The 461,373-nt window shown below is 49.7% G+C and carries 436 protein-coding genes, 1 other RNA gene, 1 pseudogene, 1 riboswitch and 1 other annotated feature (2 of these 440 only partly in view); of the genes and pseudogenes, 360 read left to right on the forward strand and 78 right to left on the reverse strand.

The features are described 5' to 3' along the window. The 3 genes in view from BM200_RS21915 to BM200_RS21925 are tightly spaced (at most 30 nt apart) and all read left to right on the forward strand, a layout consistent with a single transcriptional unit that may run on beyond the window. Nucleotides 1-1,353, forward strand: the 3' portion of a protein-coding gene (locus BM200_RS21915; RefSeq protein WP_091188790.1) for an RsmB/NOP family class I SAM-dependent RNA methyltransferase. 258 nt of this gene lie to the left of the window's left edge; the window shows 1,353 of its 1,611 coding nt (coding positions 259-1,611); its start codon lies off the left edge, out of view; its stop codon occupies nt 1,351-1,353. A gap of 1 nt (nt 1,354) precedes the next feature. Continuing rightward, nucleotides 1,355-2,104: a pseudouridine synthase gene (locus BM200_RS21920; protein ID WP_091188791.1), complete on the forward strand. Its 750-nt coding sequence runs from the start codon at nt 1,355-1,357 to the stop codon at nt 2,102-2,104. Between the two features lie 30 nt (nt 2,105-2,134). After that, nucleotides 2,135-2,932 (forward strand): Cof-type HAD-IIB family hydrolase, encoded by a 798-nt coding sequence (locus BM200_RS21925; RefSeq protein ID WP_175532967.1) that lies wholly within the window; start codon nt 2,135-2,137, stop codon nt 2,930-2,932. Nucleotides 2,933-3,014: 82 nt separating this feature from the next. Here the strand turns inward: BM200_RS21925 and BM200_RS21930 are convergent, their stop codons facing one another. The 3 genes from BM200_RS21930 to BM200_RS21940 all read right to left on the reverse strand — a co-directional run bounded on the left by BM200_RS21930 (nt 3,015) and on the right by BM200_RS21940 (nt 6,476). After that, nucleotides 3,015-3,110, reverse strand: a complete 96-nt coding sequence (locus BM200_RS21930) for a dihydroorotate dehydrogenase (RefSeq protein ID WP_091188792.1) — start codon at nt 3,108-3,110, stop codon at nt 3,015-3,017. A gap of 207 nt (nt 3,111-3,317) precedes the next feature. Next, entirely contained in the window at nt 3,318-4,715 is a 1,398-nt protein-coding gene (locus tag BM200_RS21935) for an RsmF rRNA methyltransferase first C-terminal domain-containing protein (protein ID WP_091188793.1), read from the reverse strand. Between the two features lie 21 nt (nt 4,716-4,736). Further along, entirely contained in the window at nt 4,737-6,476 is a 1,740-nt protein-coding gene (locus BM200_RS21940; RefSeq protein ID WP_091188794.1) for a DEAD/DEAH box helicase, read from the reverse strand. Nucleotides 6,477-6,617: 141 nt separating this feature from the next. On the opposite strand from BM200_RS21940, the gene BM200_RS21945 reads away from it, so the two are divergent. Genes BM200_RS21945 through BM200_RS21960 form a run of 4 tightly spaced genes read left to right on the forward strand, consistent with a single transcriptional unit; the run spans nt 6,618 to nt 8,593 of the window. Further along, the gene (locus BM200_RS21945; RefSeq protein WP_091188795.1) at nt 6,618-6,818 is read left to right on the forward strand and encodes a YwbE family protein; all 201 of its coding nucleotides are present in this window, start codon (nt 6,618-6,620) and stop codon (nt 6,816-6,818) included. Between the two features lie 15 nt (nt 6,819-6,833). Further along, nucleotides 6,834-7,136 (forward strand): hypothetical protein, encoded by a 303-nt coding sequence (locus BM200_RS21950; RefSeq protein WP_091188796.1) that lies wholly within the window; start codon nt 6,834-6,836, stop codon nt 7,134-7,136. Nucleotides 7,137-7,156: 20 nt separating this feature from the next. Beyond that, the gene (locus BM200_RS21955) at nt 7,157-7,915 is read left to right on the forward strand and encodes a GNAT family N-acetyltransferase (RefSeq protein WP_091188797.1); all 759 of its coding nucleotides are present in this window, start codon (nt 7,157-7,159) and stop codon (nt 7,913-7,915) included. A 21-nt stretch (nt 7,916-7,936) separates the two neighbouring features. Then, on the forward strand, nt 7,937-8,593 hold the full coding sequence (locus BM200_RS21960) for a LysE family translocator (protein WP_091188798.1): 657 nt from the start codon (nt 7,937-7,939) through the stop codon (nt 8,591-8,593). A 53-nt stretch (nt 8,594-8,646) separates the two neighbouring features. Here the strand turns inward: BM200_RS21960 and lplA are convergent, their stop codons facing one another. Both lplA and BM200_RS21970 read right to left on the reverse strand, forming a co-directional pair. Further along, entirely contained in the window at nt 8,647-9,636 is a 990-nt protein-coding gene (gene lplA / locus BM200_RS21965) for a lipoate--protein ligase (protein WP_091188799.1), read from the reverse strand. 87 nt (nt 9,637-9,723) lie between these two features. Further along, on the reverse strand, nt 9,724-10,938 hold the full coding sequence (locus tag BM200_RS21970) for a nitrate/nitrite transporter (RefSeq protein WP_091188800.1): 1,215 nt from the start codon (nt 10,936-10,938) through the stop codon (nt 9,724-9,726). A 442-nt stretch (nt 10,939-11,380) separates the two neighbouring features. Between BM200_RS21970 and BM200_RS21975 the strand changes: the two genes are divergently transcribed. The 5 genes from BM200_RS21975 to mobB are packed head-to-tail and all read left to right on the forward strand — an operon-like array spanning nt 11,381 to nt 18,054. Beyond that, complete coding sequence (locus BM200_RS21975) at nt 11,381-12,685, forward strand: molybdopterin molybdotransferase MoeA (RefSeq protein WP_091188801.1); 1,305 nt, start codon at nt 11,381-11,383, stop codon at nt 12,683-12,685. Next, the gene (gene nirB / locus BM200_RS21980) at nt 12,685-14,739 is read left to right on the forward strand and encodes a nitrite reductase large subunit NirB (RefSeq protein WP_091188802.1); all 2,055 of its coding nucleotides are present in this window, start codon (nt 12,685-12,687) and stop codon (nt 14,737-14,739) included. The genes BM200_RS21975 and nirB overlap by 1 nt, the downstream gene beginning before the upstream one ends. Further along, nucleotides 14,724-16,886 (forward strand): assimilatory nitrate reductase catalytic subunit NasC, encoded by a 2,163-nt coding sequence (nasC, locus tag BM200_RS21985; protein WP_091188803.1) that lies wholly within the window; start codon nt 14,724-14,726, stop codon nt 16,884-16,886. Before nirB ends, nasC begins: the two co-directional genes overlap by 16 nt. Next, nucleotides 16,883-17,539 (forward strand): molybdenum cofactor guanylyltransferase, encoded by a 657-nt coding sequence (gene mobA, locus BM200_RS21990; RefSeq protein WP_091188804.1) that lies wholly within the window; start codon nt 16,883-16,885, stop codon nt 17,537-17,539. Before nasC ends, mobA begins: the two co-directional genes overlap by 4 nt. 2 nt (nt 17,540-17,541) lie before the next feature. Then, a complete protein-coding gene (mobB, locus tag BM200_RS21995) occupies nt 17,542-18,054 on the forward strand; it encodes a molybdopterin-guanine dinucleotide biosynthesis protein B (RefSeq protein ID WP_091188805.1) in 513 nt (170 codons plus the stop codon). A gap of 85 nt (nt 18,055-18,139) precedes the next feature. Here the strand turns inward: mobB and BM200_RS22000 are convergent, their stop codons facing one another. Then, nucleotides 18,140-20,068 (reverse strand): sensor histidine kinase, encoded by a 1,929-nt coding sequence (locus tag BM200_RS22000; RefSeq protein WP_091188806.1) that lies wholly within the window; start codon nt 20,066-20,068, stop codon nt 18,140-18,142. 43 nt (nt 20,069-20,111) lie between these two features. Between BM200_RS22000 and BM200_RS22005 the strand changes: the two genes are divergently transcribed. Beyond that, nucleotides 20,112-20,723 carry an alpha/beta fold hydrolase gene (locus tag BM200_RS22005; protein ID WP_139230824.1) on the forward strand — a complete coding sequence of 204 codons (612 nt, stop codon included), beginning with the start codon at nt 20,112-20,114 and terminating at the stop codon, nt 20,721-20,723. A 91-nt stretch (nt 20,724-20,814) separates the two neighbouring features. After that, nucleotides 20,815-22,227, forward strand: coding sequence for an arsenic transporter (locus BM200_RS22010; protein ID WP_091188808.1), 1,413 nt, complete (start codon nt 20,815-20,817; stop codon nt 22,225-22,227). A 115-nt stretch (nt 22,228-22,342) separates the two neighbouring features. Here the strand turns inward: BM200_RS22010 and BM200_RS22015 are convergent, their stop codons facing one another. Beyond that, complete coding sequence (locus tag BM200_RS22015; protein ID WP_091188809.1) at nt 22,343-22,798, reverse strand: RNA helicase; 456 nt, start codon at nt 22,796-22,798, stop codon at nt 22,343-22,345. A 133-nt stretch (nt 22,799-22,931) separates the two neighbouring features. On the opposite strand from BM200_RS22015, the gene BM200_RS22020 reads away from it, so the two are divergent. The 4 genes from BM200_RS22020 to leuS all read left to right on the forward strand — a co-directional run bounded on the left by BM200_RS22020 (nt 22,932) and on the right by leuS (nt 27,776). After that, the gene (locus BM200_RS22020; protein ID WP_091188810.1) at nt 22,932-23,258 is read left to right on the forward strand and encodes an aminotransferase yhxA; all 327 of its coding nucleotides are present in this window, start codon (nt 22,932-22,934) and stop codon (nt 23,256-23,258) included. A 2-nt stretch (nt 23,259-23,260) separates the two neighbouring features. Continuing rightward, nucleotides 23,261-24,505, forward strand: a complete 1,245-nt coding sequence (locus tag BM200_RS22025; RefSeq protein ID WP_091188811.1) for a glutathionylspermidine synthase family protein — start codon at nt 23,261-23,263, stop codon at nt 24,503-24,505. A 13-nt stretch (nt 24,506-24,518) separates the two neighbouring features. Further along, nucleotides 24,519-24,962 (forward strand): DUF350 domain-containing protein, encoded by a 444-nt coding sequence (locus BM200_RS22030; RefSeq protein WP_091188812.1) that lies wholly within the window; start codon nt 24,519-24,521, stop codon nt 24,960-24,962. 59 nt (nt 24,963-25,021) lie between these two features. Beyond that, nucleotides 25,022-25,238 (forward strand) — a binding site (T-box leader). A gap of 105 nt (nt 25,239-25,343) precedes the next feature. Next, nucleotides 25,344-27,776, forward strand: a complete 2,433-nt coding sequence (gene leuS / locus BM200_RS22035; protein WP_091188813.1) for a leucine--tRNA ligase — start codon at nt 25,344-25,346, stop codon at nt 27,774-27,776. A 46-nt stretch (nt 27,777-27,822) separates the two neighbouring features. Here the strand turns inward: leuS and comER are convergent, their stop codons facing one another. After that, nucleotides 27,823-28,662 (reverse strand): late competence protein ComER, encoded by an 840-nt coding sequence (gene comER / locus BM200_RS22040; RefSeq protein WP_091188814.1) that lies wholly within the window; start codon nt 28,660-28,662, stop codon nt 27,823-27,825. Nucleotides 28,663-28,770: 108 nt separating this feature from the next. Here comER and BM200_RS22045 point away from each other — a divergent pair, with 108 nt between their 5' ends. The 7 genes from BM200_RS22045 (at nt 28,771) to holA (ending at nt 37,162) form a co-directional block, all read left to right on the forward strand. Beyond that, nucleotides 28,771-29,241 (forward strand): ComEA family DNA-binding protein, encoded by a 471-nt coding sequence (locus BM200_RS22045; RefSeq protein ID WP_245773123.1) that lies wholly within the window; start codon nt 28,771-28,773, stop codon nt 29,239-29,241. 153 nt (nt 29,242-29,394) lie between these two features. Continuing rightward, complete coding sequence (locus BM200_RS22050; RefSeq protein ID WP_091188816.1) at nt 29,395-30,696, forward strand: homocysteine synthase; 1,302 nt, start codon at nt 29,395-29,397, stop codon at nt 30,694-30,696. Between the two features lie 141 nt (nt 30,697-30,837). Continuing rightward, entirely contained in the window at nt 30,838-31,368 is a 531-nt protein-coding gene (locus BM200_RS22055) for a deoxycytidylate deaminase (protein WP_091188817.1), read from the forward strand. 94 nt (nt 31,369-31,462) lie between these two features. Then, complete coding sequence (locus tag BM200_RS22060) at nt 31,463-34,045, forward strand: ComEC/Rec2 family competence protein (RefSeq protein WP_175532969.1); 2,583 nt, start codon at nt 31,463-31,465, stop codon at nt 34,043-34,045. 227 nt (nt 34,046-34,272) lie between these two features. Then, on the forward strand, nt 34,273-34,821 hold the full coding sequence (locus BM200_RS22065; RefSeq protein ID WP_091188819.1) for an RNA polymerase sigma factor: 549 nt from the start codon (nt 34,273-34,275) through the stop codon (nt 34,819-34,821). Next, complete coding sequence (locus BM200_RS22070; protein WP_091188820.1) at nt 34,818-35,867, forward strand: anti-sigma factor family protein; 1,050 nt, start codon at nt 34,818-34,820, stop codon at nt 35,865-35,867. The genes BM200_RS22065 and BM200_RS22070 overlap by 4 nt, the downstream gene beginning before the upstream one ends. A gap of 251 nt (nt 35,868-36,118) precedes the next feature. Then, complete coding sequence (holA, locus tag BM200_RS22075) at nt 36,119-37,162, forward strand: DNA polymerase III subunit delta (protein ID WP_091188821.1); 1,044 nt, start codon at nt 36,119-36,121, stop codon at nt 37,160-37,162. 81 nt (nt 37,163-37,243) lie between these two features. Here the strand turns inward: holA and rpsT are convergent, their stop codons facing one another. After that, nucleotides 37,244-37,516, reverse strand: a complete 273-nt coding sequence (gene rpsT, locus BM200_RS22080) for a 30S ribosomal protein S20 (RefSeq protein WP_091188822.1) — start codon at nt 37,514-37,516, stop codon at nt 37,244-37,246. A 216-nt stretch (nt 37,517-37,732) separates the two neighbouring features. Here rpsT and gpr point away from each other — a divergent pair, with 216 nt between their 5' ends. The 17 genes from gpr to BM200_RS22165 all read left to right on the forward strand — a co-directional run bounded on the left by gpr (nt 37,733) and on the right by BM200_RS22165 (nt 54,876). Beyond that, nucleotides 37,733-38,740: a GPR endopeptidase gene (gene gpr, locus BM200_RS22085; RefSeq protein WP_091188823.1), complete on the forward strand. Its 1,008-nt coding sequence runs from the start codon at nt 37,733-37,735 to the stop codon at nt 38,738-38,740. Nucleotides 38,741-38,915: 175 nt separating this feature from the next. Further along, the gene (gene spoIIP, locus BM200_RS22090) at nt 38,916-40,163 is read left to right on the forward strand and encodes a stage II sporulation protein P (protein WP_091188824.1); all 1,248 of its coding nucleotides are present in this window, start codon (nt 38,916-38,918) and stop codon (nt 40,161-40,163) included. Nucleotides 40,164-40,226: 63 nt separating this feature from the next. Next, nucleotides 40,227-40,658 carry a hypothetical protein gene (locus BM200_RS22095; protein WP_091188825.1) on the forward strand — a complete coding sequence of 144 codons (432 nt, stop codon included), beginning with the start codon at nt 40,227-40,229 and terminating at the stop codon, nt 40,656-40,658. 99 nt (nt 40,659-40,757) lie between these two features. Then, nucleotides 40,758-42,575, forward strand: coding sequence for a translation elongation factor 4 (gene lepA / locus BM200_RS22100; RefSeq protein ID WP_091188826.1), 1,818 nt, complete (start codon nt 40,758-40,760; stop codon nt 42,573-42,575). A 268-nt stretch (nt 42,576-42,843) separates the two neighbouring features. Beyond that, a complete protein-coding gene (hemW, locus tag BM200_RS22105; protein WP_091188827.1) occupies nt 42,844-44,022 on the forward strand; it encodes a radical SAM family heme chaperone HemW in 1,179 nt (392 codons plus the stop codon). Nucleotides 44,023-44,110: 88 nt separating this feature from the next. Continuing rightward, nucleotides 44,111-44,590, forward strand: a complete 480-nt coding sequence (locus BM200_RS22110) for an N-acetyltransferase (RefSeq protein ID WP_091188828.1) — start codon at nt 44,111-44,113, stop codon at nt 44,588-44,590. A gap of 182 nt (nt 44,591-44,772) precedes the next feature. Next, nucleotides 44,773-45,798, forward strand: a complete 1,026-nt coding sequence (gene hrcA, locus BM200_RS22115; RefSeq protein ID WP_091188829.1) for a heat-inducible transcriptional repressor HrcA — start codon at nt 44,773-44,775, stop codon at nt 45,796-45,798. A 371-nt stretch (nt 45,799-46,169) separates the two neighbouring features. Then, entirely contained in the window at nt 46,170-46,703 is a 534-nt protein-coding gene (grpE, locus tag BM200_RS22120) for a nucleotide exchange factor GrpE (protein WP_091188830.1), read from the forward strand. An 87-nt stretch (nt 46,704-46,790) separates the two neighbouring features. After that, the gene (dnaK, locus tag BM200_RS22125) at nt 46,791-48,635 is read left to right on the forward strand and encodes a molecular chaperone DnaK (protein WP_091188831.1); all 1,845 of its coding nucleotides are present in this window, start codon (nt 46,791-46,793) and stop codon (nt 48,633-48,635) included. Nucleotides 48,636-48,739: 104 nt separating this feature from the next. Beyond that, the gene (gene dnaJ / locus BM200_RS22130) at nt 48,740-49,879 is read left to right on the forward strand and encodes a molecular chaperone DnaJ (protein WP_091188832.1); all 1,140 of its coding nucleotides are present in this window, start codon (nt 48,740-48,742) and stop codon (nt 49,877-49,879) included. A gap of 97 nt (nt 49,880-49,976) precedes the next feature. Then, the gene (locus BM200_RS22135; RefSeq protein WP_091188833.1) at nt 49,977-50,156 is read left to right on the forward strand and encodes a YfhD family protein; all 180 of its coding nucleotides are present in this window, start codon (nt 49,977-49,979) and stop codon (nt 50,154-50,156) included. Further along, complete coding sequence (locus BM200_RS22140; RefSeq protein WP_091188834.1) at nt 50,156-50,374, forward strand: hypothetical protein; 219 nt, start codon at nt 50,156-50,158, stop codon at nt 50,372-50,374. Before BM200_RS22135 ends, BM200_RS22140 begins: the two co-directional genes overlap by 1 nt. A gap of 95 nt (nt 50,375-50,469) precedes the next feature. After that, the gene (gene prmA, locus BM200_RS22145) at nt 50,470-51,471 is read left to right on the forward strand and encodes a 50S ribosomal protein L11 methyltransferase (protein ID WP_091188835.1); all 1,002 of its coding nucleotides are present in this window, start codon (nt 50,470-50,472) and stop codon (nt 51,469-51,471) included. Next, nucleotides 51,468-52,139, forward strand: a complete 672-nt coding sequence (locus BM200_RS22150) for a site-2 protease family protein (protein WP_091188836.1) — start codon at nt 51,468-51,470, stop codon at nt 52,137-52,139. Before prmA ends, BM200_RS22150 begins: the two co-directional genes overlap by 4 nt. Nucleotides 52,140-52,201: 62 nt before the next feature. Continuing rightward, the gene (locus BM200_RS22155) at nt 52,202-52,981 is read left to right on the forward strand and encodes an RsmE family RNA methyltransferase (protein WP_091188837.1); all 780 of its coding nucleotides are present in this window, start codon (nt 52,202-52,204) and stop codon (nt 52,979-52,981) included. A gap of 7 nt (nt 52,982-52,988) precedes the next feature. Then, a complete protein-coding gene (gene mtaB, locus BM200_RS22160) occupies nt 52,989-54,335 on the forward strand; it encodes a tRNA (N(6)-L-threonylcarbamoyladenosine(37)-C(2))-methylthiotransferase MtaB (protein WP_091188838.1) in 1,347 nt (448 codons plus the stop codon). A gap of 109 nt (nt 54,336-54,444) precedes the next feature. Continuing rightward, entirely contained in the window at nt 54,445-54,876 is a 432-nt protein-coding gene (locus BM200_RS22165; RefSeq protein WP_091188839.1) for an NUDIX hydrolase, read from the forward strand. On the opposite strand, the gene BM200_RS22170 is transcribed toward BM200_RS22165, so the two are convergent. Beyond that, entirely contained in the window at nt 54,873-55,841 is a 969-nt protein-coding gene (locus BM200_RS22170; protein WP_091188840.1) for a Na/Pi cotransporter family protein, read from the reverse strand. The two genes, BM200_RS22165 and BM200_RS22170, sit on opposite strands and share 4 nt — an antisense overlap. Before the next feature lie 94 nt (nt 55,842-55,935). Between BM200_RS22170 and BM200_RS22175 the strand changes: the two genes are divergently transcribed. The 31 genes from BM200_RS22175 (at nt 55,936) to rnpB (ending at nt 89,819) form a co-directional block, all read left to right on the forward strand. Continuing rightward, nucleotides 55,936-57,303: a class I SAM-dependent rRNA methyltransferase gene (locus tag BM200_RS22175; protein ID WP_091188841.1), complete on the forward strand. Its 1,368-nt coding sequence runs from the start codon at nt 55,936-55,938 to the stop codon at nt 57,301-57,303. Nucleotides 57,304-57,691: 388 nt separating this feature from the next. Continuing rightward, nucleotides 57,692-61,219: a helicase-exonuclease AddAB subunit AddB gene (gene addB, locus BM200_RS22180; RefSeq protein WP_091188842.1), complete on the forward strand. Its 3,528-nt coding sequence runs from the start codon at nt 57,692-57,694 to the stop codon at nt 61,217-61,219. Continuing rightward, nucleotides 61,206-65,033 carry a helicase-exonuclease AddAB subunit AddA gene (gene addA, locus BM200_RS22185; RefSeq protein ID WP_091188843.1) on the forward strand — a complete coding sequence of 1,276 codons (3,828 nt, stop codon included), beginning with the start codon at nt 61,206-61,208 and terminating at the stop codon, nt 65,031-65,033. The genes addB and addA overlap by 14 nt, the downstream gene beginning before the upstream one ends. A 128-nt stretch (nt 65,034-65,161) precedes the next feature. Then, nucleotides 65,162-65,752 (forward strand): hypothetical protein, encoded by a 591-nt coding sequence (locus BM200_RS22190; protein ID WP_091188844.1) that lies wholly within the window; start codon nt 65,162-65,164, stop codon nt 65,750-65,752. Between the two features lie 62 nt (nt 65,753-65,814). After that, nucleotides 65,815-66,222 (forward strand): hypothetical protein, encoded by a 408-nt coding sequence (locus BM200_RS30490; protein WP_245773124.1) that lies wholly within the window; start codon nt 65,815-65,817, stop codon nt 66,220-66,222. Nucleotides 66,223-66,344: 122 nt separating this feature from the next. Next, nucleotides 66,345-66,698, forward strand: a complete 354-nt coding sequence (locus BM200_RS22200) for a histidine triad nucleotide-binding protein (RefSeq protein ID WP_091188845.1) — start codon at nt 66,345-66,347, stop codon at nt 66,696-66,698. Nucleotides 66,699-66,791: 93 nt separating this feature from the next. After that, on the forward strand, nt 66,792-66,965 hold the full coding sequence (rpsU, locus tag BM200_RS22205; protein WP_005547957.1) for a 30S ribosomal protein S21: 174 nt from the start codon (nt 66,792-66,794) through the stop codon (nt 66,963-66,965). 15 nt (nt 66,966-66,980) lie between these two features. Beyond that, nucleotides 66,981-67,424 carry a GatB/YqeY domain-containing protein gene (locus BM200_RS22210; protein ID WP_091188846.1) on the forward strand — a complete coding sequence of 148 codons (444 nt, stop codon included), beginning with the start codon at nt 66,981-66,983 and terminating at the stop codon, nt 67,422-67,424. Between the two features lie 199 nt (nt 67,425-67,623). Continuing rightward, nucleotides 67,624-69,000 (forward strand): NfeD family protein, encoded by a 1,377-nt coding sequence (locus BM200_RS22215; protein WP_091188847.1) that lies wholly within the window; start codon nt 67,624-67,626, stop codon nt 68,998-69,000. Nucleotides 69,001-69,036: 36 nt separating this feature from the next. Continuing rightward, complete coding sequence (gene floA / locus BM200_RS22220; RefSeq protein WP_091188848.1) at nt 69,037-70,020, forward strand: flotillin-like protein FloA; 984 nt, start codon at nt 69,037-69,039, stop codon at nt 70,018-70,020. A 35-nt stretch (nt 70,021-70,055) separates the two neighbouring features. Continuing rightward, nucleotides 70,056-70,592 (forward strand): hypothetical protein, encoded by a 537-nt coding sequence (locus tag BM200_RS22225; protein ID WP_091188849.1) that lies wholly within the window; start codon nt 70,056-70,058, stop codon nt 70,590-70,592. Between the two features lie 162 nt (nt 70,593-70,754). Beyond that, on the forward strand, nt 70,755-71,042 hold the full coding sequence (gene yqfC / locus BM200_RS22230) for a sporulation protein YqfC (protein ID WP_091188850.1): 288 nt from the start codon (nt 70,755-70,757) through the stop codon (nt 71,040-71,042). A gap of 2 nt (nt 71,043-71,044) precedes the next feature. Continuing rightward, nucleotides 71,045-72,238 (forward strand): sporulation protein YqfD, encoded by a 1,194-nt coding sequence (gene yqfD / locus BM200_RS22235; RefSeq protein WP_091188851.1) that lies wholly within the window; start codon nt 71,045-71,047, stop codon nt 72,236-72,238. Continuing rightward, the gene (locus BM200_RS22240; protein ID WP_091188852.1) at nt 72,235-73,215 is read left to right on the forward strand and encodes a PhoH family protein; all 981 of its coding nucleotides are present in this window, start codon (nt 72,235-72,237) and stop codon (nt 73,213-73,215) included. Before yqfD ends, BM200_RS22240 begins: the two co-directional genes overlap by 4 nt. Before the next feature lie 17 nt (nt 73,216-73,232). Beyond that, nucleotides 73,233-75,473: an HD family phosphohydrolase gene (locus BM200_RS22245; RefSeq protein ID WP_091188853.1), complete on the forward strand. Its 2,241-nt coding sequence runs from the start codon at nt 73,233-73,235 to the stop codon at nt 75,471-75,473. 5 nt (nt 75,474-75,478) lie between these two features. After that, nucleotides 75,479-75,976, forward strand: coding sequence for an rRNA maturation RNase YbeY (ybeY, locus tag BM200_RS22250; RefSeq protein ID WP_091188854.1), 498 nt, complete (start codon nt 75,479-75,481; stop codon nt 75,974-75,976). Further along, nucleotides 75,976-76,338, forward strand: coding sequence for a diacylglycerol kinase family protein (locus tag BM200_RS22255; RefSeq protein WP_091188855.1), 363 nt, complete (start codon nt 75,976-75,978; stop codon nt 76,336-76,338). The genes ybeY and BM200_RS22255 overlap by 1 nt, the downstream gene beginning before the upstream one ends. A gap of 24 nt (nt 76,339-76,362) precedes the next feature. Continuing rightward, nucleotides 76,363-76,794, forward strand: a complete 432-nt coding sequence (gene cdd, locus BM200_RS22260; RefSeq protein WP_091188856.1) for a cytidine deaminase — start codon at nt 76,363-76,365, stop codon at nt 76,792-76,794. A gap of 8 nt (nt 76,795-76,802) precedes the next feature. Next, nucleotides 76,803-77,702: a GTPase Era gene (gene era / locus BM200_RS22265; RefSeq protein WP_091188857.1), complete on the forward strand. Its 900-nt coding sequence runs from the start codon at nt 76,803-76,805 to the stop codon at nt 77,700-77,702. Nucleotides 77,703-77,801: 99 nt separating this feature from the next. After that, a complete protein-coding gene (locus BM200_RS22270) occupies nt 77,802-77,963 on the forward strand; it encodes a YqzL family protein (RefSeq protein ID WP_091188858.1) in 162 nt (53 codons plus the stop codon). A 48-nt stretch (nt 77,964-78,011) separates the two neighbouring features. Beyond that, the gene (gene recO, locus BM200_RS22275) at nt 78,012-78,761 is read left to right on the forward strand and encodes a DNA repair protein RecO (protein WP_091188859.1); all 750 of its coding nucleotides are present in this window, start codon (nt 78,012-78,014) and stop codon (nt 78,759-78,761) included. Nucleotides 78,762-79,113: 352 nt separating this feature from the next. Next, entirely contained in the window at nt 79,114-80,001 is an 888-nt protein-coding gene (gene glyQ / locus BM200_RS22280) for a glycine--tRNA ligase subunit alpha (RefSeq protein WP_091188860.1), read from the forward strand. Further along, nucleotides 79,994-82,075: a glycine--tRNA ligase subunit beta gene (glyS, locus tag BM200_RS22285; protein WP_091188861.1), complete on the forward strand. Its 2,082-nt coding sequence runs from the start codon at nt 79,994-79,996 to the stop codon at nt 82,073-82,075. Before glyQ ends, glyS begins: the two co-directional genes overlap by 8 nt. A gap of 48 nt (nt 82,076-82,123) precedes the next feature. Then, nucleotides 82,124-82,936: a pyruvate, water dikinase regulatory protein gene (locus BM200_RS22290; protein ID WP_091188862.1), complete on the forward strand. Its 813-nt coding sequence runs from the start codon at nt 82,124-82,126 to the stop codon at nt 82,934-82,936. Nucleotides 82,937-83,022: 86 nt separating this feature from the next. Beyond that, entirely contained in the window at nt 83,023-83,493 is a 471-nt protein-coding gene (locus tag BM200_RS22295; RefSeq protein ID WP_091188863.1) for a YaiI/YqxD family protein, read from the forward strand. 41 nt (nt 83,494-83,534) lie between these two features. Then, a complete protein-coding gene (gene dnaG / locus BM200_RS22300) occupies nt 83,535-85,373 on the forward strand; it encodes a DNA primase (protein ID WP_091188864.1) in 1,839 nt (612 codons plus the stop codon). 31 nt (nt 85,374-85,404) lie between these two features. Next, a complete protein-coding gene (gene rpoD / locus BM200_RS22305; protein ID WP_091188865.1) occupies nt 85,405-86,535 on the forward strand; it encodes an RNA polymerase sigma factor RpoD in 1,131 nt (376 codons plus the stop codon). 97 nt (nt 86,536-86,632) lie between these two features. After that, entirely contained in the window at nt 86,633-87,472 is an 840-nt protein-coding gene (locus BM200_RS22310) for a hypothetical protein (RefSeq protein WP_091188866.1), read from the forward strand. Beyond that, nucleotides 87,472-88,260 (forward strand): tRNA (adenine(22)-N(1))-methyltransferase, encoded by a 789-nt coding sequence (locus tag BM200_RS22315; protein ID WP_091188867.1) that lies wholly within the window; start codon nt 87,472-87,474, stop codon nt 88,258-88,260. The genes BM200_RS22310 and BM200_RS22315 overlap by 1 nt, the downstream gene beginning before the upstream one ends. After that, nucleotides 88,227-89,348 carry a Nif3-like dinuclear metal center hexameric protein gene (locus BM200_RS22320; protein ID WP_091188868.1) on the forward strand — a complete coding sequence of 374 codons (1,122 nt, stop codon included), beginning with the start codon at nt 88,227-88,229 and terminating at the stop codon, nt 89,346-89,348. Before BM200_RS22315 ends, BM200_RS22320 begins: the two co-directional genes overlap by 34 nt. 64 nt (nt 89,349-89,412) lie before the next feature. Further along, an RNA gene (rnpB, locus tag BM200_RS22325) (RNase P RNA component class A) lies at nt 89,413-89,819 on the forward strand. A 799-nt stretch (nt 89,820-90,618) separates the two neighbouring features. Here rnpB and BM200_RS22330 read toward each other — a convergent pair. After that, a complete protein-coding gene (locus tag BM200_RS22330; protein ID WP_091188869.1) occupies nt 90,619-92,481 on the reverse strand; it encodes a S8 family peptidase in 1,863 nt (620 codons plus the stop codon). Nucleotides 92,482-92,670: 189 nt separating this feature from the next. Here BM200_RS22330 and BM200_RS22335 point away from each other — a divergent pair, with 189 nt between their 5' ends. From BM200_RS22335 to BM200_RS22355, 5 genes are all read left to right on the forward strand, one after another. After that, complete coding sequence (locus BM200_RS22335) at nt 92,671-93,171, forward strand: YpuI family protein (protein ID WP_091188870.1); 501 nt, start codon at nt 92,671-92,673, stop codon at nt 93,169-93,171. Between the two features lie 55 nt (nt 93,172-93,226). Then, entirely contained in the window at nt 93,227-93,433 is a 207-nt protein-coding gene (locus tag BM200_RS22340) for a DUF1540 domain-containing protein (RefSeq protein WP_091188871.1), read from the forward strand. 6 nt (nt 93,434-93,439) lie between these two features. Further along, nucleotides 93,440-93,886 carry a hypothetical protein gene (locus tag BM200_RS22345; protein WP_091188872.1) on the forward strand — a complete coding sequence of 149 codons (447 nt, stop codon included), beginning with the start codon at nt 93,440-93,442 and terminating at the stop codon, nt 93,884-93,886. 181 nt (nt 93,887-94,067) lie between these two features. Continuing rightward, a complete protein-coding gene (locus tag BM200_RS22350) occupies nt 94,068-94,862 on the forward strand; it encodes an ABC transporter ATP-binding protein (RefSeq protein WP_091188873.1) in 795 nt (264 codons plus the stop codon). Then, entirely contained in the window at nt 94,847-97,108 is a 2,262-nt protein-coding gene (locus BM200_RS22355) for an alpha/beta hydrolase family protein (protein WP_091188874.1), read from the forward strand. Before BM200_RS22350 ends, BM200_RS22355 begins: the two co-directional genes overlap by 16 nt. A gap of 28 nt (nt 97,109-97,136) precedes the next feature. Here BM200_RS22355 and BM200_RS22360 read toward each other — a convergent pair whose 3' ends face one another. Then, nucleotides 97,137-97,838 (reverse strand): queuosine precursor transporter, encoded by a 702-nt coding sequence (locus BM200_RS22360; protein ID WP_091188875.1) that lies wholly within the window; start codon nt 97,836-97,838, stop codon nt 97,137-97,139. 296 nt (nt 97,839-98,134) lie between these two features. On the opposite strand from BM200_RS22360, the gene helD reads away from it, so the two are divergent. Then, entirely contained in the window at nt 98,135-100,459 is a 2,325-nt protein-coding gene (helD, locus tag BM200_RS22365) for an RNA polymerase recycling motor HelD (protein ID WP_091188876.1), read from the forward strand. A gap of 8 nt (nt 100,460-100,467) precedes the next feature. Here helD and BM200_RS22370 read toward each other — a convergent pair whose 3' ends face one another. Then, nucleotides 100,468-101,046 (reverse strand): helix-turn-helix domain-containing protein, encoded by a 579-nt coding sequence (locus BM200_RS22370; RefSeq protein WP_175532971.1) that lies wholly within the window; start codon nt 101,044-101,046, stop codon nt 100,468-100,470. Between the two features lie 662 nt (nt 101,047-101,708). Between BM200_RS22370 and glgB the strand changes: the two genes are divergently transcribed. The 5 genes from glgB to BM200_RS22400 are packed head-to-tail and all read left to right on the forward strand — an operon-like array spanning nt 101,709 to nt 109,359. Further along, nucleotides 101,709-103,616, forward strand: coding sequence for a 1,4-alpha-glucan branching protein GlgB (gene glgB, locus BM200_RS22380; RefSeq protein WP_091188879.1), 1,908 nt, complete (start codon nt 101,709-101,711; stop codon nt 103,614-103,616). 15 nt (nt 103,617-103,631) lie between these two features. Next, nucleotides 103,632-104,801: a glucose-1-phosphate adenylyltransferase gene (locus BM200_RS22385; protein ID WP_091188880.1), complete on the forward strand. Its 1,170-nt coding sequence runs from the start codon at nt 103,632-103,634 to the stop codon at nt 104,799-104,801. Further along, nucleotides 104,798-105,910, forward strand: coding sequence for a glucose-1-phosphate adenylyltransferase subunit GlgD (glgD, locus tag BM200_RS22390; RefSeq protein ID WP_091188881.1), 1,113 nt, complete (start codon nt 104,798-104,800; stop codon nt 105,908-105,910). The genes BM200_RS22385 and glgD overlap by 4 nt, the downstream gene beginning before the upstream one ends. A gap of 39 nt (nt 105,911-105,949) precedes the next feature. Next, the gene (glgA, locus tag BM200_RS22395; protein ID WP_091188882.1) at nt 105,950-107,413 is read left to right on the forward strand and encodes a glycogen synthase GlgA; all 1,464 of its coding nucleotides are present in this window, start codon (nt 105,950-105,952) and stop codon (nt 107,411-107,413) included. Next, nucleotides 107,395-109,359, forward strand: coding sequence for a glycoside hydrolase family 15 protein (locus tag BM200_RS22400; protein WP_091188883.1), 1,965 nt, complete (start codon nt 107,395-107,397; stop codon nt 109,357-109,359). The genes glgA and BM200_RS22400 overlap by 19 nt, the downstream gene beginning before the upstream one ends. A 183-nt stretch (nt 109,360-109,542) precedes the next feature. On the opposite strand, the gene BM200_RS29775 is transcribed toward BM200_RS22400, so the two are convergent. The 6 genes from BM200_RS29775 to BM200_RS22425 form a co-directional block, all read right to left on the reverse strand. Beyond that, nucleotides 109,543-109,674: a sporulation protein YjcZ gene (locus tag BM200_RS29775; RefSeq protein WP_139230825.1), complete on the reverse strand. Its 132-nt coding sequence runs from the start codon at nt 109,672-109,674 to the stop codon at nt 109,543-109,545. Between the two features lie 120 nt (nt 109,675-109,794). Further along, a complete protein-coding gene (locus BM200_RS22405) occupies nt 109,795-110,208 on the reverse strand; it encodes a spore germination protein GerPE (protein ID WP_091188884.1) in 414 nt (137 codons plus the stop codon). 11 nt (nt 110,209-110,219) lie between these two features. Then, complete coding sequence (locus BM200_RS22410; protein ID WP_091188885.1) at nt 110,220-110,441, reverse strand: hypothetical protein; 222 nt, start codon at nt 110,439-110,441, stop codon at nt 110,220-110,222. Nucleotides 110,442-110,457: 16 nt separating this feature from the next. After that, nucleotides 110,458-111,135: a spore germination protein GerPC gene (gene gerPC, locus BM200_RS22415; protein WP_091188886.1), complete on the reverse strand. Its 678-nt coding sequence runs from the start codon at nt 111,133-111,135 to the stop codon at nt 110,458-110,460. Between the two features lie 15 nt (nt 111,136-111,150). Further along, nucleotides 111,151-111,354, reverse strand: a complete 204-nt coding sequence (locus tag BM200_RS22420; RefSeq protein WP_091188887.1) for a spore germination protein GerPB — start codon at nt 111,352-111,354, stop codon at nt 111,151-111,153. 3 nt (nt 111,355-111,357) lie between these two features. Beyond that, nucleotides 111,358-111,588 (reverse strand): spore germination protein, encoded by a 231-nt coding sequence (locus BM200_RS22425; protein WP_015843867.1) that lies wholly within the window; start codon nt 111,586-111,588, stop codon nt 111,358-111,360. A gap of 159 nt (nt 111,589-111,747) precedes the next feature. Here BM200_RS22425 and BM200_RS22430 point away from each other — a divergent pair, with 159 nt between their 5' ends. From BM200_RS22430 to mntR, 11 genes are all read left to right on the forward strand, one after another. Next, the gene (locus BM200_RS22430) at nt 111,748-112,197 is read left to right on the forward strand and encodes an Hsp20/alpha crystallin family protein (protein WP_091188888.1); all 450 of its coding nucleotides are present in this window, start codon (nt 111,748-111,750) and stop codon (nt 112,195-112,197) included. 111 nt (nt 112,198-112,308) lie between these two features. Continuing rightward, the gene (locus tag BM200_RS22435; RefSeq protein ID WP_091188889.1) at nt 112,309-112,509 is read left to right on the forward strand and encodes a hypothetical protein; all 201 of its coding nucleotides are present in this window, start codon (nt 112,309-112,311) and stop codon (nt 112,507-112,509) included. A gap of 35 nt (nt 112,510-112,544) precedes the next feature. Then, entirely contained in the window at nt 112,545-112,769 is a 225-nt protein-coding gene (locus BM200_RS22440; RefSeq protein WP_091188890.1) for a hypothetical protein, read from the forward strand. A 93-nt stretch (nt 112,770-112,862) separates the two neighbouring features. Further along, the gene (locus BM200_RS22445; protein WP_091188891.1) at nt 112,863-113,300 is read left to right on the forward strand and encodes a Fur family transcriptional regulator; all 438 of its coding nucleotides are present in this window, start codon (nt 112,863-112,865) and stop codon (nt 113,298-113,300) included. Further along, a complete protein-coding gene (gene yidD / locus BM200_RS22450) occupies nt 113,300-113,572 on the forward strand; it encodes a membrane protein insertion efficiency factor YidD (RefSeq protein ID WP_091188892.1) in 273 nt (90 codons plus the stop codon). Before BM200_RS22445 ends, yidD begins: the two co-directional genes overlap by 1 nt. A 374-nt stretch (nt 113,573-113,946) precedes the next feature. Then, nucleotides 113,947-115,941, forward strand: coding sequence for a methionine--tRNA ligase (gene metG / locus BM200_RS22455; protein WP_091188893.1), 1,995 nt, complete (start codon nt 113,947-113,949; stop codon nt 115,939-115,941). 254 nt (nt 115,942-116,195) lie between these two features. After that, on the forward strand, nt 116,196-117,176 hold the full coding sequence (locus BM200_RS22460; RefSeq protein ID WP_091188894.1) for a metal ABC transporter solute-binding protein, Zn/Mn family: 981 nt from the start codon (nt 116,196-116,198) through the stop codon (nt 117,174-117,176). 31 nt (nt 117,177-117,207) lie between these two features. After that, nucleotides 117,208-118,008 carry a metal ABC transporter ATP-binding protein gene (locus tag BM200_RS22465; protein WP_091188895.1) on the forward strand — a complete coding sequence of 267 codons (801 nt, stop codon included), beginning with the start codon at nt 117,208-117,210 and terminating at the stop codon, nt 118,006-118,008. Then, nucleotides 117,992-118,801, forward strand: a complete 810-nt coding sequence (locus BM200_RS22470) for a metal ABC transporter permease (protein ID WP_091188896.1) — start codon at nt 117,992-117,994, stop codon at nt 118,799-118,801. The genes BM200_RS22465 and BM200_RS22470 overlap by 17 nt, the downstream gene beginning before the upstream one ends. Before the next feature lie 21 nt (nt 118,802-118,822). Then, a complete protein-coding gene (locus BM200_RS22475) occupies nt 118,823-119,539 on the forward strand; it encodes a cytochrome c biogenesis CcdA family protein (RefSeq protein WP_091188897.1) in 717 nt (238 codons plus the stop codon). A 108-nt stretch (nt 119,540-119,647) separates the two neighbouring features. Continuing rightward, nucleotides 119,648-120,070: a transcriptional regulator MntR gene (mntR, locus tag BM200_RS22480; protein WP_091188898.1), complete on the forward strand. Its 423-nt coding sequence runs from the start codon at nt 119,648-119,650 to the stop codon at nt 120,068-120,070. A gap of 333 nt (nt 120,071-120,403) precedes the next feature. Here mntR and BM200_RS22485 read toward each other — a convergent pair whose 3' ends face one another. Further along, complete coding sequence (locus BM200_RS22485) at nt 120,404-120,994, reverse strand: uracil-DNA glycosylase family protein (protein ID WP_091188899.1); 591 nt, start codon at nt 120,992-120,994, stop codon at nt 120,404-120,406. A gap of 296 nt (nt 120,995-121,290) precedes the next feature. Here BM200_RS22485 and BM200_RS22490 point away from each other — a divergent pair, with 296 nt between their 5' ends. Continuing rightward, a complete protein-coding gene (locus tag BM200_RS22490) occupies nt 121,291-122,220 on the forward strand; it encodes a patatin-like phospholipase family protein (protein ID WP_091188900.1) in 930 nt (309 codons plus the stop codon). Here BM200_RS22490 and BM200_RS22495 read toward each other — a convergent pair. Next, nucleotides 122,214-122,510 (reverse strand): hypothetical protein, encoded by a 297-nt coding sequence (locus tag BM200_RS22495; RefSeq protein WP_091188901.1) that lies wholly within the window; start codon nt 122,508-122,510, stop codon nt 122,214-122,216. The genes BM200_RS22490 and BM200_RS22495 overlap by 7 nt on opposite strands. 30 nt (nt 122,511-122,540) lie before the next feature. Continuing rightward, complete coding sequence (locus BM200_RS22500) at nt 122,541-123,500, reverse strand: DUF1385 domain-containing protein (protein WP_175532972.1); 960 nt, start codon at nt 123,498-123,500, stop codon at nt 122,541-122,543. A gap of 170 nt (nt 123,501-123,670) precedes the next feature. Here BM200_RS22500 and BM200_RS22505 point away from each other — a divergent pair, with 170 nt between their 5' ends. The 5 genes from BM200_RS22505 (at nt 123,671) to BM200_RS22525 (ending at nt 127,948) form a co-directional block, all read left to right on the forward strand. Continuing rightward, the gene (locus BM200_RS22505) at nt 123,671-124,222 is read left to right on the forward strand and encodes a YqhR family membrane protein (protein ID WP_091188902.1); all 552 of its coding nucleotides are present in this window, start codon (nt 123,671-123,673) and stop codon (nt 124,220-124,222) included. Nucleotides 124,223-124,317: 95 nt separating this feature from the next. Further along, nucleotides 124,318-124,764, forward strand: a complete 447-nt coding sequence (gene aroQ / locus BM200_RS22510) for a type II 3-dehydroquinate dehydratase (RefSeq protein WP_091188903.1) — start codon at nt 124,318-124,320, stop codon at nt 124,762-124,764. 14 nt (nt 124,765-124,778) lie between these two features. Continuing rightward, complete coding sequence (locus tag BM200_RS22515; protein WP_091188904.1) at nt 124,779-125,852, forward strand: M24 family metallopeptidase; 1,074 nt, start codon at nt 124,779-124,781, stop codon at nt 125,850-125,852. A 36-nt stretch (nt 125,853-125,888) separates the two neighbouring features. Continuing rightward, on the forward strand, nt 125,889-126,449 hold the full coding sequence (gene efp / locus BM200_RS22520; protein WP_091188905.1) for an elongation factor P: 561 nt from the start codon (nt 125,889-125,891) through the stop codon (nt 126,447-126,449). Between the two features lie 245 nt (nt 126,450-126,694). Further along, nucleotides 126,695-127,948 (forward strand): aspartate kinase, encoded by a 1,254-nt coding sequence (locus BM200_RS22525; RefSeq protein WP_091188906.1) that lies wholly within the window; start codon nt 126,695-126,697, stop codon nt 127,946-127,948. Nucleotides 127,949-128,037: 89 nt separating this feature from the next. On the opposite strand, the gene BM200_RS22530 is transcribed toward BM200_RS22525, so the two are convergent. The 3 genes from BM200_RS22530 to comA all read right to left on the reverse strand — a co-directional run bounded on the left by BM200_RS22530 (nt 128,038) and on the right by comA (nt 130,145). Further along, nucleotides 128,038-128,496, reverse strand: coding sequence for a DUF441 domain-containing protein (locus BM200_RS22530; protein ID WP_091189287.1), 459 nt, complete (start codon nt 128,494-128,496; stop codon nt 128,038-128,040). Between the two features lie 73 nt (nt 128,497-128,569). Further along, the gene (locus BM200_RS22535; RefSeq protein WP_091188907.1) at nt 128,570-129,289 is read right to left on the reverse strand and encodes a 2-phosphosulfolactate phosphatase; all 720 of its coding nucleotides are present in this window, start codon (nt 129,287-129,289) and stop codon (nt 128,570-128,572) included. A gap of 28 nt (nt 129,290-129,317) precedes the next feature. Then, nucleotides 129,318-130,145, reverse strand: a complete 828-nt coding sequence (gene comA, locus BM200_RS22540) for a phosphosulfolactate synthase (protein WP_091188908.1) — start codon at nt 130,143-130,145, stop codon at nt 129,318-129,320. A 199-nt stretch (nt 130,146-130,344) separates the two neighbouring features. Here comA and BM200_RS22545 point away from each other — a divergent pair, with 199 nt between their 5' ends. The 26 genes from BM200_RS22545 to spo0A all read left to right on the forward strand — a co-directional run bounded on the left by BM200_RS22545 (nt 130,345) and on the right by spo0A (nt 152,287). Beyond that, a complete protein-coding gene (locus tag BM200_RS22545; protein ID WP_091188909.1) occupies nt 130,345-130,611 on the forward strand; it encodes a YqhV family protein in 267 nt (88 codons plus the stop codon). A gap of 92 nt (nt 130,612-130,703) precedes the next feature. Beyond that, complete coding sequence (spoIIIAA, locus tag BM200_RS22550) at nt 130,704-131,756, forward strand: stage III sporulation protein AA (protein ID WP_091188910.1); 1,053 nt, start codon at nt 130,704-130,706, stop codon at nt 131,754-131,756. Then, nucleotides 131,753-132,271 (forward strand): stage III sporulation protein SpoIIIAB, encoded by a 519-nt coding sequence (spoIIIAB, locus tag BM200_RS22555; RefSeq protein WP_091188911.1) that lies wholly within the window; start codon nt 131,753-131,755, stop codon nt 132,269-132,271. The genes spoIIIAA and spoIIIAB overlap by 4 nt, the downstream gene beginning before the upstream one ends. Before the next feature lie 15 nt (nt 132,272-132,286). Next, nucleotides 132,287-132,490, forward strand: coding sequence for a stage III sporulation protein AC (gene spoIIIAC / locus BM200_RS22560; protein ID WP_015843896.1), 204 nt, complete (start codon nt 132,287-132,289; stop codon nt 132,488-132,490). Between the two features lie 34 nt (nt 132,491-132,524). Further along, a complete protein-coding gene (spoIIIAD, locus tag BM200_RS22565; RefSeq protein WP_091188912.1) occupies nt 132,525-132,920 on the forward strand; it encodes a stage III sporulation protein AD in 396 nt (131 codons plus the stop codon). Nucleotides 132,921-132,924: 4 nt separating this feature from the next. Further along, the gene (gene spoIIIAE, locus BM200_RS22570) at nt 132,925-134,163 is read left to right on the forward strand and encodes a stage III sporulation protein AE (protein ID WP_091188913.1); all 1,239 of its coding nucleotides are present in this window, start codon (nt 132,925-132,927) and stop codon (nt 134,161-134,163) included. Nucleotides 134,164-134,194: 31 nt separating this feature from the next. Continuing rightward, nucleotides 134,195-134,920: a stage III sporulation protein AF gene (gene spoIIIAF, locus BM200_RS22575; protein WP_091188914.1), complete on the forward strand. Its 726-nt coding sequence runs from the start codon at nt 134,195-134,197 to the stop codon at nt 134,918-134,920. Nucleotides 134,921-134,942: 22 nt separating this feature from the next. Next, nucleotides 134,943-135,575: a stage III sporulation protein AG gene (spoIIIAG, locus tag BM200_RS22580; protein WP_091188915.1), complete on the forward strand. Its 633-nt coding sequence runs from the start codon at nt 134,943-134,945 to the stop codon at nt 135,573-135,575. 25 nt (nt 135,576-135,600) lie between these two features. Further along, on the forward strand, nt 135,601-136,221 hold the full coding sequence (locus BM200_RS22585; protein ID WP_091188916.1) for a SpoIIIAH-like family protein: 621 nt from the start codon (nt 135,601-135,603) through the stop codon (nt 136,219-136,221). Between the two features lie 242 nt (nt 136,222-136,463). Beyond that, nucleotides 136,464-136,958, forward strand: coding sequence for an acetyl-CoA carboxylase biotin carboxyl carrier protein (accB, locus tag BM200_RS22590; RefSeq protein WP_091188917.1), 495 nt, complete (start codon nt 136,464-136,466; stop codon nt 136,956-136,958). Nucleotides 136,959-137,005: 47 nt separating this feature from the next. Next, nucleotides 137,006-138,370, forward strand: a complete 1,365-nt coding sequence (gene accC, locus BM200_RS22595; RefSeq protein ID WP_091188918.1) for an acetyl-CoA carboxylase biotin carboxylase subunit — start codon at nt 137,006-137,008, stop codon at nt 138,368-138,370. Between the two features lie 131 nt (nt 138,371-138,501). Next, nucleotides 138,502-138,909, forward strand: coding sequence for an Asp23/Gls24 family envelope stress response protein (locus BM200_RS22600; protein ID WP_091188919.1), 408 nt, complete (start codon nt 138,502-138,504; stop codon nt 138,907-138,909). Nucleotides 138,910-139,009: 100 nt separating this feature from the next. Next, nucleotides 139,010-139,567: an alkaline shock response membrane anchor protein AmaP gene (gene amaP / locus BM200_RS22605; RefSeq protein ID WP_091188920.1), complete on the forward strand. Its 558-nt coding sequence runs from the start codon at nt 139,010-139,012 to the stop codon at nt 139,565-139,567. A 14-nt stretch (nt 139,568-139,581) separates the two neighbouring features. After that, nucleotides 139,582-139,809, forward strand: coding sequence for a DUF2273 domain-containing protein (locus tag BM200_RS22610; protein WP_425434600.1), 228 nt, complete (start codon nt 139,582-139,584; stop codon nt 139,807-139,809). A gap of 234 nt (nt 139,810-140,043) precedes the next feature. Continuing rightward, complete coding sequence (gene nusB / locus BM200_RS22615; protein ID WP_091188922.1) at nt 140,044-140,505, forward strand: transcription antitermination factor NusB; 462 nt, start codon at nt 140,044-140,046, stop codon at nt 140,503-140,505. 42 nt (nt 140,506-140,547) lie between these two features. After that, nucleotides 140,548-141,408 carry a bifunctional methylenetetrahydrofolate dehydrogenase/methenyltetrahydrofolate cyclohydrolase FolD gene (gene folD, locus BM200_RS22620; RefSeq protein ID WP_091188923.1) on the forward strand — a complete coding sequence of 287 codons (861 nt, stop codon included), beginning with the start codon at nt 140,548-140,550 and terminating at the stop codon, nt 141,406-141,408. 10 nt (nt 141,409-141,418) lie between these two features. Next, nucleotides 141,419-142,792: an exodeoxyribonuclease VII large subunit gene (gene xseA / locus BM200_RS22625; protein WP_091188924.1), complete on the forward strand. Its 1,374-nt coding sequence runs from the start codon at nt 141,419-141,421 to the stop codon at nt 142,790-142,792. Then, nucleotides 142,767-143,027 carry an exodeoxyribonuclease VII small subunit gene (gene xseB, locus BM200_RS22630; protein WP_091188925.1) on the forward strand — a complete coding sequence of 87 codons (261 nt, stop codon included), beginning with the start codon at nt 142,767-142,769 and terminating at the stop codon, nt 143,025-143,027. Before xseA ends, xseB begins: the two co-directional genes overlap by 26 nt. Before the next feature lie 2 nt (nt 143,028-143,029). Beyond that, nucleotides 143,030-143,938: a polyprenyl synthetase family protein gene (locus tag BM200_RS22635; RefSeq protein WP_091188926.1), complete on the forward strand. Its 909-nt coding sequence runs from the start codon at nt 143,030-143,032 to the stop codon at nt 143,936-143,938. Nucleotides 143,939-144,067: 129 nt separating this feature from the next. Continuing rightward, nucleotides 144,068-145,963: a 1-deoxy-D-xylulose-5-phosphate synthase gene (gene dxs / locus BM200_RS22640; RefSeq protein ID WP_091188927.1), complete on the forward strand. Its 1,896-nt coding sequence runs from the start codon at nt 144,068-144,070 to the stop codon at nt 145,961-145,963. Between the two features lie 12 nt (nt 145,964-145,975). Further along, the gene (locus BM200_RS22645; RefSeq protein ID WP_091188928.1) at nt 145,976-146,812 is read left to right on the forward strand and encodes a TlyA family RNA methyltransferase; all 837 of its coding nucleotides are present in this window, start codon (nt 145,976-145,978) and stop codon (nt 146,810-146,812) included. 284 nt (nt 146,813-147,096) lie between these two features. Next, the gene (locus BM200_RS22650; RefSeq protein WP_091188929.1) at nt 147,097-147,555 is read left to right on the forward strand and encodes a hypothetical protein; all 459 of its coding nucleotides are present in this window, start codon (nt 147,097-147,099) and stop codon (nt 147,553-147,555) included. A gap of 20 nt (nt 147,556-147,575) precedes the next feature. Next, the gene (ahrC, locus tag BM200_RS22655) at nt 147,576-148,028 is read left to right on the forward strand and encodes a transcriptional regulator AhrC/ArgR (protein WP_091188930.1); all 453 of its coding nucleotides are present in this window, start codon (nt 147,576-147,578) and stop codon (nt 148,026-148,028) included. A 23-nt stretch (nt 148,029-148,051) separates the two neighbouring features. Continuing rightward, nucleotides 148,052-149,761, forward strand: a complete 1,710-nt coding sequence (recN, locus tag BM200_RS22660; protein WP_091188931.1) for a DNA repair protein RecN — start codon at nt 148,052-148,054, stop codon at nt 149,759-149,761. Nucleotides 149,762-149,884: 123 nt separating this feature from the next. Beyond that, on the forward strand, nt 149,885-151,210 hold the full coding sequence (spoIVB, locus tag BM200_RS22665; RefSeq protein WP_175533004.1) for a SpoIVB peptidase: 1,326 nt from the start codon (nt 149,885-149,887) through the stop codon (nt 151,208-151,210). A gap of 261 nt (nt 151,211-151,471) precedes the next feature. Beyond that, nucleotides 151,472-152,287: a sporulation transcription factor Spo0A gene (spo0A, locus tag BM200_RS22670; protein WP_091188933.1), complete on the forward strand. Its 816-nt coding sequence runs from the start codon at nt 151,472-151,474 to the stop codon at nt 152,285-152,287. Nucleotides 152,288-152,401: 114 nt separating this feature from the next. Here the strand turns inward: spo0A and BM200_RS22675 are convergent, their stop codons facing one another. Continuing rightward, a complete protein-coding gene (locus BM200_RS22675) occupies nt 152,402-152,695 on the reverse strand; it encodes a DUF2627 domain-containing protein (protein WP_091188934.1) in 294 nt (97 codons plus the stop codon). A gap of 154 nt (nt 152,696-152,849) precedes the next feature. Between BM200_RS22675 and lpdA the strand changes: the two genes are divergently transcribed. The 6 genes from lpdA to BM200_RS22705 all read left to right on the forward strand — a co-directional run bounded on the left by lpdA (nt 152,850) and on the right by BM200_RS22705 (nt 159,742). Beyond that, nucleotides 152,850-154,277, forward strand: coding sequence for a dihydrolipoyl dehydrogenase (lpdA, locus tag BM200_RS22680; protein ID WP_091188935.1), 1,428 nt, complete (start codon nt 152,850-152,852; stop codon nt 154,275-154,277). 93 nt (nt 154,278-154,370) lie between these two features. After that, nucleotides 154,371-155,384: a thiamine pyrophosphate-dependent dehydrogenase E1 component subunit alpha gene (locus tag BM200_RS22685; RefSeq protein ID WP_091188936.1), complete on the forward strand. Its 1,014-nt coding sequence runs from the start codon at nt 154,371-154,373 to the stop codon at nt 155,382-155,384. A 1-nt stretch (nt 155,385) separates the two neighbouring features. Continuing rightward, nucleotides 155,386-156,369 carry an alpha-ketoacid dehydrogenase subunit beta gene (locus BM200_RS22690; protein WP_091188937.1) on the forward strand — a complete coding sequence of 328 codons (984 nt, stop codon included), beginning with the start codon at nt 155,386-155,388 and terminating at the stop codon, nt 156,367-156,369. A gap of 37 nt (nt 156,370-156,406) precedes the next feature. Next, nucleotides 156,407-157,720, forward strand: a complete 1,314-nt coding sequence (locus BM200_RS22695) for a dihydrolipoamide acetyltransferase family protein (RefSeq protein WP_091188938.1) — start codon at nt 156,407-156,409, stop codon at nt 157,718-157,720. An 18-nt stretch (nt 157,721-157,738) separates the two neighbouring features. Continuing rightward, the gene (lipB, locus tag BM200_RS22700; protein ID WP_175532973.1) at nt 157,739-158,446 is read left to right on the forward strand and encodes a lipoyl(octanoyl) transferase LipB; all 708 of its coding nucleotides are present in this window, start codon (nt 157,739-157,741) and stop codon (nt 158,444-158,446) included. A 168-nt stretch (nt 158,447-158,614) separates the two neighbouring features. Continuing rightward, nucleotides 158,615-159,742 (forward strand): M20/M25/M40 family metallo-hydrolase, encoded by a 1,128-nt coding sequence (locus tag BM200_RS22705; RefSeq protein WP_091188939.1) that lies wholly within the window; start codon nt 158,615-158,617, stop codon nt 159,740-159,742. 55 nt (nt 159,743-159,797) lie between these two features. On the opposite strand, the gene mciZ is transcribed toward BM200_RS22705, so the two are convergent. Beyond that, a complete protein-coding gene (mciZ, locus tag BM200_RS29780; RefSeq protein ID WP_139230826.1) occupies nt 159,798-159,932 on the reverse strand; it encodes a Z-ring formation inhibitor MciZ in 135 nt (44 codons plus the stop codon). A gap of 98 nt (nt 159,933-160,030) precedes the next feature. Between mciZ and BM200_RS22710 the strand changes: the two genes are divergently transcribed. The 3 genes from BM200_RS22710 (at nt 160,031) to fur (ending at nt 161,869) form a co-directional block, all read left to right on the forward strand. Continuing rightward, nucleotides 160,031-160,588, forward strand: a complete 558-nt coding sequence (locus BM200_RS22710) for an NUDIX domain-containing protein (RefSeq protein WP_091188940.1) — start codon at nt 160,031-160,033, stop codon at nt 160,586-160,588. A gap of 85 nt (nt 160,589-160,673) precedes the next feature. Next, on the forward strand, nt 160,674-161,318 hold the full coding sequence (gene spoIIM / locus BM200_RS22715; protein WP_091188941.1) for a stage II sporulation protein M: 645 nt from the start codon (nt 160,674-160,676) through the stop codon (nt 161,316-161,318). A gap of 92 nt (nt 161,319-161,410) precedes the next feature. After that, a complete protein-coding gene (fur, locus tag BM200_RS22720; RefSeq protein WP_015843928.1) occupies nt 161,411-161,869 on the forward strand; it encodes a ferric iron uptake transcriptional regulator in 459 nt (152 codons plus the stop codon). 67 nt (nt 161,870-161,936) lie between these two features. On the opposite strand, the gene BM200_RS22725 is transcribed toward fur, so the two are convergent. Next, on the reverse strand, nt 161,937-163,076 hold the full coding sequence (locus BM200_RS22725; RefSeq protein ID WP_175532974.1) for a S8 family peptidase: 1,140 nt from the start codon (nt 163,074-163,076) through the stop codon (nt 161,937-161,939). A gap of 228 nt (nt 163,077-163,304) precedes the next feature. Here BM200_RS22725 and ald point away from each other — a divergent pair, with 228 nt between their 5' ends. From ald to sigF, 11 genes are all read left to right on the forward strand, one after another. After that, nucleotides 163,305-164,447, forward strand: coding sequence for an alanine dehydrogenase (gene ald / locus BM200_RS22730; RefSeq protein ID WP_091188943.1), 1,143 nt, complete (start codon nt 163,305-163,307; stop codon nt 164,445-164,447). Between the two features lie 100 nt (nt 164,448-164,547). Beyond that, entirely contained in the window at nt 164,548-164,781 is a 234-nt protein-coding gene (locus BM200_RS22735) for a YqzK family protein (RefSeq protein ID WP_091188944.1), read from the forward strand. Nucleotides 164,782-164,922: 141 nt separating this feature from the next. Then, nucleotides 164,923-165,813, forward strand: coding sequence for a site-specific tyrosine recombinase XerD (gene xerD / locus BM200_RS22740; RefSeq protein WP_091188945.1), 891 nt, complete (start codon nt 164,923-164,925; stop codon nt 165,811-165,813). Nucleotides 165,814-165,851: 38 nt separating this feature from the next. Next, on the forward strand, nt 165,852-167,036 hold the full coding sequence (deoB, locus tag BM200_RS22745) for a phosphopentomutase (protein WP_091188946.1): 1,185 nt from the start codon (nt 165,852-165,854) through the stop codon (nt 167,034-167,036). 25 nt (nt 167,037-167,061) lie between these two features. Continuing rightward, complete coding sequence (locus tag BM200_RS22750; RefSeq protein ID WP_091188947.1) at nt 167,062-167,892, forward strand: purine-nucleoside phosphorylase; 831 nt, start codon at nt 167,062-167,064, stop codon at nt 167,890-167,892. A gap of 109 nt (nt 167,893-168,001) precedes the next feature. After that, nucleotides 168,002-168,166, forward strand: coding sequence for an aspartyl-phosphate phosphatase Spo0E family protein (locus tag BM200_RS22755; RefSeq protein WP_091188948.1), 165 nt, complete (start codon nt 168,002-168,004; stop codon nt 168,164-168,166). Nucleotides 168,167-168,194: 28 nt separating this feature from the next. Further along, entirely contained in the window at nt 168,195-169,526 is a 1,332-nt protein-coding gene (locus BM200_RS22760) for a pyrimidine-nucleoside phosphorylase (RefSeq protein ID WP_091188949.1), read from the forward strand. Between the two features lie 186 nt (nt 169,527-169,712). Next, nucleotides 169,713-170,927, forward strand: a complete 1,215-nt coding sequence (locus BM200_RS22765; RefSeq protein ID WP_091188950.1) for a D-alanyl-D-alanine carboxypeptidase family protein — start codon at nt 169,713-169,715, stop codon at nt 170,925-170,927. Between the two features lie 124 nt (nt 170,928-171,051). Then, a complete protein-coding gene (gene spoIIAA, locus BM200_RS22770; protein ID WP_091188951.1) occupies nt 171,052-171,405 on the forward strand; it encodes an anti-sigma F factor antagonist in 354 nt (117 codons plus the stop codon). Further along, nucleotides 171,405-171,848, forward strand: coding sequence for an anti-sigma F factor (spoIIAB, locus tag BM200_RS22775; protein WP_091188952.1), 444 nt, complete (start codon nt 171,405-171,407; stop codon nt 171,846-171,848). The genes spoIIAA and spoIIAB overlap by 1 nt, the downstream gene beginning before the upstream one ends. 19 nt (nt 171,849-171,867) lie before the next feature. Beyond that, entirely contained in the window at nt 171,868-172,623 is a 756-nt protein-coding gene (gene sigF / locus BM200_RS22780) for an RNA polymerase sporulation sigma factor SigF (RefSeq protein ID WP_091188953.1), read from the forward strand. 140 nt (nt 172,624-172,763) lie between these two features. Here sigF and BM200_RS22785 read toward each other — a convergent pair whose 3' ends face one another. Together BM200_RS22785 and BM200_RS22790 are read right to left on the reverse strand one after the other, a co-directional pair. After that, nucleotides 172,764-173,270: a P-loop NTPase family protein gene (locus BM200_RS22785; RefSeq protein WP_091188954.1), complete on the reverse strand. Its 507-nt coding sequence runs from the start codon at nt 173,268-173,270 to the stop codon at nt 172,764-172,766. 8 nt (nt 173,271-173,278) lie between these two features. Next, the gene (locus BM200_RS22790; protein ID WP_091188955.1) at nt 173,279-173,791 is read right to left on the reverse strand and encodes a DNA topology modulation protein; all 513 of its coding nucleotides are present in this window, start codon (nt 173,789-173,791) and stop codon (nt 173,279-173,281) included. 185 nt (nt 173,792-173,976) lie between these two features. Between BM200_RS22790 and BM200_RS22795 the strand changes: the two genes are divergently transcribed. From BM200_RS22795 to BM200_RS22915, 25 genes are all read left to right on the forward strand, one after another. After that, the gene (locus tag BM200_RS22795) at nt 173,977-174,627 is read left to right on the forward strand and encodes a stage V sporulation protein AA (protein WP_091188956.1); all 651 of its coding nucleotides are present in this window, start codon (nt 173,977-173,979) and stop codon (nt 174,625-174,627) included. Further along, on the forward strand, nt 174,620-175,048 hold the full coding sequence (locus BM200_RS22800; protein ID WP_091188957.1) for a stage V sporulation protein AB: 429 nt from the start codon (nt 174,620-174,622) through the stop codon (nt 175,046-175,048). The genes BM200_RS22795 and BM200_RS22800 overlap by 8 nt, the downstream gene beginning before the upstream one ends. Before the next feature lie 30 nt (nt 175,049-175,078). Beyond that, a complete protein-coding gene (locus BM200_RS22805) occupies nt 175,079-176,713 on the forward strand; it encodes a spore germination protein (RefSeq protein ID WP_091188958.1) in 1,635 nt (544 codons plus the stop codon). A 137-nt stretch (nt 176,714-176,850) separates the two neighbouring features. Continuing rightward, entirely contained in the window at nt 176,851-178,179 is a 1,329-nt protein-coding gene (gene lysA / locus BM200_RS22810) for a diaminopimelate decarboxylase (RefSeq protein WP_091188959.1), read from the forward strand. Between the two features lie 53 nt (nt 178,180-178,232). Continuing rightward, entirely contained in the window at nt 178,233-178,664 is a 432-nt protein-coding gene (locus tag BM200_RS22815) for a peptidylprolyl isomerase (protein ID WP_091188960.1), read from the forward strand. Nucleotides 178,665-178,695: 31 nt separating this feature from the next. After that, a riboswitch (FMN riboswitch) is annotated at nt 178,696-178,904 on the forward strand. Nucleotides 178,905-179,151: 247 nt separating this feature from the next. Next, nucleotides 179,152-180,258 (forward strand): bifunctional diaminohydroxyphosphoribosylaminopyrimidine deaminase/5-amino-6-(5-phosphoribosylamino)uracil reductase RibD, encoded by a 1,107-nt coding sequence (gene ribD / locus BM200_RS22820; RefSeq protein ID WP_091188961.1) that lies wholly within the window; start codon nt 179,152-179,154, stop codon nt 180,256-180,258. A 15-nt stretch (nt 180,259-180,273) separates the two neighbouring features. After that, nucleotides 180,274-180,945 carry a riboflavin synthase gene (gene ribE, locus BM200_RS22825; RefSeq protein ID WP_091188962.1) on the forward strand — a complete coding sequence of 224 codons (672 nt, stop codon included), beginning with the start codon at nt 180,274-180,276 and terminating at the stop codon, nt 180,943-180,945. A gap of 35 nt (nt 180,946-180,980) precedes the next feature. Then, nucleotides 180,981-182,150, forward strand: coding sequence for a bifunctional 3,4-dihydroxy-2-butanone-4-phosphate synthase/GTP cyclohydrolase II (locus tag BM200_RS22830; RefSeq protein WP_091188963.1), 1,170 nt, complete (start codon nt 180,981-180,983; stop codon nt 182,148-182,150). 45 nt (nt 182,151-182,195) lie between these two features. Beyond that, entirely contained in the window at nt 182,196-182,666 is a 471-nt protein-coding gene (gene ribH, locus BM200_RS22835; protein WP_091188964.1) for a 6,7-dimethyl-8-ribityllumazine synthase, read from the forward strand. Nucleotides 182,667-182,742: 76 nt separating this feature from the next. After that, a complete protein-coding gene (locus BM200_RS22840; protein WP_091188965.1) occupies nt 182,743-183,522 on the forward strand; it encodes a segregation and condensation protein A in 780 nt (259 codons plus the stop codon). Next, entirely contained in the window at nt 183,491-184,114 is a 624-nt protein-coding gene (gene scpB / locus BM200_RS22845) for an SMC-Scp complex subunit ScpB (protein WP_091188966.1), read from the forward strand. Before BM200_RS22840 ends, scpB begins: the two co-directional genes overlap by 32 nt. Before the next feature lie 222 nt (nt 184,115-184,336). Next, nucleotides 184,337-185,332: a methionine ABC transporter ATP-binding protein gene (locus BM200_RS22850; protein ID WP_091189289.1), complete on the forward strand. Its 996-nt coding sequence runs from the start codon at nt 184,337-184,339 to the stop codon at nt 185,330-185,332. Then, nucleotides 185,329-186,006, forward strand: a complete 678-nt coding sequence (locus BM200_RS22855; protein ID WP_175532975.1) for a methionine ABC transporter permease — start codon at nt 185,329-185,331, stop codon at nt 186,004-186,006. Before BM200_RS22850 ends, BM200_RS22855 begins: the two co-directional genes overlap by 4 nt. Nucleotides 186,007-186,051: 45 nt before the next feature. Next, nucleotides 186,052-186,897: a MetQ/NlpA family ABC transporter substrate-binding protein gene (locus tag BM200_RS22860; RefSeq protein WP_091188967.1), complete on the forward strand. Its 846-nt coding sequence runs from the start codon at nt 186,052-186,054 to the stop codon at nt 186,895-186,897. A 195-nt stretch (nt 186,898-187,092) separates the two neighbouring features. Next, entirely contained in the window at nt 187,093-187,782 is a 690-nt protein-coding gene (locus BM200_RS22865) for a DUF2953 domain-containing protein (protein ID WP_175532976.1), read from the forward strand. A 119-nt stretch (nt 187,783-187,901) separates the two neighbouring features. Then, complete coding sequence (ytfJ, locus tag BM200_RS22870; protein WP_091188969.1) at nt 187,902-188,369, forward strand: GerW family sporulation protein; 468 nt, start codon at nt 187,902-187,904, stop codon at nt 188,367-188,369. A gap of 166 nt (nt 188,370-188,535) precedes the next feature. Next, nucleotides 188,536-189,660 (forward strand): D-alanyl-D-alanine carboxypeptidase family protein, encoded by a 1,125-nt coding sequence (locus BM200_RS22875; protein WP_425434616.1) that lies wholly within the window; start codon nt 188,536-188,538, stop codon nt 189,658-189,660. A gap of 90 nt (nt 189,661-189,750) precedes the next feature. Continuing rightward, on the forward strand, nt 189,751-190,437 hold the full coding sequence (locus BM200_RS22880) for a nucleoside recognition domain-containing protein (protein WP_091188971.1): 687 nt from the start codon (nt 189,751-189,753) through the stop codon (nt 190,435-190,437). Then, the gene (locus BM200_RS22885; RefSeq protein ID WP_091188972.1) at nt 190,430-190,963 is read left to right on the forward strand and encodes a spore maturation protein; all 534 of its coding nucleotides are present in this window, start codon (nt 190,430-190,432) and stop codon (nt 190,961-190,963) included. The genes BM200_RS22880 and BM200_RS22885 overlap by 8 nt, the downstream gene beginning before the upstream one ends. A 55-nt stretch (nt 190,964-191,018) precedes the next feature. After that, nucleotides 191,019-191,762, forward strand: coding sequence for a pseudouridine synthase (locus tag BM200_RS22890; protein WP_091189291.1), 744 nt, complete (start codon nt 191,019-191,021; stop codon nt 191,760-191,762). A 91-nt stretch (nt 191,763-191,853) separates the two neighbouring features. Further along, nucleotides 191,854-192,381 carry a redoxin domain-containing protein gene (locus BM200_RS22895; RefSeq protein ID WP_091188973.1) on the forward strand — a complete coding sequence of 176 codons (528 nt, stop codon included), beginning with the start codon at nt 191,854-191,856 and terminating at the stop codon, nt 192,379-192,381. A 30-nt stretch (nt 192,382-192,411) separates the two neighbouring features. Further along, entirely contained in the window at nt 192,412-194,079 is a 1,668-nt protein-coding gene (resB, locus tag BM200_RS22900; RefSeq protein WP_091188974.1) for a cytochrome c biogenesis protein ResB, read from the forward strand. Next, entirely contained in the window at nt 194,076-195,335 is a 1,260-nt protein-coding gene (gene ccsA / locus BM200_RS22905; protein WP_091188975.1) for a cytochrome c biogenesis protein CcsA, read from the forward strand. Before resB ends, ccsA begins: the two co-directional genes overlap by 4 nt. 38 nt (nt 195,336-195,373) lie before the next feature. Beyond that, nucleotides 195,374-196,090: a response regulator transcription factor gene (locus BM200_RS22910; RefSeq protein WP_015843966.1), complete on the forward strand. Its 717-nt coding sequence runs from the start codon at nt 195,374-195,376 to the stop codon at nt 196,088-196,090. Further along, nucleotides 196,090-197,550, forward strand: a complete 1,461-nt coding sequence (locus BM200_RS22915) for a HAMP domain-containing sensor histidine kinase (RefSeq protein WP_091188976.1) — start codon at nt 196,090-196,092, stop codon at nt 197,548-197,550. The genes BM200_RS22910 and BM200_RS22915 overlap by 1 nt, the downstream gene beginning before the upstream one ends. 402 nt (nt 197,551-197,952) lie before the next feature. Here BM200_RS22915 and splB read toward each other — a convergent pair whose 3' ends face one another. Beyond that, nucleotides 197,953-199,017, reverse strand: a complete 1,065-nt coding sequence (gene splB, locus BM200_RS22920; RefSeq protein ID WP_091188977.1) for a spore photoproduct lyase — start codon at nt 199,015-199,017, stop codon at nt 197,953-197,955. A 213-nt stretch (nt 199,018-199,230) separates the two neighbouring features. Between splB and BM200_RS22925 the strand changes: the two genes are divergently transcribed. Continuing rightward, a complete protein-coding gene (locus BM200_RS22925) occupies nt 199,231-199,794 on the forward strand; it encodes a hypothetical protein (protein WP_091188978.1) in 564 nt (187 codons plus the stop codon). 41 nt (nt 199,795-199,835) lie between these two features. Here BM200_RS22925 and serA read toward each other — a convergent pair whose 3' ends face one another. Beyond that, nucleotides 199,836-201,428 carry a phosphoglycerate dehydrogenase gene (serA, locus tag BM200_RS22930; RefSeq protein ID WP_091188979.1) on the reverse strand — a complete coding sequence of 531 codons (1,593 nt, stop codon included), beginning with the start codon at nt 201,426-201,428 and terminating at the stop codon, nt 199,836-199,838. A 390-nt stretch (nt 201,429-201,818) separates the two neighbouring features. Here serA and BM200_RS22935 point away from each other — a divergent pair, with 390 nt between their 5' ends. After that, entirely contained in the window at nt 201,819-202,145 is a 327-nt protein-coding gene (locus BM200_RS22935; protein ID WP_091188980.1) for a rhodanese-like domain-containing protein, read from the forward strand. Between the two features lie 8 nt (nt 202,146-202,153). Here BM200_RS22935 and BM200_RS22940 read toward each other — a convergent pair whose 3' ends face one another. After that, nucleotides 202,154-203,059: a hypothetical protein gene (locus BM200_RS22940; protein WP_091188981.1), complete on the reverse strand. Its 906-nt coding sequence runs from the start codon at nt 203,057-203,059 to the stop codon at nt 202,154-202,156. A gap of 106 nt (nt 203,060-203,165) precedes the next feature. Here BM200_RS22940 and BM200_RS22945 point away from each other — a divergent pair, with 106 nt between their 5' ends. Next, the gene (locus tag BM200_RS22945) at nt 203,166-203,768 is read left to right on the forward strand and encodes a CPBP family intramembrane glutamic endopeptidase (protein ID WP_091188982.1); all 603 of its coding nucleotides are present in this window, start codon (nt 203,166-203,168) and stop codon (nt 203,766-203,768) included. Beyond that, on the forward strand, nt 203,765-203,998 hold the full coding sequence (locus BM200_RS22950) for a hypothetical protein (RefSeq protein ID WP_139230827.1): 234 nt from the start codon (nt 203,765-203,767) through the stop codon (nt 203,996-203,998). The genes BM200_RS22945 and BM200_RS22950 overlap by 4 nt, the downstream gene beginning before the upstream one ends. On the opposite strand, the gene BM200_RS22955 is transcribed toward BM200_RS22950, so the two are convergent. Then, nucleotides 203,988-204,839: a polysaccharide deacetylase family protein gene (locus tag BM200_RS22955; RefSeq protein ID WP_091188984.1), complete on the reverse strand. Its 852-nt coding sequence runs from the start codon at nt 204,837-204,839 to the stop codon at nt 203,988-203,990. The genes BM200_RS22950 and BM200_RS22955 overlap by 11 nt on opposite strands. 120 nt (nt 204,840-204,959) lie before the next feature. On the opposite strand from BM200_RS22955, the gene BM200_RS22960 reads away from it, so the two are divergent. The 60 genes from BM200_RS22960 to BM200_RS23245 all read left to right on the forward strand — a co-directional run bounded on the left by BM200_RS22960 (nt 204,960) and on the right by BM200_RS23245 (nt 255,429). Next, the gene (locus tag BM200_RS22960; protein ID WP_139230828.1) at nt 204,960-205,325 is read left to right on the forward strand and encodes a hypothetical protein; all 366 of its coding nucleotides are present in this window, start codon (nt 204,960-204,962) and stop codon (nt 205,323-205,325) included. A gap of 199 nt (nt 205,326-205,524) precedes the next feature. Continuing rightward, nucleotides 205,525-206,139 carry a genetic competence negative regulator gene (locus tag BM200_RS22965; protein ID WP_091188986.1) on the forward strand — a complete coding sequence of 205 codons (615 nt, stop codon included), beginning with the start codon at nt 205,525-205,527 and terminating at the stop codon, nt 206,137-206,139. Nucleotides 206,140-206,278: 139 nt separating this feature from the next. Further along, complete coding sequence (locus BM200_RS22970) at nt 206,279-207,529, forward strand: Glu/Leu/Phe/Val family dehydrogenase (RefSeq protein WP_091188987.1); 1,251 nt, start codon at nt 206,279-206,281, stop codon at nt 207,527-207,529. A gap of 48 nt (nt 207,530-207,577) precedes the next feature. Then, nucleotides 207,578-208,276: a glutamic-type intramembrane protease PrsW gene (gene prsW, locus BM200_RS22975; protein ID WP_091188988.1), complete on the forward strand. Its 699-nt coding sequence runs from the start codon at nt 207,578-207,580 to the stop codon at nt 208,274-208,276. Nucleotides 208,277-208,328: 52 nt separating this feature from the next. Next, complete coding sequence (locus BM200_RS30105; RefSeq protein ID WP_175532978.1) at nt 208,329-208,484, forward strand: hypothetical protein; 156 nt, start codon at nt 208,329-208,331, stop codon at nt 208,482-208,484. A 73-nt stretch (nt 208,485-208,557) separates the two neighbouring features. Continuing rightward, entirely contained in the window at nt 208,558-209,916 is a 1,359-nt protein-coding gene (gene ypeB, locus BM200_RS22980; protein WP_091188989.1) for a germination protein YpeB, read from the forward strand. A 60-nt stretch (nt 209,917-209,976) separates the two neighbouring features. Then, on the forward strand, nt 209,977-210,630 hold the full coding sequence (locus BM200_RS22985; RefSeq protein WP_091188990.1) for a flagellar brake protein: 654 nt from the start codon (nt 209,977-209,979) through the stop codon (nt 210,628-210,630). Nucleotides 210,631-210,696: 66 nt separating this feature from the next. Further along, nucleotides 210,697-210,879, forward strand: coding sequence for a hypothetical protein (locus tag BM200_RS22990; protein WP_139230829.1), 183 nt, complete (start codon nt 210,697-210,699; stop codon nt 210,877-210,879). A 404-nt stretch (nt 210,880-211,283) separates the two neighbouring features. Continuing rightward, on the forward strand, nt 211,284-211,985 hold the full coding sequence (gene cmk, locus BM200_RS22995) for a (d)CMP kinase (RefSeq protein ID WP_091188992.1): 702 nt from the start codon (nt 211,284-211,286) through the stop codon (nt 211,983-211,985). Nucleotides 211,986-211,989: 4 nt separating this feature from the next. After that, nucleotides 211,990-212,565: a lysophospholipid acyltransferase family protein gene (locus BM200_RS23000; protein WP_091188993.1), complete on the forward strand. Its 576-nt coding sequence runs from the start codon at nt 211,990-211,992 to the stop codon at nt 212,563-212,565. Between the two features lie 79 nt (nt 212,566-212,644). Next, nucleotides 212,645-213,883, forward strand: coding sequence for a 30S ribosomal protein S1 (rpsA, locus tag BM200_RS23005; RefSeq protein ID WP_091188994.1), 1,239 nt, complete (start codon nt 212,645-212,647; stop codon nt 213,881-213,883). A 133-nt stretch (nt 213,884-214,016) separates the two neighbouring features. Next, nucleotides 214,017-214,664 (forward strand): YphA family membrane protein, encoded by a 648-nt coding sequence (locus BM200_RS23010; RefSeq protein WP_091188995.1) that lies wholly within the window; start codon nt 214,017-214,019, stop codon nt 214,662-214,664. Beyond that, nucleotides 214,661-215,575, forward strand: coding sequence for a YIEGIA family protein (locus BM200_RS23015; RefSeq protein ID WP_091188996.1), 915 nt, complete (start codon nt 214,661-214,663; stop codon nt 215,573-215,575). The genes BM200_RS23010 and BM200_RS23015 overlap by 4 nt, the downstream gene beginning before the upstream one ends. Beyond that, on the forward strand, nt 215,568-215,747 hold the full coding sequence (locus BM200_RS23020; RefSeq protein WP_091188997.1) for a capping complex subunit for YIEGIA: 180 nt from the start codon (nt 215,568-215,570) through the stop codon (nt 215,745-215,747). Before BM200_RS23015 ends, BM200_RS23020 begins: the two co-directional genes overlap by 8 nt. Before the next feature lie 80 nt (nt 215,748-215,827). Continuing rightward, entirely contained in the window at nt 215,828-217,150 is a 1,323-nt protein-coding gene (der, locus tag BM200_RS23025; RefSeq protein ID WP_091188998.1) for a ribosome biogenesis GTPase Der, read from the forward strand. Between the two features lie 12 nt (nt 217,151-217,162). Further along, complete coding sequence (gene plsY / locus BM200_RS23030) at nt 217,163-217,771, forward strand: glycerol-3-phosphate 1-O-acyltransferase PlsY (RefSeq protein WP_091188999.1); 609 nt, start codon at nt 217,163-217,165, stop codon at nt 217,769-217,771. Between the two features lie 8 nt (nt 217,772-217,779). Further along, nucleotides 217,780-218,814 carry an NAD(P)H-dependent glycerol-3-phosphate dehydrogenase gene (locus BM200_RS23035; protein ID WP_091189292.1) on the forward strand — a complete coding sequence of 345 codons (1,035 nt, stop codon included), beginning with the start codon at nt 217,780-217,782 and terminating at the stop codon, nt 218,812-218,814. Between the two features lie 96 nt (nt 218,815-218,910). Then, nucleotides 218,911-219,183: a stage VI sporulation protein F gene (locus tag BM200_RS23040; RefSeq protein WP_175532979.1), complete on the forward strand. Its 273-nt coding sequence runs from the start codon at nt 218,911-218,913 to the stop codon at nt 219,181-219,183. Nucleotides 219,184-219,308: 125 nt separating this feature from the next. Further along, the gene (locus BM200_RS23045) at nt 219,309-219,488 is read left to right on the forward strand and encodes a DUF2768 family protein (RefSeq protein ID WP_091189001.1); all 180 of its coding nucleotides are present in this window, start codon (nt 219,309-219,311) and stop codon (nt 219,486-219,488) included. A gap of 46 nt (nt 219,489-219,534) precedes the next feature. Next, the gene (locus BM200_RS23050) at nt 219,535-219,831 is read left to right on the forward strand and encodes a 2Fe-2S iron-sulfur cluster-binding protein (protein WP_091189002.1); all 297 of its coding nucleotides are present in this window, start codon (nt 219,535-219,537) and stop codon (nt 219,829-219,831) included. A gap of 19 nt (nt 219,832-219,850) precedes the next feature. Beyond that, complete coding sequence (locus BM200_RS23055; protein ID WP_139230831.1) at nt 219,851-220,468, forward strand: nucleotidyltransferase family protein; 618 nt, start codon at nt 219,851-219,853, stop codon at nt 220,466-220,468. After that, nucleotides 220,465-220,812 (forward strand): 2Fe-2S iron-sulfur cluster-binding protein, encoded by a 348-nt coding sequence (locus BM200_RS23060; RefSeq protein ID WP_091189004.1) that lies wholly within the window; start codon nt 220,465-220,467, stop codon nt 220,810-220,812. Before BM200_RS23055 ends, BM200_RS23060 begins: the two co-directional genes overlap by 4 nt. A gap of 21 nt (nt 220,813-220,833) precedes the next feature. Further along, a complete protein-coding gene (locus BM200_RS23065) occupies nt 220,834-221,598 on the forward strand; it encodes a hypothetical protein (RefSeq protein ID WP_091189005.1) in 765 nt (254 codons plus the stop codon). A gap of 280 nt (nt 221,599-221,878) precedes the next feature. Continuing rightward, entirely contained in the window at nt 221,879-223,357 is a 1,479-nt protein-coding gene (gene spoIVA / locus BM200_RS23070; RefSeq protein ID WP_091189006.1) for a stage IV sporulation protein A, read from the forward strand. A 301-nt stretch (nt 223,358-223,658) separates the two neighbouring features. Next, nucleotides 223,659-224,786 carry a sugar ABC transporter substrate-binding protein gene (locus tag BM200_RS23075; RefSeq protein ID WP_091189007.1) on the forward strand — a complete coding sequence of 376 codons (1,128 nt, stop codon included), beginning with the start codon at nt 223,659-223,661 and terminating at the stop codon, nt 224,784-224,786. Between the two features lie 56 nt (nt 224,787-224,842). Continuing rightward, entirely contained in the window at nt 224,843-226,357 is a 1,515-nt protein-coding gene (locus BM200_RS23080; RefSeq protein ID WP_091189008.1) for a sugar ABC transporter ATP-binding protein, read from the forward strand. Further along, nucleotides 226,354-227,343: an ABC transporter permease gene (locus BM200_RS23085; RefSeq protein WP_091189009.1), complete on the forward strand. Its 990-nt coding sequence runs from the start codon at nt 226,354-226,356 to the stop codon at nt 227,341-227,343. Before BM200_RS23080 ends, BM200_RS23085 begins: the two co-directional genes overlap by 4 nt. A gap of 164 nt (nt 227,344-227,507) precedes the next feature. Then, complete coding sequence (locus BM200_RS23090) at nt 227,508-227,783, forward strand: HU family DNA-binding protein (RefSeq protein WP_127494178.1); 276 nt, start codon at nt 227,508-227,510, stop codon at nt 227,781-227,783. A gap of 309 nt (nt 227,784-228,092) precedes the next feature. Continuing rightward, the gene (mtrB, locus tag BM200_RS23095; RefSeq protein WP_091189011.1) at nt 228,093-228,314 is read left to right on the forward strand and encodes a trp RNA-binding attenuation protein MtrB; all 222 of its coding nucleotides are present in this window, start codon (nt 228,093-228,095) and stop codon (nt 228,312-228,314) included. A gap of 133 nt (nt 228,315-228,447) precedes the next feature. Beyond that, entirely contained in the window at nt 228,448-229,005 is a 558-nt protein-coding gene (locus tag BM200_RS23100) for a hypothetical protein (RefSeq protein ID WP_091189012.1), read from the forward strand. Nucleotides 229,006-229,127: 122 nt separating this feature from the next. Then, complete coding sequence (locus tag BM200_RS23105) at nt 229,128-229,979, forward strand: heptaprenyl diphosphate synthase component 1 (protein ID WP_091189013.1); 852 nt, start codon at nt 229,128-229,130, stop codon at nt 229,977-229,979. 20 nt (nt 229,980-229,999) lie between these two features. Next, nucleotides 230,000-230,740 (forward strand): demethylmenaquinone methyltransferase, encoded by a 741-nt coding sequence (locus BM200_RS23110; RefSeq protein ID WP_091189014.1) that lies wholly within the window; start codon nt 230,000-230,002, stop codon nt 230,738-230,740. Continuing rightward, on the forward strand, nt 230,737-231,612 hold the full coding sequence (locus tag BM200_RS23115; RefSeq protein WP_091189015.1) for a UbiA-like polyprenyltransferase: 876 nt from the start codon (nt 230,737-230,739) through the stop codon (nt 231,610-231,612). Before BM200_RS23110 ends, BM200_RS23115 begins: the two co-directional genes overlap by 4 nt. Next, a complete protein-coding gene (locus BM200_RS23120) occupies nt 231,606-232,250 on the forward strand; it encodes a UbiX family flavin prenyltransferase (protein WP_091189016.1) in 645 nt (214 codons plus the stop codon). The genes BM200_RS23115 and BM200_RS23120 overlap by 7 nt, the downstream gene beginning before the upstream one ends. Then, a complete protein-coding gene (locus tag BM200_RS23125; RefSeq protein WP_091189017.1) occupies nt 232,231-233,091 on the forward strand; it encodes a menaquinone biosynthesis protein in 861 nt (286 codons plus the stop codon). Before BM200_RS23120 ends, BM200_RS23125 begins: the two co-directional genes overlap by 20 nt. Nucleotides 233,092-233,095: 4 nt before the next feature. Then, a complete protein-coding gene (locus BM200_RS23130; RefSeq protein WP_091189018.1) occupies nt 233,096-234,070 on the forward strand; it encodes a polyprenyl synthetase family protein in 975 nt (324 codons plus the stop codon). A gap of 123 nt (nt 234,071-234,193) precedes the next feature. After that, nucleotides 234,194-234,637, forward strand: a complete 444-nt coding sequence (ndk, locus tag BM200_RS23135; RefSeq protein WP_091189019.1) for a nucleoside-diphosphate kinase — start codon at nt 234,194-234,196, stop codon at nt 234,635-234,637. 35 nt (nt 234,638-234,672) lie between these two features. Beyond that, nucleotides 234,673-235,455 carry a CheR family methyltransferase gene (locus tag BM200_RS23140; protein ID WP_091189020.1) on the forward strand — a complete coding sequence of 261 codons (783 nt, stop codon included), beginning with the start codon at nt 234,673-234,675 and terminating at the stop codon, nt 235,453-235,455. Between the two features lie 66 nt (nt 235,456-235,521). Then, nucleotides 235,522-235,683 (forward strand): hypothetical protein, encoded by a 162-nt coding sequence (locus BM200_RS30110; RefSeq protein WP_175532980.1) that lies wholly within the window; start codon nt 235,522-235,524, stop codon nt 235,681-235,683. 182 nt (nt 235,684-235,865) lie between these two features. Then, nucleotides 235,866-236,960, forward strand: coding sequence for a 3-dehydroquinate synthase (aroB, locus tag BM200_RS23145; RefSeq protein WP_091189021.1), 1,095 nt, complete (start codon nt 235,866-235,868; stop codon nt 236,958-236,960). A gap of 5 nt (nt 236,961-236,965) precedes the next feature. Continuing rightward, nucleotides 236,966-237,334: a chorismate mutase gene (gene aroH, locus BM200_RS23150; protein ID WP_091189022.1), complete on the forward strand. Its 369-nt coding sequence runs from the start codon at nt 236,966-236,968 to the stop codon at nt 237,332-237,334. Nucleotides 237,335-237,742: 408 nt separating this feature from the next. Then, the gene (gene trpE / locus BM200_RS23155) at nt 237,743-239,305 is read left to right on the forward strand and encodes an anthranilate synthase component I (RefSeq protein ID WP_091189023.1); all 1,563 of its coding nucleotides are present in this window, start codon (nt 237,743-237,745) and stop codon (nt 239,303-239,305) included. A gap of 1 nt (nt 239,306) precedes the next feature. Then, nucleotides 239,307-240,359, forward strand: coding sequence for an anthranilate phosphoribosyltransferase (trpD, locus tag BM200_RS23160; protein ID WP_091189024.1), 1,053 nt, complete (start codon nt 239,307-239,309; stop codon nt 240,357-240,359). Then, a complete protein-coding gene (gene trpC, locus BM200_RS23165; RefSeq protein ID WP_091189025.1) occupies nt 240,349-241,146 on the forward strand; it encodes an indole-3-glycerol phosphate synthase TrpC in 798 nt (265 codons plus the stop codon). The genes trpD and trpC overlap by 11 nt, the downstream gene beginning before the upstream one ends. Beyond that, complete coding sequence (locus BM200_RS23170) at nt 241,143-241,805, forward strand: phosphoribosylanthranilate isomerase (RefSeq protein WP_091189026.1); 663 nt, start codon at nt 241,143-241,145, stop codon at nt 241,803-241,805. The genes trpC and BM200_RS23170 overlap by 4 nt, the downstream gene beginning before the upstream one ends. After that, on the forward strand, nt 241,802-242,998 hold the full coding sequence (gene trpB, locus BM200_RS23175; protein ID WP_091189027.1) for a tryptophan synthase subunit beta: 1,197 nt from the start codon (nt 241,802-241,804) through the stop codon (nt 242,996-242,998). Before BM200_RS23170 ends, trpB begins: the two co-directional genes overlap by 4 nt. Continuing rightward, entirely contained in the window at nt 242,995-243,801 is an 807-nt protein-coding gene (gene trpA / locus BM200_RS23180; protein WP_091189028.1) for a tryptophan synthase subunit alpha, read from the forward strand. The genes trpB and trpA overlap by 4 nt, the downstream gene beginning before the upstream one ends. A 143-nt stretch (nt 243,802-243,944) precedes the next feature. Further along, nucleotides 243,945-245,042 (forward strand): histidinol-phosphate transaminase, encoded by a 1,098-nt coding sequence (hisC, locus tag BM200_RS23185; RefSeq protein ID WP_091189029.1) that lies wholly within the window; start codon nt 243,945-243,947, stop codon nt 245,040-245,042. Between the two features lie 4 nt (nt 245,043-245,046). Further along, the gene (locus tag BM200_RS23190) at nt 245,047-246,138 is read left to right on the forward strand and encodes a prephenate dehydrogenase (RefSeq protein ID WP_091189030.1); all 1,092 of its coding nucleotides are present in this window, start codon (nt 245,047-245,049) and stop codon (nt 246,136-246,138) included. Nucleotides 246,139-246,695: 557 nt separating this feature from the next. Next, on the forward strand, nt 246,696-247,292 hold the full coding sequence (locus tag BM200_RS23195) for an RNA polymerase sigma factor (protein ID WP_091189031.1): 597 nt from the start codon (nt 246,696-246,698) through the stop codon (nt 247,290-247,292). Further along, nucleotides 247,289-247,891 carry an anti-sigma factor gene (locus tag BM200_RS23200; protein ID WP_091189032.1) on the forward strand — a complete coding sequence of 201 codons (603 nt, stop codon included), beginning with the start codon at nt 247,289-247,291 and terminating at the stop codon, nt 247,889-247,891. The genes BM200_RS23195 and BM200_RS23200 overlap by 4 nt, the downstream gene beginning before the upstream one ends. A gap of 130 nt (nt 247,892-248,021) precedes the next feature. After that, nucleotides 248,022-248,618, forward strand: a complete 597-nt coding sequence (locus BM200_RS23205) for a histidine phosphatase family protein (protein WP_091189033.1) — start codon at nt 248,022-248,024, stop codon at nt 248,616-248,618. A 579-nt stretch (nt 248,619-249,197) separates the two neighbouring features. Then, nucleotides 249,198-250,382, forward strand: coding sequence for a hypothetical protein (locus BM200_RS23210; RefSeq protein WP_091189034.1), 1,185 nt, complete (start codon nt 249,198-249,200; stop codon nt 250,380-250,382). Nucleotides 250,383-250,597: 215 nt separating this feature from the next. After that, nucleotides 250,598-250,780 carry an IDEAL domain-containing protein gene (locus BM200_RS23215; RefSeq protein ID WP_015844028.1) on the forward strand — a complete coding sequence of 61 codons (183 nt, stop codon included), beginning with the start codon at nt 250,598-250,600 and terminating at the stop codon, nt 250,778-250,780. Nucleotides 250,781-250,931: 151 nt separating this feature from the next. After that, a complete protein-coding gene (locus BM200_RS23220; RefSeq protein ID WP_091189035.1) occupies nt 250,932-251,351 on the forward strand; it encodes a DUF2487 family protein in 420 nt (139 codons plus the stop codon). A gap of 265 nt (nt 251,352-251,616) precedes the next feature. Then, nucleotides 251,617-252,147 (forward strand): Rieske (2Fe-2S) protein, encoded by a 531-nt coding sequence (locus BM200_RS23225; protein WP_091189036.1) that lies wholly within the window; start codon nt 251,617-251,619, stop codon nt 252,145-252,147. Nucleotides 252,148-252,161: 14 nt separating this feature from the next. Then, nucleotides 252,162-252,833, forward strand: a complete 672-nt coding sequence (gene qcrB / locus BM200_RS23230; protein WP_015844031.1) for a menaquinol-cytochrome c reductase cytochrome b subunit — start codon at nt 252,162-252,164, stop codon at nt 252,831-252,833. A gap of 18 nt (nt 252,834-252,851) precedes the next feature. Next, nucleotides 252,852-253,727 carry a menaquinol-cytochrome c reductase cytochrome b/c subunit gene (locus tag BM200_RS23235; protein ID WP_091189037.1) on the forward strand — a complete coding sequence of 292 codons (876 nt, stop codon included), beginning with the start codon at nt 252,852-252,854 and terminating at the stop codon, nt 253,725-253,727. Nucleotides 253,728-253,817: 90 nt separating this feature from the next. After that, nucleotides 253,818-254,450, forward strand: coding sequence for a DUF1405 domain-containing protein (locus BM200_RS23240; RefSeq protein WP_091189293.1), 633 nt, complete (start codon nt 253,818-253,820; stop codon nt 254,448-254,450). A 115-nt stretch (nt 254,451-254,565) separates the two neighbouring features. Then, nucleotides 254,566-255,429, forward strand: coding sequence for a sporulation protein YpjB (locus BM200_RS23245; protein WP_175532981.1), 864 nt, complete (start codon nt 254,566-254,568; stop codon nt 255,427-255,429). 1 nt (nt 255,430) lies between these two features. Here BM200_RS23245 and BM200_RS23250 read toward each other — a convergent pair whose 3' ends face one another. Continuing rightward, entirely contained in the window at nt 255,431-256,297 is an 867-nt protein-coding gene (locus BM200_RS23250) for a YitT family protein (RefSeq protein ID WP_091189039.1), read from the reverse strand. A 145-nt stretch (nt 256,298-256,442) separates the two neighbouring features. Here BM200_RS23250 and BM200_RS23255 point away from each other — a divergent pair, with 145 nt between their 5' ends. From BM200_RS23255 to BM200_RS23365, 23 genes are all read left to right on the forward strand, one after another. Further along, complete coding sequence (locus BM200_RS23255; protein WP_091189040.1) at nt 256,443-256,778, forward strand: nucleotide pyrophosphohydrolase; 336 nt, start codon at nt 256,443-256,445, stop codon at nt 256,776-256,778. 54 nt (nt 256,779-256,832) lie between these two features. Beyond that, a complete protein-coding gene (locus BM200_RS23260) occupies nt 256,833-257,375 on the forward strand; it encodes a tetratricopeptide repeat protein (RefSeq protein WP_175532982.1) in 543 nt (180 codons plus the stop codon). Nucleotides 257,376-257,423: 48 nt separating this feature from the next. Next, the gene (dapB, locus tag BM200_RS23265) at nt 257,424-258,182 is read left to right on the forward strand and encodes a 4-hydroxy-tetrahydrodipicolinate reductase (protein ID WP_425434618.1); all 759 of its coding nucleotides are present in this window, start codon (nt 257,424-257,426) and stop codon (nt 258,180-258,182) included. A 34-nt stretch (nt 258,183-258,216) separates the two neighbouring features. Beyond that, nucleotides 258,217-258,642: a methylglyoxal synthase gene (mgsA, locus tag BM200_RS23270; protein ID WP_091189042.1), complete on the forward strand. Its 426-nt coding sequence runs from the start codon at nt 258,217-258,219 to the stop codon at nt 258,640-258,642. Then, nucleotides 258,639-259,337, forward strand: coding sequence for a bacillithiol biosynthesis deacetylase BshB1 (gene bshB1, locus BM200_RS23275; protein WP_091189043.1), 699 nt, complete (start codon nt 258,639-258,641; stop codon nt 259,335-259,337). The genes mgsA and bshB1 overlap by 4 nt, the downstream gene beginning before the upstream one ends. 90 nt (nt 259,338-259,427) lie before the next feature. Continuing rightward, nucleotides 259,428-260,591, forward strand: a complete 1,164-nt coding sequence (gene bshA, locus BM200_RS23280) for an N-acetyl-alpha-D-glucosaminyl L-malate synthase BshA (protein ID WP_091189044.1) — start codon at nt 259,428-259,430, stop codon at nt 260,589-260,591. 23 nt (nt 260,592-260,614) lie between these two features. Beyond that, nucleotides 260,615-261,901, forward strand: a complete 1,287-nt coding sequence (locus BM200_RS23285; protein WP_091189045.1) for a CCA tRNA nucleotidyltransferase — start codon at nt 260,615-260,617, stop codon at nt 261,899-261,901. After that, entirely contained in the window at nt 261,901-262,881 is a 981-nt protein-coding gene (locus BM200_RS23290; RefSeq protein ID WP_091189295.1) for a biotin--[acetyl-CoA-carboxylase] ligase, read from the forward strand. Before BM200_RS23285 ends, BM200_RS23290 begins: the two co-directional genes overlap by 1 nt. A 246-nt stretch (nt 262,882-263,127) precedes the next feature. After that, on the forward strand, nt 263,128-264,048 hold the full coding sequence (panB, locus tag BM200_RS23295; protein WP_091189046.1) for a 3-methyl-2-oxobutanoate hydroxymethyltransferase: 921 nt from the start codon (nt 263,128-263,130) through the stop codon (nt 264,046-264,048). Further along, the gene (panC, locus tag BM200_RS23300; RefSeq protein WP_091189047.1) at nt 264,023-264,907 is read left to right on the forward strand and encodes a pantoate--beta-alanine ligase; all 885 of its coding nucleotides are present in this window, start codon (nt 264,023-264,025) and stop codon (nt 264,905-264,907) included. The genes panB and panC overlap by 26 nt, the downstream gene beginning before the upstream one ends. Nucleotides 264,908-264,909: 2 nt before the next feature. Then, on the forward strand, nt 264,910-265,293 hold the full coding sequence (gene panD / locus BM200_RS23305) for an aspartate 1-decarboxylase (protein ID WP_091189048.1): 384 nt from the start codon (nt 264,910-264,912) through the stop codon (nt 265,291-265,293). 109 nt (nt 265,294-265,402) lie between these two features. Beyond that, a complete protein-coding gene (locus BM200_RS23310; RefSeq protein ID WP_091189049.1) occupies nt 265,403-266,227 on the forward strand; it encodes a hypothetical protein in 825 nt (274 codons plus the stop codon). Between the two features lie 15 nt (nt 266,228-266,242). Beyond that, the gene (gene dinG / locus BM200_RS23315) at nt 266,243-269,104 is read left to right on the forward strand and encodes an ATP-dependent DNA helicase DinG (RefSeq protein WP_091189050.1); all 2,862 of its coding nucleotides are present in this window, start codon (nt 266,243-266,245) and stop codon (nt 269,102-269,104) included. Then, the gene (locus BM200_RS23320; RefSeq protein ID WP_091189051.1) at nt 269,101-269,760 is read left to right on the forward strand and encodes a redox-sensing transcriptional repressor Rex; all 660 of its coding nucleotides are present in this window, start codon (nt 269,101-269,103) and stop codon (nt 269,758-269,760) included. Before dinG ends, BM200_RS23320 begins: the two co-directional genes overlap by 4 nt. Continuing rightward, nucleotides 269,729-271,042, forward strand: a complete 1,314-nt coding sequence (locus BM200_RS23325; protein ID WP_091189052.1) for an amidohydrolase — start codon at nt 269,729-269,731, stop codon at nt 271,040-271,042. The genes BM200_RS23320 and BM200_RS23325 overlap by 32 nt, the downstream gene beginning before the upstream one ends. After that, nucleotides 271,042-271,575, forward strand: coding sequence for a cell wall elongation regulator TseB-like domain-containing protein (locus BM200_RS23330; protein WP_091189053.1), 534 nt, complete (start codon nt 271,042-271,044; stop codon nt 271,573-271,575). The genes BM200_RS23325 and BM200_RS23330 overlap by 1 nt, the downstream gene beginning before the upstream one ends. 124 nt (nt 271,576-271,699) lie before the next feature. Next, entirely contained in the window at nt 271,700-272,239 is a 540-nt protein-coding gene (locus BM200_RS23335) for a hypothetical protein (RefSeq protein WP_091189054.1), read from the forward strand. Next, entirely contained in the window at nt 272,232-273,728 is a 1,497-nt protein-coding gene (locus tag BM200_RS23340) for an AAA family ATPase (RefSeq protein WP_091189055.1), read from the forward strand. The genes BM200_RS23335 and BM200_RS23340 overlap by 8 nt, the downstream gene beginning before the upstream one ends. A gap of 199 nt (nt 273,729-273,927) precedes the next feature. Beyond that, complete coding sequence (locus BM200_RS23345; protein ID WP_091189056.1) at nt 273,928-274,800, forward strand: 3-hydroxyacyl-CoA dehydrogenase family protein; 873 nt, start codon at nt 273,928-273,930, stop codon at nt 274,798-274,800. Continuing rightward, on the forward strand, nt 274,801-276,009 hold the full coding sequence (locus BM200_RS23350; protein WP_091189057.1) for an acetate/propionate family kinase: 1,209 nt from the start codon (nt 274,801-274,803) through the stop codon (nt 276,007-276,009). A 75-nt stretch (nt 276,010-276,084) separates the two neighbouring features. Beyond that, complete coding sequence (locus tag BM200_RS23355; protein WP_091189058.1) at nt 276,085-276,765, forward strand: DnaD domain-containing protein; 681 nt, start codon at nt 276,085-276,087, stop codon at nt 276,763-276,765. Between the two features lie 159 nt (nt 276,766-276,924). Further along, a complete protein-coding gene (locus tag BM200_RS23360) occupies nt 276,925-278,106 on the forward strand; it encodes a DUF4062 domain-containing protein (protein ID WP_091189059.1) in 1,182 nt (393 codons plus the stop codon). Beyond that, nucleotides 278,103-278,381, forward strand: a complete 279-nt coding sequence (locus BM200_RS23365; RefSeq protein ID WP_091189060.1) for a hypothetical protein — start codon at nt 278,103-278,105, stop codon at nt 278,379-278,381. Before BM200_RS23360 ends, BM200_RS23365 begins: the two co-directional genes overlap by 4 nt. Before the next feature lie 101 nt (nt 278,382-278,482). Here BM200_RS23365 and BM200_RS23370 read toward each other — a convergent pair whose 3' ends face one another. After that, nucleotides 278,483-279,346 (reverse strand): AraC family transcriptional regulator, encoded by an 864-nt coding sequence (locus BM200_RS23370; RefSeq protein WP_091189061.1) that lies wholly within the window; start codon nt 279,344-279,346, stop codon nt 278,483-278,485. 140 nt (nt 279,347-279,486) lie between these two features. Here BM200_RS23370 and BM200_RS23375 point away from each other — a divergent pair, with 140 nt between their 5' ends. From BM200_RS23375 to pyrE, 3 genes are all read left to right on the forward strand, one after another. Then, a complete protein-coding gene (locus BM200_RS23375; protein ID WP_091189062.1) occupies nt 279,487-281,469 on the forward strand; it encodes a glycoside hydrolase family 127 protein in 1,983 nt (660 codons plus the stop codon). 117 nt (nt 281,470-281,586) lie between these two features. Continuing rightward, nucleotides 281,587-282,387 (forward strand): TIGR00266 family protein, encoded by an 801-nt coding sequence (locus BM200_RS23380; protein WP_281248427.1) that lies wholly within the window; start codon nt 281,587-281,589, stop codon nt 282,385-282,387. A gap of 319 nt (nt 282,388-282,706) precedes the next feature. After that, nucleotides 282,707-283,243 (forward strand): orotate phosphoribosyltransferase, encoded by a 537-nt coding sequence (pyrE, locus tag BM200_RS23385; protein ID WP_091189063.1) that lies wholly within the window; start codon nt 282,707-282,709, stop codon nt 283,241-283,243. A gap of 53 nt (nt 283,244-283,296) precedes the next feature. Here the strand turns inward: pyrE and mtnB are convergent, their stop codons facing one another. From mtnB to BM200_RS23425, 8 genes are all read right to left on the reverse strand, one after another. Further along, nucleotides 283,297-283,947, reverse strand: a complete 651-nt coding sequence (gene mtnB, locus BM200_RS23390; protein ID WP_091189064.1) for a methylthioribulose 1-phosphate dehydratase — start codon at nt 283,945-283,947, stop codon at nt 283,297-283,299. A gap of 1 nt (nt 283,948) precedes the next feature. Continuing rightward, a complete protein-coding gene (locus BM200_RS23395) occupies nt 283,949-284,617 on the reverse strand; it encodes a 2-hydroxy-3-keto-5-methylthiopentenyl-1-phosphate phosphatase (RefSeq protein WP_091189065.1) in 669 nt (222 codons plus the stop codon). Next, entirely contained in the window at nt 284,614-285,834 is a 1,221-nt protein-coding gene (locus BM200_RS23400) for a 2,3-diketo-5-methylthiopentyl-1-phosphate enolase (protein WP_091189066.1), read from the reverse strand. The genes BM200_RS23395 and BM200_RS23400 overlap by 4 nt, the downstream gene beginning before the upstream one ends. After that, nucleotides 285,834-286,715 (reverse strand): pyrroline-5-carboxylate reductase, encoded by an 882-nt coding sequence (proC, locus tag BM200_RS23405; protein ID WP_091189067.1) that lies wholly within the window; start codon nt 286,713-286,715, stop codon nt 285,834-285,836. Before proC ends, BM200_RS23400 begins: the two co-directional genes overlap by 1 nt. Before the next feature lie 31 nt (nt 286,716-286,746). Then, nucleotides 286,747-287,997: a glutamate-5-semialdehyde dehydrogenase gene (locus tag BM200_RS23410; protein WP_091189068.1), complete on the reverse strand. Its 1,251-nt coding sequence runs from the start codon at nt 287,995-287,997 to the stop codon at nt 286,747-286,749. 20 nt (nt 287,998-288,017) lie between these two features. After that, a complete protein-coding gene (gene proB, locus BM200_RS23415; RefSeq protein WP_091189297.1) occupies nt 288,018-289,124 on the reverse strand; it encodes a glutamate 5-kinase in 1,107 nt (368 codons plus the stop codon). Nucleotides 289,125-289,494: 370 nt separating this feature from the next. Continuing rightward, on the reverse strand, nt 289,495-290,685 hold the full coding sequence (locus BM200_RS23420) for a pyridoxal phosphate-dependent aminotransferase (RefSeq protein WP_091189069.1): 1,191 nt from the start codon (nt 290,683-290,685) through the stop codon (nt 289,495-289,497). A gap of 218 nt (nt 290,686-290,903) precedes the next feature. Further along, nucleotides 290,904-291,353: a hypothetical protein gene (locus tag BM200_RS23425; RefSeq protein ID WP_091189070.1), complete on the reverse strand. Its 450-nt coding sequence runs from the start codon at nt 291,351-291,353 to the stop codon at nt 290,904-290,906. 171 nt (nt 291,354-291,524) lie between these two features. Between BM200_RS23425 and BM200_RS23430 the strand changes: the two genes are divergently transcribed. Beyond that, a complete protein-coding gene (locus tag BM200_RS23430; protein ID WP_091189071.1) occupies nt 291,525-292,319 on the forward strand; it encodes a carbon-nitrogen family hydrolase in 795 nt (264 codons plus the stop codon). Between the two features lie 6 nt (nt 292,320-292,325). Here BM200_RS23430 and BM200_RS23435 read toward each other — a convergent pair whose 3' ends face one another. Beyond that, a complete protein-coding gene (locus BM200_RS23435; RefSeq protein WP_091189072.1) occupies nt 292,326-293,219 on the reverse strand; it encodes a LysR family transcriptional regulator in 894 nt (297 codons plus the stop codon). 169 nt (nt 293,220-293,388) lie between these two features. On the opposite strand from BM200_RS23435, the gene leuC reads away from it, so the two are divergent. The 9 genes from leuC to BM200_RS23485 all read left to right on the forward strand — a co-directional run bounded on the left by leuC (nt 293,389) and on the right by BM200_RS23485 (nt 307,987). Next, on the forward strand, nt 293,389-294,804 hold the full coding sequence (gene leuC, locus BM200_RS23440) for a 3-isopropylmalate dehydratase large subunit (RefSeq protein ID WP_175532983.1): 1,416 nt from the start codon (nt 293,389-293,391) through the stop codon (nt 294,802-294,804). A 30-nt stretch (nt 294,805-294,834) separates the two neighbouring features. Further along, a complete protein-coding gene (gene leuD, locus BM200_RS23445) occupies nt 294,835-295,434 on the forward strand; it encodes a 3-isopropylmalate dehydratase small subunit (RefSeq protein WP_091189074.1) in 600 nt (199 codons plus the stop codon). Nucleotides 295,435-295,596: 162 nt separating this feature from the next. Further along, nucleotides 295,597-297,018, forward strand: a complete 1,422-nt coding sequence (locus BM200_RS23450) for an N-acetylmuramoyl-L-alanine amidase family protein (RefSeq protein WP_091189075.1) — start codon at nt 295,597-295,599, stop codon at nt 297,016-297,018. An 87-nt stretch (nt 297,019-297,105) separates the two neighbouring features. After that, on the forward strand, nt 297,106-297,708 hold the full coding sequence (locus BM200_RS23455; RefSeq protein WP_175532984.1) for a GerMN domain-containing protein: 603 nt from the start codon (nt 297,106-297,108) through the stop codon (nt 297,706-297,708). A 24-nt stretch (nt 297,709-297,732) separates the two neighbouring features. After that, on the forward strand, nt 297,733-300,219 hold the full coding sequence (locus BM200_RS23460; RefSeq protein ID WP_091189077.1) for an S-layer homology domain-containing protein: 2,487 nt from the start codon (nt 297,733-297,735) through the stop codon (nt 300,217-300,219). A 175-nt stretch (nt 300,220-300,394) separates the two neighbouring features. Further along, entirely contained in the window at nt 300,395-301,096 is a 702-nt protein-coding gene (gene nth, locus BM200_RS23465; RefSeq protein ID WP_091189078.1) for an endonuclease III, read from the forward strand. A 5-nt stretch (nt 301,097-301,101) separates the two neighbouring features. Beyond that, nucleotides 301,102-301,371: an NAD/NADP transhydrogenase alpha subunit gene (locus tag BM200_RS23470; RefSeq protein WP_091189079.1), complete on the forward strand. Its 270-nt coding sequence runs from the start codon at nt 301,102-301,104 to the stop codon at nt 301,369-301,371. Between the two features lie 3 nt (nt 301,372-301,374). Beyond that, nucleotides 301,375-305,049, forward strand: coding sequence for a dynamin family protein (locus BM200_RS23475; protein ID WP_091189080.1), 3,675 nt, complete (start codon nt 301,375-301,377; stop codon nt 305,047-305,049). 370 nt (nt 305,050-305,419) lie between these two features. Beyond that, on the forward strand, nt 305,420-307,987 hold the full coding sequence (locus tag BM200_RS23485; protein ID WP_091189082.1) for a rhamnogalacturonan lyase: 2,568 nt from the start codon (nt 305,420-305,422) through the stop codon (nt 307,985-307,987). Between the two features lie 34 nt (nt 307,988-308,021). Here BM200_RS23485 and BM200_RS23490 read toward each other — a convergent pair whose 3' ends face one another. Next, complete coding sequence (locus BM200_RS23490; RefSeq protein WP_091189083.1) at nt 308,022-308,525, reverse strand: hypothetical protein; 504 nt, start codon at nt 308,523-308,525, stop codon at nt 308,022-308,024. Nucleotides 308,526-308,809: 284 nt separating this feature from the next. Between BM200_RS23490 and BM200_RS23495 the strand changes: the two genes are divergently transcribed. Continuing rightward, nucleotides 308,810-309,808 carry a quinone oxidoreductase family protein gene (locus tag BM200_RS23495; protein WP_245773125.1) on the forward strand — a complete coding sequence of 333 codons (999 nt, stop codon included), beginning with the start codon at nt 308,810-308,812 and terminating at the stop codon, nt 309,806-309,808. Between the two features lie 13 nt (nt 309,809-309,821). On the opposite strand, the gene BM200_RS23500 is transcribed toward BM200_RS23495, so the two are convergent. Continuing rightward, nucleotides 309,822-310,649, reverse strand: a complete 828-nt coding sequence (locus tag BM200_RS23500; RefSeq protein WP_175532985.1) for a helix-turn-helix transcriptional regulator — start codon at nt 310,647-310,649, stop codon at nt 309,822-309,824. Between the two features lie 487 nt (nt 310,650-311,136). Between BM200_RS23500 and BM200_RS23505 the strand changes: the two genes are divergently transcribed. The 5 genes from BM200_RS23505 to gyrA all read left to right on the forward strand — a co-directional run bounded on the left by BM200_RS23505 (nt 311,137) and on the right by gyrA (nt 320,847). After that, entirely contained in the window at nt 311,137-312,921 is a 1,785-nt protein-coding gene (locus BM200_RS23505; RefSeq protein ID WP_091189086.1) for an ABC transporter ATP-binding protein, read from the forward strand. Continuing rightward, on the forward strand, nt 312,918-314,765 hold the full coding sequence (locus BM200_RS23510; protein WP_091189087.1) for an ABC transporter ATP-binding protein: 1,848 nt from the start codon (nt 312,918-312,920) through the stop codon (nt 314,763-314,765). Before BM200_RS23505 ends, BM200_RS23510 begins: the two co-directional genes overlap by 4 nt. Nucleotides 314,766-314,880: 115 nt before the next feature. Then, nucleotides 314,881-316,059 (forward strand): formate-dependent phosphoribosylglycinamide formyltransferase, encoded by a 1,179-nt coding sequence (gene purT / locus BM200_RS23515; protein WP_091189088.1) that lies wholly within the window; start codon nt 314,881-314,883, stop codon nt 316,057-316,059. Nucleotides 316,060-316,411: 352 nt separating this feature from the next. Then, nucleotides 316,412-318,382 carry a DNA topoisomerase IV subunit B gene (parE, locus tag BM200_RS23520; protein ID WP_091189089.1) on the forward strand — a complete coding sequence of 657 codons (1,971 nt, stop codon included), beginning with the start codon at nt 316,412-316,414 and terminating at the stop codon, nt 318,380-318,382. Nucleotides 318,383-318,393: 11 nt separating this feature from the next. Beyond that, nucleotides 318,394-320,847: a DNA gyrase subunit A gene (gene gyrA / locus BM200_RS23525; protein ID WP_091189090.1), complete on the forward strand. Its 2,454-nt coding sequence runs from the start codon at nt 318,394-318,396 to the stop codon at nt 320,845-320,847. On the opposite strand, the gene BM200_RS30115 is transcribed toward gyrA, so the two are convergent. Further along, on the reverse strand, nt 320,838-321,005 hold the full coding sequence (locus tag BM200_RS30115; protein WP_217649583.1) for a hypothetical protein: 168 nt from the start codon (nt 321,003-321,005) through the stop codon (nt 320,838-320,840). The genes gyrA and BM200_RS30115 overlap by 10 nt on opposite strands. A gap of 196 nt (nt 321,006-321,201) precedes the next feature. Between BM200_RS30115 and BM200_RS23530 the strand changes: the two genes are divergently transcribed. Continuing rightward, nucleotides 321,202-321,606, forward strand: coding sequence for a MarR family winged helix-turn-helix transcriptional regulator (locus BM200_RS23530; RefSeq protein WP_091189091.1), 405 nt, complete (start codon nt 321,202-321,204; stop codon nt 321,604-321,606). Between the two features lie 24 nt (nt 321,607-321,630). On the opposite strand, the gene BM200_RS23535 is transcribed toward BM200_RS23530, so the two are convergent. From BM200_RS23535 to BM200_RS23545, 3 genes are all read right to left on the reverse strand, one after another. After that, nucleotides 321,631-322,908 (reverse strand): CapA family protein, encoded by a 1,278-nt coding sequence (locus BM200_RS23535; protein ID WP_091189092.1) that lies wholly within the window; start codon nt 322,906-322,908, stop codon nt 321,631-321,633. Nucleotides 322,909-322,988: 80 nt separating this feature from the next. Then, the gene (locus tag BM200_RS23540) at nt 322,989-323,723 is read right to left on the reverse strand and encodes an RluA family pseudouridine synthase (protein ID WP_091189093.1); all 735 of its coding nucleotides are present in this window, start codon (nt 323,721-323,723) and stop codon (nt 322,989-322,991) included. After that, the gene (locus BM200_RS23545) at nt 323,723-324,589 is read right to left on the reverse strand and encodes a class I SAM-dependent methyltransferase (protein ID WP_091189094.1); all 867 of its coding nucleotides are present in this window, start codon (nt 324,587-324,589) and stop codon (nt 323,723-323,725) included. Before BM200_RS23545 ends, BM200_RS23540 begins: the two co-directional genes overlap by 1 nt. Nucleotides 324,590-324,795: 206 nt before the next feature. On the opposite strand from BM200_RS23545, the gene BM200_RS23550 reads away from it, so the two are divergent. Beyond that, complete coding sequence (locus tag BM200_RS23550; RefSeq protein ID WP_091189095.1) at nt 324,796-325,431, forward strand: phosphatase PAP2 family protein; 636 nt, start codon at nt 324,796-324,798, stop codon at nt 325,429-325,431. Nucleotides 325,432-325,450: 19 nt separating this feature from the next. Here BM200_RS23550 and BM200_RS23555 read toward each other — a convergent pair whose 3' ends face one another. The 4 genes from BM200_RS23555 to BM200_RS23580 all read right to left on the reverse strand — a co-directional run bounded on the left by BM200_RS23555 (nt 325,451) and on the right by BM200_RS23580 (nt 329,506). Further along, complete coding sequence (locus tag BM200_RS23555; protein WP_091189096.1) at nt 325,451-325,777, reverse strand: helix-turn-helix transcriptional regulator; 327 nt, start codon at nt 325,775-325,777, stop codon at nt 325,451-325,453. Between the two features lie 380 nt (nt 325,778-326,157). After that, nucleotides 326,158-327,258, reverse strand: a complete 1,101-nt coding sequence (locus BM200_RS23565; RefSeq protein ID WP_091189098.1) for a winged helix DNA-binding domain-containing protein — start codon at nt 327,256-327,258, stop codon at nt 326,158-326,160. 550 nt (nt 327,259-327,808) lie between these two features. Beyond that, nucleotides 327,809-329,044, reverse strand: a complete 1,236-nt coding sequence (locus tag BM200_RS23575; protein WP_091189100.1) for an MFS transporter — start codon at nt 329,042-329,044, stop codon at nt 327,809-327,811. Nucleotides 329,045-329,053: 9 nt separating this feature from the next. Next, nucleotides 329,054-329,506: a MarR family winged helix-turn-helix transcriptional regulator gene (locus BM200_RS23580; protein WP_091189101.1), complete on the reverse strand. Its 453-nt coding sequence runs from the start codon at nt 329,504-329,506 to the stop codon at nt 329,054-329,056. A 135-nt stretch (nt 329,507-329,641) separates the two neighbouring features. Between BM200_RS23580 and pdaA the strand changes: the two genes are divergently transcribed. After that, nucleotides 329,642-330,436: a delta-lactam-biosynthetic de-N-acetylase gene (gene pdaA / locus BM200_RS23585; RefSeq protein WP_091189102.1), complete on the forward strand. Its 795-nt coding sequence runs from the start codon at nt 329,642-329,644 to the stop codon at nt 330,434-330,436. Here pdaA and BM200_RS23590 read toward each other — a convergent pair whose 3' ends face one another. After that, nucleotides 330,437-331,531: a branched-chain amino acid aminotransferase gene (locus BM200_RS23590; protein ID WP_091189103.1), complete on the reverse strand. Its 1,095-nt coding sequence runs from the start codon at nt 331,529-331,531 to the stop codon at nt 330,437-330,439. Between the two features lie 116 nt (nt 331,532-331,647). Here BM200_RS23590 and BM200_RS23595 point away from each other — a divergent pair, with 116 nt between their 5' ends. Continuing rightward, on the forward strand, nt 331,648-332,535 hold the full coding sequence (locus tag BM200_RS23595) for a LysR family transcriptional regulator (protein WP_091189104.1): 888 nt from the start codon (nt 331,648-331,650) through the stop codon (nt 332,533-332,535). A 36-nt stretch (nt 332,536-332,571) separates the two neighbouring features. On the opposite strand, the gene greA is transcribed toward BM200_RS23595, so the two are convergent. Continuing rightward, complete coding sequence (gene greA, locus BM200_RS23600; RefSeq protein ID WP_091189105.1) at nt 332,572-333,048, reverse strand: transcription elongation factor GreA; 477 nt, start codon at nt 333,046-333,048, stop codon at nt 332,572-332,574. Between the two features lie 257 nt (nt 333,049-333,305). Between greA and BM200_RS23605 the strand changes: the two genes are divergently transcribed. Together BM200_RS23605 and BM200_RS23610 are read left to right on the forward strand one after the other, a co-directional pair. Beyond that, nucleotides 333,306-335,318: a methyl-accepting chemotaxis protein gene (locus BM200_RS23605; protein WP_091189106.1), complete on the forward strand. Its 2,013-nt coding sequence runs from the start codon at nt 333,306-333,308 to the stop codon at nt 335,316-335,318. A gap of 88 nt (nt 335,319-335,406) precedes the next feature. Further along, nucleotides 335,407-335,829, forward strand: coding sequence for a VOC family protein (locus tag BM200_RS23610; protein WP_091189107.1), 423 nt, complete (start codon nt 335,407-335,409; stop codon nt 335,827-335,829). A gap of 59 nt (nt 335,830-335,888) precedes the next feature. Here BM200_RS23610 and BM200_RS23615 read toward each other — a convergent pair. Beyond that, nucleotides 335,889-336,354 (reverse strand): annotated as a pseudogene (locus tag BM200_RS23615) (GNAT family N-acetyltransferase). An 88-nt stretch (nt 336,355-336,442) separates the two neighbouring features. Here BM200_RS23615 and BM200_RS23620 point away from each other — a divergent pair. Then, nucleotides 336,443-337,558, forward strand: a complete 1,116-nt coding sequence (locus tag BM200_RS23620) for a DNA alkylation repair protein (RefSeq protein ID WP_091189108.1) — start codon at nt 336,443-336,445, stop codon at nt 337,556-337,558. A 25-nt stretch (nt 337,559-337,583) separates the two neighbouring features. Here the strand turns inward: BM200_RS23620 and BM200_RS23625 are convergent, their stop codons facing one another. Together BM200_RS23625 and BM200_RS23630 are read right to left on the reverse strand one after the other, a co-directional pair. Then, nucleotides 337,584-338,087, reverse strand: a complete 504-nt coding sequence (locus BM200_RS23625; protein ID WP_091189109.1) for a GNAT family N-acetyltransferase — start codon at nt 338,085-338,087, stop codon at nt 337,584-337,586. A 25-nt stretch (nt 338,088-338,112) separates the two neighbouring features. Then, nucleotides 338,113-338,544, reverse strand: coding sequence for a VOC family protein (locus BM200_RS23630; protein WP_091189110.1), 432 nt, complete (start codon nt 338,542-338,544; stop codon nt 338,113-338,115). 202 nt (nt 338,545-338,746) lie between these two features. On the opposite strand from BM200_RS23630, the gene BM200_RS23635 reads away from it, so the two are divergent. The 5 genes from BM200_RS23635 (at nt 338,747) to BM200_RS23655 (ending at nt 346,601) form a co-directional block, all read left to right on the forward strand. Then, the gene (locus BM200_RS23635; RefSeq protein WP_425434601.1) at nt 338,747-341,077 is read left to right on the forward strand and encodes a collagen-like protein; all 2,331 of its coding nucleotides are present in this window, start codon (nt 338,747-338,749) and stop codon (nt 341,075-341,077) included. A 151-nt stretch (nt 341,078-341,228) separates the two neighbouring features. After that, a complete protein-coding gene (locus tag BM200_RS23640; RefSeq protein ID WP_091189111.1) occupies nt 341,229-342,494 on the forward strand; it encodes a class I SAM-dependent methyltransferase in 1,266 nt (421 codons plus the stop codon). A gap of 2 nt (nt 342,495-342,496) precedes the next feature. Beyond that, nucleotides 342,497-345,088 (forward strand): metallophosphoesterase, encoded by a 2,592-nt coding sequence (locus BM200_RS23645; protein ID WP_091189112.1) that lies wholly within the window; start codon nt 342,497-342,499, stop codon nt 345,086-345,088. 118 nt (nt 345,089-345,206) lie between these two features. After that, nucleotides 345,207-345,848, forward strand: coding sequence for a hypothetical protein (locus BM200_RS23650; RefSeq protein ID WP_091189113.1), 642 nt, complete (start codon nt 345,207-345,209; stop codon nt 345,846-345,848). Nucleotides 345,849-345,923: 75 nt separating this feature from the next. Continuing rightward, nucleotides 345,924-346,601 carry an HAD family hydrolase gene (locus BM200_RS23655; protein ID WP_091189114.1) on the forward strand — a complete coding sequence of 226 codons (678 nt, stop codon included), beginning with the start codon at nt 345,924-345,926 and terminating at the stop codon, nt 346,599-346,601. A 23-nt stretch (nt 346,602-346,624) separates the two neighbouring features. On the opposite strand, the gene BM200_RS23660 is transcribed toward BM200_RS23655, so the two are convergent. The 3 genes from BM200_RS23660 to BM200_RS23670 form a co-directional block, all read right to left on the reverse strand. Then, nucleotides 346,625-347,236, reverse strand: coding sequence for a hypothetical protein (locus BM200_RS23660; RefSeq protein ID WP_091189115.1), 612 nt, complete (start codon nt 347,234-347,236; stop codon nt 346,625-346,627). A 14-nt stretch (nt 347,237-347,250) separates the two neighbouring features. Then, nucleotides 347,251-348,048 (reverse strand): DUF6199 family natural product biosynthesis protein, encoded by a 798-nt coding sequence (locus BM200_RS23665; RefSeq protein WP_091189116.1) that lies wholly within the window; start codon nt 348,046-348,048, stop codon nt 347,251-347,253. Between the two features lie 126 nt (nt 348,049-348,174). Beyond that, nucleotides 348,175-351,642 (reverse strand): glycoside hydrolase family 2 TIM barrel-domain containing protein, encoded by a 3,468-nt coding sequence (locus BM200_RS23670; RefSeq protein WP_091189117.1) that lies wholly within the window; start codon nt 351,640-351,642, stop codon nt 348,175-348,177. A 226-nt stretch (nt 351,643-351,868) separates the two neighbouring features. Between BM200_RS23670 and BM200_RS29785 the strand changes: the two genes are divergently transcribed. Together BM200_RS29785 and BM200_RS23675 are read left to right on the forward strand one after the other, a co-directional pair. Further along, entirely contained in the window at nt 351,869-352,069 is a 201-nt protein-coding gene (locus BM200_RS29785; protein WP_139230832.1) for a hypothetical protein, read from the forward strand. A gap of 123 nt (nt 352,070-352,192) precedes the next feature. Next, nucleotides 352,193-353,068, forward strand: a complete 876-nt coding sequence (locus tag BM200_RS23675; RefSeq protein WP_091189118.1) for an AraC family transcriptional regulator — start codon at nt 352,193-352,195, stop codon at nt 353,066-353,068. Between the two features lie 52 nt (nt 353,069-353,120). Here the strand turns inward: BM200_RS23675 and BM200_RS23680 are convergent, their stop codons facing one another. Then, entirely contained in the window at nt 353,121-353,708 is a 588-nt protein-coding gene (locus tag BM200_RS23680; protein ID WP_091189119.1) for a YjgB family protein, read from the reverse strand. Between the two features lie 330 nt (nt 353,709-354,038). On the opposite strand from BM200_RS23680, the gene BM200_RS23685 reads away from it, so the two are divergent. The 7 genes from BM200_RS23685 to BM200_RS23715 all read left to right on the forward strand — a co-directional run bounded on the left by BM200_RS23685 (nt 354,039) and on the right by BM200_RS23715 (nt 362,175). Further along, entirely contained in the window at nt 354,039-355,526 is a 1,488-nt protein-coding gene (locus tag BM200_RS23685; protein WP_091189120.1) for a PTS mannitol transporter subunit IIBC, read from the forward strand. An 85-nt stretch (nt 355,527-355,611) separates the two neighbouring features. Continuing rightward, nucleotides 355,612-357,693 carry a BglG family transcription antiterminator gene (locus BM200_RS23690; protein WP_091189121.1) on the forward strand — a complete coding sequence of 694 codons (2,082 nt, stop codon included), beginning with the start codon at nt 355,612-355,614 and terminating at the stop codon, nt 357,691-357,693. Further along, complete coding sequence (locus BM200_RS23695) at nt 357,690-358,124, forward strand: PTS mannitol transporter subunit IIA (RefSeq protein ID WP_091189122.1); 435 nt, start codon at nt 357,690-357,692, stop codon at nt 358,122-358,124. The genes BM200_RS23690 and BM200_RS23695 overlap by 4 nt, the downstream gene beginning before the upstream one ends. Then, nucleotides 358,124-359,275 carry a mannitol-1-phosphate 5-dehydrogenase gene (locus tag BM200_RS23700; protein ID WP_091189123.1) on the forward strand — a complete coding sequence of 384 codons (1,152 nt, stop codon included), beginning with the start codon at nt 358,124-358,126 and terminating at the stop codon, nt 359,273-359,275. Before BM200_RS23695 ends, BM200_RS23700 begins: the two co-directional genes overlap by 1 nt. A gap of 34 nt (nt 359,276-359,309) precedes the next feature. Then, nucleotides 359,310-361,028, forward strand: coding sequence for a phosphoenolpyruvate--protein phosphotransferase (gene ptsP, locus BM200_RS23705; protein WP_091189124.1), 1,719 nt, complete (start codon nt 359,310-359,312; stop codon nt 361,026-361,028). Then, the gene (locus BM200_RS23710) at nt 361,028-361,291 is read left to right on the forward strand and encodes an HPr family phosphocarrier protein (protein ID WP_091189125.1); all 264 of its coding nucleotides are present in this window, start codon (nt 361,028-361,030) and stop codon (nt 361,289-361,291) included. Before ptsP ends, BM200_RS23710 begins: the two co-directional genes overlap by 1 nt. 113 nt (nt 361,292-361,404) lie before the next feature. After that, complete coding sequence (locus tag BM200_RS23715) at nt 361,405-362,175, forward strand: alpha/beta hydrolase (RefSeq protein WP_091189126.1); 771 nt, start codon at nt 361,405-361,407, stop codon at nt 362,173-362,175. A 71-nt stretch (nt 362,176-362,246) separates the two neighbouring features. On the opposite strand, the gene BM200_RS23720 is transcribed toward BM200_RS23715, so the two are convergent. Continuing rightward, nucleotides 362,247-363,953 (reverse strand): RICIN domain-containing protein, encoded by a 1,707-nt coding sequence (locus BM200_RS23720; protein ID WP_091189127.1) that lies wholly within the window; start codon nt 363,951-363,953, stop codon nt 362,247-362,249. 199 nt (nt 363,954-364,152) lie between these two features. Continuing rightward, complete coding sequence (locus BM200_RS23725) at nt 364,153-366,426, reverse strand: glycoside hydrolase family 127 protein (protein ID WP_091189128.1); 2,274 nt, start codon at nt 366,424-366,426, stop codon at nt 364,153-364,155. A gap of 171 nt (nt 366,427-366,597) precedes the next feature. Here BM200_RS23725 and BM200_RS23730 point away from each other — a divergent pair, with 171 nt between their 5' ends. From BM200_RS23730 to BM200_RS23790, 13 genes are all read left to right on the forward strand, one after another. Next, the gene (locus BM200_RS23730; RefSeq protein WP_091189129.1) at nt 366,598-367,443 is read left to right on the forward strand and encodes an AraC family transcriptional regulator; all 846 of its coding nucleotides are present in this window, start codon (nt 366,598-366,600) and stop codon (nt 367,441-367,443) included. 166 nt (nt 367,444-367,609) lie between these two features. Continuing rightward, nucleotides 367,610-368,653, forward strand: coding sequence for an alpha/beta hydrolase (locus BM200_RS23735; protein ID WP_091189130.1), 1,044 nt, complete (start codon nt 367,610-367,612; stop codon nt 368,651-368,653). A gap of 215 nt (nt 368,654-368,868) precedes the next feature. Then, nucleotides 368,869-370,428 carry a response regulator transcription factor gene (locus BM200_RS23740; protein WP_091189131.1) on the forward strand — a complete coding sequence of 520 codons (1,560 nt, stop codon included), beginning with the start codon at nt 368,869-368,871 and terminating at the stop codon, nt 370,426-370,428. A gap of 5 nt (nt 370,429-370,433) precedes the next feature. After that, nucleotides 370,434-372,230: a sensor histidine kinase gene (locus BM200_RS23745; RefSeq protein ID WP_091189132.1), complete on the forward strand. Its 1,797-nt coding sequence runs from the start codon at nt 370,434-370,436 to the stop codon at nt 372,228-372,230. Next, entirely contained in the window at nt 372,231-373,793 is a 1,563-nt protein-coding gene (locus tag BM200_RS23750) for a response regulator (RefSeq protein WP_245773127.1), read from the forward strand. A 102-nt stretch (nt 373,794-373,895) separates the two neighbouring features. Next, complete coding sequence (locus tag BM200_RS23755; RefSeq protein WP_175532987.1) at nt 373,896-375,596, forward strand: ABC transporter substrate-binding protein; 1,701 nt, start codon at nt 373,896-373,898, stop codon at nt 375,594-375,596. Between the two features lie 112 nt (nt 375,597-375,708). Then, nucleotides 375,709-376,656 (forward strand): ABC transporter permease, encoded by a 948-nt coding sequence (locus BM200_RS23760; RefSeq protein WP_245773140.1) that lies wholly within the window; start codon nt 375,709-375,711, stop codon nt 376,654-376,656. 16 nt (nt 376,657-376,672) lie between these two features. After that, nucleotides 376,673-377,578, forward strand: coding sequence for a carbohydrate ABC transporter permease (locus BM200_RS23765; protein ID WP_091189134.1), 906 nt, complete (start codon nt 376,673-376,675; stop codon nt 377,576-377,578). A 267-nt stretch (nt 377,579-377,845) separates the two neighbouring features. Continuing rightward, nucleotides 377,846-379,498 carry an extracellular solute-binding protein gene (locus BM200_RS23770; RefSeq protein WP_091189301.1) on the forward strand — a complete coding sequence of 551 codons (1,653 nt, stop codon included), beginning with the start codon at nt 377,846-377,848 and terminating at the stop codon, nt 379,496-379,498. Nucleotide 379,499: 1 nt separating this feature from the next. Then, on the forward strand, nt 379,500-381,248 hold the full coding sequence (locus tag BM200_RS23775; RefSeq protein WP_091189135.1) for a sensor histidine kinase: 1,749 nt from the start codon (nt 379,500-379,502) through the stop codon (nt 381,246-381,248). Beyond that, nucleotides 381,241-382,884 carry a response regulator transcription factor gene (locus BM200_RS23780; protein WP_091189136.1) on the forward strand — a complete coding sequence of 548 codons (1,644 nt, stop codon included), beginning with the start codon at nt 381,241-381,243 and terminating at the stop codon, nt 382,882-382,884. The genes BM200_RS23775 and BM200_RS23780 overlap by 8 nt, the downstream gene beginning before the upstream one ends. Nucleotides 382,885-382,940: 56 nt before the next feature. After that, nucleotides 382,941-384,371 (forward strand): glycoside hydrolase family 43 protein, encoded by a 1,431-nt coding sequence (locus BM200_RS23785; protein ID WP_245773129.1) that lies wholly within the window; start codon nt 382,941-382,943, stop codon nt 384,369-384,371. Between the two features lie 74 nt (nt 384,372-384,445). Continuing rightward, complete coding sequence (locus BM200_RS23790) at nt 384,446-385,258, forward strand: AraC family transcriptional regulator (RefSeq protein ID WP_175532988.1); 813 nt, start codon at nt 384,446-384,448, stop codon at nt 385,256-385,258. Here BM200_RS23790 and BM200_RS23795 read toward each other — a convergent pair. Both BM200_RS23795 and BM200_RS23800 read right to left on the reverse strand, forming a co-directional pair. Next, nucleotides 385,255-385,455, reverse strand: a complete 201-nt coding sequence (locus tag BM200_RS23795) for a hypothetical protein (protein WP_091189138.1) — start codon at nt 385,453-385,455, stop codon at nt 385,255-385,257. The genes BM200_RS23790 and BM200_RS23795 overlap by 4 nt on opposite strands. Next, nucleotides 385,456-386,616: a glycoside hydrolase family 27 protein gene (locus BM200_RS23800; protein WP_091189139.1), complete on the reverse strand. Its 1,161-nt coding sequence runs from the start codon at nt 386,614-386,616 to the stop codon at nt 385,456-385,458. A 289-nt stretch (nt 386,617-386,905) separates the two neighbouring features. On the opposite strand from BM200_RS23800, the gene BM200_RS23805 reads away from it, so the two are divergent. The 9 genes from BM200_RS23805 (at nt 386,906) to BM200_RS23845 (ending at nt 400,673) form a co-directional block, all read left to right on the forward strand. Then, nucleotides 386,906-389,098 carry an ABC transporter ATP-binding protein gene (locus BM200_RS23805; RefSeq protein ID WP_091189140.1) on the forward strand — a complete coding sequence of 731 codons (2,193 nt, stop codon included), beginning with the start codon at nt 386,906-386,908 and terminating at the stop codon, nt 389,096-389,098. After that, nucleotides 389,098-389,595: a DUF1854 domain-containing protein gene (locus BM200_RS23810; RefSeq protein WP_091189141.1), complete on the forward strand. Its 498-nt coding sequence runs from the start codon at nt 389,098-389,100 to the stop codon at nt 389,593-389,595. The genes BM200_RS23805 and BM200_RS23810 overlap by 1 nt, the downstream gene beginning before the upstream one ends. 34 nt (nt 389,596-389,629) lie before the next feature. Beyond that, on the forward strand, nt 389,630-391,141 hold the full coding sequence (locus BM200_RS23815) for a glycoside hydrolase family 43 protein (protein ID WP_091189142.1): 1,512 nt from the start codon (nt 389,630-389,632) through the stop codon (nt 391,139-391,141). A gap of 40 nt (nt 391,142-391,181) precedes the next feature. Next, a complete protein-coding gene (locus BM200_RS23820) occupies nt 391,182-392,186 on the forward strand; it encodes an endo-1,4-beta-xylanase (protein WP_091189143.1) in 1,005 nt (334 codons plus the stop codon). A 186-nt stretch (nt 392,187-392,372) separates the two neighbouring features. Next, complete coding sequence (locus BM200_RS23825; protein ID WP_175532989.1) at nt 392,373-393,110, forward strand: ABC transporter ATP-binding protein; 738 nt, start codon at nt 392,373-392,375, stop codon at nt 393,108-393,110. Further along, complete coding sequence (locus BM200_RS23830; protein ID WP_245773130.1) at nt 393,064-394,125, forward strand: efflux RND transporter periplasmic adaptor subunit; 1,062 nt, start codon at nt 393,064-393,066, stop codon at nt 394,123-394,125. The genes BM200_RS23825 and BM200_RS23830 overlap by 47 nt, the downstream gene beginning before the upstream one ends. Before the next feature lie 46 nt (nt 394,126-394,171). After that, nucleotides 394,172-397,042: an ABC transporter permease gene (locus BM200_RS23835; protein ID WP_091189145.1), complete on the forward strand. Its 2,871-nt coding sequence runs from the start codon at nt 394,172-394,174 to the stop codon at nt 397,040-397,042. 3 nt (nt 397,043-397,045) lie between these two features. After that, complete coding sequence (locus BM200_RS23840) at nt 397,046-397,933, forward strand: ABC transporter ATP-binding protein (protein ID WP_091189146.1); 888 nt, start codon at nt 397,046-397,048, stop codon at nt 397,931-397,933. A 61-nt stretch (nt 397,934-397,994) separates the two neighbouring features. Continuing rightward, entirely contained in the window at nt 397,995-400,673 is a 2,679-nt protein-coding gene (locus BM200_RS23845; RefSeq protein ID WP_091189147.1) for an endo-1,4-beta-xylanase, read from the forward strand. Between the two features lie 179 nt (nt 400,674-400,852). Here BM200_RS23845 and BM200_RS23850 read toward each other — a convergent pair whose 3' ends face one another. Continuing rightward, nucleotides 400,853-401,608 carry a response regulator transcription factor gene (locus BM200_RS23850; RefSeq protein ID WP_091189148.1) on the reverse strand — a complete coding sequence of 252 codons (756 nt, stop codon included), beginning with the start codon at nt 401,606-401,608 and terminating at the stop codon, nt 400,853-400,855. Between the two features lie 260 nt (nt 401,609-401,868). Here BM200_RS23850 and BM200_RS23855 point away from each other — a divergent pair, with 260 nt between their 5' ends. From BM200_RS23855 to BM200_RS23915, 13 genes are all read left to right on the forward strand, one after another. Further along, entirely contained in the window at nt 401,869-403,272 is a 1,404-nt protein-coding gene (locus tag BM200_RS23855) for an extracellular solute-binding protein (RefSeq protein ID WP_175532990.1), read from the forward strand. Between the two features lie 92 nt (nt 403,273-403,364). Continuing rightward, the gene (locus BM200_RS23860; protein WP_175532991.1) at nt 403,365-406,259 is read left to right on the forward strand and encodes an extracellular solute-binding protein; all 2,895 of its coding nucleotides are present in this window, start codon (nt 403,365-403,367) and stop codon (nt 406,257-406,259) included. 17 nt (nt 406,260-406,276) lie between these two features. Continuing rightward, nucleotides 406,277-407,251 carry a carbohydrate ABC transporter permease gene (locus BM200_RS23865; protein ID WP_245773131.1) on the forward strand — a complete coding sequence of 325 codons (975 nt, stop codon included), beginning with the start codon at nt 406,277-406,279 and terminating at the stop codon, nt 407,249-407,251. A gap of 2 nt (nt 407,252-407,253) precedes the next feature. Next, nucleotides 407,254-408,126, forward strand: coding sequence for a carbohydrate ABC transporter permease (locus BM200_RS23870; protein ID WP_091189150.1), 873 nt, complete (start codon nt 407,254-407,256; stop codon nt 408,124-408,126). A 17-nt stretch (nt 408,127-408,143) separates the two neighbouring features. Then, nucleotides 408,144-409,607, forward strand: coding sequence for a hypothetical protein (locus BM200_RS23875; protein WP_091189151.1), 1,464 nt, complete (start codon nt 408,144-408,146; stop codon nt 409,605-409,607). Beyond that, nucleotides 409,579-410,214: a YIP1 family protein gene (locus BM200_RS23880; RefSeq protein ID WP_091189152.1), complete on the forward strand. Its 636-nt coding sequence runs from the start codon at nt 409,579-409,581 to the stop codon at nt 410,212-410,214. Before BM200_RS23875 ends, BM200_RS23880 begins: the two co-directional genes overlap by 29 nt. A gap of 203 nt (nt 410,215-410,417) precedes the next feature. Further along, complete coding sequence (locus tag BM200_RS23885) at nt 410,418-412,970, forward strand: DUF5696 domain-containing protein (RefSeq protein ID WP_091189153.1); 2,553 nt, start codon at nt 410,418-410,420, stop codon at nt 412,968-412,970. Beyond that, nucleotides 412,967-413,881 carry a carbohydrate ABC transporter permease gene (locus BM200_RS23890; protein WP_091189154.1) on the forward strand — a complete coding sequence of 305 codons (915 nt, stop codon included), beginning with the start codon at nt 412,967-412,969 and terminating at the stop codon, nt 413,879-413,881. The genes BM200_RS23885 and BM200_RS23890 overlap by 4 nt, the downstream gene beginning before the upstream one ends. Nucleotides 413,882-413,891: 10 nt before the next feature. Further along, nucleotides 413,892-414,842, forward strand: a complete 951-nt coding sequence (locus BM200_RS23895) for a carbohydrate ABC transporter permease (protein WP_425434619.1) — start codon at nt 413,892-413,894, stop codon at nt 414,840-414,842. 186 nt (nt 414,843-415,028) lie between these two features. Beyond that, on the forward strand, nt 415,029-416,291 hold the full coding sequence (locus BM200_RS23900) for a glycoside hydrolase family 10 protein (protein ID WP_175532992.1): 1,263 nt from the start codon (nt 415,029-415,031) through the stop codon (nt 416,289-416,291). Nucleotides 416,292-416,397: 106 nt separating this feature from the next. Next, a complete protein-coding gene (locus BM200_RS23905) occupies nt 416,398-417,618 on the forward strand; it encodes an SGNH/GDSL hydrolase family protein (protein WP_091189155.1) in 1,221 nt (406 codons plus the stop codon). Nucleotides 417,619-417,865: 247 nt separating this feature from the next. Continuing rightward, entirely contained in the window at nt 417,866-418,549 is a 684-nt protein-coding gene (locus BM200_RS23910) for a hypothetical protein (protein WP_091189156.1), read from the forward strand. A 165-nt stretch (nt 418,550-418,714) separates the two neighbouring features. Further along, a complete protein-coding gene (locus BM200_RS23915; protein WP_139230833.1) occupies nt 418,715-419,824 on the forward strand; it encodes a TolB family protein in 1,110 nt (369 codons plus the stop codon). A gap of 95 nt (nt 419,825-419,919) precedes the next feature. On the opposite strand, the gene BM200_RS23920 is transcribed toward BM200_RS23915, so the two are convergent. The 4 genes from BM200_RS23920 to BM200_RS23935 form a co-directional block, all read right to left on the reverse strand. Next, a complete protein-coding gene (locus tag BM200_RS23920) occupies nt 419,920-421,392 on the reverse strand; it encodes a sensor histidine kinase (RefSeq protein WP_091189158.1) in 1,473 nt (490 codons plus the stop codon). Then, nucleotides 421,382-422,080 carry a response regulator transcription factor gene (locus BM200_RS23925; protein ID WP_091189159.1) on the reverse strand — a complete coding sequence of 233 codons (699 nt, stop codon included), beginning with the start codon at nt 422,078-422,080 and terminating at the stop codon, nt 421,382-421,384. Before BM200_RS23925 ends, BM200_RS23920 begins: the two co-directional genes overlap by 11 nt. 135 nt (nt 422,081-422,215) lie before the next feature. Further along, a complete protein-coding gene (locus tag BM200_RS23930) occupies nt 422,216-422,959 on the reverse strand; it encodes an MBL fold metallo-hydrolase (protein WP_091189160.1) in 744 nt (247 codons plus the stop codon). A 288-nt stretch (nt 422,960-423,247) separates the two neighbouring features. Next, entirely contained in the window at nt 423,248-424,066 is an 819-nt protein-coding gene (locus BM200_RS23935) for an alpha/beta hydrolase (RefSeq protein ID WP_091189161.1), read from the reverse strand. Nucleotides 424,067-424,322: 256 nt separating this feature from the next. Between BM200_RS23935 and BM200_RS23940 the strand changes: the two genes are divergently transcribed. The 8 genes from BM200_RS23940 (at nt 424,323) to BM200_RS23980 (ending at nt 435,234) form a co-directional block, all read left to right on the forward strand. Next, the gene (locus BM200_RS23940) at nt 424,323-424,892 is read left to right on the forward strand and encodes a Crp/Fnr family transcriptional regulator (RefSeq protein WP_245773132.1); all 570 of its coding nucleotides are present in this window, start codon (nt 424,323-424,325) and stop codon (nt 424,890-424,892) included. A gap of 259 nt (nt 424,893-425,151) precedes the next feature. Further along, nucleotides 425,152-426,135 carry an ABC transporter permease gene (locus BM200_RS23945; protein WP_091189162.1) on the forward strand — a complete coding sequence of 328 codons (984 nt, stop codon included), beginning with the start codon at nt 425,152-425,154 and terminating at the stop codon, nt 426,133-426,135. A gap of 15 nt (nt 426,136-426,150) precedes the next feature. Then, nucleotides 426,151-427,032: a carbohydrate ABC transporter permease gene (locus tag BM200_RS23950; protein WP_091189163.1), complete on the forward strand. Its 882-nt coding sequence runs from the start codon at nt 426,151-426,153 to the stop codon at nt 427,030-427,032. 63 nt (nt 427,033-427,095) lie between these two features. Next, nucleotides 427,096-428,682, forward strand: a complete 1,587-nt coding sequence (locus tag BM200_RS23955; protein WP_091189164.1) for an extracellular solute-binding protein — start codon at nt 427,096-427,098, stop codon at nt 428,680-428,682. Between the two features lie 63 nt (nt 428,683-428,745). Continuing rightward, nucleotides 428,746-430,548: a beta-L-arabinofuranosidase domain-containing protein gene (locus BM200_RS23960; protein WP_091189165.1), complete on the forward strand. Its 1,803-nt coding sequence runs from the start codon at nt 428,746-428,748 to the stop codon at nt 430,546-430,548. 120 nt (nt 430,549-430,668) lie between these two features. Beyond that, the gene (locus tag BM200_RS23965; RefSeq protein ID WP_245773141.1) at nt 430,669-432,441 is read left to right on the forward strand and encodes a cache domain-containing sensor histidine kinase; all 1,773 of its coding nucleotides are present in this window, start codon (nt 430,669-430,671) and stop codon (nt 432,439-432,441) included. After that, on the forward strand, nt 432,389-433,132 hold the full coding sequence (locus BM200_RS23970) for a response regulator transcription factor (protein ID WP_091189167.1): 744 nt from the start codon (nt 432,389-432,391) through the stop codon (nt 433,130-433,132). The genes BM200_RS23965 and BM200_RS23970 overlap by 53 nt, the downstream gene beginning before the upstream one ends. 545 nt (nt 433,133-433,677) lie before the next feature. Further along, nucleotides 433,678-435,234 (forward strand): AbfB domain-containing protein, encoded by a 1,557-nt coding sequence (locus BM200_RS23980; RefSeq protein WP_139230834.1) that lies wholly within the window; start codon nt 433,678-433,680, stop codon nt 435,232-435,234. Nucleotides 435,235-435,299: 65 nt separating this feature from the next. On the opposite strand, the gene BM200_RS23985 is transcribed toward BM200_RS23980, so the two are convergent. Next, nucleotides 435,300-437,231 carry a glycosyl hydrolase family 18 protein gene (locus BM200_RS23985; protein WP_091189170.1) on the reverse strand — a complete coding sequence of 644 codons (1,932 nt, stop codon included), beginning with the start codon at nt 437,229-437,231 and terminating at the stop codon, nt 435,300-435,302. A 191-nt stretch (nt 437,232-437,422) separates the two neighbouring features. Between BM200_RS23985 and BM200_RS23990 the strand changes: the two genes are divergently transcribed. The 5 genes from BM200_RS23990 to icmF all read left to right on the forward strand — a co-directional run bounded on the left by BM200_RS23990 (nt 437,423) and on the right by icmF (nt 444,362). After that, entirely contained in the window at nt 437,423-438,127 is a 705-nt protein-coding gene (locus tag BM200_RS23990) for a methyltransferase domain-containing protein (RefSeq protein WP_091189171.1), read from the forward strand. Further along, nucleotides 438,120-439,307 carry an NAD(P)/FAD-dependent oxidoreductase gene (locus BM200_RS23995; protein ID WP_091189172.1) on the forward strand — a complete coding sequence of 396 codons (1,188 nt, stop codon included), beginning with the start codon at nt 438,120-438,122 and terminating at the stop codon, nt 439,305-439,307. Before BM200_RS23990 ends, BM200_RS23995 begins: the two co-directional genes overlap by 8 nt. After that, entirely contained in the window at nt 439,280-439,756 is a 477-nt protein-coding gene (locus BM200_RS24000) for an SRPBCC family protein (protein ID WP_091189173.1), read from the forward strand. Before BM200_RS23995 ends, BM200_RS24000 begins: the two co-directional genes overlap by 28 nt. A gap of 1 nt (nt 439,757) precedes the next feature. After that, on the forward strand, nt 439,758-440,990 hold the full coding sequence (locus BM200_RS24005) for a beta-ketoacyl-[acyl-carrier-protein] synthase family protein (RefSeq protein ID WP_091189174.1): 1,233 nt from the start codon (nt 439,758-439,760) through the stop codon (nt 440,988-440,990). A gap of 141 nt (nt 440,991-441,131) precedes the next feature. Beyond that, nucleotides 441,132-444,362, forward strand: coding sequence for a fused isobutyryl-CoA mutase/GTPase IcmF (icmF, locus tag BM200_RS24010; RefSeq protein WP_091189175.1), 3,231 nt, complete (start codon nt 441,132-441,134; stop codon nt 444,360-444,362). Nucleotides 444,363-444,450: 88 nt separating this feature from the next. On the opposite strand, the gene BM200_RS24015 is transcribed toward icmF, so the two are convergent. After that, a complete protein-coding gene (locus BM200_RS24015; RefSeq protein ID WP_091189176.1) occupies nt 444,451-444,735 on the reverse strand; it encodes a YxcD family protein in 285 nt (94 codons plus the stop codon). Then, nucleotides 444,735-445,160, reverse strand: a complete 426-nt coding sequence (locus tag BM200_RS24020; protein ID WP_091189177.1) for a hypothetical protein — start codon at nt 445,158-445,160, stop codon at nt 444,735-444,737. Before BM200_RS24020 ends, BM200_RS24015 begins: the two co-directional genes overlap by 1 nt. A gap of 138 nt (nt 445,161-445,298) precedes the next feature. Between BM200_RS24020 and BM200_RS24025 the strand changes: the two genes are divergently transcribed. After that, nucleotides 445,299-445,832, forward strand: coding sequence for a DUF309 domain-containing protein (locus BM200_RS24025; protein ID WP_175532993.1), 534 nt, complete (start codon nt 445,299-445,301; stop codon nt 445,830-445,832). 28 nt (nt 445,833-445,860) lie between these two features. Here the strand turns inward: BM200_RS24025 and BM200_RS24030 are convergent, their stop codons facing one another. Next, on the reverse strand, nt 445,861-446,430 hold the full coding sequence (locus BM200_RS24030; protein ID WP_091189179.1) for a beta-class carbonic anhydrase: 570 nt from the start codon (nt 446,428-446,430) through the stop codon (nt 445,861-445,863). Between the two features lie 109 nt (nt 446,431-446,539). Further along, complete coding sequence (locus tag BM200_RS24035) at nt 446,540-446,860, reverse strand: iron-sulfur cluster biosynthesis family protein (protein ID WP_091189180.1); 321 nt, start codon at nt 446,858-446,860, stop codon at nt 446,540-446,542. 133 nt (nt 446,861-446,993) lie between these two features. Here BM200_RS24035 and BM200_RS24040 point away from each other — a divergent pair, with 133 nt between their 5' ends. From BM200_RS24040 to hfq, 12 genes are all read left to right on the forward strand, one after another. Then, entirely contained in the window at nt 446,994-448,505 is a 1,512-nt protein-coding gene (locus BM200_RS24040) for a carboxypeptidase M32 (protein WP_091189181.1), read from the forward strand. 197 nt (nt 448,506-448,702) lie between these two features. Continuing rightward, nucleotides 448,703-449,713 carry an ABC transporter substrate-binding protein gene (locus BM200_RS24045; RefSeq protein WP_091189182.1) on the forward strand — a complete coding sequence of 337 codons (1,011 nt, stop codon included), beginning with the start codon at nt 448,703-448,705 and terminating at the stop codon, nt 449,711-449,713. Nucleotides 449,714-449,726: 13 nt separating this feature from the next. Further along, entirely contained in the window at nt 449,727-450,521 is a 795-nt protein-coding gene (locus BM200_RS24050) for an ABC transporter ATP-binding protein (protein ID WP_091189183.1), read from the forward strand. Continuing rightward, nucleotides 450,514-451,374 carry an ABC transporter permease gene (locus tag BM200_RS24055; RefSeq protein ID WP_091189184.1) on the forward strand — a complete coding sequence of 287 codons (861 nt, stop codon included), beginning with the start codon at nt 450,514-450,516 and terminating at the stop codon, nt 451,372-451,374. Before BM200_RS24050 ends, BM200_RS24055 begins: the two co-directional genes overlap by 8 nt. A 38-nt stretch (nt 451,375-451,412) precedes the next feature. After that, nucleotides 451,413-452,381 (forward strand): aromatic acid exporter family protein, encoded by a 969-nt coding sequence (locus BM200_RS24060; protein WP_091189185.1) that lies wholly within the window; start codon nt 451,413-451,415, stop codon nt 452,379-452,381. 107 nt (nt 452,382-452,488) lie between these two features. Further along, complete coding sequence (locus BM200_RS24065; RefSeq protein ID WP_091189186.1) at nt 452,489-453,046, forward strand: outer spore coat protein CotE; 558 nt, start codon at nt 452,489-452,491, stop codon at nt 453,044-453,046. Between the two features lie 150 nt (nt 453,047-453,196). After that, nucleotides 453,197-454,402 carry a putative amidoligase domain-containing protein gene (locus BM200_RS24070; protein ID WP_091189187.1) on the forward strand — a complete coding sequence of 402 codons (1,206 nt, stop codon included), beginning with the start codon at nt 453,197-453,199 and terminating at the stop codon, nt 454,400-454,402. Nucleotides 454,403-454,777: 375 nt separating this feature from the next. Beyond that, nucleotides 454,778-457,465 (forward strand): DNA mismatch repair protein MutS, encoded by a 2,688-nt coding sequence (mutS, locus tag BM200_RS24075; protein WP_091189188.1) that lies wholly within the window; start codon nt 454,778-454,780, stop codon nt 457,463-457,465. Nucleotides 457,466-457,498: 33 nt separating this feature from the next. Further along, on the forward strand, nt 457,499-459,529 hold the full coding sequence (gene mutL, locus BM200_RS24080; protein WP_091189189.1) for a DNA mismatch repair endonuclease MutL: 2,031 nt from the start codon (nt 457,499-457,501) through the stop codon (nt 459,527-459,529). Further along, on the forward strand, nt 459,526-460,317 hold the full coding sequence (locus BM200_RS24085) for a class I SAM-dependent methyltransferase (RefSeq protein WP_091189190.1): 792 nt from the start codon (nt 459,526-459,528) through the stop codon (nt 460,315-460,317). The genes mutL and BM200_RS24085 overlap by 4 nt, the downstream gene beginning before the upstream one ends. Next, complete coding sequence (gene miaA, locus BM200_RS24090) at nt 460,298-461,305, forward strand: tRNA (adenosine(37)-N6)-dimethylallyltransferase MiaA (RefSeq protein ID WP_091189191.1); 1,008 nt, start codon at nt 460,298-460,300, stop codon at nt 461,303-461,305. The genes BM200_RS24085 and miaA overlap by 20 nt, the downstream gene beginning before the upstream one ends. Continuing rightward, on the forward strand, nt 461,302-461,373 hold the 5' portion of the coding sequence (gene hfq, locus BM200_RS24095; RefSeq protein ID WP_015844208.1) for an RNA chaperone Hfq. It continues 171 nt past the right edge of the window; 72 of the gene's 243 nt are visible here — the first part of the coding sequence; its start codon is at nt 461,302-461,304; its stop codon lies beyond the right edge, outside the window. Before miaA ends, hfq begins: the two co-directional genes overlap by 4 nt.

Raw genomic sequence — 461,373 nt, forward strand, 5'->3', positions numbered from 1 at the left:
TATTATATACAAGAGCCTAGCGCGATGGCTCCGGTTGAGCTGCTCGATGTCCGTCCAGGCCATCGTGTGCTGGATTTATGTGCTGCGCCGGGCGGCAAGTCGACCCAGATTGCAGCCAAGCTGCAGGGCATCGGCGTGCTGGTGAGCAATGATAACGCCAGAGAACGGACGAAGGCGCTTGCCAAAAACATTGAGCTCGCAGGTGTACGCAACGCTGTTGTGCTGAACGAAGAACCATCGGCGCTTGCACCGGTGTTCCGCGAATGGTTCGACCGGATCCTTGTGGATGCGCCATGTTCGGGTGAGGGCATGTTCCGCAAGGATGAATCGATGATTGCGGAATGGGAAAAGCATTCCATTGAACGCTGTTCCGCGATGCAGCGGCATATTTTACGTGATGCGGCAGCTATGCTCGCTCCAGGCGGCATACTTGTGTATTCGACTTGTACCTTCTCGCCGGAAGAGAATGAAGTGCAAATGGCAGAACTGCTTGCCGAGTATCCGGACTTCAAAGTACTGCCGGTACCTCATCCATACGGCTGGAAGCCGGGGCGTCCCGACTGGGCCGGAGAAGCGGGTCAAGAGCTTTCTGCGGAGCAATCGGCGTCCCTTGGCGGCACGGTAAGACTGTGGCCGCATCATATTGAGGGAGAAGGGCATTATGCAGCCGTACTGACCCGGACAGGCTCTGCTTCCGTTGAAGAGCTGACTATTATTGAAGCGGCAGTCACGACAGATGAGGAGAACGGTAGAAAAAAGAAAGTAAAGGGCAATGCCGGTGCAACTTTGCGGGCAGCCGAGAAGCGGGGTCCTCGCGGAGGCAAAGACAGCGGGAAGCTGAATAAAGCTGCGGATGCAGGCCGGCATTCCGGAAGAGGGCAAGCGGAGACCAGTGATCCGGCCGAGCTGTGGAACGCTTTTGCAGAGCGTGAGCTGTCGCAAGCTTTCGCTTGTACGGGCCAGGTTCAATGCTTTGGTTCGCGTGTTTATTTGCAGCCGGACTCGCTGCCATCATTAGACGGTTTGCGAGTCGTGCGAGCGGGCTGGTATGTGGGCGAAGCAGGGCGGAATAAATTTGAACCTTCGCAGGCGCTGGCCATGGGACTTAGGCAATCGGAAGCTGTGCGCTCGCTGAACTTTGGGTCTGAGGATCCGAATGTCATCCGTTATTTGAAGGGTGAAACGATATTCGTTCATGAAGACCAGATTAGATTTGGTCATGAAGAAGACGCAGCAAAGCCTTTGAAAGGATATGTTCTGGTATGTACGGACGGTTATCCGATCGGGTGGGGCAAATATTCGGGGGACGGCATGCTGAAGAATGAGCTGCCGGCCGGCTGGAGGTGGATGTAAGTTGGGCAAAAAAATGCGGCTGGATAAACTGCTCTCGCATACAGGGTATGGTACCCGCAGCGAAATCAAGAAATTGGTGAAACAGGGTAAAGTAACGGTAGCCGGTAAAGTGGCGAAGGACAGCGGACTCCTGGTTGATCCCGAGCTGGATGAGGTGGCTTTCGACGGAGAGCGGGTCTTGTACCGGGAAGTCATTTATTTGATGATGAACAAGCCTCCGGGCGTTATCTCTGCCACCGAAGACCGTCGTGAACGGACGGTTATAGATTTGCTTGAACCTGAGGATCAGCTGATGGAACCTTTCCCTGTCGGAAGATTGGACAAGGATACGGTAGGTCTCTTGCTCTTAACCAATGACGGACAGCTCGCGCATGAGCTGCTGTCACCGCGCAAGCATGTGCCTAAGACCTATGAAGCGGTTGTGCAAGGCGATGTCGGCGAAGAGGATCAGGAGTTGTTCAAGGCCGGCGTTACCCTGGATGACGGTTATGTAACGATGCCTGCTCATTTAAAGATATTGAAAAAGGATAGCGGCGAGGGTGGCGTAAATTCGTTCATATCGCTTACGATAATGGAAGGGAAGTTCCATCAGGTCAAAAGAATGTTCGAAGCGGTTGGCAAAAAGGTCGTATACCTGAAGAGGGTATCGATGGGGCCGCTTGAGCTGGATGCCGATTTGGAGGAAGGAACCTACCGCGAATTAACGGATGAGGAAGTTGCGCTTTTGCGCGCTCACCGGAATGCGGAATAGACAAATAGAAGATAGGATAGGAGTGGGGAAATGGCATTGCAGTATGATCTGATTGCACTTGATGTAGATGGCACGTTGCTCACGGATGATCATCAATTGACAAGCAAGACACGCGAGGCCGTGCGGGAAGCGGCGGATCGCGGAGCGGGCATTGTATTGTGTACGGGCCGCGCTCCTGTCAGCGTGTTCCCCGTTCTGGAGGAGTTAGGGTTAAGCGGTACGATTATTACGCATAACGGCGGGGCAACCGTTGACTCGGATACGAGAAAAATCATTCATCAATATGAGATTGCACCGCAGCAGCTTGAGCCGTTTGTTGCTTATTGCCGGACGAATGGAGTTCATTTTGATGTCAATACAGCCTTTGAAATGATGGTTGAATCGCTTACGCCTGAGCTGACCGATATGTACAGCAAGTTCCATGCCGCTCCTTCTATCTTGGGGCGCGGAGCGACAATACCGGAAGGTCTTGTGAAGTTTACGGTATTTGGCGACAAGGAATTGATGGACCATGTGCAGGAGGATTGGGAGAAATGGCCGCCGTCGCTCCTCACAATTCGCAGCGGAGATTTCTTTATCGATGTGCATCACCCGGAAGCAAGCAAGGGCAGAGCGCTGCAGCAGTTTGCGCTCAGCCAGGGCATTGACCGGAACCGGATACTGGCTATCGGCAATTACTTTAACGATATCTCAATGCTGGAATTCGCCGGATGCGGAATAGCAATGGGCAATTCACCTGATGGCGTAAAAGAAGCAGCCGATGTTGTTGGACGTTCGAACGCCGAGGATGGCGTTGCGCATGCCTTGCGTGAGTTTGCGTGGAGCTGATTAATCATGAAGAAGGGGCAGCCCCCTTGGTCATTAAGACCTTACGGGCTGCCCCTTCTTTATTGGCTTCAGTGCCTAGTCCTTAGAACCAGACTCCTCTAACGATGATTACCAGAAGAATGAAAAGGACAAGGATGAAACCTACCGTATTGACGCCGCCTCCATATACGCCAGACATGCTAATTCCTCCTTGTAGTTGTATTCCGCTGGAAGGCTGGTGCCACTCGAGTACATTCGCCCTCTGTTCGGTATACAGTATTGTATGTGGTTTCACCCGATTCGAATGGACGCTTATCACGGTTCATTCAGAATTGGGTATTCACCCGGGGGAGGAAAGCTTGATGGAAGCGGCTATCAGCAGGATACCTGACATTCGCCTTTTACATTAGTTGAACCGCCGAAGTCCTTTCGGCAGATGGTTCTTTAATTGGCCGCCGCTTGCTTTGGCCCAGCCGAGCGGAAGTCCGTCAACGGCAACGAGACCCCAGCTCATGGCATTACCTGTTACGGGCAATGTCTCACCGCGCAGATAGGCGGCGATTTCCGGCGACTCAGGCTCGTAGCTCTGCACCCATGCAGCATAATCTGAATGAACAGAGAGAGCAAGCGCATGAGCAGGCTCCAGCCGGTTCTTGCGGATATCGCCGAGATGCAGGCCGGGCCGCGCGACTTTGAGGCCGTCGATGTCCGCTGCGCCAAAGCTGCCGCCTGCTTGATGCGGAAGCCAATAGAGAGCATCGCCGAAGCGGAGCGGTTCTCCAGGACCTAACGTGAAGCCGGGCAAAGCCTGCTCCGCGAAGCTGTTAAACAACGCAAGCTCGGCTGCGAGCGGCTTCACACGTCCGGCCGCACGCTTGTCCCGGTCACGCCGTTTTTCTTTGCTGCTGCCAGAGACCGCGAGTTGTTCCTCAGCTCCAACTTCGGCGGTTTTGCGCAGGCGGGCTACAAAATGCCCTTCTCCGCGAACCTGATGGGGCCACAGCCGTTCCATTTGTTCGACCTGGAAAGAGGGATGTTTGGCCACAAAATGCTCGATCGTGTCCTCATTCTCCGCACGGTTAAAGGTACAGGTCGAATAGACAAGAACACCGCCCGGCTTCAGCATAATAGCAGCATGGTCCAGAATCTCGGAAGAGCGCTCGGAACAATAGGTGACATGCGCCTCAGACCATTCGGATACGGCATCTTCATCCTTGCGAAACATTCCTTCACCGGAGCAAGGGGAGTCCAGCATAATCCGGTCAAAAAAGGCAGGAAACTTTCTCGACAGCTCATGAGGAGCAGCGTTGGTCACAACGGCGTTGCGGATGCCCAGCCGCTCAACGTTTTCGCTAAGGATTTTTGCTCTTGCCGGGTGAATTTCATTGGCAATCAGTAATCCTTCGCCATTCATGCTGCCGGCGATTTGGGTCGTCTTGCCGCCGGGCGCCGCGGCGAAATCAAGAACGGTCTCGCCTGGCTGAGCGTCCAGCAGCTCCGCCGCAGACATGGCCGACGGCTCCTGGATATAATAAAGACCGGCTGTATGATAAGGATGCTTGCCCGGTCTAGCTGCTTCATCGTAATAGTAGCCTGTCTTGCACCAAGGCACGGGCTCCAAATGAAACGGCTGCTCGAGAGCAGCCGCTTGGTTCCCGATCGGTTGTCGACATTTCAAAGGATTAAACCTAAGCCCGTAAACTCGGGCATCGTTGTAACTGTCAAGAAACCGCTCGGCTTCTTCCCTTCCGAGAAGAGCCTGCATTTGCCGGACATAAGCTTCCGGCAGCTGCACGTTCTTCAATGTACCGCAACTCCTTTATTCTTATCTGTTGCTTCCGCGGCGTCCGCCCGGATTGCCGCCGCGCGATCCGCTGCCGCCGCCGCTGCGTGAACCGCCGTTGCTGCTTCCGTGCGAACTTCTTCCGCCACGAGGGGCGCTGCTGCCCGAGCTGCGCGAATCTTTGCCGCTGCTTGGACGTCCTTCCCATCTGCCGCCGCTGCTTGATGCTGCCGAGCGGGTATTGCCGCGCGGAGCGCCTTGGCTCTGGGCACGTTCACCGCGACCGCCGCCTGCAGCGCCGCGTGTATTGCCGCGCGAGGCATTACCTTGCGCACGATCGCCTCTGCCGCTGCGACTAGCGCCGCCGCCGCGTGCATCTCTGCCGCCGCGACCGGCCTCGCGCTCTTCTCCGCCGCCTGCTTCCCACGGATTGCCTTCCGAGCTGCCGCTCACAGCCGCACGTTCCGGCTTGCCGCGACCGCCTGCTTGAGGACGATTGCCGCCGCGCTCATTACGATCGCCGCGGCCGCTTCTGCCGGCTTGTGCCGGCTTGCCATCGCGGCCTCCTCTGCCGCGGCCGCCGCCGCGCTCCGGCTTGCCGCCTTTATCATAGCTCCGGCCTTCGCTTGATGATGTACGCGGATTGCTGCTCTTTACGATGGTTCCGTCAGCTTCCACGGTACGGCGCTCAAGCGATGCGTTGATGCTGCGCTCGATATGGGCAATTGATCCGCGGTCATATGGCGATGCTATGGTAATGGCAATACCCCGTTGACCTGCACGGCCTGTCCGGCCAATCCGGTGAATATAGATCTCGGAATCGGTAGGGACATCATAGTTGAAGACATGGGTTACGCCTTCTACGTCGAGGCCGCGTGCCGCAACGTCTGTTGCAACGAGGATCTGCAGCTTCGCATCGCGGAAACGCTTCATGACCTGCTCGCGTTTGGCTTGCGTCAGATCGCCGTGCAGTTCATCCGATTCGAAGCCAAGGTCCTGAAGGGCTTCATTCAGCTTCTTCGCGCGAACCTTTGTCCGGCAGAAAATAACGGCCAAATACGGACGCTGGGTTTCGATCAGGGTGATTAACGCCTTCTGACGTCCGCGGTCCGTCGTTTCCACTACAATTTGCTTGATATTGTCGAGGGTCACGTTGGCGCTTTGGATTTTAATATCAACAGGCACCTTCATATAGTTCTCGGCAAGGCGTTTAATCTGTTCCGGCATCGTTGCCGAGAAGAGCATCGTTTGGCGGGCGCGAGGCGTCTGATCCACGATGCTTTGAACTTCGGGCAGGAAGCCCATATGCAGCATTTGATCCGCTTCGTCGAGAACCAGCATCTTCAGCTTGCCGAGGCTGATCGTCTCGCGTCTCATATGGTCGATCAAACGGCCTGGTGTTGCGACTACAATATGCGGGGCATTATTGAGCTTTCGGATTTGCGCATCTACGTCTTGTCCGCCATATGCGGCTAGTACTTTGGCGCCTACGGCTGCAGCAAGCTTCTTCAGCTCGCTTGTGATCTGGATAGCCAGCTCGCGCGTCGGAGTCAGGATGAGTGCTTGAACCTGCTCTTTATTCACATCAATGCGCTGCAGAATCGGCAGGGTGAAGGCGATGGTTTTACCTGTACCTGTCTGAGCCTGGGCAATAACGTCTTGTCCGGCCATAAGGACGGGAATCGTTTTCTTTTGTACGGGAGTAGGACTTGTTATGCCGCTCGTCTGGAGAATGTCCGTTAACTCCGGGATAATGCCCATGGATATAAATTCGTTTGACATTTGTGAAATTTCCTCATTTCATCGATCTTGTTTAACGTTTAGTATAACAGTTGTGCCTTAGAAGTGCATCTTTCACCTACATATGCTATGCTGGGCGTCATAAGCTATTAAGCATACATGCAAACAAAGGAATGATCAACAATGGGTAATGGTACGGAGCGTGCCTCGGTTAAGCCCGGGCTGGAAGTCGATATTGTATTGAAGCAGGATCAGCGGACAGGGAAGCTGACGCGTGGGATTGTAAAGGATTTACTTACCAATTCACCTACTCACCCGCATGGCATCAAGGTACGTCTGACGGACGGCCAGGTGGGAAGAGTCAAGCATATATATCCTAAGTAAGGAGAGAAAAGCGCGATGGCATTCGGTATTTCCAGGTCTGAAATGAAGGCATGGAAGGAATCGGTCGCCCGAGGAGAAATTGCGTTTCTGACGCATTATTGGGTAGACCCGCGTTTTCCGGAGATGAAGACGGTGACCAAGGTAGGCTGCTCCGATCTTGGCAAGCTGGCTGAGTGGTGCCGGGATAACGGACTTAATCCGAAATATATCCATAGACGGGATGAGTATCCTCATTTTGATCTTCTTGGACCTAAGCAGCGTGAGATTTTGCGCCGGGAGAACATGCATTCACAGCTTGAGAGGTTTCGTCTTTTATAAAGGAAGGAGGGCTGCTCTGCATGCAGCAAGTTCTACATTGGCATCAACAAATAGAAGAGTTAAGTCTCAACGCGTGGCCGTCGCTTCAAACGGTTGTTTATGACGGCTGGCTGCTCCGGTTCGCGGAAGGTTATACGAAGCGTTCGAATTGCGTGATGCCGCTGTATGAAAGTCATGGGGTCGTAAGCGAGAAGATTCGTTACTGCGAGGAGCTGTATGCGAAGCGCGGTTTGGATTCGATTTTCAAAATCACGCCATTTGCAAGTCCTGCCCATCTGGATTCCGCGTTAGACGAGCTGGGCTACCGGATCGTTGATCCCGTCTATGTGAAGACGGCAGCACTTGCAGATCTTCCAGAGCCTTCGGCACATATCGCATACCAACTCGATGAACAGTTGAATGAGCGCTGGCTTGATGAATTTACGCAGATGATGCCGCTTTCCGGCATGCAACGGGAAACAACGATCAAGATGCTGACCGGTTCGCCTCTAAGGCAGTGCTTTGTAACGATATACGAGGATGGGGCGCCTGCTGCCTGCGGGATTGGAGTTATAGAGCATGGCTATATCGGGTTGTACGATATTGTTACATCCGAGAGGTTCCGCAATAGAGGGCTAGGCTATCAGATGCTGCTTCATATTTTTCGCTGGGGCGTTCGGAATGGGGCGAATCAGGCTTACTTATTAGTTGTTCAAGAGAATAAACCGGCTAACCGGTTATATGACAAATTTGGTTTTGAGACGCAATACGAGTATTGGTATCGGGTAAAATCCAGCTAGCAGGATGAGTGAACGCGCATTATGGCATTATGGGTTGCATTTATACAAGGCTTTTTATTCTCATTATCTTTATGCTTGGATCTGGGTATGGTGAATGTTTCCATTATTAAAACCGGGGTTGAGCGCGGCTTCAAGCCATCCTTTATGATCGGCTTTGGTTCATGCTTTGGTGATTTGACTTACCTTGCGCTTGCGCTGATCGGGTTTAGCTTTATATTGGAAATCACGGTGGTACGGTGGATTCTATGGATTGCGGGTACCGCGGTGCTGCTCTTGTTGGCTTATAAAATGGCAAAGGAGTCGCTTCATCCCAAGATGATCGACTGGAATGCGAGAGAGGGCAGCGGGGCAGTCAAGCAAAAGAGCAGGCTCGCCGATTTCCTGTTTGGACTCGGAGCGGCCTTGTCGTCACCTACGGTTATGCTCTGGTTTGTTGCTTCGGCGGGGCCAATTGTAGCCGAGGTGCATGGCGACAGCCGGTACACGATTGCGGTCTTTATAGCTGGCTTCTTCACGGCAGGCTTATTATGGTCGCTTGGCATGGCCTTCCTCAGCGGACGGGCCGGCAAAGCGCTTGGAGCGAAATTCGTGAGAGTGATCTCGCTGCTTTCGGCACTTCTGTTTGTTTATTTTGCCATAAGAGTATTCTGGTCAGGGCTGCAGGATGTACTTGGGTAAAAAAAGTCGGCTGCGTTTATCTGAGATAAACGCAGCCGACTTTTCTATTCCGTCTACAACATCAAAGAGAGCAGCTGTTCCTTCGTCACAGGGCCGAAGTAAAAATTCACGTCGATCTCATCGAGCAGGCTGCCGAGCGATTCTGCATCATACCGGGTGCCGATCAGCCTCGAGGTAACCTCGCCGGTTTCCCCTCTGCCAAAGAAGTCTCCGAAGATCGCGGCATCCACGATCTTTCCTTCTTCGACCTGCAAGCGAACATCGTAAGTACCTGCGCCTTCAATACGTTTCGTTTGACGCATGTTGAAAGCAGGAGAACGGCCGTAATTCCAGTCCCAGCTGCGGTAACGCTCGTCAGCCAGCTTCCGGACGTTCGCCCAATCTTGCTCGGTCAGCTCATACACCCGTATTTCCGGCTCGCCTTCGAAGATCGAATCAAGCAGGTATTGCCTTAACTCCTGAATCGTCATCGGCTCCTTCAGGAACTCGGTAATATTCGCGACACGGCTTCGGATTGATTTAGTCGCTTTCGAGACATACTTCTCTGCATTCACCTTTAGCGCAGAGACGACATTCTCGATCTCCGAATCAAATAGAAGAGTGCCGTGGCTGAACATTTTCCCCTTTGTCGCAAACTGGGCGTTGCCGGAAATTTTCCGTTCACCGACCTGAAGGTCGTTGCGTCCCGACAGCTCAGCATCGACGCCAAGCTTGCGCAGCGCACGCACAACCGGCTCGGTAAATTTCTTGAAGTTGTGGAACGACTTCCCGTCATCTTTCATAATGAAGCTGAAGCTGAGGTTCCCGAGATCATGATAGACCGCTCCGCCTCCCGACAGCCTGCGCACAACATGGATGCCGTTCTCTTTCACGTACTCCGCATTAATTTCTTCGACCGTATTCTGATTCTTCCCGATAATGATGGAAGGCTCATTAATGTAGAACAACAAATATTCGTCTTCCGGCAGTGACCGTAAAATATATTCCTCCAACGCCAGATTGAGCGTCGGGTCCGTGATATTGTTATTGTCTATAAACCGCATGCGTAACTCTCCTCTGCCATATTTCATTTCTCCCCACATTATAACCCTCACGGCAAGATTTTTCATGTGAGAGGAACAAAATAATCGCTACATGCTGCGCGCTTTGCCTCCGTCACCAATCCAGGTTTTCTTCCAGTCCATTTGGGCAAAGGCCAGCATAACGACGCTGAGCACCGCAATTCCGCATAAAATAAGGAAGCCCGGAGTGTAGGAGCCGGTCGACTGATACAGATTGCCAAGAATGAGCGGAAGCGCGTACCCGCCGATGCCGCCTGCAGCACCAACGATGCCGGTCACGAGGCCAATCTCATCGCCGAAACGCTGGGGAACAAGCTGGAACACGGAGCCGTTGCCCGCGCCAAGGCACATCATTCCGACAAATAACATGCAAATTACGAGTGTCAGCGGCGGAAGGCTTGAAATAGAGGCGAGCATAACCGCAGCTCCGGTATACAGAATCATCAACACTTTGATGCCGCCAATTTTATCGGACAAATAACCGCCTATCGGTCGGAAGAAGCTGCCCGCGATCACGCACAATGTTGTAAAGTCGGCTGCTTTGACAGCGGATAATCCATATTGGGTATTAAAGAAGATCGTCAGATAGTTGGAGAGGCCAACAAAACCGCCGAAGGTAACGCTGTACATAATGCAGAACAGCCAAGTATCACGCTGCTTTAACACCTTTGCATAGTGGGAGAACTTTTTTGGAGCCGGTTGGTTCGGGCTGTCTTTCGCAAAGATCGTAAAGACGACGAAGGCAATAGCGATCGGAATGAGTGCAAGACCAAAAACGACCTCCCAGCTGCCGTAATGCTGGGCGATGCGGTTCGCGAACAACGTCGAGAAGACGGTGCCGCTGTTGCCTGCTCCCGCAATCCCCATTGCAAGTCCTTGATATTGTGGCGGATACCAGCGGCTTGCGAGCGGCAATGCAGCGGCAAAGGATGCGCCGGCAACGCCAAGCAAAATGGCGACGATATGAAGATCGCCAAGGGAATCGACGAATTTCCAGCCCCATATGAGCGGAATCATCGTGAGCAGCATGCCAAGCTGTCCGGTTCTCTTAGGTCCGATATAGTCGGTGAGGAAGCCAAACACGAGGCGAAGAATGGAACCGCCAAGTATCGGGAGGGCAACAAGGTTCGCTTTTTCAACTGCCGTCATTTCATAATCTCCCATAATAACGACGCTAAGCGGGCCAATAAGCACCCAGATCATGAAGCTGATATCAAAATACATAAATGCACTAAATAATGAAGGCTTGTGGCCGCTCTTCCAAAAAGACGTAGGGTTACTCATATCCAATTCCCTCCAATTATTTATTTACCTTATAGCAGACGCGCGTTCCGGGGCGAGAGCCTGCTTTCAGTCATCTCTAGAAAAATAAAAAAAGGTCGCAAGCTGCCCTTGTGGACAGATAGCGGCCTCTTTGCCGAAGGCGGTACAACATTGTACCCACCGGATCGTACGGTCACATCATTGTGAACCCAATTCGAATTATAGGGGAATTGTCAATTGCATGTCAATAAACTTAACACCAAATTTCAAAAGTTCCGTAAAATGATTTCAAAACCCGCTTTTTTGCGTCACTTATATTGACATGTAAACAAACTTCTATTATGCTCAAAACAAAAGATCAGCACAACGATGTGCTGTCAACCTTGGCAACGAAGCCCGATTCCCTGTTTGATAGGGAGCGGGCTTTTTATGTTCATTTTGAGCGGTGGGGAGGAAGAGCCTGATGACTACCTTGCAGAAGCAGCAGCTTGTTGTATCCGTAGAAGAAGCAATCCGTCATTTGTGTGAGGGAATGTCCCCTGCTCAAACGGAGAAGCTCCCTTTGGAGGATTGTGTAGGCAGAGTACTGGCGGAAGATTTTTTCACACCGTTTCCGATGCCTCCATTTCGGCGGGCGGCCATGGACGGTTATGCCGTCCGCTCATTAACTACGCTTGGTGCTGGACCGGGCAGTGAGGTCATGCTTAGAGTGATTGCGGAGATCAAGGCCGGCTCATCCCTGGAGTGGGTAGAGGAGTGTACCGGACGCCGATCGATAGATGATATGGATGCCGTACGAATATTTACAGGAGCACCTGTGCCGCATCGCTACGATACCGTTGTTATGCAGGAGGTTGTTACGCCAATTAAAGGCGAAGACGGCAAGCCTCTATGGATTGGGATAGACCGGCCGCATCCAAGCGGCAGACATATCGCGGAAGCAGGAGAGGACCTTGGTCCAGGCAAGCTGATCCTTGTGAAAGGAACAACGATCGGGGCTAAGGAAATGGCCGTTCTTGCCTCCTATGGGTTAGGTGAAGCGGTAGTCTATGCGAAGCCCAAGGTAGTCGTGTTGCCTGTTGGCGACGAGCTTCTGGAGCCCGGTGCACCGCTGTCCGCGAACCGGATTTATGATGCTAATGGTCTTGTCGTAACGGCATTTCTTAAACAGCTAGGCGTTGATGTCATCCGCCGGAAGCCTGTTCCGGATCATCCCGCCATCTTAACTAAGGAGATCCGGCTTGCAGCTGAGCAAGCTGACGTTGTGATAACGACCGGCGGCATTTCAGTCGGCGATCATGATTATGTAGAGAGGTCTGCTGCGAATGCCGGTTTTGAACCGCTGTTTACGAAGGTGCTCATGAGACCCGGAACACCAACCTCTGCTTTCAAGAAAGGGGATTGCCTGCTGTTTGGGTTGTCCGGCAACCCGTCTGCCTGTTATTCCGGTCTTGAATTGCTTGTGAAACCAACCATGCAATGGTTGAAGGGGATTAAGAATTACCGTATTCAATGGCTGAAGGGGAAGCTCGAGGACTCGGTCGGCAAGCCTTGCCCCTATCCGAGATATATCCGCTCAATCGCGACGATGGAGCTTGGGGTGTGGCGGATTTCCCCGCTGCCAAATGATAAATCCGGCAATATTGCGGCGTTTGCAGAGGCAAATGCGATTGCCGTTATCCCGCCTGGCGGCAGAGGCGCGGTGAAAGGTGAAATGATCTCCTTTCTATTACTAACGCATATGGCAAACGGAGGATTAACGTTGTGATGAAAAGGAAACTTGCGGTAATCGGCAATGGAATGGCAGGCGTGAGATGCGTAGAGGAGATATACCGGTTATCGCCCGATGCCTTCGAGATCACGATTATTGGGGATGAGCCCCATCCGAATTACAATCGGATCATGCTGTCGAAAGTCCTTCAGGGAGATACCTCGATTACGGATATAACCATTAATGAATTCAGCTGGTACAAGGAACGGGGAATCCGGCTGCTGCTTGGCGAGAAGGCTGTACGAATAGATGCGGGCAGCAAGAAGATTTTCCTCGAATCCGGTATGACCATTCCTTATGATGAGCTGATATTGGCGACCGGGTCTTCCGCTTTTACCCCTTCGATCCCGGGTATTCACAAGTCTGGGGTGACTGCCTTTCGCAATATCAAAGATTGCGAGACGATGATTGAAGCTTCGGAATCCTACCGGAGAGCGGCCGTGATCGGCGGCGGTCTTCTTGGGCTGGAGGCTGCGCGAGGGCTTCTTAACCTCGGTATGGAGGTACATGTCGTTCATAACGCTTCCTATTTGATGAACAGGCAACTGGACACCATGTCGGCCGATATGCTGAAGCGGGAGCTTATGAAGCAGGGTATGCGGTTCTGGATGGAGAAACGGACGGAGAAAATTATCGGACGCAAACGGGCGGAGGGTCTGCAGTTCAGCGATGGTACGAAGCTTGTGGCGGATCTGATTGTGCTTGCCGTGGGCATCAGTCCCAATATCGCGATAGCTGCGCACAGCGGGATTGTGACGAACCGGGCTATTGTCGTTGATGACTATATGCGGACCAGCGTGCCTCATATCTATGCGGTGGGAGAATGCGCGGAGCATGACGAAACGGTGTATGGACTGGTAGCCCCTCTTTATGAACAGGGAAAGGTTCTCGCGCGTGTGCTGACAGGAGCGGACACAGCTCCTTATAAAGGCTCAATTCCCTATTCGATGCTAAAGGTGTCTGGCGTGGACGTATTTTCGGCAGGGGATATTCAAGGTGATGTTGAGGTAGCTCTGCAGCAATATAACGGGCTCCATGGCACTTATAAGAAAGTAACAGTCAGGGGCGGCCGGATTGCCGGCGCTGTTCTGTACGGAGATAGCTCGGAAGGGATGAAGCTGCTTGATTATTTGAAAAAGAAAACGCCTGCCGAGGTACTCTTGGAGCAAGCGGTGGGCCCGGGTACCGGCGGTGCCGACGCGGCTGTTATCGCGATGGCTGATCACGAAACCGTATGCTCCTGCAACGGCGTGAGCAAGGGAGCAATCGTGAAGGCAATCGCCGAGGATAATCTGCAGTCCGTTGAGCAAATACGGGATAAAACAAAAGCCTCCGGATCCTGCGGCGGCTGCAAACAGCTGGTTGGGGCGGTGCTTGCCTGCGCGCTGGCCGGAGCAATCGGAGCCGCCAAGAAGGTTACGCCAATCTGCGGCTGCACGCCGCTCGGCCATGAGGAAGTCAAAGAAGCGATTATCAAGCGCGTCTATACGGATTCTGCTCAGGTCAGGGAAGAGCTTGGCTGGAGCAAGGCTGACGGCTGTTTCGTTTGCCGGGCGGCTATTCCTTATTACATGGGGATGGTTGACGAAGGGAATCGGGATGGGGCCGATCATGAAGATTATGAAGATCGGATACTAGGAAACGTCAGGGAGGTATTCTTTAATACCAAGGATATTCAGCTGCCGTACCCCGTACGAACGGAAATGTCAGAGAACTATCTGCAGCCTTCGGATGTATTGGTACGGGATTTTGGCCTTGCCGCTGTGCCCGCAGGCTGGGAGGTTTACGTAGGCGGACATGCGGAGCACCCGGTCAAGCAAGCGCAGCTGCTTGCCGTTGAGGCGGAAGAGGATATGGCTTTGCAGCTTGCCGCCGCTTGCGTCCAGTGGTACCGGGAATCCGCCTATTACGGCGAACGCCCGTGGAAATGGCTGGAGCGGATTGGACTTCAGCCTCTCCGGGAAAAGCTGCTTGACAGAGAGAATCAGGAGGAGCTGCTAAACCGGTGGCAGGCAGCTGAAAGGACGGAGATGGCATGGAGCGGCAAATAGATACAATGACTTTCTCGGTAGAGCAAGCGAAACAGGTAATGGAGACGCAATGTCCTTTCTGCAGTGTCCAATGCAAGATGGAGGTCGTGGAGGACCGGTCTGGAAGGCGTCCGACCTATCAGGTAACAGCCATTCCTAACAAAGCTTCCGAAGGGCGGCTGTGCGTGAAGGGGATGAATGCCTATCAGCATGCCGTCAGCAAGGAAAGAGTGCTTCATCCGATGATGCGTAAAAACGGCAGCCTGACACGCGTAACCTGGGAAGAAGCGCTGGAAGCGATCAGCAGCCGCTTCAATGAGCTTCAATCTGAGCATGGCGTCCACGCGGTTGGTCTTTACGGCGGCGGATCCCTGACGAATGAATCTGCCTACTTGCTTGGCAAATTCGCAAGAGTTGCTTTGCGAACGAAATATATCGACTATAACGGCAGATTTTGTATGTCGGCGGCGGCATCCGCCGGTGTAAAGACATTCGGAATTGACCGGGGTCTGACGAATACGATGTCGGATATTCCGCTTGCCGAGTGCATTATACTGGCCGGAACCAATATCGCGGAATGCCAGCCAACGCTGATGCCGTATTTCACGAGAGCGAAGGACAACGGGGCTATTATTATTGTTATTGATCCAAGAGTATCCGCCACGGCGTCCATTGCCGATATCCATCTGCAGGTGAAGCCGGGAATGGACGCGGCACTGGCTAACGGATTGCTGAAGGTTATTCTGGAAGAGAAGTTGACGGATGAGAGCTTTATCAAGAACAGGACAAAAGGCTTCTCTGCGGTAAAAGAGCATGTGGAGTCACTTGATCTGGAAGAGATAGCGGACATGACCGGTGTGAGTATCGATCTAATCCGGAAGGCTGCAATCAGCTTCGGCAAGGCCCGTACGGGGATGATCTTTACAGCACGGGGGGTCGAGCAGCATGCGGACGGCCATATGGCCGTGAGGAACTTTCTCAACATGGTGCTCGCAACAGGTAAAATCGGCAAGGAAGGCTGCGGCTATGGCGCGGTTACTGGACAGGGCAACGGGCAGGGCGGACGTGAGCACGGGCAAAAGGCTGACCAGCTGCCGGGTTACCGCCTGATCGAAAACCCGGATGACCGCGCTTATATTGCCGGTGTATGGGGAATTGATCCGGAGGATCTGCCGGGGAAAGGCGTATCCGCCTATGAAATGATGGAGTTAGTCCATAGCGGCGACATTAAAGGGTTGTTCGTTATGGGCTCAAATCCGATCGTTTCGAACCCGAATGCAACTTTGGTAGAAGAAGCCATGGAACGGGTGGAATTTCTGGTTGTGGCGGATATGTTCCTGTCGGAGACCGCGAAGCTTGCCGATATCGTGCTGCCGGTCAGCAGCTATCTCGAGAATGAAGGGACGATGACCAACCTGGAAGGCCGGGTGCTGCTGCGTCCGGCAGGGCGGCCTGCCCCCGGAGAAGCGCGTCATGACTGGCAGATCTTATGCGATCTGGCATACTGGCTTGGCAAGGAAAAGTATTTCACCTTCCATCAGTCCGAGGACATCTTTAATGAGCTGCGGATAGCCAGCCGCGGCGGCATTGCCGATTATTATGGCATTACGTATGACAGGCTCCGCAAGGAAGAGGGCATTTATTGGCCTTGTCCTTCCGTGGATCATCCGGGTACGCCACGCTTGTTTGGTGAAAGCTTTGCCCATCAGGACGGGCTGGCCATATTCCAGACGGTGGACAGTCAATCGCCGGCTGAACAGCCGACGGAGGATTACCCGCTGTATTTGACGAACGGCCGCATGCTTTCCCACTATCTAACGGGGGTGCAGACAAGAAGAAGCCCCGTTCTGGCAGCCCGCGAGGTAGAGAATATACTCGAGATTCATCCGCTGACGGCGCAAAAGCACCGGCTGGAGGATGGAGTGCTGGCCAGCGTGCAGTCAACCCGGGGAACCGTAGTGGTCCGTACGAAGGTCACCTCCGATATCCGTGAAGATACGTTGTTTATCCCGATGCACTGGGGTGATGCCCAGAACGTTAACCGGGTTACGAATGCGCTGCTCGATCCGAATTGCCGGATGCCGGACTTCAAGACAAGCGCGGTACGGGTTCAGCCGCTCTCTGAGTATTTGCAGGAGCAACGAGAGAAGGAGCTGATCAAGGAGTGAATGAAGCTGCCTTGGCAACGGATGCGGGAGGACGAAAGAAGATCGATCAGCTTGGCGGTGTCATACTGGCCGGAGGGCAAAGCAGGCGGATGGGCGGGATGATGAAGGCGCTTCTGCCGATCGGCGAGCAATTTATGATTGAACGTATACGTGATAAAATGCGCCTGCTCTGCGGCAGCGTGACTGCGATTGTAGCTTCCGAGGAACAGGCTAAGCTTCTCTCCCGCTTGAAGCTGCCTTCCTTGCTTGATACGTCGCCCGGGCAGGGACCGCTGGCCGCTCTTCATACCGCACTCGAATACAGCCGTGATTCCGCCCTATGGGTGTCTGCCTGTGATATGCCTTTTGTATCCGAGGCGGCAGCCGCCTGCCTGATCGATCGGATGGAGGCAAGCGGCAGCATGGCGGCTGTTCCTGAAATTAACGGACAGCTCCATCCGCTGCAGGCGGTTTACCGCGGAGGATGTCTGGAGCAGGCAGAGCGGTGCTTGCAGGACGGTGACTACAGTATGAAGGGATTTCTGAAGCGGATTACCTATGTCCGGGTTACGGAAGAGACGTTTCGTACATTTGGCATTGCGCTTAGCTTTGTGGATAATATCAATACGCCAGAGCAATACCAGGAAGCGTTGCGGATTGGAAAGGGGGTGTAGATTTGGCAGCAGCCGTATATCAGATTACGGGTTACAAGAATACGGGCAAAACAACGCTGATGTGCCGCCTGATCGATTACTTGGTGTCCCGGGGCGTCCCGGTTGCGACGATCAAGCATGACGGCCATCAATTCGAAGCCGAGCCTGCGCATGTCGATACAGCACGCCACCGTTCCTCCGGCGCCGTATGGTCGGCAATCACTTCCTCGGAACGGACAGCAATCGTAAAGGAGAGGCCTTCTACGCTTCATGAGCTGATTGCGGAAGCGCCAGCGGGTGCTTTTGTCCTCGTTGAAGGCTTCAAGTCAGAGGCTTTCCCGAAGCTTGTGATCGTGAGACGATTGGAAGATGAACGGCTGCTTGGCGAATTGGAAGGCATTACCGTAGTAGCCGTCTGGCCCGGTTATACGTTGCAGGAATACGCCATTCCGGACGGGGCAATTCAATTAGAGATAGATGATGTGCAAGGGATAGGAGATTATATAGAACAGAGACGGATAGAGAAGGAGTCCTAGATAGGGACTTCTTCTTTTTTTTCACAACTCACTCGCGCTTGGCCTGATGGATAATAAAATAAGAAGAGTGCCGCGTTTAATCGGATTAAACGGACACTCTGTCAGTTTGTGGGTGATTGATAGCAGGAAGCCGGATGACGGCTTCGGTCCCGACCCCTTTTGTACTGCTGAAGCGGAGCGTGCCTTCCATTGTCTCGATGATGCGGAAGGTGACCATCAGGCCAAGACCGGTTCCCTTGGATTTGTTGGAGAAGTAAGGCTCTCCAAGCTTGTCCAGCTTTTCGGCATCAATGCCTTCGCCATTATCGATGATCCGGATTATAACATGATTTTCTGCTTTATTCGCATAAATGGACACGGTGCCATCAACGCTTGATATCGCTTCAAGGCTGTTCTTGATCATATTAATAACGGCCTGCTTGAATTTCTCGGCGCTGCCAAGCACGTACAGGTCAGACTCCACGATGACTTCCAGCCTCGTGCTTTGCATGGCGGCAAGAGGAGAGATGATGTCCTGAATCTGACTCAGCTCTTCGGAGATATTTAATTCCTTGATGTCATCCAGGTGCGGCTTGGCGAACGTCAGGAACTCCGTAATGATACTGGATGCACGGTCCAGCTCCTGCACGGCCAGATTTAGAAACTGGCGGTCTTTATTAACTGCTTTCTCCCCGACCAGCTGAATGAATCCCCTTGTCACTTGCAAGGGGTTGCGAACCTCATGAGCAATTGAGGCTGCCAGATGGCTGATCAGCTCCATTTTCTCCGCCCGTTGAATTTCCCGGTTAAACATCTCCAGCTCCCGCGAATACTTGACCAGCTGGTCATGGTTGCGTGAGAACTGTCTCCCCATAACGGCAATCAAAGACAGCAGGAAGACAAGCAGTCCCCATTTCCAGTAGATGAGATGATAGGTCTCGTCCTTAAAGTACATGATAATTTCCGTAATAAAGACGCTGCAGAAGACGGAATACCCAACAGAGATGGAGATCGCGTCGCGATTCCCTCTCCACGCATAGCCAATTGCATGCACGATCAGAATGACGAATTGAATGGCAGCAATAACCGTAAGCGGCACTACTTGAAGAAGGCTCAGGCTGATGGCAGGAATGATCGTTTTGCCAAGGGCCCACAACACGATAACAATGACCGTGACCGGAATAAGTGCGATCCTGAATTTCCGAATGATGCCATTGATTCCCGGGCCAAGCGTCTGCTCGAAAAAGACGGCAAGTGCAGGTGTAAGCAAAAACAGCGCCAAATCGAATAAATCCAGAAACGGCTTCCCATACGCATAAAAATGATGGTAGAGTGCCGGAGAATACGCAAGGATAATCTCGCCGAGGCAAAGAATGATCAGGCATAAAGACAACCAGAGTACAATCTGCTCGCGTTTCAGAAAAAATAAACAGGTCAGCATAATTAATGCAATAAACATGAATGAACCGCCGAAGACCAGCTCGATTAAGCCATATCTCTCATATTCAGGCAGTAATTGATCATAGTCGCCTATTATCATTTCGGGATCCAACAATTGTCGTTCATCAGACAAGTACAACAGTATGGTCAAATGACTGCCGCTTGCAGCCTCCGTCAGAGGAAGGAGCATATAGTTCACATCGTAGGGATACGATCTCTTCATCGTATACATCGGATTATTCTGCTGCTCGAGCGATACGCTGACAGCCGTGCCATACACGCGTTTCAACCAGATTCCCGGCGAATCCCAGTCCAGAGAAGGAAGGGTTACCCGCAGCAGCAGCGCATCGGCGTCAGCATCTCGCTTAGACATGGGATGAGCTTGGTTGGCATGCTGCCATTTGTCTGGAGCAGCATCCGCGATCCATGCCGGATCGAAGGGCTCGTTTGGCTTCGACAACCATTGATAATCCCATTCCTTCATGATGGAAGCGTTTTGTTTCGGCGCTTCTTTTAACGAGGCATGTTGAATCTGATAGACCGAGCATATGATCAGTAGTATGATGCCTGTTAGGAGAAGGATTGTTGATCTCATTACCGTCACCTTCAGTCGAGATTTCTGTCATCTTTTACCATACTTGCTAATTCGACAAAAAGCAATATCTTCCAACAAAGTAGATATCCTCTGGTGTATTCTCTTATCGTTCCGCGGCAGAGGGAAGAGCGATACGCCTAAAGCCGGTTATGATCTGGAGGATCATATTTCCGACTTGGAAGCTGTTGTGCAACACGCAGAGGTGAAAGCTTTTCACCTGTTTGCCTACTCGCGAGGGGTATCCTATGCTTTGGGGTATGCCCAGCAGTCGATAGGGGCTGTACGATCGATCATGGTAGGTGATTACCCTGCCGAGCATCGAACTATGCCGGAGGGGTGGGCAGATGATTATATTCATAACTATTTGATTCCTTACGACCGTAGCGTCAATATTCGGACTGCAGCGGTGCGGGGAATTCAGCGGGAGTCGACTCAGATTCCTTTAGACCGCCCGCTTGAGCTGCCGATTCTGGTGGCCAGAGGACTGCTGGAAGGCTCATTAATCTCGGATACCGATTTAGCCCGGTACAAGCAGATGAGCCCAAGCGTCATTGTGAAGGAATATCCGAGATCCGGGCATGCTCTTAAAGGCGAAGATAAAGCACGGTTTTTTAGAGATCTGATTCAATTTGCGGATGAACAGGACGATCTTTAACTACTCGTTTTTATTGCTGTCATGGCGATGGAGAAGCTGTTATAGTAGGGATGATGTATTTATCGAAATGAAATAAAGTGGGGAAACACAAGTGGCATTGATAGCAGTCATTATTTTTTTTGTTACGTTAACTTTTGTTATTTGGCAGCCCAAAGGACTTGGTATCGGATGGTCGGCTGCCGGAGGTGCCATCCTGGCCTTGCTCTTTGGCGTCGTCAGTTTTGGCGATGTAGGAACAGTTACGGGGATAGTCTGGAATGCGACAATCGCTTTTATCGCTATCATCTTGAACTCGCTTATTCTTGATGCGATTGGTTTCTTTGAATGGGCAGCTCTTCATATGGCCCGGCTCGCCAAAGGAAACGGGAAACGGATGTTTATTTACGTTGTTGTGCTTGGCGCTGCTGTATCGGCCTTTTTCGCCAATGACGGAGCTGCATTAATCCTGACGCCAATTGTGCTTGCGATGGTAAGGGCCCTCAAGTTTGATTACAAAATGATCCTGCCGTTTATTATGGCCGGCGGTTTTATCTCGGACACGACGTCGCTGCCGCTTATCGTGAGCAATCTGGTGAATATCGTTTCAGCCGATTACTTTGGCATTGGTTTTGTGGAATATGCCAGCCGTATGGTTATTCCTAATCTGTTTGCTCTTGGCGCAAGCTTGCTTGTGTTGTATCTGTTCTACCGGAAAAGCATTCCGGCCAACTATGACGTGCGTGAGTTGAAAGAACCAAAGGAAGCGATTAAAGATCATCGGTTATTCCGTTTATCCTGGATTCTGCTGACGATTCTGCTTCTCGCTTATCTGGCCAGCGAATTTATTCAAGTGCCGGTATCCATTATTACGGGGGCTGTGTCCTTGGTCTTCCTGATTTACGCACGGCGTAGTCCGGCGATTCAAACAAAGCGGGTCATGAAGGAAGCGCCATGGACGGTCGTTGTTTTCTCCATTGGCATGTATGTGGTTGTATACGGTCTGCGGAATGCCGGATTAACAGATGCGCTTGGAGAAGTGATTCAAGTGATTGCCGACCAAGGCTTGTTTGTATCTACCATCGGGATGGGGCTCCTGTCCGCGATCTTATCATCGGTTATGAATAATATGCCTACCGTTATGATTGACGCTCTGGCGATTAAAGGTACGGCAACAGCAGGGGCAATACGGGAATCGCTGGTGTATGCGAATGTGATTGGCTGCAATTTGGGTCCAAAGCTGACGCCCATCGGTTCGCTGGCCACCTTGTTGTGGCTTCATGTTCTTGCTAAAAAAGACGTGAAGATATCATGGGGTTCGTATATGAAGGCCGGCTTCGTGCTAACCGTGCCAACCTTATTTATTACGCTGGCAGGGCTGTATGTTTGGCTCAAAGTGATTCATTCGTTTAGCATATACGCGGGCTTTGGTTTCGTGGGATTGATCCTGGCGGGAGCTATCGGTCTTAATGTCATTCTTAGATTGAAATCCGGCAAAAAACAAAAAGCAGAAAAGCAGCTTGCATAGGGATGATATTCAAAACCGTATCAAGCAGATTGTAGATAAAGCCGCCGAAAGGCGGCTTTTTTGCTGTTTTCATAAGAAAGGGAAGGGGACTTGCCAACCCCATCCCACGCTAATTCTATTCCTCCGGTTCATTCATCCCTCGGACATAAATAACATAACAGCCCCGGTCCTCGTCAATCTCGGTTGATGTAGTAAACATGGGACCATAGCCTGGAATGTCCGCAATATCCTTTAGCAAGTAACGGATAACATCGTAATGATTCGTGCAGTGGATCTCTGTCAGCTTGCGTCCGCGCTCGTTAGGCTTTCTGAATTCAATATAAATGCCTCGTCCGCGGTAGTTGGCTTCGTCCCCGTAGTTCTCGTTTGGTCCGAGCCTTTTCACGATCAGCATTTCTTCATTTTCCTGCATCTCATTGGAAGTTAATTCGTATTGAATGCCGTTAGCGATTAGATAAGTGCATAACTGCCGGGCGTACATTTCATCGACACCCACATTCGCGGCCTGATACTCCATAAGCGGCTCATATTGATTAAGTCCATTATCGATAAAATAAGTTAATCTCTTCATCCGGTTCACTCCGTAATCAAAATGGTTTTACTATCATAACATCATTTTATGGAAACATTAACTTTTCTTCCTGCATCTCTCTCAAATGTGATATAACTTTATAGGAACTATGAAGCTTGGAGGATACTAGTCTATGAATTTAACTCAAAAAGCAATGCTGGGCGTCTCTGCCGTTGCTATGGCTACTGCGCTGACGGGATGCGGTCAGTCGACTGCTTACCCCCGCACAGCACCGCCAACGGACACCCAATGTAACGACTGGGAATGGGACAAATCGGATGGGGTATACCGCTGTGATGATTCCAGCTCTTCTTACTATCGTCACTATTATTACGGCAACAGCTATTACTCAACCCGCTCTGCTCTGCAGAAAAGCAGCTCTTATTCCACTTATAAAACCAGCATCTCCAGCAAAACGAGCTCCGGCTTCGGCAAAGGCAGCTCCATTAGCGGAGGATAGCCGTGGGCGATTACTCTAAGACCAGAGAAGCCTTCTACTCCCAGATCGAAGGGTATTGGGCGGATTTATATGGTGAAGAATATTCCCTTTATGATCTTTTCATGATTACGAAAGAAGAGGTTCACAAGATTCGCGAATCGACGAACCGGATTGGCCATATTTTCTACAAGACAGCCTTTCTGCTTCGGACCGTGGATGACGAGACACTATTAGCTCTTGGATTCCCTCGAGAAACCCTTCCTTACATAAGGGTCAAAAGCTTATCGGTTGAAAGCGTCATCGCCAGATTGGATCTGATTGGAACGGGACAGACATACAAGTGTATGGAGATTAACTCGGATACGCCAACCTTTATAAAGGAGCTCCATCATGTTAATGGTTTAGTCTGCGAAGCATTTAACCAGCACAATCCCAATGCCGGTTTTGAGGAGCAGCTTGCTCTAGCTGTAGAAAAAGCGGTTATCGAAAGTCTGGAATACCTCGGAGACCATCTCGATGCTCCACACGTTGTGTTTACAGCGCACGGTGATAACGTGGAGGACGCGAATACGGCCGCTTATCTAAGAAGTCTTCTGCCGTTCCCGTCGAGCTTTGTTCCGCTCGATCAGCTTCAAATTATTCGTCATGAAGGATTGTTTGACGAAGAAGGCCGTCAAATTCACGTCCTTTACCGTCAAACCTTTCCGGTTGAGAACTTCATAGAGGATGAAGATGAAAAGGGGAATCCGATCGGACTATGGCTCTTGGAGCTTATCGAGCAGAAGAAGCTGGCGGTTGTGAATCCGCCTTCGGCGTTTCTTCTCCAGTCCAAGGCGGTCCAGGCGATCATCTGGGCGCTGCATGAAGAGGGGAGTCCCTATTTCACTGAAGAAGAGCATCAGTGGATCGAGGAGCATTTTCTCCCGACCTATCTGGAACCGGACCGCTTCCATGAAAGCCGCACGAAATACGTGATGAAGCCTGCCTTTGGGCGCGAGGGAGATACGGTGAAGATTTTCGAAGGCAACGGTACTCTTGCGGCGGAGGACAGTCATAATTCCTATGCCCATTACCTTCCGGTCTACCAGCAGTACGTGGAGCTTCCCACAGCCGGATTTCAGACGGAAAAGGGAGAACGCCAAGGCTCGTATATGTTTGGAAGCTTCCTGATCGGGGGAAAAGCCGGAGCCATCGGCATAAGGATCGGAAGCCCGATAACGGATAATTTATCTTATTTTTTGCCGGTAGGCATAACTAAATCAGTATAGGGAGCTAATTGTAATGGACAATAATTTATATGTGGATTTTCTTGTTTATTCCTTAGTAGGCTTTGCAATTATGATTGTAGGTCTGCTCTTGTTTGAAATGACAACCAAGAATAAGGAATTCGCTCTTATCTTTAAAGGAAATGTTGCGGCGGCGTTATCTCTTGGCGGCAGGCTGGCAGGTCTGGCAATCGTTGTGCGCGCGGCGGCAGAAAATTCGGTATCGCTCTCCGACATGCTGCTGTGGGGTGTAATCGGTATTGTCGCGCTCGTTATTCTCTACTATGTAACAGAGCTGATCACCTATCTGTTCGGCAAGGCCGTTAAAGTGAATGTAACGATCTTCAAGGCGATTGAGCAAAACAATATCGCGGTCGGTATTCTCATTCTGCTTATTTCGTGCAGCGTTGGCATGATCATCGCCGGATGCCTCACTTATGAACCGGATTTGATTGGTTAGCAATCTTGACACGAGACTGACTTAATATTATAATCGGGGCTAACCATGTTTTTCTATACTTAATGGCGTTGAAGAGGAGCAGTAATGTCGCGGGGCAAGGCTTAGAGAGCCGGCGGTTGGTGCAAGCCGGACCTGCAGCGATATGAATCTCGCCTTGGAGCTTTGCGTGAGAAACGCGAACGTTTAGCCTGCGTTAAAGGCAACGAGTGAGCGGAAGGCAAAGCATGCCGGCCGTTAACTAGGGTGGTACCACGGGAATAATCTCTCGTCCCTAGCGATAATACGCTGGGGGCGGGAGTTTTTTTATGTCTGATGATGCGTTGTAACGGACGGTACAGCAAGGAAGCCGCAGCTTCGCACACATTTTAGGAGGATATGATCATGAGTCAGGAATTTCACGGTTACAACCCGCTTGCGGTAGAACCGAAATGGCAGAAATATTGGGACGAGAACAAAACTTTTGCAACGACGGAAGACCCGGGCAAGAAGAAGTTCTATGCCCTTGATATGTTCCCTTACCCATCCGGCGCAGGCTTGCACGTAGGCCATCCGGAAGGCTATACGGCTACGGATATCGTATCCCGTTACAAACGGATGCGCGGCTATAACGTTCTTCATCCAATGGGCTGGGACGCATTTGGTTTGCCGGCAGAGCAATACGCCCTGCAAACCGGGCGCCATCCGCGTGAGATTACGGTAGAAAATATTAACAACTTCCGCCGCCAGATCAAATCGCTTGGCTTCTCGTATGACTGGGACCGGGAGTTCAGCACAACGGATCCGGATTATTACAAGTGGACCCAATGGATCTTTATCCAATTGTATAACAAAGGCCTCGCTTATGTAGCAGAGGTTCCGGTTAACTGGTGTCCGGCTCTCGGAACGGTATTGGCTAACGAAGAAGTTATCGACGGCCTCAGCGAACGCGGCGGTCATCCGGTAATCCGTAAGCCGATGCGTCAATGGATGCTGAAAATTACGGAATATGCGGAACGCTTGCTTGAGGATCTGGAGGAGCTGGACTGGTCGGAAAGCATTAAAGACATGCAGCGCAACTGGATCGGCAAATCGACAGGCGCAGAAGTGACTTTCGCGATTGATGGCCATGATGCTTCGCTTGTTGTATTCACCACACGTCCGGATACGCTGTTTGGCGCAACTTACTGCGTCCTGGCTCCTGAACATGAGCTTGTTGCTCAAATTACAACCGCTGATCAGGCTGCCGCAGTTGAAGCGTATAAGGAAGCAGCAGCGCGTAAGAGCGACCTGGAGCGTACCGACCTTGCGAAGGACAAATCAGGCGTATTTACAGGTGCTTATGCGATCAACCCGGTTAACGGCGTGAAGACGCCAATCTGGATCGCCGATTATGTTCTTGCCGGTTACGGCACAGGCGCAATTATGGCGGTTCCGGGTCATGATACGCGTGACTGGGAGTTTGCAAAGCAATTTGATCTGCCAATCCTTGAAGTTGTTCAAGGCGGCGATGTGACGAAGGAAGCTTATGCAGGCGACGGACCTCACGTAAACTCCGACTTCCTGAACGGTCTGAACAATGAAGACGGCATTAAAGCGATGATTGAACATCTGGAAGCTTCGGGCAAAGGTCATGGCAAAGTGACTTATCGCTTGCGTGACTGGTTGTTCAGCCGTCAGCGTTACTGGGGAGAGCCCATTCCGATTCTTCATCTGGAAGACGGCACGATGAAGCCGGTGCCTGTTGATCAGCTGCCGCTTGTGCTGCCTGATGTGGAGGCGATCAAGCCGTCCGGTACTGGCGAGTCACCGCTCGCAAACGTAACGGATTGGGTGAACACGGTTGATCCGGAAACAGGCATGAAAGCGCGCCGCGAGACAAACACGATGCCGCAATGGGCAGGAAGCTGCTGGTACTACCTGCGCTTCATCGATCCGAAGAACGAGAACGAAATCTGTTCGCCGGAGAAGCAAAAGGAATGGCTGCCTGTAGACCTGTATATCGGCGGAGCGGAGCATGCGGTGCTTCACTTGCTGTACGCCCGTTTCTGGCATAAAGTACTCTACGATCTGGGCGTGGTGCACACGAAAGAACCGTTCCACAAGCTTGTTAACCAAGGCATGATTTTGGGTACCAACAACGAGAAAATGTCCAAATCGCGCGGCAACGTGATTAACCCGGATGATATTGTGAATGAATTTGGTGCGGATACGCTCCGTATGTACGAAATGTTCATGGGTCCTCTGGAAGCAACGAAGCCGTGGAACACAAACGGCGTAGAAGGCACTTACCGCTTCCTGAGCCGCGTTTGGCGCCTGTTCGTCAGCGAAGACGGCAGCGTAACGCCGAAAATCGCGGACGGTGAAACAACAAAAGCATTCAAGCAAACGTGGCACCGTACGATCAAGAAAGTGACGGACGACTTCGAGAATCTGCGCTTTAATACAGCGATCAGCCAATTGATGATCTTCGTCAACGAAGCATACAAGACAGATGTTCTGCCGCTTGAAGCGATGAAGAACTTCCTGCAAATGCTGTCCCCGCTCGCTCCGCATATTACGGAAGAGCTGTGGGAGAAGCTTGGCGGTACCGGGACGATCACTTACGCGGCTTGGCCAACGTATGAAGAAGCTTGGACGGTAGATGACGAAGTTGAGATCGTTGTTCAAGTTAACGGCAAAATTATCGAGCGTGCATCCATTGCCGCAGATACGGAAGAAGCAGAGATGGAACGTCTCGCAAAAGACATGGATAAAGTGAAAGAACTGATAGAAGGCAAAACGATCCGCAAAGTGGTCGTTGTTAAGGGCAAGCTCGTTAACATTGTAGCGAACTAAATAGCAGACAAAAGAAGAGGTGAGCGGTCCAGCAGCACGAATTGTGCTACTGTCCGTTCACCTCTTCGCCGTAGAAATCGGCTGTTATCTTGGCAACGTCCTCGTCGAACTTTTTGTGCGTCGTCCGGATCAGCCGGTTGAAGGTGCCGTCAAGCTCGCGGTTCAGCAGCTGCAGCGCTTGTGCGGTAATGCCTCCGGGAACAGCTACCCTGCGCTGGATATCTTCCGGAGATAATCCGCCTTCGGTCAAGAGCAGTCCCGTACCAAGCAGCATCTCGCTTGCTACTCTTACGGCATCCTCGCGCGCGATACCTGTCTCGCATACGGCGGCATCAACAAACTGCCCGATCAGGTAAGCGAAAAAAGCGGGTCCGCAGCTGGACAGATCGGATACGATCCGGGTGTACGGTTCCTCGATCGGAAGCGGTTCACTAATGTAGGCAAGCAGATCTTCAATAATCCCCTGATCCTCTGTGGAAATCCGGGAGCCGTAAATACATAAGGTGGCTCCGCTCCAGACGAGGTTCGTTACGCTTGGGATCACTTTGGCAATCTTGCACGGCACCAGCTCCTCAAGATGTTCAATCAGTACCGGACTTGTAATGGATATAAGAAGCTGCTCTGGCCGCAGGACCGGCTTCAGCTCATCGATCACTTTCTTATATTCATGCGGTTTGACGCATAAGAACAGGATATCGGCGACGCTAGCGGTGCTTGCATTCGAACGCTCGGCTCTCATTCCGGGATATCGCTCAGCAAGCGCTTGTGCTTTTGTATAAGTCCGGTTGCTGATAACGATATGACACGGGTCGAGTGCTCCCGATGCGACGAATGCTTCGACCAGCAGGCTTCCCATCGCGCCCGTCCCAATGAATCCGACATTCATGCTCAGCCCTCCCAACAGTTTTGCTCTTTTAACCTATTCCGCAAGACTTGCCACATATGACATCAAAATGCTAAAAATCCCCTTTTTTAGATGAAAGGAGTGTTGAGTATGGCCCGTCTCCTGTATGGACGTCGAACAAATACGAATGGAAGCAGGCGGATCGTTCCTTTATTTCTTATTGCAGCAGCGGCAGTTTTGCTAATAACCGCACTAGCGCAACCGAAGGAGAAAGCGCCGGATGATTGGGTACAGCTGAATCGGGAGGTAAGCAGTGCTTTGCAGGTGCAGGAAGCAGCGGCAGAGCAGGCGGCGGCGGTGCCGGAAGAGGCTGAAGCAGCAAAGCCTGAGCATACCGCTAAGACAGAGGCGGCAACCCCGGCAGGGAAGCTTGATGTAAACCGTGCAACCGCTGAACAGCTGGATACGCTGAAAGGAATCGGGCCGGCCAAAGCGCAGGCTATAATTGCCGACCGCGAGCAGAACGGTCTTTTTCAATCGGTCGATGATCTATTGAGGGTGAAGGGGATCGGCAGCAAATTGCTGGCAGGTATAAAAGATAGCATTGTCGCAATGCCTTGATTATGAGAAAATGGGACTAGGTGCAGGGAAGTATTCCCAGCCTATTTGACCATATTCAGGCAATGAGCCCGATTGAATTGGACAACCAAACCGAGCCGCTTGCTTTGAATGGGTTGAAGCATGTCCATCCCATAATCCAAGGAGTTGCTGCACATGACAAATCAAGATCAAAACAAGCGATCGCTCGACACGCTGGCTGTTCACGGGGGCCAGGAGATTGACCCGACTACTTTTGCCAGGGCCGTGCCGATTTACCAGACGACCTCTTATGGTTTCCGGGATACCGACCACGCGGCAAACCTGTTCTCGCTGCAGGAATTTGGCAATATTTATACCCGATTGATGAATCCGACTACAGATGTATTCGAGAAGCGTGTAGCTGAGCTTGAAGGAGCTCCTGCCGCACTTGCTGTTGCGTCCGGACAAGCTGCCATTACATATTCTATTATGAATATTGCCGGCGCAGGAGACGAGATTGTATCCGCGACCAGCCTTTACGGCGGTACGTACAATCTGTTCTCGACAACTCTGCCGAAGCTTGGCATTCAGGTGAAATTTGTTGATCCGTCGAATCCAGACAATTTCCGCGGCGCGATTACAGAACGTACAAAAGCGCTTTTTGCGGAGACGGTAGGCAATCCGAAGGGCGATGTGCTTGATATTGAAGCGGTAGCGGCGATTGCTCACGAGCATGGGATTCCTCTCATCGTTGACAATACTTTCCCAAGTCCATATTTGCTCCGCCCGATTGAGCATGGAGCGGATATCGTCGTCCATTCCGCTACGAAATTTATAGGCGGTCATGGCACATCGATCGGTGGTGTTATTGTAGACGGCGGCCGATTCGACTGGAAAGCAAGCGGCAAGTTCGAGGGCCTCACAACACCGGATCCAAGCTATCATGGCGTTGTCTATACGGATGCTGTTGGTCCAATTGCTTATATTATTAAAGCAAGAGTACAATTATTGCGTGACATGGGTGCTGCGTTGTCGCCGTTTAACTCATTCCTGCTCCTGCAAGGGCTTGAAACCTTGCATTTGCGAATGGAGCGTCATAGCTCGAATGCCCTGAAGGTCGCTCAATTCCTCGAGACGCATGAAGCGGTGGAATGGGTCAGCTATCCGGGCCTCGAGAGCCATCCTTCCTATACACTCGCTCAGAAATATTTGCCGGACGGCCAAGGCGCGATTCTGACCTTTGGCATTAAAGGCGGAGTGGAAGCGGGCAAGAAAGTGATTAATTCCGTGAAGCTGTTCTCCCATCTGGCGAATGTTGGTGATTCGAAGTCGCTGATTATCCATCCGGCAAGCACGACGCATCAGCAGCTGTCGCCAGAAGAACAGGATGCGGCAGGCGTCACATCCGGCTTGATCAGGCTGTCGATCGGCACAGAAGGCATTAAAGATATTTTGGCCGATCTGGATCAAGCGCTTCGCGGCAGTCAATCGAACTAATCCATCAATTCTTACCAATAGAAATTTGCAAGCTTTAATGACAATTGATCACAACTAGAAAGAGGCAGACCCGGCGAGTGTCCCATAGCGGAGGCGTTCGCCGGGAGCTGTCCGGGCAAAAGGAAAAAGGAGCTGGAAGTTATGTCAGAAGCACATGATGCCTCGCGCAAAGACTGGGATACGTATTTTATGGATATTGCCTACATGGTGTCGACGCGTTCGCGCTGTCCCCGCCGCCATGTCGGGTCGGTGCTCGTACAGGGCAAGAAGCTGCTCGGCACCGCTTATAATGGAGCTCCGATGGGCGTGCAGGACTGCTCGGAGGCAGGCTGCATGATTGCAGAAGAATGGGAAACGAAGCTTGGCGATGACGGGAAAGAGCAGATGGTTAAGAAGCAGCGCTGCATCCGTACCATTCACGCAGAACAAAATCTGCTATTGTTTACGGACCGTGCTGACCGGGAAGGTTCTACCGTATATGTGACCGATCAGCCATGCTGGACCTGTGCCAATATGCTGGCGAACAGCGGCGTGAAGGAAATTGTGTTCCACCGCGGCTATCCCAAGGATAGTGACAAAGTAAGCTTGCTCATGAGTCAGAAGGGCATTGTGTTCCGTTCGCTCACCGATTATGAGCCGCCGCCGCAGGCGAGCATGAAGGTTACGTCTTAAACTGAATAAGCGAATGGGGAAGAACCTCTGCATGCATCTGTTTTGATGCGTCCGGAGGTTCTTTTTTTTGTGTTAGGGGATGGAGGGGAGTGCCGTGAATAGACGGCCTTTAGTTTGGTTTGCCGTGTTTTGGATAGCCGGCTGCAGTGTTGCAGCAGAACTTAGCCATTGGGGCGTTGCTCTAGCGGTTTGTGCAGCAACGATTATGCTGCTTGGGCTTGTGCTGCTCGGCAAGTCGACCCGGCGGCTTGCTGCCGTCTGCTTAATCGGCTTCACGCTAGCGGCAGGCGAGCGGATGTGGGCGGATGCCCGTAATGTGACGGCGCTCACCGGGCTGGATCTGCCGGACGCTTCCTACGAAGTGGAAGTGACCGGCACGATGATATCCGCGGTCCTGGTCGACGGTGACCGCGCCACGTTCCGCGTGACGGCCGATACCGTCCGCATTAGTGGTGAAGCTGCGCCGCGCGAGGTCCGCGAGCGGCTGCTTGTGCAGGTGCGGCTTGCTGAGCAGCCGCACCAGAAGATTGCCGCCGCGTGGCACCGCGGCGACAAAGTGCACCTTACCGGCGAGCTGACGCTGCCGGCTGGCGCATCCAATAGCGGAGGCTTTGATTACCGCCGCTATCTTTACAGCAGCCAGCATATCCACTGGCTGCTCAAGGTCACGGGCATCGGCGCCGTCCATGCGGCGCCGGGCCCGGGCTGGACCGCGGCCGCTATGCTCGGCCGCGTGGATGCCGCGCGCGACTGGCTTGGCGCGCGGGTGGATCAATTGTACCCGGCCGATCAGTCCGGGTACATGAAAGGGCTGGTCCTCGGCATCCGCGAGGACCTGGACCCGGAGCAGTTCCAGCAGTTTTCACGGCTGGGACTGACTCATATTTTGGCCATATCCGGTTTGCATGTGGCCGTATTTATTTATGCGCTCGGTGCGGTGTTGCGGCTGCTCCGCATGACGCGGGAGCGAATGCTCGTTGCCCTGATGTTTGCCGTTCCCTTTTATGTACTACTCTCCGGTTCATCGCCTTCTGTCGTCCGGGCAGGTCTGATGACGATGCTTGCGCTGCTGGCTGCCCGGATGGACAAGCTGAAGGATGGCCTGCATCTGCTTGCTGCCGCAGCAGCTGCGATGCTGATTTGGAATCCCTATTTCGTTCAGGATGTAGGCTTCCAATTGTCCTTTGCGGTAACAGCCGGACTTATCATGTTTGTGCAGCCGGTCAGGCGGGCGATGCCGGATTGGCCGAGAGGAAAAGCGCTGCTGGATTTGCTTGCGGTGACCGTTGTTGCACAGGTGGTTTCTTTTCCGCTGACCATCTATTACTTTAATCAATTTCACCTGCTGTCGATACCGGCGAACCTTGTTCTTGTCCCGTTTATCAGCTTTATTGTGATGCCGATAGGAGCGGTTGCTCTTCTCATTGGCATGTTATGGCCGTTTGGCGGTCAATTGCTTGCGGCGGTCAGCGTTTATGCGAATGACTGGACCTTTCTCCTCGTCAGCAAGCTGGGTGAAGTTGATGCGCTTCGTACCATCTGGGCTACACCACCCCTTTGGTGGATTGTCGCCTGGTATTTGTCGCTGGCTGTTTTCTGCCGGATGCTTCCTGCAGCTCCTGTTGCGGTACAGGCGGATTTGGATGAGACTCAGCCTCTACAAGGCGGAGTCGAGCCGGATACAGCACCGATATGGGAGCTGCAGGAGGAAAGAAAGCTGCCGGTATGGAGGATACGCAGAACAGGATTGATCTTCGCGCTTCTTGCAGGATCAGGCTTGTTGCTGTATGCCTATTTCCCCGATGTATGGAATCGTACGGCTGATGTTGATGTGCTTGACGTCGGCCAGGGAGATTCCATCTATATCCGAACCCCGGAAGGGAAAAGGATCCTGGTGGATGGAGGAGGAACGCTGAGCTTCCGGAAAGCGGGGGAAGAGTGGAGGAAGCGGAGTGATCCTTTTGAGGTTGGCGGCAAGGTTGTTGTTCCATTATTAATGAAGCGAGGCGTTCATGCCCTTGATTTGCTTGTTATCTCTCACTTGGACAGCGACCATATCCGGGGATTACAAGCGGTTCTGGAAACGATCCCTGTGAAGGCCATTGTTTGGAACGGAAGCTTGAAGCCAGACGAGGATGCAGAGGCGATCCTTCGCACAGCGGTTCAGAAGGGGATACCTCTGTACCGTGCCGAGCTCGGGAAACAGTGGAAGGTAGACAGGAATACGGAGTTAACCGTATTGTGGCCGCCGCCGGCAGCCGGCAGGGAAATTCCTAGGGTAGACGAGCAGAATGATGACAGTGTAGTCTTATATATGAGGATTTACTCATCTGCGTTTTTGTTATCCGGAGATATTAGCAGCGTAGCAGAATCTTCCATTCTATCGCGTTTGCAGGACATAGGTGCTGCACCACTCTCTGTCAATCCGATTGATGTGCTGAAGGTAGCGCATCACGGGAGTAAATATTCGACCTCCGAGGAATGGCTTCGCTTCTGGAGACCGCTTCAGGCGGCGATTTCAGTAGGAGCCACCAATACTTACGGGCATCCGCATCCGGATGTGCTGAAGCGGCTTGAGGCGGCATCCGCGGCTGCATTTCGTACCGATCGGGACGGGGAGATCCGGTACAAAGTGAAACGAACTGGAATATATGAACAAACGATCAGGAAGAATTAGGAAAGCGTTGTCGAAAGTGCCGATTTTCCTATTCTTTTATCCCGCCAATATGCATCTTTAAACCTAACTCACTAGGAACTACCTATATACGGGGTTCCATTTTTTTGTTATCCTTTAGGTTGGAGTTTTCTACTTATTCAATTAAAAAATTAGAGTATTTTCATTTAGGTATGCAACATTTTATGCAACGGACTCGTCAGAGAGGTTGCAAGAGAGGGGGATCCTTCGTGGTAGAGCCTGGCCTTATTAGAGCCGCTCAGTCAGGAGATCGGGATGCTTTAATTACTCTGTTGCGAGAGATTGAAACCCACGTTTACCGGACAGCCTATTATATATTGAATAACGAACAGGATGCGATGGATGCGGCGCAGGAAGCGTTGATCCGCATATATACCAAAATCGGCTCCTACGAAGAGAAGGCCCAGTTCAAAACGTGGATTCAACGGATTGTAACAAATATTTGTATAGATAAGTTTAGAAGAAGCAAGCCAACCGTATCGATAGACGAGCATGAGATGGTATTCCGGGAGAAACAAAATGTCGAGGACGAGGTCCTGTCGGCCTACGCGGTTCAAGACATTCGCAATGCCATAGACAAGTTGCCGGAACATCACCGGGCAGTAGTTGTGCTTAGGTATTTGCAGGATTTCTCTTATAACGAAATCGCTGATTCGCTTGATCTGCCATTAAATACGGTTAAATCTTACTTATTCCGAGCCAGGCAGCAGCTTCAAACTTTACTACATGATTATCAGAAAGGTGGTGTCCGGGGATGACTTGTCAAGAGGTGATCGAATACATGAATCGGCAGCTAGACGATGATCTGGGTGAACATGAATATGAGATCTTGATCAAGCATACGAGACATTGTCCGGACTGTGCAGCAATGTTTGAGCGGCTGAAAAAGCTGTCCGAGGAGCTTGGGAATTTACCTCATGTCATGCCAAAGTACAGTCTGGTAGATGCTATTTTACCTCAGCTTGAACAGATTGTTCCTTTCCGGCAGCCAGAGGCGGCATCGGTGGAGATATCGCCGGTGACTCCGCAAACGGCTCGGCGTGCCAAGGAACGGCATCAGCTGCGCTTCCGGGCGATTACAGGGATTATTGCAGCCAGTGTGGCAGCGGGTTTATTCCTTGTATCTTATAATGCCGGATTATTCCCGTCTTCGGGCAGCTTTGGAGATGCCAATAAGGCAGAGTCGTCAACAGTGGCTTCGGCTGATATGGCTGACACGCAAATGTCAATGAAAGAAGTTCATCCATTTGCGGCAAATAGCAGCAACAAAGCCGAAGTAGGTACGGAATCGGTAGATCCGGATAGTTCTGGAGCGACAAATCGGTCGACTAACGATGATTACCATGTTACAACGGAAGAGGATTTGGGTATTTCCAAATCGGATGCCGGCGGTATGTCTTCGAATGCCGGTAGTTCTGGTGGAGTAACTAATGAACCTGCCGCTGGCGACAAGGAAACCGGGTCGTCAACAGATGAAGCTCCGTCCATCAGCGAGCCTAACCAAGGCAATGGTAATAATGGCAGTGAGCCAAACCAGGGTATTGCACCAGTCCCTACGCCGCTTCAAGCATCGTCTCCGGACGGTAGCTTTACGGCCAAAGCTTCAAACTTTGTCATTTATGTTTATGATACTGGTGATACTGCAGCTCTATTCGAGTCTGAGCGCAAGAACGGGAAAATCACTACTCTGGTATGGTCGGAGGACAGCAAACAGCTGACTTACGAAATTCAGCTGGAGTCCGGCGGCATGGAGCGTTATGTCATTGATATGGAGACATTGACCGAGTCGAAGGCGGCTCATTAATTCAAGATATTGTTACCGCGATATTCGCACACTTTTCAGTTCATCTGCGTAAGATATAAATGAAAAGTAAGCGTGAGCCTTGATCAAAAGTATGACCATCCGCAGGGCGGTACCATGGACCTGCCTGCTGATGTTTATATAGATGTTCAGGGACAAAGGGATGAGGCCTAAGAAGCCCATCCCTTTGTTGCTGTTGAGCGGAAGCCGAATTCTAAGCGGTTCATATGGGGAGATACGGTGAGGGGTGCAGTATGGAAGCGAAAGAGGCGCTAAAGGAAATTAAAGCGGGGAAATTTCGTCCCGCCTATGTGATATACGGCAAAGACCGATACCGAATCGGGCAATTTACGGATACATTGACCGAAGCGATGTTTACGCCTGACGAGCGTGAGCTTGGCGTCGTCAAATTCGATACATCAGAGACGCTAATTGAGGAAGCGGCGCTGGAAGCGGAGACGCTGCCGTTTTTTGTTGAGCGTAAGCTTGTTATTGTGCGTGATTCGGTTGTGTTTGCAGCCGGCGGCAAGGAAGGCGGCAAGCTGGACCATAAGACGGACCGTCTGCAGCAATATTTGGACATACCTTCAGAGACGACGGTGCTGCTGTTTATTGTGAATGCGGAAAAGCTGGATGAGCGCCGTAAGCTTGTGAAGATGCTGAAGGACCGTGATGCTTTGATCGCCTTTCAGGAGCTTGATGCCTCTGAACTGAGACGCTGGGTAGTCAAACGGGCGGAGGAACAGAAGCGGACGATGAATGCCGATGCTGCTGACCTGCTGCTTGTGCGGACCGGGGCGAATATGCAGCAGCTGGCTATTGAGGTGGACAAGCTATGTCTGCATGCCGGAGAAGGCGGCGTCATTGGTGTGGAAGAGACGGAGCTGTTAACGGCTTCTACCGTGGAAGAGGATGTATTTGCGTTGGTCGATGCGATAGCAAGCCTGCAGGTGGAGCGTTCGCTTAAGCTGTACCGGGCATTGCTTGTTAGACGGGAAGAGCCGATCAAGATTGCTGCTTTAATTGCCCGTCAGCTGCGGATTATGCTGCAGATCAAGGAGCTTGAGCAGAACCGTTATTCGCCACAGCAAATGGCAGGACAGATTGGCCTGCATCCGTATGCGGTTAAGCTTGCCGCGGAGAAAAGCCAGAAGTTTAAGGTTGCCCGTCTTGGGGCTTTGCTTAACGATATCGCGGATTTGGATTATAAAATGAAAACAGGCGCAATTGACAAGACGCTTGGTTTGGAATTGTTCCTTCTGTCGCTTGGTGTACAGCGGAGTCAAAGCGCCAAATAGAAATGCAGCGGTTCTATCATTTATTTTTGATAAATCAAAAACGGCTTCGCAAATGCGAAGCCGTTAATTTGTTTGCGGTTATTAAGCTTGAGCCGAAAGGGCGTTCAGCTTTTTAGCAAGACGAGATTTTTTGCGGGAAGCCGCATTTTTATGAATCAGGCCTTTAGTAACCGCTTTGTCCAATTTTTTCGTTGCAGAGATCAGAGCCGCTTTAGCAGCGTCTACATCAGTGCCAGCGATAGCTTGGTCAGCAGATTTAACAGCCGTACGAAGCGCGGATTTTTGGGAAGCGTTCAAAGCGCGGCGTTTTTCGCTCGTTTTAACGCGTTTAATTGCGGATTTAATGTTTGGCATCGAGTTTCACCTCCTACAAAGTTTGCGTAAGCAAACAAAAAGCGTACGCTATAAGTCTAGGTAACACAACTTAAAATATATTACCATGTGCAGGTCCGAAAAGCAATAGCGAGCCGGTTCTGCCATTTTTGCTCATGCTCTCCAAAGTATGAAATCGTCTCCCTTGCAAACAATAAGCTGGAGAAAATGGCATGGCTTCGAAGGGAGAATGGATAGATGACTGAACTTGATATGCAGCAATATAATGTCCGCACGGATCTGGCGCTTGAAGCGAAAGAGATGGCGGAGCAGCTTGGCGGGGGCGGCCCGATACCAGGCATACATTCCGAAACATCCGAGGATAATGGGATCACTATCACCCATCTTCATGTGCAGGACGAGCAGGGCTCGCGTGCAATCGGCAAAGTTATCGGACGTTACGTTACCATTGAAGTGCCTGCCCTGCGCAACCAGGATACGGAGCTTCAGAACCGTGTAGCCACACAATTTGCCAAGCACTTCGAGACGTTCCTCGAGCGGATCGGGGTAGGCCAAACGGCAAAAGTGCTTATTGTTGGCCTTGGCAACTGGAATGTGACGCCGGATGCACTGGGGCCGCTTGTTGTGGAGAACGTGATGGTGACTCGCCACTTCTTCGAGCTGATGCCGGATCAGGTTGCTCCGGGCTACCGCGCGGTGAGTGCGGTTGCGCCGGGAGTACTCGGGATAACCGGAATCGAGTCGAGTGAGATTGTGCAGGGCATCGCGGAAAAAACAAAGCCTGACGTTATTATCGCGATTGATGCTTTAGCGTCAAAGTCACTTGACCGGGTAAATACGACCATACAAATTGCAGATATCGGTATTCATCCCGGTTCAGGTATCGGCAACAAGCGAAAAGGGCTGACGCAAGAAATTCTAGGCATCCCCGTAATCGCGATTGGCGTTCCAACGGTTGTTTATGCTTCTACAATCGTTAACCATACGATTGAACTGATGAGAAGCCATATGGAGGCAAACAACGGCAACAATGATCAGATCTTTGGTCTGATGAACCAGATGGGCGAGGCTGAACGACTTCAGCTTGTGAAGGAGGCCCTTAACCCCGTTGGCCATGATCTGCTTGTCACTCCTAAGGAAATAGACGAGTTTATTGAAGACATCGCCAACATCATTGCAAGCGGCTTGAATGCTTCCCTCCATGATGCCGTCAATTCCGACAATGTCGCGGCTTACACGCATTAAAATGATATTAGCTCCCGTGGCGGTTAACTTCGGGAGCTTGTTTTGCGTAAGCTCTATTCTATTAATCTATTAAATACATTTTAAATCTATTAATTCATTTCCGGTTCTATTAAAGCTTCTTGTCTCATAGATTAATAGCAGATGAGCAACGAAGAAGCGGGAGGTAGAACTTGAAATGAAAAGAACGATTATGTTGTTTGATCTGACACGTGGGAGCAAACGTCTTCGCCAGCTGCTTGTTACAGGGAAAACTTTCGCGCTGTTGTCGATAAGCTCTATGTTGTTTTTTGTAGCAATTGGTATTGCCGGGATGGCGCACCAGCATTCGTTGTCTGCCCCGGTATCTTCCATGACAGGTTTTGCGGCATCCGTTTCAAGCGGGTTCTTTGGGGATATGCTAGAAATGGAAATGCCTCAATTTCATAGCAGCAAAACAGGCGAGGAATTGTCCGGCACACAGATCAGCAGCTTTCTCTTCCGGTTAATGACGAACGTGAATCCGGGAGATCCAAGAAGCCTGATCGCAGGAGAAATTCCAGGCATGGGCGCGGATTCATCCTTTCTAATTGCCGGCGGAGTCGGGACGGAGCCGAATGTATGGCCGCAAGATAACATTCCGATTCCGGGAGATACAGGAGCAAGCAATGGCGATGACCATGGTCCGAGCGGAACAGACGTAGACAATGAGCCGGCAGATACGCCTGAACCGCCAACGCAAACCCCAGACCCGGCTCCTACGCCAACATCAACACCAGACCATGCAGGAATACCTACTACAGGCAAGGACAAAGTCGTCTTTATCTATCATTCCCACAGCCGGGAATCCTGGTATCCGGAGATTGCGGACAAAGATGGGGATGCCAATTCGGCGACAAAAAATATTACGCTGGTAGGTGAAAGGCTGGCCGAAAAGCTTGAGGATCTTGGCGTAGGCACAACGCATTCGGATACGGACTATCCGACGACGGTGCCGGGTTATGATTGGAACTACTCTTACAAATACTCGAAGAAAACCGTTCAGGAAGCGATCGCAAGCAACAAGAAGCTGAAATTCTTCTTTGATATTCACCGTGACTCCCAGAAACGTAAATATACAACCGTAGATATTAATGGTAAAAGCTACGCCCAGGTATACTTTATAATCGGACACAAGAATCCGGAATGGAAAAAGAACGCTGAATTTGCGACAAAGATCCACGATGCGCTGGAGAAACAATACCCTGGCATTTCTAGGGGGATATTAGGAAAGACCACCGCTACGGGCAACGGGGAATACAATCAATCGCTTGCCGATGACAGTGTGTTAATCGAAATTGGCGGCATTGAAAATACGCTCACCGAAAGCTACCGGACAGCGGATGTGCTGGCCAAAATTATCGCGGATATTTACTGGGATGCAGAGAGAGTGTCTGCTTCAAAATAATTGAACATGACTTGGGTTAAGGCTGCTGCGGCAGCCTACCCTGTCGGAAGGGGCGCAAGAGAGATGAAGGGTGCATTAAAGTGGGTGCTGCTTGGCGGAGTGCTTGTCTTTATTATTTTGTATGGGGTGGAAATGTCCTCGGCTGGTATTGAGCGGATTTATGGACCGATTGAAAGTAACGGCTCTTCTGCGATTATGCCGGGCGAGGATAAATACAATTTGGCGGCGACAGATGAGGAATCGTCGGCAAGTCTGGAAGGTACCGGGTTGTCGAGTGCGGCAGAACGGAAGATTGCTGACCTGGAGAAGGAATTGAAGGAAGTTCGGAAAATCGCCGAGCAGTCCGCGCGCCATGAACGGCTGCCGGGCATCTCGTCTGATTCCGACGAACCTGCGGTAAATAAGGTTGCGGACGGAACAGCCGGCCTCCTGCAGTCAGTCTCAAGCGGCGGAATCCGGTTTATCGCCTCCTTATTTAATTCGGTAACCGGCTGAGCGGCTCTGCATCATTGTCTTATGCGCATTGCTGGTATAACATATAGCTGATATAATGGAAAGAATGATTAGCTATATTGGATTGTGTGGGGGTTAGGCATGACAGACGTTCGTGACCGGCAAAAGAAAATTAGGAATTTCTCGATTATTGCACATATTGACCACGGGAAGTCGACGCTCGCTGACCGTATTCTTGAATTTACCGGAGCGTTATCTTCTCGTGAAATGCAGGATCAGGTTCTCGATCAGATGGATCTGGAGCGGGAGCGCGGCATCACCATTAAACTGCAGGCTGTACGGCTTACATACAAAGCTGATGACGGCGAAGAGTATTTGCTTAACCTGATTGATACTCCGGGACATGTCGATTTCACGTACGAAGTATCCCGCAGTATGGCGGCGTGTGAAGGGGCATTGCTGGTCGTAGACGCTGCACAGGGCATTGAAGCACAAACGCTTGCGAACGTTTACCTGGCGCTCGACAACAACCTGGAGATTCTTCCGGTTATTAATAAAATCGACCTGCCAAGCGCAGAGCCGGAACGTGTGAAGCAAGAGATCGAAGATGTTATCGGTCTTGATGCAAGCGATGCCGTTCTGGCTTCGGCAAAAGCAGGCATCGGCATTAAAGAGATTTTGGAGCAAGTGGTGCTGAAGGTACCGGCTCCCACAGGAAATCCGGATGAGCCTCTTAAAGCGCTTATTTTCGACTCGCATTACGACCCGTACAAAGGCGTTATCGTATATGTGCGCGTAATCGACGGCAGCATTCAAGCCGGCAAGAAAATCCGCTTTATGGCAACGGGCGCTGAATTTGAGGTTATCGAGGTTGGCGCGTTCAAACCGCGGATGGGTATCGTGGACGAGCTTGCTGTTGGTGATGTAGGATTCGTTGTTGCAGGTATCAAGAACGTAAAAGATACACGTGTCGGTGATACCGTAACAGAAGCGAAACGTCCGGCACCGGAAGCATTGCCAGGTTATCGGAAAATCAATCCGATGGTGTTCTGCGGTCTGTATCCGATTGAAACGCAGGATTACAATGATCTGCGCGAAGCATTGGAAAAGCTGGAGCTTAACGACGCATCGCTGCGTTACGAGCCGGAGACATCAACGGCACTGGGCTTTGGCTTCCGATGCGGATTCCTTGGTCTCCTGCATATGGAGATCATTCAGGAACGGATCGAGCGCGAGTTCAATATTCCGCTGATTACAACAGCGCCAAGCGTAATTTATCGCGTAACGCTGACGAATGGTACTGTGCTTGAGATTGATAACCCGTCCAATTATCCGGAAGCAGGCAAACTCGACTTTGTAGAAGAGCCTTATGTTAAAGCGGCCATCATCGTACCTAATGATTTCGTAGGTGCAATTATGGAGCTTTGCCAGGGGAAACGCGGCGAGTTCGTCAACATGGAGTACCTGGATACGAACCGCGTTACGCTTACGTATGAGATTCCGCTGTCGGAGATTGTATACGACTTCTTTGACCAGTTGAAATCGAGCACCAAAGGTTACGCATCGTTTGACTATGAGTTGTCAGGATACCGCAGATCAAATCTTGTGAAGATGGATATTATGCTGAACAACGAGCAAGTCGATGCCTTGTCCGTTATCGTTCACCGCGACCGTGCTTACCATCGCGGCCGGATTATCTGTCAGAAGATGAAGGAGCTTATTCCGCGTCAAATGTTCGAGGTGCCGGTTCAGGCTTCGATCGGTACAAAAGTAATCGCCCGCGAGACGGTTAAAGCCATGCGTAAAAACGTTCTTGCCAAATGTTATGGCGGTGACATCAGCCGTAAACGGAAACTTCTCGACAAGCAGAAGGAAGGCAAGAAGCGAATGAAGCAGGTCGGCAGCGTAGAAGTTCCTCAAGAGGCCTTCATGGCGGTGCTGAAAATCGACGAGGACTAAGAGGGAGCCGCTCCTTAGTCACTGTCGCGTAACCGTGAGTTGGGCAGGTGGGGACAGGGTATCTCGTTACAGCCGCTGTTGCTGATTTTTTCTTGAACAAGGTGTAATGGTTGAAAAAATGCAGCAAAGGCGGGCGCTTTGCTCTTCCACGAGATACCCTTTACCCCATCGCCGTAACTCACGGACAACGAAGACAGGACTAAGGAGCTTGCTCTCCTTAGTCCTGTCGATTTTTTATTAGGGGAGTAAGAAAGAAGGTAGTGATGAAATGATTAATTATGCGCCTAAGGCGCTTTATATCCATATCCCGTTTTGCACGAACAAATGTCATTATTGCGATTTTACTTCGTATGTATTAAAGGGACAGCCAGTTGATGAATATCTCGATGCGCTTGAGAGAGAGATGGCATTAACGGTTGCTCAAATACCGCCGGAGAGAATCGATACGGTATTCGTAGGAGGAGGTACTCCGACCGTACTGACACCACCGCAGATGGAGCGTTTTCTCGCTTCCGTGAAGAAATATTTCCCTCTCGCGGATGATGTGGAATTCACGATGGAGGCCAATCCCGGCACAACGGATCCGGAGAAGCTTGCTGCAATGTTCGCCGGGGGCGTGAACCGGATCAGCTTTGGCGTACAGTCGTTTGACAACGGCTTGCTGGAGAGGATCGGACGCATTCATAATGTAGACGACGTGTACCGGAGTCTTGAGAATGCCCGTGCTGCCGGGTTTACGAATCTGTCGATTGACCTGATGTTTGGCTTGCCAAAGCAGACGGTGGAGATGCTGGAGGACAGTGTGAACAAGGCGCTGGCTCTAGATCTGCCGCATTATTCCCTCTATAGCCTGAAGGTTGAGGAGAATACGCTTTTCCATAAGCTGTATCAGCGCGATGAACTGCCTCTTCCTCCGGAGGATGAAGAGTTTAATATGTATACCTTGCTCATGGACCGTTTGAAGCAAGCGGGGCGTGCTCATTATGAGATCAGCAATTTCGCGCGACCAGGCTATGAAAGCAGACATAACTCGACTTATTGGCGCAACGAGCCCTATTACGGACTTGGAGCGGGAGCACACGGTTATGCACGCGGGCTTCGTCATGTGAATGTGAAAGGCGTTCAGCCTTACATTGATTATACGAAGACCAAGCTGCCGCGTCTGGAGGAGAACGTTGTCCCAGAATATGAGGCAATGGAAGATTTCATGATGGTAGGGCTCAGGCTGCTTAAAGGCGTTCGCGATTCCGATTACTCGGCTCAATTCGAGGGGCGTAATCTGGAGGATAAATTCGGTCCGATTATTGAGAAGCTCAGGAAAGACGGGCTGTTGGAAAAGGTCGAAGCGGACGGGGATATCATCTACAAATTGACCGATAAAGGCGTGCTTTTCGGCAATGATGTATTCGGTTCGTTTATCGGTTTGGAGGAAGAAGCGGCTGGCTAAAATTCGGAAAAATAATTCTTGAGAAAAAATGCGGCATGCTGTATATTTATTCAATAGAATTCATTGCACCGGGTGGAGGCGAAGCAGCATGGAGGCGACGAAACAGTTAACGGTAGTTTGCAGGAAAGCAGCACCGGAAGATGTAGACACTTTGTACGAACTCATTAAAGGCTATGCGGAACAGGGAATCATGCTGCCCCGCACCCGGGAAACGTTATTGCGTCAGATTGATACGTTTGTCGTAGCAGAGATCGGAGATAAGGTTGTTGGATGCGGCTCCTTGCTGAGGCTTGGACAGGATCTTGTCGAGATTCGTTCCCTTGGTATGTCTCAGGAATATAGAGGCCTAAAGATAGGGAATAAATTGGTTGATTTTCTGGTCGAGCAGGCAAGAGAACAGCAGATTCCTAAGATTATGGCGCTCACTTATGCAGTTAATTTCTTTTTGCGCAACGGATTTACCGTGGTGGAGAAAGAGATTTTCCCGGAGAAAGTATGGAGAGACTGCGTTAACTGTCCGAAGCAGAATGCATGCGACGAAATCGCCGTATTGAAAATGTTAAGCTGATCTTAAAAGGTTAGGCATGCTGCCTGACCTTTTTGTTTGTTTTGTCCGGTGGACATAGGCCTGAAAATGCCGAACCGACTTGACAATGAACAAGGTGGTTTGGTATTTTTGTATTAATGATTAGCACTCGGGACTAATGAGTGCTAACGAGAAGATCAGATAAACTTTTTGGAGGGATGCGAATGTTGACTGAACGGCAGAGAATGATACTGAATGCAATTGTAGACGACTATATCCGTTCGGCTGAGCCGGTTGGTTCCAGAAGCATTTCGAAGCGCGGCGACGTTGGCTTCAGCCCTGCAACGATTCGTAATGAAATGTCGGATCTGGAGGAGCTTGGTTTCCTCGAGCAGCCGCATACTTCGGCAGGACGCATTCCATCTACAAAAGGTTATCGGTATTACGTTGATCATCTCGTGAAGTTAAATGAAATTAATGAGGCAGATTTGAAACAGGCGCACTCCTTCTTCTCGGAGAAGATGATTCAGATGGAACAGGTTATCCAGCATGCCGCGATGATTTTATCCAACCTGACGAATTATACATCGATTCTGCTGGGACCTGAGATGTTCAGCAACTCACTTAAGCATTTCAACCTGGTGCCTCTGGATGAGACGACGGCCGTCGCGATTATTGTGACGAACACGGGACATGTGGAGAATCGAACAATTACCATTCCTTCGGGCATTCGCATGGATGAGATGGAGAAGATCGTTAATATTTTGAATGCGAAGCTGGTCGGTATTCCTCTGGTTCGTCTTAAGTCGAAGCTGTATGCCGAGGTTGGCCAGGAGCTGGAGCGTTATGTCGATCATTGCGAAGAAGTGCTTGGCATTCTGGACAGTGCGTTGACCGGCGATTCGGAACAGCGGGTATTCCTCAGCGGTACGACCAATATGCTTACGCAGCCGGAATTCAAAGACGTGGATAAAGTGAAGACGATACTTGATCTGCTCGATGAAACGCCTACCGTGATGAAAATGATTTCCGCGGCACCAACGGGTATACAAGTTCGGATTGGAACAGAAAATGACCATGAGGCAATCGCGCATTGCAGCTTGATTACGGCTACGTACCAGTTAGACGGTAAGTCTCTAGGAACAATCGGTATTCTTGGACCTACCCGTATGGAGTACGGGAAAGTCATTACCTTGCTCGATGTTATATCGAAGGATTTGGCCTTAATGATGGGACGCTTTTATAAGTAAGTTCGGTCTGCTGTTGCATATGGTGGCGCGCTTGGTGCTGTAGGTTTGGCGTGTACGAGCGGGGTGTTGCCTTCCGTCGCTGTTGAAAACGGGAATGTGGATTAGATATTCCTCGCGGAATATTCCCGTTTTCAAAGGCGAGCGCTACGCTCTTCAGGCAACGCCCCGCTCTCCCGCGCTCTGCGCGTACAGCACTGCCCCACAGGGCAGCGCAAAGGCAAGCGCGAACTTTTTATTGTGCTTGGGGCGCTTGCCAACTGGCGCTGATAGAGCCAGTTGGAACTTTTAAAAGTAAGAATTGCATTGCAATTCTTTTAAGGACTATGCTTACGAAGTAAGAATTGCTCTGCAATTCTTTTAAGGAGGTGAATATGGTGAGTAATGACCAACATAACGAAACAATCGATGAAGCTTTAGAAGAGCAAACGCAGCAGCAAGAAGAAGTGGTGCAGGAAGATTCGCGCCTTGAAGAGCTTGCAAAGCTGGCTGAAGAGAATCAACAACGATACTTACGCGCACAAGCGGACTTTGATAACTTCCGCCGTCGTACGCAAAAGGAAAAGGAAGATCTCGCGCAATACGCTTCGATGAAATTGATCGGACAACTGCTTCCGGTTGTTGATAACTTCGAGCGCGCTGTTACCGCAGCTACCGCTAATCAAGATTTTGATGCTCTTGCCAAAGGCGTCGACATGATCTTCCGTCAGCTGGAACAGACATTGCAGCAAGAAGGACTGAAAGCGATGGAAGCTGTTGGAGAGCCGTTCAACCCTGAATTCCACCAAGCGATTATGACTGTGGAGTCAGAAGAGCATGAGGAAGGCATCATCGTAGAGGAAGTACAGAAGGGCTACATCCTGAAGGACCGCGTCCTGCGTCCTGCCATGGTTAAAGTTAGCGGCTAATTATTATTCCGATTACCGGAATTTAAATAAGATTGAACTAAGCTAATGCTTACGAATTGAAAATTTTTCTTTAGGAGGAAACTTACGATGAGTAAAGTTATCGGTATTGACCTTGGTACTACAAACTCTTGCGTGGCTGTAATGGAAGGCGGCGAAGCTGTCGTTATCCCGAATCCGGAAGGCAACCGCACGACACCATCTGTTGTAGGCTTCAAAAAAGACGGGGAGCGTATCGTTGGTGAAACAGCGAAACGCCAAGCCATCACAAATCCTGACCGCACGGTTATGTCGATCAAACGTCATATGGGTACAAACCATAAAGAAGTCATTGACGGCAAAGAATACACGGCTCAAGAAATCTCGGCTATTATCCTTCAAAAGCTGAAATCTGACGCTGAAGCTTACCTGGGTCAAACGGTAACACAAGCGGTTATCACTGTTCCAGCTTACTTCAACGACAGCCAGCGCCAAGCTACTAAAGACGCTGGTAAAATCGCAGGTCTCGAAGTTCTTCGGATCGTGAACGAGCCAACAGCGGCAGCACTGGCTTACGGCCTTGAGAAAACAGAAGACCAAACTATCCTGGTATATGACCTTGGCGGCGGTACTTTCGACGTTTCGATTCTTGAACTGGGCGACGGCTTCTTCGAAGTTAAAGCAACCAGCGGCGACAACAAACTGGGCGGCGATGACTTTGACCAAGTCATCATTGACTACCTCGTGGCTGAATTCAAGAAAGAACAAGGCGTTGATCTGTCCAAGGATAAAGCGGCTGTTCAACGTCTGAAAGATGCGGCTGAAAAAGCGAAAAAAGATCTGTCCGGCGTAATGTCGACAACAATCTCGCTTCCGTTCATCACTATGGCTGATGGCGTTCCGCAGCATTTGGAGCTGAACCTGACTCGCGCGAAATTCGAAGAATTGTCCGCACACCTGGTAGAACGCTCCCTGGCTCCTACACGTCAAGCACTGAGCGACTCGGGTCTGTCTGTAAGCGAAATCGATAAAGTCGTTCTTGTCGGCGGTTCGACTCGTATCCCTGCTGTACAAGAAGCGGTTAAGAAATTGATCGGCAAAGAGCCGCACAAAGGCGTTAACCCGGATGAAGTGGTTGCCCTTGGCGCGGCGGTTCAAGCCGGCGTATTGACTGGCGATGTAAAAGACGTGGTATTGCTTGACGTAACTCCACTGTCCCTTGGTATCGAGACTGCAGGCGGCGTCTTCACGAAGATGATCGACCGCAATACAACGATCCCAACAAGCAAATCGCAAGTGTTCTCCACTTATGCGGATAACCAACCAGGCGTTGAAATCCACGTTCTGCAAGGTGAGCGTCAAATGGCAGCCGGCAACAAAACGCTGGGCCGTTTCACCCTGAACGATATTCCGCCTGCTCCGCGTGGCGTACCGCAAATCGAAGTTACATTTGACATCGATGCGAACGGTATCGTTAACGTATCTGCCCTTGATAAAGGCACAGGCAAGAGCCAAAAAATCACAATCACTTCTTCGGGCGGTCTGAGCGAGGCTGAAATCGAGCAAATGATGAAGGATGCTGAGCTGAACGCAGAAGAAGATCGCAAACGCCGCGAGCTTGTTGAGGCGAAAAACAGTGCAGACCAACTCGTTTACTCGGTTGATAAAACGTTGAAGGATCTGGGCGATAAAGTGGATGCTTCCGAAATTGAGAAAGCAAATGCCGCGAAAGAGAAAGTAACAAGCGCGGTAGCAACAGATGATCTGGAGCAAATTACAAAAGCAACGGAAGAGCTGACTGAAATCGTTCAACAGCTTTCTGTGAAGCTTTATGAGCAGGCTCAAGCGGCTCAGGGCGGTGCTCCAGAGGGTGCTGAAGCAGCTGATGCCGGCACTCGCGGTAAAGACAATGTCGTTGACGCTGACTATGAAGTGGTTGACGAAAACAAGAAATAAGACTTAACTTGTAATGGGAGAGGTCAAAGACAGGGTCTTCCTGTCTTTGGCCTTCCTGTGCGAATAGGATACATTGCAGCAAACATGGGTGGAGGTGAGATGAGTTGGCAGATAAACGCGATTATTATGAGGTGCTTGGCGTAGGCAAGAGTGCTTCCGGCGACGAGATCAAGAAGGCGTACCGGCAGCTGGCGCGCAAGTACCATCCTGACGTCAATAAAGAAGCAGACGCAGAAACAAAGTTCAAAGAAGTGAAGGAAGCTTATGATGTTCTGAGCGATGACGGGCAACGGGCGAGATACGACCAGTTTGGTCACGTTGATCCGAATCAAGGCATGGGCGGAGCTGGCGGATTCTCCGGAAATGGTGATTTTGGCGGGTTTGGCGATATCTTTGATATGTTCTTTGGCGGTAACGGCGGGCGCCGTGATCCGAATGCACCGCAGCGCGGCAACGACCTGCAGTATTCGATGACGATTGAATTTAAGGAAGCCGTGTTTGGCAAAGAGACGGAAATTACGATTCCCCGTACGGAATCTTGCGATACTTGCGCAGGCTCCGGCGCGAAGCCTGGAACCAAGCCGGAAACCTGTTCGGTTTGCCGTGGTTCAGGTCAGCAGGAGGTTGTTCAAAATACGCCGTTTGGCCGTATGGTCAACCGCCGGGCATGTTCGAATTGCAGCGGCACGGGCAAAGTAATCAAAGAAAAGTGCGGAACTTGTCATGGCGCTGGCAAAGTGAAAAAGCAGCGTAAAATTAACGTCCGTATCCCTGCTGGTGTGGATGACGGAGCTCAAATTCGTCTCTCCGGTGAAGGGGAAGGCGGCCTCCGCGGAGGTCCTCCGGGCGACCTGTATATTGTAATCCGTGTGAAGGCACATGACTTCTTCGAACGCGAGAACGATGATATCTACTGCGAAGTGCCTTTGACCTTCGTGCAGGCTGCACTCGGCGATGAGATCGAGATCCCGACGCTGACCGAGAAGGTAAAGCTGAAGATACCTGCAGGCACGCAGACGGGCACGTATTTCCGTCTCAAAGGGAAAGGTGTTCCGAAACTGCGCGGTTACGGCCAAGGCGATCAGCATGTCAAAGTAACGATCGTGACGCCTACCAAGCTGTCGGACGAACAGAAGGATCTGCTTCGCCAGTTTGGCGGAATTGGCGGCGAGTCCCCGGCAGAAAACAATGAGCATCATGAATCCATCTTTGAGAAAATGAAAAAAGCGTTCCGCGGCGAGTAGCCCGGAACGTTTTTTTCGTGCGGCGCGAATAAATCTGCCCCCCTTGCAACATGCTACTTAAGTAATTGACCTATTCACTTAAGGAGCTGGATGAAAAATGACGAACGAGAAAAAAGAATATATGGAAAAAGTAAACTTTGGAGATTTGCCAGTTGGAAAGAACGAGGATGTCGAGTTCTCCGAGGAGCTTGCGGATGAAGCGGACAAGCAGGCTGAACGCCGTGCAGCCGCGGCAGATTCGCGTGCCCAGAATGGGCAGAATGAGCAGGGCGTATAATGACTCAGCAAGTTGAGATCAGAGCTAATTTCGGGGAACCCGGAGCGGCTCAGGAAGCGCTGCGCAAGCTTCAGGCGCTCCGTGCCTTTGAAGTCAACGGGTTGCTCGATAGCGGTCTGCTTACGGCCACGGTTGACGAGGATGTTGTGGAACGTGCGGTCCATATGATCGAGCAGATCGGCGGAAACCCGGAGACGGGTCAATCGACTGTAGAATAACAGGGAGCGGCAAACTATTGTTTGCCGCTTTTTTGTGCATAAATGATGAATAGTGTACAATAGATGGTAGTTTTCACACTGGAGGGTTATGGTATATGAAATGGCATGAAATTACGATCTCGACAACAGAGCAAGCCATCGAGATGATCTCGAACTTTTTGCATGAAATGGATGCTGGCGGCGTATCCATTGAAGAATCGGGTACTTTGAATAAAGAACGCGACACTTCTCTGGGACAATGGTACGAAACTCCGCTGAACGATATTCCGGAAGGCCAGGCTGTCATTAAAGGCTACTTCACAGAGAGCGTAGACATGAATGAGCTGAAGATGCAGATTATGCCTCGGATTGAGCAGTTAAAGGAATTTGGCATTGATCCTGGCAGCTACGAAATCTCGTTTAGACTTGTGGACGAAGAGGACTGGGCGACAGCCTGGAAGCAATACTTTAAACCTATAAGAGTGTCGGAGAAGCTGACCATCAAACCGACATGGGAAGAATATGAGCCGGCGCAGGGAGAGAGCATTATTGAGCTTGATCCCGGGATGGCATTTGGTACGGGCACACATCCAACAACCGCGCTTTGTCTGCAGACGCTGGAATCGGTCATTAAAGGCGACGAGGAAGTCATTGACGTCGGTACGGGTTCAGGCATTCTGGCCATCGGTGCCATGAAGCTGGGCGCACGCCGCGTATTGGCGCTGGATCTCGATCCTGTCGCAGTATCTAGCGCAACGGAGAACGTAAGACTGAACGGTCTTCAGGACGATGTTGAAGTGCTGGAGAGCGATCTATTAGGCGTTCTGGGCGGTAAAGTCGTCCATGCGGTAAACGAGCGGGATGCGCGTAATACATCGGTATCATTACCGGTTGACCTGGTTGTAGCGAACATTCTCGCGGAAATCATTTTGCTCTTTATTGATGACGTGTTCGCTGCACTTAAACCAAACGGGGTTTATATTGCATCCGGCATTTATAAGAATAAAGAAACCGATGTGGAGGAAGGACTGATCCGGTCGGGCTTTGTAATCGTTGAAAAACGCCGCGACGAGGACTGGATTGCATTCGTGGCGAGAAAGCCGCAGGTGAATGAATGAACTGGGACAGTTTCTTAGCGTACCCAATTGAGGATTTGCCGTTTGTTGCGCTCGTGCTGATCATTTCCTTTACGGTGCATGAGTTCGCGCATGCGTACAGCGCCTACAAGTTCGGCGACAATACTGCTAAAGATATGGGCAGGGTTACCTTGAATCCGCGCGTACATATTGATGTACTTGGTGCTATTCTTATTCTGATCGCAGGCTTCGGTTGGGCGAAGCCTGTTCTCGTCAATTCCAGCCGTTTCAAAAACCCGCGTCTCATGGGGGTTATCGTATCGGCCGTGGGACCGTTAAGCAATTTACTGCTTGGGGTCTTAGGTATTGTTATTTTGTTAACACTGGATTCTACAGGCTTGATGTACGCAGGATCGAATGGCCTGAACCTTGCGATTGAACGCTTTTTAAGCTATTTTATCTATCTTAACTTTGTTTTGTTTATCTTTAACCTGATTCCGCTGCCGCCTCTGGACGGCTACCGAATTATTCAGGATCTCCTGCCGCTTAATGCTCGAGTCAAGATGGATCAGAATGTGCAGTGGGGCGTTTATATTTTCCTCCTGCTTGTATTTATACCGCCGCTTCGCAGGGTGACTCTTGATCCGATTCTCGGCTGGTGGGTACCGCTTAGCCACTTTTTTGCGAAATTATTCCAGCCTCTGTTTTAAGCCGCTTTCATAGATTTTTGAAGCGGAAACATGCTATGATGAAGGATGGTTAGACTGACGCAATGCAGCGATATTTTATAGCAGCGGAGCAGTTTGACGGCTCCAGCGTGCGTTTAATAGGAGAAGATGCCTTCCATGCTGTCCGCGTCATGCGGATGAAGCCGGAAGAGAAATTTATCGCCAGCGACGGGGTATCCCGCGTCGTGCTTGCTTCTGTGCGGGAAGCAGCCTCAGCTGAGGTTGTGGCTGATATTGTGGAGGAACTGCCAATGGACAGTGAATCCAACTGGTCGGTCACCATCGCGCAAAGTTTGCCGAAAGGCGATAAAATGGAATTGGTCATTCAGAAAGGGACAGAGATTGGTGCGTATGCCTTTGCACCTTTTCAGTCGGAACGGATGATCGTTCAATATGACGGTAAGAAGGAAGCAAAGCGTCTGGAGCGTTGGAGCAAGATCGCGAAGGAAGCAGCGGAGCAGTCGCACCGCTGCCGTGTGCCGGCTATTGAGCCCGTACGAAGCTGGCGCGAGCTGAAGGATGTTATTCCTACGTTTGATTTGGCGTTATTTTGTTATGAGAGGGAAGGCGATTCAGCGGCAGGCAGAGGCATCAGAGACGCTGTGCTGGGCTGGAAGCAGCAGGCCGGCGGGCAATTAACTGAGCCTAAAGTGCTGCTTATCGTTGGACCTGAAGGCGGCTTTACAGAACGGGAAGCAGATGAGGCAGAGGCAGCAGGAGCTGTTATCGTTGGCCTTGGCAGACGGATTCTGCGGACTGAGACCGCAGGTATCGTCGGATTGACCTGCTTGCTGTATGAGGCCGGAGAAATGGGAGGAGCGTAAGAATTTTATGCCATCGGTTGCATTTTACACCTTGGGATGCAAAGTAAACTTTTACGACACAGAGGCGATTTGGCAGCTGTTCAAAAACGAAGGATACGAGCAGGTAGACTTTGAGTCGACCGCTGACGTGTACCTCATTAATACATGTACGGTTACGAACACCGGCGACAAGAAGAGCCGTCAGATTATCCGCCGCGCGGTGCGCCGCAATCCGGATGCTGTTATTGCGGTAACGGGCTGTTATGCCCAAACCTCTCCGGCAGAGATCATGGCGATTCCCGGCGTTGACCTTGTAATTGGTACGCAAGACCGCGAGAAAATTATGACGTTTGTCAATCAGATTCATGATGACCGCCAGCCGGTTAACGCGGTCCGCAACATTATGAAGACCCGCGACTTTGAAGAGCTGGATGTGCCTGATTTCAACGAGCGCACACGCGCGTTCCTGAAAATCCAGGAAGGCTGCAATAACTTCTGTACGTTCTGCATTATCCCATGGTCGCGCGGCTTGTCGCGCAGCCGTGATCCGAAGAGCGTGCTGGAGCAAGCCAAGCAGCTTGTTGCCTCCGGTTACAAAGAAATCGTTCTGACGGGTATTCATACGGGCGGCTACGGCGACGATATGGAAAATTACCGATTGACCGATTTGCTGTGGGATCTGGACAAAATCGACGGACTTGAGCGTATCCGGATCAGCTCGATTGAAGCCAGTCAAATTGACGATGCAATGATTGATGTTCTTAAACGTTCGTCCAAAATGTGCCGCCATCTTCATATTCCGCTTCAAGCAGGCGATACTTCGGTATTAAAGCGCATGCGCCGTAAATATACGACGGATGAGTTCGCTGCCAAGCTGAAGCGGATCCGCGAAGCGATGCCTGGCGTAGCCATTACGACCGACGTGATCGTGGGCTTCCCTGGCGAGACGGAAGAGATGTTCGAGAACGGCTACAAGTTTATGGAAGAGGTTGGATTCTCCGAGATGCACGTCTTCCCTTATTCGAAGCGTACAGGTACGCCTGCCGCACGGATGGAAGATCAAATTGATGAGGAATTGAAAAACGAACGCGTGCATAAGCTGATCGATTTGTCGGAAAAAATGCAGCTGGCTTATGCGAAACAGTATGTAGGCGCTGTGCTTGACGTTATTCCGGAACGCGACTACAAGGGTGCCCCGGGTACCGGTCTTGTGATGGGTTATTCCGACAACTACCTGCAGGTTGTATTTGAAGGAACAGAAGCGCTTGTCGGCAAGCTGTGCCGCGTAAAAATTACAGAAGCAGGCGTTAATGAATGCCGTGCTCAGCTTGTCCGCGTACTGGACGATGTACCGGCAGAAGCGATGAGAGCTTAGTGGAATAGAAATAAAGCACGAGGATTTCCCGCTCAATTCTGTAGTATTGGAATAGTGGGAAATCCTCGTTGTTGCATGCAAATGTCAAGCAGGCAAGGGGGAAACGGAAATGGTTGAAATTTCGGCAGGAGGGGTAGTTTATCGCCGGAACGAGGCCGGGGTTTTGCAAATCCAGCTGATTCAGGACCGTTATGGCAAAGTGTCGCTCCCGAAAGGCAAGATGGAGCCCGGGGAAACGGTCGAACAGACGGCGCTTCGAGAAATCGCCGAGGAAACCGGCATGATCGGAGTTATTGTCAAACCGATTGATCAAATTAAGTATCAATACTATGATGCGAACAAAGGAACCGTCAACAAGGAGGTTCATTATTATTTGGTCGAAGCGGTTGGCGGCTCGCTGCAGGCTCAGGTGGAAGAAATCCGCGGTGTCGAATGGTTTGATCCGCTTGAAGCCTGGAGACGCCAGAAGCAGTCGGGCTACGAGAATAATAACCGTATTGTAGCAGGAGCCCTCAGCTTGCTTGGCGTGAAGAATGATTAGACCGGCAGCTTGCGGAAGACCGGCAAATAACAGAACGGCAGCGCGATCAATGAGCTTAAAATATTGAAGATCGTTTGCGCATGAGCAATCTGGCTTGCAGGGGAATGGGCCAGCCAGCCTGAGGCAGCGGCAAGCTCGCCCAGGAATGGCATAAAGAGCAAGGCTCCTCCGGCATTCAGGATGGTATGGGACCAGGCGACATACTGGCCGGGCCTTGATCCGCTGAAGGATGCGAGAAGGGCTGTTGCGCAGGTGCCGATGTTGGCGCCAAGCACGATAGCAACGCCGAGTTCCAGCGGCATGGCCCCAATCGAAGCGAAGCCCATAATAATGCCAATAACAGCAGCACTGCTGTGGACGATAGCTGTCAGAACCGCTCCTGCTGCTAGACCCCACCAGAGGCTGCTTGTTGATTTATCCAGGAACCAATTGAATAAGGAACTTTCCTGCACGGCAGGGCCAATCGCCTGCATCATCGCCATTCCGGCGAGCAGAAGGCTGAAGCCTCCGAGGGCGACAGCTGAGGAGCGGATTGTCTCGAGCAGCCGGAAAGAACGGACCTTTGACCATAATCCGAGTTCATTGAACAAGACGGTAAACAGCCAACCGGCTAGGGACAGCAAAAGCAGAGGCACAGCCAGTTTATTTAAGCTCAGGCCAATCAATTCTGTTGTCAGGCATGTACCGATATTGCTCCCAAGGATAATGCCAAGCGTTCGAGGGAACGTTAGCAGACCGGCGTTAACAAGCCCGATTGCTATAACCGTGACCGCCGTGCTGCTCTGCAGAAAGGCGGTTGTCGCTGTTCCTATTGCAAGGCCGTGGATAGGCGTAGCCGTAGAACGGTGCAATAATTGCTGCAGATACGGACCGGCCAGCCGGTGCAGGGCCAGCTCCATCAGCTTCATCCCGCTTATAAATATGGTGAAGCCGATAGCCATCGGCAGAAGAATGGTATGTAGCATAAACAGGGTTCTCCTTTATCATCGTTATCGTTGATACATATGCGTACCGTCAGACAAGCATGACAAGCCAGGATCAGAGAGGAAGATTAACGAAGTGAGCAATGCAAAAGTTTGGCTGCAGAAGGGCCGTAAGAAGCGCCTTGAAGCAGGACACCCATGGATATATTCGAACGAAATTGAAAAGCTGGAAGGGGAGGCACAGCCGGGGGATCTGGTTGATGTCGTAGGCCAGAACGGCAGATATTTGGCGACCGGTTATTATAATCCGAAATCGCAAATTACGGTTCGCGTTGTTTCCTATCAACCGCTGGATGAGATGGATGCCGACTTTTTCCGGGAGAAGTTCCGTGCGTGTGAAGCTCACCGCAGCCGGTTCGTACCGGACCGTGATTGCAGATTGGTATACGGAGAGGCTGATTTTCTTCCGGGGCTTGTAGTAGACCGTTTCGCTGACGTGCTGGTTGTTCAAATGGTGACACTGGGGATGGATATCCGCCGGGAAGCTCTTGTTGAGGCTTTGGTTGATGTATTCCAGCCGAAGGGGATTTACGAACGGAGCGATGTGGGGGTTAGGCAGCTGGAGGGGCTGGAACTTCGTACAGGGGTACTGTACGGGGAATGTCCGCGAATTATCGAGATTGAAGAGAACGGCCTGAAACTGGAAGTGGATATTGTAGAAGGCCAGAAGACGGGGTACTTCTATGATCAGCGCGAGAACCGTGCGTCCATTGAACCGCTGATGAAGGGCTGGGGTGCCCGGAGCGGCATTCGGCTCGAGAGCCGTCCGGCAGATACGGATACGGAAGTAACAAGACTTGTTCCGGTCAATTCGAACGGGAAAGAAGTCGCATTCCCTTATTGGGACGGGGCGACCGTGCTTGAATGCTTTGCCCATACGGGCAGCTTTACCCTTCATGCCTGCAAATACGGCGCGAAAAAAGTGACCTGTCTTGATGTTTCCGAGCATGCCATTGACACGGCGCGGCGAAACGTTGAGCGCAACGGCTTTACAGATCGTGTCGAGTTTGTAGCAGCGGATGCCTTTGATTATTTGCGTACACAGGTTAAAGGTGTCGAGGAAAGAGCGGAGCGCAGCCGGGCCGGAGCGGATACATCGAAGCCGATCAGCGGCAACGGACGTACCTGGGATGTTGTCATTCTTGATCCTCCTGCCTTCGCCAAAACCAAAAGTGCAGTAGCGGGAGCATGCCGAGGTTATAAAGACATCAATCTGCATGGCTTAAAGCTGGTAAATGAAGGCGGCTATTTGGTAACGGCAAGCTGCTCCTATCATATGCGTCCTGACTTGTTCCTTGAGACGATTCAGGAAGCTGCTGCAGATGCAGGCAAGCTGCTGCGTCTTGTTGAATGGCGGGCTGCAGGCAAAGATCATCCTCAGCTGCTTGGCGTGCCGGAAGGCCATTATTTGAAATTTGCTGTTTTTGAGGTAAGAAGTAAATAGGAATGTTCATGCAAGGAAGCCGAATGGATCTGCCTAAGATCCATTCGGCTTTTTCGAAATATAAGAACTTTCTGTTCAAAAAATAGACATACCCATTCTATTATTTGATGTGTATAATAGAGTGGTAACGCTGAGAGGCAGTCGACTGCACCCAGCGGAATCCATAACGGGCAGAGCAGTTAACTGCATGTCTAATCAACCCATAATCCGGCAGAGCGGAAATCCGCATGCGGGATTTTTTATTTTTTTACATCGATTCCTTTTCCTATTTCTTTATAAAAAGATAGTATAACTTCCAGAACATACGTTTGTCGTTTGGGTGAAAAAGGACCCGCAATATGATAGTATAGTAGATTATGAGATGGAAACGGAAAGGAAGATTTTGAGGATGGGGCTTCGATTTGTGCTTGGCCGTTCGGGAACGGGGAAAACAGCCTATTGTCTTGACGATATCCGTGCCAAACTGCAAGGTGAGCCGGATGGAGCGCCGCTTATTATGCTTGTTCCGGAGCAGGCGACGTTCCAGACGGAGTATGCCTTATTGAAGGGTTCGGAGCTTAGCGGGACGATCCGGGCCCAGGCGCTGAGCTTCCGCCGTCTGGCCTTTCGCGTGATGCAGGAGACGGGCGGTACTGCTCTTATTCCGATCAGCGATAACGGCAAGCATATGATGCTGTTCAAGATCATTCACCGCCTTGGCAAGCAGCTCGAGCTGTTCCAGAACGGAGCGGAACAGCCAGGCTTTATTGAGCGGCTGGGAGAGCTGCTGACTGAGTGGAAACGGTACGGGATTGATGCCAATCTCCTGAAGGAGAACACCGCTTCAATAGAGGATACATCGCTTCTCAACCGGAAGCTGCATGATTTGCGTCTGGTTTATGACAAATTGGAGCAGGAATTAAGCGGACTTTATATAGATTCGGAAGATTATTTGACGCAACTAATTGCAGGCTACGCCTCAGCACCGGCCATGCATGGCGCGCACCTGTGGATTGACGGCTTCCACGGCTTTACGCCAAAGGAATACGAAGCGCTTGGAACGCTGATTGCTTCTTCCGCCGAAGTAACGGTGGCGCTCACGCTCGACCGTCCGTATGATAACGACGAATTGCCGCATGAACTTGAGCTGTTCCATCCCACTGCCGAAACCTATGGCAAGCTGTCAGCTTTAGCAGCGCAGGCAGGCGTGCCTGTATACGAGACCATTGTTCTTGGTGAGCAAGGCTTTTCACGATTTAAGGGCAGCCCGATGCTGGCCCATCTGGAGAAGCATTATAGCGGAAGGACGCCTATGCTTCTGCCGGATAAGAAGATGCTGGCTGTTCAAAGTCCATCATGCGGTGTGTCTCTGCACTCTTCCGCGAACAGAAGAGCCGAAGTGGAGGCTGCAGCAAGAGACATGGTACGGCGGGCTCGCGAAGACGGCCTTCGCTGGCGTGATATGGCGGTCATGGTGCGTAACGCGGCTGATTACAACGATTATATCCAAACGATATTTGATGATTATGAGATCCCCTATTTCCTTGACCAGAAAAATAATACGGTCCATCATCCGCTTGTTGAATTTATCCGTTCAGCGCTTGAGACCGTGCTGCATGGCTGGCACTACGAGGCGGTTTTCCGCTGCATCAAGACGGAGCTCCTGTTCCCGATCGATGGAAGTATGTCGCGTGAGATGTTTGACCGTTTGGAAAATTATGTTCTGGCAGCGGGGGTGGACGGCTGGAAGTGGCTTGACCGTTCCAGGTGGCAACCATTAATGCCGCAATCGCTGGAGGATGAGCCGGAGGTTGTATCGGAGCCCTCTGCGAAAGCCAAGCGGGAATTTCAAGCGGTGATGGCCGCTAGAGAGGCGATTGTGCCTCCGCTTCGGAAGTTTGAGCAATCCTTGAAAAAAGCATCCACTGTGAAAGCCATGTGCGAAGCCCTGTACAAGCTGCTTGATCATTCGGATGCAGCAGACCGTCTGGAGCGCTGGAGCCGTGAAGACAGTGCAGCTGGCCGTACGCAGCGCGCCAGATCGCACCGCCAGCTGTGGGACGGTGTTATGCAGCTGCTGGACCAGCTGGTTGAGATGGTCGGGGACGAAGACATGCCTCCGGAGCTGTTCGCCGGGATGGTGGAGACGGGACTCGAAAGCCTGAAGCTTGCGGCTGTACCGCCTGCGCTTGATCAAGCCTTGATCGGCAGCATGGACCGGACACGTTCCGGAGATGTGAAGATTTGTTATGTGCTTGGAGCCAATGACGGCGTTATGCCGATGCGGATTCAGGAGGACGGCGTTCTGACCGAGCAGGAACGGGAACGACTTGCCGAGGAAGGCATTGTGATGGCGCCAGGCGTTAGGCGCAGGCTCCTGGACGAGCGCTTCCTAATCTATAATGCCTTGACGACGGCCAGCCATCATTTGTGGATCAGCTGGGCGCAGGCGGACGAGGAAGGGAAAAGTCTTTTGCCTTCGGAAGTGATCCGGCAGGTAAAGCAGCTGTTCCCGGGCATCCCGGTCTATCAGGCGTCGGGGGAACCCACTCCGGGTATGGAGACAAACGAGCAGCGTTCCTATATTGAACACCCTCAGCGGACTCTCGCTTATTTGATTACAGAGCTTCGTGCCTGGCGTCAAGGCGAAGACATTGCTTCTTTCTGGTGGGATATCTACAATTGGTACGCCATTCGTCCAGAATGGCAGGACAAGCTTCAGCTTCTGATTGCTTCGTTAAACTTCTACAATCAGGAGCAAGTACTAACGACGATAACGGCTGAACAGCTGTATGGCACCCAATTGAGAGCAAGTGTGTCCAGAATGGAGAGGTTTGTGTCCTGTCCGTTCCAGCATTTCGCCATTCACGGGCTAAGGCTGCGTGAACGTCAGATGTACCGGCTTGAAGCGCCGGATGTCGGGCAGCTGTTCCATGCGGCACTCAGCCGTCTGGCGGGAGGTATCGGCCAGCGATGGGGCTCGATGCCGGAAGGGCAAATCCGCGAAGCAGCAGCGAAGGCAGTTGATGAGCTTGCTCCAAGGCTGCAATCGCAAATTTTGCTCAGCAGCGGAAGATTCCAATACATTGCCCGCAAGCTGAAGGAAATTGTCGCACAGGCGGCAGTTATTTTAAGTGAGCACTCCCGCAGAGCACAGTTCCAGCCCGTTGGGCTCGAGGTTGATTTTGGCCCGGATGGGACGCTTCCTGCCCTTGTTATTCCTTTGGATAACGGAGGTTCGATGGAAATCATCGGCCGGATTGACCGTGTAGATGCGGCTGATACGGAGGATGGTTTGCTGCTTCGCGTATTGGACTACAAGTCAAGCGCAACGCAGCTGAGGCTGGAGGAAGTGGCATTTGGACTGTCGCTGCAGATGCTCACTTACCTGGATGTGCTCGTCACGCATGCCTCGGAATGGCTCGGGAAGCCGGCATCACCTGCCGGTGTGCTTTATTTCCATGTGCATAATCCGATGCTTGCGGTATCAAACGGCATATCCGTTGCTGAGGTAAATGCAAGACTGCTCAAGAAGTTCAAAACTCGCGGACTTGTCACTGCCGAAGCAGAGACTGCCAAGCTGATGGACGGTGAGCTGGAGTCCGGCTATTCGGAGATTCTTCCCGTTGCACTGAAGCGTGACGGAAGCTTCTACAGCAGTTCTTCTGTAGTGACAGATGAGCAGTGGGACGTGCTGCGCAGCTCGGTCAGACGGACTATTGGAAAAATCGGTTCAGAGATCGGATGCGGCAAGGTGTCTATTGAGCCTTATCGTCTCGGAACGAAGTCGCCTTGCCAATATTGCGATTATAAGCCGGTATGCCAATTTGATCCTTTATTTGACGGCAATGAATATATGAAGCTGAGCAAGCTTTCGGATGAAGAGATATGGCATCAATTGAGTGGAGAGGAGGAGACACCACATGGAAACGGCTAATGTACCGGCTAAGCCGGAGAACAGCACCTGGACAGATGACCAGTGGCGCGCCATTGTGACAGAGGGTTCGGATGTCCTCGTAGCGGCAGCAGCCGGTTCAGGGAAAACAGCTGTGCTGGTAGAGCGGATTATTAGGAAAATCTCCTCTTTCTCCGATGTTGACAGGCTGCTAGTTGCAACCTTTACGAAAGCAGCGGCAGCCGAGATGAAGGACCGGATTCGGATTGCGCTTGAGAAAGAGCTGGAGAAGCAGCCGGATTCGGAGCATTTGCGCAGACAATTAGCTTTAATGAACCGCGCTTCCATTACGACGCTTCACTCCTTCTGTCTGGATGTCATTCGGCGGTACTATCCGTTAATCGGGCTTGACCCGGGCTTCCGGATTGCGAATGAAACGGAAAGCGAACTGATGCGTATTGACGTGCTGGATCAGCTGTTTGAAGAAAAATATGAAGGCGCCGGCGATAACGGGGCATTCCTCCGGTTGGCCGACCGTTATGGCGGAGAGCGTGGCGACGAGCCTTTGTACAGGCTGGTTCAGCAGCTCTATGACTTCGCGCAAAGCCATCCATGGCCGGAGCATTGGCTTCGCCAGACAGCAGCCAGCTTTAACATATATAACGTAGAGGGTCTTCGCAACAGTCCTTGGGTGGCAAGCTTGAGGGCTGATGTCGAGCTGGCCTTGTCCGGTGCGGCATCCTTGCTCAATCAGGCGATGCAGCTGACCAGGGAGCCTGCCGGCCCCGCGCCTTATGCTGCGACGTTGGAAGAGGATCTTGCGCTTGTGAACAGTCTGGCTGAGAACGTACGTATGCATCCCTGGGAGCTGTGGTTCGAACCGTTCCAGGCGGTGCAATTCGGCAAGCTGAAGGCCATGCGCGGCGATGATTATGATAAAACGATGCAGGAGCAGGCCAAAGAGCTTCGTGACAATGCGAAGAAGCTGATTAGCTCACTAGCGGATGAACTGTTCGGACGTTCGGCTGAAGAATTTGCCTGGGAGCTGCAGGAGCTCGCGCCGCTAATGGCAGCTTTGTCCGAGCTTGTTATCGAATTCGGGGAAAGATACGAGGCTGCGAAGCGGGCGAAAGGGCTGCTTGATTTTGGGGACTTGGAGCATTATTGCTTGCGGATATTGAGATCGCCGGAATCGACGCCGGAGCTTACGGCCCCGTCCTCCGCAGCGCTTGAATACCAGCGGCAATTCGATGAAATTTTGCTTGATGAATACCAGGATACAAACATGGTGCAGGAAGCGATCGTGTCCCTGATTGCTAATCCTCAGGCTGGTAACCGGTTTATGGTAGGCGATGTGAAGCAGAGTATATACCGCTTCCGCCTTGCCGAACCCAACCTGTTCATGAGCAAATATAAAAACTACGGCGCGCCAGGCGGCGACGGCCTTCGGATAGATCTGGCCCGTAATTTTCGAAGCCGGCTTGAAGTGGTGGACGGGGTTAATGATGTATTCCGTGCTATCATGCGGGAATCGGTAGCGGAGATGGATTACGACAAACGTGCCGAGCTGGTATGCGGAGCGTCTTATCCTGAGCCTGAACAGGCTGGACGTTTCGCGGTAGAACTCGCGGTTATTGATAAGGCAGGCTCCTCGGACGCGGAAGAGGTTGCTGCTGCAACAGCAGCGGATTCCGATGAAGAGCCGGAGCAAGGAGCAGTCCCTGCCGCTGCTTCGGCGGAAGAGCTTCAAACCGCTCAGTTGGAGGCCCGGCTTATTGCCCGGCAGATCCGCACGCTGCTGGATGAAGGCTTCCGGGTGTATGACGGCAAGAAGCGGGAAAGCCGCCCCATGGAATGGCGAGACATCGTTATATTGCTCAGGGCAACGCAGGCATGGGCTCCTGTTATCATTGAAGAACTACAGGCTGCAGGCATTCCGGCTTATGCGGAACTGAGCAGCGGCTATTTTGATGCGACAGAGGTGGAGACGATTCTTTCCCTCCTTCGGGTTATCGATAATCCGTATCAGGATATCCCGCTTGCCGGCACGCTCCGTTCGCCGATATTTGGTTTGAATGCTGAAGAATTGGCACTTATCCGGATTGGGGCCATGCATGATACCTATTATGATGCGGTGCTGCAGGCGGCTGGCGATTTGCTGCTGCCGGATGAGCTGAGACGCAAGCTGTCCTTGTTCCTTGAACGGCTGGACCGCTGGCGCAATGAGGCAAGGCAAGGCTCGTTAGCTGATTTGATCTGGAGCATCTATCGGGAGACCGGCTATTATGAATTTGCCGGCGGGCTTCCTGGCGGCGTTCAGCGGCAAGCTAACCTTAGGGCGCTTCATGACCGTGCCCGCCAATACGAGGCGACTTCGTTCCGCGGTTTGTTCCGCTTCCTTCGGTTTGTTGAGCGGATGCGGGACAGCGGCGGTGATCTTGGTACGGCAAGGGCACTTGGCGAGCAGGAGAATGTCGTGCGGATTATGTCCATTCATAAGAGCAAAGGACTTGAATTTCCGGTCGTCTTTGTTGCAGGCTTAGGCAAGAATTTCAACCAGCAGGATTTGCGAAGCGCCTTTCTGAAGCATAAGCAGCTGGGATTTGGTCCGAAATTTATTGATCCGGAGAAGCGCGTCAGCTATCCGACACTGCCGTTCCTGTCGATTCGGCGTCGTATGCGTATGGAAATGCTGGCCGAGGAGATGCGAATTCTTTACGTTGCCTTAACACGCCCGAAGGAAAAGATGTTCCTGATTGGTACGGTGTCAGATGCCGCAGCCAAGCAGCGCCGCTGGCAGTCCGCAGCGGATTCAAGCGGGTTTATCCCGGATTTCCGGTTAAGCTCGGCGTCCACATTTCTGGATTGGCTTGGACCGCTTGCCGCTGCCGCATTTAACCAAATGCCGGAAGAAGCGCTGCCTGGTGACGAAGCATCGCGCCTCTTGCAGTGGAGAGCCGGAGTGGTGGATGCCGCCATGCTTGGCCTGGAGGTTGCTGTAGGCTCGGAGCAGCTGACGGATGCGGATCAGGAGCGCGAGGACCGTTTGCAAGGCGTCCTGTCATTAGCCCAGCTTGATCAGGTGGACCCTGATGAGGAGCTGCGCAGACGTCTGGAATGGCGCTACGGTTATCAGGCCTCTACACTTGTTGCTGCAAAAACCTCGGTTACGGAGATGAAGCGGCTACATGCCGAAGCGGTCGAATTGCTGGATGAAAGCCAGCCCTTATTTGCAGATAACCTCGACAGGAATCAAGCGGAAAGCAAGAAGAGCGTCGGCGGCGGAAGCTATACGTTCCGGTTAAGACGGCCAAAGTTCATGGAAGAGGCTTCCTTAACGGCTGCCGAGAAAGGAACGGTGAGCCATCTTCTTATGCAGCATCTACCGCTTACCGGCGAGGTTAGTGTTGCCCAGCTTGAGACGATCCTAAGCGACATGGTAACGCGCAGGCTGCTGACGGCAAGACAGGCAGAGTCCATTGATTTGCCGTCGGTTGCTTCGTTCTTTGATACCGAGATCGGTAAACGGCTGGTTAACGCCAAGTGGGTTAGGCGTGAGGTGCCATTCAGCTGTATGTTCCCGGCTCGAAGGGTTTACCCGGGGTTAGCGTCCGATACGGCTGGTGAATCGATATTGATCCAGGGTGTGATCGACTGTCTGTTTGAAGACGAACACGGCGTTGTCCTTCTGGACTATAAGACGGACCGGATCTATATGAAGCAGTGGGAGCAGGCCGCGGAGCGCCACAGGTTCCAACTGGAGCTGTATGCGGAGGCAATCCAATCGGTTATCGGCCGGCCGATTGCAGAAAGCCATGTATTCTTCTTTGATGGCGGAAAAGCGGTTAAATTATAATTTCAAGTTATAACGGAAATGACATCAGGATAGATAATAAACCTTCCTGCGGAAAGTACATCATATATGCAGCTTGAACTTTTCGCAGGAAAGTTACTTCTTTTGAGATGAGGAAGGATGGACGTAAGATGGAACAGAAAAAAGAGCATCAATCGAAAAAAAGGTCCTTTGCACTGCCAATCACCTTATTGCTGCTAGTATTCAGCCTTACAGGCAATGTGTTCTTATACTCGCAGTCCCTGCAGGGAGAGCAGAATGATAAGTATGAAAAAGGTCTGGAGATCATAGACGCAGCAGCAAAAGCTGTCTCTTACTATGAGGCGGTACTGGATAATACAAACGCAATTCTGGAAGGAACAACGGCGGAGGACGGTTCCGTTATCCGCGATGCTTCGGGCGTGACCGGATTTTTGCAGCAGGCCAGCAGCTTCGATGAAGCCAATAAATTTGACCCCGATCACATTTACAGCTATTTAATTGATGTTGATAATTCCCTGGCATACATAAAACAGCAGGACGGTACTCTGACAGAGAAGCAATCCGGATACTTGAAATCTTTGCAGGAAATCTACTCCAAGCAGCTCGACATTTTGAACAAGTTTAACCTTGATTCAGGCAAAACCCGCAGCGGTGCGATTCAGATTGGCGCAGGGATTGGCTGGCTGGATATTGCGAAGCAGCTTGAGCAGTCCATCCGGGAGCAGTCCGGCATGAAATGATCTGCCCAGTAGCCAAACGCCCAGTTCTGCATACGATAGTAGCAGACGGGAGGCTGACAAGGATGGAGAAAGGCAAGAAGGAAAAAGGAAAGACGACGGAGGTCAAACCGGCTGCATCCAAGCCGGCATCGATCGCTCCTGCAAAGGCAGAGAACCAGGCGCCGGTGGTGCAGACAGCGTTTGCTGAGCCGCACAAGAAATCGCTGAAGGATCACTGTTCCGCACATATGCACCGGTATGTGCTCGCACAAACGCATGACGGATGGTGTATTGACGGCATTGTCGAGCATGTAGACGACCAGTATGTTTGCCTGGCTGTCCCTTGCGGCGGATCGCTTGGCTGGGATAACCGAGCTTTTTTACCGTACCCTGGCTTGTATCCGTATCCGTACTATCCGAGAGGACGATTCTTCCGCCAGGTCCTGCCGCTTGCAGGCCTATTATCGCTGTCGCTGCTGCCTTTTTATTAAGATTTGATGAATAACCCGGTACTTGAACGCATCAGCGTTCAATCCGGCGTGCTGCTATTGGACGAGCATACCATTTATCGGTTATAATAATTGGCATAGTATGGATGAAGGGAGGGGCATATTTGGACTGTATTTTTTGCAAAATCATCGAAGGCTCCATTCCTTCGACAAAGGTATATGAATCCGAGAACGTCATTGCGTTTAAAGATATCCAGCCCGCGGCTCCTGTACATATATTGATTATTCCCAAAAAACATATTCCCACGATGAACGATGTAACCGAAGAGGATGGACCGGTTATCGCGGAAGTGTTCGCAGCTGCCCGAGAAATCGCAAAGCAGCAAGGAATTGCCGAGTCGGGTTACCGGCTGATTAATAATGTGAACAGCGATGGCGGTCAGGTTGTATACCATCTCCACGTTCATTTAGTGGGTGGAGAGAAGCTAGGATCGTTAGTAGGAAATAGTGTAAGTTGACACTTCATTTTGTTTTGTCTTATAATGAAGTTTGATAAACCGTGTTTAATGTTTAATGCTCTGGACGGTCTGTTTCGGAGGGAGGGAAAACTGGTGTCTGAAACTAAAGTTCGCAAAAACGAAACTATTGATGCTGCGCTTCGCCGCTTTAAACGTTCCATCGCTAAAGATGGTGTTTTGGCTGAGGTTAAAAAACGCAAGCATTATGAAAAGCCAAGTGTAAAGCGCAAGAAGAAGTCCGAGGCTGCGCGTAAGAGAAAGTTTTAGGAGGATCCTTCCATAATGAACCTGAGCGATAGATTGAACGACGATATGAAGCAAGCCATGAGAAATCAGGACAAGTTCAAGCTGACTACGATTCGTATGATTCGTGCAGCTGTTAAAAATTTGGAGATTGATTTGAAGCGTCCTCTTGAGGACACTGAAGTGGTAGATATACTCAGTCGTGAAATCAAACAACGTAAAGATTCCCTCCAAGAATTTAGCAAAGCCGGCAGAGATGATCTGGTTACAGATCTTTCAGCAGAAATTGAAATTATTAGTCAATACCTTCCCGTACAGCTGACCGAAGAAGAGATAAAAGCGATTGTAACGCAGACCATCCAGGAACTCGGTGCTTCTTCCAAAGCCGAGATGGGAAAAGTCATGGGTGCACTTTTGCCAAAAACAAAAGGGCGCGCTGATGGTAAACTAGTAAATCAATATGTACAACAATTTCTGCAATAACTATATGTTCGGACGAAGGCACCCCTTTCGAGGGGTGTTTTTGCTTTTTAATTTATTCGGGGCTTAAATGATCACTGCGAGACATATGCTGTCCACATAAGGATGAACGCCACCGTTTACACTTATTTGTGACAACTTTGAAACATAATGTACATATATGCGTATTAACGGTTACTGATTGAAAAGGAGGAGCGACACTTTGCAAACGAAACGATGGCGCATTGCTGCTGTCATATGGCCTCTTCTGCTGATGGTTTCGATGATGCTGGTTATAACAGGCGGGCTGATCACCGGCGGCAAGTCCGTACAAGGAGCAGATACGGCAGAAATCGGTCCCGCGGTCTATGTCGTACCGGTCAAGCAAACGGTGGAATCCGGGCTTAAATCGTTTTTGGAGCGGGCTTATAAAGAAGCGGCCGAAGCGAAAGCGGAGAGAGTAATCCTTGTGCTTAATACGTTCGGCGGAGAAGTTACAAGTGCAGAGGAAATTGGCGAGCTTATCCGCAAGAGCAGCATTCCGACTACGGCGTATGTAGAAGGAAAGGCAGTATCCGCAGGTACTTATATCGCACTTAATGCGCAAAACATTGTCATGGAACCGGGAAGTACGATTGGAGCCGCGGCGGTTGTTAACGGCTCAGGAGATCTCATCGATAATCCGAAGGTCATCTCGTTCTGGGTGAAGACGATGAGAGAAGCAGCCGAATTAAACGGCCGCAATCCGGATATCGCTGCTGCGATGGTGGATCCCGGCGTGATCCTCCCGCTGCCTGATCTTAAGCAGGCTAAGCAGTCCGGCCAGATCCTGACCTTGACGGCGGATGAAGCCATTAAAGTCGGCTATGCAGAATATAAGGCAGAAACGGTGGACGACGCGATCAAGTGGCTGGGGCTGGATAAACGGGAACAGATCACGATCAATCCTAGCATAGCGGAGAAGATTGCTTCTTGGCTGGTTAATCCGGTTGTTATGACCGTGCTGTTTGTTTTGGGTATCGCCGGCATAGCCATTGAGCTGTTTGTTCCGGGTTTCGGTGTTCCCGGCGTTGTGGGGATCCTGTCATTTGGCCTGTATTTCTTTGGCCACTATATTGCAGGATTTGCTGGAATGGAGTCAGTCGTTCTGTTTATTGTCGGCATCGCTCTGCTCTTTGTCGAGCTGTTTGTGCCTAGCTGGGGCATTCTCGGCATCATCGGCAGCGTCTCGCTGATTGCCGGGGTGTTGACGGCTGCATCCAGTCCGGTTACGGCTATAATCTCGCTCGTCATCGCTTTGGCGGTTGCCACGGTTATCCTGTACTTTGTGGTGAAGAAATACAAGGACAGAGGCATCTGGAACAAATTTATTTTGCGGGAGAAGCTGACTACGGATAAGGGCTATCTGTCCGCAGAAACGAAGGATGATCTCCTGGGCCAGGAAGGGATAGCGATAACGCCTCTCCGCCCGGCAGGAACGATTCAGATTGGCGACAATCGTATTGATGTCATCACATCAGGGGAGTTCATCTCTTCCGGCAAGACTGTAAAAGTCGTTAAAACCGAAGGAACATGGGTTGTCGTAAGAGAAGTCGTATAGGATAATGAGAAAAAATGACATGGAGGGTTATACCAAATGGATCCGATTGTATCCGTATTAATTATTGTAGTGGTAGCGATTATTGTTCTCTCCGTATTCTTGAGCTTCTTCCCGATTATGCTGTGGATTTCCGCACTGGCATCGGGCGTAAGAATCGGCATTATTACACTGGTTGCCATGCGTCTCCGCCGTGTAACGCCTAGCCGAATTGTTAACCCGTTGATTAAAGCAACGAAGGCAGGACTTGGGCTCACGATTAACCAGCTGGAGAGTCACTTCCTCGCCGGCGGTAACGTTGACCGCGTCGTTAACGCCTTAATTGCCGCGCAGCGTGCCAACATCCCGCTCGTCTTCGAGCGTGCGGCGGCGATTGACCTTGCTGGCCGTGACGTTCTGCTGGCGGTTCAAATGAGCGTTAACCCGCGTGTCATCGAGACGCCTATCGTAGCTGCGGTTGCGAAGGACGGCATTGAAGTGAAAGTTAAGGCTCGTGTTACCGTGCGCGCAAATATTGAACGCCTCGTCGGCGGTGCCGGTGAAGAGACGATTATCGCCCGTGTAGGTGAAGGGATTGTTACTACGGTCGGTTCCTCCAACTCGCATAAAGACGTGCTTGAAAATCCGGATATGATCTCCCGTACCGTGCTTGGAAAAGGGCTTGACGCAGGTACTGCCTTTGAAATTCTGTCGATCGATATTGCGGACGTAGACGTAGGCAAAAATATCGGCGCCCATTTGCAAACGGAGCAGGCGGAAGCCGATAAACGGATCGCACAGGCGAAAGCCGAAGAGCGTCGTGCCATGGCGGTAGCGCAGGAGCAAGAGATGAAGGCCCGCGTCGTAGAGATGCGTGCAAAGGTTGTGGAATCCGAATCCCAGGTACCTCTTGCGATGGCTGACGCCCTCAAATCAGGTAAAATTGGCGTTATGGACTACATGAACTTGAAAAATATCGAAGCCGATACGCATATGCGCAATACGATTGGCAAGCCTGACACTCCTGCCGATAAAGACAACTAAGGCGCTTAGCCGCGTCGCATGATGGAGGTGCAGGCGTGAAATTAATAAGTTTTCTGCTCGAAAATATATATTGGGTTATCGTAGTCGGCGGTGTTCTCTTCTCGATGTTCGGACGTTCCGGTGCAAAACGCCGTACGAACCGGATGCCAAGCTTTGGGGGAGGCAACGAACCGAACAAACCGGTTGCCCGTCAGGAATGGGAAGAGGAAGACGAGGAGGATGATTCTTCAAGACCTTATCCTGCCCAGCGTGCGGCTAGGCCGGAGCCGGTGCCCTCTATGTCTCCATATCAGCCTCAGAAGCCCATAATGACGGGCTCATCTCTCCAAGGGGAGGGAGTGGGCTCTGGCGAGGGGAACAGTTCGCCGACGCTGGAGCGGGCCATTCAGGCCGCGCCAAGCCGGCCGGCAGAACCGCCTCGTGCGCGATTGGCTGCAGCTAAGCCCCAGTCAGCAGCTGCTGCGGAGAGCAGAGCTGAACTGGCAACACCAAAAGCCGATGAATTGCGTAAAGCGATCGTATGGGCCGAAATTTTAGGTCCTCCGCGTTCCAAGCGCCCGTTCGGCAAATAGCTTCGAATAAGAACAGCCGGGGAATGATGCCTTCAAGCATCGTTACCCGGCTGTTATTTTTTATCTAACACCCATATATTTCATAAATCGTTTCCTCGCCGCATATTTTGGTACAGTACAATAATGTGCACTCGCGCGGCGGAGGGGGACAATGGATCAGCTATGGGCCGTTTAAACCGTAAATTACGCAAATTGACTGCCGATATATTGGATTTGCCGCAGGATGTGGTCTATGATCTGCCCCGCATGACGATGATCGGGGACCGCCAGCTTTACATCGAGAACCACCGGGGTGTGCTTCATTTCTCCAGTGAGAAGCTGAGACTTGCCTTGAGCAAGGGCGAACTGGAAGTAACGGGAACCTCGCTTGTCATAAGAACGATCTGGACGGAAGAAGTGTTCATAGAGGGTCAAATAAAAAGTATCGAAGTAAGGGATCAGGAGGGATGAGCATGGCTGGTCAATGGCTGCAGTGGATACGCGGTGTTGTTACGGTGCATATCAGGGGCGGACAACCTGAACAGCTCGTTAACAGGGCTCTCGAAGGGGGGCTCGAGCTGTCTTCTATCCGGTGGACAAGCGATGGGAAGCTGGAATTCGAATTGTCTGTCGGTGACTTCTTTCGTCTTCGTCCGTTCTTGAAGGAGACAGGCTGCAGGGCGCATGTCACCAAGAGGGAAGGTATGCCTTTTTGGCTTGTCCGCATGGAGAAAAGAAAGTTTTTCGCCATCGGGATTGCCATGTTTTTTATCGGGATCTACTTATTGTCTTCCCTTGTCTGGTCGATTGAGGTGAAGGGGAATGTGAAGCTGACGGAAGAACAGATTCTTACTGCGGCTAAACGTGAAGGGATTTTCCCGATGCAATGGTCATTCCGCTTGAAGGATAAGGATGTGTTATCCAAAGAATTGGCGACCGATCTGCCGGGAGCAACCTGGGTTGGCGTGGAGAAAAAAGGGACAAGGATCATCATCCAGGTCGTGGAATCAACCGAGCCGGAAAAAGCGGACCCGCAAAATCCCCGTCATCTTGTCGCCTCCAACGATGCGGTTATAACGGAGATATACACCGAGAAGGGACGGCCTGTCGTCAAGAAAAATATGAAAGTCAAAAAAGGGCAGACCCTGATCTCGGGAACGATCGGCGGCGGTGCCTATACGCAGACTGTTGTCGCGAAGGGCAATGTAAGGGGACTTGTCTGGTATGAATTTATGGTGGCCTCCCCACTTACGCAGGAGGTTAAAGTGTACACGGGAGAGAAGAAGACAAAGTGGTATGCGGTCATCGGTCACCGAGCGCTTCAGGTCAGCGGCTATGGCAAAAATCCGTTTGATACGTCAGAGGATGTCGTGGTTGAGGAGCAAGCGGTCTGGCGCAGCTGGAAGCTGCCGTTTGGGCGGCTTAAGAAGACGGTTATGGAGGTCCGTACCGATGTGCGGGAGCTTACGGAGGAAGAAGCGAAAAACAACGGAATGCTCCAGGCCAAGGCTGATGTGATGCAGAAGGCAGGCAACGATGCGGTTATATTAAAGGAAATTGTTTTGCATGAAAAGACGGAGAATGGTAAAGTTTATATGAAAGTTCTTTTTGAAGTGGAGCAATCAATCGTAGAAGAGATGCCACTAGTCCAGATGCAAGGAGAATGAGGTTGTTGCAGAGTGAAGCAAAAGTAGTCAAGATTCCGCTCCAGAATGCCGTAGAGGGTTTGGCCGTATTTGGCCCCCAAGATAAGTATCTAAAGCTCGTGCAGCAGCAGATGGAGGCAACTCTATCTTCTCGTGACGCGGAAATTGTCATTTCCGGTCCGGTGCAAGAAGTGGAATCGCTAGAGCAGTTTTATAACGTGCTGCTTCAGCTTGTCCGGGGAGGTTATTCTCCGTCGGAGAGAGACATCACTTATGCGCTTGATCTTGCGCGCAGCATGCAAGCGGAAGAATTGCTCGATTTGCTTAAGGCTGAAATTACGACGACATACAGAGGCAAGCCGATTCGCGTGAAGACAATCGGACAGCGCCATTATGTGAAGACAATCAAGAAGCAGGATATCGTGTTCGGAATTGGTCCTGCCGGTACCGGTAAAACGTATCTTGCGGTTGTTCTTGCTGTAGCGGCCCTTAAAGAAGGCTCTGTTAAAAAAATAATGCTGACACGTCCTGCTGTTGAAGCGGGAGAAAATCTGGGCTTCCTGCCAGGTGACCTGCAAGAGAAGGTCGACCCCTATTTGAGACCGCTTTATGACGCCCTGCATGATGTGCTTGGTCCCGACCAAACGGCAAAGGCGTTCGAACGCGGAACGATAGAAATCGCTCCCCTTGCCTATATGCGCGGACGTACGCTGGATGATTCGTTCATTATTTTGGACGAAGCGCAAAATACAACCCCTGAACAAATGAAGATGTTCCTGACAAGGCTTGGCTTTGGTTCGAAGATGGTTATTACAGGCGACGTTACGCAGATTGACTTGCCGCGGGGCAAAAATTCCGGGCTTATCGAAGCGCAGCGCATTTTACGAGACATTGAGGAAATTGGTTTTATCCATTTTACCGAGCAAGACGTCGTTCGCCATTCCTTGGTGCAAAAAATTATCGTGGCATACAACTGGGACGCTGAAAACAAAGCATAGAGAGGAATGTCCGCTCGATGAATCAGACTCAGGCCGGAAAACAAACAAATCTACAGCAGGCCAAACCGACTGGCTGGAAACAGAGCGCAGCTGTCCGCTACTTGCTCTTATTTATGTTTGTGTTGCTGTTTTATTTCAGCCTGGCGCCGCATGTGGTGCCGGAAACTTACGATATCCAGGTGGATGCACCCAGTGATAAAGATATAGCAGCACCGCATCAAATCTTTGACAGCAAGGCAACGCTGGAAGCGCAGGAGGAAGCGGCGAACAAGATCGATTCCATCTATTCGAATGTTGCCCTGCGCAATGAACAGCTGATTGATCAAATTTTTGTCCGGATTGAGCAATTGAATCTGGATGATCAAGTAACGGTGCAGAATAAGGTGGAAATTTACCGGAACGAAATTCCCGGCAAGTATAATACCTTTGTCGACAATTTTGTCAAAATGAATATGGGCTCGGATAAGTATAGCGACACGCTGCTTGATGAGATGTCGAAGGTCATCAAGGAGCAGGTCTATACCATTCCGGAAGAAACGTTCTACAAGCTTCCGAACCTGACGCTGGATCAACTGGAAGAGATGCGTACGGTTGGGCAGGATGTTGTACGCAAGCTGATGAGCGAGCAGCTCCGCGATGCGGAGACGGCGCGTACGAAGGTTGCAGAGCTGGTGAACGCCAGCTCGCTGACCAACCGTTCAAGCCGGGAAATCGTGCAGGAGCTCGCCCGGTTTACGATTATGCCGAACCGGTTCCTCGATCAGCAGGCAACGGATGAAGAAAAGATTCTCGCGAAACAGAACACGCCGCAGGTTGTGATCAAAGAAGGCGATCTCATTGTCAAACGCGGTGAGATCATCACTCCCGAGATGTACGAGCTTCTGAAAGAATCCGAGCTTCTGCAGGACAAGCGGAATTATTGGCCGCAGCTTGGACTGCTGCTGATGGCTATCACGATAGTGGTTGGCTTGTATACCTACATGCATCAATATGGCAGCAGCGACAGTACAAAACCAAGCTACAGCAATACGCATTTGCTCATGCTGTGGCTCATTTATCTGATCAACATTATTACGATGCAGGTCATTTCGTTAACGCAGACAGACTCTGCGCCATATGCCGGTTATTTGGCTCCTGCCGCGCTGGGCACGATGCTGATTACCCTGCTGCTTGATGTGCATTTAGCCTTGATCAGCTCTGTTTTGTTTGCGATAGCCGGAAGTATTATACTAAATACACAAACAGGACAAGTTTTCGACTTCCAATACGGCTTCGTTATTATCGTCGTTTCGCTGGCGGCGATTTTCTCGATTCACAGAGCAAGCCAGCGGTCTACAATCCTGAAGGCCGGCATCATGGTCAGCTTGTTTGGCTCGCTTGCCGTATTGTCCCTGATGTTCCTGACGGAACAGCTGGAGCAAGGCCCGCTTGTCTATTCTCTCGCTTTTGCATTCGCAAGCGGATTATTAACGGCGATTCTTGTCATCGGGCTTATGCCATTCTTTGAAATAACGTTTGGCATCTTGTCAGCCTTGAAGCTGGTAGAGCTGTCTAACCCGAACCATCCGCTGCTTCGCAAGCTGCTGACCGAAACCCCTGGCACCTACCATCACAGCGTTATGGTAGGGAATCTGGCAGAGGCAGCTGCCGAGTCCATCGGTGCGGACGGGCTGCTCTGCCGTGTCGGCTCGTATTATCACGATATCGGGAAGACGAAACGGCCAAGCTATTTTATCGAGAATCAGACGAATATGGAAAATCCGCATGATACAATTGAACCAAAGCTGAGCAAATCGATCATTGTGGCTCATGCACGTGACGGTGTGGATATGCTGAAAGCCCAAAACATTCCGAAACCGATCCGTGACATTGCCGAGCAGCATCACGGCACAACTTCCTTGAAATTCTTCTACTTCAAAGCTCTTAAACAGGCGGAGGAGCAGGGGATTCAAGTGAATTTCACGGAGGATGACTATCGTTATCCCGGGCCAAAAGCACAATCCAAGGAAGCAGCCATTGTTGGCCTTGCCGATTGTGTGGAAGCGGCAGTACGCAGTCTGCGGAGCCCGACGGTCGAGCAGGTAGAGGCGATGATTCAGAAGATTATTAAAAGCCGCGTGGATGACAATCAATATAACGAATGCGACCTGACGATGAAAGAGCTTGATAAAATTGCTCATTCTTTGAAGGAAAGTGTTATTGGTATTTTCCATTCGCGCATTGAATACCCGGAAGATGTTAAACCAAAGGAGCGTTAAACCGCATGAGCCTGCAATTAGACTGGAGCAATGAGCAAGACAAAATTGAAATTCCTGAACCATGGATCAATCGGCTGGAGCAGCTACTGCAAATTGCCGGCGAAATGGAGGGACTTAACGACGGTGAAGTGACCCTTACGTTTACTGACAACGAGCAGATTCATCAGCTTAACCGCGAATACCGCAATATCGACCGTCCTACTGATGTTTTGTCATTTGCCATGCAGGATGACGGCACGGAAGAACTCGATATTATTTTCGAGGTTGAGAGCGAAGATGAAGTTGATCCGATCTCCGGTATGCTTGGCGATATCGTCATCTCGGTTGAGAAGGCGAAGGAGCAAAGCGAAGACTACGGACATTCATTGGAACGAGAGATTGGATTCCTGTTCGTGCACGGCTTCCTCCATTTGCTTGGCTATGACCACATGGACGATGCAGGTGAAGCAGAGATGACTTCCAAACAGGAAGCCGTTCTGCAAAAGGCAGGTTTGTCGCGTTAATGCCGAAGTTTATCCGCAGCCTGGGTTACGCTTGTTCAGGAATTGTCTTGGCTGTCCGGTCGCAGCGGCATATGAAGATTCACACTATAGCTGCTGTTATCGTATGCGCAATCGGGGCAATGCTGCCTTTGACCCGTCTGGAATGGGCAGTGCTGCTGTTAACGATTGCGGTTGTAATATCACTGGAAATGATTAATACAGCAATTGAACATACCGTTGATTTAGCCAGTCCGGACATACATCCGCTTGCAAAAGCGGCTAAGGATGTGGCTGCGGGTGCTGTGCTGGTTGCGGCGTTTATGGCTATTATCATTGGGCTGCTCATTCTTGGGCCGCCCTTATGGCATTTTATCATGGATTAATACGAAGAATAGGAGCTGAGGCTCATGGCATTCGAGGGATTATCGGAGGAATATTCGAAATTGCTTAATGCGGCAAAAGAGGCAATGCTGCGGGCCTATGTGCCATACTCCGGCTTTCGTGTAGGCGCAGCGCTTCTGGACGATAGCGGCCATATTCATTATGGCTGCAACGTTGAGAACGCAGCATACAGCCCATGTAATTGTGCCGAGCGAACAGCTTTATTCCGCGCAATTGCCGATGGCAAGCGGCCGGGTCAATTCCAGGTCATTGCTGTGATGGGGGATACGGATGAGCCGATTACCCCGTGCGGTGTATGCCGCCAAGTGATGGTAGAGCTTTGCAAGCTGGACATGCCTGTTGTGATGGGCAACCTGCACGGAAAGTGGAACATCATGACCGTTACTGAGCTGCTGCCCGGTGCATTTACACCGGCTTCATTAGAGAAAGGGAGTTAACTATTCACATGACTCAATCGAAATTCCGATCCGGCTTTGTGGCTATCATTGGCCGTCCAAACGTCGGCAAATCTACGCTTATGAACCATCTAATCGGGCAAAAAATCGCCATTATGTCGGACAAGCCCCAAACAACTCGCAATAAAATCCATGGTGTATATACGACAGACACGTCGCAGATCGTATTCCTGGATACGCCGGGTATTCACAAACCGCAGTCCAAGCTTGGCGACTATATGATGAAGACAGCGGAGGGCGCCTTGAAAGAGGTCGAGGCCGTACTCTTCCTCATTGACGTTGCAGACGGGCTTGGCGGCGGCGACCGTTTTATTATCGAACAGCTGAAGAAAGTCGATACACCGGTATTCCTAGTTATGAACAAGATAGACAAAGTGCAGCCCGAGCAGCTTCTGGCAACGATTACACAGTACAAGGATTTGTATCCATTCGCAGAGATCGTACCGATTTCGGCGCTTCAAGGCAACAATGTCGAGACGCTTCTTGCGCAGCTCCAGAAATATTTGCCGGAGGGACCGCAATATTACCCGGCCGATCAAGTGACGGATCATCCGGAGCAATTTGTCGTTTCAGAGCTGATCCGCGAGAAAATTTTGCATATGACGCGTGAAGAAATTCCGCATTCCATTGCCGTAGGCATTGAAGATATGCGCGTGCAGGAGAACGGCGTTGTTTATATTGGCGCTGTCATTTTCGTCGAACGCGATTCCCAAAAAGGGATTATTATCGGCAAGAAGGGTGCATTGCTGAAGGAAGTCGGCAAGCAGGCACGCCGTGATATTGAAGCCTTGCTCGGATCGCGCACATTCCTGGAGCTTTGGGTCAAAGTGAAGAAGGATTGGCGCAATCAGGAACGCGTCTTGAAAGATTTTGGCTTCAGGCATGATTAAGCAGGATTGACGAAATTTGTTAAGGATAGCATTCGTCTGTTTACCGCATCCTAATTAACGTCTAGGGCTTCATTTCCAAGGCGGAAAGGATGAATACGAATGCGAAACTTTTCGTGGAAGTATTTTACATTGACCGGTGACGTAGAGTCTTACATGCTCTACAAGGAAATGGATCAACTTGGTCCAGAGAATCATCCTCAACATTTGCCGGGAGACAATGAGGAGCTTGCTGCTGAGTTCGAGGATTCGTCTGCCCTTTAATTCGTTATCCTGCAGGCTGCCTTGAAGTAAGCATGGGGGAGAAGAATTATGCTATATCGTGTGGAGGGCATTGTCATCCGCAGCATGGACTATGGGGAAGGCAATAAAATTATTACGCTGCTGACGAAAACTAACGGTAAGCTTGGCGTAATGGTGCGCGGCGCGAAGAAGGTGAAGAGCAGGCATGCTTCTCTCGCGCAGCCATTTACATACGGCGAGTTTGTTTTTTTCCGGAATAAAGGACTAGGCAATCTTAATCATGGTGAGATTCTAGAATCTCACCATCTTTTGCGTGAACAGTTGGATCTGTCTGCATATGCTGCTTATATGGCAGAGCTGACAGACAAGACGCTTCAGGAAGATGAATCGGGAGAATTGCTGTTTGAGCAGCTGAAGGCTGGGTTTATGGCAATGCAAGAAGACAAGGACCCGCAAATCATTTCTCATCTTTATGAAATGCGCATATTGGATGCAGCTGGTTATTCACCAGAGTTTGAATTCTGCGTAAACTGCTCGAGTGAGCAAGGGCCATTCCGGTTAAGTCCGCATGCAGGCGGCGTGTTATGTACTCGCTGTGCAAGGAATGATGCCGGAGCGATTCCGATGAGTGAAGGCGCTTATAAGCTGCTGAGGCTGTTCAGCCGCATGGATCTAAGACGTCTCGGGGCCATTCAGGTTAAACCGGAGACCAAAAAAGAACTGAAAAAAATGATGCGTGAACTGATGGATGTTCATATCGGCATTCCGCTAAAGTCCAGAGCTTTTCTTGATCAGATGGACAAATTTTCCCTTGAGTAAGCCCTGGGCAATTATGCCTAATGCCCCGTTTGACAACTGCATTAAAAATGGTTAATATATGTGAATATGAATATGGACAGTGATGGAGAAAGTAGCAGTTGATGCCTTGTGCTAGCGATTCGGGGACAGTGGAAGCCCGGGCAGGCAAAACATGCGAAACGGCACTCCGGAGTCAGTTACCGAAAAGAGGATTTACGCACGCCGCTTGGAATAAGCAGTGAAAGCGCAAATCAAGTAGGGTGGAACCGCGGGAGTCAGCTCTCGTCCCTACGTCTGGCAGCAGGCGTAGAGACGGGAGCTTTTTGGTGTTTCCGGATCCGCCGTACTATATGATAAAGGAGCGAGAAAAGTCATGAATTTTCAAGGCATGATATTGACTTTGCAGCAATTCTGGGCAGAGCAAAACTGTATTCTTGTACAGCCGTACGATGTAGAGAAAGGCGCGGGAACGATGAACCCGATGACGTTCCTCCGTACGATTGGCCCAGAGCCGTGGAATGTTGCTTATGTAGAGCCATCGCGCCGTCCTGCGGATGGTCGTTACGGCGAGAACCCGAACCGGTTGTACCAGCATCACCAATTCCAGGTTATTCTCAAGCCTTCCCCGGACAACATCCAGGAGCTATATTTGGAGAGCTTGAAGCGCCTTGGTATCGATCCCAAGCATCATGATATCCGGTTTGTTGAAGATAACTGGGAATCGCCAACGCTTGGCGCATGGGGCCTTGGCTGGGAAGTATGGCTGAACGGCATGGAGATTACACAGTTTACGTATTTCCAGCAAGTCGGCGGTATTGATGCGAACCCGGTTGCGGTTGAAATTACTTACGGCATGGAACGACTGGCTTCGTATATTCAGGAAAAAGAAAACGTGTTTGATCTGGAGTGGGTAGAGGGCGTATCGTATGGCGATGTCTTCCTGCAGCCGGAATTTGAACATTCGAAATATACGTTTGAAACGTCTGACTCCGCGATGTTGTTCCAATTGTTCAACATGTATGAAGAGGAAGCGAAGAAAACCATGGAGCATAAGCTCGTGTTCCCGGCTTATGACTACGTATTGAAATGCTCCCATACGTTTAACCTGCTTGATGCACGCGGAGCGATAAGCGTTACCGAACGTACGGGCTATATTATGCGCGTTCGCAACCTGGCTCGTGCTTGCGCGGCGACTTATCTGGAGGAACGGGAACGTCTAGGATTCCCTCTTCTGAAGAAAGGAGTGGAGAACAATGGCTAAAGATTTGTTGCTGGAGATTGGACTTGAGGAAGTACCGGCACGTTTCGTGCGCGGTGCGATGAATCAATTGAAGGAGAAGGCAGTCAAATGGTTCGATGACTCCCGCATTCCTTATGAAACGGTAGAAATATTCGCTACTCCGCGCCGTCTTGCCCTGTATGTACAAGGCGTGGCAGAGAAGCAAGAGGACGTAAATGAGCAGGTTAAAGGTCCCTCTCGCAAAATCGCCCTGGATGATCAAGGCAACTGGAGCAAAGCTGCCCTTGGCTTCGCGCGCAGCCAAGGAGTCGAGCCGGAGCAGTTCTTTTTCCAGGAGCTTGGCGGCGTAGAGTACGTCTATGCGAACAAAAGCAGCGTTGGTACTGAAACGGCATCTGTCTTGTCTGAAGGTTTGACTAACCTGATTACGTCGATGTCTTTCCCGAAAAACATGCGCTGGGGTAACTATGAACTGAAGTTCGTACGCCCGATCAAATGGATCGTCGCTCTGTTTGGCACAGATATTATTCCGCTTCAGATTACGAATGTGCAAAGCGGTAATGTATCCCGCGGCCACCGCTTCCTTGGCGAAGAGACTGTTGTGGCTTCCCCTTCGGATTATAAAGAGCGTCTGCGCGAGCAGCATGTCATTGTTGACGTTGAAGAGCGCGAGCAGATTATCGTGAGTCAGATCCAGGAGCTTGCCAAAGAGAAGAGCTGGGAAATCGCGATTAAAGAAGATTTGCTCGAAGAGGTCTTATTCCTGGTCGAGTATCCGAACGTATTATATGGAACATTTGATCCTGCCTTTTTGAATATCCCTCAAGAGGTTCTTATCACTTCGATGCGTGAGCATCAGCGTTACTTCCCGGTGTTGAACGCGGAAGGCCAGCTGCAGCCGTTCTTCGTAACGGTTCGTAACGGCGACCGGACTTCGATCGAAAACGTGGCGAAAGGTAACGAGAAGGTGCTTCGCGCACGTCTGTCTGACGCAAAGTTCTTCTACGAGGAAGATCAGAAGCTTGCCATTAACGATGCGCTTGCGAAGCTTGAAAATATCGTTTACCACGAAGAGCTCGGAACAGTTGCCGACAAAGTAAGAAGAATCCGTGCGACAGCCGATCTGCTTGCTTCGAAGCTTGGTGTTGATGCCGATACCGCTGCAGCGGCAAGCCGTGCAGCCGATATTTGCAAATTCGACCTTGTTACTCAAATGGTATACGAGTTCCCTGAACTGCAAGGTATTATGGGTGAAGATTACGCTCGTAAAGCAGGTGAAGGCGAAGCGGTAGCGCAAGCCATTAACGAGCATTATCAACCGCGTTTCGCAGGTGACCGTGCGCCAGCATCCGTTGTGGGCGCGATCGTCAGCCTTGCCGACAAGATCGACACGATCGCTGGCTGTTTCTCGATCGGTATTATCCCGACGGGTTCACAGGACCCTTATGCCTTGCGCCGCCAGGCTTCGGGTATCGTCCAAATCATTCTGGCGCAAGGGCTTGATCTTAAGCTGACCGATCTGTTTGATGCAGCTCTTGAAGTCCATGCAGCACGCGGGATGAAACGCAGCAGCGAAGAGATCCGTAATGATCTGAACGACTTCTTCGCCCTTCGTGTGAAGAATGTATTGTCGGAGCAAGCTAACCGTTATGACGTCGTTGATGCGGTAATGGCAACCGGCTTTAATGATCTGCGTATTACAGTAGAACGTGCCGCGCTTATTAATGAACTGGCTTCCGGAAACGAACGCAGTGAGTTTAAGCTTACTATTGATGCGTTTAACCGGGTATGCAATCTGGCTTCCAAAGCAGAATCGCGTTCGGTAAATTCGGCTCTGTTCGAAGAAGCGGCTGAAGGCGCGCTCTACGAGCAATGGCAAAAAGCCCATCCGGCAGTTGCAAAAGCAATAGCCGAGGGAGACATCGCTTCCGCACTTGCTAACTTGTCGTCGCTGAAGCAAGCCATCAATGCTTATTTCGATTCGGTGATGGTTATGGCTAAAGATGACGCAGTACGCAGCAACCGATTGGCATCACTTGCGCTTATCGCGGATGATATTACGGCAATCGCAGACTTCTCGAAGCTGGTTTGGTAATACTCATCGTTGTATCATTGTCGTCAATCCATAGAAAGGATGATGATTATGGCAGGTTCAGCTGAAGTGATTATTTACGTTGTATCTGACGCTGCAGGCGATACCGGCGAGCTTGTAGTCAGGGCAGCTGTTGCGCAATTCCATCCGGTTCAGACGGACATCCGCCGCGCGCCGTTTGTTATGGATATTCCGACGCTGGAACGGTTTGTCTTGCAAGCCAAGCTGTCCGGTGCCATCGTGCTCTATACCCTGGTCATCCCGCATCTGCGGGAGGCTATGAAGAATCTTGCCAGGGAGCATGAGGTCGAAGCTATTGATCTGCTCGGCTCGCTCATCGAAAGCCTGGAACGGCAGACCGGCCGTCACTCGCGTCAAGAACCCGGTCTTAACCATGTTCTTGACGCGGATTATTTCCGCAAGGTGGATGCTGTCGAATTTGCGGTGCGTTATGATGATGCCAAAGACCCTTCGGGGGTGCTGAAAGCAGACATCGTCCTTATAGGTGTATCGCGGACGTCAAAGACTCCGCTGTCCATGTACCTGGCGCATCAAAAATACAAGGTGGCCAACATTCCTCTTGTCCCGGAAATCAAGGCGCCGAAAGAGCTGTTTAATGTTCCGGTTGAGCGGATTATAGGCCTTACGATTGGCGTACCTTATTTGAACACCATTCGGAAGGAACGGCTGAAGGCGTTAGGGTTGCCCGACAGCGCATCGTATGCGGCGGAGGATCGGATCTTGAAGGAGCTTGAATACGCGGAAGGGATTATGAAACAAATCGGATGTGTCGTTATCGACGTGTCGCATCGTGCGGTAGAAGAGACGGCAAGTCTGATTATGGAGCATTTTCGCAGCGATTAAGCCAAAATGCAGGATTTTTTTGAAGTCTTGCCGTATATAATAGTAACGGTAATTGAAATATACAAAAAATGAGCGGTGATGCGTGATTGGAGCATAAGCAACCGACAATCGTCGTTGACGGCGACGCTTGTCCCGTTAAGACCGAAATTGCTCGGGCCGCGCGCAGTTTCCGTGTTCCGGTAGTCATGGTCTCTTCCTATGACCATCGGCTTGAGCCGCAGGAAGGTGTTTCGGTTGTGCAAGTCGACCGGAGCAGCCAATCGGTCGACTTGTATATCGTGAATCATATAACCAAGGGCGATATTGTGATTACGCAGGACTTTGGTCTCGCTTGCATTGCGATCGGGAAAGGTGCGGTCGTCTTGTCTACACGCGGTGAAGAGTATTCGGACGAGAACATCGATTATTTGATGGAACGGCGTCATGAATCAGCGAAACGAAGGCGTGCAGGAGGCAAAACGAAAGGCCCAAAAGCAATGAATAATGACGATCGGGAGCGTTTTCAACAAAAGTTGACAAAAGTTTTAGCAAACTTGCAGGAGAAACATGACATTTAGCGAATATTATTTACGTGTCATTAGGATGAAGGTGATGGACAATGACCTACGGTAAAATACCGGATGACGTTATTGAGGCGGTACGCCGTCATCATGACATCGTAGATACGGTGAGCAAATACGTTCATCTTTCAAAGAACGGCAAGTACATGAAAGGACTTTGTCCCTTCCATTCCGAGAAGACTCCTTCGTTTACCGTAACGCCGGAACTGCAGATTTTTCATTGTTACGGCTGCGGCAAGACAGGAAATGTTATCCGGTTTGTGGAAGAGATTGAAAGTTATACCTTTCCCGAAGCGGTCCGCGAGCTGGCTGAACAAGCCGGTATACCTGTTACTTGGGCCAATCCGGACGGCGCTAAGCCGACAGCAGCCGATGCGGATCGGAACGCAATTCTTGAAGCGCATGAGCTTACTGCAAAGTTTTACCATTATTTATTGAATAACACGCAGTATGGCACAGAAGCAAAAGAATATTTGCGTGGACGGGGGTTTGGTGATAAGCTGATCAATCAATTTATGATCGGTTATGCACCGACGCAGTGGGATACACTCAGTAACTTTTTGTCCGCACGAAAGTACGATCCCTCCTTAATGGAGAAAGGCGGGCTGCTATCTGCCAAGTCTGACGGAAGCGGATATGTAGACCGGTTTCGGGGACGAATCATGTTTCCGATATGGGATCGGGACGGCAAGGTAACAGCGTTTGCGGGACGTATTATCGGTGAAGGCCAGCCGAAATATTTGAACTCGCCGGAAACGATGTTGTTTACGAAAAGCCGCACGATTTACAATCTGCATCATGCGCGACCTGCCATCCGCAAGAGCAAGCAAGTTGTTTTATTCGAAGGGTATATGGATGTAATTAAATCTTGGAGTGCGGGCGTGAAGAATGGAATTGCCACAATGGGAACAGCATTGACGGAGGAACACTGTACCATACTTGCCCGTCAGGCTGAAGAGATTGTGGTCTGTTATGACGGTGATGATGCTGGACAAGCTGCCGCCATGAAATCCATTCCGATGCTTGAAGGAGCAGGGCTTAGAGTGATGGTGTCCATGCTGCCGAAAGGTAAAGATCCGGATGAGTATATTACCGAATACGGTCCGGATGCATATCTTCGTGAAGTGATTGACCAACCTGCCACCACCACAAAATTTAAGCTTATATATTCAAGAAAAAACCATATACTGCTAAAAGAAGAAGGTCGGAAAAATTACTTGCTTGAAGCCGCTGGAATTGTGGCAGAGCTTGATTCCGCTATTGAACGCGAAGTTTATCTGCAGGAGCTTTCACGCGAATTTAATTTCCCATTAGAAGTATTGAAGCAGGATTGTCATATTAAGCATCAAGAATTGCAAAAAAAGAAACCCGGAAGGGATAATAACGACAATTCGTGGAATAATGGTAGGAATGAAAATCGCCGAAGATCGGGGCCTCCTGTGCTGTTGCCCGCTTATACGTATGTAGAGCGGCGGCTGCTTCATGTGATGATGCGCGACAGAGATGTGGCGTTAAGTGTCCATGACAAGCTGGGGGACGCGTTCAATATTGAGGATCACGCAGCGCTTGCTGCTTATTTATACGCATTTTATGCGCAGGGCTATGATCCGGATGCCGGGCGATTTATTGCCTCTCTCCAAGACGAACGTCTGGAGAGGACGGCTGCAGCCATTCTGATGATGGACGGAGATTTTCCTTTTGACGATGCCATTTTGGAAGCCGATATTCAGGACATTATCAAGGTTCCTAAGTTCCGGGAAATCGACCGAAAAAAAGAGGAAATGATGCAGGCGGAACGCGCCGGAGATCATCTGCTCGCTGCGCAAATGTTAAGTGAGATTATAACCCTAGAGAGACAGCTAAAAGGAACGACTTGACGATCGGTTCTAGGGAGGAGGGAGTCGGAATATGGCGAATGATCAGCATACTGAACTAGATGCCGAACAAAAACTCGATTTAGTGAAGGAACAATTGATTGAACAGGGGAAGAAAAGAGCCTCCTTAACTTATAAAGAGATTATGGAGAAATTATCCCCGTTTGATCAAGATCCGGAGCAAATTGATGAATTTTTCGAACAGCTGGATGATTTAGGAATTGAGGTACTAAACGAAAGAGATGAGGATCGCGATCCGCTTAACCGCGGTGAGGATTCTGAACGTGAGCAGGATGATTTCAACTTCGACGACGACTTGGCACTGCCGCCAGGGATCAAAATCAATGACCCTGTACGGATGTATTTGAAGGAAATTGGTCGTGTTCCGCTCCTGTCAGCGGATGATGAAATCGAACTGGCGCGACGGATTGAGAACGGGGATGAGGAAGCCAAGCGGAGACTTGCAGAAGCTAACCTTCGTCTCGTTGTCAGTATTGCAAAACGATACGTTGGCCGTGGCATGCTGTTCCTTGATTTGATTCAAGAAGGCAACATGGGTCTGATCAAAGCGGTAGAGAAGTTTGACCATCAAAAGGGCTTTAAATTCAGTACGTATGCAACATGGTGGATTCGTCAGGCGATTACGCGAGCCATTGCGGACCAAGCGCGGACGATCCGTATCCCGGTTCATATGGTTGAAACGATCAACAAGCTCATTCGTGTCTCGAGACAGCTCCTTCAAGAGCTCGGGCGTGAACCGACCCCGGAGGAAATTGCGGCGGAGATGGAACTCAGCACCGATAAAGTCAGAGAAATCATGAAGATCGCACAAGAGCCTGTGTCGCTGGAAACACCAATCGGTGAAGAAGACGATTCGCATCTGGGCGACTTTATTGAAGACCAGGAGGCACTGGCGCCTGCTGATGCAGCGGCTTATGAGCTGCTGAAGGAACAGCTGGAAGATGTGCTTGATACATTGACGGAGCGTGAGGAAAATGTTCTTCGCCTGCGCTTTGGCCTCGACGACGGACGTACGCGTACGCTCGAAGAAGTTGGCAAAGTATTTGGCGTAACCCGTGAACGGATTCGTCAGATTGAAGCGAAAGCCTTGCGTAAGCTTCGTCACCCAAGCCGCAGCAAACGGCTTAAAGACTTCCTAGAATAAGATAGCTTTACCAATAACGACCTTTCTGCTCTTGCAGCAAGGTCTTTTTTCTCAATTGACCAATTGTCATCCTACCTGAGAGGACAACATAAGGCATATGAACGAAGAGCGACGCCAGATTATCGTCCGAGAAATTCAACACTGGAGCAGAAGCAAGTTGCTGCCGGATCAATATTGTGATTTTCTGCTTAACTTGTACATGGATCATGATAAGGAAACAAAACGTGAATCCAGTCATTCGATAACCAAAGCCGTAATGGCCGTTCAGCATGCTTCCGGCAAGCATTGGCTCCTTACATTTGGATTTTTTACCTTTATTTCCTTTGTTGTGCTTTATTTTAACGTTTTTCATCCGCTATTGCAAATTGGGGTTTCGGCTGTTGCCGTCATCGGTTTGCTATGGTATGGCGCCCGTCTTCGCCGCCGTTATGAGGCTGCTGGGCTTGCCGTTACGGGTACGGGCATGCTGCTGATGCTTGGATCCGGCTTATACATATTGAAGCAGAATGATTGGACCGATTGGGGCTGGAAAGCAGTAATGCTCGGCTTTTGCGCGCTTTTCTGGGTTGTATATGGAATTGCGTCAAGAATTCAACTGCTGCATCTTTGCGGCTGGTTAGCGGGCATAATGGTATATGCATGGCTGTTGGCCGAATATACGAGCTTACCGGCTTGGTATGAATCACAGCTGTATTGGATGCCGATCTCAATCCTGTTCGGATGGGCGAGCTGGTTCGTGCATCGCTGGTCCAAACCGTCGGCAATGGTCTTATTCGCGGTATGTGCGATTTTATGGTTCATGCCGGAGTTGTATGAAATGATTGTATGGAAAGAACCTGTCATGCTGCAGCTGCAGCTGCAATTGCTAGTGAAGATTGCTGCAGGCGGCGGACTGTTGTTCTTTATGCGAAAACAATGGATGGTGTGGGTTGCTTAATGTTGAAACTTTCGAAACGTCTGCAGACCATTGCAGATTTTGTATCACCGGGCTCGCGTGTAGCGGATATCGGTTCCGATCATGCCTTGCTTCCGGTCTATTTGATTCAATCGGGCCGCGTTCCGTCTGCGATTGCAGGCGAACTGAATCCAGGCCCATTTGAGGCTGCGCGCAAACAGGCAGCAGATGCAGGACTGACAAGCAAACTTCAAGTGCGTCGTGGAGACGGCTTGTCTGTACTCCAGCCGGGGGAAGCTGATACCGTTACAATTGCCGGTATGGGCGGCAGCTTGATGAGCGGCATTCTGGAAGAGGGATTTTTAGCCGGCAAGCTGGATGGGGTGAAGGAGCTTGTGCTTCAGCCTAATGTTGGCGAAGAGTTCGTACGAGGCTGGCTGTTTAAGCGTGGCTGGTTCCTCGCAGAAGAGACCATTCTGGAGGAAGACGACAAAATTTATGAAGTGCTGCATGCCTTCAAGTATGATGAAGCGGAAGTAAAGGAGCGTAATGCTGAGGTGTACGATCCTTCTTTCCTTATGCTGTCTGTACATCAGGATAAAGGAGCCTCCATCTTGGAGAAGATGGGGCCGCATCTGCTTCGCGCGCCAAAAGAAGTCTTTTTCAAAAAATGGCGGTTTGAGCTTGATAAGCTGGGCCGAATTGTTGCTCAGATGTCCCAATCGGATCTGGAACAGGCGGAGCAGAAAAAGCAGCAATTCGTTGAAGAAATGAATGTGATCGAGGAGGTGCTTCAATGTTTGCAAACGGGCAAACCGTCATCCAAATAATGGAGCAGCTTGCGCCGAAGCATTATGCGGTTGAGAATGATAAGATCGGGCTTCAGCTCGGTACTTTAAATAAGGAAGTCCGCAAAGTCGTCGTAGCACTCGATGTTACCGATGAGGTTGTTAATGAAGCGATTGCTGCAGGAGCCGAGCTTATTATTGCGCATCACGCGATTATTTATCGACCTTTAGCGAAGCTCGATACGGCAACTCCAGCAGGCAGGCTGTACGAGAAGCTTATTAAGAATGATATTGCGGTCTACATTTCGCATACCAATCTGGATGTAGCCGATGGCGGCATTAATGATTGGATGGCCGACCTAGTCGGGATCAAGACCGAGGGGCGGCAATGCCTGGAGGAAGTGCATACCGATAAGCTGTATAAGCTTGTCGTATTTGTACCGGAGGACCATCATGAGAAGGTGCTTCAGGCGATGTTCCAGGCGGGTGCAGGTCATATCGGTGATTATAGCCACTGCAGCTTTAATATTGAAGGAACGGGTACCTTCCTGCCTGGCGAAGGAACGAATCCTTTTATAGGTAAGCCTGGGCAATTGGAGAAAGCGAAGGAAGTTCGTATTGAAACGATTGTTCCGCATAGCGTTCACCGTAAAGTGGTGCAGGCTATGCTGAAGGCGCATCCTTATGAAGAGGTTGCTTATGATTTGTACGCTGTGGATTTGAAGGGCCGTTCGTTTGGACTTGGCCGCAGCGGCAAGTTGGAGACACCTGTAACTCTCGGGGAATTGGCCGAAAAGGTGAAAGAAGTATTCGAAGTGCCTTATGTCCGGCTTGTTGGCGATCCGAACCGGATCTTGAAGAAGGCCGCCGTATTAGGCGGCTCCGGCGGGCGTTATACCCGTCATGCTCAATTTGCCGGCGCAGATGTATTGATTACAGGGGATGTTGACTATCACACCGCGCATGATGCTTTGGCGGATGGACTGTCGATCATCGATCCCGGCCACAACGTCGAGAAAATTATGAAGCAGCGTGTAGCGGATTGGCTAAATCAGCAGTTTTTGGATCGGAAGTATGAGACAAAAGCTGTTTATTCCTCCATCAATACGGAGCCTTTCCGTTTTGTGTAGTATTTGGTTCTATAAAACAGGTTGAGCTTTTGTAAAATTCCTTGTATACTTAGTCGTGCATCGGAAAGTTTGACAGACAATCGCTGGCGGCCTTGTTGCCGCGAGAGGAAAGTCCGGGCTCCACAGGGCAGGGTGCTGGATAACGTCCAGTCAGCGCGAGCTGAAGGATAGTGCCACAGAAATGGACCGCCGATGGCCGGCTTATGCCGTGCACAGGCAAGGGTGGAACCGTGGTGTAAGAGACCACGAGGAGTATAGGTGACTATATTCCTGGTAAACCCCACTTGGAGCAAGACCGAGAGAACGTAGCAGCTTCGAGCTGCAGCCTTAGCCCGAGGCTCGTTCGGGTTGGTTGCTTGAGCTGTTCAGCAATGGATGGCCTAGATAGATGATTGTCGCTTCGTCGTGGGAGGGTCGTTCCCGTTATGACCACTTGGAAGTACAGAACCCGGCTTACGGCAAACTTTCCGCAACGGACAACAAATTACGCCTCCTGGCATTCGCCGGGAGGCTTTTTGTTGTTTCGTTTCGGAAAGTTCAAGGTGGTTGGTTGGCAGTGGTCGTCGGGGGCGGGTATCTCTTTCGGTCGCTGTTGTCGTACCGACAAAGGCGACCGAAAGAGATACCCTTACCGCTCCTTTGGCGCCAACATCACTCTTTCCTTCACATCACAACAAATAAGCATCCCTGGCTCTTGCCAAGGATGCTTATTTATGTCCTCTAACCGAGGGATACCTCGCGTGGCTCCGCCGCTTGGTGCAGCTAACGTATCGCTGTCGATCGTCGAGGCAGGATATCTCTTTCGGCCGCTGTTGTCGTTCCGACAAAGGCGACGAAAAGAGATACACCTTTCGGCTCCTCTGGCGCCAATCGCAATAACAACAAGCAAGCATCCTTTGACCTATGCCAATTATGATGCTTGTATACATCGCGCAGTTTCGCCGCTCGGTCAGTACTGCCCCCACTGCACGTAATGCAGGAAAATTGAGGGAATTAGCCAGGGAAGGGTAGATACATTGCACGAAATGCAGGATATCAGACCGAAATGGCCTCAAATAGACTATTTAAGCAACTTATGGTGCATTTCGTGCAATATAACTCCGAATACGAGCTAACATCGGCACATTATAATGTATTTCGTGCAAGGTGAGCAGAAAGCAGTAGTTTTTGTCTCGCCAATAAAGCAAAAGCATCCTCGGCAATTGCCAGAGGATGCTTTACTTTAATTATTAAATGAACGGCGGGAGATCTAATCTGAGCGTCCTTCGTGTTAGCCCGCGTTATATTTCCGGCTGATCGCCTCCAAGCGGCGCTCGGTTTGGCTTGGGAAGTTCTGAAGGGCGGATGTGTAGTTCGATGCTGCCTTCAGAGCTTTGTCCACGTCGATCAGGCCGTAGCCGAAATAATTGTCCTTGCCTTTGTTGCCCAGATCAATGGAGGACTTGCGCATAATCTCCATGACTTCCTCGTTGTTCAGGTCAGGATTGATCGAACGGATCAAGCCTGCTAATGCCGCGACATGCGGGCTGGCCATTGACGTGCCCGACAAGGCTGCGTATTGGCTGCCCGGATAGGTGCTTGCAATGCTGTCTCCTGGCGCCGCAACGTCGATATAATCCCCGTAGTTGGAGAACGAAGCTTTGTTGTTGCCGGAGTCAGTAGCAGCGACTGCGAATACTTCCGGGTATGCGGCCGGATAGCCGGGACGGTCCGTATTATCGTTGCCGCTGGCTGCAACCAACACCACATCATGATCGTATGCATACTTAATAGCGTCGTGAAGGAACTCCGCCTGCGCATAGTTGCCAAGGCTCATATTAATAACTTTGGCACCGTGGTCTGTCGCCCATATAATCCCTTGGGCAACTGAATAGGTAGAGCCTGCACCGCTGCTATCCAGAACCTTTACCGGCATAAGCTTGTTGTACCAGGAGATGCCTGCCACACCTTCGCCATTGTTAACCGAAGCTCCAATAATGCCTGCGACATGGGTACCATGACCAACATCGTCATTAGGAGCGGCATCGGTATCTACAATGTTTGTGCCATCCATCAGTTTACCCTGCAGATCAGGGTGATCGGCCTGCACGCCAGTGTCCAGGATAGCCACGATTACTTTCTCATTGCCTTTCGATAAGCCCCAGCCTTTTTCGGTTTCGATAGAAGGCAGATTCCATTGATACTGGGAGTAAAGAGCATCGTTAGGAGTGATGATGTCAGCATTGTCATCTGCTGTTTCGTTGGTCAGGTACAGGTAGTGCGGCTCAACGTATTCGGTTTTCCAGGACTTTTGGAAATAATGAACCATTTTGTCTGCATCCATGTCCTTGGAACGGAATACGTAAGTGTCACCAATCCGTTGAATGTGCTGCGCGTTGATTTTTTGCTTAATTTGGTCTAATTGCTGGTTAGTCAGCTTATCCTGAAAATGTACAACCACATCCCTGACGTGATAATGGCTGGCATTGCCATTGTCTTCGCCGTTATGGACGGTTGTCTCGCGATTGGAATTAGGATCAACCGATTCAATCCGGTAATTGCCTTCCGCCGGATAAGGTACAAGCCGCAAGTTCCGTTTCTGATGACGTTCAACCTGCATGACAATATCCTGATTAATGACACCTACGACGCCAATGCCATTCTTTTTCCCGCTTGGGACTCCAAGCACCATGTACCGGCTGCCGGTTTCGCTCATGAACGGCTTGGACTGATAAGATTGACCCGCCTTCACCTTTGCTTTGGCATCGGCAACATACTGAGCTGCTGTTTTATCCGGAAGGGCTCCACGATCTACACTCCGGTTTCCATTAAGCCAGCTGATATAGGCCATATGCTTGTGCATATTCATCATGTGGGTAACCTTATCGGATTGCGCCTTCAGCGTATGGGCTTTTACACCGCTGTTCATGAGTTTATGGAATTCTTTGCTGCATTCGGTTGAGCAGAGCAGGGCGGTGGCATCCATATCTTTATTTAAGGTTTTCACTTTAAGTGTTTTTTCCTGTTCTGCCGAGAAGTTTCTCACCTCTGATTCAGGAGCTTTCCGGTCATTGAAGATATAACGTGTACCGGGTACAACAATGGCTACCAGTGCTATAATGGCACAAAGACCAATCCATTTTTTTGCGTTCATTGTTCCTTCGTCCCTCCGTTGCTAAGCCAGCGTAGTTGTCACACTACTGGATAGGTTGCACATCGTTAGGCTGAAAATATGCGCGGAACAATGTCTGAAACGCCAGTACCAAACCAATGTAATTTGTGGTATCATATTGTCGGTGCCTTAGTTTTTTTTGTTGTAGTAGAAGAAAGGGGAACTACCTATATGCCATCGACCAATGCGAAGTCGCTTAGTGAAACATCGCGTACAAAGTTAAAAGATGCAATTAATCAATTGGAATCGTTTCTTAACCAGTATTCGCTGAACCAATTAATCGGCGAAGAAACTGGAGATGAAGCACAAACGTTTTACAAAGGCCTTTTGTCTGATTTGAGACATTTGTTGGTCTTCTCCGAAGTCTCGGTTGAGAAACTGGGAGTATTGCTCAGAAGACCAAATTTCGATAACGACTTTGCTGAACGCGCCTTGTACGATGTATATCATCAGTGCGTGAATGCCTTCTTCTATCCGAAGAATGAATGTTACTCGGAAGACGGCCGTTATGCTTATACCGGACAAGACGCAATCCGCTTCCGCTTTAAGCCAGTACGTGAAGCGCGTGACATCGTTCTTAGCGTGTCCAAGATCTACGAAGAGCTGCGCGATGAATTGGCTTATTATGAGAATGATTACATGACCCAGCGCCGTATGCAGGGGCAAAAATAGGACGGAATGAATCACTTTCGATCAGGGAAACTTGATAACGGAGGTGATTTTTTTTATGCCGAAAGGTGTATCCTGCAGCGTATCGAACTGTACCTTCTGGAAAGAAGGCAACAATTGCAACGCCGATGCCATTTCCATTGATATTGATCAGCATGCTGACTTCAATGAAGAATTTGCAGCTGACGATCTTGGGCTTTACCATCAGGACCAAGCGACGGAATCATCCGCTACCTGCTGCCACACTTTTAAACCGAAGGAGTGACGGGGAATGGATCAAAGAGGCGTAAAAATCACGGATCGTCATAAGAACGATTATCCGCAATATGAAGTATCGGCACCAAATGCGATGCCGGATTTGAACGGCGGTAAAGTGGAAGAATGGGCCAATGAAAATAACGTCAATAACGTCCATGAAGAAATGGCAGCGGATTTCGCTGTAGGAAGTCCCGTCTCCTATGTACCAAGAGAACAAAGCATTGAAGAAGCAGCAGAAGATGTAGAGGCCGGAGGAACAGCCCTTGGCTGGGTTGCACTAGTATTTGCTGCCGCATCCTGGTTTTTATGGCCGGTTGTACTTGGCATCACTTCAGCTGTACTTGGCTTCATTGCATATCGCCAGGGAGCAAGAGCGCTTGGCGGATGGGCAATGGCAATTGGCCTTATCGCTGTATTACTTTCGTTAGTCATTGTTCCGTTTTATTACGCGGTAACCTGAGTCAAAGCCTTGGCGGCAATTACGCCGCTGAGGCTTTTTTTTGTTATAGATACATAATATTGGTTTGATCCAACAGATTTACCCTGCTGTGGGCACTTACAAAAGGATTGTCAATAACTTTGGATTGCCGCTCTGCCCGATTTTACCTATAATTTATAGATGTATGGGAGGGGAACAACCGATGATTATTGATATTAGGCAGGCTAGCTGGGAACGTGGGGACAAGCAGGTTCTGAGCGAGATCAATTGGCAGGTTCAGCCAAACGAGCATTGGTGCTTGCTGGGCTTGAACGGATCCGGTAAAACAACACTTCTGAATATGATTAACGGCTATATATGGCCAACCGGCGGACAGATTTCTGTTCTGGGCAAGAAATTCGGCGAATACGATTTGCGCGAGCTTCGCAAAAGCATCGGCTGGGTCAGCACTTCCCTGCAGCAGAAGCTGTATGGAAGCGAAACGGCCATCAACATCGTTTTAAGCGGAAAGTTCGCCACAATCGGTCTCTATGATCATACAAATGAAGAGGACAGCGTTCAAGCATTGGAGTTGCTGGCCAATCTGGGCTGTTCTTACCTGGCAAGTCGTACGTACGACACCATGTCGCAGGGTGAACGGCAGCGCGTCTTGATTGCAAGAGCACTTATGGCAAAGCCTAAGCTGCTTATCCTGGACGAGCCTTGCACCGGACTTGATGTCTTTGCGAGAGAACAACTGTTATCCATGATTCATAAGGTTGCAAAAGAAGGACCTACAATTATATATGTCACGCATCATGTGGAGGAAATACTGCCTTGCTTCAGCCATACGCTTCTGATCAAGCAGGGCGAAGTATTTGCGGCGGGAGCAACAAATGAAGTGTTGACCTCTGAGCGAATGAGCCGGTTTTTTGACGTTCCGGTGGACATTGAGCGCCGTGACGGACGGAACTGGCTGTTCGTTAAGGAATCGGAGTCGCTATGGAACTCGAATTAGTCCAGCCGCAGCTTCAGCCGGAACAGGAGCCGCGTCAAAAAAGATTTTTCAACTGGCTTCGCTTTCGACTCGCAAGGCGTCTTGAATATGACGGACCGCTCTGGCGTTCCGGTGCTGCAGGCCTTCTGCTGTTTGGCTCTGCCGCGATTACGACAGCCGCATTAGGAATGCCGACGGGATTTGGAACAGCCGTTGACATTGGTGCTTTTGTGCTGGCTAATGCATTGGCCTTGCTGTTGGCCTCGCAGCTAATAGCGATCATTTTATCGCTGCTGTATGTACCGGTTCCGCGGTTGTTTGCCGGCTTTTTGCTGTATGTCGGATTCGAATGCTATTATATTTTGTATTATTCAGATTTTGAGATCTGGAACTCGGCCATATGTGCTGTTATTTTTACAGCCATTGGAGCTATAGCCGGCGTGCTGATCGGCTGGTTCAGCCGAAGCCGTGTACGCATCCTATCGGGTATGGTTCTTGCCGTTATGCTGGTGTCCGGAACCTTCATCTGGATCGTGGAGCCGTCGGGCGGCGGAGAAGCGGCTACGGTATTCGCCGGTGCGGAGGAAGCAGGGGCTCCCGCTGTTATCGATGCCGAGAATCCAGGCGAGCCAGGCGATTACGGCTACCATTTCTTCAATTATGGAAGCGGGTCCGATAAACAGCGTGATGATTATGGGGAAGACGCAGAGCTGATCTCGAAGTCGGTTGATGCTTCCGAATACATGAAACACTGGTATTGGATGAAAGAGAAGTTCTGGGGATTTGATGAAGATAATCTGCCTCTAAACGGCCGGGTGTGGATGCCTGAAGGGAATGGTCCGTTCCCGCTCGTGCTGATGGTACACGGCAATCACTTAATGGAAGACTTCTCGGATGCCGGCTATGATTATTTGGGCGAGCTGCTTGCAAGCCGCGGATATATTGCGATCTCCGTGGATGAGAACTTCTTGAATTACTCGACTTGGTCGGGTATTCCGGATAATGATTTCAAGGTCAGAGCCTGGATGCTGCTCAAGCATATTCAGCAGATTCAATCCTTTAGCGAGATGCCGGATAATGCTTTTTATAACCGGGTCGATTTCTCCAATATTGCTCTGATCGGGCACTCCCGGGGCGGACAGGCCGTTGCGATGGCAGCAGACCAGAACACTTGGTTTGCCGACGATCAAACGCTTGACAGCCTGAACAAAACCCAAGTTCAGATCCAAACGGTTATTGCCCTTGCTCCAACGGACAAAACCATTGACAGCAAGACAGCGAAGCTGACAGATGTCAATTATCTGGTCCTGCAGGGAGCACGTGATGGAGACGTGAATGACTTTTACGGGGACCGGCAATATATCCGGACAAGCTTTACGCCCGATTCCGGCTACATGAAAGCATCCGTGTATTTGTCGGAGGCGAATCACAGCCGGTTTAATACGGAATGGGGAATGATGGATGAGCGTCCGCCAGGCGGATTGTTTCTCAGCCAGCGCGGGATGATGAAGGCGGCTGAACAGCAGCAGGCTGCAAAAGTGTATGTAGCCGCATTTCTTGAATCAACGCTTCATCGGAAGACGGATTATATTCCGCTGCTGCAGGATTACCGTACAGGTCTTGGTTGGCTTCCGGATTCCACGGCTTATGTGACGCGATATGAGGATTCGTCCTTTCATATGATTGCGCGCTTTGATGAGGACCGCATCAAGACAACACTTCCTCAAGGCGGAAAGCTTGAAGCCGATAATCTGAAATCATGGGACGAGCATGATGTGAAAGACCGTGATCATAATAACAAGGGAACCGTAGGCGCTCAGATCGAATGGCTGGAGGACAGCTCTTACACGTTGTCCTTGGCTCAGCCGTTTTCGCTAGCAGAGGCTGCAGAGGCGAATCGCATGTTTGCTTTTTCCCTCGCGAATTTGTCATCGCAGCTGGATCCTGATCATCAGGTGACTTCACCGGAAATTCAGATCGAGTTAACGTCGTCAACTGGCGATGCTATCATACTTCCGCTCGATCGGTATATGTCTGTACAGAAGCCGTTCTTGACGACCTATACTCTTATTCCTTGGCTCGAGAAGACGATTAAGAGCGGGAAATACAAGCATAATACGGAATCGGTATTCCAGACCTTCCGGATACCGCTGAAAGATTTCGCTCAGGCAGTCAATAATAAAACGATATCCGTCAGCCAGATTACGTTCCGCTTTATCGGTGGTCCGGGTAAAATCATGCTGGATGATATCGGCATATCGCAATAAAGAAGGGCTCCCGGCAAGGGAGCCCTTTCTAATCCTCTTGTTCATCTTTGAACGTAAACCGTCTTGCCGCGTACAGGAATGGGGTAGAGCAGACGGAAACGATAAATTTAATGACGTACGTCGAGAGGAAGACGGAAATCCATAGGCTTCCTTCCAGTGTGCCGGCAAACGCAATCGTACAGAAAATGAGCGTATCTACGAACTGGCTTACAACTGTACTGCCGTTATTGCGGATCCACAGCTGTCCCGGTGCAGGAAACACCCGTTTAAGAATCGAATAAATCCGCACGTCCAGGAACTGGCTCACAAAGTAAGCACATAGGCTGCCCAGAGCAATTTGCGGCATAAGCCCGAAGATCGTATGCAGAGCATCATTGGTGTCGTGGGCAAGCTCTGAAGGATCCGGCCGGAAGACGAGTGCCATCTGCATAATAATCGTTGAAGCGATAAGGGTAAAGAAACCGAACCACACCGCTTTTTTTGCGGAACGCTCGCCATACTTTTCGTTCAGTAGATCGGATGCGAGATAGATGGTGCCGTACATCGTATTACCAAGTGTAATGACGATATCAAAGGGCATCTCGACGGTTTTGACGACTTGAACATTAGCCAGAACAGTCGCCATCCCGATCCATGCGTAAATGCCCACACGGCCAAACAGCCGGTATGAGATTAAAAATAACGTAAAATGGACGAGCATAAATAGCGCGCCAAACCACAAATTAAACATAGTGCCTCCTGTTGGACTTCCTAAACCGTATGCGCGGTGAGAGAACTTGCAGCCCGCATGCGCAGGGTGTATGATAGATTTTCTGCCTTTGATATTATAATCGTTCGCTTTCAGCGGATCAATACGATTTTGGGACGGTGACACCCCTTCACCTTGACAGGCAGATTTTGTTACAATGGGAAAACGACCATTTTACAACTATTTTTCTCTATATTGTGTTTATATTTCGCCAGCGAAACTTAGGTTGTGCCTCCAATGGTGGTGCAGCCGTTTACGCTTGAAGGAGAGGATAAGTCATGCAGGACGAGCAGCGTATGGAAGAGCAAAAACGAGTGGACCGTATGATGCGGCTCATTCGTGAGCAGCTGGGAAAGCTGCTGCAAACCTCAAGCGGCATGAGGGAAGATATCGTTGATATCCGGAAAAATTTCTGGGATGATGTCACGCTGAATTTCGAGGATGCGGCTGAGTCTGCAGAGTCGGCCGCGAGCTTGAAGCAGCAGGCTGAAGTACTTGCTGAACGCGAGCACAGCCACAGGCATGCCGTGCAGCAGGTCAAGCTGCTGCGGAAGCTGGAGCAAACCCCTTATTTCGGGCGTGTCGATTTTATAGAAGAAGGAACCTCGGAGGAAGAACAGATCTATCTCGGGATCGGTTCTATGCTGGATGAGAGCGGTTCGAATTATTTGGTTTATGATTGGCGGGCGCCTGTTTCCAGTCTTTATTATGATTACTCGCCTGGTCCAGCCAAATATGTAACGCCTTCCGGATCGATTACCGGCGAGATGACGCTCAAGCGCCAATATGTCATTCGCCGAGGCCAGATCATCAGTATGTTTGACACAGGCGTTACCATCGGTGACGAGCTGCTTCAGGAGGTACTGGGCAAGCAGTCGGATGCGCAAATGAAGAGTATTGTAGCAACAATTCAGCGCGAGCAGAACCAGATAATCCGTAATGAACGGGCGAGACTGCTGATTGTGCAAGGAGCAGCCGGAAGCGGCAAAACATCTGCGGCTCTGCAGCGTGTGGCGTACCTTCTATACCGCTACCGGGGATCGCTGCAGGCCGACCAGATCGTCTTGTTCTCGCCGAACCCGATGTTCAACAGCTACGTGGCAACCGTTCTTCCGGAGCTGGGCGAGCAAAATATGCAGCAGACGACCTACCAGCAATATCTGGAGCATCGCATCGGGCAATCGTTTGCGCTGGAGGACCCTTTTGCTCAGATGGAGTATACGCTTGGCAGCATGGATGATCCCGACTATGAGACACGCATCGCTTCTATTCGACATAAGTCGGGCGCATCCTTCATGAAGGTTGTTGAGAACTATGTGGAAACGCTCGGCGAATCAGGCTTATTGTTTAAATCGATCAAGTTCAGAGGCAGGAAGCTAATCACGGCAGAAGCGATCGAGCAGCATTTTTACAGCCTGGCTAGGACCTATACCATTCCAAACCGGCTTAAGATGGTGGCCGAATGGCTTCTCAAAGAGCTGACCCGTTTAAGCAAGGAAGAACGTAAGAAGCAGTGGGTGGAAGATGAGATGGAGCTCCTTGATAAAGAAGAATACATCCACGCCTTTAATGAATTGCGCCGGAAGGAACGTTATACTTCGGACTCCTTTGATGATTTTGGCCGTGAGAAAGATATGCTGGCTACCATGATCGTGCAGGAGCGGTTCAAACGTTTGCGGAGCCGCGTGAAAAAGCTGAGATTTGTCGACACGCAGACCTTATACCGTCGATTGTACGAGAAGGAACAAGCGTCATGGTTTGTCGAAGACCGCCGGTCCGATTGGGAAGCCATTCGCAGGCTTACATTGGAACAGCTTAACCGCGGAGTGCTTACTTATGAAGATGCAACGCCGTACTTATATATGAAGGATTTGGTGGAAGGCTTCCAAATGAACACGTCGGTGAGGCATTTGTTTATTGATGAAGCGCAGGATTATTCCCCGTTCCAGTTCCATTATATGAAGAGAGTTTTTCCAATGGCGAAGATGACAGCCCTTGGGGATCTGAATCAGTCGATTTTTGCGCACGCGGCATTGGGGAACGGATTTGATCCGCTTGGGGACCTATACAGCAAGGATGAGACGGAGACCATTGTACTCACTCGAAGCTACCGCTCCACGAAGCAGATTGTCGAATTCACAAGTAAAATGATCGAGGGCGGAAGTCGGATTGTGCCGTTTAATCGTGATGGCGACGAGCCAACCATAACGGCTGCCGCTGACGAAGATGAATTGCATGCTTTGATTGCAGGGCGTATCCGTCTTCTTCAAGAAGAGGGTGCCAATTCGATAGCGGTGATCTGCAAGACAGCGGAAGAAAGCCGGACGGCATTTGAGGCGCTGGAAGCGGGATGTCCGGGGATGCGGCTTATTGAGAAGGAGACGGTAACCTTCGAGAACGGCACCGTCGTCATTCCTTCCTATCTGGCCAAAGGCGTGGAGTTTGATGCGGTTATCCTGTATAACGCCTCGAGCCGGGTATACAAGCAAGAAAGCGAGCGCAAGCTGTTTTATACAGCCTGCACCCGCGCGATGCACGAGCTGCATGTGTATTATCTCTCAGAGCCAACACCGTTCTTATCGCAAGCTCTAGCCAAAAAATAAGTCAGCGATTACCGGCCGTTTCGTACTTCCGGCCAGATATCGCTGACTGCGACCTGCAGTTCAGCAGCAATCAGCTCAGCCGTCAACCGGCTGGGCTTTTTTATATGTCCATTACGCAGCTTGGAAATAGTTTGCATGGATATATTTGTGGCGGATGCCATCTGATTTGCGCTGATATCCCGTTTGGCCATCCACATTTTTAATCGTTTGGCGGAATCATGGACTTGGTTAATGGCTGTTAATGGCTCATCCAGGGCAAATTCGCTCTTGTCCTCGAAGATAATCAAGGCATAGTTGGCATCATCGTGATCGGTTACCGTCAATGTCCTGAACTCCACATGTACGGGAATCTCATCTTGTTTGAAGGTAGTCAGAACAGTCTCCTGCGTGAAATGCTGACCGCTATCACATGGCAAATGGCTGTTAATCAACAGATCAAGCGAAGCAGACTTGAGCTGCTCCTGTTTATATCCGGAAAGCCTGCAGAAGGCCTCGTTCGTTTCGTGTATGGTCGTTGTTTCTTTTGTCACTCTAACTAGCATCATCGGTTGGTCCAGTATTTGAAAGATGTGATAGAACGCTGGCAATAAACGTTTCCTCCTTAATTCCAAGCACGCCAATGTACAAAATCGAGTATAAGCCGTAAGCATGTCTCTATACAATAGATTTACTAGATTTAACAAAATCGTCAAGAATAAATTCAAAATGGTTTAATAAATTAAACTTGCTGGCATGAAACGGTTCTATCGTGCGGAAGATGGCATATCTGCGAAGAAATGATTGATTCATCAGCTAACAGCGAGCTTTATATCAACCTTTCTTCTCAGTTAAGATTAGACAACGCAGGTTTGAAGCTTCGAGGGGGAATAGACAACATGAAAACATGCGGAATCGATAATTGCTCCAAACCGATAAAAGCAAGAGACCTGTGCTCCATGCACCATCAGCGTCTGATGAGACATGGCGATCCACTTATCGTTATGCCTCGCAGGACAAAGAAATTGGTCGATTGCACCTGGATCAACTGTTCTAGTCAAGCCGTATCAAAGGGACTCTGTGTCAAGCATTATTACATCAATCGCGTTTCAAAGCGAAATGATCAAATTAATGTGAGATAAGGTGACATCCATTTTCTGAAAATGGGGTGTTTATTTTCATGAAAATATGTATAATGAAGGTAACTCCCTATTTACCAGAGAATAAACCCTTATTCGGTACCATTCTAACCCAATGGAGGCGATTGTCGGAAATGATTCAAACGGCACCGTATGGCCTTCTGATGAGCGATTTGTATTTGTTCAACAAGGGCTGCGCTTACCACAGTTTCCGGTTCATGGGCGCACATGTAATGGACTGGGATGGTGAATTTGGCGTCAGGTTTGCAGTGTGGGCTCCGCACGCCAGGGAAGTTCGTCTTGTTGGCCATTTTAACAGCTGGGATGGTTCCGGTTCGTTAATGGAGCGCGTTAGTTCGACCGGTGTTTGGGTACTCTTTGTCCCTGGACTTGGCGAAGGCGCTGTTTACAAGTACGAGATTGTTACCTCTTCCGGGCAGCGGCTGCTCAAAGCAGATCCTTACGCTTTCCTCGCTGAAAGGCGTCCTCGAACCGCCTCCGTTGTGTCTGATCTTAACGGGTTCGCATGGCGGGATAAGAAATGGATGGATACCAAACATCTACGACCAGCCTACTCCAATCCACTGTTAGTTTACGAAGTACATGCCGGTTCCTGGCAGCTGAAGGGGAAAGAGGATTTCCTCACCTACGACGAGCTTGCCGAGCAGCTGGTTCCTTACGCAGCCAAGATGGGGTATACCCATATTGAGCTGATGCCGCTTAACGAACATCCTTTTGACCAATCCTGGGGTTATCAGATAACCGGTTATTATGCGCCGTCCAGCCGATATGGCCAGCCCAAACAGCTGATGCATTTTATCGATTGCTGCCATGTACACGGTATCGGTGTCATTCTGGATTGGGTCCCCGGTCATTTTTGCAAGGACGATCACGGGCTCAGGCGATTTGACGGAACCCCGATTTACGAGGGGAACGACGAACGGCTGGCCGAGAAGCCTTTATGGGGAACACTGGCCTTTGATTTCAAACGAAATGAAGTTGTCAGCTTCCTTATCTCCAACGCCATCTACTGGATGGAAATGTTCCACTTCGACGGTCTTCGGATTGATGCCGTCGCCAGCATGATAAACCTCCACATGGATAAACCGCCCGAGCTCTTCACCTGGAACGAGTATGGCGGTATTGACAATCTAGACGCTCTCCGCTTTATGAAACGGCTAAACGAAACCGTATTTCACTACTACCCAGACGCACTAATGATTGCAGAAGACTCTTCTGCTTGGCCTGCAGTTACCTCACCTACCTACTTAGGCGGGCTGGGCTTTAATTTTAAATGGAATATGGGCTGGATGAACGATGTATTACGCTATATGTCGACTGATCCTGCTGACCGCTCACACCACCACCACCTACTAACTTTCTCGCTTTTGTATGCTTTCTCAGAAAATTATGTTTTACCGTTCTCGCACGATGAAGTTGTGCACGGCAAACGTTCGCTTCTAAACAAGATGCCCGGCTCCTACGAGGAGAAGTTTTCCCAATTACGTTTATTATACGGTTACTGGATCGCGCATCCCGGCAAGAAGCTGCTATTTATGGGCGGAGAATGGGGACAGTTCGACGAATGGAAGGACCGCGACCCACTCGACTGGAAGCTGCTGGATTATGAGCTTCACGGTAAGATGCATAAGTACGTTAAAGCTTTGAACCATGTCTATACCAATGAACCCTCACTGTGGGAAAGGGATCAGGACCCAACTGCATTCCAATGGATTGATGTGAATAATGCTGAACAATCGATCATATCTTTCATTCGTTATGGCAAGCATGGCTTTACCGTTACGGTTGCCAACTTCTCCAGAAATGGATATACCCATTATCGATTAGGCGTGCCGCAGCCGGGCTGTTATCGCATGATCCTAAACAGCAATGAGGTACAGTTCGGAGGTTCCGATTCACGGTCTTTAAAGAAATATAACAGCGAGAAAATGGGATGGCACGGCTATAACCAGAGCATTTCCATCTATCTCCCCCCTCTATCCTTCCAGTTGTTCAGCTTTGCGAGTGGGGACACACATTAAGAAGGGGTTGGTGTCATGGGTCGAAAAAAGGAAATGGTTGCAATGCTGCTTGCAGGAGGAGAAGGCAAGCGACTAGGCGTTCTCACAAAGGATCTGGCAAAGCCGGCGGTGTATTTTGGAGGGAAATACCGCATCATTGATTTTACGTTAAGCAACTGCGCGCATTCCGGTATAGATACTGTAGGAGTGTTGACGCAGTATCAGCCGCTGGAACTAAACCGGTATTTGGGCATTGGAAGCCCGTGGGGGCTCGACCGCAAGGATGGCGGTATGGCCATCCTGCCTCCTTATGTGAAGCAAAAAGGCGGCGTATGGTATAAAGGAACGGCTAACGCGATTTATCAAAACATGGCGTTTATCGAACGCTACGATCCAAACTATGTCCTGGTCATCTCGGGTGACCATATCTATAAAATGGACTACGATCTCATGCTGCAGCATCATAAAAAAACAGGAGCAGATATTACGATTGCAGGCATTGAGGTGCCATGGAAGGAAGCAAGCCGGTTTGGTGTCATGCATGTCGATGACGAAGACCGGATTACAGCATTCGAGGAAAAACCTAAAACCCCAACCAGCAATATTGCGTCGATGGGCGTTTATATTTTCTCTTGGTCCGTTCTGCAAAAATACTTGATTTATGACGAGGGCAGCCGAAATTCCAGCCATGACTTCGGCAAAGATGTCATCCCCGCGATGATGAGAGACGGCCTGCATCTGAGTGCTTATTCGTTCCGCGGCTATTGGAAGGATGTCGGCACTATTGACAGCTTATGGGAAGCCAACATGGATCTGCTGGATGATAACCCTTCGCTTGATCTGGCGGATAAAGATTGGCGCATTTATTCGGTCAGCCCGAACCGGCCGGCTCAATATATTGCTTCCGGTGCAAGCGTGTCCTCATCGATGGTGACGGAAGGCTGCATCGTTGAAGGCGTAGTTGAGCGTTCGGTCTTGTTTTTTGGCGTGAATACCGGCAAGAACAGTATTGTATATGAATCGGTCATTATGCCGAATGTACAAATTGGAAAAGGCGCCCGCATTTATCGAGCGATTATTGGCGAAGGTGCTGTAATTGAAGATGGCGTATGCATCGGCAGTCCCGATGATGATGCTATAACGGTTGTTGCTGTAGGAGAATTAGTAACCAATGAACCTGTGCTGCTGGAGGTGGAGCCGTCATGAAACATCAAGTAATGGGCGTTATTAATCTTATTCACGAAACAGATGATATGGAGCGGCTGACCCAGAACCGCTGCCTTGCTACTGTGCCGTTTGGCGCAAGATACCGGCTTATTGATTTCATCTTGTCCAGCATGGTGAATTCGGGAATCAATAAAGTAGCCGTATTCGCACATACGAAATTCCGTTCTCTAATGGATCATGTCGGTTCCGGCGACCATTGGGACTTAAATAATCGTCAAAGCGGATTATTCCTGCTTCCTCCGGCAACGGATGATATTCAGGAGGTCAGCCGCGGAGACTTATACCATTTCTATCAGCACCGTGATTATTTCAACCGTTCCACGCTCGAATATGTCGTGATCGCCCGCAGTCATATGGTATGCAATATTGACTTCGAGCCGATTATTGAAGCGCATAAGGCGCGTGAAGCGGATATTACGGTTGTTTGCAAGGAAGATGCCGATCTGATGGGCGGCAAGGCGCGCAAGATGAAGATGGATGCGGACGGCAGAATCACAGCTATGCAGGATCATTACGGCAGAATGCATAGCAGCCTCTCTTCCATGGAGATGTACATTATGAGAAAAGATCTGCTTATGGAGCTGGTGGAGACTTCACTGGCACAGGGGCAGGACCATTTGGTCCGGCATGCGATTTTTTCGAGAATCGATAAGCTTCGGGTATACGGATATTTGCACGAGGGTTATCTGGCGGTTGTCAATACGTTGTCGAGCTTCTATCAAAGCAATATGAGCCTGCTTCGCCCAGAGGTCTGGCGGGAGCTGTTCTTCCAGCCTGGAACGGTCTTTACGAAGGGTAAAGACGAACCGCCTGCGCGTTATTTGTGCACCTCGAAGGTTTCAAATTCGCTTATTGCAAACGGCTGCCGAATAGAAGGAACGGTAGAGAACAGTATTCTGTTCCGCGGTGTCCATGTTCGCAAAGGAGCTGTTGTCCGCAACAGCATTATTATGCAAAACGGCGACATCGGCGAGAACAGTCTTGTCCAGCACTGCATCCTGGATAAGGATGTACGTGTGCAGTATGACCGTGATATCCGCGGTTCCTCCGATAACCCGTTTCTTGCAGGCAAACGCAAAATTATATAAAAAGCAATATAAATATGGATAGGGTATGAGGTGATCAGATTGAATATATTAATGGCCGCTTCCGAAGCCAATCCGCTCGCCAAGACGGGGGGGCTTGCTGATGTAGCAGGTGCTTTGCCAAAGGCGCTTAAGCAGCGGGGAGCCGATGCTAGAATCATTATGCCGAAGTATGAGGAAATCTCTGAAAATCATATTCAGCAGTTTGAGAGAATTGCAGAGTTTCAGGTGAATTTCGGTTGGCGGAATCAATATTGCGGGTTAATGAGGGCGGAAATCGAGGGTGTCATCTACTACTTAATCGATAATGAATTCTACTTCAGGCGCAGAGGGCTGTACGGTTATGGCGATGATGCCGAGCGCTTTGTCTTTTATTGCTTTGCCGTGATGGAATCGGTCCGTTATATGGATTTCCATCCGGATATTGTCCACTGTCATGACTGGCAGGCCGGACTTATTCCATTCCTGCTCCGTACCCGTTATGCCAATGATCCGGGATGGGAAGGCGTAAAATCGGTGTTTACCATTCATAACCTTATGTATCAAGGTTTGTTTGGCATTGACCTGCTGAAGGAGCTGCTTGGCGCGGGAGATGACACTTTTACCGCCGACAGCCTCGAATTCCATGGCGCGGCAAGCTGCCTGAAAGGCGGGCTTGTCTATGCGGACAAACTGACCACGGTTAGTGACGCCTATGCGAAGGAAATTCAAAGCTGGGAGTACGGCGAGCGCCTTGACGGACTGCTGCGGGGACGCTCCGGCGATTTGTCGGGTATCTTGAACGGTATTGACACCGAACTGTTTGATCCGATGAATGATGACGCCCTACATACGCCTTATCGTTCCTCTATTGCCCGCAAGCGGAAAAACAAACTGTCCCTGCAGGCGGAGCTTGGTCTTCCCGAATCGGAAGACGTACCTCTCCTTGGCATCGTCAGCCGTCTGGTTGAGCCTAAGGGTCTGGAGCTGATCACCTCCAAGCTGGACCAGCTATTACAGGAGGATGTCCAGGTTGTCGTGCTTGGAGCAGGGGAGAGGCAGTATGAGGATAGCATGAATTGGTTCGCCGCAGTTTATCCGCATAAATTCAAGGTATGGCTTGGGTATAATGATCGTCTGGCAAGAAGGATTTATGCGGGGTCGGATATTTTCCTCATGCCTTCCCGGTTTGAACCTTGCGGTTTAAGCCAGCTGTTGGCGCTTCGTTACCGGTCGATTCCTGTTGTTCGGGAAACCGGCGGTCTAAAGGATACGGTGCTATCCTATAATGAAGTTACCGGGGAAGGCAACGGCTTCAGCTTCACGCATTATAATGCGGATGATTATTGGTACACGCTCAAACGGGCGCTGCACTTCTACCGTGATGAAGCGGCATGGCGCCGCATCGTGGACAATGCCGGAAAGGAAGATTACAGCTGGAGCCGCTCGGCAAAAGCTTATATGGCCTTGTATGAACAACTTCTTGTTTCTCGAAAGGGGACTGAAAGATGGCCCGTCACCTTGTAATCGGCAATGGAAAACTGCTGCTCAATTTGGATCAACATTGTTTTATTCGGGATATTTATTTTCCGTATGTCGGACAGCTTAACCATGTGGGCGGACACTATTGCCGGTTCGGGATCTGGATCGGAGGCGCATTCTCTTGGCTGGATGAGAAAGAGTGGACATTCGAGCTTAATTATATCGAGGATTCCCTCGTGACGAATATCATTGCAAAGCACGAGGGACTAGGCGTTGAACTGCATATGAATGACGGTATTCATCAGCGTGAATGTATTTACATTAAGCGGGTTGTTGTGCGCAACAGGAGGAATGAAAGCCGGGAAGCCCGGCTGTTCTTCCATCAGGATTTGATGATTGAAGGATCAGAAGTAGGAGACACGGCAGCTTATTACCCGGAAAATAATACAATGTTCCACTATAAGCGCTCGAACTACTTTATGTTCAGCGGATGTACGGATGAAGGCGGCATTATGCAGTATTCCACAGGCATCAAAAGATTCCATTCCGCCGAAGGAACATGGCGTGACGCGGAGGACGGCGTGCTGATGGGCAATACGATTGCCCAGGGCTCCGTTGACAGTACAATCGGACTGCGCACAACTGTGCCCGCCAATGGCGAGAAGACGCTGTATTACTGGATGTCGGTAGGCAAAAATCTGGAGGAAGTGAAGACCCTTCATAAATATGTGAAGGATAATCATCCGGAGAAGCTGCTCAGCCGGATCGTCATCTATTGGAAGCATTGGCTGCAGCGCTCCGAGACCGATCTTGGCGACCTGTCCAAGGATGTCATCCGGATGTTCAAGCATAGTTTGCTGCTTGTCCGGACGCAGGTGGATGAACGCGGCGCGATACTGGCTGCCAACGATACGGATATCCTGCAGTACAATAGGGATCATTACAGCTATATGTGGCCGCGTGACGGCGCGCTCATTGCCGAGGCCATGTCACTGGCCGGATACCAGAGCGTAATTGCCCCGTTCTTCCATTTTTGCGCGAACGCACTCTCGCCGGATGGTTATTTGTACCACAAGTACAATCCGGACGGAACAGTCGGTTCCAGCTGGCATCCGTATATCGTGAAGGGAAGCCAGAGGATTCCGATCCAGGAGGATGAGACAGCGCTTGTCCTGTTTGCCTTGTGGCAGGACTACTCGCGTAATCAGGTTATTGAGCTGCCTCAGTCGCTCTACAGCAATCTGATCCGCAAAGCGGCTTCCTTCCTTAGCGAATATATCGAGCCGGAGCTTTCTCTTCCGAAGCCAAGCTATGATCTATGGGAAGAACGTTACGGAATCTGGACGTATACGGCTGCTTCTGTTTACGCCGGACTTATGGCTGGCGCTTTCTTTACCGAATTGTTCGGAGATTACGAGCGGAGCGATCATTACCGAAACACAGCATATACGATCAAGAACGGCATCTTAACCCATCTATGGGATGAGGAATCCGGCCGGTTTGCGCGAGGACTCGTTCAGAGGGATAACCGCTGGGTGAAGGATATGACGCTGGAGAGCAGTGTATTTGGTCTGTGGGAGTTTGGTGTCTTGTCCGTTCATGATGAACGCGTGGAGAAGACGATGAACGCCATCAAGGATGGTCTGCAGATCCGGACGAATATTGGCGGTATTGCCAGGTACACGAATGATTATTATTTCCAGCAGTCCGGAGAGATTGATCAAGTGCCGGGCAACCCATGGATTATCTGTACGTTATGGGTGGCCAATTATGAAATTGAATCCGCGCAAACGCTTGCCGATCTGGAAGGTCCTATGAAGACGCTTGAGTGGGTCGTTGAGCATGCGTTGTCGAGCGGTCTGCTTCCGGAACAGCTTAATCCGTATGACGGTTCTCCGTTGTCCGTTGCTCCGCTCACCTGGTCGCATGCTACCTTTGTGCAAAGCGTAAGCAAATATGCAGCCAAGTACAAAGAGCTTGCCAAACCGTAATGAAGATGCAAAGAGGTTGTCCCATAATTCATTAAATGACGATGGGTGCTAGCCAGAAGCCGGGTGGCTTTTGCTTGCCCGCAATCTGTTGAAGAAAAAATAGCGGTGCAGAGATTGTTCTCTGCACCGCTATTTTTATTGAAAACGGAATTCCCGTACCTGAATCATTCACTGCAGCGCCTCTTAGTAGAAGTTGCAAGTACGAATGATGATGACCAGCAATACAAATAGAACAAGGATGTAGGCTGCACTATTGTTCCAGACTCCTTGAACCGGTGCATAGCCCGTATTAGCGCCTGCTACAGGGTATCCCATTGTTCATTCCTCCCGAGTCATTGTTGTTGGTGTGATTACCATTCACAAGACCAATATATGAAGGGAGGGCTTTTTGGAATTGGATATTTGTACCTGCGCATATGGTTTTGATGAAAACGCCTAAGTGACGTTAATCAATGTTTTCTCATACTGCCTGATATGCTTGATCCGCGACTCTGCGGTTGTCCGCATGGCATTGCCGGCAAGCAGGCTCGCGGTGGAGCCAACCGCCGTCACATAAATGCAGCCTACGTTAATACGCGGGCAATGGTTAAACCGCCTGATACTAACATCCTCCCCAGCGTCTGCAACCGGGTCTATAAGCTTCGGAAGCGGACGGTTGAAGATCTCGTAGGATTCGAAATAGACACTCCCGGCCTTGGTATGATCAATGGCACGTTGTACGGCAAGAGCGTTAAGCTTAGGTGTTCCTTCCGCGCGGTCTCCGAATTGGATAATGGCCCCGATGGAGCAATCAACCACGGACACCAGACCAATCTGCGTGAGGCGTATAGGATAATTCTGCTGTATCATGCGTATATCTCCTAACCGGCCATCGGAGCTTCGCCAACTGCATCCGCTTCCCCTTCCGGAACGGGAAGCGGGGCTATCGGTCCGGCAATAACCGATTCAGGCGGTGTATCAAACATCGAATATAAGGTGACATAATCAGAATCGCCAATCTGGAACATAGAGGCTGCCGATACACCTAATATCTCAATAGTGCCTACGGTTAAACCGCAATTATGAACGGTGAAATTCACCATTGCCAACCATCTCCCGTCAGCTGCCGCTGCCATTTTTCAGTAATTGGATATATCTTTGCATGGCGGCGTCTGCATCTCGTATCGTCTTGGATAAAATCACTTCTTTTTTCTGCTGCTCGGTTTGCGGCTCCTGCTCCTGGCCGTTTGTGCCTGATTCTGCTTCTCCAGACTTCAGCTGCATATAGAAATGAATGCGGGAAGGAAGCTGCTTGCGTATATCCTCCAGTACCATCCGGCGATGGTAAGGATCAAGCTCAACCCCGTATTCCGTTTCCAGCGCGACAAGGTTTTGCATCCCACGGAGGTTTAAATACCGGTCCACTTCTGCGCGTACATCCGCATAAGGCTCAGAAGGCGGGGTAAAGCTGGATGCGGCTGCCGGATAAGTGTTAGTCTTCGGAGGGACAGACAGCTGTTCGATGTCTCCATCACCGTTTGGCATGCCGGGCGGGGTCATTCCTATATTTAACGTGCCTTCAAGCTTCTCCACCTTTAATTGGTCAAAATGGTATTCAAGCTTCTCGATATGATAAGTGGGCTTGCTCTCTATCTGCTTCAGCTGCTCGCAAAGAATAGCGAGCTGCTGCTCCAGCGAATAGATTTGAGTCTGCTGCGCTTTGAGCTTCGTCTGAAGCTCAAGTGACCAGGCTTGCCATGGAGACAGACCGTTGCCGGGCGGCTGCTGCTGCATCATGATAGCCTCCTCTCATTAGGCGGGATCAGGAAGCGGAACAAGAGAGAGCGGGCTTTCTTCCCCGAGCTGCGGCGCAGGACCCGTGAACCCTCCTGAATTGTACATTTGTGATAAGGACCGGATCGATCCCGCACTTCCCACTTGCAGAACAGCGCTGTTGGACACACTGTTTACTCTAAGCTGCTGTATGGTGATGGTCTGATAAATGGTCCAGTTCATACTCTACACCACGGTTTCCAGGTTGTTCTGAGAGTTGTCTTGAACGTCCGGATCAAGCGTGTTGGTCGCGCTGACCGCATTGTTCGAATTTGCCAGGCTTCCTGTCAGGAACGAGCCGGAGCCTGCATAGGTTTTGGTCTGACTGGATGGCGATACTTGCACGGCGTCACCGAATTGAACGACGGCACTTGAGCCGACACTTACGACTTTGACAAATCCAACGATAGAAGGCATGCATACTCACCCTTTTCCCTTAAAGCGTCTCGTATATTATCGTATGCGGCATTCGCCCAGAGGTTCCGCCGCCCGTGTGGATAGCTGCCCGCCTAAAGGAAGTAGCCGCCCCGCCAAACCTCGCATATGTTAGAAGGAATGGCAGGAGGTGAACGGATCGTGGACAACAAATGGGATGAGCTTGAGAGGTGGCTGGACGGCCAGCGTTTGCCGAAGGGCTTTGATGTTATGAAGGAACCGGATTGGGTGGAGAAATTTGTCCGGAAAATGATGACCAAGTCGCTGCCTGCCGCAGCTAGTTCCATCATGGATCAGGCGGAGGCAGATGAAGGGATATCTTTCTTTGAAACGCATAACTTCCTGCTCGTGAAGTTCCACCTCCCGCGTGAAGTAAGCCGGGATGAGCTTCGCCTGTACGTTCGGGACGACCGATTACGGATTGAAGGACTTCCTAACCAGCAGAAGGAAATAATCAAGCTGCCTAAGCTTGTTAAGCCAACCATATGCCAGGCGACTGTCAAAAATTATATTTTACAAGTGAAGCTGCGCAAGAAGCCTCGGGCTGGCGCTTATTATGAGGCGGATATCCGATGGTTGAAAGGCCGCTAACCCAGGGCCTTTTGTCACGAAATCTTACTCTTTGCGGCTGGCGAACTGCTGGACAATCCCTTATAATGCTAATAGTGTGTACTTGCATTATTACATAGGGGAGTGTATGCAGTGACTTTAGTCGATGTCAGTGACATCTCTGCTTCATTATTTATTATCGGGGTCGTCTTTCTATTGCTCATATTCGGGTTATTAAGTCTTGGCATTCTGCGCATGTTCCAGCAGCGCTTCCGTTATGGCTGGATTTGCTTTGCAGGAGCGATCGTCAGTTTTATCGTATTAATGATTATTTTGAACAAGTGGTATTTATAGCGGGTATCTGCAGATGAGTAGGGGGTGTGCCCGTTATGATGTGGACGGCAATCTGGTTTGTAGTTAATATGTTTTTCGTGGCATCGGTCATTACGCTATTGTTCATGCACCGGTCCGTTGCGGAAGCGGCACAGGATCCGGCAGGCGTGCAGCGCCATGCAGCGGCGAAGAAGAGACGCAAATTCGTATCGGTCCTAAGTCTCGTGTTATTTCTGGCTATGTGTGCAAGTTTTCTGATAAACATGCGGCTGAATGGCTGATGATGCCGTGCCGCAGGAGAGGCTCTCATTGACGAGAGTCTTTTTTTTCGGCATTATGAATAGAAAGAGACTTTTTTGTCGGAGGTTCTTACCTTGCATACAATAGAAGAAATTATACAACGGATGGCCGGACAAGGATTACGCATTACGGATCAGCGTAAATCGTTGGCCAAATTATTCGCGGAAACTCCGGGCTACTTGGCACCTAAAGAAGTTTATGAATATATGGGCAAATCCTACACAGGATTAAGCTTTGATACCGTATACCGCAATTTGCGCGTTATGGAGGAGCTTGGCGTAATCGAGCAGGTGATCTTCGAGGATGGCGTGAAGTTCAAGCTTCACTGCAGAGAGAACGAACATCACCATCACATGATTTGTCTGCAATGCGGCCGGACGTATCCGATCACGTTCTGCCCGATGGAACAGACGGCAATACCTGATGATTTCCGGGTTGTGAAGCATAAGTTTGAAGTGTTTGGCTACTGCAAGGATTGCATTCAGGAAGATTCGGCGGCTGGAGTAAACTGATGGCCGGGAGCCGTACAGCTGTAAGAGTGCTGAAGGCACCGGTTATCTTCTATCGGAAAGTGATATCACCGCTCACCCCGCCAACCTGTCGCTACTATCCGACTTGCTCGGCATATGCCCTTGAGGCGTTGGAGAAGCATGGGGCTGTTAAAGGCTCGTGGCTTGCCGCGAAGCGCATTGCACGCTGTCATCCGTTCCATCCGGGGGGTTACGATCCCGTTCCGCCCGTACCCGGTGAGCACGGAGAAGCGGGAGGTACGGCTGCTCCTTGACAATGGAGCTCCTGATTGGTTATATTTTGTCATATAAGCATATTTGGTATATTCGATGAACGGATGAGTACGATGCATAGTCCTTGACAGAGAGCCGGGCAAGACGCTGGAAGCCGGTATGGATAAACATCCGAAGATGGTCCCGGAGAATCTGTTTCCGAGCCTGCATGCCTGGGTTAGGAGATGGCGCGAAGCTGGCGTTAACAGCTCTGCCGCCTAACTGGCGGCGCACGAAGCTGCTGTGCTCCTGGTTAAATGACTAAGCGCAGCGGGAATTTGGGTGGTACCGCGTGAGTGAATGTACTCTCGTCCCATGTTGGACGGGAGTTTTTTGCGTTCTCGTAACTTAATTAGAAAATAATGGAGGAATTAGAATGGGTAACGATAACAAGACCTTTTATATTACGACACCGATTTATTATCCAAGCGACAAGCTGCATATCGGGCACGCGTATACAACGGTGGCTGGCGATGCAATGGCCCGCTACAAGCGTCTCCGCGGATATGATGTCTGGTATTTGACGGGTACCGACGAGCATGGCCAGAAGATTGAACGTAATGCGAAAGACAAGAATAAATCGCCGCAGCAGTTTGTTGATGATATTGTAAATGGCATCAAGGAGCTCTGGTCAAAGCTGGAGATTTCGAACAATGATTTCATCCGCACGACAGAACCTCGCCATAAAGAGGCGGTTGAGAAAATTTTCGCCCAATTGCTGAAGCAGGACGATATTTACAAAGGCGAATACGAAGGCTGGTACTGTACGCCTTGTGAATCCTTCTTCCTTGAGCGTCAGCTCGTGAACGGCAACTGTCCGGACTGCGGACGTCCTGTTGAGCTGGTGAAGGAAGAGAGCTATTTCTTCCGGATGAGCAAATATGCAGACCGCCTTCTGAAGCATTACGAGGATAACCCGGAGTTTATTCAGCCGGAATCGCGCAAGAACGAGATGATCAACAACTTCATTAAGCCGGGCCTTGAAGACCTGGCGGTATCGCGTACAACGTTTGACTGGGGTGTTAAAGTTCCGGGGGATCCGAAGCATGTGATCTATGTATGGATCGATGCGCTGTCGAACTATATTACAGCTCTTGGTTATGGGGCAGAAGGCAATAGCAGCGATCTGTATGACCGCTTCTGGCCGGCCGATGTGCATCTTGTCGGCAAGGAAATTGTCCGCTTCCATACGATCTATTGGCCAATTATGCTGATGGCGCTTGGTCTGCCGCTTCCGAAGAAAGTGTTCGCGCACGGCTGGCTTCTGATGAAGGATGGCAAAATGTCGAAATCGAAAGGCAACGTCGTGGATCCGGTAACCCTGATCGACCGTTATGGTTTGGATGCGGTCCGTTATTATCTGCTTCGGGAGGTGCCATTTGGATCGGATGGAACCTTTACGCCAGAGAACTTTGTTGATCGGATCAACTTCGATTTGGCCAATGACCTTGGCAACCTGCTCAACCGGACGGTAGCGATGATCGACAAATATTTCGATGGCGAGATTCCGGCATACGGCGGGAATGTCACGGAGTTTGACGAATCGCTTCAAGTGCTGGCTGCAGAAACCGTCCGCCAAGTGGAAGCGGCAATGGAGACGATGGAATTCTCGGTTGCACTTGCTGCCATCTGGCAGTTTGTGAGCCGTACGAACAAATATATCGATGAAACTTCCCCTTGGGCACTTGCGAAGAATGAAGAGAAGAAGGGAGAACTGGCTTCCGTTATGTATCATCTCGCGGAGTCGCTCCGAATCATCTCGATTCTGCTCCAACCGTTCCTGACGCATGCTCCTCGAGAGCTGTGGCGCCAGCTTGGTCTTGAGGAAGGCCAGCTAACGACTTGGGACAGCACGAAGGACTTTGGTCAACTTCCAGGCGGCACACGTGTCAGCAAGGGAGCACCGGTCTTCCCGCGTCTGGATGCTGCCGAGGAAGTAGCTTATATCGCTGCTGCAATGGGCGGCGGGGCTGCCGCTAAGGTTGAAGCTGCAGCGCCTGCAGCTGACCAAGCTGCACAAGCAGCGGCTCCTGCCGTGGAATCGAAGGAAGAAATCGGAATTGAAGATTTCGCGAAGGTGGAGCTTCGGGTTGCGCAGGTTATTGCAGCCGAGCCGGTACAAAAAGCCGATAAACTGCTGAAGCTGCAGCTGGATCTCGGTTATGAGCAGCGCCAGGTAGTATCGGGTATAGCGAAGTTTTATACACCGGAGCAAATGGTTGGCCGCAAAGTCATTTGCGTGACTAACCTGAAGCCTGTGAAGCTGCGCGGAGAGCTGTCGCAAGGGATGATTCTTGCTGCATCGCATGGGGATCAATTGACGCTTGCGACAGTACCGGATGACATGCCAAACGGTGCAATCGTGAAATAGGGATAAAGTAATGAAAAGGACCGCCCGGATCTTGGATCCGCGGCGGTTCTCTTGCGTACGGACGTATGGCCGGGTACAAGCGTGTTAATAGTAGTAAATAGTATAATCACAAATATAAGTGGATAGGTTCCAACTATACGAAGCTTGTTGAATAAGTAGATATTGTGGGTTGACAGGGTCTCCCCCCGCTCGTATAATCTTAAACGTAATAGTAACGATTACTAAATAGAGAGATGGAAATGGAGATTATACGAATGCGTTATACGAAATCTATCAGCCTGCTGCTGCTGGCCGTAACTGTAGTTTTGTCAGCCTGCGGGAATAACTCGAATAAAACGCTTGTTGAAGGCAAGACCAATGTTGTAACTAGCTTCTATCCGCTTTATTATTTGGCGTCGGAGATCGGTGGCGACAATGTCAATGTCGTTAACCTTATACCGGCTGGCGTTGAACCGCATGACTGGACACCCAAGAGTCAAGATTTGACGATAGCTTCGAAAGCGCAGCTGTTTCTGTATAACGGCGCCGGGCTGGAAGGCTGGACGGATGACTTCCTGAAAGGTCTGCCGAAGAACAGCGGTCTCATCGCGGCAGAGATGAGTACAGGAATAGATTTGATTCACGGTAACCCCGAAGAAGAGGAAGAACATGCGGATGAAGAGCATGCCGATGAAGAGCATGCCGATGAAGAACATGATCATGATCTCGATGTGGATCCGCATACCTGGGTAAGTCCAAAGTCTGCTATCATTATGGCGGCGAATGTGAAAAACAGCCTGATACAGGCGGATGCTGCCCATAAGGATCAATTTGAAGCCAATTATAAGGAATTGGTGTCAAAGCTGGAAGCGCTGAACGATGAGTTTGAGAGCCAGTTAGCAGCCGCTCCCCATAAATCGATTGTCGTATCCCATCAAGCCTTTGGGTATTTGGCCAGAGATTACAGCCTGAAGCAAATTGCAATTACCGGTCTGTCGCCTGATGCAGAGCCTCGGGCTCAAGATTTGCTGGATGTTGCAAAGATCGTGAAATCGGAAGGGATTAAATATATTTATTTCGAAGAGCTGGTCTCTCCTGACCTGGCAAAGACAATCGCTAATGAGACGGATGCCAAGCTTCTGGTTCTTAATCCGATCGAGGGTCTTACTCCAAAACAGGAAAAAGCAGGGGAAAATTATTTGACTTTGATGGAACAAAATTTGCAAAATTTATTGACCGGATTACAGGAACAATAAGAAGGTATTGGCAAGAGAGAGGAGGACAACGATGCAAAACAACAGTTGCCATCAAGATATCATAACGCTTGAGGACGTATCGTTTTCCTATCAGAATCAAGCTGTTCATAAAGGGCTTAATTTCTCGGTAAAAGAACGTGACTTCATTGGACTTATCGGCTCCAACGGTGCAGGTAAAACCACTTTGCTGCGGATGATCGTCGGGCTGCTCAAGCCGGAGAGCGGTACGATCCGCCTGTTTGGCAAGCCGGTATCCGAATTTAAGGAATGGGACCGGATCGGTTATGTCCCGCAAAAAAATTCATTTAACCCCTTGTTTCCGGCTACGGTTCGTGAGGTTGTGTTGTCCGGACTGTACAGCCGGAATAAGCTGTTCCGCAAAATTACAAAGGCTGATCAGAAAAAATGTGACGATGCGCTGCATGCGATGAACATTGAGGATTTGGCCATGAAACGGATTGGCGAGCTATCCGGAGGACAGCAGCAGCGTGTGTTCCTGGCGAGAGCGCTGATCAACAACCCTTCCCTTCTTATTTTGGATGAGCCTACGGTTGGTATTGATTCTGAGACGCAGGAAGGTTTCTTCCATATGATCAAGCACATGCATCAGCATCATAATATTACGTTTCTGATGGTATCGCATGATATGGAGATGATCCGGTCCTATTTGGGCCAGCAGCCTGCGGCAGAGAGCGGCAAGCTGAAGTTTTACAAGAAGCATTCGCATGAGCTGCAGGATTGCGTAGAGAATGATTTGACGCATAGCTTGAAGGAGCTCCGTCAACAAATGGAGAGCAGGAGAGAGGTCGTTACGGTTGGAAATCTTAGCTAGTGAGTTTTTTCAGCGGGCACTGATTGGAGGTGTGCTCATCGGGATAACGGCACCGCTTATGGGCATATTTCTGGTGCTGCGCCGCTTATCGATGATCGGGGATACGTTGTCCCATGTCTCGATTGCGGGGGTGGCGCTTGGCTTCCTGCTTGGCGTATACCCGGTTGCCGTCGGCTTAATATTCGCGATTATTGCCTCGTTCTTTATTGAAAAGCTGAGGAAGACCTACAAATCCTATGCTGAATTGTCCATAGCGATTATTATGTCAGGCGGCGTTGCGCTCGCCTCTATTTTATTTACAATGGGCAGAGGCTATAATGTGAACGTGAACGGCTATTTATTCGGCAGTATTCTTACCCTCGATAATGTGGATTTGATTACGATTGCCGTCGTAACCGTCGTGGTGCTCATTGCGATCATTTCCCAACAGAAGGAGCTGTTTCTGCTGACGTTTGACGAAGATGCGGCAGCTGTAAGCGGCTTGCCCGTTCGGTTCTATAATGTTATGATTAGCGTGCTTACTGCACTTGTCATTAGCGCGTCTATTAAAATCGTTGGAGCGCTGCTTGTTTCAGCTCTTCTCACCATTCCTGCAGCCTGCAGCCTGATTATCGCACGCAGCTTCCGTCAAAGCGTCATTACGGTCGTTATTATCGGCGAGCTTGCTGTTGTCTCTGGACTGATGCTGGCAGGCGTATGGAACCTTGCGCCGGGTGGTACAATCGTGTTGTTATTGATTGCGATTATGCTTGTTCTTATGCTGCTGAAGCGCGGTATGAGGATGGGCAGTTAACTTCGACTGAGGTGTTTAACTTTGGATAACATTAACGTATGGCTGGCGTTTGGCGCCGGCTTTGCTTCATTTATCTCGCCTTGCTGCCTGCCTTTATACCCCTCGTATTTATCTTACATAACCGGCATTTCCGTAAGTGATCTGAAGCAAAATAACCATACCTCCCATATGAGAATGAGAACGATGTCGCATACCTTGTTTTTCATTCTCGGGTTCTGTACCGTTTATTACACACTGGGCTACGGCTCCAATGTGTTCGCAGAGTTTTTCAGCCAATATGAGGATCTTATCCGTAAGCTTTCTGCCATATTGATCGTATTAATGGGGTTGTTCCTCGCCGGGATTTTCCAACCGCAGGTTCTGATGAAGGAACGCCGCTTCAACTTTGATCCGTCGAAGAAGACAGGTTATCTCGGCTCCTTTATATTCGGGATCGGTTTCTCGGCAGGTTGGACGCCATGTATCGGTCCTGCGCTAACCGCGATTCTTGCTCTGGCTGCATCTAAGCCTGGAACCTGGTTCCAGCTTACCACTTCGTATGCGCTTGGCTTTGCGATTCCATTCTTCGCACTCGCCTTCTTCCTCGGTTCGGCACGCTGGCTGCTGAAATATTCGTCGGTTGTTATGCGGATAGGCGGTGGCGTTATGGTGTTGATGGGGATTCTTTTGTTTACCGATCAGATGACTAAAATTACGATTTGGCTGAACCAGGTAACTCCTGCTTTTTTGAAGTTTTAATGGCGTGGCGTGATCAAATCGAGTTGCAGTGGCATTAAAAATCAGTGTATGATACTTAGAGTAACGCCATGAGACAAGGTGTAGAATGCAGGGTTAGGGGGTTCTTCATTGCCGACTCCGAGCATGGAAGACTACTTGGAACGTATTTATAAGCTTATAGATGAGAAAGGCTATGCGCGCGTTTCGGATATTGCCGAAGGGCTTGAGGTGCATCCTTCATCTGTCACCAAGATGATTCAGAAGCTGGACAAAGACAACTATTTGATTTATGAGAAATACCGCGGACTTGTTCTGACAAGCAAAGGAAAAAAGATGGGCAAGCGGCTTGTTGACCGCCATCATTTGCTGGAGTCATTCCTGACGATTATCGGTGTTCAGGAAGAGAATATTTATCGCGATGTAGAAGGCATCGAGCATCATTTGAGCTGGGATTCGATTACTTGTATAGAGACATTGGTCGAATACTTTAACCGTGAGCCATCTCGCCTTGACGAGCTGAGAGGGATCCGGACTGAACTTGAAACCGAGTGAAAAGCTCGCCGCTTGCGGCGGGCTTTTTTAGTTGCCTTGTTGGTCATGGCAGCCTACGGCTTGGGTATGAACAGACAACCTAAAAAGCCCGCCGCGAAATCGGCGGGCTTTATAGCAAGCAAACAACTCAAGTTGCAGCTACGTTGTATAATATGCAATGTATATTCCAATTACTAGGAGGTTTTTATCTGTATGTTGTACATTATGCAGTATATAGAATGATTACCTGCCTTTGTAAGTGCCTCTAGGCTGAATATCCTGCAGAATATACAATGCAGCCTGCATGGTAAGGTGTTTAGAGCTAATTACATTGCACAATGTACAATCCAGACATCAATCAATGCCTTTAATGCCAAGCACATCCCAAACCATCTCCCTGATCTCGGGAACTCTTTTTTCCTCGAACGACGGGTGGGATTTGAACCATCTAATATTAAGCGGAGAAGGATGGGGGAGGACGATGGTTGGCTTGCCATTAAACAGAGAGTTTTTGAATATCAAATCTTCAAAGCTATCTTTTGGAAATAAGTATTTTGCTGCCCGGGCCCCAATAATGATGTAGAGTTGGTTATCGACCATTTCGATTTCTTTAGCCAGCCATTTATTCGCACAGGCAAGTGGTGGGGGGTTGTCTCCGCCCTTTGGATGTTTGCCCGGAAAGCAGTGAGCCAGCGCCGTAATATAGAAATTATCTTCATTGTAGAAAATATCGTCCGTGATTTGGTACCACTGATACTTCAGTTTGGCTCCCGACGGGTCATTAAACGGCCGGCCGGTTTCATGCACCTTCTTGGAGGGAGCTTGACTGATCTGCATAATTTTTGACTGTTCCTTCCCATGGAAAATGGGGACTGGAGTGAAACCAAACTTCTGCCTGCAGTCCTGACACATCTCAATTTGTTTTTTTATTTCTTGAAAGCTCATGTTTTGATTCTCCGTTGTTTACATATTTTCCTCAAGATTGAACCATTTACAGTAACTCAAGAACAATTTTTTCTTAAGCTTATCGTTGATCATATAAAAGGTCTGTTCAAAGGCAAAATGATAGAAATCCAATAAACGCACTTTGGCCATTTCATAGCTCCTATATATGTTAGGATTGTGCTTATTCTGATCATATTTTCTCACAACCATAACATGTAGACAATTCTACCCTGCATATATACTTCTGATGGAAGCCGAATCCACGCTGCTTCCGTTGTCCGGAGGAGGATGCGGAAGTGAAGATTAATGCGGTGTTTGAAGGCGGAGGAGTGAAGGGCATATCGCTGGCAGGAGCGGTCAGAGCGGCGGAGATGCAGGGAATCGGCTTTGAGCGGGTGGCTGGGACTTCCAGCGGGGCTATTATTGCAGCGCTGATTGCGGCGAATTACAGCGGCCTGGATATCAAGAGAATTGTGGAGACTACACCATTCTCGTCTTTTCTAAAAAGGTCTTTCATTTTTAATATGAAAGTGATAAGTCCCGCATTGCGGCTGCTGATTAAGAAAGGTCTATATAGCGGTGAAGCGTTGGAATATTGGATTTCTCGCCTGATGGAGGCAAAGGGGATTCAAACGTTCGGGGATTTGCCGGACTGCAAGCTTCGCATTGTTGCTTCCGATATTACGAACGGGAGACTGCTCGTTTTGCCGGAAGATATTAAAATTTACGGAATGGACCCGAAGAAGCTGAGCGTTGCCCGTGCAGTCCGGATGAGCGCAAGCATTCCTTATTTCTTCGACCCGGTAGTCGTCCGTTATTCCAAGCTTCATTCGTTAACCAATAAGGGGAAAGAGAAGCCCCAGCTTCACCAGGCTTATATTGTAGACGGCGGGCTGCTGAGCAACTTCCCGCTGTGGCTGTTTGATCAGGAGCAGGCGGGGAGGACAAATCCGGTTCCGACGGTAGGATTCCAAATGGTCGGTAAAAACGACAACGAACCGCATGAAATACGCGGTCCGTTGTCTATGCTTGAAGCGATATTCGAGACGATGATGCAAGCTCATGATGAGCGTTACATTAAAAAATATGCCCGTGAGCGGACGGTGAAGATTCCGACCTTAGGCGTTCGGACAACTCAATTCCATCTGCCCGAAGGGATGGCGGAAAAGCTGTTTAAGTCCGGCTTTCAAGCGGCAAATCAGTTTTTTGAAGGATTCCGTCAGTGATACTTCGGCAGATCATCGTCATCTTTGCCGCCATCAATAACGCGGAACGGCGCCCGGCGGGACTTCGGCTTTTGCCGTGGTGTCGTTCTGGTCTGTCTCACATAAGGCTGCTGTCTGACCCGGACACGGGTACCCCATGTGTTAGGCGGATATTTATACAGCAGGAAAATGACGCCCAGTACAATAATGGGAATTAGAAACGAAGTGAGATGCTGTCCGATTCCGTATAAAATCCCGATTGCCAAAAGGGTCAGTACGACGATAGACGATGCGTTCCATCTCCGCGGCATAATATCACCTGTCCTTTATGTTTGAATGGATTAAGCTTTCATGCTCATTTGCTTGTCAAGCTCGCGCATCCGGTTGAAGGAAGCGATGGATACGGCCACTTGATCATCCTTAGGCTCTTTTGTTGTGAGCAGTTGAAGCCACAGCCCAGGATAACCAAGGTAGCGCAATACCGGCACATCACGAAGAGCGTTCGTCCATCGGAGTACTTCATAAGAGATACCGAGTGTAACCGGCAGAAGCAGTATCCGGATGTAGACGCGCTCCCAGATCGTATCCCAGTCGAAAATAGGAAGGGAATAGATGATAACCCCTACGATAACGGTAAAAATGATAAAGCTGCTGCCGCAGCGGTAATGCAGCCTGCTGTATTTTTGTACGTTGCTGACCGTTAATTCCTCGCCGGCTTCGTATGCGCTGATTACTTTATGCTCTGCTCCATGATATTGGAAAAGCCGTTTAATCAGCGGCGTCATAGACATGAGATATAAGTAAACGAGCAGGATAATGAGTTTAATAAGTCCTTCTAACAGGTTATGACCAATTTTGTTCTCGAATACATTCTCGAACATTAAACTTTCGAGCGCTGCCGGAGCAGCGGTGAGGAGCAGCTTGCCGAATATGAAAGAAATAACGCCTGCAGCGGCAACGCCTACGATCATGGCGAGACTCCAGCCGGATTTCTCTTTTTTCTGAGCGGCGGCCTTGTCTGCCTCTGACATATCCGAAGTCTCATCCTCCGCATAGGTCTCCATGGAGAAATTCAAATGCTGGGAGCCCTTGGCGCTGGAATCGATAATTCCGACAACACCCCGGACGAGAGGAATCCTTTTAAGCGATTGAATCCACCGCTGAGTCGTGCGGGGTACCTCGTAAAATACGATCTCATCGTTCTTCCTGCGTACCGCGGTTACATTTACATGCTTGCCTGCGAACATGACGCCTTCGATCACAGCTTGTCCGCCGTAAATGCTTCTAGTGTTTTGAGACAAGAGCTTGTCACCTTCCTTAATAGTATCGTCCCGATCAGGTGACGAAAGGTATGAATCTATTGTACTTGATCGTTTGTATATTTGCCAACGCCATCATGTTGGTTATCCGCGGAGCTAACGTTGCATACTAGGAGAAGGCTAAAAGCGGATCATGAATGGAGGCAAAATGAATGGCAGCATCAGGTGCAAAAGAGAATGTCAGAGGGAACAATCAGCAAACAAAATCAGGTCATCACAGCAGGCAATATGAAGGGGAGCATCAGACGAATCCCTGGATGTTCAGCAGTATGATCGGATTTTTTGCAGGATTGGTCTGGGGAGTCATCCGCTGGTTATTTTATGAATTGAAATTTACAACCGAGCTTCCCGGATTATTAGTTGATCCCTTCTTTAAGTCTTCTTATTTGAAGACAGGCTGGGGGATTGTCATCGGCATCGCAAGCTATATCGTCTTTTCCATATTGGCATCCCTTCTTTATAAAGTACTTCTGGGCAAATTGAAGGGACCTTGGCCCGGGGTATTCTATGGCCTCGGATGGTGGGCGGTGATCTTCCTCCTGCTTGGACCGGCACTCGGTATTTCGCGCCAAATCACGGTTGCGGGCTGGAACACGCTGTTCTCCGAATTGTGTATCTTCCTATTATGGGGGCTCTTTATCGGATACTCCATTGCCTTTGAATTTACCGATGAAGCGTCGAGGGAACCGATTGGGGCGCATTGACTCAGGTTGCGGCTTCTCAAGAAGCGGTCATTTGTGGTAAAATGGCTAATGATCTTTGGCTAAGTGCGAGATTCGGCTGATTGGGAGGTGCGAAATTGCTTAGAATTGTTATTTTAAACGGGCCTAACTTAAATATGCTTGGTGTACGCGAGCCAGGTGTGTACGGTACAGAGACGCTGGCCCAGATCGAAGCGAAATTGCGCGAACAAGCATTGCAGCTCGGCGTGGAGCTGGAGTTTTTCCAATCCAATCACGAGGGCGCCCTCATTGACCGGATACATAGTGCATTTGGGCAAGCGGATGGTATTCTGATTAATCCGGGTGCGCTGACGCATTACAGCTATGCGCTAAGAGATGCGTTAAGCACGGTTGCTTTGCCGGTTGTTGAGGTGCATCTGTCCAATATACATAAACGTGAAGCTTTCCGTCATGTATCGGTCATTGCGCCGGTGGCAATTGGTCAAATTGCCGGTTTTGGCGGTAAAAGCTATGAGCTTGGACTTGCAGCGCTTGTTGCAAAGCTTCAAAATGGTGTAGCGTGAAAGGGGAGCTTACTATGACACTCGAAAGAGTTAATCGGCTGAGACAAGTAATGGCCAAGCAAAGCCTCGAAGCGATCATTATCGGAAGCGAGCACAATCGGCGTTACCTCAGCGGGTTTACGGGATCATCCGGTACGGTTGTGATTACGCAGCAGGAGCAATTTCTGTTTACGGATTTCCGCTATATGACGCAGGCACCGCAGCAGGCGGTTTCCTTCCAGGTCATTGAACATGGAACGAAAGTAATGGCGGATATCCGGGATTTGCTTGCAGGTAAAGGGATCCGCGCGGCAGCATTCGAGCAGGATCAGGTCGTATATAGCCAATTTGCCGCCTGGAGCGAAGCTTTGGGTGACATAAATCTGATACCGGTACCCGGCCTTGTCGAAGAGCTGCGGCTGATTAAAGACGATGCAGAACTGCAAATTATGCAGGAAGCGGCTGATTTGGCCGATGCAACCTTCCAGCATGTGCAGAAGTTCATCAAACCGGGCGTGAAGGAAAGCGAAATTGCGCTAGAGATGGAAATGTTCATGCGCAAAGGTGGCGCAACATCATCCTCTTTTGACACGATTGTAGCTTCCGGCGAACGCTCTGCTTTGCCGCATGGCGTGGCTAGTGAGCGGGTAATTGGCAATAATGAGTTTGTAAAGCTTGATTTCGGCGCTTATTTCAAAGGATATTGTTCCGATCTGACCCGTACGGTAGTGGTTGGGACACCAACGGATAAGCATCGCGAAATTTATGACATCGTTCTGGAAGCACAGCTTCATGCTCTGGAAAATATTCGTCCGGGCATGACCGGCCATGAGGCTGATGCGCTTACCCGCGATATCATTACCAAATACGGTTATGGCGACAAGTTTGGTCATAGCACAGGCCATGGACTCGGCATGGAAATTCACGAGTACCCGCGCCTTGCAAGAAACAGCGATACGATTTTAACCCCCGGAATGACTGTGACGGTTGAGCCAGGCATCTACCTCCCCGGTTTTGGCGGAGTGCGGATCGAAGACGATATCGTCATCACGGAATCCGGTATTAAAATATTAACCTCATCCCCGAAACAATTGATTACTCTGGGTTAAGGACTATTAAGCAGCTATTTCAGGAGGGAATTTGAAGTGACAGTTTCAGTTAACGATTTCAAAACAGGTTTGACTGTTGAAGTGGAAGGCGATATTTTCTCGGTAACCGAGTTCCAGCACGTTAAACCAGGCAAAGGCGCGGCATTCGTTCGTTCCAAACTGAAAAACCTCCGCAACGGCAACGTTGTAGAGAAAACTTTCCGTGCAGGCGAAACAATCGGCCGTGCGATCATCGAGAACCGTGAAGTACAATACCTGTACAATTCCGGCGATGAGTACACTTTCATGGATAACGAGACTTATGACCAATTTGGTCTGGACTACAAACAACTCGAGTGGGAACTGAACTTCCTGAAGGAGAACATGAATGTTAACATCTCGAGCTACAAAGGCGAAATCATCGGCATTCAAATGCCAAACAGCGTTGAGCTGAAAGTTGTTGAGACAGAGCCAGGCGTTCGCGGCAACACTGCACAAGGCGCTACGAAAAGCGCAAAAGTTGAAACAGGCCTGAACGTTCAAGTTCCTCTGTTCATCAACGAAGGCGACGTGCTTTTGATCGATACGCGCGAAGGCAAATACATTTCCCGTGCTTAGAACATAAGGACAGGCCGTTCGAATCCCAGGATTCGAGCGGCTTTTTCTTTAAATATAAGATTGTATAAGATGACACTATACTGGGTTTATTTGATCCGGAATGAAACGCGCCGCGCTTCCAAAGGGAGGAGCAGCCGTTTCACTTTGTTCGACAAAAATTGCTAGGCGCATATACCCAGACATGCCAGGGTTGTGGTATAATATTGTCTTGTATGTTATATGTCAAGGTTGGGAGTGAATCAGCTTTGTCGTTGATAGTGATGAAGTTTGGCGGAAGCTCGGTAGGAACACCGGAGCGGATGCAGCGTGTTGCGAAGCGGATAGTAGACAGCCAGCTGGCGGGTAACCGCGTAGTTGTTGTTGTTTCCGCTATGGGAGATACAACGGATGATTTAATCGATCAGTCGAAGCAGCTTAACCCGAACCCGCCGGCGCGGGAGATGGATATGCTGCTCACGACAGGTGAACAAATATCGGTTGCATTATTGTCGATGACGATTCACCAGCTTGGCCATCAAGCCGTATCGCTGACAGGCTGGCAGGCTGGCATTCGCACGGAAGCCGTACACAGCAAGGCGAAGATTACGGATATTCGTCCTGATCGTTTGTTCAGGGAACTCGATGCGGGCAATGTTGTCATTGTAGCAGGCTTCCAAGGCATGTCGGAAGACGGCGACATTACAACGCTCGGACGCGGCGGTTCGGATACGACAGCCGTAGCGCTGGCCGCAGCTATTAATGCGGATGTATGCGAAATCTACACGGACGTAGACGGTGTTTATTCCACCGACCCGCGGGTAGTGAAATGCGCTCGCAAATTAAATGAAATTTCGTACGACGAAATGCTGGAGCTCGCACATCTGGGTGCTGCCGTTCTTCACCCTCGTGCGGTGGAATACGCTAAGCATAACAATGTGAAGCTTGTTGTACGTTCCAGCTTTACGCAAAATGAAGGTACGAGTGTGAAGGAGGAAGCGGTCATGGAGCAAGGCGTAGTCGTACGCGGCATCGCTTTTGACAAAAATGTAGCAAGAATCAGCATTCTCGGCGTTGAGGATGAGCCCGGCGTACTCGCTAAAGTATTTGGTGCATTGGCGAATAACGGCATCGACGTTGACGTTATTGTACAAAGCGGCGTAAAAAGCGGCAAAGCGGATTTCTCCTTCACGGTATCGGGAGATGACGTAGCCCGCGCGGTTGATGTGATCAACGGAATCCGCGGCGAAGTGCCATTTCATGAAGTAACTTCGGAAGATAACCTGGTTAAGGTATCGATCGTTGGCGCTGGCATGGTCAGCAACCCTGGTGTTGCCGCTACGATGTTTGCAGCGATTTCGGGCCTTGGCGTCAGCATTAAGATGGTCAGTACTTCCGAGATCAAAGTATCCTGCATTATCGCAGCAGAACCGCTGCAAGAAGTGGTACGCGCTCTTCATACGGCTTATGGCCTGGATACAGCTGAGCAAGTATTTGTCGGCGGACCTCAAGACCGTCGTTAATATCCGAATTTATAGGAAAGTGGCCGTGCAGTTTCATCTGCACGGCCACTTTTTTGTTCTTTTTTTAAATGGTGATTCTTTTTGACAGGTTATCCTCCGCTTATCAGCTTAAACAGTTTAAATAAAATAGCTGTAATGCCGGCAGCCATTAAAGGACCAACCGGGATGCCCCGCAGAAAGATAATGCCGAATATTGAACCGATTACAAGCCCAACGACCATTTGTGGATCAAGCTTAAGCAAATCGAGCCCTTTGGCGTTCATATACGCGGCTGCGGCTCCTCCGATGAGGGCAAGCCAGCCAGGCCACGTATTAAAGGCCGCGATCAATTCCTTCATCTGTACTTTGCCTGAGGCAAAGGGGACAAGGACGCTAAGCGTAAGAAATAATAAACCGAGCTCCAGTCCCCGACGTTCAATTGAAGGCAGGAAGCGGCTGAGATGAAGAAGTTTGACGGCCAGAAGCACGCAGGCTGCTGTCGCAATAATAGGCGAACGCCCGATCAGGCCGATGATAATCAAGCCTACTAATATCAATTCACCAGTCATCATTCGAACCCCACTCATGAAGCGGATAAACTGCTTGCTCCATTATATGGACATCCTCTGGTGAATATGTCAGCTAGCAGGAACAGACTAGCAAATCTCCGCTTCCCTGAAGCCGGGGAACCACCGTGTAAGTGTCGACCTCCGAGCAAATTTCAATGTCTCTGGCCATGCCCAGCTTGATTAGTCGTTTGCCGGTAGCCCCTGAACGGATCGTTTCTTTTATATCAGTTGCTCGGTCTTGATAGAGTGATAGCATAGCGAGTCCGAAGTCATCTATCTCGAGCGGGGCAGAGCATAGCGCCTGCATCCTGGAAAGAAGCAGTCCGGCACATAACCCATCCTCAATAGCAAATTCATCATGGCTTCCCGCACACAAAATAACAACATCCCGACGAAGCTCCAGAGCAGCCTTGGCGCAGGCAGAGGCATTCAGTAATGCGGCAACCAGTACATAATCTGCCTTTGTAGATTTATGAATAGCCCTAGTGCCATTTGTTGTGGTTAAGATAACCCGGCGGTCCTTTACGGCATTCAACAGCAACTCATCAGGTGAATTGCCCAGATCGAAACCGGGGATTTTTTTGCAGAAACGTTCCCCGCATAGCAAATCGCCTTCCTGCTGCGCCGCGCGGGCTTCCATCACGGTCTCAACCGGAACTACGCCGGAGGAGCCGGTAGCCAGAGCGGTAATTATAGAGCTGGTGGCTCGAAGCACGTCGATGATAACAGCCGTTTTGTGGACGAATTGCGCGGAGCTGGCTTCATTCACGCTTGAAATGACCTGCACTTGCATAGCAATCGCTCTTCCTTTCTGTTGTTGCTTAAATCATATAATGAGCAGGCTCCTCCCGCATTCCGAATTCAAATGTATCGGAACGGAGTCCGCGTCGCATCGCTTCGAGTGCTAAGACATCACTTGGCTGTATATTGCCCAGATGGACATTAGGCCCGAATTGCTGGAGCAGATAAGCCTGCTGCTGCTTCAGCGGTGCTTCCCACATTAAGCAGTCCTGACTTGTCATTTCGGCCAGAATCTGCTCGATGGTCTGCTCGCGGCAGTTACCGTTCTCATCAAACAAACCTACGTCAATGCCGGATTCTCTCGCTTCAACCGTGATCCACGCGGCGCCTGCCGCAAGATCATAATCGGCCGTAACGGCTAATTGCTCCGGGTCAATAAGCGAACCTGCTGTTTTTTTGCCGTATTCCGTAAGAACAAACAGCCCTCTTTGTTTGCCCTCTTTAATGAGTTCCGTCCGTTGCTCCCTGCTAAGCTCGATTGTACCGTCCGATACCTCAATGCCGTTAAATCCCAGCTCACAGATCGTATCAAAGAATGAACCGGCTAACCTCTGCTGAACAGCTGTCTCCAGCAAGGTGCCGCCTGGCATGATGATAAGCCCATGGTTTTTGGCAAGCTCGATTTTACGTTTCAGCAGCGCCGGCTCGTAAAGAACAGCTGTTCCGAATCCAAGCTTTATGACATCTACATAGGGTCCTGCTATTTGAAGCAGATCGGCAAAACCGTTTAGTCCGATTCCTTTGTCGATTACCATTGTTTTGCCTTTATGGCGTGCAGGGCTGTAATCGCGGTATCCGCTTGGATCATGCAGGGTGCGGTGCCATACCGCCTTGCTTGCGTTTGTCATGGGAGTTGACTCCTAACATTTGATGATTCCCGCTGCTTGAGAGCGGGGCATGGAGCAATATATGCAGAAGCTGCTGGGCGTGTGCCCGAACGACAAGCATGAACTGCAGACGAGCCTGCATAGGATGTAAAGATAGGTTTGTTCATAACTGCTGAAATAAGGCCTGATTGGTTGGTATCAGACAAGGAGGTGAACGGTTATGTTGAATAAAATCGTACTCACCATGGCGTCTCTGCGGCTGACTTCGGGGACGATCGAGATCTGTGCGGCGTTGCTCATGCTTCGATTAAACCAGATCGACAAAGCGCTGGTCGTCAATTCTTCGCTCGCATTAGTAGGACCATTTATATTAATAGCTACTACGACGATAGGGCTCATTGGTATGACAGACAAGCTGTCTTTCGGGAAGCTGGCGTGGGTGGCGGCTGGCGTGGTCTGTTTGCTCATAGGAATTATGAAAAAATAGTAATCTAGTAATCTTCAACAAGTTGGACATATTCAGAATGGTCAAGCATACAAATAAAAGTACGAAGGACAATCATCCGGGAGTGATGACTCATGCTGGAACGTGTCATGCATTTGCTTCCGCCGGAGCTAAAGGCGGTGCTGGAGCGGCTGCCTGAATCGGCAATGGAGCAGCTGGAAGAAATACGGATCCGCGAGGGCCGGCCGCTGGAGCTTGGAGTCCGGGGGCAATCCCGGTTTGCTGCATCCGACGGTACGCTTCGTGCAGGCAGTGACGGAGCGTATAAACCAACTGCCGATACTTGCCGGAAGTTGCTGGAGAAAATAACCAATCATTCGCTATACGCTATGGAAGAAGAGTTAAAGAGGGGATTTATTACTGTGGCTGGCGGGCATCGGATTGGACTGGCTGGCCGAACCATTCTTGACGGCGGCAATGTCCGCGGGATCCGCGATATTGGCGGATTTAATATCCGGATCGCCCGGGAAGTAGTAGGATCAGCCAGAAATCTGCTGCCCAAGCTGCTGGACAAGAACCGGAAGACGGTTCACTCGACGTTGATACTTGCCCCTCCGCAGCAAGGAAAAACAACCATAGTCCGCGATATTGCACGTTCCATCAGCTACGGGCATTGGGGACTGTTCGAACATGCGGCAGGCTGGTCCGGCCGCAAGGTCGGCATCGTGGATGAACGCTCGGAGATCGCTGCTTGCGTCCGGGGAATTCCTACCTTTGATGTTGGGCCGCGGACAGATATTATGGACGCCTGCCCCAAGGCGGAAGGCATGATGATGCTGCTGCGTTCCATGTCTCCTGAAGTGGTCATCGCCGATGAGATCGGCCGGCCGGAGGATGGAGAAGCACTTCGCGAAGCCAGCCATGCCGGGATTAGCGTCATTGCAACCGCGCATGCGTTTGATCTGCAGGATGCCAGAGGAAGACCGGTGCTCAGACAACTGCTTGAGGACGGCACCTTTACTTACGTCGTTGAATTGAAGCGTACTTCGGAAGGGTTCATGCATCGTGTTGTTACTGCAGATATGAAAGACAAGCTGCCCGTTTCCGCCAGAGAACCTACTGCTGCCTCTGTCAAGGGCGAGCAGGAACGGACCTTCGCCGGGATGCAAAGGGGCGATGTCCCTTGATCAAGCTGCTGGGCGCTGTACTCATCCTCTTTGCAGGAACAATGATCGGCTTTCAGCAAGCAGCCAGATTGGCTGCCCGACCGCGGCAGCTTCGCCAACTGGCGCATGCTTTGCAAAGGCTGGAGACGGAAATCGGCTACGGCCATACTCCGCTGCCGGAAGCGCTGGACCGAACCGCGGATGCGGTGTCTGAGCCTTTGGCAGAACTGTTCCGGGATGCATCGGACCGGGTGAGAGGGCCGGAGGGCCTGACCTTCCGCGAGAGCTGGGAACAGGCGATGACAAGCGGTTGGGGGTCAACGGCGCTTCGGCAGACCGAACAGTCCGTATTGCTGCGGCTTGGTTCAACTCTTGGCATTAGTGACAAGGAGGATCAGCTGAAGCATATCCATCTGGCGCTGCTGCAGTTGAAAGCAGAGGAAGACTCAGCGAGAGAGGATCAAACACGTTATGAAAAAATGTGGAAAAGCCTAGGCGTTTTGATCGCCGTGCTCGTCGTGATATTGATGGTTTAGTGGGGTGCCGCACAAATGAACATGGATGTGAGCGCTATTTTCCAGATTGCAGGTATCGGAATTATCATTGGCATGATTCATACGGTACTCAAGCAAATGGGGAAAGAGGATATGGCGCAATGGGTAACCTTGATCGGCTTTGTCGTAGTCCTATTTATGGTCATTCGGCTGCTGAACGATTTGTTTCAAGAAATCAAGACGATCTTCCTGTTTCAGTGAGATGTCAAGAGAAGCCGCAAGTAGGTGAATAAAGTTGGAAATTATTCAGATCGTCGGCCTAGGGCTGATCGCCACTATTCTCATTATCGTCGTCCGGGAGCAGAAGCCGCTATTCGCCTTCCTGCTTACGGCTTTTACCGGGCTATTTATCTTCATCTTTCTCATCGGTAAAATCGATTCGGTCATCAAAGTACTTGAGGATTTGGCGAACCGCTCGGGCATTCCATCCATCTACCTGAAGACGATTCTGAAAATTATCGGCATCGCCTATATCGTCGAATTTGGAGCACAGATCGTACGGGATGCCGGTCAGGAGAGCATCGCATCAAGAATCGAGTTCGCCGGGAAGGTGCTCATTCTCGTCATGGCGGTTCCGATTATAAGCGTCATCGTTGAGACCGTAATCGGGCTGCTGCCGGCGGGGAGTTGAGCGGATGAACAAGCTGTCTATGTATACCGCCCGTTTAATCGCCTTTGTGCTTATCGCCTGGCTGGTCAGCATGTTTCTGGTCACGCCGGTAACAGCAGCAGAGACGGCACCGGCAGATGGAAGCGGGCAGCAGCAAAGTGATTCAGCGATGACGGATCAGCTCACGGAAAGCCAGCTGAAGGGCCTCGATACGGAAACGGTAGAAAATTACTGGAGCCGGCTGAAAGAAGAGTACGGCGGGTATTTTCCCGATGAGAAAATGCCGAGCTTCTTCGAAATGCTAAAGCCCGGTGGTGAAGGCCTTAAGCTGTCGACCGTGTTCAAGGGTCTGCTTGGTTACTTCTTTCATGAAGTGCTGTATAACAGCAAGCTCCTGGTCACGATCGTCATGCTAACCGTATTCAGCATGGTGCTGGAGACGCTGCAGAACGCTTTCGAACGAAATGCCGTCAGCAAGGTTGCTTATTCAATCACCTACATGGTTCTCATCATCATCGCAGTAAACAGCTTTCATGTAGCGATCGGTTACGCCAAGGACGCGATTGGCACCATGATCCAATTCATGCTCGCCATGATGCCGCTGCTCCTGACTCTGCTCGCTGCCATGGGGAATGTCCTTACCGTCTCGATCCTGCATCCATTGATTATCTTTATGATCCATACGGTTGGGACCGTCATCTACACCATCGTATTCCCTCTACTGTTCTTTTCGGCTGTGCTTCATATCGTGAGTGCTCTGACAGATAAATTCAAGGTAACCCAGCTTGCGAATCTGCTCCGGAATATCGGGGTGGGGGTAATGGGGGTGCTGATCACCGTATTTCTCGGAGTCCTCTCGGTACAAGGGGCAAAAGGAGCGGTTACGGACGGGATTACGATGAGGACCGCCAAGTTCGTAACCGGCAACTTTGTTCCGGTGGTAGGACGGATGTTCACGGATGCTGCGGATACGGTAATCTCGGCCTCGCTTTTGGCCAAGAATGCAATCGGCCTGGCCGGTGTCATTATTCTTCTGTTCCTCTGTGCATTCCCGGCTATCAAGATTCTGACGCTGGCGCTGATCTACAACGTTTCCGCTGCGGCCATGCAGCCGCTTGGTGATTCGCCAATCGTCGCCTGTCTTCAAACGATAGGGAAAACGATGATTTACGTATTTGCTGCTCTGGCTGCCGTAAGTCTCATGTTTTTCCTGGCCGTTACCATCGTGCTGACAGCAGGCAATGCCGCTCTTATGGTCCGTTGACATTGCCGCAATATAAAGGGGGCGAAGATCTGTGATTGCTTGGCTCAGTGATTGGCTGAGGGATATTATCGCGGTCATCATGCTGGCGGCATTCGTAGAGCTGCTGCTTCCGAACAAGGCGATGCTTCGTTATTCAAGGCTGGTTATCGGGCTTCTTATTCTGCTTACCATTATGTCGCCGATTCTACGGCTGCTACAGGGAGATTTTAACGCCAAGCTGAAAGACGGTATTACCCACTGGGACCAGCTGGAGGCACAGCGAGAGGTGAAGATGCCCACTCTTAGCGACATACAGAAAAAAGCAGATGAGCTGAATAAGCAGCAAGACAGCGATGCTGCAGCATTGATGGAGCAGACATTGGAGTCTGCCATGAAGGATGCCGTCTTCAAGCAGACGGAACAGCCTGTTGAAGCTGTGGAAGTCACGCTGGGCTGGGAGAAACAGGGACAGAAGATGACGCCGTACGTTAATGCTGTGCTGGTGACCTTGACGGCCGTGAAGAAGGAATCCGACGCTGCTCAAGCTCCAAACGAGGATGATGTTAAGGAGGTGACTGCCATACAGGTTGATATAAACGCGAAAACGGAAGCAGGCGGAACCGATAGTCAGCAGACGGATTCAGGCAAAGAGGGGCAAGGGGAAGGCTGGATACAGGCTGACCCGTCAGCGAGCAAGGAAATTCGGAATCTGCTGGCTGAGGGCTGGGGGATCAGCCCCGGTAACATCCAGGTGCGGCAGAGGGACAACAGGAATTAAGGTATAAGGAGTGGAAGCGAAGGTGGCCAAATGGCTGAGTGGTCTTGAATCGGTGGTGGGCGGCGGTCCGGGCGGCCCGAAGCGGGTAAAAACATTACGGCTGCTTCTGATCATCGGCTGTATTGGAGCGGCCCTTATGCTGCTAAACTCCTTTATCAAGTTCGATAAGGTCGATACGATGGCGCAGGAGCCGAACCCTCCTCCCGAGGATCAAGTGACGATTGGCGGTATAGGTGCATCGGATACATCGCCGTTTGCATCCATTGAAAGGCCGCTGGAGAACCGATTGAAAGAGATTTTGGAGAAAATCGTTGGTGTCGGCTCAGTGGATGTGCTGGTTACAATCGACTCTACGGAAGAGATTGAAATTGCCAGGAATGATCAGGAGTCCCAAACGATAACGGATGAGACGGACCGTAATGGAGGCAAGCGGCATATAACGGCGATTAATAAGGATGGCCAGGTTGTCATTGCCGAAGTAGCGGGCGATCAGAAGCCGATCGTGACGAAGACGATTAATCCGAGCATTCGCGGTGTGCTTATCGTCGCCAAAGGCGCCGAGAATCTGACCGTGAGACGCCTTATTATAGACGCGGTGGAAAAGGGCGTAAATGTGCCGGCCAACCGTATTTCTGTAGCGCCAAGCAAGCAATAATAAACCATTATTAGGAGGGTGTTCAATGAACACGAAAAGACAAACAATTTGGCTCGTATCGATGCTCAGCTTGATGGTCGTATTATCCGCGTATTACCTGTTTACCCAAGACACCAAATCGCCTGACATGCTCTCAGACGGTACACAAACGGAGCAGAAGACGGGAGCAACGGAAGCGGCAGCAGGCAATGATCAGATTGTTGTGGATCAAGTGGATCCGGCAGGCGACGCAACGGATGACGGCAGCCTCTCTGAAGCGGATAAGCAAGTACTCGAGCAGATCGAAGCACAGGGCGGTGTGGACAGCAGCGTATTCTCCCAGGTTGAAGAGAAGCGCAGCCAGTTGAACAGCGAGCAGCAGGATAAACTGTTCACCGATATAACAAACCTGGAAGATCCTAAAGAAGCTCAAGCGGCAGCAACGCAGCTTGAACAGCTGGAAGAGAAAAACTCCAAACTGACAAGCATCGAGAATGAGCTGATGAAGAGCTTCCAGCAAGCGATCGTGAACGAAGAAGGCAATGGTTACAAAGTTCTGGTGGAAAGCGATAAGCTTGATAAGAGCCAAGCCGCCAACATTATCGATCTCGTGATGAAAACATTGGGAGTAGACGCGGATCAAGTTTCTGTACAGTTTATCCAGTAATGATGGAGAGGCCGGCAGGGTTTCAAACCCTTGCCGGCCTCTTTTTATGGGCATATAAAGAAGTCGATTATTCATGCATGTTAAAAAATTGATTCGTGTTCCGCCGCGTTTGTGATATAATGTTAGACGTTATGTGAAGGATAACTAACATTATCCATATGAAACTGAATAATGCTATTACAACTGAGAAAACGCATACGAAGCAGAAGGCTTCGGAAACTTTTAAGGAGTGAAAACTATTCATGTTCAAATTGAGCGAGATTAAGGAATTGATCAAACTGGTTGATCAGACTTCCGTTCATGAGCTGGAGATCGAAAACGAAGGAGCACGCTTATTCATTCGCAAGCCTGGCAAAACCGAAGTGGTGAATGTACAAGCAGCCCCAATTACGCATACATATACACAGGCGCCTGTACCTGCTCCGCAGACGGCAGCAGAAGCTTCTGTTGCGGCAGTACAAGCCAGCGCACCTGCGGAACGTCCGAATACGGACAATTTGCATCAGATTGTATCGCCGATGGTCGGCACGTTCTACAGCTCCCCGTCTCCTGACGCGGCAGCATTCGTGAAGGAAGGCGACCGTGTAAACGAGAAAAGCGTTGTGTGCATTCTCGAAGCGATGAAGCTGATGAACGAGCTGGAGGCTGAAGTTCGCGGCGAGATCGTTGAAATTCTGGCAACTAACGGCCAATTGGTTGAGTACGGCCAGCCGCTCTTCCTAGTTAAACCGGAATAATACAAGCTCCGAATTTGGAGAAATTGCTGCCTGAGAGGAGTACAAACGTGAAATTCCAAAAAGTATTAATCGCTAACCGTGGAGAGATTGCGGTCCGCATCATTCGCGCTTGCCGCGAGCTTGGCATTACGACAGTTGCCGTTTATTCTGAAGCTGATCGTGATTCCCTGCATGTGCGCCTTGCAGATGAAGCGTATTGCATTGGTCCAACCCCTTCCAAGGACAGCTACTTGAACCTGACAAACCTGATGAGCGTGGCTACGATTACAGGCTGTGATGCTGTACATCCCGGCTATGGCTTCCTCGCTGAGAATGCCGATTTCGCCGAGATCTGCGAGTCTTGCAATATTACGTTCATCGGACCTTCCCCTGAAGCGATCAGCAAGATGGGCGACAAGGCAGTAGCCAAACAGACGATGAAGGAAGCGGACGTTCCGGTTATCCCGGGCTCCGACGGCCTGATTGAAAATATGGACGAGGCGATCCGCGTTGCCCGCAGCATCGGTTACCCGGTTATCATTAAAGCAACTGCCGGAGGCGGAGGCAAAGGGATCCGTATTGCAGAAGACGAGGAATCGCTCGTACAACAAATTACGACAGCCCAGCAGGAAGCTCAGAAGGCTTTCGGCAATGCCGGCGTTTATCTGGAGAAATATCTGACCGGCATGAAACATGTCGAGATTCAAATTATGGCCGACAAGCACGGCAATGCTGTACATCTGTTCGAGCGCGACTGCTCCGTTCAGCGCCGCCGCCAGAAGCTGGTTGAAGAAGCGCCGTGTCCGATCCTGTCGGAAGCGCTTCGCGAACGCATGGGACGCGCTGCCGTGCGTGCAGCACTGGCGGTTCAGTACTCAGGTGCCGGAACGCTTGAGTTCCTGCTTGGACCAGACGGCAACTTCTACTTTATGGAGATGAACACTCGTATTCAGGTAGAGCATCCGGTAACAGAGATGATTACGAATGTCGACTTGATTAAAGAGATGATCTCTGTAGCAGAAGGCAACCCGCTCTCCTTCAAGCAAGAAGATTTGCGCATTAACGGCTGGGCAATTGAATGCCGGATTAATGCCGAAGATTCGGAACGCAACTTTATGCCGTCCCCGGGTCTAATTCCGTTCTACCTGCCGCCAGGCGGCACGGGTGTACGGGTGGACAGCGCGGTATATCCTGGTTACACAATCTCCCCGCATTATGATTCAATGATTGCGAAGCTTATTGTTTGGGGCAGAACGAGGGAAGAAGCAATCGCGCGGATGAAGCGTGCGCTCTCCGAATTTGCTATCGAGGGGATCAAGACAACGATTCCGTTCCATCAGAAACTTCTGAATCATCCGGTCTTTGTGAAGGGCAACTTTGATATTAAGTTCCTCGAAGAATATGACGTGAATCATCCGGAGCAGGCCGAATAATACAATCTGCTCCTGGTTTGTCATATTTCACGTCGAATGTTATAGTATAGAAATAAGATGCGAAGGTAACACTTCGGTTTTTGCCAAGCAAATTGCCGGAGCGCGCAACTTTAAGGAGGTGTACAACCATCATGAGTACGATTGCTGCAGATTATGAGAGAACGGACATTGGCACGATTCAAATTGCCCCTGAAGTCATTGAAGTTATTGCCGGACTAGCTGCTGTTGAAGTGAATGGCGTAGCGGGTATGAGCGGCGGATTTGCCGGAGGTATTGCTGAGCTTCTTGGCCGTAAAAATTTATCTAAGGGCGTAAAAGTTGAAGTCGGCCAGCGGGAAGCTGCGGTCGATGTGTCGATTATCGTGGAGTACGGCAACCGGATTCCGGAAATCGCCTCGGAAATTCAACGTAATGTGAAACGCTCCATTGAAATGATGACGGGATTGAACGTTATTGAAGTGAACGTACATATTCACGATGTCCATTTCAAAACAGAGAGCAAGCCGGAAGAAGAAGAATCAAATTTCCGCGTGAAGTAATAGATACGCAGATGAATTGAATTAATATAACCCCCTCGTGATGGTTATGCCGCTTCGCGCAAGGGGGTTTTCATTCGCTCAGATGCGAGGAGGCGTTACGTTGATCAGAATTATAGACAAGTTGCTCTTGTTTATTTACAGTATAGCCATCGGCGTTATATCGGTCTTTATCGTCTGTATCGGTTTTCAGTGGATACAGGAAGGCGATTTGAACGATATGGTCAATGAGTTGTATGGTACGGATTCTTTCCTTATTGCAACCATCATAGTTGGTCTGGTTCTGCTCGTATTCAGCTTGCGTTTCTTTATTGTGTCGCTGAAGCGTTCTTCCTCTTCGGCGCCATCGATTGACCAGCGCACTGATTTTGGCGATATCCGCATCTCGATTGAGACCATTGAGAATTTGGCTCTGAAAGCTGCAACCAAGCAGCGCGGCGTCAAGGATTTGAAGGCCCGCATCCAGGCAACTGACTCTGGCCTAAACATTATTTTGCGTGCGGTTGTAGATGGGGAGAGCTCGATTCCAAGTCTTACGGAAGAAATCCAAAAGGCTGTGAAAGAGCATGTTGAGGAAATCGCCGGAATTCCGGTGACGAACGTAGCCGTCTATATAGCTAACGTCATTCAAACCGCACCGAATAAAAGTCGCGTCGAGTAAAGGGGAGAATGCCGATGTGGAGGGAGTACTGGGCATCCTATGGGAAACGGACGGTCGGCGCTGCCGCTGGTCTGTTTTTCGGGTTTGTGTATTTGTTTGCCGGGTTTTGGGACATGCTGTTTTTCATACTGCTCGTCTCTATCGGTTATTGGGTTGGCAAGCAGAAGGACTTGCAAAACGGTATCTTGCCATGGCAGCGGCTTTGGTCTTGGTTAATGGAAAGGTATCGGCCGTTTAGATAATCCTGTGGTCTCCTCCGTACGCCGGAAGGTGGATAGCCGCCAGTTCCGGGCAGGGAGGAGATCATAGGTTTTTTTGCCACAATAGAATTTATAAATTTCGAGACATTGAAATATGGAGATTCTATTGGCGATAAAACTACCTCTAAACGCGGTCGACCATCTTCGAGCGGCCTCGATAGAGGTTTTTTCAAAATATAAGAGTAAATCGGCAGAGAGGCTGCCGAGGAGGAAAGCATGAAACGTAGATTAGCACGCGAGATAGCTGTATCAAGCTTATACCAATTGGAAATGAACGAAGTAACCCCCATGGAAGCAGTAGACATGTTAATGGAGGAAGCGCGTTCCGAGAACGAGATCGAAGCGGATTTTGTGGAGAACGATCAGACAGACAGTTATGTTCGCGAGCTTGTTAATGGAGTTGCGGACAATAAAGCTGCTATTGATGATATGCTGCAGCAATATTTAACAGGCTGGCAGGTTGACCGTTTATCCCGTGTGGACCGCCAAATTTTGCGGTTAGCTTGCTTTGAAATAGCTTATCGTAATGATGTTCCGCCAAAAGCTGCGATTAACGAAGCGATTGAACTGGCCAAGCATTTCGGCACAGAGGAATCCGGTAAATTCGTTAACGGTGTTCTGGGCAAATTGCTCAAAGAACATGAAGGCGAAAAAGCAAATTCTGAATCGACAAATTAGTTAAACGGCCTTTCCGGCCGTGTACATAGGGGAGAGATGATGATGAGCGCACAAATTATTGCAGGCAAAAAGATATCTGATATGATCCGGGAAGAAATTCAGAAGGAAGCGGCAGAGCTGAGAGAAAAGGGCGTCGTACCTGGTCTGGCTGTAGTTCTCGTCGGCGAGGATCCGGCTTCGAAAGTATATGTCGGCTCGAAAGAGAAAGCCTGTCAGCAGCTTGGTTTCCATTCCGAGGTTCACCGCTTGGAAGAACAGACATCGGAAGAGCAATTGCTGGCGCTTATTGATCAATTGAATAACGATGACAAAATCAACGGTATTCTTGTACAGCTTCCGTTACCTAAACATATTAATGAAAAAGCTGTAATCGATGCGATTCATGTCGACAAAGATGTCGACGGCTTCCATCCTGAAAGTGTCGGCAATCTGGTTATTGGTGATGACAGCCTTCTGCCTTGCACACCTGCCGGTGTTATTGAACTCATCAAACGCAGCGGTGTTGATATTGCAGGCAAACATGCGGTTGTAATTGGCCGCAGCAACATTGTCGGCAAGCCGGTTGCGATGCTGCTTCTCCGCGAGAATGCTACAGTTACGATTTGCCACTCCCGTACAGCCAATATGGAGGAGCTTGCAAAGCAGGCAGACATCCTTGTTGTGGCGATCGGCAAAGCAAAAGCGATTGACAGCAAATATGTGAAGCCAGGTGCAATCGTGATTGATGTCGGAATTAACCGTCTTCCGGACGGCAAGCTTGCCGGAGATGTGGATTATGAAGATTGCCTGGAAACAGCTGGCTTCATTACCCCTGTGCCAGGCGGCGTTGGCCCGATGACGATTACGATGCTGATGAACAATACGATTACAGCTGCTAAGCGGGCACATAAAATCGGGGAGTGATTAATGTCTTATGGCAGATCAACCTCGCATTTATTCGATAAAAGATATTAACCGTTACATCCGGATGAAGCTCGAGTCTGACGTCTTGCTTGGCGATGTATGGCTGAGAGGCGAGATTTCAAATTTCACTCATCATTCCAGCGGCCATATGTACTTTACGCTTAAGGATAAGGACAGCCGGCTGAAATGCATTATGTTTGCTTCTCACAATCAGCGGCTGCCTTTTATTCCGCGTGAAGGCGCAAAAGTAATGGCGCGCGGCAATGTGTCGGTCTACGAGCGTGACGGCAATTATCAGTTCTATGTGACGGCTATGCAGCCGGACGGAATCGGTAGCTTGTATCTGGCTTATGAACAACTCAAATCAAAGCTGGAGACGGAAGGGTTGTTTGCCGAGTCGCGCAAACGGCCCATTCCGCGTTTCCCCCGCGCGATAGGCGTAATCACCTCTCCTACAGGAGCGGCGGTTCGGGATATTATTACAACCTTGCAACGAAGGCATCCTTCTATTCCTGTATATGTATTTCCGGTGCTGGTCCAAGGGACGCAAGCAGCACCTTCCATTGTGAAAGCGATTGAATCGATGAACCGTTTTGGCGAAGTCGACGTATTAATTGTAGGCAGGGGCGGCGGTTCTCTGGAAGAGCTTTGGGCTTTTAACGAAGAGCTTGTCGCAAGAAGCATTGCCGCATCGCAAATTCCGGTCATTAGTGCAGTTGGACATGAGACGGATTTCACGATTGCGGATTTTGTAGCTGATTTGCGGGCAGCGACACCAACAGCTGCTGCCGAGCTGGCCGTACCGCATATTGCCGAGCTGCAGCAGCAGCTGGCGAGACAACGCCAACGGTTAGAGCAATCGCTCCGGATGATGCTGCAAGGCAGAAAAGAACAGCTCAAGAGAGTACGGCGTTCACCGTTTTTCGTGCATCCGCGCAAATACTTGCTGGATCAGGCACAGCGGCTGGATCGGCTGCAGGAGCGTTTGCAGAACCGAACCTCACGTTTAACGGAACGCGGAAAAGCAAAGCTCGAAAGACTTCAAAGTCAATTAACCGGTCATCATCCGGGAGAGCAGGCAGCTTTTGCAGCCAAGCGGCTGCAAGGGGATGTTAAGCGGCTTGAGCAGGCGATGGTATCCTCTCTCAAGGAACGGCGGCTACAGCTCCATAGTGCAATCAGGCAGCTGGATGCGCTTAGTCCTCTCAAAGTAATGGCCAGAGGCTACAGCCTGGTCTACGACGAACAGGAAAAGCGACTGATAAAATCCATCGCAGATGTTCAGCCGGGTGATCTTGTAAGGGTGAAGGTAGCCGACGGACAGCTTGACTGTCATGTCTGGTCTATGAAAGGAGAAGATGGCGTTGAAAGCAGCAGCGAATAGTGAATTAAGTTTTGAAGAGGCAATGGAACAGCTGGAGAAAATCGTCGAACGGCTTGAAAACGGAGATGTCCCGCTTGAAACGGCGATTGATCTGTTCCAGGAAGGCATGAAGCTGTCTCAGCTGTGCGGAGGCAAGCTGGAGCAGGTTGAACGCAAGATTGAACTGCTGATTGAAACAGAGCAAGGTTTTCAGAAGAAGGCATTCGCTCCAATGAACGAGGAAAAAGGGGAATAACGTTGATTACAGATATCAAGTCCTACTTGCATGAATGTGCTGCGCTTATCGAGAAATCACTTCCCGAAGCGCTGCCCGCTGACTGGAATATACCGCAGCAGCTCAGAGAATCAATGCTGTACTCCCTGCAGGCCGGAGGGAAACGGTTACGTCCGGCACTCGTGCTTGCTGCCGCTGAAGCCATTCACGGGTCTGCAGCTGCTGCGAGCCATGCGCTTCCTGTTGCATGCGCAATTGAATATATCCATACCTACTCGTTAATTCATGACGACCTGCCAGCCATGGATAATGACGATTACCGCCGAGGGAAGCTGACGAATCATAAAGTGTTCGGGGAAGCAATGGCTATTCTTGCGGGCGATGCCTTGCTTACACATGCTTTTTATTTGATTCCGAAAGCGGCGCGGCTTGGCGGGGTAAATGCCGAGGTAGCACTTGATATCGTTGAGGATCTTGCCATGCTCTCAGGAGCAAGAGGCATGGTTGGCGGTCAGGCGGCAGACATGCAAGGTGAACAAGGTACAACCTCGATTGAGGAACTCGAATATATTCATCTTCATAAAACGAGTGATTTGATTGTTTTCTCGGTAACAGCCGGGGGCCGTATTGGAGGTGCGACGGCGGAGCAGCTGGATGCCCTGCGCCACTATGGACGCAATATCGGTCTTGCCTTCCAGATTCAAGACGACATACTTGACCTGATTGGCGACGAGAAGAAGCTTGGCAAGAAAACGAACAGCGATGTGGAGCAGCAGAAGGTGACCTATCCTTATCTGCTCGGGATCGAGGAAAGCAAAGCACAAGTCAAACGGTTAACTCGTGAGGCGAAGGCTGCTATTCTGGAAGCACAGCTGGCCGCGCCGGATAAATTGCTGCTAATTGCCGATTACCTCGTGCAACGAGACTATTAATTAGGATTGTGTAAATGGGTACATTGGGAAATTTTCAGCGTTTATGCTATAATGATTGAAATATTTTGACGTTTATTGTGGAATGGGACGTTTGTGTTGAAGTCGTATTCCAGAAAGCGAGGAAGTAACGTGCTGCTTGATCAAATTAACGGACCTCAAGATCTGAAAGATTTATCACTGGAAGAGCTGGAGAAGTTATCCGAGGAGATTCGCCAGTTTCTCATTGAGAAGCTTTCCGTTACAGGTGGTCATCTCGCACCTAACCTGGGGGTTGTGGAGCTGACTCTCGTCCTCCATTATCTGTTTGACAGTCCAAAGGATAAGTTTTTATTTGACGTAGGTCATCAATCGTATGTTCATAAAATTCTGACCGGACGTAAAGACCGGTTTGATACATTACGTGAATATAAAGGGCTATGCGGTTTTGTCAAACGCTCAGAAAGCGAGCATGATGTTTGGGAAGCCGGCCATAGCAGTACTTCTCTCTCCGGGGCAATGGGTATGGCGCTGGCCCGTGATTTGAAAGGGGAAGACAATCGTGTAGTTGCGATTATCGGCGACGGTGCCCTGACAGGCGGGATGGCGCTGGAAGCACTTAACCATATCGGGGATGAGAAGAAGAACCTGATTGTCGTACTGAATGACAATGAGATGTCGATCGCACCTAACGTTGGTGCCATGCATCATTACTTGAGCAAAATCCGTACCGACCGCCATTACCAGAAGGCGAAGGACGAACTGCATCATTTGCTTAACAAAATACCGGCAATCGGCGGCAAGCTGGCGAAGACAGCAGAACGCTTCAAGGACAGCTTGAAATATTTGCTCGTGAGCGGAATTTTGTTTGAGCAGTTTGGCTTCACTTATCTTGGCCCGGTTGACGGTCACGATATGGAACAGATGATTGATTTGTTTAAACAGGCAGATTCAATTCCCGGACCGGTTCTTGTTCATGTCATTACGGTAAAAGGGAAAGGTTATTCGCCTGCGGAAGCTGATTCCTTCAAGTGGCACGGCATCACGCCGTACAAGATTGAGTCGGGTCAAGTCGTTAAAGCCGTTGGTCCGCCAATGTATACGGATGTATTCGGAAATACGCTCATTGAGTTAGCCGAAAAGGATGCGCGAATCGTTGCCGTGACGCCGGCGATGCCTGGCGGATCAGGCTTGCTTAAGTTCGCTGAACGGTATCCGAACAGAATGATCGACGTTGGCATTGCCGAGCAGCATGCCGCGACCATGTCAGCGGCTCTTGCAATGGAAGGTATGAAGCCGGTTTATGCGGTATATTCAACATTCCTGCAGCGTGCTTACGATCAGGTTGTGCATGATATTTGCCGTCAGAACGCTAATGTGGTATTTGCCATTGACCGTGCCGGTTTTGTTGGACCGGACGGCGAGACTCACCAAGGCGTCTATGATATTGCTTTCCTTCGTCATATCCCGAATCTTGCGATTATGATGCCGAAGGATGAGAATGAGCTACGCCGCATGATGAAGACGGCTATTGATTATAATGATGGTCCGATTGCGGTCCGTTATCCGCGAATGAGCGGACTTGGTGTGAAAATGGATGAAGAGCTGCTGCCGCTGCCAATCGGCAAATGGGAGACGCTGCGCGAAGGCGATTCCGCCGTTATTCTGGCCATGGGACCAATGATTCAGGTCGCAGAAGAAGCTGCAGAGCTTCTGAAGAGAGATGGTCTTAACGTCCAGATCGTCAATGCCAGATTCATTAAGCCCCTTGATGAAGAGATGCTTCTGTCCTTTGCTTCGGAAGGGAAGCATATTCTTGTCATTGAAGAAAGCTCGGAGCTTGGCGGTTTCGGCAGTGCAGTGATGGAATTTTACTCCTTGCGCGGAATTTACGGCATGCCGGTACGTATTATGGGAGTTCCGGACATTTTCGTGGAGCATGGTTCCATTAAGGAGCAGCGCGTGGAAGTCGGCTTAACGGGAGAAAGAGCAGCAATGGAAATGAAGAACATGCTGCCAAGCCGCCAGAAGCGCGCAACCGGACAGTAACAAAGGAGAACCATGACAACAACACCTAAGGAAAGAATAGATGTTTTACTTGTGGAACGCGGGTTCTATGAGAGCAGGGAAAAGGCGAAGGCAGCTGTTATGGCCGGCCTGGTGCTGGTGAATAACGAGCCAGTTGACAAAGGCGGCATGAAGATTCCGCGTGAAGCTGAGATTAAGGTCAAAGGTGCTGTCCATCCTTATGTCAGCCGCGGCGGACTTAAGCTGGAGAAGGCTATCCGTTCCTTTGATATCGATTTGACCGGAAGAGTTATGCTTGATATCGGCGCTTCAACAGGCGGATTTACCGATTGCGCCTTGCAGCATGGGGCCTCGTTTGTATATGCCATAGATGTAGGGTATAACCAGCTTGACTGGTCGCTCAGGCAAGATGATCGTGTACATGTAATGGAACGTACTAATTTCCGTTATACACAGCCGGCTGATTTGAACGGACCGCCGCCTACTTTTGCCTCGATTGATGTATCCTTTATATCGCTCAAGCTTATTTTGCCGGCTCTCAGCGGATTGCTGAGTGTTGGCTCCGGAATTGTAGCACTTATCAAGCCGCAATTCGAGGCAGGGCGGGAGAAGGTTGGCAAATCAGGCGTCGTGCGTGAACCAAAAGTTCATGAGGAAGTGCTTCAGACCGTTCTTGGGGCTGCTGCCGGACTTGGCTACAAATTGCAAAACCTGACGTTCTCGCCTATTACAGGCGGAGAAGGCAATATTGAGTTTCTCGCTTACTGGACATGGGAGAACGAACCCAACGACCTCGTCCCTGACGAACAAGGCATTTCAGATGTGGTCCGTCAGGCTGGCGAGACGTTTACGGTTAACAAAAAACACTAACCATTGCAGCCTTGTATCGCACCTGCACCTGGCGCTATCTACAGTGCTGGCGCGATACATGATGAAGGGAATGCTACGACCGCGAATCCGGCGGCTGGCGTTCCCTTTTGTTTTCAAATTTAAAGACCGCGCAGCCCTTTTACACTTGCCTCTTTACAAACATGTGTTCGATTTGCTAAACTGTAAGCAACCAAACATGCGTTCGTCCATTTGTTCAGAGAGGAAAATGCTCCCTTCATCTCGAACCACTTAAGTATAGGTTCTTATGAAATGGAGGGCTGTATATGGGAATGTTCGGTGACTGGTTTATCATGCTGGTCGCTGGTGCATTTTTGCTATTCTGGGCGTACCGGGGGCTTTACCGCTGGCTTCATCAGCCTGTGAGTGTTAATCGTTTGACATTGGGCAAAGGCGGCGAGCTCGCCGAGGATGATGAGAATATCCTGTTCCTGGAACGTTCAGGATACGAGGTTGTTTCCGGTAAGCACAGAGTTCCGGTCGGAATTGAATTGGACGGACAAACATTAAACAGCCGATTGTACATTGATTATATTGCCGAGCAAGATGGCAAAATGTATATTGTAAAAACTGCCCGCGAACGAATGCCGATGGATTGGACAGGCAGCGGCGTTAGAGACCGTCTTCTTGTCTATTCTCTGCTCCTGCCGGAATGCACGGGAGTTTTATTCGTAGACGTGAAGGAGCAGGTCATTCGGCGAATTATTTTTCATATAAGCGACTAGCATGTTTGGGGAGGAACGTTATGAAAGGCATCAGACAGTACAAAATCAAGGAATTAATTACAAAGACCACAATCGAGACACAAGAGGAACTGGTGGACGCCCTAAGAGATGCCGGACTACAGGTCACTCAAGCGACTGTTTCCAGAGATATGAAAGAGCTTATGCTCATTAAGATACCCGTTGGCGATGGCCGTTATAAATATTCGCTGCCTCAGGATCAGCAGCGACAGAATCCGGTCTATAAGCTGAAGCGGGCGCTTATTGATCACTTCACCCACATCGACTTTACGGAGAACCTGGTGGTTATGAAATGTTTGCCGGGAACAGCGAATGCTATTGGTGCTCTGATCGATAACATGGAATGGCCTGAGGTCATGGGAACGATATGCGGTGATGATACGATCCTTATTATTTGCCGGACGAAGGAGAAGAGCGGCGAGCTTGTGGAGAAGCTGCTCGAACTTCTGAACTAAACAATTGTTGGAGGTTATTGGCCATGCTGCGAGAGCTATCCATTCGGAATTTAGCGGTTATTGAGGAAGTAAACGTTTCGTTTCATCATGGATTTCATGTGTTGACAGGTGAGACAGGTGCAGGTAAATCCATCATTATTGATGCACTTAGCTTAATTGTCGGGGGACGTGGCTCCGCAGATATGGTCAGGTATGGCTGTGATAAAGCCGAGATGGAGGCGATGTTCGATTTGCCGTCTATCCATCCGGTATGGGCAGTACTGGAACGATTAGGCGTCCAGGCTTCAAGAGAAGAGATGCTTGTGATCAGACGAGAGCTGACCTCTCATGGTAAGAGCAGCAGCCGGGTTAACGGACAGCTTGTTACGATGACGATGCTTCGAGAAATAGGGGAATGCCTCGTCAATATTCACGGTCAACATGAGCATCAATCGCTTTTGCGTACGGAGCAGCATCTGGAGTGGCTGGACTTGTTCGCAGGTGATCTGCTGATTGAGCGTAAGACTGCTTATAGGGCTGTGTATCAGCAACTTCAGCAAGCGCGGGCATCCGTTCGAGAGCTGGAAGAGACAACCCGGCATAACGTTCAGATGCTGGATCTGTACAGGTATCAGATTGAAGAAATTACGAATGCGAATCTGAAGGACGGCGAAGACGAGCATTTAATGGAGGAGAAGCGCAAGCTGCAATATGCCGGCAAGCGCATGGACAGCGTGTCCGAGTCCTATGCGTTATTGTATAACGGCAAGGGGCTTGATGCGATTAGTAAAGCGATCACCAAGCTGACGGATATTCAGACTTATGATCCTGCTGTGCTGACTCCAATGCTTGAGCAGCTTCAGTCGGCCTTTTATCAAGCGGAGGACGCGGTATTCCAGCTCCGCGATTACCGGGACAGCATTGATTCTGACCCCGAGCAATTGTCCATGATTGAGGACAGGCTTGATCTTATTAATGGGCTGAAACGCAAATATGGCGAATCCATTCCTGATATTCTTCAATATCTGGATCGAATTTCGGATGAGCGTGACAAGATCGAGAACCGTGACGAATATCTGGACAAGCTGCGTAAAGATGAATTGCGTCTGTATTTGCAGGCCCATGAATTAGCTCAGGAGTTGTCTGAGCTTCGTGCTCATGCTTCTGAACGGCTGGCTGCTGCAATCGAGCTTGAGCTCAAGCAGCTTCAGATGGGCAATACCATCTTCCGCGTCCAGTTGGATCATCCTGCGGCAGCTGAAGCCGCTGAGATGGCTACATTAAACGCCAACGGTATTGATGAAGCGATCTTCATGCTGTCGACGAATCCGGGCGAGCCGCTCAAGCCACTCAACAAAATCGCATCCGGCGGCGAAATGTCGCGTATTATGCTTGCGCTTAAAGCGATTTTTGCTGAGATTGATCAGGTACCTGTCCTTATCTTTGATGAAGTGGATACAGGTGTAAGCGGAAGAGCCGCACAAGCGATTGCCGAGAAAATGTCGCAGCTATCGGCGAAATGCCAGATTTTCTCGATTACGCATTTGCCGCAGGTGGCTTGCATGGCGGATCATCACTACGAAATCCGCAAGCATATTATTGAACAGCGGACATCAACAAATGTAACGAAGCTTGGGGAGCACTCGCGTATTGAAGAACTTGCCCGTATGCTGGGCGGTGTTGAAGTAACGGAAAAGACCCGTCATCATGCACAAGAAATGCTTGTTTTGGCGGATCGACAGAAGGGAGCCTAATGGAAGGCATTCAGGGAATGTTTTTGCGGTCATAAAACAACTGGTGCAGGGTAACTTAAAGGTACGCCAATGGCGAAACGACCTTTCTCGTCATGCGATGGAATAACAGGGAGCGTGAAATCATTGAACTCCAGCCCAAGGAAGAAATGGTTTGGCCTAGTTCTCGTTATCTGCGTCTGCATGATCGGACTCTCCGCGCCGTTTCAACATTTTGCCGCATTCCCGAATGAACTACGTTTATTCTCCGGCCAACTGAAACGATTACAATATGGAGTTCCCGTACATGCAGAAGTTACCGTGGATCCACGAATGCTTCAGATTAATGGCTCAACCCGTCAGTCATTATCAGTTAATTTGAATGACCCGATTTCGTTACAGCCGCATCAAAGCGGGCAAACGAGCATGAAAGTGAAATTATTTGGTAAAATTCCGTTTAAGACCGTCAAGGTAAATGTCGTTCCTGATTTGAGGGTAATTCCAGGCGGACAGACAATTGGTGTGAAGGTTAAATCCGCAGGCATACTTGTTGTTGGTCATCATCAGGTTCGTGGCAGTAACGGAACGAAGGAGTCGCCCGGCGAAAAAGCGGGTCTCCGGTTAGGCGATCTTATTATTAAGATCGATGGGCACAATATTAACGAAGTACGCAAGGTCGCTGATTTGGTGGAACAAGCAGGCAAGGAGCATCGTCCACTCGCAATCACTTATAAAAGGAACGGTACCATTGGGGAAACAAAGCTGTATCCGATCCGCGATGCAGAAGAGCGTAACTGGAAGCTTGGTCTCTATATACGCGATTCTGCGGCAGGTGTCGGTACGCTGACGTTCTATGCTCCAGATCAAGGCGTCTACGGTGCTCTTGGCCATGTGATAACGGATATGGACACTCAAACACCAATTGAAGTTGGTGATGGACAGATTTTACAGTCCAGCGTGACGTCCATTAACAAAAGCCAAACGGGAGAGCCGGGAGAGAAACGGGCCCATTTCGTAAAAGAAGGCAAAATCTTAGGCAATATTGAGCGAAACACATCATTCGGTATTTTTGGTAAAATGAACGAAAATCCGAATCACAGTTATAGTGACAAATCAATTCCTGTAACATTTGCCGAAGAGGTTAAGGAAGGCCCGGCTCAAATTTTGACTGTTGTTAACGGGCAGAAGGTCGAACGGTTTGATATCGAGATCGCTCACGTGACGAAACAGCCTGCTCCAGCCACAAAAGGCATGGTCATCAAAATAACCGATAAACGTCTTCTGGATAAAACAGGAGGTATCGTTCAAGGAATGTCGGGCTCACCGATTATTCAGAACGGGAAACTTGTTGGAGCGGTAACGCATGTATTTGTTAACGATCCTGCTTCCGGTTATGGCTGCTTTATTGAGTGGATGCTGCAAGATGCTGGCATCTTGACGAGAGAGCAATCCACACAAGGTGCAGCTGCATAAGAAATACAAAACCGCTGTTCGGGCAAATATAACCCGTCAGCGGTTATTTTATTACAGCGTCTAGAATTGGATGGATTTGTCGAAAAATTACGAACAGCATCATAAATTGTAACAAATTATTTATTATAACGAAAAAGAATAAAAAATCAAAGGAAAAAATTTTTCGACAGAAGGAATTTAAAGCGGCATGTCGAAAACTTTATCACAAGACAACTAGGGAAGGTAATCGCGAGTGAATACCAATTAAGGGAGGACCAGACCTTGCACAAGATCGAAGTATTGCTGGCAGATGACAATCGAGAATTCACCAATTTATTATCCGAATACATATCGGAACAAAATGATATGAGCGTAAGCGGAGTGGCTTATAACGGTGAAGAGGTATTGTCTTATTTCGAAGAAGGCAGAAAAATACCTGATGTTCTTATCCTTGATATTATAATGCCGCATTTGGATGGACTTGGCGTATTGGAGCGTATTAAAGAGCTGAACATCAATCCAATGCCTAAGATCATTATGCTGACAGCATTTGGTCAAGAGAACATCACCCAAAAAGCCGTACAGCTTGGCGCTTCCTATTATATTTTGAAACCGTTCGATATGGAAATACTTGCTAACCGGATTCGCCAATTGGTGAACAATACTACATTTGCTTCTTCGGCAACGTTTAGTTCTGCCGCAACAACGACGGTCAAATCAAACGTCGTCCCGCTTGCTAAAGGAAAAAATCTCGACGCAAACATTACAAGCATTATTCATGAAATTGGTGTTCCAGCCCATATTAAAGGGTATCAGTATTTGCGTGAAGCCATCACGATGGTGTACAACAACATCGAAATTCTTGGCGCCATTACGAAAACGCTGTATCCGGCAATTGCAGAGAAGTTCAAAACAACGCCATCCCGCGTTGAACGTGCCATCCGCCACGCTATTGAAGTGGCATGGACACGAGGCAACATTGACAGCATCAGCCACTTGTTCGGCTACACGATCAACATCAGCAAATCCAAGCCGACAAACTCCGAGTTTATCGCCATGGTAGCTGATAAGCTCCGAATCGAACACAAAGTAAGCTAAAGATTAAAACCGCTATTATTATTGGTTTTCTCCAATATGAAGGCGGTTTTTCTTTTCCAGGCAAAAAAACACCCCGCAGTACTCCTGGAGTCGCAGCGGGGTGTTCTATGTCATTTAAGCTTGCGGTTTAGGCGGTCTTGGGCGTTTCGGCCGGAATCTTGGAGCGACATAATTACGCTTGCGGTCACGGAAGAATATCCAGCCGCCGATAAAACCAACGCCAATAGCAAACAGTACAAGGCCGAATAAAAAGCTGAGCCACGCAAAATCCGGGTTGATGGCATCATTTCCGAAATCGGAGAAGTAATTAAATAAGGCATTTTTCATTTTAAGAAAACCGATACAGGCGGCTATGCCGGGAATAACGAGCAGCAGTACGGCAATAAGACGGGCAGCAACTAATTTCATATGTATAATGTTCTCCTTGTATCCGATATAGACATTCTTTCTTATGATACCTTTTTCTGCTTGCAGTGTCTATTTCGGAAATTTAACGATGTAAATCGATTTGAAAAAAGGTACAATAGGACGAGTGGAATTAATGATTTGGAGGGAATACATAATGACAATCCAAGTGGATGTAGCTGTGCTTGGCGGTGGCTCAGGCGGATATACAGCAGCGATTAGAGCTGCTCAGCTGGGCAAAAGCGTAGCGATCGTCGAGCTGGATAAGCTAGGCGGCACTTGCTTACATAGAGGTTGTATACCAAGTAAGTCACTGCTTCGAAGCGCAGAAGTTTATTCGACTTTGCTTGAAGCGGATAAATACGGAATCTCCGTAACAGAAGGTGCGATGTCGCTGGACTTCAATAAAGTTCAGGAACGTAAGGAAAAGACCGTTGAACAATTGCATCGCGGCCTGAAAGGCTTGATGAAAAAATACGATATTCAAATTATAAATGGTAAAGGCCGTATTATTGGCCCGTCCATCTTTTCTCCGCGCAGCGGCTCTTTAGCCGTAGAATTGGCCGATGGCGAGATGGAGTCGGTCGTATCCACGAACCTGATTATCGCAACAGGCTCCCGCCCTCGTCATCTGCCGGGTCTAAAACCCGATGGCGTGCATATCTTGTCCAGCGACGATGCTCTTCAGCTGGAGCAGCTTCCGGAGTCGATGCTTATTGTCGGCGGTGGGGTAATTGGGGTGGAGTGGGCATCCATGCTGCAGGATTTCGGCGTGCAAGTGACTTTGGCTGAGGTTGGCGCGAGACTCCTGCCGGGAGAAGATGCAGAAGTATCGGCGGAGTTGACCAGACTCCTTCGCCGCCGTGGCGTTCGCGTATTAACGAATATCCAGCTCAAAACCGAAGAGTTGTCCATTAATGCAGATGAAGTATCGATAACAGCGGAAACCTCGGAAGGCAATATCCTGCTGACAGCAAGCAAAGTGCTGTTGTCCGTTGGCCGTCAGGCTAATATCGAAAACATTGGTCTGGAGAATACGGATATTCAGACGAAAAATGGTTTCGTCTACGTTAACGATTTTGGCCAAACGACAGAGCCGCACATTTACGCAATTGGAGATGTGATCGGAGGCGTGCAGCTCGCACATGCGGCAGCCCATGAAGGGGTGGCAGCAGCCGAGCATATTGCAGGCCATAAGAAAGCAGCGGTTGATCCGAATCTTATCCCGCGCTGCATCTACTCCAGACCGGAAGTAGCTTCTTACGGCATGACAGAAGATAGTGCACGGATGAAAGGGCATGATATTAAGACCGGAAAAATTCCGTTCGCTGCGATTGGCAAAGCACTTGTGCTTGGCGAAGCAGACGGTTTTGTGAAGGTCATTGCCGACCGGAAAACCAACGATATTCTTGGTGTTCATATGATTGGACCTCATGCGACAGATCTGATCTCGGAAGCTTCGCTTGCCGGATTTTTGAATGCAACACCTTGGGAAGTAGGCCAGCTTATTCATCCGCATCCCACCTTATCCGAGGCGCTTGGTGAAGCCATGCTTGCGATCGACGGCAAATCACTCGCTTTCTAGAAGGATTTTCTTTTTCATCGGAATGCGGTTATAATAGGTAATATCAAGTCTTAGTACCTGGTTTTAAAATCAGGTTAAAGGAGGCACAACCTCATGAGTCAATCAACCGAACAAACCTTTCGTCATAATGAATTAGGCTTAAGCAATGAGCAGGCTCTTGAAATGTATGCAACGATGATGCTCGCACGCAAATTCGACGAGCGCAATATGCTGCTGCAAAGAGCGGGCAAAATTAATTTCCACGTATCCGGCATCGGCCAGGAAGTTGCACAGGTTGCGGCTGCCTTCGCCTTAGACCGGGAAAATGATTATTTCCTGCCTTATTATCGTGATTATGGATTCGTACTTGCCGTTGGCATGACGGTAAAGGAATTGATGCTGTCTGTCTTTGCGAAAGCAGAGGATCCTAACAGCGGCGGCCGTCAGATGCCGGGCCACTTTGGCAGCAAGCGTCTCCGGATTGTAACGGGCTCGAGCCCGGTAACGACCCAGGTCCCGCATGCCGTAGGTATTGCTTTGGCAGCGAAAATGAAAAATAAACCAATCGTCAGCTTCGTAACCTTCGGAGAAGGTTCGAGTAACCAAGGCGATTTCCATGAAGGCTGCAACTTCGCCGGAGTTCATAAGCTTCCGGTCATTTTGATGTGCGAGAACAACCAATATGCCATTTCGGTGCCTGTGCGCAAGCAGCTTGGCGGACGTGTGGCAGACCGCGCCCTTGGTTATGGATTCCCGGGGTATCAGGTTGACGGCAACGATGCACTCGAAATGTACCGTGTTGTGAAGGAAGCCCGTGAGCGTGCTGTTGCAGGCGAAGGACCAACACTTATTGAAGCGATGATGTACCGGATTTCGCCGCACTCTACTTCTGATAATGATCTTGCTTACCGCACGAAGGAAGAAGTGGAAGAGAACAAGGCGAAGGACGGTATTCCAAAATATAAAAAGTATCTCGAAGAATGCGGCCTCTGGAATGAAGAGCTCGAGGCTGAGCTTCAAGCGCGTATCCGCAAAATGGTGGATGAAGCAACGGAATACGGCGATAATGCTCCGTTCCCTGCGCCAGAGTCCGTCTTGTTGCATGTTTATGCGGAGGAGGGACACTAAGATGGCAGTAATGGATTATATCGATGCAATTCGTTTGGCAATGAAAGAAGAGATGGAGCGCGACGATGACGTGTTTGTGCTTGGCGAAGACGTCGGGTTAAAGGGCGGCGTATTCACAACGACTAAAGGTCTGCTTGATCAATTTGGCGAAATGCGCGCCCTTGATACTCCTCTTGCTGAATCCGCAATCGCAGGTGTTGCGATTGGAGCAGCCATGTACGGCATGAAGCCGATTGCCGAGATGCAATATTCGGACTTCATGTTCCCGGCCACCAACCAGATCATCAGCGAGGCGGCTAAAATCCGTTATCGCTCCAATAATGACTGGAGCTGTCCGGTTGTTATTCGAGCGCCAATCGGCGGCGGTATTTTTGGCGGCTTATATCACTCCCAGTGTCCGGAATCCGTGTTCTTCGGAACGCCGGGCCTTAAGATTGTTGCTCCATATACGGCTTATGATGCGAAGGGATTGCTCAAAGCGGCAGTTCGCGACCCGGATCCGGTTCTTTATTTTGAAAACAAAAAGTGTTATAAGCTGATTAACGGTGATGTGCCAGAAGGCGATTATGTCGTTGAGATCGGCAAAGCAAACGTTCTTCGCGAGGGCGATGATATTACGGTTATCGGCTACAGCATGCCTCTTATGTTTGTTGAGCAGGCTGCAGCAGAGCTTGAGCAGGAAGGCATCAGCACTCATATTCTTGATCTTAGAACGCTGCAGCCCCTGGATAAGGAAGCGATTCTGGCAGCCGTCCGCAAAACAGGCAAAGTATTGATTATCCATGAAGATAACAAAACCGGCGGCGTTGGCGCTGAAGTATCGGCAATTATTGCGGAAGAACTGTTATATGAGCTGGATGCTCCAATCCAAAGGCTTTGCGGTCCGGATGTTCCGGCTATGCCGATCAATCCGCCGGGTGAGAAGTTCTTCATGCTTAATAAAGATAAAGTAAAAGAAGCAATGCGCAATTTGGCGCTATACTAAGCGGCAAGTACGTGTCGGGTAGGGAGATGGATAATTAATGAAATCGGTGAAGGAAATCGTCATTCCTCAGTTGGCGGAATCACTGGTCTCGGCGACTATTGATAAATGGCTTAAGCAGCCGGGTGACCGTATTGAGATGTATGAACCGATCTGTGAGCTGATCACGGACAAAGTAAGTGCGGAGCTGCCGTCGACTATCGCTGGCACTTTGGTTGAGATTCTCGTAGGTAACGGCGAGACCGTACCGGTTGGAACTCCCGTATGCCGCGTAGAGACAGAAGTGGCTTCTTCGGAAGCTGCACAAGCTCCGGATATTGCGAAAAGCGTGAGTACGAACGTAAATACGGACTCTACGGATGACGGAGACAAGTCGATGCGCAATCGCTTCTCACCGGCGGTTCAGCAGCTTGCAGCCGAGCATGGCGTTCGTCTAGCCGACGTACCGGGAACGGGGCTGGGCGGAAGGATCACACGTAAGGACATTCTTGCTTATGTTGCTTCCGGAGCGGGACAAGCGTCTGCAACGGCAGCGGCTAGGCCGGTAACGCCTCCGCCAAGCACAACGGTATCGGAAGTGCGCTCCTCGGGCCTGCATCTTACAGAGTCGCCTCGGACACCTACTGTTTCTAACCAAAGCGCATCAAATGCAGGACGCGGAGAAGATTTTATCGACGTATCTCCCATCCGCAGTGCGATTGCCCGCAATACGATGCTTAGCGTCAATGAAATCCCTCATGGCTGGATGATGATCGAAGTGGATGTCACGAATCTCGTTCAGCTCCGCAACAAAGTGAAGGATGAATTCATGAAGCGTGAAGGAATAAATCTGACGTATCTGGCCTTTGTGCTGAAGGCAGTTGTGAATGCGCTCAAAGACTTCCCGATCATGAATTCCATGTGGGGTGTCGATAAAATTATCGTGAAGCGGGATATTAATATCTCTCTTGCGGTTGGCACAGAGGAATCCGTTGCTACACCGGTGATCAAGAATGCTGACCATAAAACGATTGCCGGTCTGGCACGGGAGATCGATGATCTGGCTCGCCGCGGACGCGAAGGCAAGCTGACATTGAGCGATATGCAGGGCGGTACCTTTACAGTCAACAATACGGGCTCCTTTGGTTCAATCATTACAAACCCGATTATTAACTATCCGCAAGCGGCTATTCTGACGTTCGAATCGATTGTAAAACGTCCTGTCGTGATCAACGATATGATCGCAATCCGTTCGATGGCGAACATGTGCTTGTCGCTTGATCATCGTGTGCTGGACGGCGTCATCTGCGGCCGTTTCCTGCAGCGCGTGAAAGACAACTTGGAAAGCTTTAATCAAGACACGAAATTGTATTAAGAAATGGGGTAATCCAATATGACTGACACGGCAGTTGAACACGTGGAGCGGCATTTGGAAGCCCGATATATACCGATGATCGGTTATGCGGAAGCTTGGGATATGCAGAAATCGATCGTGCGGCAAATCAGCCAGGAGGAGCGTCAGGAGACGCTTCTCCTTCTTCAGCATCCGCCAACATATACGTTAGGAACAGACCGTCATCATGAACATCTGCTGCTTAGCGAGGACGAACTGAAAGAGCGCGGGATATCGGTCTTTGAAATCGATCGCGGGGGAGATATTACTTATCATGGGCCTGGACAATTAGTTGGTTATCCGATGCTGTTCCTCCCCATGGAAGGACTGGATCTGCACGCTTATTTGCGAACAGTGGAGCAGGCTATAATCAATTGGCTGGCCGAATATGGTATAGAAGCGGGAAGAAAGCCGGAATATACAGGGGTATGGGTCGGCAATGAGAAAATCGCCGCAATCGGCGTGAAGTTCAATCGTGCCCGTGATCGCGGCGGTTTTGTAACAAGCCACGGTTTTGCCTTGAACATTGAGGAAGGAATCGGCGACCAAGGCTTTAGCGGTATTATTCCATGCGGCATTCAGGAGTATGGAGTAACTTCCTTTAATGACCTGACTGGCCGGAAATTAACCGTTGAGGAGGCAGCGCGGCAGCTGCTGCCGCATTTCTGCCATGTATTCGGGTTCGAGACCCCCTCTCTGCTAGAGTAGAGAGCTGAGTGAAGCAACAAGCGTCGTAACAACAAGGGCAGCAACAACAAGAATAGCGACCAGACGGATAAGCTTTTGCATCTTCAAAAGTAAAACTCCTTTCTATGATTTTAGAAAAAACGGCTTCCCGTCTATTGTAATCGAAAACAGAGAGTGGAGGAAATAGCTATGGTGAATCAGGAACGTATTGTAAGAGAGTTTATTGAACTCGTAAAGGTAGACAGTGAGACGAGGCATGAACAGGAAATCAGCGAAGTGCTGAAAGCGAAATTTACAGAGCTGGGCTTATCCATTGAGGAGGATGATGCGCAGGCGAAAACAGGGCATGGCGCAAACAACCTGTTTGCTTTCCTGGAAGGTACGGGGGAAGCCGGCGCGCCTACCATTCTTTTCACCTCCCATATGGATACGGTAGCCCCGGGCAATGGGATTAAACCTCAAATCGACAGTGACGGTTACATAAGAAGCGACGGTACTACGATACTGGGCAGCGATGATAAAGCAGGACTTGCTGCGATGCTGGAAGCGATCCGTGTACTGAAAGAAAACAGCATACCGCATGGACCTATCCAGTTCGTTATTACAGTTGGTGAAGAATCCGGACTGTTAGGCGCAAGAAACATGGACGCATCCAAACTGAAGGCTTCCTTCGGTTATGCAATAGATTCCAATGGTTCTATCGGGGATATGGCCGTTGCCGCTCCAACCCAGGCAAAAATCATTATGAAGCTGCACGGCAAATCTGCTCATGCGGGTGTTAATCCGGAGGATGGGATCAGTGCGATTCAGGTGGCATCCAAAGCGATTTCCCGTATGCCGTTAGGGCGTATTGATAAGGAAACAACGGCTAATATCGGAAGTTTTGAAGGCGGCGGCGCAACCAATGTGGTATGTGATTTCGTGAAGCTGGTGGCGGAGGCGCGTAGCATTGTGCAGGAGAAGCTGGACCGTCAGGTTGAGGCGATGCGCGAGGCGCTGGAGAGTGCGGCAGAGGAATTTGGTGCTAGAGCTGAATTCGAGAGCCAATTAATTTATCCGGCTTATGTCCATCAAGATGATTCACCGGTTGTCCAGCTGGCCAAAGCGGCAGCAACGGCAATCGGGCTGACACCGCGTACCTTTCATTCGGGCGGCGGCAGCGACGCTAATATTTTCAACGGTTTAGGCGTGCCAACCGTCAATCTTGCCGTTGGTTACGAACATATTCATACGACCAAGGAACAGATCAAAGTTGCCGACCTTGTGAAGATTACGGAGTTCGTCATCGAGATTATTAAACAAGCCGCAAAAGCTTAAGCGTTGGGAAACGAAACGGCTTGTCCATTGCTATTAGAAAAGCCGGATAAGCCGTTTATTTCGATGATTTATGCGGGGAGAGCAGCTTTTGGAGCGGGATGTTCATGCCGGACAGCTTGCGGAGCTGGCTTTGGACCTCCCATGCTTTACCAACGAGTCTAAGCTCATTATGCGTTAAATATTGTTTCATCTTTAACACGCTCCTTTGTTTGTCCTTATAAACAATGGATATGTAAGGAGTAGACAAGTTATTCCGGGTAACGATATTTCAGGACAGGGGAGAATGGGATGAGTCAGAACAACGAGCTGTGGCGTGAAGAAACGATTAGTACAGAACCAATTTTCGAGGGGAAAATGATTACGCTCCAGGTGGATACCGTTGCCATGCCTGATGGCCGCACAGCGACACGCGAGATTGTGAAGCATCCGGGTGCTGCTGCCGTAATGGCGCTCCTGGATGGCAAGCTGCTTGTTGTCGAACAATTCCGCAAGCCGCTGGAGAAATTTCAGATTGAAATCCCTGCCGGAAAGCTGGATGCTGGCGAAGATCCTCTTGTAGCTGCGGGACGTGAGCTGGAAGAAGAGACAGGGTACCGGGCGGACGATCTGAAGCTGGTCAGCGCCTTTTTCACCTCTCCGGGCTTTGCCGATGAGAAGCTGTATCTGTATTTCGCGGAGAACGTCACAATCGGCACGCAGCAAACGGACGAGGATGAGTATTTGCAGGTCGAAGCTATTACCCTGGAACAGGCGGAGTCCTATATTGCAGAAGGTCGTATTAGCGATGCCAAGACAATTCTGGCCGTGTATGCGTGGAAGCTTTATCAGTTGACAGGTACAATCTAAAACTTGTCCAGACCGCTCTCTCAAACGTCATACGATGAACAAAGGGATCATACACTTTATCATCGGGACAAGGGGGGAGTGTGCCATGCGTTCGCCAGCTTTTCAAGACGCGGTGAAAAACCAGCTGACTTTATACGTATTTGTGGCCGTATTATTTGTTGTAGGAGCTATATTCGGCGGGCTGATGGTTAACGCTTTGACATTGGAGCAGCAGCAGGATCTGGCAACGGACGTCAATCAATATATCCGACTGGTTAATGCAGGCATGGCGCCTGATGCGGCACAGTCGTTTTGGGACAGCTTCTTTTTCCATGGCAAATGGCTGTTTTTGTTATGGTTTCTCGGTATATCGGTAGTAGGGGTGCCTTTTGTGCTTGCGCTGGATTTTCTGAAGGGCGCGTTGGTCGGTTTTGCAGTCGGATCATTGATCTCCCAGCATGCTTGGAAGGGCTTGCTGTTCTCGCTAGCTTCTGTTGCTCCGCCGAATCTAATCATCGTGCCTGCCATCATGATTACAAGTGTTGCAGCGATTACTTTCTCGACATTTGTCATCAAGAACCGGCTGCTGCAGCAAAAAGGAGCTTTAGCCCCGCAAATCGCCTCTTTTACTTCGACCGCTCTTCTTATGCTGCTGTTTCTGGCAGGAGCGGCTTTGCTTGAGGCGTACCTATCGCCCTACTTCATGCAGTGGGCAGCTCCTTATCTAGCGGGCGCCGGAACAGGCGTCTGACGGCAAAATGTTTGACTTTAGGAATGGTTAACCCCTATAATGAAAGCAAACGTTTCCTGATGTTGGCGCAGACATGTGGTAGGGGGGAAATCATGGAAGCCCGGATTGAGAAGATCAAACAACAGTTGCAGTCGCAGGGCTACAAATTAACCCCGCAGCGTGAAGCAACCGTTCGTGTATTACTTGAGAATGAAGAAGATCACTTAAGCGCGGAAGATGTGTTCATGCTCGTAAAGGACAAGGCTCCGGAAATCGGCCTCGCTACTGTATATCGTACGCTCGAATTGCTGAGCGAAATGCATGTGGTTGAAAAACTTAATTTTGGTGACGGCGTTGCCCGCTATGACCTTCGTACGGATAGCAGCAAACACCATCATCATCATCTGATCTGCGTACAGTGCGGCGCTATGGACGAGATTAAGGAAGACTGGCTTCTTCCTCTGGAAGAACGGCTGGAGCAGGAATATGGCTTCACGGTTATCGACCACCGTCTCGACTTCCAAGGTGTATGTCATCGCTGCAACGCGAATAACGACAAATCAAATGAATAAACGGCTTTGCTGCCCAGCGTAACTGGACGGCAAAGCCGTTTTGGCGTTTTGTGGTCTATTGCCGTTTCTATGCACGATCGAGCTGCAAGAGACCTGCTCCTTGTTCATCCTCTGTCTCGGACGGAAGTGGGAGTGCCCAGCTTCGCAGCTGCTCTGCGACTTTTGCGGGGCTGAGACCCGGCTGTCTTGACAGGAGCAACGCAACTCCGCCTGTTGCATGCGGGGCAGCCATACTGGTGCCAGACAGCGTCATATAGGCTCCGTTAAGCCAAGTAGACTTGATTTGCTCGCCTGGTGCGGCCAGATCAATGCCAGTGCCGCGACTGCTGAAGCCTGTTACCTTGTTTGCCATATCCGTGGCAGCAATGGCCATTGTTTCTGAAAAAGATGCTGGAGCGTCAATCATGCCGTTATCTTCCGTTCCGGAATTGCCTGCAGAGGCAATAATAACGATACCCTGATTGTAGGCTTTTGTAATCACCTCGCGCAAGGCACGGCTGACTGAGGATCCAACGAGGCCAAAGCTCATATTGATGACGTCCATTTTATTGCGGATACACCAGTCTACCCCCGAAATAATACTGGAAACATAACCGCCGCCCCTGCTGTCCAAAGCTTTTACCGCATAAAGCTCGACATCCGGAGCTACCCCTTTAATCCCGTCGAGTCCTTTCGCTGCGGTAATACCGGCGACATGGGTGCCGTGACCGTTATCGTCTGCGTAGCTCCCGCCCCGCATCGTATTGACTCCTCCGGCAATCTGCAGATTAGGATGCTCCGCGATTCCCGTATCAATGATAGCTACTTTAATTTTGCCTCCGGTAGTCCGCGGCCAGGCATCATTGGCTTTGACGCGGCAGATGTTCCATGTCAGTTCAGGAGGGCATGTCGCCAGAGCATGGACCTTCTTGCGGTTTGCCGCCTGCTGATGCTTCCGGTACAGATGAACGCGAATACGGACGTCGCTTTCAATCCGTTTTACCTCCGGGTGTCTCGCGATGGTTTTCAATGACCGGCGTTTGTCGAAGTGGCAGCCGATTGTCCGGAGCAAGGGCATCCGTTTATAAGGCTTGATTCCTTTTACACGGAGCTTCCTGAGACATTTTTTATACGAGCGACCCGTTTTAAAGGTAATAAGTTTACGAGTGGTGTGTTTGGATGGGAGCCTCTTGGAGCTTGTGAACAGCAGCTTTTCCAGCTTTGGCATATACATTTCTCCTATTCGTTCTATATAAAGCCCGGGCAATTGCCAATGAAAAGAAATGCGCTTGTTCAGTGTATGGGGACCCCTCCGGGTTGGTTTGGTCACCTGTACGGAATATCGGCACATATTTTTTGATCGGGCAGGAAAAGGTACGCTTATGGGCTAACATTTGTCCCTCAAGTTTCATACAACATAGTAGATAGTGCGCCACAACCTAGGAGGGGGAAGCTAATGATTATCGGCGTTCCGAAAGAAATTAAGGCGAGCGAATATCGTGTTGCTCTAACCCCGGCAGGCGTAACCATGCTGAAGGCGGCAGGCCATAAGGTGATTGTGGAGACGAAAGCCGGCGAAGGAAGCGGATTTGAAGATCGGGATTATGTACGGGAAGGCGCAGAGGTTCGCTTGACTGCTGCGGAAATATGGGGCGAAGCGGATATGATTATGAAGGTCAAGGAGCCGCTAAAGGAAGAGTTCTCCTATTTCCGTCAAGGGTTAATCCTGTTTACGTATTTGCATTTGGCGGCAGCCCCGGAGCTTACACGGGCATTGATGGACAGCGGTGTTACGGGAATTGCTTATGAAACCATACAGCTCGCAAATGGCAGTCTGCCGTTATTAACGCCTATGAGCGAGGTTGCAGGGCGGATGGCCGTACAGGTAGGCTCGCAGTTTCTTGAAGCTTTCCATGGCGGCCGTGGCGTACTGCTTGGTGGTGTTCCCGGCGTTCCGCCGGCGGAGGTCGTCATTATCGGTGGTGGTATCGTAGGAACGAATGCAGCCAAAATTGCACTTGGCATGGGCGCTAACGTTGTGATTCTGGAAAAAAGCACGGACCGCATGAGATATCTTGATGATGTCTTTGGCGGGCGGATCCGTACGGTTATGTCGAGTCCGTATAATATAGCGGAAGCGGTCGGCAAAGCGGATCTGCTCGTTGGCGCGGTCTTGATTCCGGGGGCTAAAGCCCCTCATCTGGTTACCGAAGTGATGGTGCAGTCCATGAAAAAGGGCTCCGTTATTGTGGATGTGGCCGTTGATCAGGGCGGTTCCATTGCAACGGTAGACCGGCCAACAACGCATAAAGATCCAATCTATGTAAAGCATGGCGTAATCCATTATGCGGTAGCGAATATTCCGGGGGCTGTTCCGCGTACGTCGACCTTTGCCTTGACGAATGTGACCATGCCTTATGCTCTGGATCTTGCAAGCCGCGGCTGGGAAGCGATCAAAGGCAGTATCCCTTTGCAGAAAGGCGTAAATACTCATCGCGGTACCGTCACGTATGAGCCGGTTGCTGCAGCTTCAGGACTGCCTTATACGCCTATCTCGCGCTGGCTGGACAGCATTGCTTTTGAGAAGCTGGAGTCTTGATTGAATCAGTCATAGGTGCCAGCCTTGGCATAACCTCCTTGTTCCCTTCATAGATTGTTACGGATGGACAACCGTAAAGATAATGAAGGGGGAAGTCTGTATGGTCCTTTCGCTGCGCAAATGGTTAAGCCGCATCTTGTTTGTTGTTATATTCACCTTATTGTTACTGATTGCGACGGGCAGCTACCGTTGGCTGGTTGACGTCATAGCTCCCGTCCACCCCTATAAGACGCCAAAAGGCGAGGCACTGAAAGTGTTTCAGGCAAGCCCCGCGGATGCAGAGAAAGGCAGTCTGACAGACCGCCTTCGTTGGTTTTACTGGTATGGGGAATGATGAATCCAATATGAAAAAAAGGGCGAAAGCAGGATTTGCTTGGCTGGTTGTGGAATAGTTGTGTAGCAGGATAACTTGCCACAGACAAGGGCCATGGTCCTATGGCCTTGATCTCATCTTTCTTTAACGAAAGGAACCGGCATGAAAGCTCAAGTACAATCCTTTATACAATATTTAATGAATGAGCGTGCCTTATCGAGCAGTACGCTGGAATCTTACGGCCGTGACTTGCAGGGCTTGCTCGACTATCTGGAACAGCAATCGGTTGCGAAAGTGGAGGACGTGCAGCGTCACCATTTGTCGCATTATTTACTGCGTCTGAAAGAGAGTGGGCGCAAGACCACAACGGTGTCCCGGCATATTGCGTCAATTCGCGCCTTTTTTCATTATTTGGCGGTAAACGGTTATATTCAGCTTAATCCCGCCATCTACATAGAGTCGCCCAAGCTGGAAAAGAAAGAACCCCGTGTCCTGTCGGTGGAGAATGCGGGCCAGCTGCTTGAAACGCCACAGCCGGTTACGGCTGCCGGGAAGCGGGACAAAGCGATGCTGGAGCTGCTGTATGCAACCGGGATAAGGGTATCCGAGCTTATTTCGCTTAATGTCGACAGCGTGAATTCGCAATTGAACATTATTCGTTGCGTGGGCAGCGGCATGAAGGAGCGGATTATTCCGTTTGGACGAATGGCTGCAGCCGCGCTGACTGATTATTTGCAGAACGGCAGAAGGGAGCTGCTAAGGCAATCGGAGGACGAGCCTGCCCTTTTCCTTAATCAGCTTGGTACCCGCATGACCCGTCAAGGCTTTTGGAAAATGGTGAAAAAGTACGCCAAGGAAGCAGGGATCGCAGAGGAGATCACGCCTCATACCCTTCGCCATTCCTTTGCTGCTCATTTGCTGGAGAACGGAGCCGACCTCCGTTCTGTCCAGGAGCTGCTTGGTCATGCGGATATTTCGACTACACAGCGTTACACCCGTTTGTCCAAGGCAAGAATGAAGGATGTTTACACGAATTCTCATCCCCGGGCTTGATGAATCGTTATGGTTGTATTGTATTAGGAGGTAACTAAATGAAATTTGATCGTATTGCAGTTATTGTGTTAGACAGTGTTGGAATTGGAGAATTGCCGGATGCGCCGTCCTTCGGAGACAGCGGATCGCATACGCTTGGCCATATTATTGAACGTGTGCGGGGGATTGAGCTGCCGAATATGAGGCGCTGGGGGCTAGACCGGATCGCGGAGTTATCCGATTGGAAGCCGGAAGGGGAAGCCGCTGCTTATTATGGCAAAATGGCCGAGGTATCGGTAGGCAAAGATACGATGACCGGACATTGGGAGCTGATGGGGCTGAAAATTACAGTGCCGTTCCAGACGTTTCCCGAGGGCTTTCCCGCTGAACTGATAGAAGCATTTGAAGAACGGACCGGCCGTAAAGTGATCGGCAACAAGCCGGCAAGCGGAACTGAAATTTTGGACGAGCTTGGCGCCGAGCAGATGGAGACGGGTGCCTGGATTGTCTACACTTCCGCAGACAGCGTGTTCCAGATTGCAGCGCATGAGGAGATCATTCCGCTCGAGGAGCTGTACCGCGGATGCGAGATTGCCCGTGAATTGACGATGGACGAGCGTTTTGCCGTAGGCAGGGTGATTGCCAGACCGTATGTGGGATCGCCCGGAGCGTTCAAACGGACTCCGAACCGGCATGATTATGCGGTAAAGCCGCCCGAAGCGACGGTGTTGAATCTGCTGAAGGATAATGGTCTTGATACGATTGCAATCGGAAAAATCAATGATATATTTGACGGCGAAGGCATAACGGCTACAACGTCGACCAAAAGCAATGCAGACGGGATTGCCCGCACCATTGAAGCGTTGAAGAAGCCATTCAAAGGCTTGTTGTTCACGAATCTTGTTGATTTTGATTCTCTGTTCGGACACCGGCGTGATCCGGAAGGTTATGCGAAGGCGCTGGAGGAATTTGACCGCGCGATTCCAGAGCTGGAGAGCACGATTGGGGAACGGGATCTTCTGATCGTAACCGCCGATCACGGCAATGACCCGGTTCATCCGGGAACGGATCATACGCGTGAATATGTGCCGCTGTTGCTGTACAGTCCGGCATTCGGCAAGCCGGAGCGGATCGATACGAGAGCAACCTTCTCGGATCTTGGAGCAACGATTGCCGATAATTTTGGTGTTCCGGCACCGTCTAACGGCACAAGCTTTTTGAACCTTCTTCAGACAAAAGAATAGATAAGGATAAGAGGAGGAACTTACGATGAGTTCAACGACAATGACAGCATCGCAAATGAAAGAGGCTGCTTCTTATATTGCAGGAAAGATTCAAATTAAACCGGAAGTCGGTTTAATTATGGGCTCCGGACTTGGCGTGCTGGGCGATCATATCGAGAACGCCGTGACGATTGATTACAGCGATATTCCGCATTTCCCGGTTTCCACGGTGGAGGGCCATGCGGGTGAATTGCTGGTTGGCACATTATCTGGCCGTGCCGTAATACTTATGCGCGGCAGATTCCATATGTATGAAGGGTATGGCCCGCAACTTACGGCATTCCCTGTAAGAGTTATGAAAGCGTTAGGCGTAACCTCTCTGCTTGTAACCAATGCTGCAGGCGGGGTAAACCTGGATTATGAAGCAGGCAATCTGATGCTGATCTCCGATCATCTGAACATGACCGGAAAAAATCCGCTGATCGGGTCAAATGATAATGAGTTTGGCGTAAGGTTCCCGGATATGTCCGAAGCTTACAGCAAGCGTCTCCGTGCGATTGCGCGCGAAACAGCGGCAAAACAGGGTCTTAAATTGCAGGAAGGCGTCTATGCGGGACTGCTTGGTCCTTCTTACGAGACACCTGCCGAAATTCGCATGCTGCGTGTGCTTGGTGCGGATGCTGTCGGCATGTCGACTGTTGCTGAAGTAATTGCCGCTCGCCATTCCGGCATTGAAGTATTAGGAATTTCCTGCATCAGCAACATGGCGGCAGGCGTACTTGATCAGCCTTTGTCGCATGAAGAGGTAATGGAAACTACGGAGCGGGTAAAGGCTGAATTTTTGGCGCTGGTCAAGGAATTAATCCGACAATTTTAATGGGTGCTTGTAATGAAATTGTAATAATCGCCTCGACGGATTATGACAGTATTTGCTGACGACGTCGTCGTATAATGTCCATGATTATGGGATGATGGAGTGGAGACATATGGACAAGCATTTACTCGTCGAAATAGAGCAGCTGCGAGGGAAAATGGTTGAAAAAGCAATGAAAAAGAAAACATTTGTACATCGTGAAGTGCTCCAGCTAAGCCAGATGCTGGACGAGCTGATCGTTCGGGAGCAGGTGCTGCGGGCGCATTCACATAAATGATTGCGGCGGCAGAAACGGAGCGGATAACATGCGTGCAGTAGATTTAATACAAAAGAAGCGGGACGGCGGAGAGCTGACCGCGAAAGAACTGACGTTTCTGGTGGACGGCTATTGTGACGGGGGCATTCCGGATTATCAAATGTCGGCTTGGGCGATGGCGGTACTCTTCCGGGGGATGACGCCAAAAGAGACGGCAGCTCTTACTCTTGCCATGGCAAATTCGGGAGATCAGGTAGACCTGGCTCCAATCGCCGGCGTGAAGGTGGATAAACATAGCACAGGCGGCGTAGGCGACAAAACAACGCTTATTATTGCCCCGCTTGTGGCTTCTGCCGGTGTACCGGTTGCCAAGATGTCGGGAAGAGGTCTTGGACACACAGGGGGAACAATCGACAAATTGGAATCGATTGCAGGTTTTCAAACGGAATTATCGAGGGAGAAATTCCTCGAACAGGTGAACGAGCTTGGATTGTCTGTTATCGGACAAAGCGGAAATTTGGCACCTGCTGACAAAAAGCTGTATGCGCTGCGGGATGTGACAGCTACCGTCGAATCCATACCGTTAATCGCAAGCTCGGTTATGAGCAAGAAGATTGCGGCGGGTGCGGATGCCATTGTGCTGGATGTGAAGACGGGCAGCGGTGCTTTTATGAAGACGGTGGAGGATTCAGAGAAGCTTGCGCAGGCGATGGTGGAGATTGGAACGCAAGTTGGCCGTCAAACGGCTGCCGTCATCAGTGATATGGATCAGCCTCTCGGGTTTGCTATCGGCAATGCGCTTGAAGTCAGGGAGGCGATCGAGACATTGCAGGGCAATGGTCCGTCGGATCTTACCGAGCTGTGTTTGACACTTGGTGCGCACATGGTTGTGCTTGGCGGCAAGGCGGCAACATTTGCCGAGGCGAAAGAGCTGCTGCAGCGCCAGCTGGACAATGGTGAGGCTTTGAAGAAGTTTAAGCAATTTGTTGAGGCGCAAGGCGGTAATGCATCCGTGGCGGATGATGTTGCCTTATTGCCGCAAGCAGCGGAACAGGTTGAAGTGAAAGCCGCTTCTGCAGGCTATATTTCCGCGATTGATGCAGAACAGCTAGGTGTGGCTGCGATGCTTCTGGGAGCCGGACGTGCAACCAAGGACGCGACAATCGATTATTCTGTCGGAATTACAATCCGCAAAAAGGTAGGCGATCCGGTCAGCGAAGGAGATACGCTGGCGGTGCTGCATACCTGTGCCCAAGATGCTGCGGTGGATGATGTGTCGGCTAAAGTCCGCGATGCGTATGCGATTGCTGCAGATAAGCCGGCAGAGCGTCCGCTGCTGCTCTCGGTCGTAACAGCGGAGGGAACCGTCCGCTATTCATAAAGTTCATTCAAACCGCCTTACTCCTTCATTGGAGTAAGGCGGTTTTTTTGTTTTGGCGCGATTCGACATGCCTCGCGTGGAATATATTTCTTGAAAAAGGTCAAGACTGGAGAAGACAATATAGCCCAAATGCGGTGTGAGAATGAAGCGACAAAAACCGCATCATCTTTGGAGGAGACATAGATCATGAAAAAAGTTTGTACGAAGCTGTTCATTCTATTCGCTGCATTTGCCCTTACCGCGATGCCAGCTGCCGCTAATGCCAATGCTGTTACTACCGCGAAGGAGCCTGTGCCAGTCGCTCCAGGGCAGCAGCTGCAAGCCGCATCGCTCGATCTAGCACCTTCCGCACGCTCGGCGGTCTTGATGGACGCTGACAGCGGAACAGTCATTTTTGAGAAGGACAGCAACGTCAAGCTCCCTCCGGCGAGCATTACGAAAGTCATGACGATGCTGCTGGTCATGGAAGCATTGGACGACGGGAAAATCAAGCTGACCGACAAAGTGCCGACAAGTGAGTACGCGGCTTCTATGGGCGGATCACAGATATTCCTTGAGCCGGGTGAAGAAATGACGGTTGACGAAATGCTGAAAGGTATTGCGATGGCTTCCGGCAATGATGCCTCCGTTGCGATGGCTGAGAAGCTTGCGGGTACCGAGCAGCAATTTGTCGCCATGATGAACGAGAAGGCACAGCAGCTGGGTTTGCAGAACACGCATTTTGCCAACTGTAACGGTCTGCCTGCTTCCGACCACTACACCTCCGCGCATGATATTGCGGTTATGTCGCGCGAGCTGCTGAAGCATTCCGAGATTACGAAATATACCGGGATGTATCAGGATTATTTGCGCAAGTCTTCCGAGAAACCGTTCTGGCTCGTGAATACGAACAAGCTCGTAAGATTTTACAGTGGTGCTGACGGTCTTAAAACAGGTTTTACGAATGAGGCGAAGTTCTGCTTAACGGCGACAGCGAAGCGTGACGATCTGCGTGTTATCGCTGTAGTGATGGGCGAGCCAAACACAAAAACAAGAAATGCCGAAGTATCGCAAATGCTTGACTATACGTTCGCGCAATATATGACCCATCCGATCTTTAAAGAAGGCGATACGATGGGCACGGTCAAAATCGAGAAGGGTGCCGTGCGGGAATTGCCGCTTGTTGCGAAGCATCCTTACAGCATTTTGCTCAAAAAAGGCGCAGCTACAAAGGATATCCGTTATGAGCTGCACATTGATCAGCCGCTCAAAGCACCGGTTGCTATCGGTCAATCGATCGGTAAGCTTGTTGTTTACCAAGGGGATCAGGTTGTGAAGGAGTTCCCGGTGGATGCGCCTCAGTCGATTGACAAGGCCGGCTGGTGGAAACTGCTGAAAAGGTCGTTTAGCGGGCTTTTCTAATAGCGTTTTTTGTCAGCTTCTAGCGCTCTGCTTCTAGTTTTGTCGCCGTGCAGGAAACCTTGTGCTGAACGGAGAATTCGTAGTTCGATCCAAAAGCGAAGCCTAAAGGAGTTGAACGGCGACAATGAGTTTGCAAGCAGAGCTGGAGCATTACCGTAATGTTTTGATCGTGCGTCTTCGCGGAGAGCTCGACCATCATACGGCGGACATTGTCCGCAATAAGATGGAAGCGGAGATCATAAGAGGCGAAAGCCATCACGTTATTCTCAGCCTGAAGGATCTGCAGTTTATGGACAGCTCCGGATTAGGCGTCATTTTGGGCAGATACAAGCAGATTCGCAGCAAGGGCGGCAAAATGGTCGTATGTGATGTGAACCCTAGTGTCTACCGCCTGTTTGAAATGTCGGGGTTGTTTAAAATAATGAACATTTACGACAATGAAAGAATGGCGATTTCTAGTCTGGAGGTGGTCTCGTAATGGGACGCAACGAAATGACGTTATCCTTTAGCGCCAGATCGGAGAATGAGGCTTTTGCCCGTATTGCGGTGGCATCTTTCGTGTCGCAGCTGGATCCGACGCTTGAAGAGCTGAACGATCTGAAGACAGCCGTGTCCGAGGCGGTCACGAATTCCATTATTCATGGCTATGACAGTGACCCTGCCGGCAAAGTGACAATTGAAGCCTCCATTGATGGAGACGTAGTGTCTATTGAGATTTATGACAATGGCCGCGGGATTGAGGATCTGGAGCTGGCTCGTCAGCCGCTCTTTACCTCCAAGCCGGAGATGGAACGTTCGGGCATGGGCTTTACGATCATGGAAAATTTCATGGACCGTTTTGAAGTTACAAGTGAGCTGGGCCAAGGTACGCGGGTAGCGATGCTTAAGCGTATTGAATCGAAAAAAGCGCTGTATAACTAGCGCATAGGGGTTGAACCTCATGGATGTCGATTTGAAGCAAACGGCTCAGCCGTATTTGGATGATGCGGAAGTCAAACGCTTGATAGCGTTAAGTCAATCCGGCGATACTCTCGCCCGCGATACACTTGTACAATGTAACATAAGGTTAGTTTGGTCAGTCGTTCAGCGGTTCATTAACCGCGGATACGAGCCGGAGGATCTGTTCCAAATCGGGTGCATCGGGCTGCTGAAGTCTGTCGATAAATTCGACCTGTCCTATGATGTGAAGTTCTCTACTTATGCGGTTCCGATGATTATCGGCGAGATTCAGCGCTTTTTGCGCGATGACGGTACGCTTAAGGTCAGTCGTTCACTGAAAGAGACGGCGAATAAGGTTCGGAAAATGAAGGATGAGCTGTCGAAGACGCTGGGCCGTCTGCCGACCATCAGCGAAGTAGCGGACCGGCTTGGTATTACGCCGGAGGATGTTGTCTTCGCTCAGGAGGCGAATAAGCCCCCGACTTCTATTCATGAAACCGTATTCGAAAATGATGGTGACCCGATTACTCTGATGGATCAGATTGCAGATGATTCTCAAGAGCGCTGGTTCGATAAGCTCGCATTGATCGAGGCGATTGAAGGCCTCAGCGAACGCGAGCGTCTGATCGTATACTTACGTTATTATCGTGACAAGACCCAATCCGAAGTCGCCAGCCGTCTGGGGATTTCCCAGGTTCAGGTGTCGAGGTTGGAGAAGAAAATTTTACAGTCAATACGAGAACAGATCGCGCAATAGCCGCGATCTGTTCTTCGTAGAACGCGAGCAGATCGCCCAATGATACGGCAATTTGCTCGTCGTAAAACGAGAACAGATCGCCCGCGCAATACGGCGATCTGTTCTTCGTTCAATGCAAAAAAGACCAACTAGCCACCCCGTCACCTTAGGTGACGCGAGGCCGTTTGGTCTTTCTTTTTTACATCCCGTATTCGTATAACTTTATCCTCATACATACGCAGCTTGGCTTCAAACGATGGTCTGTTTCGCTCGAAATCTTGAGTCCATTTAAACATCATTTGGAGCATGATAAGGTCTGGTTTGTAGTGACATGGTTCCATGCCAAGATTCTGTTTCATGAACCGGGACAAGATTCTCCATTTCCGTATTCCCAAAGGGGGATCTACAAAAATAATCGTATCGGCCATATGGTAGAGACATTGATACGAATCACGGTCAGTACCTTCAAATATCCAGCATCCTTTGCGGTCAATTTCCTTAATGACTTGGATCTGCTCTTCTGCTGTTCGCTTCATGCGCCCTTCTGATGTTTGATGATGAACGATTGCATCAAGCTCATGCCAAGGAATATGAAGCTCTTTGGATAATTGCTTTGCAAACGTGGTTTTTCCGCTGGCAACGATGCCCACAATAAAAATTTTATTCATCGGTTCACTTATCCTTTACCCAACCTCTCCAAATACCGTCTTGCTTCCCCGGGGGACTTCAAAATGACAACCTGCTTATCATTCGATAATTGCTGCAGCTTGCTTAGCACTGCGGGTTTCCCCGTCTTCGGGTATTCCCAAATCCATTTCATAAATTGCAGATCGATCTTCTCCTTGCAGTCAACCCCCATGTCCGGTCTGGTTTTATTGCGGTATTGAATCGATCTTTTGATGGCGCGGTACATGCATAATATTCTCGGGTAATCCAGAAAAATAATGGTATCAGCCGCATTAAGCCGAATATCGAGCGTACCGCCGTAGTTCCCGTCTATAATCCATTCCTTGCGATCGACTAACTCATTCTGGACCATGATTTGCTCTTCGCGTGGTACGCCAACCCAGTTTGGTTTCCAGAACATCGCGTCCAGATGAGAAACCTCCAGGTCCAGCACCTGCCCAAGCTTCCTGGCCAAGGTTGATTTACCGGCGCCGCCCGAGCCTATTATGGCAATTCTTTTCATCTGCACTCTCTCCTAAGACATAAAGTTGTCCATTACTAATTCCATCTGATGGAAAAGAATCCTTGTGTACATTGGAGTTGCACCGTATTTCTTTATTTTACCTCTATAAGCATGACTATCCGTTATCTCCTTTTCTCATACTAACAGGGAAGTAAACCCTATGCGGAACAAAGGAATGATGACAGATGGACGCCACACAGCCATCCGCCCTCTATCTGCGTCTTAAGAAAAAAGTGAATATCCGGCCGGAGCGGAGCGTGACACTCGGACAGGTGTCGAGACTGCTTGCGCCAACGGAGGAGTTGGAGCAGCAATTAAATGAACTGGTGCTGTACCGCCATCACAAAGGAGACGGCAACCGGGTTGTCATTGATCTGCTTCAGATCGTACGGGTCGTGCGGGAAACAGCTCCAGGGCTGACTGTAGAGGCGTACGGGGATCCTCAGGTGCTGATCATGATATCCCCCAAGCCGCAAAAGCCGCGTATTATCGTGTTGATATTTGCTTGGCTGCTGCTCTTCTTTGGCGCAGGGCTTGCGATTATGAATTTTCATACCGATGTCAGCATGAAGGAGGTTCATATCCGGATTGTCGAGCTCTTGACCGGTGAACGTACGGATCATCCTTTATGGTTCCAGGTTCCTTATTCCCTTGGAATTGGTCTTGGCATGATCCTCTTCTTCAACCATCTCTTTAAGAAACGGTTCAATGAAGAACCAAATCCCCTGGAGGTGGAGCTGTATACGTATCAGGAAAATGTAAATGCGTACGTCATCGCCGATGAAATGCGCAAAAAAAACAACCAGCACGGTGAGCGGGGCGGGGACGATGGGTGAATGGCTGATGCATCTGTTTGTCATGCTGCTTGGCTTGTCCGGAGGCCTGGCCGTTGGAAGCGGGCTGGTTGCTTTCCTGATTGTCCTTGATCTGATACCAAGGCTTGCTCAAATTGCCAACGCCTACCGCGTGTCTTTCTGGTTCGAATCTGCGGTTATATGCGGCTCGATGTATTGGACGTTTGCCGATTTTATGGATTGGCGCCTGGCCTTGCCGAAAGTAGTTGTACTCACTTTCTCCGGCTTGATGGCCGGTGTATTTGTCGGCATGCTGGCAGGAGCATTGACGGAAGTGATGAATGTGCTGCCGATCTTGGCAAAACGGATGAATCTGTCCGATTATCTGGTTGGACTTGTAATGGCTATGGTGCTGGGCAAGACGCTTGGCTCTTTGTTTGACTGGCTGTTTTTCCAATGGTAGCAAGTATAACAGGCGTGGAGGTTGATGACGATGACGGACCGGGAGAAAGACAGGGAGCATTCCAATGGAGAACCCCCGTATATGTACATACCGGAAGCACAAAAGTATGAAGAGCAGGGGAAGGCAATTCCGGCGCCTCCTTTTGAGTTAACGGACAAGCCGGATAAACGGGGAAAGACTCTGTCGAAAAAAGAGTCAAGTAAAGATGATATCATTCCAGACAGCCTGGATGAGGTCTTCATACGGCTGGAGAATGAAGTTGGTTATAAAGTTAGCTTTGATATCGTTGTACGCGAGATGACGTTTGGTGACCGGCGGGTTGCTTTTTTCTACATGAATGGTTTGGCCAAGGATACAATTTTGACGGAGATCCTGAAGCGACTGACCTATTTGCACGCGGATGAGGTTACGGGAGATGCCTTTCATGAGTTCATGAACCTGTATGTGCCTGCTGCACAGGTTGAGAAGAAGGAAAAATGGAATGAGATGCTGACCTTCGTCTTGTCCGGCTCAACGGCGATGTTCATAGATAAAGAACCGAATGTCATTATCATTGATGCAAAATCATTCCCGGGACGAAATCCGGAGGAGCCGTCGCTTGAACGTGTTGTCCGCGGCAGCCGGGACGGTTTCGTCGAGACGATGATGATGAACGTCTCGCTCGTCCGCAGACGTCTGCGTGATCCGCAGCTTAGATACGAGCTTGTCCGCGTCGGGGAGCGTACGCAATCCGATATTTGTATCGCTTACATCAATGATCTGGCTGACCCGGAGCTGGTTAAATCGATTAAGGATAAAATCGAGCTTGTGCATATTGACGGCCTGCCGCTTGCCGATAAACAGCTGGAAGAAGCAACGGTGCAGCGGGGCTGGAACCCGTTCCCGCTGGTTCGCTATTCCGAGCGCCCGGATGTAGTATCCGCTCACTTGCTTGAAGGCTCCGTTGTGGTCTTTGTGGACACCTCGCCAAGCGCGATGATCCTGCCAACGACCTTCTTTGATCTGATTCAGCACGCGGAGGAGAACCGGCAGACTCCGTTTATTGGCACCTATCTGCGCTGGGTCCGGTACCTCGGAATATTCTCTTCGCTGTTCCTGCTGCCTCTCTGGCTCTTGTTTGTCATTCATCCTGAGCTTAAGCCGCAGGCACTTGAATTTCTTGGACCGGAGAAGGTCGGCAAGCTGCCGCTTATCGTACAGTTCCTGATTGTAGAGATCGGCGTCGATCTCATGAGGCTCGCCTCGGTGCATACGCCGTCTACTCTCGCCACCGCCGTATCCCTCGTTGCCGCCATTATGGTTGGTGATATCGCAGTAAAAACCGGGCTGTTTATCAATGAGGTCATCCTCTACATGGCCATTGCAGCCGTGGGGATGTTCGCCACGCCAAGCTATGAGCTTGGACTTGCCAACCGCATTGTGAGGCTGATTCTCATTTTAGCGGTATCGATATTCCATGCACCTGGCTTTGTGCTCGCAACAACGGCGATTCTTATCATGCTGTGCATGCAGCGCTCATTCAACCGTCCGTATATGTGGCCGTTTATTCCATTCGATTACCGGGCAATGTGGAATATCATTGTAAGGAAGCCGGTACTCAAAAACCGGTCCCGTCCGAATCTGCTGCGCCCGCAGCAAAGCGACAAAATGCCGCGGTCCGAGTAGAGGCCAAGAAATACAAATGAAATGTGAATTTATCCATTTCTCTAAGGGTTAGATTGCGATATACTGTGGCTATTGGTGTAAATCGTAATTATCTTCTATTACGTTCTTGTAGTAGATATCCAAGGGGGAAATGAATCATGTACTTACATGGCACAAGTAAAATTAATGCCGAAGGGCATTTGGAAATTGGCGGCGTTGACGTAGCGGATCTGGCGAAGGAATACGGCACGCCGCTGTACATCGTAGATGAGGCGCTTGTTCGTCAACGCGCGAATGAATACGTATCGGCATTTGAGGCTTCCGGCCTGAAATTCCAGGTCGCTTATGCAAGCAAAGCCTTCTCGGTTATGGCTATGTGCGCAATTGCAGAGCAAGAAGGTTTGTCGCTTGACGTTGTATCCGACGGCGAGCTTTACACGGCATTGCAAGCCGGCTTCCCTGCAGGCCGCATCCACTTCCACGGCAATAACAAAACACCGGATGAGATCAATATGGCGCTGGACGCCAACATCGGCTGTTTCGTTGTTGACAACTTTGTAGAGCTGCACATGCTGAATGCACTTGCCGCCGACAAAGGCAAAAAAGTAAAAATCCTGTTCCGTATTACACCAGGCGTAGAAGCGCATACGCATGAATATATTTCGACTGGCCAACAAGATTCGAAGTTTGGCTTCGACCTTGGCAACGGTGCGGCGAAACAAGCCATCGAGGAAGCTCTTAAGCTTTCGAATATCGAGATTCTGGGCGTGCATTCCCATATCGGCTCCCAAATCTTCGAAGTAGACGGCTTCCGTATGGCCGTTGACAAAGTTGCGGCTTTTGCTGTTCAAATCCGTGAAGAGCTTGGCCATACGTTCCAGGTTATCAACCTTGGCGGCGGCTTTGGCATCCGTTATGTAGAAGGAGACACACCGCTTCCGGTAGCCCAATATGTGGCTGCGATTACCGATGCGATCATCTCGAACTTCTCGGCTGCAAACTTCCCGCTGCCTGAGATCTGGGTTGAACCGGGCCGCAGCATCGTAGGCGACGCGGGCACAACATTGTACACCGTTGGCACAATGAAAGAGATTCCGGGTGTCCGCAAATATATCGCAGTTGACGGCGGTATGATGGATAACCCTCGTCCGGCTCTGTATCAATCCCGTTACGAGGCGATTCTTGCGAACCGCGCGAACGAAGCGAATGCAGAAACGGTTACAATTGCAGGTAAAGCATGCGAGAGCGGCGATAAGCTGATTATCGACCTGGAGCTGCCGAAAGCAGAAACAGGCGACCTGCTTGCCGTATTCTGCACAGGCGCTTACAACTATGCCATGGCGAGCAACTACAACCGCTTCCGCCGCCCGGCAGTCGTATTCGTAAAAGACGGCCAATCCGACCTCGTTGTTCAGCGTGAATCGCTGGAGAACATCGTTGGCAACGACGTTATTCCGGCAAGACTTCGCAAATCGCTTGCTAAGTAAGGGCGATATTTGGTAACGTAGTCTTATTCGGAAAAGAAAGGTAGATGTTATAAATGGCTAAACAAGCAAAAATCACACTTGAGAACGGTGCAGAGGTCACTCTTGATCTGTTCGACCAAGATGCTCCAAATACGGTAGCAAACTTCGAAAAGCTTGTAAACGAGGGCTTCTATAACGGTCTGGTATTCCACCGCGTTATTCCTGGCTTCGTTGCGCAAGGCGGCTGCCCTAACGGCTCTGGCTCTGGCGGCCCAGGCTACACAATCAACTGTGAGATCAACCCGAACAAGCATGAGCGCGGTACGCTCGCAATGGCTCACGCAGGCCGTAACACTGGCGGAAGCCAATTCTACATCTGCTATCAGCCGCAGCCGCATCTTGACGGCCAACATACTGTTTTCGGCAAAGTAACAAAAGGCATGGAGCATGTTGACGCGTTTAAAGGACGCGATAAAATGCAAAAGGTTGAAGTTTACGAAGTTTAATGTTAAGATACTAACAAAATTATAGTTTGTGGCTTACCTTCGGGGCAGGGTGAAAATCCCAACCGGCGGTGATCGAGAGGCGGAAGCGTAACTGGTTTAACCAGCATGCTCTCGTTTTCTCGTCAGTCCGTGACCCGGGCCATCCCTTGCAAGAGCGATTCTTCGCATTGCAGGGGATGGAACGGTGGACCTGGTGCAAATCCGGGACCGACAGTATAGTCTGGATGGGAGAAGGAGACACATTCATACGTATGGGCGTTCATGCTTGTTTTTCTTGTGCTTATTTTCACAAAGGCAAGAACAATAGGCTTGTTTGAAGTATAAAAAAAGTATAAGTTTCTTTGTACTGTTCTTATATTTCACCTGCGAAACGTTTGCTGATCCCTATGCGGTTCAGCCGTTTAAGCTTGAATAGCTTATTTTTGTATCGAATGGTTATTTTCCCACCCCCGTTGGCTAAGCTGGCTAATGGGGGTGTTTTGCATTTATGGAAGTTTTAAATGATTCTTATTATATGAGTCTTGCGCTTGAACTGGCAGCCAAAGCCTCCGGGCAGACCGGCATCAATCCGGTGGTTGGCTGTGTTGTAGTAAAGGATGGACGGATAATCGGTGTTGGCACGCATCTGAAGCGGGGAACGGGTCACGCTGAAGTACATGCGCTGCAGATGGCCGGTGACGAAGCAGAAGGCTCGACCGTCTATGTTACGCTCGAGCCTTGCAGTCACTTCGGGAAAACACCACCTTGCTGTGAACGCATCATCAATGCGAAAGCAGCTCGGGTTGTAGTCGCAACAACGGACCCGAATCCGCAGGTTGCGGGCAGAGGGATCGCTCGTCTGAGGGAGGAAGGCATCGAGGTTGAAGTTGGCCTGCTTGATGAACAATCCCGGAACATGAACGAAAAGTTCAACAAATATATTACGACCCGGCTGCCTTTCGTAACGCTTAAGACCGCTAGTACGCTGGATGGCAAGATTGCTTCCCATACCGGAGACAGCCGCTGGATTACAGGCTCTGCCGCACGCGAACAGGTACATACGCTGCGACATCAGCATGAGGCGATCATGGTTGGCATCGGCACTTTACTGGCGGATAATCCTCAACTGACAACACGTGCGGCTGTTCCGGCAATTCATCCGGTTCGTATTATTGTGGACAGTCAGCTGCGGCTGCCGCTGGATGCCCGGGTGGTAACGGACGGTTTATCCCGGACGATCGTTCTGACTTCCGGTCAAGCAGATCAGGCCCGCGATGAGCAACTAACTCAAGCCGGCATTGAAGTTATCCGCTGCGGCGATGGCCCACAGGTCGATTTGCCTGAGGCGATGCGCAAGCTTGGAGAGATGGAGATCGGATCCATTCTCCTGGAAGGCGGGGGCAAGCTTAATGGCGCCATGCTGGAAGCGGGATTAATTGATAAGATTATGATCTATATGGCAACAAAGATTATTGGCGGATTCGATTCCCCTGGCACCTTCACGTTTGCCGGGTTCGAGAAGATGTCGCAGGCTATTGAACTGGACCATGTAAAGGTTGAAATGGCAGGAGAAGATGTTTGTATATCGGGATATCCGGCATACGGCAATGAATAGATTGGGGGAGTTCCCGTGTTTACCGGCCTGGTTGAGGAAGTTGGCACATTAAGACGGGTTAAAAAACAAGGCGAAGCGATGGTTCTGACCGTGGAAGCTTCAAAGGTGACAGAAGGGGTAGCGCTCGGAGACAGCATTTCGGTAAACGGTGTCTGCCTGACGGTTATCGCCTTTGACCGGACATCGTTTGATGCGGATGTTATGCCGGAAACGTACCGCAAGTCGAACTTGCATCAGATGCGCCCGGGGCAGAATGTTAACCTGGAGCGAGCGATGCTGGCTGGCGGCAGATTCGGCGGCCATATTGTTCAGGGGCATGTCGATGGCGTTGGTGTTATTACAGGACGCGAGACGGATGCTAATGCGGTTGTATTCGCCATCCGGCTGGCGGACGACGAGATGATGCGTTATGTCATTCCGAAAGGCTCCATTACGATCGACGGCATTAGCCTGACGGTCGTGAGTACCAATGCCACTGGCTTCTCGGTGTCGGTTATCCCGCATACGCTTGGGGAAACGGCACTTATGAACAAGAAAGCCGGTGAATCGGTTAATATTGAATGTGATGTTATCGGCAAATATGTCGATCATCTGCTTCATTACAAGCCGTCTGATACATCTGGTTCCACGGGCCGGACAGAATCCAAGATTAGCGCCGCATTTTTAAGCGAGAATGGTTTTTTATAAATATAAGGGCAACCGGATAGCAGGGAGGGAAATTGATGAATAGAAACTTGCAAGATGATGTATTTGATTCAATGGAAGCTGCGCTAGAAGATTTGAAAGCCGGCAAGCCGATTATTGTGGTCGATGATGAGGACCGCGAGAACGAAGGGGATCTAATTGCCCTGGCGGAGACGGCATCCCCGGAAGTCATTAATTTCATGATCACGGAAGCGCGCGGCCTGGTCTGCGTGCCCATTACGCAAGAACGCGCCGAGCAGCTTGATCTGCCGCCGATGGTTCAGCATAATACGGACTATCATGGTACAGCCTTTACCGTATCTGTAGACCACGTTTCCACTACAACGGGCATATCCGCCTTTGAACGTTCCCAAACGGTCAAGGCTTTAATTGATCCGGAGACCAAAGCAACCGATTTCCGTAAACCGGGACATATTTTCCCGCTTGTTGCCAAGGATGGCGGCGTTATCCGCCGCGCCGGCCACACAGAAGCAGGCATTGACCTTGCGCGTATGTGCGGCTCGGAGCCGGCAGCGGTCATTTGTGAAATTATTAAAGAGGACGGCACGATGGCCCGTCTTCCGGATTTGATCGCTTTTAAGGAAAAGCATGACCTGAAGCTGATTACGATCCAGGGCATGATCGCTTACCGCAATTCCAAGGAACGGCTTGTCGACCGTATCGTTGACGTTCAGATGCCGACAGACTTTGGTGATTTCCGGGCGATTGCCTTCTCCAATCAGGCAGACGGCAAGGAGCATATCGCTTTTGTAAAAGGCCAGATTGATCCGGAGAAGCCGGTGCTTGTCCGTGTTCATTCCGAGTGTCTGACAGGCGATGTCTTCCACTCGCACCGCTGCGAATGTGGGCGGCAGCTTCAGTCGGCATTAAAGCAGATTGATGAGGAAGGCAGCGGTGTCCTGCTCTATATGCGCCAGGAAGGCAGCAGTCTCGTAAACAAGCTGATGGCTTACGCGCAGTCCGATCAAGGCGTAAATAAAGCCGATGCCAAACCTAAGCTGGATCTTCGCGATTATGGAGTTGGCGCACAAATTTTGCGTGATCTTGGTGTCCGCAAAATGCGTCTCTTGACTAATAATCCGCGTAAGATCAGAGGGCTGGAAGGCCACGGTATTGAGATTGTTGAACGTGTGCCTATCGAGATTAAAGACCATGCAAGCCAAGGGCGTTACCAGCGTACAAAGTAAGCCAGATTGAAACAAAATTTAGATAAACGACCAGGAGGGCTTAACATGCCAAACGTATTTGAAGCAAGTGTAGTATCGGAAGGACTTCGATTTGGGGTTGTTGTTGGACGGTTTAATGAATTTATCTCGGGTAAACTGCTTAGCGGTGCGCTTGACGGTTTTAAACGCCATGGCGCGCAAGACAACGATGTAGATATTGCATGGGTGCCAGGCGCTTTCGAAATTCCGCTTATCGCGCAAAAAATGGCTGAAAGCGGCAAGTACGATGCCGTGATTACCCTTGGCGCCGTTATCCGCGGATCAACTCCACACTTTGATTTTGTGTGCAACGAAGCGGCAAAAGGTGTAGCAGCAATCGCGCTCAAAACAGGCGTTCCAACGATTTTTGGCGTATTGACTGTAGATTCGATTGAGCAGGCGATTGAGCGTGCGGGTACAAAAGCGGGAAATAAAGGTTATGAGGCAGCTGTTTCTGCAATAGAGATGGCAAATTTGTCGAAATTACTGCATAATTAGAGTAATCGCTCAAATTATGCTGCGTTACTTGTTATAGGACGTCAGCCGTTTGCGCATGGCAGGGGGATCGTAAGAAGTGGCGATGCATTACAAGTTGGAATCCTTTGAAGGACCGCTCGATTTACTGCTTCATCTTATTGATAAGTCAGAAATCGACATTCATGAGGTTTCGATTAGTGAAATAACGGATCAATATATGGAGTACTTGAATGCGATGAAGGAGCTTGAGCTGGAGCTTACAAGCGAGTTTCTTGTTATGGCGGCAACCTTGCTGGCCATCAAGAGCAATCAGCTTTTGCCCAAACCTCCCGTATTTGAGGACTTCTATGAAGAATGGCCGGATGATGGGCTTGATCCGAGGGACGAGCTCATTCAGAAGCTGGTCGAATATCGAAAATTCAAGCAAATAGCAGAACAGCTTCGGGAGAAGGAAGTGGAGCGCAGTCTCATTTATTCCCGCGAGCCGGATGATATGACGCCGTATATGAAAGAAGAGATCGTCAATCCGCTTGAGGGCTTGCATGTCTCCGACCTGATTGCAGCATTCCAGCGGGCGCTGCGCAGAGCGGCACGACGGAACATTGTGGCAACCGTGCAACGGGACGAAATCTCGGTGAAAGACCGCATTCGGGACATTGTAGAAGTTCTGAAGCAGTTCGATACCGTGCGATTCTCCCGCCTGATCCGCGAGAATATGGGCAAGCATGAGATTGTGGTCACGTTCCTGGCTATTTTGGAGCTGATGAAGATGAAACATATTCGCTGCTTCCAGCATCAGCTGTTTGATGACATCGTCATTCATTGGAGAGGAGAAGCGGCGGACAATGGATTACCCGAAGTTGAAGTCGATTATTGAGGGCCTGTTATTTATGGCCGGTGACGAAGGGCTGAACAAACGACAGCTTGCCGATATATTGGAGCTTGACGCTGATCTGGCGGCTGACCTTGTGTACGATCTGCACCGTGATTTGGCACGGGAGCAGCGCGGGGTGCAGGTCGCCGAAGTTGCCGGTGCTTACCGGATGACGACGAATCCGGATCATGCGGCTTATTTCGAACGCATGGCCTATACGCCAACGCGCTCCCAATTGTCGCAGGCTGCGCTTGAGACGCTGTCAATCGTGGCGTACCGCCAGCCGATTACCCGTATCGATATTGAAGAGATCCGGGGCGTCAAGAGTGACCGGGCGATACAGTCGCTTGTGTCCAAAGATTTAATTGAGGAAGTCGGACGTGCCGAAGCCATCGGCAGACCGATTTTGTACGGTACAACGAAATCATTCCTGGATTATTTTGGTTTGCCGAATATAAAAGCATTGCCTGAACCTAAACAAGTCGATATCGATGAAGCGCTGGAAGAGCAGACGCAAATGCTGTTCGAACGCTTGGGCGAACGTCAAACGACGATTGACGAGTTTATCCCTGTAAACGGGGACAAGGAAGATTAGCATTGTCAGGTTTTACAAAAGAATGGTCAAAATGGTGAACTTTTGGTCCGTTATTTCCCGTTACAGCGGGATAACGGACCTTTTTACTTTTTTATCTAGTGACAACAACGCTGAAAGTTGGTTATAATGGCGGTTGTTCTTTTTTTATAGGAAAGGATGAACCTGTTGCATCAGGGGATTCTAGCAGTAATGGCATACGATGGATGGCAGGAGGTAATTCCACTGATTGAGCTTTTGGACATAAGTAAAACATACGGTAGCAGCGTTGAAGCTGTTAAAAATATAAGCCTAACCATTCAAAAAGGCGAAATCTTCGGCATTATCGGGCATTCCGGTGCAGGAAAGAGCACCTTGCTCCGCTGCGTTAATTTGCTGGAGCGTCCGACTTCCGGTTCGGTTAAAGTAGGCGACGTGGAGCTGACCCGGTTATCGACGAATCAGCTGCAGAAGGAACGCCGCAGAATCGGCATGATTTTTCAGCATTTTAATTTGTTGTCGATGGCGACGGTCCGCGATAATATCTCGTTTCCGCTAGAGCTTGCGAAGATGCCTAGAGCGGCAATCAAACAAAGGGTAGATGAGCTGTTGAAGCTGGTGGGGCTGGATCAGCATGCAGATAAATATCCGGCTCAGCTCTCCGGCGGACAGAAGCAGCGCGTTGGCATCGCAAGAGCACTTGCGAACAATCCGGATGTGCTCCTTTGCGACGAAGCTACCTCGGCGCTGGATCCGCAAACGACAAACGCCATTCTTTCTCTGCTAATGGATATCAATCAGAAGCTGGGCATAACGATCCTGCTCATTACGCATGAGATGCATGTTATCCGTTCGATCTGCGACCGCGTTGCCGTTATTGACGGCGGCGAAATCGTCGAGATGGGGGATGTGCTGGATGTGTTCTTAAAGCCGCAGCATTCGATTACGATGGATTTCGTCAGCCAAATCGCAGACTCGTTTGATCCGCGCGAGCTTATCGGCACAAGAGACGGGCGTCTCGTGAAGATCAATTACGTTGGCGAGATTACTTATGAGCCGCTTCTATTCAACGCGGTCAAATCGACCGCCGTTCAGTTCACGATTTTGCAAGGAACGGTGTCCCGAATGAAAAATACGCCTTATGGGCAGCTGGTTATCGAGTTTATTGGTGCAGACGCGGAGATCAATACAGTGTTAAATGAGCTTCGGGCCAAAGGGCTGGAAGTAGGTGATTTGAAATGATGCTGAAGCAAAAGATTGATTGGAGCCAGGTGCGCTGGGAGGATATTTGGCCGGCATCCAAAGACACGCTGACCATGATTGGCGTCTCGCTTTTCTTTACCGTGATTATCGGGATCCTGATTGGGGTCGTCCTGTTCCTGACCTCAAGAAGGCAGCTGCTTGAACAGCCTGTTGTTTATGTCTTGTTATCGTTTGTTGTTAACATATTGCGCTCGGTTCCCTTCGTCATCCTGATGATTCTGATCATGCCGTTGACAAAGATCCTGACGGGTACGACACTTGGCGTTCAAGGCACGATTCCGCCGCTTGTCGTGGCGGCTGCACCGTTTTTTGCCAGATTGGTAGAGACATCATTGCGGGAAGTGGATCGAGGCGTAATCGAGGCGGCACAAGCGATGGGAGCTTCCAGATGGGATATCGTAAGACGCGTGCTACTGCTTGAAGCCAGACCGGGCTTGTTGGCGGGGATTACGATTACCGCAGTTACGCTGGTGTCCTATACGGCAATGGCAGGCGTAATTGGCGGCGGAGGTCTAGGTGATCTAGCCCTTCGATACGGTTACCAACGGTTCCAGCTCAGCGTTATGATCGTTACGGTCGCGCTGCTTATTATTTTGGTTCAACTCCTGCAGATGGCAGGCGACCATTTGGTTCGCCGGTTCAGCCGGAAGTAAGGTGGACAACATAGAAGCAACATACAGAAGATGGAGGAATGGAGAATGAAGAAATTTGGTTTCATCCTGCTTGCGCTTTCGCTTGTTATCGCATTGTCCGCATGCGGAGCAAAGAAAGAAGAAAACTCAGACAACACATCAGCAGGTAACGGCAACAACACAGTAAAAGAAGTAACTTTAAAAGTTGGTGCTACACCGGTTCCACACTCGGAAATTCTTAATTACATCAAGCCTGCTTTGAAAGAACAAGGAATCAATCTTGAGGTTGTTGAATTTAACGACTATGTTCAGCCAAATACGCAGCTGTATGAAAAACAGCTTGACGCGAACTTCTTCCAGCATACGCCTTATCTTGATCAGTTCAATAAGGACAAAGGTTACGATCTGGTCAGCGTCGCAGGCGTTCACATTGAGCCAATGGGCGCTTATTCGAAAAAAGTTAAAAGCACGGATGAATTGAAGGACGGCGCTAAGGTGGTCATTCCGAATGACCCTACCAACGGCGGCCGAGCGCTTCAACTGCTTGCCGCAAACAACCTGATTAAACTTAAGGACGGAGTAGGCGTTGCCGCTACTGTGCATGATATTACAGAAAATCCGAAAAACCTGAAAATTACTGAGGTAGAAGCTGCAACTCTTCCACGTGTATTGGGTGAAGTCGATCTTGCTATAATCAATTCTAATTTTGCGCTTGAAGCAGATCTCGTACCTACCAAGGATGCGCTCTTCATCGAGGGAAGCGACTCTCCTTATGTCAATATTCTTGTCGCTCGTCCGGACAATAAGGATTCCGAAGCTATGAAAGCGCTGGCTGCCGCATTGCAATCCCCGGATGTGAAAAAATTCATTGAAGATAAATATGCGGGTGCGATTGTACCGGCATTCGAATAATCAGGACTGAAGAAAGACCGCTCCGTTTAATCGGATCGGTCTTTCTTTTATGTTCCTCTACTATTCTCGAAACAACATTTCATTCCTTATATCAGCCCCTAGGATCCTTTAATGCCGGGGCTTTTTTTGCATGAAATCCATTTGGCAAGCCATACTAAATGTAACCTATTTTCGGGAATATGGAGGAAGCATGGAATGATCGGTTATCCGTATTCGTGGGTACTTGCAGCCGGCCTCATTATTGTGCTTTTCCTTCTCATTATCTTGATATCACCAGTCGTGATTCAAGGTCAAATGAGACGTGATGGAGAGAATGACGACATCGAGATCAAGTTCAAGGCGGTCTTTGGTTTACTGCGATATAAGTTGAAGATACGCTCGGTTGATTTCAGCGGCAAGGCTATCCGTCTGCACGAGCATTTAATGGGAACAAGCATCGGCATGAGCAGCAAAAATGAAAAAAATGATGAGTTTGACACGCATCGTGTGATGGCTGGAATCGAAAAATATAAGCGTGCTGCTGCCCTTACTCATAACCTGTCGCACTGGGCAAAGCAAACGTTAGCGAAGGTCAGGCTGGAGGAGTGGAAATGGTCAAGCTCCGTTGGCACGGGAGATGCGATGTGGACGGCTATGGCAACGGGATTGTTATGGTCGGTAAAAACGACAACCCTCGGAGTACTATCCCAATTCGTCAAGCTGAAGGCAAATCCCCTTGTTGATGTAAAGCCGGTGTATGCACAGCCGTGTTTTAAAACGGAATGGTCTTGCAGAGCCAAAATCGGGTTAGGCAATGCCATAATGGCGGGGCTGCATTTGCTTGTCCGTTTGAAAAAAGCGAAGGAAGGCGTGCAAGCCTGGAGAACCCTGTTATTTAAAGTATAGTTTGGAGTTGACGATTGGTTCCATACATAGTCCACCCCCGTGATGAGCACAATACCAAAAGTGTAGGCGAGTCCTCATCCATAACGCACAAACACAATCTAATTTCAGGAGGAGTCACAATGCCAGAACATCCGATTCAAGGCCTAATGCAGACCGCAATGGAAAATATTAAAGAGATGGTCGATGTCAATACGATCGTTGGCGATCCTGTCCAAACGCCGGACGGCAGCATCATTATGCCGATCTCCAAAGTTGGCTTCGGCTTCGTGGCTGGCGGCAGCGACATCCGTTACGACGGCAATGCTTCGCACGAGCATGCAACGCCATCCGACGGCCATAACCATAATGCCAGTGTTGCTGGACCTTTTGGCGGCGGCAGCGGTGGCGGTGTCTCAATTACACCAATCGCGTTTCTTGTTGTAGGAACACATGGCGTGAAGATTGTACCGCTTGATAATCAAACGCACTTGATGGAGCGTATCATTGATTCCGCCCCTGTTGTATTCGATAAAGTACAGCATATGTTCAAAACTTCGGCAGCAGGGTCAAGTGACTATATAACAGATGGAAACGACACCCTCATCTAGAGGAACTGCCCGCAAGGGCAGTTTTTCATTTCTGGGGGCAAGCATGTCTTAATCTGCCCTCCCTAAGCATATACTGTACAAGGTGAGGGCTGACGATAGGAAAGGAGCAACGAAAAACGTGAGGGTTACTCGCCGAATTGGAATAGGATTATGGATAGCAAGTTTGATATGGGGGACAAGCTTCATTACTTCCGCAAAAGCGGCACCAAGGTCGTACCACACAAGTGCAAATGCTTCTGCGCTCATTGATGTGAAGTCCGGAAGAGTATTGTATAGCGAGAACGGGGATCAATCCATGCGGATTGCGAGCCTGACGAAGATCATGACAGCTATCGTTGCTATCGAGCATGGAAAGCTGTCGGACAAAGTGAAGACAAGCAGTAAAGCCGTCGGCAAGGAAGGCTCCTCGATTTATTTGCAGCTTGGCGAGGAAATGTCTCTGCTGAATATGTTATACGGGCTTATGCTCCGTTCGGGTAATGATGCGGCAACTGCTATCGCGGAACATGTAGGAGGTTCGGAGGAGGGCTTTGTTCATCTCATGAATCAGAAGGCGGAGATGCTTGGCCTTACGCATACTCAATTCAAAAACCCGCATGGCCTGGATGTTGAAGGACACTATTCATCCGCCAATGACCTTGCGAAGCTGACAGCCTACGCGCTTCGAAATCCGGTATTCGCAGAGATTGTAAGCACCAAGGTGAAGAGCGTCCCGAATCCGCATGAGAAGTGGCAGTACAGCTGGACCAACAAGAATAAAATGCTGGCGATGTACGAGGGTGCGGACGGTGTTAAAACCGGGTATACCAAAAAAGCGCTGCGTTGTCTTGTGAGCTCGGCAACCCGGAATGGACAGCAGCTTGCGGCGGTTACGCTGAATGACCGTGATGACTGGATAGATCACCGCCAAATGCTGGATTGGGGCTTCAAATACTATCCGCTTATGGAAGTGGCGAGCAAAGGTCAGACGTTAGCCGGCTATCCGTATGCAGTGGGTAATTCGTTCTATTATCCGTTAGCCGAAGAGGAGCGGGGCAGTCTGCAATCCCGACTGGTTGTTCTTGATATGGCAACGATGAATTATAAGCTTGGGGAACGCGGTGCGCTGGAATGGTACCTCAACAATCAGTTGATCGGCTCCATTCCTGTTTATGATATCGGAAGCGCGCGAATGAATTTGCCGGAACGCAAGCCGATGTCGAATGCCGCAATGCTTGATTATCGGAAGGCAGCAAATGAGCGTGGAAGCTTCAAACATTCGATAACTTCTGTTATAAATGCCTTATTCTAAAAAGACGGCGCAGCCGTTTACGAAACGAATGCTGCCCCTCCATTAGGATGGAGCAGCTACACTTGGCTAATCGGGGGAGGTAAGCCAATTATGGTGAACTGGATATGGTTGTTTTTTATTGTGATCAGTGTAGTTGTAGCAGCCATTAACGGCCGGATTGATGCGGTAACGCAGGCGGCATTTGACGGGGCGAAATCAGGCGTGACAATCAGCTTCGGCTTAATCAGCATTATGGTGTTCTGGCTGGGGATGATGAGGATTGCCGAGGATGCCGGCGTGCTCAAAAAGCTTGCCAAGCTGTTAAGTCCGGTTATACGCCGCCTGTTCCCGGACGTTCCGGCCAATCATCCTGCTATGGGCTATATTATGAGTAATTTAAGCGCCAATCTGTTCGGGCTGGGCAATGCAGCTACGCCAATGGGAATCAAGGCTATGCAGGAGCTCCAGAAGCTTAATCCCGACCAGACAACAGCCACGCCGGCGATGTGTACCTTGCTCGCCTTAAATACGTCAAGCATTACTCTTGTCCCCACGACGCTTATTGCGATCCGAATGAATTACGGTTCGGCGAATCCTGCGGAAATCGTCGGTACAACGCTTGCCGCGACCTTTGTTGCAACAGGCGCTGCGATTCTGGCAGACCGATGGTACCGCAGGCGATCGTCACCGCCTCCAGGCATTCACCACAAACAAATACCAATCCAGAAGTCAATAGATCCGCCGCCAATAGCGGCAACAGCCTCACTCCGTAAAAGTGGAGGTGGAAAAGTTGTTTGATTTATTTACACGCCTGTCTGCATGGCTAATTCCTGCTATTATAGTCTTTATTCCTTTGTACGCAGCGTTTCGCAAGGTTCCCGTATACGAAACATTTGTTGAAGGTGCCAAAGACGGCTTTGGCACGGCCATCAATATCATCCCTTCGCTTGTCGGCATGATGGTTGCAATCAGTATGTTCCGCGCATCCGGTGCGATGGATCTGATGCTTGGCGCTGTACGCCCGTTATTTGACTGGCTGAGCATCCCTACGGAAGTGTTGCCGCTTGGCATACTTAGACCGCTTACCGGAGCGGGTTCGCTTGCATTCACTGCCGACCTTATTGCAACACATGGTCCGGATTCTATGATCGGGCGTATCGCATCCACCATTCAAGGGAGCACGGATACTACGCTGTATGTGCTGACCGTTTATTTTGGCGCTATCGGAATCCGTAAAACCAAATATGCCCTGAAAGTGGGCTTATTCTCCGATTTGGTCGGGTTTTTGGCAGCGATACTTATTTGTTTGTACATATTCAAGTAGTCCGCGCTTGTGCTTTCCCTTCCATATCGGTATGATGGAGTTTGAGGTGAAAGCATTGGAACGTTTACAGAAAATATTAGCGCAAGCGGGTGTCGCATCCCGTCGAAAATGCGAAGAGCTTATTCTTGCCGGTGCCGTTGAAGTTAACGGCGAGAAAGTGACAACATTAGGAGTTAAAGCGGATCCGGAAGCAGATGAGATTACGGTTAACGGCAGGCCGATCCGCAGCGAGAAAAAGATCTATTTGATGCTGAATAAGCCAAGAGGTGTCATCACAAGCGCTAAGGATCCTCAAGGGCGCAAAGTGGTGGCTGATTTTTTGCCCGGCATTCGAGAGCGCGTCTACCCGGTTGGACGTCTGGATTATGATACGGAAGGTCTGCTTCTGCTGACCAATGACGGCGAATTCGCTAACTTGCTTACGCATCCGAGCCATCACGTTCCTAAGACCTACTACGCAACGGTGAAGGGCGTACCACATGGCTCTTTGCTGGATCAGCTCAAGAAGGGTGTTATGCTTGAGGACGGAATGACAGCTCCTGCGGAGGTTGAATATCAGGATGTGGATGAAGAGAATAATTCGTCTACGATCCGCATCACCATTTACGAAGGCCGCAACCGGCAGGTGCGACGCATGTTTGATGCGATCAAGCATCCGGTCGTGAAGCTGAGACGGGTGAAATTCGGCGACCTGGGGCTTCGGACATTGGCGAGAGGACAGTTCAGACACCTCACACCTGTGGAAGTGAAAGAGCTGAGAGAAGCGGCTCGCAAGACACATAAAGTTCATAAAAAGTAAACGGCGGCAGCGGTTATTGCCGCCCATTTTTCGTTATAATGAATGTATTCTAAGCTGACATCAATGGTGAAATGTAGGTGATGGGACGGGAATGGGCAAGTATCGAAAAACGGTGCAAATTGTCATTCTGCTTGCCGTGCTGGTTGTAGGCGGATATGCCATTGGCAATACCTTATTCGCCGCCAAGGACGGGGGAATCCCGAAGATCGGGGAACAGCCGCCCGATTTTGCATTGGCTGATTTGCAGGGCAATACGCACAATCTTTCCGATTATAAAGGCAAAGCCGTTGTCATTAACTTCTGGGGGAGCTTTTGTCCGCCTTGCGTGAAGGAAATGCCGGAGTTTGAACGCCAATTCGAGAAATGGAAGGATTCAGGTCTCGAGGTATTGGCGATTAATTTAAGCGAGGATACGCTAACGGTGAACAATTTCGTGCACCGTTTTGATCTGAGCTATCCGATCCTGCGTGATGTGAACCGGAAGACGGAGCATAAATACGGGCTGGAGTCCTACCCGACGACCTTTTTTGTCAAACCGGACGGGACTATTCTCGATGTGTTTGTAGGCGGGATGACGGAGAAAGATATTGATTCCCGGGTCGACCAGCTGCTTCAGTAAGATGGACTTGCTATACTAGGAGGTTTCACTGTGTTATCGCTACATAACACGAAATGCGAATGCGGGCATCAGAATGCGGTTGGAACGGTCTTGTGCGAGAGCTGCGGCAAGCCGCTCATGGAAGACGCAGAGAGTGATGCCCCTCTTGAGATGCGCTACGACGGCGTGGCGCGGCGGTCGCAGAAGAGTAATCCGAATCCGATTGATAAGATTTGGAATTTCTTCTCATCCGTCAAAATTGCCGTATACCTGATCGTAATTACACTGGTAACGGCTATGCTGGGTACCATATACCCGCAGGAAGGGTCCTTCCTGAACAATTTCAAGCCTTCCGTGTATTACGAGGAAACCTACGGGCTGCCCGGCAAGATTTATTATAAGCTAGGCTTGTCTCATACATACGATTCTTGGTGGTTTATTACGCTGCTGGTTATGATCGGCACGTCTCTTGTAATTTGCAGTCTCGACCGTGTGCTGCCGCTGTACAGAGCGCTCAGCAAACAGCAGATCCGCAAGCACATACGGTTTATTACAAGGCAAAAGACGGTCTACAATGGGCAGGTTGATGGCGACGCCGAAGAGTGGGTGAAGCAATTCTCCGCTCATATGAAGAAGAAGCATTACAAGGTATATACAGACGGTACGGCAATGCTTGCAGAGAAGAACCGGTTTAGCCGCTGGGGCCCTTATATTAATCACATCGGACTGATTCTGTTCCTTCTGGCTATCCTTGCCCGAAGCCTTCCAGGCTGGCAAATGGACAGCTATGTAAGTATTCCGGATGGTGATACGGTGCAGATCGAAGGAACGAACTACTTTGTGAAAAACGAGAAGTTCACCGTCGAATATTACAAGGATGAGGAGCTTCCGCCAGAGCTGCAAGGGACAGTCCGAGCGAAGCGTTACGAGACATCTGCTGTACTCTACAAATGTACAAGCAATTGCGGCGATAATGCGTCCGGCGAACCTGTTTTGAAGGAAGTGAAGAAACAGGACATCGAGGTGAATCATCCTCTCAAGTACGACGGAATCAAACTGTATCAGTTCGACTATGATGTAACACCAAAGCTGAAGAGTGTAAATCCTGTACTAGTGAACAAAGAAACGGGCGAGACTTACGGACCGTTTGATCTGCCGATGAAGGATGCACCGCTGGATTACACGGTTGGACCCTACAAAATGAAGCTTGCAGCCAATTACATGGAATTCGGGATTGGTGAAGACGGTGAGCCGGTTACATTAAGCCGCGATCCGAATGCTCCGGCCTTTATATTCCTGATTACGGGTCCAGGGCTTCCCGAGAAAGGTCAGCCTTATATCTATTTCCCGATGCAGAAGGATAAAGAAAAGTTTGACCAGGACAAGCTTAATGCTTCCATCTCGGACAAGCTGGAGATTAAAGTAAACGGGATGGAAAATGTTCATTTCGCTGAAGCCTCCACTTATTTGAATGTCCGCAAGGATAAAGCGCTGACGTATGTCTGGTATGGCGCTGCAATCTCGATGCTTGGCCTGTTGCTTGGCTCTTATTGGCAGCATCGGCGCATCTGGCTGCGAATTGACGGCGGCAAGCTGTCGCTTGGCGCCCATACGAATAAAAACTGGTACGGCATGAGAGCGGACGTGGCTTACGCACTCCGGAAATCCGGAATTGCCGTAGATCCAAAGTCGCTTGATAACGGAGGGAATAACGCGTGAGTTATGTCGATTTCAGCAGCGATGCCTTTATCGCCGCCTTTTTTCTATATTGCTTTGCATTCCTGTTCTATGTGGTAACGATTGCAGGGAAGAAGTGGAGCAACCGCGACCCGGAAAAGCATGAAAAACGCTGGTCGCGGATCTCGTTCGTCACTTCGACGCTTGGACTCGTTGCGCATCTGACCTTCTTCTTCACCCGCTGGTTTGGAAGCGGTCAAATTCCGACCAGTAACATGTACGAATTTATAACCTTCCTTGGCATGGCGATTATGATTGCCTTTACGGTCGTGTATGCCATCTACCGCAAGCCGCTGCTTGGGATGTTCGCCTTGCCGCTAGTTGTATTGGTTGTTGCTTACGCGTCGGTATTCCCGCAGGAGGTTCAACCGCTTATTCCGGCACTTAGCTCGATCTGGCTGAAAGTACACGTAACAACGGCAGCACTTGGCGAAGCCTTTTTCGCCGTAGGTTTTGCAGCAGGCCTCATGTACCTGCTCCGCGTGGTGGACTTCAAGCAAACCTCGAAGGAAGCTAGAAGAGATCAATTTTGGGTAGAATTTTCTTTATATACGATTGTCCTTGTTATTGGCTTTATCGCTGTCGTATTTATTTTCAGAGGAGCAGGATACGAGGCGACATTTACCCAAGAGAATGTCACCATCGACAGTAAAGGCGTGGATCATTCCTCGACCGATACGGCGGAATATACGCTGCCGCCAATTGTTAAGCCTTATAACAGCACGGCTGACCATATGGATTCTTTCCTTGGCATGGATAAACCGCTGTTTGAGGCACCAAGCTGGTTGAATGGCGTTAATGCAGGGCGTAAATTAAATACGGTAATCTGGTCTATTATTGGCGGCTCCATCTTGTACGGACTTATCCGTCTGTTGTTCCGCAAACGGATCGGCGCAGTCATTCACCCTCTAATGGAGGACATTGATCCGGAAGATCTGGATGAGATCAGCTACCGCGCGATTGCGATCGGCTTCCCGATCTTTACGCTTGGTGCGCTTATCTTCGCGATGATCTGGGCCAATATCGCCTGGGGGCGGTTCTGGGGATGGGATCCGAAGGAAGTATGGGCACTTATCTCGTGGCTCTATTACAGTGCTTATCTGCACTTCCGTTTATCCCGCGGCTGGCAGGGCAAACGCTCTTCGTGGCTTGCGGTTATCGGTTTCGTCGTTATTTTGTTCACCCTTGTTGGGGTAAACCTCGTAATTGCTGGTTTGCATTCCTACGCAGGCGTATAATAATTCCTATAAAACTCATTTGAAAGGAGCAACACCGCATGTCCGACTATGCAAGCCGTATTCTGGTAGTAGATGACGAGGAACGGATTCGTCGTTTGCTGAAAATGTATCTGGAGAAGGAAGGCTATTTAATCGATGAAGCGGAAGACGGTGAGACGGCGCTTCGGCTGGCAACAGTAACCGACTATGCGCTCATTCTGCTCGACGTAATGCTTCCGGGCATTGACGGCGTGGAGGTGTGCTCCCGTTTACGGCAAGTGAAAGCAACACCGGTTATTATGCTGACGGCAAAAGGGGAAGAGATGAACCGCGTGCAAGGATTTGAAGTTGGCGCCGACGACTACGTCGTGAAGCCGTTCAGCCCTCGCGAAGTCATCTACCGCGTGAAGGCGATTTTGCGCCGCTCGTCAGCAACAGCCTTTTTGACAAAAGAAGTGAATTCGAGCAATAACATTGTATTCCCCCATCTGGTCATCGAACATGATGCGCACCGGGTATCAGCCGGAGGCCAGGAAGTGAGCCTCACTCCGAAGGAGTACGAGCTGCTGCATTATTTGGCGGTATCGCCGGATAAAGTTTTCTCGCGCGAGGAGCTTCTCAAGGATGTATGGAATTATGAATTCTTTGGCGATCTTCGTACCGTAGATACCCATGTGAAACGTCTTCGCGAGAAATTAAACAAGGTATCGCCTGATGCTGCTTCGATGATTACAACGGTATGGGGCGTCGGTTATAAGCTTGAGGTGCCGAAGTAATGAGGCTGATCAAGCGTTGGGGGCATTTTGCCCTGCATACAGTGGTCGGGAAGCTATGGTGGACGATTATGTTTCTCGTCGCACTGGTCCTTGTCATTCTCGGGACGTTCCTGCTCCAGTATATAGATATCGCCTTCAAGGATTCCCAGCACCAGATTAAAGTGTTGTTTATCGTGGTGGCGATTATCGGCTTTCTGCTCTCTACCTTCTTTGCCTTCTTCTTATCCTCTCGGATTCAGCAGCCTTTGCTGCAGCTGAAGAAAGCAGCGGATTCGATTGCAGGCGGCAATTATAAGACAACGGTTCAAATTCGTTCCTCGGATGAGATTGGCGACCTGGCCAAAACGTTTAACCATATGACTGAGCAGCTGGGCACCTTAATCGATGATTTGAATCACGAGAAGGAGCATCTGTCCAGTATTCTGCGGAGTATGGGGGACGCGGTCATTACATTTGATGCGGATGGAGAAGTGATTCTGACCAATCCACCGGGCCATATGCTGTTAAGCCGGTGGTCCGTCCTGGAAATGGACATGGATTGGGAGGAAGAGGAAGTACCTCCATTCCACAGCGTGCCTGGTCCCTTGCGGGATACGTTCCAGCTTGTTATGCAGGCTGGACGGGATTGCACGAATAAAGTACAGGTCCATAACAATGTGTGGTCGGTTGTTATGGCACCGCTACAAACCGATGGTGTTGTCCGGGGTGCGGTTGCGGTGATCCGGAATGTAACCGAAGAACATAAGCTCGAGAAGCTGAGACGAGATTTCGTTGCTAACGTCTCGCATGAGATCAGAACTCCGCTGTCGATGCTTCAAGGTTATAGTGAAGCTCTGCTGGATGATATCGTTGCGTCTCCGGAGGAGAGGAAAGAGCTTGTCCAGGTTATCTATGACGAGTCTCTCCGGATGGGCAGGCTGGTGAATGACTTCCTCGACATGGCCCGGATGGAAGCCGGCCACGTCGAGCTTAGCCTTCAGGAATTTGATCTGCGCCATGTCATACGCCGGGTACATCGGAAGTTCCAGGTATATGCCAAAGAACGTGATGTGAGCTTAATTGCCGATCTGCCGGAAGAGCCGCTTGCTGTGCAAGAAGCGGATGAAGATCGGATTGAGCAGGTGCTGACGAATCTGATGGATAATGCGCTTCGACATACGCCGGCTGGCAAATCTATCAAGATTGCCGGACAGCTGGCATCGATCAACAAGAAACATTATGTGAAGCTGATCGTAGCCGATGAAGGCCAGGGAATTCCAAGCGAGGATGTTCCCTATATCTTTGAACGGTTCTACAAGGCCGACAAAGCACGTAAACGTGGTGCTTCGGGCGGTACAGGTCTTGGTCTTGCCATCGTTAAAAATATTATTACCCAGCATAACGGCCGCATCGAGGTCGACAGCGTCCTCGGCAAGGGAACGACATTCACCTTGCTGTTGCCTGTCGAATCGAATCAATAGTTGTCAGTACGCTCCCTGCGGGGAGCGTTTTTTTGTTGAAATGGGAGGATTAATCTTGTTGTTCGTGGAACATGGCGTGGTTTTTGTTGTTTGGGCACGGATGAAGTGTACGGCCCGGTGGCTTATGGGCTCGAGGGACGGGGTAACGCTCTTTCGGCCGCTGTTGTCTGTCCATTGCCTCTGATTGGAATTGGTCCAGGGTAGGCAATGGACGAGACAAAGGCGGGCGCTGCGCTCCTCAAGAGTGTTACCCCTTACCCTCTCGCAAGCCGCCGGGCCGCGCTGCGTGGCCCAAAAGACAAAATGCCACACCATGTAATGGTGTGGCGGGGAAAGGCCTCAGCCAGCCTCAGCGGCCTCAAGAGCAAAAGCGAAAGGACAAAGACATAAGCAAAGGGCAAGTCAGGTGAAGTATTCGATTTTTGCTTCCGGGAAATGTTCGGTTATTTGTCCTGAAATAAATTCCTTGAGTAATTTTGCCTGCTCGTCGGGATATACATATTTGCCTTGTCCCCAACGGCCCCATTTGTACTTCCGATTATTTTCATCCATTTCCAGTTTTGTTTTAGGATAACGCTGCTGGATAATGTTTTTTGCCGTTTTGGTAAAACGGTGCTGAATCAATTCAAAGGTTAAATCGGAGATACTTTCATTCGGAAGAACCTCGCTCAATCTTTTAATCAGGTCAGCGTATCCTTCTTCCCAGCCTTCATGCCAAATAATCGGAGCGATAATGAATCCAAGCGGATATCCGGCGGCAGCAATCTTTTGGGCAGCAGTAATCCGTTCAGAAAAACTCGAAGTGCCGGGCTCAAAATGTTTAATGACGTAATTCGCATTAACACTGAAACGAATGCGGGTATGCTTATTGTGCTTGGCATCAAGCAATGGCTCTACATGATGAAATTTCGTTACGAATCGAAGCCTTCCCAAGGGCTGCTGACCCATAAACTCAATACATTCCTTCAGAGAGCCGGAAATGTGCTCCAGACCAACCGGATCAGAGGTACAAGCCGCCTCAAACCGAGTAATCTCTGGTGCGCGCTCTTCAATGTACTGGGCTGCTTGTTTTAGAATATCGTTCGTGTTTACGTAAATACGGATATACGGTTTTGCCCCGAGAGTAGTTTGAAGATAACAATAATGACAATGCGCCATGCACCCTGTAGCTATAGGGATGGCATATTCCGCGGATGGCTTGGATTGATCGAACTTCAACGTTTTGCGGATCCCGACAACCAGAGTTCGTTTAGCAATCCGGTACTTTGCTAATTCGCTGTCTCCAGGTAAATTAGTTATTCGGTTGTGCGAGGTAGTCATTTGAATCGGAAGTCCTTGTTGTTTGGCCCATTCAAGTATTTTTTGACCTTTAGGATAATCAAGAGCACTTGGTTCAAAATACACAAGTTCTGGAACAAACACCTGCGTTTCACGTACCGGAGTCAATATTCCGGTTGAATTCGACACAGCAATTCCCTCCAATAGCTCTTTATTTTATTCTTAAGTTAAGTTAATGTTCAACTTTCTATACCTGTGTAAATTTTTCAGTGGTTTACTTCAATTGTTACTTATTTGGCCTATCCGTTTTAGGTTAAGAAACTTAATTCGTAATTGTATCGTCTTATATTCATCAATAACAAATAGTGGGGTGCTAAGGTATTGCTTATAAGATTAGTCATTATGATAGCCATTCTGTTCGTTACTGCAGGTTGTGCCAATGACTCGAGTAACACTGCAGGGGAGAATTCGGAAAGCAGCGGCGAGTTAGGATCAAGAGCGGAGGTCACAGAGGGAGATTTTGTGTATCGGCTTGTGTCGGAAAAACCGGCTTACGGCAAAGACGAGAAAATTGTGCTGTATGCCGAATTAGAGTACGTTGGAAAGAAAGCAGAAGTTAAAATCGCGCATGCTGCCTCTCCTTTTTATTTTCCGATGAAAGAGCTAACAAGAGGATATGAGATTGTATATTCCATGGATCAGCCAAGAATCATTACGACTTTAAAAAAGGGTGAAGTTTTGAAGGAATTGTATAGAGGCAGTGGTGGCTATAGCTCTGAAGATGCTAAGCCTTTCGTCGATTTTATTAAAGCTGTATCGGAAGCTCAGCAGAAAGGCACTCTTCCAGAAGGAGAATATGAGGTTTATGGCGCTGCTGATTTTGAACAGGTCGACGAGCATTCAGACGAGCGTCAAGGAGAGAGAATACATGTAAAGTCTGAAATAAGGTTTGTAATGGGCAAATAAAACAAAACGCCGGACATCATGGATGTCCGGCGTTCTTTCTATTAGAACAATGTAATTTCTTTTGCAGTGTTCAGGTCAGGCAGGTTAGTCAGTTGCTCAAGGATGTCTTTGCCTGCGTTTTTATCAACCGTCAGAACCATAATCGCGGAACCGCCAACCAGTTGGCGACCTACTTGCATCGTTGCGATGTTCACGTCATTGTTGCCAAGGAGCGTACCAACGCGGCCGATGATGCCCGGTTTGTCGTTATGCGAGATCAGGATCAGGTTGCCCTCTGGTGTAACGTCCACAGGGAACTTATCGATTTGTACAACACGCTCGCCGTAGCCAGTAAGCAGTGTGCCTGCTACGATACGCTCTTCTTTTTTCGTGCGGAGCGATACCGTTACCAGGTTCGTGAAGTCTTTGGAAGCCTGGGATTTTTGCTGTACGATGTTAAGGTCGCGAACTTTAGCCAGGTGCATCGAGTTAACGACGTTCACTTGGTCGGAGCCAAGGTGATGCGACAGCACGCCTTTGACAATGTAACGAGTCAGCGGCTGAGTGTCCACCTCTGCAAGCTCACCGGAGTAACGTACAGTAATTTCTTGTACGGCACCTTCCGTGATTTGCGCAACCAGGCTGCCGAGTTTTTCACCCAGTGTGTAGTATGGCTGCAGTTTGCTTTGCAGGTTAGCAGGGATAGGAGGCATATTAACCGCATTGCTGAACGGCTCATTACGCAGAATGTGCAATACTTGCTCCGATACGTCAATTGCAACGTTTTCTTGTGCTTCAACCGTAGAAGCGCCAAGATGCGGAGTAACGATAATTTTTGGATGAGTCAGGAACGGATGATCCTCAGCCGGAGGCTCTACTTCGAATACGTCGAAGGCAGCACCCGCAACGATACCAGCATCAACAGCTTCAACTAGCGCAAGCTCATCGATAATTCCGCCGCGTGCGCAGTTAACGATACGCATACCGGGCTTCATCACTTCGAATTGCTTCTTGCCGATCATGTGACGAGTCTCTGGAGTAAGTGGAGTATGCACAGTCATGAAATCAGCGTTACGAACGATCTCATCAACGGTAGCCAGCTTAACGCCAAGCTTCTCAGCACGCTCTTCAGTCATGAACGGGTCATAACCCATGATTTCCATACCAAATGCTTTAGCGCGTTTTGCCACTTCGCTGCCGATACGGCCCATACCAAGAACGCCAAGCGTTTTGTTGCGAAGCTCAACGCCAAGGAACGATTTACGGTCCCAAACGCCGCCGACCGTTTTCAGGTATGCTTGCGGGATATGACGGGCAACCGCCATCATCATGGCAAACGTATGCTCACAAGTTGTAATGGTGTTGCCGTCTGGTGCATTGATTACGATAATACCGCGTTGCGTTGCTGCTTCCAGATCGATATTGTCTACGCCTACACCTGCGCGGCCTACAACTTTCAATTGTTTGCCGGCTTCCATAATGCGCGGCGTTACGCGCGTTTGGCTGCGCACGAGCAGGGCGTCGTATTCACCAATAATGCTTACCAATTCGTCTTCGCTTAGTCCAGGCTTTTTGTCGACTGCTACATCTTCTGCGTCTACAAGCTGTTGGATGCCCAGATCACTGATGGGATCCGATACTAACACTTTAAACATATGTAGATTGCCTCCTAAAATTTTTGTGAAGTGCCGACATAAGGAGCAAACATGCGTTTTGCCCGATATGTCGGCACTTCACGTCCATTTGTATTCTGATAGATAGTTGCTAAAACAAAAAACCTCGTCCCGGCACTTAATGCGAGAGCGAGCCGGACGAGAAATTCGTCTTTAATACGGCAATCATAGATGGCAGTTGTTGTCCCTGATGTGTGAAAAAATGCACGCTTTATTATATAACGAAACGCGATTAAACCGTTATGGACAACCGTTACTATTTTATAGCAAGGTGGTGGACAATTGCAATGTATAAACTTGATCAAATGTGAAATTTTCGTTATGATTCAAAGCATTACAAGAGATATTATCAGGGTCAGGGGAGATTGGGTAATGAGTGAGTGGAAAGAATTGGAGCCCGGATTACTGCTGCAGCTGCTTGCGGAAGGACGGATTGAGCCGGAGCAGGTGATTGACGTGCGCGAAAGTTTTGAATGGGACTACTATCATTTGGAATCATCCAGATTAATACCTATGAATACAATCCCCTACAGTCTCGGAACCATTTCGGATGACAAACCGTTATATATAGTATGCGCGCATGGGGTTCGAAGTGCGGCCGTTTGCAATTATTTAGAAGAACAAGGCTACAGCAGCCTCCACAATGTTACCGGAGGAATGGCCGCTATAGCCTCGTTACAAGGATTTCAATATGATTGATCTTTACATCAGGAGAAGAACGGGAGCTGGGGCAGCAGATCCAGCTTGTACAGCTTCGAACGGTTTTCTGTGAAGTCTCCGCTTCTGACGGCTTCTGTATCGATCAGCAGATCGGCGATCGCTGTCACCGACTTCAGATTCAGCTTCGAAGGCTGTCCTGAAGCGATAAAATCATCGATACGGCTTGTCAGGTCCTGGGGGTAAAAGACCATAAGCTGCTCGCGGGAAGCGAGCTGGTCAGCCATCAGTTTATTCTTAACAATAAGAGGCAGGCTTGACCATTTCTTGATTTCGATCACCTTAGGCATTGTATAATTAGAAGGGATGCTCGGTTCGACCGTTGCTCCCCATTTCATCATGGCGGCGTAATAAGCCTGTTGCGCAGCCAATGCCTGCCGGACGGCAAGCTGATAAGAGCCCAGCTGTTCAATGCTGCTTTGCAGCTTAGACGCACCTGTTGTTTTCGCGCTAGCTGACGCTGCTTTCGCAGCCTGCTCGAATTGCTCCAGACTTCTGATGTAATTGGACTGGGCGTCACCTAGGAGCGGAGATTTTTGCATATCGAAGGATGCGGCTTCCGTTCTTTTCGAACGAGCAAGATCCGCCAGTTCTTTTAATTTGGAAGATGCACTGCCGGCCTCGCCTTGAGCAAACTCATTCATGGCAGCATCCCAATCGGATTGAAATTCACGGTAAGGCAAAAATACGGTATGATAAAATGAGACAAGATCCTGCTGCTGATACGGGCTAATGTTCTCTGCTGCCGCAGATTTTAATTGTTTCATTTCGTACTTGGTTTCCGTTTTGGACGTCCCGATCTTTACGCCGTAGAAGAATGCGCCAACTGCGCAGACGAGCATAAAGACAAACCCCAAACTAAATATCATTGCGGAACGAGGTAAACGTTTCTCCATCACAAATCTCCTTCTATGTATTAGTTTATGCCGTCGTTTGTGCCCTATCAGTATAGGTGAAATGATCATAAAAGGAAATATGACCTACTTAGACAGGCGGGAAGCTATGAAAAAATTCGATATCCGTAATATTCGCGTGCGCCAACTATCTGTAGATGAGATTGACGACCGCATGCTGCTCGTGAATCTTTACGTCACGCAAGCAATTACTATTATTATCGGTTTGATATGGGTATTATTTCAGCGTTCAAATCCATTTCTGTTATTACAATTTCCAAACAGCCTTACCTTCTTATGGTGGGGGCTTGGCCTCGCGGCAGCTGTAATCGTAGTAGATCTGCTTATTTCGAGGTGGGTTCCCGAAGAGGCTGCGGATGACGGAGGAATTAATGAACGCATATTCCAGAACAGGCCGGTATGGCATATTGCCGTTATTTCGTTTGTAGTTGCCGTTTGCGAGGAGGTGCTGTTCCGCGGCGCTGTCCAGCATTCCTTTGGTCCGTATTGGACAAGCATTATATTCGCGGCTATCCATGTCCGTTATTTGAAGCATTGGATTCCTACAGGTCTTGTCTTCTCGATAAGTTACGGATTAGGCTGGATTTATATCGAGTCCGGTACCTTGTGGGCGCCGATCCTCGCGCATTTCTTGGTTGATTTGATTATGGGACTAATTATCCGGTTCAGGAGGGAGCAAACAGAGCAGTGATGAGCAGAGTGGAGAAATTCGGTAGCTCAAGAGGGAGAAGACAACACGAACAGGCGGCAGTACAGCCTGGCAACGCGACCGACACGAATGCAGAGGCGCTGCCGCCTAGACGTAAAGTACACCCTTCCAGCGTGCAGAAGGTAACCAAATGGTATTATAATTTGTTATTTCTATTATTCGTTTGTTTGGTAGCAGGGCTTTTCTGGTATGGCTTACGGTTTACGGAATGACCTTGATCGTCTTGGGATCGATGAAAGTATAGCCCTTATCTTCAAGCTTCGTCAGAAGGTTGTCCAGCGCGGCAGCCGTCCATGTTAATTCATGCATCAAAATATTGGCCCCGGGATGAAGCTGCTCCAGCACATTGCTGATCACTTTATCCGGATCGCCGGGAGACTTCTGTTCCCAATCGAGTGAACCATTGGACCACGTCATGTACAGCATGCCGTGGTTTTTTGCTGCCTCTTTTACCGCATCCCCGCCGGAGCCGTAAGGCGGACGGAAAAACTTTGGCTCTTCGCCGATCAGGGATTTCACCTCCGTTTGAACGTTGGCGATTTGGGTCTCGATCATGTCCGGCTGTTCTTTCTTGAGATCAATATGATCCCAGGAATGATTGCCAATCGTTTGACCCCGCTCATGAATCAACTTCAATAATTCTGGATGCTGCTTGACTCTGTAACCGTTTACGAAAAAGATTGCCTTTGCATGATGCTTATCAAGGGTATCGAGCAGGTTATTGATCACTTCTTTATTATGGGGAGCGTCGTCAAAAGTCAGAAGAACGGCCTTTTTCGATGCTTTCGTCTCATCAATGGGAACAAACCGGTAGACACTTGTCATTTCATACAACGGTGCTATTACCTCAGGTGCAGGGCTTGGCGTTGCTGGAGTTTTGGTTGGTGTATCCGGTGATGATTGTTCTGCCGGAGGCGATTGTACGGCAGCTGAAGTTGCCGAAGGCGCAGCGTTTGAATTTGCAGTTATAGTCTTCGGGTTAGCACTGCAGGAGGTCAATAAAGCTGTAACCGCAAGAACGACACAGATTGTACTCAAGTTTGCTTTCGTCATCGAATCTCCGCCTTGTTGTCAGTAGTTTGGTTGCTTCATCCAATTTTATCATAAGGATGGGGCTGCTGCCCGTTTTCCTTAAATTGAGCAGAATGACACTTGATATCAGGGAGAAAATAAATGGTGCAACTATCCCCGAAGGAGGTAACGAAAGTCATGAGAATCGGCGGGTTTATGTTAGGCGCAGTCGCAGGCCTTGCGGCAGCAGTATATGTATCACGCAAAAGACCCGGAATGGCGGCATGGGCATCCAGTTCACTTGCGAATGCATGCTCATCCATAGGCAGAAATGCTGCATCGATGATGATGAAACGAGGACTCAATAAAGCAGTGTCGGCTTCATCTATGGCCCCAAAGCATTCAGACGATACCGCCGGAAAGCAAGGAGAAGGCTGGGAGCAGGTTGAGCAGTTAATCAACAGCGATCCCGGACTTAAGGAGCAGGCGAGCGAGATCATGGCGGAGTCGTCTTTCAAACCGCATTAATGAAGCTGTTGTTGGAATCGGTTGATGTTCACGCCTTACATTGGCGTGGCTCAAACGATTCTTTTTTTGCCTAATTTAGGTGCAATCCGGGGACGAACATGATAAAGTAAATACATAGTACGATTTGATCATTTTGATCACATCCTGCAAATAATTTCATAAGTTATATACAACAGATGCTGCAGAGGAGGATCCTGTCATGAAAATCGAACGGCTTAGTCAGGACAAGATACGGATTTTCCTGACGTTCGACGACCTGCTCGAGCGGGGGATCCAGAAGGAAGACATGTGGCGCGAAATTCCCAAAGTACACGATCTTTTCAGTGAAATGATGGAACAAGCATACAGTGAACTTGGGTTCGATGCCAGTGGCCCGCTTGCGGTCGAAGTGTTTGCCCTCCCCGCCCAAGGAATGGTGGTGATCGTCACCCGTGGCAAGATGAACGGTCTATCCGAAGAACGGGCTACCGATGATGAAGACACGGAAGACGAGATATACGAGATGGAAGTTACGATGGAGCAAAGCGATATCGTCATGTATTCATTCCGGGATTTTGAGGATGTCATAAATGTATGCAAACAGCTGCAGGCAGCTGCGCTTACAGAAGACGGGCGCTTATATTCCTACAACGGGAAATGGATTCTGGCGCTTGAGCCGGCTCTTATCGAGACGACACGGCATAATGCGGTTATCGCCTTACTTGCCGAATATGGAGAAGCGACTTCCGTCACCTACGCGATGCTGGAGGAGTACGGCAAGGTCATTATGCCTGCTCAAGCTGTGCGGGAAATTTGCACTCATTTCTATAATTGAGAAGCGCAACAATTTAGAGCATCGGCAGACATAGGATTGTCTGCAGGTGCTCTTCTTGCATCTTATGGGGTGCTTTTGGAATATCGTGATGTATACACGCTCATATTACAAGTAGACAAAGGCGGGTGAACTTGTAGTGATGGCAGAAAACGATGAAAACGATGTTTTGAAATCTACACAGGTAGTTATTGAAGAAGCCCTATTGAAGCTTGGCTTTAAAGAAGATATGATTGATCTCTTGAAGGAACCGATACGTGTGCTAAGCGTCAGGATTCCAGTCAAAATGGATAATGGCGTGACCAAGATGTTTACCGGCTACCGGGCCCAGCATAATGATGCGGTCGGTCCAACGAAGGGCGGAGTTCGCTTCCATCCGGCTGTAACGGAAAATGAAGTAAAAGCATTATCGATCTGGATGAGCCTTAAGTGCGGCATTGCGGATCTTCCTTACGGCGGAGGCAAAGGCGGCGTAATTTGTGATCCGAGAAAAATGTCGTTCGGCGAGCTGGAACGGCTGAGCCGCGGGTATGTCCGGGCTGTCAGCCAAATAGTCGGGCCGACAAAGGACATTCCGGCTCCGGATGTAATGACCAATTCGCAAATTATGGCTTGGATGCTGGATGAATACAGCCGGATTAGAGAGTTTGATTCTCCGGGCTTTATTACCGGCAAGCCCATAGTGCTAGGCGGCTCCAGAGGGCGCGAGACGGCTACGGCTCGCGGCGTTGTTATAATGATTCATGAAGCGCTGGCTCTCAAAGGAATTGAGCTGAACAAGGCAAGAATTGTCATTCAGGGCTTCGGCAATGCCGGAAGTTACCTTGCCAAATTCATGCATGAGGCCGGTGCGAGAGTAATTGGTATATCCGATGTGAACGGAGCGTTGTATAATGAAGATGGATTAGACATTCCTTACTTGCTCGATCGGCGTGATTCCTTCGGCAATGTAACGAATCTATTCCCGCAGACGATATCCAACAGTGATCTGCTCGAGCTGGATTGCGATGTGCTCGTTCCGGCTGCGATCGAGAATCAAATCACGGAGGATAACGCGCCGCGAATCAAAGCGACAATTGTTGTAGAGGCGGCGAACGGACCAACTACGCTCGAAGCGACCAGGATTTTAACCGAACGGGGCATCCTGCTTATACCCGATGTGCTGGCAAGTGCCGGAGGGGTTATCGTCTCTTATTTCGAGTGGGTTCAGAACAATCAAGGCTTCTACTGGGATGAACAAGAAGTAGATGACCGGCTGCGTGTCATGATGATCCGCGGCTTTAACCAAGTATATGAGATTCATAAGTCCAGGAATGTAAACATGCGGCTTGCCGCCTATATGGCAGGTGTACGCAAAATGGCAGAGGCGGTGCGTTATCGCGGCTGGGTATAACCGGCGGCGGGAGCGTCCCGCCGGATGCCTGGGAGGTGAAACATCGAATTGCTATTGTTTTCTGTGCTGACTGCTGCGGTTGCCCCGGGCGTATCGCTGCTTACTTATTTGTATTTGAAGGACCGTTATGATGCAGAGCCGATTCATATGGTCGTTCGTATGTTTCTGCTCGGTGTCCTCATTGTTGTACCTATTGTGGTGATTCAGCGCGGCTTGCAGCTGTGGTTTGGCGATAATCAGCCCGTGCTGTTCTCTTTTGTGGAATCAGCCGGTATTGAGGAATTTGTGAAATGGTTCGTCTTGTATCACATGATCTACAATCACACCGAGTTTGATGAGCCGTATGACGGGATTGTATATGCGGCTTCGATCTCGCTTGGGTTCGCAACTTTGGAAAATGTCCTGTACGCGATTTATTCGCCGTCCACCTTCGGAACACTGCTCATGCGTGCGCTGCTGCCCGTGTCCGGACATGCGCTGTTTGGGGTGATGATGGGTTATTACGTCGGCAAGGCGAAGTTCGCCACAGCTTCCAAGCGCAATGTTTATTTGACGATATCATTATGTCTTCCGCTGCTGCTGCACGGAACGTATGACTACATCATGATCTCGTTCAAAACCAACTGGATCTTTGTCATTATTCCGTTCATGGTTGCCCTGTGGGTATGGGGTCTCCGGAAGATGAACAATGCCAATTCCCGGTCTCCATTCCGCTTCATCAGCCGGGAAGACGAGATTAAACTTTAAGCCTTTCGTCTATACTGAAAAGTAATAATTTGTTAAATTGACGGAGGCAGGAATGGAACCAAGAGTTAAGGTAACGATTCGATGCAATATTTGCGGCGAGAAATTCGTTCTTCGCGGCAGAAGAGACAAAGGAATGATCGACACCGGCTTCAAGCAATGCATTTGCAACAACACGAACGACCTCGATATTGAAGAACACAGCATTTGACACAGATGCATAAAGCTCCCTTCTGCAAACCAAACTAACGCTAGGTTTTGCAGAAGAAAGGAGCTTTTTTGTTATGTATAAACGGCTAAGCGCGGTGTTGTTCCCCATCATGACGCTTTTTCTAATCGGCTCAGTATATTGGGGTTACCAAGAGCATCAAGAGAAAAACTCGATTCTAATAAAGGCGGAGAACCAGTATCAGCGTGCTTTCCATGATCTCACTTACCATGTTGAGCAGCTCCATCAGCAGCTTGGAAATACGCTTGCCGTCAACTCCACCTCCCAAAGCTACCATCGCAAAGGACTCGTTAACGTATGGCGTCTGACAAGCGAGGCGCAAAACGAGATTAACCAGCTCCCTCTGACGATGCTCCCGTTTAATGAGGCTGAAGATTTCTTATCGCGTATTGCTAACTTTGCCTACAAGACTTCGGTTAGGGATTTATCGAAGCAGCCTTTGTCTGAAGATGAATTCAAAACGCTGAAAACCTTGTATGCCAAGTCCGAGGATATCTCCAAGGATCTGACCACTATGCAGGAGAAAGTGCTGAGCGACCGTCTGCGCTGGATGGATGTTGAGGTCGCGCTGGCGAAGCAGAACTCCCCGAATGACAATACGATTATTGACGGGTTCAAGACGGTAGACAAAAAAGTAAGTGAATATCCTGAAATCAACTGGGGTCCGTCGGTCGCAAGCATGTACCAGAAGCGTTCGGTCAGTATGCTGAGCGGCAAGATGGTTACCGCTGACGATGTCAAAAAGCATGTAACGGAGTTTCTGGGTGCGCAGCCTTCCCAGATCCGGGTAGTCGAGAACGGTAAGGGAACGGAGTATTCCTCTTATTCCGCTACGGTAACCGATCCGAAATCAGGCAGGAAACTGCAGATGGATTATTCGCAAAGAGGCGGTAAGCTGATCTGGTTTATGGATTCCCGAGATATCGGGGAGAAACAGATTGACCAGAACCAGGCACAGGCTTCTGCAGAAAAGTTTCTGAATGAGCATGGTTTTAAAGGCATGCGGGCGGTCAGCTACAATATGTTTGACAATACGGGTGCCTTTACTTTCGTCAGTACGCAAAACGGTGTGCTCATCTATCCGGAGAAGCTTACGGTCAAGGTTGCTCTTGATAATGGCGAAGCTGTTGGTCTCCAGGCGAATGATTATGTCTATGAACATCATGCGCGCAGTCTGCCTAAAGCGAAGTTGACCAAAGCAGAAGCACGCAAAGCGCTTAATCCGGAATTTAAGGTAGCGAATGAGCAAATGGCTATGATCTTGAACGAGCTGGGCGAGGAAACTTTATGCTATGAATTTACCGGCAGGGTAAACGGCAGTGATTACCGGATCTATATCAACTCGGAGACTGGTGTCGAAGAAGCGATTGAAGAGCTGTCACCGCTCGACAAACGGACAAGTTTCGCCAAATAACGATATGGCTCCCCTCAAATTGACGTGTTATAATAAACACCAATATGGGAGGGGAGCCAATTGTTGCCTAGAGTTAACCAAATGTTGTTTTTCGAGATCGCTTCTGCTGATGAAGAAGAGGCAGCTGTTGAATATAAAGCTAGAATTGCAGATGAGCTGGAAGATGGTTTGCTGATCGAAAATCCGCTCAATACAACAACAGGCCGGATGAAACGGCTTTTCTTGGGGGACGAGCTGTCGGTTTATTATGTATCGGAAGACGGGATTAAACATTATTTCGATTCGCACGTCATTGGCTTCCGCGATGATGTCGTCAAGCTGATTAAGATCCGCAAGCCGGATCCGGCCCGTATTACGAAGGTACAGCGCCGTCATTTCCTGCGGGTTGCTGCCGATCTTGAAATTGCGGTTAATTTGTCCGGCAATATTCGTTTTGTTACGTTGACCGATGATGTAGGCGGCGGGGGCATTTCCTTTATTTGCGACGGCAAATGGCCGATTCAACCCGGCATGGAGATGGACTGCTGGCTGCTTATTCCTTATAAGAACGGCACGCTTGAGCATTCCTCCTTCAAGGCAGAGGTCGTCCGTGTGGTTGATATTGTGACCGGGCGGAAGCAGATCATGAGTAAATACATCACTATCGGGGACAGTGAACGGCAGAAAATCATTCGTTACTGCTTCGAGAAACAATTGGAATTTCGTGGAAGATAATTCTGTATAAGATTGGGCTTACATACGCATCCTATCCGGAAACGGCAAGTAGAGGAAGGGATTCTGGTGCGGATTGCGGAGGATGAAGAGGAGTTAAAGAAGCAAATGGATGCCGTCGCGAAACGGCTGGCCAAGATTGCTTTTGTTCTAATAATCGGTGTTATATTAGCGCAATTTATGCTCCAAAATGACGCCATTCGACACTGGGTGACAGATGTTGAGCGTTGGGAAGGTGCAGCTTACCGCTAGGCTTTTAGCCCGGAGGGACAGCGTTTTTGGGCATCTGCCGTTTTTGCATCTGCGTTTATTGTGTGGTATAATTTTCACGATCGCAGGCGGCGCCTGCTTTTTTATTGAATTCTAAGAATTTTTTAGGATAGATCTTAGAATTCTTCGGAATGAAACGCGTCTCGCTACCAAAGGCGGCGAAGCCGTTTCTCCTTGAAGTATAACTTATACATATTCCCGGTTATATTTCACTGGTTACGGTCCGTAAGAACCGGCCAAGCCGTTAATGCTTGAGAGGCAGATGCTCGCATCAACAAATCAGCATTCGGCCAGCCATTCGATAGCAAATGCTTTCGATGCAAGAATCATCACGAACAGCCTAAACCAATCTGTTTGTGTGTTAATTCTTTTGAGGGGGTAGGGTGTTGGTGATGCAGCAAGACGGTGACAGCGACCGGATTAACATTGCGATAGACGGTCCTGCCGGTGCAGGCAAGAGTACGGTCGCGCGCAAGGTTGCCGAACAGCTAGATTACATTTATATCGATACAGGAGCTATGTATCGCGCCGTTACGCTCAGCGCCCAAAGGGCGGGAATTGAGCCTCGGGACAGCGAGAAGCTGTCTGTACATGCCAGGACGCTGGATATTAAGCTGGCGCCGGGTGAGAACGGGCAAGCTGTCTTTTTGAATGGCGAGAACATTACGGATCTGATCCGTTCACGGGAAGTAACACTTGCCGTCTCGCATATTGCAGCAAATGAAACCGTGAGAGAATTGCTTGGCAGGCTTCAGCGCCAATTGGCAGAAAGCAAAGGCGTTGTCATGGACGGCCGGGATATCGGCTCGCATGTACTGCCTGACGCGGAGCTTAAGATTTTCCTTACCGCATCCGTACAAGAACGGGCACAGCGCCGTTTCAAGGAGATTGCGGCAACGCAATCCATTACGTTGGAGCAGCTTGAGCAGGAAATTGCGGAGCGCGACCGGTTAGACGAACAACGAGAGATTTCTCCGCTCATTTGTGCGAAGGATGCTATAGTCCTCGACAGTACATCGATGTCAATCGATGAAGTTGCGGCTTTAATTGTGAAATTAAGCCGAACCAAATTGGCGGAGGCGAAGTAAACTAATGTTATATCGCATTTTCAGAGCCGTGTTTAACATCCTGTACGGATTATTGTTCCGGCTTGAGGTTAAAGGGCTGGAGCATATCCCGAAAGAAGGATCTGTCATTCTTTGCTCGAATCATATAAGCAATCTGGACCCGCCCGCAGTTGGCATAAGGGTGCCGCGCAAGGTTCATTATATGGCCAAATCCGAGCTGTTCAAGATTCCGGTGTTAGGACCGCTGATCCGGGCCTGGGGCGCCTTTCCTGTCAAACGGGGCGTCGGCAAGGATGCGATCCGTTCCGCGCTTAACCTTCTTGGCGAAGGCAAAGTAATGGGGATTTTCCCGGAGGGTACACGGAACAGTGATGGAACGGCAGCAAAGAAAGGCGCAGCGATGATTGCTTACCGCAGCGGCGCAACCATTATTCCCGTAGCGGTAGTGGGCAAATATAAGCTTTTCCGTAAGATAAGAGTTTTCTACGGCCAACCGGTTGATATTTCTGCTATCATAAATGAATCCTCGCCGGATAAGCTGGACCGTATTACGGATGCCATTATGTCTCGCATTCATGAGATGATTGAGAAGAACAAATAAAAGTTGTTTTAAATTCTGCTTTCCCATGATGAAAGTGGATTTAAATAAAGTTGGGGTATGAATTGAGGAGGTTATTTCCATGTCAGAAGAAATCAATGTTCAAGACCAAGCAGCTATGGACAACTTTGTGTCCTTGAAAAAAGGCGATTCAGTAAAAGGTACGATCATCAAAATCGATGATAACCAAGCTTATGTAAGCCTTGGATATAAATATGACGGTGTCATTCCGGTTCGTGAGCTTTCCGCGGTACAACTGGATAACGCAAACGATGCTGTTCAAGTTGGCCAAGAGGTTGAGCTGAAAGTTGTCAGCATCGACGACGAGAAAGAAAAACTCGTTCTGTCGAAACGTCTGATCGACGGCGAGCGCGCTTGGGACTTACTGCAAAGCCGTTTCGAGAGCGGTGAAGTATTCGAAGTTACCGTTGCCGATGTTGTAAAAGGCGGCCTTGTCGCTGACGTTGGCGTACGCGGTTTCATTCCGGCTTCGATGGTAGAGCGTCATTTCGTTGAAGATTTCAGCGATTACAAAGGCCGCACGCTCCGCGTGAAAGTTAAAGAGATCGACCGCGAGAACAATAAAGTGATCCTGTCTGCTAAAGAAGTACTGGACGCTGAGTTCGAACAAAACAAACAACAAGTGATCGCAGGTCTGCAAGCTGGTCAACAGCTGGAAGGTACTGTGCAACGCCTGACTCCGTTTGGCGCATTCGTAGATATCGGCGGCATCGACGGTCTGGTTCACGTATCCGAGCTGTCGTGGCAGCATGTTGCCCATCCTAAAGACGTTGTTTCGGAAGGTCAATCGGTTACCGTTAAAGTACTTAAAGTTGACCCGGCGGCAGGCAAGATCAGCCTGAGCATCAAAGCAGCTCAACCTGGTCCTTGGGAATCCGCTGCAGGCCAATTCAACGTTGGCGACATCGTTACAGGCACAGTACGCCGCCTTGTTACTTTCGGCGCATTTGTTGAAATCGCCCCAGGCGTAGAGGGTCTTGTACACATCTCGCAAATCGCTCACCGTCACATCGCAACTCCTTTCGAAGTATTGAAAGAGGGCCAAGAGGTGAAAGCGAAAGTGCTTGATTTCAACTCGGCTGAGAAACGTGTAAGCCTGAGCATCAAAGAAACAGAAGAAGCTCCTGAGCAATCGGCTTCTTCCGAGCAAGCACCTAGATCGGGCAAACCGCAACGCGAGCGTTCTTCTTCGGTTAAGCCTGAAGATCTGGGCAACAACCCGAACGTAAGCTTGAACAGCTCCAGCATGAGCTACTCGCTTGCAGAACGTTTCGGCGATAAGCTGAGCAAATTGAAATAATTAATATCGATGCATAAAGAGGCTGCTCCTGATTATCAGGAGCAGCCTCTTTTGTTATATTTTGAATTGTAAAAATCGGGAATAGCCCCTTTTATTTGGAGCATAATAGGTCAACGAGAGGTGATCTTGCTAAATGCTCAATGCCGGGTATATTTCAATTTGGATTATGGTGATGGCCTTCATTTTAATGACAACCGGATGGTCGGACTTCGTTGGCCTGTCTGTGAAGAACAGGAAATGGGTATTGTTAGCTCTTGCCATCTGCGCTGCACTCCAGCTCATCGAGGAAACCTTTCAAATTGGAGCGGTACACATTCATGTCTTTGCCGGCACCATTCTGCTTATGGTGATCAGCCTGCTTGCGATGCGCGGTCCGTTAGTTTGGGATTCACGCGGTTATCTGCTGATCTGTGCTCTTCTGGCTGGCATGATTTGGGGAAGCGTAAGGAAGATGTACAGCGTTGATCCCGTATTCTTTTGGCTGGATCCTCTGCTTGACGGACCCATTGTTGCAGGTGTGCTGGCCTCAGCCTTTTCCACGAAGGGCCAGCATCAGTTTACCGTGCTGTTGTTTGCTGGTGCCGCAGCCGAGCTGGTTCATGCCTTGCTGCAGAAAGGCGTATACGAGGCTTCTATCGGCTCTCTGCAGTGGTGGGACAGCTTATGGATTGCGTTTGCCGCTGCCCGTATTATCAGTCTGCTTTTCCTGACTGTCCGCACGGGTGTTGTTCGGTTTATAGCCATCCCATGGAGAAATAAAGGAGGAAGTTCACCGAAATGAATGCTTATCTTGTCGAGCACAAAATGTTAATAGGCGTGCTGCTTGGAATTGTTTTTGGCATCGTTTCAAGGCTTCTTATGCTGACTACCGATTACAGGCAGTATCCAACTTACCCTCACGGCCGTATTATCCATATTTCCCTCGGCGTAATTGCAGCGGCGCTTGGTGCGGTTGCGGTCCCGGCGCTCTACAACAAGGACTACACGGCAATCACTTTTCTGTCCCTTGCTGCGCAGCAGTTCCGTGATGTGAGGAAGATGGAGAGGGAGACGCTGACCAAGATTGACAGCCTGGAGCTTGTCAGCCGCGGTTCTACCTACATAGAAGGCATTGCGATGGTGTTTGAGGGGCGTAACTATCTCGTTATCATGTCGGCGCTGCTCACAAGCCTGTTCGCTATCGTATGGAATGTATATCTTGGCATTGCCGGCGGCATTCTGTCGCTGCTGCTTGTCCGGTTTCTTAAATCAGGCAAAACGATTTCTCATATATGCCGTTCCGAAGGTGCCGAGGTACGGGTTGACGGCCCGGATCTGTTCGTTGGCGACATCTATATTATGAATGTTGGCTTGCAGGCGAACCAGGAGATTATCAAGGAGCGGGGGATGGGGTTCATATTGACTCCCTATAATCCCAATGGCAAAGTGACGATCAGTAATCTGGGGCAAAGACAGGCGATTTTGTATGATCTGTCCACCATTCTTGGCGTGTATCGCGACGACGGGGAGCCTGCTCTTATACCAATGGCCAAGCTGGATATGAAGGACGGCAGGCTGGCTGTCTTTTTCCTCCCTCAGGAGAAGGATATGACAAAAGCGCTTCAAGTCATTAACAAGGTGCCGATTATGGAAGCGGCAGTGCGTATGCCTACGGAAGCTTCAGTCAATAAGGAGGCGCAGAGCAATGGCTAAAATAATTGCAATCGTGGCTATCGAACGTGAGAAAATAGGCGGAGGTGCGCCTATTTTTATTGAGCCGGATGAGAAGGCCATGCAGCAGACCGCTTTTCTTCTCGAGAAAATATTGGATGCCAGCGCTCATGACTTGAAAAACGGCACAATCGTCATTGTAAACCATCATTAAAAGATGAAAAGTTAGCCAAGAACGTTGTTTTTTGCTATGATGATAGTCGTGAGTATTTCTGAAGGAGTGAGCATTGACCTATGGCAAGACCCGTTATTGCAATAGTTGGTCGCCCGAATGTGGGCAAATCCACCATTTTTAACCGGGTGGTTGGCGATCGGCTGGCAATCGTTGAAGATAAACCGGGCGTAACCCGGGACCGTCTTTACAGCCCAGGAGAATGGAATGGTAAAGCATTCAGCATCGTAGATACAGGCGGTATTGAAATCGATGGTGAAGATGAAATTATGAAATCCGTCCGGATGCAGGCTGAGCTTGCCATCGAGGAAGCGGATGTCATTATCTTTATGTGCGACGCGAAATCAGGCGTGACGCATGCGGATGACGAAGTGGCGCAAATGCTGTTCCGTTCCCGCAAACCAGTGGTTCTTGCAGTCAACAAAGTGGACAATCTGAACCGTATGGATGAAATTTATGAGTTTTACGGCCTTGGCTTCGGAGAACCGATTGCAATATCCGGCTCGCATGGCCTCGGTATCGGCGATATGCTGGATGCGGCGATTGAGAAGCTTCCGGAGCTTGAGGATGACGGGTATGATGATGATGTCATTCGCGTAGCCTTGATCGGACGCCCGAATGTGGGCAAATCGTCGCTCGTTAATGCGCTGCTTGGGGAAGAGCGTGTAATCGTCAGCAACGTTGCAGGGACAACCCGTGACGCCATCGATACGCCATTCGAGCGTGACGGCCAGCGTTATGTGCTGATTGATACTGCAGGTATGCGTAAGCGCGGCAAGGTCTATGAGTCAACCGAGAAATACAGCGTTATGCGCGCCTTGAAAGCCATTGAACGCGCCGATGTTGTTCTTGTGCTCATTAACGGCGAAGAAGGCATTATCGAGCAGGACAAACATATTGCCGGATATGCGCATGAAGCTGGCAAGGCTTCGATTTTTGTCGTGAACAAATGGGATGTTGTCGATAAGGATGAGAAGACCATGCAGGAATTCACACAAAATATCCGTGACCACTTCCTGTTTATGACGTATGCTCCAATCGTCTTTTTATCTGCGAAGACAAAACAGCGCTTGCATAAGCTGCTCCCTGTTGTGAACCATGTATCGGAACAGCATGCGATGCGGATTCAGACACATCTGCTTAATGATGTTGTCTCTGATGCGGTTGCTTACAATCCGCCGCCGACAGATAAAGGCAAACGCCTCAAAATCAATTATGTTACGCAAGTGGCAACCAAGCCTCCTACGATCGTAATCTTCGTCAACAATCCGGAGATGATGCACTTCTCGTACGAGCGGTACCTCGAGAATAAGATCCGTGCGGCATTTGATTTTGAAGGAACGCCAGTCCGTTTATTCACAAGAAAGAAATCGGATGAAGATTAGGGGAGAAGAAGCTTGATATACGCTGTAATCGCGGTTGTTCTGAGTTATTTGTTAGGCTCGGTATCGTTCAGCATCGTGATCGCCAGATTAGTGAAAGGCATCGATATCCGGGAGCACGGCAGCGGCAACGCAGGCGCAACCAATACAATCCGTGTGCTTGGAAAAGGGCCGGGCCTGCTTTGCTTTGTGCTTGATTTGGGTAAAGGGATTGCCGCGGTATTCATCGGCCGCTGGCTTGGGCTTGATGAAGGTGTCGACTGGACCCCTGCGATTTGCGGTCTTGCTGCCATAATGGGACATAACTGGCCGATCTACTTCAACTTCAAAGGCGGCAAAGGAATTGCGACAACCATTGGCGCAATTGCTGCGCTCGCCTTTATACCGGCTCTTATCGCCGGAGTGGTTACAATAATCGTGATTGCCATTACCCGTTATGTATCGCTTGGATCTCTTATATTTGCGGCTTTAACTCCCGTCCTTATATCCATTTTTTATTATTCCGCTCCCGTATTAACGGTCAGCCTCATACTATGTGTATTTGCTTTCGTACGTCATCGTTCGAATATTGTGAAGCTGCTGCAAGGAACTGAGAATAAGCTGGGTGCTAAGAAAGGGTCGTGATCGGAAGGATGCCGCAAGAAAAGTCGGAACATAAAGGGCGTGCGGCGGTACTGGTGGCAGGCAGCTGGGGAACCGCGCTTGCCGCTGTACTGGCCGGCAACGGATATGATGTCAAGCTGTGGACACGTTCAGCCGAGCACGCTGAACAGATGAACGCCAGCCGTACAAATGAAAAGTATTTGCCAGGCGCAGCCTTGCCGTCGTCTCTTCATGCGACAACGGATATGCGGGAAGCGCTTGAAAGTGCGGAGCTGGCTTTGTTCGTTGCCCCTTCATCGGCGATGAGGGCGGTAGCGAAGCAAGCCGCACCTTATCTGGCTGAAGAGACTTTAGTTGTTCATGCGACAAAAGGCTTTGAGGCAGATACGCTGAAACGGATGACAACGGTATTGTCGGAGGAACTGGAACGTCCTGCCGAGGAGATTGTTGTTTTGTCCGGTCCAAGCCATGCAGAAGAAGTAATCCGCAGGCAGCCAACAACCGTTGTTGTGGCTTCCGCGGATCTGAAAGCAGCAGAGAAGGCACAGGACGCTTTTATGAGTACATATTTCCGCGTCTATACGAACCCGGATGTTGTTGGTGTTGAAGTAGCAGGCGCGATCAAAAATATTATCGCATTAGGTGCAGGCTTATCCGATGGTCTCGGGTTTGGCGACAATGCCAAAGCGGCTCTGATTACCCGCGGCCTGGCTGAGATCAGTCGGCTAGGTACGGCAATGGGCGCTAATCCGCTTACCTTTGCAGGCCTTGCTGGCGTAGGCGACCTTGTTGTTACTTGCACAAGCCAGCACAGCCGTAATTGGCGTGCGGGCTCGATGCTGGCTGATGGCACGCCGCTTGAAGAGGTTCTGGAGCGTATGGGCATGGTTGTTGAAGGCGTGAGAACAACGCGAGCAGCCAATGAGCTTGCAAAGCAATATGATGTACGGATGCCGATTACAGCAGAGCTGTACAGCGTATTGTTTGCGAATAATTCACCAAAGTCTGCGGTAGAAAATTTGATGGGCCGGTTAAAGACACATGAAATTGAACAGCTAGACTGAGACACGCGCCTATACCATTCATTTCCCCCTCTCATATGATGTTGCAAGGCTAATGCTTATATGGTCAAAGCAGCGACATTGAAGGAGGGGAAAGCAGTGGCTAAAGATCTTTCCAAAGATGTTCTTCATGCAATAAACAAGAAGACGGGGAAAAACATTTCCGAGAATGCGGTAAAGAAATTGGCAAACGGCGTATCGGCATCCACGATGCAGAACGAAGATGAACTCCGTAAGCTGATCAAGCAGGTATCGGATATGGCAAAGGTTCCAGTCTCGGATAAAACGATGAATGATATTGTTAAAGCCGTGAAAGCAAGCGGTATGAGCATAGGCGGTATCGAATCATTGATCAAAATGATGATCAAGTAACGATCTACCCAAAAAAATCTGCTGATTTCAGCAGATTTTTTTGGGTTTTTTTGTCCTTTTTTGTGCTTGATGTTATAATGAGTGTTGCATTTATTACGGTTATCGACTAGGGAGTAGATTAGTTCATGGATCCAATGACGAAGATGTGGGTATCTTTAATCGGTATCGGGTTAATGGCGATCGCCGCCGTTATGATTACCTTTGCCCGTTTAAAGACCAAAGGTGTTATCAAATTTACGTTATCCTTTGTTTCCTTTATTCTGCTTGTATTTGGTTTTCTATGCGGGATGATAGCCATTATCTAAAAAAGATGACCATACATAACGACAGCTTGAAAGGAATCATGATCTCATGATTGAACTGAAGGGGAGAACGAAAACAGCGGTTGTCGAGCCCGAAATTGGCGTAACGCTACTAAAGCTCGCGCTGAAAGCAAAGGTAGACTGGTCTTCGAATTGTACCCGCGGAACCTGCGCGAGATGCCGCTGCTTCATTGAAGAAGGGGCAGCAGCCCTGGAAGGGATAACAGATGCCGAATGGGACCGGATGGAGCCGGAGGAATTTGACGAAGGTTACCGGCTTGCCTGCCAGGCTGTTGTGAAGAGCAGCGAGATCCCGGTTAAAGCGATTAACAAGCCGTATTTCTGATGCTGGGGGAGGATGTGCAGTGATGGATCATGATACGCCAATTGAGAAGGCTCTGGCTGCCATCGTCCGGCTTCTTGCTGGTGTAGAGGCTGACTGGGTGCTGGGAGGCAGTACAGGGCTCATGCTGCGCGGACTGCCGCTGCAGGCGGCGCCGAATGATATTGATTTGTATGTCGACGACAACGAATATGATCAAATCTACGAGCGGCTGAAGCCCTTTGCCTCCGATACGAAGCAGCTTAGCGAATGCGGTAATTATCGCTCGGTACTCAGTCATTTTGTCATAGAAGGCATACCTGTTGAACTGGTTGGAGGCTTTGTTGTGCGGGCGAACGGCTGCCGTTATGTGACGGAAGTCAGCTCCCTGCTAAAGCCTTATTCGGAGCTGTTTGCTGTAAGGGATGCAGAAGACAGCGGGTTGTATGTTCCTGTTGTTCCTGTTGCGCATGAGCTTTGGTTCAACATGCTCCGCAGCCGTGAAGACCGTATAACATTATTAATGGACCACTATATAAAGGATGAATCACGCCATGAGGAAGCCAGACGGCTTCTGGAGAAACGCAATGTGCTTACCGTAGAGGCGAAGAAGCAGCTGAGTCAGCGGCTCGCCAGCCGTCAGGCAGGTGCTGTAAAATGAGCGCGAAGGTGACGTTCTCTCCATCAGGTGTATCCATTGAAGTGAAGCCGGGGACATCGATCCTGTCAGCGGCCAGAAAAGCAGGCGTACTGATTCAGACACGCTGCGGCGGTAATGCGGCATGCTTCATGTGCAAAGTAAAAATACGGCAGGACAGTGACCTGCTGCCGATCGCAGAAGAAGAGCGGCGCAAGCTGGCCGGTCTTGAAGAAGAGGGCTACAGGCTTGCCTGCCAGGCGAAGGCGAGAGGCCAGGTTCATGTCGAGGTGCCGCTTGATCCGCTTCGTGCGGCTGTCCAGAAGCTCCTGGCGAAGCAGGCGGAAGAAAACGATGAGTTGTGGTAGAACGAGGAGGAGCAGCAAGCGATGTGGAAAAAGAAGAAAATGCAATTGCCTGGAGCGGCTGGCCGCTGGGCGATGCTTGTTATTTTGACCGTGGCGGTATGGTCGCTGAGCGGTTGTATGTATCCGAAGAGCGAGCTGAAGCAAAATCAGGCAGCTCCTAAGGAAGCGGTTCGTAACGTCCAGGCAGCCATTGATCAGTATCATTCGGAGACTGGCATGCTGCCGATGAAAACCAGCCCCGAGGAGACGCCTGTCTATGAAAAGTTTCTTGTTGACTTTGCTCAGCTCAAGAATAAAGGATACTTGAGCTCTATTCCAACGGCTGCTTTTGAGAATGGCGGCAATTATTATTTCTTAATTATTAACGAAGAAACCAAGCCGCAGATCAAACTGATGAACCTGGTTACATATCAGCAGATTAATGATATCCAAACCTGGGTGAACGAATATAAGAACAGCCATGACGGGCAATTACCTAAAGGGGAACAGGCCTATCCGGGATATTCCTACATTGATTATAAGGCGATGAACAAAAAAGCGCCGGAGCTGCGCAGCGACTATTCCTTCCAGACGCTCGCGGCAATTATGGATGAGTCAGGCCGTGTATATACCGATTACGGGATAGATATTATGCAGGTGATTCAGAAGAAAGGCGATACCGCCCTTTCTAAGGATACAGATCTCCGCATGAATCTTGTGGATTCCGATATGTTCGTACCCGTTAAAGCTCCTGTCTATCATTGGGTAAATAAAGAGCCGCAGGCTGTTCCGGCACAGACCAAATAAGCGGGATGCCTCCCGTTTCGAAGTCCTCATTACCGTCCTTAACGGATCGGTAATGAGGATTTTTTGGTATAGAAATCTTAACATCTTCATATAACTCAGTCTTGGAAGGGCAAGAACGTGACCGCTTGGGGAAATTTTGTGAAAGGAATCGGCATAATCGGTAGGCTAGGACAATATGATATTACTAGTCCAACAAAAGCTGTACGAGTTGCGTCGCTGGCCTGCCCTCTTGTCCGGTGGAAGGCGGCGAACCGGAAATTCAATTGGGAGGGGATATTCAGTGGAGAAAGTGGACATTTTCAAGGATATAGCCGAACGTACCGGCGGGGATATTTACCTCGGGGTAGTAGGGGCTGTCCGTACGGGCAAATCAACGTTTATTAAGCGGTTTATGGAAACGGTCGTGCTTCCGAATATTGCAAGCGAAGCCGAGCGTGTCAGAGCCGTTGATGAACTTCCTCAAAGCGCCGCGGGAAAAACGATTATGACGACAGAACCGAAGTTTGTACCGAATCAAGCGGTTCAACTGCGTGTCAGCGAAGGACTTGACGTAAACGTCAGACTCGTAGACTGCGTTGGTTACGCCGTTGAAGGGGCGAAAGGCTATGAGGATGAGAATGGTCCTCGTATGATCACGACCCCTTGGTTCGACGAGCCGATTCCGTTTCAGGAAGCCGCGGAGATCGGTACCAGAAAAGTTATTCAGGAGCATTCGACGCTTGGTGTTGTTGTCACAACGGATGGCTCGATCGCCGAGATCCCTCGTTCGTCTTATGTAGAAGCAGAAGAACGTGTAATCGGCGAGCTGAAGGAAGTTGGCAAGCCATTTGTTCTCATCATCAACTCCACACGCCCTCGCAGCGAAGAAGCGCTTCAGCTTCGCGGGGAGCTGCAGGCGAAATACGATATTCCGGTCATTACAATGAGCGTCGCAACGATGGGCGAAGAAGAAGTCATGTCCGTTCTGCGCGAAGTACTTTATGAATTCCCGGTACATGAAGTAAACGTAAATCTGCCTAGCTGGGTAATGGTGCTGAACGAGAACCACTGGCTGCGCAGCAACTACGAAAACTCCGTACGCGATACGGTGAAAGATATTCGCAGATTAAGAGATGTCGACCGCGTTGTCTCTCAATTCTCCGAATATGATTTCATTGCCAGAGCCGGCCTAAGCGGTATGAACATGGGTCAAGGCGTGGCAGAGATCGATCTCTTCGCACCGGATGAGCTGTATGACCGCATCCTGATGGAGGTAGTCGGAGTTGAAATCCGCGGTAAGGATCATCTGCTCCAGCTGATGCAGGAATTCTCGCATGCGAAGCGGGAATATGACCGCTTTGCAGAAGCGCTCGAGATGGTTAAGGCAACCGGCTACGGCATTGCAGCACCAACGCTTGCTGAGATGGCGCTGGATGAGCCGGAGCTTATCCGTCAAGGCTCGCGCTTTGGCGTAAGGCTGAAGGCTACTGCACCTTCGATCCATATGATCCGTGTCGATGTCGAATCCGAATTCGCACCGATTATCGGATCGGAGAAACAGACCGAAGAGCTGGTTCGCTACTTAATGCAGGACTTTGAAGCAGACCCGATCAAGATCTGGGAGTCCGACATCTTCGGCAGATCACTCCATTCCTTAGTGCGTGAAGGCATCCAGGGCAAAATCGCCATGATGCCGGACAATGCGCGCTACAAGCTGCAGGAAACGCTAGGCAGAATCATTAACGAGGGTTCCGGCGGTCTCATTGCCATCATCCTGTAAAGATAGAATAGAGAGCGGTTGAACCGGCTTCATAGCCGGATCAACCGCTCTTTTTTGCGTTGATGCGCTGGCGCGCCTTAGCTTGTAACAATTTATTCATTGCAATTATGCGTTGCGATTACTATAATGGCAATTGTTGCACAGTTCGATCTTTTTCGACAAAGGCATTTGAGAGTGTCGAAAGTTTCCAATTTTCAAGCAAATAATACTTAAATTCCGATTGACATACTTGGTGAAAATGATATGATAACAAATAGATCATTCATCTATCATTTTGTTAGATAAAAAGGGAGAGAAGAGCATGAAAAAATGGGGAAAACTTTCTTTAACGCTGCTCGTTGCAATCATACTTGTCATTGCTTCGGCATGCGGCAACAAAACAAATAATAATTCGGCTAACTCTGAAGCCAGCAACAATGCTGCAGCTAACGCAACAGAGACTCCAGCAGCAACGGGCAACAGTGAGCTTGACGCATTGAAAGGCAAGAAAGTCGCACTCGTTATGCAATTCAATACAGGTACATTCTCTTCGCAATATGTAGAAGGCGTTAAAGAGCAAGTTGAAAAATTCGGCGGCACCGCGCAAGTATTCGCTTCGGACAATGACCTGGCGAAAATGTCCTCCAACCTGGATGCCGCAATTAACCAAGGTTTCGACGGCATTCTGATTGACCACGGTCAAGCTGGAGCACTCGAGCAAGGCATTAAGAAAGCAAAAGAAAAAGGCATCAAAGTTGTTGTATTTGACGCTGATGTGAAAATAGACGGCGTTCCTGTCCTTCAACAGGATGACCAATCGATGGCAGAACTGACGCTTGAGCAGCTCGCTAAAGACGCTGGCGGAAAAGGCAACATCGTTAAAGTATGGGTAGCCGGCTTTGCTCCAATGGAACGCCGCCAGGTTGCGTACAAAGCTTTCCAGGAGAAGTATCCTGACATTAAAGAAATCGCAGCATTCGGTAACGCGAATAACCCTGCAATGGATACACAGGCACAAATGGAAGCGATTCTGAAGCAATACCCGAACAAAGGCGACATTACTGCGGTATGGGCAGCATGGGATGAATTCGCAAAAGGCGCTGCGCGTGCTATTCAACAAGCAGGCCGTACAGAAATTAAAGTATACGGTATCGACATGAGCGACGAAGACCTGCAAATGATTCAAGATAAAGCAAGCCCTTGGGTTGCATCGGCTGCAGTAGATCCGAAAGATATCGGACGCGTTCATGTGCGCACGCTGTACAAAGAGTTCAAAGGCGAAGCTAACGACCCGCTCGTTGTTCTGAACGCTGTATACGTTCACCGTGATCAGCTGCCAGCCGAGCAAGTAAGCACGACTCAGCTGTCCCAATACATCGAAGGATGGGGAAGCAGCACGCAAAACTATGAAGACTGGATGAAAGAGCTGGAAGCTGCAAACGCGAAGTAATCCTTATGCTTGCGAAGCAAGAATGGCTTTAACGAAACGCTGGAGAGGTGCACAAGATGAGTGTTGCAAAGCAATTGCAAATGTTGGGGATCCGGAAAGCCTTTTCCGGCGTCCCCGCCCTCCGCGACGTCGATTTCAACCTGCATAGCGGAGAGGTTCACGCGCTGCTTGGTGCCAATGGCGCCGGCAAGAGCACTTTGATGAAAATTTTGTCGGGTGCATACAGCCAGGACGAAGGTACCGTTACAATCGACGGGCGACAGGTTCATATTGGTTCACCCGCGGATGCCAAAAATATGGGCATCCATTGTGTTTATCAGGAAGTAGATACCGCATTGGTTCCGCAGCTTAGCGTAGCGGAGAATGTGATGCTCGACAGCATTTCAAGCAAAAGGAGCAGCTTATGGCTGAACTGGCGCAAGCTGGAGAAGCAGGCGGAAGCAACCTTGGCACGGCTTGGCGCAACCATTCCGGTTAAGAAGAAAGCGGGAGAATTGACGCTTGCTGAGAAGCAGCTCGTTCTGATTGCCAGGCTGCTGACGGAGAAAGCTAAATACGTTATTTTTGACGAGCCGACCGCACCGCTGAGCCTGGAAGAAGCGGAGCGGTTATTCCGTGTTATCAGGCAGCTAAAAGAAGAAGGGATCGGAATTGTGTACATTTCCCATCGTCTTCCGGAGATATTCCAGCTGTGCGATAGAATCACCGTCATGCGTGACGGCGAGCGGGTTATGACGGAGCCTACTTCGGCAGTAACGGTTGATGAGGTCGTTCAGGCCATGCTTGGCCGGGTATTTGTGGAAGAGTTCCCGAAAACAGAGGTTCCGATCGGCGGACCGCTGCTGGAGGTGTCCGGCGTAACTCGCGGCCATCACGTGCGCAATGTCAGCTTTAATGCCCGCAGCGGTGAGATTGTGGCGATTGTTGGTCTTGTCGGAGCGGGAAAAACCGAGCTGTCGAGAGTATTATTTGGTGCAGATAAGGCGGAGCAAGGCTCTGTTACCATTGCCAAGAAAATGATTAACAACAATGAACCGGCCGATGCGATTGCAGACGGGATTGTTCTTGTGCCGGAGGAACGACGAAAGCAAGGCATTCTCGTTGGTGAATCCGTTCAGAATAATTTAAGCCTGCCGATTCTGAAGCTGATGACAAGAAGCGGCTTCCTGTCGGGTAAGAAGGAGTCTAACAACGCAGCGGCGATTATCGGCAAGCTTGGCATCAAGACATCCTCTTCCCAGCAGAAAACCGGCCATCTAAGCGGAGGTAATCAGCAGAAGGTGTCGATTGGCAAATGGCTTCCGACTGGTGCGGAGGTGTACTTGTTCGACGAGCCGACAAAAGGTGTGGATATCGGTGCAAAAAGCGATATATTCCGGATTATCGGAACGCTTGCCGAGCAAGGGAAAGCCATTGTTTACTTAACATGTGAATTTGCAGAAGCGATGGGCATTGCCGACCGGATTCTTGTCATGTGCGACGGAGCGCTTGTGAAGGAATTTGGCCGGGGAGAAGCCACGCAGGAGCTGCTGATGCTGTATGCAAGCGGCGGCAAGGAGGAGCAGGCATGAAAGAGAAATCGCTAGATTTTATATTTAAATTCGGATCTTTAATTGTAATTGCCCTAGTTATTCTATTCTTCTCCATGTGGGATGAACATTTCTTTACTTACGCGAACTTGTCCGATATCTTGCGTTCGATCTCCATCGTAACGTTCGTGGCGATTGGGGTCACATTCTCTTTGACTGTAGACGGCTTTGACTTATCGGTTGGATCTACGGTATCGTTAACAACAGTAGTTACGGCCGCATTCATGGTATGGTACGAGCAGCCTGTAGCGGTTGTCATTATCGTTGCCTTGCTGATCGGGGCCATCGTTGGACTCCTGAATGCACTTCTGATCGTCAAGATCCGTATTCCGGACATGCTGGCGACACTTGCTGTAATGTATATCGTCGGCGGTATTCATAAGACCTATACAAAGGGTTATTCCATCTACAACAACATGCCGATGCCTGACGGTTCCACGGCCCCGGGTAAGTTCAGCGAGTCGTTCCTGTGGCTCGGTCAAGGTAAATTGCTTGGCGTACCTGTTCCGGTCGTACTTATGGTTATCGCGGTTATTGGGGTTCATCTGTTCTTCAAATACACCAGATGGGGACGCCAGATGTATACGACTGGCGGCAACGAAGAAGCAGCACGCCTGTCCGGTGTGCGAGTACGCCGCATTCGTACTGCTGCCTATGTTGCTTCGGGTATTTTTGCGGCAATCGGCGGTATTTTGTATGCGGCGCGTGTTGGCACGGGTCAGATCGATGCCGGTGCTCCGATGATGATGGAATCGGTAGCGGCTGTCTTTATCGGGTACTCCGTTCTTGGTGCCGGCCGGCCTAACGTGATAGGTACTTTCTTTGGCGCCATCCTGATCGGGGTGCTGCTAAACGGCATGACAATGATGAAAGTGCAATACTATGCCAATGACATCATTAAAGGCGTTGTACTCGTTCTGGCACTGGCTGTTACCTTCATTCACTTGTCCAGAAGACGCAGCGGATAAGATGAAAAATAAATGAAAGTGCCCGGAACCTCTACAGGCTACTTGAAATTGGAAAACGGCTGTATTACTATAAGTTTGTTTGAGGTTGAGGTATATTTTTCAAGTTTTCAGTAAATAAGAGGGATAAGATGACTCTTCATTTGCCTTTAGGGGAGGTGAAACATATGAACAAAACCGATTTGATTAACAAAGTGGCTGAATTGTCCGATCTGTCGAAGAAGGACGCAACAAAAGCCGTTGATGCCGTATTCGAAGCGATTTCCGATGCTCTTCAAAGCGGAGACAAAGTGCAACTGGTTGGCTTCGGTAACTTTGAAGTTCGCGAACGCCAAGCCCGTAAAGGCCGCAATCCGCAAACAGGCGAAGAGATTGATATCGCTGCAAGCAAAATGCCTGCATTCAAGCCTGGTAAATCTCTTAAAGACCTCGTCTCCAATTAATTGCTTGAACATAGCGCCCGAACGCCATCCGCGTTCGGGCGCTTTCGTTATCTTGCTTCCAAGTCTTGCATGACCGCGCCGGTCTATAGTATAATCGAGCGCAGCAATAGGATGCTAGAGCAGCCAGAGCGCTGATTGCTTTTGGGTGATGATTCATTTAAAGCAAATGCTTACGAAGTAAGAATTATCACAACTGGCTGAAGAGTGTGTGTGACAATTTTTTAAAGCATATGCTTTCGAAGCAATGAAGTCCTCACAATGTGCCTTAACATGGCTATTTGGGTGATGATTCATTTTAGGAGGGTTAAGATGGAGCCGACTCAAGGCGATTACATCGTTATCAAAGCGAAGGATCAGGGCGTTCAGGTGATTGGCCTCACTCGCGGTCAGGATACCAAGTTCCATCATACGGAGAAGTTGGATAAGAATGAAATCTTGATTGTTCAATTTACTGACCATACATCAGCAGTCAAAATCCGAGGCAAGGCTTCCGTGATGACCAAACATGGTACGGTGGAAACAGATCAATAATGATAGGTTCGGACAAGCTCCCTCGCGCGGAATATGCGCGCAGGGAGTTTTTTTGTGCATAGCTTGGCTTCTTTGGTTGTAAAATGGGATATAAGGATCTTTGGAGCGTTTATATGAATCGGGGGTTTCCGCTATGCGTAAGGCTTATTTGACGGCGCTCGGCGCGGCGCTTGTTGTAACGGCGGTGATTGGCCTGCTGCCTCATTCCGGAATTGGACCGGGCAAGGAAAGAGGAGAGGTGGCCGTCTTTCATCCCTCCGAGATGAAGCGACTGACAAGCAGCAACCTTGTTGATGCGATTATTGGGCTGCAGTTGACAGGTGCTGTAGGCAAAGTGGAGTGGAACCAGGCGGTGTTGACCGTTGAGATGCGCGCAGATGACGGGAAGCAGGCAGAACGCTGGTACAGGGATATGGAGAAGCTGATCAGGCTGTCTTTTACCCAGATGGAGAATGTGAACCGGCTGCTGATCCGGTATGTGGACACGAAGGCAAACAGCCGTATGCTGTTTGCCGCGGATGTCCGGCGGACGGACAGCTGGCTTAGCGATAATTTGAGCGAGTTAAGCGATGCAGATCCTTTGCATGACGAACAGTGGAGAAAACGCCTGCGGATCGCCTATACTTCTTTTCTTGAAGAGAAACTTGGACCAATTGATACCTTTTCTACTGCACCCCTTCCAGCTTCCTAGCCGAGTTGTATCTAATTCATGAACAATTCGTTCTGGAAGCTTGTTTCGTATGCTCAATACCTAAAGTTGTGCTATAATAGTTTAGATTATTTAGCGGCAATATCTGTTCGGAGGCTTACCCCATGAAACCTTATCGTATCAACGAACTCGCATCCAAGTATGTCGAGTATGACATGATTCAAACTTACACCGAGCTGCCTGCCTTTCCCGACCCGAGGCTGCGTCTGTTACATGCTGTGCTGAATGAGCATGGAGAACTTGCGCCAAGGAGCGAGCTGTACTCGCTGGTTGTATCTCTCGTACAGCTGGGCATGGATACGCATGACCTGATTGATACGGAAGAGACCAGGCGCTCAGAGACCGAGATGAGGGCCAGACAGCTGAAGGTGCTTGCCGGTGATTATTTCAGCAGCCGCTTCTATCAGCTGCTGTCGCAAGCCGGCCAGATCAGCATGGTATCGAAGATCAGCGCAGCCGTATGCGAAGTGAACCGATTGAAAATGGATCTTTACATAAAGATGCAGCAATCGCAGCTGAAAGCGGAAGAGTATTTGAACAGGCTGACTGAGCTGAAGAGCGAGATGTTCCAGCTGTTTACTGGTATGATGGAAGGTGCGTTCGTGAAGCTTTGGCCGGAGATGCTGCAGGACGTAAGCCGCTGTGAGACGGTTCTGGACGAAATGGATCGGTTCGAATCACCATCCCGGTTTTATCAAAGCTGGGCTTATTGGCATGTCATGCAGGAAGGCACGCCGGAGGAGCAGCAGAGCCTCTCTCATAAGCCGGAGCATTCGCTTATTCACGATCTGCGGGGGAAATACGAACTGCAGAGCAGGCTGGTCTCAAAGCTTAAGGCTGCGGCAGACAGTCTCCGCCATTCAGCAGCAAAGCTGGAATCCGAGCAACTGAAGAAAGTCATACAGGATCTTGCGGATTCCTTCCTGGAGAAGATGGCAGCCCATACCCGGGCTTAACGAAATGAGGTATAAGACAGATGAATGCAAACCCAAGCTCTAGTTCAAATTCAAGTTCGAAAGAACATGTGCATGCGCTGTTTGAGAACATTGCACCCAAATATGATATGATGAACGATCTGCTCAGCTTCCGCAGGCATAAGGCATGGAGAAAGTTTACGATGCGGAAGATGAACGTGCAGCCGGGCCAGACAGCCTTGGATCTATGCTGCGGTACTTGTGACTGGGCGATCGCACTGGCGAAAGCCAGCGGCAGCGGCCAGATCGCGGGACTGGATTTTAGCCAGAACATGCTTGATGTCGGAGCCGTTAAGGTGAAGAACGAGGGCTTGAATGAGCAGGTAACGCTCGTTCAGGGCAATGCGATGGAGCTCCCATTCGCGGACAATTCCTTCGACTATGTTACGATCGGCTTTGGCCTTCGGAACGTTCCAAATTACTTGCAGGTACTGAAGGAAATGGAGAGAGTGGTCAAGCCCGGCGGCAAGGTTGTATGCCTGGAGCTGTCCAAGCCCATGTGGCAGCCGTTCAAAGGGATGTATTACTTGTACTTTGAGAAGATGCTGCCGATGATCGGCAAATGGGTCGCTAAGAGATTTGACGAGTATAAGTGGCTTCCGGATTCCTTGAAGCTGTTCCCGGACGCCAAGCAGTTATCCGAACTATTCCGGCAGGCCGGACTTCGTGAAGTACAAGCTTATCCGCTGACCGGCGGAATAGCGGCGCTTCACATCGGTACAAAGGAGAAATCGCAGCAATGATTCGCAAACTACGCATTATTTTGGAAATGATAAAATTTGAGCACTCCGTATTTGCCCTTCCGTTCGCGTTTATGGGGGCCGTTCTTGGCACATTGGCGGTTGAGAAGCGGTTGCCTTCCTGGGCAGAGATCGGCTGGATTGCACTTGCAATGGTTGGTGCCCGCAGCGCGGCCATGAGCCTTAACCGGGTTATTGACAAAGCGATTGACAAAGCCAACCCAAGAACGGCACAGCGGGCACTCCCAGCTGGACTCCTCAAATCATTTGAGGTCTTATTGTTTATTGTTATTTCATTCGTCCTGCTGTTTGTTGCGGCGGCGAACCTCGACCCGATCGCGCTCAAGCTGATGCCGATTGCGGTTGTGATGCTTGTCCTGTATTCGTATATGAAAAGAATTACCTGGCTCTGCCATGTATTCCTGGGGCTAACCATTGCATTATCCCCACTTGGCGGGTGGGTCGCCGTTACGGGATCGCTAAATGCCGCGGCATGGGTGCTTTACTTCACGGTTGCGCTTTGGATAGCCGGCTTCGATATCGTCTATGCGACACAGGATTACGAATATGACCGAGATAGCGGCTTGCATTCCATTCCCGCGCGGTTTGGTCTCTCCGGCGCTCTCTGGATCGCTAGATGCTTCCATGTTGTAACGGCAATCGGATTCTTCGCTCTGTTCTGGATGACAGAGTTAAGCTGGGTTTACTTGATTGGTACAATCGTATCGATTCTTATGCTGTTCTATCAGCACTGGCTGGTACGGCCTAATGATTTGTCCCGTGTGCAAATTGCATTTTTCGGAATGAACGGAACTCTTAGCGTTGTGTTGTTCGTATTCGCGATGTTTGATCTGTTGGTGGTGCACCAATGGTAGAGACGAACAGAGGAACAAGACCTAAACGCTGGGTAGTCGGAATTACCGGAGCAAGCGGGGCGATTTATGGTATCCGGCTGATCGAAGAATTGCTCCTGGCTGATTATGTCGTTCATGTGGTTGTGACAGAAGCGGGCTGGCGCGTGCTGAAGGAAGAACTGGGCTGGGATACGACGCGACGCCAGTCAGCGCTGGAGCGGCGGTACGGCGACGCGGTTACGACTGGAAGGCTGGTATTCCATCCGAATGCGGATATTGGCGCCAGCATTGCAAGCGGGTCTTTTCAGGTTGAAGGAATGGCTATCGTGCCTTGCTCGATGGGTTCGCTCGCTTCAATGGCACGCGGTATTTCGGACGACTTGCTTACCCGAGCGGCGGATGTCATGCTGAAGGAAGGACGCAAATTGATTATAGTCCCGCGGGAAACGCCGCTGCATGCCATTCATCTGGAGAACATGCTGACGCTGGCTCGGCTTGGCGTAAGAATGATTCCGGCCATGCCGGCCTTTTATTATAAACCGCAATCGATGGATGAAATGATTAACTTCCTAGTCGGTAAAGTGCTTGATAGTATGTCGATCGAGCACCAATTATTCAGAAGATGGGGAGATGATCAGCATGACGGGCAGACGGAATAATCCACTTCGTGTCGGCAGGATCGATTACGCCAATGCATGGCCGCTTTTTCATTACTTGGAGGAATATACTGAGCAAGCCGGTATCGATGTAGTGCTGAAAGTGCCTGCAGAATTAAACCGGCTGCTGCGTGAAGGGGAGATACAAGTTTCGGCTGTATCTTCCTTTGCTTACGGGATGAATGATCAGGATTATATCCTGATGCCGCATTTATCGGTGGGTTCGGAGGGAAAAGTAAACTCGATCCTTCTGTTTCTTAAGGAACCGATTGAGTCGTCACCGCCTGGCCGTATTGCCGTAACAACGACTTCGGCAACCTCGGTGAACATGCTGAAAATATTGATGAACAAGTATTATGAGATTAATCCGGCATATGAGCCGGCAGAGCCGGATCTTGACCGGATGCTGGAGGGGGCTGACGGCGCTCTTCTGATCGGGGACCCTGCTATCCGCGAATCATGGGAAAACAAAGGCTTGACCGTAATTGACCTTGGCGAAGTATGGAATAAGTGGACGGGGCTCGCGATGACGTACGCCGTTGTTGCAGCACGCAAGGAAGCGGTAGAGGCATCGCCTGAAGCCTTCAACCGCTTGTACGAGGCTTTTGCCGCAAGCAAAGAGCAAAGCGTGAACAATCTTTCACCGCTGATCAGTAAAGCTTGTGAGCAGCTTGGCGGCGATCGCGCTTACTGGCAAATGTACTTTACAAGCTTGAATTACGATTTTGGGCCAAAGCAGCAGGAAGGCTTGACCCTTTATTTCCGGTATGCGAAGGAACTCGGGTTGCTTGATCATGAAGTAAGCCTGCATTTTTATAAAGAAGAAACTCTGCCGAACAGGTGAAAGAATGAAACTATTAGACATTTTTGCAAAGTTAAAAGGCGATATGTCCCGCATCGAGCAAGAGCTGGAACGAAGCATATCGTTCGGCGATGAGCTGCTTAGCGAGACGTCTCTTCACCTGCTGAAGGCAGGGGGGAAGCGGCTGCGGCCCGTGTTTGTATTGCTTGCGGGCAAGTTCGGCCAATACGACCTTGATAAATTGACGAAAGTAGCTGTGCCCCTGGAACTTATTCATATGTCTTCCCTGGTGCATGACGATGTTATTGACGATGCATCGACGCGGCGCGGACAGCTTACCGTCAAATCCAAATGGGATAACCGGATTGCCATGTATACGGGCGATTATATTTTCGGCAGGGCGCTTACGATTGCAACTGAGCTGGAAGATCCGTTTATCCATCAGATGCTCTCGAAATCGCTCGTACAGATGAGTATCGGCGAAATGGAGCAAATCCGGTATTTCTTCAATACGGAGCAATCGATCCGGGATTATCTGCTGCGCATCCGGCGCAAGACCGCCCTGCTTATCGCTATTAGCTGCCAGCTTGGCGCTGCCGCGGCAGGTGCGGACCGGGTGACGGTGAATCGACTGTACCGGTATGGGTATAATGTTGGAATGACCTTCCAGATCCGAGATGATATGCTTGATCTGTTTGGCACGGAGAAGCAGATCGGCAAACCGCCGGGGTCGGATATTCGCCAGGGCAATATTACGCTTCCGGTTATATTGGCCCTGAAGGACGAGAAGGTGCGCGAGCCTCTTCTTGAGCAGATCCGGATTATTCGGGAGCATAACGGCAACGTGGATACGAAACCGGCTATTTCTCTGATCAAGAGCAGCAAGGGGATTCAACTGGCGGATCAGCTGGCAAATGATTATACCAAAAAAGCATTGGCTGCTTTAAAGGGATTACCGGGTATCGGAGCGAAAAAGAATTTGACCGACATTGCGCATTTCGTAGGAAAGCGTAATTACTAAAGGCACTGAATTGCTTCGCAATTCTTTAAGCGAATGCTTACGAAGCAAGAATTGCTTCGCAATTTTTTAAGCGAATGCTTACGAAGCAAGAATTGCTTCGCAATTCTTTTAGGAGGGGACCTTATGGAAAGAACATTCTTGATGATTAAACCAGATGGTGTACAACGCGGTCTTATCGGGGAGATTGTTTCGAGATTCGAGCGGAAAGGCCTGAAGCTTGTTGCTGCCAAATTTATGGTTGTAAGCAGGGAGCTTGCCGAAACCCATTATGCCGAGCATGAAGGCAAGCCCTTCTACGAGCCGCTGCTGAACTTTATTACAGCTGGCCCGGTTTTTGCGATGGTGTGGCAGGGGGATAATGTTATCGCCCTCACGCGTGCCATGATTGGCAAGACGGATGCCGTTGATGCGCTGCCTGGCACGATTCGTTCCGATTTTGCCGTACATACGAATTTGAATCTGATTCATGGCTCGGATTCTCCGGAAAGCGCAGCGCGGGAGATTGCCAATTTCTTCACTCCTGAGCAGCTGGTGGAATACGAACATACGATTCAGCGCTGGATTTAAGCTAATCTTCGCTGTAGGTACAACAGGAGGCATCCATGTCGGAGGATCTGGATTTCAATCTTTTTATACAAAGAATGAAGGCTAAGACCAATATCGATTTATCGCAATACAAGGAAGCCCAGATGAAGCGGCGTCTGACGACGCTCCGCCAGAAGCACGGTTATGAAACATTTGAGGCATACTGGAAGGCCATTGAACAGGACCGGAGCCTGCTTAATGAGTTTTTGGACCGGATGACCATTAACGTGTCTGAATTCTGGCGGAATCCGAACCGGTGGGAAGTGCTGCAAAGCCGATTCCTGCCGGAGATGCTGCAGCGTGGCGAACGGCTCAAGGTATGGAGCGCTGCATGCTCAACGGGAGAAGAGCCGTACACAATTGCAATGATTCTGTCGGAGCTTGGGGCGCTTAACAAGACGTCTATTACTGCGACGGATCTGGATGCGGTCGTTCTGGATAAAGCGAAGGAAGGGCAATACCTTGAGCGTTCCTTGCGCGATGTTCCGCCTGCATACCGCCAGAAGTATTTCCAGCCGGATCTTGGCATGTATGCGGTGTCGGACAAGCTCAAGAACGCGATTATGTTCAAGCAGCAGAATCTGTTGCATGACACGTTTGATCATTCCTTTGATCTTATCGTTTGCCGTAATGTTATGATTTATTTCACCGAGGAAGCCAAGCACTTATTATATCAAAAATTCGCAAAAGCACTTCGACCGGGCGGATTGCTCTTCGTCGGAAGTACGGAACAGATTTTCTCTCCTTCGCAATACGGGTTCGAATCGGCTGATACGTTCTTCTACAGAAGAATCGGGTAAAACATGTATACCGTTTTCCATCGACTCCAATACTAAGGAGAACCGATACTTAATTGGAGGATGAAGATGGACAAGCGACAAGTGATTCATGCTTACAGAAGCGGGATCATAACCATTCAAGAATGCGCTCAAATTCTCGGTCTCGACAGCCGGCAGCTGCCCAACCTGATGAATCAGATGGCAACGAAGGCGGAACGGGAAGCGGGCAAGCGCTTTGTGAACAACTAACGCTATCCATAGCCGCAACAAGGGCGGATGTTGAAGTCATCAATGGCTTTAGCATCCGCCTTTTTGCATGCTTCTTGAACTGCCGCATTTCTTGTCAAAATGCTAAAGCCTGTACTATAATGAGCAAAGATGTTTACATAAGTATACAGCCCGGAATATGAACAGTTAGGATGGTACAGATCATGCGCGAACTGAAAGTAGAGCTTGGCGAACGCTCTTATCCCATTTATATCGGTGAAGGCTTGTTGCAGGAGGCTGCAGCTTATTTCAAGAAGCATCAGATCAGCTTGAAATCGCCGCTTCTTATTATTACAGACGAACATGTAGCTCCTCGTTATTTGGAGTCTCTTGAGGGCAATCTCCGTGAAGCCGGCTTTACGGTTGCAAGTGCGGTTGTTCCTGCCGGTGAAAGCTCCAAGTCGTTGTCGATGCTGGAGAGTCTCGTTACGAAGGCGCTTGAAGCAGGACTGGACCGGAAATCAACGATTGTAGCGCTAGGCGGCGGTGTAGTGGGAGATCTGGCCGGATTTGTAGCGGCTTCCTACATGCGCGGAGTGAAGTTCGTTCAGATCCCGACGACGATCCTGGCGCATGACTCCAGTGTAGGCGGCAAGGTTGCCGTTAACCATCCGCTGGCGAAAAATATTATTGGCGCGTTCCATCAGCCTGAGATGGTCCTGTACGATCTGAATACCCTGCAGTCGCTTCCTCCAAGAGATGTAAGCGCAGGTCTGTCGGAGGTCGTAAAACATGGGCTGATCTGGGATGCCGAATTTACAGCCTGGTGCGAAGAGAATGCAGACCGTCTGCTTGCCCTTGAACCGGATGCACTCGGATATGCCTTGTATAAAGGCTGCAGCGTTAAGGCGGCAGTCGTATCCAAGGATGAGCGCGAGAATGACCTTCGCGCGATTCTGAATCTTGGCCACACGATTGGGCATGCGCTTGAGGCGGTTGCCGGCTATGGCGAGCTTCTTCATGGTGAAGCGATCTCGATCGGCATGATTGGCTCGGCTAGACTCGGGCTTCGTTATGGAGCGCCTGAAGACGTTTATACAACGACGAAACGGGCTTTGTCCAAGGTTGGACTGCCGGTGAAGCTTCCGGAGCATTTTGACGTGGATGCCATTATGAATGCGATGATGCACGATAAGAAATTCAGTGAAAGCACGATGGTATTTGTCGTGCCAACGGAGATTGGTAAGGTGGAAATCAAGAAGGATGTTCAGACTGCTTGGGTACGTGAGATCGTCGAGCAGCTGAAACTGGAGGCGTAGACAGGATGAGTGTTAGAGGAATTCGCGGGGCGATTACCGTTGACGTCAATGAGAAAGAGCCTATTTTACAGGCGACGCTTGAGTTGTTGAATGAAGTTGTGAAGCAAAACGCAATCGTACCGGATGATATTGCCAGCGTGTTCATTACCGTTACGCAAGACTTGGATGCTACATTCCCGGCAATCGCAATCCGTCAAATGGGCGGATGGGACCTTGTGCCGTTAATGTGTGCACTTGAAGTGCCGGTAAAAGGAAGTCTGGATCGCTGCATCCGGTTTATGATCCATCTGAATACGGATAAATCGCAATCCGAGATCAATCATGTGTACCTTGGCGGCGCACGCGTGCTACGTCCGGATTTGTCAAAATCCTGATTGACGCGAAGCCCAATCGGTAGTATATTGAGTACTAACAATAGTTTAGTCAAGTGAAGAGACAGGTATTAGACGAAGTTCCAAGCTTTTAATTGGACTTAGAATTCTCCGGGAATGAATCGTGAACCGCCACCAAAGGGATGGCGCAGCCGTTTCACACTGGGTAGCAGGCTTTTAGTTGAGTAGAGATGAGTAGAGCAGAGTTGAGTGCAGAACAGTAGAGAGTAGAGTTTGTTATCACAGCTAAGCGCTAGTGACGATATGTTGCTATGATGCGCCTTAAGCCTATTCTTTATTTGTATGCAATCTTATTTGTCGTCATCTTTAAATTCAACGCCCCTGCGCCCGCAGGGGCTTTTTTAATGCCCTTCTTAATTCAAACGCTAGAAGCTATGAGGAGGAACCCCCATGACAAATGAATTGCAGCAAGTAACGAAGCTGGCCGACCAATATAACATTATTCCGATTGTACGCTATATGCTTGCAGATACAGAAACACCTATCCGATTGTTTCAGCATTTTGCGAAAGAGCAGCATGCTTTCCTGCTGGAGAGCGTGGAAGGCGGCGTGAAATGGGCGAGATATTCTTTTATCGGAACGGATCCTTTCATGATGCTGTACGGCAAGAACGGCAAGATGGTGCTTGAGCATAACGGCGAGACGAAAGTGTTCGATGAGAAGCCGATTGAACTGCTCAAAGCACAGCTTCGCGGCTTCCGCAGTCCATCCTTGCCGGAACTGCCTCCATTTACGGGCGGGGCGATTGGTTACTTCGGTTACGATCTGCTTCAATACTACGAGAACCTGCCGGCACATCGCATTGACGACCTGCAAATGAATGATCTGCAGTTCATGTTCTGCGATCAGGTTATCGTCTTTGATCACTTCAAGCAGCAGCTTCAAATTATCGGGAACGTTCATATTCCTCATGCGGCAACAAATGCGGATATCGAAAAGGCTTATAACCGTGCGCTTGCCAAGATTGAAGCAACGATTGAGCGCGTACAGCAGCCCATTACCGTACCGGCAACAGCGGGCTCGTCGATCCCGACTGATCCTGAACTTGGCGATGTACAGTCGAACCTGACGAAGGAGCAATTCATCTCGAATGTGGAGCAGGCGAAGGAATACATCCGCTCGGGCGATATTTTCCAGGTCGTCTTGTCCCAGCGTTTCAGCATCGAGACAGAGGTTGATCCGCTGCATGTATACCGCGTACTCCGCACGATGAATCCATCTCCTTATATGTATTATCTGAAGATGGGCGATGAAGTGATCGTAGGGACGTCGCCGGAGGCGCTTGTGAAGGTTGACGGCAACCGCAAGGTAGAGACTCGCCCGATCGCCGGAACAAGACCCCGCGGCAAAACGCCGGAGGAAGACAAGGCGCTTGAGGTAGAGCTTCTCGCCGACGAGAAGGAACGGGCAGAGCATCTGATGCTGGTTGACCTGGGGCGCAATGATATTGGACGTGTATCGGAATTCGGATCTGTACGCTGTGATGCTTATATGGAGATTGAACGTTACTCGCATGTCATGCACATCGTATCCAACGTATCCGGCAAGCTTCGCGAGGATAAAGATTTCTTTGATGCCTTCTTGTCCTGTCTACCGGCAGGCACAGTGTCCGGCGCTCCTAAGCTTCGGGCCATGGAAATTATCGCTGAACTCGAGAACGAAGCACGCGGCGCATACGCAGGTGCTATCGGTTATCTCGGATTTGGCGGATCTCTTGATACGTGTATCACCATTCGTACGATCGTATTCAAGAACGGCAAAGCCTATATCCAAAGCGGGGCGGGAATCGTATGGGATTCCGTACCGGAGAGCGAATATATGGAGACAGTCAATAAGGCAAAAGCAAGCTTGAAGGCGATTCGTGCTGCCGAAGCGATTTTTGGACAACGTAAAGGTTCGACCGGGCAAGCGGTTAACACAGACTACTATGTAACAAGCGGAGAGGTGTTGTAAAATGAGTTTGATGACTGAACAGGTAACGATGCAAGGCGCCTTAAACAAACTGATGAGCAGCACCGATCTGACGCGTGAAGAAGCCCGTGCAGTGATGGATATTATTATGAGCGGCAATGCAACGCCATCGCAAATTGCAGGCGTTGCGACAGCCCTGCGCATGAAAGGCGAGACGAAGGATGAGATTACCGGGTTCGCGGAAGTCATGCGTCAGCATTCCAGCCATGTTCAGACAAAGCAGGAAGGACTGCTTGATACTTGCGGTACTGGCGGCTCTGGCATTCATAAGTTTAATATTTCGACGGCATCGGCTATGATTGCTTCGGCAGCAGGCATACGAGTGGCGAAACACGGGAACCGGGCTATGTCCGGAAAAGCAGGAAGTGCAGACGTACTGGAAGCGCTCGGCGTACAAATTACGCTGACTCCGGAGCAAGCCTCCGAATGTTTGAATCAGATCGGCATCTGCTTCATGTTCGCACAGCTGTATCATCCTTCCCTGCGGCATGCGGCTGTACCCCGTCGTGAGCTCGGTGTCCGCACTATCTTCAATATGCTGGGGCCTTTAACGAATCCGGCTGGCGCTGACCGCCAGCTGATCGGACTGTATGACCGTACCAAGACGGCTACGATTGCCGCAGTCTTGAACGAACTTGGTGTGAAACGGGCCATGGTTGTCAGCAGTGTCGACGGGCTGGATGAGATCAGCATCTCGGCGCCTACCCAAATCTCCGAGCTCCGGAATGGCGAAGTGATAACTTATGAACTGACTCCGGAAGAGCTGGGGCTTTCCCGTTATCCAATCTCCGAAGTGATAGGGGGAGATCCTGCGACAAACGCATCCCTTATCCGTTCGATCTTCAGCGGCGAACAACGTGGTGCTTATCGTGATATCGTACTTGCTAACGCGGGAGCTTGCATTTATGTAGGCGGCTATGCAGATTCGCTCCGCGAAGGAGTAGCGATTGCCGCTGAAATGATTGATTCCGGCAAGGCGAATCAGCAATTGCAAAAGCTTATTCAGACGACAGGAGAGTTGACCCATGTTTCTTGATAAAATCGTAGTAACGAAGCGGGAAGAGGTTGCTCGTCTCGCTTCCGGATTCCAGCTATCCGATTATGAACGCAAAATCGCTTCGCTTCCTGAATGCCGCGGCTTCGAGCGAGCTTTAACAGCCGGCCGCAAGCGGGACGTTGGCTTGATTGCTGAAGTGAAGAAAGCCTCTCCTTCCAAAGGGCTTATCCGTCCCGATTTTCTGCCTGCCGAGCTAGCAGCTGCTTATGAGCGCGCCGGAGCAGACTGTATTTCGGTATTGACGGACCGCGATTATTTCCAAGGTTCTAACGAATACTTAACCTTGATTAAAGAGAGCGTCAGCAATCCGCTGCTACGTAAAGATTTCATAATTGATTACCGCCAGGTATACGAGGCTCGTCTAATCGGCGCAGATGCGGTACTATTAATAGCAGCAATTCTTACTTCATCCGAGCTGTCCGAGTTGTATGATACGGCGAAAGCGCTTGGCATGGATGTCCTTGTAGAGGTTCACGACCGCGAGGAGCTGGAACGCGTTCTTGAGCTTGACAAAGCTACCCTTATCGGTGTGAACAACCGCGATCTGAAATCTTTTGTAACGGATCTTCATACAACAGAGGCACTTATTGATCTGATGCCAAAAGGCGTTACCGTTATTAGCGAGAGTGGCATTGCCGGCCGTAAAGATATGGATTATCTCCAGACGGTAGGCGCGCATGGCGTCTTGATCGGCGAGCATTTCATGCGCCAGCCGGATGCCGGACAAGCGGTTATCGATCTGATGGGACCGGTGACGCGGGCATGACGGCATCACCAAGAATCAAGATTTGCGGATTGAGGGATACGGCGACGATTGAAGCTATGAACGGACTTCCGTTTCATGAGATCGGATTCGTATTTGCGCCAAGCAAGCGCCGGGTTGACGCGGATACGGCAGCTTCCCTGATTGATGCGGCGAAGCAGCTTCAGGCAGCTGACGGCGGTACGCCACAGACCGTTGGCGTCTTTGTTAATCCGGGTATTGACGAACTGGAAGCGATTGTGGCGAAGGCGCCTATTGATGTCGTGCAGCTGCATGGACAAGAGACGCCGGAGTTTTGCCGGTTAGTCAAGATCAGTCTGCATAAGAAAGTATGGAAAGTATTTTCCATCGGAAAAGACGGTATAAGCGCGCAGGAGCGGGTATCCGCCTATGCGGGTACGGTTGATGCGATTCTGATCGATACAGCCGGCGGCGGGACGGGCCAAACCTTTGATTGGCAAGTCATATCGGCTTATCAGGAAGCTGCCGCAGCGATCCAAGTACCGCTGTATGTTGCAGGCGGATTAAATCCCGGCAATGTGGAAGAGCTTCTGGCCGGCAACACGGTAGACGGAATTGATGTATCAAGCGGAGTAGAGACGGACGGACGTAAGGACATCGAGAAGATTAGATTATTCGTTAGAAAGGTGATAGAACGATGAACCAAGTACCAGACGAGAACGGGCGCTTTGGCAAATTCGGCGGCCGGTACGTACCGGAAACACTGATGAACGCTTTGCTGGAGCTGGAAGAGGCTTACAAGCATTACTCGCAGGATTCTTCTTTCAAGCAGGATGTACATGATCTGCTCCATAAATATTCGGGTCGTCCAACACCGCTTTATTATGCGGAACGTTTAAGCCAGCATCTTGGCGGCGCGAAAATCTACCTGAAGCGCGAGGACCTGAACCATACCGGCGCTCATAAGATTAACAATACGATCGGGCAGGCTGTGCTTGCCAAACGGATGGGCAAAACAAAGGTTATTGCGGAAACAGGCGCAGGTCAGCACGGGGTTGCATCTGCTACTGTTGCTGCCTTGCTTGGACTGGAATGCAAAGTGTTTATGGGCGAAGAAGACATGAAGCGCCAGCAGCTTAACGTATTTCGCATGCAGCTGCTTGGAGCGGAAGTGGTTCCTGTATTGTCGGGCACGCGCACGCTTAAGGATGCCTGCAACGAAACACTCCGCTACTGGGTCAGCCATGTAGAAGATACCTTCTATATCCTGGGATCGGCTACAGGCCCGCATCCGTATCCGATGATGGTCCGCGACTTCCAGCGTATTATCGGGGATGAATCCCGGAAGCAGATTGTAGAAGCGGAAGAGCGTCTTCCTGACTATATCGTTGCGGCAGTTGGCGGCGGCAGCAATGCCATTGGTATTTTCTATCCGTTTATTGGAGATGAATCCGTTCGCCTTGTTGGGGTTGAAGCAGCAGGACGCGGAATTGATACAGAAGAGCATGCGGCAACGATGACTATGGGCAGCCACGGTGTATTCCAGGGTTCGATGAGCTACTTGCTGCAGGATAAATACGGCCAGGTACAGCCTGCCCATTCCATCTCTGCGGGTCTCGACTATCCTGGCATTGGACCGGAGCATGCTTATCTAAAAGACTCCGGCCGTGCGGAGTACTTCCCGATTACCGATGCGGAAGCTCTTGATGCGCTGCAGCTGTTGTCGCGGACGGAAGGCATTATCCCGGCTTTGGAATCGGCCCATGCGATTGCGCAGACGATCAAGCTGGCTCCTACGCTGGGTAAAGACAAGATTGTCGTTGTAAACTTGTCGGGCCGCGGCGATAAAGACGTGGAAGCGATCATGGGTTACCTGGGAGGTGCAGAGGCGTGAATCTGATTGATGCTGCTTTTGCCAAATTAAAGCAAGAAGGAAAGACAGCACTTATTCCGTTCTTAACGATTGGGGATCCGGATATCCCGACATCAATCGCTATTATTAAAGAGCTCGAGCAGGCAGGCGCCGATATGGTTGAGCTTGGTGTTCCATATTCCGATCCGCTGGCAGACGGTCCGGTTATTCAACGGGCATCGGAACGTGCACTCCAGAACCGTATTTCGATTCTGGATTGTATGGAGACAGCTGCTCAAGCCCGTGAAGCCGGTGTCCAAATGCCGTTTATCTTGTTTACTTATTTCAATCCGGTGCTGCAGTTTGGCCTGGAAACGTTTATGAACCTTGTCGTTGAGAAAGGAATCAGCGGTCTCATTATTCCCGACCTTCCGATCGAGGAAGACGAGGAAGTCCGCCAGCTGGCGGAAGAGAAGGGCGTTCATCTTATTCCGCTCGTGGCGCCAACCTCGAAGGACCGTGTTGTCCGGATTTCGCGGAAAGCGCGCGGATTTGTCTATTGTGTTTCATCGCTTGGTGTAACCGGCGTACGCGCCGAGTTCCACAAGGGAATTGATGACTTCCTTGCTACCGTTCGCGAAGCAACGGAACTGCCGATTGCCGTAGGCTTCGGGATTTCGAGCCGGGAGCAGGTAGAACGTTTTGAGAAAATCAGCGACGGAGTTATTGTCGGCAGCGCGATCGTCCGCAAGATTGAAGAAACACTTCCACTTCTAAATGATACAACAAAGCGGGAAGCGGGACTTGCGCAAATCCGCAGCTTTGTTGCTGATTTGAAAGGCTAATAGAAAAAGGACAGGGCCGGACGGCTCTGTCCTTTTTCTGTGCTCCAGTTCCTATTTTAAACGACAACTCTTTAAAACCTTGACAAGATGTGAGACAATAGAAAACATGCAGTTTAGCCAATAAGACAAAGAGGTGAACGGCGATGCAGCCAAAAAGCAATATCGTGCATCTCCCTGTTTATCAGCCAGGGAAACCGGTTGATGACGTTAAGAGAGAGCTTGGACTAGAGGAAGTAATCAAGCTTGCTTCCAACGAGAACCCGTTCGGTTATTCTGAACAGGCGAAAGCAGCTATTATAAATGAATTAGGACAAATTTCAACTTACCCGGATGGCGCAAGCTTCGAACTAACCGCTGCTGTAGCGCAAAAATTCGGGGTAGAGCCTAACCAGATTATTTTTGGCACAGGTTCAAGCGACATTATACTTATGCTTGCGAGGACGTACCTTGCTCCGGGTGACGAAACGGTTATGGCCGATGAAACGTTCTCCCAATACAAACATAACGCGGAAATCGAGAATGCCCGTATTATCGAAGTACCATTGAAAAACGGTAAACATGATCTTTCCGCTATGCTGGCCAAAATCACTGATCGTACGAAGCTGGTATGGGTATGTAATCCGAATAACCCGACCGGCACTATTGTTAAGGAAGATGAGCTAACGACTTTCCTTGATCAAGTTCCGAAAGACGTATTAGTCGTCCTGGATGAAGCTTACTGTGAGTTTGTCAATGAGCCGGGCTTCCCGGACGGAATTAAGCTGCTCAAGAAATACCGGAATCTGATCGTGCTTCGCACGTTCTCGAAAATTTATGGCCTCGCATCGCTTCGTATTGGTTACGGTATTGGACATGCGGATGTCATTCAGTATATGAACCAAGTCCGCGAGCCTTTTAATACAAACCGTCTTGCACAAGTAGCGGCGAAAGCCTCTCTTGCAGACGATGAGTTTGTTGCCTTTTGCCGTGAGCAAAACCGGGCGGGCATTGAATATTTATACAGCCATTTCGACCGTCTTGGCCTAAGCTATTTCCCTGCGTTCGGCAACTTTGTAATGGTTGATACGAAACTTCCGTCTGCTGAGGTATTCCAAGCCCTGCTTCGCAGAGGCCTGATCGTTAGACCTCGCTGGACGTATTATCCGACTCATATTCGTGTTTCAGTAGGTACACCGGAACAAAATGAGAAGTTTATTGCTGCTCTGGAGCAAGTATTGCAGGAAGCGGCGGTGCGCGGATAGCCTTATGACAAAGATTGCGATATTTGGAGTAGGATTGATTGGCGGATCGCTGGCATTGTGCTTCAAAGGCAAGCCGGATCTTACGGTAGTTGGTTATTCGAACCGTCAGTCTTCCGTTGAGAAATACATGAAGCGGGGAGTCGTGGATTATGCGACGACTTCCTTGCAGGAAGCTGCTGAAGGAGCCGATTTTATTTTTCTGTGCGTGCCTGTCGGCATGCTGGAAGAATACGTTACGGAGCTCAGCAGGCTTGAATTAAAGCCAGGCTGTATTATTACAGACGTGGGCAGCACGAAGGCGTCGGTTGCGGAATGCGGCAGAAGGCTGGAGCGCAATGGCGTTTCGTTCATCGGCGGCCATCCGATGGCAGGTTCAGAGCGATCCGGCGTTGAAGCTGCGTCGACGAACCTATTCGAGAACGCGTTTTATGTTTTGACGCCGGAAGAAACGACGCCGCCTGAAGCTCTGGAACAGCTGAAAGCTCTGCTTGTTCATACAAGAGCCCATCTCGTAAGTGTGGATGCCAAATCACATGATGAGATTGTAGGGGCCATCAGCCATTTGCCGCATATGATCGCTGTTGCTCTTGTTAATCAGGTCCGCGGCTACAATGAGCAGAACGGCTTGTACGAGCTGCTGGCTGCCGGCGGTTTCCGGGATATTACAAGAATCGCCGCAAGTGATCCCGTCGTGTGGCGTGATATTCTGATCAATAACCGTACGGTTCTGCTTAAGCTTCTGAAGGACTGGAATGCGGAGGTAGAGAAGTTTGCCGTTATGCTGGAGTCTCTGAATGGAGAAGCGATTGAAGAAGCTTTCCAGGCAGCAGGTGAGTTCCGCAGCAAACTTCCAGAGCGCCGCAAGGGAATGATTCATTCCTTGTATGACTGTTATGTAGATGTGCCCGATCATCCCGGTATTATTGGCAATATTGCCAGTGAGCTCGGCAGCGCCCGGATTAATCTTAGCAATATCAATATTATTGAGAGCAGAGAAGACGTTCCCGGCGTTCTTCGCTTATCTTTCCGGACACAGGAAGATTTGGATCAAGCAATGGAGCTCTTGGGCAAAACCGGATATACCGTCCGCCAATAAACCTCGAAAGAGGTTTTTTTGGTTTATAGCCGAGTAAGTGATAACTCTGTTACTGAGCTTTTTATATACCGCGGTATAGCAGTTAGGCTTGTCAAAAATAGTTTAAGCGTTTTCAAAAAAAGCATTGACATAGTGGAAGCGTATACATATAATAAAAGTACAGTATGGTTTCTCTCCACTCCTATCCAAAACTATAGCGTTCATCATGAATGCTGACCACTCTTCGGAGTGGTTTTTTTTTGTTTATTTTTATGGACAAGCCCCCCACGTTATTCCGACAAATTCCTTCAAGCTGGAAATTAGAGTTTATTTATTTTTTAAGACTATTAGGAAGAGGTGTGTTACAATACGTAAGGATAGTCTGGTTTGTTAAAATATGGATGAAAATCCTTTTTGTCGAAAGAAGAAGGAATTTGGCTGCTGCGAATCGAATTACATACATCGTATTTATTGAATTTTTTTATGATAATGACCGCAACTTTTCGCTTCCGGTTCGGTACAATGATACATACATCGAACTGGGAAGAAGAATTCGCAGGTGAGGAGGATCGCCTGTCATGACTGATTCCCAATTAATACGTGAGATTAAGGACGGCAATATCGAGCTCTATTCCGAGCTGATGCGCCGTTACCAACGCAAAATACTGGCCTTTATTTATCATATGTTGAAGAGTGGCAAGCTGGAGCTGCTGGCTGAAGATTTGTGCTCGGAAACGTTTTATAAAGCATACCGCAGTCTCCATTCTTTTCGGGAAGTGGATGCTTCTTTTTCAACATGGTTATATACGATTGCACGTAATACAGTACTTAGCGAGCTGCGTAAGCAGAAGTCGGCTCATGTGCCATTGGATGAATCCAATATGATGCCGGCGGCCCCGCCTGACCAGGTGCCAGAGCAGCATGTTCTGCGCAATGAACGGATGGCGATGGTTCGGGAAGCTATTAATAATTTACCTGAGAAACAACGCTCAGCACTCATTCTGCGGGAATATGACCAGCTCGAGTATCAGGAGATCGCTAATATTTTGGGTCAAACGGTCAGTTCAGTAAAATCGTTGTTATTCCGGGCCAGAGCCAGCGTGAAATCTCAGCTTGAGCCGTATTTTGGCGAGACGCCGATGATGGAAGAATACGAAGGGATGAACACACGATGAAATGCGATGACGTACAAGACAAGTTCGATATCTTCGGAAATTTATCAGAGGAAGATGTCGAGCGGGAAGCGATGGAGGCCCATTTGCTCGATTGTGAGCATTGCGCTGAGCAATACCGTCTATGGGAAGAAAGCGAAGAGATGATTCGCCAGCTTTCGGAAGAGGATGAGGTTGTCAGTGCACAGATGGAGCATGTTAATCGCAACGTCATGGATCGCATTTATGCTGAACAATCGTGGTTGTTGCCCGTATCCCAGAAGAGTTATCATTTCTCGCCCTCATTCCGGAGAAATCTGGCTATCGTTCTGTCAGCCTGCTTAACGGTATTTGTTTGTTCACTGATCTTTTTCATTAACGGCAACGAGAACGGTACATCGGAAGAAAAAATGGCTCAATTAACCGGTTTAATGGATACGGCGAATGCATCCGGTAGTGAATTTGTCATCAGCGCTGAATTCGAAGTGCCGGTGGCAAGCGTCAGCGACCCGTTCGTGCTGCAGGTCGTTCCGTCCTTCCCGCAATATTGGGTAGCTCTTTCGTTATTAGGCGTTGTTATGTCTTTATTAATATTGAACTGGTTGTCTAGAACGCGAAACTAATGCACAACCTTAACACATGTGAGCTTTTATTTTTATTTGGCGATAAAATTAACCTCTAACCGCGGTCGCTCATTTTCGAACGATTTCGATAGAGGTTTTCTCATTTCCGCTTGAAGGGCAGGGAGCAACCTTGATTATAGGAATGGTACGGCATGGAAATACCGATTGGAATGCATTGGGAAAGGTTCAAGGACAGACAGATATCCCGTTGAATGAGCTTGGTAAAAAGCAGGCCAACGCGCTGGCCGAGCGGCTTCTTCGCGATGAGAAGCTATGGGATGCTGTGATTTCCAGTGATTTGCAGCGTGCACGTCAGACTGCATCCGTAATAGCGGACAAGCTGGGCATTACGCTGCTCGAGGGAGATCCCCGGTTACGGGAGCGTAATTTCGGCGAAGTAGAAGGGATGACCTTGCCGGAGAGAATTGAGCGCTGGGGAGAGAACTGGCGTGAGGTTGCAGGTGGTTTGGAATCAGATGAAGAAGTCCGTGCCAGAGGACTTGCGTTTCTTGCGGATTGGCAGAAGAAGCGGCCGGAAGGCAGACTGCTTGTTGTGTCTCATGGCGGCTTTCTGGCACAGATGTTCGATACGCTTTGCTCGGATTTGGAGAAGCAGAATTTAGGGAATTTATCGTACTCGATCCTCCAGTTCAAGGATGAACAATGGACACCTCTTTTGTATAATTGTACCCGTCATTTGGAGGAGCAGGCGAATCCGAGTGTTTGATTTGACTGCTGGGTCATTCTTGGAAATGTATCTCCTCCCGGTCCCTGTTGTCAATTTGATACCGCTCATTCCTCGTCAATTATTTTTTTAAAATAGCAGGTCTGCCGATTATTTGGCAGCCCTTTTTTTGTTGTGTTCGTAGTGAGAATCACGAATGATATCGTCTTAATCAAAAGGCTGCCAATATAAATGGCAGCCTATTTTGTTGCCCTCTTCTTTTGAATTTTAATGGGTCATTGTGTGAAAACGAGCGAGCGGGGAGCGGAGCAAGTGAATGTTCTGGAGAAGCGGAGTTTATGCTTACGAAGGTTTAGAAAGCTTTTAAGCGTTCGCTTTTGATACCCGGATTCCTAACATAACAACTTCTAATTGAAGGAATCCGGTATCAATGGCGATCGGAAGAACATTTGCTTGGTAGCGTGCATCACCGAATATTTCGGCCCCAATGTGAAGCTTTTTCACACAAGTAGTTTTAAAATTCAAATATTTTCCCATAATGGTACTAATTATTGCTAGCGAATCAAAGAAGCTCGCGTAGAGTAGACACGTCGGCGGGCAGTTGCGGAAAGGAGAGATACAATGAATTTGTCGGATATGCTGGGCTATGCTGATATTCAACAGTTGAGCCGGATTGCTTCCGTGTATCAATGTGAGTGCAATGGTCACTCCAAAAATGATTTGATTCAATCTATTCTCTCGACCGTAAGCCGGAAAGATGTTTTTGAGGCGCAGATCAGCAGTATGAAACTGGACGAAATGCGGTTCTTGAATTCCCTGTTATTTGAATCTAGGGATTCATTTAGCCTGGAAGAGCTTATTGCAAGGGTTCAGCAAAGCAAATTTGGCGAAGTTGAACCGCCAGCGGAAGAACCGCCGCAGAAAAAAACGAAACGAACAACAAAAAAGAAAAAAGCTGAGGCTGAAGTGCCAAAAGAAACCGGGCCGCGTGAGATGATCTCGAGGTTCAAGCATCAGGGTTGGCTGTTTAATGGCGTAACGGGTGTGAACCGTTATATGTTCCAGGTACCGCAAGACCTGAGAACAAGATTCCGCGATACGCTTCGCAAGAAGTTTGCGGCGGAACTTCATTTTACGGATGAGCCGCAAATGTACCGCGATGAGCAGCTTCTCGTACAAGAGGATATTTATCAGCTGCTTCATTATATATACCACAATGAGGTACAGCTTTCGGCGGATGGCTCGATGTACAAACGTTTCAGCGGGCAAATTTTAGAGAAGTTGGCCATTTCGGAAGAATTTCCTGCCAAAGGTGAATGGCGTTTTGGATACGGCCGTCATTTTCACCATTACCCAAACCGGATGTCGCTCTTGTACGACTATTGCAGCTACATGAAATATTTCACGGACAACAACCTGGTGCTGACTTTATCGACAAGCGGAGAAGAGCGGCTGCGCAGCAAACCGGCTAATGAAATGGAACAGCTTTATAAATTTTGGCTGAAGCTGTACAAAGGGCCAATCTCTAACGTGCATGCACTGGTGCACTGGATGAACAGTTTGGCGGAACAATGGGTGACTGTGGATTCTCTCCGCAAAGTGCTCATTCCTTTCATTAAACCGTTCTATTATGACACGGCAGATAAGGTGCTGGATGTCCGGCTTATCGGAATTATGGTTCATCTGGGCATGCTTCGGATCGGCGAGCATCAAGAGCATGGAACGGTTGTGCGGATGACCAAGCTCGGCAGAGCGCTTATCGCGGGAGTGAGTCTCGAAGATCAGGATCGGATGTTTCTCTATTAGTTTTTCTATGAAAGCACCTAGGCGATGGCATATTAATTGGAATGGGGGCAATCGTACTTATCGGCGCGCAGAATGGTGAATATGCTTAAAGTAGGAGCCGGTTCGATTGTGACTGAGAATGAAGCGAGTTGACCTATACTCTTTCACTTGAATCACCGCGTGACGATAGTCGAAGACGATAGGATCTCTTAAACGCCGGTTTGGAGGTGTATCCTATGGACAAAATGAAAGTTGCGTACGAAGCAATGCTAGGATTAGCAGCGGAGATGGTATTAGATGAAGCCGTTCACAAATTTCGCTCGGATCGGATATACAAAGCAATTGATCAAGCGTTAGCCGTTGGGGACGAGGATACGTTTTACCGTTTAGCCGCTCAATTGAATCAATTGAAAAGCTAATTTACGCAAATAGAAACTTCCGCTGCATGATGGGGACTTTAATAATCCGTCATAGCAGCGGGAGTTTTTTTGTTGAATGGATTGGCAAGATCATCCTTTATGGGTAACATAGAGTTTACGGATGAATTCAACAAGGGAAAGGAAGCATGAAATGAAATTTAGCGACATTGCTGAGGAACAGTGGGACGAGCTTAAACCATACCTCGATACATGCTTGCTGCCGGTCACAGGTATGAATGGGCTGGAGCAGCCGCATGAAGCGCGGATTGCACTGGAACAGTTAAGGGATGTTATGGATTTGATCGAGATTCCGTTTAAAGGAAGAATCGTAACTTATCCTGCGATGCATTACTTTCTTGAAGACTCTGAAGCGACATTGGTTTCTCGTACCTGCCGTTCCTTGAAAGAGACAGGATTTCGGTATGTTATTGTAATTTCGGCAAAGAATCTGAACGGTCTTGACTGCCCTGAAGCGGACCTGATTATTTGTCCGAATCCGAATGGAGAAGGGCCGACAGCAGCAATTGTGTCGAAAGCCGTGCAGGCTTTGTGGAATCGCGCTGAATTGTAAATGCTGGTAAAGCGCTGTCATATTCCAAACAGGGGCATTTTTGAATAAAAAAAATGGGATTTGGGGAAACAAAAGTTATGGCAAGGTTAATTGTGACAAATTGCCAACAAATTTATGAATGGCATTTTATAGGTAAACAAATCGCGAGCCATATTCTTGACGCTCCCAAGCACCTAGGCTATTATAGTGTATGTCCTAGTTCGTCAAGCGTTTTGCCGTGTGGCTAAACGCGAGAAATGGTTGGCAAAGGGGGTTAGAACAGAAGATGAGTAACCACGAACATCAAGAAACCGCGCATCGTCCGGTTCAACGCAAAGAGATGTCCCGGCGTCAATTTTTGTCGTATACGCTCGGCGGTACGACTGCATTTATGATGGGCGGCGCGGTCTTGCCTATGGTCCGTTTTGCGGTTGATCCTCTCTTGGCAAAAAAAGCTGAGGGAACATGGGTTAAAGTAGTTGAAGAGAGCAAAATAACATCAGAGCCTCAAGAATTCAAGTTCCAAATTCATCAGGTCGATGGCTGGTACGTAAGCGATCCGGAACTATCTGCCTGGATTACGAAAGATGCGAACAATAATGTTTTTGCACTTTCTCCGGTATGTAAGCACCTGGGTTGTACAATCGGATGGAATACGCTTGGCCATAACGAGTATGATTGTCCTTGCCATGGTGCACGTTATACCGTTGACGGGAAAAACATTACGGTAGCCCCAAATCCATTAGATGAATATGAAGTGAAAATTGAAAACGGTTTTGTGTACTTGGGTCCAATTAAAGCAAACTCTCGTGTATAGGAGGCTAATAGCAGATGTTTAAATCGATGTACAACTGGATTGACGAACGTCTTGATATTACGCCGCTATGGCGGGATGTAGCCGACCATGAAGTACCTGAGCACGTTAACCCGGCTCATCACTTCTCGGCTTTCGTATACTGCTTTGGCGGTTTGACGTTCTTTATCACTGTAATTCAGATTTTGTCCGGCATGTTCCTTACCATGTACTATGTACCGGACATTATCAATGCTTATGCGAGTGTTGACTACTTGAACCATAAGGTTGCCTTTGGCGGCATCGTCCGCGGCATGCATCACTTTGGCGCAAGTTTGGTTATCGTAATGATGTTTTTACATACCTTGCGTGTATTCTTCACGGGCTCGTACAAAGCACCGCGTGAAATGAACTGGGTTGTAGGGATGCTGATCTTCTTCATCATGTTAGGCCTTGGCTTCACAGGTTACCTGCTGCCTTGGGATAACAAAGCATACTTTGCGACGAAGGTAGGCGTACAGATCGCAGAATCCGTTCCGTATATCGGACCTTACATCGGCGAATTCCTGTACGGCGGCGACATTGTAGGCGCGCAAACGCTAACACGCTTCTTCGCAATTCACGTATTCTTCTTGCCTGGCGCGCTGATCGCAATGCTTGCAGCGCACTTCCTGATGATCCGGAAGCAAGGCATTTCGGGACCACTTTAAGCGAAGGGAGGATTTATTATGGCGCATGGTCATAAATCGAACGAGAAGGTCGTTTATGTTGGCGACTCGCGGGTGAAGAAAAGCAATCATCCAAACATTCCGCCAGATTATACGTCCTACCCCGGTAAATCGGAAGCGTTCATACCGAACTTCCTGCTTAAGGAATGGATGGTTGGCTGCGTAGTCCTGGTTGGTTTCCTGACATGGACAATCGCGGAAGGAGCGCCGCTGGGTTACCCTGCGGATCCTACGAATGCATCCTTCATTCCAATGCCGGACTGGTACTTCTTGTTCCTGTATCAGTTTCTGAAATATCCATGGGTTTCTGGCGACTATATCGTACTTGGTACGATGGGCGTCCCAGCTGTTATGTTCGGCGGTTTGCTGCTGGCACCATTCCTGGACACAGGTAAAGAACGCCGCTTCTATCGTCGTCCGATTGCTTCTTCACTGATGATCCTTTCATTGATTTCTTGTGTGTATTTGACAATTGTCTCATGGAATCACTATACGCATGAGCTTGAAGCTACAAATACAATTCCAGAGCATCATGTCCGTGAGGAAAAAGCTCGGGAAGCGCATGAGAAAGGTCAAGAGGCTCCAAGTGCTTCGAAGCCGGAAGATACAGCAGTTGCTCTTGTTGACGCTAATGATCCGGCAATGGATATTGCGAAGAAAGCGCAGTGCGTATCTTGCCACGCTGCAGATCTGAAAGGTAATCCGCCGCAAATTCCTGCTTTGACAGGAGTTGGCGACCGGTTATCGAAGGAACAGCTGGTTGAAACCGTAACGAATGGCCGCGGTGGCATGCCAGCCTTCAAAGATCAGTTGACAGCGGAAGAGATTGACCAATTAACAACTTGGCTTGCGAAACAAAAAGCGCCGGCTGAATAATAGCACGATGGAAACCTGATCGTATTTATGCGATCAGGTTTTTTTGAACCAAAATATGATGATTAGAGAGGGGCGTACATTCCGATGGGCATGCCTTTATCTTTGTTCTGGAGCCGATCTTTTTTATTGAATCGCTTCTTTTTATGGCTGATGTTTATTTGTAATTTCCTAGGAACGGTATACGGCTATATCTGGTATGGCAATCAGATTGAAGACACGGTGAGCAATCATCCGCTCTGGCAGGTTGTATTCGTTCCGGATAGTCCAACAGCAAGCTTGTTCTTCACGATCACGTTGCTGTATTGGCTGTTTCCGCCGCGTGGAGATTCACGGTTTGTTAATGGGGCTAGAATGATTATTGAAGGCTTGGCGGTTGTTACTTCTATTAAATACGGCATATGGGCGGTGTCCATGATTGTTGCGGGGAGCATGCAGGGGGATCCTCTTCAATGGGAGCACTGGATGCTGATGGCGTCCCATACGGCCATGGCGGTTGAAGTATTGCTGTATGCCAGATTTATGAAGGCAGGAGTTTGGGCTGCTGTAATCGGGACCTTATGGCTTCTGCTTAATGATACTGTGGATTACACCTACGATGTATTCCCATGGCTCTCGGATCGGCTTATGGATGATTTAACCGCGGTCAAATGGTTTACATACAGTTTAACGATCTTCAGCTTTATTGTTGGCGGGCTTGCTTTAAAGGCGAGAAAACAGACATAAGTTAGGACATCCCTTCATAAAGTTGTCATAGCAGATGCTTACGATGCAAGAATCACCGCATGGACCAAGAGAGGACGGGCCCAATGTGCGGCAATTCTTTTTAGGAGGGATGTCCATGAAGATACGCATTTTACTGCCATTATTCTTATGTATCGTCATGACCGTCTGTTCGGTTACGGTTGCCAAGGCCTTTCCTGCAGACCTGAACGGGACAGGCTATGCAAGCGAGTCGAGGAACGAGCTGCTTCGTTTAGACGAGTCGGCCGCAGCTTTATATCAAGCTGCTTATTTGAACAATCGCCAAGCCGGCTATAAATATGTCCAGCAGCTGGAGAAGCTCATGAGTAAAAGCGATATCAGACAAGCAGGACAAGCTGCAGGATGGGAGCTTATGGAGGATAGCATTTCCTCCATTTTGTTTACGCTGAAGAATGGCAGGCTTACCTCAGATTGGCTTACGGCAGCTGCCCGGATTCAATTGACGACGGACGCCTTGCTTCGTCCTGACCATGCTTTATGGCTGCAGTATGAGAAAGTCATGCTGGAGGATCTGGAGCGTGTTAATCGTTCCTGGAACCGCCAGACCGGTGATGGGGCTATAGCTGCAAGAGCGGCGATGAACAGCTTCAATGAACATTTATCGCGCATTGAAGCCGCTGCTTCGATGCAGCGGCCTGCAGAACGGATTAATGAGCTCCGGGATCGGATGCATTACACGAACGTGCTGCTGGAAGCAGGAATGAAGGGGCAAACCAAACAAGATTGGACGGATAACTCCATTCAAGATTTAGAGTTTTCGGTAAACCGGCTGTTCGATAATGGTCATTCGCAAGAGGAGGAACCGGTAGTCGCACCAATCGGAGAACCAAATCCAATCAGCTGGATATTGCTTCTGGGTGCCATTATTATGGCAGTGCTAACGTATACGGGCTGGAGGAAATATAAGCAGCAGCCATATGGTGTGAAGCCTCTTTCGTAGATTATTCCTCTTTGAACCCTTCACCAAGCACATCATGAACTTCGCTTATCACGGTAAAAGCTCTGGGGTCGATACGGCGTATTATGTTCTTAAGACGGCGCATTTCTTGCCGCTGAACAACGCAGTATACGACCTCTTTTGATTGTCCGGAAAAGGCTCCCTTGGCTGGCATGAGTGTTACGCCGCGGTCCAGCTCGGAAGTGATCTGGGAAGCCATCTCCTTGCCATGCTCGGTAATGATGGAGAAGGATTTGGCTGCATAGGCGCCATCTTGAATGAAATCAATCATCTTGGAGGCCACAAACACGGTAACAAGCGTGTACAATACTTTTTCAATCGGAATATAAAATAACGAAATCCCGATGATAACCGCATCGGACAGTAATATAAACTGCCCCATACTAAACGCTTTGCGGCGTGATGCAATCCTAGCGATAATGTCGACGCCGCCAGTTGTTCCCCCGGCCCGGAAGACGATGCCTAAACCGCCGCCTAATGTCACGCCGGCATAAAGGGCTGCAAGCAGGTAGTCATGGGAGTTGTGGAACGTGATAATCCAGCCTTTCTCAATCATCCACTCCATTAGAGCGAGGAACCCGGATAAGGAGACGATGCCAACCAGTGTATAAGCCATTTCGCCAAGGCCGAGCTTTCTCCACCCGATCAGGAAGAGCGGTATATTAAGAATCAGCGTGGATATGGACAGCGGGAATCCGGCAGCATAGTTAAGCAAGACGCCAATACCGGTTACACCGCCTTCCATGAGCTGATTAGGAATGACGAAATAATGTAGACCAAAAGCATAGATAGCGGTACCTACCAAAATAGGCAGTACAATTTGAAGCTGAAGCATGAATTTCCTCGGCATAGGTAAGGCTCCTTTTAAGTTCTTGGATAAGCTATTTATGTATTATAGCTTAACGGACGGCTCAAAAAACATTGTTTTCATCGCTTCTTTACGTTAACATAGGTGATATTAGCGTTATACATAAGAAAGAAAGGGTCACTTGCAGATGGCAGATAAATCTTTAGCCGATATCCAGCGTGAAGTGGACGCATACATCGGTCAATTCAAGGAAGGCTACTTCAGCCCGTTAGCTCTTATGGCGCGAATGAGTGAAGAAGTTGGCGAGCTCGCAAGAGAAGTGAATCATTACTATGGCGAGAAGCCCAAGAAGCCTAATGAAGAAGAAAACTCCATTGAGATGGAGCTTGGAGATATTTTATTTATTTTGTCCTGTTTTGCAAATTCGCTCAATATTGACCTGACGGAAGCCCATAACAAAGTGATGAATAAATTCAATACTCGTGACGCTAACCGCTGGACGAGAAAAAACGCCGAACAGTAGAACGACCTCGAACATATGCTGTACCATCAACCTGTGTACAAGGAGGATGGGCAGATGGACGGGGAAAGCTGCGTGAGGAAGGCGTATGAGTTTATTCTAAACAGTGATTTCGAACAGGCGATTTATTGGTTCGAGCAAGCCATTGCGGCAGAACCTCTAAATGCGAGCTATCAACATAAATGTGCAGTTTCATGCGCCCGTAGCGGCAAATGGAGCAAGGCGCATCAATATGCGAAGCAAGCGGTAGAGCTTGAAGGTAATCATCCCGAATATCTATATCATTTGGAAACCATTGAATCGCGGCTATTGGTCGCCTCGGCAGAACTTAAGCTTGCGGAGGAACCGTCACAGTATATGGATGCAATTCCACTGCTGCAGCAAGCGGCTGAACTTGATCCGCTTAGCTTCGAGGCCTTTTATTTGCTTGCGTTAACCTATTCGGAGATAGGGCGGATTGAGGAAGCGGTCATTAGCGCGAGAGAAGCGATTAGATTAGATCCCGGACATTCCGCGGCGCGCCGCTTATTCGCCGATGTGAATCGGAAGCGCAGAATGATGCGCAAACGGGTGATGGGCAAACAACAAAAGAAGGAATAGGTGATCTTGGTGGCAATTAAGGTAGCAGTAATCGGAGCAAGCGGCCGTATGGGCCGTGAAGTTGTGAAAATGGTGCTGGAGGACGAGGCGCTCGAGCTCGTTGCTGCCGTCGCTCCTTCAGCAGGTCCTGTAGATGCCGGCGTATTCGCAGGGAAAGCCAATACCGGTGTTATCGTTAGCGCAACCATTGAAGAAGCTTTCAGCAATGCAAAGGCAGATGTGATGGTTGACTTTACGGTACCCGTACTCGCTTATCAACATACAAAGGTTGCCATCGAGCATGGCGTCCGACCAATTATGGGCACAACCGGCTTTACACCGGAACAAATCGAAGAGCTGGACAAGCTTTGCCAGGAAAAAGGCATTGGCGGTCTGATTGCGCCTAACTTTTCGATTGGTGCTATTCTGATGATGAAATTCGCGGCGGAAGCATCCAAATATTTGCCGCATGTCGAAATTATTGAGTATCATGGCGACCAAAAGCTGGATGCTCCGTCTGGTACATCGATCAAGACAGCGGAACTGATCTCGCAGGTACGCCAGGAGCTGCGCCAAGGCAATCCGAACGAGGAAGAAGTCATCGAAGGCGCACGCGGCGGTTATTATAACGGCTTCCGTATACATAGTGTCAGACTCCCGGGAGTGTTCGCACAGCAAGAAGTCGTATTTGGCGGCTATGGCCAAACACTCAAGATCCGCCATGATTCTTATGACCGTGCCGGTTATATGCCAGGCGTTAATGTAGCCGTTAAGAAGGTAATGAACTACAGCGGCATGATTTATGGCTTCGAGCATGTAATGGACTAATTTCTTATACAGCGTAGAAAGAGTGGGATTATAGATGTTGAAAATTTCTTTTATCGCGCATGACCGGAAAAAAGAAGAAATGGTTAATTTTGTGACCGCTTATGAAAGCGTCTTTGCGCCACATGAATTATATTCCACTGGTACTACTGGTACCCGGATTATGGAAAAAACAAATCTGCAAATTCAACGCTTTATGTCGGGTCCGCTTGGCGGAGACCAGCAGATCGGCGCATTGGTTGCACAAAATGAGATGGATCTGATCATCTTCCTTCGTGACCCGCTTATGGCGCAGCCGCATGAGCCGGACATTATTGCCTTGCTTCGCCTTTGCGATGTACAGGGGATTCCGGTTGCAACCAATGTGGCAACGGCAGAATTGCTTGTCCGGGCACTTGCGCGCGGTGACTTTGCTTGGCGCGAGCTTGTTCACAAATACAAACCGGGTGTGGATCAACCATGAGTGAGCCGCTTGATATTCTCGTCTTTGGCGCACATGCAGATGATGCTGAGATCGGAATGGGCGGCACGATTGCGAAATATACGGCTGCCGGGAAACGGGTTGGCATTTGTGATTTAACCGAGGCGGAAATGTCTTCAAACGGCACCGTGGAGCTAAGGAAGCAGGAAGCTTCCGCGGCTTCCTCGGTGCTTGGTTTATATACCCGTACGAATCTCGGACTCCCTGACCGGGGGCTTGAAATTAGTAAGATGCATATCGACGCAATCGTTGCTGAGATTCGCCGTACGCGTCCGCGTATCGTGTTTGCTCCTTATTGGGTTGACCGTCATCCAGATCATATTGCCTGCGGCAAGCTGGTTGAAGAAGCTGTCTTTAATGCCAAGCTTCGCCGTTATATGCCGGAATTACCGGCTGTACAGGTTGAGCAATTAATTTACTATTACATAAATGATGTAGACGATGTATCCCTGATGGTTGATGTTTCGGATTATTACGATCAGAAGAGACGATCCTTGATGGCTTATCAATCCCAATTTCAAACAGCAGCACCCGGTGAGGATCGTGTGGCAACGCCTCTCACAGACCGTTATATCGAACGGGTAGAGGCACGCGACAGTCTGCTTGGCCAAACCCGCAGCTGGAAATATGCGGAGGGCTTTGCCATTAAGCGTCCGCATGCAGTGGAATGGTTTTAACATAAGGAAAAAATTGAGGGACTTTCATAAGCCTGATTTTTGTCGAATATATAGATTATCAGCATGTTACACGAAAGGGTGGACAAACGAATGGCACGTAAATTGAAAATTGGCATCACGTGTTATCCTACCCTGGGCGGTTCCGGCGTGGTTGCTACGGAGCTTGGAAAACTGATGGCCGAGCGAGGCCATGAGATTCATTTTATTACCCATAGCATACCGTTCCGTCTCGGGAAGTTTAATAAAAACATTTTTTTCCATGAAGTTGAAGTAAATGATTATTATGTATTCCGTTATCCTCCTTATGATTTGTCTTTAGCAAGTAAAATGGCCCAGGTGGCCAAAATGGAGAAGCTTGATCTGCTTCATGTTCATTACGCTGTTCCTCACGCTGTTTGCGCGCATCTTGCGAAGCAGATGATTGGTGACGGCTTCAAAACGGTGACAACGCTGCATGGAACCGATATAACCGTGCTTGCACAGGATGAGTCGCTGAAGGATCTGATCCGGCTTGCTATTAACGAAAGTGATGCCGTTACGGCGGTATCACAGGATTTGATTAATGAAACACGACAGCTTTTGGATATTACCCGTCCAATTGACCTGACTTACAATTTCGTGGACAAACGCGTTTATTACCCGCGGGAGGCCGCGTCGCTGCGCGCGGATTATGCGGAGCCTCACGAGAAAGTGCTTATGCATATTTCAAACTTCCGTCCGGTTAAACGCGTAAGTGATGTTGTGGAAATTTTCGAACGTGTATCCTCCAAAATTCCGGCTAAACTGATGCTTGTAGGCGAAGGGCCGGAATTGTCCAAGATTCAATGCAAGATCCGCCAGATGGGTCTGGAAGACCGCGTTCATTTCCTTGGCAAGCAGGAGGATGTTGCTCAGGTTATTTCAATGGCCGATCTGCTGCTCTTGCCTTCGGAGAAGGAGAGCTTTGGCCTGGTTGCGCTTGAAGCGATGGCTTGCGGCGTACCTACCATTGGTTCGAATGCAGGCGGTATCCCCGAGCTGGTTACGCATGGTGAGACCGGCTACTTATGCCCAATTGGTGATGTAGAGGGAATGGCCCATTATGCTACGCAGCTGCTGAGCGATGAGAAGCTTCATGAATCGTTTAAAGAAGCATGTTTGTTCCGTGCGCGCAATGAGTTCTGTAATGATGTCATTACAAACCAATACGAACAAATTTATTATCGGGTTCTCGGAATGGAAGCTGATTTACCGGTTCCGGTATGTGAGGCTTAGAACAGGAAGGAAGTGCCGACTCTATGGGAATACGCTTCACTCTGCCAACACTGATGGAGCAGGCTTTGCCGGTGCTCGAGAAGCTTGCTCAGAACGGCTTTGAAGCGGTATTTGTCGGAGGCTGCGTAAGGGATACGGTTATGGGACTGCCGATTAAAGATGTGGATATTGCGACCTCGGCCAGACCTGAGCAGGTTCTGTCCCTATTCCCTCGCTGCATCCCGACAGGGCTGCAGCATGGGACAGTTACCGTCCTGCATGATGACGTTCCTTACGAAGTGACGACCTTCCGGACGGAATCGGAATATGAGAAGCATCGCCGCCCTATGCGGGTCGAGTTCATCGACCGTCTGGACGGCGATTTGCTGCGCCGTGATTTAACGATTAATGCAATGGCGATGAATGCGGCAGGGGTGCTGTACGATCCGTTTAACGGCTTAGTTGACCTGGACAAAAGAGTAATCCGTTGCGTAGGCGATGCGGATGCGAGATTCCAGGAGGATGCGCTTAGAATGCTACGCACTATCCGTTTTGCCTCGCAATTTGAATTCTCCATCTCACAATCGACCTGGAGAGCGCTCCTCCGATATCGAGAGCTCCTTCAACATATTGCGATGGAGCGGGTTCAATCGGAGATTGACCGCATGATAAGCGGCGCTCATCCCGATCGGGCCTTGCAGCTGCTCGCAGCGAGCCGGCTGCTGCAGCATTGCGGAACATCCTTGCCGGTTGCAGCTAAGCTGGCAGAAGGCTGTTCCGGTGCCGCGGATTCAAAGTCGGCGCTCTACTATCCTTTTCGCGAGCTGAACGAGCTTGAAGATGCCGACTCGCGTTATGGAGCCATATTCATGGCTCTAGGCATACCGCTTCTTCAAGCGGAAGAGACGTTAAAGGCATTGCGTTTTCCTGCGCAGCGGATGAATGCCATTACAGCCATTCTGTGCATGCAGGCTGCTGTTGATAACAAACAAAAAGATGATTTACGTCTCGCCTGGACGTATGCGGTGCTTCACTATGGGGAAGAGTCTGCCCTCAGATGGCTGTCGATTGTGCATGGGAACAAGCAGCATGTCCTGCATTCCCAAACCAATCAATTAAGCACATGGTTAAACAGCATGCCAGCCGTTACTTTAAAACAGCTGAAGCTGAATGGCAGACAGCTCGCTGAAGGCTTAAATAAGGAACCTGGAACCTGGACCGGCCTGCTGCTAAAGCGTCTCTTGCTGGATGTCGCGCTGGACAAGCTGCCCAATGAACAGGAAGCACTTCTAAAGCAAGCTCAAATATGGAATATCGAGGACCAATCATGATGCCAACGAACCGATTGCTTGAATTATTTGAACAAAGTCCCGGTCAATATGTGTCAGGAGAAATGATCAGCCAGGAGCTGGGGGTCAGCCGTACAGCCGTATGGAAGCAGATCAAGAAGCTGGAATCGTTAGGCTATGTATTTGACGCTTCACGGCGCCTCGGCTATAAGCTGATCTCTTCACCGGATACGTTGTCTGTTCCGCAGCTGATAAGTCAGCTCAAATCCAAAGTGTTTGGCCATTCGATCGATTGGCATGAAGCCGTTGATTCGACGCAAAATAGGGCGCAAAGATTAGCGGAGGAAGGCGCGCCTGAGGGTACGCTTGTCATTGCTGAGCAGCAGCTTAACGGGCGCGGCCGAATGGGACGCGGATGGGTGTCCCCGCAGGGCAAAGGGATATGGATGAGCATGATACTTCGTCCATCTGTACCCATTCATTTTGCTCCGCAGCTTACGCTTCTTACAGCGGTTGCGTTATGCCGCAGCCTGCGCCGGCTGACGGCACTGCCGATTGGCATTAAGTGGCCTAACGATCTGCTGGTTGAAGGCAAGAAAATTAGCGGGATATTGCTCGAGTCCACTGCAGAAGAGGAACGACTCCGTTATGTCATTGCCGGAATCGGCATTAGCGTGAATCTGGAGCAATCGGATTATCCGGAGGAAATACTTAATAAAGTTACTTCCTTGCGTATTGCCAATGGCGGAGAAGGCTTCGACCGGACTACGGTTATTACTGACTTTCTGCAGGAGTGGGAGCAGCTTTATTTCCTCTATCTGGAGAACGGGTTTACTCCGATTATTACGCTTTGGGAAGCGTTATCGGTATCCCTTAATCATCCCGCAAGACTGATTACCCCTCAAGGTACGATTGACGGGGTTCCGATCGGCCTCGATGCCAGCGGTGCGTTAAAGGTCCGCAAAGAGGATGGAAGCACGGTTATCGTATTCTCGGCGGAAATGGGCGAGCCCGTACGCTAAAAGCGTTTACGGGCACGCCTTTTTTTGCTACTATAAAAGAAGCAGGCGGTATCTGGTAAGAGCTGCACTGCAAAGGGTATTAGATGTTGTAGAATTAGCAAGGCAAACTCTGCTCTGAGCCGTAGGGACCGAGACAGAAGGAAGCAAACCGTTAACATACGTTTCCTTTTTCGTTCGGGAACCTTTTTAGCAGCGGCTAAAAGGTTTTTTTGTGTTTATCCTAAAACTTAAAAGGGGATGAAACTAATGAGGAAACGTCTGACAATTACCAGCCTCAAGAAAATGAAGCAGGACAAAAATCCAATCTCGATGCTGACCGCTTACGATTACCCGTCCGCCGTTCTGGCGGAGGAAGCCGGACTGGACGTTATTCTGGTCGGAGATTCGTTAGGCAACGTTGTACTCGGTTACGACACAACGATACCGGTCACGCTCGATGATATGATTTATCATACACGCGCTGTAGCGCGCGGAGCGAAGAACACTTTTATTGTAACGGATATGCCGTTTATGACTTATGGAATCGGTCGGGAATCAACGCTCCGCAATGCAGCAAGATTGATGCAAGAGGGCGGTGCACAGGCTCTGAAGCTGGAGGGAGGCACGGAAATTGCTTCCGAAGTAGGAGCTTTGGTGAAAGCGGGCATTCCGGTTATGGGACATATCGGTCTTACACCGCAATCCGTGCATCAGCTTGGCGGCTATAAAGTACAAGGCAAGCTGGAGAAGGAAGCCGAGAAGCTGATGGAGGATGCCAAAGCGCTTGAAGCTGCAGGGGCATTCGCAATCGTGCTGGAGCTCGTTACCGAGCCGATTGCAGAGGCCATCAGTAAGGAACTATCGATTCCGACCATCGGCATCGGCGCGGGCCGCGGCTGTGACGGCCAGGTTCTTGTGTATCACGATATTTTGCAATATTCATCTCCTTATATCGAGAAAAAAATGGTCAAAACGTACGCCGATATCGGATCAACGATCCGCAATGCAATCAGCAGCTACGTCAGCGAAGTGAAAGCCGGTGCTTTCCCTGCCGAAGAGCATACGTTCGGAGCAAAGCCGGCTGCCATTAATCATCTGTATGGCGGTGGAGAAGCTGCAAACAGCAGCAGCAACCAGGCAACCAGAGAGGAGTCCCCCAAGCGTGATTTTGTGTCGAACCATAGCTGAACTTAAAAACGAACTTTATTCGATAAAACATTCCAATGACCAAGCCACGATTGGCTTAGTGCCAACAATGGGATTTCTGCATGAAGGCCATGCCAGCCTAATGCGTCAGTCTGTAGCGGAGAACATCGCTTCGGTATTATCTATATTCGTGAATCCTATGCAATTTGGACCTAATGAAGATTTCGAGCGTTATCCGCGTGACGAGGCAAGAGATCTGGCGATAGCGAAAGAGAATGGCATTGATATCGTATTTATGCCGGAAGTGAAGGAGATGTATCCCTCCAAACCGCGTACTTCGGTTATGATAAGCCAGCTTACCGAGCGTTTGTGCGGAGCTTCGAGACCTGGTCATTTCGACGGGGTAGGCCTTGTTGTCAGCAAGCTGTTCCATCTGGTTCAGCCTGACCGGGCGTATTTCGGAATGAAGGATGCCCAGCAGCTTGCTGTTATTCAGCAGATGACGGATGACCTGAACATTCCTGTCGAGATCGTTCCGTGTCCTATCGTGCGGGAGCCTGACGGTCTTGCGCTCAGCTCGCGCAATGTGTACTTGTCAGCGGAGCAGCGGCAGCAAGCCGTCGTGTTATCCCAGTCTCTTGCCCTTGCGAAGCAAATGGTGGAGGAGAAGGGGATTACTCCCGAAGAGCTGATCGCACGGGTAAAAGCCAAAATCAGTGAAGCGGGTCAGGCCGAAATCGATTATGTGGAATGGCTGACCTATCCTTCTCTGGAGCTGCCTGCATGGAATGAGCCAATTGCGGATCACAGCGAAAAGTATATTTTGGCGCTTGCCGTTAAATTTGGCTCCACACGCCTAATTGATAATGCCTTATTCGTACCAAATACCAGAGGTGAATGATCATGTATAGAACGATGATGAAGTCGAAGCTGCACCGGGCTACCGTCACGGAAGCGAACTTGAACTATGTCGGAAGCATTACCATTGATGAGGATTTAATGGATGCCGCGGACATCTGGGAAAATGAAAAGGTGCAAATCGTAAATAACAACAATGGAGCACGCTTTGAGACGTATGTCATTACGGGTAAACGCGGCTCCGGCGTCATTTGCCTGAACGGCGCGGCAGCACGTCTGGTTCAGCCGGGAGATAAGGTTATTATCATTTCTTATGCCTCCATGTCGAATGAAGAAGCACGCCAGCATAAGCCGATTGTGACGATTCTGGACGACGATAACCGCCCGCTGAAAAGCCTGACGGAAGAGATTCACGCGACCATTTTGTAAAGGTCCGGTTCCAGCACTATGTAACGAATGGCATGGGGTATGAAAAGCACCCCCGAAACAAAGAATGAGCATAACACTCCTCAATTCTTTGGTGAAGGCGGGATGCGTAATGTTCCAACAAATGTTCGAAGCCATGAATGAAATGCTGGATCACCTGATCGAGGTCTATCCTAAAGCAACCGGCGAGCAGAAAGTTCAATATGATGAGCAAATGGCCATGCTCAAAAAAATGAGCGATTCGCTTGTCGAGCAGTGGATTGAATTCGAAGAAAAGTTTTCCTTATTTGTAGAACAGCATGCTGGAACATTGGAAGGCCCTGCGTCAAAAATGATTCCGCCGCCTCTACATGCAATGGAGAGCAGTACTGAATTAGGTGAGCCTCCGGCAAAGGCAGCATCTGCAGCGCCATCACCGGCTAAGCTGCCTTCCGTGCAGCAGCCCGTTCCTCAGGCTGCTGTGGAGAAGACAGAACAGGTTACGGCGGAAGAAGCTTATAATGCGGAGCTTGATATGGAGGTTCCTTATGAGTACGCGATGATGATTTCGAAGGGGCAGGGGTATTATAAATTATTTATGTTTTCCGATGCTGCCACTCATTTTCAATCCGCGGTCTCATACCTTCCGGAATGCAATCTGGCGAGGCTTTATCTGGCAATGACGCATATGCATCTGCAAAATTGGAGTGAGGCGCAGCGGCATTTCCAGTTGCTGGTTTCATTAACGGACTATCCGAAATGGCGTGCTTTAGGCTATAATGCCCTTGGGTGCATTCAAGCGATCTATATGAACATGGAGCAGGCAGAGCAGTTTTTCATTAAAGCTTACGAAACCTGCCCGAGCTTCAAGGACCCGTTAAACAATTTGAAGTGTTGTAAAGAAACGCCGCAGCAATTATCCTTATTTTTCGGCAGTACCGAGCTTTGCTGCTTATGAGGGGATAGGAAATTAATGAAATTTGCAGTATTGGATTTGGAAACGACAGGACATGGCGTCAGCGATGATATTCTGCAGGTTGGTTTAGCGGTGCTGAACGATAACCTTGAGATCGTTGAAACTTTTAGCTCCTTTGTACGTCCTACAATAGAAATTCCGGCATTTATTACGCAGCTGACCGGTATTGACTCTGGCATGGTGGCGGATGCTCCGGAGCTGGATGAGGTGCTAATGCAGCTCATCCCTCATCTGGAGGATGCCGTGCTTGTCGCTCATAACGTGAACTTCGATGCCGGCTTCCTGAATCAGGCGCTTGACCGATGCGGATATCATCCGTTTATCGGCCGGCGTCTTGATACGATTGAGCTGCTAAGAATTTTATATCCGTCGATCACCACGTATCAGCTTGGCGCCGTAACGGAAATGTTTGGCATTGCCCATGATCAGCATCACAGGGCGGACAGCGATGCGATTGCTACAGCACAGTTATTTGCCCAATCGGTACAGAAGCTCAGACAGTTGCCGCTGCTCACTTTGCAGCGGCTATCCTTTCTTATAGACAACGGGAGCGATCTGAGCTGGTTTATGGCCGAGACGTTGAAATACACGGAGCTTCATACATCTATAGATATGAATGCTTATCAGTATTTTAACCAGTTCGCGCTTAAAGCCGGAGAATGGACAGATGAGCAGCCAGCAAGGGCCGAGGAGTCAGAAGATCCGCTGAAGGATATTTCCTTCGAGCAATATTTGGACGGTATTCGGCAGCGATTCATGGAGAAGTATCCGAATTATGAAGAACGCGAAGCGCAGACGACCATGTTCCATGAGGTTTATGATTCCTTAAGTCACGACAGGCATCTTCTGATTGAAGCGGGAACGGGAACGGGCAAATCGCTTGGATATTTGATCCCGTCTCTTTACTACGGCATACAGCAAGAAAGTAAAATCGTTGTCAGTACTCATACGATCAATCTGCAGGAGCAGCTTCGCCAGCGGGACGTACCGCTTCTTCGCGAGATTTTGCCTTTTGATTTCCGTGCCTCGATCTTCAAGGGAAGAGGCAATTATTTGTGCCTGCGCAAATTTGAAAGTAAAATAAATGCGAAAGATCTAGTTGCTCCCATTGATGATGCTATTACGGCATCCCAGATGGTGGTCTGGCTGAGTGAAACGGAAACCGGAGATCAGGAGGAGCTCAACTTTGGCAACAAAGGCGCTGATTTTTGGTCTACCGTTGCGAGCGATGCGGACTCCTGTCTGAACCGGCAATGTCCATGGTTCAAGCGTTGTTACTATCACAGAGCAAAACACGAAGCGAACATCGCGGATGTTTGCATAACGAATCATTCGATGCTGTTTACCGATGTTCAAGCGGATCACCGATTATTGCCCAGCTACAGCCATTTGATCATTGATGAAGCCCATCACGTTGAAGAAGTAGCCGGCAAGCATCTTGGCATGCAATTAAACTATTTCTCATTGACTCATCAAACGGCAAGGTTATTTAAGGACGCCCGTTCCGGCTTGCTGCCTGCTCTCAGGCTGCGCCTGCAGCAGGAGGATGACGAGCGCGTTCAGGCATGGACGGAAACGATAGACACGGTTATTCCGATTTTCCAGGACGTAAAGGAGCATTGGGATAAGCTGTTTGAGCTGCTGTACGCCTTTGTTGGGGAATCGGGAGAGGCCGGCAACGATAACGGGCAAGCGGTCTGCCGTCTGCGCAGTGACACGCCGCCCAAGGGCTGGGATGATGTTCTGACAATCGAGAACAACGTGCATACGGAGCTGAGCCGTGTGGTTAAGACGGTAGATAAGATGGCAACGGATATTAAAGATCGTCTCGATGATCAGACTATACAAGGCCTTATTACGGATTTGAACGGTGTTGTACGCGATTTGAACCGGGTGAAGGACGATCTGCGCACTTTTCTCAAGATGGAGCAGAATTCGGAAGTGTATTGGATAGAGGCCAATATAGCCTACCGTTACCGTTCTGTTCATCTGTATGCGGTGCCGGTTGATGTCAGCAAGCAGCTTCAGCAATATTTCTTCGACGTGAAGGACAGTATCGTTCTTACTTCTGCAACTTTGTCTGTTCATAAATCGTTCCAGTATGCAGAAGAACAGCTTGGTCTGGAAGGCTTTGAAGAAAATAACCGTCTGAAGACGGTACAGCTGCCATCACCGTTTAATTACCGGGAACAAGCGCTGGTCATTATTCCACGCAACTTCCCTACCCTTAAGGGATCAGCGGGGGACTCCCAGTTTGTTTCCATGCTAGTCGGATCGCTTGCGGATGCGGCTGTAGAAACCAAAGGCCGGATGCTGGTTCTGTTCACCTCCTACCGGATGTTGAAACAGGTCTATGAACCACTTAAGGAAGCTTTGGCTGGTTCGGGTATTCAGGTGCTTGGCCAGGGTATTGACAGCGGCAACCGGACCAAATTGACCAGACGGTTCACCCAGCAGCCGGAGACGGTCCTGCTTGGCACCAGCAGCTTCTGGGAAGGGGTAGACATCCCAGGAGAAGCCTTGACTTGTCTGGCGATTGTCCGGCTGCCATTCCAGCCGCCGAATCATCCGCTCGTAGAAGCGAAGTCGGAACTGCTGCAGAAACAGAAGCAAAATCCGTTCATGAAGCTGTCGATCCCGCAGGCGGTCATCCGCTTCAAACAAGGCTTTGGCCGGCTTGTTCGAACAGCGAGAGACAAAGGGATTGTTATTATCTACGACACGCGTGTTATTGATACGTACTATGGCAAGCATTTCCTCTATTCGCTGCCTGGTCCAAAGATTGAAACGATGCATACCGACCAGATGGTGCCGCGTATGCGGGAATGGCTGCAATCGGAAGAGGGGGAAATCGGGTGAAGCAGGCGAAAATATCGGAGGCCGTTGTCAGACGGCTTCCCATCTACCTGCAAGTGCTAAACGAATTGTACAACCGGGAGGTACAGACGGTTTCATCGCAGGAACTTGGAATCAAGCTGGACCTCAATCCCGCCCAAATTCGGAAGGATCTTGCTTACTTCGGTGATTTCGGCCGTAAGGGCATCGGGTATGATGTCTCTTATCTGATCGAGAAAATTCAGCAGATTCTAAAGCTTGATCAGCGGATTAATGTTGCACTGGTTGGAGCAGGTAATCTTGGCCATGCTTTGTGCAATTACAATAAGTACTCGAAGGACAATATGAAGATTGTCGCGGTCTTTGATGACCATCCCACCAAGATTGGCACTATGATCAATAACCTGACGATTCAGCCGATGGACATGCTGAAGGAGACCGTGCAGGAAAATAATATCCGGATCGGCATTATTACCGTGCCGGGTCCGGAAGCGCAAAACGTAGCGAATCAATTCGTGGAAGCCGGGATCGAAGGCATCCTGAATTTCGCCCCGGCTATTCTTCGTTTACCGGATCATATCCGGATTCACCATGCTGACTTCACAAGAGAGCTGCTCAGCTTGGCTTATTATTTGGAGAAGGAAAGGAATGAGCAGGAAAATGGCTCAATTATGGATTGAGAACGGCCTATTTGTGACGATGAACGACGTGTTTGCGGTCTTCCGTGGCCATATGGTCGTTACGGATGATCAAATTACATATATCGGAGCAGATGCCCCAACAGGACTGGATGAGCAGGCGGAGCGCCTTGACGGCAGCAAGCTGGCTTTTATGCCGGGCCTTGTTAATACTCACGGTCATGCGGCAATGTCGCTGCTCCGCGGTTACTCGGATGACCAGAATCTGCAAGTATGGCTGGAGCAAAAGATGTGGCCGATGGAAGGCAAATATGTTGACCAGGATACAAGGGCAGGCAGTGCTTTGGCCATTGTGGAGATGCTGAAGACGGGTACGACCGCTTTTGTTGATATGTACGACCGAATGGATCAAGTTGCGCAGATGGTTGAGCAATCGGGAATCCGCGGCTGTCTGACTCGCGGTGTCATCGGTCTGTGCTCGGAAGAGATTCAACAGGCGAAGCTTAAGGAAGCCATTGCATTTGCGAAGGATTGGAACGGGAAAGCAGATGGCCGGATTACGACGATGATTTCCCCGCATGCTCCTTATACTTGTCCGCCGGATTATATCGAGAAGTTTGTGCAGGCTGCGCATGATTATGATCTGCCTGTTCATACTCACATGTCCGAGACGCTTGCTGAAGTGGAGCAAAATGTCCGTGACTACGGTACCCGTCCTGTCCTGCACCTGGACAAGCTTGGCTTCTTCTCGCGTCCGGCACTTGTCGCGCATGCGGTTCATCTGAATGATGAAGAGATTGCTCTGCTTGCCGAACGCAAGGTAGCGGTGTCTCACAACCCCGTAAGCAATCTTAAGCTGGCGAGTGGTGTAGCACGCGTTCCTGAGCTTCTTCGCGCAGGTGTTACGGTATCGCTGGGTACAGACAGCGTAGCAAGCAATAACAACCTGGATTTGTTCAAAGAAATCAAGTTCGCGGCCTTGCTGCACAAAGGAATTTCCGGTGATCCAACGGTTATCCCTGCTATGGAAGCTTTGCGTATGGGGACTGTCTATGGTGCCCGTTCGATTTGGCAGGAAGACAGCATCGGTCAGCTGGCAGTGGGAATGAAAGCGGACTTTATCGCGATTGATGTTGAACAGCCGCATTATTATCCTATGACCGATATCGTATCCCATCTTGTTTATTCCGGTTCAGGGCGAGATGTTAAGCATGTATGGGTAGATGGCCGCAAGGTTGTTCACAATAGCGAATGCACGATGATGGATGAAGAAAAAATCCGTTACGAGGCACAAGCCAGCTTCGAGAGGCTGTTGAACGCATAATGAGAGCGACAACGAGAAAACGTCAGCCGGTCATGAGTCCGAAGCGCTGGCTGGCTGTATTCTTTGTTGCCTTGGCTGCTGTGATTGCCATTGTTATCATGTACTACAATACAATCCAGCAGCCGTTCTGGGAATCGGAGAGACCGATCCGGAATCAGGCGAAGGAAGCAGCCGGTTTGACCGAGGTATCCTCCATCACGAAGCAGGTTTGGGATACGACATCGTGGATCGTGAAGGGCGAGAATGACGCGGATGAAGAAATATATGTATGGTTGATTGGTCCTGAGAAGACCGTTCAGGTGGTGAAAGCCTCCGAAGGAACAGAAAAGTCCGCAATCAAACAAACGCTGCTTAATTCGAAACCGGACGCGGATATCAAGCGTATTCAGCCGGGAACATTAAACGGCCAGCTTGTTTGGGAAGTTTTTTATTCGCAAGGCAACAGTCCCGAGAAATTTAGCTACGATTTCTATGATTTCCGCACCGGTACATATGTGACCGAATACCATCTTCCTGCCAAAACAGCGAGCTAGCCCATGCGGCTGGCTCCGCTTCCTGTTTTTACACCGCCTCTTTGATGTCTAATTATGATATACTTTCGTATGGCAGAGTTGATATACGATAGTATATATAATGAGTACAAGGAGGAAACAAAGAATGAAACTTCGAATTGTCCCGTTTGTGCTTTCCGCTGTGGCTACAGCCTTGCTGCTCTTTGGCGGATGGATGTTATATAAGCAGTTTGCCGTTGTTTCTCCTTTTGAAAAATCGATTGGACAGATTGATGGCGTCGCTTCGGCGAATGCTCCTACTATAGATCAAGATCGCGTGGCAGTGAAGGTAACCCTTAAACCGGATGCGAATTTGAAAGATGTCTATGAATCTATTGCAAAAGAAGGCAAGGATGCGATTGGCAGTCGCGAATTGACGCTTGATATAACGAATGAGGCTCCAAGCGAGCGGCTGGAGAAAGTATGGTCTTCTGTATTGTTTGACGTGGCTGAAGCGATGGAGAAAAAGAATTATTCGGACATCCCGAATGCTCTTGAGAAAGCGGCCGCTTCGAATAAAGCCATTCAATATGAGACCGAGCTTGATGATAATAACGTCTATATTACGTTAAAGGACGGTAACTCGGCGAAGTATGTTGTACTTCCGCGCACTCCTGCGATGTTGGAGGTGTCGACTTATGCGTAAATATTGGATTGAGATTACAGCAGGTTTTGTTCTGATGTTTGTTATTTTCCTTGCGTTTAGAGGAGTAAATATTGTTCCATTCCTATTGTTTGCCGGCTTGGGGGCCGGCGTGTGGTTTGCTTCGCGCGGAAAAGGCCGCATGACCGCTTTGCCAGGCTCGAAACGCAGCAAGCAGCTTCATACGGTATCAATGAGCTTTGACCAGATCGGAGGCCAGGAGAGAGCCAAGCAAGAGCTTACAGAGGCTCTTGACTTCCTGGTGAAACAGGATGAAATCGCAAAGCTTGGTATTCGTCCGATGAAAGGGATCTTGCTGACTGGCCCTCCGGGCACAGGTAAAACGCTGCTTGCAAAGGCAGCTGCCCATTACACGGATTCGATCTATCTGGCTGCTTCCGGCAGTGAGTTTGTTGAGATGTATGTTGGTGTGGGTGCAGGCCGTATCCGTGATTTGTTCAAGGAAGCAAGAGAAAAAGCCAAGAAAGCAGGCAAAAGAAGCGCCGTTATCTTTATTGACGAGATTGATGTCATCGGCGGCAAGCGGGACGGCGGCCAGCATCGGGAATACGATCAGACGTTGAACCAATTGCTGACGGAGATGGACGGGATTCATTCCGATGAGGCGCCGCGCATTCTTATTATTGCCGCGACGAACCGCAAAGAGATGCTCGACAGCGCGCTGCTGCGTCCTGGCCGATTCGACCGCCATATCGGGGTTGATCTTCCGGACAAGAAGGGACGGCTTCATATTCTGCGTCTGCATGCAGCCAATAAGCCGCTTGACGAATCGGTTGATCTGGAACGGATCGCTTCCGAATCTTTTGGATTCTCGGGTGCGCAGCTTGAGAGCGTCATGAACGAAGGGGCGATCTACGCCATGCGCGAGCAAAGCGAGACGATTCTGGAGCAGCATCTGGCTATGGCTATTGATAAAGTCATGATGGGCGAGAAAACAGACCGCGAAGCAACGGCCGAAGAACGCGAACGTGTTGCCCTTCACGAACTTGGCCATGCTATAGCAGCAGAGCTTGTTCGTCCGGGAAGCGTATCGCAGGTTGCTTTGTCACCGCGGGGACAGGCGCTTGGTTATGTTCGTCATAACCCGCAGCAGGACCGTTACTTGTACACGAAGGAGTATTTGGACAGCCAGATCATGATCGCGCTTGGCGGTGCTGCCGCGGAAGAAATATTCTACGGCGGACGCAGTACAGGCTCGCGGGGCGACTTTGATCAAGCGATGAACATCGTCCGCACGATGGTGGAATCGGGACTTACGGAGCTGGGTATTATCGATGCGAATATGATGACGCCGGACAAATGGGCGAACGTCACCCGGTCTATTCTCGACGAGCTGATGGCGGAGACCAAAGCCATGCTGGAAGCAAGACGAGATGTGTTCACCCAGTCGCTGGAAGTGCTGATTAAGGAAGAGACGCTTAGCGGTAATGACTTCCGTGCTCTCCTGAGCCGTTTGTCCAAAAGCGCATAACAAGGGCTGTACTAGGAATGAACGGCAGAGAATGCTAAGCTGCCGTTCATTTTTCCGTTCAAATATTGTTCATTTTGCTGCACAGCCTTTGCCTTCATTCTTTGTTTAAAAAAGGGTATAATGGATTTGTATCAGAGAGAATAATTCTCAATAACACTTTAAAAAAGAGAATAAACACGAGGAGAGAACCTACAGAATTATGTCAATCAAAAAAGTAGGCGTCATCGGCGCCGGAACAATGGGACAAGGAATTGCGGAAATGCTCGCATCTAAAGGGCTGGATGTGTATTTAATCGAAAGCTCGGAGGAACGCTTAACATACGGTATGCAGATGATCGAGCTCAACCTGGATAAGCAGATTGAGAAATGGGCTCTGACGCAAGCTGAGAAAAAACTGATTTTGAATCGTATCCATACATGCAAAGATCATAAAGCGCTGGCTACCTGCGAGCTGGTTATTGAATCTATAACCGAGGATCTGGACAGCAAAAAACGAGTGTTCAAGCAATTGGACGAAATTTGCGATGAGAATATTATTATTGCAAGCAATACCTCCACGTTAAGTTTGACGGAATTGGCAAGTGTAACAAGCCATCCGGAGCGTGTAATTGGTCTCCACTTTATTTATCCGGTTTCCAAGATCGACCTGGTAGAAATCGTGCGCGGTCTGAAAACCTCGGATGCTACCTTTGATGCCACGAAAGAATTTGTGGATGAGGTTATTCAGAAAAAAGGCATCATGGTGTTCGAGTCGCCAGGCTTCGTTACGACACGATTGATCTGCCTGTTCATTAATGAAGCTCTTCATGTTCTGGAAGAAGGCGTTGCATCGGCGGAAGATATCGATAATGCGATGCGCATCGGTTATTCGTTCCAGAACGGACCATTTGAGATGGCTGACCGCTTCGGCTTGGACTCTGTCCTTGCTGCCCTTGACCGGATGTTCCGGGAATACGGTGAATTGAAATATCGTCCGTCTATCGTCCTGAAGAAGATGGTACGAGCAGGACATCTCGGCGTGAAGTCGGGCATCGGATTTTTCAAATATGACAAGGATGGGGACCGTATCTAAATGAAAGTACTTGTAATTAATGCAGGAAGCTCTTCGCTGAAATATCAGCTTTATAATATGGAGAATGAGACTGTGCTTGCGAGCGGACGCGTGGAGAGAATCGGGATGGATTCCTCCATCGTCACGCATGAACCTCCCGGCAAACCGGATGTGACGCAGGTAAGCGAAATTCTGGATCATATCACAGCCGTAAAAAAGGTTATCGATATGCTGACGCATCCCGAGCATGGCGTAGTCGCTTCGATGGAGGAGATCGATGCCGTAGGCCATCGTATCGTCCATGGCGGCGAAGTATTCAAAAACTCTGCGCTTGTAACGGCAGACGTGAAGCAGGAAATCCGCAAGCTGTTTGATCTTGCTCCGCTTCATAACCCGGCTCATATGATGGGCATTAACGCCGTAGAGACGAACATGCCAAATGTCCCTCAAGTAGTTGTATTTGATACAGCCTTCCATCAGACGATGCCAAATACATCGTACTTGTATCCAATTCCCAAGGTTCTGTACCGCCGTCATAAAGTGCGTCGTTACGGCTTCCACGGTACATCTCATCTCTATGTGAGCCAACAGGCAGCGAAATACCTGGGCAAGCCGCTTGAGTCCTTGAAGATGATCTCTTGCCATATCGGCAATGGTGCCAGCGCAACAGCGATTCTGGACGGCAAGTCTTTCGATACCAGCATGGGGATGACTCCGCTGGAAGGTCTGATGATGGGTACGCGCAGCGGCGATCTTGATCCGGCAATTGTTCCTTATGTGATGAACAAAGAAGACTTGACGCTGAGTGAAGTGAATTCCATGCTGAACAAGCATAGCGGTATGCTTGCGATCTCCGGCATCAGCAGCGATATGCGCGAGATTGTGGAAGCAATGGGCGAAGGCGATGCGAATGCCAAGCTGGCGTTTGACATGTACACGTACCGCGTGCGTAAATATATCGGAGCCTATGCAGCAGCGATGAATGGTGTTGACGTTATTTTGTTCACCGCAGGGGTTGGCGAGAACTCGAATGTTCTGCGTAAAGCCGTTTGTGAAGGCATCTCGTTCCTTGGTGTTGAGCTGGATGAAGAGCGCAATAACATCCGCAGCAAGGAAGTGCGCGAAATCTCGACGGATGCTTCACGCGTGAAGGTGCTCGTTGTTCCAACAAACGAGGAGCTGCTGATTGCCCGCGATACGTATGCGATTGTGAAAGGCGAATCGAAATAATCAACGTATGCTGTACCGAAAGGGAGGTTACAGCCGTTTACGCTAGGGTGCGGAGGGATCGGAGGAATCGGTAACATGAGTAATATTGATATGTGGAAGGCGTATTCGCGGGGCATGGCGGCCGTCATGAATGAAGGAGGCGTGCATGTATCTGCACTGCTTCTACGCTCTTATCGCCATCTGAACTTATCCGATACGGAAGCGATGCTGCTGCTGCAGTTGATGCTGTTCCGGGAAGCCGAAGGGATTGAATTCCCGACGATGGAGCAGCTGGCGGAACGTACCGGGTCTACGACAAGAGTCATTGAACAGATGATCGGCCGCTTGATGAAAGAAGGCTTTCTGACCATTGACGAGCGGATCGATTCCATGACAGGTATCCAGTCGGAGCAATATAATTGGAGCGGATGGCTGCTCAAGGCTGCTGAATGGGCGGCGGAAGAGAAGCGGGAGACAAGAAAAACGGAGCGACGCACGGTGAAGCAGGCGGCAGATCCGGGTAACATCTTCTCTATATTCGAGCAGGAGTTCGGACGGCTGCTATCGCCGATGGAATGCGAGACGATTACCGGATGGCTGGACCAGGACCGTTATGCGGACGAGTTGATCCGTTTTGCCTTGAAGGAAGCGGTCTTTGCTGGCAAGCTGAATTTCCGTTATATCGACCGGATTTTGATCGAGTGGAGCCGTAACCGGGTAACTAATGTGGACGAAGCAAGAGCGCATTCCCAGAAGTTCCGCGGGCCGCGCGGGTAAGCACTTATCTATTTATATCGAAAGCCTTGTATTCTCTCATCGGGAATACAGGGCTTTTTTTGCATGGTTTAAGTAGTCAGGGAGTTCTATTAAAAAAAGAATCAAGATACGGTATAATAGAATATTATTCCAACGTTTATAAAAGGAGCCTAGGAACTGATGCCCAATCTCACCAAGCTGTTTATTAGCTCCGTTGCTCAGGATTCTCTTACTCCGTTAAGGAACAGGACATTTGATGAACTAACTGCGCTTGGCCACGAGCCGGAAATGTATGAGCGGACCTTCGGACCTTGGCCAATGGATATAAGCGGTGTAGAGCATTGCTTGAACAAGGTTAGAGAATGCGATATATTCTGCTTGTTTATTCATAATAAGGGCGGTTCTATGACGGGCAGCGGCTATTCGGTAACCCATAGAGAGTTTTTGACGGCCCTGAACATGAATAAAGTGCTTCTGCTCTATGCAGAGCCAACCATCAACAGAAGATACTTCTCTTCGGTTCGGCGAATCCTGTTTCTTTTTATTGAACAATTCAGAAAATCGAATGGAAGAGAGCCTTCCAATCGTGAGCTTGTGGACTATCTCGAGTTAACGTCCGAGACCAATTCTGCAGAAGTTCCAAGCAAGTATGAAATCGATGTGTATGTATGGGTTATGCTGTATGACATCATTGAGAGGCATGGGAAATACCTATTGGACATGCCGGTAGGTGTCGGACTTGATTGGAAACCTATTCTTAGCGCGATCCTGAAGGAAGGCGCTTATTATTTTCCGAGAAAAGAAGAATACATGGAGAGTATCGATGCGCTCGCGGCTGTTGGAGAGTTCTCTGAATTCGTGCAAAAGATGGCGAAGGATCATTTGAGCATTACGGCAATCCGGCATCCCCGGTTAATGCTGGCTCGACTTCAAGCTGTTATCAGAGGCTCAGAAATTAAACAGCTTGTTAATCAGGACCTTACCCTGGGCAAGGTAAGAAATTGTTCAGCTATTTGTTTGTTTTTGCATAATAATGGTTATCTGGATTGTATAGAGTCGGTTGGGGATACGGCCGGCGGTTTTCATTTTAACATCAATCATCCTAAATATGTTACTCATACCTACAGAACGCAGCCAGAAGGGGAACCTGTCTTATATTACACGGAAGATAAACGGATGTTTTATCTCTTATACAAAATTGGGGAATATATCATCTCTTATCATTTCCCTGAAGAAACCAAATGGCACCAAAATTTGTATGTCGACTACTCTGAAGATATAAAAAGTGGTATACTTATGGCACACTCCAACGTTATGATTTTTGATTATGTGAGTTCGATCTTGAGGGGGCTGCAAAAATGAGCATGAACAAAAATAAATTGAGACGCGTTCAGACGGCGATCCGTTCCAAATTTTCCATTCATCAAGGCTTAGCCCCGAATACCAAGGTTGTTATTGTAAATAAAGGCATTACTATTGGGCTGACGGGAAGCAAATTACCCGAATTGCCAAAGGATTCTGTTCTGTTTGTAGATACGAAAAGCACAAATACGTATACGTCCCGTAACAAGCTGCAGCGCATGAAAGAATTAAATGAATCTTTACGAAGCAATGTGCTGATGCGCGAAGTTACCTAAGCGGACAATTAAAATAAATAAACCTAAGCCTTGTATTCCCTTAAACGGGAGTACAAGGCTTTTTCGTTTAACCGGCTTGGCCGATGAAATGGAATACTTAACTACGGCTTGAATTGCTTGCGATACCTCAGAGGAGAGGTGCCTGCGTAGGCCTTGAAGCAGTTTGAAAAATATGGCGCATGCCGGAAGCCTGTCTTATCGGCAATAACCGCAATGGACCATTCGGTCTTCACAAGCAGCAGCTTGGCTTGCTCCAGCCGGTACTGATGCAAATATTCCATCGGAGAGCAGTGATAGATTTCCTTCATGCATCTGACGATATAGTTTGGATGAAAATGAAGGGCTTGAGCCAGCGCCGAGTTGGTCAGCTCCGATTGATAATGCTGCCGGATATAGGCTTCTGTCTTGCTTGCCAGCCTCATGGCTGGAGATTCCGTAGTGGATTGGTCCTGTCTTACTTCCAGCAAGCCAAGCAGCTCGATAAATAATTGATGCTCCTGCCAGTATACGCCTTTCTGCTGCTCAATGGAGTAAGCCAGCAGCTGAGTAAGATGCCGCTCAGCCAACGGAAATTCAGGCGGAGCAGCGTATTGGGGAAGCTGAATGCGATATGGGTTTTCTAAGGCCTGGCGCATGGGAAGAGGAAGCGATGCAGAATCTGCTTCATGCTGCATCCACTCTCCCTTGAAATCAAAGTGAATCCAATAAAAAGCCGTATCGCGGTCACAAGGCCTTACAGAATAGTGATACCGGTCCGGCAGCAGGAGCAGCGTCTCTCCGGCGTTCACCTCCCACTGCTTGTCTTCCTCTCCTATGTACAAGGTCCCTTTGATCACCCACAAGAGATCAAACAACCCGAGATTTTGCCTGTTGGGATGTTGTTCGCCGGGCGAATACTCAGTAAGGCCTATAGCGATGTAGTAGGGCATCGGAGGAAGCTTTAAGGTTATATAAGCATCCTTCATCCTGGGATTACCTCATCTTCATTAAGAGTTATATTTTATAAAAAATAAGGTCGTTTTACTTGTAGTTTCCTTGTCTTTTCGAGAATAAACTAGAAATCAGGAATAATCAAATCTTTTATATTCGATCAGGAGGAACTTACATGGCGAAGCCATTAAACGAAAAGCTGGGACGCAGCGATGTACATATTGAGGATGCCTTTTGGAGCAGCTTTACCGAATTGGTCAGAGAGACGGTCATTCCCTATCAATGGGATGCACTAAACGACCGGATTGCGGATGCGGAGCCCAGCTATGCCATTCGTAATTTCCGTGTCGCGGCAGGTCTTGAGGAACATCCGTATGGCGGCATGGTCTTCCAGGACAGCGACGTGGCGAAATGGCTGGAGGCCGTTGGTTATTCCTTGGCAAATCATCCGGATCCCGATCTGGAGCGCACCGCGGATGACGTGATTGATCTGATTGCGATGGCTCAGCATGAGAACGGATATTTAAATACGTATTTCACGGTCAAAGATCCGGGCAGGCAGTGGACGAACCTGTATGAGGCACATGAGCTGTACTGTGCGGGACATATGATGGAGGCGGCTGTTGCGTATTATGAAGCGACCGGAAAACGCAAGCTGCTTGATGTCATGAGCAAGTTTGCCGATCATATTGATTCGGTCTTTGGCCCGGAGGAAGGAAAGCTGAGAGGCTATGACGGCCATCAGGAGATCGAGCTTGCCTTAGTGAAGCTGCATCAGGCAACGGGAGAAGAGCGGTACTTGAGGCTGGCCCAGTTCTTTATCGATGAGCGCGGAGCTGAGCCGAATTTCCTGATTGAAGAAGGGAAAAAGCGGGATGGGTACAGTCTATGGGCTGGACGTAATCTTCCAATACCAAAGGTTGAGCAATTAGCCTATAACCAGGCGCATAAGCCTGTTCGGGAGCAAGAAGCGGCAGTTGGCCATTCCGTCCGCGCGGTTTATATGTACACGGCGATGACTGATCTTGCGAGGTTAACCGGGGATAAACAGCTGCGGGAGGCTTGCGAGCGGTTATGGAATAACATGACCCGTAGACAAATGTATATTACCGGAGGGATCGGTTCTACGCATCATGGCGAGGCTTTCTCCTTTGATTATGATCTGCCAAATGATACGGTCTATGCCGAGACCTGTGCTTCGATTGGCCTGATCTTCTTCGCGCAGCGGATGTTGAAGCTGGAGGCCAAGAGCGAATACGCAGATGTGCTGGAGCGTGCCTTATATAACAATGTGATAGGCAGCATGTCGCAGGACGGCAAGCATTATTTCTATGTGAATCCGCTTGAAGTATGGCCGAAGGCGTCCGAGCGCAATCCGGGCCGTCACCATGTGAAGGCGGAGCGCCAGAAGTGGTTTGGATGCTCCTGCTGTCCTCCGAATGTAGCGCGTTTGTTAAGCTCATTGAACGATTACATCTACACGGTATCCGCGGCATCAAATACGATTTATGCTCATCTGTTTATTGGCAGCGAAGGTGAGTTTGAGCTTGATGCCGGGACGGTTGAGTTGAAGCAGCAGTCGCAGCTTCCTTGGAAAGGGAATGCCCGTTTCGAGTTTACGAAGGTCCCGGGCTCGGCGTTTGCGCTTGCTCTGCGTATTCCTTCCTGGTGCAGGGGCAATGCGGCCTTAAACATCAATGGCAAGCCTGCAGAATACAAGGTTGAGAACGGTTATGCGCTGATTAACCGCAATTGGCAGCAGGGGGATGTTATCGAATGGGAGCCGGCCGTCGAAGCTCAATTGACTGCGGCTCATCCGGAGATCCGGGCGAATGCCGGGAAAGTGGCCATCGAGCGTGGCCCACTCGTCTATTGTCTGGAGGAAGTGGATAATGACAGCCCTTTGGCAGCGGTATCGATTGTCACGTCCTCGGAGCTGCACGCTTCCTTTGATTCGCAGCTGCTTGGAGGATCGGTAACGATTGAAGCAGAAGGACGGGTAGACGAGCAGGCTTCGTGGCAGGAGGATACTCCATACCGGCCTTATGCGCAGCAACAATCTTCAAGGTCCATTCAGCTTAAGGCAGTGCCTTATTACTTATGGGGGAATCGCCAGAAAGGCGAGATGACCGTTTGGATCCGGGTGGTAAAAGAATAAGCTGGAAAATGGGGGAAAGCATACGATATGTCGTGTGCTTTCCTTTTTTTTAGAAGGTAAAGAATGGATAATGATGGTATGATAAAGGGGTAATACATTTGATCAGGAGGGATTCTGTTGAAGAGTAATCACGAAATCGACTTTATCATTCATGGCGATGACATGCAGTTTGTTGAAATTGAGCTGGATCCGGCAGAGACGGTCATCGCGGAAGCGGGAAGTCTCATGATGATGGATGACGGCATACATATGGAAGCTATATTTGGGGACGGGAGCGGGCAGCAGTCCAGCGGGTTAATGGGCAAGCTGATGAATGCGGGCAAGCGGATTCTGACCGGCGAGAGCTTGTTTATGACCGCCTTCACAAACGAAGGCTCAGGCAAGAGAAAAGCCAGCTTCGCTGCTCCCTATCCGGGAAAAATTATCCCTGTTGACCTTCATGCCGCAGGCGGCAAAATGATCTGCCAAAAGGACGCCTTCCTCGCAGCTGCAAAAGGCGTATCGGTAGGAATAGAGTTTCAAAGGAAGATCGGAACGGGATTCTTCGGCGGCGAAGGCTTTATCATGCAAAAGCTTGAAGGCGACGGCCTTGCTTTCATGCACGCCGGCGGCACCATTATCCGTAAAGACTTGAATCCGGGAGAAAAGCTTCGTGTAGATACGGGCTGTCTGGTTGCTTTCACGCCAAATGTGAATTATAGCATTGAAATGGTAAAAGGGGTTAAGACCTTCCTCTTCGGCGGGGAGGGATTGTTCTTCGCAACGCTTGAAGGACCGGGTACCGTCTACATTCAATCGCTGCCGTTCAGCCGGCTCGCGAGCCGGGTATTTGCTGCGGCCCCACGCGGATTTGGCACAGGCGGCAAGGATGAGGGCAGCGCAGCGGGATCCATCTTCAATATGCTCAAAGGCGACTAGCTGCAAGCCAAGACTCCATCCGGATGGGATGGAGTTTTTTTGACGATTGCAAAATCTGTCCTATGACATAGAGGTGATTGCGATGCAAAATAATTTTAACCGAAAATGGTTAACTGGGAAGTTCGAAGAGATTCAGAAACGGATCTTGAAAGTGCTGGAGCAGCATGGATTGATTTAAGCGAAATTCGACATTTTCCTTTAACTCCGTTTGTAGAAAAAACTCTCTTTAGCCGCATAGACAATTCCAGCTGGATTTGCTAAACTGATCGACGGCGCAATTTTATGGTAACCAACTTTTTAAGGGAGAAGGGGACTGTATATGGACAAAACAGAGCTTGCAAGAGAAATTATCCAAACGTCAAGATTGACGGGGGAATTCAAGCTTCGCTCAGGTAAAAGCTCGAATCATTACTTCGATAAATACTTGTTCGAATCCAATCCCGTACTTCTAGCTGCGATTGCAGAACAGCTTGCACCCCTTGTTCCAGAAGGAACAGAAGTTTTAGCCGGACTGGAAATGGGCGGCATTCCGATCGCCACTGCACTTTCCCTCAAGACAGGCATCCCGGTTGTATTCGTACGCAAGAGAGCGAAGGAATACGGCACGAGCAAGCTGGCGGAAGGGATTGATATTACGGGCAAGAAGGTCTGTATTATCGAGGATGTCATTACGACAGGCGGTCAGGTGCTGTTGAGCGCAGCGGATTTGCTTAATCATGATGCAGAGCTGAAAGAGGTGCTGTGTGTCATCGAGAGGGAGCCGGCAGGCAGAGCCAACCTGGAAGAGGCGGAATTCGAAGTCCACTCGTTATTCAAGATGGAAGAATTACTAGCGGTTGCAGAATTAAGTCTATAGATAAAAAGCTGGTCCTGCTCGTGACGAACGAGGGGGACCAGCTTTTTTTTACCTTATTTTCTGCCGTTCAGCATTTCCCAGCGGTACACATATTCGAACAGGAACTCGAACGATTCGATATGACGCTTCGCCTCGAAGGCATTTGCGCCCCAGGCGTAGATGCCGTGCTTGCGAAGAATAATGCCCGGAATCCGCTTATCGAGGCGTTCCGTAACCTCCGGTACAATACGAGGAATCTCGGCGAAGTTGGAGACGATCGGAATATCGATATGCGCCTCTTCTTCCCAGATGTTCAGACCCTTTATCAGTTCAACGCCATCGACAGGAACGGCTTTGCGCTCCCAGAACCATTCGGATATCACCGCACTGTAAACGGAATGGACGTGAAAAATAGCGCCTGCACCCGTTAAGCGGTAAATCTCGTTATGAATGAGCGTTTCGGCAGAAGGCTTCAGGCTGGTCGCTTCGCAAGCCTTGCCGTCTTTATCTACGAACAGATAATCTTCCGGCGTATGTACCGTCTTATCCTTGCCGCTTGCCGTAATGGCGAAGTAAAATTCATCCGGCGTGTAATCGCCTACGCGAACCGAGAGATTGCCGCTTGTACCGGCAAACCAGCCGCGGGAAGCAAATAATTCTTTGACGCTGCGCAGTTCGGCAAGCGCCTGCTGCTTTTGTTCCAGCTTAATATCGGAAAAGGCCATATTAGACCGTCCTTTCTTTCTTGAGCTCATCCACGATGTCATGGAAGGTTATAAATTCGGTATGAGGAAGGCCAAGCTCCTTACATTTATCAGTCAGATAATGGCGGGAGAAGACGACGTCTGCGAGCTTCGCGCCTTCAAAGTCGGTCACGCTGTCTCCGATAATAATTCGTTCGAATTCAGTGGCAGGGAAACGGCGCATAATGGTCGTTTTGCACATCCCGCAGTCATTCGTGCAATGCCCGTCACATGGATGCGGCCATGTAATCTCGATTTGCTTGCCGCTGAAGTCACTGCCGTTGCAGTAAATATGATCTTCCGGAATGCCGAAGCGGGCAAGGACCGGGTACACAAAGAAATCGATGCCGCCGCTTGTCACATAAAACTCGATCTGCTCGTCTTTGCAATATTGAAGGAGCTCTGCAAAGCCGTCCCTGATCTGAACATTGTTAATGCCATACTCTACAACTTCCTGCTTGATGGAAGTCGGGAGGAGGCGGAACATTTGGCCAACGCCGTCGCGAATCGAAATTTGCTGGGACAGAACAGAGTTTGCAATGTCTTCCCATCCCGGCGGGTTGAAATGTTTAATAATCGCTATGATATTATCGTTAACGGTGATGGTTCCGTCGAAATCACAGAAGATGATGCGTTTCTTAGCAGTTGTCATTCCTTAATCCCCCATGCATCAATAGCCGCCTTAAGCGGTTCATTACCCGGCTGCGCCGCTGCTTCACGAAGCGATACGCCGTTCATTGCTGCCGTAATGGCGCTGCGGAAAGCTTTGCCGCCGGCTGCCGTACCCATTGGATGGCCGTGGATGCCGCCGCCTGCGTTCACGACTACATCTGTACCGAAATCACGCAAGATAAGCGGCACAAGACCTGGATGAATGCCAGCAGATGGAACAGGGAAGCTTGTCCGGAGCGTATCCGAAGGCGCGAGCAGCGCTTCCTTCACCGCCAGATTTTCTTCCTTCGGCATAACAACCGAGCCGTAAGGAGAAGGGAAGAGCACCAAATCCGCACCTGCAAGCCGCATCAGCTTACCCAGAAGAACGGAAGCACTGATGCCGTAATGCGGCGATGGATAAAAGGCGCCGGCCATCGCAGGATGAGCGGCAATCGGCACATTAATCTCAGGATCTTTGCTCAGCTCATGCAGTACATCATAGCCGTAAGACAGGACGTTGAACAGCAGAGCGTTAGCACCGGCTGCAATCGCTTTGCGGGCCTGGCTTGCAAGCTGCGAGGTAGGCCCTGTCAAGTTAACGGCATACAGCAGATTTTGGCCTGTTTCCTGCTGGGCTTTGCGGGCTGCTTCCATGCAGACCTCAACGCGTTTCTCAAGCGGAGTAAGCGGGTTCTCGAACAGGATTTCATCATCCTTGATCAGGTCAACGCCGCCAAGCGCCTGCTTGTAGAATTGCTCCTGCAGGTTCGGCAGATCATGACCAACTACGGATTTGAAGATACTCATCAGCAGCGGGCGGTCGTGAACGCCAAGGAGCTGGCGGACGCCTTCCAGTCCATATTTCGGGCCAGGGAAGGCGGACTGGAATTGCTCGGATACATCCAGGTCGATCAGCTTGATTTTACCATCCATCGACAGCTTGCCGAAGATCGTAACGAGCAGGGCAGGGATGTCACGGCTGAAGTTGATGTCCGGGTAGGCGATACGGATATCTGCATAACGTTCGCTGCCAGCCTGTTCATGCACTTCAACGGACAACACCTTCCCAAGATGCTTTTCCATCTCGGCTTTACGTGCTTCCGGAAGTTCCGTCCAGCTGCCGACCGTTAATCCAACAGCTATGGACAATGCTTTTTTATCAAAATCTGCTTTCTCGTCAAAGCAGCGGTAGGTTGCCACACACATCTGGTTCATTAGGAAAGCGTGCTCCTTTCAATATCGGCTCCGATTTCGCCCGCGCGTTCTGCGGAACGCAGCATGCCGCGAACAACAGCCTCAGTTAAGCCGCTTGTTGTCATCGATTCGATGGCCGCCTGCGTCGTTCCGTTCGGAGACGTAACCTTGCGGCGAAGCTCAGCAGGCTCTTCGCCTGTTGTCCGTACCATTTCGGCTGCACCAAGAACCGTCTGTACAATCAGCTCTTTGGCCTGGTCGGCAGGGAGTCCAAGCTTCTCTGCCGCTTCCATCATCGCTTCCATGAAGAAATAGACATAAGCCGGTCCGCTGCCGGATACGCCAACGATAGAATCCTGAAGGGATTCCTCAACAACGGCGTTGATTCCGATTGATGCAAACATGGTCTCCGCAAGCAGACGTTGTTCTTCCGTTACAGTGTCGGAATAGCTGATGCCCGTAACGCCAAGACCTATTGTGCTGGAAGTGTTAGGCATCGTCCGCACGATTGCGGCGGATCTGCCTAATACGCGTTCCATCGAAGCGATTGATAAGCCGGCAATAACCGAGACAATCAGCTGTTTGTCGGAAATCAAATGCTTAATAGACGAGATTGCGCTGACCGCATCCTTAGGCTTCATCGCAAGGAAAATAATGTCCGCATCCTGGATGAATTGCTCATTTGTCGATCCGCTCAGTACCGTTTGAATGCCGTAGCGCTCGGTGAGCTCATTCAGCCGGTCAGCGTTCTGACGGTTCAGCATAGAGATTTGCTCCGGCTTCGTCAGCTTTTGATTAATAAGTCCGCGTACAATTGCTTCCGCCATTGAGCCCGCGCCGTAGAAGCTGATTTTTAAAGCTTTAACATTTGCGTTTGCATTTGTTTTTTCCATCGATAACATGTTCTTCACCCTCCAACCTATTCCCTTTATCTTAACCGCGGATTTGGCCGTTGCCGTAAACCCGGAATTTCGTTGATGTTAGAGCTGGCAGACCCATTGGGCCGCGCGCGTGGAGCTTTTGCGTACTAATGCCGATCTCAGCCCCAAAGCCAAATTCGAAGCCGTCAGTAAAGCGGGTAGAGGCGTTATGATACACGGCAGCCGCGTCAACCTCCATCAGGAAACGTTCGGCATGTGCCGCATTCTCTGTCACGATGCATTCCGAATGCTTGGTGCTAAACGTTCGGATATGGTCAAGCGCCTCATCTAAGTTTGCTACAATACGAATATTTAAAACATAATCGTTATATTCCGTCGCATAATCCTGTTCGGTTGCCGGCTTCACCTGCGAAATGCGCTCCGCCGTTCGTTTGTCGCCGCGAAGTTCAACGTTAGCAGCAACGAAGCGGTCGGTGATTTGCGACAGATGGCGCTCGGCGAATGCTTCGTGAAGCAGCAGCGTTTCCATCGAGTTGCAGACAGAAGGGCGCTGTACTTTGGCATTGAAGGCAATACGCTCCGCCATATCATAATCCGCACTCTCATCCACGAAGGTATGACAAATGCCGGCGCCGGTCTCTATAACAGGTACTGTCGCGTTCTCTACTACGTTACGGATCAGGGCTGCACCGCCTCGTGGAATAACGACATCCAGCAGTCCGTTTAGTTTGAGCATTTCATTAACCGATGCACGGTCGGAATCTTCAATAAGCTGAATCGCATCCTGCGGCAAATCCGTTGCCGCAAGCGCCTCGCGCAAGACTTCAACAATCCGGCGGTTGGATTCGATGGCAGCGGAGCCGCCGCGAAGGACAACGCAGTTGCCGGTTTTGAGGCATAGGCCAACTGCGTCAACCGTCACATTCGGACGGGCTTCATAGATCATGCCGATTACGCCAAGCGGTACGCGCGTTTTCTCTACGCGAAGTCCATTTGGACGATCGAACTGCTCGAGCAGTTCGCCCACAGGGTCTGGAAGCTCCACGACTTGACGCAAGCCTTCTGCGATGTCAGCGACGCGGGCTTCATTCAAGGCAAGACGGTCGAGCAGGGAAGGGCTGGTGCCGTTCTCCCGCCCGCGCTCCAGATCTTTTCCGTTAGCTTCAATAATAGAGGCCTGATTCTCGATAAGGGCATCAGCCATCGCCGCAAGGGCTGTGTTTTTCTGCGCGGTCGTCATTTTGTTCATCACGTTTGCGGCGTTCTGCGCAAGGGTTGCTTTTTGTCTCACTTCACTAGCCATCGTTGATTCCTCCTAAAAGTTTATCGCAGGGATACCCACTCGTCGCGGTGAATGACTTCAATTCTTCCGACATCAACCCGGCGTTTTACTTCTTCCGTGCTGAGTCCGGCCACAGCTTGTATCTGCCAGGCTTCATAGTTCACAACACCGCGGCCGATCGTATCGCCCGTCAGATTGGTTACTTCAACAACATCCCCGGAATGGAAATCTCCCTGAATTTCGCGAATGCCGGCAGGTAGCAGGCTCTTGCCTCCAACGAGCAAGGCATGTTCTGCACCGTCGTCTACAATGATCCGGCCTTGCGGCATAGAGTGGAAGCCTAGCCATTGCTTCTTCATCGGGAGACTATGTAACTGGGTATCGAAATAAGTGCCTTTGCCGGTTCCGTCTACCGCTAATTGCAAATCGCCAGCTTGCTGAATCTTCCCGATAAAAGCCCGGACGCCGCCTCGCATGGATATACGTGCAGCTTCGATCTTGGAGCGCATGCCCCCGGTGCCGACCGCAGAGCCTGCTCCACCGGCAAGCTGCATAATTTCCTCCGAAATCTGATCCACGCGCTCGATCTTGACAGCCTCCGGATTTTTCCGCGGATCTTCCGTGTATAAGCCGTCCATGTCTGTAATCATAACAAGCCTGCTGGCTTTCGTCATGGCCGCAACAAGAGCGGACAGCTTATCATTATCGCCAAACTTTAGTTCCAGTTCATCAGTAGCTACCGTATCATTTTCATTAATAATAGGTATAATGCGCAGGCGCAGCAATTCCTCGATTGTTTTGAGTGCATTCTGGATCCGTTTGCGGTTAGAGAAGTCTGCGCGCGTCAGCAAAATTTGTGCAACGCCAATGCCAAACTCTCCGAATGCTTCCTGGTAAGCCTGCATGAGCAGCGCCTGACCAACAGCTGCGGCCGCTTGTTTCTCATGCACGGCCTTAGGACGTGCTGCGTATCCGATCTGGCGGAACCCTGCGGCTACAGCGCCGGAGGTAACTAGAATAAGCGGGCAGCCCCGCTTGTGCAAAGCAGCGAGTTCAGCTGCGAAATAGGTGATGCGTTCGCGGTTTAAGCCGCCTTCTTCCGAGGTTAAGGAGCTGCTTCCGATTTTGACAACGATTCTCTCCGACATCTTCTCATCCCATTTCATGACAAAATAAAAAGACCTCCGTCCATAAAGGACGAAAGTCTATAGCTTCCGCGGTACCACCTTTGTTGACCGAATGGCATACTTGCACACCCAGGTCCATCTCAAGCCTCATAACAGGAGGCGCTGTCCGGCTCTCGCCGGCCGCTCGGGGGTTGGATTCAGCAAGGAACCGAGGCAAATCTTGCAGCCTGATGAATTTGCTCTCTGGACACGGCCATCTCGCTTACTAGTCCCGTCATCACGTTACATCTTCAGTTAACGTTAGCATATCATGATACCCCATTGCTGTAAAGCAAGGCAAACACCATATAAACAGACAGCAGACCGGGGATTAGCCGGTCTGCTGCACAGGTTAAAAGATGCCGAGCTTTCCGATCCGCTCAATCGCTTCTATAAGCCTATCTTCGCTGGTCAAGAGGCCTAGTCGGACATATCCTTCGCCATGTGTGCCGAATCCGTTGCCGGGAGCAACGACAACATCAGCCTGCTCAAGTACAAGATCGGCAAACGATTCAGAAGTATAGCCTTCCGGAACCGGAAGCCAGCAGAAGAAGGAACCGCCCGGACGGTCAGCTTTCCAGCCAATCCGCTCCAGTGCGCCAAAGACCGCTTCACGGCGGCTTTCATATCTGGCCGTCAGCTCGTTTACACAGTCCTGAGGACCTGTTAGGGCAAGAGCAGCCGCTTCCTGAATTCCGCCAAACAGGCTGCAGTAATAATGATCCTGGATCAGATTGATCAGCGACACGATCTGCGCGTTGCCGATCGCAAAGCCAACCCGCCAGCCAGCCATGTTATAGGTTTTGGAAAGGGTATAGAACTCTACGCCAACTTCCTTGGCACCCGGTGTCTGAAGGAAGCTGACCGGCTTTTTGCCGTCAAAGCCGATGGCACCATAGGCAAAGTCGCTTGCTACAACGACACCGGTACGGCGTGCAAAAGCTACAGTCTCTTCATAGAACTTGGTATCGGCAACGGCACCAGTCGGGTTGTTCGGGTAATTAATGAACATCAGCTTGGCGCGCTTCAGCGCTTCCTGATCAATCGCGTTATAGTCCGGGAGGAAGCGGTTATCGGCCGTCAGAGGCATGAAGCTCATTTCAGCGCCGGAGAGGGCTACGCCCGACCAGTAGTCCGGGTAGCCGGGATCCGGTACCAGACATACATCACCCGGGTTAAGCAGACATTGGCTAATCTCAACCAGTCCTGTTTTGCCCCCGAACAGAATGGCTACTTCGGTAGCGGGATCCACTTCAACGCCATAATCCTCTTTATAGCGGTGAGCAACCGCTTCCTTCAGGAACGAATAGCCGCTGAAAGGCGGATAGCGGTGATACATCGGATTCGCCGAAGCTTCCTGCATTTTTGCTACGATATGGGGAGGGGTAGGCTGATCGGGATTGCCTTGCCCCAGATTGATAACATCCCGGCCTTTAGCCGCCTGGGCATTCGCCTTGCCGACAAGCTTGGCAAAGAACTGCGTTGGCAGCGCCGTCATGCGGTCCGCCGGTTTAATTACATGCTCATTAACTTGAGTTTCCATTTGCTCACACTCCACCATAAATGCTCTCTAATCGTATAACGACATTAGATTAAATGTAGCATGACGAAACCTTAAATGTCGAGCAAAGTGAAACGGCCATGCCGCCCATAAGTGGCAGAGCTCGTTTCACTCCGGCGAATTCTAAGCCTAAATTATAGCAGCTCTAATAAATGCTTAGAATTTAGATTAGTCGGCATAGAGGGAAGCGATTTGCTGCTTTAGGTAGCCGGAATGCCGACCTTCTTAATAAATGGTGTTATATCTTCTTTGAAGAGCAGAAGGAAGGGTCTGCGTTGTTCGTCAAAGACGAGCAGAAGCGGCGGTTTGCCATCGCAATAAAATAGGAACACGTCGTCAGCCAGCAGCTTTGTGCCGTTTACCGTGATGGTGACGGGCTTCTCAAGAGGTACACGATAAACATAAATACAGCTGTCGTCATTCGTGAGCTGAGGGGCAAGCCCGGTTACCGATGCAATCCACTTATTAGCGAACTGCTGATATTCTTTATCGTTTGGTGTTGTATGCACCACTTTCCCGGCTTTCACATCAAATACTTGAACGGGTTTAAAGGGCTGATCCTCAGGCGATGCCGCGAAGGCGGAGGATGAGGCGAAGGTCAGCATGAAGCAAAGGGCGAGCAGCAGGGCTGCTAATCGTTTCTGGCGCATTTTCAATCTCTCCTTTTACGGGAATGAATAACTCTTCTCCATTAATCTGCCCATCTTGACACTGAACCATGAGAAGGTATCATTAGGGAAAAGCTTATTCATATGAAGCAAGAATGACTGGAATCGGGCATCTTGGTCATTGGGCAGCAATTTACTCGAGGAGGACAAGAAATGACACAGCCATTGCGTATTGCATTATTGCAAATGAATATAGAAGTAGGGCAGCCGGAAGCGAATTTCGCCAAGCTGGCAAGTATGCTGGAGGAAGCGGCGTCCCAGCCCAATAAGCCGGACGTCATTGTATTTCCCGAGATGTGGAATACAGGTTACGCGTTAACCGAGATAACGACTCTCGCAGATCCTAAAGGCGAGCGCACGATTGCCTATTTGTCGGAGTTCAGCCGCAAGCACGGTATTCATATTATTGCCGGATCAATCGCCGAAGGGCGCGAAGACGGCGTATACAACACCATCTTTGCTTTTGACCGCGAAGGCAACAGGAACGGTGATTATTCGAAAATTCACCTGTTCCGCTTAATGGATGAAGAAAAGTATTTGGCGGCGGGGGATAAGCTCGGCAAGCTGGAGATTGAAGGAGCAGGCGCTGGCATGATGATTTGCTACGACATCAGGTTCCCGGAACTGGCGAGAAAGCTCGCGCTGGATGGCGCGAAGCTGCTCTTCGTTCCGGCCGAATGGCCTCATCCGAGATTGCATCACTGGCGGACGCTGCTTACAGCCCGCGCAATTGAGAATCAAATGTTCGTAATTGCCTGCAACCGCGTAGGAATAAGCGGAGAGACGCATTTCTTCGGCCATTCGATGGTTCTTGACCCATGGGGGGAGACCCTTGCAGAAGCGGGAGAAGAGGAGACCATCTTGTATGCCGAGATCGACTTGTCTCTCGTTGATACGGTACGCGGCAAAATCCCGGTATTCGAGGATCGCAGACCGTCTTTATATTAGCAGCTGTCACTTGTAATGACTGATTGTCTTGTTCATCGTTTCAATGAACGCCACTGCCGCTTTGGACAAATACCGTCCTTTGCGGCTGGCGATAATTAACGTACGCGACGGATGGTCTTTGAGCGATAAATAAACAGGCACAAACTCGCCGCCCGCGGCCCGGGTCAGCATCTTTGGAACAAAGGTTATGCCCATTCCGCCTGCAATAAGCGATTGTACGGTCTCAATGTTACTGCTCTCAAACACGATGTTAGGTGTAAAGCCGGCCTGTTGGCACAAATTTACGAGAATTTGACGGAAGCCTTGACCTTTCTTGAGGCCAACGAACGGTTCCTCCCGTAGTTCCTCAATCGATATTTCGTCCTTCCTGCCAGCCAATGGATGGTTTGGAGGTACGGCCAGACAGATTTCCTCCTCCATAAGAGATTCCCATTCCAACGACTGATCGACAAGCGGCAAGGTAAGTAGGCTTATATCGGTTCCCCCGTTAGCCGTAAGCTGCTCCAGCTTTAAGGTTGTATCTTCTACTAAAATGACCTCAATCTGCGGATACAGCTCCCCGAAGACCGGAAGCACTAGCGGCAGGATGTGCGACCCGGTAATTGGAAGGGTACCAACAACTAGTCGTCCGCGCTTCATTTGGGCCATATCATCCATCTCTTGCTTTAACTGTTCAATGGCATCCAGAATCGACTGGGATTTGTCCACAAACACTTGACCGGCCTGCGTCAGCTCGACGGAATTGGTCGTACGGCGGAACAGCAGGACGCCAAGCTCCTGTTCAAGCTTGGAAAGCTGCTGGCTTAGAGACGGCTGCGCAATATGCAGCTTCTCGGCCGCGCGGGAAAAGTTCTTCTCAATTGCAATTTGAATCACGTACTGTAGTTGTCTAAGTTCCATTACCAGCATTCCCCTTATAGTCCAAATGAGAATAGTTATCGTTATTTTATAGTTATTGCCTATAATCATTATAGATATTATATCTTGGTTGAATCAAGAAGGAGATGCTATGCTATTAACATCTAATAGAGCAAAGCGATGAATTCGCTTGAACGATGGGGTGAATATAATGACGAAAAGAACACTGTTTGAGAAAATTTGGGATAATCACGTCATTCATCAGGAAGAGGGCAAGCCGAGCATCATTTATATCGACTTGCAGCTGGTGCATGAAGTAACGTCGCCGCAAGCATTCGAAGGTCTTCGTATGACTGGCCGCAAGGTTCGCCGTCCTGACCTGACGTTTGCAACAATGGACCACAACGTTCCAACAAAGGACCGTTTCAATATTAAAGACCCAATCTCCAAGCAACAAATCGATACGCTGACGCAGAACTGTAAAGACTTCGGCGTTAAACTGTTTGACCTCGATAACATCGACCAAGGCGTTGTGCACGTTATGGGTCCTGAAATCGGCCTGACGCATCCAGGCAAAACAATCGTTTGCGGCGACAGCCACACATCGACGCACGGAGCGTTTGGCGCTCTTGCTTTCGGTATCGGTACTTCCGAGGTTGAGCACGTAATGGCTACACAATGTTTGCAGCAAGCAAAACCAAAAACAATGGAAGTTCGCTTCAAAGGTAGCCGTAAACCAGGCGTAACGGCGAAGGACTTGATCCTTGGCGTTATCGCGAAATACGGCACTGACTTCGCAACTGGTTACGTTATCGAGTACACAGGCGAAGCGATTCGCTCCCTGACAATGGAAGAGCGCATGACGGTCTGCAACATGTCGATCGAAGGCGGCGCGCGTGCTGGTCTGATCGCACCGGACGAAACAACGTTTGAATACCTGAAAGGCCGCGAGTACTCGCCTGCAAACTATGATGAGGCAGTTGAGGCTTGGAAACAGCTGACAACGGACGAAGGCGCAACTTATGATACCATTGTTGACTTCGACGTTGATTCCCTGATCCCGCAAGTAACCTGGGGCACAAGCCCAGGCATGGGTACGGACATCACTTCTTCCGTTCCATTCCCGCAATCTCTGCCGACTGAGAACGAGCGCAAAGCAGCAGAAAAAGCGCTTGAATATATGGATCTGAAACCGGGTACGCCAATGACAGAAATCGAGATCGACTATGTCTTCATCGGTTCTTGTACGAACGGCCGGATCGAAGACCTTCGTGCCGCTGCCGAAATCGCTCGCGGCTACAAAGTAAGCGAGAAAGTTACGGCTATCGTTGTTCCGGGTTCGGGCCGCGTTAAGCTGCAAGCTGAAAAAGAAGGCCTCGATAAAGTATTCACAGAAGCTGGATTCGAATGGCGTGAAGCAGGCTGCTCGATGTGTCTTGCGATGAACCCGGACGTTCTGGAACCAGGACAACGTTGTGCATCGACATCGAACCGTAACTTCGAAGGCCGTCAAGGCCGTGACGGACGTACGCATCTGGTATCGCCGGCAATGGCAGCTGCCGCAGCAATCAAAGGCCGCTTCACAGACGTACGTGACTGGAATGTTAAATCCGAAGTGTTGAACTAATTGAACGTGTGAGAGAGGGGTATTACCGATATGGAACCATTTAAACAACTGACGGGCATCGTTGCCCCGGTCGACCGCGTAAACGTCGACACGGACGCTATCATCCCTAAACAATTCTTGAAACGCATCGAACGCAGCGGCTTTGGCCAATTCTTGTTCTATGAATGGCGTTTCCACAGAAACGGCGAAGTAAACGTTGATTTCGAACCAAACAAACCGCGTTACCAAGGCGCTTCCGTCTTGATCTCCCGTGCGAACTTTGGCTGCGGATCTTCCCGTGAGCATGCACCTTGGGCGATTCTTGACTACGGCTTCAAAGTCGTTATCGCACCGTCTTATGCGGATATTTTCTACAACAACTGCTTCCAAAACGGCATCCTGCCAATCAAGCTGAGCGAAGAGCAAGTCGAAGACCTGTTCCAACGCACAGCGAAACATGACGGCTACCAGTTGACTGTCGATCTTGAGAACAAAAAGCTGACGGACGATTACGGTCTGGATCTTGCGTTCGATATCGATGAGCACCGCCGCCAGTTCCTGCTTCAAGGTCTGGATAATATCGGCCTGACCCTGCAGCATGAAGACAAAATTACAGCTTACGAACAAAAGCGTCCTGCCTATCTGGGTTAATAGATAGCATTGGAAAAGAGGGCAGCTCTTCAGACATAGAAGAGTTGCCCTCTTTTTTCCTTTCTACGCAACTTTTTCTGACAAAATGCGTCTAATAATTCGTCTAGCAAAGTCGAATGATCTCACATTCGATGCAGGCAATTTCAGTCATCGAGGTGGAAAATGAAAAAGAAGTTTGTGCCTATTTTGTTGTTTATGGCGGTTCTGTTTACTTTGTTCTCCGGAGTGGGACAAGCTGCGTCAACGCCAGTCGTCCCGAAGCTTTATCTGAACGATCAATTGCTTGCTCCATATGATGATCCGCAGATCGTGAACAATTTTACACTTGTCCCAATCAGGGTTGTATCGGAAAATATGGGCTACGAGGTCAATTGGTCCGCGGCTACAAAGACAGTCACCATACATAACGGTCAAAACCAGATTGTACTTACCATCGACAAGAACATTGCGCTCGTTAATAACAAACCGGTGCAAATGGACATGTCTGCCAAACTGCAAAAAGGTAGGACGACCATGATTCCCGTTCGGTTTGTAAGCGAGCAGCTTGGATTAACCGTGAAATGGGAACAAACGACGAAATCCGTCTATTTGTACAAATCAGCTGATCCCGAAGATCCTGCAACAACACCGGATCCTGTAGAGACAAGCTCGATTACGTCCATTCAGTATGACAGCAACTTCGGCATTATTATTAACTATGATGGTAAATTGGGGACTATTAAGCCGTTCAAGCTTGATGCTCCGAAGCGTATCGTCATTGACTTTCCGAACACGACTTACTCAGACGTCTTATCATCTCAATTCATGGGAGCGGAAACACGGATTCCTGTAGCGGACAATCCGTATATCTCCATGTTCCGTTACTCGGTATTTTCTACGAATCCGGCTACTGCTAGACTAGTGCTTGATTTGAATACGGATACGGATGCCGATGCCGTGGTTCAGGATAATGGAGCAGGGGTATTAACTATTGGATTAACCGATCCGGCCACAACTACGCCGGTTGATCCGACACCTCCGCCGGTCACAACGAACCCGGGTGATAAAGTCTATAACGTTGTTATTGATGCCGGCCATGGCGGAACCGATCCTGGCGCGAAGAGCATTAACGGGCGTTGGGAGAAGGAAGCCAATCTTAGTCTGTCGCTTAAAGTAAAAGCTTTGCTGGACAAAGAAAAGTATATCAAGCCGCTGCTCAGCAGACCGGAAGATAAATTCGTAACGCTCGCAGACCGCGTGACGTTCGCCAAGAACAATAAAGCGGATATTTTTATCTCTATTCATGCGAACAGTAATCCTACTTCCAGCGTAACGGGTACGGAAACCTACTACACGCGTGACAGCAGCAAGCCTCTTGCAACTATCATTCACAAGCATCTGGTGAAAGCTACCGGCCTTAAGGATCGCGGCGTGAAATACGGTAACTTGCATGTAACGAGAGAAACAACGATGCCAGCTATTTTGCTCGAAACCGGATTCTTGTCGAACAAAGGTGACTCCGAAATCCTGTACAGTGATGCAACGCAAAACAAAATGGCGGCAGAAATCGTGGCAGGAATTAAAGAGTACCTGAAACTTTCTTAAATTCTAAGAATTCACCGGAATGAAACATGCTCTGCCGTTTAAGTACGGCGAAAGCTGTTTCACCTTGAGAAAGCGGGGAAATCGATCGTGCGCAAACCGGCAGTCATCATTTTATTATTTATCGTCCTTTTAACTGTAGCAGCATGCGGAAATGCGAATAAGCCGGATGGTCAGTCAGGCAGTGAAGGAAGCGGCAATGCACCGGCGCCAAGCCCGTCGATAGAGACGGTTGCAGCTACTGAACCTACGCCGACTCCGGTTCCAACGGACGAACCGACCGTTCAAACGGAACCGGCAAATCCCATTGAAATCTATTATGCTGATACGGAGTTTGAGAAGTTAATCGCGAAGAAAATCGATGTGAAATCTCATTCTTCAGAAGACCTGATTAAGCAAGCTTTAGCTGCCTTGCAGCAAGACGGTCCTGACGGAACAGTATCTTTGTGGAAGCCAATTCCCATTAAATCCGTCAAGCTTGAGAATAATGCGGTAACGATTGATATCGAACTGCCTGACACCGCTCGCTTAGGTGCGCCGGGGGAGCAGATGCTGCTTGATTCTCTTGGACAAACCTTGTTCCAGTTTGATTTTGTGCAATCTTATGATCTTCTGGTGGATGGACAAGCCTTGGAAAGCCTGATGGGCCACTTCGATCTTGAGCATCCAGCCGTTCGCCATACTGCTAAATGATAAATTGAGGAGGATTATTCATCTATGCCAACCCATTCATCCCGTTCCAAATTGATTGCCGGCGTTTTAGCTTTCTCCTTGCTTGCCGGTGGCGCCTCCATTGCGGTTCCAGCCCCGTCTGCATTTGCGGCGGTTGTTACGAACAGTCCGTTTGCGGACACGATTCCTGCATGGGCACAAAAGCATGTTACAAAGCTGGCCCTGCAAGGCATTATTAACGGTTATAAAACGTCAAGCGGCAAAACGGAATTCCGCCCGCTGAACAGCGTCTCGCAAGAAGAAGCGGTTGTGATGGCTCTTCGTTTCGCCGGTCTGGCGGATGAAGTCAAACCGGATGATATCGTTGCTTACCCTGCATCATTCAAAGTAAGTAATTTCGCTAAGCCTTATATTATTGTGGCTTTCAAGAACGGCCTGCTTGATCAGAATGATGAATACGCGATTGCATCTGCAAACACGAAACAAGCATGGGGTACAACTCCCGCGACGAGGGAGTGGGTAACTAAGCTGCTTGTGAAAGCAATTGAGAAGAAAGATTTAGCCGATGATCTGAGCAAGACGGCTTCAACCTTTGCTGACGGCAATCAGATTACCCCTAAATACCTGGGTTATGTTAATGCCGCGGTGTCGCTAGATCTGGTAAAAGGCGTATCGGCAACAAAGTTTGATCCGAAAGCTCCTGTAAACCGGGCAAGTCTTGCAACCTTGTTCAGCCGTGCGGAGAAACAATATGAAGTACCTTATGCGGGACAGGTTAGCGGGATCGTAACTGCTCAAACAGCTACGTCGATTACTTTGTACAGCGAAGGGAAAGAAACCTCTTACACGCTGGACTCCAAATCGTTGTTCTATAAAGCGGACAGCGATAATCCAATCGCAGCCGGCGATATCAAGCTCTATACAGATGTTACGCTTATTAGCAACTCGGGTAAGGCGTTATATGTAGAAGCACAAGGAACGGAGCAGCATGTCAAAACAACAACAGCAAAGCTGGACCGCGTGAATACTACGGATCGTTACTTCTATGCCTGGGTGAATGATGAACCGGTAAAATTCACTTACAGCAGCGCGGTGTCCGTAAAAGACAGCACCGGTAAAACATTGCAGATGTCCGATCTGAAGCGTGATACGAATCTGACAATCGTTCAAGATACATTCCGCAGCGCACCCCAGGTAGTATCCATTACAGCTGAGGTGCAAACTGGCGCCAATACCGTCACGGGACAATTCTATTCAGCGGGCAGCGGCTTGATCAACTATCTTGTAGACGGCACGCTGCAGTCCAAATTCCTGGCGGATAATGCGGTAGTCATCATTAACGGTATCGAGGAACCAACGGTTAGCGATCTGCTGAAGGGAATCGATAATATCAAGCTCACCTTGAATGATGAGCAGAAAGTTACACGTATTGAAGTTGTAAACCGGAATGTCTCAACCATTGATTCAGCAACGGTTGTCAACTACAGCGGCGATAACAAACTGCTTACGGTAGTTGATCCCGCTACAACAAACGCAAGTGCGTTATTCCTGAACGATTCTACCAAAATTGATTATAACGGATCGTCAATTACGGTGAGCCAAGCGAGAGCTTATCTTGTTGCTAACCGCAAAGTTAAAATTACGTATTCCGGCAATGTAGTTGTATCCTTAAGCTTTATTTACAAACAGACGGGTACGCTGGTGTCTGTAAACACCAATGACAAGTTACTGTCCGTTAAGCTTGATTCCGGCGAGAAGGTTAGTATCCCGTATACAGCACCACTTCTCCAAATTCCAGGCGTATCGGTTCCTACGATCGGAAGCCTGCAGGCAGGAGATACGTTGACTGTTCTGCTCGATTCGAACCAAGAGAAGGCAGCAACCATTCAGGTTCATAAAACGCTGCAGTATCAGGTTGTCTCCGCAAATACGTCAACCAAGCTTGTAACGGTAAAAGCGGCGGATAATTCGCAAAGAGAGATTTCGCTGACGAATGTTCCGATTACCGATGAGAATGGCAGCGCTTTGACGATAAGTGCTTTAACAAGCGGCACGATCATTAATGTCCCTTACATCGGAAGCAATATTCAATCTGTAAAGATCATTACGATGAAGTACGGCACGGTGTCTTCCGTATCGTCAAGCAGTCTGTCCGTGACGGAAACAAATGGTTCAACATCAACGGTTTCGCTCTCCAAAGGCGTTAAAGTGATCAAAGGCACGCAGACCACTTCTACGTCCTCGTCGATTGCGTCAGGTGATATTATTCAAGTCTATAAAGACGAGAACGAACAGACCATTGTAACCGTTGCGGTAGGCGATAAGCGCACGTATTGGAAGTATGACGCGGCTAATGCGACACTGTGGACATATAAGAATACATCGGAAGATAACAGCAACTTCGCCTATATTTCTTCTGATACCAAAATTTTGTACAACAACGCGTCCATTCAGGTCAGCGCATTAAAGGACGGGGATTCGATCACCGTCTATGGCTTCAACAATAAAGCAATCAAAATTGTAAAATCGTAAGGTTACGGTGAAATATAAGTGGTATAACGAGCAGAAATAAGGCTAAATTCTTATATTTTGTGAAAAAACCGTCCAAATGGGCGGTTTTTTCTGTATTTACGGCCGAATAAGGTTGCTTCTCGTGACAAATTTCGCTACACTTTGAACGATAGTGTTTGGGATTAGGAGAGAGACGATGAATGCGAAGCAGAAGATGCGACATATATTGGATACGTTAGCGGAGATGTTCCCGGATGCACATTGTGAATTGCATCACAGTAATCCGTTTGAACTGACCATCGCGGTCCTGCTGTCGGCACAATGTACCGATGAGACAGTGAACAAAGTCACTGTCAATCTGTTTCAGAAATATAGACGGCCGGAAGATTATTTGACTGTGCCGCTGGAAGAGCTGGAGCAGGATATTCGCCGTATCGGGCTATTCCGCAGCAAGGCATCTAATATTCAAAAGCTATGCCGCATCCTAATCGATAAATATGAAGGGGAAGTTCCTTCGAGGCATGAGCAGCTGACAGAGCTGCCTGGCGTTGGACGCAAGACCGCCAATGTAGTTGTCTCGAATGCGTTTGGCGTTCCTGCAATTGCCGTAGATACGCACGTGGAGCGGGTATCGAAACGGCTTGGCATGGCTAAGCTGGATGATACCGTACTGGAAGTTGAAAAGAAGCTGATGAAGCTTGTACCCCGTGAGGAATGGACGCTCACCCATCACCGGCTTATTTTTTTCGGCCGCTATCATTGCAAAGCACAAAACCCGCAATGCCCGATATGTCCGCTGCTTGATCTCTGTAAGGAAGGCAAACAGCGTATGAAGCCGGGCGGACAAACGAAGACTAAAATTAAGGCAACCAAACCGAAAAAAGCCAATGAAGGATGATGACAATGAAATGCATTTCCGTGTATACAAACAATTTTGAACTGTTCTCCGATATTTTTGAGCAAGTTCTCGAATCACCTCCGCAAGAAAATGAGGATATTCTGGTAGAAGGCGTAACCGTGAGCGGCTCCGGGGATGTGCCTGAGCAATACATCGAACGTATGCGCCAAAAGCCTGAAGTTGTTGTAATGAAAGAAAAAGAGCGCAATATTATGATTTTGCAGCATGGTAATGTATTTGAAATTTGCCTGCCTGCGGAAGAGGAAGCTGTATAGACCATGATGGAAACGACAGTACGAGGCATGACAGAGGCACTGTCCAATGCCGCAGCAGAGATGCAGGCGGCTGGTGACAGTCTGCACGCGAAGCAAGTATTGGAGTTGAACAGTAAGCTGGCCGAGGGCCGGCTTACTGTTGCATTTTGCGGGCATTTTTCAGCAGGGAAATCAACGTTAGTCAACCGGTTATGCGGAGCAGAGCTGCTCCCTTCCAGCCCGATTCCTACGAGTGCCAATGTAGTGGCCATTCGCGGGGGAGAGACGGCAAAGGCCAGCGTAGTCAGTATCAGGAACGGAGAGCATGTAAGTGCGGATATTCCTCTCGAACAGCTGGCCGCGTATTGCAAAGACGGTGAAAACATTGAGTCCGTATCCATTTATTATCCTACTGAACGTCTTGGCAATCATACCGTTCTTCTTGATACTCCCGGCATTGACTCTACGGATGATGCCCACAGAATGTCGACCGAATCGGCACTCCATTTAGCGGATGTTGTTTTTTATGTAATGGATTATAACCATGTCCAATCCGAAATTAACTTTGCCTTTGCGAAGCAATTGAAGGACTGGGGCAAGCCCTTATACTTTATCGTAAATCAGATTGATAAGCACCGTGACCGTGAATTATCGTTCGAGCAGTACCGGAAGAGCGTGGAAGAAGCGTTTCAAGCTTGGCATTTGGAGCCGGCGGGGATCGTTTATTTGTCGTTACGCCAGACGGATCATCCGCACCAGGAATGGGAGCAGCTGGAGCTTTTGCTATCCCAGCTTGCAGCGGAGAGAGTGCCGCTTGCGGCGTACAGCGTAGATGCATCGCTTCGACATCTTGTAGCCGAGCATGAGAAATGGTGGGATATGCGCGATGAGCCGGAACGTGAACGGCTGATTGCGGAGGCTGGCGGTGAGGAAGCCGCTGCCAAGGTGAAGGAAGAGATGGCTCAGCTGGAAGCCGAGAAGAGCAGGCTGGCCGCGGAATCGGAGAGGATCCGCGTTGAATTGCGGCGAAGCGTTCAATCGCTTCTCGATAATGCGATTATTACGCCTGCACCTCTGCGCGATAAAGCGCATGTCTTCCTGGAGAGCCGTAAACCTGGATTCAAGACAGGACTTCTATTCGCAGGAGCAAAAACCGCCGCCGAGCAGGAGCGCAGACTGGAAGTATTCCATACGGAGTTTGCTGCCCAGGTGAATGCGGCTATCGACTGGCATGTGAAGGATCTGCTGCGCCGTGCGGCGGAGCAGGCCGGGTATCCGGCTGACCGGATCGAGCAGGAGCTGACAACGGGTCTGACATGGCAGCCTGAGCCTGAGTGGCTGGTAGAGAAAGTGAATACCGGGGCAACCTTCGGCAACGAGTATACGATGGTGTACAGCCGCGAGCTTGCCGCGGAAGTGAAATTGATCTACCGCAAGAACGCGTTCGAGATCATCGACGTGCTTGCGAAGCATATTGCCGCTGCGAGCAAAGCCGCAGCGGATGAGGCAGCGGCGCAGCTTGCCGCGCTTGGCGCGCAGGCCGACGCGCTCACGCAGTTGGCCGCACTGGGGCAGCGCGCTGCCGCGCATGCGGCGAAGCTTGCTGCTGCGCTGCCGCCGCGGGCGCAGCGCCCGTCGCTGCCTGCGCCTCACAAAGCCAGCGCGTCTGCGCCAGCGGCTAGCGCCGCAGCTGCGCCAGGCGGCAACGCCGCTGACGCGCCCGCGCAGCCTCGCGCTGCAGGCGCGCGCGCATCTGCGCCGCAAGCCGGCGCCGCACTAGCCGGCGGCGCCGCGCTTGCGCAGCAGCATGGCGCCGCAACGCGGCTTGAGCGCGCTGCTGCGCTGCTCGCGCCTTACGCGCCGCTGACCGCCAGCGCGGATGCTATGCTGGGCAGGGCCAACCGGCTGCGGGACAGCCGGTTCACGATCGCGCTGTTCGGTGCCTTCAGCGCGGGCAAATCCTCGCTCGCGAACGCCTTGCTCGGTGAGCCGGTGCTGCCGGTGTCGCCGAACCCGACAACCGCAGCGATCAACCGCCTCGTGCCGCCGACAGCCGAGCACGAGCATGGCACTGCCCTTGTCGTCATGAAATCCTACGACGCCATTATCGAAGATCTGCGTTACTCGCTGGCGCTGCTTGGCGAAGACGCATCTGAGTCTGCTTTGCCGAATGCATCGGCGATTATGCTTGCAATTGATATGTTAACACCGGATGCCATTCATGCCGGCGGACGTCCACATTACAGCTTCCTTCGTGCGGCGCGCAAAGGCTGGGATGCGCATGAAGCGCTGCTCGGCACAGAAATCTCGGTCTCGCAGGATGAATACGAGAAGTTTGTTGCCGAGGAATCCCGTTCCTGCTTCGTCAGCGAGATTGCGCTTCATTACGACTGCCCGCTGACACGTCAAGGTATCGTGCTCGTAGATACGCCGGGGGCTGACTCCGTGAATGCCCGTCATACCGGAGTAGCGTTCAACTATATCAAGAATGCGGACGCTGTCCTGTTCGTCACTTACTATAACCATGCCTTCTCGCAAGCGGACCGTCAGTTCCTGATGCAGCTTGGACGGGTGAAGGATCAATTCGAGCTTGATAAAATGTTCTTCCTCGTCAACGCGGCCGATCTGGCAGCTGATGCCGAGGAGCTTGAGGGCGTTTTGAGCCATGTTGAGACCAATCTGCTTCAGCATGGCATCCGTAATCCCCGCTTGTTCCCGGTATCCAGTCTGCAAGGTCTGGATGCGAAGATGGACGGCAGCATGGAGCTGCTTGAGCAATCGGGTATCGATGCCTTTGAGCAATCCTTCCTTGGCTTTGTCCAGAACGATCTCGGCAAGCTGGCTATTGACGCCGCAGAGCAGGAGATCACGAGAGCGGCTTCTACTGTGGCCGGCTGGCTGAAGAGTGCAGCAGGCGATGCCGCATCGCGTCTCGCGGAAAGCGAGCGTCTTGGCGAGCTTCAGGCTGAAGCAAACGCGTCGATAACCGCTTTTAAGGAAAATGATCCTCCGGCGCAGTTGCTCCAAGAGCTGAATGAGCTGCTTTATTACGTTGTTCAGCGGATTCAACTTCGATTCGGGGAATTTTATAACTACGCGTTTAACCCGTCAACGCTGCAGGATGACGGCCGTGATCTGCGCAAAATGATTTGGACCGCATGGCTGGAGCTTCAGCGTCAGGTTCAGACCGAGCTGTCGCAAGAATTACAGGCAACAACTCTGCGAATGGACCGTAAGGTGAACGGTCTTCTGAAGAAGCTGTATGCAGCTCTGACCGAGCAGCTGGAATCGTTAATCAACGGCTACAGCGCTGCAGCGTACGCCGCCAAGGATCTTCCGACGCCGGAAGCCGTAACGGAATGGACAATGTCCGGCGTGGATGCCAAGTGGCTGTGGGGCTGGTTCAAATCCCCTCGCCATTTCTTCGAAGGAGATGGAAAAGCCGCGCTGCGCAAGGAGCTGGAGACAGCTATTTCCCCGGCGCTTCAAGCTTGGATGAATGAGCACATCGACAGCTGGTCTGGCTTGTATACCGGGCTTTGGAGACAATGCGCCGAGGAGACAGGAGTAACCTTGGCCGATGATTTATCCCGTTATGTGCAAGGCATGCAGTCCTCCTTGTCTGACGAAGCGGATACCGGGCAGCTCAGCAACTTGCATCACCAGATTAAGGAGCTGCAAGCGTCGGCTATTGCTTAATGGTTTATCGCATTTATTGTTTTTGCGCCCACAACGGCTTTAATGAGCCGTTGTGGGCTTTTTATGTTTCATAATGAGTTAGTTCTTAAGACGGATTCCCGAATGATGCAATAGAACCATGATGCGAGTAGTCAATCCTCCTGATGAGGGGTATCAACGATGATGCAGGGTCAAACCTCCCGGACACCTGCTGAAAAAGACGGTTTTTTAACGGAAATACACTGCTATTTGGATGGGATTTATTCTCCGCTTTCATATAATGAAGGGGTCAATTACCAATATTTATCTTTTATAGGAAGAAAGGAGGGCGGTTGTTTCATTGGCTTTTGTAAGCGTATTCACAACTTTCTGCGCCAGGAGGAACGAGTTAATGACAACGCGTACTAATAGAAGGAAAACCATTCGAATGATGATGGCAGGCGTTCTGGCCTTATCGCTTACCATGACGGGGTCTGCCTATGCAGCTCCTGCGGAACAGGATTCCGCCAGTCAACCGAAGGAGGGTAAGGGAAGCGTGCAATTAGAATATTTGGACCGGGGACTTGTCGCCGCGACTACTTCCCAGGGTGTATTTATCAGCTGGAGGCTGTTGTCCTACGAGGTGACGGGGAGTACGGACAAAGGCCTGACCGGGCCGGCGTTTCATGTTTACCGGGACGGAGTGAAGATCGCCACGGTTACAGACAGCACCAACTTTTTGGATCCGGCAGGGACAGCAGCTTCAAAGTATTATGTAGCAGCTGTAACAGGCGATAAGGAAACGGATCAAAGCGCAGCCGTTCAGCCTTGGGATCAAGCTTATTATGACCTGAAGCTGAACAAGCCTTCGGATGGCGTAACGCCTAAAGGCGAAGCTTACACCTATTCCGCCAACGATATGAGTGTAGGGGACGTGGATGGAGACGGGCGTTATGAGTTTTTCGTCAAATGGGAACCGTCCAATTCCAAGGATGTCTCTCAAAGAGGCTATACGGGCAAAACGTATATCGACTGCTACACCTTTGAAGGCAAACTGCTGTACCGGATCGATCTGGGCGTTAATATTCGTTCCGGAGCTCATTACACGCAGTTCCTCGTCTACGATTTTGACGGAGACGGCAAATCGGAGATGATGTTCAAGACGGCTCCCGGCACGAAAGTGATGAAGTACGGAGCAGACGGCAAAGTCATTTCGGAAAAATATATTTCCATGCCGACAGCGGATATCAAAGCCGGCTACAGCAATGAAGACGATTACCGCTTGAGTGCCCAAGGCTATTATGATCATGTGGTGAACATGTTTATGGGTTGGAGCGACCGGGAAGAAGTAAAGAATGGCAGCTGGCCGAAAACGCTGGAGCAAGCCTTCGGTATTGCGCCGAAGTACAGCTACCCTCTGTCGCTCGAGGACGCCCGCAGCCTGACGGACTATTTCATGGATGTCTATGCGCCAAGCCGGAGCGTAAACAACAAGCTGCGTGAATTTGAAGGCTTTATCGTGGACGGGCCTGAATATTTGACGGTATTCGAAGGGGAGACGGGCAAGGAGCTGGAGACCATTCCTTTCAAGACAGCCCGCGAGGACGATGGACTGTTATGGGGCGATTACGCCATGGGCAGAATTGAACCCGCCAACCGGGTAGACCGTTTCCTTGCAGGCGTTGCGTATTTGGATGGACACAATCCTTACGCTGTATTTGCTCGAGGCTATTATACGAGGTCTACTCTCGTGTCTTACGCTTGGGATGGCCATCATCTTAAGGAGAACTGGTACGTGGACAGCGGCTGGACGCCGATGACGAACCCGTTCAACGATGGTCCCCACGGTCGGGACGGCACAGATCCGGAGTTCGGCACGTTGACGACGCAAGGCGCACATTCCCTTAGCGCGGCAGATGTTGACGGCGACGGCAAGCAGGAAATTGTATACGGATCCGCAACCATCGATCATGACGGAAGTCTGCTCTACAGCTCGATGGATGTGATGCCGCCGCAGAGTGCAACTCCGGGAGCGATCGCAAGATTAGGTCATGGTGATGCCTTGCATGTGACCGATATGGATCCGAACCGTCCAGGGCTTGAGATCTTTATGGTTCATGAAGGAGGCGCTTATGCCCCGTATGGTTATTCCCTGCGCGATGCCAAGACAGGAGAGGTTCTGTATGGCGGATATACGGGCAAGGACACCGGGCGCGGCATGGTTGGTGATGTTAATCCGGCGAATCCCGGGCTTGAGACTTGGGCGGTTGGCCTATGGTCAGCAGACGGTCAGAAGCTGGGAACTACGGCGCCGGGCACCAATATGAGCATCAAATGGGCAGGAGACATGACGACGCAAATCGTATACGGCGCTATTGATGTTACGCCAACCATCGATGACTGGAAGAGGGGCAATCTTCTGAAGGCGTCGGGCACGCTGACGAACAACTATACGAAGGGCAATCCTTCGCTGGTGGCGGACATCTTTGGAGACTGGCGGGAGGAACTTCTTGTACGTACAGCAGACAGCAGCGCGATCCGGATCTATGTAAGCACCGAGGTTACAGACCGGAAGCTGTATACCCTTATGCATGATCCGCAGTATAGAGCAGAGGTTGCACGTCAAAATACGGCTTACAACCAGCCTTCGTATACAAGCTTCTATTTTGCTTCCGATACGAATTTCGCCAAGGTACCGGTTCCGCATGCGTCGCTGCCAGGTCTCTTGAACAATCTTCAAAGCAAACTGGACGGTTATATCGCGGACGGCAGCGTTAGCGGAGCAATTGTCAGCCAGCTGACCAACTCGTTGAAGCAAGCGCAGCAACAGTCCGAGAAGGGCTCGGCGGACAAGGCGGCTGATTTTATCAGCAAGTTTCTGTCCCAGCTGGAGAAGCGTTCCGGTAAAGATAAAGTATCGGATGCAGCGCTCAAAAATTTAACCTCTCAGGCGAAGCTTCTGCTTTCGCAGTGGTCCTAAGAAGTAAAAAACGGCATCCCATGGGGTGCCGTTTTTAATCATATCCGCCTTCTGCTTCAGGCAGTGCTTTATAGCTGTCCTTGCCTTCAACAATCTGCCAGATATAAGTTCTCAGTTCCTTCAATTGCTCCGCATCCTTAGTTATATCACAATACTCGTTGGTCCATGAGAATGATTTGGTTTCGCCATTGACCGTCACTTTCCAGCTGTCTGTGCTGCTAGGCGTCTGAGAACAGCTCCTCTGCTTCGGAAATTGTTTTTCGCCCATTATGTTCATGTCTTTCATTTGGCTATAAATGGATTGAAGTTCATCGTTGCTAAAAACCAGGTCTGCTGTAGCAGTGCCCTTCGTAATAAGATCCTTTGTAACGGTATTCTCATAGGTGTTGATTTCGTTTTTATTGACTTCCCCGTACCCGAAGCTGACTGAAAACTGGAAATCAGCCGGCTTTTCTTCAGGCATTTGAACCTCTTTCTCTTTGCTGCACCCCGCAAGGAACAGGAAGGCCACACTTATCACAACAAGAATCCGGATCATATCATTCCCCCTTGTAAGGTTAACGCGTTCAAGGCGGGATTTGTTGCGTATGTTTTATCTTCAGGAAATCACTATCGTAAGCGCTCCATAAAGGCAGCTTGGAGAGGGGAGAATCAAACTGATGTTTGGAGACTCCTTCACTCTCCCGGAAAATTGCTGCGGATATTAATAAAAGCGTAATTTTGACTGCCTGTTACTCCCGGTACCTGTATAACCGCTAACTGGCTGCTTACCTTTGTTTTTACCATAATGAAAAAGAACATGACAAGAACAAGGAGGCGCTAATGATGCGTGCATTGATTATTCCTCAATTTGGAGATGCTGATGTGTTAACCCTAACGGATATGAAGGTTCCTGTACCGGGTCCTTCTGAAGTGACGATAGATGTTGCCTATGCCGGAGTTAACTATGCCGAGGTGTTATTCCGTAAAGGGGTTGTGCAAGAGCTGGAGCTGCCGTTTGTACCGGGTATTGAAGTATCAGGCACCATTCGTGAGGTAGGAAAGCATGTGAAGGGCTTGAGCGTTGGGCAGCCTGTTGCGGCACTAACCATCGCAGGAGGCGGCGGTTATGCGGAGGTTGTTAAAGTACCGTTCGAGCTCGTGTTTCCGCTTGATGAAGCGGGGAGTCAGGCTATAAGCATGGAGCGTGCGGCTGCTTTTCCGTCCAATGTGACCACCGCATACATGATTATTTCAAATGTGTCCCGTATGCAGCAAGGGGAAACCGTACTGGTTCATGCGGCAGCAGGTGGAGTAGGCAGTGCGATCGGTCAAGTTGCCAAGTCGCTCGGAGCCGGCCTTGTCATTGGAACGGTCGGAAGCGCGGATAAGATCGCTTATGCGAAGAGTCTCGGTTATGACGAGGTGTACCTGCGGGAAGATTACGAGGAGCAGGTGAAGAAGCTGACTGGCGGGCAAGGGGTGGACATTGTTGTGGATCCGGTCGGCGGCCTTATGCGGGCATCTTCTCTCGGCCTGCTCAAGCCTCTCGGACGGCTGGTTGCGATGGGGAATGCCAGTGATGCTGAAGACGTCAAGCAATCTTTAAATGAATTATGGTTTTCAAGTAAAGCGGTATTAGGCTTTAATCTGCAGCAGATGAGTATGGCGGCTCCCCGGCTCGTAGCCGATTCTGCCCGCAAAGCGTTGGCGCTAGTTGCAAACGGGGAAGTGAAGGTGGATGTTACCAGTCTTATGCCGCTGCACAAAGCCGGAGAAGCCCATAGACAGATTGAAGAAAGAAGATCTACGGGGAAGATCGTCCTGCAAGTGGGCTTCTGACAGTGCGAAAGCCTTAGCGGCTGAGCAGCATTTGCAGTTTTTCGCTCGTATCCGTTCCTTCGGTCGGGATATATACGCAGCAATGTACGCTGCCGCTCCCATTGATTTGGGAGAACGAATTGATATTGAAGGAGAGCAGACCAACTTCTTGGTGATGGAGCCGAATCGTCTTGATTGTCTTATCCATAATGTCGTGGGTGGACCAGAGCTCGCGAAATTCCGGGCTTTCACTTGTCAGCCTTTCGATCAGCCTGTGAAACGCCAAATCGGTTAAATTTTTTTCATAGCGTCCACGAAGCACGCCAGCTGTATATTGGGCGTATTCTTCCCAGTCCGGCATACAGTTGCGTAAACCCTCGTTCATGAACGTAAGCCAGGCCATGCATCGGTCCTCTTCGGGAACGGAAGGAAAATCAAAAATAGTCCGGCGCGCGGAGTCATTCCAGCTCAATACTTCCGTACGGTCTGTCGCAATAAAGGCGGGGTAAGGGAGCTCATAAATGATTTTTTCGATGTCTGGGCTGAGCTGTTGTACAGCCGGAGCGGGATTCGGAAGCTCCAGGCTGGCAAGGTGAAGCATGTGAAGATGCTCGTTCTTGCTGAGCCGCAGCGCATTGGCGACACTGTCAAGAACTTGTCTGGATGGCGTGGATGCCCGTCCCTGCTCCAGCCAGGTATACCAGGTTGTACTGACATGGGCAAGCTGGGCAACCTCTTCTCGCCGCAGGCCTGGCGTTCTTCGTTTGCCGTAACCCGGAGGGAGGCCGGCTTCTGAAGGATTCATTTTCTCTCTGCGCGATTTCAGAAATTGTCCGAGCAGCACGGCTTTTTGCTTATCCATTTCGCAAGATCCTCCTTGTTCATTCATACCCCTCATTATACTCGAGGCAAGAGATGCGACAAGTACTGGTTATGCTGCTTCTGCCTGTTCACTCCATAGCAAGAAGCGTCCAATCCTCGCGATCGGACGCTTCTTTACTTTTTATATAGAATCTTAATTTGCCTCTTTTACATATCACTGTGTGTTTCTGTGCAAAAATGGAGGAATTGCCACACATCTGGGTTGATTATTGATTATTTAGGAGGATACCCCGTTAATTTTTTCTAATTCGCCATAATCGGCTGATTCAGCTAAATATTCGTGATTATCTACTGTTTGCCGGGTCATGGCCGTTACTGCTAATATTCATCACATACCAAGGTGAAACGGCTTCCCCGGCATGTTGCGGCGGAGCGCGTTTCACTCCGGAGAATTCTAAGGCCAATTTATGAATTAAAATTTATAAATCCTTAGAATTTTATAATAAAGAACGGGGAGATGGATTTACTTGGACGTCTTTAGGCAATTGAAACGGTTTTATTGGGTTGAGCGAAAATATCTGCTATCATCAATTATTTGTCTGATGTTTGCAACGGCGCTTGGTCTGGTTTATCCGAATTTGCTGCGTTATTTGATTGATGATGTGATCAAGCCAAGAGACTTTGACAAGGTGCCTATGCTAGCTCTTTCCGTCGTAGGGGTCGTTACCTTAAAAGGGTGCATGCAGTTCCTGCACGGTTTCTTCGGCGGAAGACTTGGCAACCGGGTAACCTTTCGTATGCGGAATGCCTGCTATGAGAAACTTCAAACGCTTTCATTCCAATATTATGACAAGGCGAAAACCGGCGATTTGATGTCCAGATTAACCGCGGATCTTGAGGCCATCCGGCAGTTTATCGGCTTTGGCTTTGCTCAGATTCTGAACGTGGCGCTGATGATTGTTTTTGGCGGCGCAATGATGATGTCGATCGACTGGAAGCTGACGCTGATCACGCTCGTAACCATCCCGTTCCTTGCCTTTACAGCGATCCGGTTCGAGAACAGAATCCATCCGGCTTTCCGTGAGATGCGCAAAGCGATGAGTAATCTGACGACAGCCGTCCAGGAAAATATTACGGGCGTAAGAACGGTCAAATCCTTTGCCCGTGAGCCTCATGAAGTAGATAAATTCTCGAAGCGCAATGAGCAATACCAGGCGAACCAGATTGGCGCATCGTCGATCTGGGCAAAGTTCTTCCCGTCCATGGAGCTTCTGGCCAATCTTAGTGTCGTTATTCTGCTGCTTGCAGGGGGCACGCTTGTTATCCGCGGAACGTTGTCGCTTGGTGAACTGGTTGCGTTCTTCAGCTTGATCTGGTATATCATCGGACCGATGTGGGGCATCGGCTTCCATATTAATAACTACACCCAGTCCAAAGCATCCGGTGAACGGGTGATGGAGCTCCTTAATACGCATATCCATGTTCAAAGCATAGAGAATGCGGTAGAACTGGATACGCAGATGGTCAGAGGCCATGTCCGCTTTGATAATGTTACGTTTAATTATCCGGACAAAGCACCCGCACTTTCGAATATTAGCATCGATGCGCCTGCGGGTAAGGTTGTAGGTCTCCTGGGTGCAACCGGCTCAGGCAAATCTACAATTATTCAGCTCCTCATGCGGGCGTATAACGTGAAGACAGGCAGGATTACATTGGACGGCGTTGACATTCAGAATCTGGATGTGGAGAGCCTGCGCAGCCAGATCGCTCCGGTCTTCCAGGAAACGTTCCTGTTCTCCGCCTCGATCCGTACCAACATTGCCTACGGCGTGCGGGATGTAACGGATGAGCAGATCATTCGTGCAGCCAAGCTTGCGAAAGCACATGATTTCATTATGGAGCTGCCACTAGGATATGAAACGATTGTTGGCGAGAGAGGCATGGGCTTATCCGGCGGGCAGAAGCAGCGGATTGCCATTGCCCGAGCTTTGATTCGTAACCCCCGTATTCTTATTCTGGACGACGCGACCAGCGCCGTCGATATGGAGACGGAACACGAGATTCAGGCCGGCTTTAAAGAGCTCATGGCAGGGCGCACAACGTTTATTATTGCGCACCGGATCTCATCCCTTCGCCATGCCGACGAAATTATCGTGCTGGACAAAGGGCATATCGTACAACGCGGTACGCATGATGAGCTGATCGCCCAGCATGGACCATACCGCGAAACCTATAACATTCAATATGCCGATAGGCCGCTCGCCAACCTGGATTCTTCGGTACCCGAGCGGAAAAGGAGCGTTGTTCAATGAGCAGTTCCAATAAAGAACTGAAAGATAGAATCAAACAGGCAAGCGACAAGAAAGAACGGTTTATTTACCAGGATGACGACGCGATTGAAAAACCGTTTAACTGGGGGCAGATGCGGCGCTTGTTCCATTATATGAAGCCGTATACGCGCCAGCTGATTCCCGTTATTATCGCCATGATTATTGGTACGATTACAAGACTGACTATCCCGGCTCTGATCATACTGGCCATTGACAAGGCGATTCAGCCGGCGACAGGCGATCCGAGCTACAACAAGCTTTATCTGATTGCAGGTATAATGGTTGCTTTATTTATCATCCAGTGGGCTTCCAACCAGTACCGGATCAAGTACACGAACATTATCGGGCAAAAGGTCATTTATGATCTCCGCCATCATCTGTTCCAGCATATTCAGAAGCTCTCATTCCGTTTCTACGACAAGCGTCCTGCTGGTTCCGTGCTTGTACGCGTAACGAATGACGTTAACGCCTTGCAGGATTTGTTCACGAACGGGGTCGTCAACTCCCTGATGGATTGTGTACAGCTTGCAGGTATCGTCGTCATCCTTCTGATCTGGAACTTCAAGCTTGGCCTTGCTGTCATGATTACCGTTCCGATTATGTTCCTTGTCTCGTCAACGCTTCGCAAACGGATTCGTTTTGCCTGGCAGGATGTGCGCAAGAAGCAATCGCGTATCAACTCCCACTTGAATGAGAGCATTCAAGGGATGAAGATTACGCAGGCGTACGTACAGGAAAAAGAAAACATGAATTTCTTCGATAACATGAACGCGGTTAACGTGAAAGCCTGGAACAAGGCTTCAGCGCTTAACCAGACGTTTGGTCCGGTTATCGAGGTGACTTCGGCGATAGGTACGTTTATCCTGTTCTGGTATGGCTCTTATTTGATCGAGCATCGGGAAATTACAGTAGGTCTTCTTGTCGGCTTTGCCAACTATGTCGGCAACTTCTGGGATCCGATCAACCGTCTCGGCCAGGTCTATAACCAGCTGCTTGTTGCCATGGCTTCCTCGGAGCGTATTTTCGAGTTTATTGACGAGGAGCCAACGGTAGGCGAGCTGGAGCATGCGAAGCCGCTGGCCAGCATCCGCGGTGATGTGCAGTTTGACAATATCGTGTTCGAATATGAGAAGGGCAGACCTGCCCTTCATGGCATCAGCATCAACGTGAAGGCCGGTCAGTCCATCGCGCTTGTTGGACATACCGGCTCCGGCAAAAGTACGATTATTAATCTGCTCTGCCGATTCTATGATCCGGTTCAGGGCGCAGTACGAATCGACGGTCATGACATTCGCAACGTAACGCTTGACAGCCTACGCTCGCAGGTTGGTCTTGTGATGCAGGATACCTTTATCTTCGCCGGCACAATTCGCGACAATATCCGGTACGGCAGATTAGAAGCGACGGATAATGAAATTGTGGAAGCGGCAAAAGCCGTCCATGCGCATGATTTCATCATGTCGCTGCCTGACGGCTATGATACAGAAGTAGAAGAGCGCGGCAACGTCCTGTCGATGGGTCAGCGCCAGCTGCTGTCCTTCGCCCGTGCACTGCTTGCCGATCCGCGAGTTCTTATCCTGGATGAAGCGACAGCAAGCATCGATACGGAGACGGAGCTCAAAATCCAGGAGGCGCTCAAGACGCTGCTGAAAGGACGCACGTCGTTTATGATCGCCCACCGTCTGTCCACGATCCGTCATGCGGATGAGATTATCGTTCTTGACCATGGCCGGATCGTCGAGCAGGGCAACCATGAGCAATTAATCAAGAAAAATGGCATTTATAATGGTCTTATTGAGGCCCAATATCGATTCTTGTCGGCCTAGTATTGATTTTTGAGGAAAGAACCTCCACAATGGAAGAAAAATAAACCAGACCTCGGGGGATGTGTAATTCACGTCAACCTCGTCGCTGGGTTCTTCCGGGAGGTTCTTTTTTATTATGTATGGATCACCATTGACAACGAATGCACGCAAGCTTCTTCTGCTCGGCTCTGGCGAGCTTGGCAAGGAGGTTGCCCTTGAGGCACAACGCCTTGGCGTAGAGACGATTGCCGTTGACCGCTATGTGAATGCGCCGGCGATGCAGGTTGCCCATCGTTGCCATGTTACAGATATGCTGGACGGCGCTGCGATCAGACGGATTATCGAAGATGAGAAGCCGGACTTTATCGTTCCTGAGATTGAAGCGATTGCAACGGAAACCTTGATTGAGCTTGAGAAGGAAGGCTTTAACGTTATTCCGACAGCTCGCGCAGCGCGGCTGACAATGGACCGTGAAGGCATTCGCCGCCTGGCAGCCGAGACACTTGGACTGCCAACGGCTCCGTATCAATTCGCGGATTCGCTTGATGAATTGAAGCTGGCTGTCAAAGAGATTGGTCTGCCTTGCGTAATCAAACCGATCATGAGCTCCTCGGGTAAAGGGCAAAGCGTATGCCGGACGGAAGAGGACATTGAGAACTGTTGGAATTATGCGATGGAAGGCGGACGCGCGAAGAAAGCGCGGATTATCGTCGAAGGCTTTATTACGTTTGAATCCGAAATTACGCTTCTTACAATCCGTTCCGTATCCGGGACAAGCTTCTGTGCGCCAATCGGCCATGTACAGAAGGATGGCGATTATATCGAGTCCTGGCAGCCGCATGCCATGACAACGGAGCAAATCAAGCAAGCCGAAGAAATCGCTATGCGCATCACGGATGAACTTGGCGGTTTTGGCCTGTACGGGGTAGAGCTGTTCATTACGCAAGACGGCGTTCTGTTCAGCGAAGTATCGCCTCGTCCGCATGATACGGGAATGGTAACGATGGCCTCGCAGGACCTGTCGGAGTTTGCCCTGCATGTACGCGCTATTCTTGGCTTCCCGATTCCCACGATTCGCTTGCTGACTCCCGCGGCAACCCATACGCTGAAGGCTGACCGCGAGTCCGCTTCCTTCCGTATTGGCGGCGTTGAAGAAGCGCTTGCATTGCCTAATACACAAGTCCGGGTATTTGGCAAGCCGGAGACAAAGGTTGGGCGCCGGATGGCGGTTGCATTAAGCACGGCAGGCAGCGCGGATGAAGCACGCGATCTGGCCCGCCAAGCGGCAGAATCACTCCATATTCAATACGATTAACGGATCATTGCAGCGGCGGCTTCCCTTGTGCAAGAACAGGGCGAAGCCGCTCCTTTTTTAATTCTAGTTATTTATTGGTTTTGTGTTATATTTGGCTTACGATTCTCCGGAATGAAACGTACTTCGCCGCCAATCCCTTACCCCTTCATGAATGGAACGCGGCAATTTCGAGCATGAATAATTTAGCGTGGGGCGCGAATTTATGTTATTCTGTTAATCCATCGAGCGCTTTGACCGATATTGATTGAGGTGGTACGTTATCACTCGTGTCTTTACTAATCGGGACAAGTTGAATTAAAATAGCTTGAAGATATGGAAACGTGAAGCTTCGCAAAATTTAGGAGGCATACCCATGGCAGAGCAAGTAGATCTTTTCGCAAAAACAGCGGCCCCGGAACGGAATTATGAGGCCGATGATATACAAGTGCTTGAAGGCTTGACCGCTGTACGGAAGCGGCCGGGCATGTACATTGGCAGCACGAGCAGCTCAGGCCTCCATCATTTGGTCTGGGAAATCGTCGATAATGCCGTGGACGAGCATTTGGCGAAATTTTGTTCGGCGATCGACGTAACGCTGCACAAGAATGGCGCGGTTACCGTGCAGGATAACGGGCGCGGCATTCCGACAGGGATGCATAAGACAGGAATTCCTACACCGCAGGTCGTCTACACCATCCTGCATGCGGGCGGCAAGTTCGGCGGTGGAGGCTATAAGAAATCAGGCGGTCTGCACGGCGTAGGCGCTTCGGTAACAAACGCGTTGTCCGAATGGCTTGAAGTGGAGATTTTCCGTGACGGGAAAATACATAAGATGCGCTTCGAATATTGGGTGGACAAGAAGGGCAAGGAGCATGTCGGCGAGCCGGTTACGGGGCTTGAGATTATCGGCAATACGAACCGGACAGGCACGAAGGTAACGTTCAAGCCGGACGCCCGTGTCTTCCAGGGCGGGATATCGCTGAACTATGATACGCTGGCAGAGCGTTTGCAGGAAATTGCGTTCCTGAACTCCGGCCTTAAAGTCACCATCAAGGATGACCGCAGCGGCAAAGAGGATGTATTCCACTACGAAGGCGGCGCGCGTCAGTTCGTGCAATATCTGAATGAGGATAAAACCGTCCTCCACGAGGTTGTTCATTTTGCGGGAGAGAAGGACGAGATTGAAGTGGAAGTCGCGCTTCAGTACAATGACGGGTATACCGAGACGATCGCATCCTTCGTGAACTCGATCCCGACACGCGGCGGCGGTACGCATGAGACCGGTTTCAAGACGGCCTATACCCGCGTTATGAACGAATATGCCCGCAAAGCAGCCATGATCAAGGAAAAGGACAAGAATCTTGAAGGCAATGATCTGCGCGAAGGCATGATGGCGGTTATCAACATCAAGATGTCCGAGGTGGAATTCGTCGGCCAGACGAAGGACCAGCTGGGCAGCGCATCAGCACGAAGTGCGGTAGACGCCGTAGTCTCCGACAAAATGCAGGTATTTCTTGAGGAGAACCCGCAAGTGGCGCAGATGCTTCTGAAGAAGGCGGTTCAAGCCTCCAGGGCAAGAGAAGCGGCGCGCAAAGCACGTGAAGAGATCCGCAGCGGCAAGAAGAAGAGCGAAAGCTCCAATCTGAACGGCAAGCTGACGCCGGCGCAGTCGAAAGATTTCTCGAAGAACGAGCTGTTTATCGTCGAAGGGGATTCCGCCGGCGGTTCCGCGAAGCAGGGCCGCGACTCGAAGCATCAGGCGATCTTGCCGCTGAAAGGCAAGCCGATGAATCCGGAGAAAGCCAAGCTGCTCGATATTCTGAAGAATGATGAGTATAAAGCGATTATTGCCGCGATTGGAGCGGGCGTTGGTCCGGAATTCGATGCAGACGAATGCAATTACAATAAAATTATCATTATGACCGATGCGGACACGGACGGCGCGCACATTCAGGTACTGCTGCTGACGTTCTTCTACCGGTATATGAAGCCGCTGATCGACACTGGCCGTGTCTATATCGCTCAGCCGCCTTTGTACAAGATTACGCGTAAATCCGGCAAGCTGGAGACGGTCCGTTATGCCTGGACAGATGAACAGCTGCAGAATTACCTGAAGGAATTCGGCAAAAACTTTGAGCTGCAGCGCTATAAAGGGCTTGGCGAGATGAATCCTGATCAGCTGTGGGAGACCACGATGGATCCGGAGACCCGTACCCTGCTGCAGGTGCAGATCGAGGACGCGGCAAAAGCAGAGCGCCGTGTATCCGCGCTGATGGGCGATAAGGTTGACCCTCGCAAGCGCTGGATTATCGAGAACGTGGACTTCACAGAATATGTAGAATAGGAGGTAACGGCATGGACATGCTGGAACAGTTTTTACCGGCGTATTTGGAAGAGGTCGTTGGTGACCGATTCGGCCGTTATTCGAAATATATTATTCAGGACCGGGCAATTCCTGATGTAAGGGACGGACTTAAGCCCGTTCAGCGCCGTATCCTGTATGCGATGTACGATTCAAACAATACACCAGACAAGCCATACCGCAAATCAGCGAAAACCGTCGGAGACGTTATGGGTAACTACCATCCCCATGGCGACTCTTCGATTTATGAAGGTATGGTGCGGATGGCGCAGCCTTGGAAGATGGGCCATGTCCTTGTAGACGGACACGGCAACTGGGGCTCAATGGACGATGACCCGGCAGCGGCAATGCGTTATACCGAAGCGCGGTTGTCGCCAATCGCTATGGAGATTTTACGTGATATCGATAAACGGACTGTCCAGTTCAAGGACAATTTCGATAATACAACGAAAGAGCCTGTTGTATTGCCGTCCCGTTACCCGAACCTGCTGGTGAATGGCACAAGCGGGATTTCGGCAGGTTTTGCAACAGAAATTCCGCCGCATAGCCTTCGGGAGACCATCGACGCTTGTATTGCCGTTATGGCTCGTCCGGAAATTACGGTTGATGAGTTGATGGGTATTGTAAAAGGTCCGGACTTCCCTACCGGCGGCGTTATTATGGGCGAGGAAGGAATCCGCGAAGCCTATACGACGGGCAAAGGCAGAATCTTTATCCGCTCGAAGGTCGAGATTGAAGATGTACGCGGCGGACGCCAGCAAATTACGATTACGGAAATTCCATATCAGGTTGTTAAATCCCGTCTTGTCAGTGCCATGGAGAATATCCGCCTGGAGAAGAAGGTAGAGGGGATCTCTGAAGTTCGTGACGAGAGCGGTCGTAACGGTCTTCGCATCGTTGTCGAGCTGAAGAAGGAAGCGGATGCAAACGGCATTCTGGCTTATTTGCTGAAGAAAACCGATCTTCAAGTAACGTATAACTTCAACATGGTTGCGATTGTGAACAAAGCGCCGCAGCAGCTTGGCATCAAACAGATTCTAAACGCGTACATCGCCCATCAGAAGGAAGTTGTTACGCACCGCACCAAATACGAGCTGGAGAAGGCCGAAGAGCGTGCGCATGTCGTGGAGGGTCTCGTAAAGGCACTTAACATCCTCGATGAGGTTATCGCGGCGATCAAAGCATCCAAGAACCGTGCGGATGCGCAAAATAACCTCGTAGCGATGTTTGGCTTTAGCGAGCGGCAGGCCGATGCGATTCTTACCCTTCAACTGTACCGCCTGACCAACCTGGAGATAACATCGCTGGAGAAGGAACTGAGAGAGATGCAGAAGCGTATTGCTTACCTGCGCTCGATTCTGGAAAGCGAGAAGAAGCTTATTGGCGTGATCAAGGATGAGCTCACGGAGATTCGTGACAAATTCGGCATTGACCGCCGTTCCTCGATCCGCGGTGAAGTCGAAGAGCTGAAGGTGAACCTGGAAGTAATGGTTCCATCTGAAGATGTGATTGTTACGCTTAGTGAAGAAGGGTATATGAAGCGGACAAGCATCCTGTCATTCACCCGCTCAGGCGGCGATATGCAGACCGCTGGGGTGAAAGAAGGCGATGCAATCAGCAATGTTTATGAAGTGAACACGATAGACAATTTGCTGCTCTTCACCCGCAAAGGCCAATACTACATGCTTCCTGTTCATCAAATTCCGGAGTTCAAATGGAAGGATACAGGTACGGCTGTTGTCAACATCGTCCCGATTCCAAAGGATGATTCCATCGTAGCGGTTATTCCGGTTAAAGACTTCAACCAGCCGGGCTCATCGCTTGTGTTCGTAACGAAACGCGCACAGGTGAAGCGCACAGATCTGAAGGATTATATGACGACCCGTTCCACCGCTATTGCTGCCACAAAGGTTGCAGACGGGGACGAGGTTATCCGCGTGATGCAAAGTGACGGAACGAAACAGCTGCTGCTGGTAAGTAAACTGGGCATGAGCATCCGATTCAGCGAGCAAGAAGTGAATCCGATGGGCAGGGTTGCAGCGGGTGTACGCGGCATGCAGCTTAGAGAAGATGATGAGCTTATTGCAGCCGAGTGGGTGGCTGATGATGAAGGCGAAGTACTGGTCGTGTCGGATTTGGGTTATGCCAAACGTACCTTGCTGCTGGATTATCCGCTTCAAGGCAGAGGCGGCAAAGGGCTTCAAACCTTTGAATTCAAGGAAGGCAAGCGTGTGAAGCCAAACGGCTCTGCGCTGGTCGCGGCTCTATATTGCAAGGAAGAGAAGGGCATTATAGCGCTTACATCCTCAGGCGCCCAGCTTGCAGCGTCTTCCGAGAAGGCGCCGATTGAAGACCGGAAGTCTATAGGACGAATCCTGCTGCCGGTTGATAAGAATGACGTCATTACAACGATCTTTGTCAGACCTGATTTATCTCCTCAGTCATAAGGCCGGTTAGGCGGGTCAAACCGTTCAATTAATCGGATGATGGCTTCAAACATGACCCACATTGGCACCAGCTCATCCGGGCGGTCGAGCCATTGTGGGTCTTTTATGATACCGTAATCTTTAATCTTGCGCATGATTTCTGCCTTCTGGTCATCCAATGGGGATCACTCCTTCACGCATCAATTCGACGAATTGGTGAGGCGCCTATGCCCATTGTATGTCTACTTCTGTCATAATGTTCGAATTTATAGCGATTAATGGCTCAAATTATTAATTGCGTTAACCTTTTATTCGACATTTGCGAATGATATAATTGGTATAAATGAGAAAATTGGACAGGAAGCGGGTGTAATTATGATTTCTGAAGAATTTACTCGATTATGGACAAAGATGACAAGAGAATGGAAGGATAGTTTAGAAGAGGGGCTGGCGCCTCTAACGGAAGGCCAGTTGAATGTGCTGAACATTTTACTGCAGCATGAGCCGATGAAGCCTTCTGAACTGCTGCAATACCTCGCAACAACTCCTGCTGCGATAACTACGCTGCTCGACCGTATGGAGCGCAATGATTTAATTGTACGTACCAGAGATAATCAGGACCGCAGAATTGTATGGGTATCTGTTTCGGAGAAAGGAAGAAACGAGGCCCAGCGCGGAACGGAAGTGCGTTCCAAGCTCATTGGCGAATCGCTGGACCGTATCTCTTCTCATAACCAGCAGCTTCTTGTGTATCTGCTGGGCAAGGTAGCTAATGCATAAAACGTAGGAAGATAGAATAATAGCTTATTGTGAATCCGTATTTAACATGGCTCTCAGACGATTACGAAGTACCTTGAGCGTTTGCTTCATGGAATTGTAATCATCCGTTGTTAACAAGCTGTCGCTCGCAGCCGCGATCGTCTGTTCTACCGGCAGAATGCGGAATCTGTAATAGTTGTCCGGTTGGTAGCGGTGCACATAGGTAGGAGTTGACTCAATATCCGATAGCTCAATCGAGCCGTCGGATTTATTTTTGCGAACGGTTACTTTAAAGATGACGCCATAATCCTTTGTATCATCGCGCTGGGCGGAAATAAAGTTCCCCATCGAATAAATAATAAGTCCTTGTCTTGTGCGGCCGTCGGCATCCGTGGTATCCAATACCTCATAAGGCTGGATGACATGCGGATGAGAGCCTGCAATAATATCCGCGCCTTCCGCTACAAGCTTGCGTGCCAGCTTCTTCTGCTCTTCATTAGGCGAGGTCTGATATTCAACTCCGAAGTGCAGAGCTACCGTTACGAAATCCGCGCCGATCTCTTTCAGGTGATGGATATCATTGATCATCTTCTGCTCGTCAATCATAGAGACGGCGTATGGTTTGCCCTTCGGAAGCGGGATACCGTTCGTTCCGTACGTATAGGCGAGCAATCCCATCTTGATCCCGTTATGTTCGACGATGACCGGAGTGTCGGCTTCTTCCTGGGATTCGGCCGTACCTTTGATCGCGAACGGGTATTTCTTCAAGTGCTGCAAGGTGAGCATAAGCCCTTTACCACCTTTGTCTAGCGAGTGGTTATTGGCATTGGTCAAAATGTTAAAGCCTGCATACTGCAGGGCGTCAAGCAGCTCTATCGGGGCGTTAAAGCTCGGATAACCGGTATAGCCATAAGCGGCGCCGGCTACCGGCGTTTCCAGATTGGCCATTACCCAGTCGCCTTTCTCTAGAATCGGCTTTACTTCGTCAAAAAAATAGTTGAAATTATATTTTTTCGTCTTCGTGTCGTAGGCACCGGGCAGCTCCGGCTTATGCATCATAATGTCGCCTACAGCCATCCATACGGCTTCATCGAATTGAGGCGTTGGAACCGGAGTGGGAGTCGGCTCAGGCGTTGCGGTTGGAGTTGCCGTTGGTACATTAGTTGAATCTGGTTGACTAGGCGCAGGAGGCTTTGATGCCGTATCCGTCAGGCGAGAATCCTGCTTCAAGGTTGTCGTGATGATCAGTAGAATTCCTGCCGCCGAAAGCAGCAGGAGAATGAAATGAACGGTCAAGCGCTTCTTGCTTCGCATTCTGCGCATGAAGGGCGGATCCCTCCTTAAAAGAATTGTGAAACAATTCTTACTTCGTAAGCATTTGCTCCAAGAATTGTGAGAAATAGCTACAAGAACATACTGGATGCTTCCTCCAGCTGCTCGTTTGTCCACCAGGACCAGGCTGGAGAGCCATACGGAATGGAGCGGAAGCATTGGCGTTCCTTCGTGACCGGATGGGGAGCTTCAACGGAAGTGGACCACAGTGCAATATCGGATACGGCTGCCGTGCTTGGAGCGCCGTATTTGCGGTCCGCGACAAGCGGACAGCCGATATAAGCCATTTGAGCGCGGATTTGATGCGGTCTGCCGGTGTGCAGCTTAACGGCAATGAGAGAGTATCCTCCAGCCTCTGCGCATACCTTGTATTCCAGTATCGCTTCCTTCGCATCTTGTGCCTGTTCTGTATATACGGTTACTTGATTGCGCTTGGCATCTTTCCATATGTAATGTCTGAGACGGTCCTGCTGTTTCGCAGGTTTGCCGTGAACGACGCAGACATACGTTTTGCCAAAATTACGGCTTCGAACCGCTTCGGACAGACGGGAGGCTGCTTTGGAGGTTTTGGCAAACAGCATAGCTCCTCCAACGGGACGGTCGAGCCGGTGAACAAGGCCGAGGAATACGTTCCCCGGCTTGTTATGGCGGACCTTCAGATCCTGCTTGATTAATGTAAGCATGTCAGGATCCCCGGTTTCATCCTCTTGGGAAGGGATACCGGGGAGCTTGACCACAGCAATAATATGATTGTCCTCATACAATACCGGAATGACCGGGCTAATTGCATCATTTCCGGCAGCCATTATTCCGACTCCCAGCGACCAAGAATGCCGCAAGGCAAATGCAGGCCGGATTGTGTAATCGGCAAGCCGATCTCGCCGCAATTAATCATGCCGCCGAATTTGTTCTTCATTGTGGTATGAAGCAAATTATGAAGAACCGTCGGAGAGAGCCCCGTTGTATAGGAATTAATCAGCAGGAAGAGCGGATTATCCGACAGAATCGTTGTACAGAATTCAAGGAACGGGTACAAATTCTCTTCGAGCTTCCAGGTTTCGCCGTTTGGTCCGCGTCCATAGGAAGGCGGGTCCATAATGATAGCGTCATATTGACGACCGCGGCGCTGCTCGCGCTGTACGAATTTAAATACGTCATCCGTAATATAACGGATAGGGGCACTCTCGAGGCCAGACAGCTGCGCGTTTTCTTTTGCCCACTGCACCATCCCTTTTGCCGCGTCAACATGCACGACATCCGCGCCAGCTGCTGCTGCGGCGACCGTAGCGCCTCCGGAGTATGCGAACAGGTTCAGCACACGGATCGGACGACCTGCGGAACGGATCTTGTCCATCATCCAGCTCCAGTTCGCAGCTTGCTCAGGGAACAGGCCGGTGTGCTTGAAGTTGGTCGGTTTGATGTGGAATTTGAGCTCGCCATAAGAGATGGTCCAGCGTTCCGGCAGGCTGGATTTGAACTGCCATTGTCCGCCGCCCGAGGAGCTGCGGTGATAATGCCCGTCTACCTGCTTCCATGCTCCTGTTTCACTTGCGATCGGCCAAATGATCTGAGGATCCGGACGGCGGAGAATGTATTGTCCCCAGCGCTCCAGCTTGTCTCCTGCCCCAGTGTCGATAACCTCATAATCGTTCCATTTATCTGCTAAGTACATGTTATAGTGATCCTTCCCTGGTGTATAATTTTCGTTGTATTATAATGAAGTCTTCGACTATTATAACGAAGCGCACAGAATGAAGCAATTAGGTTGATGCCTACGAAGTAAGAATCGCCACAAAAGGCGTGTGACAATTCTTTTTAGGTTCATGCTTACGAAGTAAGAATCGCCACAAAAGGCGTGTGACAATTCTTTTTAGGAGGGTGCTTATTATTCGAAAACAAGGGTGGTTATACGGTTTAACGGCTAGTCTGCTGATCTTTATTGCAGCAGCTATGCTGGCTTCGCACTCAAAAGCTTCGCAGCTTGATGAATCGGTTGCGGACTGGTTTGCAAGTATACAGAGTGGGGCGTTAACCGATTTGTTCAAAGCGATGACAACGCTGGGCTCTACTGTGGGAATTATTGGAATTACATTGGTATTGGCTGCATGGTTTGCGTGGAAGCAGGGGTGGAGAAGGGCGGTGCTGTTAATTGCGGGGGTAGCAGGGGCGTATGCAGGGAATACGATTGTGAAATCCGGATTTGACCGCGCAAGGCCAGCGATGGCATGGGGAATCGAAGCGGAGGGTTCAAGCTTCCCGAGCGGCAATGCAATGCTGGCAATCGTGATGTACAGTTTGGCGGCAATCTGGATTATAAAGGACAGAAGAATTAACCGCGTTGTAAAATGGATCGTCGCTATTATTACAATCATTCTGATTATACTTATGGGAGCATCCCGTTTATATTTCAGCGTGCATTATACTACCGATATTATTGGAGGTTATGCAGCCGGCTTTGTTATTGTATGCCTTGTGATGGCGCTTGCAAGCAGAAAGAGGCTTAGTAGCCGCTAGTCTTGTGGACAGCGGCTAATTAAGACTCCCGGATGGCATCCAGCATTTTGTCGATGGATTCCTTGCGTTTGTTTTCATCCATGGTATTGAGCAGCCGAATAATTTCAATCGTATCCGCTGCAAATTGAGACTCCGTGCCGCGTGAATCCCCATCGATAATATAATCGGTGGTGACTTCAAAAAAAGCGGCAAGTTTGATCAGAGTCTCATACACGGGCTGCCGGTTGTTAATCTCGTAGTGGCTGTAAGCGGATCGCGTTATGCCGATGGATTGTGCAACTATTTCTTGCGACAAGCTTCGCTGCTGGCGCAGCTCCTTCAGGCGATCTCCCATCGTCAAGGTCATTCGCTCCTCATATTGGTAATCAATTTGGCGATATGTTACACTCACTACTAGTAATTTATGATACAAAACGTATCATTGTCAAGCTTAATATGAGAAAGTTACTAATAAAATAGAAAATTTTAGGAAAGTTGACGTGAAGCCATGGTTTTGACCTTTGAATGTGAATGCGGCAATAAAACAGGGGTATTTGCAACCGGGGACCGGGACGATACCGGCAGAGAATTTATCGAGCTTGAGGACGATGATCGTTTGACCTACATAATAGGAGAAGACGGTATATTGTTTAAATGCAAGTTCTGCGGATACACATATCGGATGGATAAGCTGTAAATGAAATACTGCGGTAAGGCCATGATTCCCCCGGAACCATGGCTTTTTTCTTAGTTAAAGCGTATCTCGTGATCGAATCCTTCGGCTGCGAATTCCAGCAGCTTCTGACCTTCTTGTGTAAGTTCATGCTGTTCTTCTTTGGTGAGTGCTCTAAATGGATCGACGATCAGCGCAGCCTTCCGGCGATCCCGCACGATGGACCAAATCCCTTCAATATATCCGTTCAGCAGAATTGTTGAGCGGAGAATGCCATTGGCGGTAAAGATTCGCTTGGCATATGTATGGTCCATGATGCGGGATCGATCGGCTATGCCAAGCAGCATCTGATCAAATTCCCCGAGGAAGCGGGCTGGTGGATCGACGCCGGCATCAGGACGGGGAGCATCGGGCACATCAAATAATTCATTACCGTGTTCATCCTGGAAGGTAATGAGCTGCGGCCGAAGCCTCTCGAAATATTCCTTCAGCCGGGTTAGCCCGGACCAGGCCTGCATATCCTTGACAGTGGCCGGCCCGTAAGCCGCAAGATACCGCAGAATAAGCCTATCTGCGTCCGGCTGTTCCGCTAGGGGCTGTCCAAGCCATAAATTAACTGTAGTATGAGTTGCTTGTCCGCTTTCACCCCACAAGCCGCGCGGCGGAATCTGAATGAGCGGAACATAGGTACGTACTGCTGTTGCAAGAGCCTCAGGATCAATGCCTGGCCTGCTCTCCGCCAGCAGCTTGCCGAGCTCGCTGAAGGTACGCGGCTGCTCCTCTACAAGCTTTCTTCCTTCCGCAATGACGGCTTCCAGATCGACACCGGCAAGACGTTTCCCGAAGGCTGCTTTGTGTGCCCGCTCATGTACCGTTTGCACCCATGGTCTGATCAGCAGACAATCTTTTGCAGATACCAGATGGAGAGTGGAGCGCATGAGAGCGATCCTTACGGCTTGGCGTTCCGAGATCAGGGCAGATAATTGAGCTTGATCAAAGCCTTCAAGCCTGGTCCATAGCGAGTAATAGGGAGCATGAGGGGCTTGTGCCTGCAAGCCGATAAACCATTCCAGCACGTTAAGAACAGGCATGTCCGAGCGGGAGAGCAGCATTTGTCTGGCTAATAGAGCCCGGTTCAGTTCCTGAGAGCTTATCTTTGCTGCCTGGCGATTCATATGCACTCACACCTTTTTATAGAATCTATTTCCAATTAGAGTAGCTTTCTTTGAGACAAGTTACAAGTCATGCAGAGGATGATTAATGAAAAGGATATTCATTTGACCGTATAGAATGGATAAATAGAAAATTCTGTGTGATTGAGGTGTGAAATGAATTCGATACTTGAACTGAAGAGGACAAACCAGTACTCAAATTGGCTGAGGAACTTCAAAGTTTTCTTGAATGGCATCGAGTATGAAAAAATCGCTGACGATGAAACGATCCGGTATGAGCTGGAGCCAGGAGAATATGAACTATATGTAAAGATAGATTGGTGCGGAAGCAATCGTTATCAGTTCACCTTACATGAGAATGAAATCCTTCAATTGGAATGCGGTTGTCCTATCCGAGGCTGGAAGTTTCTTTTACAACCGTTCATCATGCCTTACTATATTTTCTTTTACCCAAACAAATATTTGTATATTAGATAAAAGAATCCGGCAATAGCAGTCAGGTGCCAGCCATTAAATGGCGCACCCGGACTACTGTTGCCGGATTTTATTTGAATTACCGGGAGGATACTGCTCTATTCTCTCGAGCAGCCGCTGAAGCTTTATCTTTTTTACCTGTAAACAGACTGACCAAATAGACAAGCATAAAAATTACCATGGCAACGGCAGCATAGCGGTACATGACCGAATAGCTGGTTGCAGACGCGACAATGCCAAGAAGCATGGAACCGGCGGCTACGCCGAGATCAATCGTGTTGTAGTACAAGCTGTTAGCAAAGCTGACTTGATGCGGTGCGGCTTCACGCAGCATCCAGGCTTGTGTTGTGGGCTGTATCGCGCCAAATCCAAAGCCGTACAGCAAAGCAGACACAATGACCAGCGGAAGCGAGTGCGCGTAAGACAAGATGAGCAGGCTCGCAATAACAACAAGTGCTCCCGGGATAACAATCAGCATCGGCCCGCGGCGGTCGAACAGCTTGCCGGAGATCGGACGAATAACAAATACCGTAAATACAATAAATAAGAAGAACAAGCCGATCTGCTCGATATGGTTCTGTGCGCCGAAGAGCGCAATAAAGCCAAGAATACCGCCGTATGTGACAGACATCAGTACATTAAGTATAGCAGGCACCATCATTCGCGCCGTGGAAGAACCGGCAGAAGATTCTCCTGCGTCTGTGGCACTAACGGATGGCGATGGAGCGGCTTTGGCCGGCTGCTTCGGAATACTGCGCGTAACAATCAATAGCGGAACAATGAGAACAAGGGCAATTGTACCGATCATCGCAAGAGTCGTAAAGCTGAATTGCTTAATGACGGACAGACCAATCATAGGGCCAAGCGACATGGCAATACTTGTGGATAATCCGAAGTAGCCGATCCCTTCCCCGGTTCTTTTCTTCGGAATAATTTGCGATACCAAGGTTGGAATGATGGTGCTGGTCATCCCGAAGCCAATGCCAAATAACGCCCGGAGAACAAGAAGAGACGTGATTGAGCCGGCAAATGGATAGAGGACCGTCGCAATGGCGGCCAACACAAGTCCAGCAAACAAGATGACGTTTCGATGTACTTTGCGAAGCAGCGCTGCTGTCGCGAACCGGGTTACGATCGCCGCAAGGGCGAACAGGCTGGTCACGAGGCTGAGCGTAAAGTTATTGGGGTGAAATTGCTCTTTCGCATAAGTAGGGAAAGGCGAGAGCAGCATCTGCAAGCTTAGAAACAGCAGCAAATAACTGACCGTCAACGTGACAAAAGACTTACTCCAAAGTTTTTCTGGCTGTATGTTCATGTTGTATCATTACTCCTTTTCATGCTCCAATAAGCTGGTTGTATGTGCGTTAAGCCTCTTCAGCAGACTTGTCATTTGCTCGTATTCCTCAGCGGACAAGACTCGCGCGATTTCAGCAATCGTGCTATATTCAATCGGCTCGATTGTATCCGCCGTTTCTCTGCCCAGATCGGTTATATAGACCTGGAAGGAACGCCGGTCATGCTCGCTGGCCCGTTTCGTAATAAAGCCTTTCGCCTCGAGCGAATCCAGTATTCGGGTTGTAGTTGGTTTATCCTTGCCCGCACGTTCTGCAAGCTCCTTCTGAATCAAACCGTCTTCCTCGCGAACACGGAAGAGAACCGCCCATTGTTCCGGAGTTAAGCCAAAATCCTTAATGCGGGCAGCGAAAAAATTCGTCAGTTTCCGGTAGGTTGCTCCGAGCAGGAAGCCGATCGAATGATCCAATCCTTTTTGATGCATTTCGCTCACGCTCCAAATTAGTTGTTACAACAACTATATTCCTGACAACTATTTTTGTCAAATCGAAAATAAAGGATTGGATTAGCCTGAACAGGGGAAAATAAACGGACTACACATGGAGGAGCAGAGCGAGGAATGAAAAAACAATCAAAATGGATCCATTCATTTCTGATCGCGGCCGTTTTGTCTTTGCTGGTTGCCCAGCATCCGGCTAACGCGCTGCAAGGACCGTTTCATTTTGGGTTTAAAAAAAGCGTAGGCGGGCAGCTGCCCTCAATTAATGAAGAAGGCTTCAAAGATATAGTGATGAAGCATGGGGCGATTTTTCTCGGAGACACGACCAAGAAGGAGCTGTACCTGACCTTCGATAACGGTTATGAGAACGGCTATACTCCGCAAGTGCTGGATGTGCTGAAGGAGAAGCAGGTGCCTGCGATTTTCTTCGTGACAGGGCATTATGTGAAGGATCAGCCGGAGCTGGTTAAACGGATGGCCAGCGAGGGGCATCTGGTCGGCAATCATTCATGGAGCCACCCTGATATGACTCAAATCTCTGCTGAACAGATTCGAACGGAGCTGGAGAAAGTAAGGGAGCAGGTTCATACGCTGACCGGTCAGCAGGCGATGACGTATCTGAGACCGCCAAGAGGGATTTTCAGCGATAATGTGCTTGCCGTCAGCAAGGAATCCGGTTATACGAATGTATTCTGGTCTGTCGCATATAAGGATTGGGATGTTAATGCGCAAAAAGGAGCGGGCTTTGCCTTAAATCAAGTCGTCGCACAGCTTCATCCCGGAGCGGTCATTCTGCTTCATACCGTGTCCAAAGATAATGCCGCTGCGCTCGGCTCAATTATTGACGAAGCCCGCAAGCAAGGCTATGAATTTAAAAGTCTTGATCAAATGTCCGTCAAGACCTACGGGAATTAATTAACGGGAGATTAAATGCTCGGAAGGCTCCACGACAACGGACCAGCCGAACGAATCTTCCACAGTACCTCTTTGAATACCGGTCAGCGTGTCGTACAGCTTTTGCGACAGCTCGCCGGTATTTCCTCCGTTAATAACATAACGTGTACCTTCCCATGTCAGTTCCCCGATTGGAGAAATAACCGCGGCTGTACCCGTTCCAAACGCTTCGACAAGGCGGCCTTCCTGATGGGCGGTAACAACCTCATCAATGGACAGCTGTCTCTCCTCAACAGGCACATTCATATGCTTCAGCAGACGGATAATCGAATCGCGTGTAATACCGTCCAGGATACTGCCGTTCAGGGCAGGGGTTACAACCGTGCCGTCAATGTTGAAGAAGACGTTCATGCTTCCGACTTCCTCAATATATTTGCGGTGAACTCCGTCGAGCCAAAGAACCTGGGATGCGCCGTGAGCGTAAGCTTCTTCCTGCGCTTTCAGGCTTGCCGCGTAATTGCCGGCTGTCTTTGCGTTGCCGACACCGCCGCGTACGGCACGAACGTAGTGGGATTCCACATGGATTTTAACCGGATGAATACCTTCCGCGTAATATGAGCCTACCGGAGACATGATGATCATGAACATGTATTGGGTTGAAGCGTTAACACCCAGCTGTGCTTCCGTTGCAATAACGAAGGGACGGACATACAGGGAAGTTTCCGCATCAGACGGGATCCAATCGCTGTCTGTGAGAATAAGCTGCTTCAGTGCTTCAATAGCCAGCTCTTCGTCTACTGCAGGAATGCTGAGACGTGCGTTGGAACGATTGAGACGTGCCATATTTTGTTCCGGACGGAACAGACGGATTTTGCCATCATCGGTTAAGTAAGCCTTCAGGCCTTCAAAGATCGTTTGACCATAGTGAAACACTTTTGCTGCAGGATCAAGCGAAATTGGCTGATAAGGTACAACGCGCGGGTTATACCAGCCAGTTGCCGCATCATAGTCCATGATGAACATATGATCGGTGTAATACTTGCCAAATCCAAGCTCGGATGCTTTTGGTTTCGGTTTCTTGTTCGTAGAAAGTTCTATAGTGATGGTCTTGTTCATCGTATTCGATCTCTCCTTGTTGCTAGTTATAGTTGAATCGTAACATGTCAGTCGATATATTTAAAGTATCTGTTTTATCGTATACGCATACCGAAAAGGTATATTGGGGGCTGGCAATGGATATTCGACAGTTAAGGTACTTTTTGGCGATAGCCAAGGAAGGACAAATTACCCGGGCAGCAAAAGCGCTTAATATGGAGCAGCCTCCGCTTAGCCGTCAGCTCAAGCTGATGGAGGACGAGCTTGGCGTCACTTTGTTTGACAGGAGCGGGAAGGGGCTTACTCTGACGACGGCCGGCGAGCTGCTGCGGGACAAGGCGGAGAAGCTGCTGCAAGAGTTTAATGAGACGATACATGAAGTGAAGGAACTCGACGCAGGCCTTCACGGCACGCTTGCTCTAGGCTCAGTGGTATCCTGTATCTCCTTGCTTCCCCGTCCGATTGAGCAGTTCCGCAGGCTGTACCCGAACGTCACATTCAAGATCTGGGAAGGGGACCACTTTATCCTTGGCAATCTGCTGGAGAAGCGGGATATTGAGCTGATCGTGGCCAGGCTTCCCTTCGAATCGACATTACATACGCAGCCATATTCCGTCCTGCCTCTTCCATCGGACCCGTTCGTTGCGGTCCTGCCCTCAGGATGGGTAAGTAACCCGGATAAAAATACGATGCTGATGAGCGAGCTTGCAGATATGCCGTTCCTGACCCTCAAGACGGACAAAACGATCGGCATGCATCACCGTGTTATGATCGAATCAAGGGCGCATGGCTTTGAACCAAAAGTCATCTGCGAATGCTCTAGCGTAGCCATTATTGTAGCTCTTGTAGCAGCAGGCATCGGGGCAACCGTATTTCCGAAATCGGTTATGGCTTCCTTTCCGCTTCCTTCGATAAAAATGCTGGCCATCTCGGATGCGGATTTTCAATCAGATGTCGGAATCATATGGCTGAAGGACCGCTACTTATCGAAGAGCGCCCAGAACTTCATCGAGTTGTTTAAATAAAAAAAGGATGCAGCATCGTATGCTGCATCCTATTCTTTATCCGCTTACTTTGATCTCGAGCAGCTCATATTTTATGATACCAACCGGCGCATCGACGCTGATGACGTCTCCAACCTTCTTGCCCATTAAGGCTTTGCCCATCGGGCTTTCATAAGAAATCTTGTTATCGAATACGTCAGCTTCTGCAGGGCCAACAATTCGGTATTCGATTTTCTCCGCTACTTCAATATCGTTTAGAATAACGATGGATCCCACGCTTACTTTCGACGTATCTGCTGCTTTCGATACGCGTGCGGTCTTAAGCATCTTCTCCAGCTGCGTAATTCTGGTTTCCATGAACGCCTGGTCGTCTTTGGCTGAATGATATTCACTGTTCTCCTTCAGATCGCCGTAGCTGATCGCTACTTTAAGACGGTGAGCAAGCTCGGAACGTTTGACGGTCTTTAGCTCCTCGAGCTCTTCCTCTAGTTTCTTTAGACCTTCGGGGGTTAGAATGATTTCGTTTTTTGCCAAAACTACACAACTCCTGCCATTTATTTGTATCATCTGAATCGCTTCCTACATCTTACACTATCCCAAGTGGAAAAGAAACTTGGGTTAAGCTCCCAATTCCGCGGAAAAACTAACAATTTTCTAACTAAAAAGAAATGGAAAACTCAAATTTATAGTGTAGGATATGTCCTGCTGGCATCACGTAAATTTTTACCAAGATTGACCTCATGCGAGGTCTTTTTGTCATGCCGACAACCTAGAGAGGGTGCATATTAGAGATGAAGAAGAAATTCCAATTACCCAACGTTTTTCAGACGCGCAAGATTGCTCACCGAGTGTTACTAACAACGTTTATTATTGCCATTGCGATTGTAGCGTCTATGTCTGCCGCATTATTTCTTTCTAATTCTTCCTTGTTTAAAAATCAGATTAAAGAGGAGCTTGCCCTCCAGGCAGACGTCATTACCGCACGCATGGATGAAGAACTGCAGACGAAAGTGTCCAAAATCAATGCTCTGGCAGGCATTGGACAATATTATGGCCAGGATGCCCTAAAGCATGAAGAATTGATTGAACATTTTATAAAAGAAAACCCTGAATTAATGTCACCTGGCTATTCCCTCGACATGACAGGCAAGAACTTTCAGGTAGCAGGAACCGGAAATAAAATAGATGTTTCTGAACGGCCTTATTTCAAATCGTTGTCGGAAGGTAAATTAACCGTAAGTGATCCGCTTGTGAATAAAGTGGACCCTTCCAAGGTATCCATCGTTATCGCGGCACCTCTTATGCAGAACGGGAAGGCTTATGGTTTCTACATATTCGGCTATGAGATTAATTCTGCTGCCGCTATCGTCCGAGATGCGAAGGTTGGCGAAACAGGTTATGCCATTCTGATGGACAGCAGCGGCGTTGTCGTCAGTCATCCGAAGGCAGATCTTGTTATGAAGACAACGGTTTATGATCTGAATATGCCTGAAACCATAAAAGCTTTTGAGCTGGCCAGACAGGGGCAGAATACGAACTATTCCTTTACCTTTGACGGTGTGAAAAAAATCGGCTATGCCGAGGCGACCAAAAACGGTTATGTGATTCAGCTCTCCATTCCGGAGAAAGAAGCCATGCAGCCGGTAACGGATCTGTTGTGGAAAACAATCGGAGTTGCATTGATGGTTACGCTCCTGGCGCTTATCGCTGCCTATCTGTCCGCAATCCGGATGGCGAAGCCGATCGTTTATATTTCGAATGTCATTAAAGTACTTGCAAGCGGCGATTTAAGACCACGACTCGAAGTAAAAGCGAAAAACGAGCTTGGCGAGCTTGCAGACCATATGAACGATATGCTGGATTCGTTCTCAAATACGATTGGCAAAGTAAGCTCTGCCGCCGAACAGCTTGCTGCCTCCTCGGAGGAGCTGACCGCCGCATCGGTTGACTCCGTCGATATTTCCGGCCGCATTGGAGGGGCAATTGACAGTGTTGCAACAGCCGGGGAGAATCAAATGATCTCCGCCGAGCAGACATCGACGGCAATGGAAGAGATGGCATCCGGTGTGCAGCGTATTGCGGAATCCTCTTCGGTTGTTGCCGAAGCTTCGCAGACGTCGCTGGATGAAGTTCAGCTTGGCCAGGTTGCCGTTACTCATGCTGTCGAGCAAATGAAGCTTATTCATCATTCTGTAGGCAAGTCCGCTGAAGAAGTTCGGGAGCTGGAGCTCAAATCAAACCAAATCGGCAATATTGTATCTGTTATTCAGGAATTGACGAACCAGACGCAGCTGCTGTCTCTGAATGCTTCTATTGAAGCAGCACGGGCAGGAGAGCATGGCCGAGGCTTTGCCGTTGTAGCCAATGAAGTGAAGAAGCTTTCCGAGCAATCGGCAAATTCAGCAGCCGAGATTACCGCGCTGATCAAGGAAGTGCAGGGGACAACGCTGCGCGCAGTTGATGCGATGAATCAAGGGGTTGGCGATGTCGAGATTGGCTCCGAGCTGATTAATGAAGCCGGCGAAGTATTCGGCCGGATCACCTCCGCCTTCCAGGAAATCTCCAGTCAAATTCAAGAGGTATCGGCAGCTTCGGAGCAAATGTCAGCAGGAACGGAAGAGGTTACGGCTTCCATGACCGAGATTGTAACGATGACACAAACCACGTATAACCATTCCCAGAGCATCTCTCAAGGTGCGCAGAAGCAGCTTGATTCCATGAAGGATATTTCGGCTTCAGCCGAGGATCTGAGCCATATGGCACAGCAACTGCAGGAAGCGCTGTCGAAGTTCAAGACAAATTAGAAGTTTTTGATTATTAAGGCCGAAAATGGTACAGTATGGAAGGATAGTTATCCAACGATTTCATTATATCGTACAAGGAGAGATCTTGATGTCAGTTGATGCTTATTTGAATTTTGATGGAAATTGCCGTGAAGCGGCGGAGTTTTATGCAGAAGTATTTGGTTTGGACAAGCCAAAGCTGATGACATTTGGTGAGGTACCTCCGCACCCGGACTATCCATTGCCTGAAGAAGCGAAAAACCTGATTATGCATACCCGCCTGAACATTGGCGGCAGCAACGTGATGTTCTCCGATGTATTCCCTGGTATGCCGTTTATTGTTGGCAACAACATTACACTGGCTTATGTTGTGGAGGATGAAGACAAGATCCGTTCCGCTTTTGACCAACTGAAAGTAGGCGGGACCATTGTAATGGAACTGCAAGAGACTTTCTGGAGCAAATTGTACGGCCAGGTTACGGACAAGTTCGGTATTCAATGGCAGTTTAATCTCGGAATGGGCGAATTCTAATACTTAACTAACAAAATAAGGGAACCAGTAATCTGTTAGGACAGATTACTGGTTCTTTTTTACGACTGCTGTTTGCTCCTTAGCAGGGAGTATACATACGTATCGTGCGCTGAACCGTTCTGAACCATATAATCCCGCAGAATACCTTCTTGTTGGAAACCTAACTTTCTCAGCAGCCGATTCGATGCCTCGTTCTCGATAAATACTACAGCACCAATGCGATTGAGCTGCAGTTCATGAAAACCGTATTCAATAACTCGCGTCACGGCTTCGGACATATAACCCATTCTCCAATGATCAGGGTGGATTTCATAACCTTTCAATTCCCCAACGCAAGCCTCGCTTCTCGGTATAGCTTTTGGCAAAAAAATCGATGAGTACCTGTGCTTGATCACTATGTTCCAATGCCTCTTGACCGTAGTAACGTGTAACTAGCTCATTCGAGAAACAAGCAAAGATGTCTTGTAAGTCATCGCTTGTCACTTCTCTTAAATGTAATCGGTTTGTATCTAATTCAGGAAACATGCTTTTCACTCCTTTTGCAAAACAAGAACAAATGTTCTATAATGGTGCTATGACTACGACTAAGAGATTATCGAAGAGGGGTACACCATTGGCTGAGCCGTTAAAAGACATGTATGATGAAGCCTTTCTGAGGCAATTCGCAAATAAGGTACTTGCTGTAAATCCGGCTTTTCATAATGAGGCTTTTATATCTGACGTATTAAATGAAGCTTGGGATCAATTGCAGCTGAAAGGGCGGATCAGGCAAATCTCGACGGTGCTTGGCAAGCACTTGCCGCATAATTACGAGGAAGCATTACGAGTATTATATGCCATTTGTGAGGAATGCAGCGGATTTCCTTATCTGTTTTTCCCGGATTTTGTGGAGGTATACGGCGGGGCAGAGGAACATTGGGAGCTGTCTATGCAAGCTCTGGAGAGATTTACGCCAAAATCATCAGCTGAGTTCGCCGTTCGTGTGTTCCTGATCCGTGATCCGGAGCGAATGATGCGCCAGATGCTGACCTGGGCAAGCCATTCGGATGAACACGTACGAAGACTGGCAAGCGAGGGCTGCAGACCGCGTCTTCCATGGGGACAGGCTTTGCCAGTCTTTAAGAGGGATCCTTCGCCGCTCCTTCCCGTGCTGGAGCTGCTGAAGGAAGATCCATCCCTCTATGTCCGCAAGAGTGTCGCTAATAACCTGAACGATATTGCGAAGGATCATCCGGATCTAGTATTGGAAACAGCCCGCCGCTGGCAGGGACATCATCCTTTTACAGACTGGATCATCCGTCATGCTTGCCGGAATTTGGTCCGCAAGGCTCATCCGGAGGCGCTGGCCATCTTCGGCTATGCCGTGGCGGAGGACTCCTCTCCAATTGTCACTTCAGCTGACCTTCAAGCCCGGCCTTCGACTTTGGAGATCGGGGATAGCTGCAGGCTGGAATATACGATTCGGATTCAGGAGGGGGAACCGCTGCATTTGAGGATTGAGTACGGCATAGATTTCGTCAAATCCGGAGGCAAGACTTCCCGCAAATTGTTCCTGCTGTCAGATAAGACGGTATCTGGCGGATCGTCGCTGTCTGGCAGCCGAGTTCACCGCTTCGCAGATTTGTCTACGCGGCGCCATTATCCGGGAGCACATCGTATCGTCTTGATGGTGAACGGTGTTGAAACGGCAAGTACAACGATTGAGTTGCGCCCAGCAGCAACGGAATAAATAGAAGAAGAGCTATGCTTTGGCTTTAAGCCTCGGCATAGCTCTTTATTTTCAACCGGTAGAAGGCCGTCGGATACACGGTGTTGGCTTCGCGGACAAGCTGGAAGCCATGCTTCTCGTAAAACTGTCTGAGTGGCGGACGATCAGAGGCGCAATCCAGCTTCAAATAACTTTTATTCCGCGATTGTGCGACGTTCGTGGCAAATGCAAGCATGCTGCCAGATAAACCGGTTTTGGAATATTTCCGTCTAATGCAAAGCTTGTGAAGATACAGGGCATCGTTCTGCTGATCCTCCGGCCAAAAGAAGCTATCCTCTTCCAACAGGATCATAACCGCGGCGATCTCCCCGTCTATATAGGCTGCATAGAAATGGTTAATAGTCAGTCCATCGAGCAGACGGTGTGCAGTGAGGTCGGATTCATTCCACATGGGAATGCGGTTCGCGGCAATCCATCTTGCTCCTTCTTTAAGGACCTCAAGAAACGTGTCTAACTCCGATTCATGAATGCTTCGTATGACGGTCTCCATTACGATTAACCTCTTCCAATATAATTTAGAAGGAAATCATCCCGCCCCGTTCATCGAATACGGCGGTAGGATTCCACGCCACTTCCCACAGGTTGTTCTCCGGATCTGCGAAATACGCCGTGCGGCCTCCCCAGAAAGCATCGCTTGGCTCCCGCAATATTTTCCCGCCAATCTCCCGAATTTGTTCAATGGTAGTGTCCACCTGAGAGGGCTCGTCCACATTAATGGCATAAGAAACGGCTCGGTAGGATTGTTTGTCTTGGGTAAAGCTTACTCCCGCATCCTTCTCTAATTCCTCGATAGGAAATAAAGACAAGATAACGCCTGCCGTGAGGAAAGCGGCGTAGTTATCTGAACTGCTCGCTGTTTCTTCCCAACCAAACTTCTGATAGAAAGACCGAAGGGAAGGCAAATCATAAGCACCAATCGTTATTAGACTGACACGTTGAGGGATCATTTAAAATAGCCTCCTTAAAAAGAATCGACACAAATGGAATATGGAACCAATTATATCGCTTTGGTTTTTGGCGTGGCAATAGGGAAATAAGAGCAGATAGTTATGTTCATTCGCTTTACTACGTAAATATGTAGGTTGTAGTAAAGAGTCTTCCGTACGTTGTTATATTAATCTTTCAAGTTGTACAAGGGGGGTGAGAACGTTGAAGCGCCGAAAAATGAATAGAGGCGGTTCGGAAACCTCGGGAAACAGCAAACAAAAAATAAAAGGATTTGGAGCGGAGACAGGATCTGTTCTGCTGCTACTCCATGAACTTAGAGGCATTATTCCGGTTGTCCTGCAAGAGGGTGCACCTGAGCACGTGGTTGCGTATTTCCAGGTTATAGTGGGCAGGGTGCTGAAAATAACGGAAAATTCCAGAATAAAAAAGGCCAATAAAGTCCGGTTGATTGCCCGATTGGAGCTGACTCTCGTAGCAGCTAAAGTCATTCCTTTTGTACCTTTGAGTGTTGCCATTGCTTTGCAACATTTGCTGAATGTCTTGTTGTCCATTGTGAAACAGGGATGCCTGGATCCGAAATATACGAGCCGGTTAATTGCGATTATTTCATCTATAGTGGTCATCATTACGAATGCATTGAGGTGTCATTGTCAGCCGGGTGCTACGGGTTCAACAGGACCGGCAGGACCACCCGGGCTGCCAGGAGCTCCCGGCCCGGCGGGACCGCAGGGTATGCAGGGGCTGGCTGGGGCAGCAGGAGCAACGGGAGCAGCGGGAGATCCAGGGCCAACTGGACCGACAGGGGCAACAGGTATTGCAGGTGAAGCGGGGGCTATGGGAGCGACAGGTGAAGCTGGATTAGTAGGAGCAACCGGAGCAACAGGAGCAACGGGAACGGGAGTAACCGGAGTAACAGGAGAGACTGGAGCGACAGGAGTAACAGGTGCAACGGGAGAGACAGGGGCGACAGGGACGACCGGGTCAACAGGAGTAACCGGAGTAACAGGAACTACGGGAGAGCCTGGTGCAACAGGTGCGACCGGGGCAACAGGAGTAACGGGAGCTACGGGAGAGATAGGAGCAACAGGGGTGACCGGGGCGACAGGGACGACCGGGCCGACAGGAGTAACGGGAGCTACAGGCGAGACAGGTGCGACAGGTGTAATCGGAGCAACCGGAGCAACGGGAGCAACGGGAGCGACAGGTGCGACCGGGGCAACGGGAGAGACAGGAGCAACAGGGGCAACAGGTGCCACAGGCGAGACAGGAGCAACAGGGGTGACCGGGGCGACTGGGGCAACAGGTGAAGCTGGATTAGTAGGAGCAACCGGAGCAACCGGAGCTATGGGAGTTACTGGAGCCACAGGAGTAACGGGAGCAACGGGAGTGACAGGTGCGACAGGGGTAACAGGTGCCACAGGAGAGACAGGAGCAACCGGAGCAACCGGAGCAACCGGAGCGACGGGAGAGACAGGAGCAACCGGAGCGACGGGAGAGACAGGAGCGACCGGGGCGACAGGGACGACCGGGTCAACGGGAGTAACCGGAGAGACTGGAGCGACAGGAGTAACAGGTGCAACGGGAGAGACAGGGGCGACAGGGACGTCCGGGGCAACGGGAGTAACCGGAGTAACAGGAGCAACGGGAGTGACAGGAGCGACAGGGATAACCGGAGCAACAGGAGTAACCGGAGTAACAGGAGCAACGGGAGTGACAGGAGCGACAGGAGTAACAGGAGAGACAGGAGCAACAGGAGAGACAGGAGCAACAGGAGTAACAGGTGCAACGGGAGAGGCAGGGGCGACAGGAGTAACTGGCGCAACAGGAGCGACAGGAGTAACAGGAGCAACAGGAGTGACTGGAGCTACAGGAGAAACGGGTGCAACGGGAGAGACAGGAGCGATAGGGACGACCGGGCCGACAGGAGTAATGGGAGCAACGGGAGTAACGGGAGTAACGGGAGAGACAGGGGCAACAGGGGCAACAGGAGCAACAGGAGCAACTGGTGTAACTGGTGTAACAGGTGAAACAGGAGCAACTGGGCCGAATTTATTGTCCGAAGGGTTCTCGGGCTTTATAAGTACGCTCAATCTATCGGCTAGTCAGCAGCTCACGAACTGGTCAACTGCATCTCCTTATTTTCCTAGTGCCAGCTTTAATGCAACGACAGGGAATTATACAGTTCCCGTTACAGGCCGTTATGAGATCCTGGCGACCATTAACTATTCGACAACCGCAGCTATTTCGTTAACACTGGGGCCAGGCGTCAATCCGGCCTTTGCCGTTCAACGGATTTCGCCTGCGGCAACAACACTCATTAGCGGTTTATTTCCGCTTCTCAACATAAACGTTACTCTCCTTAATCTAAGAGCAGTTTTGGGCAACGGAACCGTTACTCTCTCTGGAGATGTCACTTTAACCGCAGGTGATGTGGTGGGGTTATTTTATAATGCGAATGGTCTTACCATTTCACTTATTTTAGGAGGCGCAAACTCAGGAGGAATTGTCTGGAGTATGCACCGCATAACGTGAAAAATTGAAGGCAGCACGATGGCTCGTTACTCCATGGTGCTGTTTTTTTTTGCCGGCTTCAGTGTTGTCGTAATACTTTTGCCATGTTCGTTCATTGGTAGATATGTGAAAATCCATTTAGAAGTTGTTGATGAAGAGGGGATGAACCATTATGGCCATCGTGCAATTAAAGTCTACGAATCCGAAATTCTCGTACTTGATAAAGAAAAATCCAGGGACCAGCATGCAAATTCGATCCATCCGAAAAGGGATGGCCTATGGCTGGTATACCGATGACACCGCCTACAACGTTTATTTCAAGGATGCTGATAATGAAGTGTCCTACAAAGAAAATGAGCAGGAGCAATTCGAATATTTGAATGTTTCCCGGTACAATACACCGCTGTTCCCGCTCAACGCGATTAATGAATTTTTTACAGCACCATATAAAACACGGCATGAACAGGATACGGACGGCTATGCACATTCTTTCCATATTAATATGATTCATGTGGAATGGATACGGTATTTCGATGTCTTCGAGAAACATATGAGAGATTGCCGCTTTGAGCGCCAACAGTTATCGAACAAGAGCTATTCGCTTACGATTACAACTGAAAAAAACATGTACCATCTGCTCCATGTGGTTTGTGTATTATGCTTGTTCCTGGCTATATCAGGCAATGAGAATATCGATATTAACGACGAAATTCTTGACAAATATATTCATAGTATTCAAGTCATCGATGCCCCGTTTTATATTCGCAGCATGTTTGTAAGAAACTTCTTGTCATCCAAGACGAGCTTTTGGAAATATAAAACGGCTCTAGAGAACACGGACCGTTATGCCATTGACTTTGAATTTGGCGGAACGGCGTTTCAGAGAAGGAATTATATCGGCAGCTCCCTGCAATTTGATAAATCCATTTTGGATGTTGGCTGTGGTGAAGGTTTCTACGCTATTCCGTTTGCGAAGAAAATCGAGTGCAACTATTATGCAATCGATGTAAATGAAGAAGCACTTGAGGTTGTGAAGCGAAAAGCAGGGGCTAAACAAATTGAAAATTTAGCTCTCTACCGGTCCCTTGATCATTACCTAGAGGAATACAACGGGGAACTGGTCGATATTGTTATGACCGAAGTGATTGAGCATATGAGCGAAGAAGAAGCGAAGCAGCTCATTCAAACAATTTGTGCAAATATCGAGTTTGATCAATTTATTATTACGACGCCTAACGCCGACTTTAATCCCTACTATGAGCTTCAGTACTTGAGACATGAAGACCACAAATGGGAAATGGGGCAAGAGCAGTTTCAGCAATGGTTCATGGATGTTATTCAAGAAATGAAATGGGAAGTCGAATTTGTCGCAATTGGTGATCGCGTTAACAGTATCCATACAACGCAAGGTGTTATTTTGAAGAAAAAGGGGGCCTGAACATGGAAATAGTTACAAAAATCCATACCATCTTTTTGATGATTGGATCAACCGAGTGCGGCAAGTCTACTTTTGCTAATGAAATTCTGATCCCTGGTCTTCAGTTCCAGGATGCGGAGAGAGGAATCAAATCAAATATTCAATATTTGTCTTCTGATGCCATCCGACAGGAAATGCTCGGCTTCGATTATGACAAATACGACCGGATCATGCTGGAAGCCAGCGATCAGACCTTTCAATTGCTGTTCACCAAGCTGAAGCTGGTGACCTCCTTTCCGGTAAATGCAGAATTTGTAATCTTAGATACAACGGGACTGGCCGATGACTTCCGGGCAAGGGTGAGGGAGATTGCTCATGAGAACAATTATAACGTTGAAGTGATTTTGTTCGATTATAGAAACCGTTCCGATTACTACGCATCCGAAAGATCCAAGAAGCTGATTACCGCACATATTAACCGCCTCAAAACGGATGTTCTGCGGTCCTTATCCAAAGAAGGCTATTCCGCAGTTCATAAGATACGGGCCAAAGATTTTTACTTGGCATCGAAGAAGCGAGTAAATCCGGAATACCGGGTTAAGATTGAGAACCTGGATGAATATGTATCGACTGCGCTGCCGAACAAGTACAAATATATTGTAGTAGGGGATGTCCATGAGTGCCTGGATACCTTCAAATCCCTTCTTCTCAGCCATGGTTATCAGATTGAAGGAAATACACTCCTTCCTGCCGGTCGTGTAAAAGATACCAAAATTGTTCTAGTTGGAGACTGGATTGATAAAGGGAAGCAGACCAGGGAAACGATACAGTTCTTGTATGAGAATCAGAAGCATTTCTACTTTGTTCTGGGCAATCACGAGAACTTTGTTTATAAGTATCTCAAAGGGGATTTGCAGAATGTTGACCAGGAGCTGTTGCATACGTATTTTAACTCTACACAAGTACTGGCGAGTGATCCTGAATTGCTGGAACAATTTCAACAGCTAGTTGATGTTTCGAAACCATTCTACCGTTCGGTAGGAACAACAGCTGCTTCCTTCTATATTACCCATGCGCCATGCCGGAATAAATATATCGCTAAGCTGGACACCAATTCGATTAGGCATCAGCGGAATTTCAGGATTGACCGCGACACAGACTTGGAGCCGCAACTTGCTTTCCTGGAGGAAGAAGCGGTGAGCAATTACCCGTTCCACATATTCGGGCATGTAGCAGCCAAGAATGCCTTCCGGATCAAAAATAAAGTCCATATCGATTCTGGATGTGTGCATGGAAACGCTTTGACCTCCGTGAGCCTTTCCTATAAACCTTTCTTTAAATCCCAGGCTACGAGTCAAGCCTTCCTAACGGATGAGCTCAAACCATTATTTGTTTCGGAACGAAAAGTGGCTATGCAGGACTTAGGTGAAGAGGAGCTTCGCCGTCTGCGTTACGCGACAAGCAACAAGATCAACTATATTTCCGGAACGATGGCACCGGCAGATAAGGATGACGAGGCAGGTCAGTTAGAGTCACTGAGGAAGGGTTTACACTATTATGCAGAACGTGGAGTGAAGGAAGTTGTTTTGCAGCCGAAATATATGGGTTCTCGATGCAATATTTATCTTTATCAGGATATCGAACAATGCTTTGCTATTAGTCGTAATGGATACAAAATCAAGAAAGTGGACTTAATCGGAATCTACACCGATTTGCTCAGCAAATTTGGCGGTTATATGAAGGGTAACAATATCGAAATGCTTCTGCTCGATGGGGAGCTGCTTCCATGGCGGGCAATGGGGGAAGGGCTTATTCAGCGGCAATTTAAACCTATTGAGAAGGCGTTAGAGACCGAGCTTGCATTTCTGAAGCAGAACGGATTTGAAAAAGCATTTCGTCAATTAACGGATGATTTTCATGTTAGCGGGTTTGAAAAGGATCAATTTCATATGCCAAAAGCAGCATTAAGCGAAAAATATGGCTCTACTACTTATCAGAACTATAAGCATCTGCATATCATTCACGACTCATATATGCCGCTAGATGCACATCAGTCTGCTTTCGAAGCTTATAAGCAACAAATAGAGCTTTACGCGGAAGATGGAGAACTTGCTTATAAGCCGTTCGCTTTGTTGAAAATAATCTACAAAACCGGTCAAGAAGAGATTCCAAACTGGAATACCTCAGACATGTATCGCTTTCTCTCGGACGATGAGTTTCTGTTAATTGATCTGACAGATGATGAGGCTATCCTTCAAGCGGAGCAATTTTTCACCAGGCTGACGGTTGATCAGAAGATGGAGGGGGTCGTTATTAAGTCGCAAGGAATGGAGGGGGAGGGGAAAGTTGTTCCGTTTATCAAAGTCCGTAATGCGGAATACTTATCCATCGTGTACGGGTATGATTACCGGTTCCCTCATAAGTACAGCAAGTTGATGAAACAAAAGAATGTCAGTCAGAAACTTCGCACATCGCTTAAGGAATACCGAATCGGCCAGCGAATGCTTGAAATTCCGAATGTTGAGATTTCACCGGATAATCAAAAATATAAAGCAACCGCAGCAAGTCTGCTGTTCGAAGTGGCAAAAGAGAAGGAAATCGATCCGAGGCTATAAAAAGAAGCACCTCCAAAAACGCGCCTCAGCAGGCGCGTTTTTCTTTTTCTGATGTACAGACAAGCTTTCTTTCCCCTTCATATAATTTAGTAGCAAATGATAGAAGGGTGAGCGGAATATGAGTGATGGATTAACGGGTTATACGGGATTGACAGGTATGACAGGTCCTCCAGGGCCGCAAGGTGTTCAAGGTCCGCCGGGGCCTCCAGGACCAACCGGATTAACGGGAAAGACAGGGGCAACAGGACCAACTGGACCAACTGGCCAAACCGGCCCAACCGGGTTGACCGGGCCTCCCGGCCCACAAGGGGTTCCCGGCCCCTCGGGGAGTCCTTTTACAACCTTTGGAGATGCGGGATTGATCTCGGAGGTTAAGCTTGTGAGCGGCGAGCCGATTGTCGTGACCGAGCTCTATGAATGGGAAAATACAGTTCTGCAAAGCGGTTCCATTGTGGTTGCTGATGCCGGCTTATATCTCGTATCCTACTCTGTTAACGTTATGATACCACCAGTGTCGAACGTGAGCTTTATTCTGGCTGTAGATGGCGGGTTTATTGACAAAACAAGAGGAAGACTCGGGAATGGCAAGAACTCGGACTTCTTTACGACGGGATTAAGCAGAACTCATTTGTTGTCATTACCCGCCAACTCGGTTATCTCATTAATGGTTGAGAGTATGACCGGCAGTGTCACAGCTTATGAACCTGTTCTAACGGTCATCAAGCTAAGAGAGAATGAATTGATTTCCAGTATTTTATAATTAGCCCGCCTGTGATATTCTCTCTTTATCACCTTTGAAAATTGTTCATGAAAGCCATGATTAAGGAGTGTTTGGATGAATAGTATAGCTGCTGTGATCTTCGATCTTGATTTGACTTTATTGGATAAACACCAATCCTTAATCCGGTTTGCCGATCATCAATATGATGCGTTTTCGTTAGAAGCTTTCCATATAGACAGAGGGGATTTTATTCAAAAGTTTACGGAAATGAATCATGTCGTTCGGCCAAAAGACGAGGTGTATAGGGAGCTAATCGAGATTTTTAACATTGACAGCTCTCTGCTGGCCGCTATGCTGGACGATCTGAACCAGAGCTTTTCCGACTATGCGATCGGTTATCCGGGACTTGTTGCCATGCTTAGTGAGCTGAAGAACGCCTCGATTAAACTTGGCATGATTACGAACGGAAGAGCGTTTTATCAGCGGAACAAAATCCGTTCTCTAGGTATAGAAGGTTATTTTGACGATATTGTCATCTCGGAGGCGGTAGGCTTAAGAAAGCCTGACCATGCTATTTTTCAATTATCCTTGTCTCATTTGAACGTATCCGCTGACGATGCTGTATTTGTCGGGGACAATATGAAGAATGATATTATTCCAGCCAAGGAGCTTGGAATGAGAACGATATGGAAGCAGAAGGAAGCTCAAAGCGAGCATGCAGATAGGGTCTGTGATGATTTGCTTGAGATCCCCATGTTAATCCACAACTTGATTCAAACAAAAACCGGGTAACACATTTGTGCTCCCGGTTTTCATTATTTGGTTTTAGTTGCGGCTAGATACTTATCCAGCTCTTCGCGGTTCGTATTGTCTCCGGATGGGACGGTATTGGTTACCCCCCAGTAATCACGCTGGACTGTATCTTTATTAGGGAATGCATATAAGTCAAGATCATGCAAAATACGGTGCATGAAGCGCAATGCTTCGGGATCATGCTTCTTCCGGGCGATATTAGCGAGCTCGGTTAAGGTATTCATATCAATTTGCAAGCCTTGGACACCTGTCAGCGCTTTGCCAAAAGCCTCGTAATTTTTCGCATCGAAGACCTCTGTCGCCAAAAACTCATCCCAGGCTTTATCATTCTCAGGCTTGAAATTATCCAGTCCTCCACCTGTTACTTTAAGATCAAAGGCCGCATGATATTCCTTAATCTTGGCAATGGCTTTGCCTTCTGTTGAATCCGCAGCGAAGTCAACCTTCGGCACATGCAGCGGCTGCGCCTTTACGGTTGACTCTGATGTATCGGTCGTTTCGGTCTTATCTCCGCTATCCATGGCTTTAAGAACGATATTAGCGCCAATGGCTCCAGCACCGCAGATCAGTACAAAAGCGATGGCGGCGCCAATCAGATTTTCTTTAACTCGCAATGAATAAATCCCCCTTAGCTGTCTGTATCAATTGTAACGTTTAGTTTACCCGAATACCCGAAAGTGTTCAAACCTGCCGCTGGTCGTATCAGCATATCGTCTCCAAAATAGGCCAAAAGGGCGATAAAGAAAGAAATGATCATAGACGCAATACCGCCAAGCTTGCAAGTAAAATAGTAAAAATCGCTCGGCTCAGCATCTACAACAAATAATTGGCGAAGGGACATACGGAACATAAAATTCTGAAACCGCTCGTATCGGTAGGTGCACCAACCGTAGATAAATACACCAGCTGCAATCAGCAATATAAATGGATAACCTCTTGTGAAATGGTAATTGGAGTAAGCCGCCTGTACCAGCGTAACTGGAAGATAAAGCTCCTCATTGCCGCCCAGAATTCGTTCTCCATTCGAGTAAGCGGTAATGGTTGCGTATACAGGCTCACCTTGGTCATCGTAAAGAAGAAAGTCACGTGCAGTATTCTGAACGGTATATACTTTGCCGGTGGGGTAGGTTAACCTGTATTCCTTGATTCCGCCCTTATCTTGTCGTGTAATGACGTAATCGGTTGCCTGGATCGTTACAATCCGGTCCATACCGTTCTGCTGCACTTGGATAGGCGGGCCGCTCGAGCTGTGATAGGTAATGATATTCCCTTGTTTGCAATCGAAGGAATAGGTCATATTGTTCACTTCGAATATATGCTTCGTAAAGTATGGCCAGGATAAGACGGTCACAAGGACTAGCAAGGCTAGCACTTTGTATGCGAATCGGCGTGTGGATGGCTGCAGGCTTTTGAACCATGTTAGCATAATGTTACTCTTCCCATCTTCCTGGTTTATACAGTTGTACGTGTTTTTTCCGGGTTGGTTGCGGTGGGCGTAGGAGAAAAGAAAGGACCGCAGCTATCCGCTGAGGTCCATCGTTATGTTGCAGTATTATTCCGAGATAAATTGGAATGATCTGAAGTTGAATTGACTGCCCGGCAGGAAGATGAAGGTGACAGTCTGATAGCCTGTAATACGCTCCAATGTGTATTCCCGTTCGCAATAGCCTTCCGAATAAGCAAATTCAATAAGCTGCTTGGTCTCGCCTTCAGGACCGCTGAACAGGATATGAATCGTATTGTTGTCGATTGGCGATTGACCGCATAGGACAAGCTTGCGGGTACCGGTATCTCCAAAGTCCATTTCCTGGAACACTAATGAAACGTTGTTGCCGATGTTTTCAATTGCACCACTTGCAAGCGAATAGGTATCTCCGTATATCTGATTATGCTCCAGCGCTTCCAGGCGTTCGAATGCCTTGACGGCTTTCTTGAACTGGATGCCCTTTAGATGAATCTTCCTCTTCAGGACAAAGGTTAAGGAGGTAATTCCCATGAGCCGCCTAGGCAGACGATAGGTCTCATCCTGGTACACATTCCATCTTGTAGGCTTGTGATAGGAGAGCTGCGTAAGCAGAGAAGCTGATGGCGCGCCTGGAACGCCTTCCCAGAGTTCTATCGTGAATTGCTCGCTGTCGAGTGAAAAAATCGGTAACGTTATCTCGTCTGATCCATAGGTGCCAAAGTCGATATTGTCAAAGCAAATCCAGCTCTCGCCGTCTCTGCTTGTCGCTACTCCACGTTCGTTGCCGTTCGTCAGGTTGCGGCTTGACTCGCTATGGTAGCCTGCGGATACAAATTCGTACGGGTTAATAAAGGCCTGTCCAATGCCGTCAATCCGGAACTCCATTAAGGCATACAGCTGGATTTTGTCCGAGCCGTTACGGGTTGCGCAGCGGAGATAGAAATCGCCATCACTTAAAGCGGTAACTTCAGCTTGGTTGCCGTCTGCCTTAAGGCTCGCAATATTCGCATCTACACCGGCAACGTTTGTTACCCGCCATTCGACATCACGGTAAGTCGCATGGCTTGGATGAATGACAACATGGACGGGCAAGGAACGGTTCTCTGCCGAAAGGGCATTGCCTTGCGGACAAATAATTTCCAGCTTGCGAACAGGAATTTCATCCGTCTCTAGATTGGCAGCTTCTGCTGCTTGTTCTGCTGTATAGGCATAAAGGGTATATTCATCGCCTGGCGCGGCTGGTTCAGGAGCAACGGAGGCAAGGGTTACTTCACTTGCCATTAATCCTTTTGATGCTGCACGTACGGTAATCGTTCCGCTCTCCAGCGTTGGGGCAATGACAGCCAGCAGCTTACCGCTGAACAGCCGGCGGTTCGTGCCTTTGTATGAATCATAATCGGTGCTGTCCCCATTATCGAGTCCAACGAGACGGCCAGGACCTTCCACGCAGATATGGATGCGGTTATTCGCATTCGCTACCGGCCGTCCATCTTGGTCGAGAGCAGAGATCTCAACGAAGACCAGATCCGACCCGTCAGCCGACATCGTTGTTTTATCCGGGGTAAGAAGAACGGAAGCCGCGTCTCCGAAGGAGGTTTGAATATCCGTTGCAATCATGTTGCCCGATTCATCATAAGCAACAGCCCGCAGGACACCCTTCTTATAAGGAATTTGCCATTCTCCAAGCAGCTTCTCGCCATGGGCGTGATCGATTTCATAAGATCCCATCGACTCGTCATTGAAGAACAACTCGATCTTTGGCGCATTCGAACAGACGCGTATATCAATAAGCTGACCTTCAGAGAAATCCCAATAAGGGAAAATATGAACCATCGGCTTCACCCTATAGTCGGTCCATTCCGCTTGATAAATGTAGAAGGCATCCTTCTTAAAGCCCGCCGTATCAATCTGTCCGAAGTAAGAGTTCTTCGTATGATAAGGTGTAGGCTCGCCAATGTAGTCAAAGCCGGTCCACAGAAATTGTCCAAGCGAGAAGGCGGCATCGCGGTCGGCAATAATGCATGCTTCCGTGCTTCTAGCCCCCCAGCTGGTTGAGCTGTTGCCCAGCGATGAGCATTGCTCATCATCATCTGCCAGAACGGATTGGGCGAGTGGGAAATGATAGATGCCGCGGCTTTGTACCGTCGAGCAGGTCTCGCTGCCATAAATAAACCAATCCGGATGCTCCTCATGATGTTGCTTGTAGTATTTGTCTCCATAGTTATAGCCGGCGAACTTGACCAGGTCGGCGCATTTCTGGGCATTCTCCCATGGCATATAGTTTGAGCCGATCGTGACGACCGCATTCTCTTTTGGATCATGGAACTGAACCTTATCCCGGAGCTGGGCCGTCAGAACTTGTCCGCGTTCATCCGCATGGGTATCGTAAATCTCGTTGCCGATGCTCCACATTAGCATGCTTGGATGATTACGGTCTCTGCGAACCCAGCTTGCGATGTCTTTTTCCCACCAATCCGCATAAAATCTGGCAAAGTCATAGGTTGTTTTCGACCGTTCCCACATGTCGTACGCTTCGGAGACGATAAGCACACCCATCTCATTGGCCAGCTCCATCAGTTCAACTGCGGGCATATTGTGAGCTGTACGAATCGCATTGACGCCCATCTCCTGGAGGAGGGCAATTTGTCTTCTAAGAGCGGTTTTATTAACGGCTGCACCAAGGGAGCCGAGGTCATGATGCTGGCAAACTCCTTGAAGCTTCAAGTGGCGGCCATTCAGGAAAAAGCCTTTTTCCGTGTCAAATTCATAGGTGCGGAATCCAAAGGTTTGCTGCTCGGCATCAATCACCGCGCCATCAGCAATAAGCTCGGTCTGGAGCGTGTAGCAGCTAGGCTGTTCAATATCCCAGAGCTCTGGGTGATGAACGGCAAGCAACTTGTTCGCGGTTACGGTCATATCCGATTCAGTTGGTATAACAACCTCCGCTTGCCCGATGATAGTTGCAGCTGCATCCCTAATCGTATGGCGAAGCTTATATTCAGAGGAAGAGTTTGCGAGTTTCGCGAATACGATTTCCGTATCAATATCAACGGACCAGATATCTCCTTCATTCTTTTTAGCGGAAATATAAATGCCGTCGGATGCCAGATAGGTATCAGGGGAAGCGACGAGCCATACGGATCGATAAATCCCTGCACCTGAATACCAGCGTGAGTTCGGCGATTCATGAATGACCTGGACAAGAATCTCGTTATCGCCTGCCGCAAGATAAGGTGTCATATCGATCTCAAAGGTAGAGTAACCGTTCTTCCAAGTGCCGGCTTCATGTCCATTCACGTAAATCGTTGCATTCATGTAAACGCCTTCAAACCTCAGCGCATATCGCTTACGAGAGAGGGTCTGTTCGAGGTTAATCGTTTTGCGGTACCAGCCAACGCTGTTCTCATAAAGATTATTCGAATCATAAATTAACCAGTCATGCGGGAGTGTAATAGGAGACCAATCGATTCCGCCTTGTTTAATGGTGTTTAGCTCCGTACCAAGCGGATGTTTGGAGAAATACCAGTCGTTATTCAGCTTTTGTTTCTGGCTCATGGGAGAACTCCTTTCGTTCTTATGATTCTATTTCGATAGTGTCATTTGGTGTTCGAGAGTGCAATGTAATTATAAAAGAAGTAACATTATTCGAGTATATCATTTAATTTTCAAAGCAAAGACCGTTTAAATTATAGAATTGTATCTTGAGATTAGATCCTTTAAAATTAGAAATAAGCCCCATTTTTGTATAACTAACGGTATGGATCCGGTGATAGAAGGGGAGATGAGGCATATTTCATCCATTCGATTACTATTATTGCATGCAAAGATTGCCCAGCAGGATGTGGCTGTATTAACGAATAAGGGAAAATGGTGGAGCGGGAAAATCGAGAAGGTTGAGGATCAATTCGTGCAGCTGCGATATGATCATAACATGCTGGTCCATGTCCCTATCTCCACGATTGAGGAAGTAAGACAATCCTGAGCAGGAATGAGGCAGGCCATAGAGGCTTGTCTCTTTTACATAAGGCCGTCATTATGGTGCATGAAATGTCGGATAGGCCGGTTCAGCTTTTGTTAATCTATGTGTGAGGAAAGGAGGGAAGCCATGAATACGCTGGACCATATGAATCAAGCTTTGAAATATATTGAGGATCATTTGACCGAGGAGATTGATCTCAAGGAAGCGGCGAAGCGGGCGCTCTGCTCGGAATACCATTTCTCCAGGATGTTTTCTTTCCTGGCTGGAGTAAGCTTGTCTGAATATATCCGGCGAAGACGGCTAACGTTAGCGGCCTTTGATCTCATGAATACATCATCCAGAGTAATTGATGTTGCGGTCAAATACGGTTATGCCTCCGCGGATTCCTTCAACAAAGCCTTCCAAGGCGTTCATGGAGTTACACCGTCTGAAGCAAGAACGCAAGGACAGTCACTGAAAGCTTTCCCTCGAATGTCCTTTCAATTAACGATATCAGGAGGAGACGAAATGAATTACCGGATTGAAGAAAAGGATGCATTCAGCATTGTTGGCCTTATGAAGCGGGTACCGATTGTATTTGAAGGAGTAAACCCTGAGATTGCTTCGATGTGGCAAAGTTTAAACGAAGAACGGATTAATCAGCTGAAAGCATTATCCAATGTGACGCCAAAAGGACTGCTCAGCGCATCGGTTAACTTCTCCGAAGGGCGCATGGAGGAGAAAGGAGAGCTCGATCATTATATCGGAGTGGCAACATCTGCGGCATGTCCCGAGGATTTAAGCGAACTTAAGGTAGCGGCAGGAACCTGGGCCGTGTTTGAAGCAGTAGGTCCGTTCCCCGCAACTCTGCAAAATATATGGGGACGCATCTACTCGGAGTGGTTCCCATCCTCGAATTACGAAGCGGCGAAAGGGCCGGAGATTTTGTGGAATGAGCATAAAGATGTCTCTTCGCCGACATTCCGGAGTGAGATCTGGATACCTGTTGTTCAGAGAGCCTAAATAATATAAAGAAGAAGGGGATGAGTCCCCTTCTTCTTTATTTACTATCGAGTTACTTGATCGTCTTGTTCACGAGGTTGATATGATCCAGCCCGGTTCCGCTCGTGCCATTGAAAATGAATTCCAGCTGGTACTTGCCGCGGACGTATGTGATTTTCTTCTGTGTGATCTTGCCTGACTTAATGAGGACCGATTCATTCGGAGCGCCCCAATTATGAACGAGCATGCGGACGGATATTCCGCCCAGATTAGTCTGGCGCTCGACATTGGTGCCGAAGTAGCGCATTTCCCGTATTTTACCCAGCTTGTAGTTTATGGCGTATCCAGGATGGCCCATTTCCGCATGATAAACGTCAAAGCCGTCAGCATCCTTGGCTGGAGACTCTGCTTTGCCAATCGTCTTGATGACTGTTTCGTGCGTGGTTTTGCCGATCGTAAAGCTGTGGAAATTCGGGAATTGGCCTTGAAGAGCCGGTTTATAGAAGCTCATCAGGGTTTGGAGAGCTTTTGTTTGTGAATCGACCGAAGCTGTTGTATCAGCTGCCGCGTAAGACGGGACGGTTCCTGCTGCGGATAAGACTAAAGTTCCTGCGGCAATCGTGGCAATCGCCGTTTTTTTCAAAGATGCATATAAGTTCATGTGATTTTCCTCCTAAGTTGTCTGTGTATTTCAACATTCTTGACGCATGCTTGTTGCAATAGGTTGCGGGAAGATGAATAACAATAAATGGAATTGCTAGTTTAATAGCAGGTACCAGCCATAATCGTCGATGGAACACCAAAGACCATTCCTTGATAAAGGAGCGGTCTTTTTCTTTCATAAACTTCTTAAATCTTGTCAACAGTATGATTGACAAAACCTCTTTTTCCTTTTGTTGTTCTGTCGGCAGGCTTGATTTACGATGATAGTGATCAGGCGGCACTGCCGGATTGATAAAAGAAAGCGATTTTATAGAGGAGGAACTCCAATATGCAGCAAGTGCAAAATAACTCTCCAACCGGAGGTATTCGGGTGGGAGTACAGAAATTTGGACGTTTTCTAAGCGGTATGGTTATGCCCAATATTGGTGCTTTTATAGCATGGGGAATCATAACGGCTTTGTTCATTCCTACGGGATGGCTGCCAAATGAAACCCTTGCAAAGCTTGTTGATCCGATTATTAAATATCTGCTCCCACTGCTGATCGGTTATACCGGCGGCACGATGGTTCATAAGCAGCGCGGCGGTGTAATTGGTGCTCTAATGACAATGGGCATTATCGTCGGTACGGAGATCCCGATGTTCCTTGGAGCTATGATTTGCGGACCACTCGCCGCATGGGTGCTGAAGCAATTCGATAAATCGATCGAGGGGAAAATCAAGTCCGGCTTTGAAATGCTGGTGAACAACTTCTCGCTTGGCATTATCGGCGCCATACTTACCTTAATTTCTTATTCCGGTGTTGGACCCGTAATCGAACAACTTACCAAGATTTTATCGGATGGCGTGGAATTCCTGGTTAATCATAACTTGATCCCGCTGGCCAACGTTATTATTGAACCTGCAAAAATTCTGTTCCTTAACAATGCCATTAACCATGGCGTGCTGAGTCCAATTGCATTAGAAGAAGCTTCCCGTACCGGCAAGTCCATTCTATTCATGCTCGAGTCCAATCCAGGACCGGGACTTGGCATCCTGCTTGCCTACATGATTGCAGGGCGAGGTACTGCGAAGCAATCCGCTTCCGGCGCAGCGATTATCCATTTCTTCGGTGGGATTCATGAGATTTACTTCCCGTATATTCTGATGAATCCGCGTTTGATTTTGGCTGTGATTGCTGGCGGCGTAACCGGTACCTTGACGTTCTCGATGTTTGGCGCAGGCCTTGTCGCACCGCCTTCTCCGGGCAGTATCTTTGCTTATGTTGCAATGGCTCCAAAAGGCGGCCTTCTTGCAGCCTTGAGCGGTGTAGTAACTGCCGCCATTGTCTCGTTTATTGTCGCGGCTCTGCTGCTCAAGACGTCCAAGAAAGAAGTCGAGGCTGATGACGAGCTTGAAGAGGCTTCGGCAAAAATGAAACAAATGAAGGCGGCTGGCAACACGGCTGCTGCAGCAAATGCGGTTGCCGTAAATGCACCTTCGGATGCGGGCGAACAAGCCGTACAATCTACTGAGGCTGCGAATAATACGCTCAAAGCCAAAGAGGATGTTCAAAAAATCGTCTTCTCATGCGATGCCGGCATGGGTTCGAGCGCAATGGGGGCCTCAATTCTTCGCAAGAAGATGAAAGCCGCCGGTTCGGACGTGACCGTCATCAATACGGCTATCAGCGATATTCCCGGCGATGCCGACATCGTTATCACGCACAAAACGCTGACAGAGCGGGCAATAATTCAGGCACCAAATGCTGAGCATATCTCGATTGATAATTTCTTGAAAAGCCCGGAGTACGACAAGCTTGTAGACCGGCTTTCGTAATGGATCCTATCTCATCAAGGCTGCCTGCGCTGGAGATTATTTTCCGGCGCCGGGGCCATTCTATCGTTATAGGAAGGTTTTGTAAATGCGTATATCCAGCCGGTCCCGCCGTATTCTAGAGCTGCTGCTACGGAATGATCAAGATCTGACAGCGGCTCAAATTGCGATTGAGATTCAGGTTAGTTCAAGAACGGTTCATCGTGAATTGGAAGCGGTCGAGGACATTCTGCGCGCGGAAGGTGTTGAACTGGTCAAGAAATCGGGTTCAGGCATACGGCTGCAGGGTGATAAGGCTGCGCTTAACAGATTAGCCCAGCTCGTCACCGTGTCGGAGGATATCGAGCTTTCTCAAGAGGAAAGACAAATTTACCTGTTATGTTTACTTCTCGAGAGCGCTCAGCCGGTCAAACTATTCACATTGGCGCATGAGTTGAAGGTAACGATGCCTACCGTAGCGCATGATCTGGATGAACTTGACGAATGGGTGCGAAAATTCGAGGTGACTTTGACCCGCAGAAGGGGATATGGCATAGAGCTTTCCGGTCGGGAAGAGCAGCTGCGAGAGATGATCCGTCAGGTCATTAAGTCACGGTTTGACGATACGGAACTGATCTCAAGCCGTAACGAGCTCCCGGTTCATCCGCTTGACCGTCGTTTGTTTGCTATTGCAGGCCAATCGGAAATAGAAGCCGTAGAGAAGATCTTATGGAGATGGGAAGAACATGGGGGCAGCCGCTTAAGCGAAGATGCCTATACAGATTTGCTGCTCAGGCTGTCTATTGCCCTGCAGCGGATCCGGGCGGGAAAAACGATTAAGGCATTTTCCGCCGTTTATCAGGGTAATAGCTTGGCAGTACCTCATGAGTCTGATGCCGTGTACCTCACCAATCGGTTAGCGGAGCTGACGAAACAAGATTTTACCCCTGAGGAGACGGCTTATATAGGCAGGCTGCTTCGTTCAGCTCAGACAGAAGATCTCTCCGTGCTGCCGGCGGATGACCTGGCTTTAACCGAGATGGTGCGTTCTCTTATTGAACACGTCCAGAACGCAGGCGGGGCCGATTACAATAAGGATCGTTCTTTGCGGGATGGGCTGATCCTTCATTTGAAGGATGCCCTGCAGCGGCTGAACGAGGGGACGACAATTCGCAATCCGCTTCTTGATCAGATAAAGAAGGACTATAAATCGTTGTTTGGCATCGTTCGCAAAGCGGCAAATGAGATTCTCTCTGATGTTGTTGTTCCGGATGAGGAGGTCGGCTTCCTGGTCATGCATTTCGGAGCATCGCTGGAGCGGCTGAAGCAGCTGCGGCACAATGTTCGCGCTATTCTGGTCTGCTCCAGCGGAATCGGATCCTCCAAGCTGCTGCAGATCCGTCTGCAGAAGGAGCTGCCGGAGATTCATATCGCAGACCGCGTGTCTTGGTATGAAGCTTCACGGACGGAGAAAGAAAAATACGATCTGATAATTTCTACGGTGGATTTGCCTCTTGCCAGTGAGGAATATATCAAGGTCAGCCCACTCTTGACGCAGGCAGAGGCGGATAGGCTGCGGTCGTTTATCCATATCGGACTTGACCATTCTCGAGAGAGCATCCTTGTCAAGGAAGAGAAGACCGGCGGAGAAGCCTCGAATTTTGATCAATTAGTAAGTCTTAAGACCACGCTAGACGAGATGGTCAGTCTGATTGGGCGCTTTGAGGTCGTGCAAATCAAGGAACAGAGCGGAGATTTGCCCGTTATTCTGCATGAAGCCTGCTCGCATGAAGAAGCAAAAGGCGTGCTTGCGGATGCTGGCATGGCAGCACAGCGGCTTATACAGCGCGAACAAAGCGGCAGTCAGATGATACCGGGAACGGAGGTTGCCTTATTTCATACCCGTGGTGAAGAGATTATGCGTTCTTCGCTGTCTTTATACAGATTAGAAAGTCCACTTATCGTCGAAGCGGCATCGCCGTCGCAGCTAAGTCATTTCTTGTTAATGCTGGCACCTCGAACGTTATCCAAGGAAGTGCTTGAGGTATTAAGCGAAATAAGCGCCATGCTGCTTGATACGGTCATGATTAATTTGCTTGAGGCCGGAAATGAGGCAGAAATTCGCGATTATTTAACGATACATCTTAGATTATTTTTCAATATAAAAGCGGAAGCGAGTGACGTAAAATGAGTATTTTGTCTATAGATAAAGTGAAATTGAATGCAGCGGTAAAGGACAAATACGAAGCTGTTCGTATGGCCGGTCAATTGCTGGTGGACGCGGGACATGCTGAACAAAGTTATGTTGAAAGCATGGTTGCCCGTGAACAATCTCTCTCCACTTATATGGGTGGCGGCCTTGCTATTCCCCACGGGACAAATGAATCAAAAGGCTTCATTAAGTCGACAGGCTTGTCCATCGTTCAAATTCCGGAAGGTGTGGACTTTGGCGAAGGAAACATTGCGCATCTGATCATCGGAATTGCGGCTTCAGGCGACGATCATCTGGATATTCTTACGAATGTAGCGATGATTTGCTCCGATGATGACAGTCTGGAACGGATCTTGAAAGCTTCCACTGTTGAAGAAATGATCGAAATCTTCGAAAGCGGGATGGAATAATGAAAGCTTTGCATTTTGGAGCAGGCAACATTGGACGCGGATTTATAGGATTGCTTCTGTCGCAATCGGGATATGAAGTGATCTTCTCCGACGTGAACCAGGCGCTTGTCGCCGAATTACAGCAGCGCGGAGCCTATACGGTGACACTGGCGAATGCAGCCAAGGATCAGCTGCAGGTAAAAGGCGTAACGGCCATTGACGGGACGAGAATTGAAGAGGTGGCGGCAGCGGTGGCAGAAGCCGATTTGGTGACCACAGCCGTTGGCGTCAATATCTTAAAGCATATTGCCGCGGGTATTGCCCGCGGTATCGAGAAGCGAATGGAGAGCGGGAAGGGTCGGCTGCATATTATCGCTTGCGAGAATGCGATAGGCGGCAGCACTCAATTGAAAGAGCATGTATATGGGCATCTGGATGAAGCGACAAAAGCGAAGGCGACCGAATGGATTGCGTTTCCAGATGCGGCTGTAGACCGGATCGTTCCGATCCAGCATCATGAGGACCTTCTTGCGGTAACGGTTGAGCCGTTCTATGAGTGGGTTATAGACGAATCGGCGATGTTCGATGGGTACAAACCGGTTGAAGGGGTCCATTACGTCAGCAATCTAATGCCATACATCGAGCGCAAATTGTTCACTGTAAATACGGGACACTGCGCTGCAGCGTACTTGGGAAGCCTGAAAGGATACGAGACGATTCAGCAGGCAATGGCCGATGAGGTCATCACAGGCGAAGTGAAGGCGACGCTGAAGGAAACGGGCGCTGTTTTGGTTGCCCAATACGGCTTCGATAAAACAGAGCATGATCAGTATATCGAGAAAATTATCGGTCGATTCCGTAATGATCAGCTGACTGACGAGGTCACCCGCGTCGGACGGTCGCCTATCCGCAAGCTGTCGCCCAATGACCGGCTTGTGAAGCCTGCTTTACAAGCCCATGAGCAAGGCATGAAGCCTGCGCAATTGGCGAAAGTGATGGCGGCGGCGCTTTGCTTCCATAACTCCGATGATCCGGAAGCTGCCGAGCTGCAGCAATCAATCAAGGAGAAGGGTGTCGGACAAACCATTTCGGACTATACCTCTATTCCGGAGGGACATCCGGTCTATGAATTGATCATGAAGAGCTACGATGCCCTTGCAGACCAGGCTTAAGATGAGAAAAACAAACAGTAGAGAGGTATATCGTATGGCAAATCTAATTACCGGTGTCGCAGCATCACCCGGAATAGCAATCGCTAGGGCATTCCGGTTCACTACGACGCCTTATATCCCGCAGCAGCAAACCATAGTGGACGCTAAAGCGGAGGCGGAGCGCTTCCGGCAGGCGATCGAAAAAGCCAAAAGCGAGATTGATGAAATTCGCTTATTAACCGAGCAAAGACTAGGCGCGCAAAAAGCGGAAATTTTTGAAGCGCATCTTTTTCTGCTGGAAGACCCCGATCTTGTGGATTCGGTGCTCGACAAAATTGCTGATGACAAATCTAGCGCGGAATACGCTTTATACGAAGTGACAGCAGGCGTTGTAGAGATGCTTCTTGAGCTGGACAATGAAATGGTTCGCGAGCGTGCGGCCGATGTGAAAGACGTATCCGGGCGGCTGATGAGCCACTTGATCGGCAAGCCGTATGCCTCTTTGACCGGTATTACTGAGGAAACGATCATTTTGGCCGAGGACTTGACGCCTTCGGATACCGCGCAGCTGGATCTGAATTATGTCCGCGGCTTTGTTACGGAAATCGGCAGCCGCACCTCACACTCCGCCATTATGGCCCGTTCGCTTGAGATCCCTGCGATTGTTGGCGCAGGGGCGGCAGCCGCAACGGTTGCTGATGGAGCCTTGGTCATTATGGATGCAGCGGAAGGCATAGTGATTGTCGATCCTTCGGAGGAAGTGCTGGCCCAGTATCAGGAGAAAAAGAAGCAATATGATGATCGCAGAGTACAGCTGAAACGTCTGGCGCAGCAGCCTTCCGTTACGGCGGATGGGGAGCATCTTGAACTCGCGGCTAACATTGGCAGCATCGAGGATCTGGATAAAGTGCTGGAGAACGGCGCAGACGGCGTTGGTTTGTTCCGCACGGAGTTTCTCTATATGGGACGAAGTTCCTTTCCGACGGAAGAGGAGCAATTCCAAATTTATAAGCATGTGCTTGAGAAATTAAACGGCAAGCGCGTCGTTATTCGTACGCTTGATATCGGTGGAGACAAGGAGCTTCCTTACCTGGAGCTGCCGAAAGAAAGCAATCCGTTCCTAGGACTTCGCGCGCTGCGGCTATGCCTAACGCGGGAAGACTTGTTCCGCACCCAGCTCCGGGCATTGCTGCGGGCTAGCGTATTCGGCAAGCTGAATATTATGTTCCCGATGATTGCGGTACTGAGCGAGCTTCGTGAAGCGAAACGTATTCTTGAGGAAGAACGCATGAAACTGGAGCAGGAAGGGATTCAAGTGTCCAACTCTATCGAGGTAGGCATGATGATCGAGATTCCGGCCGCTGCAATCGGTGCTGATCATTTCGCGAAGGAAGTGGATTTCTTCAGCATCGGCACAAACGATCTGATTCAGTACACGATGGCGGCAGACCGCATGAATGAATCGGTGGCTTACCTGTATCAGCCCTATCATCCTTCCATCTTAAGGCTCGTTAATATGGTTATCAAAGCAGCCGATCAGGCGGGCATTTGGACGGGCATGTGCGGCGAAATGGCAGGTGACCAAACGGCAATTCCGCTTCTTCTCGGGATGGGACTAAAAGAGTTCAGCATGAGTGCCGGTTCCATATTGCCTGCACGCGAGCTGGTTGGCCTTTTGTCCAAGCAGGAATGGTCATCCCTGTCGGCAGAAGCTTTCGCCATGAGTACGCAGGAAGAAGTACAACAATTTGTAAAGCAAAGGAGACCACTATAATGCTATCGCAAACGTATACTGTCATTCATCCGTCGGGGTTCCATGCCCGTCCGTCGAAGCTTTTTGTTCAAGCGGCAACGGAGTTTCCTTGCAGCGTCAAGCTGATTAAAGGCACAAAAAAAGTGAACGGCAAAAGCTCGCTGGGCTTGTTGACTTTGGGCCTGGCAAACGGCGACGAGGTTACGCTGGAAGTGGACGGAGAGCGTGAGGAAGAGGCGCTTAATGTACTGGGCGCCATGTTAACCAAGATTTACGAAGAATAGCGTGACGATCCCCCCATTAAAGATTAAACAATAAATACACAGGTTGTTGTAGCTGAGCGGGAATGCTACCCTATCTCTGAAACTCGCAAGTTTTAGAAAGGGGAAGAAAGCACATGTTTCTTGAATCGGCACCATCCGGCTATGACCAGTACCGGGTTGACGTTCCTCGCGGTCAAATGGCGACTGTCGAATATGAGTCCGGCACGGTTGGCGGCAAACGCAAATGTATGATTTACACGCCACCAATGTATACAGAGGAACTAAAGTATAATGTCTTGTATCTCTTGCACGGGATTGGCGGGGATGAAGAAGAATGGTATAAACATGCCAATCCGCAGGTTATATTGGATAATCTCTATGCGGACGATAAACTCGCCCCTATGATCGTGGTTCTCCCAAACGGCCGTGCGATGAGGAATGACCGGGCAGAGGGAGATATTTTCGCCCCCGATAAGATAAAAGCATTCGAGACGTTCGAATCTGATTTACTGCATGACTTGATTCCTTTTGTAGAGTCGCATTACGCGGTACTAACAGGTTCGGAGAACCGGGCTTTAGCTGGTTTATCCATGGGCGGAGGGCAGTCTTTAAATATCGGATTAAATAATCCCAATCATTTTGTATGGGTGGGGGCATTCTCTTCCGCGCCTAATACGAAGACGCCAGAGCTGCTTGTCCCGCAGCCAGAGAAGACGGCAGCAAGCCTGAAGCTGCTTTGGCTCTCTTGCGGCATGGAGGATGAACTGAAGCATGTGAGCGACAGAACACATGCCTATCTGGCTGATAATCATGTTCCTCACTTGTGGTATGAAGAGGGCGGGGGACATGATTGGCCGGTATGGAAAAATGATTTGTACCATTTCTCCCAATTGCTCTTTCGATAAATCTCGCTTTAAATCAAAGAACCGAGACCGTCACTCTTGGAGTGATTGCCTCGGTTCTTTGTGCTGCCGGATTAGTTAATCTTCACCAGCTGCCACTGCTGATTCAGGTTGCCCCGGTACAGGTTCTGTTGAATCAGAGCATTGTTGGAGGTTGAGGAATTGACAACTTCGATCGCTTTATTGCTATTCACGTTGATGATGCTCCAATAACCGTTGCTCAGCTTGATCAGCCGGAACTGCTGCGCGGAATTATTGTAATCCGACATGAGCTGAACGGCTTCCCCATTGTTTTTCGTGCCATTGCGTACATCCATGACTTTGCTGTCGGGCGAGCTGACGCTCTGCAGCTTGTAGTAATTGTTATAAGTGCCCTGATCCGAGATAACCCACTGCTGGGCGGTTGCGCCATTGTCCGTATATTGCTGGAGCTGCAAGGCGTTTGTGTTTGCGCCTCCAGGCACTTCTAACGCTTTGCCTGAAGCACGGTTTATTATTTTGTAAGTTGATCCGGACTGAATGCCATTCCAGATTCCGTTCCACGGATGCAGCTGCGCCCGCTCATAATACCATTCGAAAATAAACCGGGCCATGCCGTCCCTTGCCGCATTGCCGTCATACTTCAGACCGGCCGTCGGATCGGCGAAGGAGCTTCTTGTGCCAGATTCCAGCAGGAAGCCGTTCATATGAACGGCGATGCTGACATTGCCCGCCGCCGTAAAGATTGCTTTCGTATTCTTGCCGAAGCCTTCGTTGGAGCCATTAAACAGTTCCCAATAGGAGGAGTCTCCCGGCAATGTCTTGAACCAGGTTGTCTCGGTAATATTGATTGGATAGCTGTCGGCACATGGTTTTATGGTATCATCCCAGATTTTCTGCAGAGTTGTGTAATCATCATGGGCGCCGTAACCCGGATACCAGTGAACGGCATAACCGTAATTGTTGAGCGGATCCGTCAGTGGGTAGGAAGCGCATAACTGATAGTATTGATCCCAACCAAGTCCTGCCGCCCAAATGACATTATCTGCTCCTTTATTGCGGATGGTTGATATGATGGAGTTCTGGAACGTTTTGAGGGAATTCCAGTAAGCAACGAAGTCGCTTTGAGCAGGGTTGCCTCCCCAGGAACCGTTTGCATAAGCCTGGACGGGCTCGTTGATCAACTCGAACATGACATTGTCCGCACTCTTGATGGCTGTTTGGGAGGATAGATAACCCCAGATTTGATTGAATTTATCCAGATTAGCCTGCGTTGTTGCCTGGTTATTAAGAAGAGTGAAATCAAGCCCAAGCGTCACATAAACACCTTTGGTCTTGGCGTAATTAATGAACGGAATGATAACGTTTTGGGTAACGGACTGCAACCCCGCAAAATTATAGGTGCCGGCCGCGACGTCGCCCATGTCCTCACGATCGATGAATAGGCGGACCTGGTTCATATACCAGCCGTGGTTGTTGCCGTATTTGCTGGATGTGCTGGTGAAAGTATCAGTAACATCTTTCAGGTATGCGAGAACCGCGGCATGCCTGTTACCGCCGTACTGATCCAAATAGTAGCTGCTGTCCTGATACGTCCAGTAGGAACCGGAAGGCTGATGCCAGCCGCTTAGCAGTACGGGCTGTCCGCTGCTGTTCACAAGCTGATTGCCGCTTACGTGAAGCTTGGACATGGTCATTCCTGACCATGCTTTCGCCGGATTACCGTTCAGCAGGGATGGCGTTAATACAAGGGCCACCAGCGTGAACAGCTTCAGTATCCAGCTTGACTTGCTCTTTCTCATTAAATAACCAACTCCTTTGAAAATGTAATTGAATGCGCTTGCAAGAACGAGTGTACTACTTGGGAACCGGTGATGAACACCTGTCAAATTATGGGGCATAACCCGCTTAATCATATAAGCATCAACAACGATGCTAGGTTGTTAAGGGGTGAAGAAAAGACGCCTCTAGTCATTCGACCAGAGGCGTCATTTCCTGTTTTTAATCTTCTGAGGAATGCTTAATAGTACGAAGTATGCCGTAAATACCGTTCATTTTCTCATTCGCGATGAATTTGACCGTTACGGATTCTTTCCCTTCGGTTAAGGCTGAAGACAGCTCGTACTGCTGTTCATAGAATTTTCGTTTCCATTCATTCGGGAAGATCTCGGTCGCAAGCAGCATCCCGTCAACATAAATGTCGATACTTCTGTTCGTATGCATCCGGTTAAAGGTGACCGCTAACGCGGCTCCCGGCTGTACCTTCATCCGATAGCTGAACCATCCTCCGGCTTCAACCCTTCTTCCGTTTAACCCTTCCCAAGTTCCGCCATGCGTTCCCTCGCCTTGTACCTGATGCTCAAGTTCGTACTGATCATTGCCGACTTGTACGGAATCGATAGTTGCTTCTCTTAGTCTGCGTTCCCGCTCGGCAGCTTCCATATGCTTCCGAAGCTCCTCCGATCCTTCTTCAAGGAAGCTCCAATAGATGCCGTATCTTTCGCGATGCTGCAGGTAGTGGGGGGTAAATATCAGTCGATCATCTTCATCCGTATTTTTGAAGACAAACGCCAGCTCTTCTCCAAGACGGACGATATGCTCATCGAACCGGCTGAACCATTCCTCCGCGCTCATGCCTTGGGGAACGATGTAATCCTTCACGGCCATTCGTTTTGTCGCAACGTTGACGATAACGCCGGTTCGTGATTCCACCATATCTTCTGTGCCAAGCGCTGCGCTCAGAACAACCGGCCCATATTGCAGCCCGATGACATGCGGGGCATCAGGCATTCGTGAGTACGTTACCTTCATAGGTAAGCGAACCTCAATAGTATCGCCGTCTGTCCAGATCCGGTCAAGGACAACATACTGCTGCTCCACGGGAGCGATAACCGCTTCTCCATTAAGCACGACCGCGACTTCCCCGGCAGTCCAGCTAGGAATACGGATATGGAGGGACAGCCGTTTCGCTTCGTCTGTACCGACGGTAAACCTGACAAGATCGCTTTGAGGAAGCGATGTCGTTTGTGTAATTACAGCCTGTTGCTCCGTCCATTCCAGTCTGGAGCTGACGAACTGATTGACGTACAGCTTATGGTCCGAATGGAAGTAGATGCTGTCATTCAGCTTGGTGAAGCTCTCCATTCCCGTACCGGTACAGCACCAGAAATGCTCGAATGGCGAACTGTAAATTTTGAAATATCCCGTAGCCATCGGCTGGAAATACATCGTCATGCCGGTTTCCGGATTTTGCGAGGACAAGATGGCGTTCATGTACGTTCTCTCGTAAAAATCCGCATACTTGCTGTCTTGCGTAAGCTTGAACAGTTCCTTCGTCAGCTTCAGCATGTTATAGCTGTTGCAGGTCTCGCAAGTCACGTCAGAGCGCTTGGCGTCGAGTACATCCGGATCGCCGAAGTGCTCGCATTCGCTGTTGCCGCCCGTGATATAGCTGTGATGATAAACAACCGTATCCCAGAAATTAACAGACGCATCCAGGTAGCCGCGTTCGCTTTCGCCAAGCGTCAAATACCGTTTCAGAGCGCCAATAAACTTCGGAATCATCGTATTGGCATGCTTGCCCTTAAGCACGTCACGTCCTTCGCGCAGCGCTTCAAACAGGCCGATCTCATCGAACTTATGAGCGGCTTCCAGATGACGATTGTTTCCTGTGAGCTTGTACAGATCATAGAGGCAATCGTTCATGCCGCCGTATTCAACAGCAAGCACAGTCGCCTGAAGCTCCTCCGACCAGAAGCAGGCACGGCCGGCAACCCAATCGCCAAGCCGGCTTACGACGTCATAGGCAGCTTGCAGATTGGTTGCCTGATAGATGGCAATAAGGCCGGCAATTATTTTGTGCATCGTGTACCAGGGTACCCAAGCTGGCTTTCGATTTTCCACATTGTCAAACAACGTCTCGGGGAACGCGGATAAATAGCCGCTGTCCTGCTGGGCTTCGGCGAGCTCGGCAACGAGGTATTCCAGTCGCGCAAGCAGCTCCGGATCCTTGGTTTGCGCATAGGCCTGGGATACGGCCGTTAAATAATGGCCTAACGTATGGCCGCGGATCTCGGTATTCTCCCAGCCGGGATATTTGTCTGCTTTCGGCTGCAGACCGCTTGTCTCGCGGAAGCCGGCAAGCAGACGGTCGACGTTGTAGCTGATCAAATAGTTCAATTCTTTCTGAAAGGCATTCGTGTGGTATTCACCCAATAATTGCACCCGGTCCAATCCGAAATGCTGCAAAGCGGTGGTTTCTGTCAAGGCTTTCATGACCATCATCCTCTCGCAAATATGATAAAAGCTTATTACCTGCGAATAGGTCTGGTAAATGGCGTAAGGTTTGATTATGTGTCAAAAAGGAAGTTTTTCTATTTAAATGTTCCCGATGCGGCTATATTATTCTAGAATGAAGTGTAAAAAAGGCAGAAAGGGTGAGAGCCTGTGACCAGCTACAGCTTCCGTGTCGAAAGGCCGGTATCTCTTGTGATGACCGGCAAGTTTATTGCTCCCTCCCCGGAATGGAAGCATATGCACCGCGTCTTGCTGGAATTCGAATTGTTTATACAAACCCGTGGTTCCTTATACATTGCAAAGGATAGTGAACGTTACGTCCTGAACGAGGGGGACTATCTGCTGATGCCGCCCGGAGCAGTGCAATACGGCTACAGAGAATCGGACTGCAGCTTTTATTGGCTGCACTTTGCGGTTCCGGACGGCTACCATCTGGAAGAAAGTGATTCCGGCTATGAGCCGGGAAGAGTAAGCATCCCGGAGAAGGGAACGCTTCGCAGTCCGGATAAACTGATCGTCCTTCTCAAGCAGCTGCAGGATTCCGTCCGGAGCTACAGGGAGCAAACGTTGAACAGCTATTTGACTACCGGTATCTTATGCGAATTGTACAATCAGCAGTTTTTCATCCAGAACCAGTCAGGCAAGAAGCTCAAGCAGCAGCAGCTGTATAACGATATTGTGGACTATATTAAGTGGAACCGGCAGGAAAACTTAAAAGTCAGTCAATTAGCCGAGCATTTTGGCTACAATGCCAAGCATTTATCCTTTTTGTTCTCGGAGATTGCGGGGATATCGCTTAAGCAATTTATGCTGCAGGAGAAGATGGATGCCGCGAAATCGCTGCTCGCCGATACGAATCAGAGCATCAAGGAAATCTCGCAGCAGCTCGGATACCCGGACAGCCACCAGTTTATGCACAGCTTCAAGAAGATTACCGGACTTACGCCGACGGATTACCGCAATGCTTATGCCAACCGGCTGCTATTTTACAGGTGAATAGGAATGGATAAAGATGCGAGAGTACCGGAAGCGCATATAAGATACCTATTCTTGCCGGTGCATGATAATTTGCAGCTAAAAAAGCAATAGATTGACAGGTTGAATAGGAGGGGGGCCGGAGTTACAATTTCTGTAATTAGACCTAAGCTCAGGAGGATGAAGCATGATCAATGAAGTGACAGCTGTGCCTGTTGAATACACACGGGAAGTTAAAGAGGAGCTAAAAGGCACCGTCCATGAAGCTACATACAGCGTCCGCAATTATATTAATTCGTCGCGGCAGCTTGTAACCAATCAGAACGTCGCTTCCGAAGAGGCGGGAAGAGAAACGGTTGAAGGAGAGGGCATCATCAAGAAGTGCAATATCTATTTGCCTGCCGGGTACGACGAGCATGATACGGAAACCAAATATAATGTTCTATACTTGCTCCACGGAGTAGGCGGCGACCATAATGAGTGGTTTTACGGCGGAGTGCGCAATATAATCGATAATCTCATTGCAAACGGCGACATTGATCCGCTGATTATTGTATTTCCGAACGGCAGAAGCGCGCATGATTGGACGGACCGTACATTCAATTCCGAGGGAACCAACATGCTTGGTTTCTACTATTTCGATTATGAGCTGAGACATGATCTGATCCCCTTTATTGAATCCAACTACAACGCATATGCGGATATCAAGCGCACATCGCCGGAGGCCATTGAATATAATCGCATGCACCGGGCAATAGCCGGCTTATCCATGGGAGGAATGCAATCCTTGAATATCATTCTTGGCGGATATCGATGCGATTCGAGCGTTATTACCGGAACAAACAGTTCATGGAATAATGGGCTTGATACGACTGTTCTTGCACCGGGTATGGAGGATCTGTTCGCGCATGTGGGAGCTTTTTCCAATGCTCCTACCTCCAGTGACGGTAAAGTACTGGGCTCAAGTATCGCGTCAAGCGGCCATAGGCTTCAATTACTGTATATAACCTGCGGAGATGCGGATGGAGTAGCAATTGGGAGCTATGCCAAATCCATTGACGGGCTCACGGAAGCTGCAGGAGATTATCTCAGTGATTTTTACCAAATCCTAATGAAAGACGAGGGTCATGATTTTAAAGTATGGGATCACGGTGCATATAATTTTAGCAGATTGTCTTTCAAAAGTGATCATGAACAAGCGAAGCTGAAGGTTGTCAGTATGACATTGTAATCATTGCGAGCATAGCCTTATACGTGGACTAATCAAAAACGCCGGTTGCCGGCGTTTTTTTATATTCATAAAAAGAAGTAAACAACGGGTAACGAAATAAAGAAATGCGTATTGTTTAACCCCGCCGCTGGTCAGATAATTAAACGTATGCTTTTCGTAAGCGGTTGCACAGTTATCGCGTAAGCTGACTTCTAGACAAAGCGCAGGTGTTAATCATGTATAAAGCGATTGTAGTGGATGACGAACCTTATATGCTGGAGGCCTGGGAAACGCTGATCGACTGGCAGGCGTTCGGCTATCAATTATGCGGTACGGCAAGGGATGGTGAAGAGGCGCTTGCTTTGATTAAAGAGAACAACCCGGATCTGGTCATGACCGACATTCAGATGCCCGTGCTGGACGGTCTTGGTCTCGTGCGCGTGATGAAAGAAGAACTGGGGCTGGAGACCAAAACGGTTATTGTAAGCGGTTATTCGGAATTTGCTTACGCGCAGCAGGCGCTGCATTATCAAGTGAATCATTATGTGCTTAAGCCTATTATGATGAAGGAAATTCACGGTATCTTGACTGAACTGAAGGATGAACTGGAGAAGGACCGTTCCGCCAAGGAAGCGGCCACCAAAGTGAAGGCTGCCGCAGACGCCGCCGCTATTTTAAGGCTGGCCAAATGCGGAGGAGCTGTGGCTGCGGAAGCAGCTAAAAAGCTGCTGGACATCCCGGCGGATTCACGTGTTGTCCTTCTGCTGGCAGAAGCAGTCAGTCGTGACAACGTGAACGGGAATAGCCGTTCCGATGGTGGTACGCCATTTATTTCCGCTCAGTTGAGGGCATACGTGGACGAAGCGATTGATGACGGCAGTGTTCAGATATGGGAATTCGAGGAAGGTCCGGGGCGTGCGGGCCTGCTTCTTGTGGATAATCGCCAGGAAGAAGACGAATGGGAAAACAGGCTGGTCCGTGCCGCAGCTGTGCAGCCAGAATTGCTGGAACATATAGCCGTTTATTGCAGCGGAGACGTACATGGCTTGTCGGAATTACATCATGTATACCGACAAATGCTTGAGGTACGCCAGGGAACGCAATTATGTCTGAAGGCAGGCCTGCATCTGTGCCGGAGACAAGTACAGGAGGTTTGCCGGATCGAGGATATGACTTGCATGGTTCATGAGCTGCTGCATCAAATCGAATCGGGCGATCAAGACGGTATCCATGCAGCTGTGCATGACTTGTTCGAGGTCATACCTCTGAAGTATGGCTGGATGCAGTGGACACTCGAATATTTATGCGGTGAGCTGCTTAGAAGATATGAAGATCAGCAAAACGGCTCAGGCTGGCTTCTGGAGTGGTGCAAGACAGCCGCGGAACCGGAAAACTGGACAGCAGACCGGCTCCGGTCACGGTGCATGGAGATATCGGAGCGGCTGGTGCGCCGTAAAGAGCCTTTACGCGCCATTGAAGGGATTATTGCCGATTCCATTGTTTATTTGAAGAGCCATTATCAGGAGAAAGTAAAAATATTGGATATTGCCCGGCAGTTTCATTTGAATCCCGTTTATTTCGGACAGCAATTCAAGCGGGTCACGGGTTCCAGCTTTCATGACTTTATCCACCACCTTCGGATTGAGGAAGCTCAGAAGCTGATTAAAAGAACGGATATGAGGCTTTCCGACATTGCTGCAGCACTGGGCTACCACAGCAATGAATATTTTACGGTCAAATTTAAAGCGCTTACAGGAAAGCTGCCCTCCGCTTACAAAAACGCTTGTCAGAGGTGACGGATATGGTAGGGAAAAGGCTCAGACTAACCGGAATGAACGATGTCCCGCTTAGATATAAGTTACTGCTCATTTATTTACTGTGTGTGCTCCTTCCCATCGTTACAATCAACCTTTTCTTCTACCAGCGAAATTCGGAAGATATCCGAATCAGAGAGCAGGATAATTTGCGCAAGTCGATTGAACGGGCATCCGGCGAGCTGTTGGGAATGATTGACGAAAGTGTTGCGCTCAGCCGGTCTATCGGGGGCGATGACTTGATTTACGAGATGATTGACCGGACTTATGCTTCACCGGTTGAATATTACGAAGAATACAACGGGTTCCTGCGGGACAGGCTGACCCGTTATATGTCCGAAAATATTGTAGAGGTGCGGATCTATACGGACAACCCTACTATGCAGACCGGCGCAAACTATTACGTGATGGACAATTCCGCGGATGAGGAGTCATGGATTAAGCAGTTTGATCAATCTAATGGCAATATCATCGTGGCTGCGTACGAGGAGAATTCAGGATTTAACTCGGGCAGGCGGATAAGTGTGATCAGTAAGATGAACACCTTTACTTCGTTTTCTAAATATTCAAAGTATTTGCGGATTGATTTAAATATAGACAAAATCAACAGCATTCTTGACCGTGAACTGGATAGTCTGCAGCTTTGCCTTGTGGACGGACGAAACCAGGTGGTTGCCACAAGCTCCGGACTTCGTGTGCCTGAGCTGTCAAGCTTCGAAGCGCAGTCGGACCGTGCAGAGGGGGCGGGCAAGGACTCTGTCATCGAGCATGCCATCGGGGATATCCGTTACGCAAAGGACTGGCGGTTGATTGGCATAGCGGATACACGGCGCGTTGACAGTCTGCTGCATGATGCCCATCGATCTATTTTATGGCTGGCGGTTATCAGTACAGTCATTCCGTCTTTGCTCATTTTTATCATTTTCCGTTCTTACCATTACCGGGTGAAGAAGCTCTCAAGACATATGGAAAAGGCGAGGAACGAGAAGTTCGAGCTGATCAATATTCAGGAAGGCCGTGACGAGATAGGCGGCTTAATTCATACGTTTAATGTCATGACCGGGAAAATAACGACGCTCATTAATGATGTGTATAAGCTGGAAATCCGCCAGAAGAGCATGGAGCTGGAGCAGGTTCGGACAGAGCTGTCCATGCTGCAAAGCCAGATGAATCCTCATTTTCTTTTTAATACATTAAACGCGCTTCTCATTGTCTGCATGAAAAAAGGCTATTCAGAGGTAACCGAAATTATAAGCAATTTGTCCTTGTTAATGCGGCAGCTTCTAAGAAGCGCTGACGGTCTTGTCACGTTGGAAGAAGAGCTTGAATTTACGACCATGTATCTTCAGATCGAGAAGTTCCGTTTCGGGGATCAATTTGATTACCAGTTTGAAGTAGATCCCGTATCGCTCCAGATGAAGGTTCCAAGAATGAGCATTCAGCCGCTTGTCGAGAACGCCTGCAAGCATGGACTGCAATTCCGAAAAGGAAGCCGGATGATCCGGGTAACCGTTAAGCTTAGCGACCGGGCGCTTGAAATCAATGTCATGGATAATGGGGTCGGTATGGAGGATAGCAAGCTGAAGCAGCTGATGGAGAAGGTAAGAACCGATCAGGATATGGAAGGCCATGTCGGAATCCGCAATGTGTACCGCAGACTGGAGTTGTTCTATAACGAGCATGCCCGTTTTCTGATCAGCAGCGATCCTGAACTTGGCACAGAGGCGGGATTTCATATTCCTCTTGCGCGACTGGAGCCGGTGAGTCTAAAGAAGGAGGCATAAATGATGTACAAAGTATTGCTTGTTGATGATGAACCGATTGCGATCGAAGGCCTGGAAATGCTGATTAGCTGGGAGAAGCATGGATTTCAGGTTCAAGCTGCCTGCAACAATGGCGAGGATGCCATCAATCATATCCGGAATCATAAGCCCGACCTTGTTGTAACGGATATTCAAATGCCGGTGCTAAACGGATTGGAGTTAATCGAGCAGACACGCGGTCTGGGCAATGATTCAACGATGTTTATCATTACAAGCGGATTTAGCAATTTCGACTATGCGAAGAGAGCAATCCGTCTTGGTGTTTCGCATTATTTGACAAAGCCGATTAACAGCAGGGAAGCAAATGCCGCGCTGCTCCAATTGCAGGAGGTTCTGCAGGAACGTGAACGTCAGCAGTTCATTAAAGCCAGTGCGGATCGATATACCATTAAAGGCGCGTTGTCTCTTCTTGTTCTTGGCGGAACGGATAAGGAACGGCTCGAGGCACAACAGCAGCTGCTCCCGTTAACTGCGCAAATGAAGGAATGGAATTGTCTGCAGCTGTTAACCGACAGCAGCAACACGGGACTTGCACGGGAAGCTGCGCATCTGTTTGCAATGGAGCGGGATGGTTGTTATGTAATTGACGGACATAAGGGCAGTATTGGCCTTGTCTGCGGCTTCCCGTCCAATAAAAGCGACGATGACTGCACAGAAGGCGGCATTCGGGAATATGCGGAGCGGCTGCTCCAATCGGTAAGGAGCAAGACGACAGGAAGAGTGGGAATAGCGGTCGGCAGCAGCGTCAGCAGCCTGGATGAATTGTCCAGGTGCTGGGAAAGCGCATCGGAAGCCTACCGCTTTTTATTTTTGGAAGCTGCTGACATTGTTCAGTATGAAGATATTCAGACGAAGGACTTTTCCGGCGATCCATTGTCGCTGAAAGCGGCCGATACGATAGTGGAGGCTCTTGAGAACGGCAAGCCCGAAGCTCTTGAGGCGTCCATCCGGGAAGTATTTCGCAGCTTCGAAGAAGAAAGGATTATGCCGGAATTGGTCGGTATCTTCTCCACCCACGTTATGATGCGCTGTGCGGCTGTCTATAAAGATCATGGGGGCAATCCGGAGGAGCTGCTCAGAGATTTCAGTCAACGACATCTTCCTTCATGTTGCTTTCATTTGCAGGATTCAGCTGATTATTTGATGGCATACTGCCTCAAGAGCCAAAGCGCCATTCGGCTTCTGTTGGAGAAAAACACGGGCGGAACGCCAGCAAAAGTCGCGGAGTTTCTTAAGCAGAATTACCGGGACACGCTGACGATTAAAGATATTGCGGAACGTTTCTATATGAATCCGGTTTATTTGGGGCAGCTGTTTGCTAAAAAATACGGCAAAGGAATCGTTGATTATATACACGATCTTCGTATTGAGGATGCGAAGCAGCAGCTCGCCGAAACGAATGAAGCCTTGTATTTGATTGGAGAAAAGCTTGGCTACAGCAGCTATCAATATTTCATGAAGCAGTTCGAGAAACGGGTGCTTATGAAGCCGGCAGATTATAGGAGCCACTTTAAAACCACTTAATTATGGGGGTTAAAAATCTAAAGTATGCGTATGTTGCAAGCGCATTCATTTCTTCATAATGAAGAGGCAAGCACATAAGAAACTTGAAGGAGGAAGAGTAACATGGGGGTTATGAAAAGAAAAACGCTGTTAACAACAATGTCGCTGACTTTAGCGCTCAGCCTTACGCTGGCTGGCTGCAGCAGTAGCAATAACGGGAACAGCAACGCCTCTCCTGTAGCGTCAAGCAATGCGGCAGGCTCAACGAACACATCTCAGAAGCAGGAGCAAATTACAATCTCGGCCTTTATCGGTGCACCAAATCAGGCGCCAACAGCAGACAACCGAATTTATAAGAAAATCCAGGATGAGCTTGGCGTGAAGCTGAATATGGAGTTCCTGGTAGGGGATTTGCAACAGAAGCTTGGCGTTATGATCGCCGGCGGCGAATATCCGGACCTGATTACGGCAGATACGAAGCTGGTGGCGGCAAAAGCGGTTATTCCGCTGGAGGATTTGATTGAGCAGCATGCACCTAATCTGAAAGCACACTATGCTGCTGTATGGAACAAGATGAAGGACTCCAGCGACGGTCATATTTATTGGCTGCCGAACTACGGCGTTCAGCAAGGCGAAGTTCATTCCAACAACTATTCCGGCCCGGCATTCTGGATTCAGAAAGATATTTTGAAGGAAGCAGGCTACCCGACTCCGAAGACACTTGATGAATATCTTACTCTGATTCGCAATTATGCGGCCAAGCATCCGACAACAAGCGACGGTCAACCTACTATCGGCTTCACAACTCTTGCATTCGACTGGCGGACCTTCGGGCTGCTGAATGCACCTGAGCATCTGACAGGACATCCGAACGACGGCGGTGTCGTAGTCGATGATGGTGTAGCTTCCGTTTTCGCCGATAAGGATATTGCGAAGCGCTACTATAAAGAACTGAACGGCCTTTATAACGAAGGTCTGATGGATAAAGAGGCATTTGTTCAGAACTACGATCAATACCTGGCCAAAATCTCGACCGGCCGCGTACTTGGCATGTTTGACCAGCACTGGAACTTCCAGGCGGGTGAAGATACGCTTGTTTCCCAGAACAAGATCGGTCAAACGTATGTTGGCTTCCCGCTTGTCTATGATACGAGCATCAAAGATTACTATTGGGACCGTGCTTTGCCTAACTTGAATAACGGTTTTGGAATCAGCAAGGATGCCAAAGATCCGGTTGCAATTATTAAGTTCCTTGATGCTCTGATGAGCGAAGAATGGCAAAAAACGTTGTCATGGGGTGAAGAGGGCGTTGACTACATGGTAGGCGACGACGGCAAATTCTACCGTACTGAAGAACAGCGCAAGCAGCAGCAGGATCCTACCTGGAAACTGGCGAACCGCGCGGATGCTTTCTACGGTGCATCACCAAAGATGGAAGGCAGCTACAGTGACGGCAATGCGACAGATGCAGGCAGCCAGCCACAGGAATTCTATGATTCGCTTAAACCGGAAGATAAAGAACTGCTGGATGCTTACAAGTTCAAAACCTGGACAGATTTCTTCTCTTCACCGCCAGAAAACCGGGTTGACTACCCAGCATGGCAGGTCGATCTGATTGACGGCTCCGATGCATCCGTTGCCAACAAGAAGATGACAGATTCTTCGCTGAAGTTCTTGCCGAAGGCTATTATGGCGAAGCCTGAGAAGTTCGATGCCGTATGGCAAGAGTATGTCAACGATTACAAGAAGATTAATGTGAAGGCTTACGAAGACCGCATTAACGAGCAGCTCCAATGGCGGATCCAGAACTGGACGAGCAAATAAACAGAAAATAGGATGATGTGCCGGAAGCAGAGGCAAAGCTTTTTGCTTCCGGCAGTCACTCTATACGAAGGATCGGAACAAGGAGGAGAGAAAGATGGCGAGTACCCCGGAGATGATTACATCAAAGCCGTCTGCGAAAGCCGGCACCAAGTCGTCTGTATTCAAACGGATGCGCGGCCAGAAGCAGCTCATGCTGATGTCGCTTCCTATATTAATTTACGTAGTAATTTTCTCTTATTACCCCATTTGGGGCTGGACCATGGCTTTTCAGAACTTCAGTCCTGCCAAGCAATTCTCCGAGCAGCAATGGGTAGGTTTCAAGCAATTTAAATTTTTGTTCAGTGACGAGATATTCTTGCAGGTGCTCCGCAACACAATTGGTATGAGCTTAATTAATATGGTGCTCGGATTCGTAACGGCAATCGTATTTGCCGTCTTGCTTAATGAAATCAAGAACAAGCTGTACAAACGTACGATTCAGACCATTTCGTATCTGCCTCACTTCTTGTCCTGGATCATAGTAACGGGCATTGTTGCTAATACGCTATCGGTAGACGGCGGGATCGTGAACGATGTGCTGATGAAGCTGGGCTTTATTAATGAACCGGTTATGTGGCTGAGCAAGCCGCATTATTTCTGGGGAATTGTAGCCGGATCCCATATATGGAAGGAAGTCGGCTGGAACGCCATTATCTATCTTGCGGCTATAACGTCCATCGATCCATCGCTCTATGAAGCAGCGGAAATCGACGGGGCGAACCGATATAAGAAAATGATGCATATTACGCTTCCGGGTATCAAATCCATCGTTATTATTTTGCTTATTATGAATCTCGGTTGGATTCTGGAAGCGGGCTTTGAGGTGCAGTACCTGTTAGGCAACGGGGTTGTTGTAGACTGGTCACAGACGATTGATATTTTCGTGCTGAAATACGGTCTGCAGGTCGGTAACTACTCGCTTGCGACTGCTGCCGGAATTTTCAAAACCGCGGTTAGCATTACACTCATATTTGCAGCTAATAAGATCGCCCAGCGTTTCGGCGAAGACAAACTGATCTAGGGAGGGCAATCATCAGATGAGAACGAAGCAATTGCGGGCAGAGCCGGTTGTCTTCCATACGTTTAATGCCGTAGTCATGATTTTGCTGGCGGTGGTGACACTATATCCGTTTCTGAATACACTCGCAGTATCCTTTAATGCAGGCAATGATACCATCCGCGGAGGCATCTATTTGTGGCCGCGTGTTTGGACGAATCAGAACTACACGGCCGTATTTGCAGGCGGCGCCATCTATCATGCGTTCTGGATATCGGTGGCCAGAACCGTTATCGCTACGGTACTCAGCTTATTCCTCACTTCTATGCTGGCCTACACGGTAAGCAGGAAGGAGTATGTGTTCCGCAAGCCGATTACGGTAATTATCGTGCTTACGATGTACTTTAATGCAGGACTGATCCCTTCTTACTTCCTGATCAAGGATCTGCATCTGTTAAACAGCTTCTACGTCTATATTATTCCAGGGCTGATCAGCGCTTTTAACATGATTGTCATCCGGACTTATATCCAGACACTGCCGGAGGGACTGATTGAATCAGCCAAGATAGACGGTGCAGGGGATTTCCGTACCTTTATCTCGATTATTCTGCCGCTTTGCCAGCCTGTACTTGCGACAGTAGCACTGTTCGTTGCGGTAGGGCAGTGGAATTCTTGGTTTGATACATTCCTCTACGCCTCCTCGAAGCAGGATCTTAGCACTTTGCAGTACGAGATGATGAAGCTGTTGTCTTCTTCCATGTTCTCGAACAGTAATGCAGCGGTCTCGAACAGCGGAAGCGCGATGAATGCCGTTCAAAACATGGTTACTCCGGTGTCGATCCGGGCTGCGATCACCATCGTATCGGCCCTGCCGATTCTCGTTGTGTATCCGTTCATGCAAAAATATTTCGTTCATGGCATGCAGCTTGGAAGCGTGAAGGAGTAGTCAGACGTTCATCGATAGATCCAAGAATGAAATCAGCACGCAAAAGTGCTGGTTTCATTTTTTTATGCCTTGAAACTTCAGGCTGGTTCTTGTACATTTCATAGTATTAATAAGTAAACAACGGGTAACGACATAAAGAGATGTGTATTGTATTATCAGGTCTCAACCAAGATAATGAATATCATACAACTCGTCGCAGCTGCGCCCGAGTGAAAAGGGGTAATCCTGTTGCGGATACCAAGGCCAAGGATAAACAAGGTAAAGCTTTTGCTTACTGCGCTGATAGTTCTGTCAGCCTTATCTGCATGCGAGAATGAAAACAATGTCAAGCCTCCTGAAGGGCAGGAGAATTATACACCGGTGCCGGTAACCGGTGGAGATCCTTCATTAAGCCGTTATGATCCGCCTATTGAGCTATCCTTTGTACGAGAAGTTGGAGAAGGACTAGAAGGCTTAATTGCCGACTTGCCGGGTGAAACTCTGGAAGATAACCGCTGGACAAGGCTGGATGCGGAAATGCTGGGAATCAAGATTAAATACGACTGGACGGCGAAAGGAGATTTATATCGTCAGAAGCTTGGCGCATCCATCGCATCAGGCCATATTCCGGATGTTGTGCAAGTCAATGCCCAGCAGCTTAGGGAACTGAGTAACGCCGGGTTGATCGAGGATCTGACGGATGTGTATGAAAAATATGCTTCTCCACTTTCGAAGAAAGTACTTGGAGAGGAAGGCGACGGCCCGTTTGAAACGGCAACGATTGATGGCAAGCTGATGGCCATTCCGCAGACAAGCTCATCGATCGAAGACTCGGATTTATTATGGATCCGAACGGATTGGCTAAAGAGGCTGGGACTGAGTCCGCCAAAAACGATGAATGATTTATTGGCGATTTCGAAAGCGTTTACAGAGAAAGACCCGGATAACAACGGCAAGGACGATACCTATGGAATTGCAGCAACCAAATATTTGGGTGACCCGGTTATGGGACTTATCAACCTTATGGCCGGTTATGACGCTTTCCCGAATATCTGGATCAAGGATCAGCAAGGAAAGCTCGTGTACGGAGGAATCCAGCCGGAGGTAAAAACGGCTTTGAAAGTGATTCAGGAAATGTACGAGCAAGGTCAGCTTGACCCTGAATTCGCCTTGAAGGACGGGGATAAGGCAGGCAAGCTGATTTCTGAAGGAAGAATCGGTATCATTTACGGTGAGCAATGGGCTTCCTTTCTGGTGAAAACAAGCCGGGATAATGATCCGAATGCCGATTGGCAAGCGTATCCAATCGTCTCCGCGACGGGGAAAGCACCAAAGGTGCCGCTTAAATTCAACACAAACACCTTCTTCGCGGTCAGAAAAGGATATGAGCATCCGGAGGCAATTGTGAAGCTGTTTAATCTGCATCTGGAGAAGAACTGGGGCAAGACGGCCGAGTATGAGAAGTATTACAACACGACTTATCCGGTATGGCAGTTATCTCCTGTTACCCCGTCACCGACAAGAAAAAATCTGGAGGCTTTCCGGCAGATTGAAACCGCTCGAAAGACCGGCGATAATGACAACTTAAAGGACGAAGCCAAATATATCAAGAAGAGAATGGATTTCTATTTATCCGGAGATGACGTTGGCGAATCGGGCTGGGGCTGGTATAAAACCTATGGTCCAACAGGCGCGTTTTCCATTATTGATCAGTATGAGAAAAACAATCAGCTGCTGTACGAAAGCTTTGTTGGAGCTCCTACAGATACCATGATTGACAAGCAGCAGATACTTAACGATCTGCAGGATCAAACGTACATGAATATTATTTTGGGCAGACCAATCGATGATTTCGACCAATTCGTAAGGGACTGGTATAAGCTGGGCGGCGACAAAATAACGGATGAAGTTAATCAGTGGTATGAACAACGGAGGTATTAACTTGCTAAGACTGCCCGCTAATTCATGGCGCAATGCCTTATTTGTCCGGCTTATTATAACGAACTTGGTTGTTATCCTGCCGATTATTTTACTGGGGGTCTATTTGTATAACTGGAGTTACACAAATGCCAGCAATGAAATTTCAAAAAATACGGCTGCTCAGCTAACCTATTACCTGGAAGATTTGAACCATCAAATCGAATGGCTCGAAATTCAGCAATACGATATTTTGCAGGATAATGATCTGAACAAACTGGCGGTTACCTGGGATTTGATGGACAACGCCGACAAGAAGGCCAGCATCGATTATTTGCTGCACCGGTTTACTTCTATTAAGAATAGCAGTTCTTACATCAAAGATATTTATGTGCACGTGCGCACCATTCAGAAGACGATATCATCAAGCAATGGGGTCAATGATTTCAACCAGCTCAGCTTCAATTATTTCCACAAAGAAGTGGACAAAAAGGAAGCGCGTCTCATTCGCTATGATAATTCCCTTCACTTGAGCGCGGCTAAATATGGAGGCAAGGAAGGGGATCCTTTATTTATCGTCCAGATTGAACTGGATATGGATAAGCTTAGAGAATCCCTTCAGCAGATAAGCGTTTATCCCGAGAGCGGCTCTTTCCTTATTTCCAATAAGACAGGGTATACACTGGCCAGTGACGACGGGGTCTCTGAGGATTTGCAAAGCTACGTATTTGCTGTTCTTCGTACAACAGAAAATACATTGATCAAGCGGATTGAAGACAAGAATTATCACCTTGATAAAGCTTATTCCGAGCCGCTTGGATTATCTGTCGTTACCTATTTGCCGGAATCGGTCGTGAAGAAGCCGCTGAAAGGATTTAATAACTGGGCATGGTTATTCGCCCTGACCTCCTGTTGTGCCATCGTTATTTATGCGCTGTCTACGTACAAGTTTGTTCATAAGCCGCTGTTACTGCTGGTGCAGAGCTTCAGAAAGATGGAAGGAGGTGCATTGGACATTCATATTGACCATGAGCAGAAGGATGAATTCGGCTATTTGTATAACCGGTTCAACCAGATGATTAAGAAGCTGCAGACGCTGATCGACCAGGATTTCAAACAAACGATGATGATGCAAAAAGCGGAGCTTAAGCAGCTTCAATCCCAAATTAAACCGCATTTTTTGTACAACAGCTTTTTTATTCTGAACTCATTGGCGAAAACAGGGGATTTGGAGCGAGTAGAGCTCTTCACGAATATGCTTGGCGAATATTATCGGTTTATTACCCGCAACGGAGAGGACAACGTTCTCTTGGCGGAAGAAACCCGCCATTCCAGGATGTATACCGAAATTCAGAAGCTCCGGTTCTCCAGAAGAATTAAGGTAGAGTTCGATGAACTGCCAAAGGACATGGAACGAATCCGGGTGCCAAGGCTGATTATTCAGCCGATAATCGAAAATGCCTATGAGCATAGCCTGGAGAAAATGACAAATGAAGGCTTGCTCCGCGTTTCCTTCGGCTTGGATGAGGAAGAAGCGAGAATTGTTGTTGAGAATAACGGCGATCATCCAATCAGCGACGAACAGATTGAAGCCCTGCAAGCAAGATTAGGCAGCACAAGGGAATCCGGTGAAATGACCGGCATGATCAACATCCATCGGCGTATTATTTTGACCTATGGGGAAGGCAGCGGTTTGTTTCTGTCCAGAAGCGAGTTGAATGGCTTGAAGGTGGAGATCAGAATCAAGCTTGAGGGGGCCGGTGCACTTGTATAGATTGCTGATTGTGGATGATGAAGATATTATTACAGACTCGCTGTACGAGGTATTTCATCGGCTTATGCCGGAGAAGCTGGATGTCTGCAAAGCCTACTCAGCCAAGGAAGCCTTGCGTTGGATGTCGCGGACTAGGATAGATATCGTATTGACCGATATCAGTATGCCGGGCATGAACGGTCTGGAGCTCTCAGAGGAAATTCAAGCCTTCTGGCCCAGATGCAAGGTCATCTTTCTGACGGGCTTCAGTGAGTTTGATTACGCTTATAAAGCGATTCAAATGCCGAAGGTTCGTTATTTGCTGAAGACGGAGGGCTATGACAAGGTTACGGCAACCGTTCAGGAAGTGATGCAAGAAATCGAGCATGAGAATCAGATGAGCAAGATGCTGGAGCAATCCCGCGAGCAGCTCTATACGCTGGAGCAGATGGCACAAGGAGATTACGTCCGACATTTGCTCCAGGAAAGCAACGGGCCTGGTCTGGACAGGGACAGGCTGATTGATGAGTTTCATAAAATGAACATTGACCTGGATCCGGCTTCTCCCGTACTCCTTGTCATGGGGCACTTATCATATCCGGAAGGCGCCTCTTATATTGAAAGAAGCGGGCTGCTAACGAAGGCGAGAATGGTCTGCAATTCCTATTTATCAGAGAAGATGAGGCATATCGGTATTGTAGATAAGCAAGGGGATCTTTTATGGCTGCTGCAGCCCTCCGAACAGGCGGAAGAGAAATTTAATACCCATCTGGTTCGTTATCTGGAAGGCACATTGGAATTGATTCAGGAGACTTGCCTTCAATCACTGGGGTTGCCGCTGGCTTTCACGATAAGCGGTGCTTCCTGCGGATGGGATGCCATAAACCGGCAATATGAACGGCTGCGCCAGCTTCAGCTCATGAAAATTGGCGATGAGGGAATGACGATTATTGTTACGGACCGCGGCGAACAGCTTGAAGATTCACATGAGCTGAAAAATAAGGAAGAAGGGCAGGTTGCTCCAAAAGCGGAAATGCTGGCAGCCTATCTCGAAGCGGGCAAAGCGGAGAAATTCAAAGAAACTTTTGAAGAATTAAGCATGGCGATGCTGCATGCAAATAGTCCAGTCAAGCGAAAAATGGAAATCTACTATTCAATCGCGCTTATTCTGTTTACGTATATCAACCGGTTTGGACGTTGCAGCGAGATTAACGATTACTGCAAGCTGATGCGCCTGGATGATCATTCCTCCATGAAAGAGGCCGTTCAATTTTTAAAGCAGGTAACGGATCAGCTGTTTAGAGTCAAAAGTCCGGACAACAAAGAAAATGCGGTTAGCGTTATTGAGAAAATCTGCGATTATATCAATGATCATCTAAGCGAGGATTTGTCTCTTGTTCGGCTGGCAGAGATCAACTATTTCAATCCGTCTTATCTATCCCGGTTTTTCAAGCAGGAACGCGGTGTCAATCTATCGGAATACATTGACACCTGCCGGGTGAGAAGAGCCAAGGAGCTGCTTAAGGAGGATGAGCTTAAGGTGCGGGAAGTCGCCGTTGAAGTCGGCTATGAGGCTGCTCATTCCTTTACAAGATTTTTCAAGAAGGCTACCGGCATGACGCCGCAGGAATATCGGGACGCCCTTACCCAGACTTAAGGGGGCTGATCCTAATCATATCCCATCATTCGATAACGAATCAGGAGGAATTAACAATGGAAGAATTACAGGTTAAGCTTGCAGATGCGGTTGGCAAGGTACCGCCGCAAGGCAATCCGCTTGTCTCGCATAAATTCGGGGCCGATCCTTATGCTCTCGTATTTGATGGCCGCGTTTATCTTTATACGACGAATGACGTGCTCGAATATAGCGAGGATGGAAGCGTGAAGGATAATACGTACGGCAACATTAACAAGATCGGTGTCATTTCCTCTGCGGATCTGGTGAACTGGACGGATCATGGAGTTATTACGGCAGCAGGTTCTGAAGGCGCTGCCAAATGGGCGACTCAATCCTGGGCTCCTGCTATCGCTCATAAGGTCATTAACGGAAAAGATAAGTTCTTCCTTTATTTTGCAAACAATGCGAGCGGAATTGGCGTGCTGGAAGGCGACAGCCCGACTGGCCCATGGAAGGATCCAATCGGAAAAGCGTTGATCTTAAGATCAACTCCCGGTGTCGAGAAGGTTACCTGGTTATTCGATCCTGCCGTGCTAGTGGACGATGATGGCAAGGCGTATATCTATTTCGGCGGCGGAGTACCGGAAGGCAAGGATGAAAGACCGGATACAGCGCGGGTCATGCAACTTGGGGATGATATGACCAGCGTAGTGGGCGAAGCACAGGTTATCCCTGCCCCATTTATGTTTGAGGATGCGGGTATCAACAAATATAACGGTACTTATTACTTTACGTATTGCTCGAACTTCTATAACGGCATCCGTCCGGAAGGAAGCCCTCCGGCTGGCGAGATTGCTTATATGACCAGCGACAGTCCGATGGGACCATGGACATACCGGGGGACGATTCTGAAAAATCCGGGACATTTCTTCGGAGTAGGCGGCAACAATCATCACGTCATCTTCGAGTTTAAGAACACCTGGTATATGGCCTATCATGCGCAGACTTTATCAAAGGCGATGGGGGTTCCGAAGGGTTATCGTTCTACACACCTGAATGAGCTTAAATTCCAGGATGCTGATCAGTCCATTCAAGAGATAACGGCAAATTACGAAGGCGTTGCTCAAATTCAATTCCTTAATCCATACGAGCCGGTAGAAGCGGCAACCATTGGATGGAACGCGGGAATTGCAACGGAAGCTTCTTCTGACGGCAGACTGGCCGTAACCGAGATTGACAGCGGGGATTGGATCGCGTTATCCAAGGTTGATTTCGGAAGTATCGGCGCTTCCGGGTTTGCGGCGACTGTATCGGAAGCAGGTTCGGCTGCTGTCATTGAACTGCGGCTGGATGCGGCGGATGGCAAGCTGATCGGTACCTTACCGGTTCAGGCGGCAGGTGCCGAAGGGGCGGAATTCCAAACGGAGGTAAGCGGTGCTGAACATGTACATGACTTATACCTCGTGTTCAAGGGACAGCCTGACAGCAAGCTGTTTAAGCTTCATAGCTGGCAGTTCAGCCAATAATCATGTTTTTGTGAGGAGGGATCGCGGCGTGCAAGAGCCGCGGTCTTTTTTTGGAAAGGATACGGATGTTGTCTATGAAGCCCATTCGAGTCTTTGATACCTTGAGCAGCAGTCAGTTCATTTGCACCTATAGCGGCTATAAGCCTGCCAACAGGCATAAGTGGGGGCCGGGCGTACGCGATATTTACGCTTTGCACTTTATTGTCAGCGGGAAGGGAACGCTGGAGACGCGTAATCAGCGGTATCCGTTAACAGCAGGCGACAGCTTCATGATTTTTCCGCACACGGAGATATACTATTATCCGGATCCGGAAGATCCCTGGGAATATGTATGGATCGAGTTTAAAGGGGATGAAGCGGAGCGAATGGTGGCGATGACCGGGCTTGAGCGGGATAAACCTGTAGTTGCGGCATGTCCGGCTGATTTGAAGCCATATTTCCCTGAGGTGCGCGGCGCTGATGCGAGGCCTTTTGAGAAAATGAGAACGGAGGCGCAATTAAGGTTGCTGCTCTCCTATTATGTGGAGTTCTATCCAAGAGAAGCTCAACCGATCGATTATGTCCGGCTGGCGAAGGAATATATCATGATTAATTATTGGAGGACAACCTTGACGGTATCGGATATTGTAAATGCTGTCAGCCTGGAGAGAAGCTATCTGTTTCGCTTGTTCAAGGAAGCGGCCGGGATGTCAGTCTCGGGCTATGTGACCGCATACCGGATTGAAAGAGCCCGGGAGCTGCTGAAGTCATCCGGCTTGTCCATCAAGTCGGTCGCCTTCTCGGTAGGATACAAGGATCAGCTTTATTTCTCGAAGGTATTCAAGAAAGCAACGTCATATACGCCATCCGAGTATATGACGCTGCATGGTCGTGACGAGGAACATTAACGGAAGAGGACGCAATGGCCGGATTCCCGGAAATAGCGTATCAGCTTCTCAAGGGGCTCCCGCCCGCAGCTCAGCTTTGCTCCGAGACAATCGATGCATAGGAAGTGCTGGGCTGTTCTGGAGACAAGCTTCATGTAGATCGCTCTATCATCCGCCTGGAGGGAGGCCTGACAGGTCATGCAAGTTTTGCCGTTCATTTATTTGACCAGCTTAGCCCGTACAATCAGGCAGTCATGTGCCGGCACTACCGGAGCGAACCGTTCCCTGAACACCCCAAGCTCCTTATGCTCCCAGCAATCATACAGGGATAAGGAGAATCCGGAGGCATAAGGAAGACCGATATCCCAGAATTGCAGCGACAGCTCCCGCTGATTGTCGCTAAGATTGAAGAAGCCGATAGCCACGTCGCCGTCTGTCAGTACTTTGACCAGCATAAAGACATCTTCGTTATGGAACCATTGCGGCTCCGGCTTGATCCGGTAAGCTCCGCGGCTTTCGATATCCTGATTGATGGCGATCAGATCCGGGTTCAGCAGTATATCTTTGGTCACTTGATTAGCCGTGCGGATATCGCAGCCAATCATGAGCGGAGATCCCATTAAGCTCCATAATGAGAAATGAGTCTTGTATTCACTGTCATTGCAGCCGCCTATCTTGCTGCCGATAAACGAGTTGTTGCTGCCGCCGTACATACCGACAATGAGCATATCCATATCATTATGGCAGAAGGAGCCGGTGTAACATTCCTTGTCCAGCTGTGAAAGGGCCAAATTTTTGACAGAGTCCCAGTGATCCTGAATATCGCCCGTTGACCGGTACATATGGGCACCTGACTCGCGTATCCACTGGTAGACATTATCCTCGCCCCAATTGCAGGCAGAGAAGAGAATCTCCCGTCCGCTGTTTTTAAGGGCAAGGCTCATTCGCTTATACAGCAATTCTCCCGAAATATGCCGGGGTTTGAAGCAATAATCGTACTTCAAATAATCGACGCCCCATTCAGCGAATAATTGGGCATCTTGAAATTCATGTTCGAAGCTGCCGGGAAAGCCTGCGCAGGTATGGGTGCCTACGCATGAATACATCCCGAATTTCAAGCCTTTCGAGTGGATATAATCGGCGAGTGCTTTCATCCCGCTTGGAAACTTGGCAGGATCAGCAACAAGATTCCCCTGCTGGTCACGCTGCTTCAGGCTCCAGCAATCATCAATGACGATATATTCATAACCTGCAGCCTTGTATCCATCCGATTCGAATCGATCGGCAACATCCCGGATCAACTGTTCATTGATGTCCCAGGTAAAAGTGTTCCATGAATTCCATCCCATAGCGGGAGTAAGGCCAAGCTGCTTGTCCATTAGCTGTACATCCTCTCTTGTACCTGCCGAAAACGGCTGGATTTGAAGTAATAAATAGCTCGTTTGTATTTAAACATATGATTCTTGCAGCAGCCTATAGCCTGACGTTGCTTGGATATGGATAATTGTTGTTTTTGCTTAAGCTATGTTACTGAACAGCCAGCAATCTATAACTTGACGGGTAATAGAGCCGCAATCCGGCAGGTTGCTCATGCTGACCGCGAGAGCTAAACTTTCCTTGTTGCGCCAATAACGAAGCGATAGCTATATCATTAGCAGGAGGAAACTAATGTCCATCATGGATCAACTGCCTGAGCAGTTGCGGAAACAGATGACGGGAGAATTACTGCTTAGCGTGAAGACTGATCTTCTGCCTGACGGCCGCTTCGGAGAGCAATGGCTGGCAGTGACAGACCGGGACATCAGGATTTGGCAGAAGGATGGTTCGCCGGCTATGAAGTTTGCAGTAAGTGAATTGAAAGCAGCACGTGCTGTCGGAGCGGTAGGAGGCGGCACGCTGCTAGTAGACACCTTGGATTGTCCCGTCGTAATAGCCCGTTATACGGCAGCGATGACGCCGGTATTTAACTTTGCGGCAAAGCTGATCAGTGCGCTTGCGAAGAGTGAAGAGCTGCCCGTATTATCGGAGCGTGATATTCCTAAGCAGTGTCCAACCTGCGGCAATCCGCTTCATGAAGGCACGAATGTTTGTCAGCTGTGCATGAACAGCGGTAAAGCAGCTGCCCGGATGCTTCGCTACGCCAAGCCGTATAAAGGTCAATTGGCAGTTGCAGCCTGCATGCTAATTCTGACCACACTTGTCGAACTGGTTCCGCCTTATTTGACAAAAGTCATTATCGATGATGTGCTTCAGGCTCGGAATTTGGGCTCTACTTTATTGTTTCTTATTCTCGGATTAGGGGTTACAACCTTGATGCTGTCGGCCATGCAGACGGTAAGAGGATACATCGGCGTATGGGTTGGCTCTAAGCTGATGGGGGATCTCCGCAAGGATATATATGGTTCTTTGATGCGTCTTTCCATCTCCTTCTTCGACCGCCGACAAACCTCGCAGTTTATCGGCCGCGTGAACAGCGACTCGGAAGCCATGCGGCAGTTCATGACAGATGGGGTCGTCTTTGTATGCGGAGAGTCTTTACGCATTGTGGCGATATTCGTCATTATGCTGAGCCTGGATTGGAAGCTGTCGCTGTTTGCTTTGCTGCCCGTACCGGTCATGATCGCAGTGTCGATGACGATCTGGCCCAAGATTGGGCGCCGCTGGTACCAGCAATGGCGATCCATCTTCCGCCTGAATACGCTGGTTGGCGATTCCTTGCAGGGTATCCGCGTCGTTAAAGCATTTGGCCGAGAGCGGGAGGAGATGACCCGTTATGCAAATGCCAATGTTGAAGTTGTACGGAACAATATCCGGATGGAGGGATTATGGCAGTTCATGTTCCCGGCTTTTAATTTTATTGCGGGAATAGGGACGCTGCTTATCTGGTTTAACGGCGGAAACAAGGTTCTGCATGAGGATATGCAGCTTGGCGTTCTAATGGCTCTTGTTGCTTACCTCGGCATGTTGTTTGGACCGTTGCAATGGGTCAGTCAAATGATCAACTGGGCAAGCAATGCCATGGCTGCCGCCCATCGGGTATTTGAGATCATGGATACTCCGTCGGAAGTGCCGGAAGCGAACCGGCCGGTCCCACTTGGCACTATTCAAGGCATGGTTAGATTTGATAAAGTCACCTATGGCTATGAGAAGCATCATCCTGTATTGAAAGAAATAGATCTTCAGGTGAAGCAAGGCGAGATGATTGGCCTCGTGGGGCATTCCGGAGCAGGCAAGTCGACGTTCATTAATCTGATCTGCCGGTTCTATGATACGGATGAAGGAGATATCTATATCGACGGTATCTCCATCCGCCAGATCAGCCAATCGGATTTGCGGAAGCAGATCGGAGTCGTGCTTCAGGAAACGTTCCTGTTCGACGGGTCCATAGCCGATAATATCGCGTATTCGAAACCGGACGCTTCACCTGAAGAGATTATGCGCGCAGCCAAAATTGCAAACGCGCATGAATTTATTGTCCGTTTGCCGGACGGCTATGATACGCGTGTAGGAGAACGCGGGCATAAGCTTTCCGGCGGTGAAAAGCAGCGTGTAGCAATAGCAAGGGCCATTATTCATGATCCTCGCATTCTGATTCTGGATGAAGCGACGGCATCGGTCGATACGGAAACGGAACAGCAGATTCAGGAGGCGATCTCCCGGCTCATCCAAGGGCGGACCACATTCGCCATCGCTCACCGTCTGTCTACTCTCCGCAATGCGGACCGGCTGGTCGTATTGGACCATGGCAAAATTGTTGAGGTCGGTACGCATGAAGAGCTGCTAGGCAAGGAAAAAGGTTTTTACCGCAAGCTTGTTGATGCGCAGAAAGAGCTGTCCCAAATTAAGGGGGTAGAGGGCTGATGTCAGGCCGTTATGATATCCGGCTGTTCAAGCCGGAAGAGATCTACTTCAGCCGGGGCAAGGGCGGTGTACTGCAAGGCGTGGTAGACGGCAAACCTTACGAAGAACTTGTTATCTTCCGGACATTTCCGTTTCGCTACGCTTCCGAGTACATCTCGGTTAGAACGACTGGCGGGGAAGAGCTTGGCATCATCCGCGACATTGCGGAATTGTCCGCTGAATGCGCAGCTGAGCTGGACAAGGAGCTTCAGTTCCGATATTTTCTGCCAAAGGTACACCGTGTAGCCAGCGTGAAGTTTAAATCGGATTTATGGATCTGGGAGCTTGAGACCCATCTCGGCGAAACCCGGCTGACGATGAGAAATTTGCACGAGCATCTTCAATTTCCGGGAGGCAACCGAATCGTTCTGACGGATATGCACGGTAAACGCTGTGAGATTACGGACTGGCATATCCTTGATGCCCACAGCAGGCGACAACTGGAAGACGTCCTATAAATCTATTAAATAGCAATGGAGAGGGGAACTGCACATGAGCAGCATCGTTATTACAAACCCTATTATTTGGGCGGACATACCGGATATTGATATGATTCGCGTAGGAGACGCCTTTTATATGGTGAGCACCAGCATGCACTCCATGCCCGGCTGTCCCATTATGAAATCTATAAATTTAAAGGATTGGGAGATCGTAAATTACGTATTTGATACGTTCGAAGACAATGATGCCCACAATCTGGCGGATGGCAAAGGGATTTACGGGAAGGGCTCATGGGCTTCCAGCCTGCGCTATCACAATGGAATCTATTATGTTTGCTTTTCTTGCAATGATATGCAGCAATTCTATATTTATCGGACCGAGGATATTGAGAACGGGAATTGGGAGCGCTCCGTGATCAAGGGTCTGTTGCACGACCCGGCTCTGCTTTTTGACGAAGACCGCGTCTTTGTATTCAGCGGCAACGGGAATATTTATATTACCGAATTAACAGCAGACGCTTCCGAAATCAAGCCTGACGGAATTCGCCAGCTGCTGCTTGAAGGGGAACGGGATGGCATTGGCCTGCGAATTGAAGGCTGTCATGCTTATAAGCTGAACGGCTATTATTATTTGTTTTTCATCGATTGGCCGCAAACCGGGCATGGACGCCGCAGAGAGCTGTGCTACCGCTCGAAGGAGCTGCTTGGACCTTATGAATATAAAGTGATGCTGGACGATGACCTCGGTTATCACAACAAGGGCGTTGCGCAAGGCGGAATTATCGACACACCGTCCGGTGAATGGTATGCCTTTTTATTCCAAGATCATGACGCGGTCGGACGGATTCCGTGCATCCTGCCTATGACTTGGCAGGATGGTTGGCCGGTAATTGAGGGCGGCGGCAAAACGCCGGTGTCCTTCGAGGCAAACCTGCCCGAATCTTCCTTCCAACCGATTGTAATCAGCGATGAATTTGATTATGAAGAGAACAAGCTGGCATTGAACTGGCAGTGGAATCACAATCCGGACAACTCGCGCTGGTCGGTTACTGCCCGGCCGGGTTATCTGCGGCTTGAGACCGGTCAAATCACGGATCGCGTTGTGCTTGCCCGCAATACGCTGACCCAGCGGACGGAAGGTCCGGCCTGCAGCGGAACGGCGGTACTGGATGTATCGCATATGAAAGCAGGGGATCATGCCGGCCTTGTTGCGCTCCAAAGCCAGTACGGCACTGTTGGAATTCAAGCAGAAGACAATGGCGAGCTTTATGTCGTAATGGGGATGAACGGCGGCGACGGCAGCATGGAAACGGTGGAGAGGACTCCCTACGTCGGAAACCAGATTTATGTCAAAATTGATTTTGATTTCCGTGACAGCATCGATCTTGCGCATTTCCATTACTCGGCGGACGGTTCGGAGTGGACGCCGATCGGCCGCCCTCTGCAAATGAAATATACGCTGGATCATTTCATGGGCTACCGGATTGGCTTGTTTAATTATGCAGCCAAACAATCCGGAGGCTACGTTGACTTTGATTTTTTCCGCTATACCAAGAAAGCTTAAACGATACATCGACAAATTTAAGGGAAGAGGTGCTGTAAGGATGAAGGATGCAGGGAAGAAGCAAAGAGGGCTAGCCGAAGCGCTACAAAATGATTTTCTGGTTGGTGCGGCGGTCAATTCCCGGACGATTGTCAGCCAAAGCGCACTGCTGCAACAGCACTACAATAGCTTAACCGCCGAGAATGAAATGAAGTTTGAAAGCCTTCACCCTAAGGAACATCTGTATACCTTCGAGCAAGCAGACCGGATTGCCGGCTTCGCGCGCGAGAACGGCATGAAGCTGAGGGGGCATACGCTTGTATGGCATAACCAGACTCCTGAATGGGTATTTGAGGACGGGAATGGAGGATTAGCCGGGCGCGATCTGCTGCTAGCCCGGATGAAGTCTCACATTGAGACGGTTGTACAGCGGTACAAGGATACGATCTATTGCTGGGATGTCGTGAACGAAGCGGTGACGGATGCCGGCGAAGAAACCCTGCGCCCTTCCAAATGGCTGAATGGCATTGGAGAGGATTACATCGAGCAGGCATTCCGGTTTGCGCATGAAGCCGATCCTAATGCTCTTCTGTTTTATAACGATTACAATGAATGCAATCCCGGCAAAAGAGAAAAGATCTACTCTCTGGTAAAATCGCTGCTTGAGAACGGAGCGCCAGTTCATGGCATCGGTCTTCAGGCGCATTGGAACCTGTTTGATCCGTCTATGGATCTGATCCGGGAAGCTATCGAGCGTTATGCATCGCTTGGGTTTAAGCTACAAGTTACTGAGATGGACGTATCTATGTTCGCCTTTGATGACAGACGTACGGATCTTGCGGCACCTTCGGCAGAAATGATGCGGCTGCAGGAAGAGAGATACAAGCAATTTTTCGAGCTGTTCCGCGAATATAAGGAGGTACTGACCAGCGTAACCTTCTGGGGGGCGGCGGATGATTATACCTGGCTTGATCACTTTCCGGTAAGAGGCAGGAAAAACTGGCCGCTCCTGTTCGATACGGAGCAGCGCCCGAAAGAAGTCGTTAAGGAGATTATTGGGCAATAGAAAGCAGGGCAGAGTAAAGCGTGTTCCAATGGGAACGTGCTTTTTTTGTTTCAATAAGTGTTTGGCACATTCTATACCTTGGCGGGTGTTAAACCAAAAGACGACAGGTTGTTGCCTCTTTCCGTTAGCACTACACTTTTGAAAGAAGGAAGAAATAGCGGCTGTAATAGGGAAAGGGGAAGAATCATGCCGGCCATGCAGGCAGAACAGACAGAAACAAGCGGAGAAACACTGCTAAAGGCAACAGATATAAAGCGGGTATTCGGGAAAGGGAATGCCGGAGTTACGGCTCTGTCGGATATCCGCCTCGATATTCCAGCCGGCTCCATGGTGGCGCTGAAAGGGCGTTCGGGCTCCGGCAAAACAACCTTGTTAAATATTTTATGCGCGCTCGATGAGCCCACAGAGGGTCAGGTTTTTTTTCGGGGGAAGGAAATTACCGGATTACCGGCCAAAGAGAGGAACGCTCTGCGCCGCAAGGAGATCGGACTTGTCTTCCAGTCGTTTGGACTGATCCCGCTTATGTCTGCTTATGAGAATGTGGAGTTTGGACTCCGGATTGCAGGAGCACCGGTGAAAGGGAACCGGGAAGCTGCAGAACGGGCGCTTGAACGGGTAGGCATGCGGGAGCGGATGAAGCATCGTCCGATGGAGTTGTCAGGAGGAGAGCAGCAGCGGGTGGCCATTGCGCGTGCCATTGCGCATGAACCTGCGCTTCTGATCGCAGACGAGCCGACTGCGGAATTAGACAGCCGAATGGGCTTGCAGGTGATGCGGGTATTCAGGGATCTGGTTAACCGTTCCGGAATGACGATTCTGCTTACTACGCATGACCCGGGTATTATGGAGCTCGTCGATCATGTTATTGCATTGGAGGATGGGAAAATTGTATCCGAAACAACGAATCACAAGCCTCTTATCTAGGAAGATAGCGAAGCGGGCGGCTGTCTTTGTCATTACTGCATTAACCCTGTCCGGCTGTTCTCTTCTTCCCCATGAGGAAGCGGTGCTGCAGCCTCCGCTAATTCAACCGGTACAAGAAAAGCTGGATCTTGTTGAAGTGACCCGCGGCAGCATACAGACCTCGCTAAAGGGGACGGCAACTTTCATTTCATCGAATGTGAAGACGCTCTCTTTTACGGAGTCTGGCGGTCAGATAAAATCCATTAACGTTACTCTTGGTCAGAAGGTGAAGGCAGGTGATCTACTGGCCGAGCTTGAGACGGATGATCTGGAGCTGCAGGTGCGCCTTCAAAAGCTGAATGTAGAGCGCGTGCAGTTACTGTACAGCGAGGCGGTCCGAGACGGGGCGTCCGGGACAGACAAGCGTTTGAAAGAAATTGATCTCGAGCGGGAGCAGCTGTCGCTCCAAGCGATGGAGAGCAGGCTTCACAAATCACAGCTGTTCTCACCAATTTCTGGAACGATTATCTTCGTTGATTCCATTAAAACCGGCGACCGCGTGAATGCCTATCAAACCATCGTTACGGTGGCCGACCCCTCAAGCATGCAATTGACATATGCGGCTTCGGATGCCAAGGATGTGCTAGGCGTGGAGGCAGGGATGCCCGTCAGTCTGAAGTACAAGGGAAAGGACTATACCGGCAAAGTGCTGCAGTCTCCATCTAACGCTCCCGTCAGCACGGATCAGGCAAAGGCGAACAGCACTGCCGTAACCATTGTTATGGGGATCGATAATCCACCCGAAGGCATTCAAATCGGACATAGCGCCGATATGATCATTGAACTTCAGAAACGGGAAAATGCCATCGTGCTGCCGCGTAAAGCAATCCGATCTTATATGGGACGATCCTATGTACAGGTTGCAGACGGCGAGCGCAAAAAAGAAGTGGATGTTGAGGTTGGATTAACAACCCCAACCGAGGTGGAGATCGTTAAGGGGCTTGAAGAAGGACAGAAGGTCATTCTGAACAATTGACGGTACAACGAAGCCTGATGACAGGGCGCAAGAATGAGGTGTACGCATGGCATTATGGACAATGATTCTCCGCAAGATGGCTAATAACAAATGGCTTCAGCTGAATTTATGGTTTGGTCTGACCGTATGCGTGGCTCTATTCAGCTCCATGCCGCTTTATTCGGATGCCATTCTCGAGAGGACCTTGCAGAAGGAGCTTCAACTGGTCCAGAGCAAGAACTCCGTATATCCCGGTTATGTGCGGGTCAGCACATCGGTTTCATCGACCAAGATGGATCAGAAAACGGTTGAGGCGATTGGACGCGCGGACCGGTACATTCAGTTGATTCCCGAGCGGATGGGACTGGAGGCGCTGTCGTATTATCAGCAGCGTTTCACCCAAAAGATGAAGGTGTACGGAGCGGACGCATCAGAGCAGGAGAAGAAGACGCAAAAGACAACGGGAGGCTTCAAATCGCTGTCCGATATGGAAAAGAGGGTTCGTCTGATTGACGGCCGAATGCCGGTTGACCACACGGACGGCTTGTTTGAAGCAGTTGTGACGCAAAAGTTTCTAAATTCCGTTAAACGCGATTTAGGGGAAGAGCTTCTGGCAGAGACGGCGGATAAGCATTTGTTCCGGGTCATCCCGGTTGGGATTATCGATACCGATCCGGCAGCAGATCCGTATCTTCCTTTTCTGGCGACGGAGGAGCCTGACGGCTTTCTTATCCCCTTCCAGCAATTCGAACGCGAATTTATTGCGAAGGGCGGCAAGGTAAGAGTATCCGACCTGGAATGGCGTTATGCGCTGGACTACAAACAGATAAGCATTAAAAATATTGAGGCATTTACTGAAGCCAATCGCGGGATCCGAAGTTATTTCCGCGGACGGCTTGGATCAGCCGAGGTTAATATTCCCGCGAACGAAACGATAGCCTCCTATCAGGGCAAGCAAGAGAAGCTTGATGTGATGATGCTGTCTCTGTATTCTCCGGTGATGCTCATGCTTGCTTTCTATTTGTTTATGGCGGCAAATCTCGTCATTGAGAGGCAAAAAACGGAAATATCCGTGCTTCGAAGCCGAGGAGCCAGCCGGCTGCAGATTATGACGGCTTATACGCTGGAAAGCATGATGCTTGGAATAAGCGCGCTTGCGGTTGGTCCTTTTCTTGGCGTTACCTTCACGAAAGTACTGGGTGCATCGGGCGGATTTCTTGAATTTGTGCAGCGCTCCGCTCTCGAGGTCAGCTTGACGAGCAATGCTTACAAGATAGCAGCAGCGGCTGTAGCTGGAGCGATCGTGCTTATCCTTATCCCGGCGTTTCTGGCGACCCGCGTGTCGATCGTGAATCATAAGCAGCAGGCGGCAAGACTGACCAGGATGTCCTTCTGGCACAAGACGGGCATCGATATTGTGCTTGTCGGTCTGGCTCTGTATCTGCTTTACAATTTCAATAACCGGCAGGAGGATTTGAAGCGTCTGGCCTTGGATTCGGATGCCCTGCAGGTGGATCCGCTGCTGTTTCTGATGCCCGCGCTATTTGCGCTGGGAGCCGGACTGCTGGTGCTAAGAATCTATCCATGGTTTATTCGGCTTGTTTACTGGGCAGGGCGTAAGTGGTGGCCGCCGGCGCTATACAACACGCTTATACAAATCAGCCGTTCGTCAGGCCAGTATCTGACGATCAAAGTATTTTTGGTTCTGACGGTATCGACCGGATTGTTTAGTGCCAACGCGGCCCGGACCATCAACGATAATATGGAAAGCAAAATCCAATATAACATTGGCGCGGATATGACTTTGACTACCCGATGGGAAAGCGACGCTCCTCCGCCAAGTATGCAAGGGGCCGAGCCGCAGACACAGACCTCGCAAAGCTCCGGTGATAAGCGGGTGCAATATACGGAGCCGCCATTCCAGCCTTTCCAGGAGCTGAGCGGCGTTGAAGCATCTGCCAAGGTATTCCGGAAGGAAGGGGCCAGATTCAGCGCAGGCAGCTCGAAAAAAACAAACGGCGCAGCCACGCTGGTTGGTATCGATACGATGGATTTCGGTCAAACCGCCTGGATGAAGGACGGTCTTCTCGATTATCCAATCAACAGCTATTTGAATCTTATGGCAACCAATCCGAAGGCCGTTCTAATCTCGCGATCGCTTGCCGACGCCGCGAAGGTAAAGCCCGGAGATCCGATAAACCTTTATTGGGACGGACTGGATGAAGCATTGTTCACCGTCTACGGCATTATTGATTATTGGCCGGGCTGGAATCCACTGCCTGCTGCAGCCGATGGCGAGGAGAAGGTCACAAAGCCAAATTTGATCGTCGGCAATCTGAGCACCATTCAGAACAGGCTGGCCGTTGAGCCTTATGAAGTATGGCTCAAGCTTAAGGGCGGCGTTACGAGCCAGTCCATCTATGATCAGCTGAACGCAGCAAAAATCAATGTGACCGGACTCCAAGATGCGAAGCAGGAGCTGATTGCTTCCAAAAATGATCCGTTCCGTTTGGCAATTAACGGTGTCATGACGCTGGGCTTTGTAATTTCCATGCTGATCAGCTTCTTTGGCTTTCTGTTGTTCTGGGTGCTCGCTTTATCCGGCCGAACGCTGCAATATGGGGTTTTGCGGGCAATGGGAATTCCATTCCCGCAAATTATCGGAATGCTGCTCAGCGAGCAGCTTCTTACTTCCGGCGCAGCGGTCATAATCGGCGTGCTAATCGGCAACATGATCAGTGAGCTGTTTGTCCCGTTGTTCGAAATGTCATTTGCAACCGCGGAGCAGGTCCCGCCATTCGAGATTGTCTATAAGCTCAGTGATTATTTGCAGCTTTACGGTATCGTAGGCCTTACTCTCACAATTGGTCTGCTCATACTTGGCTACCGGCTGTCCCGGACGCGGATTGCACAGGCGCTGAAGCTGGGGGAGGAATAAACCGTGATCAGATGCGAGGAACTTGTCAAAATCTACAAAACCGCCGATCTCGAGGTGGTTGCTTTGCAAGGGCTGGATATGCAAGTGGAAGACGGTGAGCTCATGGCGATCATCGGTAATTCCGGAAGCGGGAAGTCGACATTGCTGAATATGCTGGGCGGACTGGATAAGCCGTCGGCAGGCAAGCTGTTTGTTGACGGTAAGGATTTGCTCGCGTTTGGCGAGAAGGAGCTTGTGAAGTATAAGCGAGAGACAGTTGGTTTTGTATGGCAGAACAATGCCCGCAACCTCATTCCCTATCTAACGGCTCTGGAAAACGTAGAGCTGCCCGTACTCTTGAAGGGAAGGCGGCGCAGAGCGCGTGCAATCGAGCTGCTGGAAGCGGTTGGACTTGGTCATCGCCTGAAAAACAAGCTAAGCGAGCTGTCCGGAGGCGAGCAGCAGCGGGTGGCCATTGCCATCGCCTTGGCCAATGAGCCTAAGCTGCTCCTTGCGGACGAACCAACCGGCTCGCTGGACACAAAGACCTCTGATCAGGTGCTGGATCTGTTTCGGAACCTCAATCAGTCGCTTGGCATTACCGTTGTGATCGTTACGCATGACCCGCTGCTGGCCCGCAAGGTCGACCGGGTCGTGCAGATTCGGGACGGCAAAACTTCTGCGGAGATGATCCGCAGAGAATCGTATGCCGACGAGCTGGCACGGCTGGATGCCGAGCATTTGCTAACCGAGCAGCAAAGCCATATCGAATATGCGGTCCTCGACAAGGCAGGACGTCTCCAGATTCCCGCAGGCTATCTGGATGCAGAAGGCTTCAAGGACAGCAATAAGGTACGAGTTGAGATGGAGGAAGGGCGCATCATCCTTTATCCGCAGCAAATGACGCCATAATCCACCCCGCAAGGGGCGGTTTAATGGAATATACAAGACAAGCGAAAGGTAAGGTGTATGGATGAAGAAACAAGGTTTGAAGCGCTCTCTTTCCGGCGTGCTGGCCATCGCTCTGACGTTGGCGTCATTATCGCTTGGCGTACTGCCGAAAAAGGCAGAAGCGGAAGCAAGTCCAGTGAAATTGGCAACGGACTTTGAGGACGGCACGGTTCAAGGCTGGCATGGCCGCGGAGGCAATGAAGTGCTGACCGCTTCGGAGCAGGCTGCCCACAATGGGGTGTACGGTCTTCAGGTAACGGGAAGATCGCAAGGCTGGAATGGCCCGCAGCTCGATGTGACTTCGATGATGACGGAAGGGAAAACCTATGCGCTTACCGCCTGGGTCAAGCTTCCGGCGGGCACAGCGGCCTCATCGGTATCGATGACGGTTCAGCGTACGACGGACGGAACAACGAATTATGAAGGGGTTGCTTCCGGAAATGTAACAGCAGACGGATGGGTGAAATTTAGCGGCCAATATCAATTGAAGCAGCCGATCCAAAGTCTTTCCGTCTATTTTGAAGCATCCGCGAGCCCAACGCTGGACTTCTATGTAGATGATTTTTCCATTGAACAGCTTCCCGATCCTGAACCCATTGTGATTCAGCAGGATATTCCATCCCTGAAGGATGTCTTTGCCGATGATTTCAAGCTGGGAACAGCGGTATTGGTTAATGAAATCGAAGATCCGAATGGGCCGGATGCGCAGTTGGTGAAAAAGCATTTTAACAGCTTGACTGCCGGAAACGAGCTGAAATGGGATGCTACGGAGCCGCAGGAGGGACAGTTCAACTTCACGCGCTCGGACAAGATTGTCGATTTTGCGGTGGAGAACGGTATTGCGATGCGCGGTCACACGTTGATCTGGCATTCTCAAACCCCGAATTGGGTGTTCTACGATGAGAATGGAAACCTTGCAAGCAAGGAGCTGCTGTTTGCAAGGATGAAGCGTCATATCGAAACTGTCGTTGGCCGTTACAAAGGCAAAATCTATGCCTGGGATGTTGTAAATGAGGTGCTTGAGCCGGGTGACAATCAGCCGGGCGGTCTCCGCAACAGCTTATGGTATAAGATCGCGGGAGAAGAATTTATTGAGAAGGCATTCGAATACGCTCATGAAGCAGATCCAAATGCGAAGCTGTATATCAATGACTACAATACGAATATGACGGAGAAGCGGCAGGATCTGCATGACTTAATCAAGCGTCTCAAGGATAAAGGCATTCCTGTTGACGGCGTTGGTCATCAGACGCATATTGGCATTGAGTATCCGCAGGTTCAAGAGCTTGACGACATGATTCAGGCTTTCACGGATTTGAACATTGAGCAGCAAGTAACAGAGCTGGATATGAGCGTCTATACCAACGACAATGATGCTTACGAGACATTCCCTCTGGAGCTTCAAGTGAAACAGGCGAAGCGGTATAAGGAAATTTTCGATGTATTCAGAAAGCACGCAGATCAGCTGACCGCCGTTATTTTCTGGGGCAAGGATGATCTGAATACTTGGCTGCGCACTTTCCCGGTCGACCGCAATAACTGGCCTTTGCTGTTCGACGAACGGCTGCAGGCGAAATATGCCTATTGGGCATTAGTAGATCCAAGCAAGCTTCCGGTAGAGATTCAGAATACAACGGCGGCTAATGCGAGCGCGGCTATTGATGGCAAGCTGGAGGATGCATGGAGCAGGTCTTCAGCCGTTTCCATACTGAACGAAGGGGCATCTGTCGCAAAATTCAAGACGTTATGGGATGCAGGCCGTCTTTATATTACAGTGGATGTATCGGATACAAGCACGAACGGAAATGATGCTGTAGAAGTATTTATAGACGGCAATAACGGTAAAACAACGACATACGAAGCGGACGACAAGAAATATACGTTCCGCCGGAGCGGCGCAAATCCGGGTAAGCCTGCTGAATACAAAGCGGTTAAGCTTGCAGACGGTTACCGGATCGAAGCGGCCATTCCGGTTGATGGTTTATCGCTGAATAACAAGCTTGGATTTGATGTTCGCATTGTCGATAAGGCGGGCAGCACGGTAACGAGAACCTCCTGGAACGACAGAACGGGTTCGCAAGATACCGATACGTCCAAATATGGCGTAGTAACCTTAATCGAAGGTCCTCAATATACGGAAGCTCCTATGGGCTCGCCTGTTGTAGACGGCAATATCGATTCCCTTTGGAGCAAGGCAAACATAATGACGACAGACCGCTGGGTGCAAGGGACAAACGGGGCAAAAGCAATGGTTAGAACGCTGTGGGATGCTGGACGTTTATACGTACTTGCGGAAGTGACGGATTCGCTGCTTTCCAAGCAAAGTCCAAATGTATGGGAGCAGGATTCGGTTGAAATATTTGTCGATCAGAACCAAGCCGCAACTGCCAGCTATCAGGCGGATGATGGACAATACCGGATTAACTTCGACAATGAGCAAAGCGTGAATCCGGGCTCTCTAAGCGGAAATCTGGTATCCGCAGTAAAACGTACGGCTAACGGTTATCTCGTAGAGGCCTCTATTATATGGAACGGCACACCTCCGGCAGCCGGAGACATCATTGGCTTTGATGTTCAGGTGAACAACGATGAAGACGGCGATGGGGACCGTGACAGTGTGGCGATCTGGAATGACCGTTCCGGTCTATCTTACACGAACACTTCCGGCTTTGGACTACTGAAGCTGTCAGGAACAAAGTAGATGGTCAGTACGAAAAAAGCTTTCCATTAATCTGGAAAGCTTTTTCGTTCTGGCTTCAACGAGACGAGGTCTATGAAAAAAACCGGTTAAAGTCCGGGACTTAAGCATAAGTCCTCAGGTTTTAGCCGGTTTCTTTGCATTTGCAAGCGCTTACGGAAATGACAATTCGTATACATTCATTATGCATAAACCGTACTTTGCTTGCGGTACTCATTGGCGCTCGCGCCGGTGTACTCCTTGAACTTCTTATAGAACCAGTCAATTTCCGTGTATCCTACTTCATTTGCTATCTCATAGATCCTCATATCTGTTTTCTCCAGCAGGACCTTAGCCTTCTCCATTCGCTGTTGAAGAAGATATTCGTTGAACGACATGTTTTCCTGGTCTTTGAATTTCTGACCAAGATAGGCGCAGTTGAAATGCAGCATGCTTGAGATCTTTTTCAAGGTAATGTTCTCGTGCATTTGTTCCTGAACGTATTGCTTGACAAGATCAATGATGGACGGATTCTGACTTTTTTTACTTTCGTAACTTAAGTTAAACCGCTTGGAGTGAACAGGCTGAACGTCGAGCTCTTTCTTTACCTTGCACAGGCTGGCGGCCAAATCCTCGGGTTGTACCGGATCCGCAATGTAATCGCTTACTTGCAAAGCCATCGCTTTTCTCAGCAGCTGGAAATCATGACTGCCTCCCAAAAGAATAATAGAGGCTCGGCTTTGTTCGCGGAGCTGTTCACAGATCTGCATGCCAATAGCCTGCGAAGGTTTAAGATCTATAAGAATGAGGTCGAACAACTGTGTGCGGAGAAGTGCTTGAGCGTCAGAGAGAGAATCCGCATAGGCATGAAGCCGGAAGCCATGCTGCTCCCATGGAAGCATCAATCTGGTTTCTTCTCTCGATATATTGTCGGGATAAACAAGTAATGCTTTATACATAAAGCTGAACCTCACTTTCTGTAGGATTGTCTCTGACGGATTATGGTTTTTATTATTGTTCATTACTCGGGCGGGTGACAATGTGCATTTCTTTATCCATCATCCATTTGTTTACCTCTTGGCTTAATAGCTGGCTGACAATCCGCGTTATTCCTCGAAACCTATAAATTGACAGGTCATTGACCTATTTACAGGCAGGTTGTTGGTCAGAAATGTAAGCGCTACACTTTTCCCTGTAAACCAATTTAGGGGGGACCAATGTGAGAGTAAGAAGGACGGTTATGATGCTTTCGACTTTGATGCTGGCTGCTTCATTATCGGCATGCAGCGGCGGCAGCGGCAACAACGGCAATGGAAGCGGCAATGGCAACGGCAACAATGCGGATGCGACTGCAAGCAATAATGCAGCAGCCTCTAATAATGCCGCAGCGTCGAATAATGCCGGCAGCACCGAAGAGGATACTTCTTCTCCGGAGATGGATTTCGACATGGGCGGCAGAACGATCAAGGTTGTATCCTGGTGGGATATGACGATCGGTGAAGACAATCCGGACAATATCGAACGGAAGAAGAACCTGGAGGAGCTTGAGAAGAAGCATAACTTCAAGATGGAATTCGTAGCGGTAGACTATGGCGAATACCAGCAAAAAGTTGTCGCATCCCTCCTTGCAGGCGAACCGCTTGGCGATATTGTGAGATTGGGCAAAAACTACACCATTCCGGCCCTGGTACAGCAGGATCTGTTATGGCCGGTTGACGAATACACGAAAAACACAAAAGTATTTAATCCGAAGGCTACCGAATTCATGTCGTATAATGGCCGCGGTTACGCCTTCTCCGAGGGTCAAGGCAACCTGATTACCGGCATTTTCTATAACCGTACTCTTCTTAACAAGCTTGGCATCAAGTCTCCTCAAGATTATGTGACCGAGGACAACTGGAACTGGGATACTTTCACTCAAGTGGCTAAAGACGCGAACAAGGATACGAATAATGACGGTAAGCTGGATACATGGGGACTTGCGTCTGCAGGGTTTATGGATCCTGCCCTCGTCTCGAATGAAACGAGCCTGACTAATGGCGACAAGCAAAATCTGGATGATCCAAAAACCGTTGAGGTGTTCAACTTCCTCTCCAAGCTGGCAACCGAGAAAGTGGGCCGCCCGACGGAAGGCGGAGACTGGACGGAACCAGGCCAATTCTTCCGTCAAGGCAATACGCTTATGTATGCCGGAGCAATGTATGAGATCGGCGGCCTGAAAACGGATATGAAGGACTACGATATCGGCTTTGTGCCATTCCCGAAAGGTCCTAGCGCTACGGCTTACCATTCCTCGGAAGCGGCATTCCAGGCTCTGACCATTCCGAAGAGCGTCGAGAATCCGGATCAGCTGATATACATCTGGGAAAAAATCAACGATATCGATTCGATCTACGACTATGCCGACCAAGCATCACTTGAAAGCAACTTCACGGATGAAAATGATATCCAAAACGCCCGCGATGCAGGCGCAGGAATGCTGGTTCTTGACAGCGGCACGTTCCCGAAATTCCCTTACTACGAAATGATCGGCGAACTGACGTCGGGCAATTCAGTATCTACCGTGATCGACACGTATAAAGCGCAGGCTCAAGCAGCTATCGATGAGGTTTACAAAAAATAACAATTGAAGCTGGTGCCGACAGTCCCCATTTGAACCATCACAATGGGGACTGTTGCTAAAGTGTAATCTCTTGCCGCAGGAGGGGAGAAAAGTTGAGCAACAAAAAGCGCTACGGAATTGCCACACTGGTTCTACTTGTATTTTTTTTGTCCATATGGGCTTTCTACCCTTCGGGTCAGCCCAATAATGGACGCGCTCAGGCAATGGGCGGATTTCAGGCGGTTACAGACTCCGATGATAAAGGCGGCTATAACGAGTATTTGAAAAGCTACTCCGCCGATGACAGACCCTCACACGTCATCCGCATAGAAGGCGAAAGCTTCGCTGATACCGTTGGAGAAGGGTTTGAGGTGGCCGATCATCCGGAGGGGCTGGACGGAAAAGCCGTCATGACGCCGGATGCCGGCTCGATCAGCTGGAATGTTCCCGTTGAGAAAGCTGGACTCTATAATCTCCGGATTCATTATTACCCGATTGAAGGCAAAAGTTCTGCTATTGAACGCAAGCTCTCTATCAATGGACAACAACCGTTTACGGGGGCTGAAGATCTGTTGTTTGACCGGCTATGGGGTAACCGCGATGCCGAGATTCATAGAGATGACCGTGGCAATGATCTTCGCCCGAGGCAGATCGAGAAGCCGGCTTGGCAGCTTAAACCATTCATGGATAGTGAGGGCTATTATGAAGAGCCTTATTTGTTCCACTTTGACAAAGGGACACAGAAGCTTACGCTGACGGCTTCACGGGAGCCGATGGCTATCGATTATATTGAGCTTTATCAGGATCAGACCGTCAAGTCCTATGAGGATCTGAAAAAGGATTATGAAGCGGAAGGCTTAAAGCCCGCCAAGGATCAATATATGATGATTCAGGCGGAGGACGCGGTTCTTAAATCGTCTCCGACACTATATCCATTGTCTGACAAATCAAGTCCTTCCGTTATTCCGTACGATGTGTCGAAAATCAGGATTAACGCAATCGGCGGCGTGAACTGGAAGCTGCCGGGGCAGTGGCTGGAGTGGGAAGTGGATGTACAAGAGGACGGATTATATCAAATCGCATTAAAAAGAAAACAGGATCAGCTTCGCGGTGTATACAGCACGCGCAGTCTGATGATTGACGGGGAATATCCGTTTAAAGAAATGAAGCAGATTCCGTTTGATTTCGGTATGGACTGGAAGATGGACGTCATGGGCGGGGATGAGCCCTATTTATTCCATTTGACCAAAGGCAAGCATAAGCTCCGTCTGTCCGTATCCTTGGGCGAGATCGCACCGCTGCTCCAGACGATTGAATCAAGCGTCCTGCAGCTTAACGAGATATACAGAAAGATTCTGATCATAACCTCCAATTCGCCTGATCCGTACCGTGATTACCAGCTGGAGAAGCGGATTCCGGAGATGACAGAGGTGTTCAAGACGCAGGCCGCTACGATAAAAAGCGTTGCCGATTATCTCGAACAATCGACAGGTGAGCAAAGCGATAAAGTAGCCGTTCTTCATACGATGGTGAATCAGCTTGAAGAAATGGCTGCAAAGCCTGAAACGGTTGCTAAACGGCTGACCGCTTTCAAGACCAATGTCGGCGGACTAGGTACTTGGATACTGAACGTAAGAGTACAGCCGCTTACGCTGGACTATTTAATCGTATCTTCGCCTGAAGCCAAGCTTCCGCGGGCAAGCGCAACCTTATTTCAAAAGGTTAAGCATGAGCTTGGAGGACTGGTTGCGTCTTACACGGAGGACTACGACAGCATCGGCAATACAAAGCAAAGCGACAAGTCTATCACGGTATGGATTACGACCGGCCGGGATCAGGCACAAGTATTAAAGAGTCTGATCGACGAGAGCTTCACGCCGGAGTCGAATATATCCGTGAAGCTGAGGCTTGTTCCGGCTAATATTCTGCTTCCCGCGACGCTGGCTGATGAGGGGCCTGATGTTGCCATGCAGATTGGGGAAGATGTACCGGTCAACTATGCGATGCGGAAAGCGGCGGCGGATTTGTCCGCATTCCCTGACTTCAAGGAAGTTGCCTCCAGGTTCAACGAAAGCGCATTGGTTCCTTATGAGTACAGCAATGGGGCGTATGCTTTACCGGAGCAGCAGACCTTCCCGATGCTGTTCTACCGGAAAGACGTTTTGGCGGAAATCGGATTAACGCCGCCGACAACCTGGCAGGATGTGTACAACATGATCTCGGTGCTTCAGAAGCATAACATGGAGTTTTATCTGCCGATTGACACGGTAGCGAACAATGCGAATCTCATTCCGAATGCTACGTTCTCGATGCTTCTCTATCAGAACGACGGAAAGTTCTATACGAACGATGACAAGAAGAGTGCACTCGATTCGGATATCTCGATGGAGGTCTTTAAGAAATGGACGCAGTTCTATACCAACTATAAGTTCCCGCTGATGGCGGATTTCCCGAACCGGTTCCGTACCGGAGAGATGCCGATCGGGATCGCGGATTATACGACTTATAACAACTTGACGGTAATGGCGCCCGAGATTAAGGGGTTATGGGACTTTACGATGGTGCCGGGGACGGAAAAGTCTGACGGCACGGTGAATCATGAAGTGGCCAGCCACACCACCGCGGTGATGATGCTGGAGAATGCCAAGGATAAGGATGCGTCATGGGAGTTCATGAAATGGTGGACCAGCAAGGAGACGCAAATTGCTTATGGCCGCGAGATGGAAGGACTGCTCGGGGAGGCCGCTCGTTATCCGACGGCTAATATCGAAGCGCTTGAGGAGCTGCCTTGGCCGGTTAAGGATTATCAGAATCTTGAAAGCCAGTGGCAATGGGTAGAGGGGATCCCTCAGGTTCCAGGCGGATATTTCACGGGTCGCCATCTGGACAATGCCTTCCGCAAAGTCGTCAACGGCAATGAGAATCCTCGCGAGGCGTTATCGGATTATCTCTTGTATATCAATGACGAAATCGCGATTAAGCGAAAAGAATTTAAATTACCGAACTAGCTTGGGGGTGATATCCGATGCCTGAAACGAGTCAAACCGTATCCGTACCTGTGCCTGCACCCGATCTCATCCGGCAACAGCCGGTCAAGGTATCCAGATTGGCGCAGACGTTTAAAGAGATAAAAAGAAACAAGCACTATTATATCTTGATGAGCCCGTACATGATTATTTTCACCCTGTTTACGATCATTCCGGTTGTATTCTCGATCTGTCTCAGCTTCTTCTATTTCAATATGCTGGAATTTCCAAGGTTCGTTGGATGGGATAATTATTCCAGGCTGTTTCTTAATGATGATGTCTTTATGGTTGCTCTTCGAAATACATTCATGTTCGCCGTTATTACGGGACCAATCAGCTACTTAGCCTGCTTCCTGTTTGCCTGGATTATAAATGAGCTGTCTCCGAAGATCCGGGCTATTATGACTTTGATTTTTTATGCGCCATCGATTTCAGGGAATGTGTATTTTATATGGCTGATCGTATTTTCCGGAGACAGGTATGGTTACTTGAATGGCTTCCTGATCAAATTTGGCTTTATTCTAGAGCCGATCCAATGGCTGACAAATGAGCAATATATTCTGACCATCGTTATTATCGTTCAGTTATGGCTGAGCCTCGGTACCAGCTTCCTTGCCTTTATCGCGGGGCTTCAGACCATTGATCGGTCCCTGGTAGAAGCCGGCACGGTAGACGGGATCCGCAACCGGTGGCAGGAGCTGTGGTTCATTACGCTTCCATCGATGAGGCCGCAGCTGTTATTCGGCGCAGTCCTTCAAATTACGGCGTCTTTCGCCGTTGCGGACGTTTCCATTGCCCTGGCGGGCTTCCCGAGCGTTAACTACGCGGCGCATACGATCGTCACGCATCTGATGGATTATGGCACGATCCGCTTCGAGATGGGCTATGCATCCGCCATTGCTACCGTTCTATTCCTGATCATGGTGGGTGCCAACAAGCTGACCCAGAAGCTGCTTAGAAAGGTCGGTGAGTAACGTTGAACAGCTGGACAGCGGTTTTCCGAATTCAGAGAAAGCTTAACCGCTCCTTTACCGTCAGTTTTTTATTATTCCTGCTCCTTGCCGTATTCGGCTTGTTTATGGCCATACCGCTTATTTATGCGGTCAACAATGCGTTCAAACCGCTTGATGAGCTGTTTATCTTCCCGCCGCGAATTATGGTTAATAATCCGACGCTGGATAACTTCTTCGACTTGTTCGCGTTAATGGGCAATTCCTGGGTTCCGCTGTCGCGCTATGTTGCGAATACGCTTGTTATTACGCTAGTAGGAACGTTTGGGCATATCCTTCTCGCGTCGGCAGCAGCCTATCCGCTAGCGAAGCACAAATTTCCGGGTTCTCAGATTATTTTCTCGACAGTCGTTCTGTCGCTTATGTTTTCCGGTACGGTTACGGCCATCCCGAACTATATGATGATGTCATGGCTTGGCTGGATTAATACGCATTTATCGATCATTATTCCATCTCTTGCTTTCCCGCTTGGACTATTCCTAATGAAGCAGTTCATGGAACAGATTCCGGACGCGTTGGTCGAAGCTGCCAAGATTGACGGAGCCAGCGAGTACCGGATCTATTGGCAAATCGTCATGCCGAACGTAAAGCCGGCCTGGCTCACCCTTATGATTCTGCAATTCCCTATGCTGTGGGGTTCTGACGGAGGCAACTTTATATACAGCGAAAACCTGAAGACCCTCCACTATGCATTAGGGCAAATAGCGCTAGGGGGCATTGCCAGGGCTGGCGTTGGTGCGGCTGTTGCACTTATTCTGATGGTCGTTCCAATCACGCTCTTCATCCTATCCCAGAGCAGTGTCATCCAGACGATGGCAACTTCCGGGATGAAAGAGTAGAAGGGAGCCGAAGCAAGATGCGGATACAGAAAAAAATATACCTCCTGCTTGCCTTAACCTTTTTATTAGGCATAAGCGCAGGAGGCACAAGGGTACAGGCTGCGGATGGCGCAGAATCCTATAACTATTCTTATTGGGGGTTAACGACCGCGGCTCCGGCAGCTTATCAGGCTAACGTTTTGTGGAACGGGGAAAGCATGGGGACAGGAGCCTTTAAAGAGCCAAGCGACTTCCATGTGACCGAAGATCAGCAAATCTATGTTCTTGATTCGGGCAACAACCGGGTTGTCGTGCTGGATAACCAATTTCATCCGGTACAGACGATCAGCTCTTTTGTCCATAACGGGAAAGAGGAGACCTTCAATAACCCTCAAGGGCTGTTCGTAACGGGCAGCAAGCAGCTTGTCGTAGCGGACACCGGCAATAAACGGATTGTTCAACTGGATCGAAGCAACAATCTGCTGAAGATTATCGAAGCGCCAAAATCGGATATGCTGTCCGAGAAGTTTGATTTTCAGCCGGTACGGGTTGTTGTCGATAAGGCGCAGCGGATCTATGTCATGTCCTCGGGCGTATACGACGGATTTATGGAATTTAGCCCGGACGGCACGTTTACCTCGTTTGTCGGCGCGAACCGGGTCAACTTTAATCCAACGGATTATTTATGGAAGATGCTGTCGACCAAGGCGCAGCGAAGTCAGATGGTTATGTTTACGCCAACTGAATTTACGAATCTGGACATTAACCAGGAAGGCTTTATTTATGCCACGAACGGTCAGGACAGCGGGAATGTCAAAAAGCTGAATGCCCAAGGCAATGATATATTGCGGAGGGAAGGCTACTTTGCCCCCGAAGGCGACATTCGCTACATGAGCGCAACCGGACCATCCCGATTGATCGATATTGATGTTGGCGACAGCGAGATTTACTCCATCCTAGACGGCAAGCGGGGCAGAATTTTCACTTACGACGGAGACGGCCACCTGCTGTATGTGTTCGGCGGGATGGGCAATCAACTGGGACAATTCAATACTCCGGTAGCCATTGAGCGGCTTGGCGATGAGTTCCTCGTCCTTGATAAAGCGCTTGGCGAGATTACCGTCTTCCAGACAACCGAATACGGCCGCACGCTAAATGAGGCTGTCAGAGCTTATTACAATGGGGACGAGGATAAAGCCTTTACGCTGTATCAAGAGACAATCAGCATGAACGCCAATCTGGAATTCGCCTATGCGGGAATTGGCAAAGCACTGCTTCGTCAAGGCGATTATCGCGAAGCCATGAAATATTTCAAGAAAAGCATGGACCCAAAAGGGTATTCCAAGGCATTCCTGCTCTATCGGAAAGAAGTGCTTCGCGAGTACTTCCCGGGCATTATGACAGGTATTCTTTTACTCCTCGTTTGTTGGTTTGGAATAAGCAAATACCGGAAATGGAAAGGAGGGAAAAAGGTTGCCTTCATTAAACAGAGAGCTGTTTAAATATCCGTTATATCTAATTTTGCATCCCTTTAACGGCTTCTGGGAATTGAAATATGAACGCAGCCGGAAGCTGAACCTGATCATTTCCTTTGCGATATTGTTCCTGCTGATTGTCATGAAGATTATGCAGACGCAGTACAGCGGATTTCTAGTCAACATTGTATATCCGGACAGTATAAACAGCCTGATGGAGAGCTTGTACGTGATTGTGCCCGTCTTGTTCTGGTGTATAGCCAATTGGTCGCTGACCACCTTGATGGACGGAGAAGGCAAATTTGTCGATATCTTTACCTCGACTTGCTTTGCCCTGGTACCGCTTCTGGTTATCCAACTTCCATGGATAGGCCTCAGTAACCTCATTTCGCTGCAAGAGGCAACCTTCTACCATTTCTTCAATAATGTGTCCGTGCTCTGGTGCGCCTATCTTCTGTTTGTCGGCAATATGACGGTGCAGCAATATTCGCCGTCGAAGACAATCGGAACCATCATTCTCACCATTGCGGCAATGGCATTTATGGCATTTTTATGTTTATTGTTCTTTAGTTTAATTCAGCAGATGGTTGCATTTGTGCAAGTTATACACCAAGAAATCGTGCTCAGGCGCTAGCAGCGCTTTCGAAGCAAGAATTGCTTCACAATTCTTAAGTTGATGCTTTCGAAGCAAGAATTGCTTCACAATTCTTTTAGATTATGCTTACGAAGTATGAATCATCACAATGGCCTGAAGCTGGCCATTTGGGTGATCATTCATTTAAGGCATATGCTTTCGAAGCAAGAATTGCTTCACAATTCTTTTGAGGAGGCAAGAAGATGAATAAGGCCAGAATGGCCCTGCTGACCGCATGCTGTCTGGTTGGGATTCTGCTTGCCGGATGCTCGGAGTCCGCTTCGGGCAAGCAGCCGGGAGAAGCTGATCAGGCCGCAAAGACATTTACGCAGGGAAAGGCTTTGAGTCAGTCCTTCACGGATCCCCGTTTTGCCGACATGAAAGGGGTTGCCGAAAATGATCAGCTTCGGTTGTTCGCGGATGATCAGACCGGCGCTATTGCCGTTCTTAATAAGCAAAGCGGAGATGTTTGGCGCAGCAACCCGCCGGGGAGCAGCGAAGACACCATTGCCGCCGGCGTGAACAAGGATTTATTATCTTCCCAGATCAAGCTGGATTTCTACAATAGTTTCGGGCAGCTTAACTCGATTAATTCCTATACGGACAGCGTTCTTAACAAACAGATTAACATGGAGAAGCTCCCGAATGGGCTCAGCGTTACTTATCAATTCGGCAAGCTGGAGAAGACGCTGGAGGATATGCCGAAAATGATGAGCAAAGGGCGTTTTGAGGCCTTAAACAAGAAGCTGGATAAAACCGGGCAGCGCGCTTTAAAAATCGCCTATAAAGAAAATAAGGAAAAGACGGCGTATGAGCGGAATGACAGCGCGTTAAACGGGCTGCAGCTGGACCGGGCACTGAAAGCGCTTGAAGCCGCCGGTTATTCGGAGGAAGATCTGAAGAAGGATATGGAGGAACTGCATTTCTCCCAGGAGAAAACGGCTCCGAGAATATTTGAAGCTACAATTACGTACACCTTGGACGGCAATAGTCTAGTCGCTGCCGTTCCGGTGGCGGACATCCATTACCCTGAAGAGTATCCGGTAAACAGCGTTTCTTTTCTGAATTTCTTCGGGGCAGGCGGAACGGAAGAAAATGGCGCGATGCTTGTTCCGGACGGTTCCGGCGCGCTTATTAATTTCAACAGCGGGAAAACCCGCTATCCGTCTTATCAGCAGCTGGTTTATGGCCAGGACAACACAATGGCAAGAACGGAAGACGCGGCAAGAGAGGAAGCAGTAAGGCTGCCGGTATTCGGTATTATCCGCGAGAACAGCGCTTTTCTTGGCATTATTGAGGAAGGGGAGTCTGTTGCAACGATTAACGCGGATATAAGCGGAAGGCTGAACAGTTATAACTACGTTTACCCGAGCTTTAATGTCGTCAATAAAGGCCAGGTAACGCTGGATGCGAACGGCCAGCAGCGTTCCCTTCCAAAGTTCCAGGAAAATCCGATGAAGTCCGATTTTGTTGTCCGGTATGCCTTCCTGAACGGAGAGGATGCCAGCTATCAGGGAATGGCCAGCTACTATAAGGAGTACTTGATAAATAACAAGGCTCTTCCTGTTCGGGAGAAGACCGCAAACGAGGATAATATCCCATTTTATCTCCAACTGGACGGAAGCATTTCGGATAAGAAGCATTTTATGGGCATTCCGTACCGCGCGCTTGAGACACTGACAACCTTCAGTGAAGCCAAGGCTATTATCAATCAGATGAATCAGCTGGATATTCATAATATTAAGCTGAAGTATGCCGGATGGTTTAACGGGGGGCTGGATCATAAAGTGCCCAAATCGATTTCGGTAGACGGAGAAATTGGCGGAAGTAAAGGGTTGAGAGACTTGGCAGCGTTTGCAGCGGGCAACGGTGTAACGCTTTATCCGGACGTCGCCTTTCTGACGGCAAGTACCGGCGCGGATTTCGATGAATCCAAATCGGCGTCAAGAACGCTAAGAGGGGATCCGGCAGCACTGTATCCGTTAGATTTGGCATTGAACCGGCGTGATATAAACAAGTCTCCTTCTTATATTATTTCGCCTCGGCTTGTTGGCAGCTATGTTGATTCAACCTTGAAAGGCATCAGTAAATTCAATGCGGAAGGTATTTCGGTCAGGGATCTTGCCGATCAGTTAAACAGCGATTACCGGAAGCATAATCAGATCGACAGGACGGAATCCGAGGAGATCTCCCGAGCAGCGATGGCTAAGCTGCAGGGTGAGAAGCTGCAAGTGATGGGCAACGGCGGCAATGCCTATGCACTACCGTACCTGTCTGATCTTACGAATGCTCCGATGGGCAATAGCGGCTTCAAGCTGGAAGATGAGCAAATCCCGTTCTATCAGATGGTGATCCGTGGAAATGTTGAGTATACGGGTGCGCCATACAATCTCTCGAACTATACGAATGACAAGCAATATATTCTGAAATGTTTGGAATTTGGCTCTAATGTATATTTCGAATGGATATATGAACCGAACTATTCCATCAAGGATACGGATCATAACGAACTATACGCCGTGAACTATAAGCTCTGGATGGATAAGGCCGCAGGCATGTACCAGGAAGTAAACAAGGTACTGAAGAATGTCCGGAATGAGCCGATTACCGGACATGAGAAGCTGCAGCAAGGCGTCTATAAGACGGTATACGGGAATGGCATGTATGTCATCGTCAATTATAACCGTTCACAAGTGACGGTAGATGGCAAGACCATTGAAGCCGAGAGCTACATGACGGGTGGTGATCAATCTTGAAACTCATATCAAAGCTCGGCATGAAGAATCGAACTTATGCAGAGCAAAAGGCACTGTTAGGATTTCTGTTTGTATTGCCCTGGCTGCTTGGGTTCATCTTTTTCTTTATCATTCCGCTGGTCAACTCTTTTCGGTACAGCCTCAGCAAGATTGAAGCGAATGCCGCCGGCATGAAAATCAGCTACATCGGCTTTGAGAACTATATCAATGCCTTGACCGTGAATACAAGTTTCAACCGTACATTGACGGAGTCCATCATCAACATGGTCGTTAACGTCCCGTTAATCGTTATTTTCAGCTTGTTCCTGGCCGTTCTCCTTAACCAGAAGTTTATCGGCCGCTCTATCGCCCGCTCGATTTTCTTTCTGCCGGTCATTCTGGCATCTGGGGTTATCATGACTTTGGAGACCTCCAGTCTTGTTCAAGCGGTCAATGATCAGAACCAGGGCTCCGGCGGGGCTATACATGCTTTAGGCGCCTATGAGCTGGCAGGACTGATGGAGGATGCCGGTGTAAGCGAGAGTATTGTTAACTATTTGACAAGTGCCGTAGAGAGAATCTATCAGATTGTCAGTCAGTCGGGGGTGCAAATTTTGATCTTCCTGGCCGGTATTCAGACGATCTCCCCGCAGTTGTACGAAGCTTCCAAGATGGAAGGGGCAACAGGCTATGAGGCGTTCTGGAAGATTACCTTTCCGATGGTCAGCCCACTTATCCTTGTCAATATGATCTATACCATTATTGATTCGTTCTCCAGGAACGAGATGACGGACCTGATTAAGGAAACGGGCTTTACCAACTTTGACTTTGGACTCAGCTCGGCGATGGCTTGGCTGTATTTCGTGTCGATCATGCTGATTCTGCTGATCAGTTCCTATATCGTTTCGAGGAAGGTATTCTACCAGGAATAGAGAGAAGGTGATGATGTTGATCTTGGCCCGATTGTTATCGGTTGAAAGCTGGAAACGTTGGATTTGGTCATTCATTCGGCTAGTGCTGATTGCCGGACTTTCGTTTGTTATCCTGTACCCGATCATTCAGAAAATATCTACTGCGATAAAAGCAAAGACGGACCTGTATTCACCTATTGTCGTGTGGATCCCCGAGCATTATTCGCTTGAGAACTTCAAGAATGCCATCTCCATTATGGATTATTGGAAGACGCTGCTCAATACGTTCACGCTGTCGGCGACAACGACAATTCTGACGGCACTCTCATGTGCGCTGGCGGGATATGCATTTGCAAGATTGAAGTTTAAAGGCAGCAACTTGCTGTTTGCGGGCGTTATTCTGACCATCATGGTCCCGCCGACAACGATACTTATTCCGATGTATCTGAATTTGAAGGACTTCAGTCTGATGGGGATTATCCCGTTCATTACCGGTAAACCGGTTAACTTGCTAAACTCCTATTGGCCGTTTATCTTAACTTCCATAACGGCGAATTCCTTGAAAGCCGGGTTATACATCTTTATCTTCCGGCAGTTCTTCCGGGGCATTCCGCGGGAAGTCGAGGAAGCAGCTTATATGGACGGGGCAAGCGTCGGTCAGACGTTCCTGCGAATTATGCTTCCCAACGCGATTCCTTCCATTATTACGGTACTGCTCTTCTCGTTTGTCTGGCAGTGGAATGACAGCTTCTTTACGACAACCTATCTCACGTCGAGCAATGTCATGTCTACGCAGCTGTCATCCTTGCCGTATAATCTGTCTATCGTTCTTGGGAATGACGCGTCTGCCAAGGATCCGTTCTACTTGAGCATGGTACAGGATACGGGGATTCTGCTGGCGATTCTGCCTCTTATCATTTTATATCTGTTTGTTCAGCGCTATTTCGTGGAGAGTATCGAGCGCTCAGGACTTGTCGGGTAATAGAATTGACGTATCGCCTGGCGAGAGCTTGCCGGCTCTCACCAGGTGTTACAATAGAATTAAAGTTTCGAGGTAAGTCGAAAACTGAAATTCAATTTGGCGATAAAATCTACCTCTATACGCGGCCGCTCATTTTCGAGAGCCGAGGGTAGAGGTTTTCTCATTTCACAAGAAAGCGGGTTTCTTATGCAGCCAATACGCAAGAAGACCTTTCTCACTATTATTCTCCCGGCGGTACTCCTCGCAGTAATCATCATGATTGTGATGTTAAGCAAATCCGGGGAAACCGTGAAGCCCACTGCGGCTCCTTCCGTTCAAGCATCGGAGCAGGCAACATCCGAAGCCCCTCAAGAGACGGAGCCAAGCATGGCACCATCGGAGCAGCCGGCTGAAGCCGCAGTACCTTCCGTACAGCGGGATATACCGTCTCTCGCAGAGACCTTCAAGGATGATTTTGCGATTGGAGCTGCTCTTGAGCCGAGCCAGACAAGCGGATTATCGGCGGATCTGATGAAGAAGCAAGTGAATATGCTTGTAGCCGAGAATGCGATGAAGCCGGCATCGATCCAACCGGTGGAAGGACAATTCAATTGGGATCAGGCGGATCAGATTGTCGCTTTTGCCAAAGAGAATGGCATGTCTGTCCGCTTTCATACACTTGTATGGCACAGTCAGGTGCCGGATTGGTTCTTCCAGGACGCAGATGGCAAACCGATGGCGGATGAGACCGATGCCAAGAAGCGGGAAGCAAGCAAGAAGCTGCTGCTGGACCGGCTGGATGCTCACATTCGGGCTATTGTTGGCCGCTACAAGGATGACATTAAATATTGGGATGTGGTGAACGAAGTTATTGAGCCAGCTGATCCGGATAGCATGCGGAACAGCAACTGGTATAAAATCACGGGCACCGACTATATTGCGACGGCCTTCCGGGCTGCAAGAGAAGCTGGCGGTCCTGGTATTAAGCTGTATATTAACGATTATGGAACCGATGATCCGAAGAAGCGGGATCGACTGTATGCTTTGGTGAAAGAGATGCTTGATAAAGGCGTTCCGATTGACGGTGTCGGTCATCAGACCCATATCAACATTTATAACCCGTCCGTTCTGAATGTGATTGAATCTATGAAAAAATTCAAGGAGCTGGGGCTTGACAACCAAATTACCGAGCTTGATATGAGCGTCTATAACTGGAACGACAGGACCGATTTCGGAGCGGTTGTTCCGGATGATATTCTGCAGAAACAAGCACAACGATACAAGGAGTTGTTCGAAGCCTTGAAGTCCAACGCAGGACTGGTCAGTGCCGTTGTGTTCTGGGGAATCGCTGACGACCATACCTGGCTAAGTACGTTTCCGGTCACGCGGACCGAAGCGCCGCTTCTGTTTGACAAGCAGATGCACGCAAAGCCTGCATTTTGGGCAATCGTGGATCCATCAAAGCTCTAATACAAGTGTGAGAAGAGAAGAGTTTATGTGCCGCAAGGCAGATATAAGGCACAATAGTCTAAAAACGCAGACGCAGTTAAATCGAATCTAAGAGAGGCGAATAACGATGACAGAGCATCTATCCCTAGACGCTGCAGAGGAGCCGGTTGATCTATACTCTGAGGCTTATTACAAGATGATCGCCAAATCATTGCTCGAGAAAGGCAACAACAAGCGATTGAAAGCCGCTATTGAAAAGGCCAAGAGAGGCGATGACGTTACGCTTGCTTTCATTGGCGGCTCCATCACTCATGGAGCGGGAGCAGATCCGCTCCACACGGGCTGTTACGCTTACAGGACGTATACCGCCTTCAAAGAGAGGTTTGGCAAGGAAGGCGGCGATCATATTCATTTTATTAAAGCAGGCCTTGGCGGGACACCATCCGAATTGGGCATGATTCGCTATGAGCGGGATGTTCTAAGAGACGGAACGGTTCAGCCTGATATCGTCGTCGTCGAGTTTGCCGTCAATGATGCCGATGACGAGACGAATGGGATTTGTTACGAAAGTCTAGTACGGAAAGCTCTGGGCTCCGCCAATGCGCCCGCCGTCATTTTACTGTTCAGCGTGTTCGAAAACGACTGGAATTTGCAGGATAGACTGTCGCTGGTAGGCAAGCATTATGGACTTCCCATGGTAAGCGTGAAGGATGCCGTGACGGAACAGTTTTACATGTCTAAGGAAGAAGGCAATGTCATTTCGAAGCAGCAATTTTTTAGCGACATCTATCATCCGACTAACGCGGGACACCGTATCATGGCTGACTGTTTGAACTGGCTTTTATCTGAAACTGATCGTCTCGCACCGAATCAAGCGGATATTGCCCTTAATAAGCCTCCGGTATTCGGCAACGACTTTGCCAATGTTCAATTGTTGGACCGGGAGAATGGCCATGGCATAGCGAAAATTACGGAAGGCAGCTTCCATGCAGCCGATTCCGATTTGCAATTCGCGGAAATGGACGACTCTCCATACGGCACGCCCCAGTTTCCCTACAACTGGATGCATACATCCGAATCCGGCAGCGACAGCTTTATTATGACGCTTCACAGTAAGAATCTGCTTCTCGTTTATAAAAATTCCGGCAGCGACGAATTCGGAAACGCCGATATTCGGGTTGATGGAAAGCTAGTGAAGGTGGCGGAGTCCCAAACGGTTAAATGGACGCGCTGTCACGCCGTCATCCTGTACGCGGAGCTGAATACGAGAGAACATACGGTGGAAATCAAAATGGCGGCTGGGCATGAGAGCAAGCACTTTACGATCCTTGGCTTTGGCTTTAACTAATAACGGCAATACTCAAATATTCATGGTTAAAAGCTAAGACAATCCACGATTTGCTGTGGGTTGTCTTTTTTATGATGAGATCTAGCGAGATCAGACCATGCACGCAACATTCCCGACACTTTTATTTACAATTGCGAAACATCTGTTTTTATTTTCGGAACAATATTTTGATACCATTTAAATGTGGTTAATCGAAGGCTTAAGACAAGATCGACACGAGAATCAAAGATAAAAAGGAGAGAATCATATGATTCAATTTATTCGAGCAACGAAAATAATCCCGGCAGTAGCTGCTGTTTGCATGCTTGCGGCATGTTCGACAGGAGGAAATGAACCGTCATCCTCCTCAATTCCGACAACTCAAAACTCCAACACCATTCCGACCGTTTCGCCTGTCCAGAGTGACGGCGCTGTTACAGAGACTCCGACGGCGGCAGCCGAGTCTCCTGCGTCTACGGAAGATCGGAATTCTCAGGCGGAGCGTCCGCAAACCAAAAGCATCGACCTGAGAATCGGGGAGCAAACCGCCACCTTGCAACGAGGGGAAGCATTCTCTTTCTACCTATTCGAGGGGTTCGATTTTGACAAAACGACAGGCCGACTGAGTCTTGCGGCCAACGCCGATTATTACGTTGACATTAAGCGCCTGCCTGAGGGCGAAGATTTGAAGTCGCTTCGTGAGTCCGCACAGAAAGAGTTGAAGGCTTTCGGCAAAGTCTCCGATTATAGCGGCGAGCTTGTGGAGCATCCGCTAGGCAGTGCCGACCTGTATCTTCAGTCTTCAGGAGTGGACGGAATAAGGGATTATATTGTCTGGACATCGGAGAGCGGAGAAAATTATCTGTTCCGTCTAAACAATCCGAAAGGAGAGGAATCCTCGGCTTTCGCCGAAAAATTATGGGTTTCTCTGTCCACAGTGCAGGGAGAATAATGGAATAAACCGCAAAGAAGCCGGCCCGTCCGCTTCCAATAAGGGCAATGGGCGGGCGGCTTTTTTATTTACATTTTCGAAACATTTGTTTTTATTTCCGGAACATTATTTTGTTATAGTTTGAAGAGAATAGTGGGAATCCATGATAATAAAGGAGAGAAAGAGATGACTCGACTAAGATCAGTAATGAAAATGTTCCCGATTCTCGCCGCTGCGTGCGTGTTTACGGCCTGTACAGCAGGAGGCAGCGAATCGCCTTCTTCGTCTAATCCGAATATAACGGTCATCGACGATGCCGACAGTGAGGCGGGAGAAGCTGACGTGTCCGTCGAGAACATCGTTCATCTGGATAATGCGGAAATCATGGACTGGGTAGACGAGAATACGATAATCGTTTCAAAGGAGAACGAATCCTTGGGCAAGATGTCCCTGGCGGAACTCGCGGATTCTTACCCCCGAAGTCTCTATCTGTACGACCTCGATACCCGTCAATATACAATGTTGCAGCAACGAAAAGATTCGCATTTAGGCGGGGCCGTTCTTTCTACCGACAAAAAGAACCTGATCTTCTCCGAATATTCACTTGGCGATCCCGTCTATTCAGTCTTGAATATGAACACTTTGGACACTTTTCGTCTGACCGGAGAGTCGATCGGAGGTGCCGTCAGCGCCAAATGGGCCGATGCTGAAACGATCATAGGAACGGCTTTCAACGGTAGAGCTTATATCGCGACCGTGGACGGCCGGATCACCGCGGTCGACAAGCTGGATGAGACGGGCTTGTATATCGTGGAGAAAGTGGGAGACACGCTTTACTACAACACGCAATTCGATGCTTCCCTCAAGGCGTTGAACTTAGTTACTTTGGAGAAGACGAGTTTGAACCTCGACAATGTGATTAACGTTTTACCTTCTCCGGACGGCCGCCAATTATTGGTGCTGCAAGCCAGCGGCTCCAGAACGACCCTCCTACTATGCAGCGTAAACGGAGAGATCGATCGGACGATTGCCAAGGGGACGGAGCTAAGCGGCATTTCGTGGTCGCCGGATCAGCGAATAATCGCCTACGGTCTAAAAGCCGATGCGAGCGGCGCAACGGTTCAAGGTCTCTATCTGTACGACATGTTGACCGACAAGTCCACCCGGATCGCCGTCGACGTCGAACCGATAACCACCTCTTGGAGTCCTTCCGGGGAGCGGCTCGTCTACGCGGAATGGAACGCAAAGCCCTATAGGAGCGGCATTGTTGAAATCAACTATTCCTTGCAGAGATAGAGATAACATCACCGCAAAGAGCCGGCTTGTCTGTTGCCTTATGGGCAGTGGACGGGCCGGCTTCTTTAGGTTACGCGATTATTTTCCGGGGGCTGTCAAGTTTCTGAAATCGACGTTCCATAGGCAGGAAAAACGATACGGAACAACGTGCCTTGCGAATCGGTATTTACGAGCACGATGGAGCCTCCTTGCGATTCCGTATACTTCTTAGCCAGCGAGAGGCCAAGTCCGGTGCCGCCGATTTCACGCGACCGGTTTCTATCGACGGTGTAGAACGGCTCGAATATTCTGTGAGCGACTTCATTCGGAATCCCGATGCCTGTATCGGCGATTTCAATGATGACATGTTCATCGCTTAACGACGTCTTCACGAAAATGTGGCCTCTGGTTTTGTTGTACTTAATGGCATTGTCCAACAGATTCACAAGCACGATGGAGAGGTGCTCCTTATCCGCATCCACGTAAGCCTCATCCAAACTGGTCTCTACTGTAATACCAAACTTATCCATTTTCCCTTTTAGTCTATCCAGCACCTTTAGCATCTCTTGTCGTACGTCCAGCTTTTCCTTATGAAATTCGAACTCGTATTTCTCCAAAGCGGACAGCTGAAGCACCTTTTCGACCATCTCATAGAGACGCTGCGTATCGCCTAGAATGTTTATTTTTGCAGTGTCTAGCAGCTTCTCGTCGTCGGGATACATATCCAGCAGATCTATATTGGATTTGATTGAAGTTAGCGGGGTTTTGAACTCATGGGTGACGTTGCCGATAAACTGCTTCTGCTGCTGATCGAGCTGCGATAATTTGCGAACAGCCAATGCCAGCTTTTCGCGTTCCTCGTCCTTATCCAGCATCGTCTTCATGATTTGCTGGCTCATCATGCGGATACCTTCGCTTAGCTTTCCGATTTCGTCTTTGCGTTTGAGTACGCCGGGGGCCAAGTTGCCGGCTCGAATTTGGTCCACCGTCCCGTTCAATTTAATAATTACTCTAGCGAACGAATTGAAGTAGAAATAAGCGAGAATAAAGCTGATAAAAAAAACGCCCGCGCCGATATAAATAAACAGCTGCTTGATCTGGTTATAGAATGCAAGATTGTCCACTAAGGAATAATAGAACTGGATGACTCCAACCTGCCCGTTGCCTATCCGCAAGGGGGAAAAGTAATACAACGAGTCGTTCTCAATTAGATACGCTGTTTTATTGTGAAGCGCTAAATCCAGCGTCTGCTGGATGCCGTCCGATGCCGCGAAAGCCGGATTAGGATTAAGAACGGTTCCCTCCCGATCGTATAGGACAACCGATTGTCCCGTAATCAGTTCCAGTTGTCTTGCGAAATCCCGGCCTTTGGAGGCTAGATAGGTTTGAGGAACCTTGTGTGATTCTCCCATAAGCGTTTGGATCAAATAGATATTCGCGGTTGCGGCTTGTTGGGAGAAGAATTGTTCCAGCTCGGTTCGCTGATTTTTCTTGATACCTTCCAGCACGAGCAGACTTAGGATGAAAACGGTAAGAAGCAGCAGAAAAACCAAAAAGATGCTGAATTTAAGCTTTATGCTAATTCTCACTGTATCCTCCTAAGATTTTATAGCCAACGCCATGTACGGTTTGAATCATTTTGCCGAACTCTTCCCCCAGTTTTTTTCGCAGCCTTTGCACGTGAATATCGACGGTTCTCGTGCCGCCAATATACTCCAGGCCCCAGACCTGATCAAGGAGCTGCTCCCTCGAGAAGACCTGATCCGGGCGGGATAGCAGCAACGTCAATAAATCGTACTCTTTCGGCGTCAGATCCAGCGCCCTGGTCCCGACGAAGGCCGTTCTTTTGTTAAGTTTAAGCACTACTTCGCCCAGAGAGATCTCGGTTGCTTCTTGTTTTTCCTCCGCAGCTTGCATCCTTCTGAGCAAAGATTTCAGCCGGGCAAGCAGCTCCCGCATGTCGAACGGTTTGGTAATATAATCGTCAGCGCCAAGTTCCAGCCCCAATACTTTGTGGACGATATCTTCCTTGGCCGTCAACATGATGACGCCAATCCGCCTGCCCTTTTCTCTTAGCTTCTTCAGAATCTCATAGCCATCCGTTCCCGGAAGCATGACGTCGAGGATTAAAGCGTCGGGTTGGAAGAGAGGCAGTCTCTCGAGGGCCGTGTCTCCTCGATTGACGACATCGACGAGATATCCTTCTCTTTTCAAAGCATATGCGATGGCATCCGCGATTTTCTTTTCATCTTCGATCACCATAATTTTATCGCTCATGAAAAATTCCTTTCGTTCCATTAATAATACCGTCTTATTTTCAATCTTATCAAACGATTATACAAAAAGGGAAAGTATTATGAGATTAAGGGCATATTGCTTTACCGACGCAACATGCCTTTCATTAGTACAAGATTAAAGCGCCAGTGTTTCCTTTGTCTCTAACCATTTTACCGTGATTTGGTTTTCTTCCGCGCTTCGTGTGACGCGTTTGTTTATATCTGCAGCAGGTGTATAGAAGGGAGGATTGTTAACAAGATCAAAATGAATAGGAACGAGAAGCTTTGCTTCAAGGGCGATTGCTGCCGAAACGGCCTGTTCTGGCGTCATGACAATCGGTTCTTTACTTGCAGGCGTGACGTTAGGAAACTGAGTGACCGGGCCGTTTACGGGCAAGAATGCTGCATCAAACGGGCCATGCTCATTTTTTATTTTCCACCAATATCCATGCCACAATGTATCTCCGCAATGGATTATTTTTTTGCCGCCTGCCGAGACGATCCACGCGATTTGAGGATCTCCAAGACCGTCTACCGAATAAGTCGGAATTACGGTAAACGCCTCGACCGCCAAAACGTCCTCCAAGGGCACGCCAATAACCGAAGTAAATCCATGTCCTTTGACGTATTCGAGGGTGTCCATCGGAACATAAATCGGAATATCCACGCCGTAAAACCGCTTAATAGCCTCAGGATCGTAATGATCGGGATGTACGTGTGTAAGCAAAACCGCATCCGTTTGACCGAATTCATCTAACGGATAAAGCTTGCCCATAGGCGTTCCGAGATCTGAAGGGAAATTATAAAAGGGATCTATGACTAAACTGTTATTTTCATGTTCCACTTTAATACCGGCCCAAGGAAGTTTTACTACGTTCATTGTGAATTGTTCTCCTCTCGCATTTAAAGTCGTGGTTGACGCTTTAAATATTATCAAAGCTGAGAATAGTAAACTGTAACTTTATCACAAAAGTCATTTCCAAATGATCTCAGTTCATTTTATTAGCGCTATCTTAAACGAGTGAACTTTGGGAGGTTAGCGGAAACGGAAACGAAAAAGCCAGCCGCCGATGAATCTTCGACGACTGGCTGCTTTATATCTGTTTGCCAGCTTGATGATTAAAAGCAGAAAGCTGGCGGCATCCTAATGGTACTGCCGGTTTCTCGGTTATCGCAATTGCTCCTGAGTCCAGTTCATTATATATTCGGAAACTTCCTTGTAACCTTTTTCGGCGATGATCCAATGAGAACGATTAGGGAACTCTTTAAATTGGGTAACTGCCCCGGATTGCTGATCGTACAGCTGAAAGTTCTTTCTAACCATAGCGGCAGGCACAATATTGTCTTTCTCCCCTGCGATGATAAGGAGCGGTGCTCTATTGCCATTCATGAAGTTGACGGTTAGAGGACTATTGGAGTTGAAGGAGGCTAAAGCGCTCTGGAAGAAGAGTCTGCTCGTTTCAGGCACAGCATAACTGAACGCTTCTTTTTGTTCTTGTAAAGGCAGGGTATTTACAAACGCATATTGGAACTGTTCAAACGTTAGGCTTGCGGTTTTTTTCCAAGGCTTGAGAAGGATGGAAGCGACCGATTTGGAGGCCGTCTTGTAGGCTCCTGCATTAATGCCTTTTGGAGCTGCGGGGTCAACAGCTATGCCAACCGCACCTAAGTTACGGTCCATCAGAATCTGCGTGATCAAGCCACCGAATGAATGCCCGATTAGGATAGGCTTCTCCGGCAATGCGCGAATCATTGATTCATAATGTTCAACAATTTCCGACAACCCAAGCTTGCCAAGGTTAGGGGAAGCATTGCTCCGAAGCGTTTCCATATGGTTATTGTGGTATGGCCATGCGGGAGCGATTGTTTCATATCCCTGTTCCATAAAATAGTTCCTCATTGGCGTCCAGCTTTCAGGCGTCATAAAAGCGCCGTGAATAAACATAACAACAGGTTTTTTCGTTTGATTTGCAGTAGCAGTAGTCATAATAAAATCCTCCTTCAAATTTGACTAACAAGTTTAATTTGGTTTCGATGAGTTGAGTATACCTACTTGCCGATAGCTGAGTCTGTGACATTATCACGGATGTAAACCGGCGGTATTTATGTCAATATCTACTAAAAAATAGGGGCTGAAACGGTTGATTCAATCGGAGCATTTATCGCGAATCTTTACATTATTCCCCAGCTTGTCAGAAATCTCTGAGGAGGATTGGAATCAGGAAGGGATAAAAGTCCTCCAAATGGAGCCCAACTATATTATTGAAGAAGGACAATTTCTAGAGTTCGTCGTTATGATATTGGAAGGCACCGTCAGAATGTATAAAATAAGCGCCAGCGGACGGGAAATTACGTTGTATAGAATTCATAGCGGAGAGTGCTGCCCGCTTATGACCTCCAGCGTGTTAGGCGAAACCGAATATGAAGCGACTGCCTGCGTAGAGACGACCGGATTGGTGCTCATGGTTCCTTCGGCGATTTTTAGAGCTTGGACGGATCGTTATCCGAAGTTCCGGCAGTTCATCTTTAAATCTTTCGCCAAACGAATTGTTCTCTTATCCAGTCTGCTGGACAGCATCAACTTCAAATCCATTCGTGGCCGTATTTCGGAATTCCTTATTCAATTGTCCGAACAAACGGGTAATTCGGATACTCTATATATCACGCACGACAGCATGTCCGTAGAGCTGGGGACGGCTCGCGAGGTGATAAGCAGAACGCTTAAAGGGCTTGAAAAGGAAGAAATCATAAAACTATCGAGAGGGAAAATTACAATTGCAAATAGAGAAACACTCGAAAGCTATATTGAATAAAGAAGAAAAGCCGCCAGCTACGGAATGGGGCGGTTTTTTCTTGCGGTTGTGTGACAAAGTTAAGGTTCAAATTCGTAAGCCCTTGATATGACCGTACCGTTCGTCTTATTGCATAATTGGCACACGCCTCAGGGATATACGGACAAGAAATGAAGTTGCTGTTTATCAGCGATCTTCAAAAATGACAACGCTTTCTTAAGAATGTTGGCTATCGACGCTCTGTTTCGAAGAGTACACTGAAAACAAAGGAGGAGCAGATATGGAGTTGGATACACGCGTAACCGGAATTAAGGGAAAAACAGAACAGCGAACGCAGTTTTGGAAGCGGTTTAAAAAACAAAAAACGCTGCACCTGTTCGTTGGGCTCGGCATGATATTTTTGCTTGTCTTCGCCTATACGCCGATGTTCGGCATTCTAATGGCATTTAAGCAGTATTCCATCTCTACCGGAATTAAAGGCATTTTTACGAGCGAATGGGTGGGATTAAAGCATTTCAAGGAGTTTTTTAATGACTATCAGTTTGGAACAATCGTTCGAAATACGCTGGCATTGAGTCTGCTAAAAATCCTTTTTGCTTTTCCGGCTCCCATATTGCTGGCCATTCTATTAAGCGAAGTAAAAAATTTGAAGTTTAAGCGTTTTGTCCAAACGATAAGCTATTTGCCCCATTTCATCTCGTGGGTTGTCGTCGCAGGCATCGCTTTCGCCTTCCTGTCAACGGATATCGGGATGGTCAATAAAGCGCTTCTAGGGCTAGGCATAATCGACAAGCCGCTTGACGTATTGACTAACCCCAACTACTTCTGGGGACTGGCGACGGGAAGCGCCGTCTGGAAGGAAATGGGCTGGTGGACGATTATCTTCCTGGCCGCTGTAGCGGGCATTAACCCGTCGCTGTACGAAGCCGCGCAGATCGACGGAGCGGGCCGCTTGGCCCGAATTCGCCATATTACGTTCCCCGGCATGAAAGGAACGATCGTTGTCGTCCTCATTCTGACGATCGGAAGCATTCTGGGCGGAGGACTGGTAGGCTCCAACTTCGAGCAGGCGTTTCTGTTCGGCAACAGCATCAACAATCCGACCTCGGAGATCGTGCAAACTTATGCGTTTAAGGTCGGATTAAGAGACGGGAGATTTTCCTATGCGGCAGCGATCGATTTGATCCAGTCCATCATTTCCGTCATCCTGATTTTCTCCAGCAACTACATCGCCAAACGCACTTCGGGATCAAGTCTATTCTAGGAAAGGGGAGCGTGCATGCAGCTCAGCCAAAAACAAAAAGATCGTATCATGGACGCTATGATTTATGTATTACTAGCCATTCTGACGTTATCTATGCTTTATCCGTTCTATTACGTCCTGATTCTTTCCTTCAATAAAGGAACCGATTCGCTTCTTGGGGGCGTCTATCTATGGCCAAGGACCTTTTCCTTTGAAAATTACGCGCGATTTTTGGATGACCCCCACTGGTACCGTGCTTTTTTGGTCACGATTATGAGAACGCTTGCGGGAACCGCCCTAGGCGTCCTTTTTACCTGTTTGGTTGCTTATGGGCTGTCTCACCGCGATCTGCTGTTTCGCAAAGGTTATTTCACGGTCATTATATTCGCGATGTACTTTTCCGGCGGTTTAATACCGTATTACGTCGTTCTGCGCGCTCTGGGGCTGCTGAACACGTTTGGTGTCTATGTCATTCCTTCCATGTTAAGCACGTTTTTTCTGCTGATAGCCATTTCGTTCTTTCAGGAAATTCCGAGTGAACTCAAGGAGTCGGCTTACATGGACGGGGCTACCGAGCTCGTTATTTTCTACCGGATCATCCTTCCCGTCTCGATGCCGCTGATCGCAACCATGTCGCTTTTCCTGGGGGTTGGTCAATGGAACTCTTGGCTGGATTCCGCTTATTTCGTGCAGTCGGAAGGTCTGCGGACGCTCGCTTTCCGGATGATGGAGGTTATCAACAAGAGCAATGCGCCGATGGACGCTATAGCCGTTGCGAACAGCGCTTCAGCGGGCGTCACCAGCTATTCGCTTCAGGTAGCGGCTATGGTTATATCTATCGCGCCTATCGTGTGCGTCTATCCGTTCCTCCAGAGGTTTTTCATTCAAGGCATTATGCTGGGTTCCGTGAAGGGTTGATTTTGTTGGCATGATATTAAAGCGTTTGCTTTAATATAAACATCACTTGTTGGAGGGGTTATTTTGAAAAGAAACAAAGGGAAGAAGGCACTGCTCTTATCGCTCATCCTAATGATGACGATAGCGCTGATGTCCGCATGCGGAAATAACAACGATGGTCAAAAGGAAAACGCAGGTGTCAATAACTCGGCTGAGACAACCTCCGAACCGCCCGCAAAAAGCAACGAGGTGAAGGAGCTATCCTTGTTTATCGATGCTTCCTGGTATCCGGTGAAGGAATGGAAGGGGACGGTTGCCGAGAAAATTACGGAAAAGACCGGAATTAAGCTTAAGGTGACGGTTGCAACGGACGACAAGCAGCTTCCGCTGATGATCGCTTCCGGAGACCTCCCGGATCTGGTCTTTACTAATGCCAACATTGACCGGATGTCCGATTCGAAGCTTTCTTATCCCTGGAATGAACTGATCGAGAAATACGCGCCGGACTTTAAGATCGACCCGACAAGAATTGCGATACACACGATGGATGACGGCAATTTCTACACGGTGCGCAATTCTTTCGCGACCCAGGAGGAAGTGGCGAATAACAAATACTCGGTCGGCAGCGACGGCAACCCGGGAATAGCGGTGCGCGAGGATATTCTGAAAGAGCTGGGGAATCCGCCGATCGACACCATCGATAATTTCATAAAGGTTCTGGGCATGGTCAAACAAAAATACCCGGACATGATTCCGCTCATTATGGACAAGGACTGGATCGAGCAATACTTCCTGCAGCAGTTCGGTGTCGAAGGTCTTCTGGACGGCTGGTACGAACGGGACGGAAAAGTAGACTACGCGATAAGGCAGCCGGAAATGCTGGAATTTTTCAAGTTTATGAATCGTCTTTACCGCGAAGGGTACATTCTGGCGGAGAACTTCGCCTATACGAACGATCAGATCGACGATCAGTATGCGACCAGCGGGAAGGCGTTCGCGCATAGCCATACGGTCAGCATAGCGGACATGGACAATATCAAGGTCAAAAACGCCGGCGGTTCGTATACGTTCCAGATGCTGCCCAGCGCAATCTCGAAAAGCACGAAAGCGGTCAGCTCGGGACTAGGCTTCGCAGGTACGTTCATCACGAAGAAAAACAAGGATCCCGAGGCGTCGATTAAATTCCTTGAATATCTTGCAAGTGACGAAGGAAAGAAATTGACGATGTTCGGCGTCGAAGGCGAGCATTGGACTTGGAACGAAGAAGGTTATCCGAATTTGAAATATGATCCGTCCGATGCCGATTTCGTCAACAGCAACGGAATCAAATGGTGGTATCTGTACAACGACGGCGTTATGGAAGGAATGCTGAGCTATGTGCCGGGGGCTCAGAAGACGAAAGCCTTGATGGAGAGAAAAGCGTTTACGGTTTACAAACCGGAGCTCGGCTTGATCCAATTGCAGCCGGATTCTGACGAGAAGACGATTAAAACGAAGATAGACGAGATGATCAAAAACGAGAAGGTCAAAATTTACTTGGCGAAGTCGGAAGAAGAGGCCGTGGCAAACTACGAGACCATGGTGAAGAACGCGGAGAAGATTGGTTTGGATCGCTTAGTGGATTGGGCAAACCAGACGTATCAGAAGAAAAAGGATTTGTTTAATAAATAAAGCAAAGTCCGGCAGGAGCTATCGTTCCCGCCGGGCTTTGTATTCGAATGGAGGATGCCATTCATGTTCGCCTCGTTTCGACTGGACGAAGTCAGGTTAACGGACGACGTCTTTGCCTCTCGCAGGGAACTGGTCAAAATATACATTCGCGATTTTGACCTTCAACGTCTTATGCACACGTTCAAGATCAATGCGGGAATTCCGTCCAACGCGGAGCCACTGGGCGGGTGGGAGGCCCCCGATTGCGGCTTGAGGGGACATTTCGTCGGGCATTTTCTGTCCGCGTGCGCCAAATTCGCTTATGGCGATCGCGATGAAACGTTGAAGGCTATGGCGGGCGAGATTGTAGACGTCATGCAAGCATGCGCGCAGCCAAACGGCTACTTGAGCGCCTTCGAAGAGGAAAAGCTCGACGTTCTGGAATTCGAGGAGAACCGCAGCGTATGGGCTCCCTACTATACCTTGCACAAAATCATGCAGGGCTTGATTGATTGCTATACGTATTTGCATAATTCCAAAGCGCTGGAACTTGCCGTAAATCTCGCCCTTTACATCCGAGGAAGATTCGAGAAGCTTTCCCATTGGAAAATAGACGGGATTCTTCGCTGTACGAAAGTAAATCCCGTAAATGAGTTTGGCGGACTGGGAGACGCCCTTTATACGTTATACGACCTGACCTGCGATGCCCGAATCTTCGAGCTGGCCTGTATGTTCGACAGGGATTACTGGATCGGACCGCTTGCTGCCGGTCGGGATGTGTTGGAAGACCTGCATGCCAACACGCATCTTCCGATGATTATCGCAGCCATGCATCGCTACAGGATAGGACGAGAACCTGCATACCAAAGGGCGGCTCTCCATTTCTACAATTTCTTGAAGGGGAGAACCTTTGCGAGCGGAAACAACAGCTCCAAGGCGACGACCTGCATTCGCGGCGGAGTATCGGAAAAGGCGGAGCATTGGGGCGGCTACGGTCAATTGGCGGATGCGCTGACCGGCGGCGAAAGCGAAAGCTGCTGCGCGCATAATACGGAAAAGATCTTGGAGCGCTTGCTGGAGTGGTCCCCGGAGGCCGGGTATTTGGATCATCTGGAATCCCTCAAGTATAACGCGATTCTGAACAGCGCTAGCGCTAAAACGGGTCTTTCCCAGTACCATCAGCCGCTTGGAAGGCAGACTTTGAAAAAATTCAGCGAACCGTATGATTCGTTCTGGTGCTGCACCGCGTCGGGGATCGAAGCGATGAGCGAGCTGCAAAAAAACATCTGGTTTAGAGACGGGAATACCGTGCTTCTTAACGCTTTTATTTCCTCGACGGCCGTATGGAAGGAACGCAGAGTCGTCATCGATCAGCGGACGAGTTTTCCGGACAGTCTGACGTCCACGTTGTACATCGAAGCCGACGAGCCCGTGGAGCTTCGGATTATGTTTCGGGAAAAAGCCGTCAAGAACATTAAAGTTAATCATGAACATATCGAATTCCGAAAGGAAGAAGGGTACGTGTCGGTCGAACGCCTGTTCCGCAAAGGGGATCGGATAGACATTGAAATCGAAGCTTCCTTGAGGCTGGTTCCGCTTCCGGGCTCCGAAGCATCGGCGGCTCTCATGTACAGCAACGTGCTGCTGGCCAGGGTAGGAGACGACAAGCCATTGAAAGGGATATCCGATCGGAATCTCCAAGAGAAGTTCGCCATACAGGAGGGGCGTCTGGAAGTTCTCATTCAAGACGAGGAGGCTAGATTCATCCCGTTATTTAGAGTCGAGGAGGAGATCTATTCCGTGTATATCGATTGGTCCGGACATGCGGTGCCTGAACTTGGTTTTTCCTTTGCCGCGGATGGAAGAGCGGCTTATGGAGGAAGTTAACCGCAGCTTGCGATCGATCTTTCTGGGGGCAATGCGACTCTAGCGGAATTCTTTTGTTCGTGATACGTTAATGAACGATATATGGATTCCGCATCGAAGGGAAGTGCTGCCGTGAGCATTATGCGCAAGATCGTCCTTGGTTACGTCATTATGATCTTTATCCCGGTTATCGCTTTCGGTTATCACTATTACACGCAAATCTACGGCAACCTGACCCAACAATTCGTGGAGAGCAGGCAGAAAATCCTGGAGCAGGCGTATGCCAACATGAAAACGGACTTCGCCCGTATTCAATCGGTCCACCGGGTGCTGCAATACAATCCTTACCTGACCGATTATCTGGATGGCGTATATGATTCCGACGCAGACAGCGTCTACGCGCTGACTCGATATATTCTCCCTCTGTACACGCAATCCATGTTCGCCAATCCGGAGATCGAATCTATCGTCATCTATAAGATGAAGGATCAGGTGCTGCCCATAACCAATCTGTTTCGGGACAGGTCCATGCTGGACCCGCAAACCGAAGATACCGTCTCGGCTCTGAAAGCCGGGCAGGGGATATGGCTGCGCGCCGATCCTAACGTGTCGGATCCGGATTTAATTTATTACCAGTACATATACAATACGCAAATTACGGAACGAATCGGCCTTCTTGAAATTCGGGTTAGCAATAGCTTAATCCGCAACTTCTATGCCGCCGCGGGCGTGGAAGCGAATTGGCGAGCCATTCTGCTGTCCGGGCAAGGCAATTTGCTGACGAACGAAGCGGCAGAATTGGACAATAAGACGCTCAATCTTCTGCAATCGGAAGAACGGAATTTTTTCATCAACCGAAAAACGATCGTCAATCAACTGAAGCTCGAACCGCTGGACGTTCGCGTGGTCATCACCGGTCAAGTGGGAGACGTATTCCGTTCCGTGAAGCATAAAGAAGTCGTCTTGGTGACGATTATCGTGCTGCTGTTGATCATCCTTTCCATCGCCTATTATATGCTGGCTTCGACGATCACAAAGCGAATACTCCGGTTGGCCCGGCATATGCGCACTCTGAATGACGACAACCTAAGGCAGCTGACGATCCAAAGCGGCAAGTTCGAAAAGGACGAAATCGGATTCCTGATCGTAGCCTATAACTCTATGGTTAAGCGAATGGACGAACTCATTAACCATGTCCATCGCGCCGAGCTCCGTAACAAAGAAGCGGCTTACCAAGTGCTGCAGGCACAAATTAAGCCTCATTTTCTTTACAACACGCTCGAAACGATCCGAATGGTAGCCGAAGCAAACAACGACAAGGAAGTCGCGGATATTTCCTTCTGGTTCGGCAAATTGATGCGGTACAGCTTGTCGTCCGCGCGACAAGAAACGGTTCTCGCGAAGGAAATCGAGATGGTTTCCTTTTACATGAAGATCCACAAAATGAGGCTTCAAAGCAGGCTGACCTACGAGATCAACGTTGCGCTCGATGACAAGCGGCTGGCCTGTCCGCGATTCCTTTTGCAGCCTCTTATCGAAAACAGCATTGTGCATGGAGCTTCCGCCGTTCTGCGCCCCGTACATATTCGGCTGGAAGCCAAGGAAACAGAAAGGGAGGTCACGATCGACATCTCCGACAACGGAAACGGGATTCCGCCGGAGAAGCTTCTCGAGCTGCGCGAACGGCTGTCCAGGCACGATGACCTCAGAAAAGCGGAGGAGCCGGTCGGCGTAGGCTTGAAAAACGTCAACGAAAGAGTCAAAGAGTACTTCGGGGGAGAATCACGACTGGAAATCATTAGTGAGCCGGGTAAAGGAACCTGCTTGCGCATTATCATCGTGAAAAGGACGGTGACGGACTTTGAAGATCTTGATCGTAGACGACGAACCTTTGATTCTGAAAGGGTTAGTTAAAATCGTGGAAGAAGTCGCGCCGGTCGGTTCTGACATTTGTTCAGCCTTTAATGCTCTGGAGGCACTGGAGACGATGAAGCGCTTTATGCCCGATGTAACGATAACGGATATTAATATGCCGGAGAAGAACGGTTTCGAATTGATTCAGGAAGCCAGACTTGAGGGGCTATGCGATCGATTCATTATCCTGACCGGCTATGACGAGTTCGAATATGTCCGCCAGGCCCTTCGCTCGGGTGTAGTGGATTATTTGCTGAAGCCATTGGACAAACAGGAAATCGCGGTCCTGCTGAACCGCGTCAAGGAGGAGCTGCCCGCCGCATCGGATTCGGAGTACAGCCGGCACGCCGAACGGATTCTGGCTTATTTGCAGATCAACTACATGAACGATTTGTCCCTCGATCATCTCGCTGAGCGCATGAGTCTGCATCCGAATTATATTAGCAGCCTGTTCAAGAAGGAGACGGGGGACACCTTCGTCAACTACTTGAATTCGTTGCGGATCCGGGAGGCGCAAAAACTGCTGAAAACGCAGCCGCATCTGACCGTTTGTGCAATCAGCCGGCAGGTCGGCTTCGACACCAAGCACTACTTTGCGAAGGTGTTCAAAAAATATGCGGGCACGACTCCCGGCGCCTACCGTGAAATTCAAGAAGAAGACAAACGTAATGAATCGGATAACGGAATATAGCTAATCAGATTTGGTTCAGGAAACAAGAATGCGGACTACTACTAAACGGAAGAAAGGGGGTGTCCCATAAGTCATGTAAATGACTAAGGGGCACCCCTTTTAAATTTGGGTTAACTAGCAACCTGCGCCTTTTTCTTTTGAAACGGCCTCTTCTTATTTTATAACCAATCCGCACGAAATCGGTTGGCTTGTCCGGCTTCCATATCGTATGGTGAGGGACTTATGGACGTTCCAACAATAATAAAAATTATTGTTTTTATAATCAATTAGATATATAAATAATGTTTTACCTATATTATAATTCAAATATAAAGCGCTTTCATAAATTAGTGAAGTCTGCAGCTTCCTAAAAAGGTGCTTACCCTCAGCCTTTTATCTCCATGCAGCGCCTGTCTGTATGCCTCATCTTTTTCCGATCCACTCATCCAGAGAATCACTTTATTTATTCATTGCGCAGTAATGAATGCCTGACGGAAGGCTGGACCTTGCTGCCTATACCTAACCTTTCCTGACTTCCGATCTTATATCGAAAAGGGGAAAAGCTAATGGGAAATAAGTTGTTAAAAAGGGTGTGGATAAAAACAATAGGCTTAGCTTTATTAGCCTGTCTGATGATCATGGGGGAAGCGAGTGCCTTCGGACCATCAACCATGTATACCTCGCCTTCGACGGACCCTGGTCCGGGTACGCTATACCCTAGAGCGATCCGCCTTCAGTACAACGGGGCCTCTAACGGCACGATGTTAGCAACTTTCGAGCATTACGTAAACGGCACGCCAACTTTTCCAATTTACCGCAGTACGGACGGCGGGGTTTCCTGGACTCAAATTTCCCAAGTTTCGGATACCGTAAACGGTTGGGGGATGCGTTATCAGCCGTTCCTGTATGAGCTTCCGCAAGCGATCGGCAGCATGCCTGCAGGTACGCTTCTTTGCGCCGGCAACTCGATTCCATCCGATTTGTCCCAAACCAAGCTCGACCTGTACAAAAGTACGGATAAAGGCCTGACTTGGACTTTCGTCAGCTCGATAGCTACGGGCGGCCGGGCAGACCCTAACGGTTCTTATGATCCGGTATGGGAACCGTTCCTTCTGGTGGCGAACAACAAGCTCATTATGTACTACTCGGATGAGCGCGATGCTGCGCATAACCAGAAGCTGGTGCACGTCACTTCGACTAACGGTACGACTTGGAGCTCGGCGGTTGAAGATATCGCGCTTGCCGATTCAACGAAACGTCCAGGTATGTCTACGGTTGCGAAGCTTGGCAACGGCAATTATATCATGACCTATGAATACGGCGGATCACCGAATGGCAACTTTGCTGTATATTACAAGATTTCGTCCAACCCTGAGAACTTTGGGGCCGCAACCGATCCGGGTACCCTGCTGAAAACAAGAGACGGAGTAATTCCTTCCAGCTCGCCTTATGTGGTCTGGGTGCCGGGCACGGGACCTAACGGAACAATAGCCGTATCCGCTAACTCCAGTACGGATCTGTATCTGAACTCCGAGAACGGTGCTTCGGATACCTGGACGAGAGTGAGTACGGTTGTTCCGCAAGGCTACAGCCGTGCGATCGTTCCGCTAGCAGACAATCATAGCGTAATCATTCTTACGGGCGGACCGCTTGGCAGCGGACATAACTCGGTGAGATACGGTAGCAAGGATTTGGGGGATGCGGCGCAGATTCATCAAATCGAATCCAGCCGTTATGCCGGATATTACATGCGCCACTACAATTTCTTGGCTCGCATCGATATAAATCCGTCACCAATTAACGATTCCAGATTCAGAATGGTGCCGGGTCTGGCTGACTCCGGCGGAGTTTCGTTCGAATCGGTTAACTTCCCGGGTTATTACTTGAGACATTACAACTACGTGATGCAGGTGAGCCGTAACGACGGGACAACAACGTTCCAGCAGGATGCCACCTTCTACCAAACGGCCGGGCTTGCGAATTCTTCCCAAGTCTCGTTCCGTTCCTACAACTTCCCGACCTACTATCTTAGACAATTGAACTACAGCGGCATGCGGATTGATCCACTCAGCGCATCCAGCTCCACAACCGATAAACAGGATGCAACGTTTATTATTCATTAAGCAGAGCAGCTGCGTATATAAAAATCCCCGGCCTACACCATAAGCGTGAGCCGGGGATTTTCCGTTTAACCTTGCTTCAAGCGAAGCATCATCGTCCAGAGATCGGAGGTCTCGTAGCCGAGGCGCCAGGCTGCTACGCCGGCGAGGTCGTATTTTTTCGCGATGTTAATGCGCGCTTGCACGGTGCTTGCGGTCTCGGCCCAAAATACATAGGTGAAGCCATCCTTCAAGTATTTGTATTTGGTCTGGCCGGGAGTAGCCGGATCGGAGACGCCTACCGCATTCGTATCAGCAATCAGCTTCGGGATAGCGCTCATCAGGACAGCACGGTTGCTGACGAGGTTACCGGAGCCGTCTACTTTCCATTCCCGCACATAGAACGGGATACCCAGCATCAGCTTGCTGCGAGGTACGCCATATGCGAGGAATTGCTGAACGCCTTTTTCCACCCATGGCAGGCTGGCAACGGAACCTGCAGTCGAGCTTCCGCTCCAATGCTCGTCATACGCCATGATGATGATCGTATCTACCGCCTTAGCAAGAGCTGCATGGTCATAGGCGGTCAGATGATCCCAGGATACATCGCCGCGGGGCAGGTCGATGGAGACCTTTAATCCTTTGGCGTGAGCAGCTTTCGATAACGCCGATACAAAGGCGGTATATTCATCCCGGTCCGTGCCGGCGATTTCTTCGAAGTCGATATTAACTCCGTATACGCCAAGTGCGGCAAGCTTGGTTACAAGACTGGAAATGAACTGCTGCTGTGCATTCGAATCCGCAAGGAAGGCTGTCGTCATCTGCTTATCGAAGTCATTCGATACCAGGGGCATCACTTGAATTCCCTGCGACTTCAACTTGGTCACGATAGCCGGATCGGACAGATCCGTTAAGGCACCGCTGCTGTCCTTAAGCTCGAACCAGGAAGGCGAATCGATGGATAAGCCTTCCGTTTTGGCTGTCTGATCCAAGATCGTCTGGCTGTTGGACGAACCGTTCCACGCCAGATAAACCAGGCTCTTCGTATTGCTCCACAATTTGCGCCCGTCTGCATTTGCAACATAGCTGTTGGCAAATCCTTTTGCATAGGCGACTGCGGATGAACGTGTAAAGAAGGATTTCAGCTTGTTATTGCCCTGATAGACGGACAGATAAGGAATGCTTGTCCACCAGGTTGTTCCGTTATGATTGACTTCCGAATTGCCGAAATATTTGGCGTATTGCAAAGCGGGCTGCAGAGCGACAAACGATTTAATGGTTTTACCGCTTTGCTGCACGTCATAAGATGGCACATTCGAGTGTACAACCAGACCGGAAACATTATTAACGACGGTGCTGCTTGGAATAGCCGCAGCCGCTTTTATCGCATCGTACAGAAAAGCATACGTTTTTGTCCCCTCAACCTGGACTTTATCCACTTTAATGGAGTAGATCGCGCTGCCGCTCCGTAATTTTTTCTCCGTTGCTTCCGTCATGTTGTCCCAGATCCAGCTGTTGGAGCTTAGCTCCATGATATGAGAGTTTGTCCAACGCTTCGCTTCCTGCTTGGCGGCATCCAGGGTGGTAAAACCCCAGTTCGCATTCGTTTTGTCGCCTTGATAGAGCTGATAGTTCGGATAGGATTGATAAATCCAGCCCGGGCTTTCCAGATCCCGGATATGTACGCCTTTCATCTTCTTGGCTGCGGCCAGAGCCTCGTTGTAAGTACGGTATTCCCATTTGGTGCTGGAAGCACCGCCTTGATAGATTTTGTACTTGGGCAGGTTATCCCACACCCATGCACGGCCCGTAATCGCTTCCACATGACTGTACTCGAAACCCGAGGCGTAAGCGATCGCCTGTTTATCGGTAGCAAATTCACGCAATGCACGATCGTTCTGATAGACGCGATACTTGGTCATTGTGCCGGAAACCGGGCTGGCTGCTAGGCTGATCGCGGATGCACCAATGACTTGGGCAACGAACAGCAGCAGAATTGCCGCCGATAGTTTTTTGAACATGCTTTTCTACCACACTCCTCTCAAAGTCTATTAATTAGACGCAAAGGAGCTGGATAGGTTGCGAACAATTTCAGCTGGTTTTCAGGTGTAAATTATGGTAACGAATCGGCACGCCGTATAAGGCATGGATAAAAAAAGTGGAAAAGAATAACAATAAGGGCATGAAGGAAAATGCTGGATGAGGTGATGAAATGGCACAGCTGTTCGAGCGGCTGAACCTGAAGGAATATTTGGATGGTGATGGCGTTGAGCCGTTAGAGCTGGAAAAAAGCCTCCGTGAAGTATGGGGAGTGAACCGGTATCTTGGCGGCAATCCGGCATTGTTTGTTCATCTGGATCGGCTGATGCGCAAGCTGGCGCCAAGTGAGCCCATTCGGGTGCTGGATGTAGCGACGGGCCTTGCGGATCTCCCGGTAGCCTTTATAGATTGGTGTAAAAAAAGAGGCAGGAGCGTATCGCTTGTGGCCGTGGACAACCACCCGCAAATTGTGCAGCTGGCAGCCCGGCGGACGGATGCTTATCCCTCGATAGAGATATTGCTTGCCGATGCCACGGCGCTTCCTTTTGAAGATCAAAGCTTTGATCTGGCCTTCTGCAATCTGGCGCTGCATCATCTGGATGAAGAATCTGCCGTAAAGCTATTTGCGGAAATGGCCCGCGTGACCCGTTCAGGCTGGGTGGTGACAGATCTGGAACGGCACCGCCTTGCTTATTTCGCCGCCAAGCTGCTCGCGAAGTTTGTATGGAAAAGCCCGGTGACCAGACATGATGGGCCGCTCTCGGTCCAGCGCTCCTTCACGCCGCAGGAAGCCAAGCAGCTTGTTGCGCTTGCGGGGGTGAAAGCAGCCGTACATAAACATTTCCCGTTCCGGCTGGCCGTGGTTGGTCATGAATAAGTACGACGTTATTGTGGTAGGTGCAGGGCCGGCTGGAAGCGCATCAGCCAAATTGCTGGCCGCAAGCGGAGTAAGCGTATTGATGCTGGATGCGGAGGCTTTTCCGAGACGCAAGCCATGCGGAGAATCTCTGAATCCGGGTGCGGTCGCTGCTATTGGCCGAATTACAGGGCATTTGCAGGCAGAGGAGGCTTTTGATTTCCCGCACAGTCTTGTGCAGGGCTGGAGAGTCATAAGCGGGCGCACTTCTCTGGAAGCCGCTTACCCGGGAGGGCAATACGGAGCAGGCTGCAGCAGGGAACAGCTTGATCAGTGGCTTGCCGGTCAGGCATGCCGGGCTGGTGCCGTATTCGAGCAGCGTACACGTGTAGAACGTCTGATCTGGGAAGGGGAACGGGTAGCAGGTGTAATTGCGCGTTCACCTGAAGGAAGGCCGATGTCCCTTCGTGCTTCAATGGTAGCGGGAAGTGACGGTCTCCGGTCCGTTGTTGCGAGAAACGCCAAGGTAAACCGTTACGGCCCGCTTCGTAAAGCGGCATTCACTACCCGGTTAAATGGCGTGCGCGGATTAAACGGAAGGGTCGAATTATTTACAGCCGGGGATGGCAAAGTAATTGGTCTCGCTCCAATCGGCGGCGGGCTGGCGAATATGACCGTTGCTCTCGGAAGTACAGAAGCGGCTGCGCTCGCAGGCAAAGACCGTTCCGGTTATGTTCTCAAAGAAGCAAGAGCGGTGCCGGAGCTGTTGGAGCGACTGCGGGATGCCGAAGTGGAGGGGGATGTGCTGGCATGTGGTCCATTCGACCGGCCGGTAGTTCCGCATGACATTCCCGGGATGGTGCTGCTTGGCGATGCCGCAGGTTATTATGATCCGTTAACCGGACAAGGTATTTACCGGGCCCTTCGAAGTGCCGAGCTTGCTGCGCCTGCCATCGTTGAAGCTCTTCAGAGACGCAGTACCGAGCCGATCAGCCGGTATAACAGAACCCGTCATGAGGAGTTTGCGCCTGGAACACGAATACAGCACGTGATAGAACGGATAAGCAGGCAGCCGCTGCTGTGGCGGGCAGCGCTCAGATTCATTGGCACTTCCTCGCTGCTGACTAACAAGCTCGCCGAAGTGGTTGGAGATTGTCCGAAGGAGGCAAATACATGTATACCCGTAATGAAATCACCATAAATTGCGATAAAAAGACGGCCTTTCAGTATGCTCGGCAGGTCGAGCAATGGCCAGTACTGCTTCCGCATTACCGTGGCGTCCAGTTCGAGCAGGGGAGCAGCGACCAAGGCGGTCTTGTCATGATGAGAGCGGTAAGACCGTTTAAGCCGTTCAAATGGCCGGTCTGGTGGGTCAGTGAAATGAATGTGGACGAGCAGAGCTGCTCCGTTTATTACAAGCATGTCCGAGGTGTGACTGCAGGCATGGAAGTCGAATGGCTGATCGAACCGGTTAGCCACGGGGGACAGGTCAGGGTAATCATTATTCACCGGTGGCTGCAGCCTCCGTTTGGCAGAAGGCTTGCATCGGGCATGATTGGAGAGGTATTTGTCCATGCCATCGCGGACCGGACGCTTCAAGGATTAAAAGAGCAGATCGAACAACAGGCTGTACAGGAAGAGGTGGGCTGACATGACAGAAATAAGAGCAGTGGTAACCGGGATTGGCTGTGTAACCCCGATAGGTATTGGAGTTGAAGCCTTATGGGCAGGCGTGCAGCGGGGGGAAAGTGCCGTTAAGCCAATTGACCGGTTTGTCCCGGAAGGCCTTCGAAGCCGGATAGCCGCGCAAATCCCGCATTTTGACGCAACCGGCTTTATGGATAAGAAGCGGGCGCACCGGATGGACCGATATTCCCAATTGGCAGTAGCCGGTGGGATTATGGCTCTGCGCGATGCCGGACTGGAAGCGAAGGACCTGGAGTCTGAGCGTGCTGGAGTGTTTATGGGCTCGGCATTGGGCGGAATTGCATTCGCGGAAGAGCAATGCGGTCAATTCATGCAGGGCGGCTTCCGTTCCGTCTCCCCGACGCTTGGCTTCTCCGTATTTGGCGGAGCAGCTTCCTGCAATCTGGCAATGGAGTTTGGTTTTACGGGGCCTAATGAAACCAACTCGATGTCTTGCGGGTCAGGTGCGGTAGCAATCGGACGAGCCCTGCAGGCGATCCGGCGCGGTGAAGCCGATGTCGTGATGGCGGGAGGTTCGGAAGCACCGCTTGCCCCGTTATCGTTTGGAGCCTTCGATATGCTGAGGGCGATGTCGACAAGGAATGAAGAGCCGTCAAGCGCCAGCCGGCCGTTTGACCGGAACCGTGACGGATTTGTGATGGGAGAAGGCTCCGCTATATTGGTTATTGAAGCCGAGCATCACGCCCGTGCCAGAGGGGCACGCATCTACGGCGAGCTGGCGGGCTTTGGGCTAACCAATGACGCTCATCATATGAGCGTGCCGCTCCCAAGCGGCGAACAAGCAGCCCGGGCGCTTAAGATGGCGCTTTCGAGCGCTGATATGTCCCCGGATGATGTGGCATACGTAAATGCACATGGTTCTTCTACGCTGCTTAATGATGTGACCGAATCCAAAGTCATACGGAGCGTATTTGGCAGCCGTCCGGTTGCTGTCAGCGGCACGAAAGGGTTATACGGGCATCCGCTTGGCGCGTCCGGTGCCATTGAAGCCGCGATTACGCTGCTGTCCCTGAACAACGGCTGGCTCCCGCCAACAACGAATCTGAGTGATCCGGATCCGGAAGCAGAGATCGATCTGGTCTCCCGTCAAGCAAGAGAAGTGAAGGCAGACGCCGCTGTATCCAATTCTTACGGCTTTGGCGGCGTCAATGCTGTACTGGCCTTCCGCAAAGCATAGCTTTAAAGGGCATCTCCCCAGGAATGGGAGATGCCCTTTTCTCATGTGCAACTCGTCATCACTTGCCCGGAAACGAATATGGTATTAATAGGATGGATGGAGCCGAAGCGGTAAATTCTGATTGGAAGGGCGGGAAGCAGCATGGAAATACCCGTTTATCGCCCGAAAAACCATGTGAGATTTATTACAGCCGCCGCTTTATTTGACGGGCATGATGCATCGATCAATATTATGAGGCGGATCCTTCAAGCTTCCGGAGTCGAGGTGATTCACCTTGGCCATAACCGGTCGGTCCAGGAAGTAACCAGCGCAGCTATTCAAGAGGATGTGCAGGGAATAGCCATCAGCTCCTACCAAGGCGGCCATATCGAATATCTTACCTACATGTTCGATATGCTGAAGCAGGCCGGAGCGGAGCATATCAAAATCTTTGCAGGCGGAGGCGGAGTCATTATCCCCTCCGAGATTGCTGCCTTGCACCGTTACGGCATTGCCAAGGTCTTCTCCCCTGAGGACGGACGCAAGATGGGGCTGCAGGGAATGATCAATCACATGATCGAGGCTTGTGATCATCCCACACCTCGGCAGGTTGAGGTGGACCTCAAGCTGCTGAGGCAGCGGAATTGGGCAGCGATTGGCCGATTGATATCGGCTTCGGAAGACCAGGCGGCCTCCTCCTTTGTAGATGATTGCACGGCTGAAGCACTTCAGCAGCTCCGGGAACAAATTCCCGGCGTGCCGGTGCTGGGCATTACCGGAACGGGAGGCGCGGGCAAAAGCTCGCTGACCGACGAGCTGGTACGACGGTATCTGGATCATTATCCGAACCGTTCGATTGCTGTTATCTCGGTTGACCCGACCAAGATGAAGTCAGGCGGAGCTTTGCTTGGCGACAGGATCCGAATGAATGCCATCCATGATCCAAGAGCTTACATGCGCAGCATGGCAACGAGGAAGTCGAAATCAGAGATTAGTGAAGCTACAAGCGATGCCATTGCAATTGTAAAGCATGCGGGGTATGACTTTGTCATTGTCGAGACCAGCGGAATTGGCCAGGGGGATGCGGCAATTGCTCCGCTCTGCGATGTAGCCATGTACGTGATGACAAGCGAGTATGGAGCAGCCAGTCAGCTTGAGAAAATCGATATGATTGATTATGCGGACATCATCGTCGTTAACAAATTCGAGCGCCAGGGGTCAGAGGATGCGCTTAGGGATGTCCGCAGGCAGTATAGAAGAAGCAGGCGTCTGCATACCTTGGCTAATGAGGAGCTTCCCGTGTTCGGGACGATGGCCAGTCAATTTAATGACCCCGGAGTGACGATGCTTTTTCACTATGTGATGAAGATGGTAGAAAAGAAAATCGGCGGGAGCTGGCCGGTTCGGCAGGTGGAGTTGAGCTCAAGAGCAACCATAAGAAACAGGATAATCCCGCAGGATAGAACCGGATATTTGCGCGAAATTGTTCAGACGGTCCGTCAATATAAGAAGGTTATTGAGGAGCAAGTTGCTGTTGTTCGGACCATTGCCCAGCTTAAAGGAACCCGGCAGCTGATTTATGCCAATCAAGAACGGCTCCTGACGAGAGAGGAAACGTTAAGCTTCTCAGAAAAGCTGGATGTTATGATTACGGAGTGGGAAGAGCAGCTGCATCCGAATTGCCGGAAGCAGCTGGCAGAGTGGCCGGCTACCCGCCAATCGTACCGGCCGATCGTTCTGGAATCGCTTTCGGGCAGTGCGGTGCCCAGAGTCAGTCTTCCGAAATTTCATGAGCCAGGAGAGCTGCTCCGCTGGCTGCTGAAGGAGAATTTGCCGGGATATTTCCCGTACACGGCCGGTGTGTTTGCGTTCAAGCGCACCGACGAGGATCCTAAGCGTCAGTTTGCCGGAGAAGGTACGCCGGAGCGGACGAACCGCCGGTTCCATTATTTATGCCGGAACGATGAAGCGAAGCGGCTGTCTACCGCCTTTGACAGCGTTACGCTCTATGGGCAGGATCCAAGCGACCGTCCTGATATATACGGAAGAATCGGCAATAGCGGCGTTAATGTCTGCACGCTGGAAGATATGAAGAGATTGTACGCAGATTTTGATCTCTGTCATCCGTCCGTCAGCGTGTCCATGACCATCAACGGGCCTGCGCCAATCCTTCTGGCCATGTTTATGAATACGGCGATCGATCAGCAGGTGGATAAATTCACAGTGGAACAAGGCAGGCAGCCCGATGAAATAGAATACCGGACGATTAAAGCATCAGCGCTGCGATCCGTTAGGGGGACTGTGCAGGCAGACATTCTGAAGGAAGATCAAGGACAGAATACGTGCATCTTCAGTACGGAGTTTTCGCTCAAAATGATGGGAGATATCCAGCAATATTTTATCGATCACAGGGTACGCCATTATTATTCAGTCAGCATAAGCGGCTATCATATTGCGGAAGCAGGGGCTAATCCGGTTACGCAGCTGGCTTTCACGCTAGCGAACGGCTTTACGTATGTCGAGTATTACTTGGCAAGAGGCATGCATATTGATGATTTTGCTCCTAATTTGTCTTTCTTTTTCAGCAATGGCCTTGATCCCGAATACAGCGTGATGGGACGTGTGGGGCGCCGCATATGGGCGACCGTCATGAAATACAAGTATGGAGCTAATGAACGGAGCCAGAAGCTGAAATATCATATCCAGACATCGGGGCGCTCGCTCCATGCGCAGGAAATGGATTTCAATGATATCCGGACAACGCTGCAGGCGTTAATGGCGACTTATGATAATTGCAATTCCTTGCATACGAATGCTTATGACGAGGCAGTGACAACGCCTACGGAAAACTCCGTGCGCCGGGCGATGGCGATTCAGCTCATTATTAACCGGGAGTTCGGGCTTGCGAAGAACGAGAATCCGCTGCAAGGTTCCTTTATCGTAGAGGAGCTGACGGATCTGATGGAGGAGGCTGTCCTGCAGGAATTCCAGCGGATCCATGAACGCGGCGGTGTACTTGGGGCCATGGAAACGCAGTATCAGCGGGGTAAAATTCAGGAGGAATCGTTATTTTACGAACAGAAGAAGCATGCGGGCGAGCTGCCGATCATCGGTGTGAATACGTTTCTGAACCCTGATCCTGTAGAAATCCATTCGGATATGGAGCTGGCCCGTTCCACTGAAGAGGAGAAGCAGGCACAAATCCGGCAGCTGCAGGCTTTCCAGATGAAGCATCAAGAGGAATGCGCGGAAGCTCTGGAGGAGCTTAAGCAGGCAGCCGTATCCGGCGGCAATCTATTTGAGGCTTTGATGGAGGTTGTGAAATACGCGTCTATCGGACAGATCACGAACACCTTATTCGAGATTGGAGGGCAATATAGAAGGAATATGTGAGACAACGAGAATTGGGACCAAAACCTTATCTATTTTAAACTGAAAAAAGCCTCTAACCCGTATGGATTGGAGGCTTTCTCATAGAAAGCTAGTCTTCGATATCCGCCCACATTTCTTCTTCGTTAACATCAAGCTTGATGTTGGTGCGGAAGACACGGCGGCTGTACTGCCGGTACATATATTGCTCGATCGCCTCGAGCAGATTGGATTCGATAATATATTGGCTCCGACCTTTAACCCATACTTCTGCGGTGAAGCCGTACTCTTCATCCCAGGCCAGCTGCACCTCCACGTCCGAAGGTTGCACGCCTCTTCGATCTGCCATATGCAGACAAACGGCATTAATAATTTCGTCCGTGTAGATTCTTGTCATTAATAGGGTCTCCGTGTATCGGGATTATTTTTCTTCTTAAACATTCGGAACAGTGAGACAACGATTCTTACAAGAACAAAGATCGCAATCAGGTTAATAAGGAGGCCAAAGAATTGACCCATGCCGCCCATGCCCCCGAGCAGACCGCCAAACAACATACCTGCAAGACCGCCGACGAGCATACCTTTCATAAAGCTGCCGCCGCTGAAAAAGCCTTTGTTTGTTGTTGCGCCTGTTTTAGGTGTTGTTGCACCTGTTTTTGTTCCGGTTGTTGATTCCTGAACATTGGCTTGTTTCTTAGGCGTTTGCGTGAAGCTTTGTTTTGGCGATTTGAATCCGCCGCCGCGTTTTGCCGCATCTGCTTGACCAAGACCAAATGTCAGGAACAAAGCAAATGCCATGATGACCATTAACCCTTTTTTCATTGTGTACTTCTCCTCCTGCTTCGATGTGTAGCGCTTTCGTTGCTATGATACACATTTACGGCTAATATAAACGGAGGTTTCAAAATATTTTTGTACACAATGTTCCAAATCATATATATGCGAAAGGGGAGAAGCCATATGAGTTATCCATCCGCTTATGTTTCTTACTTGGCCGAGTTTAACGGGACACGGGATTTTTTCGAATGCCATGAGCTGCTGGAGGAGTACTGGAAGGAACACCTGGGGGATTCGCGGGCGGCCATATGGGTCGGACTTATTCAATTGGCGGTTGGCCAATACCATGAACGGAGAGGCAATCTGAAAGGCGCAGTCAAAATGTATGAGAAAGCGCTGGATAAGCTGGACCAGCAATCCCTTGAGGAATTAGGGCTGGATGGCGGCCGCGCAATAGCTGAGCTTAGAAGCAGGTATGAACGACTCCATGCAGGTAGGGCACTGCCTTTTCAAGATATAACATTAATCGTAACCGATCCCGAATTGAAGCAGCGCTGTCTACAGTTATGCGATTCTTTAAATGCAGAGTGGGGCAGTACCAGCGCTATGAACGAGGAAAATCTGATTCACCGGCATAAATTACGAGACCGCAGCGATGTATTGGCCGAAAGAGCGGCAGCTATTGAAGCGAAAAAAAAGAACCGGACCGTGGAGTAGCCACTGGTTCGGTTCTTTTTCGTATGTTCTATTTCAGATGCTGGTAACCATCAACGATGAGATCCAATGCGCCTGTATCCGGGTGAATCGCCATGCCGTGAACCGGAGTGTTCGGCGGCAGAAGCGGGTGGTTGCGCACAATGTTAACACTCTTCTCGACGCTTTCGCGCAGGTTGTCGAAGCCTGTCAGCCAGCGGTTCAGGTCAACGCCGGAATTGCGGAGGGTGTCAATCGTCTGCTCGGCAATACCTCGTTCCAGCATATGACCAACCACGGTATTCGGATCGATGCCCGTCATGCCGCATCCATGATGCGCAATGATGAAGACTTCATCGGCTTTCAGCTCATAGAGCGCCACAAGGACACTGCGCATAATGTTGCCGAATGGCTGCGTAATAATCGCTCCGGCGTTTTTGATGATTTTGGCATCGCCGTTCTTCAGGTTCAGGGCCTTAGGCAAAAGCTCGACAAGCCGGGTATCCATGCAAGTGACAACAACGATCTTGCGGTTAGGGAATTTATCGGTCAGATACTGCTCATATTCTTTGTTCTCAACAAACGCTTTGTTGTGGTTCAAGATTTTTTCCAGATTGTTCATTTAAATAACCTCCTAAAATGAATGATCACCCTAATGGCCGTCAGGCCATCGTGATGATTCATGCTTCGTAAGCATCAGCTAAAATGAATGATCGCCCTGAATGCTAATATTAGTTCTTCAGAAAACGCAGGTTAAGTGTATAAATTTGATTGTCGCTCTTGAGGCTGTAGGTTCCACGGGCGGTATCATAATCGATCCGGAGCTCCGGTTCGAAAAACACTTCATGACGAGGCTCAAACCAGAAAGGGAATGGATCGCCCTGAGCGAGCTTGTCATCCGGGCCGCCTTGCTCAATGAGCTCGAGAGCAGGTATGCCGCTAACGACACAGCCGCAGCCTTCGGTGTCATACAACAGCTTCAGTTGCCTGCCGTCATCCTCTATGTAAGGGGTTAAAGCCTTAACAGCGGCAGGAGTAAAAGTAATGCGCATCGCAGGTTCCTCTCTTTCTCTTTACTCTACTAATGTCGAAAAGGTTAAAGTTGATTATACGATTAGTAATCGTTAAGATCAAGTTAAGCTCTGCTGAAAATGAGCAAACGAAATAGGGAAGGTGGATGGAACAATGACGGTACATAAGGAAACGACAGCAAAGTTTTTGGAGACAATCCGTAAGGTGAAAAGCTATGAGGAAGCGTTAGGCGTTCTGTACTGGGATCTTCGGACCGGCGCACCGCGCAAAGGCATGGATACCCGTTCGGAAGCGATTGGCGCGTTATCGGGCGATATGTTCAAGCTGTCGACCTCGCCGGAGCTTGGCGAATACTTGAATGAGCTGGAACAGCCTGCTGCCCAGGAGCAATTATCCGATATTGAACGGAAGCTCGTCAGCGAAACACGCAAAGACTATGACCGGAGCGTCAAAATTCCACCAAAGCTCTATCAGGAATATGTTGTGCTCGCATCACAATCGGAATCCAAGTGGGAGGAAGCTAAAGCAAACAATGATTACGCAGGCTTTCAACCTTACCTCGAGAAGGTCATTAACTATACGCAGCAATTCATTGATCTGTGGGGGCCAAAAGCAACCCGATATGATACCTTGCTTGACCAGTATGAACCGGGCATGACAACCGCTGAGCTGGACCGCGTATTTGGCGGCCTGCGCGAACAGTTGGTTCCTCTTGCATCTGCGATTGCAGCATCCCCGCATCAGCCGGATACTTCATTCCTGGGGCAAAAATACGATAAGCAGGCGCAAAAAGCGTTCAGCTTGTTCATTCTAAATCAGATGGGCTACAACTTTGAAGCAGGGCGGCTTGACGAGAGTACGCATCCGTTCGCAACAGGGCTGAATCCTGGCGATGTCCGTATTACAACCCGCTATCTGGAAAACGATGTGACAAGCGCCTTGTTTGGCACGATTCATGAGGGCGGACATGCCTTGTACGAGCAAAATATTATGCCGGAGCTGATCGGTACTACGCTTTGCACAGGCACTTCGATGGGCATCCACGAATCGCAGTCGCGTTTCTGGGAAAACGTGATCGGCCGCAGCAAGCCGTTCTGGGAGCAATATTTCGGCAAGCTGCAGGAGAACTTCCCCGGACAGCTGGATGTATCCGTGGATCAGTTCTATCGCGGCATTAATGTGGTGGAGCCGTCCCTGATCCGGATCGAAGCGGATGAGCTAACCTACAACCTGCACATTATTATTCGTTATGAGATCGAGAAAATGATCTTTAATGAAGGAGCAAAAGCGGCGGATCTGCCGGCAATCTGGAATGACAAGTATAAGGAGTACCTGGGGATCGTTCCTCCTTCGAATGCCGAAGGCGTACTTCAGGATGTTCACTGGTCCGGCGGTGCGTTTGGTTACTTCCCGTCGTACTCACTTGGCAACATGTACGCAGCTCAAATGGCGGACACAATGGAGCGGGAGCTGGACGGCTTCTGGAACCTGGTTGGCCGCGGAGAGCTGCTTCCGATTAAGGAATGGCTGACCGAGCGGATTTACAAGTACGGCAAGCTGAAGTCGCCGTCGGAGCTGATTCAAAGCGTAACCGGCAAGCCGCTGGATCCTCAGCATCTGGTTAACTATTTGGAACGCAAATATAAAGATATTTATAAGCTGTAATTTCAAAGCTGCCGAAAAGGCGCCGCAGGAGAATTTTCCTGCGGCGCTTTTTTTTGTGCCTGTTATTTGCAGCCTTTCTCTTATTTCCTGCTATTCGCCCTATTAGGGATGAGCATCGTTCGGGATTCACCGCGTAAATTGTTCCTGCATAGGCTATTGTACTTACTTTAATTGAGTGTTAAACGGGAGGACTGGAAATGAAGAGAAAGCTATGGCTGTCGCTGCTCCTCATTGTGGCGCTGATGACAACGGCCGCAATGGCCGGCTGCGGCAAAGGAAGCTCGGAGAAAACAAAGCTGACCATCGGCGAAGTAACAAGGTCCGTTTTTTATGCTCCGGAATATGTGGCTCTGGCGAAAGGCTTTTTCGCTGATGAAGGGCTGGACGTCACATTGACAACGACGGCTGGCGGGGACAAAACGATGACTGCCCTGCTGTCCAACACGATTGACGTCGCGCTTGTTGGTTCGGAAACGTCGATCTACGTGTATCAGCAAGGCTCGGATGATCCGGTTATTAACTTTGCTCAAGTGACGCAAACCGACGGTACGTTCCTTGTGGCACGGAATGACGCGAACTTTGATTGGAACAATCTGAAGGGCTCTACCTTCCTCGGACAAAGAAAAGGCGGAATGCCGCAAATGGCGGGCGAATTCACGCTGAAGAAGCATGATATCAACCCGCACGAGGATCTGGAGCTGATTCAGAACGTTGATTTTGCCAATATCGCTCCGGCTTTCGCATCTGGTACTGGCGACTATGTACAGCTCTTTGAACCAACAGCCTCCGTTTTCGAGAAACAAGGCACTGGCAAGGTTGTCGCTTCTTTTGGCGTAGAGAGCGGACATCTGCCTTATACCGTCTTTATGGCGAAGCAAAGCTATATCAAGAAAAATACAGCCACTATCCAATCGTTCACAGATGCCATTCAGCGCGCGCAACTCTGGGTGCAGGAAAATGACGCCGCAGCAATTGCGGAAGTTGTAGCTCCTTATTTCGATAACGTGGATAAAGACATCCTCATCAGCTCGATTGACCGTTACAAACAACAAGGCTCCTATGCAACGGATCCGATTATTGATGAAGGCGAATGGAACAATCTGCTTGACGTAATGACTTCGGCAGGCGAGCTGCAGGAACGTACGGAGCATAGCGCTATAGTAGATAACAGCTTTGCTGAAAAAGCGATTGAAGATGTGAAAAAATAAGGGGGACTGCCTGATGGCTGGCGAAGATAATCGGCTGGAGCTAAAGGATGTTTCCCATGTTTATGTGAACGAAAAGGGTGCTTCCTTAGCCGTCGAGAAGTTGAATTTGACGGTTCGGCGCGGTGAGTTCGTCAGCCTCGTCGGTCCGAGCGGCTGCGGCAAAACAACCATTCTCAGCATGCTCGCTGGTTTATTTCCTCCAAGCGGAGGACAGGTGCTTCTGGCAGGAGCGCCTGTCCTTGGTCCGTCCAGACTGGTTGGCTATATGCTGCAGCAGGATTTTTTGTTCCCGTGGCGGACGATAAGGGATAACGCGGCAATTGGACTGGAAATTACCGGAGGGAAGACGGCAGCGGCGCTGAAGGAAGTGGACCGTCTGCTTACGGAGCTGGGGCTGCCGGGTTCAGGCAGCAAGTATCCGCATGAGTTATCGGGAGGCATGAGGCAGCGCGTTGCCCTGGCACGCATGCTGGCGACAAATCCGGAAGTGATGCTGCTGGATGAGCCTTTTTCCGCGCTGGATCTGCATATTAAGCTTCAACTGGAGGATCTGGTGGATGAAACGCTGAAGCGGCTTGGCAAAACGGCCGTGCTCGTGACACATGACCTTGCCGAAGCGGTTGCTATGAGTGACCGGGTTATTGTGCTTGCCGCCAATCCGGGCAGAATTGTGAAGGAACTGGTCGTACCGGATGCGATCCGGCAGGCTACACCAATGGAGGCGCGCAAACTGCCGGGATTCCAGGACGTATTTGATCAGCTGTGGGCAGAGCTAAACCGGGCAGAAGGAGGCGGCGGGCATGCCTGAGAAGTTCAACAACAAGGTTTCGTTATCCGGTGTACAAGAAGACCGGGAGAGCGGACTGAAGGAGCTTCATTTACAATACAAGTCAAAAGCAAGGCGGATCACGGCAGCAGTCGGGACAACGCAGATCACCATTTTACTGCTGTTCCTTGCCCTGTGGGAAGCGGCAGGGAGACAGCGCTGGATTGACCCGCTGCTGTTCAGCTACCCGACGAAAATTATCAATCAGCTGTGGAATTCGATGGCTGACGGCTCGATCTGGCCGCATATCGGAATGACCGTATCCGAGACGATTATCGGGTTCATTCTTGGCACGTTGGTCGGCACAGGCATTGCGGCGCTATTATGGTGGTTCCCTTTTTTATCAAGGGTGCTCGATCCTTACCTGGTTGTACTAAACAGCTTGCCGAAGGTGGCGCTTGGTCCGCTCTTTATCGTCAGTCTTGGACCAGGTTTCAATTCGATTGTGGCGGTAACCTTATCCATAACGGTTATTATCACAACGATTAACATATACAACCGGTTCAGAGAGATCGAAGCCGGCTACATCAAGGTCGTCCGGCTTTTCGGAGCGAGCAGGGCACAGCTGTTCCGGCTTGTTATCCTGCCCGCATCCTTCCCGGTCATTATCTCGGCTCTGAAAGTTAACGTCGGCCTTGCCTGGATCGGAGTTATCGTCGGCGAGTTTCTGGTGGCGAAGCTGGGTTTAGGCTATCTCATGATCTACGGATTCCAGGTGTTTAATTTCACCCTTGTCCTGTCCACGTTGATCGTCATTGCTGTCGTCGCAACGATGATGTACCAGCTTGTGGCGATATTGGAAAGAAAGTTGACGTCAGGCTGGCGCGAGCGTTAGGATAATCGTATGAATCTATCCGAACGTGAGGGAAATAAGTGGGCATTCGCATTATCAAAACAGCATTAGCAGCCATTATCGCCATTTATACGGCCGTATATTTGAAGTTGGAACCACCTCTTGGTGCGGGTATTCTTGCTATTCTCGGTGTAGAAGTCAGCCGGATGAAAGGGCTGAAGAGCGCTGTCCAGCGTTTCGTTGCTTCTTCACTGGGACTTTTTTTTGCCTCTTTGGTATTTACAATCTTTGGCTTTCACATCTGGGTCGTGGCGTTATTTATATTAATGACCTTTCCGGTGCTGGCACGGTTTCAACTCAAGGACGGGATTGTCACAAGCGCGGTTATCGTGTTCCAGCTGTTCGCCCACGGGGAAGTCACGGTTGATGTCTTGGGAAATGAAGTGCTTATTATGGTTGTTGGCCTCGGCTGGGCAACGATTATCAACTTCATCTACATGCCGAAGGATCAGCATTTGCTCGAGTCGCTGAAAGCGTCCGTAGAGCGGTTATTTGGCGTGATTTTTACCGAGATGGCCTTGACTCTGCGGGATCCGTCCCATATCTGGAACGGCAGCGAGCTGCTCGAGGTGCACCGGATCATAGATGAAGGTGCCCGGCGGGCGGTGTTGAACAAGGAGAACCGGTTATTTGGGCAGGAGCCTTACTGGTCCACCTATTTCGAGATGAGGCATCTCCAGCTTGAATCGGTGCAGGCTATGCTGGAGGAGTTAGCTCTCGTCTACGAGAAGCTGCCGCAGAATGAACCGCTGGCGGAGATATTGGAGCTGTTGTCCGAGGAAGTGAAATCCGAGGTTTACCGCGGCATTACGGAGAAACGCTTGTCCGATTTGAAGCAATTGTACAGGACGATGGAGCTTCCGCGTACTCGGGATGAATTCGAGCTGCGTGCCGCTATTTTGAAGATGAGGATGGAGCTTGAAAGATATTTGGAGATTGCGAAGCGATTGAAGAAAAGAAATGTCATGTTAGACAAAGCGGAGCCATAAAATAAAGAGGGATAAAATTCGTGGCGGCGCGGGAAAAGATTCAGTCACCCTAGACGAATGACCTGCATACACTTTAATTGAATGATTGTATGGAGGAGGTTAAATCGATGACATTTGCAGATAAACAGCTACAAGGTAGAGAGATTATAACGAAAGCTGTCTGCGGGAAAGGTCGTAAGTTTTCCACTGTCTCTCATACCGTAACACCGCCTCATCATCCGACCAGCATCTTGGGTGCATGGATAATCAACCACCAATATGAAGCGGTTCGATCGGGCGACGGCATTGAGGTAATAGGTACTTACGATATCAATATTTGGTATTCGTACAGCAAAAACTCGCAAACAGACGTAGCAAAAGAATCCGTACATTATGTTGAGCATGTTCCTCTTTCTTATCTGGATCCGAAGCATCGGTCTTCTACGGAAGAAGTTTCTGCCGATTGCATTCAGGAACCAAACTGCATTGAGGCAAACATCTCAACAAGCGGTTCTGGCGTTGTTGTTCGCGTTGAACGCGAGTTTTCGGTTGAGATGGTCGCCGAGACGAAAGTATGGGTAGCCTGCTTCCCGGGCGGCTACGATGACGGCAAAGAGCTTGAATTCGGTCTCGGCGACGGGGACTACGAGGATTTGGATCCGGAATTACTGGACGACGAACTGTAAGCCGGAAGCTCCTATCCGCTTCTGTACTGTAAGATATGCCGCGCGAGCGGTAAATTCGAGGGCGAAAGCCCTCTTTTTTTTGAATTCATTTAATTTAGGCATTCGCCTCTCGATTGTGAACGCAGCAAAAAAATAGAAGAAGGTGGCGGTATGGCTGGCAATCGGCTGAACCGGCTAGGCAGGGAAGAGCAGGCAGGAGAAGTACTCACAGAGCAGGAAATGCAGGCAAGATGGCTTCGCGCCGGTCTATACCGCGGACTGCAGGAGGATGAACGGTTATACCGGGTAAGCATAGCCGATCTCGCGTTATTGGAGCTGAAACGGATTAATCGAGACGGCAGAAACGTTGCGGAGCCGATTGCAGCAGCAGCAGGGCAAGCGGTGGAATGGCCGGAGGATCCCGTCCTTCGCAGGGTGATCCGGCGGGCGATAGCCGGGCTGTACGCCGTTAACCTCGATGCGGGAGAAGCGGATGTTGCCCTTGGCACTGACGGCCGGGTATCCATGAGAGCGGCGCGGAGGCGGAGAAGGGACTCGCCGCAGATGGAGGAGCTTCAGGAGCTGAATAAGGATGCCAGGCTGCTTGTTGGGGCGGATCCGGAGTTTGTGCTGATTCGGCCGGACGGCAAAGTCGCGCCGGCCTCCCGGTATTTGGGGGAAGGCGTCGGCGGAGCTGCGGGCAGCGACGCTATGCTGATCGGGCGGCGACTGGTGTATCCCGTCGCCGAGCTAAGGCCTGAGCCGGCCGCCGATCCGGCCGGGCTTACGGCCAATATCCGGCGGCTTCTGCTTCGCGCCGCCGGGTTAGTCCGCGACCCGAGCCTTCGCTGGGCCGCGGGTGCCATGCCCGTGCCGGGGCTCGCGCTCGGCGGGCATATCCATCTCAGCGGCGTACGGCTGACGCCGCGCCTCCTGAGACTGCTCGACAGCTACGCCGCGTTCCCGCTGGCGCTTGTCGAGGATCCCGCCGGCCGCGGGCGGCGCCCCCGCTACGGCGTCCTGGGCGATTACCGCCTGCAGCCGCATGGCGGTTTCGAATACCGGACGCTGCCGAGCTGGCTCGTGTCGCCGGCAGCGGCCAAAGCCGCCTTCGCGCTCGCGATTCTCTGCGCGCGCGAGGCGGATAAGCTGCATGACATACCGGCTCTTGACGAGCGGTATGTCGCAGCCTATTACGCCGGCGACCGCGCGGAGCTCGCCGGCTGCCTGGACCGCGTCGCCTTTGCGATGCAGGCGACGGCAAGCTATGCCGCGCTGGCGCCTTACATCGAGCCTTTGCTCGATGCGGCGCGGCGCGGCGTTACCTGGGATGAGCGGGCTGACATCCGCATCAAATGGCGCATCCCGCGCTCCTAGCTTTCTGCCGTTTACGCCTGCCCCTATTATTCATCTAGGGGTGCGTCCTGGCCGGAGTTCAGAAGCTTCTTCTGCAGGTCAGCGGTAACCCGCTGAAGCCGACTATTTCATAAATCCGCTGCGTCGCCATATCCCTGTCGTTCTGTTTAGTCCAATATGATTTAGCGGAGCTGCAAGAGCTGCCGTCCCCTTATCCTTCTGAAGCGGCTTCCACCCTCGAATTCGAATCTAGATTACCGGTCAGAACGGGCTTTTTCCCGTGCTCTTCTGACCGATCCCCGACCGTGCAGGTTGGCGCGCCGCAATCGGCTTGGTATAATAGCAGAATGATGTTTTTTGTGATCAAATAACGCTATGTACCTGGGAGGGGCAACAGTGGCTGGCTATACCCCGATGATTCTACAATATCTCGCAATTAAGGAACAAGCGAAAGACGCGTTCCTATTTTTTCGTCTCGGCGATTTTTACGAGATGTTTTTTGACGATGCCATCAACGCATCGCGTGAGCTTGAAATTACATTAACGGGCAGAGAGGGCGGCGTATCGGAGAAAATTCCGATGTGCGGCGTTCCTTATCATTCTGCGGAAAATTATATTGCAAGACTTGTTGAAAAAGGCTTCAAGGTAGCGGTTTGCGAGCAAGTCGAGGATCCATCGGCGGCTAAAGGCGTTGTGCGACGTGAGATCGTCCGCGTTATTACACCGGGCACGGTGATGGAAGCGAAGTCGCTGGAGGGAAAATCCAACAATTTTATCGTTTCGGTCGGATCGATATCGACGGCGGCTATCGGCATGGCGGCCTGTGATTTATCGACGGGTGAACTGTATGTCACCTCGCTTGTGTTCAATCTCGATACGCTGATTGATGAGATTAACGTCTATCAGCCGGCGGAGATTGTTGGCGATGAGTCGCTGCTAACGCAGCTGCGGGAACAAGCCGTATGGAACCGTCCCGTTCTGTTGACAGCCCGCGAACCGATGGCGGAGGACAAGCTCCGGCAGCAGTTTGAAGCGGCTCAGTTAGAAGAGCTGAACGATGCACGTTATCGTGCGGTCAGCCTCTTGACGGGTTACCTCGAGGAGACGCAAAAGCGCTCGCTTGGCCATGTACGCACCATCCGTACATATGAACCGAATCAATATATGATTCTGGATCACTATACGCGCCGTAATCTCGAACTGACCGAGACCGTAAGGGACCGCAGCAAGAAAGGCTCGCTTCTATGGCTGCTCGACCGGACCCAAACGTCAATGGGAGCAAGGCTTCTGCGCCGCTGGATCGATAAGCCGCTGCTTAACCGGTCGAAGATTGAAGAGCGGTATGAGGCTGTTGATGCGCTATATCGTAATTTGATCGCACGCGACGATATCCGCGCGGAATTGAATCATATTTATGACCTGGAACGGCTGGTCGGCCGGGTGGCCTTTGGCAGCGCCAACGGCAGAGACATGAATGCACTCAAAAGCTCGATCCGCCGCACGCCGCAGCTTGTCGAGCTTGCGCGTCAGGCTGGTTCCGAACGTCTTCGGCTGCTCGTCGACGGCCTTGACGACTGCTCTGATCTGGCGGAAATGATCGAGACGGTTATTGTGGACGAGCCGCCTGTGTCCATCCGGGAAGGCGGTTTAATCCGTGCCGGCTATGATGACTATTTGGATCAGCTGCGCGAGGCAAGCACGAACGGCAAGAAATGGCTTGCCGAGCTGGAGCGGCAGGAGCGGGAAGCGACAGGGATCAAGACGATCAAGATCGGCTTCAACAAAGTATTCGGCTATTACCTCGAAGTGTCCAAGGGCAGCCTGTCGCTGCTGCCGGAAGGCCGTTATGAGCGGAAGCAGACGCTGGCGAACGCCGAACGGTTTGTTACTCAGGAGCTGAAGGAGAAGGAACGGCTTATTCTTGAGGCCGAGGACAAAATGGTTGATCTGGAGTATGCGCGCTTCCTTGAGCTCCGTGATCATCTTGCCCTGCAGCTGCATCGATTGCAGCGTCTTGCCGAAGTAGTTTCGGAACTTGACGTCTATCAGTCGCTTGCGACTGTCAGCGCGGAGAGAAGATTTGTCCGTCCGGTTATTACCGATCAATACAACCTGGTCATTGAGGAAGGCCGTCATCCGGTCGTTGAGGCGGTGATGGAGGGAGTTCCGTTTATCTCCAATGCAACCTCTCTCCGCCGCGAGGAGCAGTCGATGCTGCTCATTACCGGTCCGAATATGGCGGGGAAAAGCACCTATATGCGTCAGGTGGCGCTGATCTGCATCATGGCGCAGATTGGCTGCTTCGTACCGGCGAAGGCTGCGGAAATACCGATGATCGACCGAATCTTTACCCGGATTGGCGCTGCCGATGATCTGATTGGCGGCCAAAGTACGTTTATGGTCGAGATGAAGGATATTCAGATCATGACAGAAAAGGCGACGGCAAGCAGTCTTGTAATCATTGACGAGCTTGGACGCGGAACGTCAACAAGTGAAGGGATGGCGATTGCGCAAGCGGTTATTGAATTTGTGCATCACCATATCGGCTGCAAAGCGCTTGTCTCGACGCATTTCCACGAGCTGTCCCATTTGGAAACCACTTTGCCGAAGCTTGCGAATGCGTGCATGGCCGTTTCGGAAAGCGGCGATCATGTCACCTTCCTGCGTAAACTGATCCCTGGAGCGGCAAGCACAAGCTACGGGATTTATTGCGCAAGGCTGGCAGGCTTGCCGGATTCCATTATTGACCGCTCCTATGTACTGCTGGAGCATCTGGAAGCCGATGCTTCGGAGAAGCAGGGTTCTGTTCATGACATTCCTGCCGTTCATGCCCCAGCACCATCCTATATTCCGGTTCCGGAACCGGAGCTGGTGTTTAAGGAAACGGCCGCGGCCGTTCAGCTCTCGATCTTTGATGAGCCTGGAGCGCCGGCCATAGCTCAGCCGCAGGAGCAGGGACGCCGCAAAGCGTCTCCTAAGGCGGAGCAGCTGGCGGAGCAGCTTAGGAAGCTGGATTTGTTTAATATGACGCCGATGCAGGCGATGCAATGGCTGAATGAGATGAAGCAAAAAATAAATGACTAGTTCTTAGAATGGTTAAGGGAAGGAGGGGTTCGCATGGGGAAAATTCAGGTGCTGGATGAGCAGCTGGCTAACCAGATAGCGGCAGGCGAGGTTGTCGAAAGGCCGGCTTCCGTCATTAAGGAGCTTGTTGAGAATGCTATTGATGCCGGCAGCTCGGTTATTGACATTACGGTCGAAGAAGGCGGTTTGTCGTTTATCCGGGTGACCGATAACGGCTCCGGCATCGAGCCTGCGGATATGGAAACGGCATTCCAGCGGCATGCGACGAGTAAAATTTCATCAAGTAGCGATCTGTTCAAGATCGCAAGCCTTGGCTTCCGCGGCGAGGCACTGCCGAGTATCGCGGCAGTGTCGCGGCTGGAATGCGTGTCGTCGATGGACTCCACGGGCCTCGCCCAGCGCCTTATTATCGAAGGCGGGACCGTGACAGCCAATGAACCGGTGAATGCCCCTCAAGGCACCGATATGTCGGTGCGGGATTTATTTTATAATACGCCGGCAAGGCTTAAATACATGAAAGCCATCCAGACGGAGCTTGGCCATATTACGGATTATGTATACCGGATCGCTTTAGCGCATCCGGGTATTGCAATCACGCTGAAGCATAACGGATCGGTCCTGCTTCGCACGCTTGGGACGGGAGACCGGCTTCAAGTTATTGCGGCCGTGTATGGAACGAATACAGCGAAGGCGATGCTGAAGGTGGAAGGCGAGACATCGGATTACGATTTGCGCGGTTATATCTCGAAGCCGGAGCTGACGCGGGCGAACCGCAACGGCATGACGGTAGTCGTGAATGGCCGTTATATCCGCAGCCATGCGGTTAATCAGGCCATTCTGCAGGCTTACCACACGCTGCTGCCAATCAACCGATTCCCGATTGTTGTGCTGGAGATCGGCATGCATCCGAGCTTGCTTGACGTGAACGTCCATCCGTCCAAGATGGAGGTCCGGTTCAGTAAGGAAAACGAGCTGCGAACGTTAGTGGAGGAAGCTGTGAAGGAAGCTCTCGGGCAGGTCCGGCATATTCCCGGACCGGCAGAAAAACGCGAGAAGCCGTTATTTGTCCAGGATGCGATTTCCTTCCATCGGCCAGATCCGCAGACTATGCCTTGGGGACAGGAACGAAGCTCTTCGGCGGGCAATAGCGATGCGGGTGCAACGAGCGGCAGCGCCTCCTATTCATCAGGAAGCAGCTTTACCGCAAATCGTCCGGCAGGAACTTCGAATTCAGGTGCTTCCTACAACTCGGCTTTCCCGCAGCCTCCAAAGCGTGATTTTGTGCCTAAGGATGCGACGGAGCGTCTTTACAAGCCTGCTGAGCAGCGCGAGATATCCGTTCGAGAGACGGCAGCGCCTTGGGAACAGGCAGCTCCTGCCCTTCAGCAGACGGACGACATGCCGCAGCAGCCGCAGTTTACAGAACAGCCTGCAAGTCAGCCAGGGCAGCCCGAGCGGACGCAGGAAGGAACGCCGGCATTTCCGGAGCTTTATTGGATCGGACAGCTTCACGGCACCTATATCGTGGCGCAAGCGGAAGAAGGGTTATACTTAATCGACCAGCATGCTGCTCACGAACGGATTAACTACGAGTACTATTACCAGAAATTCGGCAACCCGCAGGCGGCCAGCCAGCAGCTTCTCGTTCCGCTGACGTTGGAGTTTACTTCCGGGGAATCGGAGCAGCTCCGCGGCATGCTTGAATTGTTCCGGGAAGCAGGCGTTGAGCTGGAATCTTTCGGACCGCAGACTTTTCTTGTGCGGGCTTATCCGGAATGGTTCCCGCAAGGCGAGGAGCAGTCGATTATCGAGGAGATGGCTGAACTGCTGCTTAGCGAGCGCAAGTCCATCAATATCGCCAAGCTGAGAGAAAAAGCAGCGATCATGTGCTCCTGCAAAGCTTCAATTAAAGCCAATGACCGGAAGACAAGGGAAGAGGGCGAAGTACTGCTTGCCCGTCTTGCAGCGTGTAATCAGCCTTATACCTGTCCGCATGGTCGTCCGATCGTCGTTCATATTTCGACTTATCAGCTTGAAAAAATGTTTAAACGGGTGATGTCATGATCGTAACAACCGCGGACAAGCCGTCGCAGCGGGCGCTGGCTACTGCGAAACGGCTTGCGGGAGAACTTTCTGCCCCTTATGTGGCACGAGGCAAGCAGTCGCTTCGTCAACTGGGGGAGAGGATGGAGCCAATCCGGATGGTCGTCGTTACCGAGAAGGAAGTCCGATATTATGACGGGCAGACGGAGTCTCCTTTATATTTTCATCCAAGCATGGCGTTTGTAAGGGTGAAAAGGCTTCGCCGCGGAGAAAGCGATCCGCTGGTGGATCTGACGGGCTGCGAGACTGGCGATAGGGTAATTGACTGTACAGCAGGACTAGCTTCTGATTCGCTCGTATTCTCGTATGCGGCAGGGGAGGCGGGCGCTGTAACGGCGATTGAAAGCGAACCGATCCTGTGCGCCGTCGTCCGCGAAGGATTAGCAGGCTATCAATCCGGCTTGCCGGATGTGGACGCGGCGATGCGGCGTATCCAGATGAAAAACGTTAATCATGCGGACTATCTGGCGGGACTGCCCGACAAGAGCGTCGATATCGTTTACTTCGATCCGATGTTCCGCCAGCCCATTCATGAGTCCAATGCTTTGGAACCGCTGCGCAACCTTGCAAATGACAGCGCGCTGACTGTGGAAGCTGTACAAGATGCGGTCAGAGTCGCGCGCAAAACGGTCGTTATGAAGGAGCACCGCGAAAGCGGGGAGTTTGAAAGACTTGGATTCGAACGGCGGCATGTGAATACGTCGAAAATAGCTTATGGAGTGATCGAGGTTGCAGGAAGCAGCAAATAAGGAACGCAAGCAGCGGCTGCTTGTTCTGGTAGGACCGACGGCTGTGGGGAAGACTCAGCTCAGCCTCGATCTTGCCAAGGCATGGAATGCCGAGATTATTTCCGGCGATTCCATGCAGGTGTACAGGGAGATGAATATTGGTACGGCCAAGCTGCCGCTTGCCGAGCGGCAAGGTATTATTCATCATCTGATTGATATTTGCGAGCCGGAGGAGTCCTATTCGGTTGCAGATTTTCAACAGCAATGCGGAAATGCCATAACGGATATTTCGGCAAGGGGCAAGCTTCCTTTTATAGTAGGGGGGACGGGGCTCTATATCGAATCCGTTTGCTATGGCTTTGAATTTGACGATAACGGCGCAGATCCCGCATTCCGGGAGGAGCAGCAGCGGTACGCGGAAGAGAACGGGGCTGAGGCGCTCCATGCGAGGCTTGCGCTTGTGGACCCGGGCTCCGCACAGCGGCTGCATCCGAATGACCAGCGCCGCATTATCCGCGCGCTTGAGATTCACCATCTTTCCGGCGAGACAATGACAGCCCAGCTGGAGAGACAGAAAAAAGAATCGCCGTACGAATTGTGTATATTGGGCCTTACTATGGACAGGGAAGTGCTCTATTCGCGTATCGAGCAGCGGATTGATCAGATGCTGGAGGAAGGTCTGGTTGAGGAAGTGAGAAGGCTGCTGGACCGCGGCGTGGCACCCGACGGTGTAGCCATGCAAGGGCTCGGCTACAAGGAAATTGTCATGTATCTGCGCGGTGATTGTACGCTGGAAGCGGCTGTAGAGCTGCTCAAACGGGATACAAGGCGCTTCGCGAAGCGACAGCTTTCCTGGTTCCGCCGAATGAAGGATATCGAGTGGATCGACATGGGGGAAAATTTTCACAACAATTTACGGCGGATTCATGGTATAATAGCAGGAAAGTTTCAAGTCAATCTTGAATATACTTCTAATCAATCTTTTTTAGACGGGGGTAACGTCCAATGAACAAATCGATCAATATTCAAGATACTTTCTTGAACCAACTGCGTAAAGACAACATTCCGGTTACGGTT

It is taken from the genome of Paenibacillus catalpae (genome assembly GCF_900112695.1).
Taxonomy (GTDB): Bacteria; Bacillota; Bacilli; order Paenibacillales; family Paenibacillaceae; genus Pristimantibacillus; species Pristimantibacillus catalpae.

Coding starts and splice junctions, on each gene's coding strand:
- BM200_RS21925 (WP_175532967.1), top strand. CDS start 2,135: ATGGCATTGCAGTATGATCTGATTGCACTTGATGTAGATGGCACGTTG.
- BM200_RS21930 (WP_091188792.1), bottom strand. CDS start 3,110: ATGTCTGGCGTATATGGAGGCGGCGTCAATACGGTAGGTTTCATCCTT.
- BM200_RS21940 (WP_091188794.1), bottom strand. CDS start 6,476: ATGTCAAACGAATTTATATCCATGGGCATTATCCCGGAGTTAACGGAC.
- BM200_RS21945 (WP_091188795.1), top strand. CDS start 6,618: ATGGGTAATGGTACGGAGCGTGCCTCGGTTAAGCCCGGGCTGGAAGTC.
- BM200_RS21950 (WP_091188796.1), top strand. CDS start 6,834: ATGGCATTCGGTATTTCCAGGTCTGAAATGAAGGCATGGAAGGAATCG.
- BM200_RS21955 (WP_091188797.1), top strand. CDS start 7,157: ATGCAGCAAGTTCTACATTGGCATCAACAAATAGAAGAGTTAAGTCTC.
- BM200_RS21960 (WP_091188798.1), top strand. CDS start 7,937: ATGGCATTATGGGTTGCATTTATACAAGGCTTTTTATTCTCATTATCT.
- lplA (WP_091188799.1), bottom strand. CDS start 9,636: ATGCGGTTTATAGACAATAACAATATCACGGACCCGACGCTCAATCTG.
- BM200_RS21970 (WP_091188800.1), bottom strand. CDS start 10,938: ATGAGTAACCCTACGTCTTTTTGGAAGAGCGGCCACAAGCCTTCATTA.
- BM200_RS21975 (WP_091188801.1), top strand. CDS start 11,381: ATGACTACCTTGCAGAAGCAGCAGCTTGTTGTATCCGTAGAAGAAGCA.
- nirB (WP_091188802.1), top strand. CDS start 12,685: ATGAAAAGGAAACTTGCGGTAATCGGCAATGGAATGGCAGGCGTGAGA.
- nasC (WP_091188803.1), top strand. CDS start 14,724: ATGGAGCGGCAAATAGATACAATGACTTTCTCGGTAGAGCAAGCGAAA.
- BM200_RS22000 (WP_091188806.1), bottom strand. CDS start 20,068: ATGAGATCAACAATCCTTCTCCTAACAGGCATCATACTACTGATCATA.
- BM200_RS22015 (WP_091188809.1), bottom strand. CDS start 22,798: ATGAAGAGATTAACTTATTTTATCGATAATGGACTTAATCAATATGAG.
- BM200_RS22020 (WP_091188810.1), top strand. CDS start 22,932: ATGAATTTAACTCAAAAAGCAATGCTGGGCGTCTCTGCCGTTGCTATG.
- BM200_RS22030 (WP_091188812.1), top strand. CDS start 24,519: ATGGACAATAATTTATATGTGGATTTTCTTGTTTATTCCTTAGTAGGC.
- leuS (WP_091188813.1), top strand. CDS start 25,344: ATGAGTCAGGAATTTCACGGTTACAACCCGCTTGCGGTAGAACCGAAA.
- comER (WP_091188814.1), bottom strand. CDS start 28,662: ATGAATGTCGGATTCATTGGGACGGGCGCGATGGGAAGCCTGCTGGTC.
- BM200_RS22045 (WP_245773123.1), top strand. CDS start 28,771: ATGGCCCGTCTCCTGTATGGACGTCGAACAAATACGAATGGAAGCAGG.
- BM200_RS22050 (WP_091188816.1), top strand. CDS start 29,395: ATGACAAATCAAGATCAAAACAAGCGATCGCTCGACACGCTGGCTGTT.
- BM200_RS22055 (WP_091188817.1), top strand. CDS start 30,838: ATGTCAGAAGCACATGATGCCTCGCGCAAAGACTGGGATACGTATTTT.
- BM200_RS22070 (WP_091188820.1), top strand. CDS start 34,818: ATGACTTGTCAAGAGGTGATCGAATACATGAATCGGCAGCTAGACGAT.
- holA (WP_091188821.1), top strand. CDS start 36,119: ATGGAAGCGAAAGAGGCGCTAAAGGAAATTAAAGCGGGGAAATTTCGT.
- rpsT (WP_091188822.1), bottom strand. CDS start 37,516: ATGCCAAACATTAAATCCGCAATTAAACGCGTTAAAACGAGCGAAAAA.
- gpr (WP_091188823.1), top strand. CDS start 37,733: ATGACTGAACTTGATATGCAGCAATATAATGTCCGCACGGATCTGGCG.
- spoIIP (WP_091188824.1), top strand. CDS start 38,916: ATGAAAAGAACGATTATGTTGTTTGATCTGACACGTGGGAGCAAACGT.
- BM200_RS22095 (WP_091188825.1), top strand. CDS start 40,227: ATGAAGGGTGCATTAAAGTGGGTGCTGCTTGGCGGAGTGCTTGTCTTT.
- lepA (WP_091188826.1), top strand. CDS start 40,758: ATGACAGACGTTCGTGACCGGCAAAAGAAAATTAGGAATTTCTCGATT.
- hemW (WP_091188827.1), top strand. CDS start 42,844: ATGATTAATTATGCGCCTAAGGCGCTTTATATCCATATCCCGTTTTGC.
- BM200_RS22110 (WP_091188828.1), top strand. CDS start 44,111: ATGGAGGCGACGAAACAGTTAACGGTAGTTTGCAGGAAAGCAGCACCG.
- hrcA (WP_091188829.1), top strand. CDS start 44,773: ATGTTGACTGAACGGCAGAGAATGATACTGAATGCAATTGTAGACGAC.
- grpE (WP_091188830.1), top strand. CDS start 46,170: ATGGTGAGTAATGACCAACATAACGAAACAATCGATGAAGCTTTAGAA.
- dnaK (WP_091188831.1), top strand. CDS start 46,791: ATGAGTAAAGTTATCGGTATTGACCTTGGTACTACAAACTCTTGCGTG.
- BM200_RS22135 (WP_091188833.1), top strand. CDS start 49,977: ATGACGAACGAGAAAAAAGAATATATGGAAAAAGTAAACTTTGGAGAT.
- BM200_RS22140 (WP_091188834.1), top strand. CDS start 50,156: ATGACTCAGCAAGTTGAGATCAGAGCTAATTTCGGGGAACCCGGAGCG.
- prmA (WP_091188835.1), top strand. CDS start 50,470: ATGAAATGGCATGAAATTACGATCTCGACAACAGAGCAAGCCATCGAG.
- BM200_RS22150 (WP_091188836.1), top strand. CDS start 51,468: ATGAACTGGGACAGTTTCTTAGCGTACCCAATTGAGGATTTGCCGTTT.
- BM200_RS22155 (WP_091188837.1), top strand. CDS start 52,202: ATGCAGCGATATTTTATAGCAGCGGAGCAGTTTGACGGCTCCAGCGTG.
- mtaB (WP_091188838.1), top strand. CDS start 52,989: ATGCCATCGGTTGCATTTTACACCTTGGGATGCAAAGTAAACTTTTAC.
- BM200_RS22165 (WP_091188839.1), top strand. CDS start 54,445: ATGGTTGAAATTTCGGCAGGAGGGGTAGTTTATCGCCGGAACGAGGCC.
- BM200_RS22170 (WP_091188840.1), bottom strand. CDS start 55,841: ATGCTACATACCATTCTTCTGCCGATGGCTATCGGCTTCACCATATTT.
- addB (WP_091188842.1), top strand. CDS start 57,692: ATGGGGCTTCGATTTGTGCTTGGCCGTTCGGGAACGGGGAAAACAGCC.
- addA (WP_091188843.1), top strand. CDS start 61,206: ATGGAAACGGCTAATGTACCGGCTAAGCCGGAGAACAGCACCTGGACA.
- BM200_RS22190 (WP_091188844.1), top strand. CDS start 65,162: ATGGAACAGAAAAAAGAGCATCAATCGAAAAAAAGGTCCTTTGCACTG.
- BM200_RS30490 (WP_245773124.1), top strand. CDS start 65,815: ATGGAGAAAGGCAAGAAGGAAAAAGGAAAGACGACGGAGGTCAAACCG.
- BM200_RS22210 (WP_091188846.1), top strand. CDS start 66,981: ATGAACCTGAGCGATAGATTGAACGACGATATGAAGCAAGCCATGAGA.
- floA (WP_091188848.1), top strand. CDS start 69,037: ATGGATCCGATTGTATCCGTATTAATTATTGTAGTGGTAGCGATTATT.
- yqfC (WP_091188850.1), top strand. CDS start 70,755: ATGGGCCGTTTAAACCGTAAATTACGCAAATTGACTGCCGATATATTG.
- yqfD (WP_091188851.1), top strand. CDS start 71,045: ATGGCTGGTCAATGGCTGCAGTGGATACGCGGTGTTGTTACGGTGCAT.
- BM200_RS22240 (WP_091188852.1), top strand. CDS start 72,235: ATGAGGTTGTTGCAGAGTGAAGCAAAAGTAGTCAAGATTCCGCTCCAG.
- BM200_RS22245 (WP_091188853.1), top strand. CDS start 73,233: ATGAATCAGACTCAGGCCGGAAAACAAACAAATCTACAGCAGGCCAAA.
- ybeY (WP_091188854.1), top strand. CDS start 75,479: ATGAGCCTGCAATTAGACTGGAGCAATGAGCAAGACAAAATTGAAATT.
- BM200_RS22255 (WP_091188855.1), top strand. CDS start 75,976: ATGCCGAAGTTTATCCGCAGCCTGGGTTACGCTTGTTCAGGAATTGTC.
- cdd (WP_091188856.1), top strand. CDS start 76,363: ATGGCATTCGAGGGATTATCGGAGGAATATTCGAAATTGCTTAATGCG.
- era (WP_091188857.1), top strand. CDS start 76,803: ATGACTCAATCGAAATTCCGATCCGGCTTTGTGGCTATCATTGGCCGT.
- BM200_RS22270 (WP_091188858.1), top strand. CDS start 77,802: ATGCGAAACTTTTCGTGGAAGTATTTTACATTGACCGGTGACGTAGAG.
- recO (WP_091188859.1), top strand. CDS start 78,012: ATGCTATATCGTGTGGAGGGCATTGTCATCCGCAGCATGGACTATGGG.
- glyQ (WP_091188860.1), top strand. CDS start 79,114: ATGAATTTTCAAGGCATGATATTGACTTTGCAGCAATTCTGGGCAGAG.
- glyS (WP_091188861.1), top strand. CDS start 79,994: ATGGCTAAAGATTTGTTGCTGGAGATTGGACTTGAGGAAGTACCGGCA.
- BM200_RS22290 (WP_091188862.1), top strand. CDS start 82,124: ATGGCAGGTTCAGCTGAAGTGATTATTTACGTTGTATCTGACGCTGCA.
- dnaG (WP_091188864.1), top strand. CDS start 83,535: ATGACCTACGGTAAAATACCGGATGACGTTATTGAGGCGGTACGCCGT.
- rpoD (WP_091188865.1), top strand. CDS start 85,405: ATGGCGAATGATCAGCATACTGAACTAGATGCCGAACAAAAACTCGAT.
- BM200_RS22310 (WP_091188866.1), top strand. CDS start 86,633: ATGAACGAAGAGCGACGCCAGATTATCGTCCGAGAAATTCAACACTGG.
- BM200_RS22315 (WP_091188867.1), top strand. CDS start 87,472: ATGTTGAAACTTTCGAAACGTCTGCAGACCATTGCAGATTTTGTATCA.
- BM200_RS22320 (WP_091188868.1), top strand. CDS start 88,227: ATGTTTGCAAACGGGCAAACCGTCATCCAAATAATGGAGCAGCTTGCG.
- BM200_RS22330 (WP_091188869.1), bottom strand. CDS start 92,481: ATGAACGCAAAAAAATGGATTGGTCTTTGTGCCATTATAGCACTGGTA.
- BM200_RS22335 (WP_091188870.1), top strand. CDS start 92,671: ATGCCATCGACCAATGCGAAGTCGCTTAGTGAAACATCGCGTACAAAG.
- BM200_RS22340 (WP_091188871.1), top strand. CDS start 93,227: ATGCCGAAAGGTGTATCCTGCAGCGTATCGAACTGTACCTTCTGGAAA.
- BM200_RS22345 (WP_091188872.1), top strand. CDS start 93,440: ATGGATCAAAGAGGCGTAAAAATCACGGATCGTCATAAGAACGATTAT.
- BM200_RS22350 (WP_091188873.1), top strand. CDS start 94,068: ATGATTATTGATATTAGGCAGGCTAGCTGGGAACGTGGGGACAAGCAG.
- BM200_RS22355 (WP_091188874.1), top strand. CDS start 94,847: ATGGAACTCGAATTAGTCCAGCCGCAGCTTCAGCCGGAACAGGAGCCG.
- BM200_RS22360 (WP_091188875.1), bottom strand. CDS start 97,838: ATGTTTAATTTGTGGTTTGGCGCGCTATTTATGCTCGTCCATTTTACG.
- helD (WP_091188876.1), top strand. CDS start 98,135: ATGCAGGACGAGCAGCGTATGGAAGAGCAAAAACGAGTGGACCGTATG.
- glgB (WP_091188879.1), top strand. CDS start 101,709: ATGATTCAAACGGCACCGTATGGCCTTCTGATGAGCGATTTGTATTTG.
- BM200_RS22385 (WP_091188880.1), top strand. CDS start 103,632: ATGGGTCGAAAAAAGGAAATGGTTGCAATGCTGCTTGCAGGAGGAGAA.
- glgD (WP_091188881.1), top strand. CDS start 104,798: ATGAAACATCAAGTAATGGGCGTTATTAATCTTATTCACGAAACAGAT.
- BM200_RS22400 (WP_091188883.1), top strand. CDS start 107,395: ATGGCCCGTCACCTTGTAATCGGCAATGGAAAACTGCTGCTCAATTTG.
- BM200_RS29775 (WP_139230825.1), bottom strand. CDS start 109,674: ATGGGATACCCTGTAGCAGGCGCTAATACGGGCTATGCACCGGTTCAA.
- BM200_RS22405 (WP_091188884.1), bottom strand. CDS start 110,208: ATGATACAGCAGAATTATCCTATACGCCTCACGCAGATTGGTCTGGTG.
- BM200_RS22410 (WP_091188885.1), bottom strand. CDS start 110,441: ATGGTGAATTTCACCGTTCATAATTGCGGTTTAACCGTAGGCACTATT.
- gerPC (WP_091188886.1), bottom strand. CDS start 111,135: ATGATGCAGCAGCAGCCGCCCGGCAACGGTCTGTCTCCATGGCAAGCC.
- BM200_RS22420 (WP_091188887.1), bottom strand. CDS start 111,354: ATGAACTGGACCATTTATCAGACCATCACCATACAGCAGCTTAGAGTA.
- BM200_RS22425 (WP_015843867.1), bottom strand. CDS start 111,588: ATGCCTTCTATCGTTGGATTTGTCAAAGTCGTAAGTGTCGGCTCAAGT.
- BM200_RS22440 (WP_091188890.1), top strand. CDS start 112,545: ATGATGTGGACGGCAATCTGGTTTGTAGTTAATATGTTTTTCGTGGCA.
- yidD (WP_091188892.1), top strand. CDS start 113,300: ATGGCCGGGAGCCGTACAGCTGTAAGAGTGCTGAAGGCACCGGTTATC.
- metG (WP_091188893.1), top strand. CDS start 113,947: ATGGGTAACGATAACAAGACCTTTTATATTACGACACCGATTTATTAT.
- BM200_RS22460 (WP_091188894.1), top strand. CDS start 116,196: ATGCGTTATACGAAATCTATCAGCCTGCTGCTGCTGGCCGTAACTGTA.
- BM200_RS22465 (WP_091188895.1), top strand. CDS start 117,208: ATGCAAAACAACAGTTGCCATCAAGATATCATAACGCTTGAGGACGTA.
- BM200_RS22485 (WP_091188899.1), bottom strand. CDS start 120,994: ATGAGCTTTCAAGAAATAAAAAAACAAATTGAGATGTGTCAGGACTGC.
- BM200_RS22495 (WP_091188901.1), bottom strand. CDS start 122,510: ATGCCGCGGAGATGGAACGCATCGTCTATCGTCGTACTGACCCTTTTG.
- BM200_RS22505 (WP_091188902.1), top strand. CDS start 123,671: ATGGCAGCATCAGGTGCAAAAGAGAATGTCAGAGGGAACAATCAGCAA.
- BM200_RS22515 (WP_091188904.1), top strand. CDS start 124,779: ATGACACTCGAAAGAGTTAATCGGCTGAGACAAGTAATGGCCAAGCAA.
- BM200_RS22530 (WP_091189287.1), bottom strand. CDS start 128,496: ATGACTGGTGAATTGATATTAGTAGGCTTGATTATCATCGGCCTGATC.
- BM200_RS22535 (WP_091188907.1), bottom strand. CDS start 129,289: ATGCAAGTGCAGGTCATTTCAAGCGTGAATGAAGCCAGCTCCGCGCAA.
- comA (WP_091188908.1), bottom strand. CDS start 130,145: ATGACAAACGCAAGCAAGGCGGTATGGCACCGCACCCTGCATGATCCA.
- BM200_RS22545 (WP_091188909.1), top strand. CDS start 130,345: ATGTTGAATAAAATCGTACTCACCATGGCGTCTCTGCGGCTGACTTCG.
- spoIIIAA (WP_091188910.1), top strand. CDS start 130,704: ATGCTGGAACGTGTCATGCATTTGCTTCCGCCGGAGCTAAAGGCGGTG.
- spoIIIAC (WP_015843896.1), top strand. CDS start 132,287: ATGAACATGGATGTGAGCGCTATTTTCCAGATTGCAGGTATCGGAATT.
- spoIIIAE (WP_091188913.1), top strand. CDS start 132,925: ATGAACAAGCTGTCTATGTATACCGCCCGTTTAATCGCCTTTGTGCTT.
- BM200_RS22585 (WP_091188916.1), top strand. CDS start 135,601: ATGAACACGAAAAGACAAACAATTTGGCTCGTATCGATGCTCAGCTTG.
- accB (WP_091188917.1), top strand. CDS start 136,464: ATGTTCAAATTGAGCGAGATTAAGGAATTGATCAAACTGGTTGATCAG.
- BM200_RS22600 (WP_091188919.1), top strand. CDS start 138,502: ATGAGTACGATTGCTGCAGATTATGAGAGAACGGACATTGGCACGATT.
- BM200_RS22610 (WP_425434600.1), top strand. CDS start 139,582: ATGTGGAGGGAGTACTGGGCATCCTATGGGAAACGGACGGTCGGCGCT.
- nusB (WP_091188922.1), top strand. CDS start 140,044: ATGAAACGTAGATTAGCACGCGAGATAGCTGTATCAAGCTTATACCAA.
- folD (WP_091188923.1), top strand. CDS start 140,548: ATGAGCGCACAAATTATTGCAGGCAAAAAGATATCTGATATGATCCGG.
- xseA (WP_091188924.1), top strand. CDS start 141,419: ATGGCAGATCAACCTCGCATTTATTCGATAAAAGATATTAACCGTTAC.
- xseB (WP_091188925.1), top strand. CDS start 142,767: ATGGCGTTGAAAGCAGCAGCGAATAGTGAATTAAGTTTTGAAGAGGCA.
- BM200_RS22645 (WP_091188928.1), top strand. CDS start 145,976: ATGACAACAACACCTAAGGAAAGAATAGATGTTTTACTTGTGGAACGC.
- BM200_RS22650 (WP_091188929.1), top strand. CDS start 147,097: ATGGGAATGTTCGGTGACTGGTTTATCATGCTGGTCGCTGGTGCATTT.
- ahrC (WP_091188930.1), top strand. CDS start 147,576: ATGAAAGGCATCAGACAGTACAAAATCAAGGAATTAATTACAAAGACC.
- recN (WP_091188931.1), top strand. CDS start 148,052: ATGCTGCGAGAGCTATCCATTCGGAATTTAGCGGTTATTGAGGAAGTA.
- BM200_RS22675 (WP_091188934.1), bottom strand. CDS start 152,695: ATGAAATTAGTTGCTGCCCGTCTTATTGCCGTACTGCTGCTCGTTATT.
- lpdA (WP_091188935.1), top strand. CDS start 152,850: ATGACAATCCAAGTGGATGTAGCTGTGCTTGGCGGTGGCTCAGGCGGA.
- BM200_RS22685 (WP_091188936.1), top strand. CDS start 154,371: ATGAGTCAATCAACCGAACAAACCTTTCGTCATAATGAATTAGGCTTA.
- BM200_RS22690 (WP_091188937.1), top strand. CDS start 155,386: ATGGCAGTAATGGATTATATCGATGCAATTCGTTTGGCAATGAAAGAA.
- BM200_RS22695 (WP_091188938.1), top strand. CDS start 156,407: ATGAAATCGGTGAAGGAAATCGTCATTCCTCAGTTGGCGGAATCACTG.
- lipB (WP_175532973.1), top strand. CDS start 157,739: ATGACTGACACGGCAGTTGAACACGTGGAGCGGCATTTGGAAGCCCGA.
- BM200_RS22705 (WP_091188939.1), top strand. CDS start 158,615: ATGGTGAATCAGGAACGTATTGTAAGAGAGTTTATTGAACTCGTAAAG.
- mciZ (WP_139230826.1), bottom strand. CDS start 159,932: ATGAAACAATATTTAACGCATAATGAGCTTAGACTCGTTGGTAAAGCA.
- BM200_RS22710 (WP_091188940.1), top strand. CDS start 160,031: ATGAGTCAGAACAACGAGCTGTGGCGTGAAGAAACGATTAGTACAGAA.
- spoIIM (WP_091188941.1), top strand. CDS start 160,674: ATGCGTTCGCCAGCTTTTCAAGACGCGGTGAAAAACCAGCTGACTTTA.
- fur (WP_015843928.1), top strand. CDS start 161,411: ATGGAAGCCCGGATTGAGAAGATCAAACAACAGTTGCAGTCGCAGGGC.
- BM200_RS22725 (WP_175532974.1), bottom strand. CDS start 163,076: ATGCCAAAGCTGGAAAAGCTGCTGTTCACAAGCTCCAAGAGGCTCCCA.
- ald (WP_091188943.1), top strand. CDS start 163,305: ATGATTATCGGCGTTCCGAAAGAAATTAAGGCGAGCGAATATCGTGTT.
- BM200_RS22735 (WP_091188944.1), top strand. CDS start 164,548: ATGGTCCTTTCGCTGCGCAAATGGTTAAGCCGCATCTTGTTTGTTGTT.
- xerD (WP_091188945.1), top strand. CDS start 164,923: ATGAAAGCTCAAGTACAATCCTTTATACAATATTTAATGAATGAGCGT.
- deoB (WP_091188946.1), top strand. CDS start 165,852: ATGAAATTTGATCGTATTGCAGTTATTGTGTTAGACAGTGTTGGAATT.
- BM200_RS22750 (WP_091188947.1), top strand. CDS start 167,062: ATGAGTTCAACGACAATGACAGCATCGCAAATGAAAGAGGCTGCTTCT.
- BM200_RS22755 (WP_091188948.1), top strand. CDS start 168,002: ATGGACAAGCATTTACTCGTCGAAATAGAGCAGCTGCGAGGGAAAATG.
- BM200_RS22760 (WP_091188949.1), top strand. CDS start 168,195: ATGCGTGCAGTAGATTTAATACAAAAGAAGCGGGACGGCGGAGAGCTG.
- BM200_RS22765 (WP_091188950.1), top strand. CDS start 169,713: ATGAAAAAAGTTTGTACGAAGCTGTTCATTCTATTCGCTGCATTTGCC.
- spoIIAA (WP_091188951.1), top strand. CDS start 171,052: ATGAGTTTGCAAGCAGAGCTGGAGCATTACCGTAATGTTTTGATCGTG.
- spoIIAB (WP_091188952.1), top strand. CDS start 171,405: ATGGGACGCAACGAAATGACGTTATCCTTTAGCGCCAGATCGGAGAAT.
- sigF (WP_091188953.1), top strand. CDS start 171,868: ATGGATGTCGATTTGAAGCAAACGGCTCAGCCGTATTTGGATGATGCG.
- BM200_RS22785 (WP_091188954.1), bottom strand. CDS start 173,270: ATGAATAAAATTTTTATTGTGGGCATCGTTGCCAGCGGAAAAACCACG.
- BM200_RS22790 (WP_091188955.1), bottom strand. CDS start 173,791: ATGAAAAGAATTGCCATAATAGGCTCGGGCGGCGCCGGTAAATCAACC.
- BM200_RS22795 (WP_091188956.1), top strand. CDS start 173,977: ATGGACGCCACACAGCCATCCGCCCTCTATCTGCGTCTTAAGAAAAAA.
- BM200_RS22800 (WP_091188957.1), top strand. CDS start 174,620: ATGGGTGAATGGCTGATGCATCTGTTTGTCATGCTGCTTGGCTTGTCC.
- BM200_RS22805 (WP_091188958.1), top strand. CDS start 175,079: ATGACGGACCGGGAGAAAGACAGGGAGCATTCCAATGGAGAACCCCCG.
- lysA (WP_091188959.1), top strand. CDS start 176,851: ATGTACTTACATGGCACAAGTAAAATTAATGCCGAAGGGCATTTGGAA.
- BM200_RS22815 (WP_091188960.1), top strand. CDS start 178,233: ATGGCTAAACAAGCAAAAATCACACTTGAGAACGGTGCAGAGGTCACT.
- ribD (WP_091188961.1), top strand. CDS start 179,152: ATGGAAGTTTTAAATGATTCTTATTATATGAGTCTTGCGCTTGAACTG.
- BM200_RS22830 (WP_091188963.1), top strand. CDS start 180,981: ATGAATAGAAACTTGCAAGATGATGTATTTGATTCAATGGAAGCTGCG.
- ribH (WP_091188964.1), top strand. CDS start 182,196: ATGCCAAACGTATTTGAAGCAAGTGTAGTATCGGAAGGACTTCGATTT.
- scpB (WP_091188966.1), top strand. CDS start 183,491: ATGGATTACCCGAAGTTGAAGTCGATTATTGAGGGCCTGTTATTTATG.
- BM200_RS22855 (WP_175532975.1), top strand. CDS start 185,329: ATGATGCTGAAGCAAAAGATTGATTGGAGCCAGGTGCGCTGGGAGGAT.
- BM200_RS22860 (WP_091188967.1), top strand. CDS start 186,052: ATGAAGAAATTTGGTTTCATCCTGCTTGCGCTTTCGCTTGTTATCGCA.
- BM200_RS22865 (WP_175532976.1), top strand. CDS start 187,093: ATGATCGGTTATCCGTATTCGTGGGTACTTGCAGCCGGCCTCATTATT.
- ytfJ (WP_091188969.1), top strand. CDS start 187,902: ATGCCAGAACATCCGATTCAAGGCCTAATGCAGACCGCAATGGAAAAT.
- BM200_RS22880 (WP_091188971.1), top strand. CDS start 189,751: ATGGTGAACTGGATATGGTTGTTTTTTATTGTGATCAGTGTAGTTGTA.
- BM200_RS22895 (WP_091188973.1), top strand. CDS start 191,854: ATGGGCAAGTATCGAAAAACGGTGCAAATTGTCATTCTGCTTGCCGTG.
- BM200_RS22910 (WP_015843966.1), top strand. CDS start 195,374: ATGTCCGACTATGCAAGCCGTATTCTGGTAGTAGATGACGAGGAACGG.
- BM200_RS22915 (WP_091188976.1), top strand. CDS start 196,090: ATGAGGCTGATCAAGCGTTGGGGGCATTTTGCCCTGCATACAGTGGTC.
- BM200_RS22925 (WP_091188978.1), top strand. CDS start 199,231: ATGATAGCCATTCTGTTCGTTACTGCAGGTTGTGCCAATGACTCGAGT.
- serA (WP_091188979.1), bottom strand. CDS start 201,428: ATGTTTAAAGTGTTAGTATCGGATCCCATCAGTGATCTGGGCATCCAA.
- BM200_RS22935 (WP_091188980.1), top strand. CDS start 201,819: ATGAGTGAGTGGAAAGAATTGGAGCCCGGATTACTGCTGCAGCTGCTT.
- BM200_RS22940 (WP_091188981.1), bottom strand. CDS start 203,059: ATGGAGAAACGTTTACCTCGTTCCGCAATGATATTTAGTTTGGGGTTT.
- BM200_RS22945 (WP_091188982.1), top strand. CDS start 203,166: ATGAAAAAATTCGATATCCGTAATATTCGCGTGCGCCAACTATCTGTA.
- BM200_RS22955 (WP_091188984.1), bottom strand. CDS start 204,839: ATGACGAAAGCAAACTTGAGTACAATCTGTGTCGTTCTTGCGGTTACA.
- BM200_RS22960 (WP_139230828.1), top strand. CDS start 204,960: ATGGTGCAACTATCCCCGAAGGAGGTAACGAAAGTCATGAGAATCGGC.
- BM200_RS22965 (WP_091188986.1), top strand. CDS start 205,525: ATGAAAATCGAACGGCTTAGTCAGGACAAGATACGGATTTTCCTGACG.
- BM200_RS22970 (WP_091188987.1), top strand. CDS start 206,279: ATGGCAGAAAACGATGAAAACGATGTTTTGAAATCTACACAGGTAGTT.
- BM200_RS30105 (WP_175532978.1), top strand. CDS start 208,329: ATGGAACCAAGAGTTAAGGTAACGATTCGATGCAATATTTGCGGCGAG.
- ypeB (WP_091188989.1), top strand. CDS start 208,558: ATGTATAAACGGCTAAGCGCGGTGTTGTTCCCCATCATGACGCTTTTT.
- BM200_RS23000 (WP_091188993.1), top strand. CDS start 211,990: ATGTTATATCGCATTTTCAGAGCCGTGTTTAACATCCTGTACGGATTA.
- rpsA (WP_091188994.1), top strand. CDS start 212,645: ATGTCAGAAGAAATCAATGTTCAAGACCAAGCAGCTATGGACAACTTT.
- BM200_RS23010 (WP_091188995.1), top strand. CDS start 214,017: ATGCTCAATGCCGGGTATATTTCAATTTGGATTATGGTGATGGCCTTC.
- BM200_RS23015 (WP_091188996.1), top strand. CDS start 214,661: ATGAATGCTTATCTTGTCGAGCACAAAATGTTAATAGGCGTGCTGCTT.
- BM200_RS23020 (WP_091188997.1), top strand. CDS start 215,568: ATGGCTAAAATAATTGCAATCGTGGCTATCGAACGTGAGAAAATAGGC.
- der (WP_091188998.1), top strand. CDS start 215,828: ATGGCAAGACCCGTTATTGCAATAGTTGGTCGCCCGAATGTGGGCAAA.
- BM200_RS23035 (WP_091189292.1), top strand. CDS start 217,780: ATGCCGCAAGAAAAGTCGGAACATAAAGGGCGTGCGGCGGTACTGGTG.
- BM200_RS23045 (WP_091189001.1), top strand. CDS start 219,309: ATGGATCCAATGACGAAGATGTGGGTATCTTTAATCGGTATCGGGTTA.
- BM200_RS23050 (WP_091189002.1), top strand. CDS start 219,535: ATGATTGAACTGAAGGGGAGAACGAAAACAGCGGTTGTCGAGCCCGAA.
- BM200_RS23060 (WP_091189004.1), top strand. CDS start 220,465: ATGAGCGCGAAGGTGACGTTCTCTCCATCAGGTGTATCCATTGAAGTG.
- BM200_RS23065 (WP_091189005.1), top strand. CDS start 220,834: ATGTGGAAAAAGAAGAAAATGCAATTGCCTGGAGCGGCTGGCCGCTGG.
- BM200_RS23075 (WP_091189007.1), top strand. CDS start 223,659: ATGAAAAAATGGGGAAAACTTTCTTTAACGCTGCTCGTTGCAATCATA.
- BM200_RS23080 (WP_091189008.1), top strand. CDS start 224,843: ATGAGTGTTGCAAAGCAATTGCAAATGTTGGGGATCCGGAAAGCCTTT.
- BM200_RS23085 (WP_091189009.1), top strand. CDS start 226,354: ATGAAAGAGAAATCGCTAGATTTTATATTTAAATTCGGATCTTTAATT.
- BM200_RS23090 (WP_127494178.1), top strand. CDS start 227,508: ATGAACAAAACCGATTTGATTAACAAAGTGGCTGAATTGTCCGATCTG.
- mtrB (WP_091189011.1), top strand. CDS start 228,093: ATGGAGCCGACTCAAGGCGATTACATCGTTATCAAAGCGAAGGATCAG.
- BM200_RS23100 (WP_091189012.1), top strand. CDS start 228,448: ATGCGTAAGGCTTATTTGACGGCGCTCGGCGCGGCGCTTGTTGTAACG.
- BM200_RS23105 (WP_091189013.1), top strand. CDS start 229,128: ATGAAACCTTATCGTATCAACGAACTCGCATCCAAGTATGTCGAGTAT.
- BM200_RS23110 (WP_091189014.1), top strand. CDS start 230,000: ATGAATGCAAACCCAAGCTCTAGTTCAAATTCAAGTTCGAAAGAACAT.
- BM200_RS23115 (WP_091189015.1), top strand. CDS start 230,737: ATGATTCGCAAACTACGCATTATTTTGGAAATGATAAAATTTGAGCAC.
- BM200_RS23120 (WP_091189016.1), top strand. CDS start 231,606: ATGGTAGAGACGAACAGAGGAACAAGACCTAAACGCTGGGTAGTCGGA.
- BM200_RS23125 (WP_091189017.1), top strand. CDS start 232,231: ATGACGGGCAGACGGAATAATCCACTTCGTGTCGGCAGGATCGATTAC.
- BM200_RS23130 (WP_091189018.1), top strand. CDS start 233,096: ATGAAACTATTAGACATTTTTGCAAAGTTAAAAGGCGATATGTCCCGC.
- ndk (WP_091189019.1), top strand. CDS start 234,194: ATGGAAAGAACATTCTTGATGATTAAACCAGATGGTGTACAACGCGGT.
- BM200_RS23140 (WP_091189020.1), top strand. CDS start 234,673: ATGTCGGAGGATCTGGATTTCAATCTTTTTATACAAAGAATGAAGGCT.
- BM200_RS30110 (WP_175532980.1), top strand. CDS start 235,522: ATGGACAAGCGACAAGTGATTCATGCTTACAGAAGCGGGATCATAACC.
- aroB (WP_091189021.1), top strand. CDS start 235,866: ATGCGCGAACTGAAAGTAGAGCTTGGCGAACGCTCTTATCCCATTTAT.
- aroH (WP_091189022.1), top strand. CDS start 236,966: ATGAGTGTTAGAGGAATTCGCGGGGCGATTACCGTTGACGTCAATGAG.
- trpE (WP_091189023.1), top strand. CDS start 237,743: ATGACAAATGAATTGCAGCAAGTAACGAAGCTGGCCGACCAATATAAC.
- trpD (WP_091189024.1), top strand. CDS start 239,307: ATGAGTTTGATGACTGAACAGGTAACGATGCAAGGCGCCTTAAACAAA.
- trpC (WP_091189025.1), top strand. CDS start 240,349: ATGTTTCTTGATAAAATCGTAGTAACGAAGCGGGAAGAGGTTGCTCGT.
- BM200_RS23170 (WP_091189026.1), top strand. CDS start 241,143: ATGACGGCATCACCAAGAATCAAGATTTGCGGATTGAGGGATACGGCG.
- trpB (WP_091189027.1), top strand. CDS start 241,802: ATGAACCAAGTACCAGACGAGAACGGGCGCTTTGGCAAATTCGGCGGC.
- hisC (WP_091189029.1), top strand. CDS start 243,945: ATGCAGCCAAAAAGCAATATCGTGCATCTCCCTGTTTATCAGCCAGGG.
- BM200_RS23190 (WP_091189030.1), top strand. CDS start 245,047: ATGACAAAGATTGCGATATTTGGAGTAGGATTGATTGGCGGATCGCTG.
- BM200_RS23195 (WP_091189031.1), top strand. CDS start 246,696: ATGACTGATTCCCAATTAATACGTGAGATTAAGGACGGCAATATCGAG.
- BM200_RS23200 (WP_091189032.1), top strand. CDS start 247,289: ATGAAATGCGATGACGTACAAGACAAGTTCGATATCTTCGGAAATTTA.
- BM200_RS23210 (WP_091189034.1), top strand. CDS start 249,198: ATGAATTTGTCGGATATGCTGGGCTATGCTGATATTCAACAGTTGAGC.
- BM200_RS23215 (WP_015844028.1), top strand. CDS start 250,598: ATGGACAAAATGAAAGTTGCGTACGAAGCAATGCTAGGATTAGCAGCG.
- BM200_RS23220 (WP_091189035.1), top strand. CDS start 250,932: ATGAAATTTAGCGACATTGCTGAGGAACAGTGGGACGAGCTTAAACCA.
- BM200_RS23225 (WP_091189036.1), top strand. CDS start 251,617: ATGAGTAACCACGAACATCAAGAAACCGCGCATCGTCCGGTTCAACGC.
- qcrB (WP_015844031.1), top strand. CDS start 252,162: ATGTTTAAATCGATGTACAACTGGATTGACGAACGTCTTGATATTACG.
- BM200_RS23235 (WP_091189037.1), top strand. CDS start 252,852: ATGGCGCATGGTCATAAATCGAACGAGAAGGTCGTTTATGTTGGCGAC.
- BM200_RS23240 (WP_091189293.1), top strand. CDS start 253,818: ATGCCTTTATCTTTGTTCTGGAGCCGATCTTTTTTATTGAATCGCTTC.
- BM200_RS23245 (WP_175532981.1), top strand. CDS start 254,566: ATGAAGATACGCATTTTACTGCCATTATTCTTATGTATCGTCATGACC.
- BM200_RS23250 (WP_091189039.1), bottom strand. CDS start 256,297: ATGCCGAGGAAATTCATGCTTCAGCTTCAAATTGTACTGCCTATTTTG.
- BM200_RS23255 (WP_091189040.1), top strand. CDS start 256,443: ATGGCAGATAAATCTTTAGCCGATATCCAGCGTGAAGTGGACGCATAC.
- BM200_RS23260 (WP_175532982.1), top strand. CDS start 256,833: ATGGACGGGGAAAGCTGCGTGAGGAAGGCGTATGAGTTTATTCTAAAC.
- dapB (WP_425434618.1), top strand. CDS start 257,424: ATGGGCCGTGAAGTTGTGAAAATGGTGCTGGAGGACGAGGCGCTCGAG.
- mgsA (WP_091189042.1), top strand. CDS start 258,217: ATGTTGAAAATTTCTTTTATCGCGCATGACCGGAAAAAAGAAGAAATG.
- bshB1 (WP_091189043.1), top strand. CDS start 258,639: ATGAGTGAGCCGCTTGATATTCTCGTCTTTGGCGCACATGCAGATGAT.
- bshA (WP_091189044.1), top strand. CDS start 259,428: ATGGCACGTAAATTGAAAATTGGCATCACGTGTTATCCTACCCTGGGC.
- BM200_RS23285 (WP_091189045.1), top strand. CDS start 260,615: ATGGGAATACGCTTCACTCTGCCAACACTGATGGAGCAGGCTTTGCCG.
- BM200_RS23290 (WP_091189295.1), top strand. CDS start 261,901: ATGCCAACGAACCGATTGCTTGAATTATTTGAACAAAGTCCCGGTCAA.
- panB (WP_091189046.1), top strand. CDS start 263,128: ATGAGGAAACGTCTGACAATTACCAGCCTCAAGAAAATGAAGCAGGAC.
- panD (WP_091189048.1), top strand. CDS start 264,910: ATGTATAGAACGATGATGAAGTCGAAGCTGCACCGGGCTACCGTCACG.
- BM200_RS23310 (WP_091189049.1), top strand. CDS start 265,403: ATGTTCCAACAAATGTTCGAAGCCATGAATGAAATGCTGGATCACCTG.
- dinG (WP_091189050.1), top strand. CDS start 266,243: ATGAAATTTGCAGTATTGGATTTGGAAACGACAGGACATGGCGTCAGC.
- BM200_RS23325 (WP_091189052.1), top strand. CDS start 269,729: ATGAGCAGGAAAATGGCTCAATTATGGATTGAGAACGGCCTATTTGTG.
- BM200_RS23330 (WP_091189053.1), top strand. CDS start 271,042: ATGAGAGCGACAACGAGAAAACGTCAGCCGGTCATGAGTCCGAAGCGC.
- BM200_RS23335 (WP_091189054.1), top strand. CDS start 271,700: ATGAAACTTCGAATTGTCCCGTTTGTGCTTTCCGCTGTGGCTACAGCC.
- BM200_RS23340 (WP_091189055.1), top strand. CDS start 272,232: ATGCGTAAATATTGGATTGAGATTACAGCAGGTTTTGTTCTGATGTTT.
- BM200_RS23345 (WP_091189056.1), top strand. CDS start 273,928: ATGTCAATCAAAAAAGTAGGCGTCATCGGCGCCGGAACAATGGGACAA.
- BM200_RS23350 (WP_091189057.1), top strand. CDS start 274,801: ATGAAAGTACTTGTAATTAATGCAGGAAGCTCTTCGCTGAAATATCAG.
- BM200_RS23355 (WP_091189058.1), top strand. CDS start 276,085: ATGAGTAATATTGATATGTGGAAGGCGTATTCGCGGGGCATGGCGGCC.
- BM200_RS23360 (WP_091189059.1), top strand. CDS start 276,925: ATGCCCAATCTCACCAAGCTGTTTATTAGCTCCGTTGCTCAGGATTCT.
- BM200_RS23365 (WP_091189060.1), top strand. CDS start 278,103: ATGAGCATGAACAAAAATAAATTGAGACGCGTTCAGACGGCGATCCGT.
- BM200_RS23370 (WP_091189061.1), bottom strand. CDS start 279,346: ATGAAGGATGCTTATATAACCTTAAAGCTTCCTCCGATGCCCTACTAC.
- BM200_RS23375 (WP_091189062.1), top strand. CDS start 279,487: ATGGCGAAGCCATTAAACGAAAAGCTGGGACGCAGCGATGTACATATT.
- pyrE (WP_091189063.1), top strand. CDS start 282,707: ATGGACAAAACAGAGCTTGCAAGAGAAATTATCCAAACGTCAAGATTG.
- mtnB (WP_091189064.1), bottom strand. CDS start 283,947: ATGGCCTTTTCCGATATTAAGCTGGAACAAAAGCAGCAGGCGCTTGCC.
- BM200_RS23395 (WP_091189065.1), bottom strand. CDS start 284,617: ATGACAACTGCTAAGAAACGCATCATCTTCTGTGATTTCGACGGAACC.
- BM200_RS23400 (WP_091189066.1), bottom strand. CDS start 285,834: ATGAACCAGATGTGTGTGGCAACCTACCGCTGCTTTGACGAGAAAGCA.
- proC (WP_091189067.1), bottom strand. CDS start 286,715: ATGTTATCGATGGAAAAAACAAATGCAAACGCAAATGTTAAAGCTTTA.
- BM200_RS23410 (WP_091189068.1), bottom strand. CDS start 287,997: ATGGCTAGTGAAGTGAGACAAAAAGCAACCCTTGCGCAGAACGCCGCA.
- proB (WP_091189297.1), bottom strand. CDS start 289,124: ATGTCGGAGAGAATCGTTGTCAAAATCGGAAGCAGCTCCTTAACCTCG.
- BM200_RS23420 (WP_091189069.1), bottom strand. CDS start 290,685: ATGGAAACTCAAGTTAATGAGCATGTAATTAAACCGGCGGACCGCATG.
- BM200_RS23425 (WP_091189070.1), bottom strand. CDS start 291,353: ATGCGCCAGAAACGATTAGCAGCCCTGCTGCTCGCCCTTTGCTTCATG.
- BM200_RS23430 (WP_091189071.1), top strand. CDS start 291,525: ATGACACAGCCATTGCGTATTGCATTATTGCAAATGAATATAGAAGTA.
- BM200_RS23435 (WP_091189072.1), bottom strand. CDS start 293,219: ATGGAACTTAGACAACTACAGTACGTGATTCAAATTGCAATTGAGAAG.
- leuC (WP_175532983.1), top strand. CDS start 293,389: ATGACGAAAAGAACACTGTTTGAGAAAATTTGGGATAATCACGTCATT.
- leuD (WP_091189074.1), top strand. CDS start 294,835: ATGGAACCATTTAAACAACTGACGGGCATCGTTGCCCCGGTCGACCGC.
- BM200_RS23450 (WP_091189075.1), top strand. CDS start 295,597: ATGAAAAAGAAGTTTGTGCCTATTTTGTTGTTTATGGCGGTTCTGTTT.
- BM200_RS23460 (WP_091189077.1), top strand. CDS start 297,733: ATGCCAACCCATTCATCCCGTTCCAAATTGATTGCCGGCGTTTTAGCT.
- nth (WP_091189078.1), top strand. CDS start 300,395: ATGAATGCGAAGCAGAAGATGCGACATATATTGGATACGTTAGCGGAG.
- BM200_RS23470 (WP_091189079.1), top strand. CDS start 301,102: ATGAAATGCATTTCCGTGTATACAAACAATTTTGAACTGTTCTCCGAT.
- BM200_RS23475 (WP_091189080.1), top strand. CDS start 301,375: ATGATGGAAACGACAGTACGAGGCATGACAGAGGCACTGTCCAATGCC.
- BM200_RS23485 (WP_091189082.1), top strand. CDS start 305,420: ATGACAACGCGTACTAATAGAAGGAAAACCATTCGAATGATGATGGCA.
- BM200_RS23490 (WP_091189083.1), bottom strand. CDS start 308,525: ATGATCCGGATTCTTGTTGTGATAAGTGTGGCCTTCCTGTTCCTTGCG.
- BM200_RS23495 (WP_245773125.1), top strand. CDS start 308,810: ATGATGCGTGCATTGATTATTCCTCAATTTGGAGATGCTGATGTGTTA.
- BM200_RS23500 (WP_175532985.1), bottom strand. CDS start 310,649: ATGGATAAGCAAAAAGCCGTGCTGCTCGGACAATTTCTGAAATCGCGC.
- BM200_RS23510 (WP_091189087.1), top strand. CDS start 312,918: ATGAGCAGTTCCAATAAAGAACTGAAAGATAGAATCAAACAGGCAAGC.
- purT (WP_091189088.1), top strand. CDS start 314,881: ATGTATGGATCACCATTGACAACGAATGCACGCAAGCTTCTTCTGCTC.
- parE (WP_091189089.1), top strand. CDS start 316,412: ATGGCAGAGCAAGTAGATCTTTTCGCAAAAACAGCGGCCCCGGAACGG.
- gyrA (WP_091189090.1), top strand. CDS start 318,394: ATGGACATGCTGGAACAGTTTTTACCGGCGTATTTGGAAGAGGTCGTT.
- BM200_RS23530 (WP_091189091.1), top strand. CDS start 321,202: ATGATTTCTGAAGAATTTACTCGATTATGGACAAAGATGACAAGAGAA.
- BM200_RS23535 (WP_091189092.1), bottom strand. CDS start 322,908: ATGCGCAGAATGCGAAGCAAGAAGCGCTTGACCGTTCATTTCATTCTC.
- BM200_RS23540 (WP_091189093.1), bottom strand. CDS start 323,723: ATGGCTGCCGGAAATGATGCAATTAGCCCGGTCATTCCGGTATTGTAT.
- BM200_RS23545 (WP_091189094.1), bottom strand. CDS start 324,589: ATGTACTTAGCAGATAAATGGAACGATTATGAGGTTATCGACACTGGG.
- BM200_RS23555 (WP_091189096.1), bottom strand. CDS start 325,777: ATGACCTTGACGATGGGAGATCGCCTGAAGGAGCTGCGCCAGCAGCGA.
- BM200_RS23565 (WP_091189098.1), bottom strand. CDS start 327,258: ATGAATCGCCAGGCAGCAAAGATAAGCTCTCAGGAACTGAACCGGGCT.
- BM200_RS23575 (WP_091189100.1), bottom strand. CDS start 329,044: ATGAACATACAGCCAGAAAAACTTTGGAGTAAGTCTTTTGTCACGTTG.
- BM200_RS23580 (WP_091189101.1), bottom strand. CDS start 329,506: ATGCATCAAAAAGGATTGGATCATTCGATCGGCTTCCTGCTCGGAGCA.
- pdaA (WP_091189102.1), top strand. CDS start 329,642: ATGAAAAAACAATCAAAATGGATCCATTCATTTCTGATCGCGGCCGTT.
- BM200_RS23590 (WP_091189103.1), bottom strand. CDS start 331,531: ATGAACAAGACCATCACTATAGAACTTTCTACGAACAAGAAACCGAAA.
- BM200_RS23595 (WP_091189104.1), top strand. CDS start 331,648: ATGGATATTCGACAGTTAAGGTACTTTTTGGCGATAGCCAAGGAAGGA.
- BM200_RS23605 (WP_091189106.1), top strand. CDS start 333,306: ATGAAGAAGAAATTCCAATTACCCAACGTTTTTCAGACGCGCAAGATT.
- BM200_RS23610 (WP_091189107.1), top strand. CDS start 335,407: ATGTCAGTTGATGCTTATTTGAATTTTGATGGAAATTGCCGTGAAGCG.
- BM200_RS23625 (WP_091189109.1), bottom strand. CDS start 338,087: ATGGAGACCGTCATACGAAGCATTCATGAATCGGAGTTAGACACGTTT.
- BM200_RS23630 (WP_091189110.1), bottom strand. CDS start 338,544: ATGATCCCTCAACGTGTCAGTCTAATAACGATTGGTGCTTATGATTTG.
- BM200_RS23640 (WP_091189111.1), top strand. CDS start 341,229: ATGGCCATCGTGCAATTAAAGTCTACGAATCCGAAATTCTCGTACTTG.
- BM200_RS23645 (WP_091189112.1), top strand. CDS start 342,497: ATGGAAATAGTTACAAAAATCCATACCATCTTTTTGATGATTGGATCA.
- BM200_RS23650 (WP_091189113.1), top strand. CDS start 345,207: ATGAGTGATGGATTAACGGGTTATACGGGATTGACAGGTATGACAGGT.
- BM200_RS23655 (WP_091189114.1), top strand. CDS start 345,924: ATGAATAGTATAGCTGCTGTGATCTTCGATCTTGATTTGACTTTATTG.
- BM200_RS23665 (WP_091189116.1), bottom strand. CDS start 348,048: ATGCTAACATGGTTCAAAAGCCTGCAGCCATCCACACGCCGATTCGCA.
- BM200_RS23670 (WP_091189117.1), bottom strand. CDS start 351,642: ATGAGCCAGAAACAAAAGCTGAATAACGACTGGTATTTCTCCAAACAT.
- BM200_RS29785 (WP_139230832.1), top strand. CDS start 351,869: ATGAGGCATATTTCATCCATTCGATTACTATTATTGCATGCAAAGATT.
- BM200_RS23675 (WP_091189118.1), top strand. CDS start 352,193: ATGAATACGCTGGACCATATGAATCAAGCTTTGAAATATATTGAGGAT.
- BM200_RS23680 (WP_091189119.1), bottom strand. CDS start 353,708: ATGAACTTATATGCATCTTTGAAAAAAACGGCGATTGCCACGATTGCC.
- BM200_RS23685 (WP_091189120.1), top strand. CDS start 354,039: ATGCAGCAAGTGCAAAATAACTCTCCAACCGGAGGTATTCGGGTGGGA.
- BM200_RS23690 (WP_091189121.1), top strand. CDS start 355,612: ATGCGTATATCCAGCCGGTCCCGCCGTATTCTAGAGCTGCTGCTACGG.
- BM200_RS23695 (WP_091189122.1), top strand. CDS start 357,690: ATGAGTATTTTGTCTATAGATAAAGTGAAATTGAATGCAGCGGTAAAG.
- BM200_RS23700 (WP_091189123.1), top strand. CDS start 358,124: ATGAAAGCTTTGCATTTTGGAGCAGGCAACATTGGACGCGGATTTATA.
- ptsP (WP_091189124.1), top strand. CDS start 359,310: ATGGCAAATCTAATTACCGGTGTCGCAGCATCACCCGGAATAGCAATC.
- BM200_RS23710 (WP_091189125.1), top strand. CDS start 361,028: ATGCTATCGCAAACGTATACTGTCATTCATCCGTCGGGGTTCCATGCC.
- BM200_RS23715 (WP_091189126.1), top strand. CDS start 361,405: ATGTTTCTTGAATCGGCACCATCCGGCTATGACCAGTACCGGGTTGAC.
- BM200_RS23720 (WP_091189127.1), bottom strand. CDS start 363,953: ATGAGAAAGAGCAAGTCAAGCTGGATACTGAAGCTGTTCACGCTGGTG.
- BM200_RS23725 (WP_091189128.1), bottom strand. CDS start 366,426: ATGAAAGCCTTGACAGAAACCACCGCTTTGCAGCATTTCGGATTGGAC.
- BM200_RS23735 (WP_091189130.1), top strand. CDS start 367,610: ATGATCAATGAAGTGACAGCTGTGCCTGTTGAATACACACGGGAAGTT.
- BM200_RS23740 (WP_091189131.1), top strand. CDS start 368,869: ATGTATAAAGCGATTGTAGTGGATGACGAACCTTATATGCTGGAGGCC.
- BM200_RS23745 (WP_091189132.1), top strand. CDS start 370,434: ATGGTAGGGAAAAGGCTCAGACTAACCGGAATGAACGATGTCCCGCTT.
- BM200_RS23750 (WP_245773127.1), top strand. CDS start 372,231: ATGATGTACAAAGTATTGCTTGTTGATGATGAACCGATTGCGATCGAA.
- BM200_RS23755 (WP_175532987.1), top strand. CDS start 373,896: ATGGGGGTTATGAAAAGAAAAACGCTGTTAACAACAATGTCGCTGACT.
- BM200_RS23760 (WP_245773140.1), top strand. CDS start 375,709: ATGATTACATCAAAGCCGTCTGCGAAAGCCGGCACCAAGTCGTCTGTA.
- BM200_RS23765 (WP_091189134.1), top strand. CDS start 376,673: ATGAGAACGAAGCAATTGCGGGCAGAGCCGGTTGTCTTCCATACGTTT.
- BM200_RS23785 (WP_245773129.1), top strand. CDS start 382,941: ATGGAAGAATTACAGGTTAAGCTTGCAGATGCGGTTGGCAAGGTACCG.
- BM200_RS23790 (WP_175532988.1), top strand. CDS start 384,446: ATGAAGCCCATTCGAGTCTTTGATACCTTGAGCAGCAGTCAGTTCATT.
- BM200_RS23795 (WP_091189138.1), bottom strand. CDS start 385,455: ATGAACGGCAAAACTTGCATGACCTGTCAGGCCTCCCTCCAGGCGGAT.
- BM200_RS23800 (WP_091189139.1), bottom strand. CDS start 386,616: ATGGACAAGCAGCTTGGCCTTACTCCCGCTATGGGATGGAATTCATGG.
- BM200_RS23805 (WP_091189140.1), top strand. CDS start 386,906: ATGTCCATCATGGATCAACTGCCTGAGCAGTTGCGGAAACAGATGACG.
- BM200_RS23810 (WP_091189141.1), top strand. CDS start 389,098: ATGTCAGGCCGTTATGATATCCGGCTGTTCAAGCCGGAAGAGATCTAC.
- BM200_RS23815 (WP_091189142.1), top strand. CDS start 389,630: ATGAGCAGCATCGTTATTACAAACCCTATTATTTGGGCGGACATACCG.
- BM200_RS23820 (WP_091189143.1), top strand. CDS start 391,182: ATGAAGGATGCAGGGAAGAAGCAAAGAGGGCTAGCCGAAGCGCTACAA.
- BM200_RS23825 (WP_175532989.1), top strand. CDS start 392,373: ATGCCGGCCATGCAGGCAGAACAGACAGAAACAAGCGGAGAAACACTG.
- BM200_RS23830 (WP_245773130.1), top strand. CDS start 393,064: ATGGGAAAATTGTATCCGAAACAACGAATCACAAGCCTCTTATCTAGG.
- BM200_RS23835 (WP_091189145.1), top strand. CDS start 394,172: ATGGCATTATGGACAATGATTCTCCGCAAGATGGCTAATAACAAATGG.
- BM200_RS23845 (WP_091189147.1), top strand. CDS start 397,995: ATGAAGAAACAAGGTTTGAAGCGCTCTCTTTCCGGCGTGCTGGCCATC.
- BM200_RS23850 (WP_091189148.1), bottom strand. CDS start 401,608: ATGTATAAAGCATTACTTGTTTATCCCGACAATATATCGAGAGAAGAA.
- BM200_RS23865 (WP_245773131.1), top strand. CDS start 406,277: ATGCCTGAAACGAGTCAAACCGTATCCGTACCTGTGCCTGCACCCGAT.
- BM200_RS23875 (WP_091189151.1), top strand. CDS start 408,144: ATGCGGATACAGAAAAAAATATACCTCCTGCTTGCCTTAACCTTTTTA.
- BM200_RS23885 (WP_091189153.1), top strand. CDS start 410,418: ATGAATAAGGCCAGAATGGCCCTGCTGACCGCATGCTGTCTGGTTGGG.
- BM200_RS23895 (WP_425434619.1), top strand. CDS start 413,892: ATGATGTTGATCTTGGCCCGATTGTTATCGGTTGAAAGCTGGAAACGT.
- BM200_RS23900 (WP_175532992.1), top strand. CDS start 415,029: ATGCAGCCAATACGCAAGAAGACCTTTCTCACTATTATTCTCCCGGCG.
- BM200_RS23905 (WP_091189155.1), top strand. CDS start 416,398: ATGACAGAGCATCTATCCCTAGACGCTGCAGAGGAGCCGGTTGATCTA.
- BM200_RS23910 (WP_091189156.1), top strand. CDS start 417,866: ATGATTCAATTTATTCGAGCAACGAAAATAATCCCGGCAGTAGCTGCT.
- BM200_RS23915 (WP_139230833.1), top strand. CDS start 418,715: ATGACTCGACTAAGATCAGTAATGAAAATGTTCCCGATTCTCGCCGCT.
- BM200_RS23925 (WP_091189159.1), bottom strand. CDS start 422,080: ATGAGCGATAAAATTATGGTGATCGAAGATGAAAAGAAAATCGCGGAT.
- BM200_RS23930 (WP_091189160.1), bottom strand. CDS start 422,959: ATGAACGTAGTAAAACTTCCTTGGGCCGGTATTAAAGTGGAACATGAA.
- BM200_RS23935 (WP_091189161.1), bottom strand. CDS start 424,066: ATGACTACTGCTACTGCAAATCAAACGAAAAAACCTGTTGTTATGTTT.
- BM200_RS23940 (WP_245773132.1), top strand. CDS start 424,323: ATGGAGCCCAACTATATTATTGAAGAAGGACAATTTCTAGAGTTCGTC.
- BM200_RS23945 (WP_091189162.1), top strand. CDS start 425,152: ATGGAGTTGGATACACGCGTAACCGGAATTAAGGGAAAAACAGAACAG.
- BM200_RS23950 (WP_091189163.1), top strand. CDS start 426,151: ATGCAGCTCAGCCAAAAACAAAAAGATCGTATCATGGACGCTATGATT.
- BM200_RS23960 (WP_091189165.1), top strand. CDS start 428,746: ATGTTCGCCTCGTTTCGACTGGACGAAGTCAGGTTAACGGACGACGTC.
- BM200_RS23965 (WP_245773141.1), top strand. CDS start 430,669: ATGCGCAAGATCGTCCTTGGTTACGTCATTATGATCTTTATCCCGGTT.
- BM200_RS23980 (WP_139230834.1), top strand. CDS start 433,678: ATGGGAAATAAGTTGTTAAAAAGGGTGTGGATAAAAACAATAGGCTTA.
- BM200_RS23985 (WP_091189170.1), bottom strand. CDS start 437,231: ATGTTCAAAAAACTATCGGCGGCAATTCTGCTGCTGTTCGTTGCCCAA.
- BM200_RS23990 (WP_091189171.1), top strand. CDS start 437,423: ATGGCACAGCTGTTCGAGCGGCTGAACCTGAAGGAATATTTGGATGGT.
- BM200_RS23995 (WP_091189172.1), top strand. CDS start 438,120: ATGAATAAGTACGACGTTATTGTGGTAGGTGCAGGGCCGGCTGGAAGC.
- BM200_RS24000 (WP_091189173.1), top strand. CDS start 439,280: ATGTATACCCGTAATGAAATCACCATAAATTGCGATAAAAAGACGGCC.
- BM200_RS24005 (WP_091189174.1), top strand. CDS start 439,758: ATGACAGAAATAAGAGCAGTGGTAACCGGGATTGGCTGTGTAACCCCG.
- icmF (WP_091189175.1), top strand. CDS start 441,132: ATGGAAATACCCGTTTATCGCCCGAAAAACCATGTGAGATTTATTACA.
- BM200_RS24015 (WP_091189176.1), bottom strand. CDS start 444,735: ATGACAAGAATCTACACGGACGAAATTATTAATGCCGTTTGTCTGCAT.
- BM200_RS24020 (WP_091189177.1), bottom strand. CDS start 445,160: ATGAAAAAAGGGTTAATGGTCATCATGGCATTTGCTTTGTTCCTGACA.
- BM200_RS24025 (WP_175532993.1), top strand. CDS start 445,299: ATGAGTTATCCATCCGCTTATGTTTCTTACTTGGCCGAGTTTAACGGG.
- BM200_RS24030 (WP_091189179.1), bottom strand. CDS start 446,430: ATGAACAATCTGGAAAAAATCTTGAACCACAACAAAGCGTTTGTTGAG.
- BM200_RS24035 (WP_091189180.1), bottom strand. CDS start 446,860: ATGCGCATTACTTTTACTCCTGCCGCTGTTAAGGCTTTAACCCCTTAC.
- BM200_RS24040 (WP_091189181.1), top strand. CDS start 446,994: ATGACGGTACATAAGGAAACGACAGCAAAGTTTTTGGAGACAATCCGT.
- BM200_RS24045 (WP_091189182.1), top strand. CDS start 448,703: ATGAAGAGAAAGCTATGGCTGTCGCTGCTCCTCATTGTGGCGCTGATG.
- BM200_RS24050 (WP_091189183.1), top strand. CDS start 449,727: ATGGCTGGCGAAGATAATCGGCTGGAGCTAAAGGATGTTTCCCATGTT.
- BM200_RS24055 (WP_091189184.1), top strand. CDS start 450,514: ATGCCTGAGAAGTTCAACAACAAGGTTTCGTTATCCGGTGTACAAGAA.
- BM200_RS24065 (WP_091189186.1), top strand. CDS start 452,489: ATGACATTTGCAGATAAACAGCTACAAGGTAGAGAGATTATAACGAAA.
- BM200_RS24070 (WP_091189187.1), top strand. CDS start 453,197: ATGGCTGGCAATCGGCTGAACCGGCTAGGCAGGGAAGAGCAGGCAGGA.
- mutL (WP_091189189.1), top strand. CDS start 457,499: ATGGGGAAAATTCAGGTGCTGGATGAGCAGCTGGCTAACCAGATAGCG.
- BM200_RS24085 (WP_091189190.1), top strand. CDS start 459,526: ATGATCGTAACAACCGCGGACAAGCCGTCGCAGCGGGCGCTGGCTACT.